The following is a 327883-nucleotide window of genomic DNA, read 5'->3' as shown; positions in this document are numbered from 1 at the left end:
GCATTGATTGCCTAATTAAAACTACTGATCACACCTTATCCCATGATTATCCTCAGTCATTAATTCTTCGGTTGAACTCAGTTGTGGTTTTCTGGTCTGTTAATAGTCAATTATCATTTTATTAAGCATAGATTTGGCATAACTATCTGATTACAATCCCCTCTTCGATTGTATTCATTCATTATTAACATCCTCATTTAAGGATACCTTTAGAAAGGAATAAAGCATTATGATCAGCCGATCATCTTTTCGTTTAACCTCGAAGCATTTTCTTGGCAAGGTTTGGCAGCTGTCTAAACCTTATTGGCAATCAGAAGAAAAAGGCATCGCATGGGCGTTATTAATTGCCATTATTTGCTTAAACCTTGGCATGGTATATATGTCCGTTATTCTCAATAAATGGAATTCTGATTTTTATAATGCCCTACAGCAACTCGATAAAGACGCTTTTACCCATCTAATACTTAAATTTTCGCTGATCGCCGCCATTTTTATTGCGATTGCGGTGTATCGAATTTACCTCAATATGATGTTGCAGTTGCGTTGGCGCCGCTGGTTAACTAATGCCTATTTTTCTGATTGGCTAAGTGATCGATCGTTTTTTCAATTAGAACTGGGACAAACAGATTCCGATAACCCCGATCAACGTATTGCGGAAGATATCGATCAGTTTACCAGTGACACATTAAGCCTTTCATTAGGGTTATTAAATTCGGTGGTCACACTCGCCTCTTTTATTACCATTTTATGGGGCTTGTCCTCTCCGCTTACTTTCCATCTATCTGGCCATGCAATCACCATTCCCGGTTTTATGGTTTGGGCGGCGTTAGCTTATGCTGTTGTCGGCAGTTTTATTATGCATAAAATAGGTAAACCATTAATTAATCTTAATTTTATGCAACAAAAGTTTGAAGCGGATTTTCGTTATTCTATGGTGCGTTTACGAGAAAACTCGGAAGGTATCGCTTTATATCAAGGCGAAGCGAAAGAACGCGATCAACTTGAAACCCGCTTTAGTCATGTATGGAAGAACACTTGGCAGATCATGCGTAAACAAAAGCAGGTGGTGGGTTTTAATAGTGGTTATAACCAAATAGCGATTATTTTTCCGCTGATGATCGCCGCCCCAAGCTTCTTTTCTGGCGTGATAAAACTAGGCGGGTTGATGCAAATTAACAACGCCTTTGGCCAAGTGATGGGGGCGGTCAGCTGGTTTGTCGATTCTTATGCCAACCTCGCCAGTTGGAAAGCCAGTGTCGATCGTTTAACCACTTATAATGACGATATGCACTTAACCAAGACTCAAGTTCAACAAAGTGAATTAAGCGTTACTGCCAATCAGGATAATAAATTAACCCTGCACAATACCAAGATCACCTTACCGACAGGCCAAGTGATCAGTCAGATAGAGGATCTCAGCTTAATTGCGGGTCAACACACCTTGATCAGCGGTAAATCAGGCATTGGTAAGAGTACCCTGCTCAAAATCATTGCTGGCATTTGGCCTTATTCATCTGGTCAGGTTAGCACGCCGCAACATTGCTTGTTCTTGCCGCAAAAACCGTATTTACCGATAGGTTCGCTGCGTGAGGTGTTGTGTTACCCCAATGTCGAGCTTAAAGCCGATGATCAACGCTTAAAGCAGTTATTAAAAGACTGTCACTTAGAACAATTTAGTCATGATCTCGATTGTAGCCAACACTGGGCACATATTATGTCGCCGGGTGAGCAGCAACGTATTGCGATTGTGCGCGCTTTGGTTCAGCAACCGGATTGGCTATTTCTAGATGAAGCGACCTCTTCTTTGGATGAAACAACCGAAGCAGCGATGTATCAATTGCTCAAGCTGCAACTGCCAGATACCACTCTTGTTAGTATTGCTCATCGCGCGAAAGTGGCGGATTACCATCTATATCATTTGCATGCAGAGTCGATTGAAGGGCAAATCCAGTGGCAATTTAGTCCACAGCTTTAATTTTAATGATCAAGGCTAAATAATACGCGAAAGCGAGAAGAACAAAGCTATACTAAGCACCAGTGGCTTGTATAGCTTTGTATATAAGGTGTGAGTAAAAAATGATCTTAGGATGATCCTTGCACTTGTTAATAGAAACCGTATAATCCGCACACAGATTTTTAGGCCAATGGGTTTTTTATTCAGCACAAAAATACTGTTTAATAAGCCTCGTAACCATTGACTATTTGCGAGTCAATGATTACAATTCCGCCTCTTTGTTGAGAGGTGTCGGATAAAACATCTCACACCGGGTTTAACAAGAACCTATAAACTACTGATCAGTAAAGGTAATTACCATGAAACGCACTTTTCAACCTACTGTTCTTAAACGTAAACGTACTCACGGCTTCCGTGCTCGTATGGCTACTAAGAACGGTCGTAAAACAATTAATGCACGTCGTGCAAAAGGCCGTAAGCGCCTTTCAAAGTAATTCTTGAATTATTTTGACTAAGTCTACTTTTACTCGGGAGTTACGTTTGTTAACTCCCGAGCATTATCAAAACGTCTTTCAGCAAGCTCATCGAGCAGGCTCCCCTCATTTCACTATTATCGCTCGCAATAATACACTCTCCCATCCAAGACTTGGATTAGCCGTTCCCAAAAAACAAATCAAAACCGCCGTTGGTCGTAACCGTTTTAAACGTATCGCTCGTGAAAGTTTTCGTTTACAACAACACAACCTACCTGGTAAAGATTTTGTGGTAATTGCAAAAAAGAGTGCTCAAGATTTGAGTAACGAAGAAGTTTTTAAAATATTTGAGAAGTTATGGCATCGCCTGTCTCGCCCTTATCGTGGTTAGCTATTGGTTTAATCAATCTGTATAAAGGATTGATCAGCCCTTTAATTGGCCCTCGATGTCGATTTACGCCAACATGTTCCACTTATGCTATTGAAGCAATAAAGGAACATGGTTGTGTAAAAGGGTGTTGTTTATCAGGCAAACGTTTATGTAAATGCCATCCTTTACATGCTGGGGGATATGACCCTGTCCCACCAAATCAAAAACACGACAGAGAAAAATAACAATGGATTCTCAACGTAATATTCTGTTAATCGCTTTTGCTTTAATCAGTTTTTTGCTGTTCCAACAATGGAACAACAAAGACAATCAGCCCGTACCTGCTCCGGTACATCAGGCTCAAACTGATACTAGTTTGCCGAATGACCCAGCCCAAGTAGCAGCTGATCCATTATCTTCTCAGCATGCGAAAACGCTTCCTGCCGCGAATACGATTAAAGTTCACACTGATGTGTTGGATCTTGAAATCAACCCTGTCGGTGGTGACGTTGTTTCAGCGAAATTAAATCAATACGCCGCTGAACTAAAAACGAAAGATTCTTTCGTTTTACTAAAAGACACACCAGATCATGAGTATATTGCTCAAAGTGGTCTAGTTGGCCCACAAGGTTTTGAAATGAGCGGCAACAAACGCCCACATTATCAAACCAGTGCCGAGTCTTTTGCTTTAGCTGATGGCCAAAAAGAATTACGCATTCCATTAACCTATTCAGCTAATGGCATCGCATACACTAAAACCTTTATCATTAAGCGTAACAGCTATGCGGTTGACGTGGTTTACAGCATTAATAACCAATCGGGCCAAGATGCGACTGTCGGTATGTATGCGCGTTTACGTCAAACTATGGTTAAAGGCGGTGGTCACGTTGGCATGCCAGTTTATACTGGTGGTGCATTCTCAACCTCTGATACCAAATACAAAAAATACAAATTTGATGAAATGAAAGACAAAAACCTAGATGTCAAAATTACTGACGGACAAGGTTGGGTTGCGATGTTGCAACACTATTTCACTTCAGCTTGGATCCCACGTGACCAGAAAAATTCAGTGCTTTACTCTCGCGTAAGCGGTGATGTGGCTGATATCGGTTTCCGTACTGCGAACAAGGTGATCCCAAACAACCAAACATCGGAACTTAAAGCGACGCTTTGGGCTGGTCCTAAACTTCAAGATCAAATGGCGGCAACAGCCCCTCACCTTGACTTGGTAGTGGATTACGGTTGGTTATGGTTTATCGCAAAACCACTTCACTCATTGCTTTCATTTATTCAAAGCTTTGTAGGTAACTGGGGTATCGCGATTATCCTACTGACGTTTATGGTTCGTGGTGCAATGTACCCACTGACTAAAGCTCAGTACACTTCAATGGCTAAAATGCGTATGCTGCAACCAAAAATTGCCGCTATGAAAGAACGTTGTGGTGATGACCGTCAACGTGTTAGCCAAGAAATGATGGCGATGTATAAAGAAGAGAAGGTAAACCCACTTGGTGGTTGTTTCCCTATTATTCTTCAAATGCCTATCTTCATTGCACTTTACTGGGCATTGATGGAATCGGTTGAATTACGTCACTCACCATTCTTTGGTTGGATCCACGATTTATCTGCACAAGACCCGTACTACATCTTGCCAGTATTGATGGGTATCTCAATGTTGATCATCCAGAAGATGAGCCCAACAACCGTTACCGATCCAATGCAGCAGAAAATGATGATGTTTATGCCACTTATCTTCATCTTCTTCTTCTTATGGTTCCCATCTGGTTTGGTTCTTTACTACCTAATGTCGAACATCGTGACCTTGGTACAACAAACGTTGATCTACCGAGCACTAGAGAAAAAAGGCTTACACTCTAAGAAAAGCAAAAAGTAATCCTTAGAGCGAGTAACCAATAACACGAAGGCGACCTCTATGGTCGCCTTTTGCTTTATCTAGATTTAACCGATAATCTATTTATACCAATTCCGTAAATTTAATGATCGTTCAAAATTGAGTACAGAGAAAAGTGTCAAAGGCCATGGATGGCCTTTTCTCAAGCGACCAAGGATGGATCAGCGCCTTTTCGGCGTATTCAAATTGAACAAATATTAAATGAAATTGGTATTACGCCCATTATCGTTAATATCTAACCAACAATATGGATAGAACCGTATTGGGTATTATTATTTCATTTTCATCTTTCATTGGTTTTATTATGACAACAGAGACAATCGTAGCTCAAGCCACCGCCCTCGGTCGAGGTGGTGTCGGTATCATCCGAGTATCAGGACCAAAAGCCACACAGGTTGCTCAGGAAGTACTGGGGCGAGCGGTGAAACCACGTTATGCCGAATACTTACCGTTTAAAGATGAAGATGGTAAACAGCTAGACCAAGGCATCGCGCTATTCTTCCCTAACCCACATTCCTTTACCGGTGAAGATGTATTAGAACTACAAGGTCATGGCGGCCCTGTGGTCATGGATATGCTGATCCGACGCATTTTAAAAATTGAAGGTATCCGAGCTGCCCGCCCAGGTGAATTCTCTGAACGCGCATTCTTAAACGATAAAATCGATTTAACACAAGCCGAAGCAATTGCTGATTTAATAGATGCCAGTTCAGAAGAAGCGGCCAAATCTGCGCTTAATTCTCTGCAAGGTGAGTTTTCTGGCCGCATCAATAAACTGGTCGATTCATTGATCTACTTGCGCATTTATGTCGAAGCGGCGATTGATTTTCCAGAAGAAGAAATCGACTTTTTAGCCGATGGTAAAGTCAGCAGCGATTTGCAAGCCATCATAGATAATCTCGCCGCAGTGCGCAAAGAAGCCAACCAAGGTGCCATCATTCGTGAAGGTATGAAAGTGGTTATCGCTGGTCGTCCTAATGCCGGTAAATCAAGCCTATTAAACGCATTATCAGGCAAAGACTCCGCTATTGTGACCGATATTGCAGGTACCACCCGTGACGTGTTACGCGAGCATATACACATCGACGGTATGCCATTGCATATTATTGACACTGCGGGGTTACGCGAAGCCTCCGACGAAGTGGAAAGAATTGGCATCGAACGCGCATGGGAAGAAATAGCCCAAGCAGATCGAGTGCTATTTATGGTCGATGGCACCAGCACAGATGCCACTGATCCTAAAGAAATTTGGCCTGATTTTGCCGAACGCTTGCCCGACAATATAGGCATGACAGTGATCCGCAATAAAGCCGATCAAACGGGTGAAGGACTGGGGATTTGCCATGTTAATAATCCGACCTTGATCCGCCTATCAGCCAAAACTGGTCAAGGTATCGATGCCTTGCGCGAGCATTTAAAATCTTGCATGGGCTTTGCTGGTGGTAATGAAGGCAGCTTTATGGCGCGTCGTCGTCACCTAGAAGCACTGGATAACGCCGCTCAGCACCTAGACATAGGTCAGCAGCAACTTGAAGGTTATATGGCAGGAGAGATCTTGGCAGAAGAGCTTAGGATCACTCAGCAGTACCTAAATGAGATCACGGGTGAGTTTAGTTCAGATGATCTTTTAGGCCGTATTTTCTCGTCTTTTTGTATTGGTAAATAAGCCAAATAAAGACTAACAGCCCCTAGATTTATCTGAAAAATAGCCTTTAATATCCCGTGCTCAACAGTGGTTGAGCGCGGAATTTTTTTGCTTATTGGTCCACGAATTAACAATAATAATTCGCAATTTCCTCGCCAAAATTCTACTATTTCCGCTTATTTATAAGTAATACCAAGGAACGTTATGATCCACATTATTACCGGAAGCACACTCGGTGGTGCCGAATATGTCGGCGATCATTTAAGTGATATTCTGATCGCACAAGGGCTACAAACTACCATCCATAACCAACCAAAGCTGCCTGAAATAGAAGCAAAAGGGATCTGGTTGGTGATAACCTCAACTCATGGTGCTGGCGATTATCCTGATAATATTCAACCATTTATTGATAGCTTGAAAACAGCACCGCCTCGCATGTCTGAGGTTTCTTTTGCCGTTATCGCAATTGGTGATTCCAGCTACGATACCTTCTGTGGCGCAGGTAAAGACGCCAGAGCAACGCTATTAGATATTGGTGGAAAAGAGCTTTGTCCAGCGTTAGAAATAGACATATTAACCACTTCCGTCGCTGAAGATCCGGCTGAAGAATGGCTCAATCACCACCTTAATGCCTTCACTGATAGCTAAAAAGGCCGCTATTTTTTACTACGATTCCTGTTTATGACCAAGTTTGTGATACCACATCTTGGTCATTTTTTACTTTCAGGTTGTTCATTAGTAAACTGTTTGCTCAAAAAACACCCAAACGGCGTGTGCATAAGTGGGTCTTTATCCTGTGTTTCTAACCTTGTTATCCACTTAATAACTTATAAAAAAGATCGAGCTGTGGATAAGTAGCTATTTTGATCCCAGCTAATACCCAAAAAGATCCAAGCTAGATCACAGGAAAGGATCCTTCTAAACACCATGATCTTTAAGATCATTTCTCGGTTATCCCCAAGATCGTGCTTGCTTAATAATAGATCTAATAAAAGATCTATATAAAGATCTTATATATATTAAAGCCTTTGAGCCCTTTATTTAATTAGATAAATAGATTCTTTCTTCCCTTGAAAAAAGGTAGAATAGCGCTCCATTTATTTATCGATCATTAAACGGATGATCATCAATTGAACTCGAGGTCTGATCATGTTTTATCACGAAAACTTTGACGTCATAGTCGTCGGTGGTGGTCATGCAGGAACGGAAGCTGCGCTGGCATCAGCACGCACCGGTCAAAAAACATTACTGCTTACTCACAATATCGACACTTTAGGCCAAATGTCTTGCAATCCTGCCATTGGCGGAATTGGCAAAGGACACCTAGTCAAAGAAGTGGATGCTTTGGGTGGATTAATGGCTCAAGCTATTGATAAATCTGGTATTCAATTTAGAACGCTTAATGCCTCTAAAGGTCCAGCAGTACGAGCAACTCGAGCTCAAGCCGATCGATTATTATATAAAACCGCAGTACGTCAAACACTTGAAAATCAACCGAATTTAACCTTGTTCCAACAAGCGGTTGATGACTTGATCGTGGAAGGATCGCAAGTGGTTGGGGTTGTAACTCAAATGGGGCTTAAATTCAAAGCTCAAGCTGTGGTGTTAACCGTAGGGACTTTCCTTGGTGGTAAGATCCATATTGGTTTAGAAAACTTTTCTGGTGGTCGCGCTGGAGATCCACCGTCGATCGCCTTGGCCAATCGACTGCGAGATCTTCCATTTAGAGTTGATCGTCTTAAAACCGGTACGCCACCTCGTATTGATGCGCGTACGGTTGATCTTTCTCGCCTTGAGCAACAACATGGTGATACCCCGATCCCTGTTTTTTCGTTTATGGGAAGTAAACAGGATCACCCTGAACAAATTCCATGTTTTATTACTCACACCAATGAAAAAACCCATGATGTGATCCGTAATAACTTAGATCGTAGCCCAATGTATTCTGGGGTTATCGAAGGCATTGGTCCACGCTACTGCCCATCGATTGAAGATAAAGTGATGCGCTTTGCTGATAAAAACAGCCATCAGATCTTTATTGAGCCGGAAGGACTGACTACCACAGAATTATACCCAAATGGTATTTCGACCAGTTTGCCATTCGATGTGCAAGTGAAAATTGTTCAATCCATGAATGGTTTTGAGAATGCTCAGATCATGCGTCCAGGTTATGCGATTGAATACGATTTCTTTGATCCGCGTGATTTAAAACAAAGTTATGAAACCAAGTTTATTAATGGCTTGTTCTTCGCAGGACAAATTAACGGTACCACGGGTTATGAAGAAGCGGCAGCGCAAGGCTTAATGGCCGGCCTGAATGCGTCCTTGTATACCCAAGGCAAAGAGGCTTGGAGCCCACGTCGTGACCAAGCTTACATGGGCGTGTTGATCGATGATTTATCCACTATGGGCACCAAAGAACCGTACCGTATGTTTACCTCTCGCGCCGAATATCGTTTGTTATTGCGCGAAGATAACGCTGACTTACGTTTAACCGAACAAGGTCGTGAGTTAGGTTTGGTCGATGATGCTCGTTGGGCGCGTTTCAATCAAAAAGTTGAAAATATCGAACAAGAACGTCAACGTCTCAAAGATATTTGGGTTAATCCAAAATCTGAAAATATTGAACAATTGAATCAACTGTTAAAAACGCCGATCACGCGTGAAGCGAATGGTGAAGATCTTTTACGTCGTCCTGAAATGACCTACGATAAATTAACCAGCTTAGAAGTATTTGCGGCGCAAGTCGATGATCAACAAGCCACTGAGCAAGTTGAGATCCAAGTGAAATATCAAGGCTATATTCAGCGTCAACAAGACGAAATTGATAAATCACTGCGTCATGAAAACACCAAACTGCCATTCGATTTAGATTATTCGGTGGTGAAAGGTTTATCCAATGAAGTGGTGATGAAGTTAAGCAATGCCAAACCAGAAACTATCGGTATTGCATCGCGCATTTCAGGTATTACTCCAGCCGCGATTTCTATTTTGTTGGTGCATTTAAAGAAACAAGGCCTGTTAAAAAAAGGTGATGCGGCATGAATCGCAATTTAATCAATAATAATTTACGCATTAAGCTGGATTCATTATTGTCTCAAACCGACTTAGTGGTCAGTGAATTACAGCGTGACCAATTGGTTGGTTATGTCGTGATGCTGGATAAATGGAATAAAGCCTACAACCTGACATCGGTGCGTAACCCTATGGATATGTTAGTCAAACATATCCTAGATAGCGCCGTGGTTAGCCCTCACTTGGTTGGATCCCGTTTCATTGATGTGGGTACAGGCCCAGGTTTACCTGGTATTCCACTGGCTATTTTAAACCCTGAAAGTGACTTTACGTTGCTCGATAGTTTAGGTAAGCGAATTCGTTTTATTAAGCAAGTTGTGCATGAACTTGCCATCACCAATGTGACGCCGGTGCAAAGCCGTGTAGAAGAATTCGATCCTGAGCAAGGTTTTGATGGCGTGATCAGTCGTGCTTTTGCTTCCATTACTGATATGGTTGAGTGGTGTCATCACTTACCTAAGCAAGATAGTGGTATTTTCCTTGCGCTAAAAGGTCAATTGCCTGAAGATGAAATCGATCAATTACCCGCACAGTTTGCCGTGATTGAAGTTAAGGTACTGCAAGTTCCAGAGTTAGAGGGTGACCGTCACTTGGTCTTGTTGGAAAAACGGGCATTATAACGAGGTAATCGTGGCTAAAATCATTTCAATTGCAAACCAAAAAGGTGGCGTGGGTAAAACCACCACTTGCGTTAACCTTGCAGCATCAATGGCAGCGACCAAAAGAAAGGTGCTGGTGATTGATCTTGATCCACAAGGCAATGCGACTATGGCCAGTGGCGTTGATAAATATGATCTTGATTATACCGCTTACGACTTATTAGTTGATGAACTGCCTTTTGACGAGGTGGTATGTAAAGACACCACCGCGGGTTATGATTTAATTGCCGCTAACGGTGATGTTACCGCAGCTGAAATTAAATTGATGGAAGTGTTTGCTCGCGAATTACGTTTAAAAAATACTTTAACCAACGTAAAAGATCACTACGATTACATTTTCATTGATTGCCCTCCTTCTCTTAATCTACTGACGATCAATGCAATGGCTGCCTCACAGTCAGTATTAGTGCCGATGCAATGTGAATACTTTGCTTTAGAAGGATTAACTGCCTTGATGGACACTATCAGTAAATTGGCTGCGGTAGTGAATCATGACCTTAAAATTGAAGGGATTCTACGCACCATGTTTGATCCAAGAAATCGCTTAGCTAACGATGTGTCAGATCAGCTTAAAAAACACTTTGGCGATAAAATGTACCGCACGGTTATTCCGCGTAATGTTCGTTTAGCGGAAGCCCCAAGTCACGGAAAACCCGCCATGTATTACGATAAGTATTCTACTGGCTCAAAAGCCTATTTAGCGTTAGCGGGCGAAATGCTGCGTCGAGAAGAACAGCTTGTCTCTTAATTTAGACCTATTGATTATCAAAAATAGGTGATATAAATATCAATATAAATCATTAATAGGGAAACCATTCCGATGTCTAAACGTGGGTTAGGTAAAGGTCTAGACGCACTACTTTCTACCAGTTCATTAGCGCGTGAGAAACAACAAAAAGTCGACCATAGCCAAGCCTTATCCTCTGAAGGTCAGCTAGCAAAAATCGCCATTTCACAACTCTCCTCTGGTAAGTATCAACCTCGAAAAGATATTCAGCCTGAAGCATTAGAAGAGCTTTCTTGCTCGATTCGTTCCCAAGGTATTATTCAACCCATTGTGGTTCGTCAGATTTCAGAAGAAAAATTTGAAATTATTGCCGGTGAACGTCGTTGGCGCGCGGCAAAATTAGCCGGATTAACTCAAGTTCCTTGCGTGATTAAGAATGTTCAAGACCGTGCTGCTATTGCAATGGCATTGATTGAAAATATTCAACGTGAAAATTTAAACGTTATCGAAGAGGCACAAGCACTTGAGCGTTTACAACAAGAGTTTGAATTAACCCATCAACAAGTGGCCGATGTTATTGGTAAATCGCGTACTGCGGTCACCAATTTAATTCGTCTCAATACGCTTGATGACGAAGTGAAACATTGCGTTGTATCAAGAAAACTAGAGATGGGACACGCTAGAGCCCTGTTATCACTAGAGTTATGTGATCAAAGTAATGTTGCAAAAATTGTAGTTGCCAAGAAATTAACCGTTCGACAAACTGAAGCTCTGGTAAAAAAACATTTGGAACCAAAAACAGCGAAAACGCCAAGTGATGATCTTTATGCTCAGCAATTTGCCGAACAGTTATCAGCGCAATTTGGTCATAAAGTTGAAATTAGCCGCAACGCTAAAGGAAAGGGCAAGCTAACTATCAGTTTCGATGATATGGAACAGGTTGTTAAAATCCTTAACACAAAAATCGAAATAAATTAACCATATTATAGGGCTTTGTTGCGTAATTCGATGGAAGTAAATGTGAAACTGACGATCAGATCGTTTACTCCCCACTAAACCATCGATATTCATGCCAAAACCTCGTTATAAGACCAAAAACTGGAAGTTATATAATCAATCACTGATTAAACGTGGTTCACTGACTTTCTGGATTGATGAAGAAGCTATCCAAGAATGGAAAGTCAGGAAACATGGAACTGATGGGAAGCGCCGGATCTGGCGTAAGTTACATATAGGTGTTGATGTCGTTATTCATGAAATTATTGCGGCAGAACTCACTTTCTCGAATGTCAGTGACGGAGACGTTCTACCTAATTTACTAAAGCAAACACGTCGAAAGATCTTAAAAGTATCAGGGCTAGGTATGCCTAAAACTTACCGAATTGATTGAAATAATACGATTCTAGTGTTGTCACCTCTAAATTTGAATTACGCAACAAAGCCATGTTATAGTGATATCGCTGATCATTTAACAGAATATAAAAATAATCATTTTCCATCTTGCTATTGACTGTAATCATAGTTGAGTAGGGTGTAATATGTTCTGCGCATACAGTTGAGCCAAATTAAATGTAATTGGGTGTTAATAGAATGTTTTTTTTAGTTTTAACTCAGTTTATTGTAGTTGGCGCGTTCAGCTTAATCAGCTTGTATGTACAGGGAGAAATGGCGAGTCAATCTGCCATCTTTGGGGGGCTAGTGTGTAGCGTGCCATATATTGTGACGTGCTTATATTTGAATAAGCCCGGAGCAGATACGGCAGCGAAGGTCATGGCGAAAGCTTATGTTAGTGTAATTTATAAATTTGTAATTTCTGGCGCGTTATTTGTATTTTTCTTTAAATATACTGATGTGCACTTAATTACTTTTTTTGTGGGTTATATATTGGCCTTTGTAGTGCAATGCATTATGTCATTGGTGTTATCAAACGTAATTAGACAGGATATCTAATGGCTGGTTCAGGTGAATTAACTCCTCAGGAGTACATCTCACACCACCTTGTTAACTTAAGTGCTAACAGTGACGGTGTTGTCCATGTGGGTGATACTGCAACATTCTGGACGTTTAATATTGATTCATTAGTCATTTCAGTGCTATTAGGCGCTTTGATGATGTGGATCTTTTACAGCGTGGGTAAAAAAGCCACAAGTGGCGTTCCAGGAAAACTACAGTGCTTTGTTGAAATGGTGGTCGAGTTTGTTGATGCCTCAGTAAAAGATATTTTCCATGGAAAGAACGCATTAGTTGCTCCATTAGCTTTAACCGTCTTCGGATGGGTATTTCTAATGAACCTAATGGATCTTATTCCAATTGATTTCATTCCATACGTAGGTGAGCACATAATAGGGCTTCCGTATTTGCGTGTCGTACCAACTGCTGACGTAAACATTACGATGTCTATGGCGTTAGGGGTATTTATCTTGATTCTGTATTACAGCATTAAGATTAAAGGTATTACCGGATTTGCAAAAGAACTAGGCTTACAACCTTTCAATCATTGGGCTTTTATTCCAGTAAACCTGATTCTTGAAGGGGTAACGTTATTGTCTAAACCAGTTTCATTGGGACTGCGTTTGTTCGGTAACATGTATGCGGGTGAGTTGATTTTCATTTTGATTGCTGGGCTTCTGCCTTGGTGGTCACAATGGGTTCTCTCCGTGCCATGGGGGATCTTCCATATTTTGATTATCACCCTACAGGCATTTATCTTTATGATTTTGACGATAGTGTATCTATCGCAAGCATCAGAAGAACATTAATACAATTATTTACATAACATTCAGATTAAACTTGGAGTTATAACATGGAAAATGCATTAAACACGGACCTGCTCTTTATTGCAGCAGCTATCATGATGGGCCTTGCTGCAATCGGCGCGGCAATTGGTATCGGTATGCTAGGTGGTAAATACCTAGAAGGTGCAGCTCGTCAACCGGATCTTATCCCTCTACTTCGTACACAATTCTTCATCGTGATGGGTCTTGTGGATGCGATTCCTATGATCGCGGTTGGTCTAGGTCTGTATGTCATGTTTGCGGTCGCCTAGTAAAATTTAATTTTTACTTAGGTATTTGTTTTTAAATTGCAAACAAAGGAGAGATGCGGTGAATATGAACGCAACTCTGATCGGTCAAGCAATAGCGTTTGCCCTCTTTGTGTGGTTCTGCATGAAATATGTATGGCCGCCACTGATGGCTGCAATCGAAAACCGTCAGAAAAATATTGCTGATGGTTTAGCCGCCGCTGACCGCGCAGCTAAAGACTTAGGTCTAGCACAAGCTAATGCTTCGGACAAATTGAAAGAAGCAAAAAAAGCCGCTGCTGAGATCATCGATCAAGCGAACAAGCGTAAGAGTCAAATTTTAGAAGAAAGCCAAACTGAAGCCAAAGTTGAGCGTCAGAAGATCTTAGATCAAGGCCGAGCTGAAATTGAAACCGAACGCAACCGTGCGCGCGATGAACTTCGTAAGCAAGTAGCTGTATTAGCTATGGCTGGCGCTGAGAAAATCCTGGAACGTTCTATCGATCAGAACGCACACCAAGATATTCTTGATAATATTACTGCAAAACTGTAACTAGAGGGGCCGCACATGTCTGATTTGACTACAATCGCACGCCCCTATGCTAAAGCAGCTTTTGAATTTTCGGTTGAGAAAGGCACATTAGACCAATGGTCTGAAATGTTGACTTTTGCTGCTGAAGTTGCAAATAACGAAAGCATGGTCGACTTATTAAATAAGGCGATTGCGGCTGAGAAGATAGCTGATATCTTCGTTTCTATTTGTGACCAGTTTGATGAGCATGGTAAAAACTTTATTAAAGTTCTTGCTCATAATGGCCGTTTAAAGGCCCTGCCAGATATTTGTGAAGAGTTCTTTATCTTAAGAAAAGAACATGACCATATTGTTGATGTTGAGGTTACGGCCGCAATTGAATTAACACCAAGTCAACTCGCAGAAATCAGCAGCAAACTTGAGCAGCGCCTTGAGCGTAAAGTTAAGCTGAATTGCAGTGTAGATGCGACTCTACTTAGTGGAGTTATTATTCGAGCCGGAGACTTAATCATCGATGATTCAACTCGCGGTCGTTTAAACCGTATGAATGATGCATTAACGTCTTAATGGGGATTGGAGCATGCAACTTAATTCCACAGAAATTAGTGAACTGATCAAGCAACGTATTGAGTCATTCAGTGTTGTAAGTGAAGCTCGCAATGAAGGTACAATTGTATCTGTAAGTGATGGTATTATCCGCATCCACGGCCTAGCGGACGTGATGCAGGGTGAAATGATTGAACTACCGGGTGGTCTTTACGCACTCGCACTTAACCTTGAGCGTGACTCGGTTGGTGCAGTGGTAATGGGCCCGTATGCTAACCTACAGGAAGGCATGAAAGTTACGGGTACTGGTCGTATCCTTGAAGTACCTGTTGGTCCTGAATTACTTGGTCGTGTGGTAAACACACTAGGTGAGCCTATTGATGGTAAAGGCCCAATTGATGCAAAACTCACTTCTCCAGTAGAAATGATTGCACCAGGTGTTATCGACCGTAAATCAGTAGACCAACCAGTACAAACTGGTTATAAGTCTGTTGATGCAATGATTCCAATCGGTCGTGGTCAACGTGAACTTATCATCGGTGACCGCCAAACTGGTAAGACGGCAATGGCTATCGATGCCATTATCAACCAGCGTGATTCTGGAATTTTCTCTATCTACGTAGCGATTGGCCAAAAAGCCTCTACTATTGCTAACGTAGTACGCAAGCTTGAAGAGCACGGCGCACTATCAAACACTATCGTGGTTGTGGCATCGGCTTCTGAGTCTGCGGCATTGCAATACCTAGCTCCATATTCAGGTTGTGCAATGGGTGAATACTTCCGTGACCGCGGTGAAGATGCTCTGATTGTTTATGATGACCTATCTAAGCAAGCGGTAGCATACCGTCAAATTTCACTACTTCTAAAACGTCCACCAGGCCGTGAAGCCTTCCCAGGTGATGTTTTCTATCTTCACTCCCGTCTTCTAGAACGTGCATCTCGTGTAAGCGAAGCGTATGTTGAGAAGTTCACAAATGGTGAAGTGAAAGGCAAGACCGGTTCTTTAACTGCTCTACCTATCATTGAAACACAAGCCGGTGACGTATCTGCATTCGTACCGACCAACGTAATATCAATTACCGATGGTCAGATCTTCCTACAAACTGAGCTATTTAATGCCGGTGTTCGCCCAGCGGTTGACCCAGGTATTTCGGTATCTCGTGTAGGTGGTTCTGCGCAAACTAAGATCATTAAGAAACTGTCTGGTGGTATTCGTACCGCACTTGCACAGTATCGTGAACTTGCAGCATTTGCTCAGTTCTCATCTGATCTTGATGCAGCAACTAAGAAACAGCTAGACCACGGTCAAAAAGTAACTGAGCTAATGAAGCAAAAGCAATACGCTCCATTCTCAGTATTTGATCAAGCTTTGGTAATTTTTGCAGCTGAGCGCGGCTATCTTGGTGATATCGCACTTAATAAGCTAGCGGATTTTGAAGCAGCACTACTGTCGTACGCTCATGGTCAATATGCTGATTTCGCTGCTGAAATCAACAAAACGGGTGCTTACAACGACGAAATCGAAGCAACGCTTAAAAAGCTTGTTGATGATTTTATCGCAACCCAGACCTGGTAATTCGTAGGTGATGTATTCATGTTTTTTAAATGTAAATCATGAAATAACATCACCATATAACGAATATCCATTAACGGGATTGCTTTTAGTCAGTCCTTATTAACGGAGTGTAACGATGGCCGGCGCAAAAGAAATTCGTACCAAAATTGGTAGTGTTCAAAGCACACAAAAAATTACGAAAGCAATGCAAATGGTAGCAGCCTCTAAGATGCGTCGTAGTCAAGACGCAATGGAAGCTTCTCGTCCATATGCACAAACAATGCGTAAAGTGATCGGTCATGTAGCAAACGCAAACTTAGAGTATAAGCATCCTTATCTCGAAGAGCGTGAAGCTAAAAAAGTTGGTTACATCATTATTTCAACCGATCGTGGTTTATGTGCAGGCTTAAACATTAACTTGTTTAAAAAAGCACTGAATGACATGAAAGATTGGTCTGATAAAAGCGTGGGTGTTGAAGTGGCCGTTATCGGCTCTAAAGCAACCGCTTTTTTCAAAGGCACGGGCGCAAAACTATCGGCGCAAATTTCAGGATTAGGGGACAACCCAAACCTTGAAGCTTTGATTGGTAGTGTTGGCGTTATGCTAGAGAAATATGATCAAGGTGAATTAGATCGCCTGTACGTGGTATACAACAGTTTTGTTAATACCATGGTACAAGAGCCAACGATCGATCAATTGCTACCTTTGCCTAAATCGGATAGCGATGACATGAAACGCACACATTCTTGGGATTATATTTATGAACCCGAGCCAAAACCACTGCTCGATGCCTTGCTAAAACGTTATGTTGAATCGCAAGTGTATCAAGGCGTGGTGGAAAACCTTGCTTGTGAGCAAGCGGCAAGAATGGTGGCGATGCAAGCTGCAACAGATAACGCAAGCAACTTGATTGACGATTTACAACTTGTGTACAACAAAGCCCGTCAAACGGCGATCACACAAGAATTGTCTGAAATCGTATCAGGTGCAGCAGCGGTTTAGTCTTGTTATTAGTTAGAGCATGGTTATTAAATTAGTGCTTAGGTAATTAAATAGTTTAGAGGATTTAACGATGGCTACAGGTAAGATCGTACAGATCATCGGTGCAGTAGTCGACGTAGAGTTCCCACAGGACAGTGTACCTCGTGTATACGATGCCCTGAATGTTTCTGAATCTAAAGAACGTCTTGTTCTTGAAGTTCAGCAACAACTTGGCGGTGGCGTGGTTCGCGCAATCGTAATGGGTAGCTCTGATGGTTTACGTCGTGGTTTGGAAGTATCTAATACAGGTGCTCCAATCTCAGTACCAGTAGGAACAAAAACACTTGGTCGCATCATGAACGTTTTAGGTGATGCTATCGATGAATGTGGTGATATTGACACGGAAGAGCTTTACGCTATCCACCGTCCTGCACCAAGTTACGAAGAGCAATCAAACGTAACGGAACTTCTAGAAACCGGTGTTAAAGTAATCGACTTAATTTGTCCATTCGCTAAGGGTGGTAAAATCGGTCTATTCGGTGGTGCTGGTGTAGGTAAGACCGTTAACATGATGGAACTTATCAACAACATCGCATTACAACACTCAGGTTTATCTGTGTTTGCTGGTGTTGGTGAGCGTACTCGTGAAGGTAACGATTTCTACTTTGAAATGCAGGAAGCCGGTGTTGTAAACATCGAAGAGCCTGAAAAATCTAAAGTAGCAATGGTTTACGGCCAAATGAATGAGCCACCTGGAAACCGTTTACGCGTAGCACTGACTGGCCTAACCATGGCGGAAAGATTCCGTGATGAAGGTCGTGATGTTCTATTGTTCATCGATAACATCTACCGTTATACCCTTGCGGGAACAGAAGTATCGGCTCTATTGGGTCGTATGCCATCTGCGGTAGGTTATCAGCCAACTCTAGCGGAAGAAATGGGTGTTCTTCAGGAACGTATTACTTCGACTAAACAAGGTTCTATTACCTCTGTTCAGGCGGTATACGTACCAGCGGATGATTTAACCGATCCATCTCCTGCTACAACGTTTGCTCACTTGGATGCAACGGTAGTACTTAACCGTAATATCGCTGCTATGGGTCTATACCCTGCGATTGACCCATTAGATTCTTCATCTCGTATGTTGGATCCACTGGTTGTTGGTCAAGAGCACTATGGTATTGCACAAGGTGTACAAACCACACTGCAACGCTATAAAGAGTTAAAAGACATCATCGCGATCTTAGGTATGGATGAATTATCTGAAGAAGATAAGCAACTTGTATCTCGTGCTCGTAAGATTGAACGTTTCCTAACTCAGCCTTACCACGTAGCAGAAGTCTTTACTGGCGACCCTGGCGTGTACGTTTCTCTTCAAGAGACACTGCGCGGCTTTAAAGGTCTAATCGCTGGTGATTACGATGACATTCCTGAGCAAGCGTTCATGTACTGCGGTACGATCGACGATGCTGTTGAGAATGCTAAGAAGCTGTAAGCTTAAATCTATGTCCGGTTTCGGCTGGGCATAAGCGATAAAGCGAATTAGGAGGCAACATGGCTATGACCTTTCATCTCGATATCGTCAGTGCAGAAAAGAAATTATTTTCAGGTACTGTTGAATCGTTCATGGTGACCGGTGGTGAAGGTGAATTGGGTATTTACCCAGGACATACTCCACTATTATCTGCTATTAAGCCTGGTATGGTGCGTTTAGTTAAGCAACACGGCCACGAAGAAATTATTTATGTTTCTGGTGGTATGCTGGAAGTTCAGCCTGGTACAGCGACTGTACTGGCCGATACCGCAATCCGTGGTGAAGACCTAGATGCAGCGAAGGCAGAAGAAGCCAAACGTAAAGCTGAAGAGCATATTCAAAATCAGCACAACGATATTGACTTCGCCCAAGCCGCTGGCGAGCTAGCCAAAGCAATGGCTCAATTACGAGTGATTGAATTGACGAGAAAACGCCGCTAATACCTTTAGCAGTCAAAAGATAAGCGACCTTAATTGGTCGCTTTTTTTTTAACGTAACTAAGATCACAGTTTAGATAATTATTATTTGATAAGGGATTATTAATTCTCGGCTTTTTTCCTTGTTTGGCTCGCTTTAAGGTAAAATTGCCGCAATTCTATTGATAGGACACTCTGTTATGAAATTCAGTGCTGTAATTCTTGCTGCCGGTAAAGGCACTCGTATGTATTCAAATAAGCCAAAAGTTCTGCACACTTTGGCTGGCCGTTCGATGGCAAAACACGTTATTGATACTTGCTCTTCGGTTGGCGCGCAAAATATTCATTTGGTTTATGGCCATGGTGGCGATCAAATGAAGCAAGAATTAGCCCAAGAGTCGGTTAATTGGGTTATCCAAGCCGAACAGTTGGGTACCGGTCATGCGGTGAATCAAGCCTCGTCAGATTTTGCCGATGATGAAAAGGTATTAGTGCTTTATGGTGATGTACCTCTGATCTCAACTGAAACGGTAGAAAACTTATTAGAAGCTCAACCTACCGGTGGTATCGCGTTATTAACCGTGATCCTAGATAACCCGGCAGGTTATGGACGCATTATTCGTAAGAATGGTCCTGTGGTGGCGATTGTTGAACAAAAAGATGCCACAGAAGAACAAAAGCTGATCAAAGAAATTAATACTGGCGTAATGGTGGCCACTGGTGGCGATCTTAAACGTTGGTTAGCGGCGCTTAAAAATGAAAATGCGCAAGGTGAGTATTACCTAACGGATATTATTGCCGCTGCACATGAAGAAGGGCGCGCGGTCGAAGCGGTTCATCCGGTTAATCCCATCGAAGTTGAAGGGGTCAATGATCGCTCTCAACTGGCTCGTTTAGAGCGTGCTTACCAATCGATGCAAGCGCAAACATTGTTAGAGCAAGGCGTGATGCTGCGCGATCCAAGCCGTTTTGATTTACGTGGTGAACTGCAATGCGGTATGGACGTTGAAATTGATGCCAATGTTATCATCGAAGGCAATGTTTCAATTGGTGATAACGTGGTGATTGGCGCAGGTTGTGTGCTAAAAGACTGTGAAATCGACGACAACAGCGTGATCAGCCCTTATACCGTGATCGATGGTGCGACGGTTGGTGAAGAGTGTACGGTTGGGCCATTTGCGCGTCTGCGTCCAGGAACTGAGCTGAAAAATAAAGCCCATGTAGGCAACTTTGTTGAGATTAAAAACTCATCATTAGGCCTGGATTCAAAAGCGGGCCACTTAAGCTATTTAGGTGATTCTGCCATTGGCGATCGTGTGAATGTTGGCGCGGGTGTGATCACTTGCAACTATGATGGCGCGAATAAGTTTAAAACTGTTATTGGTGATGATGTGTTTGTCGGCTCCGATTCACAACTGATTGCTCCGGTGACAATCGCAAATGGCGTAACCATTGGCGCGGGCACGACAGTAACTAAAAACGTGGCTGAAAATGAATTAGTGATCACTCGCGCGAAAGAGCGCGTGATTGCCGGTTGGAAACGCCCAACCAAAAAATAATCGACTATCACCAATATTATTTATTCGAAAAGGCGTTTAAACCGTCCATGGGCACTAGGAAAAGTACATCCATGTGCTTTTATCCTTTTCTCTATAAATAATACAGGTCGATGAATAGATAATAAAAAACCGCTTATTGAAATGGTCAATAAGCGGTTTTTTTATGTCGAAAATCTACCAACTCTAAAAGGGGGAGTTTAGAGTTTAATTATCTTCGAGTAACTCTGAAGTGACAGCTTGTTTTGAGGTTGACAAGAAGTAGCCACCTAATAAACCTGCCATACATAAGACGGCAACAATACCTGTGGTTGGAAGCGCTTGACTGGCATACGCTGCCACTAAAGCACTGGCTAAACCGCTGATACAAATCTGTAAGCTATTTTGTAAACCAGCGGCAGTCGCAGGGCTATTTTTGCAGCTTGATAATGCACGGTTCACCACTATTGGGTACAACGCGCCATTAGCCACTGCAATAAAGCAGAATGGAATCAATACTGGCCAAATAGTGCTAATCGCCATGTGAGAAGCAATAAACATCACAATTGATGACACGCTAAATAATGCCAATAAAACTTTTAATACCTTAGCATCGCCTAATTTAGCCACATAACGTTTACCAAAGTAGCCACCCGCCATAAATGCAATTGTCTGTGGGATAAAGCTTAAACCAATATCTTTAGCGTCATAACCTAGCTTAGTCATAATTTCTGGCATGCCAGTAAGGTAGGCAAAGAAACAGGCAGAAGCCATCGCGAACATTAAAACGTTACCGAGATAAACGCGTGAAGAAAATAGCGCTTTGATATCTTGGGTGATTGAGGTGGTCTTTGGTTCTTCTGCTGCTTGATCTTTTGCTTGAGTTAGCGTGACAACGGTTAAAGCCGCGCCCACGACAGTTAGGAAGATAAAGATACTCGACCAACCAAAGTGACTCATCAAAAATACACCAAGTTGTGGTGCAATCGCCGGTGATAATGCTACTAGCGGCATTATAGTGGCAAAAATCTGCTGACTAGCCGAGCTTGAATAACGCTTAATCACCATGGCTTGCCAAATGACGGCTGGCGCACAAACCCCAATCGCTTGGATAAAGCGTAGACCTAATAACTGCCATACTTCTTGGCTAAAGCCTAAACCTAAAGAAGCCAATGAGAATAAAACTAAACCTGCCGCGAGCGTATTACGAGGGCCAAATTTATCAGCTGCTAAGCCCCATAATAATTGACCTGATGCCATACCAGCTAAGAAGATAGATAAAGAAAGCGCGATCGATTCAGGACCGGTCGAAAAATGATCTTCTAATACTTTAAAGGCAGGCAAGTACATGTCGGTAGCAACAAAGCCCAACATAGAAAGTGCTGCAAGGTAAAAGAGTTGTGTTTTTGCAATATTCATAAACAAGCCACTTAAAATAGTCTGTGGTTGATGGCAAGTAAGCGCATCCATACCGATACTAAGCAGTATAAAACTTCTTTGTGACAAAATTAAACGTTATAATTTGGAGTTATCGTTCAAAATTTTTGATGGGTAGTAGGTGAGGTTATATGTACTCAAAACAATCGTTACAAATGCTCGATACTATCGCGCGTTTAGGCAGTTTTACTGCCGCTGCTGAGCAATTGCATAAAGTACCATCAGCGATCAGTTATGCGGTTCGTCAGGTTGAAAATGAATTAGGCGTGAAAATATTTAACCGATTAGCGCGTAAAGTCGAATTAACCGAAGCGGGGCAGCATTTTATCAATGAGGCTCGTCAGTTGCTGCGTCATATGGAAGAAGTTAAAGCGCAAACCAAACGAGTGGAAAATGGTTATAATAAAACGGTTAAATTAACCTTAGATAACATTGTTAAGCTTGAGCAGTTAAAACCATTGATTGAAGACTTTTATCGCACTTTCGATTTTGCTGAGTTGCAGATCAATATGGAGGTATTTAATGGTTCGTGGGAAGCCATTTCAGAAGGTCGAGCTGATATTGTGATAGGTGCTACTTCTGCGATTCCTGTTAGTGGGGATTACGGAGTCAAACCGATGGGCAGTATCGATTGGGCTTATGTGATGGCCAGTGATCACCCATTAGCAGCCAAAACAGAGTTGACGGCTGACGACTTAATCAATGTGCCGGCAATCTGTTTGGATGATACCTCTACGCTACTGCCTAAGCGCCATACATGGCATTCAATGCAACAACGTCGCTTACTACTGCCTAATTGGTTCAGCGCCATAGAGTGCCTTAAAAATAAGGTTGGAATGGGTTATATGCCACGCCACATGGCCAAACACTTTATTGAGCAAGGCGAGTTGATTGAAGCGAAAATAAGTGGCGATAAACCATTAAGTGCCTGTTGTTTAGTGTGGCGTAAAGATGAAGGTAACAAGCTGGTGGAGTGGTTAATTGATTATCTCGGTGATAGCCAACAGTTATATCAGCAGTGGTTAGAGTGAACTTAATTCGCATTTTGCTATCTATATCCAAGTTAGTTACAGATGTTCACGTAAAGGCTCATTTTATGGGCTGAATATTTTCTGTATTCGATATTACTTGATGATGACATTTCAATGGTCAGTTATATAGAGAATCGAGCAGTAACATGTTTATTTAGTCATCAATTTTAATCAAATTTGATGAGGATTAATATCCAATGGGTAACTTGTCCTATGATATTAGCCATAATCGTTTTTAAGGAAGAATAATGAAGCCATTAAAACAACTGATGTTAGCGCTAATGATGGGGATAACATTATGGTCAGTAACTGCCTCTGCAGATTCTTATACCGATAGTCTGATCAACTTTAAACGTTCACCACAAACTGAAAAGTTATTTAGCAGTGCCTACGGTTTTGCGGTTTTCCCAACCATAGGTAAAGCGGCATTCTTTATTGGTGGTGCTTATGGTACTGGGCAAGTGTATCGCGGTGTTTACCCTGAGCTTGAATTATTGGGTGAGTCGACCATGAGCCAGCTTTCTATTGGTTATTCATTTGGTGGTGAAGGTTATAGTGAAATTATCTTCTTTAAAAATAAACATGCTTTAGATAATTTTACTCAAGGTAAATTTGCATTTAGTGCCCAAACCTCAGCCGTGGCATTAAATATTGGTGCCAATGCTCAAGTGGGCACTACCGGTAACTCAGCCACTGCAGGTCAATCGGGTACCGAACAAAGCACTGCGGCCAGTTATGTTAATGATATGGCAATATTTACTGCAACTAAAGGTGGTTTGATTATTGATGCATCCGTAGCGGGTCAAAAATTCAGTTTTACACCCAAGCAACAAAGCTCAGAGGCAACAGAAAAAGCACAGGCTGCTGATGTGAATAATGATGATGACCAAGTCGCCACTGAGCCTTCTAAAGCCAATGACGAGGCTCCATCGGATGCGGATAGCTCATCGGTAGACAGCGTAAGCCAAGACAACAATAACGCAGCGCAGCAACAAGAAGTGGTCGATGCGCCATCGACTGAAGCTATTCAAGAAACCGATGTTACTCCGCCTCAAGCCAATAAACCTGCTGAGTCTGAGAAGGCCACCGATACGCTCAAATAATCTCATCGTTTTATTAACAGTTATGGCACAAAAAAGAAAACCCACAACTCGTTGTGGGTTTTTGGTTATTATAGATTAAAAAATCAACCCATTAAGATAAAAAGAACTTGTACGCTGGGCTGTCGCTTTCATCTTTATACTGATAACCCAACTCTTGTAAGTGGGCAGAGAAGCGTTCTAAATCTGAATCATCCAATTCAAAGCCACATAACACTCGCCCATAATCGGCTCCATGGTTACGATAATTGAATAAACTGATGTTCCAATGCGTGCCTAGCGTACTTAAAAAGTTTAATAGCGCACCTGGCGACTCTGGAAACTCAAAGCTGTATAAACGCTCTTGTAATGGCTGTAAGGGTTTACCACCAATCATATAGCGCACATGCAGTTTAGCCATTTCATCATCGGATAAATCGGCCACCGGATAACCGCCGTTGCGTAAGTCTTCGACAATATTATCCAGCTCTTGCTGGCCTTCTTGTAAACGCACCCCAACAAAAATATTGGCTTGTTTATTATCGTTATAACGGTAATTAAACTCAGTTACCGCACGACCACCAATTAAATGACAGAATTCTAAAAAGGCACCCTGACGCTCAGGGATGGTGACCGCTAATAAACCTTCGCGTTTTTCACCCAGTTCACAGCGTTCAGACACATAACGCAAACCGTGGAAATTGGTGTTCGCGCCCGACAATACCGCGCCCAGTTGTTTATCTTTAAGTTGATGTTGCTCGGCGTGTTTTTTTAAACCGGCTAAGGCTAATGCGCCAGAAGGCTCAGCAATGGCGCGGGTATCTTCAAAAATATCTTTAACCGCAGCGCAGATCTCATCACTGGAAACCGTAATATGACCATCTAAGTTTTGTTGGCATAAGCGGAAGGTTTCATTACCGATAATCTTAACCGCGACACCATCGGCAAACATACTCACCCGATCCAGCGGGACAGGTTTACCAGCATCGAGCGCGGCTTTTAAACAAGCCGAATCTTCAGGCTCGACGGCGATCACTTTGATTTCTGGCATCAATTGCTTAATCAGTACTGCTACCCCAGCCGCTAAACCACCACCGCCCACAGGAACAAAGATATAATCTAAGTGACCGTTTTGTTGCAGCATCTCCATACCAATGGTGCCTTGTCCGGCAATCACTAATGGATGATCAAAGGGTGGTACATAGGTATAACCATGCTCGGCGGCTAAGCGCTCGGCTTCCCCTTTGGCTTCATCAAAGTTATTACCAAACAACACCACTTCACCGCCATAACCGCGTACCGCGATCACCTTGATATCTGGTGTGGTTTTGGGCATCACTATAATGGCGCGAATGGATAAATGTTTACCCGATAATGCAATCCCTTGAGCATGGTTGCCCGCGGACGCTGTGATCACGCCCGCTTGTTTTTGGCTGTCGGTTAAACTGGCGACCATGTTGTAAGCACCGCGTAATTTAAACGAATGCACCGGTTGTCGGTCTTCGCGCTTTAACTGGATATGATTACCCGTTCGCTCCGATAAACGGGTTAAGTTTTGCAGTGGCGTAACTTGCGCGACTTCATAAATCGGCGCGCGCAAGATATGACGCAGGTATTCTGCGCCAGTGTGAGGTAATGAGTGTTGTGATAATTGACTGGCATCATCCGACATAAGGGCTACCCCTCTAGCTTAGATTTATCACGCACCGCACCTTTATCGGCGCTGGTGGCTAGCATCGCATACGCTTTTAGTGCGTAAGAAACCACACGTTCACGATTAGCCGGTTTCCAACCAAGTTGGTCTTGTTTGGCGCGACGCTGTGCCAATTCTTGCTCACTGACTTCAAGTTCAATGGTGCGGTTTGGAATATCAATAGTAATGATGTCACCTTGATTGACTAAACCAATCGTGCCGCCATCGGCCGCTTCTGGTGATGCATGGCCAATTGATAAACCCGAAGTGCCACCGGAGAAACGACCATCGGTTAATAGCGCGCATTCTTTACCTAAACCCATCGATTTAAGATAAGTAGTAGGGTAGAGCATTTCTTGCATGCCTGGGCCACCTTTAGGGCCTTCATAACGAATAACCACTACGTCGCCGGCTTTTACTTTACCGCCTAAAATGCCTTCAACCGCGGTTTCTTGGCTTTCAAAAACCACCGCCGGACCTTGGAAGGTTAAGCTGTTTTCATCGACCCCTGCGGTTTTCACAATACAGCCATTTAAAGCGATGTTACCGCTTAATACCGCGAGACCTCCATCTTGGCTAAAGGCATGTTGCTTGGTGCGTACACAACCGTTTTCACGATCGTCATCTAAGCTATCCCAGCGACAATCTTGCGAGAAGGCTTTGGTGGTACGAATACCAGCAGGACCGGCGCGGAAGAATTTTTTCACGTCTTCTGATTCGGTTTGCATGATGTCGTAATGAGCCAGTTGCTGCTCCATGGTCATGCCTAGTACGGTATTGGTTTGGTTATCGATCAACCCTGCGCGGTTTAGCTCACCTAAAATCGCCATTACGCCACCAGCACGGTGCACATCTTCCATATGATATTTTGGGGTGGAAGGGGCTACTTTACAGATATTAGGAATTTGACGAGAGATACGATCAATATCTTCCATGGTGAAGTCAATTTCCCCTTCTTGCGCGGCAGCGACTAAATGCAGAACGGTATTGGTTGAGCCACCCATTGCCACATCTAACGCCATCGCATTTTCAAACGCAGAGCGTGATGCGATATTACGCGGCAGAGCCGATTCGTCGTCTTCTAAGTAGTAGCGTTTGGCGAGATCAACAATGCGCTGACCTGCGGTTAAAAAGAGTTGCTCACGATCGGCGTGTGTGGCCAGCATTGAACCATTACCCGGCTGACTTAAACCAAGCGCTTCGGTTAAACAGTTCATAGAGTTGGCGGTAAACATGCCCGAGCACGAACCACAAGTAGGGCAAGCCGAACGTTCAACTTGCTCACTTTGTTCATCTGACACGGTTGGATCCGCGCCTTGGATCATGGCATCAACCAGATCGAGCTTGATCAGTTGATCAGAAAGCTTGGTTTTGCCCGCTTCCATTGGTCCGCCAGAAACAAAGATCACAGGAATATTTAAACGCAGTGACGCCATCAACATTCCGGGGGTGATTTTGTCGCAGTTGGAAATACATACCATGGCATCGGCGCAGTGAGCATTAACCATATATTCAACTGAATCGGCGATCAACTCACGCGAAGGCAATGAATACAGCATGCCGCCGTGACCCATGGCAATACCATCATCAACTGCGATGGTGTTGAATTCTTTGGCTATACCGCCCGATTTTTCGATTTCTGCGGCCACTAATTGGCCCATGTCTTTAAGGTGAACATGACCGGGTACAAATTGAGTAAATGAGTTCACTACTGCAATAATAGGCTTGCCGAAGTCTTCTTCTTTTACTCCGGTAGCGCGCCATAAAGCACGAGCACCGGCCATATTACGACCATGAGTGGTAGTGGCGGAGCGATAGATTGGCATAATAATTAAATCCTTTTAATTATCCCCTGCGTACTTGAAGTGACCGCTTTGTTGACAGTGTTTATTCGGCTCTATCTTTAAAAAAAGAGGACATAGACCCGCTATGCTCATGAGCTTTCTTTCACTTGTCGCCTCACTGAAACGCCAATTACTTTGGGGATATAACAATAATTTTAAGAGTATTTTAAATCGGCTTACTTACCTTGTGGGTAGACTGGATCGAGCCAGCCCCACTTATCTTCGGTTGAGCCATTAAACAAACCAAAGAAAGTGGATTGAATATGCTCGGTGATTGGGCCGCGTTTGCCTTCGCCGACGGTAATTTGATCGACGCTACGCACCGGTACGATTTCAGCTGCGGTACCTGTCATAAATACTTCATCAGCAAGGTATAGCGCTTCACGAGCAATATCGGCTTCTATGATTTCATAACCTAAGTCTTTGGCTAGCGTTACAATCGAGTCACGGGTAATGCCGGGTAAAATTGAGCTGGTGGCGGGTGGTGTTACAATTTTTCCACCTTTAACCACAAAGATATTTTCGCCCGCGCCTTCAGAGATATACCCATTAACACTTAATGCGATACCTTCATCGTAGCCGTGACGACGAGCTTCCCCGCCAACTAGCAATGAAGATAGGTAGTTACCACCGGCTTTTGCTGCGGTTGGGATGGTATTTGGCGCGGCGCGGTTCCAGCTAGAAATCATCGCATCGACGCCATTAGCTAAAGCTTCTTCACCTAAATATGAGCCCCAAGGGAAAGCGGCAATGATCAGTTCCATTTCAGAATCAACCGGAGGGCAAACCCCAAGTCCGACATTGCCAATAAAACCTAATGGACGAATGTAAGCAGAATCGAGTTTATTGGCGCGTAATGTTTCGCGGCACGCTTCCATGATTTCATCGACCGTGTATGGGATAGGGAAACGATAAATTTTAGCCGAATCTTTTAGGCGTTCCATGTGCTCACGGTGGCGAAAGACAATCGGGCCATTTGGGGTATCGTAACAACGAACCCCTTCAAAAACTGAGGTGCCGTAGTGCATAGAGTGGGTTAATACATGGACGTTTGCTTGCGCCCAAGGAACCATTTCACCATTAAACCAAATAAAATCTGCTGTGCTAGTCGCCATTCTTTTTCTTCCTTTATAAAGATATTGATCCATCTACTCAGAGAGATGAGTCTGCAATAATTCTGTTTCAACCGTGAGAATATCCCATAGCTTTTCGATCTGATTAATCAAAATACTGATTGGACGGTTGCTGTCGACAATGATTTCAACGTTAGCTACATTACTTTCATGATTCACTGTGGCGATCACTTGTCTGATAATAAAACCACGATGTCGGATAACACGCAATACTCGTTCTAATAAAACCGGCTGATCATCGGCTCGGATGTTTAATTGATATCTGTCCATTATGAGTTCTCCAACATATCTTGGTTTGCCGCGCCCGGTGGCACTAATGGCCAAACATTTTGTTCTTCTGAAATTAAAACATGCAGTAAATAAGAGGTCTTGCTGGCTAACATTTCTTTGAGAGCGGGCTCAACTTCTTCTTTACGAGTGATGGTTTTACCAGGAATATCAAACGCTTTTGCCAGCATGATAAAGTCAGGGTTATCATCCAAAATCGTTTCACTGTGGCGGCCATCAAAGAACAGTGATTGCCACTGGCGCACCATACCTAAACGTTGGTTATTGAGTAGTACCATTTTTACTGGTATTTGACGGCGTTTTAATGTGCCAAGCTCTTGAATATTCATCATAATAGAACCGTCACCGGTGATCAGGATCGATTCATCTTGTGGGCGAGCCACTTTAGCGCCCATTGCCGCGGGTAAGCCAAATCCCATAGTGCCTAAACCGGCGGAAGTAATGTAGTTTTGCGGCGCGCGCGGTTGAATATGTTGCGCTGCCCACATTTGATGTTGCCCGACATCGGTTGAGACAATCGAGTTATCTGGCATCATATCACTGAGCTGTTTAAGTAGCTTTGGTGCATAGATAAGATCGCCTGGGTGGTCATAACGCCATTTGAATTTGCTGCGTAAGCGATCGCAATGTGCCACCCATTCAGAAATATCATTATTCAGTTCTAATTGCGGCAGTAGCAAGTTGAGATCGCCGCGCAACGAGGCGTGAGATAAGCGCAGTTTATTAAACTCGGCCGCGTCAATATCAAGGTGGATCACTTTGGCATGTGGCGCAAAAGTATCTAATTTACCGGTCACTCGATCATCAAAACGCGCACCGACCACGATTAATAAATCCGCTTCTTGCACCACTAAGTTCGCCGCTTTAGTGCCGTGCATACCGAGCATACCTAGATAATGTGGATAATGACGTTCAATGCTGCCTAACCCTTTTAAAGTACTGACCGCTGGCATTGGGTTGTGAGTCAAAAACTGGCGTACTGAATCGGTCGCTTTGGCCAGTTGTACACCACCACCGACATACAATACCGGTTTGTGACTATTGGCTAATACTTGTTGTGCTTGCTCAATCGCATTTTGACTGGCAACTGGGATTGCAGGAGGAGTGAATTCTGGCAAGATTTTAACGGGCGCTTCGGCCAATTGAACATCTTTAGCAATATCAACTAAAACTGGACCGGGGCGTCCTGATTTTGCCACTTCAAATGCTTCGGAGAGGGTCGGGGCAAGATCGTTAATATCCGTTACTAAGTAACTGTGTTTACAGCAAGATAATGACATGCCAATTACATCCATTTCTTGGAATGCATCGGTGCCGATATGAGTACTGGCAACTTGTCCGGTAATGGCAACAATCGGAATAGAATCCATTAATGCATCGGCCAAACCTGTGACTAAATTGGTGGCACCAGGGCCAGAGGTTGCCATACAGACTGCCACCTCTTGAGTTGAGCGTGCCATACCAATCGCGGCCATTACTGCGCCTTGCTCGTGGCGACATAGGATGTGCTCAACGCCACCATCGTATAGCGCATCATAAATTGGCATGATCGCACCACCGGGGTAGCCAAATATGGTTTTGATGCCTTCTTGTTGCAATGCGCTGACTACCAGCTCCGATCCGTTCATTTTTGTCTCTCCCTGAAATTATTCTCGATTCCATTTAGTGGTTGATTTATTTGAATACTCCGAAAAGACGCAGTCTCATGTTTGGACGCTTGAGAAAAGGCTAGTTATGACCCTTTGCACTTTTCTCTGTATTCAACTTTGATCGGTCACTTAACTTCTGAAATTATTTTTATTGTTTTCGCTTATGTCTTATTGATAAAAAAAGCCCCCGGACTTGAGTGCGGGGGCTTATTAGTGTTGGTGTTTACTTGTCGCTCACTAATCCCCGCGCGGATCGAATAATGACCACGAGAATGAGAGTGTTGAATCGAGCGACTTTGTGCATTACTTATCCATGTCAATGAGTCTGTAAATCAGTATGTAAATAAGACGTTAGTAAACTGTATTACTAGTGATATCACAGAGCCCGGTTATATTACAAGCAAAAACTCACACTTTTTTCACCATACGGCGCACTTCAAACCTTGTATACAGGACAATAGAAATAAGAATTTCGACCATCACGAGCGTAAATAAGGGTGAAATTAATGGAATTAGCAATCATACACAGTCGAGCTTGTGTTGGGGTTGAAGCCCCCGAGGTCACTGTCGAAGTCCATATTAGCAACGGTATGCCGGGCTTTTCGTTAGTAGGGTTACCAGAAACCACAGTCAAAGAATCAAAAGATCGGGTGCGCAGTGCGATCTTAAATTCGAACTTTGAGTTTCCCGCTAAACGTATCACGGTCAATTTAGCACCAGCCGATTTACCCAAAGAAGGTGGGCGCTTTGATTTACCGATCGCATTGGGTATTTTAGCCGCCTCACAGCAAATTAAGCTGAACAAGCTAGCGCAGTATGAATTTATTGGTGAGTTAGCGTTATCGGGGGGGTTGCGCCGTGTCAAAGGGGTACTTCCCGCCGCTTTAGCGTGTAAGAAAGTCGCACGCTGTTTGGTGGTGCCACATGAAAATGGCGATCAAGCTGCATTGGTGGGGCAAGGTTTACACAAGTCGGCATCAAGTTTACTCGAAGTGTGCGCCGATTTATGTGGCCAGCAAAATCTGCAACTGTTTATCTCACCGGAAAAAGAGCCAGTAAAAACCAATGAACGAGATCTACAAGATATTATTGGCCAGCAACAAGGTAAGCGCGCATTAGAGATCGCCGCCGCCGGTTCGCATAATTTACTTTTTCTTGGGCCACCCGGTACTGGAAAGACCATGCTGGCGTCTCGTTTATGTGATTTATTGCCGGAAATGGAAGATGATGAAGCATTAGAAAGTGCCTCGGTTGCCTCATTAACCGATGTCGATATTAACCATCACAATTGGAAAAATCGTCCGTTTCGATCGCCCCATCATTCCAGTTCAATGGCGGCGCTAGTGGGAGGCGGTTCGATCCCAAGGCCGGGCGAAATATCCCTAGCTCACAATGGCTTGCTTTTTTTAGATGAGATGCCGGAGTTTGATCGCAAAGTGCTCGACTCGCTGCGTGAGCCACTAGAATCCGGTGAAATTATTATCTCGCGTGCGGCCAGTAAAACCCGTTTTCCTGCTCGCTTTCAATTGGTGGGGGCGCTAAATCCAAGCCCAACCGGTTATTATGAAGGATCGCAATCACGCACGAATCCACAGTTGATCTTACGCTATTTAAGTCGTTTATCTGGGCCTTTGTTGGATCGCTTTGATATGTCGATAGAGATCCCATCATTGCCAAAAGGCACTTTGTCTCAAGGTGGCGATCGTGGTGAACCCACTGAAGTGATTAAGCAGCGAGTGTGGCAAGCGCGTCAAGTTATGTTAAAACGCAGCGGTAAGGTAAATGCTTTATTAGGCAGTCGCGAAATTGAGCATTATTGCGGATTAGAAAAACCAGACGCTGAGTTTTTAGAGCATGCTTTACATCAACTGGGGTTATCGGTGCGGGCTTATCACCGCATTTTGAAGGTCGCACGTACCATTGCGGATTTATCGGGTTGTGAGGCGATCGATAAATCTCATTTGGCCGAAGCATTAGGTTATCGCAATATGGATAGGTTGCTGAAACAGTTAAGTGCGCAGGCGGTGTGATGCCAAAGCATATTTGAAGTGACCTGGTATTAGGGGCTGTTGATCTTTCGTGGTTGTTTTTGCTGCTAATTGTTGGGTTTTTATACAAGGAAGAGGCTTTGTGGTGTAGCTGGCTACACGAAAAGCCGATGACGAAGTAGAAAAGACCAACAAACGCAGCCCGAAGGGTTCGGCTAAAAGCCTTTTACTCTTCGTTAAGTCTCATTTACTTAGAATAACTAGGCTTCAATCGACTTGCCTCGATTAAAAGGCTTTTATCTCGAACAAAATTTAATCACGAAAGATCAACAGCCCCTAGAACAACAAAAAACGGGCCACAATTAAGCCGCCCGTTTTTGTTGAATTAACCGTGATCTTTAATGGATTATTTTTTCAATAAGTAATCAATTAAGTCAAAAGCTTGGTCTACATTTTGGAAGTTTTTAAGTTCAACCAAATATTTACCATTCACAATGATGGCAGGTACACCGCTTAAGCCGGCATCGGTAAATGATTTATCGTAACGACGAACCATAGAGTCGATAGCGAAACTGTTAAACGTACCATCGAAGTCTTTAGCTGCAATGCCATTATCTAGGAAAAATTGACGTAATTCCGCCTCATTGCGAGGGGCGTTATTTTGTACATGGATACGATTAAACATCAATGGAACCAGTTTATCGTCAACCCCTAGAGAGACCATGGTAGCGTAACCTTTACTCATGGCTTGCCCCATATTGCCCCCCATAAAAGATACCGACATTTTTTGGAATTCAGCGCGACCTTCTACATGCTTCTTTAGTTGACCAATGATCGGCTCGAATGCATTACAGTGTGGGCAATAGAAAGAGAAAAACTCAGTGACTGTCGGTGACGATGAGTGGGCAGTATCTAAAACTTTATAGTTATCGCCTTCTTTAAAGCTGGCAGCATTAACGGTAAAGCTCAGCATTAAAGCCGCAACAAGGGTAAATATTTTCTTCATGAGATCATGAACTCCATTTAATAGAAATATTGATAAATAAGTACGCTTACCATTGTGGGGTGAGCGATATTGTCGGTTCTTGCAGTGCTGCGATTTGTTCCTTAAAGCCGAGCACTTGGTTTTCCCAGTATTTTGCATCGTTAAACCATGGAAAAGCAATTGGAAAAGCCGGATCTTGCCAACGTTTTGCCAACCAAGCTATGTAATGCACCATTCTAAGACCTCGTAAGGGCTCAATTAATTTCAGCTGACGGTTATCAAAGTCGCAATATTCGGAATACGCTTCTAATATGACATCGAGTTGCATGGTTTTATCCGCTCGGTCGCCATTAAGCAGCATCCAGATATCTTGTATCGCAGGACCATTTCTAGCGTCATCCAAATCAACAAACATTGGACCATCGCGCCATAGTATATTACCCGGGTGGCAATCACCATGCAGGCGAATTATGTCACTAGGTGTTTCCCACTGTTGTTCGAGTTGCGCGATCAATACGTCGAGATCATGAAAAAAACTCTTTTCTAAATAAGATGGAATAAAGCTGCTGTTACTTAGTAATTGGCGTGGTTGATATAAATATTCATCCAAACTCATACTTGGACGCTGAATAAAAGGTTTGGCTTTAGCCACTTGATGGATCCGGCCTAAAAATCGACCGACCCATTCGCTTTGATCTAAGTTATCAACCTCAAATTGACGCCCACCTACGCTAGGAAATAGCACAAAACTGTACCCTTTGTAGTGGTGTAGCGTATGACCATTAATTTTGCATGGCGCGACTACGGGAATATCGTGCTCCATCAAATCTTGGCTAAATTGATGTTCTTCTAAGATCTGAGCATCCGACCAACGTTGTGGACGATAAAACTTCACCACAAAGCGTTTTTTATCTTCATCAACAAATTGATAGACGCGGTTTTCATAGCTATTGAGTGCCAATAACCCTGACTCAGCTCGCACGCCAATACTTTCAAGGGCGTACCACATCAGATCAGGAGTTAAAGATTCAAAGTTAAACAAGGGTGCATCCGGTGAAGCATGAGACTGTGACATAAAATAAAGGACTTATTGCTAAGCCCTTCCTTGTTGATATATTCTCTGTCGCTGCTAATGATAGAAGCCCCTAGAGCTTTTTAATGAAGCGACTCTCGACAGGTAAGCTAAATTGTTCACTGTCGGTCAGTATAAACTCAAATTTAATAATAGGTGAATTCAATTCGTCTGGGCTGACTGCCAAACTGATCGGCTGGCTAATCAGCTCGCCAGGTGGCACGGTGATTTTTTGCGAACCATACCATTTCACATTGGTCAGCCCTTTTACATCAATATGATAGGTTTGGCGTTGTTGAGTTTTATTTAATATTTTCAGAGTATATGTATTTTCAATCCAACCACTGTTATCAACTCGATACATCTGGCTACGATCGCGTAATACACTCATATTAACCGGATCGACTCCCACCACTTGAGTAACAAATAACGCCATCATCAAGGTTAATGCAATACCATAACCAATCAGCTTTGGCCGCATCACCTTGGTTTTATTGCCTGCTAACTTGTGTTCGGTGGTATAGCTGATTAGGCCCTTTTCATAACCCATGCGATCCATAGTTTGGTCACAAGCATCGATGCAAGCGCCACAGTTGATACATTCGTACTGCAAACCGTTACGGATATCGATTCCAGTCGGGCATACTTGTACGCACAAATTACAATCAATACAGTCACCTAAACCGGCAGGTTTGATTTCAGCTTTACGTGAGCGTGGGCCTCGGGTTTCGCCGCGTTTAGTATCGTAACCAACAATAAAGGTGTCTTTATCAAACATCGCCGATTGAAAACGCGCATAGGGACACATGTGCAAACACATAATGGAGCGCATCCAGCCTGCATTACCATAAGTACAAGCGGCGAAAAACCAAACCCAAAAAGCAGGCCAAAAGTTTAGTTCAAAGGTGACGAACTCAACGGTTAACGTTTTAACCGGCACAAAATAGGCCACAAAAGTGATACCGGTGAGAATGGCTATTATCCACCATGCAATATGTTTAATGGTTTTACGTAACAATAAATTTTTAGAGTATTTGTTGTTGTCTTGTTTACGGCGTTTATTGGCCGGGCCTTCAAGCTTTTCTTCAAACCAAATATACATAAAGGTCCATACGGTTTGCGGACACAAGTAGCCACACCACACCCGACCTAGAAAGGTGGTTAAGAAGAATAAGCCAAAGGCAGAGATCATAAAAATGATGGCAAGTAAGGTCAGGTCTTGCGGGAAGAAAGTCGAGCCAAAAAATTGAAATTGTTGCTTAGCAAGATCAAATAAAATCGCTTGCTGACCGTTATAAGATATCCACGGGATCGCGGCAAATAATACCAGTAAAAACCACCCCCCATAGCGGCGCATTTTTTGAAATACCCCTTGGCTTTTGCGCACGTAAATTTTACCGTTAGCATCACGATTGGTTTGGGGGGTAATGATTTTGACATCAATTTTATCTTGGCTCATGCGACTTCCTTGTTACCTAGCTTGATGCGTTTTTAGTGTAATGCCAGAAATTTAAGGATCTATCAAAATAGATCCAATATTAAATCGAAGGGGTATTAAATCTTAATATCCACGGTTGTGTGCCACAGTATACAAGAGCTAGTGATCTTAAGTCGCTATGCGGTTCAAGCTTTCAACACAAATATTACATAGAGGTAACAAAAAAGCCAAGTCGATAAACTTGGCTTTTTTCAACGAGAGTCGCGAGCTAAATCCGGTTCGAATTCTTTTTAGTGAACATGCTGCGAGAAGTAAGACGAGGTTATTATTTAATAATACCGCGAGCTTTTAATAAGGCAGTTTTAAAATCATCTTCTTGGTCTTTAGCAAGGCCTGGGATCATTTCATCTTTAGTGCTGTTGCGCATTTTAAGGTGGTAAATCAATACGTCATCAGTCAGATCTTGTAGAGGGCCGGTGTAGCCCGCTTCTTGGCAAAGCTTTGTAATGAATTCAATCAAGTTAAGATCGGGATCTTTTTGCCACTCTGGGTGTAATAATTCAATTAGTTCGTTAACGCGATGGCATTTCATGGGTTTCTCCACAGAAAAATTCAGGGTGTTCGCTATGATAGCAATTATTATGATAAGGCGAAGTGGTTTTTCTACTTGGATGGGCGATATTTTTAGTGGCAATAAAAAGCGCAGCATTGAAATGAATGCTACGCTAATTCGATAAAGTTCAGGTTAATGAACTTAGTGTTTATTGCTCGGTCTTATTTTTAGCTGGAGTCTCTGTTTTTTTGCTTACTGGCGCTGCCACAAAACATTGGCGACGACGAGAAGCTGAACCATGACAAGAATAAGCACGAGTTGCTACTGGGCGCATAAATAACTACCTATAAAATGCACATCCATGGCCACAAACCATCAGATCCAATCTTGATGACTTTAAATTATTCGACATCGAACAAGTTTTCGACTGTTGATAAGTATAAACGTGTATTATTCGATTAGCGATTACAATTTAGTCAATAGATAAAAATTTGACATGAATTTGAAAAATGACAAGGAGGGAAGATGTCTTTTTTTAAGAAAACCTTAGCCACATTTGGGATTGGTTCGGCCAAAGTCGATACGGTACTCAAACAAGATGCCGCTTTTCCGGGTCAAAAACTGATGTTAGATGTTTATGTCTATGGTGGTGCGACAGAGCAGGCGATTGACAATATTGATCTTAAATTATGTTGTCGTTATCGCAAGCCAATGAAAACCAAAGAAGGTCAGGAAGTCAGTCATTCTACTGTGCCAGCGACCCATGTGTTGGCATCTTGGTCTCTACCATATTCCTTTTCGATTGAACCGCATCAAGAGCGAGTGTTCCCTGTTGAGTTAGATATACCTTGGAATACGCCGGTCACGCTGGGTGATGCAAAAGTTTGGTTGGAAACAGGCTTAGATATTGCGATGGCAAGCGATCCCACCGATAAAGATGAAGTGACGATTCGCCCGGATCCGCTTGAAGATAGTATCTTTACCGCACTCGAAAATGCAGGGCTACGAATTCGCCAAGTGGAGTGTGAATTCGTTAAAGGTTTTGAATTACCGTTTGTACAAGAGTTTGAATTTGTGCCTGTACATGGTGAGTTTCATGGTCGGTGGCGTGAATTAGAGATTGTGACTTATCGCGATGAAAATGAATTAAAAATCTGGCTGGATGTTGATCGTCAAAAACAAGGTTTAGGCGGTATGCTATCCAGTTTTATTGGCAGTAACAAACTTAAGCGCGAAATGACATTATCCGCCGATACGCCACCAGAAGAGGCGGGGGCAAAAGTGTTGGCATTTTTAGACCAAACTACCTAATAATCGTTATTAGTGGTTTATCTAATGATGGAGATTAATATCACCAAACCACCAGCATAATTAAAAAATGACACATTTAGCTTACACCTGTAAGCTGAATGTGTGAGAATACTGACCTATATTATGTTGTTAGTTAAGGTGGGTAGCATGCAAGCATTAGAATATTCCAAACAAGAAGAACTCGCCAATAGTCTCAGTCATGGCCTAGGAGTGATATTTGGCTTGGCAGCCTTAGTGTTACTGCTACAAAAAGCTTCACATTTTCATGCAGATACGCTTACCTTCGTGAGTATGAGTATTTATTCCTCTAGTGTGATTTTGCTATTTTTAGCTTCTACCTTATACCATTCAATAGAATATCTTCCCGCCAAACGTTGGCTTAAAACCTTTGATCACAGTGCTATTTATCTACTTATTGCTGGCAGTTATACCCCATTCTTGTTAGTTGGGCTGAGAACCGATCTCGCTTATGGTTTGATGGCAGTGATTTGGGTAATTGCGCTACTTGGCGTGATCATGAAGTTAATGTTTGTCTATCGGTTTGAATCTTTTTCTTTGATCAGTTACCTAGTGATGGGCTGGTTATCTTTGGTGGTGATTTATCAACTGGTGACTCATTTGGATATTGGCGCCACCATTTGGCTGGTGGCGGGCGGGGCTTTGTATTCGCTTGGGGTGATTTTTTATGCCAATAATCGTATTCCGTATAACCATGCTATTTGGCACTTATTTGTACTAGCAGGTTGCGTGTGTCATTTCATCAGTATCTATTTTTATGTGCAGCCGGTTTAGCTCGCTGAATGAATGTAGTCAGCAAAGCGGCAGTTTCAAGTAAGGTGGATATAGTTAAAGATGGGTATATTAAAGATGGAAAGCTAAGTGCGCCAGAAAGCGGGGAAAAACAGTACTAACACCGTCAAAATCTCCAAACGCCCCATCAACATACCAAAGCTTAATAACCATTTTGCTGCATCCGGTAAGGTTGAAAAGTTACCACTTGGGCCAATGATGGGTCCCATGCCAGGTCCGACATTCGCTACAGCCGTCATTGAACCAGTAATACTGGTGATCGGATCAAGCCCCAATGCGCTTAAACACCCAGCAATAAAAATAATGGTAAACAAGAAGGTTAAAACAAATGCCACCACTGAACGTACGATATCATCATTAACTGGGCGTTGATTATAGCGTTGAACAAACACCCCTGAAGGATGGATTAAACGCATCATTTGTTTGTTTAATAAGGTGGCGGCAATTTGGAAGCGGAAGATTTTGATCCCACCTGCGGTAGAGCCCGAGCAAGCACCAACGATCATCACAGAAGCAAACACTACAGAAGGTAATGCTCCCCAGTGGGTAAAGTCATCTAAACCAAATCCAGTGGTGGTGACCACCGAGATAATATTAAACGTTGCCACTCGTATTGCATCGATAAAACTGTAGTGATCTTTAAGCGTCATCCAAATCGCGACGATTAAGCTAGAAGTGAGTACCAAATAAGCAAAACCTCGTACTTGGGCATCCATCAATAAGGCTTTGGGGTTCCTTTTGCGTAAGGCGGTGATAAATAATAAAAATGGTAACCCACCTAAGAACATAAATAATGATGCCACCCAATGAGTGCCATGCGAGAAATTATTCATTGAACTATCGTGAGTGGCATAGCCGCCAGTCGAAAGGGTAGTGAAGGCATGGTTGATGGCATCAAACCATCCCATTCCTGTATACCAAAAGCCCAAGATGCAAAGAAAAGTGAGAATGACATAAACTTGCACAATATTTTTGGCGACGTTTTTTGCTCTGGGGCTGCTTTTATCCGACCAATCAGAAGATTCAGTTTGGAACAGTTTCATCCCACCGACATTGAGCATTGGTAAAATAGCCACCGCCATGACAATAAATCCGACACCACCTAACCATTGCAGAGTTGAGCGCCATAATAAAATGCTTGGCGCCATATCATCTAGGCCACTCAATACCGTAGAGCCGGTGGTGGTAATGCCTGACATGGTTTCAAAATAAGCATCGGTGAAACTGATATGGTTAATAAAGACAAAAGGCAGCGCAGCAAAGGCGCTGGCAATGGTCCAGACTAAGGTGGTGAGTAAAAACATATCACGCACCCCAAGTCGAAAGTTGGCGGTACGACCTAAAGAAAGTAGCAACAGAGAGACTAGATGAGTAATGATCACCGCTTGGCCAAATTCAATGAAACCATCGGTTCCGGTAAAAAAGGCCATTAAGGTTGGAATGTACATAAATAAGGCTATTTTGGAGAGCACCAGTCCGAGTACAAATAATATTGGGCGATAATTAACCACGGTATAGTTCAGGCCTTGTTATAAAAAGAATGGACTAGGTTGGAACAATCTTTCCACATCGGACACGTATTTTTTATCCACTAAGAACATCACCACATGATCATCTTGTTCTATCACGGTCCGGTCATGGGCAATTAAGACTTCTTCGCCACGAACGATAGCGCCAATGGTGGTACCCGGTGGCAATTTGATATCACTGATGGCTTTGCCCACTACTTTTGAGGTGGTTTCATCACCATGAGCAATCGCTTCAATCGCTTCGGCTGCACCGCGGCGTAGAGACGAGACATTAACAATATCGGCGCGACGTACATGGGTTAAGAGTGCAGAAATGGTGGCTTGTTGTGGTGAAATCGCCACATCAATCACGCCTCCTTGCACTAAGTCGACATAAGCACTGCGCTGGATAAGCACCATCACTTTCTTGGCACCTAAGCGTTTGGCCAGCATTGCCGACATGATATTGGTTTCATCTTCATTGGTGAGCGCAATAAACACATCCACTTGATCGATGTTTTCTTCATTAAGTAATTCTTGATCGGCAGCATCACCACAAAATACGATGGTATTTTCAAGCTCTTCTGATAGCTGTTCTGCGCGCTGATAACTGCGCTCGATCAGTTTGACGCTGTAATCTTTTTCTAAACGTTTAGCCAGGCTAGAACCGATATTACCGCCCCCGACAATCATAATACGCCGGTAGTTTTTCTCCAGTCGTTGCAGTTCACTCATCACTGCGCGGATATGATTACTGGCCGCCACAAAGAATACTTCATCATCGGCTTCAATAATGGTGGTGCCTTGTGGACGAATAGGACGACCTTGACGGAAAATAGCCGCCACGCGAGTATCAATGTGTGGCATGTGTTCACGCAGTGCTGATAATGCGTTACCCACCAATGGCCCACCGTAATAAGCTTTTACCGCCACTAAGCTTACCTTGCTGTCAGCAAAACTGACCACTTGCAAAGCGCCGGGATATTGAATTAAACGTTCAATATAACTGGTCACTAACTCTTCCGGTGCGATTAAATGATCAACAGGAATTGCACCTGATTGGAATAAGGTATCTTTTTCGGCTAGATATTCTGGCGAACGAATACGAGCAATTCGGCTTGGGGTATTAAATAAGGTAAACGCCACTTGGCAAGCCGCCATATTGGTTTCGTCAGAGTTGGTGACGGCGACCAACATATCGGCATCTTGCGCCCCAGCTTCGCGCAAAGTGTCGGGGTGGCTGGCATAACCATTAACTACACGTAAGTCGTATTTATCTTGCAGCTCACGCAGGCGATCGGTATTGCGATCGACCACAGTGATGTCGTTATTTTCGCCTACTAAGTTTTCAGCTAAAGTGCCGCCTACTTGGCCAGCTCCAAGAATAATGATTTTCATAACGTGCGTTTACCTGTTTTGCGCTCAACCTTGAGCTCGTATCAATATCAATTGTTAGCGATAAGCTTATGCTTTGCGCAATACCGCGTAATAGAAGCCATCCATATCTTCTTCACCCGGTAGAATTTGACGGCCTGGATTCTCAACCTCCGAGCCAATTAACTGCGCATCACTGGTGCGCTGTAAGAAGGCACTCACTTGCTGACAGTTTTCTTGTGGGGTGATTGAGCAAGTGGCATACACTAAGGTGCCACCGACTTTAAGTTGACGCCACATTGCATCAAATATTTCACTTTGTAATTCGGCCAATGCTTCAATATCGGTGGCGCGACGCAACCATTTAATATCAGGGTGACGACGAATAACGCCGGTCGCCGAACAAGGAGCATCAAGTAAGATACGGTCAAATTTATTGCCGCTCCACCACTCTTCGGGATAGCGTGCATCGCCACAAATTACATCGGCACGTAACTGCAGACGTTGCAGGTTATCGTAAACGCGATCTAAGCGGTTGACGTCGCAATCAATCGCCACTACTTCGGTATTTTCAGTATGCTCGAGAATATGCGCAGTTTTACCACCTGGTGCGGCGCAACAATCTAAGATCAGCTCACCATCTTGAGGTTGTAAGAAGTTAACTGATAATTGAGCGGCGGCATCTTGTACTGATACCCAACCTTGGCTAAAGCCTGGCAGTAAAGTGACATCACAAGGTGAGGCCAGTTTGATGGCATCATCTGCTTCAGAGTGAAGGGTGTATTCAATCGCTTCGCTATCAAGCAGTTCAAGGTATTGCTCACGCGTATGGTGCTTGCGGTTGACGCGTAACCACATTGGCGCTTTGCTGTTGTTGGCTTCAATTAGCTGCTCCCATTGTTGTGGGTAGCTTTCTTGCAGTAATTTCAATAACCAACCTGGGTGACCATATTTACCCGCATTGTGGCTGACGGCTTTTTCATCTAACGCTTCTTGATCGCGTAAATAACTGCGTAACACTGCATTGATCAAACCACTTAAGCTTGGACCGCGTAGAGTTTTTGTTGCTTCAACTGTTTCAGCAACTGCGGCGTGAGAAGGAATACGCATAAAGCTAAGCTGATAAATTCCGACCAAAATAAGGTGGTGGAAAACGCGCTTTTTGCCGGTTAATGGTTTATCCATCAATTCATTGGCGATCGACTCTAAACGCGGTAGGTAGCGTAGTGCGCCGTAACAAATTTCTTGTAGCAGAGCATGATCACGCGGCTTAATGGTTTTTTGAGCGGCAGGTAACGCGTGTGAAAGTGAGTGGCCTTTATCGACAACTTGAAATAGAGCATTAGCAGCAGCTGCGCGAACATTCATGAGATATACCGAAATTTATAGAAAAAGAGTAGAAGGCTGCGCAATAGCTTTGAGCACGCCTAAGTAAATGTCATTATTGATCGTTCAAATCAACAAAGCTGTGAGCCAACTTCAAACCAACTGGCTCGGGAGTTAAGAATATCTTGTACTGACATCGCTTTTTTACCCGGCACTTGCAGTTGCTCTAAAATCAGCACATCGTTACCTGTGGCGATATAGATACCGGTTTTATCCGCTTGGATAATTTGTCCTGGTGTGTGCTGACTATTTGCGCTTGATGCAGTAACTCGCGATTGCCACACCTTGATGTTGTGCTGTTTGACTTGATTTTCTTTACTATCATTCTCTTCAATAGAAAAAAAACTCATAGGCCAAGGGTTAAAAGCACGCACGCAACGCTCAATATGTTCAGCATCATCATGCCAGTTAATTTTGGCTTCTTCTTTACTGAGTTTTTTAGCGTAATTTGCGTGCTCATCATTTTGTTTTATTGGCGAAATTTGACCAGTAGCAATATCGCTTAAGCAATCTATTAAGGCGGTTGGCCCTAACTGAGCTAACTTGTCGTACATGGAAGCACTGGTATCGGTATCTTCAATTGGCAAAGTGGCAACGGACAGCATATCGCCAGTATCGAGGCCAAGATCCATTTGCATAATGGTCACGCCGGTTTGCTCATCACCAGCCCAAATAGAACGCTGGATTGGAGCCGCACCGCGCCAACGTGGCAAAATAGAACCATGGACGTTAATGCAACCTAAACGTGGGGTATCTAACACCACTTGAGGGAGCAATAAGCCATAAGCGACTACGACCATTAAATCGGCATTGAGATCTTTTAGTTGTTGCTTGGCATCATCAGATTTAAAGTTTTCTGGTTGCAGCACTGTAATATCATGCTCTAGCGCGAGCGATTTTACTGGGCTGGCCGTTAGTTTTTTACCACGACCGGCTGGGCGATCTGGCTGGGTATAAACCCCAATAATCTCATGCTCCGAAGACAACAACGCCGCCAAGTGACGGGCGGCGAAATCCGGAGTACCTGCAAAGACAATTCTTAAAGACTGACTCAAGCTAGTGTTCCTTTTATTAATTGGTCGTGCTGTGGTTACTTATCTTGTTTCTCGTTAAAGCGTTTTATTTTAGTGAGCTTATCTTGAATACGCTTACGCTTTAATGGCGAGAGATAATCAACAAATAACTTACCTTTTAAATGGTCAAGTTCATGTTGAACACAAATCGCTAATAAATCATCCGCTTCAAAAGTGAATTCTTCACCTTCGCGATTTAATGCTTTTACCGTGACTTCCGCCGAGCGTGGCACTAAACCGCGCGCGCCAGGAACCGATAGGCAGCCTTCTTCAATGCCATCGTCACCGCTTTTGGCGATAATTTCTGGATTGATAAGCACCATAGGTTGATCGCGTTCATCAGAAACATCGATCACCACAATACGCTGATGAAAATCAACTTGAGTTGCCGCAAGGCCGATACCCTCTTCAACATACATGGTTTCAATCATGTCATCGATGAACGTTTGCAGCTCTGGGGTGACTTTTTCAACCGGCTTCGCAACGGTGCGAAGGCGATCATCTGGGAATGTTAACACTTGTAATACAGACATATACACTCGAAATATTGAACTGTGCCGAAAACAGCTTAAACCTTATGGGTGCAATTCTAGACATTTTACAAGCTAAATGACAGCATCGAATGACATTAAGGGACAATATTTCGACCAAGGAAAGAAGGGTCATGCCAAAAACTATGCGTTTTATACTTCAATTATTTGCTTTTATCGTGGTTAGCTTCTCTGTGGTTGCCGCCACAACCACCCAAAAACCGCTGTCATTAAAAGAAGGGGCACCACAAACTTACACTGTGAAAAAAGGGGATACTTTATGGGATATTTCCGAGTTATTTTTAGATAGTCCATGGTTGTGGCCAAGATTGTGGCAAGTCAATCCAGATATTAATAACCCTCACTTGATTTACCCTGGTGACAAATTGACTCTGACTTGGGTGAATGGTCAGCCGTTATTAAGCTTAAAACCAATGAAAAAAATTGGCCCTCAAGTACGCAAACAAGACAAAGTTGCTATTTCTGCCTTAAAAGATGGGCTCGTTGTTCCTTATTTAAAGTCTGATCAATTATTAACGGAAGACGATAAGCAAGTTGCCACCCGAGTGCTAGGCACCAGTGAGGGGCGTAAGTTCTTAAGTGCCAATGAGCGTATTTATATCGATGCTAGTGCCACCAATGAAAAATGGTCTATCTATCGCATCGTGGAAGAATATGATCGTAGTGGTGATGATGTAAAAGCGAGTGCCTTCTCTTTGCGCATTGTGGCAGACGCTGAATTAAAAGAAAAATCAGCTAAGTACAGCGGTTTGCAAGTGACTAAGCAGTATCAAGAAATAAAGCTTAATGATATTGCATTGCCAGTTTTTGGTGAGGATTTAACTCTATCGACTGTATTTGAGCCAACACCAGCCCCTGTGGGTTTAGTGGCTAACGTTAAAGGTTCAATGGATAACCATGCCTTTATGTCTGTCAATCAAGTTGTGATCATTGACCGCGGCAGTGATGATGGCTTAGTGCAAGGTAGCATGTTCAATTTGGCTAAATTTGGCTCGGTGGTATATGGCAAAAAAGGTGAGTATTACTATGAAGATGGTAAGTTCTTTAATAGTGGTAAGCGCATTGATTTACCGCCTGTGACCATAGGTGAAATGGTGGTTATTCGTCCTTATGCTAAATTTAGTTTGGCGTTAATTACTCAAAGTGATGAGCCGATCAAAGAAGATAGCATTGCGGTTTCGCCTGCTGCCAATGATCCGTCTGCATTACCGATAGTGAATAAAAATAATGATGATACAACGGTTAACTATCCATCGTAATGACTGAATCTCAACTGGCAGCATGGTTGATTTTAAGTTTTACACCTCAATTAGGCGGGGTCAGTTTGTCTCGCCTATTGAGGATAGATTCACCAGAGAATATTGTGGCGTACAATACGCTCGAATTACAAAATTTAAAATTAAAGCCCGCTCAAATCCAATTTATTCAACAGCAATCTCACCCCGAGGTTGATGCTTGCCTCACTTGGTATCAAGCGCAAGGTAATCATATTATCACTCCGCTTGATCAGACTTACCCTCCGTTATTGCTACAAATGTCCTCTCACCCGCCGGTATTATTCGTCAAAGGTAATATTGATGCGTTAATTCATCCACAAATCGCAATGGTTGGTAGTCGTAATGCCAGTATGGATGGCTTGCGCGCTGCGCGTGAGTTTGGGTACCAATTAGCTGAGCATGGCTTGACGGTGACCAGTGGCTTAGCATTAGGCATTGATGGTCATGCTCACGATGGTGCATTGCAAGCCAAGGGAGAGACGGTTGCGGTGCTGGGTTCTGGTGTTGACCAAATCTATCCCGCGCGTCATAAAGGTTTAGCGCAACGCATTTTAGAATCCGAAGGCGCTTTGGTGTCAGAGTTTCGGCCTGATACCAAGCCTCGCGCTGAATACTTTCCTCGTCGTAACCGTATTGTCAGCGGTTTATCACTTGGGGTGTTAGTGGTGGAGGCGGCGGAGCGTAGTGGTTCGCTTATCACTGCTCGTTATGCGTTAGAGCAAAATCGAGAGGTGTTTGCCTTACCAGGATCGATTTATCAAGCCGGTCACGCTGGCAGTAATGGATTGATCCAACAGGGCGCGAGTTTAGTGTGTTCAGCGCAAGATATTATTGATGAAATCCAACCACAACTAGACCGGTCATCTATCATAACGACCCCGACGCAACCAAGCTTTGCTTTTGAGATTGAAAAGGAAAGCTCCTGCGAAAATACTCTCAGCGGATCATTGCCATTTGCCGAACTGTTAGCTAACGTAGGAAATGAACCAACCCCAGTTGATATTTTGGCTCAAAGGACCCATATACCAGTACACGAAGTGATGATGCAAATACTGGAGCTCGAATTGAGTGGTTATGTTGCATCTGTCCCTGGGGGTTATATCCTTAATAGTAGACCCAAATAAGTTCTGTAAGCGGAGGGTAAAGCTATGATGGACATTCTGATGTATTTGTTTGAAACCTATATTCATAGCGATGCAGACTTAACTATCGATCAAGATGAACTTGAAGATGAGTTACTACGCGCAGGGTTTCACCAACAAGAAATTTATAAAGCGCTACATTGGTTAGAGGGCTTAGCGGCACTGCAGCAAGCAGATGGCGCGAAAATCGCTACTAGTTCAGCGTTATCGATCCGTATTTACACGCCTGAAGAAATGTTACGTATTGATGTTATTTGCCGAGGCTTTATCTTGTTCCTCGAGCAAGTCAAAGTGTTAACCACAGAAACGCGTGAAATGGTTATCGATCGGGTGATGGGGTTAGAGACGCAAGAATTTATTTTAGATGACCTGAAGTGGGTGATCTTAATGGTGTTGTTTAACGTACCCGGTAATGAAAGTGCGTACACGCAAATGGAAGAACTACTGGCATCTTCTGAACAAGGTGTTCTTCATTAAACTCTTCATTCATGCACTTATCACATCACTGCAATATTAATTATCTTGAGTTAAGTATGAGTAGTAAAATCGACACGCAACTATTTTCTAATCATGAGCATGGGTTAGAGCACGAGGTATGCCCACAATGTGGCGATACCCTGCAAGGCGAATTGCACTTGCGTCATGGTAAGCATGGTCCTTTTCTTGGTTGTAAACAATATCCACAATGTGACTACATTCGGCCATTGCATCAAAATGATGGCCATATTGTTAAAGAATTAGGGGTTGCTTGCCCTGAATGTGCCCAGAAAGAAGATGCCGCCTTGCAAGGTGAGTTGGTGTTGCGTCAAGGTCGCTATGGTATGTTTATTGGGTGCAGTCGGTTTCCGCAGTGTCATCATATTGCTTCGATGGATCAATCCGAGCCTAATCAAGCGCCTCAAGCCAATATTCCGTGTCCTGAATGTTTGCAAAGCCACGCGACGGCCAAAGATGCAGGCAATTTGGTGGAACGCCAATCTCGCTATGGTAAAAGCTTTTATGCTTGTAATGCTTATCCGAAATGCAAATTCTCGATCAATTTACCGCCTGTGATCGGCAGTTGTGAGCAATGTGGCTTTCCTTTGCTGGTGGAAAAAAAACTCGCTTCAGGGGTTAAAATTCTGTGCGCTAATCGTAAGTGTCAGCATCAGCAATCGTAATTCTAATAGCAACAACAAACTTAAATTCGATAAAATAAAAAAGACCCACTTTAATTAAGTGGGTCTTTAAGCTTTTATATTTTGAGTGTTAATACTAGGGGCTGTTGATCTTTCGTGATTAAATTTTGTTCGAGATAAAAGCCTTTAAATCGAGGCAAGTCGATTGAAGCCTAGTTATTCTAAGTAAATGAGACTTAACGAAGAGTAAAAGGCTTTTAGCCGAACCTTTCGGGCTGCGTTTGTTGGTCTTTTCTACTTCGTCATCGGCTTTTCGTGTAGCCAGCTACACCACAAAGCCTCTTTCTTGTATAAAAACCCAGTAATTCGCAGCAAAAACAACCACGAAAGATCAACAGCCCCTAGCAAGCTTCCTAACCCTATTATCCATTCCGAAAAAGCGTTTAAACCATCCGTGGGCACTTGGAAAAGTGCATCCATGCACTTTTGACACTTTTCTCCATGAATAATATGCTTAGAAAATATCATCTTGAAACGGTATAGCTTGAATCACCTTAAACTCACAACTGGTTGATATGCTGTTTGAGTTGTGGAAATTGAGCTTCATCTAATACCTTAATTAAGGTTTTTAATGCTTGGCATAATTCAGCATGACTGTTGCCACATACATTAATGTGACCCATTTTACGCCCGGTACGCTTTTCTTTGCCATACCAGTGAATATGACAATTTGGCATTGCCAGCACTTCTTTCGGTAGCGAATCTTGACCTAAAATATTGATCATCGCGGCGTGGCGGATCGCTTGAGTGCTCCCCAGTGGCATATCGCACACAGCTCGCAAATGGTTTTCAAATTGACACACTTCTGCGCCTTGTTGAGTCCAGTGACCTGAATTGTGCACCCGTGGGGCAATTTCATTGACCAATAATGTGCCATCTAAATCAAAGAACTCAATCGCCAATACCCCAACGTAATCTAGTTGCTGTGCAATCGCACTGAACATCTGCTGCGCTTGTTGTTGCAGTTTAGGCTCATCAATCGCAGTGGATAAACTTAACACGCCATCGACATGAACATTCTCGGCTAATGGGTAAACGGCAATCTCACCATTGGCGCGACGAGCCCCGACCAATGATACTTCACGCTGAAACGGAACAAATTCTTCAGCCACAATCGCTTGATGTTTGGTTGCGGTTAAGCTTTGCTGCATTTCATGCCAAGTAGCATCAATATCTGTCGTCTCTTTTAAACGCCATTGTCCTTTGCCATCGTAACCACCTAGTGCGGTTTTCAATACCATAGGCAAACCGACATAAGTAATAGCATCATCGAACTCGCTGCGATTGGTTATGATGGCATATTTGGCATTGGCGACATTAGCATTGTCTAACAATTGCTTTTCAATGCGACGATCACCACCGGCTTTAATCGCTTGGGTTGTTGGTCGAAATTTACCGCTTTGTTGGCAAATATCTAAAATAGAGTGGGGGATGTGTTCAAATTCAGCGGTGATCACATCGGCTTTGGCAATGGCATTATTGAGCCCATGACCAATGACATTTTGGGTGAGCGGGTGAACAATCTTTTCACTGCCAACATCAAACGCTGAAACATCGATATTAAGTGGCGCACCCGCTAAAGACATCATGCGAGCCAATTGGCCAGCACCTAAAACTAAAACGTGCTTATCTGCCATTGGATTAATCCTCTGCTGGATTTGGATTGGCGAGTACAGTATCGGTTTGTTCTTTACGGAAAGCTTCTACTTCAGCCATTACCGCTTGATCGTGGATACCAATGATCTGCGCCGCTAAAATACCGGCATTGGCTGCGCCTGCTTCACCAATCGCCAAGGTGCCAACCGCAATACCTTTTGGCATTTGTACAATCGAATATAAAGAATCAACACCAGAAAGCGCGCGAGATTGAACCGGAACCCCTAACACTGGAAGGCTGGTAAAGGCGGCGGTCATGCCTGGAAGGTGAGCGGCACCACCGGCACCCGCAATAATCACTTTTAATCCGCGTGCTTTGGCGCTTTCTGCATATTCGCTGAGTAGATGAGGAGTTCGGTGAGCAGAAACCACTTTTGTTTCATAAGGGACATTAAAGCGGTCTAACATTTCAGCCGCCAATTTCATGGTTGGCCAATCGGACTTAGAACCCATGATAATTCCAACTTTCATCGAATACTCCTGTTGTACTTCTTGGTTGCGAGACAATATGAAAAACAAACGTGGTCGTATTATACGGAGAAATCACCCCAAGGAAAACGTTTGCGTCAGGTATTTCATTCTAGAGTAGCATTTAGAGGTGAAAATCATTTAGTCTATGGTTAAACACTTTATGTATTGCTAATGAGCAGAAAAGGACGATCGGTTGGATAATTTTGCGCGAGTGATTGAAACACTCAATAAAGGTGACGTGATTGCCTACCCAACCGAAGGGGTTTTCGGGGTTGGGTGCGATCCTGATAATAATGCAGCAATTGATAAACTATTAGCGTTGAAGCAACGTCCAATTGAAAAAGGGTTGATATTAATTGCGGCTAATTATCAACAACTCTTACCTTATATAGATGAAGAGCAATTAACCGAAATGCAGCGTCAAACTATGTTGGCGACTTGGCCTGGGGCGGTAACTTGGGTCGTTCCGGTTAAGCCTAACGTTTCTTCTCATCTTACTGGTCAATTTAACTCGATTGCAGTGCGGGTTACTGACCATCCGCAAGTGCAAAAACTGTGCTTAGCGTTTGGTAAACCGTTGACCTCAACCAGCGCCAATTTAACCGGTTTAGATCCATGTCGAACCACCGAAGAAGTTGAACAACAGCTAGGGCAATATTTAACGGCCATTTTAGCGGGGAAAACCGGTGGTCGAACTCAACCAACGGAAATCAGAGATGCGATCACCGGCAACATATTAAGAGTGGGATAGGATGGAACAGGTTAATAAACACGCGGTAAAGACATTTTTGATGCAACTGCAAGATTCTATTTGTCAGCAATTAGAGTGGGTAGATGGTCAATCTTTTGTTGAAGATGCTTGGCAACGTGAATTAGGCGGGGGGGGTCGCAGCCGCGTACTCAAAGATGGGAAAGTATTTGAACAAGGAGGGGTAAATTTCTCGCATGTGTTTGGCGATAAGATGCCCGCTTCTGCTACTGCACATCGACCAGAGTTAGCGGGACGCAAGTTTGAAGCTCTGGGGGTGTCATTAGTTTTACATCCTAAAAATCCTTATATCCCAACCTCACATGCGAATGTACGCTTCTTTATTGCGGAAAAAGAAGGTGAAGCCCCTATCTGGTGGTTTGGTGGTGGGTTTGATTTAACGCCGTTTTATCCTTTTGAGCAGGACTGTCAGCATTGGCATGATACCGCAAAGGCAATTTGTGCTCCTTTTGGCGATGATATGTATAGCCAGCATAAAGCATGGTGTGATCGTTATTTCTTTTTGCCTCATCGTAACGAGACTCGTGGAGTGGGAGGATTATTCTTCGATGACTTTAATCAGTTAGGCTTTGAACGCAGTTTTGCCTATATGCAAGCCGTCGGTAATGGTTTTACTCAAGCTTATCTTCCTATTGTCGATAAAAGAAAAGATCATCAATATAGTGATCGTGAGCGCCAGTTCCAATTGTATCGTCGCGGACGTTACGTTGAATTTAACTTAGTTTATGACCGGGGCACTTTATTTGGATTACAAAGTGGTGGGCGTACCGAGTCTATTCTAATGTCGATGCCACCATTAGCGCGCTGGGAATACGACTATTCACCGCAAACACAATCAGCAGAAGACGATTTATACCAACACTATTTACAACCAAGGGATTGGTGATAAATAGCGGTGCCGTTATTATTTATTAGCTAGACAAGGATATCGCCAATATGAGCCAACTTGATCAATATGCCGTGTTTGGTAACCCAATCAAACACAGTAAATCCCCCTTTATCCATACTCTATTTGCACGCCAAACCAATCAACCAATGGAATACGGCATTATTGAAGCGCCGGCAGATGGCTTTCAATTAGCTGCGACCACCTTTTTTTCACAAGGAGGGCGTGGTTGTAATGTGACCGCACCGTTTAAGTTGGATGCCTTTAAGTTTGCCGACAGATTAACGGAGCGGGCGCAATTAGCTCAAGCGGTGAATACATTAAAGAAGCTAGATGATGGACAAATTATTGGTGATAACACCGATGGTGAAGGGCTAGTACAAGACTTGCTTCAATATCAAGCTCAATTGCAAGGTGCCAAAATATTGTTACTTGGCGCGGGTGGGGCGGCAAGAGGGGTATTAAAGCCTTTACTCGATCAAAGCCCAGAGCAAATAGTCATTGTTAATCGCACCTTGGAAAAAGCACAGCAACTTGCAAAAACCTTTAGTGAGTACGGCAATGTGGTAGCAAAACCTATGGAAGAGATTGATTGCTCGTTTGATATTATTATCAACTCAACCTCGGCAGGGTTAGCGGGCGGTTTGCCTGAAATCAGTTCGGCTATTTTTAGCCCACAAAGCGTTAGCTATGATATGAGCTATGGAGCAGGCAAAACCCACTTCAATGATTGGGCAAAACACAATGGTGTCACTCATGCTTATGATGGTTTGGGGATGTTAGTGGGTCAGGCGGCAGAAAGTTTTATGTTATGGCGTGCTTTAAGACCGAGTGTACGACAAGTATTACGCGAGCTGCGTAAGAATCTCGCCTGTTAAATGGAATAAATGATGAACCAGAATATATTATTTGCCGATCTCCAAACTTGGCATCCTGAGCGTCAAGTGGTGAGTTTTCCTGCTCAACAAGCGGGACAATTGATCGAATGCATTGTCTCTATTGAAAAGCTATCTCAGCTAATTGGTTATAAAGTCGATTCCGCGCAGGTGTTATCCGTATTTGATTCATTGCGTTTTGATTTAGAAGATTTAGCTGAACAAGCAATAGAAGAAGAATTGTTTAACCTAGCAGGAGAAATCGAACTAGGCTAAAGAATGCAAATTGATTACCAATTCCATTTAGTATTTGATCAATTTTGAACGATCATTAAATTTATGGCATTGGTATGACTATTTTATGTCATTGAGGTAGTCATTTTTAGTGGCAACATAGTTATCGGCTGATTTTAATAAAAATGCGCTTTCTTGAGCTGATAAGGCGCGAGCTTGCTTAACAGGGCTGCCTATATAAAGGTAACCACTCTCTAATCGCTTATTGGGAGGCACTAAGCTGCCGGCTCCAATGACGACATCCGATTCAATGATGGCACCATCGAGAATAATCGACCCCATACCAACTAAAACACGATCATGAATAGTGCAACCATGCAGCATTACTTTGTGCCCAATGGTGACATTGTTACCAATAATAAGAGGAAAGCCGTGTGGGTTGTCGTCATTTTTATGAGTGACATGCAAAATGCTACCATCTTGTACATTGGTCCGTTGGCCGATGTGAATATGATTAACATCACCACGTGCGGCAACTAATGGCCAAACACTTGAATCTTGCCCAATTGTGATTTCTCCAACTAAAATTGAAGTCTCATCAACATAAACACCCGTTTCTAGCTGGGGTTTAATTCCTTTAAAGCTGCGAATATTATTCATCTCGACTCCTTAGTTGGTAATAACAAGGGGAAAATAGCATGAAAACTAACCTTAATAGCCGTTTTTGCTGAAAAACCAACCAAACGATCAAAAAAGTCAAAAAAAGTAGAAAAAAGCCCTTGCCAATGTGACGGTGATCTCTATAATGCGACCTCACTGACACGGAGCACACAGCCTAACGGCCGCAACGAGTCAGAGGTCATAACCTTCTCAAAGAGGTTAACGAAAAAAGATTGAAGAAAGTGTTTGACACGCTCAATCAAATCGTTAAAATGGCCGCCCTGTTCGACGAGACGCAAGTCGCACGAACAGTTGCTCTTTAACAATTTAAACCTATCAATCTGTGTGGGCACTCGTTGATGATAATCAATAAAGCTTCTTAGGAAGCAAAAATGATTTCAATGAACTGAGTGACCAAATTGAACAATTTATTGTTCGGCACAGTCAATTCATCATCATTCTGTTGGAATGATGATAGCTTTAAAATTACACTTTATCTTCGGATAAAGATTAGTTTTGAAGTCAGTATTCGTTGAGTCACTCCCTTTTAATTAAGGGAATCAAAATCTTAAATTGAAGAGTTTGATCATGGCTCAGATTGAACGCTGGCGGCAGGCCTAACACATGCAAGTCGAGCGGTAACAGAGATAGCTTGCTATCTGCTGACGAGCGGCGGACGGGTGAGTAATGCATAGGAAGTTGCCCTGATGTGGGGGATACCAGTTGGAAACGACTGTTAATACCGCATAATCTTTTCGGAGCAAAGCGGGGGACCTTCGGGCCTCGCGCGTTAGGATACGCCTATGTGGGATTAGCTAGTTGGTGAGGTAATGGCTCACCAAGGCGACGATCCCTAGCTGGTCTGAGAGGATGATCAGCCACACTGGGACTGAGACACGGCCCAGACTCCTACGGGAGGCAGCAGTGGGGAATATTGCACAATGGGCGAAAGCCTGATGCAGCCATGCCGCGTGTATGAAGAAGGCCTTCGGGTTGTAAAGTACTTTCAGTTGTGAGGAAGGTTGCGTAGTTAATAGCTGCGTAGCTTGACGTTAGCAACAGAAGAAGCACCGGCTAACTCCGTGCCAGCAGCCGCGGTAATACGGAGGGTGCGAGCGTTAATCGGAATTACTGGGCGTAAAGCGCATGCAGGTGGTTTGTTAAGTCAGATGTGAAAGCCCGGGGCTCAACCTCGGAAGGTCATTTGAAACTGGCAAACTAGAGTACTGTAGAGGGGGGTAGAATTTCAGGTGTAGCGGTGAAATGCGTAGAGATCTGAAGGAATACCAGTGGCGAAGGCGGCCCCCTGGACAGATACTGACACTCAGATGCGAAAGCGTGGGGAGCAAACGGGATTAGATACCCCGGTAGTCCACGCCGTAAACGATGTCTACTTGGAGGTTGTGGCCTTGAGCCGTGGCTTTCGGAGCTAACGCGTTAAGTAGACCGCCTGGGGAGTACGGTCGCAAGATTAAAACTCAAATGAATTGACGGGGGCCCGCACAAGCGGTGGAGCATGTGGTTTAATTCGATGCAACGCGAAGAACCTTACCTACTCTTGACATCTACAGAAGTCGGCGGAGACGCTGATGTGCCTTCGGGAACTGTAAGACAGGTGCTGCATGGCTGTCGTCAGCTCGTGTTGTGAAATGTTGGGTTAAGTCCCGCAACGAGCGCAACCCTTATCCTTGTTTGCCAGCGAGTAATGTCGGGAACTCCAGGGAGACTGCCGGTGATAAACCGGAGGAAGGTGGGGACGACGTCAAGTCATCATGGCCCTTACGAGTAGGGCTACACACGTGCTACAATGGCGCATACAGAGGGCAGCAAGCTAGCGATAGTGAGCGAATCCCAAAAAGTGCGTCGTAGTCCGGATTGGAGTCTGCAACTCGACTCCATGAAGTCGGAATCGCTAGTAATCGTGGATCAGAATGCCACGGTGAATACGTTCCCGGGCCTTGTACACACCGCCCGTCACACCATGGGAGTGGGCTGCAAAAGAAGTAGGTAGTTTAACCTTTCGGGGAGGACGCTTACCACTTTGTGGTTCATGACTGGGGTGAAGTCGTAACAAGGTAGCCCTAGGGGAACCTGGGGCTGGATCACCTCCTTACGAAAAGATTATTTTGATGAGTACCCACACAGATTGATTAGGTTTAGAAAAGAAAAGAGTTTGAAAGCATCCCATATGCTTTCGCATTTTATTCAGAAATGAATAAAAATCCTGTGTCCCGTTCGTCTAGAGGCCTAGGACACCGCCCTTTCACGGCGGTAACAGGGGTTCGACTCCCCTACGGGATACCACTTCTCTCCTTTTGATTAAGAGAGTAGTAAAATGGGTCGTTAGCTCAGCTGGTAGAGCAGTTGACTTTTAATCAATTGGTCGCAGGTTCGAATCCTGCACGACCCACCATTCCTTCCACGGGAATGCTTACTTTAGGTGAGAAAAAAATGTGGGCGATTAGCTCAGTTGGGAGAGCACCTGCCTTACAAGCAGGGGGTCACTGGTTCGAGCCCGGTATCGCCCACCACTCTTTAAGTGTTTTCTATGATGTTTCGCATTCAATTTTTATTGAATGGGATTTCTTGTCGCTGAAAGCCTTTAAAAAGTGTTACGTTTGTAAAAACAATAACTCTTTGCTCTTTAACAATTTGGAAAGCTGACTGAATAAATAACCAAGGTTATTTGTTCAAAATAAAAGTTCTCAAATCTTATTGCTTGCTTGCAAGTGATGAGTAACAACACACATTCAAGTGTCTTGTATTCTACAAACCATTTATGGTTTGTTCTATTGAGTCCGGCAAATCGTTTATTCAAGATTACCCTCTTGAATAAACAAAAAACTAAACCTTATTTAGTTGAACATACATAAGACCCTTTTGGGTTGTATGGTTAAGTGAATAAGCGTACACGGTGGATGCCTAGGCAGTCAGAGGCGATGAAGGACGTATTAACTTGCGATAAGCGTAGATAAGGCAGTAAAAGCCACTTGAGTCTACGATTTCCGAATGGGGAAACCCACGTGCATAAGCACGTATTATTAACTGAATACATAGGTTAATAAGGCGAACCCGGGGAACTGAAACATCTAAGTACCCGGAGGAAGAGAAATCAACCGAGATTCCGAAAGTAGCGGCGAGCGAAATTGGATTAGCCCTTAAGCTTTATATGATGCAGGTGAAGGCTCTGGAAAGTGCCGCGATACAGGGTGATAGCCCCGTAACCGACACATCATACTAAGTGAAAACGAGTAAGGCGGGACACGTGATATCCTGTTTGAATATGGGGGGACCATCCTCCAAGGCTAAATACTCCTGACTGACCGATAGTGAACCAGTACCGTGAGGGAAAGGCGAAAAGAACCCCTGTGAGGGGAGTGAAATAGAACCTGAAACCGTGTACGTACAAGCAGTAGGAGCACCTTCGTGGTGTGACTGCGTACCTTTTGTATAATGGGTCAGCGACTTAATTTTAGTAGCAAGGTTAACCGTTTAGGGGAGCCGTAGGGAAACCGAGTCTTAACTGGGCGAATAGTTGCTAGGATTAGACCCGAAACCAGGTGATCTAGCCATGGGCAGGTTGAAGATTGAGTAACATCAATTGGAGGACCGAACCGACTAATGTTGAAAAATTAGCGGATGACTTGTGGCTAGGGGTGAAAGGCCAATCAAACCTGGAGATAGCTGGTTCTCCCCGAAAGCTATTTAGGTAGCGCCTCGGACGAATACTACTGGGGGTAGAGCACTGTTAAGGCTAGGGGGTCATCCCGACTTACCAACCCTTTGCAAACTCCGAATACCAGTAAGTAATATCCGGGAGACACACGGCGGGTGCTAACGTCCGTCGTGGAGAGGGAAACAACCCAGACCGCCAGCTAAGGTCCCAAAGTATAGCTAAGTGGGAAACGATGTGGGAAGGCTCAGACAGCCAGGATGTTGGCTTAGAAGCAGCCATCATTTAAAGAAAGCGTAATAGCTCACTGGTCGAGTCGGCCTGCGCGGAAGATGTAACGGGGCTAAGCTATACACCGAAGCTGCGGCAGCATAATTTATTATGCTGGGTAGGGGAGCGTTCTGTAAGCCGTTGAAGGTGAACTGAGAAGTTTGCTGGAGGTATCAGAAGTGCGAATGCTGACATGAGTAACGATAAAGGGAGTGAAAAACTCCCTCGCCGGAAGACCAAGGGTTCCTGTCCAACGTTAATCGGGGCAGGGTAAGTCGACCCCTAAGGCGAGGCTGAAAAGCGTAGTCGATGGGAAACGGGTTAATATTCCCGTACTTCTTATAAATGCGATGGGGGGACGGAGAAGGCTAGGTGGGCCTGGCGATGGTTGTCCAGGTTCAAGTGCGTAGGCTAATTTCTTAGGTAAATCCGGGAAATTGTTAGGCTGAGACACGATGTCGAGTCACTACGGTGATGAAGTCATTGATGCCATACTTCCAGGAAAAGCCTCTAAGCTTCAGTTTATAAGAAATCGTACCCCAAACCGACACAGGTGGTCGGGTAGAGAATACCAAGGCGCTTGAGAGAACTCGGGTGAAGGAACTAGGCAAAATGGTACCGTAACTTCGGGAGAAGGTACGCTCCTGTTGGTGATGAGACTTGCTCTCTAAGCTGACGGGAGTCGCAGATACCAGGTGGCTGCAACTGTTTATTAAAAACACAGCACTGTGCAAAATCGTAAGATGACGTATACGGTGTGACGCCTGCCCGGTGCCGGAAGGTTAATTGATGGGGTTAGACTTCGGTCGAAGCTCTTGATCGAAGCCCCGGTAAACGGCGGCCGTAACTATAACGGTCCTAAGGTAGCGAAATTCCTTGTCGGGTAAGTTCCGACCTGCACGAATGGCGTAATGATGGCCACGCTGTCTCCACCCGAGACTCAGTGAAATTGAAATCGCTGTGAAGATGCAGTGTACCCGCGGCTAGACGGAAAGACCCCGTGAACCTTTACTACAGCTTGGCACTGAACATTGAACCTACATGTGTAGGATAGGTGGGAGACTTTGAAGCATTGTCGCTAGATGATGTGGAGTCGTCCTTGAAATACCACCCTTGTAGTTTTGATGTTCTAACATAGGTCCCTAATCGGGATTGTGGACAGTGCCTGGTGGGTAGTTTGACTGGGGCGGTCTCCTCCCAAAGAGTAACGGAGGAGCACGAAGGTGGGCTAAACACGGTTGGACATCGTGTGGTTAGTGCAATGGCATAAGCCCGCTTGACTGCGAGAATGACAATTCGAGCAGGTGCGAAAGCAGGTCATAGTGATCCGGTGGTTCTGAATGGAAGGGCCATCGCTCAACGGATAAAAGGTACTCCGGGGATAACAGGCTGATACCGCCCAAGAGTTCATATCGACGGCGGTGTTTGGCACCTCGATGTCGGCTCATCACATCCTGGGGCTGAAGTCGGTCCCAAGGGTATGGCTGTTCGCCATTTAAAGTGGTACGCGAGCTGGGTTTAGAACGTCGTGAGACAGTTCGGTCCCTATCTGCCGTGGGCGTTGGAAGATTGAAGGGGGCTGCTCCTAGTACGAGAGGACCGGAGTGGACGAACCACTGGTGTTCGGGTTGTCATGCCAATGGCATTGCCCGGTAGCTAAGTTCGGAATCGATAAGTGCTGAAAGCATCTAAGCACGAAGCGAGCCCTGAGATGAGTCTTCCCTGGCGCTTTAAGCGTCCTAAAGGGTTGTTCGAGACTAGAACGTTGATAGGCAGGGTGTGTAAGTGCTGCGAGGCATTGAGCTAACCTGTACTAATTGCCCGTGAGGCTTAACCATACAACACCTAAAGGGTTTTGTTGTTGGATTTAATAGAAGATACGAATAGATACTTGAATTTGTGTGAGAACGAATTAGCAAAGCAGCTTTCCGAATTAGTTAAGACGAAATCGTCTTAACAAAGAATATTGCTTGGCGACCATAGCATTGTGGACCCACCTGATTCCATGCCGAACTCAGAAGTGAAACGCAATAGCGCCGATGGTAGTGTGGGGTTTCCCCATGTGAGAGTAGGACATCGCCAGGCTTGAATAAAAGTATCAGTTTAAAACTGATGGAATACTGTATAAAGCACTCAAATAAGACTTTAGATGGTAACAATTTGTGGAGGGATGGCTGAGTGGTCGAAAGCACCGGTCTTGAAAACCGGCGCCTGTTAATAGCGGGCCTAGGGTTCAAATCCCTATCCCTCCACCACTATTCGAGATAACCCACTGCTTGCAGTGGGTTTTTTCATATCTAACGTTTAAGAATTTAATTTTCTGTAACTGTTTTTTGATGAAAATAAACAAAGTTTCATGTTGTTTATACCAGCTGAAAAACGAACAATGAACTGGGTTTATCTAGCCCCGCGAGTGCATTCGAGTCACCTTTTTGAGCATTCTAACAAACCATTGTCAACGCCACCCATTGTTACTGCCGGTGTAACCCTCTTCAAACTTGCTCTATTGGAGTTAGTTCCGAGATGTTTGATTATGTTTACGTTATCAAATTCATTCGCTAAATCGGCTATATGCCAACCTACACCCCATGATCACGACCGTATGTAGCTCTATTCTGTAATTTGAGAAATTTTCAGATGAGCTGGCATGATGCTTTATATCAATCTGGAAGATTAACTGATTAGGCTTTAGTATCTTGGCGACATTAGTCTGTGACGCTCTGTTTTTCTGAGCGATATGGATGTGACCAATTCTAGAAAGATTGAGTTTCGATGAATACAGAGGCATTTGATTATGCTGAAGATCTTAATTAATACCAATTCCATAAATTTAATGAGCGTTCAAAATTGAGTACAGAGAAAAGTGTCAAAGGCCATAGATGGCCTTTTCTCAAGCGACCAAGGACGGATCAGCGTCTTTTCGGCGCATTCAAATTGATCAAATATTAAATGGAATTGGTATAACATCCTCTAGCGAGTGTTTATCTTAAGCAAAAAAAACCTAGCCGTTTGCTTGGCTAGGTTTTGGTTGTTGAGTTAAATTTCTATTTTGAAGTCATTAAACTTAACGCTTTGCGGGATACATCACCCGCGGCTTGGTGCATATTTTGATGCTCTAAAGCATCGGCAAGATAAGAATAATCTGTAACACTAGCGCGTTGCTTCAATGACTGTTCAAAGGCATTCTGGGCTTCAGGCCACTTATGTTCACGAAGGTAAAGTTGGCCTAGTGTACTGTTGGCTTCGGCGTGATCTTTGCTTTTTTTCACTATTCCTTCTAATAGAACAATGGCTGGATAGGTATCCGGTAAATGGATCTCGGTAAGAAGTGGCAACAATAGAGCGGAAGGTGATTGTTTGAGGCTATCTCTTAATATCACATAAGCCTCAGAATCGCCTTTAGTCTCGATAAGTTGCTCAACCATCAAGCGGACAACGTTCTCATCTTGTTTAAGCTTTTTAGGTAAATTGCTCCAATAGGCTAATAAGCCACTGGTGCCTTTTTGAGATCCAATTTCTTCCATTTTTCCTAATTGAACTTGATAATATAGAGTTTGATACTCTTCATTTTGAATAAGCTTGGTCTTTTTTAATTTAGGTAGCAGTTCATCTAACGCCGTCCATAATTGCAGATGTTGATAGGTTTTCTTTAATAAATTTAAGACAATAGTGTTATTGGGATAACGACCCTTCAACTTTTCAAGGTGAGCATGGGCATCAGCGTATTGGTTATTTCTTACCATTTGGCGGATCTGGGTTATCTCTACAGCCAGAGAGTTTTTGTCGAGTTCTAATGCTAAAGCCAGATATTTTTTACGTTTGGTTTCATCACCCATACCTTGCGCGGCTTCTGCGGCAATTAAATGACAAAGGATAGGCATGTCATGATGATTAGCCCAACGAGTCACTTTTTTTTCTGCCGCTTGCCAGTCGCCTTCTAATAATTTAATGATGCCTTCATTGGTATAACGACGTGCGCGTTTTAATTTACGCACACTAAACCAGTTCCAAGTGGCACTACTGGCTCGTAAACCACGTTTAATAATATTTTCAGCAATGTATAAAGCGGCTAATACACCAACCACAAAAATGACTAAGGTAGTGACGCTCATTTCGGTTGTGGTGTTGGCAATTGAGATCAGTACATAACCTTGTTGATCAGAAAATTGAGTGCCAACAAATAAGCCTAAGCCTAAGACAATAAAAAGGAAAATTAATCGAAACATTATTTATCTCCTTTACCCACAACAGTGACTGAGCGACGTAAACGATCGGAAATAACATCGGTTAATGGCTTTTGAGATTTAAGCTTAACCGGATAGTTTACGGTAATATTTTTTTCTTTTAGTTGACGTAAGGCTTGTTCGAATTTCTGTACTTTCAATGAATGTTGATTGAAGTATTTATTCGACCAATCCAGTGCTGCTTGCAAAGATGCTTGATAAATATCATTATTTTCGACATTGACCCCTTTAATTGCCCCCTCTAATTTTGCCTTCATATTTTCTTTAAAATAAAAGTGCTGTTCAGGTGACAGTAGTGGGGTAGCATTGCCATCACGCGTTCTGAAGGTAATGAAATGACCGGTAAAATCTTTGACTGATGTGAGCAGGTTATCTTGCCAATCATTGATGTCTTCCGATACCGCAATATCTTGTTTTTTCTCTTCTTTAGGTAGCAGTGAATTGGCTAATGGAAGCTTGTCAATTTCAGTTTGTAGGCTAATTAAATTTATGATTAGTCCATCACGGTCAATAATAGGTAAGGATTTTAGTTGGGTGATATCTTCTGCCATCGATTTGCGTAAGCTGACTAAGCTTGGATCGTTTAAAGCGGCGATACGTTGATCGGCCGATTGCATTAGTTGAGTCGCAGATTCAATGTCATGTTCTAAAAATAGCTTTCTGCCGGCCATTTTAGTTAAGTAGTCCGCTTCGGCTAATAACCAATCGTTTGGACTGCGACCTTTTATATCGGCTAAGGCAAGCTGCAAACTTTTGATGCTCTTTTGTTGCTGCTCGCTATTGGTGCCCACTTTGTGGATCAAGTGCTGACTGTCTTTTTGAAACTGTTGCTTATTGTCTTGCAGTTGTTGGTTTATATTATTTTGTAATTGAGTAACTTGCGCGCTGAGTTTGCCAATCGTTTTTTGATTTTGGGTATATTGATATTGCTCATAGGCGACAACGGAACCGGCAACCAATAATGCCAATATAATTGCTGCAGTCGCTCGCTTGCTGCCGGGCTTTTTGGTTTTTTTATTGCTTGCCGCTGAATGAGAAGCTTGGCTTGTTTGGGTGACGGCAGCGTTGGTTGAATTATTGTCGGTCATATTTTGATCCTACTGTATTAGTTTTTCCGCTAATGTATTCCAGTAAAACTGAATTAGCGGCACTTCCTGTATTTATTATATGCGAAAAACCAAGTTGTTTTGCTTGTTGCTCAATACGTATACTTGGGAGATAAAGTTTTAGCTGTTTTATCCAAGCTAGGTAATCATTCGGTGTGTGTGAAATTAGGTAATGTAATTGGTCACTACTGGTGACGACTAATTGTTTGATATTGGCTAATTGCCACTGCGAAAATACGTCTTTAGTTATGGGCAAATAAGATCGTTGATAGATTTCGCTGTAATCAACAGACGCTCCACGTTGTTGTAGAGTTTGATAAATTAACTCGCGCCCACCATTACCCCTTAGAATTAAAATACGCTGATTTTTGACTAACTTCAAAGCTGGTAAGTCCAGTAAGTGTTCACTGTCACTGATTTTAGGTGAGATAACACGCTGCGCACTGTATTGCTGTAATAATTGCGCCGTTTTATTTCCAATAGCAAAGTAGTGGATCTGCGAGGGAAATGGGCGGTGTTGTTGCTTTAAAGTCTGATAAGCCCAATGAACTGCATATTGGCTGACCGCGATGACAATATCGCAATGCTTAAGGGTGCAGTGAAGTGTTTCGTTATCTTTTCCTTGCTCAAATCGCAAAAGAGGGTGGTGCTGACTCTCAATACCGAGTCTGCTTAATTGATAGCATAAATCCGCGCCATCCTCTCCTGGACGAGTTACCAGAACACTCATCGTTAGTCGTGATCAGCGTACAGTTTTTCTAAGATTACTTTAGCGCCATCATTGAGTAATTGATTGGCAAGCGTGACGCCCAGTTGTTCTGCATCCTTACGTAAACCGCGGACTTCACCACGAATAATCGTTGAGCCATCCGGTTCGCCCACTAAACCGCGTAGCCAGATATTGTCGCCATCTAATAGTGAGTAGCTACCAATCGGTACCTGACAACCGCCTTCAAGTGTGAGGTTCATGGCGCGCTCACATAATACTCGGTCTTGGGTGTCGGTATGATTGAGAGGAGCAAGCAGTTTTAGTAAACGTTCATCATCCAGTCGGCATTCAATCCCAACTGCGCCTTGGCCTACTGCTGGCAGAGATTCTTCTGGTTCAATAAAGCTACGAATGCGATCTTCAAGTTTGAGACGCTTTAGACCTGCCGCAGCTAATACGATCGCATCATATTCACCGGCATCGAGTTTCCCTAAGCGGGTTCCGACGTTGCCACGTAAATCTTTGATGATCAGATCAGGGCGACGTTCTTTTAATTGGCATTGGCGACGTAAGCTACAAGTACCAACCACCGCACCTTGTGGCAGCGCATCGACGTTAGGGTAGGTGCTTGACACAAAAGCATCGCGCGGATCTTCGCGTTCACAAATGGTGACTAGGCCTAAACCGTCAGGAAAATCGACAGGTACATCTTTCATTGAATGCACGGCTAAATCGGCGCGTCCTTCTAGCATTGCTACTTCGAGTTCTTTAACGAATAAACCTTTACCACCAACTTTTGCCAAAGGAGTGTCTAAGATAATATCCCCTTTAGTTACCATCGTGACTAGTTCTACTTCTAGGCCCGGATGAGCTTGCTGTAAGGCATCTCTAACATAATAAGCTTGCCATAGAGCGAGAGGGCTTTTTCGAGTCGCGATACGAATTGGAGTGGTAGACATAAGGAACCTTTTTAATCAATTTTGTTATTACTCATCCTAACATTCTTAACTTAAAACGCTTACTTTTAGCGCCAAAATTTTGATAAACAACCGATAAGCATAGGTAAATAGGTGATAGAGACTAAAGTGGTAGGATGATAAAGTTGTATAATGTTTACCCTTTTATAAAAAAGTGTTAGATTGATCACAGTTTTAGCTTGCTCCACAATAGTAAGCCAAGGTTCTCTTATTCATATAGTAGTGCTAGGAATTTATCTTGCAGGCATACACCCAATCATTAATACAAAAGCTAGATGCGCTTAATCAGCAAAGGATTGAGCGAGCTTTGTCATTGATGGATAAAACCAGCCAACAAGTTTTCCACCTTATTCCTACGCTATTGCACTTCAATCATACTCAGCTACCAGGTTTTTCTGGCGATAACACGCCGAGTGGTATTGCAAACTTTACCCTGACTGATATTCAGCAGCAGTTATTGCTCGATATGTTGGGTTATGAGGCAACAGTAAGCCATTCTGATCCAACTCAACATATTCGTTCTTTATACACCATGGGAAGCACTTCGTCGGTAGGGCAAAGTTCTTCAAGTGATTTAGATATTTGGGTGTGTATCTCATCAGAAATGCGATTGGAAGATAGGGTTCTGTTGAGCAACAAATGTTTAGCCGTTACTGAATGGGCGAAAGGCTTTGGTGTTGAAGCCAATTTCTTCTTAATGGATGAAAATCGTTTTCGTACTAATCAATCTGAAGAAATGACTGGTGATAATTGTGGCTCATCGCAACACCTTTTATTGTTAGATGAATTTTATCGTTCAGCGGTTCGTCTTGCTGGGCAACGATTGCTATGGAAAATCGTGCCACCTGAAATGGAAGAGTGCTACGACGAATATGTCGAGCAACTGTGTGGAAGTGGCCAGCTAGATTGTTCTGAATGGATCGACTTTGGTCAGTTGCACCGTATTCCTGCAGAAGAGTATTTTGGATCCAACCTGTGGCAGCTATATAAAAGTATCGATTCACCTTACAAATCAGTTTTGAAAGCGATTTTATTGGAGTCTTATTCTTGGGAGTACCCAAATCCTCAATTATTGAGTGTTGATACTAAGCGTCGATTTTTTGCCTGCGAGCAGAAAGAATATGGCATGGATAGTTATTATCTAATGCTGGAAAAAGTGACTCGTTATCTTGAACGTATTGGCGATCAACGCCGACTAGAGTTAGTGCGTCGCTGTTTCTATTTAAAAACGCATGAAAAATTATCCCGTTCGGCAGGGGACAACCATGTTGCGTGGCGTCATTCGGCGATTCAAGATTTGGTTTCCGATTGGGGCTGGTCTGATGCGCTGATTGAAGAATTAGACAACCGTCGCCATTGGAAAGTGGAACAAGTAAAAAAGGTACATCACGAGTTGCTTGATGCTTTAATGCTGAGCTACCGTAATTTGATCCAATTTGCCCGTCGCCATGACATTACCTCGGCGATAAGCCCGCAAGATATTAGTATTTTGGCGCGTAAACTGTACGCTGCATTTGAAACTCTGCCAGGCAAAGTGACATTATTAAATTCACAAATATCGCCTGATTTACATGAACCTAATTTAACCTTTATTCAAGTACCGCAAGGACGAACTAATCAACCGGGCTGGTATCTGTATAAACATGCGCTTGATCCTTATGAAATATTAGGAAAAGCACCGTTAGAGCATAATCAATATTTAAGTAAATTAGTGGCGTGGGCATTTTTTAATGGCTTGATCACTGAAGGTACACATCTAGAAGCTGTCGTTCGTGATGCACAACTGGATATGGATAAGCTTTATCAAATGGTGAGTGACTTACGCAATACTTTTTCTTTGCGTAAACGCCAACCGACCATGCAAGCCCTAGGTAGCCCGTGCGAAGTGAGTCAGCTGTCTATTTTTATTAATCTAGAAAGCGATCCGACGGCTAATTTAACGACTCAGCAGTTAAAAGGTGCCCAGAAGAATGTTGATATCTTTAGTTTTTCTGAGCAGCAGCAATGTTTGGTTACCAGTGTCGATTTAGTGTATCGCAACTCATGGCATGAAGTCAGAACACTGCACTTTTCGGGCCAAAATGCGATTATAGAAGCGCTGAAAACCATTTTAGGAAAAATGCACCAAGACGCTCGCCCGCCAGAGTCGGTTGATGTGTTCTGTTATAGCCAAAATATGCGCGGCATGATGCGTAATATGGTGTATCAATTGCTGGCTGAGTGTATCGATCTACGTTTGAAACCGGTTGAGAATGAAAAGCGTCGCCGCTTTAAAGTGCTCAAAGTAGCAAACCAAATGTATGGTTTATTCTTTGAACGACGTGGTGTATCGGTGATGAAGCTAGAGAACTCGATTGATTTTTACAGCAATATTTCGAGTAATAAATTACAAGGCTCGGCAGTGCTGGTTGCGGGTAAGAACCAAGAATTACCACCGCCAGATGTCGTGGATGCGTTTGCTAGTGAAGGCTTGATCCAGTTCTTTTTTGAAGATGATGGTGACGGATTTAATATTTACGTGTTGGATGAAGCCAATAATGTGGAAGTTTATCGCCAGTTTGATGGTGATAAAGATGCGATGATCAGTAACGTAAATCGCTTTTACACCACCAATAGCCATGAAGGCGAAGAATTGAAGTGTAATTTTAACTTGCCTCAGTACTACCAAGTGATCCACCCAAATGAAGGGGAGAGCTATGTGGTGCCTTATCGCAGTACTGGTTCTGGTTCATCTGGCCAAGTTGAGGTTAGTGCTTCCTAGTTTTCGATTCCGATATTGATAAGTAATAAAAAGGCTTCTGATACTTTCTTTTAATCTGAAAGGTATCAGAAGCCTTTTTTTGTTGTATTCAGCAACAATATAGAGCTAAGCGTATTTTTCTGGCGTTTATTCTACCCGTTCAAATACCGTGGCAATACCTTGACCTAAACCAATACACATAGTGGCTAAACCAAATTGCACATCATTACTTTCCATTAAGTTGATGAGAGTGGTTGAGATCCGAGAGCCAGAACACCCAAGTGGATGGCCAAGAGCAATCGCCCCACCGTTAAGATTCACTTTTTCTTCCATGACATCCAGTAAACCAAGATCTTTGGCACAAGGTAGTGCTTGAGCCGCAAACGCTTCATTAAGCTCAATCATACCCATATCCTGGATACTCAAGCCAGCGCGTTGCAGTGCTTTTTGAGTAGCAGGAACAGGGCCGTAACCCATGGTAGATGGATCACAGCCGGCGACGGCCATAGAACGAATTCGGGCACGAATAGGCAAACCTAACTCTTTGGCTTTTTGTTCACTCATTACGAGCATGGCAGAAGCACCATCAGATAATGCAGAAGATGTTCCTGCTGTCACGGTGCCATTGGCCGGATCAAATACCGGGCGCAATTGAGAGAGGGTTTCCACTGTTGTCTCTGGGCGGATTACTTCATCATAATCAAACAAAGCAAGTGAACCGTCAGCTAAATGACCTTCCATCGGTAGGATTTCATTTTTAAAACGTCCTTCAACCGTTGCTGCTTGAGCACGACGATGCGAGCGAGCACCGAATTCATCTTGAGCTTCACGACTAATGCCATGTACTTTACCCAGCATTTCAGCGGTCAGTCCCATCATGCCAGATGCTTTCGCAATGTTTTTCGCGAGCCCCGGGTGGAAGTCGACGCCGTGATTCATTGGGACATGACCCATGTGTTCCACACCACCAATTAAGCAAATTTGCGCATCGCCAACCATGATGGCTCGTGATGCATCGTGCAGAGCTTGCATCGATGATCCACATAAGCGGTTAACCGTTACTGCGCCAACATTTTTAGGAATACCCGCTAATAATGCAGCGTTACGGGCAATATTAAAGCCTTGTTCGAGTGTTTGCTGGACACAACCCCAATACACATCTTCAATTTCTTTTGGATCGACCTTTGGATTTCGTTTTAAAATCCCTTTCATTAAATGTGCGGACAGATCTTCAGCACGAACATGACGAAATGCCCCAGCCTTTGAGCGACCCATAGGGGTACGAATACAATCAACAATTACTACATTATTCATTCTGCTTTTCCTTAAACTAATCGCTTATCCAAAATCGTTATACCGCAGCCTGTTGGCTTGAGTAGAAAGTCTCATTTTTCTGTGCCATATCAATTAATAGCTGAGGGACCTGATACATAGGGCTTAGCTCTTGGTATTGAGCGGCAGCTTGGATATAAGTTTGAATGCCAATACTGTCTAGGTAACGGAAAACACCGCCACGGAATGGAGGGAAGCCCAGTCCATAAACCAGTGCCATATCCGCTTCTTGTGGCGTCGCAATAATGCCTTCTTGTAGACAGAGAACCACTTCATTAATCATAGGGATCATGGTGCGGTTAATGATTTCTTCATCTGAGAAGTCTTTACTTTCAGCAGCAATATCAGCAAAGAGTGCGAGTACTTCGTTATCAAATTTTTTGCTTGGTTTGCCTTTACGGTCGAGGGAGTAAGCATAAAAGCCACTGCCATTCTTCTGGCCAAATTTATTAGCATCATATAAAGCACCAATGGCATCTGGGCCGTTTTTACCCATACGCTCAGGGAAACCTTGCGCCATTACATCTTGTGCATGATGAGCAGTATCAAGCCCGACCACATCAAGTAGATATGCAGGCCCCATTGGCCAACCAAACTTACGCTCCATCACTTTATCAATTTGAGTGAAATCAGCACCATCGCGCAGCAATAAACTAAAGCCACCAAAATAAGGGAACAGAACACGGTTGACGAAGAAGCCAGGGCAATCATTGACTACGATTGGCGACTTACCCATTTGCGCTGCGTATGCGACCACACGATTAATGGTTTCATCCGAAGTCTGTTCACCGCGAATAATTTCTACTAGCGGCATGCGATGTACTGGGTTAAAAAAGTGCATACCACAGAAATTTTCTGGGTGCTTGACTGATTTAGCCAGTAAGTTAATTGGAATGGTTGAAGTATTTGATGCTAATACCGTGCCTTCGGCTGCATGCACTTCAACTTCGGCCAATACTGCGGCTTTGACTTTTGGGTTTTCCACCACGGCTTCAACGATAATATCGGCTTGTTCAATTCCTGCGTAGTGAAGGCTTGGGGTAATAGAACCAAGTACTTTTGACAACTTAAAGCCATCAATACGACCTCGCTCTAATTGCTTATTCAGTAATTTAGATGCTTCGGTCATGCCTAGATCAAGCGATGGCTGGGCAATATCTTTCATTAATACCGGAACACCTTTCGATGCTGATTGATAAGCAATGCCGCCACCCATGATCCCTGCGCCTAATACCGCTGCGCGTTCGGTTTTTGGTGCGGCCTTCGCTGCTTTTTTAGCAAGTCCTTTGATGTATTGGTCATTTAAAAACAAACCAATTAAAGATTGTGCCACTTCGGTTTGAGCCATTTTGATAAAGTATTTACGTTCAATATCAAGTGCAGCATCACGGTGAGATGTTGAGGCTTCTTCAATTGCTTTAACTGAGGCTATCGGCGCTGGATAATGAGGCAGGGATTTTTGAGAGATCATCCCTTTTGCCATGGTGAAACTCATCAAGGATTCAATTTTACTGAGTGATAGTGGCGCTGTTTTTTGGCTACGACGAGCTTGCCAATCAATTTGGCCTTGTTGTGCTTGTTTGATAGTACTGATGGCAGAAGCTTGCAGGGCATCGGTTTCTACAATGGCATCGAGTAAACCAATTTTAATCGCTTCATCGGCGCGCAGTTGCTTGGCGGTGGCAATAAGCTCCATTGCATTATCGGCGCCAAGAATACGCGGCATACGCACGGTGCCACCAAAACCAGGAATAATGCCCAATTTGGTTTCCGGTAATCCTATCACTGCGGTGGCATCACCAATTCGCAGATCGGTAGATAGAATCAACTCGCACCCGCCACCTAAAGCAAAACCGCGAATAACAGAAAGCGTCGGGAAAGGCAGATCTTCTAATTTACAAAAAATATCGTTGGCATATTTGACCCAGTGATCGAGCTCTTCGGTCGGCTTGGCAAATAATCCTAAGAACTCTTTGATATCAGCGCCCACAATAAAGGCATCTTTTTCAGATGAAATAATTAAGCCTTGAATACCATTGTGAGATTTAATCGCATCGAGCGCGCTGTCAAAAGCACTAAGCGTTTTGGTGTTGAGGGTATTTACAGACGATTCAGCATTAAACGTTAGTTGAGCAATGCCGTCTTGTAATTCCTTCACGTATAGGGATGAGTCTTGGTAAATCATTGTTTATCTCCATGACGAACAAAGGTATTGCGGATAGATCTTATTACGTATTGACCATCGCAAATTCATTATAGTTATTATCTGGTTTGACCAGGTCCTTTTAGTGTTGATCGGTCAAATGTTAACTGCAATACATTTTTCAAACAATTGTTTAACTTTTGTGGGCTCGGTCATTTAACCACCAGTTAACTTGTTGATTTATGCTAAACTCGAACGATTGTTTTTTATTGTTAACGCTTATGAATGACCAACCTTATTTGATCCCGATTGCTAGCACTGAATTTGAAGAAGAAATTAAGAAAAGTGTATTTATTACACATTTGGCGCATACCCCAAGTGTTGAGATGGCGAAAAACTTTATCGAGCAAGTAAAAAGCCAACATGCCAGTGCGAGGCATAATTGTTGGGGATTTGTCGCGGGGAGGCCAGAAGATTCCTTGCTATGGGGCTTTAGCGATGATGGCGAGCCATCGGGTACGGCAGGTAAACCTATCTTAGCGCAGTTATCGGGTTCTGGTGTTGGTGAACTAACGGCGGTAGTGACTCGTTACTCTGGTGGAATCAAACTTGGAACTGGTGGCTTGGTCAAGGCGTATGGTGGTGGAGTTCAACAAGCACTCAAGCAACTTCAAACAATTGAAAAAAAAATCACAACTCAAGTACAGCTAGAGTTAGACTACGCTTTAATGCCGTTGGTGCAATCGGTGATGGCACAATTTCAAGCATCACAAATAGAGGCAAACTTTGGCTCTCATATTCTATTAGTGGTTGAGGTAGATATAAGAGAGTGCGCGGTATTTACACAGGCTTTAATTAATAAATCGAGCGCCAGAGTGCGTATTAGTGAGCTTCAATGATAGAAGCTGTTTTTATTTAAAAGGAACTTTGAAGCTCGTCTTCATTATTGACTATGCAGTTTCGATCAATCATTCGCATCATCGGCTTATTATTGGCCTTATTTAGCTTATCAATGTTGGCCCCTGCGCTGGTGGCTTTGTTGTATCGCGATGGTGCTGGTGTGCCTTTCATTACCACTTTTTTTGTCTTGTTAATCTGTGGTGGCTTGTGTTGGTTGCTCAACCGAGATCAAAAGAAAGAACTGAAGTCTCGCGATGGTTTTTTGATCGTGGTGTTATTCTGGGTGGTTATCGGCAGTGCGGGCTCATTACCGTTTTTATTATCTAATAATCCCAATGTTTCTATTACAGATGCTTTTTTTGAATCGTTTTCTGCTCTAACCACAACTGGCGCGACGGTGTTAGTTGGCTTAGATGAACTGCCAAAAGCTATTTTGTTTTACCGCCAATTTTTACAATGGTTTGGTGGGATGGGTATCATTGTACTAGCCGTCGCTATTTTACCTATCTTAGGTATCGGTGGTATGCAGCTTTATCGCGCTGAAATTCCAGGCCCGGTAAAAGATAACAAAATGACACCTCGTATCGCGGAGACAGCAAAAGTCTTATGGTATATCTATCTAAGCTTAACGGTTGCCTGTGCGGCTGCGTTTTGGTTAGCCGGTATGAGTTTGTTTGATGCGATATGTCATAGCTTCTCGACTATTGCGATCGGTGGTTTCTCTACTCACGATGCTAGTATGGGTTATTTCAACAGCCCGGTGATCAATATGATCACGGTAATATTCTTGTTGATTTCGGCGTGTAATTTCTCTCTTCACTTTGCGGCCTTTTCTTCCGGTGGTGTTCACCCTAAATATTATTGGCGCGATCCTGAGTTTCGTGCCTTTATCGTGATCCAATTCTTATTGTTTTTATTATGCTTTGTTATTCTGCTAGTGCATCAGACAGAGTTAACAACATTTGAAACGTTTGACCAAGTACTGTTTCAAACGGTATCGATATCCACTACTGCAGGTTTTACCACAACAGGTTTTTCTCAGTGGCCACTATTTTTACCTGTGCTGTTATTGTTCTCTTCATTTATCGGTGGATGTGCGGGTTCTACTGGCGGGGGGTTAAAGGTGATTCGAGTGTTATTACTCACCCTGCAAGGAGGGCGAGAGTTAAAACGCTTAGTTCACCCTAGAGCGGTATACCCCATTAAGATTGGCGGTAAGGTATTGTCTCAACGAGTGGTTGATGCTGTTTGGGGGTTTTTCTCAGCTTATGCGCTGGTTTTTGTTTTGTGTATGTTGGGTTTGATTGCTTCAGGTATGGACGAGCTAAGTGCATTTTCTGCAGTCGCCGCCACACTTAATAACCTTGGACCAGGCTTGGGAGAGGTCGCGGTTCACTTTGCTAATGTTAATGACAGTGCTAAGTGGGTTTTGATTATTTCTATGCTGTTTGGTCGTCTCGAAGTATTTACTTTACTTATTTTATTTACCCCTACATTTTGGAAGAGTTAGTTGTTGTGAAAAAATATCTCATATTATATTCAACCACAGATGGTCAAACCCATAAAATTGCCAACCATATTGCTAATCAGATTGGTGTAGAAAATTGCCAGTTATTGAACCTTATAGAAGCGGATGATGTCGATTTGACGCAGTATGAAAAAGTGATTATAGGTGCTTCTATTCGCTATGGGCACTTCAATAAAAAGCTATATAGCTTTATCAATAAGAATGAGCAACAGCTTCAAGCGATGGAGTCTTTTTTTTATGGCGTCAACTTAACCGCTCGTAAAGAAGGAAAGGACACGCCTAAAGGAAGTAGTTATATCCAAAAGTTTTTAGTTAAATCTACCTGGCAACCAAAATTGATTGGTGTGTTTGCTGGTGCGCTTTATTATCCTCGTTATCGTTGGTTAGACCGAGTAATGATCCGTCTTATTATGACGATGACTGGTGGTGAGACTGATACCAGTAAAGAAGTTGAGTATACCAATTGGGAAAAAGTCACTGAGTTTGCTCTCCAGATTAAACAAAAGTAGAGAAAAGCACCAGTTTTCCACTTTTTCGTTCCTTTTTTATTCGAACAGTAAAAAAAACAATAAAAATGCAAAATAGGCCTTGCCAATGTGACGGTGATCTCTATAATGCGACCTCACTGACACGGAGCACAGAGCCTAACGGCCGCAACGAGTTAGAGGTCATAACCTTCTCAAAAAGGTTAACGAAAAAAGATTGCAGAAAGTGTTTGACACGCTCAATCAAATCGTTAAAATGGCCGCCCTGTTCAACGAGACGCAAGTCGCACGAACAGTTGCTCTTTAACAATTTAAACCTATCAATCTGTGTGGGCACTCGTTGATGATAATCAATAAAGCTCGTCTTTTTTAACGAAGAGGCGAAGCAAAAATGATTTCAATGAACTGAGTGACCAAATTGAACAATTTATTGTTCGGCACAGTCAATTCATTACCATTCTGTTGGAATGGTAATAGCTTTAAAATTACACTTTATCTTCGGATAAAGATTAGTTTTGAAGTCAGTATTCGTTGAGTCACTCCCTTTTAATTAAGGGAATCAAAATCTTAAATTGAAGAGTTTGATCATGGCTCAGATTGAACGCTGGCGGCAGGCCTAACACATGCAAGTCGAGCGGTAACAGAGATAGCTTGCTATCTGCTGACGAGCGGCGGACGGGTGAGTAATGCATAGGAAGTTGCCCTGATGTGGGGGATACCAGTTGGAAACGACTGTTAATACCGCATAATCTTTTCGGAGCAAAGCGGGGGACCTTCGGGCCTCGCGCGTTAGGATACGCCTATGTGGGATTAGCTAGTTGGTGAGGTAATGGCTCACCAAGGCGACGATCCCTAGCTGGTCTGAGAGGATGATCAGCCACACTGGGACTGAGACACGGCCCAGACTCCTACGGGAGGCAGCAGTGGGGAATATTGCACAATGGGCGAAAGCCTGATGCAGCCATGCCGCGTGTATGAAGAAGGCCTTCGGGTTGTAAAGTACTTTCAGTTGTGAGGAAGGTTGCGTAGTTAATAGCTGCGTAGCTTGACGTTAGCAACAGAAGAAGCACCGGCTAACTCCGTGCCAGCAGCCGCGGTAATACGGAGGGTGCGAGCGTTAATCGGAATTACTGGGCGTAAAGCGCATGCAGGTGGTTTGTTAAGTCAGATGTGAAAGCCCGGGGCTCAACCTCGGAAGGTCATTTGAAACTGGCAAACTAGAGTACTGTAGAGGGGGGTAGAATTTCAGGTGTAGCGGTGAAATGCGTAGAGATCTGAAGGAATACCAGTGGCGAAGGCGGCCCCCTGGACAGATACTGACACTCAGATGCGAAAGCGTGGGGAGCAAACGGGATTAGATACCCCGGTAGTCCACGCCGTAAACGATGTCTACTTGGAGGTTGTGGCCTTGAGCCGTGGCTTTCGGAGCTAACGCGTTAAGTAGACCGCCTGGGGAGTACGGTCGCAAGATTAAAACTCAAATGAATTGACGGGGGCCCGCACAAGCGGTGGAGCATGTGGTTTAATTCGATGCAACGCGAAGAACCTTACCTACTCTTGACATCTACAGAAGTCGGCGGAGACGCTGATGTGCCTTCGGGAACTGTAAGACAGGTGCTGCATGGCTGTCGTCAGCTCGTGTTGTGAAATGTTGGGTTAAGTCCCGCAACGAGCGCAACCCTTATCCTTGTTTGCCAGCGAGTAATGTCGGGAACTCCAGGGAGACTGCCGGTGATAAACCGGAGGAAGGTGGGGACGACGTCAAGTCATCATGGCCCTTACGAGTAGGGCTACACACGTGCTACAATGGCGCATACAGAGGGCAGCAAGCTAGCGATAGTGAGCGAATCCCAAAAAGTGCGTCGTAGTCCGGATTGGAGTCTGCAACTCGACTCCATGAAGTCGGAATCGCTAGTAATCGTGGATCAGAATGCCACGGTGAATACGTTCCCGGGCCTTGTACACACCGCCCGTCACACCATGGGAGTGGGCTGCAAAAGAAGTAGGTAGTTTAACCTTTCGGGGAGGACGCTTACCACTTTGTGGTTCATGACTGGGGTGAAGTCGTAACAAGGTAGCCCTAGGGGAACCTGGGGCTGGATCACCTCCTTACGAAAAGGTTATTTTTGATGAGTACCCACACAGATTGATTAGGTTTAGAAAAGTTAAGAGTTTTAATGTTGGGTCTGTAGCTCAGCTGGTTAGAGCGCTCGCCTGATAAGCGGGAGGTCGGTGGTTCAAGTCCACTCAGACCCACCAATTTTCCTCCAGAGAGAATTGGTCAACATTAAGAAACGATGGGGCTATAGCTCAGCTGGGAGAGCGCCTGCCTTGCACGCAGGAGGTCTGCGGTTCGATCCCGCATAGCTCCACCATCTTTAAGTATTCTCCTTGAGAGTATTTAAAAATGGTTACATCGAAAGATATAACTTGCTCTTTAACAATTTGGAAAGCTGACTGAATAAATAACCAAGGTTATTTGTTCAAAATAAAAGTTCTCAAATCTTATTACTTGCTTGCAAGTGATGAGTAACAACACACATTCAAGTGTCTTGTATTCTACAAACCATTTATGGTTTGTTCTATTGAGTCCGGCAAATCGTTTATTCAAGATTACCCTCTTGAATAAACAAAAAACTAAACCTTATTTAGTTGAACATACATAAGACCCTTTTGGGTTGTATGGTTAAGTGAATAAGCGTACACGGTGGATGCCTAGGCAGTCAGAGGCGATGAAGGACGTATTAACTTGCGATAAGCGTAGATAAGGCAGTAAAAGCCACTTGAGTCTACGATTTCCGAATGGGGAAACCCACGTGCATAAGCACGTATTATTAACTGAATACATAGGTTAATAAGGCGAACCCGGGGAACTGAAACATCTAAGTACCCGGAGGAAGAGAAATCAACCGAGATTCCGAAAGTAGCGGCGAGCGAAATTGGATTAGCCCTTAAGCTTTATATGATGCAGGTGAAGGCTCTGGAAAGTGCCGCGATACAGGGTGATAGCCCCGTAACCGACACATCATACTAAGTGAAAACGAGTAAGGCGGGACACGTGATATCCTGTTTGAATATGGGGGGACCATCCTCCAAGGCTAAATACTCCTGACTGACCGATAGTGAACCAGTACCGTGAGGGAAAGGCGAAAAGAACCCCTGTGAGGGGAGTGAAATAGAACCTGAAACCGTGTACGTACAAGCAGTAGGAGCACCTTCGTGGTGTGACTGCGTACCTTTTGTATAATGGGTCAGCGACTTAATTTTAGTAGCAAGGTTAACCGTTTAGGGGAGCCGTAGGGAAACCGAGTCTTAACTGGGCGAATAGTTGCTAGGATTAGACCCGAAACCAGGTGATCTAGCCATGGGCAGGTTGAAGATTGAGTAACATCAATTGGAGGACCGAACCGACTAATGTTGAAAAATTAGCGGATGACTTGTGGCTAGGGGTGAAAGGCCAATCAAACCTGGAGATAGCTGGTTCTCCCCGAAAGCTATTTAGGTAGCGCCTCGGACGAATACTACTGGGGGTAGAGCACTGTTAAGGCTAGGGGGTCATCCCGACTTACCAACCCTTTGCAAACTCCGAATACCAGTAAGTAATATCCGGGAGACACACGGCGGGTGCTAACGTCCGTCGTGGAGAGGGAAACAACCCAGACCGCCAGCTAAGGTCCCAAAGTATAGCTAAGTGGGAAACGATGTGGGAAGGCTCAGACAGCCAGGATGTTGGCTTAGAAGCAGCCATCATTTAAAGAAAGCGTAATAGCTCACTGGTCGAGTCGGCCTGCGCGGAAGATGTAACGGGGCTAAGCTATACACCGAAGCTGCGGCAGCATAATTTATTATGCTGGGTAGGGGAGCGTTCTGTAAGCCGTTGAAGGTGAACTGAGAAGTTTGCTGGAGGTATCAGAAGTGCGAATGCTGACATGAGTAACGATAAAGGGAGTGAAAAACTCCCTCGCCGGAAGACCAAGGGTTCCTGTCCAACGTTAATCGGGGCAGGGTAAGTCGACCCCTAAGGCGAGGCTGAAAAGCGTAGTCGATGGGAAACGGGTTAATATTCCCGTACTTCTTATAAATGCGATGGGGGGACGGAGAAGGCTAGGTGGGCCTGGCGATGGTTGTCCAGGTTCAAGTGCGTAGGCTAATTTCTTAGGTAAATCCGGGAAATTGTTAGGCTGAGACACGATGTCGAGTCACTACGGTGATGAAGTCATTGATGCCATCCAGGAAAAGCCTCTAAGCTTCAGTTTATAAGAAATCGTACCCCAAACCGACACAGGTGGTCGGGTAGAGAATACCAAGGCGCTTGAGAGAACTCGGGTGAAGGAACTAGGCAAAATGGTACCGTAACTTCGGGAGAAGGTACGCTCCTGTTGGTGATGAGACTTGCTCTCTAAGCTGACGGGAGTCGCAGATACCAGGTGGCTGCAACTGTTTATTAAAAACACAGCACTGTGCAAAATCGTAAGATGACGTATACGGTGTGACGCCTGCCCGGTGCCGGAAGGTTAATTGATGGGGTTAGACTTCGGTCGAAGCTCTTGATCGAAGCCCCGGTAAACGGCGGCCGTAACTATAACGGTCCTAAGGTAGCGAAATTCCTTGTCGGGTAAGTTCCGACCTGCACGAATGGCGTAATGATGGCCACGCTGTCTCCACCCGAGACTCAGTGAAATTGAAATCGCTGTGAAGATGCAGTGTACCCGCGGCTAGACGGAAAGACCCCGTGAACCTTTACTACAGCTTGGCACTGAACATTGAACCTACATGTGTAGGATAGGTGGGAGACTTTGAAGCATTGTCGCTAGATGATGTGGAGTCGTCCTTGAAATACCACCCTTGTAGTTTTGATGTTCTAACATAGGTCCCTAATCGGGATTGTGGACAGTGCCTGGTGGGTAGTTTGACTGGGGCGGTCTCCTCCCAAAGAGTAACGGAGGAGCACGAAGGTGGGCTAAACACGGTTGGACATCGTGTGGTTAGTGCAATGGCATAAGCCCGCTTGACTGCGAGAATGACAATTCGAGCAGGTGCGAAAGCAGGTCATAGTGATCCGGTGGTTCTGAATGGAAGGGCCATCGCTCAACGGATAAAAGGTACTCCGGGGATAACAGGCTGATACCGCCCAAGAGTTCATATCGACGGCGGTGTTTGGCACCTCGATGTCGGCTCATCACATCCTGGGGCTGAAGTCGGTCCCAAGGGTATGGCTGTTCGCCATTTAAAGTGGTACGCGAGCTGGGTTTAGAACGTCGTGAGACAGTTCGGTCCCTATCTGCCGTGGGCGTTGGAAGATTGAAGGGGGCTGCTCCTAGTACGAGAGGACCGGAGTGGACGAACCACTGGTGTTCGGGTTGTCATGCCAATGGCATTGCCCGGTAGCTAAGTTCGGAATCGATAAGTGCTGAAAGCATCTAAGCACGAAGCGAGCCCTGAGATGAGTCTTCCCTGGCGCTTTAAGCGTCCTAAAGGGTTGTTCGAGACTAGAACGTTGATAGGCAGGGTGTGTAAGTGCTGCGAGGCATTGAGCTAACCTGTACTAATTGCCCGTGAGGCTTAACCATACAACACCTAAAGGGTTTTGTTGTTGGATTTAATAGAAGATACAGATAGATACTTGAATTTGTGTGAGAACGAATTAGCAAAGCAGCTTTCCGAATTAGTTAAGACGAAATCGTCTTAACAAAGAATATGCTTGGCGACCATAGCATTGTGGACCCACCTGATTCCATGCCGAACTCAGAAGTGAAACGCAATAGCGCCGATGGTAGTGTGGGGTTTCCCCATGTGAGAGTAGGACATCGCCAGGCTTTGATTTTCCTCTTTAAAAAGAGGTTATCTTTAAGTTTTTATTAAAAATCTAAAGATAAAATAAAAAGCCCGTTTTAAACGGGCTTTTTATGATTAGAATAAAATGCTGATATAGCTCAGCCCGGTAGAGCGCACCCTTGGTAAGGGTGAGGTCCCCAGTTCGAGTCTGGGTATCAGCACCAGTATTAAACGACATTATCAAATTAGTCGTACAGATTTTGTTTAGCGACCATAGCATTGTGGACCCACCTGATTCCATGCCGAACTCAGAAGTGAAACGCAATAGCGCCGATGGTAGTGTGGGGTTTCCCCATGTGAGAGTAGGACATCGCTAGGCTTATATTTTAAGGCCTCCCATTCGTGGGAGGCCTTTTCCGTATCTGTATACTATGAAAATACGTAACGTTATGTTTTGATAAATTTATTTTGTGAAACTTGCCATAATGCATTGATTAATGGGTTGTCTAATTGCGATTTTTGGCAGCATATCCCTAATTTAAAAGGTTTAATTGATGCCACTTTTAGGCGCTGAATTTTATCTTTTACCGGGCTATTATTAATCACGACATCAGGTGTAATTCCAACCCCTAAACCTAATGCAACCATACTTAAGACCCCCTCATGGCCTGATACTTGAGCATAAATATTAGGTTTAATTTTCATGTCTTTAAACCAAGTGTTACTGCGATCTCTTGCCGTGCCAGCAGCTGGAATAATAAAAGGTATTTGATCCCAATTGGGTTGTTCCTTTTGCAGTTCATGGCTGAAACTACTGAGATTCGTTGGGGCGATCACAGATAACGGTATTTCGCCTATGGTCTCAAAAACTAATCGCGCTGGGAGTTGAGTTGGCATCGCACTTATTACGATATCAGCTTCATCGGTCATTAACTTGTTTATCGCTTGAGCGGGATCGCCAGTGGATAATTTGAGTTCAATATTTGGATAAGCTAAGCGAAAATCACTTAATAGTTCAGGTAAATGGCTAAAGCTGGCGGTGACGGAACAAAATAATCGAATTTCTCCGCTTAAGGTCTGTTCTTTACCTTGCATAGCATGACAAAACTGTCCCCAGTCTCCAGTGATATTGGTCGCGACAGGTAACAAGCGTTTTCCTGCATTAGTAAGCTCGACACTTCGATTATCACGAGTTAACAATCGCTGACCAACCTCGTCTTCTAGCTTTTGTATCTGTCGACTTAATGCCGATGGACTTATATGCATTGCGGCTGCTGTTTTACTAAAACTCTGACTGCTGCATAAATGAACAAATAAATTGAGACTTTTTATGTTCATTGTGACCTCGTTCTATGATTGCATTTTTTGCAAGAATAACTTGTGAATATATCACTTTAGACAATTAAATTCGTGGTTTAATATGGTTTCATTGAGTAAACACTCACATAACGGATTTATAACTTAAAGGATTTACAGCATGGCTAACTACTTCAATACTTTAAACTTACGTGAGCAGCTTGACCAACTTGGTCGTTGTCGTTTTATGGATCGCGAAGAATTTGCTCAAGAAGCGGATTACCTAAAAGGTAAAAAAGTCGTGATTGTTGGCTGTGGTGCGCAAGGTCTAAACCAAGGCTTAAATATGCGCGATTCAGGTCTAAATGTTGCTTATGCACTACGTCAAGCGGCGATTGATGAGCAACGTCAATCATTCAAAAATGCCAAAGATAATGGTTTTGAAGTAGCAAGTTATGAAACTCTGATCCCAGAAGCGGATCTTGTGGTGAACCTGACCCCTGATAAGCAACACACTAATGTGGTTGAAACCGTGATGCCGTTAATGAAACAAGGAGCAACATTAGGTTATTCACATGGTTTTAATATCGTAGAAGAAGGGATGCAGATCCGTAAAGATATTACTGTTGTTATGGTGGCACCTAAGTGCCCAGGTACTGAAGTGCGTGAAGAATATAAACGTGGCTTTGGTGTTCCAACTCTTATTGCGGTGCACCCAGAAAATGATCCACAAGGTGATGGTTTAGAGATTGCTAAGGCGTGGGCTGCTGCAACTGGCGGTCATCGTGCCGGCGTACTTGAGTCTTCATTTGTTGCGGAAGTAAAATCTGACCTTATGGGTGAGCAAACCATTTTGTGCGGTATGCTACAAGCGGGTTCAATTGTTTGTTATGAGAAAATGATCGCTGATGGTATCGACGCAGGTTATGCCGGTAAATTACTGCAGTTTGGTTGGGAGACCATTACCGAAGCATTGAAATTCGGTGGTGTGACTCACATGATGGATCGTCTATCTAACCCTGCCAAAGTGAAAGCGTTTGAATTATCTGAAGAACTGAAAGATCTTATGCGTCCACTGTACAACAAGCACATGGATGACATTATTGGTGGTGAGTTCTCTCGCACCATGATGGCTGATTGGGCGAATGATGATGTTAATCTACTTGGTTGGCGTGAAGAGACAGGTCAAACAGCATTTGAAAATTACCCTGAGTCCGATGTTGAAATCTTAGAACAAGAATACTTCGATAACGGTATTTTAATGATCGCTATGGTTCGCGCTGGAGTTGAGCTTGCGTTTGAAGCAATGACAGCATCAGGTATTATTGATGAGTCGGCTTACTATGAATCTTTGCATGAGCTGCCACTTATTGCCAACACCGTGGCTCGTAAGCGTTTATATGAAATGAACGTTGTTATCTCGGATACGGCTGAGTATGGTAACTATTTATTTGCGAATGTTGCAACGCCTCTTCTGCGTGAAAAATTCATGCCGAATGTTTCTACCGATGTGATTGGTAAAGGCTTAAATGAAGAAAGTAATTACGTTGATAATGGTCAGTTGATTGAAATCAATGATGCATTGCGTAACCATCCGGTTGAGTGGATTGGTCAAGAATTACGTGGCTATATGAAAGATATGAAACGCATTGCCGTTGGCGGCTAAATTACTTGTTATATCTCAGGCTTTCGGTGTCGTTGGTGTTCATTGACTCTCGTCAACTCCGCGCCAGCTGTTAGAACGTCAGAGATATTCCAGTGTAATTTCGTACTAGATAAAAAAGGCTTGCCGTATGGCAAGCCTTTTGGGCTTCTGTAGAGCTTTAAATTGTTATATCAATGTCATAAATTTAATGATCGTTCAAAATTGCGTACAGAGAAAAGTGTCAAAGGCCATGGATGGCCTTTATCAAGCGACCAAGGACGGATTAGCGTCTTTTCGGCGTATTAAATTGATCAAATCTTAAATGGAATTGGTATTACTTTTCGCTTAATTTTGTTTCAATTTCAGCGAATTTTGCATCTAATTCATTCAATTTTTGACGAGTGCGTAATAACACTTGAGTCTGCACATCAAACTCTTCACGCGATACCACGTCAAGCTTATTTAATTGACCTTGAATGACTTGCTGAACCTTTTGGTTTACATCTGAGCCAAGCTCTTTTACTGGCGCAGGCATAGATTCATGGATCTGCTTTGCGATTTGTTCTAATTTTTTAGCATCAAACATATTGGGTGAACTCCTAAATAATTGTGCTTATTCTATGCAAATTTATAACGAATGTCGTTAGGATAAAATGAAAAAGGCTACCGAGGCAGCCTTTGAAGTTAAATTTTACTCTTTATGCTTAGATTGCAATTTGGTGACGGCTATTTTGGTTCTTCGATTGCAGGAATACTCTCATCGAACTCTGGCAGTGGTTTGTGCTCACTGGCTAAATAACTATAAATCACCGGTAATACAAACAAAGTAAACAAAGTACCGATAGCAAGACCAGACACGATAACAATACCAATACTAAAGCGTTGTGCGGCACCTGCTCCGCTGGCATACAGTAGTGGGATCAAACCCGCTATCATAGCTGCGGTTGTCATTAAGATTGGGCGAAGACGAATTTTGGCCGACTCCATTACCGCTTCGGTTCTTGATTTTCCGTTATGTAATTGCTCTTCTTTTGCCACTTCACAAATCAAAATACCATGCTTAGTGATTAGGCCGACTAAAGTAATAAGCCCGACCTGAGAGTAGATGTTCATCGTCGCTGCACCCCACGATAGGGCAATTAATGCGCCACAAATTGCGAGTGGAACCGATACTAATATAACCAATGGATCTCTAATCGACTCAAACTGAATCGCAAGCACTAAGAAAATAATCGCTAACGCTAAACCAAAGGTAGCGAATAACGCATTTCCTTCCGTAACATATTGACGTGCTTCTCCTAGGTAATCATGGTTATAACCTAGAGGTAATTTTGTGCTGGCAATATTCTCAAACCAATTGACCGCCTCACCCATTGAGGCTACCGGTGAAGGTACTGCGCCAATGGTCGCTGAGTTTAGTTGATTAAAGTGTGGTAGCGATCTTGGCTCTGCTACAACATCAATATTGACTAAACTCCCTAGTGGCACCGCATGGCCATTCGCAGAGCGAACATAGTAATTATTCATCGACTCAGGGTTTAAACGATATTTACGTTCAACTTGAGGAATTACCTCATAAGAACGTCCATTTAAGTCAATTCGGTTGACGTAACCATCCGACATCATGGTTCCTAGGGTGATGGCGACATCTTGCATCGTTACACCATAAGCGCCGGCTTTATCTTTATCTATATTGATTTTCATCGTGGCAGAATCAAAGTTCAAATCTAAGTTTGAATAGACAAACAATGGATTTTTCGATGCTTCTACTAAAATATCACTGGCGATTTGGAACAAGCTTTCAAAACTGTTTGGCGTTGTGATAACAAACTGGATCGGTAAACCGCCGCCAGCACCGGGTAATTCAGGCATTTGGAAGGCTGTTACTGCCATACCTGGAATGTCTTTGACCAGTTGTCCAACACGGTTGGTGACTTCAGCTTGGCTCGCTTCACGTTCACTCCACGTTTTCATCGACGCAATACCAAACGCTTGGTTCGATGATGGAACCCCTGTAAATACTTGCGCATATTGAATTTCAGGCTGATCAACTAAGATTTGGTCAACATCATTCATGGAATTTTGTAGATAATCTAAGTTAGCATTTGATTGACCTGTCCCCATTAGAACAACCACGCCTTTATCTTCAGCAGGTGCTAATTCACTTGGAATAAATTTAAACAGGATCGGTAGGCTAATAAAAACAATCACCCCGAAGGCAATAATAACCGGACGGCGCTTCATTACAGCATGTAATATACGGTCGTAACGATTAGTCATTCTATCCAATATGTTATGTACTACTTGTTCAAAACGACTTGGCTTTTCATGGGCAATCAACATTTTCGAACACATCATCGGTGATAGTGTTAAAGCGATAATACCCGACACGAATACAGCGCCAGCAAGAGTTAAAGCAAACTCTTTAAATAGTGAGCCTGTGATGCCACCCATTAGAGCAATAGGGGCATATACTGCACCTAAAGTCACCGTCATAGCAATAACCGGTACTGCAATCTCACGAGTACCAATGATGGCAGCACGGAAAGGTGTTTCTCCAAGCTTAATATGACGATCGACGTTTTCTAATACCACAATGGCATCATCAACCACCAAACCGATGGCGAGCACCATGGCGAGCAAGGTCATTAAGTTCCATGAGAACCCCATTACTTGCATCACCATTGCAACCCCAATAAGGGAGAGCGGAATGGTAACAATAGGAATTAATACCGCTCGGAAAGATCCCAAGAACAAGGTAATAACGATCAATACAATCAAAGCGGCTTCTAAAATGGTATGAATTACTTCATTAATAGATTCATTGATCGCCACCGTTGAGTCGTACATTACTTGCATTTTGATATTACTTGGCAGATTTTTTTCTATATCCGGTAATAATTGCAAAATATCATGGGCAATATTAATTGGGTTGGCACTTGGGGTAGCATCAATTGCGGCGACAACTGCTTCTGCACCGTTAGCACTGGCGCGGTAACTGTCATGACTTTTGGCTAGCGTCACCTTAGCAATGTCACCTAAGCGGATAACCTGACCTTTATTAGATCGAACTACCAATTTTTCGAGTTCATCTGTGGTGGATACTTGAGTATTGGCGCTGCCGTTATACAACACAAACTCACCAGTAGATTGACCGGCTGCGGATTGGTAGTTATTGGCATTTAAAACTGTCATTACGTCAGTTGCAGTTAAATCAAACGCACCCATTTTGGCAGGATCAAGCCAGATACGCATTGCATATTTCATGCCACCGTAGAGATTAACTTTTGATACACCGTTAATGGTAAAGAGTTGTGGATTAACCACTCGCTCTAAGTAATCGGTGATTTGGCTTGATTCTAGTTCATCACTAGTAAAACCAATATACATCACCGAAGTGGTATTACCGGTCGACATGCTTAAGCTAGGATCTTCTGATTCCTTAGGAAGCTGGGAGCGGACTGAGTTGGTTTGAGCCAAAATATCCGCTAAAGCAGCATTAGGATCGGTATTGAGCTTCATGGTAACGGTAATGGTGGATGAACCCATCACAGAGGATGAAGTCATATAATCAATATTATCGGCTTGCGCGATGGCTTGCTCTAAGGGCTGGGTAATAAAACCTTGAATTAAATCAGCGCTGGCACCGTAATAACTGGTAGAAACCGTTACTACCGTATTGGTCATTTCAGGGTATTCACGAACCTGCATTTTGAAAATTGCTTGCATACCAAGCAAAGCAATCAAAATACTCAGCGATATCGCAAGAACCGGACGCTTAATAAAAATATCAGTAAAACGCATTTTGCCTCCGATTATAACATTGGGGTTTCAGCTGGTGGAGTAGTCGCATCGCTTTCAACCACTTTGACTTTGACGTGATTACTTAAGCGTACTTGACCGGATGTGACAACCGTTTCACCGGCTTTAACCCCTTCAAGTAGATGAACTCGATCGGCTTGGCGTTCACCGGTTTTAACCACACGTTGTTCCACACGTTTTTCACCATCTTTATCGATCAGGATATAAACACTGTTGCCGTACAAAGTATAAGAAATTGCTGTTTGTGGTACTGCAACTTGATCGTGAATGGTGGGTAACACAATACTGGCTCGCGCGAACATACCGCTACGCAGTTTATTGTCATTGTTTGGGATCTCTGCCTGTACTTCAATCAAACCACTTTGAGCATTCACCGCAGGTTCGATCGCGCTGACCTTACCGGTAAACTTAGTGTTAGGGTAAGAATCGACCAAAATATTGATCATCTGATCGCGATGAATAAGGCGAATATCAGTTTGAGGTACGGTAAAGCGCAAGCGCATCACACTGGTGTCTTCTAGGCGGGTCACTTCATCCCCAACTTGCATGAATTGGCCAAGATACACATTACGCAAACCAACAACACCAGTAAAAGGGGCTTTAACACTGCGGCGCTCAATTGAGGCTTTTAAGCTTTCAATATCAGCGGCCAATGAAAGGTAACTGGCTTTAGCATCATCGTAAGACTCTTGAGAAATCGAATTCTTTTTATATAAGTTGGCATAACGTTGTGATTTAGCTCTTGCGGCAGGCAGTCGCGCCTGAGCACTTTTCAAATTGGCTTTCTCAACTTTTGAATCCAGTTGAGCTAAAACCTGCCCGACTTTAACTTCGGCGCCAGATTCAAATTCAATTTTATTGATCATGCCACTTTCTTGTGAAGTAAGAGTCACACCTTGTAGTGGCTCGATAAAACCAATCGCATCTATGGTTGGAACCCAATCCGAAGACGCCACTTTTTCAACCGTGACTGGAAATTCAGGTTCTGGCATATTGGTCATATACTCAGCGATTTTTTGTTGCTTAAACAGGTTAAAGCCAATCACGCTGCCAAAAAGCAACACAGCAAGCAATAACATGAAGAAAGTCCACTTTTTCATTTTTCAGAACTCCAAATTTCCCAATGAGTATTTATAGTAAATAATAGATATTATTGAATATTAATTAATGCAGGATCACCGCATCCCAACTGGCTTCAATCGCCGATTCTAATGCGCTTTCGGTCACGGTATAACAGCCGAGAGCGTGTTTTCTGGCTAGTGCTAAACTGACATCTAAGCTCAAACTGGCTAGAATATGATTATCGAGTGGCTTAAAGATCCCTTGTGCTTTTCCTTGATTGAATAGTTTTTCAATTTTGCCAAACAGCTGACGCTCTTGCTCGGTATGGCGTCGAGTGGTCGTTGGCAGCGCTTCATATTGAATTCGATTTAAAATCGTATCGATTTCAGTTTTAGTTGAGGTAAGATGAGCGACGTTTTTCCAGATAAGAATAAACTGCTGCTTGATCGGCATATCACTTTCAACACCCTGCTGAACCATCACGGCGACGCGTTGCAAAACATGCAAACGTACCGCCTCGACTAAATCGTCTTTATCGTTGAAATAGCGATAAATTGTTCCAGCAGCAAGACCCGCTTGTGTGGCAAGTTTATGCATCGACAAACCTTGGAAGCCATTTTGAGCAATCAATCGCTCCGCGGTATCCAATAAAAGCTGTCGTTTATCTGATGGTTGTGGCGTATTTTTGTCGGACATAGCTCGATATCAATGAATGAACGTTCATTCATTGTATGTCTGGCAATATAGATTTGCCACAAGCAATTACCGTTATTATTATTTTGTTACATTTACCCATAAACCACTTGGTTAAAAGCAGAGATCTCATGAAATTAAACCCAAATCAAAATGAAGCCGTTAAATTTATTTCGGGTCCTTGTTTAGTATTAGCGGGAGCGGGATCGGGTAAAACGCGGGTGATCACCAATAAAATAGCCTATTTAGTACAACAGTGTGATTATCAAGCGCGTCATATTGCGGCGGTAACCTTTACCAATAAAGCGGCACGCGAAATGAAAGAACGCGTGGCACAAACACTTGGCAAGCAAGAGTCACGCGGTTTGATGATTTCGACCTTTCATACCTTAGGTTTGAATATTATTCGTCGTGAATATAAAGCATTAGGTTTAAAGGCAGGGTTTTCATTATTTGACGATCAAGACCAACTCGCGTTATTGAAAGATCTGACCGAAGAACAAATTGATGGCGATAAAGATTTACTGCGCCAATTAATGAGCAGTATTTCAAATTGGAAAAACGACATGCTCACCCCGCAACAAGTAGTAGGACAGGCACAATCAGAACAAGATCACTTGTTTGCCCATTGCTTCAATATGTACCAAAAACAAATGAAAGCGTACAACGCGCTGGATTTTGATGACTTAATCGCCATGCCAGTCATGCTGTTAAAGACCAATCAAGAAGTGCGTGAGCGTTGGCAAGCCAAAATCCGCTACCTGCTGGTGGATGAGTATCAAGATACCAATACCAGTCAATATGAATTAGTGCGCTTAATTGTTGGTGAGCGTGCACGTTTAACCGTCGTAGGGGATGATGATCAGTCGATCTATTCTTGGCGTGGGGCAAAACCCCAAAACTTAGTGCTGCTTAGCCAAGATTACCCTCAGCTTAAAGTGATCAAGCTTGAGCAGAATTATCGCTCGACCAGTCGGATTTTACGCTGTGCCAATATCCTGATCGCCAATAATCCGCATGTCTTTGAGAAAACCCTTTTCTCTGAAATTCCCGATGGCGAAAAGCTCAAACTGCTGATGGCAAAAAATGAAGAGCATGAAGCAGAAAGAGTGACCGGTGAGATCATTGCGCATAAGTTTATGAATCGAACTCATTATAAAGATTACGCTATTTTGTATCGTGGTAATCACCAGTCGCGTTTGATTGAAAAATCACTGATGCAAAACCGAGTGCCATATAAAATTTCTGGTGGTACTTCATTCTTCGCTCGCTCAGAAATTAAAGACATCATGGCGTATTTAAGAGTGCTGGTGAATCCGGATGATGATAATGCCTTTTTGCGGATGGTGAATACGCCCAAGCGCGAAATTGGTCCGGTAACATTAGAAAAACTCGGCAGTTACGCCAATATGCGTGGTAAAAGTTTATTTGCCGCCAGTTTTGAGATCGGCTTAGAGCAACATCTTTCAGGGCGAGGGCTAGAGTCGCTGCGTAACTTCACTTCATGGGTAGTGCAGTTATCGGATAATGCCGAGCGTGGTGATACGGTAGAAGCGGTGCGTTCACTGGTGCGTGATATTCATTACGAAGATTGGTTGTACGAAACCTCGGCCAGCCCAAAGTCGGCAGAAATGCGGATGAAAAACGTATCGGACCTGTATTCATGGATCACCGCAGACTTGGAAGGTGACAACTACGATCAAGAAGTGAGAACCTTAAAAGAAGTGGTACAACGACTGACTCTACGAGACATGATGGAGCGTGGTGAAAGCGAAGATGACGCCGACCAAGTGCAATTGATGACCTTGCATGCCTCGAAAGGCTTGGAGTTCCCGTATGTGTTCTTAATGGGGACGGAAGAAGGGATCTTACCGCATCAAACCAGTATTGATGAAGATAACGTCGAAGAAGAACGACGCTTAATGTATGTAGGGATCACACGGGCACAAAAAGAACTAACGTTTACTATGTGTCGTGAAAGACGCCAATATGGTGAGTTATTAAAGCCCACTCAAAGTCGTTTCCTAGATGAGCTGCCCTTTGATGATGTGGAATGGGAAGCGCAAAAGAAGCCACAAACCGCAGCAGAAAGAATGGAAAAAGGACAAAGTCACATTGCGAACTTAAGAGCGATGTTAAACAAATAATCGCGCGACAAACAGAATAAAACCTTGCTGTTAGTAAGTTATAACAGCAAGGTCAAGTTTACTTGGGGATATAAAGTAATGTTGCTTATAAACCTTCAGTCATCACTTTAATCGCAGCGACTAACTCATCATCACTACAATCCATGCAGGTGCCTTTGGGTGGCATGGCATTAAAGCCGTTGATGGCATGATCTTTTAAGACATCCATCCCTTTGGCTAAATGTGGCTTCCAATCGGCTGCGTCACCTTTCTTCGGTGCGCCACTTACGCCAGTACCATGACAAGCAACACAGAAAGTACCGTAAACGGTCGCGCCATCTCGAGGGCCTGAAGGTTCGGCTTTAACCGGTTCACTGCCGGCTAAATAGACATCACCAACCGGTTTAATTCGCTCGGTAATTGCATCACGGTCACTTTGACTCATATCGGCAGCAAAAGCTGAAAAGGTGAATGTTGCGCTAAGGATCAATAAAATTGGGCGAATCATATCCATAAACTCACTATAATTAAGTCAAAATCAAGCGTACTCGCTTCCGTTGAGCCGCCGTATTTCTTTATACTGTTTGATATAATGTTGCTGCGTTACTACGATGTGCCATTATCGCCGCGACCATTATTTTTAGGTATAAATGTTTGATAAAGTAATAGTTACAAAATTGTAAACAAGACGTGAGTATATCCTTTTCAATCGGAGTGAGAAACCCTAACATTGCAGTGATACGGCTTCTGTCACATCATAAATAACTCGATATAAGCATTAATTGTTGAAAAACCCATCAAACAGTAAAAAAAGTTGAAATAACACTAGACGATCCTGTACGATATCCGTATTATTCTTCTCCGCCGATAGGGCATGCGCCCGTAGCTCAGCTGGATAGAGCGTTGCCCTCCGGAGGCAAAGGTCGAAGGTTCGAATCCTTTCGGGCGTACCATTTCTGGAATGCTTTGAAAGTAACAATCGGCAAAAAAGAAACACCATTGGTGGCTATAGCTCAGTTGGTAGAGTCCCGGATTGTGATTCCGGTTGTCGCGGGTTCAAGCCCCGTTAGCCACCCCATATTAAGGTAACCTTGAGTTTCCTGTTTTGATTAAGTCGAAACGAAAAGACTTCAGTTGGTGACCCTGCCAACAATTATGAAGCAAAAGAAATACTCGGTGAATAGCGCAGCTTGGTAGCGCATCTGGTTTGGGACCAGAGGGTCGGGGGTTCGAATCCCTCTTCACCGACCATATTATAAAGTTCGCTTTTAAAGCGTATTTTAAGAGTTAATGGTGGCTATAGCTCAGTTGGTAGAGTCCCGGATTGTGATTCCGGTTGTCGCGGGTTCAAGCCCCGTTAGCCACCCCATTATTTAAGGTAACTTAGGTTTCCTGCTTTGATTAAAGCGAAATACTTCAGTTGGCAACCCTTCCAACAATTATGAAGTAAAATGAAAAATTTCGGTGAATAGCGCAGCTTGGTAGCGCATCTGGTTTGGGACCAGAGGGTCGGGGGTTCGAATCCCTCTTCACCGACCATATTAAAAAAAAACCACTCAGCAATGAGTGGTTTTTTTTGATCATAGCCCCGACAGTTGGGGGTTCACAAATATTCAAAACCTAGCTCTTCATCGACCATATTTAAGAAGACCTCAGCAATGAGTGGTTTTTTTTGATCATAGCCCCGACAGTTGGGGGTTCACAAATATTCAAAACCTAGCTCTTCATCGACCATATTTAAGAAGACCTCAGCAATGAGTGGTTTTTTTGATCATAGCCCCGACAATCGGGGGTTCACAGATATTCAAAACCTAGCTCTTCACCGACCACATTAAAGAAACCGCATCAGTAATGATGCGGTTTTTTTCGTTTAAATATTAGTGAATAGCGCTTCATCAATTCCTTTTTTTGGTTAAACATAAATATTTTCAAAACCCCTCTATAGTTAAATGTCATCAATTAAATCAACGCCTTAATGATAGTTTTGTTTTGTTCGATTTTTTGGTGTTAAATCTGGTTTAGAATGCCACATGTTAGTCTATTGTTAACTATTTGTGCCTGTTTTGTGCGTGTGAGCCATTTTTTATGCTGTGTTTGTTGCTTTTTTATCAATTGTTTGCCAAATTGGAGTGCAATAATCTGTAACCACCATCACAAAATGGCTGGATTATACGAATGGAATCGTTTTTTTTGCAGACAGGGAACAAAACTGTCAGTGCAGTAGAGGTCTGGTAATGCCACTTTTAGAAGTTAAAGATCTGCGGATTGAATACCCGTCGCGTCATGGGGTTCATGCCGCAGTAAAATCATTGTCATTTAGCATCGAGCGCGGCGAAATCGTTGGCGTAGTGGGTGAATCCGGCGCTGGTAAATCAACCGTTGGGAATGGCGTAATCGATTTACTTAGTCCCCCTGGCGTGATTGCTGGTGGCGAAGTCTTTCTGGATGGTGAAAAAATATCGGGTTTAACCCCAGAGCAAATGAAACAAGTGCGTGGATCTAAAATTGGTTTTATTTTCCAAGATCCAATGACCTCACTTAACCCTCTTTTTACCGTTGAGCATCAGCTGACCGAAACTATCCACGCCAATATGAAAGTGTCCGATCAAGAAGCTTACGATCGTGCGCTGTCATTAATGAATCAAGTGGGTATTCCACAACCAGAAAATCGTCTTAAACAATATCCTCATCAGTTTTCTGGTGGTATGCGTCAACGTGTGGTGATCGCGATTGCTTTAGCGGGTGAACCTGATTTAATTATTGCCGATGAGCCAACCACGGCACTAGATGTCTCGATTCAAGATCAGATCCTTAAACTTATCCGCGACTTATGCATTCAAAAAAATGTTGGTTGTATGTTGGTAACCCATGATATGGGTGTGGTGTCTAATGTGACTGATAAAATCGCTGTGATGTATCGTGGTGATTTGGTTGAGTTTGGTGAAACGGCCAAAGTATTAGGTACTCCTGAGCATTCTTACACTCGCAGTCTCATTTCAGCGGTGCCACGCTCAGATGCCAAGTTTGATCGCTTCCCGTTAGTGAGTTATATCGAAGAAGCGCATGAACTTGAGCCATTGGATGTTAAAAATCACTGGTTAGGTCAAAGCCAAGATCAACGTGATTACACGGGTCCATTGCTCGATGTGGATAATGTCAGTTTGCGTTTTATCACCAAAGACTCTTTGTTCGAGTCTCGCCGCGAATATGTGCAAGCTTCAAATAAGGTCACTTTCCAAGTCCATGAAGGGGAAACCTTTGGTTTGGTGGGCGAGTCTGGCTCGGGTAAATCCACCATTGCTCGTGTGATTGCGGGTTTATATGCACCCAATGAAGGCAAAGTGACTTTTGAGGGCATCAATCTTACCAATATCAAATCGGAACGTGAGCGCCGTCCGTTTCGACGCCAAATGCAAATGGTGTTTCAAAACCCTTACACATCAATGAATCCACGCATGAAGATTTTTGACATCATTGCTGAGCCGATCCGTTTTCATAAGTTAACGCGTAATGAGACCGAAACTCGCCAGATCGTGCACGATCTTTTGGATCACGTCGGTCTGGGGCGAATGGCTGGGGTGAAATATCCGCATGAATTCTCTGGCGGTCAGCGTCAACGTATCTCAATTGCCCGCGCTTTAGCCACTCGTCCACGCTTATTGATTTGTGATGAACCAACTTCAGCATTGGATGTGTCGGTTCAGGCACAGATCTTGAATCTATTAAAAGACTTACAAGATGAATTAAATCTCACCATGCTATTTATCAGTCACGATTTGCCGGTTATTCGTCAAATGTGTGATCGAATTGGGGTGATGAGAATGGGAGAGTTACTGGAAGTTTCTCCTACCGAGCAATTGTTTACTGATCCGCAGCATGAATACAGTAAACATTTGATTTCTTTAATGCCTGAATTTACGGGCTTAAGAGAAGAAGCAAAAATAGCTTAGTTTTTGATATGACATATTTTTGATGCATTGATTAATCAGTTATTGAGCGACTTTTCAATAAAGAAAGCGCAACAAATCACCGATGTAAACACAACCGCTCGACTAGGCATGCCTTTATTTGAAGAGGCTAATGCTTAGTGTGAGCAATATAAAATAGATAGGGACATGAATCCCGCATGAAGGAGTTATGCAATGAAAACCATTAAGACCAAACTGGCGACAGCATTGATGGTCGCAGGCCTAAGCTTTAATGCTATGGCTGCCGATATCACGGTTGCTTACGATGCCGATCCTGTATCAATGGATCCGCATGAGCAACTGTCTGGCGGTACGCTGCAGTTATCACATATGGTATTTGATCCACTGGTTCGTTATAACCAAAAATTTGAATTTGAAGCTCGTCTAGCAGAAAAATGGGAACGTATTGACGAAAAAACTATGCGCTTCCATTTGCGTAAAGGCGTGAAATTCCACTCTGGTAACACCTTGACTGCTGATGATGTGGTGTGGACGTTCGAACGTCTGCAATCATCTGCCGATTTTAAAGGCATCTTCACGCCATTTGAAAAAGCAGTGAAAGTGGATGACTACACGGTTGATCTTGTCACTAAAGGCGCATTCCCTCTTGTTCTACAATCTGCGACTTATATCTTCCCAATGGATAGTAAATTCTATTCGGGTAAAGACGAGAGTGGTCACGATAAAGGCGAAATCGTGAAGCATGGTAACTCGTTTGCTTCTACTCATATTTCAGGTACGGGGCCGTTTATCGTGACTGAGCGTGAGCAAGGGGTAAAAGTAGAATTTGAACGCTTTAAAGATTACTGGGATAAAAGCTCAAAAGGTAATGTTGATCACTTAACCCTAAAACCAATCAAAGAAAATGCTACTCGTGTAGCCGCATTGCTTTCTGGTGGTGTTGATGTGATTGCGCCTGTTGCCCCTAATGATCATAAACGTGTGATTGATTCTAAAGGTATCGATTTAGTGACGCTGCCGGGTACGCGCATCATTACTCTGCAGATGAACCAAGATAGCAACCCTGCGCTAAAAGATAAGCGTGTACGCCAAGCGATTGTCTATGCCATCAACAACGAAGGTATTGCCAAACGTATCATGAAAGGTTTTGCAACCGCAGCAGGACAACAAAGCCCAGAGGGTTACGCCGGTTATGATCCAGAGTTGAAACCTCGTTACGATCTTGCAAAAGCCAAACAGTTAATGAAAGAAGCAGGTTATGAAAAAGGCTTAAGCTTGACTATGATTGCGCCTAATAACCGCTATGTGAATGATGCAAAAATTGCACAAGCCTCGGCGGCTATGCTGTCTAAAATTGGTATCAAGGTCGATCTGAAAACCATGCCGAAAGCGCAATACTGGCCAGAGTTTGATAAATGTTCAGCCGATATTTTAATGGTTGGCTGGCATGCCGATACCGAGGATTCCGCTAACTTAACGGAATTCTTAACCATGACTCGCAATGAAAAAACCGGTAAAGGTGCTTACAACTGTGGTCACTACTCTAACCCTGAAGTCGATAAACTGATTGAAATGTCGAATACGGAAACCGATCCAACTAAACGTGGTGAAGAGCTGCAAAAAGTGGAGAAAATTTTGTACGACGACGCGGCTTTTGTTCCGCTACATTGGCAGAACCTTGCATGGGGCGCTAAATCTAACGTTCACATGAAACCGATTGTGAATGCGATGGAATTCCCATACTTCGGTGACCTGGTAGTCGATGACAAATAATCAGTGATAAAAGCTTGGTTGTAAAGGCTAAGTTATAAGTCGTTAGATTATAAAAAGAAGCTCAATATATTGGCCGTATTTTTCGAGTAAGATTTTGGTTAGCCCAATCATGGGTTCGTCGAATCATACGGTCAAATTGGATTAACTGACATTGCTTGTGGCATATCGTACATAACGCGATGTTCAGTATTTACATGGAATTTTAAGGGGCAAGAGATGTTTACGTTTCTGGTCAAGCGCCTGTTTCAGGCACTGATAGTGATGTTTGTGATCAGTTTGGTTGCGTTTTCCATCCAGGATAACCTAGGTGACCCGTTGCGTGAGTTAGTTGGACAATCTGTCTCTCAAGCTGAGCGTGATGTATTGCGCGATGAAATGGGGCTAAATGACCCATTTGTAGTCAAATATCATCGTTTTATTGTTAATGCCGTGCAGGGCGATCTAGGAACGTCGTATTTCTTTAAGAAGCCTGCGGTAGACGTTATTCTTGAAAAACTGGTCGCGACCCTAGAACTGGTGTTTGGGGCGGCGTTAATTATTGTCTTTTTATCCATTCCGCTTGGTGTTTATTCCGCCATTAATCCAAAAAGTTGGCTCACCAAAGCGATCATGGCCTTTAGTAGTATCGGGATCTCGATTCCGGTGTTCTTAACCGCCATTCTACTTATGTATGTATTTTCAATCGAGCTTGGTTGGCTACCGTCTTATGGCCGTGGTGAAACGGTAAATGTGTTAGGTACCGGTTGGAACTCAGGCTTGTTTAGCCTTGATGGGTTGGCACACTTAGCGTTGCCTTGTATCTCTTTAGCCTCAATCATGCTGCCATTATTTATCCGCTTAGTTCGCTCTGAAATGCTGGAAGTATTAAGCTCGGAATATGTGAAATTTTGTAAAGCGAAAGGCTTATCACTGAATAAAATTTACTACCAACACGCACTCAAAAACACCATGTTACCGGTGTTAACTGTGGGTGGGGTGCAAATTGGTACTATGGTGGCGTACACTATTTTAACCGAAACCGTGTTCCAATGGCCGGGTACCGGATTCCTTTTCCTTGAAGCGATTAACCGTGTTGATACCCCATTGATCACCGCCTACGTTATCTTTGTTGGCTTAATTTTTGTGGTGACAAACACTATCGTAGATTTGTTGTATGGCTTGGTTAACCCAACCGTCAATATTACTGGAAAGGGAGCGTGATCATGGCGGATTCTATGACAACAAACAGCACTACATCATCTGTTGCGCCAAGCCGCTGGCAGCGTTTTTCTCAGTCGGATTTTTTATATTATTTTAAACGCGACAAAGTGGCTATGGTCAGTTTTGCGGTGTTCTTAACTTTTTTCTTGGCGGCATTACTGTCACCTTGGATTGCCCCAACGAACCCGTATGACCTAACCTCGATCGATATTATGGATTCCGAACTGCCACCATCTTGGATGGAAGGGGGCGATGCGGCGTTCTGGCTTGGCACGGATGACCAAGGACGTGATATTTTCTCGACTATTTTATATGGTTCGCGATTATCGCTGATGATTGGTTTTTGCGCGGTGGCATTGCAGTTATTTTTAGGCATAATCATTGGCTTATCGGCGGGTTACTTCGGTGGTCGCATTGATAGCTTTTTAATGCGCTTTGCCGATGTGCAGTTGTCTTTCTCAACTATGATGGTGGCGATCATCGTGTCGGCTATTTTCAAAGCCAGCTTTGGTGGTGAGTTTTACGGTGAATATGCGGTATTGATGCTGATTGTGATCATTGGTGTGGCTGAGTGGCCGCAATATGCGCGTACCATTCGTGCTTCAGTATTAGCGGAAAAGAAGAAAGAGTATGTTGAAGCGGCACGCGTGATGGGTTTCCGTTCACCGCGTATTATGTTCCGTCATATTCTGCCAAACTGTTTATCACCAATCTTGGTTATCTCAACCGTGCAAATTGCCAATGCCATTATGTCGGAAGCGGCGTTGTCGTTCCTTGGTTTAGGGTTACCGGTTGATCAACCTTCACTGGGATCGTTAATCAGTATTGGTTTTAACTATATCTTCTCTGGTTCTTGGTGGATCACCGCTTTCCCTGGCATTGTGTTAGTGACTATAGTGTTGGTGATTAACTTACTCGGTGACTGGTTGCGGGATGTATTTAACCCTAAGCTGTATAAAGGATAAAGCTATATAAGGCTTAATCGAGACAAAGATTAATGGCATGAAATTTCTAGCTAATATTGTTGATTACGAAAAGACGTTTAAACCGTCCATGGGCACTTGAAAAAGAACGTCCATGTTCTTTGACACTTTTCTCCATCAACAATATGAATAGAAGTGTAGTGTTGTTAGATGACCATAAGCCTTCCCCCTTGGTACTATTATTTAGGGGAAGATGTACAATAAGACCACAGAGTGCGAGCTTTGTGGTTTTCTTATTTTAGAGTAGAGGTTCAAGCTTATGTTACGACTGGCAATTATTGGTACTAACTGGATCACCGAGCGTTTTGTACAAGCGGCATTGGAAGTCAAAGAGTTTGAACTGAGTGCGGTGTATTCTCGTGATACTGCGCGCGCCAAAGAGTTTGCAGCGCCGTTTAATTCAGATGCGGTGTGTTTTGATGATCTCACCGAAATGGCCCAAAGTGATGCGTTTGATGCGGTGTATATCGCTAGCCCCAACTCACTGCATTATTCGCAAAGTGTGTTAATGTTAGAAAATGGCAAACATGTGATTTGTGAGAAACCAGTTGCCTCTAACATCACTCAAGCCGAGCATATGTACCAAGTCGCTGAGCAACATAATGTGGTGTTATTTGAAGCATTTAAAACTGAATACTTACCTAACTTCGCCTTGATTAGCGAACACTTACCGCAACTGGGTAAGCTGCATAAAGTCAGTATTCATTACTGCCAATATTCTTCGCGTTATCAGCGCTACCTTGATGGTGAAAACCCGAATACCTTTAATCCTGATTTTTCGAATGGCTCGATCATGGATATCGGCTTCTATTGTGTTTCTAGTGCGGTGGCGTTATTTGGTGAGCCGGAAAGCATTAAAGCGAGTGCTCACTTACTTGAATCGGGTGTGGATGCGCATGGCAGTGCCATTTTAACTTATCCCGAGTTTGAAGTGGTGATTTGCCATTCTAAAGTGTCGGACTCTGTCTTACCGACTGAATTGCAAGGTGAGGCGGGGGTAATGCATATCCCTCATATTTCAGAGTGCGATCATGTGGATATAAAACTGCGTGGTGAAGAGGTGATGACTTATCAAGTGCCACAACTAGAAAATACCATGACTTATGAAGCCAGCATTTTCGCCCAGCAAATCAAACGCGGTCAATTATGTCAGCAAGCAAAAGCTCGTGCGTTAGGCGTGTCTCGTATTACCACTGAAATTCGCCGTCAGACTGGGGTAGTATTTCCTTCGGATTCCTAAAATCAATGGGATAGTGGGGTTTGGTGCTAAAAATAGTAACTTGAGCTTAGGCTTAATGAGGCTGTTTTAGTGGCTTGATCCGCTTGATATTGGCTCGTAATACCTAAGGTAAGTTGATCGTTGACCGTGAACTCTAATCCAAGACTTGCAATTCCACCCCAATAATTTTGTGAGCTTGAATGAGTTGTCGTGGTCTGTGTTTCATTGGTTCTAATTTGAAAGTCATAGTGGGTATAGCTGATTCCAATACCTGATTTAACCCGCCATTGATCATTTAAAGGATAAAAATACATAGGGATAAAGCTAGTCTGCTTAGCCGTTCCTTTCGATTCCCAAGCTTGCTTATTGTTATCGGTTGTCGCTACTTTGATGGCGCTGACCTCATTGTGCATTCTATATTGGCGATACTCCAATTCTGCTCCCCAATGTTCTGTAAATTGATAGCCAGCAACACCACCCCAGATGATGCTCGAAGTATTAGGGCTAAGATCAAGATTACCGATATCAGAATGATAGACATGGTCAGAAACACCAAAACCAAGATTGAGGCCAAGGTAAGGTTGAGCTGATGTAAAAAAAGGCAAAATTGCTAAACTGGTCAGTGCGACGTTACGCAAAAATTTAATCGAATTAGATTTGAGCATAAAGCCGACCTTATTAATGAGTTAATTACTGATCTTAAGGAAAAATCCAATATGAGGGACCTGATCATCGTAGTTCACTTCACCACCAATGGCGATGTTTTCGGTAAAGTAATACGTCATATCCGCCGATGTTTGTAGATAGGTTCGGTCGTAAGCGTATTTCGCGCCAATATTTACGCCACTTTCTAGCTTGTCGGTAATGCTGTAGCGTAAACCGGTGAGGGCGCTAACCCCAATACTGCCATCATCGGACTCTAATCCGACAATTTGATCTGCTGTTGAGCTTAAATCGCTGTCTTTATACCAATCGTAACTGAGCTCACCACCAAACACCGCATCGAGTGCTTCTCGTTTTGAGGTCTTCATAAACGTTTGAGAAGGGCGGCCAACACCGCTATCGTCCGTCAGGTGCGTGTTGTAACATAATACTGCGATTACTGTTTGTCAGGATGTCAGAAGTTCCTGATACCGTGGAGGTTTCAGCCAAGCTATGAAAACTAAATAAAGCTAAGACACTTAATCCAATTACTTGAATTGCATGGGTTAACTTGTGGTTAGTAAAAAATAAAGTCATATAAACGATTTGAATCCCAAAAGGGAGAAACATTCATCATCCGTAGGTTATTATTGTTGTTATTGGTCTGATGTATGGATCTTAAAAAAAGAAAAACCCCAAGCAAGAGATTCTTGCTTGGGGTCCATAATTTGCGGCTCCTGAAAATCACGTCAATTTATATAGGCAGTTCAATCGCCTTATTACTACGTGATTTATACTTGTCTTACTTGCAGCGTCAATTATTTTGACGGCATTGTTAGCGATTTACCTCATGGTAACGAATTCTTCACTACCGGTTGGGTGGATCGCAACCACCGCATCAAAGTCTGCTTTAGTGGCGCCAATTTTCATCGCCACTGCAAAACCCTGGATCATTTCATCAACGGTAAAGCCAATGCCATGCAAGCCGACCACTTTTTCATCGTCACCTGCACAAACGAGCTTCATTTTACACGGTTGACGGTGCTGTGTCACGGCTGTGTACATTGCTGTGAAGCCCGACTGGTAAATTTTGACGTTTTCTTGACCATATTTGGCCACGGCTTCCGCTTCGGTTACCCCGATAGTACCAATGGGTGGATGGCTGAAGACCACGGTTGGGATCAGGTCATAATCCATTTTAGCCGTGGTTTTGCCGTTAAATAGACGTTCAGATAGCTGACGACCGGCTTTAACCGCAACGGGTGTGAGCTCAACGCCACCTTCCATAATATCCCCAACACAATAGATACCTTTGACATTGGTTTCTTGGTATTGGTCGACTTTGATGTAACCACGATCGTTGGTGGCAACGCCAGTGACATCTAAGTTAATCGCATCGGTTGCAGGATGGCGACCAATCGCCCAAATTAAAGTGTCGACGTTTTGGCTTTCACCGTTTTCAAGGTGCAGCGTTAGGCTGCCATCAGCTTCTTTGACCACTTCTTTTGGTACTGAGTGAGTATGTAAAGTCGGCCCTTCTGCGTCCATGACTTCAACCAGAGTGTCGATGATCATCGGATCGAAACTACGTAGTGGTGATTCTTTACGCACATATAAATGAGTCTCTGTGCCTAATGCGCTTAATACTCCAGCGATTTCAACCGCAATATAACCCGCACCAACCACGGCCACACGTTTAGGTTGTTCGGTGATTTCAAAGAAACCGTTTGAATCAATACCGTGCTCTGCGCCTGGCACGTTTGGAATGGTTGGACGACCACCGACGGCAATTAAAATATGATCGGCAGTGTAAAGCTCACCATTGACTTCGACCGTTTTCTTATCGACACCATCTCCTGAAACAAATCGCGCAAAGCCACGAATGACATTGATTTTGTTGTTACCCAATACGCGATCGTAAGATTGATGAATACGGCCAATGTAAGCTTGACGGTTTTCAACCATTTTGGCCCAGTTGAAGCTTTTAACGTCGACATCAAAACCGTAATCTTTTGAATATAGGTTGATCGCTTCTGCTACTTGCGCGCCATGCCACATCACTTTTTTCGGTACACAGCCAACGTTGACACAAGTGCCGCCCAAATCTTGCGCTTCAATTAACGCGACTTTCGCGCCGTACATTGCCGCGCGGTTAGCTGAAGCTATGCCACCACTGCCGCCACCAATACAAATGTAATCAAAATGCGTTGTCATTGTGTTCTCCGTAACTGTGTTTAAGGCATGTCCGTTTTGGTCGGCATGCGAGTGAATTTTGCTATGGTCTATTTATCATTAATGGGGGTAGCTAAGATGAACCGCAACCCCAAATTATTTTATTCAGGAACGATCCATTCTACTTTAGAAAAGCCGGTTGCAGGTGCGATCGCTTGTTGTAATCGCGGCAAAATATCCCGCATTTGGCTTTCGAGTTTCCACGGTGGGTTTATCACGATCATGCCAGAGGCCGTCATGCCACGCTCTTCGCTGTCGGGTGATACGCCCAGTTCAATTTGTAAAATCTTGCGAATGCCGAGATCTTGCAAACCTTCCAGCATGTCATCGATATTGCTGCGATACACCACCGGATACCAAATGGCATACACCCCAGTTGACCAGCGTTTATAGCTTTGAGCAATCGCTTTGACTACGTCTTGGTATTCATGGGCTAATTCATAAGGAGGATCGATTAAGACTAAACCACGACGCTCTTTTGGTGGTAAGCAGGCTTTTAAATGGGCAAAGCCATCTTTTTGATGCATCGACACTTGGCGATCACGATGAAACTCTTGTTCAAGCAATGGAAAGTCACTTGGGTGTAATTCGGTTAATACCATGCGATCGTTAGGGCGCAAATGAGCGCGTGCGACCCGAGGAGAGCCGGGGTAATAACGCAATTCTTCTCCGTGATTAAGATTGGTCACCGCTTGTAAGTAACTGCTTACTTCTTCCGGTTGAGCCGTATCCCAAATACGAGCAATACCTTGTTTGTATTCACCGGTTTTTTCAGACCATTCATGGGTCAAGTCATAACGACCGACACCCGCATGAGTATCATGATAGACAAATGGCTTATCTTTTTGCTTCAGTGCATCAAGAATTAAGCTTTGTACTATGTGTTTAACTACGTCGGCATGGTTGCCAGCATGGAAGCTATGACGATAACTCAGCATGAAATATCTCTTTTAAAAGGGGGTATTATTGTTTTCCATGATACAGAAAATCAGCTCGATATGCGTGACAAAAAATCAGCCAATTTATTTTTTCGTGTGCCGCGACTGAAAAGGCTTTTGCTTTTTCTTTATCCGCCCATTGAAATTAGCATCGATCGGCTACATTTAATCAGTATAAAGCGATAAAAAAGCTGTGATCTCAATTCACGATTAAGGAAGCCTTCATGTCAAATCCGTTACTTACTTTTACCCAATCGGCTGATGGTTTGCCGCCATTTTCTCATATTCAACCCCATCATGTTTTACCCGCTGTTGAGCAAGCGATTGCCGATTGTCGAGCTCAAGTGGAAGCGGTATTAGCGACGGGTGATGCGCCAACTTGGGATTCTATCTGCCAGCCATTAACTGAAACCGATGATCGCTTAAGTCGAATTTGGTCGCCAATTGGGCATCTTAATTCGGTTAAAAATAGCCCTGAATTGCGTGAAGTGTATGAAGCTTGTTTGCCGTTATTGTCAGAATACGGTACTTGGGTTGGTCAACACAAAGGCTTGTACGATGCTTATAAAGCGATTAAAACCGGCCAAGAGTTTGCGCGCTTAAATACCGCGCAGCAAAAAGCGATCACCGATGCATTGCGTGACTTTGAATTATCGGGTATTGCACTCCCTGCCGATGAACAAAAACGTTATGGTGAGATCAGTAAGCGTTTGTCTGAATTAGGTTCAACGTTTTCAAATAATGTCCTTGATGCCACTATGGGTTGGTCTAAGCACATTACCGAAGAAGCCGATTTAGTTGGTATGCCAGAATCGGCCATGGCGGCCGCCAAAGCCAATGCGGAAGCGAAAGAACTTGACGGTTGGTTGCTGACACTTGAAATGCCATCGTACATTCCAGTGATGACTTATTGTGACAACCAAGCACTGCGCCAAGAAATGTATGAAGCATTTGTGACTCGCGCTTCGGATCGTGGTCCCAATGCTGGCAAATGGGATAACACCGAGATCATGGCAGAAGAGCTAAAACTGCGCCATGAAGTGGCTCGTTTATTGGGCTTTGCTTCTTACGCAGAAAAATCATTGTCGACTAAAATGGCCGAAAACCCAGCTCAAGTGATGGGTTTCTTAAATGATTTAGCATTAAAAGCAAAACCACAAGGCGAGAAAGAAGTTGAGCAATTGCGTCAATTTGCTGAGCAAGAATGTGGCGTCAGCGAATTAAACCTGTGGGATATTGGTTACTACAGCGAAAAACAAAAACAAAAATTGTTCCAAATCTCAGATGAAGAATTACGTCCTTACTTCCCTGAGTCAAAAGTGGTGTCGGGTTTATTTGAAGTATTAAGCCGCGTGTTCGGCATGACAGTCACCGAAAAACAAGACATTGAAATTTGGCACGAATCAGTACGTTTTTTTGAAATTAAAGACAGCCAAGGTCAATTGCGTGGCAGTTTTTACTTAGATTTATATGCGCGTGAACATAAACGTGGCGGCGCTTGGATGGACGATTGCAGGGTGCGTCGTAGCCTAAGTGATAAACAAGGAAACATTCAGTCTCCGGTGGCGTATTTAACCTGTAACTTCAATAAGCCAATCGGTGATAAGCCCGCTTTGTTTACCCACGATGAAGTGGTGACGTTATTCCACGAATTCGGTCATGGTATCCACCACATGTTAACTCAAGTGGAAGTGGCCGATGTGTCGGGCATTAATGGCGTGCCTTGGGATGCGGTTGAATTGCCAAGTCAGTTCTTAGAAAATTGGTGTTGGGAAGAGCAAGCATTGGCCTTTATTTCAGGTCATTATCAAACTGGCGAACCATTGCCAAAAGCGATGCTAGATAAAATGCTAGCGGCCAAGAACTTCCAATCGGCGATGTTTATTTTGCGCCAGTTAGAGTTCGGCCTATTCGACTTCACGCTGCATTCACAATACGATCCAGAAGTGGGCGCAAAAGTGCTGGAAACTTTGGCGGAAGTCAAAGCCAAAGTGGCGGTTCTGCCAAGCCTTGAGTGGAACCGATTCTCTCATGCTTTCAGCCATATTTTTGCAGGTGGTTATAGTGCGGGTTACTACAGCTACTTATGGGCAGAAGTGCTTTCAAGTGATGCATTCTCTCGTTTTGAAGAAGAAGGCATTTTCAATCAACAAACCGGTCAAAGTTTCTTAAATAACATCCTAGAAATGGGTGGCAGTGAGGAGCCAATGGAACTATTCAAACGCTTCCGTGGCCGTGAACCTAAAATTGATGCGTTATTGCGTCATGCCGGAATTGAAGGCTAAGCATTAGTTTTCATTGGCAAAAGGTTAAAATAAACGAAGTCGTAAGCCTCGGGTGAAAGCTCGGGGCTTTTTTTTACCTAAAAATTTCATCTCATTTATACTCTGCAAATAAAATGGAAATTCATGGGTGACATCTAAGGACAGAAAAATGTTAGCAGTAGCCTTAAAAGGAGCGTTTGTCTCCGGCAGTTTAATTGTCGCGATTGGCAGCCAAAATGCTTTTTTATTGAAGTCGGGTTTAAAAAATAACTATGTGATGCTGGTGGCGAGTATTTGTTTTTTAGGCGATATATTACTGATTAGCACCGGTGTATTAGGGGTTGGGGCGTTAATGGAGCAATCCCCGCTTCTCACCAAAGGATTAACCCTATTCGGAATTGGTTTCCTTTGTTGGTATGGTTTTATATCAGCCAAATCGGCGTGGCGTGGGCAAAGTCATCTCGATATTGATAATGGTGAGGTCAACCGTAATTGGGTGGCAGTGGCATTAATGACACTCGCGATGACGTTTTTAAATCCACATGTGTATTTGGATACTATCGTGGTGCTGGGCGGCATTACTTCGTCATTGAGCTTTGAAGAAAAAAAGTGGTTCTTGATTGGGGCGTTAACCGCTTCTGCTATTTGGTTTTATGGCTTAGCGTATGTGGCGAAAAAATTAATCCCTATTTTTGCGAAACCGAAAACGTGGCAAGTGTTGGATTCGATTATTGCGCTGATCATGTTCTCAATTGCCTTTGGATTAGCTAAGCCGTTTGTGAGTTGATATTTATACCAATTCCAGTGATTTTATGAGCTATAAAAATTGGATGCAGAGAAAAGTGTAAAAGGCCATGGACGGCCTTTTCTCAAGCGACCAGAACGGGACAGCGTCTTTTCGGAGTATTCAACTTGATCAGGTATTAAGTTGAATTGGAATTAGTTCTGTAGATGTGTAGGCAATAAAAAAGGAAAGAGCGAGTGGCTCCTTCCTTTTTTTAAGTGGTAGCGGTATTTAATCGAGTGGTAATTCTAAAGAATCATGCCACCAAATAGGAAACCAAGCGCTACCGATGACGCAATAGTGACAACACCAGGGATTATAAATGGGTGGTTAAATACCCACTTACCAATTCGTGTTGAACCAGTGTCATCCATTTCGACTGCCGCCAATAATGTTGGGTAAGTTGGCAGTACAAATAATGCACTTACTGCTGCAAATGATGCGACAGCGGTAAGAGGTGCGACACCAATTGCGAGCGCTGCAGGCATTAATGCTGTTGTTGTTGCCCCTTGTGAATAAAGCAGCATAGAGGCAAAAAATAGCGTGATTGCTAGCATCCATGGATATTGTTGTAGTAAGTCACCTGCAAAGTGCTTAATTTCTACGATGTGAGCAGACACAAAGGTATCTCCTAGCCAAGCCACACCAAGAACACAGATACATGCACTCATTCCTGAGCGGAAGGTGGCAGCTAATGAAATCTCAGCAGCATCAATTTTACATAGCGTGACAATTGCCGCTGCTGCGGTCAGCATGATAGCCATGATGGCTTCGTTACGACCAATATGAGGATGCTCAATTATCCCTACTGATCCACTGATCAAGGTTGCATAAATGACAACAAACACAATTGCTGCAGCAAAAATATAGACAGAGCGTTTAGCTGCCGCGGTAGTCACGGTCGATTTAACTTCTTTTATTTTAATCAGACCTTTCGCCATGCGGTCTTGATAAATAGGGTCATCTTTTAGTTCACACCCCATAAAGTTGGCAACAAATGCCCCCACCATACAAGCAAGGAATGTGGTTGGAATACAAACGGCGAGTAGATGTAGATAACTCACACCTAATGGCTCCAAAATACCAGCAAAAAAGACCACAGCAGCAGAGATAGGAGAAGCAGTAATTGCAATTTGTGAAGCAATAACGGCAATCGATAATGGACGAGAAGGTCGAACACCTTGCTCTTTTGCTACTTCAGCAATAACCGGCAAGGTAGAAAAAGCTGTATGACCAGTGCCAGCCAGTAACGTCATAAAATAAGTCACAATAGGCGCGTAAAAAGTAATACGTTTGGGGTTTTTACGTAGAAATTGTTCGGCTAATTTAACCAACCAATCCATCCCACCCGCGACTTGCATTGCCGCGATAGCAGTAATAACGGAAGCAATAATTAAGATAACATCGATCGGGATACTACCAGCATCCACCCCAAAAAACATAGTAAGAGCAATAACACCTGCCCCACCAGAAAAACCAATACCTATGCCACCAATTCTGGCTCCGAGGTAAATAAATAACAGAACAATAAATAATTGTATCAACATAACAGTGTTCCTTTTATAGAATACGGTTTCTAATTTATCTTGAATTAGATATGACAATGGAGGCAAGTTATTGCCTCCATTGAATTAATGCTTAATCAATACAGGCAAATATTAGTTATAACGTTTTGCCTTATATTGTGGGTGCATTAGGTTTTCTGGCGAGAAGATCTCATCGAGTTGATCTTCAGTCAGTAAACCACGGTCGAGTACAATTTCACGCACGCTCTTACCGGTTTCAGCACAAATCTTACCGACGATGTCGCCTTCGTGGTGGCCAATGTATGGGTTTAAGTAAGTCACGATACCGATAGAATTAAATACGTACGCTTCACAAACCTCTTTATTGACGGTGATGCCATCAACACATTTGTCGCGTAGGTTTACACAGGCATTTTTCAGTATTTCTAATGATTCAAACATGCATTGTGCGATCACAGGTTCCATCACGTTCAACTGTAATTGACCGCCTTCGGCTGCAAAAGACAGTGCGGTGTCATTACCAAGAACCTTAAAGCACACTTGGTTAACCACTTCTGGGATCACTGGGTTCACTTTTGCTGGCATGATAGAAGAACCGGCTTGCAGTTCTGGCAAATTGATTTCATTTAAGCCAGTACGAGGACCAGAAGAAAGTAGACGTAAATCGTTACAGATTTTAGACAGTTTAATCGCTAGGCGTTTTAGTGCGCCGTGAGCCATGACATAAGCGCCACAGTCAGAGGTTGCTTCGATCAAGTCTTCCGCTGCAACACATTCAAAACCCGTTACTTCCGTTAAATGTTTAACTGCTAATGCTTGGTATTCAGGCGCGGCGTTAAGGCCGGTACCGATAGCGGTTGCGCCTAAGTTTACTTCTAACAATAATTTAGAAATGTAATCTAAGTTACGAATTTCTTCATTTAGAGTCACAGACCAAGCGTGGAATTCTTGACCAACTGTCATTGGTACTGCGTCTTGTAATTGGGTGCGACCCATTTTCAAGATGCCGTCAAATTCAGTGCTTTTAAGATCAAAGGCTTCTTTTAGGTAAGCGACTGCTTCAATGGTTTTTAAGATGCTACTGTAAACCGATACGCGGAAACCGGTAGGATAAGCACAGTTAGTGGATTGGCTCTTGTTTACATGATCATTTGGGTTGATGAATTGGTATTCACCTTTTTGCTTGCCCATTAACTCAAGTGCAAGGTTGGCAATGACTTCGTTAGTGTTCATGTTAACAGAAGTGCCCGCACCACCTTGGAATACGTCTGATGGGAATTGATCCATGCATTTGCCAGTAGTCAGAATAACGTCACACGCTTGAATGATGAAATCACTGATATCAGCAGGCAGTACGCCGATTTCTTTGTTGGCTAGAGTCGCCGCTTTTTTGGTCATTACCATGCCGCGAACAAATTCAGGCACATCAGAAATGGTATTGTTTGAGATATTGAAGTTTTCGATTGCGCGAATAGTGTGAATGCCGTAATACGCTTCAGCTGGAACTTCACGTTGGCCAAGAAGATCTTCTTCGATACGAAATTGCTGAACAGGAGTGTCAATAATTGGATTTGTCATTAATTTGGACCTCAAGCATATAAGCTTAATAAATACAATATTTGCCGTGTTACTTAGAATCCATTCATGGGAACAATAGGCTGTTTTTTTCTGGCTGCAATCATACCCCTTTAATTGCACAAAAATAGATCCTAGATCAAACTTTTCAACACCTATAATTATTTATCTGAGCATAATGAGAACACTTATTTTTTGCAGGTTTAAAAACGGCCGTTTGATGGTGGTAATCTTATATTGTAAGGGTTGTAAACGATAAGTTACGTTTTGTTGTGGTTATTATTTGTTGTCTTGATCATGAAAGCATACACTGAGTTTACGATTATTGGAGGTGCCTGTGTTTACTGTTTTATTAGTGTTATTTATATGTGTCCCTATTGTTGAAATTACGCTGTTTATTCAAGTCGGTGGCGCGATAGGTTTATGGCCGACCATTGCGATTGTGCTAACCACAGCCATTGTGGGCGCGTCTTTAGTGCGTAGCCAAGGTATTCAAACTTTAATGTCGGTGCAATCACGGATGCAACAAGGTGAACTGCCCGCACAACAAATCGTCGAAGGCGTGATGTTAGCTGTTGCAGGTGTGTTGTTATTAACGCCGGGCTTTATGACTGACTTTTTAGGTATGGTGGTCTTGTTACCGGCTCCACGCGCGATGTTAGCCAAGCAATTAATGAAGCGAGTCAAAGTGAACCCTGCCAGCGGTCCATTTGGTGGTGGTTTTCAAAGTGGCGGCTTCCAATCGGGTGGCTTTCAATCCGGTGATGCACATAATCCGTTTGGCGATACCAACCAAAACCAACAAGGCGATGTGTTTGAAGGTGAATATGAAAAGAAAGCCGATCAAGATAAGCGGCTAGATAAGTAATTCCACTTAAAACTTGCTCGGTCCCTAAATTCTGCAATGGGTTTAGGAACGACAGCTAAATAGCGGCAATAGTGATGACCAACAAAAAAAGACAAGAGCCGAAGTTCTTGTCTTTTTTTAGTGCTAAATTAGCCGGCATTTGCCGATATTATTGCGCGCCACCAAAATCCATTTGTCGCCATGCTTCAAACGCAATGATGGCGACGGCATTGGATAAATTCAAACTGCGACTTTCGGCCATCATAGGAATGCGAATACGTTGCTCCATTGGTAGTCCTTCGATGATTTCCGCTGGTAAGCCCCGAGTCTCTGGGCCAAATAACAACACATCACCCGCTTTAAACTGCGCATCAACATGATGGCCAGTGGTTTTGGTGGTGCAGGCAAAAATACGCACATCGTCGCCTTTCTCTTGTTGTAGATATTCAAGAAATGCGGCGTAATCTTTGTGGCGTTTTACGCGCGCGATATCATGATAATCCAGCCCAGCACGACGCACTTTCTTCTCTTCTAAATCGAATCCTAATGGCTCAATTAAATGCAAGTTTGCCCCGCAGTTGGCGCTGAGACGGATGATGTTGCCAGTATTAGGGGCAATTTCTGGTTCAAATAAAGCAATATCAAACATAAAAACAACTCGTGATGTTAGAAAGAGAAAAACTATGCCGCCGAGTATATACCCAGTAACGTCAAGATACAGTTTTCAGCGACAATAAAACGGATATCGCTAAGCATTAATTGGTAGGGTAATTGTCACCCCAAGTCCGCCACGCTGACTATGTGCTGCTTGAATGGTGCCATTGTGTTGATGCACCGCCGAACTGGTGATAGCCAAGCCTAAACCCGCGCCACCACTATCCCGATCGCGTGCGGTCGATACGCGATAGAAAGGACGGAAAATGGCCTCCAGCTCCAATTCATCGACCCCTTCGCCATCATCTTCAATTACAATTCTGATATGATCTTGATGATAGGAGAAGTTGAGCCAAATTTGCTGATGGCTGTATTTAATCGCATTGCGTACCACATTCTCTATCGCACTAGTCAGTAGATAAGGTGTGCCGGTTAAATAGCAAGTTGGCACGCTATTGCTGTGTAATTTTTTGCCCATTTGTTCTGCTTCAAATTGGGCATCATTGACCATTTCTTGCCATAACTCATTGGCCAGCAAGTGTTGGCGCACCTCATGAGTATCCGCTTGCTTGCGAGAGAGCTCTAATAACGCATTGATCATGCTCTCTAATCGCTCAGCTTCGGTGTCTATTCGGGTTAATTCCGCGCTCTCACCTTGCTTACGAGTGGCGAGAGCATTGGCCATCCGCAGTCGAGTTAACGGCGATCTTAGTTCATGAGATATGTCAGATAATAAGCGTTGCTGCCCTTGGATCATATTATTGATCGATAACACCATTTGGTTAAAACTGGCACCGGCTTGTTTAAATTCGGTTGGACCTTTCTCTAGCTTAGGATCCACTTCAAGCTGACCGAGCGCCACTTTTTGCGCCGCTTTTTCAAGCCGCATTGCGGGGCGACTTAACGCCCAAGCCAGCCACAATAAAAGAGGGGTACTGGTGAGCATAACTGCCAATAATAGTTGCACAGGACGATCAAGTATTTGCAATAAAAACGGAGGTGGGCGGTGCCAACGAATGGTGACAAACATTTTAAGCGGGGTGTGAGCAATAACCACCGGAATAGGACCTGCCACCATTAATCGGTTGTAAAGTCGTTGTTGAGGTTTGCCGGCAATATCTGACAAGGTAATAAAGTTATTTAACGCTTTTTTTCTATCGCTTCGAATCGCAGGTACCCAGTCGGCATTGCTTTTGGCAAAGTAAAAATCAATTTGTTTGTCACGGTCATATTGATGATCGATCTCATGTATTGCTTTCATCAATGATGGTGCAGATTCAAATTTTTTCGTAATACTTTGAGCGTGTTGTTGCAAGCGAGCTAAGGGTTGCTCGGGAATATCATGCAGTTGCCTAGGATCTAAGTTTGATACGGTCAAGATGGCAATGACCACCAATAGCATAGTCAGCCAAAAAATGGCAAAAATTCGCCCATATAAACTCGAGATTTTAGGCAGCTTCATTATTTGTCCTCAACCATCAAATATCCGCGTCCACGTAGCGTTTTGATCAGCGGCTTGTCATCATAACTCTCACCAGATTCTTGATTGAGTGACAGTTTTTTACGCAAATTAGAAACATGCATATCAATGGCGCGATCAAAAGGGCTTAATCGCTTACCCAGCACCTCTAAGCTTAATGTTTCTTTACTGATCGACTCACCCATATGCTGTAAGAAGTAATGCAACAATGAAAACTCGGTCGTGGTGAGATCCAATTGTTGTCCCTTACAATAAGCCTCTTGTTTACCCGGGAAAACTTCAATTCCATGCGGCGTGATATCCGATGGCTCGGTTTTATTGATTTGAGTGCGACGTAAAATAGCGCGAATACGTGCAAGTAGTTCACGATCACTAAACGGTTTAGGTAAATAATCGTCCGCGCCGAGCTCTAAGCCGATTACGCGATCCACTTCCTCACCTTTGGCGGTAAGCATAAGCACCGGAGTATGCCAGTTTTGACGTAACTGTTTCAGCATCTCCATACCGTTCATTTTGGGCATCATAATATCAAGAAGAATCAAATCAATATTCGCGCTGAGTTTGGCTAAGCCTTCTTCACCGTTATGGGCTTGAGAAACGGTGAAACCTTCTAAAGTGAGAATATCTTTAAGGAGTTCGATGAGTTCAATATCATCATCAACCAATAGAATGTGGGTCATAGCGCTAGCCTTAATAGAGAGTGGGATAACTCCGATGATTTAATTATCCCTGATTTTTATTCAAAAACGACTATTTTGACATCGATTTACATACCTTTACGCAAAGCATACACCTGTTTACGTTGTAGCCACTATTATTACATCCAACAGATATATCCGTCTTACTTGAAGCTACAGCTTTGTTGGCGATGCGCACTCAGCCCAATCACTTAGGCTAGCTAAGCTCATGGGGCCTCGCTTACTTGCCGCCTCACTGTAACTTCAATTATTTAGGATATAGAAAAGAAGCTCATTTCAACATCCCATATAGACAAAGGTAGGTTTAACATGAAATCTTTAATCAAAAAAAGCATCATCGTATTGGTTGCAGCGCCATTGGCATTGGGTTCTGTATCCGCTCTAGCAAATAACCATGGCATGGATGGACATCAAGGGAAAAAAGGTGGACACCCTGGTCAGCAATGCCATATGGACCGTGGTATTTGGAAACAACTGGATTTAACTGACGCACAAAAAACACAAATGAAAGACTTGCGACAAGCGGATCGCGCCGCAATGAAGTCTGATTTTAAAGCGCATCAACAAGACTTCAAAATCGATCATCAAAAAATGCAGAAGTTAGTGATGGCAGATAACTTTGATCAAGCAGCGGTAAAATCTTTAGCGCAAGAGATGGCGACTAAGCAAGTTGATCAGCAAGTGAAAATGGCGAAATCTCGTCATGATATGTTCAACGTATTAACCACTGCACAAAAGCAAGACTTCTCAAAACTGCAAGCAGAGCAACATGAAAAATGCATGCAAAAATGGCAGAAAATGAAAGAGCGTCGTGAAGCGCATGCAGACAAAAAAGCACAATAAGCGATCACTCATGAGTTTCTAAATTAGAGTGCTTATCAATAATGACATCGAGATTTGAGCGACTGCTTGGGTCTCGATTTTTTTGATCTATGGATAGCCAAGACAGAGTTTCCTTTAACACTTTTCTCTGTACTCAATTTTGAACGATCATTAAATTTATCGAATGGGTATAATTATTGGGTGGAATGGCGATTACCACTTAATTGAGATGGAACTGTATAGAGCATAACAAGGCTGGGAATTAAGGTTTGTCAGTGGCTAAAAACAAGAAAACCCCGAGGGGCAGAAGCCCTTCGGGGTTATAGTCTTACTCGCAGCAATCCGGCTACTATGTAGTGCTCCATGCATCAAATCCTTGATAGCAGTGCTGTATCCTTCAGCGTATTCCTTTTCATCGCCATCCTAGCGGTGTCCTTGGCCTTATCCTAGCCTGCTAATCTATCCTAAATTAGCGCGCATCACTTGTTCCTTGAGCGGTGTCCTTTACATCATCCTGATGTTTAATCCTTGCCTCAATCCTGAGGTGTCCATCGTCTATCCTTAGTCATTACCATCCTAGTAATGATTGCGTCCATTCAATGTCCATTTTGCTCCGTGCTGGTTACTCAATCCTAAGTATCCAAATCTTCATCCTGAAGATGACCTATCCTTGGGTCTTTCCTGTTCCTGTCAGCATCCTTCCGACAGAGTTAATATTACGGATATATCAGCTCGGAACAATGGTGTCAGTTCACATTAATGATATGGAATTATAGGGTTAAATATAAATCCATTTAAGTATCAATGCCTTACCTTTGGTGGGTGGTGTTTTTGATGCACATATATGATGAAATTCTTACTTGTTTGTAAGAGATCTCGCACAAGCTACTAGTCTAAAGTCTGCATCATGGCCATTTTGTTATAAATGAGAGATGGCTTGCCACAGGATCGCGCAACCAATTAAGGTGAAAACTACCCCACAAATGCCATCAATATAGTGGGCAGAGGCTTCTAATTTACGTTGCAAGCGTTTGGTTGAAAGTAGCCATGCCAATAACGAAAACCAGAATAAAGCCAAAAACCACAAAATAAATACCGCGGAGACTTTTCCCCCGATCGACATTGAAGCGGGAACCAAAGAGGACATTAAGCTAATAAAAAACACCAACGCTTTCGGATTTAAAATATTGGTCATAAATCCTTTTGAAAACGCTTGTTTTTGATTGTTTAATACTCGGCTGGCCTTACTGCTCATACTTGCACCTGCGGGATGTTTCTTAGCCTGGTATAAACCTTTTAGAGCCCCAAATCCTAAATACAGTAAGTAACTGCCACCTAAAATTTGCACCACCGAAAACAAGGTCGGATGTTGTTGCACCAAATAACTGATGCCAGTAATGCTTAAAATCGAGTGGACTAAAATGCCAGCCGATAGCCCTGCCGCAATAGTGAGACCGGTTTTTCGCCCGTGATGACTGGTGTTTTGCACGATAAGCGCAAAGTCGGGGCCTGGGCTCATTAATGCAATAAAATGCACCGTAGCTAAGGTGATTAAGATGCTCACTTCATTCATATTGAATGCTACTTTCCTTGTTGGTTGGCGTTTTTGTCAGCGCTATTGATGTCTTGGACTAACGTTTCTGTGGTGACTTCAACATCTAATGGCGCGGTTTGTTTTAGTACCGCCGCTTGCTTCTTATTATTGGCATTATTGTTTAAGCCATCCCAAGTGAATAAAATCAAAGCTGCCCAAATAAAGGCAAAGGTAATGATTTTGTCGGAAGTAAAGGCTTCGCCATACACAAATACAGCCAGCAAGAACATCAAACTCGGACCGATATATTGAATAAAACCTAATGTTGCAAGGCGTAATCGCACTGCGGCACTGGCAAAACATAATAAAGGTAAAGTGGTGACGATACCGGCAGAAATCAATAGGGCGTTAAGCTGCCAATGATTGTTGGTAAGATGGCTGGTGGCGGTGTCGGCAAAGATAAACAAATAGGCCAATGCGACCGGCAGTAGCACTAAGGTTTCAATAAATAATCCGGTAAATGCGTCTAAGTTGACCTTTTTACGCAATAAGCCATAAATACCAAATGTGACTGCCAACCCAATCGCAATGATCGGTACCGAACCAAACACAATCAATTGTACTAACACGCCCATGCTGGCAAGTGCGACGGCAAACCACTGCATTTTACGCAGCTGTTCATTAAGGAAAATCATCCCCAATAAAACGTTAAACAAAGGATTAATATAGTAACCGAGACTCGCGTCGAGCATGTGATCAACACTGATCGCCCAAATGAATATAAGCCAATTCAGCCCAATCGTGACCGAAGTAACTAACAAATACAGGACTTTAGTTTTTGATTTAAGCGTGGTTTTGATTAACCCCCAACCTTTGGTGAAGTACAAAAGTACCGCTAGAAAAATAAATGACCAAATCACACGATGACAAAGGATTTCAAAAGGGGAGACATCGCCGAGCGCTTTAAAATAAATGGGAGCAATGCCCCACATGATATAGGCCAGTACTGCAAATAGTACGCCTTGTTGAGTGCGTTTTAGTTGATCATCCATAACGGAGTTATTTACCATTTTATTAATATAAAGAGGAAGTATAAAAGTGGTTAAGCGAATAACCTAATGAAAAGCAATGCCGAATGAAAAAACTTATTTTTATCGGTAAGGAAGATCAACAGCCCCTAAGTGCCAAGGTTAAGTTAGTTGATGATAAAGTTTCAATCCGATCAAAACCCCTCTACAATAGCCGACCATTTAGCCAATTAAGATTGGTTAGATCCTGAGTCTAGCGTGTTTTATTTACTTGTATTGAGATCATATGCCTGCGTCTGTTACTGCTGAATCTTCCCCATCAGAGTCTTCTCAACAAAGCTCAGTTCAAGCCAGCACGCCCGATGCCGCTCAAATCTTGCGTGATGTGTTTGGTTATCAAAGTTATCGTATCGGACAACAACAAGTTATCGACAGCGTATTAGCCGGACAAGACAGCTTAGTGATCATGCCAACCGGTGGCGGTAAGTCGTTATGTTACCAAGTGCCTGCGTTATTATTCTCAGGATTAACTATCGTAATTTCACCGTTGATCTCGTTAATGAAAGACCAAGTCGATCAATTGAAAGCCAATGGTGTGGCGGCAGAATGCATTAACTCTTCAATGGATCGGGAAACCCTGATCAAAGTGTATAACCGCATGAACAACGGTCAGCTGAAAATGGTGTATATCTCGCCAGAACGCATCCTAAGCCGTGATTTTAGCGAACGTTTGGAGCATTTACCGCTGAGTATGATTGCAGTCGATGAAGCGCATTGTATCTCTCAATGGGGACATGATTTCCGTCGTGAATACGCGCTACTTGGACAGATCAAGCAACGTTTCCCCCACGTTCCGGTCATGGCGCTCACCGCAACGGCCGATGAAGCCACTCGTAAAGACATCATTTCACGCTTGGAATTGAACCACCCTTTAGAATATTTAGGCAGTTTTGATCGGCCCAATATTCGCTATACCTTGCTTGAAAAACACAAACCAGTGTCACAAGTGATCCGTTACCTTGCCACTCAAAAAGGTCAGTGCGGCATCATTTATTGTGGTAGCCGCAAAAAAGTCGAAATGGTGACCGAAAAACTGTGCAATAACCATATTCGCGCCGCGGGTTATCATGCCGGTATGGATAACGATGAACGGGCGTATGTGCAAGAAGCGTTTCAAAAAGATGATATTCAAGTGGTGGTGGCAACGGTGGCATTTGGCATGGGGATCAACAAACCGAACGTACGTTTTGTGATGCACTTTGATATCCCGCGTAATATTGAATCTTACTACCAAGAAACCGGTCGCGCAGGTCGTGACGGTCTGCCAGCTGAAGCAGTGATGCTCTATGATCCCGCCGATATGGGTTGGTTGCGCCGGATGTTAGATGAAAAAGAAGACGGCTCACAAAAGCAAGTTGAAAGCCATAAACTCAATGCCATGAGCGCTTTTGCCGAGGCGCAAACTTGTCGTCGTCAAGTGCTGCTCAACTACTTTGGTGAATACAGCCACAAGCCTTGCGGTAACTGCGATATTTGCCTCGATCCTCCTAAGCACTTTGATGGCACCGAAGCGGCCAGAAAAGCGCTGTCGTGTGTGTATCGCGTTAATCAAGGGTTTGGTGTTGGCTATGTGGTGGAAGTGTTGCGCGGCATGCAAAATATTCGGGTTCGCGAAAATGGTCACGATAAGCTCAGCACTTACGGTATCGGTAAAGAGCACAGTCATGATTACTGGGTCAGCATTATGCGCCAGCTGATCCATAAAGGCATGTTAAGTCAAAATATTACCCGCAATTCCACCTTACAATTAACCGAAGAAGCACGACCATTATTGCGCGGTGATATGGCGCTTCAGTTGGCGGTGCCGCGTTTAGATACCGCAGTGCGTTCGGCTAAAAATGATAAGCTGGCGACCAAAAATTACGATAAAAAGCTGTTTGCCAAGCTGCGTAAGTTGCGTAAAACCATTGCCGATCAAGATGGTTTGCCGCCTTATGTGGTGTTTAGTGATGCCACGCTGGTGGATATGGCCGATATTTTGCCAACCTCGTACGGTGAGATGTTAGCGGTGAATGGGGTGGGTCAGCGTAAATTAGAAAAATACGCCGATGCCTTTTTGGATGTGATTCAAGAGCACCTTACGGTAGGGGAAGGATAAGCATGGCGACATTTAGTTTACGAGAATTTGATGCACAAGCAGGGCGTATCATTCTGATCAATCCCAGCTTTGATTTTGACTCTTACCCACCGATTGGAGAAAGATTGGTATCGGTGCTTTCTGCTACCATTATTGAAAAGCAAAGTGATGCAGATTTACACTCGTGGTTGCTCGATTTTGAAGGCTGTCAGTTGTTTCTACGCGCAGAGCATTATTCCGAAACCATGTGGATAGAAGCGTTATCACCACAAGCGGGCTGTGAAGAATTACAGTACCTGACTAAGTTGTTTGCGATTGGGATCGGTTAAAGCATCGCACGATTTACTTTACCCGTTGTAAACGTTTGCGTAAAAAACCGACACTTGCAGCTAAGAGTGATTTCGGTATAATCGCCCAACTTTCAAGATGAAATACCAATTCAAGTTCCTATTTGATCGATTATTAAATCTATGGAATTGGTATTATCAACCACATTGGCAACACTGAATTATGGGTTCCCTCGCCCCCATACATTAAAAAAAGGTCACAATATGACGAACAAAACTCCTACTCAACAGGCGGCGTTTTCGCCTGCACAATTTACAGCGCAACAAAACTCAGCCAAGGGCAATAATAAAGCCTTGTTTTGGTTAGTGATCTTTCACCTTGTGGTGATCGCATCGAGTAACTACTTAGTCCAGATCCCATTTACCTTATTTGGTTTACATACCACTTGGGGCGCATTTACCTTCCCGTTTATTTTCTTAGCTACTGATTTAACTGTGCGTATTTTTGGCGCAGGTATGGCAAGAAGAATTATCTTTTGGGTGATGCTGCCGGCGTTAATTATCTCTTATATATTGTCGGTTTTATTTTTCCAAGGCAGTTTCCAAGGGGGGGCTCAATTAGCAATATTTAACTTATTTGTCGCGCGTATTGCGATCGCTAGCTTTATGGCTTACTTGCTTGGCCAAATTATGGATGTGCACGTTTTTAACCGTCTGCGTCAAATGAAGCAATGGTGGATAGCGCCAACCTGTTCGACTTTATTTGGTAATGCACTCGATACCTTGGCTTTCTTCTCGATTGCTTTTTATATGAGCACCGATGCCTTTATGGCGCAACATTGGACCGAAATTGCTTTGGTCGATTACAGCGTTAAATTAGTGATCAGTTTGGGCTTATTTGTACCTATGTATGGCGTGCTGCTGAACTACTTAATGAAGAAATTGACTAGCGTAAATAATGTGACTTGTCAGCAAGAGTTAGAAGCCAGCGCTTAAAGCCAGAGCAGTAGTCCTCTACTTCTATATAGAAACCAAGATCGTTTGATCTTGGTTTTTTTTCGATATAGCCAAATGAATCCTGTGTCTTTTCTCAAGCAAGCAAGCAAGCAAGGACGGATCAGCGTCTTTTCAGCGTATGCAAATTGATCAAATATTAAATCGAATTGTATTACTTGGGTATATAACAAATTAAAGCATGATAGATTATCTAAATGAGATTATTTCGCATTTAACTGTTGACTCTCAAGTGAGAATGATTATTATTAACCGTGTCAAAGGGAATAAGTATTTAGCTCTCACCCAAATGAGACTAGCGACTAATCTTTAGACACGACATTGCTCACATTGCTTCCAGTGTATTTTGAGAAAATACTTAGGTATTGGTTCTCATGGCCGACTTATCAAAGTCGGCCTTTTTTTTGTCTGGCGCTTTTTTCAAGTACCTAGGGATGAAGCCGCGTGTTTTCAGCGCATTCAAATTGAACAAGCTTCAAGCTTAATTTAACGCTGAATGAATCTCATCATTAAGTGGACAATTTCAAGCATAATTATTGTCGATCAAAGGTTTTCCACAAAGGATCCAAAGGTTTTTTTTTTTTTATACATGATCCTACTTAAGTTAACCAATTGTATTTAATGCGATTTAAAATAAATCAAGTAAAGATCTTGACATTGAAAAACATAACGACAAAAAGTTAACAACAAGGTTATCCACAGGAAGGTGACAGCGATGGGAGTAAACGAAGACACTTAAGCCGCCAGAAAAGAATATAAAGCGAGTGAGATAATAGATCCCAGTTGTCAGACGTGGCATCCTATGCCTCATTCTTTGTTTATCATCTTGCTTGGATATCAAACCCTATGGCAACAATTGCTGACAACTCCCTGATCTTAATCGATGGTTCTTCTTATCTTTATCGTGCCTTTCATGCTTACCCTGAAAGTATGAATAACGGCAATATTCAAACCAATGCCGTGTATGGCGTGGTGAATATGTTGCGTAGCATGATGCGTCAATTTTCTTCTGATCGTTTTGCGGTGGTATTTGATGCCAAGGGCAAAACCTTCCGCGATGAAATGTATTCTGAATACAAAGCGAACCGTCCGTCGATGCCACATGAATTACGCGATCAGATTGAGCCTCTGCACAATATTATTCGCGCGATGGGATTGCCGTTAATTTGTGTGGGTGGGGTTGAAGCCGATGATGTGATTGGCACGTTAGCGTCACAAGCATCGAAAGCCGGAATGCCAGTGTTGATCAGTACCGGTGATAAAGATATGGCGCAGCTGGTGGACGATAACGTGACCTTAATTAATACCATGACTAACGTGGTAATGGATCGCAAAGGCGTGATTGAAAAATTTGGCCTTCCGCCTGAACTTATCATCGATTATTTGGCGTTAATGGGCGATAAAGTCGATAACATTCCAGGCGTTCCTGGGGTGGGAAATAAAACCGCAGTGGCGCTATTGCAAGGCTTAGGCAGCATTGAAACTATCTATCAAAACTTAGATAAAATTGCCGAGTTGGGATTCCGTGGCTCAAAAACCATGGCCAAGAAGTTGGAAGACAATAAAGAAAACGCCGATATGTCTTATCAACTGGCAACAATCAAACTGGATGTTGAGCTAGACTGCACCCCAGAAAGTTTATGTAAAACTGAACCGAATAAAGATGAATTGATCCAACTGTTTGGCGAGATGACGTTTAAGTCATGGTTGAATGAATTACTTGAAGGCGGCGATGGTAAAATTGCCGCTATTGATGGCGTCAAAGCGACCGCATCGGCGAGCACGAAAACGGCCGCCACCACCGCAGATGCTCTTGAAATTGATATGAGCGCTGCCAATATTGACCGCAGTGCTTATGAGACTATTTTCGATAAAGACACCTTCCTGTCATGGCTGGATAAACTCAAAGCCTGTGAGGTGTTTGCGTTTGATACTGAAACGGACAGCCTAGATTACATGGTGGCAAACTTAGTCGGTTTATCTTTTGCCACTGAAGAAGGCGTGGCTGCTTATGTGCCAGTTGCGCATGATTATTTAGATGCTCCGCAACAACTTGATCGCGATTGGGTGCTAGAGCAACTTAAGCCGATCCTCGAAGATCCTAAACAAGCCAAAGTTGGTCAGAATCTAAAATACGATATGAGCGTCTTGGCGCGTTATGATATTGAAATGCAAGGCATCGAATTTGATACCATGTTGGCGTCTTATGTGTTTAATAGCGTGGGCGGCAAGCATGATATGGATAGCTTGGCCTTACGTTTCTTGCAACATAGCTGTATTTCATTTGAATCGTTAGCGGGCAAAGGAAAAAAACAATTAACCTTTAATCAGCTAGCGATTGAAGATTGTGGCCCATACGCGGCAGAAGATGCGGATGTAACCTTGCGTTTGCATAACCGTTTACAGGCAGCGCTACAGCAAGATCCAAAGCTGCTGTCGATTTATAAAGACATCGAAGTGCCATTGGTGCCGGTGATCTCAAAAATCGAACGCACTGGTGTGATGATTGACGACATGCTACTTAATGCTCAATCACAAGAAATTGCTGCCCGTTTAGATGAGTTGCAAGCCAAGGCATTTGACGTGGCCGAGCAAGAGTTTAACTTAAGCTCACCAAAACAATTACAAGCGATCTTATTTGAAAAAATGGGACTACCAGTGGTGAAGAAAACCCCATCTGGCGCGCCTTCAACCAATGAAGAAGTGCTGCAAGAGTTAGCGTTAGATTACCCATTGCCAAAACTTATTCTAGAGCATCGTAGCTTAGCTAAGTTAAAAACCACTTACACCGATAAATTGCCGAAGATGATCAATCCGCAAACTGGTCGAGTTCATACCTCGTATCATCAAGCGGTGACTGCCACTGGACGTTTATCCTCGACCGATCCTAACTTACAAAATATTCCGATCCGCAATGAAGAAGGACGTCGTATTCGCCAAGCTTTCATTGCACCACATGGTTGGAAAATTCTGGCGGTCGATTACTCGCAAATTGAATTGCGTATTATGGCGCACCTTTCTGGCGATAAAGCCTTGCTGGAAGCCTTCTCGCAAGGCAAAGATATTCACTCGGCTACCGCAGCAGAAGTGATGAATGTCGCTATCGAACAAGTAACATCGGAACAACGTCGTCAAGCCAAAGCGGTCAACTTTGGTTTGATTTATGGCATGAGCGCGTTTGGTTTGGCAAAACAATTAGGGATCTCGCGTGGCGAAGCGCAGCAATATATGGATGTGTATTTCGAACGCTACCCTGGTGTAATGCAATATATGGAAGACACTCGCTCACAAGCCACCGCGCAAGGCTATGTTGAAACTATTCTAGGTCGTCGTTTACATCTGCCTGAAATTAAATCGAGCAATGGCATGCGCCGTAAAGCAGCAGAACGCGCCGCGATCAATGCGCCAATGCAAGGCACCGCTGCAGATATCATTAAAAAAGCGATGTTAGTGGTGGCGCAGTGGATTGAAGCGGAAGGCAACGATGAGGTGAAATTGTTGATGCAAGTACACGATGAATTGGTGTTTGAAGTCAAAGAAACGGCGCTGGCGGCAATTGAAGTAAAAATACAACAATTAATGGAGTCTGCGGTTGAGTTGAAAGTGCCATTAATTGCAGAATTTGATCATGGAGACAACTGGGATCAAGCCCACTAAGCCAATATCGCTATTTGTTACATAGAAACAGAGAGCCACCTCACGCGGTGAATTTTTTGACTCTAAAATAAAGTCATCAACGGTTTTTATTTATCGTTATTTTAACAAAAAAGATGAAAATTAATTACATAAATAGCTTTGAATTTGAGCATAATTACGGTAAATTAATCGTTGTAGGGTACAAAGGTAAGATGTTCTATCTTTTAGACCTTTTGTTTCACGTTATTGGATTTAGCTGTTTTTAGCCGCCTCAGTCTGTTTTGACTGGGGCGTTTTTTTTGCTTTAAATTTAGTGACAATAGTTAAGTTATTGTTTTTAAACGGTTAAGCTGTGGTGTTTATCTCGGCGCTGTTTTATCACGAGCTCATCATTATTGATTGTCTCATGTTGTTAATCACTGGTGACTATCGTTTTGGTGTTACTTATCATCGCATTAATGCTATTTACTTTTTTGTTATTAAATAACAGAAAAACAAGACCACTCTCAAATTAATTTTTAAGTAAAAACAAGATCATAGCAAAGGTCTCAACTTTAATGCAATTTGCATGTAACGGCGAAAATAAGCCGATAGAAAAGCGAGTATTTAGCGGTGAATGGAAAGAGTGAAAATTGAGTAACTTGTATTTTTGCCCTGCATGGTAAAAACTTTAAGCATAATAAAACACATGGAAACCTCCTTTATCTTCCTTTCCCCATTGGTCGCCACCTTTTGGGGATTTCTTTTATCTGAAGGGTATTAATACTAGGGGCTGTTGATCTTTCGTGATTAAATTTTGTTCGAGATAAAAGCCTTTTAATCGAGGCAAGTCGATTGAAGCCTAGTTATTCTAAGTAAATGAGACTTAACGAAGAGTAAAAGGCTTTTAGCCGAACCCTTCGGGCTGCGTTTGTTGGTCTTTTCTACTTCGTCATTGGCTTTTCGTGTAGCCAGCTACACCACAAAGCCTCTTCCTTGTATAAAAACCCAACAATTCGCAGCAAAAACAACCACGAAAGATCAACAGCCCCTAGTTCCAGTAATTTTATGACCGATAAAAATTGGATGCAGATAAAAGTGTAAAAGGCCATGGACGGCTTTTTCTCAAGCGACCAGGATGGGACAGCGTCTTTTCGGCGGATTCAACTTGAGCAGGTATTAAGTTGAGTAGGTATTAAGTTGAATTGGTATAAAACGAAAAAAGCAGCCTTTAAGGCTGCTTAATATAATCCATATTCATTGCTAGCGATTAAGCATCATGGGGATCTTGTGGGGCTAACTCGTCATCTTCTTCGGCAAATTGAGCCGCAAGTTCATCACGATGTAATTGCTCAAGCATTTCTTCGCTCATTACTGCTGGCGCAAACCAAGCGTCGAGTTTATTACGTAGTTGATCCACACCGATGCCTTTCATGGAAGAGAATACATCGACTTGTACATCACCACAGAACGCCATTGAAGCTTCACGGATTTTTAGCAATTGCGCCTTGCGTGGGCCTTGCTTGAGCTTGTCGGCTTTCGTGAGCAGTACTTGTACCGGAATATTTACCTCAACCGCCCAATAAATAAGTTGTTGATCGAGATCTTTCATTGGGTGACGGATATCCATCAATACCACTAGGCCTTTTAAGCATTCGCGTTTTTGTAGGTATTCACCGAGTGATTTCTGCCATTTCTTTTTTAACTCGACTGGTACTTGAGCAAAACCATAACCAGGCAAATCGACAATGTGGCAGTTTTCAGTCACTTTAAATAAGTTAATCAACTGAGTACGACCTGGGGTCTTACTGGTTTTAGCCAAGTTTTTTTGATTGGTGAGTCGATTTAATGCGCTAGATTTACCCGCATTAGAACGACCAGCAAAAGCAACTTCGATGCCTTCGTCATCAGGTAGGTGACGAATATCAGGTGCACTCGTTATAAAGTGGGTATTTTGATAATGGATTTTTTCCATAATTGTTAACTCCATCTCCACTTTTGTAGAGGAATGATTGCTTTTATGTATAATTGTGTACAATTGGTTTACTTGTCAGCGACAAGACTGGACGTAGTGTACCATGAACGTTTCACTATCGTGGTAATGGAAGCTGAATAATTATAATGGAATATCATGAATAAATTAGTACTCATTTTAGGCTTGGTTGCTAGTTGCTCGGTTTGGGCGCAAGGCAATGTCGACGCTGGTAAAGAAAAATCAGCGACTTGTGCAGCATGTCATGGTGCGGATGGAAATAGCGTGATCACGCAATATCCGAAATTAGCCGGACAGCATGTTAAGTATCTTGAAAAACAAATGCATGATTTGAAACTCGGTATGACCAGTGGTGGTAAGCAAGGTCGATATGATCCAGTAATGAGCGCGATGGCAATGCCATTGAGCGATCAAGATATTGCCGATCTATCCGCTTATTATGCTTCACTGCCAACCAAAGAAGGCTCAACCCCAGAAGATGTGGCAGCTAAAGGTAAAGCGCTGTATTTTGCTGGAGAGGCAGGAAAGGAGCTTACTGCTTGTAGTGCATGTCATGGTCCTCGTGGACACGGTATGGAATTAGGTGGTTTTCCTAAGATTGCCGGCCAACAAGCCGATTACGTCAAACTGCAATTAGAGCATTTCCGTTCTGGTGCGCGTAGCAATGATATGAATTCGATGATGCAAGATATCTCGAAAAACTTAACCGATGAGCAGATCGAGATTTTATCCAAGTATGTAGGCGGTTTGCACTAATCGTTTTTAACGACCTCGGATGGCCGTTAAATCGAGTTAAGTGTTTTATTAAGCAAATATTGGTCCTCAGGCGAGTAACTGCCTGGGGATTTTTGCGTTTTGGGGTCATGAATTTTTAGCTCGATCGCTTAATAAAACTCCACTATTTAGCGCATTTCTGCTATCTTGCGCATCCTTAATGGAGAGTGCAGCATGTCCTATTTTATTTTGGGTCTATAATTACTCATCCACAGTGCGTAAGCACCCAGTTTTATCGCGTTCAATAGTGTCAGATCTCGCCATCGGAAATTTGAAATTATTGGCAATGATGTCATGTTACTGAGAAAACTCACGTTAGAGTTAACGTAGTGATTTCTTAGAGGAAATTGAATAATGTCTCGCAACAAAAAAGCTAGAAAGCCAGGATCAACTGGTAGTGAAGAATTAATGGTGACCCGCAATCGCAGCGAATCGAATGTTGAAGGTCGCCTGCGTAAACGTGTGAATAAGCGTAAAGGTTTAAAAACCGGTAGCCGTCATGCGGATACCGAGCAGAAAAAACAACATACCGGTTTAGGTCAAGTTAAAGACCCGCGTCACGGCAGTAAAAAAGCCATTCCTTTGGTCGTCGAAGTGAAAACGAAACCATCAAAGCAGCAGCGTAAATTGAATGCCGAGCAAGAGCTTGAAGCGATTCAAAATGATGCTCAATTAAATGTGCTGATCGACCGTTTAGAAAATGGCGATAAACTAGGCGCAGGTTTGCAAAAGTTTGTTGATGAGAAATTAGATCGTCTAGAAATCTTGATGAAGCAACTGGGTATTTACGATGATGAAGAAGAGATTATTGAGCCCGAACCGCAACAAGAAGAGGCAGAGGTTATCATCCCAACCAAGAAAGCCGCCAAGAAACCGGCTTCTGATGATGACTTGTTAGCGCAATTTGAAAACCTAAATTTGAACGATTTTAAATAATCGCTACAATCGGCATTAACATTCTGATCGATCAATAAGGTCAGGATGTTAGTGCCTTTTTTTTTAAGTTTTTTAGTTATCGTATTTTTAGTCAATAAAAGTAGAGGGATGCCATGTCGACTGCACTTTTCGCGTTTGTAGGGGCGATTATTATTATTGGGCTGGCAAGTTATGCCGGATTTTTATTGATGCAACTGAAAAAACAAAAGCAGCTTATCCAAATTCAGCAGCAACACGCGATCGATCAGCGTAATGCGAATATTTTTGAGAATGTACATACCTTGTGTATGGCGGGGGTTCAACAGCAATGTGATTTAGCTGAAATCGTGATCCGAGTGGTGTGCATTATGGATTATGTGCAAGGTGATGATCGGGTCGATTTTGCCGTCGACTACCCGGCAATTAATGAACTCTATCAAGTCGTGAAAGACATGGCGCGTGGCGATGATCGTCAAGCGTTAGATAAGAAAGATCGAATGAAGCAAACTCTCGCCCGCCAAAAAGCAGAATCACGCTTAACTGAAACCGTGTTAACCGAACTGGGTCAACTCAAACAAAATATCCAACCGTTAAATAACAAAATTGATATAAAAGTGATCTAGATCTCACTATTTTGAAATGGATGGCATTCATTTTTTGCTCAGATAGGGCAAGCTAACCTTTGGTGGTATATTCATCATCACTGATTAGCAGTACGCTATATCTGTCTTACGGCCATCGCGGTTCTCACAGGCATTCAATCAATCCTTAGTTTAGTTTTATAAGTGGAAATTATCATGTCAAAAGAGCAAATTGTTTGGGATCAGGCTATGTTGGAAAAGTATAACTATTCCGGCCCTCGATACACCTCTTACCCAACTGCTCTGGAATTCCACGAAGCCTTTACGATCTCGGATCTTGATATGGCGTGTGGCCAATACCCAGACCGCCCATTATCGCTTTATATCCATATCCCATTTTGTCACAAGCTTTGCTATTACTGTGGGTGTAATAAAGTGATCACTCGTCATCAGCATAAAGCCGATGATTACTTGCAAGTGCTCATCCACGAAATCCGCCAACGCGCACCTTTGATTAATCAACGCCAGGTGACGCAATTGCATTTTGGTGGCGGAACACCAACCTTCCTGACTAAAGTCCAAATGACGTGCATTATGACTGCGATCCGCGGCGAGTTTAGCTTTACTGCTGATGCTGAAATAAGCATTGAAGTTGACCCGCGTGAAATTGAACTGGATATGTTGGATCACTTAAGAAGCGAAGGCTTTAACCGCTTAAGTATTGGGGTGCAAGATTTCAATAAAGAAGTTCAAGTTCTGGTTAACCGTGAGCAAGACGAAGATTTTATTGTCGCCATGGTGGCACGTGCTAAAGAGTTGGGTTTCCGTTCGACTAACCTAGATTTGATTTATGGCCTGCCAAAACAAACGCTTGCTACGTTCTCCAATACACTTGAAAAAGTCTTGGCGATGCAGCCGGGTCGTTTATCTATTTTTAATTACGCCCACATGCCGGCTTTGTTTGCTGCACAAGCGAAATTGAAAGAAGAATGGCTACCAAGCGCTGAACAAAAAATGGAAATTCTGCAATACACGATTAAAACCTTAACCGATGCCAGTTATCAGTTTATTGGTATGGATCACTTTGCTCTGCCGGATGATGAATTAGCGGTGGCGCAGCGTGAAGGTATTTTGCATCGTAACTTCCAAGGTTACACCACTCAAGGTGATTGTGATTTAATTGGCTTTGGGGTGTCGGCGATTTCTATGGTGGGTGACAGCTATGCACAAAACCAAAAAGAGTTGAAAAAATACTACGCCCAATTAGATGATCAACGTCATGCATTATGGCGTGGGGTTGGGCTAGACAATGATGATTTGATCCGCCGTGAGGTGATCAAGCAATTGATTTGCAACTTTACATTGGATACCAAAGTGATTGAGTCTCAATTTGGGCTTAACTTTGAGCAGTACTTTGCTGAAGACTTAAAGCTACTACAGACTTTTGTTAATGATGGGTTAGTGGAAAATAAAGACGGTATCATTTCAGTGACCTTACGCGGTCGTTTACTGATCCGTAATATTTGCATGTGCTTTGATAAGTATTTACGTAATAAAGCCCGTCAGCAGCAGTTCTCACGCGTGATTTAAGGTAAATCCGAGACATAAAAAAGCGACCGAGAATGGTCGTTTTTATGCTTGATGTTTATTGATATTGACTCATTAAGTACTTCTATCCAAATTGTTGATGGGGAACAGTGTCAAAGAGCATGGATGTTCTTTCTCAAGTGCCCATGGACTGTTTAAACGTCTTTTCGGAATGAACAATATTGGTTCAAAATGTAGGGCGATTAACATCTCTAAATATCAGAAACACACACTTTTTAACTATAAATCACAGGATTGATGACCGATCAACTAAGGTGCGATACATCAATATTGTCTGGCCATTGCTCTAATGGTACTGGGCGACCATAGAGGTAACCTTGCGCTTGTTGGCAACCTAAGTCAGTCAATATTTTGGCTTGCTCTTCCGTTTCGACACCTTCCGACAACACCACAATATCTAACTCCTTGGTTATAGTTAAAATCGCGGCCACAATAGAGGAATCCGCATTATCTGCGGTTAAGGTATTGGTAAATGAGCGATCGATTTTCAAGCAATCAAAATCCATTTTCTGTAAATAGGCTAAAGACGAATAACCAGTACCAAAGTCATCAATTGCAATGCTAATTCCCAGCGCACAAATCGCGCGTAAGTTTTCTTTAATCACTACGTCATTGCTGACAATGTTGGACTCTGTCACTTCTAATGTGAGATTGTGAGCCGCAATTTTACTTTCTTTTAAGATTGATTGTAGGCTGTCAATAAAGCTTGGTAGCAATAATTGGGTCACCGACACATTAACATGCAGATGGAACTCTTTATCCCAATGACCGCTTTCAATCGCTTGTTGAGTATCAATGCATGATTTTAGTAGGATTTGATGACCAATCTGATGAATAAGGCCGTATTCCTCCGCGATGCTAATAAAATCATTAGGTGGAATAATACCTTTCGTTGGCGATAACCAGCGCGCTAAGGCTTCTGCGCCGATAATTTTCTTGGTTTGCAAATCCACCAAAGGTTGGTAGAACGGAATAAACTCATCATTTTTAATGGCTTGCGTGATCAGAGCGATAGTTTGAGTTCGCTTAAGTGAAACATCCGCCATCTCAGGTAAGTAAGCGGAGTAACGAATGGGTTCTTTCTTAGCGTAACTTAGTGCGATACTGGCATTGCGCAGGCTATTTTCGATACCATCGTCAGCGATGACTTGGGTTGAACCTATCACAGCGTTGATTAGAACTAGTTCAGAATGAATCTTAATCGGTGAAACAAATTGTTGTTTTATTTGAGTAATAAACTTGTCGGCTTGCTCAGATGATGACAATTCGGGAGCATAAATTGCAAACTCATCACCGGAAACTCGTGCTAATAAATAGTTATCAGGCAATAGCGATTTTAGACGCTCACTAATGATGACTAACACTTGATCACCACGTACATGGCCAAGACTGTCATTTATAGCTCGGAATTTTTCTACCCCAATCACCACTAACATACCTTGAGCGGAGATGTTGTTATGGCTGCACTCTTCAATTAAGCCCTGACGGCTATACAGTTGGGTTAATGAATCATAAATTAACTGCTTTCTCAGTTCGCTAAATGAAATACGTAGGTTTTGCGCCATATCATTAAAAGACTTTACCAGCATAGAGGTTTCACGGATAAAACCATTATCTGGAATTCGAGTGCTCCAATGACCTAATGCTAACTCACGCGCAGCATTGGCGGTTTTTTTAATTGGTGAGGTAATACGGTTGAATACCACAAAGCCAATTCCCGCGGTAAACAGGCAAGCCAATAAGCCAAATAATAGAGCCTGTTGCTGTTGATAGGGTAACTCGCCAAGCAACTCAGACTCTGGCAAGGTAACTGAAATATACCAAGTTAAGCCATGTTCATCGGTGTATGGGGTGAGGTAGCTAAAATATCGCTCAGAACCAAGAATGAAAGAGAAGGCGTGGTTGTCTATTTCTGCATCGGTTAAACCAATAATTTTTTGTGCGGTTTTACGAATAATAGGATCGACACTTTCGGTGATTGAAATTCGACTGCCGGTGATAGACAGTGGATTATTACGTGATGTTTTGGGTTCGTTTGAGGATAAAATCGGGTTATTGGTATCAGAGTGTGCGATCAGGCGTTTATTTTGGTCAAAAATAAACACTGAGGCATTATTTTGTTTTTTCTGCTCGGCTAAGAAGCGATCGAATGTGGTGAGCTTTATATCAGCAGTAAGTACACCGATTAGTTGCTTATCTTTTAACACTGGGGTTTGTGCCGATAGGGTGATTTCTTGGCGTTCGTCATTGTTGGTATAAGGTTCAGACCACATTGGTTTACGACTTTTGGCTACCGGAGCATACCAAGGGCGAATTTGTGGCGCATAGTGTGGGATTTTTCCTCGGATGCCAGAAGCTTCCGTTTCACCTTTATACAACAGCAAGTAACCATCGGTATTATTATCTTTCTTCATTAAAGAAAAATGGTGGCCTTTTTCACGGCGCATACCAATGTATTGTCCATCAATTTCTCCACCAAAACTTAATGCGTCTAACTGTGGCATGTGGCTTTCTAGACTGAGATAAGTAAAGCGCATAAAATCAGTTAGCTGAGAAGAATTGTTAGGATCATAAATGTTGTTGTAAGCAATCGCATCACTTACGGCTATGCTGACTTTGAAAGGCGCGAGAAGAAAGCCAGTAAGATTGGAACTGATATTCTGCGAGATATTGGTCAGTTGTTTTTGACTGATTTCTTGGAGCATATTTTCATTGGTAATCTTTTGCACCACGGTAATAATACTAATAGTGGCAATCAGCACTAAGGTGAAAGGGAGAATAACCGCAGTGCGTAAAGATAAATATCGCTTGGTCATGAAAATCCAAAAAAGCAAAAGGGAATAGTTCAACAATATACACCACAATAGGTAAATGAAACTATGTCCAATTGGCTTTTTGTCAGAAAATTGACATGTAAGCATGAGTTTATATTTGCCTCAACAATCAATCATATTATTTATCGATAACTAGTGAAGAAAAAATTCAAATTTAATGTGGTTATTCGCTAGCTATTAACATCTGATATCAACGCTGAGCTATGGCTGTTTAGTTCAGCGGATGTTAGCTTTTGATTGGTTTTAATTTTCTAGCTCTTTTAATTTTCGAGTCAGAGTATTACGTCCCCAGCCAAGTAATTTAGCCGCATCTTGCTTATGACCATTGGTGTGAGTGAGGGCTGCGTTTAATAAAATTCGCTCAAATTCCGGTTGTGCAATGGTGAGTAGATCGGACTTTCCTGCAGTCAAAGTTTGTTGCGCCCAGATCTCTAATTGTTGCTGCCAAGAACCTTGCGGACTTGCGTCTAAAGGTAATGGATTGGTGGTGATTAATTCATTGGGCAGATCGGCTGGTAATACCTCGCTACCACTGGCCATTACGGTTAACCAACGACAAATGTTTTCTAATTGACGGACATTTCCCGGCCATGTCAACTGACTCAAGGTTTCAATGGTGGTTGGATGTAGTGTTTTAACGTCAACCTCTAACTCTTTGGCTGCACGAGATAAAAAATGAGCGGCTAGTTTTTCAATGTCTTGGCGACGCTCTCTTAGTGCTGGAATATGCACTCGGATCACGTTGAGGCGATGGAATAAATCTTCACGAAAACCGCCGTCATTGACTAACTTTTCTAAATTTTGATGGGTGGCGGCAATGATCCGCACATCAACACTAACAGGGGCATGTCCACCAACGCGGTAGAATTGTCCGTCAGCCAGTACGCGTAATAGACGGGTCTGAATATCCAGTGGCATATCACCAATTTCATCTAAGAAAAGTGTGCCACCATTGGCTTGTTCGAAACGACCTTGGCGTACCGTATTGGCACCGGTAAATGCGCCTTTTTCATGGCCAAATAATTCTGATTCAATCAAATCTTTTGGGATGGCGGCCATATTTAAGGCAATAAAAGGATTTTTGCTGCGTGGGCTATGACGGTGCAAGGCGTGAGCGACCAACTCTTTACCAGTGCCGGATTCACCATTGATTAAGACTGAAATGGACGATCGAGAGAGGCGACCAATTGCTCTAAACACTTCTTGCATCGCGGGTGCTTCACCAAGAATTTCTGGTACCGCATCTGGTACTTGGTTTTCTGCTGTGGTGGCCGTGTGCTGTTCATGGCTATGAGCAATAGCACGTTCGACTAAGGTCAGTGTTTCATCAATATCAAATGGCTTGGGTAGATATTCAAAAGCCCCTTTTTGATAAGCATTGACCGCCGCATCGAGATCGGAATGTGCGGTCATAATAATGACGGGTAAGTCAGGATGACTGGTTTGGATTTGATTCAGTAAAGTGAGTCCGTCCATACCTGGCATGCGAATATCTGAAATTAAAACATCCGGTGTTTCTCGCTCTAGGCTGGCAAGCACACTTTCGGCGTCAGCGAATGTTTCACATTGAATATTGGCTGATGATAATGTTTTCTCTAAAACCCAGCGGATAGAACTGTCATCATCTACCACCCATACGAATCCTTTACTCATTATCTATTTCCCCTTGCAAGTACCAATAACTGCGCATAATGACTATGCGGTTTGGATTGGTAAATAAATACTAAAAATGGTGTGTCCAGGCCAGCTTTCAACGTCAATTTTACCTTGATGCTGGTCGATTATATTTTGTGATATGGATAACCCTAAGCCAGTGCCTCCTTCGCGACCGCTGACCATAGGATAAAACAAGGTGTCTTGAAGTTTATTCGCAATACCTGGGCCGTTATCCATGATCTCAATTCTGGCGACTAATTTGTGCCTGTGACCATGAATATTGGCTTGATACACGGTACGAGTGCGAATGGTAATTTTTCCATCTGGTTGGTGAGAAAGAATTTGTGCTGCATTACTGACAATATTTAGTAAGGCTTGCTCTACTTGATCTGCATCCATGATGATTGGTGGCATGCTGGGGTCGTAATCGCGTTCAATTACGATTTGACTGCCAAATTCCAATTCGACTAATTGGCGTGCTTTCTCGATCACTAAATGGAGATTTTCGGTAGTTTTTTTACCAGGCTTTTGTGGCCCTAGTAGTCGATCAACGAGTGCGCGCAAGCGATCTGCTTGTTCAATAATGATTTGGGTGTATTCATTTAAGCTGGGATCGGGCAGCATGCGACTCAGCAGTTGAGCGGCGCCGCGTAATCCGCCGAGTGGATTTTTAATTTCATGGGCGAGGCCGCGCACTAATAATTTAGCCGCTTGTTGTTGGGCATGTTGGTTTAGCTCTTGGCTTAAACGTCGTTGCGAATCTATTTTTCGGATCTCAACCAGCAACATTAACTTGGAGCCAAATGGCGCCTCTTTAAGTGAAAGTGGACTGGCGGTGACTTCGAGCATCATAGGTTTGGCATTGATAACAAAGGTCACGTCACTGTCGGTAATACTTTGCCCTGTTTGCAATAGTTGGGTAAATAGCGCTAAATCCATCGAAGCATGTTGTATCAAACTTGAAAGGGGCGAGCCTTGTAAGCGTTTGGCACTTTGGGAAAATAATTGCTCTGCAGAGGTGTTGGCATAATGAATGATCAGTTTGTCATCCAGTAAAAAAGTGGCCGTCACCAGATTACCAAGAATAGCGACAGCAAGTGATTCATTGTTTTCTGCTTGGGGCATTATCGTGCACTCATTTTTCAATGCACCAATACGGTGCACTGGAAGCTCCAGTATGAGGCATGATAAAAATCAGTACAAATAAAACTGCTAAATGACTCCGATAATGCCGCTATTTGACCGATGTTTTATGCAAAAACACCGTGACAACTGAAGATGATGCAATAACCTTGCCGCTTTGAACAACCTGTACTTTTAAACTATGTTCACCACGCTCAACCCCTTTTAACTCCCAGTACTTTTGGGTTTGTGGTGCGCCATAAGGGGTGCCATCAAAGACTAATTGTAATCGCTCTCCAATACCTAATTTACGGTTCAAGCTGGTTTGTATGGTCATTAAGCCGCGGCTGCTTCTTAATGTTTCATCATTGCTTGGGCTTTCGATATCAACCGTTATATCTTTATAATCGGCTTTTTTCTCGCTGCTGGCTATTTCAGTAACTTGCTCATCTGCGGATAATGACGCTGCGCTATCATCTGTTTTCACGCTAGCGGTTTGATCCGTTGTGACGGAATCTGAAGTCTTGGTTGCGGTATTGTTTCCATCATCCTCTCCCGATGAAGGCGCTCTATTCTTTACCTCTGGTAGGACTAATTTTTCTTTATTTTTACTCGTGATTGACTTGGGTGGCGGGGTATCACTGAGGTGCATGACGCCTTTGCTATCGGTCCATTTATAGATTTCATTGGCATGAGAAAGTGGCGCAATTAAGAATATGAGTAGTAGCGGCGAAAATTTCATATTTTGATTCCTGTCATTTTAACTAGGCGCTGAACGCTTCAGGATCTGAAAGACTAATATCAATGGAGATCGATATAAAACAACAAGACTTGAGACCGTTTCTTTTAGCTTAACGATTGTACTTTTCCTCACAACCAAAAAAAGGCCCACCTGAGAGGCGAGCCTAAATTTTTTGTCTTTTTTACACAGTTACAGCGTAAAATTTGAGTGCATAAACGCGCTTTAAATTAAGCGAATTTACTAAAAATTATACTGAGTAGTACAATTCAAACTCAAGTGGGTGAGTCGCCATGTTAACGCGCTCAACATCTTTAGATTTCAGTGCGATATAAGAATCAATGAAATCATCAGAGAATACGCCACCAGTGGTTAAGAACTCACGATCTTCGTCTAGTGCTTTTAGTGCTATTTCTAGCGACTCTGCCACTTTCGGGATCTCAGCTGCTTCTTCTGCTGGTAAGTCGTATAAATCTTTATCCATCGCATCGCCAGGGTGGATCTTGTTTTTAATACCATCTAGGCCTGCCATCAGTAGACAAGCGAAGGCTAGGTATGGATTCGCTGCTGGATCAGGGAAGCGAGCTTCGATACGGCGAGCTTTCGGGCTTGGTACCACTGGAATACGGATAGACGCTGAACGGTTACGCGCCGAGTATGCCAACATTACCGGTGCTTCAAATCCTGGAACCAGACGTTTGTACGAGTTAGTTGCCGGGTTCGCAAAGGCATTGATTGCACGCGCATGCTTGATAATACCGCCAATGTAGTAAAGCGCCATTTCAGATAGGCCGCCGTACTTATCGCCAGCAAATAGGTTAACACCATCTTTAGCAAGAGACATGTGAACGTGCATACCAGAACCGTTGTCGCCAACTAATGGTTTAGGCATGAAAGTCGCGGTTTTGCCGTAAGCATGCGCTACGTTGTGAACCACATACTTGTAAATTTGAATCTCATCGGCTTTTTCGGTTAGGGTATTAAAGCGAGTGGCGATTTCGTTTTGACCCGCTGTTGCCACTTCATGGTGATGCGCTTCAACCACAAGCCCCATTTCTTCCATGATTAAACACATAGCAGAACGAATATCTTGAGATGAATCTACTGGTGCCACTGGGAAATAACCGCCTTTAACGCCAGGACGGTGACCTTTGTTACCACCCTCGTATTCAGTACCAGTATTCCAAGCCGCTTCTACATCATCAAGCTTAAAGAATGCGCCTGAAATATCGTTACCGTATTTAACGTCATCAAATAAGAAGAATTCTGGTTCTGGACCGACAAGAACGGTGTCAGCAAATCCCGCTGCACGCATATGGTCTTCTGCACGTTTAGCGATTGAACGTGGATCACGATCGTAGCCTTGCATAGTTGCTGGTTCAAGAATGTCACAGCGGATATTTAAGGTTGAATCTTCAGTAAATGGGTCTAATACCGCGCTTGCTGCGTCAGGCATCATAACCATGTCAGATTCGTTAATGCCTTTCCAACCTGCAACTGATGAACCATCGAACATCTTGCCATCTTCAAAGAAGTCAGCGTCTACTTGGTGGGCAGGAATTGAGATATGCTGCTCTTTACCTTTTGTATCGGTAAAGCGCAGATCAACAAACTTAACTTCGTTTTCAGTGATCAGAGAGAGTACGTTTTCAACTGACATCTTGGATAACCTCCGGTGTTATAAATGCTATTCAAGTAGAAGTATCTACTTGGGCAATAAGGCAATAATGGGTTCGCGATAGTGAATCGCTTTAACTAATAACTAAAGCTATTGATTAAAACCGCTATCGCGAAACTATAATCAATGTATTTGTATAAGCTAAAATCATGCCAAAAAATTAAATCCTTTAAATTCAAAGTGATAGGTGTGGGTGGGGGATGATGCCAATAAGCTATTGCACCATAATGGAACCTGTGGGGATCATTTTAGTGCAATCGAATGTTGCATTGCATCATATTGATACAGCAAACCTATTACCCCACCATTCAGCCGAGAATTTGATCGTTTGTCAATGAGGCAAATCTATTTTTGATAAACCTGTCGATTTAAGTGTTAATCATTTGAATTTACAGTAAGCGATAAGTTTGATTTTTTACCCATTAATATGGCGTTGGAGTTACGCAAAGGGCAATTGCATTGTGTGCAACATGTGCTTGAGTAAGGCCGTAATAGGTTGAACCCAAGCAAGATCATAGGCTTTTGAGATAATGTAGGCGGCAAAAAAGATATATAGCCCAATTAAGGTATAGGCTTTTGCTTTTCCTAACGCTTTACCAAAGTAAAACAGGATGAACGCGGCAATGGTCAGTAAGAGTAGTAACACTCGTAGTTCACCGACATTATCGACCATATCTATTGGCATAAAGATAGGACCATTAATGATGGTATATAAAAATAATGGCAACCCTAATGCAAAACAGATATCAAAGATATTGCTGCCCAGTGCATTCGAAACAGCATCATCATAATTGCCTTTTTTGGCATCGCGTACCGATAAAATAGTGTCAGGAACACTGCTGGCAGCCGCGGCAATAATGACTGCGACAAAGTAAGATTTTAACCCTAACTCGTGGCCTAAAAGTTCACAGCCAAGTACTAGAAGGTAACAAGATAGAGCAATAAAAAAGGTGGAGACAATTAATAAAGCCCAAGCGTTTTGATTGGTGGTTTTCCTTTCACCGATTACGGCATTTTCAAGATCAAGTGTTAGCCATGACATTAAGGCATTTTCAGAGCTTACTTTATCTTGTTCTTGTTCTTGTTCTTCTTCCTCTGCAATAGAATACTCTGCGTGATGCGATTTTTTCATATTGGTAAGCATGTAAGCGATGTAAATAATATAAAGTGACATTAACATTAAGCCATGCCACCAAGTTAAATGCTCACCAATGGTTACGATCAGAATTAATTCAATGGTAATAAGAGCGATACCATCACGCAAAATGACTTTTTTGGAGACGTTAACTGCAGAGAGTTTAAATATTTTTATGGCGGTAAGAATACTCATGGCAGGGATGATCATGGTATTAAAAACGGCACTACCTGCTGTGGTAGCTATGCCACCTGCAAAACCGCCGGTATCGTTAAAGAGAAAGAGAAATACCATGGTGGCGCATAGCTCGGGCATTGAGCTACCAATCGCATTGATAGTCGCACCTTTTACACCTTCTGACATGTTGCGACCAAGATGGTCTGCGGCGGCTTCAAAGCCATCACAAACCTTGGCTATCATCCAGGTGGAAAATAAAACTAAACAGATAGAGATAAAAATCGCCACTAATATTCCTTACCATAATATTTATAAAATTGGAGCATTACAAAAGTCGTAATATTAATAAGTAAGAATGTGGTTTAAGTGAATGTTTTGCGGTTGTGTATCTAGCAAGGTATTAATTTTGTGCGTGATTGTACAGTAAATTAAGCTGAGAAACATATAAAAATAGCCACGATGAATCGACAATGTGAAGGGGGTAACATTTAGTTTATCGTCCTATCTTTTATGTTGAATTAGCACGCCATCCATCAAAGTGAGCTATTTTTAATCAACTATTATCATTTTGGCGTGAATATTCCTAGGGGTTTGGCGTAAGATCTGGTACATTTACGACCGTTTTTTTAATCAAATTCATCCAATGTCTGGATGTCTTACATAAGTGAATAGAATTCCATGACCACAACTAAAATCGATAAATTAAGAAATATCGCGATTATCGCGCACGTTGACCACGGTAAAACCACCTTGGTTGATAAGCTATTACAACAATCGGGTACGCTTGAATCTCGTGGTGAAGCTGAAGAGCGCGTCATGGATTCGAACGACATCGAAAAAGAACGTGGTATTACCATTCTTGCAAAAAACACTGCAATCAACTGGAATGATTACCGCATCAACATCGTAGATACCCCAGGACACGCCGATTTTGGTGGTGAAGTTGAGCGTATCATGTCTATGGTAGATTCTGTGCTACTTATCGTTGATGCTGTTGATGGCCCAATGCCTCAAACACGTTTCGTAACGCAAAAAGCATTCTCACACGGCCTTAAGCCAATTGTGGTTATCAACAAAGTTGACCGTCCTGGCGCTCGCCCTGACTGGGTTATGGATCAAATTTTTGATTTGTTCGATAACTTAGGTGCAACTGACGAACAACTAGACTTTAAAGTTGTTTATGCATCAGCATTAAACGGCTGGGCTTCTATGGATGAAGGCGTTGTTGGCGAAGATATGGAACCATTGTTCCAAGCGGTTGTTGATAACGTTGATTGCCCAAATGTTGACATCGATGGCGCACTTCAAATGCAAGTGTCTCAACTTGACTACAACTCTTACGTTGGTGTTATCGGCGTATGTCGCGTAACTCGCGGTAGCGTTAAACCAAACCAACAAGTGACTATCGTTAGTGCTGATGGCAAGAAGCGTAATGGTAAAGTCGGTACGGTTCTTGGTTACATGGGCCTTGAGCGTCACGAAGTTGAACAAGCTGATGCGGGTGACATTATTGCCATCACTGGTTTAGGTGAGCTTAAGATCTCTGACACCATCTGTGATGTAAACGCAGTTGAAGCAATGAAGCCACTTTCTGTTGATGAACCAACAGTAACCATGACTTTCCAAGTAAACAACTCACCGTTTGCTGGTAAAGAAGGTAAGTTCGTGACTTCACGTAACATCCTTGAGCGTCTAGAAAAAGAATTGGTTCACAACGTAGCACTACGTGTTGAACAAGCAGCCGATCCAGACAAATTCCGCGTTTCAGGTCGTGGTGAACTTCACCTATCTATCCTGATCGAAAACATGCGTCGTGAAGGTTTCGAGCTAGCTGTATCTCGTCCAGAAGTTATCATCAAAGAAGAAGATGGCCAACTAATGGAACCGTTTGAAACGGTAACGATTGATGTAGTTGAAGAGCATCAAGGCGCGATCATGGAAAACATTGGTATCCGTAAAGGTGAACTAACCGATATGGCACCAGATGGTAAAGGCCGTGTTCGCATGGACTTCATGATGCCTTCTCGTGGTCTTATTGGTTTCCAAACTGAATTCCTAACTATGACTTCTGGTTCTGGTCTAATCTACCACTCATACGATCACTACGGTCCGCACAAAGGTGGCGTAATCGGCCAACGTGCTAACGGCGTATTGATTTCTAACGGTATGGGTAAAGCAGTAACTTACTCTTTATTCAACCTACAAGATCGTGGTCGTTTATTTGCTGAGCACGGCGACGAAGTGTATGAAGGTCAAATTATCGGTATTCATAATCGTGCTAACGATCTGACTATCAACTGTCTACGTGGTAAGCAATTAACTAACGTACGTGCATCTGGTACTGATGAAGCACAAACGCTTTCTCCTGCGATAAAATACACGCTAGAGCAAGCACTAGAATTCATCGATGATGATGAGCTAGTAGAAGTGACACCAGAAAGCATCCGTATTCGTAAGCGTCATTTGACTGAAAATGAACGTAAGCGTGCCGGTCGTGGACCAAAATAAATCGATATAATTCCCTCAACAAATTGAAGCCTGTGCTTTAATTAAGATGGAAGTATTGTGATATAGTAAAAGGCCGATGCAATTGCATCGGCCTTTTTGCATTAAGCGGATCAAGATTGACAACTTAGATGCCACTCAAGGAAAGAGAAAATAAACCAAGTAAACCATTATCACCAAGGATAGAGTATGAATTCAATTCAGACAGTAGAACGCCGAATCGGCCTTGGTCTGCACTACTTAATTTATTTAAAGCAAAGAGTGGTGAATGATCGCCTTGCCGTTAATGCTGGTTATATGGCTTACATTACTCTTTTGTCTTTAGTGCCCCTCACTACGGTGGTGGTAACTGCACTATCTAAATTTCCAGTATTTGAAGGGATCAGTAACCAAGTACAAGAGTTTATTTTTAGTAACTTTGTGCCCGCGGCGGGTGATGCGATGAAAGATGCGCTAAATAGTTTTATTAGTAATACCGCAAAAATGACCGCAATAGGCGGGGTGTTTGTGTTTATCACTGCCATGTTACTGATTTCGACCATTGATAAAAATCTGAATTTTATTTGGCGAGTGAAGCGTAAGCGCCGTTTGGTTTATTCTTTTTCTATGTATTGGATGGTGCTGACGCTTGGCCCGTTATTTATTGGTTCGAGCTTAGCCCTCACCTCTTATATAACCTCGACCCAGTTTTTGAGTAGCGAAGTGTTGAATTTGGTGTATCGACTACTGCCAATGTTACTGTCCGCATCGGCATTTTTTGGTCTATATTTATTGGTTCCTAATATAAAAGTAAGAATTTTCCACGCTCTGGGTGGCGCTTTAGTGGCTGGCTTATTATTTGAATTAAGTAAGAAAGGTTTTGCGTTTTATATTACCGCTTTTCCATCATATCAATTAATTTACGGCGCATTAGCGGCAATTCCCATTTTATTTGTTTGGGTGTATTTATGTTGGTTTATCGTCTTGATTGGTGCGGAAGTCACCGCCAGTTTAGGCGAGCGTGAGTTGTGGCATGAAGATGAGCCTTTTCAAGTTCTGCAAGTGTTACATAGTAAATTTGCTAAAAAGGACGATAAGCTGTGATTGCATTGATCCAACGAGTAAGTGAAGCTAGCGTTAAAGTTGATGGTGAGATTGTTGGTGAGATCCAACAAGGATTATTAGTACTACTGGGTGTTGAAAAAGGTGATGATGAAGCGAAAGCTAAGCGCTTAGTTGAGCGAGTGTTAGGTTACCGAATTTTTGAAGATGACGCCGGAAAGATGAATTTAAATGTTGGGCAAGTTGGCGGTAGTGTGTTGATCGTTTCTCAGTTTACGCTGCCTGCGGATACTCAAAAAGGTATGCGTCCGAGCTTCTCTAAAGGGGCCGATCCGCGTGACGCTGAACGTTTATATGATTACTTTTCTCATTGCTGTCAGCAGACTGGGATCAATACCCAAAATGGTCGTTTTGCGGCGGATATGAAAGTGGCATTGGTCAATGATGGACCGGTGACATTCTGGCTACAGGTTTAATCGTTTTGCTCTCTACTCGATGATTGGTCAGCATTGAACTGATTAATGAGGCCGTGCAGCGATAGGATAAAAAATAAAAGGAATTAACATGTTTAAGCTAGTGACACCGAAAACAGAGGCGGAATTAAAACGTTACTATCATTTTCGTTGGCAGGTGTTGCGTGAACCCTTTCATCAACCTTTGGGCTCTGAGCGCGATGAATACGATGAAATGAGTTCGCATCGCATGATTATTGATAGTCGCGATCGGATTATGGCGGTGGGGCGCATTTACCTTACCCCTGATTGCGAAGGGCAAGTGCGCTTTATGGCGGTGAGTCCTAATCAGCGAGGTAAGGGCTTTGGTTCATTGATTCTGGTAGCACTAGAGTCGTATGCGATGCAAGAAGGCGCTAAGCGCTTAGTGTGTAATGCACGCCAAGATGCCATCTCTTTTTATAGTCATAATGGTTTTGAAAGCCAAGGCGAACTCAGTGATGAGCGGGGGCCGATTCGACATCAACAAATGGTCAAACCGCTCAATTCATTATCTTTGGTCTCGCACCGCCCTGACTGGTGTGATGAACTGCAAAATCGTTGGCGACAAGAAATCCCTATTTGTGGTGCGATGGGGATCCGAATCAATCAATATACCGGACACCGCTTTGAGTGCTCGGCGCCATTAAATCCCAATATTAACCCTCATGAGACCATGTTTGCAGGATCGATTTTTACCTTAACTACGTTAACGGGTTGGGGAATGGCATGGCTATTAATGCGAGAAAAGGGCTTAAAAGCGGATATCATTTTAGCTGATAGTCAGATACGCTTTCGTGCTCCGGTAACCGAAAGCCCTACCGCCGTGACCTCATTAGATGGTATCAGTGGCGATTTAGACCGATTAAAAAATGGGCGTCGCGCGCGCATCATTGTCAAAGTGATAGTGTATAGTGGCGACACACCAGCGGTAGAATTTACCGGAACCTATATGTTGATGACTGACTTTTTAGGTGAAGAACCTTTAGTGAGTTGACGTTTTCATATCTAATCATATTAAACGGTGTCATCGTCAATGAATAGCTCATGCTATAGCCGTTATTCATTGAGCAAACACTTGACACTATTGGCAATTATCTTCCATTGTGATCGCGCTGTTATCTCCTAATAAATCAAAGATCAGCGCCTTACATTTTCCTTTTCCTTCGAGCTTATATTGCACATTACCTTTTTCTGGAAATAAGAAATCGTAATTACCGCCTAAATAAGCGGTGAAATCTTTCCCTTTGATGCTAAATGGTTTTAATGCCACTCGTCCACGATCGGCATTTAAATGAATATTGCCAATCGATACGGCTTGCTTGGTTTGTGTCGGCTGTTTTGGTTTATCTACTGGATGAGGATCTTCCGATGGATCGAGTTCAATCCCCTGATTGCGCAACCAAAGTGTTTCAAAATCATCGCTGCTGGTGGCTTGGCTAATGGTCGCTTCAAGTTTGCCCGTCACGCTATGGTTAAAAATCAATTGATCGCCATACAAGCCTTCGCCTTTCACGGTAAAGTCGGTGATACCATCTAAATGCAGTGGTAAGTTAAAAACGCGTGTAAAAAAGCGTAATGGAATGCCTGAAGCCTCAACTGATAGATTCCAAGGTTGGCTAGTTTTAGCGTAATCCATATCGCCACTGGCTTTGATTAACCCATCATCGAGCGGAACAAATAGCTTTTCTAGCCAAAAATGGCCATCTTTAGAGTGCATATTAAGTAATAAATTACGGCTAGTGACTTTGTCATAAGTGGCACTGCTGGCACTGCTGGCACTGATACTCAACTTGCCATCCCATAACCCCCAACGTCCGTCACGCTTTAATTCAAGTTGGTCACCATCAATACTCATGCCTGAGGTTTGAATGGCTGGCGTTTGGGTGAGATCAATCACCTGAACATTATTAATGGTTAAGGACTGGGCGTTAAGAGTGTGGAGTTGATTGAAGTAAGCTAACACTAAGTCCTTAGATTTTTGTGATGGGATCCATTTTATATTATTAATATTGAGTAGTTTTATATCGGCACTATCGGGTTTGAACTTCCCCTGTAGATGAATATCACCTTGCAATACTTCGAGTGATAAATTCTGCACATAAGCCGATTGAGGCTGCAAATTGAGAGTTAAATTAGGAGATTTGATGGATTGCCCCATGGCGCTCATCGAGTCGGCGGAAAGGTTAATAGACGCATCTTGTTGCTGCCAGAGTTTAAATGGCAAGTGAACATGGCGAGCATTAATCAGCAAATTATTAGCGGTAAAATCATTAACTTCCAAACTAGAATCACTGATATCTAATTGGTCGATATCCATTGCAATGTGATTAAACCAAGCCAATACATCTGAATGGATCGCTTCTAAATTGTGTTGTTGTAATCTTAAGCCAGCAATGGACACTTGAGGTAGTTGCCATACATGCTCATCGGAACCTTTAGTCGCTTGAGCTTGAAATTTTCCGTGTCGCCAATTAAAGCGCATATCATAAATAATAGTATTACTGTGGCTGATATCGCCATCAATAAATACTTTATCTAGCGCTTCACCTTGCCAATAAATTTGGTCGGCAGATAACTGAATTTGACCATAGAAAGGGAAAATTTTTGATGGGCGATATTGGGGGTGTTTCACTTGCATGGTCATATCACGCACCACCCAACCTTGGTCGGCAAAGTCGATACTCGAAATCGCTAATTGTTTGATATTAATATGTGGCAATATTGCCAGTTTCGGCCAGCCGCTTTGTAAGTTGATACCTTCCATCAGGACATTATCAATTTGTAATTTAGAGTCTTTCCAAAGTGGGTTATCCAGCCAAATATCGACTTTTCGGATCAAAATTGATTGATGAGTTTGAGGATTTTTGACTAACACCCCTTCAAATGTAATATGGCGAGCTTGTTGATAGGAATAGCTGACTTCACGCACCGCAATTGGCTTATCTAAGACTTTGCTAAATACAAAGTTGACTAGCTTTGGGGCATATTGGGTGTGTAAAGTACCGTAACCGGCGGCTAAAATCACCATTAATAGCGCGATAAAACTAGTAAAAATGATAAGCAACTTTCTCATGGATCGTCCTGTTAGTCGAGATGAGCAATAAATCGAGAAGATCCCTAATTATTTGAGAGTAGGAATTTATCGCTAGAAGGAACAATTTATAGAAAATCATCGAAAGGGTGAAGTATTCTTTTATAAAAACCTGAGATAGGTGCGCCGATAATGGAAAAAGCTATTATCGGCGCAAGGTTTACGCAGTTTCAAGTAGCCTAAATGATGATTTAGCCTTTCTGTGGACCAGCCGCGACGAGCGATTTACCTTCATCATTGTCAGTGTACTGAGCGAAGTTATTAATAAATAAGGTTGCTAAGTCATCGGCTTTTGCTTGCCACTCTTGAGTGCTAGCGTAAGTGTCGCGAGGATCTAAGATCGTAGGATCGACTTTTGGTAGCGAGGTAGGCACTTCTAGGTTAAAGGTTGGGATAATCTTAGTCTGGGCTTTATCTATCGAGCCATCTAAGATCGCATCAATAATACCGCGCGTATCTTGAATCGAAATGCGCTTGCCAGTGCCGTTCCAGCCGGTATTGACTAAGTAAGCTTCAGCGCCTGATGCAACCATACGCTTAACTAACACTTCCGCATACTGAGTTGGGTGCAAAGTTAGGAAGGCAGCGCCAAATGCGGCCGAGAAGGTTGGTGTTGGTTCGGTAATGCCGCGTTCAGTACCTGCGAGTTTGGCGGTAAAGCCCGACAAAAAGTGGTACTTAGTTTGTTCTGGTGTCAGTTTGGATACTGGCGGTAGTACCCCAAAGGCATCGGCAGTTAGGAAGATGACTTTTTGTGCATGACCGGCTTTAGATATCGGTTTAACGATATTATCAATGTGATAAATAGGATAAGAAACACGAGTATTTTCGGTTTTTGAACCATCATCAAAATCAATAATGCCTTGCTCGGTTACCGTCACATTTTCAAGTAAGGCATCACGGCGAATTGCGTTATAAATATCAGGTTCAGCCTCTTTCGATAAACGTATGGTTTTCGCGTAGCAGCCGCCTTCAAAGTTAAACACACCGTCATCATCCCAGCCGTGCTCATCATCGCCAATCAACTGACGTTTAGGATCGGTAGAAAGAGTGGTTTTTCCGGTGCCTGATAAACCAAAGAAAATAGCCACATCACCGTCTTCCCCGACATTGGCAGAGCAATGCATTGACGCCATACCCTTGATCGGCAATAGGTAGTTCATCATGGCGAACATACCTTTTTTCATTTCGCCGCCGTACCAAGTGCCACCGATGATCTGAATGCGCTCAGTGAGGTTGAAAGCGACAAAGTTTTCCGAATTGAGCCCTTGTTTCTGCCAGTTTGGATTCGTGGTTTTCGCGCCATTCATCACCACAAAATCAGGCTCGAATGTTTTGAGTTCTTCATCGGTAGGACGAATAAACATATTTTTGACGAAGTGGGCTTGCCACGCAACTTCGGTGATCACGCGCACTTGCAAGCGAGACTCTGGGTTAGCGCCACAAAAACAATCAACCACAAACAAGCGCTTATTTGACAGTTGAGTGGTGACTAAGGATTTTAAGTCTTGCCATACCTCTTGGTTAATGGGTTTGTTATCATTTTTACCTTGATCAGACCACCAAAGCGTATCGCGAGTGACGTCATCTTTAACAATATACTTATCTTTTGGTGAGCGACCGGTGAAGATGCCAGTATCAACCGATACCGCCCCTAATTCAGTCTCAATACCTTTTTCATAGCCAGATAAGTCATCTCGAGTTTCCTCGGTAAATAACACCTCATAACTAGGGTTATGCAGCACATCAGTCGCATTGTGAATACCATAACCAGTGAGATCTATTTGTTGTGTTGCAGTGTGCGTCATAACAGTCATAGGGTGTCCTTAGTTTCAAGTCGTCAAAATTTCAAATAGTAAGATGTTAAATTTATTAATATTGACGCCATTTTAACCATATTCTATATATGGTTTTATTGGTGACATCACAAAATCATCCTATCAAAGTATGGTAGATCAAAAATGGGATCAGGCGCGACTATGTTTATTATTTCACTAAAATTAAGTGCGGTATTTGCAGGAGAGTTTGGGTGATGAAATACACAATAGAAACAAAAGTTTGACTAAAAAAACCGACACAGGGCCGGTTTTTTTAGATATTACTGGTGGTTATTACGTGCTAGAAAATAATGCACTAGACTTAAGTTATTGGACTGATTAATGCAGTGTTTTCTTCGCTTCGGTTAGGATTTGTTCCACTTGTGCCGAATTAAAAGAGTAGGAACTGCCGCAATAGTCACAATGTAGTGCAACTTCACCTTCGGCGTGCAGAATATCGTCGAGTTCGGGTTTTGCTACTGTGGCAATAGCGCCAGCACTACGTTCACGTGAACATCCACAGAAAAACTCAATTGGTTGAGGTTCGAATACTTTTACTTCTTCTTGGTTGTACAGGCGATACAGTAGATCGTGAGCGTCTAAAGAGAATAATTCTTCATCTTTAATGGTTTCGGTTAGTTTTTCTAAGTGCTCGAAATCATCCGCAGAGCCTGTACCATCTGGCATAATTTGAAGTAGCATACCAGCAGCATGCGCTTGACCATTATGCTCACCAGTGCGCAGCCATAAGCGCGTTTTTAGTTGTTCAGAACGTTCAAAGTAGCCTTCTAAAATTTCCGCCAATGTCTCCCCTTCAAGCCCAACCACACCTTGATAACGTTCACCTTCTTTAGGAGAAATGGTGATCACGAGATGACCCTTACCAATTAATTGATGCAAGCTTGCGTTGCTATCAATATGGCCTTCCCAACGCGCTACACCACGAAGCTTTTGATCATGATCGCCGTTGATCACCACCAGAGGTACCGGACCATCACCTTGTAATTGCAACGTGATGGAACCTTCAAATTTTAGGGTGGCGGTTAACAGGCTGGTTGCCACTTGTAACTCACCTAATAAATTACGGATCGGTTGCGGGTAATCCTTACTAGCAATAATGTTTTGAAAGGCGGTATCAAGTTGAACTAACTCACCACGGACCGATAAGTTTTCAAATAAGTAGCGATGTAAAAGGTTATTTGCCATCAGTTAGGGAACTCCCAGCGATTATTGTTGTTTAATATACTCATCTGACTTGCAATAACTTTGGCTGACGAGTATTTGACTAAAAAATATTGAATTAAAAAAACGGTTATTGCTGTTTAAAGCGAATGATATTACGGCGTTGTTTTTTATCTGGACGTCGATCCGGGCTTGGGCTGTATAACGCATTCAGTTTGTGTTTTTCGGCATCTTCTGCGCGTTTAGTGATACTCTCTTCAGTTTCGCGATATAACGTCTGTGCTTCTGGTGCCCCACGTCGATGTTCTGAAATTTTCTCGATAATAATGGTTTTTTCTTCGTTACCTTGGCGCAAACGAATTTGAGCGCCGAGCTCGACGATTTTGCTTGGTTTACTACGTTGATTATTATAATGGACTTTGCCACCATCAACCATAGTGCGAGCCACGGAACGAGTCTTATAAAAACGTGCCGCCCATAGCCATTTATCTAAACGTACTGACAATGTTGGTGAACTCATTCTGAAATGCGTCCTTAGCCGGTTTGCAATGAAAAGTAGATAAACAATGGTGGTGAATAACCGATATTTCAAGGGGGAGTGCGCACAAAGCGGTGACTTTATCCATCGCGTCTAAGTGATTATTCTTACATTAAAGTTATGAAAATGATGATTTGATATAAGGATAATGGCTAATTATGCTTAAGGATGTGAACTTTTCCCACTTTCCTCTATTTTTAATACTATTTTATTTGGTGGCTTGGGCTTTAAACGGTAAGGTAGTCTGGATAAAGTATTACAAAAATGGCTGAATATTTAGCGAGCAATATCAAGTAGAACGGAGTCTTAATTAACATGTCATCTTCTATGGCCTTAAAAACGGATTTAAGAGGTCAACTCACCCAAATTTCTACTCGATTACTGTCCCATCAGGCAGTGATTGCTTACGCCTGTACTTTATTGTTGCTAGCGATTATTGCGTGGATTTTAGGCGTGTTGGTTTGGTTTGTTATTACTCCTGCTCCCACCGTCAGCCATTGGGTAGCTCCGAATGTGAGCAGCCGCCATGTGATTAACAATAATCATGGCGATCATGTATCGAAATTAGTGAGAAGTGATCTGTTTGGTAATTACAACCAAGAGTCGATAGCTAATGAAGCGGTAGCAAAAAATGCTCCTCAGACACGCTTAAAATTATCCTTAGTTGGGGCGGTGGCGAGTAATAACCCAAAACTAAGTTTGGCGGTGATCGCGAATCAAGGAAAGCAATCTACTTACGGCCTTGGTGAAACGATTGATGGGACTCGGGTAACATTAAAATCGGTATTACCAGATCGCGTGATTATTAGCAATCAAGGCCAAGATGAAACCCTGATGTTAGAAGGGATTGATTATAGTAAAATGAATCAACCTAGCGCTCCAATAAAGGAGGCGCCATCATCCAGCTCGGATTTAACCGCCATTCGTACTGAGATTTCGAAAGATCCACAAAAAATATTTCAATACCTTCGATTATCACAAGTGATGGACGAAGGTAAGCTAAAAGGTTATCGAGTTCGTCCCGGACAAAAGCGTGAATTGTTTGATTCGGTCGGACTAAAAGATGGCGATATTGCCACGGTATTAAATGGACATGATTTAACCGATCCATCACAAATGACTGCGTTATGGAAAGACGCATTAAGTGCCCAAGAGTGGAATTTAAGTGTTGAGAGAGATGGGCAGATCCACGATATCTATATTGAATTTTAAACGATAAAGATCGTTTTAGGATAATTTAAGTCACCACCTTTGGTGAGCAGGAGCATTGCGTGAAGAACGTAAAGAAATTTAAAAAAACGATAAAACAGGTAGGGCTCATTTTAGTCGCCAGCCTAGCTTGGTGTTCTGCCTCTGCAGAAGAGTTTAGTGCCAGTTTTAAAGGTACCGATATTCAAGAGTTCATTAATATTGTTGGCCGCAATTTGCATAAAACCATCATCGTTGACCCATCGATTCGCGGTAAAATAGATGTGCGTAGTTACGATGTATTAAGCGAAGACCAATATTACAAGTTCTTCCTTAATGTTTTGGAAGTGTATGGCTTTGCTGTGGTTGAGATGGACAATGGCATTTTAAAAGTTATTAAAGATAAAGATGCCAAAACATCGGCTATTCCAGTGGTAGGTAATAATTCAAAAGTCACCGGTGATGCCGTTATCACCCGTGTTGTCGCGGTTAAAAATGTTTCGGTGCGCGAACTTTCTCCAATTTTACGCCAACTTAATGATAACGCTGGCGCCGGTAATGTGGTGCACTACGATCCAGCCAATATTATCTTGTTAACCGGCCGTGCGGCAGTCGTGAACCGTTTAGCTGAAATTATCAAGCGCGTCGATCAAGCCGGTGATAAAGAAGTGGAAGTGGTTGAGTTAAATAATGCCTCTGCCACGGAAATGGTGCGCATTGTGGATGCGTTAAATAAAAGCGCTGATGCTAAAAATACCCCCGAGTCTTTGCAGCCGAAGCTGGTTGCCGATGAACGTACCAATTCTATTTTGCTCTCTGGCGAGCCTAAAATTCGTGAGCGTCTGAAAAAACTGATCAAACAACTTGATGTTGAAATGGCAACCAAGGGCAATAATCGTGTTATTTACCTACGCTACGCCAAGGCCGAAGACATTGTTAAAGTATTGGATGGGGTATCTGAAAACCTACAAGCTGAAAAACAAAGCAAATCTGCGAGTGGTAAATCAGCATCGAAATCAAATGTGATGATCACCGCCGATCCAGGCACCAACGCGCTAGTGTTAACCGCTCCGCCTGATATTATGAAAGCATTAGAAGATGTGATTTCGCAACTGGATATTCGCCGTGCGCAAGTCCAAGTTGAGGCATTGATTGTCGAACTGACTGAAGGTGAAGGTATCGATCTTGGGGTGCAATACGCTAACTCTAAAACCGGCAGTATGGTGCAATACGGTAATGCTAACGCCAAAATAGGCCAAGTGGCGGTAGGTCTAGAAGAAGCAAAAGGTGAAAAAGGCTCAACCGTTATTGATGCTAATGGTAATACCACGATTAACCCTGATACTAAAGGCGATTATTCCACTCTGGCAACGGCTTTGTCGGGTGTGAATGGCGCGGCATTAAGTATTGTGAAAGGCGACTGGGCGGCGCTAGTCAGTGCGGTGGCGACCGATTCAAATTCCAATATTTTGTCTTCTCCAAGTATTACCGTAATGGATAATACCGAAGCCTCTATTATTGTGGGTGAAGAAGTGCCGGTTATTACCGGTTCAACCGCGGGCGCAGACAACGATAACCCGTTCCAAACCGTAGATCGTAAAGAAGTTGGCATCAAACTGAAAGTGACGCCACAAATTAACGAAGGCGACTCGATTCAAATGAAGATCGAACAAGAGGTGTCCAACGTATTAGGCGCGAATGGTGCAGTCGATGTCCGCTTTGCTAAGCGTCAAATTAGCACATCCGTGATGGTTGAAGATGGTCAAATGATTGTATTGGGCGGTTTGATTTCAAATGAAACCCAAGAAAGTAAATCTAAAATCCCATGGTTGGGGGATATCCCATATCTAGGGGTACTATTCTCTTACACCAACAGCAGTACAACAAAACGTAACCTAATGGTGTTTATCAAACCGACTATTATTCGTAACGGTATGGCTGCAGATAGTTTATCGAGCCGTAAGTATAATTACCTGCGAGCTGAGCAACTGTATCGCGCCCAGAAAGGGGTTCATCTTATACCAGATGCTGAAGTGCCGGTTATTCCACGATTGGGCAAAGATGCGCGGCAACCAGCCGAAATTCAAGCTTTTCTTGACCAGTTGAAAAAAGCAAAAGCACCAGCGACAACTCAAGGTGCGCAGTAATGATTGAGCTGCCAAGTGACGATCCGACTCGCGCGGTATTACGTTTACCGTTTGCCTTTGCCAAGCGCCATCAAGTGGTGTTGGAGTGTGAAGGTGAAGAGGCGGCGCTATATTATGTGGAGCAGTTATCGCCACAAGTGTTATTGGAGATCCGCCGCGCACTTGGTGCAGGGTTTGCTCCGGTCAAACTCACTAAGCAAGAATTTGATAATAAACTGACGCAAGCTTATCAGCGCGATTCTTCTGAAGCGCGCCAGTTAATGGAAGACATTGGCGCGGATGATGATTTTTTCTCATTGGCGGAAGAGCTTCCTGAAAATGAAGATTTGCTCGAATCGGATGATGACGCGCCCATCATTAAATTGATCAACGCCATGTTAGGCGAAGCGATCAAAGAAGGGGCTTCGGATATTCATATCGAAACCTTTGAAAAAGTATTATCGATCCGTTTTCGCGTTGATGGGGTATTACGAGAAGTATTAACCCCAAGTCGTAAGTTAGCGCCGATTTTGGTGTCGCGGGTTAAGGTTATGTCTAAGCTCGATATTGCCGAGAAACGGGTGCCACAAGATGGGCGTATTTCGCTGCGTATTGGTGGTCGAGCGGTTGATGTGCGGGTATCGACCATGCCTTCTTCTCATGGTGAGCGAATCGTAATGCGTTTGTTGGATAAAAATGCTACCCGTCTTGATTTGCATAGCCTTGGTATGACGGCTGAAAACCACGAGACTTTCCGTCGTTTAATTGCACGTCCGCATGGCATTATTTTGGTGACAGGCCCAACCGGTTCCGGTAAATCCACAACCTTGTACGCAGGCTTGCAAGAGCTGAACAGTACCGAGCGTAATATTCTTACCGTAGAAGATCCAATCGAATTTGATATCGACGGCATTGGACAAACCCAAGTGAATGCCAAAGTTGATATGACCTTTGCCCGTGGCTTACGTGCTATTTTACGTCAAGATCCTGATGTGGTGATGGTGGGTGAAATCCGCGATCTCGAAACAGCCCAGATCGGGGTTCAAGCCTCTTTAACCGGTCACTTAGTGATGTCGACCTTGCACACCAATACCGCAATTGGCGCGATTACTCGTCTGCGTGATATGGGGATTGAACCGTTCTTAATTTCATCTTCATTATTAGGGGTTTTAGCCCAGCGTCTGGTTCGCACCTTATGCAAACAATGTAAAACGCCCTATCAAGCTGACAGCGAACAAAAGAAATTATTTCATCTTGGCGAGCAAGATCAACTGACTTTGTATAAAGCCAATGGTTGCGAGCATTGCAATAAGAAAGGCTATCGTGGCCGAACTGGTATCCATGAAATGCTGGTGATTGACGATACCACCCAAGAACTCATTCACGCCGAAGCGGGCGAGCAAGTGATTGAAAAAGCAGTGCGTGCGCAAACACCAAGTATTCGTGATGATGGTCTGGCTAAAGTGCGCAGAGGCATTACCACCCTAGAAGAAGTCTTGCGCGTAACCAAGGAAATCTAACCATGGCGGCATTTGAATATAAAGCGCTCGACGCCAAAGGCAAACAGAAAAAAGGCATCTTGGAAGGGGATAACGCCCGCCAAGTTCGCCAACGACTAAAAGAAAAAGGCTTAATGCCAACCGAAGTGATTGAAACCCGAGCTAAAAACCAGCGAGCTAACGCTAAAGGTTTGAGCTTTCAGCGTGGCATTAGTACCAATGAATTAGCATTAGTGACTCGTCAACTTTCAACTTTAGTGCAATCGGGTATGCCATTAGAAGAGTGTATTCGTGCCGTTGCTGATCAATCTGAAAAACCTCATATTCGTAATATTCTCGTCAGTATTCGCTCGCGCGTGGTCGAGGGTTATACTCTTTCCGACAGCATGGCAGAGTTCCCTGCGGTGTTTGATGATCTATTTTGCGCCATGGTGGCAGCCGGTGAAAAGTCGGGGCATTTAGACGCTATTTTAGATCGCTTAGCCGATTACGCTGAAAACCGCCAAAAAATGCGCGCTAAGCTGCAACAGGCGATGATTTACCCTGTGATGCTAACCTTAATTGCGATCAGTGTGGTGGCATTTTTATTGGCTGCGGTAGTACCAAAAATTGTCGATCAGTTCGTTCAGATGGGACAAGGGTTGCCAACTTCAACTCAGGTATTATTGGATGCCAGTAATTTTGTGCAAAACTGGGGGTTAGAATTATTAGTCCTGATCATATTCGGCATTATTGGTTTAAAAATGGCGCTTAATAAGCCCAAGTTTCGCATGGCATGGGATAAAAAAATGCTCAAGTTACCTGTGATTGGTAAAGTGGCAAAAGGGTTAAATACCTCGCGTTTTGCCCGCACCTTGGCGATTTGTTCTTCCAGTGCGATCCCGTTATTGGATGGTATGAAAGTCGCGGCGGATGTCATGAGTAATCAATACTTTAAAGCGCAAGTGATGGAAGCCTCCGAGCGAGTGCGTGAAGGGACCAGTTTGCGTAAGTCACTGGAACAAACTCGTTTATTTCCTCCTATGATGCTACACATGATCGCCAGTGGTGAGCAAAGTGGCGAGTTAGAACCGATGCTAATCCGTTCTGCCGATAACCAAGACCGCGATTTTGAAGCTTTGGTCAATATGGCACTAGGGGTGTTTGAGCCGTTATTGATCGTCTTTATGGCGGGCATTGTGTTGTTTATCGTGACCGCCACTTTAATGCCGATATTAGAACTGAATAATCTTGTGACTCAAAAGTAGATTGATAATCAAAAAACGAATACCAAACAGAATTTTTACAGGAGAAATATTAATGACATTCAAATCAACAAACAGCCCCGTTACGGCGAAGCAAAAAGGTTTTACCTTGCTTGAAGTTATGGTGGTGGTGGTAATTTTGGGGATCTTAGCCAGTTTCGTGGTGCCTAACCTTTTAGGTAACAAAGAAAAAGCCGATCAACAAAAAGCGGTGACCGATATTGTGGCGCTAGAGAACGCCTTGGATATGTACAAACTTGATAACAGTGTGTACCCAACCACTGATCAAGGTTTAGAGGCGTTAGTGAGTAAACCAACCGGTACACCAGAGCCACGTAACTACCGCAATGACGGTTATATCAAACGTTTACCAAAAGACCCTTGGGGTGGTGACTACCAATACCTAAGCCCTGGTGATAAAGGCAATATTGATATCTTTACTTTAGGTTCCGACGGCCAAGAAGGCGGCGATGACGGTTCTAAGAAAGACATTGGTAACTGGAATATTCAAGACTTCCAATAATAGTTAGGAGCCTAGGTTCGGGCTCGCTACGCTCAAGAAGTACGCCAATTTTAGACAAGTATGCTTCTATCCATATTGTTGATGGAAAAAAGTGTCAAAGAACAAGGATGTTCTTTTTCAAGTGCCCACGGACGGTTTAAACGTCTTTTTGTAATGAGCCATATTGGTTAGAAGCCTAATCGAATAGGTATGATTTGTGGCTGAGTCGGTGGTGTTAAGGAAAAATATGAAGCGTCAGCGCGGGTTCACATTGCTTGAGATTTTATTGGTGGTGGTGTTGATGTCGTTATCGGCATTAGCGGTAATCCAAACCATGCCAGAGAGAAAAGATGATCAACTCAAAGACAACGCGTTACGTTTTTTTCAGAGACTGCAACTGCTCAGTGATGATGCCATTTTAAATGGTCAAGATTATGGCATTCGGATTGATGATAAAAAGTTTAGTTTCACCTATATGACTTTAACCGATGATGGTTGGAAAGTGGTAAAAGGCGATAAACATTTTACCGCCACACATCTACCAGATGAGCTTGGTTTCCATTTTCAATTAGGCTCAGATGCTTGGGGGAATGACGATCGTTTGTTCAAGCAAGAAGACTTCTATGAAGATAAATTTGAGCAGCAAGATAAAGATAAAAAAGAAAAACCACCACAAATATTTGTTCTGTCGAGCGGTGAAAATACACCGTTTGAGCTGAGTTTTATCGCTACCGACGATGGTGGAAGGCAAAATAAAAACGATAAAGAAAATCAACAATATTGGCGAGTGAAAGTACTTGAAACCGGCGTAGTAAAATTATTTTCACCTGGTGAGAGCGATACTGGTAAAAGCCATGATTAAGCAGACAAAACAGATAAGGCAGCCATCGCGCGGAATGACTTTGCTTGAGGTTTTGATCGCGTTAGCTATTTTTGCTACCGCTGCTATCAGTGTTATTCGAGCGGTGACACAACATATTAATACCCTAACTTATTTAGAAGAGAAAACCTTTGCCAGCATGGTAGTGGACAATCAATTGGCGCTACTGCATTTAGGTAAATCGTTAAGCTCGACTAAAAAAGGTAAAGAAGAGTTTGCAGGGAAGACGTGGTATTGGACCGCTAAACCAGTCAAAACCGGAATGGATTTAATTAAAGCGGTGGATGTGAGTGTCTCGACTGACAGCCAACGAAAGAACAGTATTTTAACGGTGCGCACTTATGTTAAACCGTAATCTTATCAACAAGTTTAGACATAACTTAAGCCGTGGTTTTACCTTAATAGAAGTGATGGTCGCCATCATGGTCTTTGCCAGTTTAAGTTTGGGTGCCTATCAGGTGGTCAATCAAGTTCAACGTAGCAACCAAGTGTCACTGGATAAAACCCAGCGACTGCAAGAGTTACAACGGGCGATGATTGTAATGGACAGTGATTTTCGTCAGATGGCACTGCGTAAATTTAGCTTTGGCGACAAAAGCGGTACAGACAAAACTAAGCCACTTTATACCGGCCAGTATGTACTGGATTCCGATAGTGACGGCATCGTATTTACTCGTTTAGGTTGGCTTAACCCACAACAGGCTTTCCCGCGTGGTGAGATTGTTAAAGTGGGCTATCGAATTATACAAGGTAAACTTGAACGAGTTTGGTGGCGCTATCCAGACACCCCAACCGGGCAAGAACCACTGCACAAAGTAGTGTTATCGCAAGTTGAGAAACTGGATTTCGGCTTTTATGATGGCTCAAATTGGCAAAAAGAATGGACCAAAGACAGTGCGCTGCCGCAAGCGATTGAAGTGAAATTACAGCTTAAAGATTATGGCGATATTCGTCGGGTATATTTGATTGCTCAAAGCAACGTAAACAGTAGTGATGGAGGAGATAATGACAGTTCGTTATAAGCCTCATCAAACATATTTTAAGAATCATAAGCATATCGCTAAGCAACAATACGTCACTAAGAAGCAATATGCCAACCAGCATAAACAACAAGGTGTGGCGCTGATTTTTGTATTATTGATTGTGGCGGTACTGGTGGCATTGGCGGCCACCATGACGGAACGAATGTCGACTCAGTTTTATCGTGCCAGTAATTTACTCAATCACCAACAAGCTTACTGGTATAGCATGGGGGTCGAAGCACTGGCTCAAGTGGCGATAGAGGAAACCTATAAAGAGAATAGTAAGGTTATTAACCTCAATCAAGCATGGGCGATGAAAGGTGCCCGTTACCCGCTCGATAATGGTGATGCGATTGGTAGTATTCGAGATATGCAAGCTTGTTTTAATCTCAATGCCTTAAATGGATTACCGGTTGCAACCAACCCAAGTGTACGACCATATTTATTAAAAGTACTGGCTTATATGTTAGAAGATGCTGGTATTGAGAGTTACCAAGCCGAAGTGATTGCTGATTCCGCCAAAGAATTTGTTGATAGTGATGATACGGTGAACACGCAATCTGGGGTTGAAAATAACACCTATGAAGGCTTTAAACCGGCCTATAGTGCGCCAAACGGAATGATCGCAGATGGCACAGAGTTGCGGGCGGTTAATCAGGTGAGTGCGCAAGCGATGCGAGCATTAAGAGGGGTGGTGTGCGCGATTCCAGCGTCAAAATTAATGGTGAACGTCAACACCATTCAGCCGCATCAAGCCCTGCTATTATCAGGGTTATTCCAACCAGGGTTAAGCTTAAGTGATGCGAAAAAAGTAATTGAAGACCGACCTTATGATGGTTGGTCAAGTGTACAAGATTTTTTAGCAGAACCGGAAATTAGTCGGGTAGCGAGTAATATTCAATCACAAGCGACCCCATTTTTAGGCGTGACTAGCCAATATTTTGAATTAGATGCCCAAATAACTGTGGATGAATCGAGAGTGAGGTTAAGAAGCCTGCTGTATAGTTCAGATAATAAAACCACACAAATTATTCGTCGTCGTTTCGGAGGGATCAGTGAACGAGTTTCTGACAATAAGACTGAGCAGTAACCCTAGCGATCCTATCGCTTGGTTAGTGTGGTCAACTCAATTAAAGGATGTGATTGCATCGGGCGAAATAGCCGACCGCCAACATCTTGCTCAATTGTTTGAATACAGCCAGCAACGCACCACAATTGCCTTGTTGCCAAGTAGTCATGTACTGCTTACCCAAATTACCGTGCCTTCTGGTGCGGCGCGTCAGCTCAATAGTATGCTGCCATTTTTGATGGAAGACACGCTAACTCAAGACATCGAATCGATGCACTTTAGTGTCTTACACAAGCATAATGATCAAGCCACCGTTGCCACGGTTGAGCGTGATTTATTGGCGCGATGGGTCGATGATTTTAAAGCGGTAGGGATTGAACTCAAACGTATTTTACCCGATTGTTTAGCGCTGCCAAAAAATGAAAGTGGCATTAGTGCGCTGAATTTAGATGGGCAATGGTTGTTTCATCAAGGTGATGCGAAAGGCGCAGCGGTCGATGAGGCTTGGCTAGAAATGTTCTTACATTCAGGTTGGCTTGATCCGGATGCAGACGCATTGCACTTTGAAGATCTGCTGCAAGAGAATGAAGATACATTACAAGACAAAGAAGAAAGCGCTACTGATGAGACAGAAAGCACTACGGTAGACGGTACTGATGCGGTTGATGAAGCAACCCAGCAAGCGGCCGATATCGCCAGTGAAGCCTTAATTAGTAATCAAGGTGACAGCGACAACTTGCCGTTAAAACCGGAAGAAAATACCACTATTTATAGCTATAGCCCATTACCGCAAGGGAGCGAAAACTTACCTGGCCAATGGCAAACCTTGCCAGATGACTTGATCATGTCGGTTCTAGCTCAAGGGGCCATTGCCAATAAATTTAACTTACTCACCGGCGAGTTTAAATCGCAATCGTCATGGTTAAAGCAATGGCGAGTATGGCAAAAAGTGGCGATCGTTGCGTGTGTGCTAATCGTGGTGTTGTTGGTGAATAAAACGCTGCAAGTGCAACAACTTGAAGCGCAAACTCGAGCTTATCATACTGAGAGTGAGCGTATTTTCCGTACCATTTTCCCTAATAAAAAGCGTATTCCAACCGTGAGCTATTTAAAACGTTCGATGCAAGATGAAGAGCGCGTCTTATCGGGTGGGAGCAGCGGTGGTGCTTCTGCGTTAGGTTGGTTGGCCAAATTGCCCAAAGCGTTGCAACAAGCCAAATCCATTTCGGTCCAAAGTGTGCAATTTGATGGCGCACGACAAGAAATTCGCCTGCAAGCTCAAAGTAATGATTTCCAACCATTTGAGCGTCTGCGTACTGAACTGGCAAAAGAATTTGCGGTTGAGCAAGGGCAATTAAATAAAAATGGCTCTGTGGTGCAGGGCAGTTTTGTTATTAAAGCCAAATCATAAGGAGCAATGAGCATGAATGAAAAAATAACCGCTTATATTGCGCCGCTTTCCGCTTGGTGGAATGGTATTTCTTTGCGTGAACGCCGTTTGGTGTTGGCGTGCAGTGGGTTGTTAATATTAGGCTTTTTGTATTGGGGAATATTCCAGCCGTTATCGCAACGAGCAGAAGAAGCTCAATTGCGTTTAAATGGCGAGAAGCAACTACTGTCTTGGGTGACCAACTCAGCCAATAGTATCGTCGAATTACGGGCCACCAAAGGCGGTGGTCAAAGCAGCCAACGCAGCTTACCGATCAATCAAGTGATCGCCACCACCGCACCGCGCTTTAATATCGAGTTGATCAGAATGCAGCCGCGTGATGAGATGTTGCAAGTGTGGATCCAACCTTTAGCGTTTAATCAATTGATTAACTGGGTTGCCGAGCTGCGAGATAATTATGGTTTGCAAGTTCAGTTTTTAGACGTCAATCGTGGCGATAAGTCTGGCATGGTAGAAGTGAATCGACTGCAATTTACCCGGGGATAAGCATGAAACATAAGAAGTGGTATTTCATCGTTTTCTTGGTGGTCTTTATTTGGAGTGTGATTGCTCATATTCCGGCTAGTTGGGTGTATAACCAACTAGCTATTCCCGCCAACGTTATTCCCAGGAACGTTAAGTTGCAAGGTGTCAGTGGTACCATTTGGCAAGGCTCGGTGCAACAACTGGAAGTGGAACGCCAGCAATTTGGTTCGCTCTATTGGGATTTTGAGCCAAGCCACCTGTTGATGGCAAAAGCACAATTCAAAGTTCGATTTGGTCAAAACAGTGAATTAAAACTGGCCGGTAAAGGCGATGTTGGCGTCGGTTTTTCTGGCGCTTATGCCAATAATTTTGTCGCCTCAGTACCAATTGATAAGCTGGTGCAACAGTTAAAGCTGCAAGTGCCGGTTGATCTGTCTGGCCGCTTGGAATTATCGCTGCGTCACTTTAACTATGCACAGCCTTGGTGTGAGTCTGGCGATGGTAATTTAGTATGGACGCAAGGGCAAATTGACTCACCCATTGGCTCAATTATTCCAGGCCCAGTCATTGCCAATTTAAGTTGCAAACAACAAGTGGTTGATGCCAAGGGCAAACAAAATAGTGAACAAGTCAGCAGTCAGTTTAGTATCAATCTCAATAAAAAATCGCAATATAAACTGACCGCTTGGTTTAAACCGGGCGCAAAATTTCCTGAATCAATGGGCAAGCAGTTACGCTGGTTAGGTAAGCCAAACGGCGAAGGGCAGTATCCGTTCACCTTTTCGGGCAAATTATAGTAATTATATGAACAGTACTCAAAGTAATTGAAGCCGATGATTTTAGCTTACCTAAATGATTGGGAACGTAGCCAACCAAGCTGCAATTTCAAGTATGAAGAGTAAAGGAGAATACTGAGATGGCAAAACATAAAGCCCCTGAAATTTTAGCCACATCTGTGGTGGCTCAGTCTCGGCTATTTACCGTTGAAGCGATGGATTTGCGCTTTTCTAATGGTGAAGAACGTACCTATGAGCGTATGAAACCGAGCAATCGTGGTGGCGTAATGGTGGTGCCGGTGACCGCTCAAGGCGACTTATTGTTGATCCGCGAATACTGCGCAGGCACTGAGCGATATGAGTTAGGTTTTCCTAAAGGCTTAATTGATCCAGGTGAAAACCCCCAGCAAGCAGGCGATCGTGAATTAAAAGAAGAGATCGGCATGGGCGCACATGTTTGGACGCCATTGAAGCAAATCGTTTTAGCACCATCGTATTTCTCTAGCACTATGACGTTATTTCTAGCGCAAGACCTTTACCCTGAGCGCTTAGTTGGGGATGAACCTGAAGAGCTAGAAGTGGTTCGTTGGCCATTGCAACAAGCAGAAGAGTTACTGACCCATTTGGATTTTTGTGAAGCCAGAAGCATCACCGCTTTAATGCTGGCGGTGCGAGTGTTGGCCAAGGAGGCATAATATGACCGCATCTTCACCTCAAGATTTATCACACTTATTGCCAGAGGTGATGAGCATTGCCCGTGAAGCAGGGCTGCGTATTTTAGATATTTATCACAGCAAAGATTACCAAGAATTCACCAAACAAGACGACACCCCTGTAACTACGGCCGATCTTGCGGCGCATGACATTATTACCCAAAAGCTACCTCTGCTCACGCCCGATATACCAGTGTTATCAGAAGAAGCGGCGGATATTCCTTTAGCCGAACGCGCCCAATGGGATCGGTATTGGCTGGTGGACCCACTGGATGGCACCCAAGAATTTATTGCTCGCAGTGGCGACTTTGCTACTGTTATTGCATTAATCGAGAATAATCGTCCGATCATGGGAGTGGTGTACGCGCCGGTTTCTGGCGTCACTTATTTTGCTTATCATGGGCAAGGGGCATGGAAGATCCCAGCTGCGGATGAGCAGATTGCACTTACAACGCATAAACATCAAAGTGCGGAACAGTCGATTTCGATTGCGATTAGTCGCCGTCAAAATATCAAAAACCTGACCAACCAACTATCACCAGCGCGTAACTATGACTTGGTCTCGTTAGGGTCTGCGGCGTTAAAAGCGTGTTTAGTCGCAGAAGGTGCAGTGGATTGTTATGTTCGTTTAGGGCCAACTGGCGAATGGGATACTGCCGCCACACAATGCATTGTTGAAGAGGCGGGTGGGCGTATTTTATCGACTAAACTTGAACCGTTATCTTATAACTTGCGAGCAACCCTCGAGAATCCAAACTTTATCGTGTTAGGCGATCAAAGCATCGATTGGCACACCATATTGAAAATCTAACTGCTATCATCTTTATTGTTGTGAAAGTTGTTGTGAAATAAAAAAGCCCACCTCATTTTGATGTGGGCTTTCACTTTTCTCAAGCGACCAAGGACGGATCAGTGTCTTTTCGGCGTATTCAAATTGATCAAATATTAAATGGAATTGGTATTATTTCTTCGGCATCATCCGCACTAAGGTGTCATCTTTTACCACATAATGATGATACAAAGCCGCAATAGCATGAATACCAATCACGAAGTAACCCGCATTGGCAATCCACTCATGAAAATCTTTAATCGTGCCTGCAGTTGCTTTATCGGCAATGGAGGCGGCTGGCATCGAGATTCCCAATAACGGCCAAGATTTTCCTGCTACAAACAGCAAACTGATGCCTAAAATTGGCAAGGCAATAAACCCAAGATACAGCAAACTATGTGCCAGATGTGATAGACCCGTCTGCCACGCTGGTGGTTTTGGTGAAATGGCCGGAGAGGTGTATTTCTTTTTTAGATACACCCGCAGCAACATCAATACCAACACCAATATGCCAGCATTAAAGTGAATGATTTTGACGTAATTATGCCAAGGATTTGGTTTTGGAATAAAGCCTTTGAGTTCAATCGCCGCATAAGTTACAGCGATCAATAACAATATAAGCCAGTGCAGTGCGATTTGAGGTTTAGAATAACGCATTAAGTAATCTCCCTATTTTTGTGAGGGGAATTATGAACGATTTTATGTGAAGAATGTGTGATTTTTACGCAAGTTTACGTTTTTTATTTGTAGTAGACGTTTTGTTTATGGGCGACCCGTGCCTGAGGGGAAATATAATTTGAATGATCTCCAGTGTATTTGGGACCGGAATCTGCCTAAATTTTGCTTGGTCTCAGAAGGCTGTATGATGAACTCGCGATTAAATCCAGATTCAAATAAATCCCGCAGCCAAAAGAGACTTATTGCTTTAGTTATACCAATTCCATAAATTTAATGATGGTTCAAAATTGAATACAGAGAAAAGTGTCAAAGGCGATGGATGGCCTTTTCTCAAGCGACCAAGGATGGATCAGCGTCTTTTCGGCGTATTCAAATTGATCAAATATTAAATGGAATTAGTATTATATAAGGTGAAGAGCATAAAAAACCGAGCGGTTAGGCTCGGCTTCATTTGATGACAATCTGCTTTTCTCGTTATTCGAGGTTAGCATCTCTCCATGCTTACATGTAAGAGTGATCACCAGCTTCGTGTTCAGTTGAATCTCGTACCGCAGTAAGCTCACCAGGGAACTGTTCGATAAGTTGTTTTTCAACACCATCTTTTAGCGTGACATCGACCATAGAACAACCATTACAACCGCCGCCAAATTGCACTAAAGCCACACCTGAATCAGAGATGCTGATCAAGCTAATATGGCCGCCGTGGCTGGCAAGTTGTGGGTTTACTTGGGTTTGAATCGCATAGTCAACGCGCGCCATTAACGGTGCGTCGTCGTCCAATTTACGCATTTTAGCGTTTGGCGCTTTTAGCGTTAATTGAGAACCCATTTTATCGGTAACGAAATCAATCTCTGCATCTTCTAGGAAAGGCAGGCTGATCTCATCAATATAAGCATTAAAACCACTGAAATTCAGTACTAAATCAGACGCTTCAACGGCTTCTGGTGGGCAATAAGACACGCCACATTCTGCATTCGGTGTTCCTGGGTTGACCACGAAGACACGAATATGCGTTTCATTTGGTTGCTGCTCAAGTAATTTACCAAAGTGTGCTTCGGCATTCTCTGTAATTGTAATAGTATTTGTATCTGACACGGCTAATACCTGACTATTTTAGTGGGATTTTGCGGTTATTTTACTCTTCTGATTATTATGATCCAGCCTCTTTTACCACTATTTAATAGAAATTTGATTTCAATTCTCTTTTCATGCCAATTTGATAAAGCAAATGATTACGATAAATGGCTATTTTTGATTGATTTTCAATGCGATTTAATTGGTAACTTACTTAGGTTCCGGTGTGCGACATAAGCAATAGATATCAATTCTTTCCACTCCCGCCTTGCGCAATGCTTGGCATAAAGGCGTCAGAGTACTGCCGGTGGTGACCACATCATCAATAATGGCAACATGCTTATACTTAGGAATTTGACGCAATACAAAAGCGCCGCGTAAATTTTTACGCCGTTGTTTCTTATTCAGCCCTTTTTGTTGAATGGTGGCATAGCGACGGCGAAAAACCTGATTATTAAGGCTGACATTTTCCCCTTGCTGCTGCCATTGACTCACTAATTGAAACGCCAATGATCGGCTTTGATTGAAACCTCGTGATAATAATCGTCGCCAATGTAAAGGCACCGCAATGCATTCTGGCGCGGGCTGGGGGATTTGCGCTTTTAACAGAGTCGCTAAATCGTAAGCCAACCAAAACTGACCGTGATATTTAAAATCTTGTACACTTTTGCTGAGTGGGAATTGATAGTTATTGACACAATATAAGCGATCCCAGGCGGGAGGATCCACTAGGCATTGACCGCACAGTTTAGTCGGTTTCAGTGTCTCTAACCCACAGCGTTGACAACGAGGCTCATGACTAAAAAATTGCTCACAACAAGTGGCGCACCATAACGGTAAATCAGTATTTGGCCTACTATGATCCTTTTGCTTATTAAGCTCTACATCATCCGATTTTAAATCACTGTTATCATCAATGGTGAGGTGGCATAACTGACACTGCCTTGGCAGACATCGGGTGATAAAGCGAGAAAGTGAGCGGTTAAGATCCATAAGATAGAGTATTTTGCTTGTTCGAATAAAGGTATAATGGTGCCATAATTGTCACGCATCAATGTATGAATTTAGTAGGAGCAAGGATGAGTAAATTACACTGGCAAAGCCAAGGTGAGGGATTGGATATTGTCTTGATCCACGGCTGGGGCATGAATGGCGCAGTCTGGCAGCCGACCATTGATGCGCTATCGGTCAAGTTTCGCGTGCACAGTGTTGATTTGCCTGGCTATGGTTTAAGTCACGCTCAATCGGCGCAAGACCTTGATGATATGTGCCAGCAAGTGTTAGCTCAAGCGCCACAAAAAGCGGTGTATTTAGGCTGGTCTTTGGGCGGTTTAGTGGCGACGAATATTGCGCTTAACCACCCCGATCGGGTTAGCAAGCTCATTACGGTGGCAAGTTCGCCTAAGTTTGCTGCCGAAAAAGGCTGGCGTGGCATTTTACCTAAAGTGCTAACCGACTTTACCTCACAATTAACCAGTAATTTTAAGCTGACGATTGAAGGTTTTATGTTGCTGCAAGCCCTTGGCAGTCCTTCGGCGCGCCATGATGTTAAAGCGATTAAGAAACAAGTATTCTCTCGTCCAATGCCCGATCCCGAGGCATTACGAATCGGATTAGATATTTTATCTGAGGTAGACCTTCGCCCAGGATTGTCCGATATCAGTATGCCTTTTTTGCGTTTATATGGTCGTTTGGATGGCTTAGTACCGAATAAAGTGGCGACATTGGTATCCGAACTGGCACCCAGCAGTGAGTGCTGTATTTTTCACTCGTCATCTCACGCGCCGTTTATGAGCGAGCCTGAATTGTTTTGCGAAACGGTGGAAGGGTTTCTCGAAAGGTAGCGAGGAAATCCAAGTTCGAAAATGTTGGATTTCCCCTCAGACTTTTGATGCTAGCTCTCGATATAGGAGGTTATTTTGGCTTGCACTTCTGCGGATAAAATAATGCCCAGCTTGGTTCGACGCCATAAAACATCTTGCGCAGTTAAAGCAAATTCATGCTGCAGTAGATAATCTAACTCGGTTTGATACACGCCTTGGCCAAAGTGGTGTCCCATTTCGGTCTCTTGTTGTATATCCGTCAGCATTTTTTTCGCTTGGGTTCCATATTGATGACAATAACGATGAAGGGTTTTATTGTCGAGCCAAGGGCATTGTTGACGCAACTGGCGAGTTAATTGATTTTCATCATATTGCTCGCCGCCAGGTAAGATGGACTCTGCGGTCCAACTGTCGCCCATTTGTGGAAAGAATGGTGCCAACTGATCCATGGCTGATTCGGCTAACTTTCGGTAAGTCGTTAACTTGCCACCAAAAATAGACAGTAATGGTGCTTGCTCGCCTTTTTGTTCTGATGACCCTTGTTGTAATGAAGCTTGTTGCTGCAGTGAAAGAGTATAATCACGAGTAATGGCTTGGGGCGAATCAGACTCATCGTCACACAAAGGTCGTACACCGCTGTAAGTTGAGACAATGTCATCCGCTTTAATTTGATGAATGAAATGCTTATTGACCACATCAATTAAATAATCCACTTCTTGCTGATCAATTGTGACCTTGCGTGGGTCGCCTTGGTACTCAACATCAGTAGTGCCAATTAAAGAATAATCATCGAGATAAGGAATGACGAAGACGATTCGCTGATCATCATTTTGCAATAGGTAGGCTTGTTCTTCATGATGAATTTTCGGCACGATAATATGTGAGCCTTTAATTAAGCGAATACCGTAAGGAGATACTGCGTCGATGTTATCGGTAATAAAGCTGCGTACCCAAGGGCCGGCGGCATTGACCAAAGCATGAGCGCGACGTTCAAAACGAGTATTGGTACGTTTATCAAATAAAATGACTTGCCAAATATCACCCAGACGTTGTGCCTTTTCAACGTGACAATAGTTTTTAACTTCAGCGCCTTGCTGTTGGGCCTGTAAAATATTGAATAGCACTAAACGGGCATCATCGACCCAGCAATCAGAATATTCAAAGCCTTTTGTTATCTCATCTTTCAACACATGAGTCGGGCGGAAATCGACGCTGTGACTGCCTTTTAATCGTCTATTATGCTTAGATAAGAGTGATCGTTTACCTAAATTATCATAAAGAAACAAACCAGCACGGATCATCCAAGCAGGGCGTAAAAAAGGGCGATGAGGCAAACGAAAGCGCATTGGCTTAGCAATATGAGGGGCTTTTTTGAGTAATATTTCTCGCTCGGCAAGAGATTCCGATACCAAACGAAACTCGTAATGCTCAAGATAGCGCAAACCGCCATGGATAAGTTTTGAGCTGGCAGAAGAAGTGGCAGAGGCAAAGTCGCTTGATTCGTACAAACCGACTTTAAGATTTCGACCAGAAGCGTCAGCGGCAATACCCGCACCGTTGATCCCACCGCCTACAATGATCACATCCAATGTATCCATATATTCCCTTTGGTTTTTTATTGCGTATTTCTCTGATTTTAGCGTTAAAATCATCTTAATGATGTGAAATTAGTAAGGTTCGAGAGATGGAAAAAAAATATATCGTTGCTTTAGACCAAGGCACTACCAGTTCTCGCGCGGTGGTTCTCGATCGTGATGCCAATATTGTGTGTAGCGCGCAGCGTGAATTCAGCCAGATTTACCCTCAAGCGGGTTGGGTGGAGCATGATCCTGTGGAAATCTGGGCCAGTCAAAGCTCCACATTAATTGAAGCCTTGGCAAAGGGCGGTTTACATTCGGACGAAATCGCAGCCATTGGGATCACCAATCAGCGTGAAACCACTATCGTATGGAACCGTCAAACCGGTAAACCGATTTATAACGCCATCGTGTGGCAATGTCGCCGTACCGCCAGTATTTGTGAAGATCTAAAGGCAGCAGGGCTTGAAAGCTATATCCTTGAAAATACCGGTCTTGTGGTCGATCCGTACTTCTCTGGTACTAAAGTTAAATGGATTTTAGATAATGTAGAAGGTGCGCGCGAGCAAGCTGAAAACGGTGAACTTGCATTTGGTACGGTGGATTCATGGCTGATCTGGAATATGACCCAAGGCCGTACTCATGTTACCGATCCGACCAATGCCAGCCGTACCATGTTGTTTAATATTAATACCCTTGAATGGGATGACAAGTTGCTCGGCGCTATGGGTATCCCGCTTTCTATGATGCCAGAAGTGAAGTCATCGTCTGAGGTGTATGCTGATGTCAATATTGGCGGTAAAGGAGGAACTCGTATTCCTATTGCGGGTATTGCTGGCGATCAGCAAGCGGCATTATTTGGTCAAATGTGTGTTAACGCCGGACAAGCGAAAAATACCTATGGAACCGGGTGCTTCTTGTTAATGAACACCGGAGATAAAAAGGTCACGTCTCAAAATGGTTTATTAACCACCCTTGCTTGTGGCCCCAAAGGTGAAGTGAGTTATGCATTAGAAGGCGCAGTCTTTATGGGCGGCGCCGCGATCCAATGGCTGCGTGATGAAATGGGATTAATTAATGATGCCAGTGATAGCGAATATTTCGCCACCAAAGTCGATAGCTCGAATGGGGCTTATGTGGTGCCAGCTTTTACTGGCTTAGGCGCGCCACACTGGGACCCTTATGCCCGTGGTGCGATTGTCGGTTTAACTCGCGGGGTTAACCGTAATCACATTGTTCGCGCCACATTGGAAAGTATCGCTTATCAATCATTAGATGTGATTTCAGCGATGCAAGCCGACTCGGGAATCAAGCTTGATTTCTTGAAGGTTGATGGTGGCGCAGTGGAAAATAACTTCTTAATGCAGTTTCAAGCCGATGTTCTTAATACCGAAGTACAACGCCCTGTGGTGACCGAAGTAACCGCGTTAGGCGCCGCCTATTTGGCCGGTCTTGCGGTTGATTTTTGGCGCAGTATTGATGAGCTTAAACACAAATCGATACTGGATCGATCATTTCAACCCTGCGCAGATGACGGTAAACGACAACGTCGCCATAATGGTTGGAAGCGTGCAATTGAATGCGCAAAAGGATGGGAAGTGGAGTAAGTAAAGAAATAAACCTGACGCCATTGATTTATCGCCTTAAGAAGATGCTTTCATTTCAATCTCTGATTTTTAGCGAAGTTATTTGAGTATAAACGTTTGCTTGGGTAGAATTGCGGCGCAATGTTCGCCCTCAACTAGAATCTAAAACGGAACTGACCATGAAAGACTTTTTGATCGCACCATCCATTTTATCTGCTGACTTCGCTCGTTTAGGTGAAGATGTTGAAAGAGTACTTGCCGCCGGTGCCGATGTGGTGCATTTCGATGTGATGGATAACCATTACGTTCCAAACCTGACCTTTGGCGCGCCGATTTGTAAAGCATTGCGTGATTACGGTATTACTGCGCCAATTGATGTGCATTTGATGGTGAAGCCGGTGGATGCCATTGTGCCAGAGTTTGCCAAGGCGGGCGCAACCATGATCACTTTCCATGTTGAAGCAACGGAGCATCTTGATCGCACGCTGCAACTGATTAAAGAAAACGGCTGCCAAGCGGGCGTGGTATTTAACCCTGCGACACCACTTCATCACCTAGATTACATTATGGATAAAATTGATATGATTTTATTGATGTCGGTTAACCCAGGCTTTGGTGGTCAATCTTTCATTCCTGCGACATTAGATAAACTGCGTGAAGTGCGCCAACGTATTGATGCCAGCGGTTTTGATATTCGCCTTGAAATTGATGGCGGCGTAAAAGTGGATAATATTCGTGAAATTGCTGAAGCGGGCGCAGACATGTTTGTTGCCGGTTCGGCCATTTTCAATCAACCAGACTATAAAGAAGTGGTTGATCAAATGCGCGCTGAACTAGCTAAAGCTAACTAATACCCGTTAAGTAATATCAATTCGGGATAGTGCATAATCTATCAATATTGAGCATAGAGAAAAGTGTAAAAGACCATGGATGGTCTTTTCTCAAGCGTCCAGGGATGGGTTCAGCGTCTTTTCGGCATGTTCAAATTGATAGATGCTCATTGTATTGACTTAATTACAGGCTTTAAAGAGTCGATATAGAAAGAGGCTTGGGGTAGACTCAAGCCTCTTTTTTTTACATTTATGCAGTCGATAATAGGCAGGGATATGGCACTACAAGACATTCAATTAATCGCATTCGATTTAGATGGCACACTGTTAGATAGCGTACCGGATTTGGCCGTGGCTGCCGATCAAGCGGTACAAAGTTTAGGATTTGATCCTGTGACAGAGGAAGAGGTGCGAGATTGGGTTGGTAATGGCGCTGATTTATTGATTGGCCGCGCATTAAGCCGCAGCATGACGGTAGACGAATCGCTTGATGCCGAACTATGGAAAGAAGCTCGCATTCGCTTTGATGATTTCTACCATCAAGGTGGGCATCAACTGAGTCACCTTTACCCGAACGTAGTTGAAACGCTGGACACGCTGCATCAAGCTGGCTTTAAAATGGCGATCGTCACCAATAAACCGTCGAAGTTTGTGCCGGAGATCTTAACTCAACATGACATTGCCGATTTTTTTGTTGATGTGATTGGCGGCGATAGCTTTCCATTAAGAAAGCCCGATCCGATGGCATTAAATTTTCTGCTCGAAAAACATCATATTAATGCCAGCCAAATGTTGATGGTAGGTGATTCGAAAAACGATATTCTGGCCGCCAAAAATACCGGATGCTATTCATTTGGGTTAACCTATGGTTACAATCACGGTGAGCCAATTTCAGATTCTAACCCCGATTTTGTGGCAGATAACATCGATCAATTACTTGCTGTGGTTGGAATGGCGAAATAAATTCGATTTCGATGTCAAATCCAAGGATAAAGCGCTAGCCAAATTCGCTTGGATCAGTAAACTGAAATGCTCGAATATAAAAATATTTGGGCATTTTTGTTAGATATACCGCAAGTAAGGTATACCCTCACTTTTAATCCTATAGCCCCTTTTTAGCGTTATCGTCAAAGCGGGATATAACACGTAAGGAAAAAGCAGCATGAGCAAACCCATCGTATTAAGTGGTGTACAACCATCAGGTGAACTGAGTATTGGTAACTACTTGGGTGCTCTACGTCAGTGGCAACAAATGCAAGATGATTACGACTGCCAATATTGTGTGGTTGATCTGCATGCGATCACGGTTCGTCAAGATCCGAAAGCGCTGCATGAAGCAACGTTAGACGCGTTAGCAATCTGTCTTGCGGTTGGTGTTGATCCTAAGAAGAGCACGTTATTTGTCCAGTCGCACGTACCGGAACATGCTCAACTTGGTTGGCTGCTAAACTGTTATACCCAAATGGGTGAATTGAACCGCATGACGCAGTTTAAAGATAAATCTCAGCGTTATGCCAACGATGTTAATGCCGGTTTGTTTGCCTACCCAGTGTTGATGGCGGCGGATATTTTGCTTTATGGTGCGCATCAAGTACCAGTCGGTAACGATCAAAAACAACATCTTGAATTAGCGCGTGATATTGCTAATCGCTTTAACAATGTTTACAGCCCAGAAGCGCCAATCTTCCAAATTCCAGAGCCGTACATTCCAACCGAGAATGCCCGCGTGATGAGCCTGCAAGATGCGACTAAGAAGATGTCTAAGTCGGATGATAACCGTAAAAACGTCATCACTTTGTTGGAAGATCCAAAATCCATTTTGAAGAAAATCAACAAAGCGCAAACCGATGCTGAAATGCCACCACGCATTGCCCATGATGTGGCCAACAAAGCGGGCATCTCAAACTTGATGGGTTTGTACTCAGCGGCAACCGGTAAAACCTACGCACAAATTGAAGCGCAATATGCCGGTGTTGAAATGTATGGTCCATTTAAGAAAGATGTCGGTGAAGCATTAGTGGCGATGCTTGAGCCTATTCAAGCAGAATATCATCGTATCCGCGCCGATCGTGCTTATCTAGATGATGTGATGAAAGTTGGAGCAGAGAAAGCATCAGAGCGAGCTTCGGTTATGCTGAAGAAAGCGTATCAAGCAGTTGGGTTTGTGAATCGCGCATCTTGGTAATATCCGCTTAAATCGACTATCTATTTGGACCGCCAGACGTTAAAATCTGGCGGTTTTCTTTTGTCTCAATTTTGAATACTGACCTGCCGAGATTTGCATGCTACTGATCATCGATAATTACGATTCATTTACCTATAACCTTTACCAATACTTTTGTGAGTTAGGTTGTGAGGTCAAAGTGGTGCGTAATGATGAGATTGATATTGCGGGCATTGAGACACTAAAGCCCTCTCACTTAGTGATTTCCCCCGGCCCATGCACCCCGAATGAAGCGGGCATTTCATTAGCCGCAATCGAGCACTTTGCTGGCAAGTTACCGATTTTAGGTGTCTGCCTTGGTCACCAAGCGATTGCACAAGCGTTTGGCGGTAAAGTGATACGCGCCAGACAAGTCATGCATGGCAAAACCTCTCCGATCATGCACACAGCAACCAGTGTATTTAAAGGGCTGAATAATCCTTTAACCGTGACTCGTTATCATTCGCTGGTGGTACAAACCGACAGTTTACCAGCGTGTTTTGAGCTGACCGCTTGGACCACACTCGACAATGGAGAGATGGATGAAATCATGGGTTATCAGCATAAAACCTTGCCGATTGATGCGGTGCAATTTCACCCAGAATCGATCAAAACCGAACAAGGTCATCAAATTTTAGCGAACTTTCTCAAACGTTAAGTTTCGCAGCCGCAAACACCGGTGATTTCTATGCTTATCAAGGGCTCGGCGTAACACCTGATATTCTAGCAACCGCAAAATCGTTAGGCGGAGGCTTCCCTATTGGCGCAATGCTGACCACCACAAAATTAGCCCAACACATGAAAGTGGGTGTGCATGGTTCTACTTATGGCGGCAATCCATTAGCCTGCGCCGTGGCTGAAGCGGTGGTCAATTTTACTCAACAAGCTGACATACTTGCTGGCGTAAAACAAAGAGAGCAATGGCTTAAGCAAGGTCTTGCCAAGCTGAATGAGAAATATGATCTGTTTGCGGATATTCGTGGTAAAGGCTTATTAATTGGCGCTGAGTTGAATCAACATTGGCAAGGCCGAGCGCGTGATATTCTGATCGCGGCCGGTGAGCATGGTTTATTGTTATTAGTTGCCGGCGCTAATGTGGTGCGTTTTACCCCATCTTTGGTGATCTCTAAGCAAGAAATAGAACAAGGCTTGCAGCAGTTAGATAATGCTATTGCATCGTTAGTTAAGCCTTAAAAACGTCTCTTTAGTTATTATAATAAGCGATTAATAACAAATCATTAAGCCGTTTGTCTTGATATGTCGGGGCAACGGCTTTATTTTCTGCTTTATCGATCTAGAACTCAAAGCAAACCACAACAGTAGACTACACTTAATTATTACCTTTTATCACCACTCGTTCTTGTCGGAGCGGTAGGAGTTTGTATGTCTGCGGTAGAAACGTTATTTGAGCACTTTTGGTTAGATTACAGTGAGCGTTTATGTCCTTCTGCACTCAAAGTAAAAAGTTTGTTGAGAGCGAAAAAGTTACTCACCAAAGAAAAACCGCTGATTAATGACCATATTGCTCTGCGTACGTTTTCTGGGGCTAAATTGGGTTTAGATAAACTGGCACAACACTTTATTGCGCTCGGTTATCAGCAACAAGGTGAGTATCATTTCACCGACAAAAAGCTGTATGCCCATCATTATCAGCATCCCGATCCTAGCCTGCCTAAAGTATTTATTAGTGAGTTACTGCTTGAGCAATGTTCCGAGAGAGTCAATCAGATCGTGTCTGAACTCATTCATGATTTGCCTAATCAATATAGTGATAATGCAGAGTTCTTATATCAAGGCCGACCTTGGCGACTGACCATCGAGCAATATCAACAGTTAGCCAAAGAAAGTGAATATGCCGCTTGGGTGGCCGCGCATGGTTTTGGTGCCAATCATTTCACTGTTAGTGTGAATGACTTGGCGGGATTTTCCGATCTTAAACCGATGAATGATTTTTTAGTGTGGCACAGCTTTGTGATGAACAGTGCTGGTGGGGTGATCAAAGGCTCACCCGAAGTTGGCTTAGAGCAGTCTTCGACCATGGCCGATTTAGTTGAGGTCGAATTTAGCGATGGTCGACTTACCATTCCGGCAGGATTTTATGAATTCTCTAAACGTTACCCAATTGGCGAAATGGAAGAGGGGGAATTGTATCAAGGGTTTGTGACTGCTTCGGCCGATAAGATTTTTGAAAGTACTAATAGTTAATAGCTAGTCTCATTTAATATCTGTTCAATATTGAGAGAACAGTACACTTTCTAGCGACCAAGGATCGGGCAACGTTTTTTTGCGGATTAAAATTGAGTAAATATTAAGTGGAATGGCAACGATTGGAAAGATCACCATCGGTACTCAATCTACTAGGTAGGAGGAGTACCGAAGATAATAAAGCGGAATTAATTGCGAGCGCGACGCACTTTCAGTGTGTGTGGCATAACGCGGATGCGCTTCATAATACTGGCTAAATGCACGCGGTCTTTGGCGGTCAGCAATAAGGTCACGGTATACAAGCGGCCATCTTTTTCTTCGGTGGCAATACCGTGGATATTCGAGCCAGTGGAAGAAATAACATTGGTAAGATCGGCTAATGCCCCCTGGCTATTTTGCATATCGACTTTAATTTCAGAGATAAATTCTTGCTCAAAATCTTTCGACCATTCCACGCTCATGTAGCGATCTGGTTCTTTTTGATATCCACGCACGTTTGGACAGGTTTCACGGTGTACCACTAAGCCGCGACCAGGAGAAACGTGCGCAATAATATCGTCGCCAGGAATTGGGTGACAACATTTGGCGTAAGTTAATAAAATGCCTTCTGCGCCACGGATCGCCAACTTATTATTAATGGTTGGATTACCGTCTTTATCGAAGGTTTTCACTTCGGTCAGTTGATCGGCATTGCCTAATAAGCGACGCGCGATCACGACGCTCATTAGTTCGCCTAGACCAATATCGGCCAAGAGATCGGTGACAGACTCTAAACGCAGATCAGATAGAACGTGATTGATATTTTCAGGGGTAATATCGGCCAGCGAGAATTCACCTAGTGCGTGATGAAGCAAGCGACGACCTAAGGCGATCGATTCTTCACGGCGCATGGTTTTCAGTACTTGACGGATCTTAGTACGAGCACGAGAAGTCACCACATAGTTAAGCCACGCGGCATTGGGACGAGCGCCAGGAGCACTAATGATCTCAATGGTTTGACCATTTTTAAGATCTTTACTGAGTGGGTAAGGGCTGCGATCAACGCGCGCACCGACACAAGTATGACCCACATCGGTATGCACTGCGTAAGCAAAATCGACCGCGGTAGCACCAGCCGGTAATTCAACAATGCGACCTTTCGGGGTAAACACGAAAATCTCATCTGGGAAGAGATCCGATTTTACGTTTTCAATAAATTCAAATGAGTTACCGGCACTTTGTTGCAGCTCAAGCAGGCTTTGCATCCAACGTTGGGCTTTAATTTGCGCCGTGGTACCCGATATTTCACCATTGGCTTTATAAGACCAGTGCGCTGCCACACCTTTGTCGGCCATTTGATCCATATCTTCGGTGCGAATTTGCACTTCAACCGGGACCCCGTGTGGGCCTACCATTGAGGTGTGCAAGGATTGATATCCATTCGCTTTCGGTACCGCAATATAATCTTTCATGCGGCTTGGGCGAGGCTTGTACAAGTTATGTACTTGGCCTAATACTCGATAACAAGTATCGGCCGAATCGACAATAACGCGGAAGGCATAAATATCCATAATAGTATGGAATCGCTGCTCTTTAGTGCGCATTTTATTGTAGATAGAATAGAGATTTTTTTCTCGACCTAATACTCGAAACTCTAAGCCAAAATCGTCAAGACGGCCTTCAATTTCGCTGTGAATACGCTGGATCATTTCTTTACGGTTGCCACGCGCTGCTTTCACCACTTCTTTGAGTACGCGATAACGATTTGGGTATAACGCTTCAAAACCTAACTCTTCTAGTTCAGTTTTAATATTGTGGATACCTAAACGGTGGGCAAGGGGAGAGAAAATTTCTAAGGTTTCACGCGCAATGCGGCGACGTTTATCTGGGCGAAGAGCTCCTAACGTGCGCATATTGTGAGTACGGTCAGCCAGCTTAATTAAAATCACCCGAATGTCTTGCACCATGGCTAAGACCATTTTTCGGAAGTTTTCGGCTTGGGCTTCTTTGCGGTCACGGAATTTTAGTTTATCGAGTTTTGACACCCCATCAACTAACTCTGCAACGGTTTCACCAAACTGGGCGGCGAGATCTTGTTTCGAGACCTCAGTATCTTCGATTACATCATGCAGCAGGGCCGCCATTAAAGTTTCGTCATCAAGGCGCATTTCAGCCAAGATCCGAGCAACCGCAACGGGGTGAATGATATAAGGTTCACCACTCGAGCGGAATTGGCCTTCGTGAGCATTTTTAGCCACGATATAAGCATCACGCAGAGTCTCAAGTTGAGGCTCTGACAAATACTCTTGGGCTACGGCTTTTAAACTTTCAAATAGATGCAATGTGATCCGCCCAGATGGTTGAAATATTAACGGTTGTGAACGATGCTGCTTACTGCGGCAAGTTCAGCAGCGTCTTGCTCTTGCTGCTCTTGGCGTTCACGGGTGTCTAATACGTCTTTAGTGATCAAACCTTCTTCGATTTCGCGTAATGCGATCACGGTTGTTTTATCATTTTCTTCAGGAACCAATGCATCTTTGTTGCCAGTTTGCATTTGACGTGCGCGGCGAGCCGCAATAAGAACTAGGTCGAAACGATTACCGACTTTTTCAACAGCGTCTTGAACAGTTACGCGTGCCATGATGACTCCAATTAGTAAAATTTATTTATAATGACGTGAAATTATACAGTCTTAGCGCGAGAGATCCTAGCAATAAGACGGGTTGTTATTTTTCTGGCTGAATATAGCTTAAAAACGCTTATTATTCAGACAGTAAAGCTTTTAACATGCCGTTGAACTTAACCGCTTGTTTATCTTGTTTTAGACGCTCTGCGCGAATTATGGCTTTAAAATCCATTAATGCGGCATCAAAGTCATCATTTATGATCAAATAATCATATTCATTGTAGTGGGAAATTTCGGATTTTGCTTTGCTCATGCGGCCAGCAATGATCTCTTCACTATCTTGCCCACGGGTATTCAAACGACGCTCTAATTCACCATTTGACGGCGGTAAAATGAAGATACCTTTGGCTTGTGGCATTTGCTGGCGAATTTGACGCGCCCCTTGCCAATCAATATCCAAAAAGACATCAATGCCTTTATTTAAGGTTTCTTCAATCCACACTTGAGAAGTGCCGTAATAGTTGCCAAAGACTTCAGCATGCTCAAGGAATACGCCTTGATTCATTAACTCAACAAAATGGTCTTTTTCGACAAAGTGGTAATGCAAACCATCTTCTTCACCAGGGCGTTGATCGCGGGTGGTATGAGATACAGACACTTTCATTGCGTAGTTAGGATTGCGCTCTAACATGGCTGAAATTAAGCTCGATTTACCAGCACCACTTGGGGCGGAAACGATATAAAGAGTACCTTTGCCGATCATGGTCGATTCACTTTTGTTGAGGTTGTTTTATTTCTTCCTCGCTCGCCAATATCAAAATTATCAATGATCGAGTCAGGGTAAGAATAAAAAGGGTGGCGAAGAATACCACAACCGAAATAAGATTTGAATGGCAGATGTTGGGAGTGATTATGCTATCTTTTGTGAATAGCCAACGAAATGAGAAATGATAATGCTCAAAACTCAAACATCAGAGACTGAAAAGACCGTGTTTACCACCATGCCAAGCCCGTATGGTGAGTTAAGCATTCAATCGAATTCGCAAGGTTTATTGGGGCTGTGGTTAGCCACTTATACCACTAAACCGGATCAGCTTGGTGAGTATGTGGCTGGTGATCAATTACAAACAGCTCTTCCGCCTCAAGCTATCTTGGCGCAAACCGTGTTGCAGCTTGAACAATACTTTAGCGGTCAACGAGCCCAATTTGATTTGCCACTGGCGGCAACCGGAACCGCTTTTCAGCAACAAGTTTGGCAAGCTCTTACTGACATCCCTTATGGTGAAACTTGTAGCTACCAAGACATTGCAAATGCTATCGGCAACCCTAAAGCGGTGCGCGCGGTTGGTTTGGCCAATGGTAAAAATCCGATTTCGATTATTGTGCCATGTCATCGAGTGATAGGTAAAAACGGCAAATTGACTGGTTACGCGGGTGGGGTAGAAGTGAAGCAAGGGTTGCTTGAAACGGAAGCGAGAAACAAATAAAGCGAATATGGCTATCCTAGGTTTATTACCACTAAGCTTCTAACCATATTATTGATTGCTAACAGACGTTTAAACCGTCCGTGGGCACTGGGAAAAGAACATCCATGTCCTTTTCTCTCCATCAAAATATGGAAGAACGGAATTTTTTGCGGCTGCAATTACGATTGGGCTTGTTGCGACGTTGATTTTTTACGCCCTTGATGCTTTAAGAAAATAGATACCAAAGCGGTCAGCGCCAGTAACATGCAATAATAAGAATTAGCCACCACTTGCAGCGGCGATAAACCAAATACCGAACCGAGTAATAACACTTGTGCGCCATAAGGTAGAAGACCTTGCATCACGCAAGAAAAAATATCCAACAAGCTAGCTGAACGTTTGGCCGAGACATTATTTTCTTCCGCTAATTGACGCGCCACACTGCCCGACACAATGATCGCCACGGTATTATTCGCGGTACAAATATTGGTTAATGATACTAAACTGGCAATACCCACTTCACTGGCACGAGAATTCGCCTGCGCTGAATGATGGCTGCCAAATTTATGAATAATTTTGCTCACCAATTGAGTTAAAAAGCTTAACCCACCTTGCTGACGCATTAACTCACTCAAACCGCCAATTAACATGGAGAGCAAAAAGATTTCCTGCATATTGCCAAAGCCGGCGTAAATATCTTTGCCAAGATGGGTTAGGGAGTAATCGGTGACGGAAAATAAGCTCACTCCGGCGGCTAAAATAATCCCTAAAGTTAACACCGCAAATACATTTACTCCTGAGACAGCCAAAATTAAAATCGCTAAATAGGGAATAATCTTCAACCATTCAACCGCTTCGGTCGGTGGGGTTTGGGTGGCGGTGCTGCTAAACGCAAATATCACCAAAGCAATAAGAGCTGCAGGCAATGCAATACGGATGTTTTCACGAAATTTATCTTTCATTTCACAACCTTGCGAACGAGTGGCAGCAATGGTGGTGTCTGAGATGATGGATAAATTGTCGCCAAACATTGCGCCGCTTAACACCACGCCGGCAGTCAGTGGCAAACTCATTCCAGCCGATTGAGCAATGCCTAATGCCACAGGGCCTACTGCCGCAATCGTGCCCATAGAAGTGCCCATCGCGGTAGCAATAAAAGCCGAAATTAAAAATATGCCCGGCAAGATCATACTGGTTGGCAATAAAGATAAGCCCAGATTAACCGTTGCATCGACGCCACCAGAAGCTTTAGCAACCGCGGCAAATGCACCAGCCAATAAATAAATCATACACATGGCAATAATATCGGGGTGCCCAACGCCACGCAAAAATTGCTCAATCGCTTTATTGAGCTTTTCTTTACTTAAGATGATAGCGACGATAATAGCAGGCAGAGTCGCGATCGGAGCGGGTAATTGATAGAAGGCAAAATCCACCCCTTGATAAGTCAGATAAGCGCCAACCCCAATAAATAAGCTGAGAAATAACCCCAATGGCAATAAAGCCAATGGAGAAGATGTTGGCGTGTCAGTAGACGCAGAGTGATCAGATGAAGCGTGAGACATGGTGCACCACATAAAAAATGACAAGGCGCGCAGAATAAAGCTTGTTAATGGACATGTCAATGTCTAGACGTCTAAATGGCTGTTCTAGTGTTCGGTTTCGGGGCTTGGTTTTGATGCATGTTTAAACAAGGTTGAATATGTGTGGTAGAAATGATCAAAATCAAACCGCGATGAAAAGAGTTGAGACTGAGCTTTACAGTTAATAGATTGCGCTCTATTCTCGCAGCCCTTTCTCTTTTCGTTAACCATCCAAGGTGTCACTTGAGCAATTTATTTGAATCTTATTCAATCGGATCGATGATCCTAAAAAACCGTTTTATCCGCAGTGCCACTTGGGAAAATATGGCGACACAAACCGGTTATATGACCGAACCCTTGTTAGAGGTCTATCGAAAACTGGCAGAAGGTGAGGTGGGATTAATCATTACCGGTTACGCCAATATTCTAGCGGATGAGAAACCCAATGCTGGCATGATGGGCATGTATAACGATAGCTTTATCGCCGATTACCAACCGCTAACTGAACTGATGCACCATCATGGTAGCAAGATCGTGATGCAGTTGGCCTATGGCGGCACTAAAACCACTCATAACGTTGGTGAGCGTATTATCTTTGCGCCGAGTGACATTCCAGAGCGTGGCACTAAAACCCAAGGTAAAGCCATGACTCAATCGGACATTGATCATGTGATTGATGCCTTTGCCCAAGCCAGTCGTCGCGCTCAATCTGCAGGATTTGATGGGGTCGAAATTCATGCTGCTCACTCATATTTAATCAATCAATTTTTAAGCCCGTATTACAATCAACGCAGCGACCAATATGGTGGCAGTCTCGAAAACCGAATGCGTTTTTTAATTGAAACTTATCATGCTATTCGTGTCCAAGTTGGCGATGACTTTCCTGTTTTAATCAAACTGACCGCCAGTGACTTTTTCGAGGGTGGATTAACCTTTGATGACACTCAAATTATTTGTCAAAAACTGGCCGATATTGGCGTCGATGGCTTAGAGATATCCGGCAATATTCACGGTAGCGCGCAAAAGAGGGTGGGCGAAAAGGTCGATGGTTATCTTATTCCTGAAGAAGGCTATTTCTCTGAATTTGGCCGCGTGATCAGTAAGCAAGTCGAGGTGCCAGTGATCACCGTTGGCGGCTTGAGTAACCTAGATACTATTGAGCACATCGCTCAAACCTCGAACATTGCCGCTTTTGCATTATCGCGCCCATTGTTATCGGAACCGCATTTAATCAAGCGTTGGCAGTCTGGCGATCGCACCCCAGTTCAATGTGAGCACTGCTCAAAATGCCGCACCCGCCGTGGCAATTTCTGCGTGGTATACAACAAACCCAAGCGAGCCAGTCGACGTCAGGTGAGTTAGGTTTAACAATGCTAGAAACATAAAAGCCCAGAGCCACTTCATGATTACTTTGAAATGACTCTGGGCTTTTTGTTATGATTTGGAGTTTATGAATTACTCAATATTCTGGATCTGAATGCATAATTTTTATTTAAACTATTGTTTTAAATAGTTTGTTTTTGTAATTTTTGGTTTTTTGTCACCACTCATGTCACCAATTTATTTTATGCAATGATATTTTTTAGAAAATCACATTCACTTCCTTTATTTTAACCTCATTTGAGGTTGAAATAAAGGAAGTGAATAAAAGTCGGGACTTAGAATGCAGAACATAGACAATCAAATTATTAGTAGTGACATGGGTGCCCTTGATTCTTTTCTTCAGGAAAAGGGAGTTTCGATAGACCATATTAAGCACGCGGTAAGTGAGGCTGTCATTGCATTTAATAGTACGACATCAGATGAGCCTGCGCGATACAGAGGTTATACAATAACTGCTAAAGCAACACTTGCATTGCGTCAGAGCTTGAAATCTCTTGGATTTAAGAAGGAAGCTCCACATAACATCGAATTGACGGCAAATAGTGATAATAAGTTTGCGATTCACATTTGTAGAGGTGATGAGCAAGCTGGTATATCTAGCGGATACCCTTCAACAATGAGAGCTAAAGGGCCAAGGTCTCAAGAGTTCTTTGGGCTGATAACATCTGATATTAGCCAGATAGATATGTTTCCTGAAGACCTTCCAGACTACTCTCTGAATAATTGCCCATTTGATGTGTGGTTTTTATTGCTTAATGCTGAGAAAAAAATCGGAAGGGTTGGATATCAAAGCGGAGCTATCGAAACCGGTTTTTTGTTCTCAAAAAGGTTTCGTTAATGGATTTAGTAAACGTTTCATGATAGATATGTCCGACTTCAATTCTGGCCTCATTATTGATACTGATGAGAGTGCTACTGATGGCTTCTCTGATGATATCGATTTAGATATTTCAATGAACTAAAAATGTATATCCCCACTAGATTAAAACAAGCCCGAGAACGTCGGAAGCTAACAAAAAAAGCATTTGCTGATTTGATAGGTATTAGCTCGAAAACAGTTTCTATCTATGAAAGTAGTCAGCCTCAATTCGAGCTCCAAGACGAAATGATACAGAAGTTCGCTATAGCCTTAGGGTATCCAGTTGAGTTCTTCTATAAAGCCATTTCAGAAACAATTGACCCTGAATCAATTAGCTTCAGGGCAGTAACTAAGTTGTCTAGTCGGCTAAAGCTAGCTACGGAAGCTGCTAGTGTAAATGCCTTAGAGTTATCAGAGTGGATTGATAGTAAGTTTAAAAATTTACCTAAGGTTCAATTGCCAGACTACTCTCATGATAATCGTAATGACCCTGAAGTTGCAGCAATGGAGCTTCGCAATGTATGGGCGTTAGGTGAGCTTTCAGTTAAAAATATGATTCACTTGCTGGAGTCAAAGGGAGTTAGAGTTTTTTCATTGTCAGAAGACTGTAAAGAGGTGGATGCGTTTTCTTTTTGGAAGGGGGATAGGCCCTTTGTTGTTTTAAATCAGTTTAAAACTCCAGAAAGGAGCCGTTTTGATGCTGCGCATGAGCTTGCTCACCTTATTTTACATAAGCATGGTTGTCAAAATAAGGGTAGAGAGGCTGAGTTAGAGGCTGACCGATTTGCTTCTGCTTTTCTGATGCCAAGGGGTAGTGTTCTAGCAAAAGTACGTCCTAATGCTAACGCTGCGCTTAAAGATATCCTTGCTCTTAAGAAAAATTGGAATGTATCTGCGATGGCTATGATTAGGCGCCTTTACGATCTGAGTTGTTTAACTGAATGGCAATATCGACAGCTTACAATTAGTGCAACTAAAGAGGGGTATCGCTCATGTGAGCCTGAAGGTTTAGAGCAACGTGAGAAATCTCTTTTACTTGAAAAAGTATTTATATCTTTAAAAGACAAAGGTTATCGTCGTGTAGATATCTGTAATGAGCTATTTCTCCCATTAGATGAAATTTCGAATTTAACATTCAATAATCCATTCTTTAGCTTATCTTTAGTTAGCCAAAACACACAGATTGGAGAGCAACCATATAGAGCTAGTCTTTCTTTAGTCAAATAGAATAGTGAGTTGATACCTTTAATCAACTCACTGAATTGATTGACTATATCCAGATCACGGCTTGTTTTATTGCTGTTCTATGTGAGGCGGACTTGGCTTCTTGTTCTATATTTCTGTATTCAATCATGGCTAAAGCTATAGTTTCTTCATCTCCAGTGTCAATGAAGCTTAGAGCTGTGGTTACTTTTGATTGAAATCGAGTTATCTGCTGCTCTCGTGAACGTTCCAATGATGGGTCGTCAAGGTTTAACGCCTTAATTGTTTCACTCGCTTTTTGTTCAGAGAGAGCATCTAAGCCATTTTTGCTCTCAATTTTACCACTCGGTAAGAACTGTAAGTAATCTTCTGGGTCTTCAGTGTCAGGCTTAATTAATAAGCTTTTGTTATAGGTTCGCCTAACTCCTCCAGGGAGATTTTGATCTTTGTAATGACCACAATGAAGTCTTGAAGCGCAACATCCGAATAAGTTGCTCCAATCAAAAGTTAGATGAACATGAGTGCTTCTGTCGAAAAAATGCTCGATATGACCTGTATGAGTTCCATTCTCTGCTTCGGATTCACAATAAACGCAGAGCTTATTTTGGAATTTCCCTAGCTCTTTCCACACACTTTTCTTCCTAGATTTGGTCATATTCTTCCAAGTGTGTGTGGTGTGAGATATATTATTGAGAAATATGGGCTTTTCCGCCAGATTGCGATCTAACTTCTTCACTTATTAACCCTCTTTTCTCTTAAGGTTAATCCTTTCCTTCATTTCGAATACGTCTAATTTGCTCTGGCAATCTCGAATGACAGGGTGGTCGGAACCAAAATGTTGTTCAAGCTCTTTAAGTAGTTCCGTTGCTTTATCTTTCTGATTATCTAATAAGAATCCTGAAAACTTATCAACTTTACGAGCTTCCTCTACATCTGGAATTGAATTTGTCCCCATTATTTCAGCGAGGATATCAGCACTTCTAACCCCTTTCGTTTGAAACCTAGGTGGTGGGCAATGGACATTACCATTCTCATCTGTAATAAAGTGCCTAATAGAAGATTTATCGACAGTCGATAGGACTTGTGGACTATGAGTTGTAACTATAAATTGAATGTTTGGGAATGTGGTTACTAATACATTGACTATATTTTGTTGCCACTTAGGGTGTAAGTGAAGTTCAATCTCATCGATCAGTACTATTCCTTGGCCATGTAAAGGGTTCTCCATATTAGGATTTAACGCAACTAATTTCCTTGCGATATCTGCAATCATAGATATAAAGACATGCTGCCCTTGTGAAGTTTGAAATATATTAATATTCCTCCCGTCTACAGTTACTTTTAGCTCTGCCCTCCCTGAGTCAGGGTTTTTTTCAATAAAAATGTCTGTAAAGCCAGGTACTGTTGAAAGTATTGCGCTTTTTACAAAGTGAAGGTTCTTTATGTGAGATTTACGACTGTCATAATCGTTTTGGAGGTGTTCATACTCTTCTTTAGCGGTAGTGTATAGTTCAAAAATCTCACTAGTGTCTTTATCCGCTCCTACAGCTTTCAGTGCATCAAGTCGTTTTTTTGCACTGCGTAAGCGAACGCTTAAATCTTCGCCTGAGAGATTGTGTAGAGCTAAAAACCATTCAGAAAATTCATCAAAGTTACCAGTGCCATCAATTGATTTATTCTCATAAGCATCATACTTAGAGCCTATTTTAACTGAGGTGATTTTTTCTAAGTCAAAGGTTTTATTAGACTTAATATTGGTTCTGTTCACTGAATAGCTAACAATAAGTGGCAGATTAATCTCACTTTTATTATTTGTACGATTGTAATTATCTACTACTCTATATAGTCCACCTAACTCTTCGAACGCCTCTAGTTCACTTTTTTTTGCTTCTTTAGCACCTTTGGCTGTTTTGTATAAAGATACTGAATATTGACTGTTTTTATTTAGGCTTGTCTGTAAGGTAACTTCAGCAAAGCTCATTGAATCAATATTTACATCATAATCTGTAACACGAAGGCCAGCTCCCCCTTTTTTGAGAATGTTTGCACTAAGCCAACTTAAAGATTTTGTTATGCCGTCAATAATGGTCGTTTTACCTGCACCATTATCACCAATAATAACAGTTAGGTTTTTATTCAGCTTTACTTTGAGTGTTTTGAATTTTCTGAAGTCCGATAAAGTTAATCGAGATACATGAAGCCTGTTATTTTTTTCATTATCATTAAGTGATTGTCTACAATCTAGTAAATATGTATGAGCTATTTTTGGGCTCTTATCTAGGATGCAAATTATATCGCCATCAGAATTTTTTTCGAAGACACCATTGTCATACATCTCATAAAGCTTAAATCCAGATGAAATAGATCCTGCCTTAAAGCTTCTTTCAAGTAATGCTATTTCATTTTTTATCTTAGCTTCTCTACTCATTTGGGACCTCAAAAATACGTTCTATTAGTTCTTTTGAGTACTTTCTTATAAGAGACTCATAAAAACTTGGTTCAATATGACGAGCATAAGCCATCAACCCTTTTAAGTGCTTTACTTCGTGGTTATTTAGCAGCTCAAGAGAGAATTGATGAATTTTATGTTTTATATATCTTTTCTTACTACGACCTAAAGATATCTTTCCACTATTAGTAATGGTAATTCCGGTTACGTGACGATTATGGGCTTTGGACGAAAAAATAGTTTTACCTTTATTTAATCTTAAATTTCCGTTAAAGCATTTGGACAAAATATTTTCTACACTTTCTGGGATTTGGAAAAGTATATCTTTCTCATTGGTAGAGAAGGTTAAATCATCGGCATAGCGAGTGTACTTTATTCCCAAACTTTGACACTGGTCTTGTAACATTTGATCGAATATAAGCATACAAAAATTGGATACAGAAGGTGAGCTAGGGGCTCCCACGCTTAAAACGAGCTTATCTTCTAGGTTCCAAAAAAGCAGCTTTTCAATCCATTGTTGATTATCTTTAGTTGGTAGCTCTGCACCTGTTAATTCCCATGTGTGCCAAAAGATATTAGGAGTTATGCTGTTGAAGAAGTTTTCGAAATCTAGCTTGAGCAAGTATGCTTGGTTTTTATGTGCAATGGCATTTTCTTTGATACTTAAGCCTTCTCTATAGGCCATAGCGCAATTGTGAGTGGGGAGGTTACAAAACCTAAGAAATGCCCTCTGGCATTCTTTTAATTCTTTTGATGGTTGGGCTATTTGTCTAAAACCGTGAGTTCGTTTAGGGATATAGTAGATTTTATATCTCATTGGAGCGATGAATAGAATATCTTCTATCACGTACTCAGGTTTCTTTAAGGTTTGTGCTATCTGGCTAATGATACTCATAGTTTTCCGTTAAAAAGCTCAAGGTGTGGTAAAACACCTTGAGCTTAACTCTTTACTAAAGAGTGCGAGGTGTACGCATCCTAAAGGAGGAACGAGTTTAGGATGCGTACATCTCGCATTTAAACCCGTTCAATAAATTTGAGTCTGGCTAATCACCCGACTAGACGAATTACGTCTTACACTAAAGAGCCTTTCAATGTTACTCCACTAACTGGCAAACCTCAATATTCCCCTAAGCATTTGAGTCGGTTTGTAGTGGTCAATGAAAATTGGCCACAGTTTTAGAGTTTTCCCAATATAATTGTTCCGATCTATTAGGTGTTAACCCTCCATTATATTGATGCGGTCTGAGTCGGCTGTAATAACCTGTTATATATTTAATGATGTCTAACCTAGCTTCCGAAAAGCTACGATAGCCCGTAATGGGCATCCATTCTGTTTTAAAGCTTCGAAAGAAACGCTCCATCGGAGCGTTATCCCAGCAATTACCACGACGTGACAAACTTTGTTTTAGTTGGTAACGCCATAGTAATTGACGATAATAGCGACTCGTATAATGGCTTCCTTGGATGCCCTTCTAAGAGTCAAGTCGTTATTTGTATACTGTTGATTAAGGCGTTTCTATTTTTCAAAAGGTAATAAATTTCACGTGCTATGTATCTTTTTAAGCAGCGTATAGCTTCCATTTTTGATAATCCATCAGCCGTTCGTTTTTTGATGTAATCCTTTGAACGCTGCTCAGTTCTAAGTCTACCAATCGCAATAATATGGAGTGCACTATTTGCAGCTCTATCACCACCTCGATTAAGCCTGTGTCTATTGGTTTTTCCTGAGGATGCAGGTATAGGGCTAACTCCACATAACGCAGCAAAACTAGATTCAGAGTTTAAACGTTCAGGGTTATCACCCAACGTTATCAATAATTGTGCGGCGGATTCGTATCCAACGGCTTTTTGTTCGATTAATTCAGGAGCAAGCATGTCAACGATAGAAGAAATCATTTTATCTAAATCCGCAATCTCGTCATGAAGTTCAAGATATCTACGAGCTAAGGATTTAAATACGATCCTATATGCGCTAGAAATATTTTTGTAAGCTGTTAAATCAGGTCTGCTTGATGCTAGTGTGCGAATCAAAGTCATACGAGTCATATGTCTTAATGTATCTCTTATTTCGTCGGGGGAAGATACAATGCTCGTTCTAATCATCTGAAGGGCAACAGTTCGAGCTGCCATTGCTGTTTTACGGCAACCTTTAAGTATTCTTAGCGACTCAACCATCCCATCTCGCGTCTTTGGCGTCACCGTGCGTAATTTACTATACGCGGCATGAGCAGCATTTTCTGCGTCTATTGTGTCATCCTTGCCTCGTTTTCTTCGATCAACCTTATCTGGTGCTGTTACTTCCAATACTTCAATGCCACTGCTTTGCATATAACGAAGCAAGCCCAAACCATACGTCCCTGAACACTCAATACCCACACGTGATATTTTACCAAATGAAGACATCCACTTTAGCATTTCCTTATATCCATGGCGGGTTGCTGGGAAGTATTCACTTGATAAACTTGATTAGAATCATTGACGATGGCAGCAACGTGGATATCTTTATGAGTATCCACTCCACCAATGACATAAGATGAGATTGTACTGGTATTCATTATTGACTCCTTCACTATATGATCATGGACAAGAGTCACAAAACCAAATACTTGGACAAGACAGTAATGGGACAGGCGTCAGGCCCTTCTTGAGTCACAAATATTGGCGAGGCAACCCTCACCAAATAATGAAACTAAGCAATCGACAGATCCAAGGAAGGACACATAAGGTCGATCGCTGTGTGGGTCAGAAAGCTCAGAACATTATTGGTACCATCTTTCAAGCATGAACCAACTTTCTTAGTTAGTGTATGATGAAATCTAGCCAACATATTATTACTATCGCTGTGGAACATAACGCCTTTCGGTTTCCCACGAGACTCAAAAGCCATTGTTAGTGCTTTTCCTGTTAATTTGCTATCTGGTGATAACGACATTGCCCAGCCAATTGGTTTACGTGCGAATAAATCAATGACAACAGCTAAATACATCCAACGATTTCCAGCCCAAATGTAAGTCACATCTCCTACCCAAACTCGATTTGGTTCAGTTACTGCAAATTGTCGATCAAGATGATTAGGTATTTCAATATGCTCTTGTGGCGCTCGTTTGTATTTATGCTTGGACATTTGGCAACTAACTAAGCCAAGTGATTTCATTAACTTAGAAGCACGATAACGACTCATAGGTACATTTTTAGCTATTAGCATATCCGCTATGCTTCTCGCTCCTGCTGAACCATTACTCGCAATATGAACTTCTTTGATTAAGCTTTTAAGCTTAATCAATTCAACATTCGGCATTTTTGAGCGTGCTTTCCAGTACTTATAACTGCTTCGATTTACACTGAACACTTTGCATAATGTAGTAACGCTATAGCTCTGCTTGAGTTTTTCGATTATCGAAAATTGTTCAGTGAGTCGGACATCACCAGAGCTGTAGCCTTTTTTAAAATTTCATTATGTTCTTCCAGACGAGCAACTTTTTTCTCTAATTCGCGAATTTTAAGTTGCTCAGGTGTTATTGGCGTTGCTTTAGGCTTTATCCCATTGTGCTCTTGACGTAATTGGCGTACCCATTTATCCATTGTCGATTTGCCAACGCCCATGGCGCTAGCGGCTTCTTGAACGGTGTAACCTTGTTCGGTTACTAACAATGCAGATTCAAGTCGAAATTCAGGGCTAAATGTTGGTCTTGTTCGTTTTGTCATAATTGGCACCTATTGATATATGAGGTGATGATATCACCTCTAATTAGGTGGCCAAAATCACCGTACCACTACACTTCCTAATATTGAGGATTACAACGGTTGGAATCACACAAATGAAGAAGTGTTGTTTTTGTTATTGATTTCAGCTTACATTGACGCAAGATTCATGAAAATCTTGCCTTATGATGTTTCAAATTGGGTAGGGGTAGACGCTGGCCGACTAGCTGAAGTAGCCATTTTTAGTGTAAAGCATTGTGCTGGTTCAGGTATTTTATATTTCGAACATGAATATCATCTAGACCGAAAGATTTGGTTTGATGTTTGCTTGTTTGAAAATAAGGTCAACGTGCTTGATATAGCCAGAAGAAATACAATAAATCTCTTCAGTGAAATTGGAATTCCTCCTAGTTTACGAGTATTTATGTTTGAGTAAATTCCAGTATCAAGGGTTTGAGTTTCAAACAAAGCATTTCATAAGCATCTCTTCGTTGCTCTAAATAATCATGTATATCATAAGTTCCTTCAATTCTGGGTAGCTTATGATTCAGGCACCTTTCAGCGACATGCGGTGGAACCTGACAGCTCGCCAATAATGTTCTGAATGTGCGTCGAAGGTCATGTACTGTGAAGTGATTTATCTCAACGTCGTCTTGTGATAGTAGTTTGTTGAGAGCTGCGTTTAATGTATCTGGTGAGATATGACTAAACCTTTTCGATGAGCGTCGTTTTGGAAATACATACTCACTATCGGCTGCTCTAATTTTCAGCTCTGAAAAAATGCCCCAAATAGCTGGAGGAATAGGGATTGATATTGGAATTGAATTTTTTGTTCTATTTTCAGGGATGTGCCATAGTTTTTCATCAAAGTCGAATTCATCCCACTTCGCCGCTATTAGCTCTCCCTTTCTAACTCCAAGAAGTAAGAGCAAGCAACATGCTAAGTAATTTTCACGAACAAAAATATCATTGTGTGACTTTATCGCTTGGAATAGCGATGTAATTTCGTTAATTGATAATACCCGCTTCCGAGGTTTTTCTTCACCGCCAGCATCGTTTATATCAAACGCAGATGCAGGGTTATACTGTACTAAACCCATCTTAATAGCATGATTGAAGAGCTGATTTAGATAGCTTAAAGCGTCATTTGAAATGGAAGGGCGCCCATCGTCGTTAATAGACCTAATGATTTGAGCAATATCGCGAGGTTCCACCTTACATACTGCCATATTACCGATGTATGGCGCTATGTCTTTACGGTAAACCCTTTCTGGAATCTGTGGATTCTTGATTCTCTTTTTTTTGATTGATAACCAATCTTCCGCAAGTTGATCTACGCTATCAAACTCTAGTCTATCTGGGCGTCTTTTTTCTACTTGTGGGTCGTCCCCTTGCTCAACTTCAAACTTCAAATTAATGACTTTTTTTTGTGCTTCGGTCATTTTTATCCCAAAAGGAGGGATGCCATACTTTGCAATCGTATGTTCTTTTCTTTTCCCTTGAAAGGTGTAACGAAAAGTCCAAAAAGCTGACATTGGGCTTACCACTCGAAAGTAGAGCCCTGTAGATATACGGTGTCGAGCAGGTTTGCCTTTCTTCATTAAGGCTATGAGCTGATTATCTTGCATGGCGGAGTCTCAAAGTGGTGACAATGAGTTTACACTATCATGCAAACTCAATATTTGTCACCGATTTGTCACCATTAATTTGATGCTAACAGATGCTTCATGAGTGCATCTGATTGTTTTGTTGTTACTAAGTGTTTGTTTTTAATATTGTCTGGTTCTTGTGGGTGAGTTTGATTGCCTACTCAATATTCTGGATCTGCTCACGCATTTGCTCAATCAATACTTTCAATTCAACGCCAGAAGCCGTCACATCGGTACTGATAGATTTTGATGCTAGCGTATTGGCTTCGCGGTTGAATTCTTGCATCATGAAGTCGAGTTTACGGCCACATGCGCCGCCTTTTTTCATAATGTTGTTGGCTTCTTTCACGTGCGAGTCTAGGCGATCAAGCTCTTCTGCTACATCTGATTTTTGCGCCAGTAAGATCAACTCTTGTTCGACCCGAGAGCTGTCTAATTCAATGCTGGCTTCTTCGAATTTCTTCAATAGACGGTCGCGTTGCCACTGCATAATTTCTGGCATGCGAGCGCGCACTTTCGCAGCTTCAACGGTAATGGCTTCTAAGCGTTGGTCGATCAGAGCTTTCATGTTGTCGCCTTCGCGGCCACGGGCGTCGATAAAATCTGTCATCGCCTGTTCAAATACCGTGAGTAATTCTTTCTGGATGCTATCCATATCTTGCTCGGGTGCTTCCATTACGCCCGGCCAGTTCATGATTTGGAATGGATTGATGCGCGAGTCTTCGCCCGTCAGTGACATAACGTGAGTAGCCGCTTGGATCACTTGCTTGGCTAAATCATCGTTAATTTTTAGCTCGCTTTGCGCTTTTGAATTGGCTTCAAAGCGTAAATGACATTCCACTTTACCGCGCGCTAAACGCTTACGAAAACGCTCACGCAAGATTGGCTCTAAACCACGAAATTGCTCTGGTAGGCGAAAATAGGTTTCAAGGTAACGTTGATTTACGCTGCGGATTTCCCATACGGCGTTGCCCCAATCTGATTTGATTTCTTTACGGGCGTAAGCAGTCATGCTGTAGATCATTGGATAGTTCCTAATCTAAATAAGGTGATAATTTTCTGGTTGCTATGGTAGCACAAGTTAAACTCAAACGGCGTTAAGTAAGCAGGGGATAAGATCGCTTTTTGACGTTAAGATCTATATAATCTTGCCCCAATTACGTCCTCAACTAGGTATCAATTTATGACTTCTACAACTCGCCCAAATGATCGCGCCGCCGATCAAGTTCGCCCAATTAAAATGACACGTAACTACACAGCTTACGCTGAAGGTTCGGTGTTGGTTGAATTTGGTAACACCAAAGTATTGTGTAATGCCAGTGTAGAAGAAAAAGTACCGGGTTGGTTAAAAGGCCGCGGTAAAGGTTGGGTGACAGCGGAATACGGTATGTTGCCACGCGCGACTCATACTCGTAACCGTCGTGAAGCTTCAAGTGGTAAGCAAGGCGGTCGTACTATGGAGATCCAACGTCTTATTGCTCGTAGCTTGCGCGCGGTAGTGGATCTTGAAGTATTAGGTGAGATGATGATCACCGTCGATTGTGATGTTATTCAAGCCGATGGCGGAACCCGCACTGCGTCTATCTCTGGTGCTAGCGTGGCATTAGCGGATGCGATTCAATCATTGATGGCTTCAGGTAAATTGAAGAAAAATCCAATGAAAGGTCATGTAGCCGCGGTTTCAGTTGGCATCTTGGGCGATCGCGCTTTGTGTGATTTGGAATATGTTGAAGATTCAGCGGCCGATACGGATATGAACGTGGTGATGACCGAAGAAGGCAAAATGATTGAAGTACAAGGCACTGCAGAAGGCGAAGCGTTTTCTCGTGCTGAGCTCAATCAGTTATTAGATTTAGCCGAAAAAGGCATTAACGATATTATCGCAGTGCAAAAAGCAACGTTAGCCCAATAGTTTTTAATGGCTCCTCATTGAGGGGCTATTTTTTTGTGTGAATATTATGATTAGGTCATTCTGGTCATTAGTGAGAAAGAAAAGAGAGAAACCATGAAAGCATATCAACGTGAATTTATTGAGTTCGCCCTTGAGAAACAAGTTCTTAAGTTTGGCGAGTTTACTTTAAAATCGGGTCGTACTAGCCCTTACTTCTTCAATGCTGGCTTGTTTAATACTGGCCGTGATTTAGCCCGTTTAGGTCGTTTTTATGCCGCTGCATTAGCCGAATCTGGCATTCAGTTTGATGTGTTGTTTGGCCCAGCTTACAAAGGCATTCCAATTGCGACCACCACCGCAGTTGCTTTAGCCGATCACCACGATATTGATACGCCATACTGCTTTAACCGTAAAGAAGCTAAAGATCACGGTGAAGGTGGCAACTTGGTCGGCAATCCATTAGACGGTCGCATTATGTTGGTGGACGATGTGATCACCGCTGGTACGGCTATTCGTGAATCAATGGAAATCATTAAAGCCAATGGTGCTGATTTAGCTGGCGTTTTAGTGGCGATTGATCGTCAAGAAAAAGGCAAAGGCGAGTTGTCAGCGATTCAAGAAGTGGAACGTGATTTCGGTTGCGCGGTTATCTCTATCATCTGTTTAGGCGATCTAGTGACTTATCTTGAAGAGCAAGGCAACAGCGCAGAGCAGCTAGAGTCGGTCAAGGCTTACCGCGCTCAATATGGCATCTAATGTTTAGCCTTTAAAGCTACAGTTTTGTTGCTTCTTTTGGTGAGTTAACCAATATAGATCCAACGGTGCTTTCTGCAATTAACGGACAATATAGCTTAAGTTATATGGTTAAGATTGACGGTTATCCGTCACTTAACCTTTAAACCCCGTCATTTCATTTGAAGTGGCGGGGTTTCTTTTTTCTGCTCTTGCCTAAGAATCTGTACACTTTTATATACACAGTAATTTGTCTGGTTTTTTGTGTGATATTTGACCCATTATCGCTGCTTTTTGTTATTGACGGGTCGATTTATCTAGTTTTAATGGTAAATTGTTGTAAATAATTTTGAACGGTAAGTGTAAATGAGTAATTCAAAGGTTTTAGGCAGTACTTTGATTATTGCCGGTACCACGATTGGTGCCGGAATGTTGGCGTTGCCAATTGCGTCAGCAGGACTGGGCTTTATGACTTCGCTTGTGATCATGGTAGCGATGTGGGCATTAATGGCGTACACCGCATTATTGATGTTAGAGCTGCACCAACATGCTGATTATGATGCCACCTTGCATACCTTGGCTAAGCAATTTCTCGGTGATAAGGGAAAGTGGCTGGCGACCTTTGCGATGTTGTTTTTGTTTTACGCCCTTTGCGCGGCCTACATTGCGGGTGGTGGTGGGCAATTTAATGACAAGCTGCATAACTGGTTTGAGTTAGATGTGTCTAACGGCCTAGGAACACTTATCTTTACCATCTTGATTGCGGCGATTGTTACCTTTGGTACGTCATCGGTCGACAAGGTTAATCGGGTGCTGTTTACCTGTAAATTGGTCGCGATGGCAATCATGCTGTTTTTCTTAACTCCCAACATTCAAGCGGTTCATTTGGTGAATATGCCATTAGAAAAAGGCTTGATTGTGGCGGCATTACCGGTGATTTTCACCTCTTTTGGATTTCATGGCAGCATTCCTGCCGTGGTACGTTATTTAGATCTGGATATGAAAGCGCTGAAAAAAGTGATGGTGTTTGGGTCATTATTGCCGTTAGTGGTGTATATCCTGTGGCAATTAGCGACATTAGGTGTGGTCGATCAAGCCACGCTTGCACAAGCCGGCAATGTCACCGCACTGGTTGGAACCTTGGCGCAAGTGATCCATAGTTCTGCCATTTCTCAAGTGGTGTCAGTGTTTGCTGATCTGGCTTTAATTACTTCTTTTCTTGGGGTGAGCTTAGGCTTATTTGAATTTTTGGGCGACAGCTTGAATAAGAACCAAAGCAAAGGTGGCCGAGTGGGAATCGCGTTAGTGACCTTTGTTCCGCCATTGTGTTTTGCTCTATTTTACCCGCAAGGCTTTATTATGGCACTCGGTTATGCCGCGATTGCCTTAGCGATTTTAGCGTTACTACTGCCGGTTGCGATGGTGAAACGCTCGCGTCAACTCAACTTACAAACCCAAAACTTTACCGTTGCTGGTGGTAATGTGGCGTTGATGTTTGTTTTATTAAGTGGCTTGGTGATCATTGGGGTACAAGTGCTAATCAGCGTAGGAGTATTGCCCGCTATTGGGTAGAGAGTAACGAAAAAGTAAGATCGAAAAAGCCACTGGATTTGCATTCAGTGGCTTTATTTATTTTTGCGTGTACTTAAAATAATCGTGTGTGACGATTAACGAGTACCGTATACCACGATGGTTTTACCATGCGCAGAAATTAGATTTTGCTCTTCTAGCATTTTCAAGATACGACCAACGGTTTCACGAGAGCAGCCAACAATTTGACCAATCTCTTGACGAGTTATCTTAATTTGCATGCCGTCTGGGTGAGTCATTGCATCTGGTTGTTTGGCTAGATTAAGTAGCGTTTGTGCAATACGACCGGTAACGTCTAAGAAGGCTAAGTCACCCACTTTTTGGCTAGTGATTTGTAGGCGAGTTGCCATTTGAGCTGACAGACGCATCAAGATATCTGGATTCACTTGGATAAGCTGACGGAATTTCTTAAATGAAATTTCAGCAACTTCACAAGGTGATTTAGCTCGAACCCAAGCGGTACGCTCTTGATCTTCTTCAAATAGACCTAGCTCACCAATAAAATCGCCTTGGTTTAAGTAAGACAAGATCATCTCTTTGCCTTCTTCATCCTTGATTAATACAGCCACAGACCCTTTTACGATGTAGTACAAAGTTTCTGCTTTTTCGCCAGCATGAATCAAAGTACTTTTTGATGGGTACTTATGAATATGACAATGCGATAGAAACCACTCTAAAGTTGGGTCAGTTTGAGGTTTACCTAGAACCATAATTTGTTACTTCCTCTGAAGGGCTTGCTCAGTTTTGAGTCATTCATCCTGAGACCGGCTAAACTGGTCAAATAGAATAGGTGTTCATCATTTACGCTGCAAGCACTGTTACTGCGTTGGCTTTAAATACTACCCCTTTCCGTAGCGAATTTCTTGATTTTGATCGCCCTGAAGTGGGTATTTAAGCTGTGAAAGTGTGGCCTAAGTCACAGACTCAGCAGTAAGGTGAAATTGATCACCTTTTTAGCCAATTTTACCGGTGTCGATCAGTTGTTGCAGTAGAGGTTGAATGATCAGTTCCATCGCAAAACTCATCTTACCGCCTGGTACCACTAAGGTGTTATGGCGTGACATAAAGGAACCATCAATCATGGCAAGTAGGTAAGGGAAGTCGACATTTTTAATTCCACGCAAACGGATCACTACAAAGCTTTCATCTAAGCTTGGGATGCCTTTGGCGTTTAATGGGTTAGAAGTATCAACGGTTGGCACTCGCTGAAAGTTGATATGAGTACGAGAAAACTGCGGCGTGATGTAATTTAAGTAATCATCCATCGAGCGTACAATCGAATCCATCACCGCTTCACGCGAATGGCCACGATCGCGGGTGTCGCGCACAAATTTTTGGATCCACTCCAAGTTAACAATCGGCACCATACCAATCAAAAAATCGACATGTTGCGAGGCGTTGACTTCCCCATCGACCACACCCCCATGCAAACCTTCGTAGAAAAGCACATCGGTATTATCGGGTAAACCTTGCCATGGGGTAAACGTGCCTGGCATTTGATTGTACGGTACTGCTTCATCAAAACTGTGTAAATAGCGACGAATTTTGCCACTGCCATCTTGACCATACTGATGAAAAAACTTGGCCAGAGCAGGGAAGTCATTGGCTTCAGGGCCAAAGTAACTAATGTGTTTACCTTGCTCGCGTGCTTTACGGATCGCCACATCCATTTCTGGTCGGGTATAGCGATGAAAGCTGTCCCCTTCCACCCATGAGGCTTTAATATCCCTCATATTGAACATTTTTCGGAAGGTTTCTGAGGTGGTGGTGGTTCCTGCGCCAGAGGACCCGGTGACTGCGATGATAGGATGCTTTGCCGACATGATAATCCTTTATTTTCGACCTTGAGAATAGACAGTGTAGAGTAGGGCCTGTAAATAATATACCCAAATGATATGGGTATATATCCGTCTTACTTGCCACCTCACTGCAACTTTAATTACTTTGAGTGTAGATTGATTAACTTAACGAGTTGACGTCCCTGATATCGACACTTTCATGTAATTCGGAAAATACGATCGCCACTTTACCTGATTTTAATTGACGTTGTACCTGTGTGATTTTTTGCTCAAGAGAATAGTCTTGTTCACCATAATCGGTTCCTTCACGCAGAATAAATTCTTTGATCAAGTTGTCGAGGGTGTCGGGATCGATTTGTTGCCAAGGGATAATCATAATATGTTTACTGCTTATTATCTGTGATGATTCACTAATGCTTTCAGATATTACTTATATTTTTGAAAAAGAATAGGCAAAGCCCTTCAGCATCAAGTTGTTGGCAATATTGGTGGCTTAGCGGTATGTGTTGTTGAGATCGAGCTTGAAGTGGCAGTGCATTTAAGGCTTCAACTAAATATTCTTGTTGCTGACGTTCAAGCTGTAATTCAAAGGTTAAACTTTCCCGATATAGCGAAGCGGGTAAGTGAGTTTTATATTGACGACGCAATGACCGAAACTGAGCGAGTAATGCTTGTGTCGGTTGGAGTGATTGTTTCAATCGCTCTTGTTCCTGTGGAGCTAGTGTTAGTTTTTGTTGATCGAGCCATATATACAGCAGTAGTAAATTAACGTTGCCCTGATATTGGTTTTGTAGGGTTAAACACGCCGACTCCACGCCCGGTTGTTGATAGCGTTCTAGACAAAATTGCCAGAACGCTTCTGCTGTAAGAGGTGAACAAGGCGAGTTTGGCATTATTCTTCGCTTAATGCTTCAAGTTGCTCTTGCAGTTCCATCCACTCCACCTCAACATTTTCGAGTTGCGCTTTGCTGGTAGCTTGTAGGTTGAGCACTTGGGTCAGCTTGGCTTTATTTTCATCTTGATAAAGAGAGACGTCCCCCAGTTGTTCTTCCGCTTGTGCCAATGCTTGACTGTGTTTGTCCATTTGCGTTTCAAGTTGAGTGACTTTTTTACGCAGCGGCGCGGTTTGTTTACGGCGCTCCGCATCAAGACGTTTTTGTTCTTTACGATTGGCGGCGCTGTTGGTGTTGGGGCTGTTATCCACTTCGCCTTGAGCGTCTTTTTTATCTTGCTTTTGTTGGTCGGTGAGCCATTTATAATAGTCGGTAAGATCGCCATCAAACGGCATCACTTGTTGGGCATCGACTAGGTAAAGATCATCGGTGGTGGCGCGCAATAAATAACGATCGTGGCTGACAATCACCATCGCACCCTCAAAGGTTTGCAACGCCATGGTCAGCGCTTGGCGCATATCCAAATCAAGGTGGTTGGTTGGTTCATCGAGCAGCAATAGATTGGGTTTTTGCCACACTAATAACGCTAATACCAAACGTGCTTTTTCGCCACCTGAGAATGGGGCGACCTTATCTAATGCTTTTTCGCCTTGGAAACCAAAACTACCAAGATAATCACGTAACTGTTGTTCGGTTTGATTGCTGGCAATTTGCATTAAGTGCTGCAGCGGGGTTTCTTCTGGGTGCAAGGTTTCGAGTTGATGCTGCGCAAAGTAACCAATCTTCACCCCTTGAGAATAGGTCAGATCGCCGCCTTGTGGATTAAGCTCGCCCGATAATAGTTTGATTAAGGTCGATTTACCTGCGCCATTACGCCCAAGTAAGCCGATGCGGCTACCTGGGACTAAATTTAAGCGAATTTTTTCTAAGATCAAGCGATCGCCATAACCTGCAGATACATCGTCCATCATCATGATCGGATTAGGCAATGCAGCGGGTTGACGGAATTCGAAATTAAATGGGTTATCAAATTGCGCTGGCAGAACCTTTTCCATTTTCTCTAACGCTTTAATCCGGCTTTGGGCTTGGCGAGCTTTAGAGGCTTTATAACGAAAACGGTCGATGTAACTTTGCATGTGCGACATTTGTTTTTGCTGCTTGCTGTACATTGCCTGTTGTTGCATTAACTTTTGTGCACGTTGGGTTTCAAAGGAAGAATAGTTACCTGTGTATTCATTCAGATCTTGATTTTCAACATGCACAATGCGGCCAACGATTGGATCTAAAAAGTCTCTATCATGCGAGATCAAAATCAGTGTGCCAGGGTAATTTTGTAGCCATTTTTCCAGCCACAATACCGCATCTAAATCTAAGTGGTTGGTGGGTTCATCCAGCAGCAATAAATCGGAGCGGCACAATAATGCTTGAGCAAGGTTTAAACGCATGCGCCAGCCGCCCGAGAACTGGGTCAGGCTCCATTGCATTTGTTCTTGGCTAAATCCGAGGCCATTGAGCAGTTCGGCTGCGCGCGAATTTATAGTATAGCCACCAACAATATCAATCTTGCTGTGTAACTCTGCTACCAAAGTGCCATTATCGGCTTGTTCTGCCTTTGCGAGTTGTTGCTCTAAACGTCGAAATTCACGGTCGCCATCAATCACATAATCAATTGCAGCTCGATCTAACGCGGGCGTTTCTTGCGCTACCCAAGCTAATTCCCAATGGGCTGGCATTTGAAAGTTACCGGCGTCGATAGCCAGTTCATCTTTTAATAAGGCAAATAGCGTTGATTTACCACAACCGTTTTTGCCGACTAAACCGACTTTATCACCCGGATGAATAGTGGCTGAAGCTTGTTCTAATAAAGGCTTTCCGCCACGCAGCAATTGAATGTCTGAAAATATAATCATAGGGTTGTGGTCTAATTTGGGCGCTAAGTAAATAAAGGCGTAAGCCAGATGAAATTGCAGAGAATAGTAGGCGTTTCGTCAATAAATGTCGATCATTATACGATTTAAGATAAGATACTTATTATACTTAAAGCACATTAAGTTAGCATGGAACAAAGGAAAGACATCAAGGAGCAGGTATGTCTCAAACAAGGAGCGGTTCAACATCCGCGCCGGTATCACTTAAAGGATCAGCACTGCAAGGATCATCAAACTCACCCAATCCACCCCGAGTGTTGGTTATTTTTGCACATCCCGATCCGATCGATTCTGTTGCCAATCAAATCTTACTCAAAGCGATTCAAGATCTTCCTCATGTGCGTGTGCATGACTTATATGCCCGTTATCCAGATTTCTTTATAGATGTGGCGATAGAGCATCACCTGTTACTTGAACACGATATCATTGTCTTTCAACACCCTCTATTTATGTATTCTTGCCCTGCGTTAATGAAAGAATGGATGGATACCGTATTAGGCAAAGGTTTTGCATTTGGTGAAGGGCGGGCGTTGGCCGGAAAAACTTGGCGTAGCGTAATAACGGTGGGCGGATCTAAGCAAGCCTTTAGCGACAAAGGCTATAACCAATATCCATTAGAGCAAATACTGCAACCTTTTGAACTGACGGCAAAATTATGCCAAATGAATTGGCTGGAGCCGTTAGTCTTATATTGGGCTCGCAATGTCAATCATGCAGAACGCTTACAACATGCCCAAGCCTACCGTCAATGGCTAATGAATCTGTAACATCGACTTGGCGAAACAAGGAGTGTAAATGGCACCAACAACCTTTGAATTATTAGAAAGTGGCGTAGTCTTTTTATCGGCAGCGGTGATTGCGGTGCCGCTGGCGCAACGTTTTGGCTTAGGCTCAGTGCTTGGGTATTTGTTGGCCGGTATTGCGATTGGTCCTTGGGGATTAGGGCTGATTAGTGATGTCGACAGCGTCATGCACTTTGCGGAATTTGGTGTGGTGTTATTGCTGTTTTTGATCGGTTTAGAATTGAACCCTAAAAAACTATGGCAAATGCGTATTCCTATTTTAGGTTTAGGCGGCGCACAAGTGGTGGTGACCACATTAATTCTCTCTGCGATTGCCCATTGGTTTGGCATTAGCTGGCAAAACAGCTTAGTGATCGGGATGGGGTTGGCGTTGTCTTCTACTGCGATTGCTTTGCGAGTGATTGAAGAGCAAGGGCTGGGCGGCACCGAAACCGGACAGTCAGGTTTTGCGATTTTGTTATTCCAAGATATCGCTGTGATCCCCATGCTTGCTATGTTGCCATTATTGGCAGGCAATGTGGGCGGCGATTGGTTAGATGCGGTATGGATGATTGGTGGTGTGGTCGGGTTATTAGTCGGAGGCCATTATTTATTGCGACCTATTTTTCGCTTTGTGGTGATGAGCCGAGTACGAGAACTGTTTACTGTCGCTGCATTATTGTTGGTGATTGGTATTTCGGTGATCATGCAAAAACTCGGTTTATCCATGGCGTTAGGGACTTTTTTGGCCGGCGTTTTACTGGCAGAGAGTGAATACCGTCATGAATTAGAAAGCGCGATTGAACCATTTAAAGGTTTGCTGCTGGGGTTGTTCTTTATGTCGGTTGGCATGGCGGTCAATTTAGGCTTGTTGGGGTTATATCCAATCAAAATTCTATTGGCGGTGGTGGCCTTAGTCACCATCAAAGGATTATTGATTTACGGCTTGGCGCGCTTAATGGGCACTCGAGCCAAAGCACGCAGTCGAATGGCGGCTATATTGAGCCAAGGCGGTGAGTTTGCTTTTGTGTTGTTTACCGCCGCATCAGGGCAAGGGCTGCTTGGAACCGAGATGACGTCGTTCTTGCTGGTGGTAGTGAGCTTATCCATGATGACCACCCCCCTGATCTTACTGGCGCAACAAAAATGGTTTAGCCGTACCATTAATGTGCAGGATGACATGCAATCGGATGTGGTTAATGAAGAGCCAAGAGTGATCGTGGCTGGCTTTGGGCGTTTTGGCCAAGTGGTGGGCCGCTTGCTGTACGCCAATAAAATTCGCATTACGGTATTAGAAAGCGATCCCAGTCAAATCCAAGTATTACGCAAGTTTGGCTATAAAGTGTATTACGGCGATGCCACTCAACTGGATTTACTCAGGGCGGCAGGGGCAGAGCAAGCCGAAGCGATTGCCATTTGTACCGATTCACCAGATGAAGTGTTAAAAATTGCCGAATTGTGTAAGCAGCATTTTCCCAATCTGAAAGTAATGGCACGAGCGCGCAGTCGGGTTGAAGCTTATCAATTACTCAATATTGGCGTGACTTTATTTTCACGCGAAACCTTTTTAGGAGCATTAGATTTAGGTCGCCAAGTGTTAACTGAGTTGGGCATGCATCCTTATCAGGCCAAGCGAGCAGAAGCACACTTTAAAAAACTCGACACCACCATGCTAAAAGAGTTATTACCTCAACATAGTGAAGATAAAGACACCGGCCTTAGAGCCAAAGAAGCACGGATTGAATTAGAAGAAATATTTGCGCGTGAAATGGAAAGCGATCGAAAAACCCAAAATCATTGGGATTAACGGAGACAATATGACAATTAAGAAACGATTTATTGCCGGAGCAAAATGCCCAAGCTGTGGAGAATCGGACAGTTTGCGGGTGTGGCATGACAACAACATCGAAATGGTTGAATGTGTCGAATGCGACTATCTAGAACGCCAGAACCCAGAAAAAGAACAGCAAGCCTCTGAATTAGGGGATAAAAAATCAACTGCGGCACAGCCACAAGTGGTCACTGTCGAGCAGTCTGCTTACGCCTCTGAGCAAATGATTGGGATTTTTAAGCCTGAATGATTGAAATTTGCCGAACTTATCCCCATTATTTGTCTCATAACGATTAGGTGCTCATTCATCCTTTATGCCTAATCTGTGTCTGGAGCGAATATGAATATTGAAAAAAACGTTGTTGTTAGCCTAGCATACCAAGTAAAAACGGAAGACGGCGTCGTCGTAGACCAATCTACAGTGGAAGCACCACTGGATTATCTACATGGTCACAACAACTTGATCTCTGGTTTAGAGAACGAACTTAACGGCAAAGCACAAGGCGACAAGTTCAATGCTGTTATTGCTCCAGAAGACGCTTACGGTGAGCACAATGAAGGTCTTGTTCAACGTGTTCCTGCTAATGTTTTCCACGGTGTGGATGAAATCGAAGTAGGTATGCGTTTCTTAGCCGATACCGACCAAGGTCAAATCCCAGTAGAAATCACTGAAGTTGATGGCGATGAAGTTGTGGTTGACGGTAACCACATGCTTGCGGGTCAAACGCTAACATTTGATGTTGAAGTGGTTGCGGTACGCGCAGCAACTGAAGAAGAAATGGCGCACGGCCATGTACATCAAGCGGGTCACGACCATGATCACGAAGGTGGTTGCTGTGGTGGTCATGAAAAAGAAGAGAAAAAAGAAGGTTGTGATGGAAATGGCGGCTGCGGTTGCTCTCACTAATCTTTAATGAATAATAAAAAAGCGCTAACCAATTGGTTCAGCGCTTTTTTGTAGGATCAAAGTTTCATGATTAAGTCGGTTTATTTAATGTCATTAATAATGCGGTGGTGGGGTTTCTTCTGAAGAGTCCACTAAATTAGACGCATCTAAATTTTTGACTTTACCAACCACAAATTTCATTTGGTCTTGCATGCGAGTAATAAGTAATTGTTGTTGGCTTAATGCATCATTTAACTCGCTGATGGTTTGCTCTTGAAAAGCTAATTGACACTCTAAATCGTCAATGCGTTGTTTAAGAAGATCGTCGCTTGCTGAGGTTGTCATTAGTGTTCCAATAAAAGTAAGCCAAACAGTGACAAGATTATACATAGTTTTATTGACTGAACGCGAGCTTATTTCCGTGAATTAACCACCGCTTGAAATATGACAACTTGGTTAATGATTAACTATGATTCCACGGCTGCAAGTTATGGCTTTGTTAGGTTTATGTAATAAGTATCATGCTTTATTGCAATAACTGAAAAAAGTAAGATAAATTACAATTAAATTATGAACTTTGATCAAAAAACACGGTCTGCTAACAAAGACTTTGAGTATAAGTAGGTAATATGCCTCGCGGTGTCATAACGGCGCAAAGCATATACTGCAATAAACTTTTTAATGAACACGATGATGGACTGCCATCACGCTGGAGAATTTAATGAAATCGATTTTTAAAGTATCGCTGCTAGCAGCAACTGTATTACTGGCTGTAGGTTGTCAAAAAGAAGACGCAAAAGAAGCTCCGGCTACTGCGCCAAAAACAGAGCAAGCGGTATCTGCTGCTTCTCCTGCGATGACTCAATACAAAACTGACGACGAAAAAGCCGCTTATGCAATCGGTACTTCTTTCGCGAACTACCTAAATACTAGTATTGAAAAACCAGCTGAGATCGGTATCAAGTTAGATAAAGAGATCGTATTGAAAGGTATCGAAGATTCGTTTGCTAAGAAATCTGGCATGACGGAAGAAGACACTAAAGCGGTGCTGCAAAACCTAGACAAACGCGTGCAAGAAAAAATGCAAGCCAAAGCAAAAGAAAAATCAGCCGCTTCTATCAAAGCGGGTGAAGAGTTCCGTGCTAAATTTGCTAAAGAAGACGGCGTAAAAACCACTAAATCTGGCATCATGTACAAAGTAGAAAAAGAAGGCACAGGTGTCACTCCAAAAGCAACAGACACTGTGGTTGTGAACTACGAAGGTAAACTTATCGATGGTAAGAAATTCGATAGCTCATACGATCGTAAAGAACCTGCAACTTTCCCACTTAACCGCGTGATCCCTGGTTGGACGGAAGCAGTTCAGTTAATGAAAGTCGGTTCTAAATACCAAGTTGTTATCCCACCAGAGCTAGCTTACGGCGCACAAGATACGCCAACTATTCCTGCAAACTCTACATTAGTATTCGAAATCGAATTAATGTCAGTTAAAGCAGACGCAGCGCCACAAGCACCTGCGCATAAATAAGGTGTTGTCACACTACTTAACATGAGTAGTGACAATATTATTCACTGGCAATAAATGCCGGTGAAAATAATCCAAAGGCCTATTTGATAGGCCTTTTTTATTGCTGTCCTTTGGGAGGTCTGACGAAGAAACTTGCTCTATATCATCATATAGTGGACTGGATAATGCCAAATTCAAATTTTCTGATAAACTTACATCAATTTTTTTAATTTATACAATTTTGGTTGAGGTAGATATGGAGAGCTCTGAAGCAGTTCATTCTGAAGCGTTGTTAGAAATTGAATCGGTCCATGCCAAGCCATTTTCGGAACACGATAAGATCATTCTGCATTCTTATGAGGCGGTTGTTGATGGTCTTGCTAGCTTAATTGGCAGCTATTGTGAGATTGTTTTACACTCACTAGAAGACTTAAATACTTCAGCGATTAAAATTGCTAATGGTGAGAATACCGGCCGTCAAGTGGGTTCGCCGATCACGGTATTGGCACTTAAAATGCTCAAAGACATCGAAGGCTCTGAGCGTAACTTCTCACGTTCATACTTTACTCGCGCTAAGGGCGGCGTATTGATGAAGTCGATCACCATTGCGATCCGTAATGGCGAACAGCGAGTGATTGGTCTGTTATGTATTAATATTAACTTAGATGCACCATTTTCTGATGTATTGCATGCCTTTATGCCAACCGCAGAAGCCGAAGAAGCGGCATCATCGGTTAACTTTGCCAGTGATGTTGAAGAGCTGGTGGATCAAACGGTTGAACGTACAATCGAAGAAATTAATGCCGACAAATCAGTTTCGAATAATACCAAGAATCGCCAGATCGTGATGGATCTTTATGATAAAGGGATCTTTGATATTAAAGACGCGATCAACCGAGTGGCCGATCGTTTGAATATCTCAAAGCATACGGTCTATTTGTACATTCGTCAGCGTAAAATTGAGGATGGCGAAAAGTGACCGAACAGCCTTTAACGTATACATTATTAGTGAATGGTTCGGTGTATGGCAGTCAATCGGCGCGCCATGCCTATCAGTTTGCCAATGCGTTAATTGCCAGAGGGCATCGCTTAGTCAGCGTGTTCTTTTATCAAGATGGGGTGCACAATGCCTCGAGTTTGATCCTACCGGCCAATGATGAATTTGATCTTACCCAAGCATGGAAGGATCTTGCTCAGCAGCATGGAGTTCGATTGGAGTCCTGTGTGGCGGCATCACTGCGGCGTGGCATTGTTGATAGCAATGAAGCTAAAACACATAAGTTACTCGCGTCTAATACCGCTGAATCGTTTGAATTGGCAGGTTTGGGCGGTTTAGCCACGGCAATGCTAACCCAAGACAGAGTGGTGCAGTTCTAATGAAATTAGGCTTTGTTTTTCGTTCATTTCCCCACAGCACAAGCAAAGGTCGTGAAGGGCTTGATGCACTGCTGGCAACTTCGGCCTACAGTGAAGACATCGAAGTATTTTTTATTGGCGCTGGCGTAACACAGTTATTGGTGAATCAAGATCCAAAACAAGTGCTCTCCCGAGATTATGCCGCGGCATTTAAGTTATTAGATTTGTATGACATCGACAATATTTATGTCTGTCAAACCTCATTACAGCGTTATCAAATTGAACCATCAAGCTTGCTGATCCCCGTCACGATCTTAAGCCAAGCGGAACTCAACCAAAAAATTCATCACTGTCAGAAACTGCTCAGTTTTTGATCCTCAACCTTCATTCATTGGCAGGATTAAGATGCTCCATATCGTGAAAAACAGCCCAGCATTAGCGCAAGCATCAGCCTATTTGATGCCTGACGATGTGATTTTATTGATTGAAGATGCCGTTTATCACGCAATTGAAGCAAAAAACGACCAATCAAATAAAAAAGATCCAAAAGATCCTTATCTCTATTTAAAACAAGATTTAGAGGCGAGAGGTTTAGTGTTAGATTGTGTTGATACTTGCCAAGCTGTTGATTACTATGATTTTGTTTTGCTTTCCGAACAGCATCAACAATCGATGACGTGGGAATGATCTTTATAATAGGTCATCTCAACACGGTGAAATAAAAAAAATACCGTGACTAAGATTGGTTATTTCTTGACACACACACCTTTGATGCATAAAATTTTGCGTCCCTATTTCTCATTATATGAAATATAGTCAGAAAACTGGGATAGATTTTTCACAAGCTTATTTTCGTATATCAGGAGCTATTTAATGGCAACTATTAACCAGTTGGTACGCAAGCCACGTGTAAAGCAAGTTGTTAAAAGCAACGTGCCTGCGCTAGAAGCGTGTCCACAAAAACGTGGTGTATGTACTCGCGTATATACTACTACTCCAAAAAAACCGAACTCAGCATTACGTAAAGTTTGTCGTGTTCGTCTAACTAACGGCTTCGAAGTAAGTTCTTACATCGGCGGCGAAGGTCACAACCTTCAAGAGCACAGTGTTGTTCTTATCCGTGGTGGTCGTGTTAAAGATTTACCAGGTGTGCGTTACCACACCGTTCGCGGCGCGCTTGACTGTGCTGGCGTAAACGACCGTAAACAAGGTCGTTCTAAGTATGGTGTTAAACGTCCTAAGTCTTAATGTCTCTTTTGTAAAAAAAGAAAACGTTAAGTAAGGCCAAACACTAAAATATATTGTATTTTGAAAAAACTGAAAAGTTTTGGATAACCTGAAGAAGACAACGGAGAAACATCCATGCCACGTCGTCGCGTAATAGGCCAGCGTAAGATCCTACCAGATCCTAAATTCAAATCAGAATTGCTGGCAAAATTTGTAAACATCCTTATGGTTGATGGTAAGAAATCAACTGCTGAAAAAATTGTTTACACTGCACTAGATACTATGGCTGAGAAATCTGGTAAAGATCACTTAGCTGTATTCGAAGAAGCTCTTGAAAATATTCGTCCATCGGTAGAAGTTAAATCTCGCCGTGTGGGTGGTTCAACTTACCAAGTGCCTGTAGAAGTTCGTCCGGTTCGCCGTAACGCTCTTGCTATGCGCTGGATGGTTGAAGCTGCGCGTAAGCGTGGTGAAAAATCTATGGCAATGCGCCTAGCTGCTGAAATGCTAGATGCGTCAGAAAACAAAGGTACTGCTGTTAAGAAACGTGAAGACGTTCACCGCATGGCAGACGCGAACAAAGCGTTCGCACACTACCGCTGGTAATAGACTCTTTGTTTACAAAGAGGCAGCGTTAGTTCTACCTTCTGTGCTGCGAGTTTTCTCGCAGCACTTTTTTGCTATTTCAAGCAACAAAAATCTCATCAAATAAAATTGAAATAGTGTAGCACGTCAGGTTAAGCCTGAGGTTTTGATTCCCATTTCACTAGATATTGCACAACGTTGGCAGTCATTTATTGAAATGGTATTAGTTAATAAGGATACAATTGTGGCTCGTAAAACCCCTATAGAGCGTTACCGCAACATTGGTATTTGTGCGCACGTAGATGCAGGTAAAACAACCACAACTGAACGTATTCTGTTCTATACCGGTCTTTCTCATAAGATCGGCGAAGTCCATGATGGCGCCGCTACCATGGATTGGATGGAGCAAGAGCAAGAGCGTGGGATTACTATCACCTCAGCTGCGACCACTACTTTTTGGCGTGGTATGGAAGCTCAATTTGACGACCACCGCATTAATATTATTGACACCCCGGGACACGTAGATTTCACCATTGAAGTTGAGCGTTCATTGCGTGTACTTGATGGCGCCGTCGTGGTTTTTTGTGGTTCATCAGGTGTTGAACCTCAATCTGAAACAGTTTGGCGTCAAGCGGATAAATATCATGTACCTCGTATCGTGTTCGTCAATAAAATGGACCGTACCGGTGCGGATTTTTTCCGTGTGATTGAACAAATTAAAAATCGTCTTGGTGCGACTCCGGTTCCTCTGCAAATCAATATTGGTTGCGAAGAGAATTTTAAAGGCGTAATTGACCTTATCAAGATGAAAGCGATTAACTGGAATGATGCCGATCAAGGTATGACCTTCACGTATGAAGATATTCCAGCAGATATTCAAGAATTAGCTGAAGAATGGCGCACCAACTTAATTGAAGCGGCAGCGGAAGCTTCAGAAGAGTTGATGGATAAGTACCTTGAAGGTGAAGAGTTAACCGAAGCTGAAATTAAACAAGCACTTCGTACTCGCACACTAAACAATGAGATTGTTTTGGCGACTTGCGGTTCAGCGTTTAAAAACAAAGGTGTTCAAGCGGCACTTGATGCGGTAATTGATTACTTGCCATCACCTATCGATGTCCCTGCGATAAAAGGCATTGATGACAATGAAAAAGATGTTGAGCGTCATGCAGATGATACCGAACCATTCTCTGCGTTAGCATTTAAAATTGCGACCGACCCATTTGTGGGCACATTGGCATTTATTCGTGTCTATTCGGGCGTGATTAATACTGGTGATACTGTTTATAACTCGGTTAAGCAAAAGCGTGAACGCTTGGGGCGCATTGTACAAATGCACTCGAATAAGCGTGAAGAAGTAAAACAAGTTTTAGCCGGTGATATTGCTGCCGTTATTGGCCTTAAAGATGTCACGACTGGCGATACTCTGTGCGATCAAAATCATAAAGTTATCCTAGAGCGAATGGAATTTCCTGAACCGGTAATTCAAATTGTGGTTGAACCACGCTCGCAAGCCGATCAAGATAAAATGGCGATTGCTCTCGCTAAGTTAGCAGCGGAAGATCCATCATTCCGAGTTGAAACGGATAATGAAACCGGTCAGACCTTAATTTCTGGCATGGGTGAGCTACACTTAGATATTATAGTTGACCGCATGAAACGTGAATTCAGCGTTGACTGTAATGTTGGTAATCCTCAAGTGGCGTATCGTGAGACCATTCGAGGCAAAACAGAAATAGAAGGCAAATTCATTCGTGAAACAGTGGGTCGGGGTCAATATGGTCATGTATGGCTGAGACTCGAACCGTCTGAGAAAGATCAAGGATTTGTTTTTGTAGACGAAATCGTGGCTGGTGCTGTTCCTAGTGAATACATCAGCTCAATATCGCAAGGTATTGAAGAGCAGATGAATAATGGTGTGCTAGCTGGTTATCCTGTTATGGATATCAAAGCAACGCTATTTGATGGCTCATATCATGATGTCGACTCAAGTGAGATGGCGTTTAAAATTGCCGCCTCAATGGCTTTCAAGAATGGTGCCCTGCAAGCGCAACCTGTGCTTTTAGAACCTGTAATGAAAGTTGAAGTAACTACCCCTGAAGATTGGATGGGGGATGTGGTTGGTGATATTAACCGTCGCCGCGGCATTATCGAAGGAATGGACGAAGGCAATGCTGGTTTGAAAATTATTCGAGCCAAAGTTCCACTGTCTGTTATGTTTGGTTACGCTACCGACTTACGTTCAGCAACTCAAGGTCGTGCTTCATACTCAATGGAATTTTGTGAGTATGCGGAAGTGCCGAAGAATGTTGCACAAGCAATTATTGCCGAGCGTGGTTAATAAACGTTATTACACGGCTACTTGATGATACTAAGCGTTTTTTGAACAATTTGGTCATGAAAACAATTGGCGGATTAAGTAACGAATCTATTGCGTTGATGAAAGTTGACGCATAAAATAGCAAATTCTGACGCGTTTTGATCCTTTTGATCAAGACGAATCATAACTAGGAAGGAACACGATTGTGTCTAAAGAAAAATTTGAACGTACGAAACCGCACGTAAACGTTGGTACTATCGGCCACGTTGACCACGGTAAAACAACTCTTACTGCTGCTATCTGTACTACACTTGCAAAAGTGTACGGTGGTGTTGCTAAAGATTTCGCATCTATCGATAACGCTCCAGAAGAGCGCGAACGTGGTATCACAATCGCTACTTCTCACGTTGAGTACGATACTCCTGCTCGTCACTACGCACACGTAGATTGCCCAGGACACGCCGATTATGTTAAAAACATGATCACTGGTGCTGCTCAAATGGACGGCGGTATCCTAGTTGTTGCTGCGACTGATGGCCCTATGCCACAAACTCGTGAGCACATCCTACTTGGTCGTCAAGTTGGTATTCCTTTCATCATCGTATTCATGAACAAATGTGACATGGTAGATGACGAAGAACTACTAGAACTAGTAGAAATGGAAGTTCGTGAACTTCTTTGTGAATACGATTACCCAGGTGATGATTTACCAGTAATCCAAGGTTCAGCTCTTGGCGCTCTAAACGGCGAAAAAGAGTGGGAAGACAAAATCGTTGAGCTTGCAGAAGCACTAGATAACTACATCCCAGAACCAGAGCGTGCTGTTGACCAACCGTTCCTACTTCCAATTGAAGATGTTTTCTCAATTCAAGGTCGTGGTACTGTTGTAACAGGTCGTATCGAGCGCGGTATCCTACGCGTAGGTGACGAAGTTGAAATCGTTGGTATCAAAGATACTACTCTTTCTACTTGTACTGGTGTTGAAATGTTCCGTAAACTGCTTGACGAAGGTCGTGCAGGTGAGAACGTTGGTGCACTTCTACGTGGTACTAAGCGTGATGACGTTGAACGTGGTCAAGTATTGGCTGCTAAAGGTTCAATCAACCCACACACAACTTTTGAATCAGAAGTATACGTACTTTCAAAAGATGAAGGTGGTCGTCATACTCCTTTCTTCAAAGGTTACCGTCCACAGTTCTACTTCCGTACAACGGACGTAACTGGCGACATTCAATTGCCAGAAGGCGTTGAAATGGTAATGCCTGGCGATAACGTACAAATGATAGTAACTCTAATCGCACCAATCGCGATGGACGAAGGTCTACGTTTCGCAATCCGTGAAGGCGGCCGTACTGTTGGTGCTGGTGTTGTTGCTAAAGTTATCGCTTAATTGCCGATACCTTTTGGTAAACAAGACTAACAACCGTTAGTACAATGAGAAAGGGGAGCTTCGGCTTCCCTTTTTGTTTTTACAGACTATCATTTCCTCGCACCTCGCACCTCGCACCTCGCACCTCGCACCTCGCACCTCGCACCTAAATCGTATTGTTCCGATTAATTTTCATCCAACACTTGCATCCCGTTTTGTGATCTGTATAATGCAACGCACTGGTTAAGCCAGTTGTGAACCAATGAGCAGCGAGGATTCGTGTTAACACTCTTTATCTTTTAGAGATAATTCGGTGATTAACCATAATGTATACTCAGCTTATGTTCGCAGTTAATGAAATTAATGTTTATTGCAGTTAGCGATTGTTCGCCATCACTATAAGAAATGTTAATCACAATTAACTGACAATGTACCCAATAAGGGCACTACGGTTTCACATAAATCAATCGACATTCCTGCAAATTTATGCAGTTGAGTGGCGATATTGTTTGTGTAATTAATTAATTGGAGCTCTGTCTCATGCAGAACCAACGTATTCGTATCCGTCTTAAGGCTTTCGATTATCGTTTAATCGATCAGTCTACAGCGGAAATCGTTGAAACAGCAAAGCGCACCGGCGCACAGGTTCGTGGTCCTATTCCACTGCCTACTCGTAAAGAGCGTTTCACTGTTCTTACTTCTCCTCACGTCAACAAAGACGCACGTGACCAGTACGAAATTCGTACTCACAAGCGTTTGATCGACATCGTTGAGCCAACAGATAAAACTGTTGATGCATTGATGCGTTTAGATCTTGCTGCTGGCGTTGATGTTCAAATCAGCCTAGGTTAAGGGAGAAGAGATAATGATTGGTCTAGTCGGTCGTAAAGTGGGTATGACCCGCGTATTTACCGAAGAAGGCGTTTCTATTCCTGTAACAGTTGTTGAAGTTGAAGTTAACCGTGTTTCTCAAGTACGTACTCTTGAGATTGATGGTTACGCAGCTATTCAAGTAACTGCAGGTTCTAAGAAAGCTAACCGTGTAACTAAACCTGAAGCTGGTCACTTTGCGAAAGCAGGTGTTGAAGCAGGTCGCGGTCTTTGGGAATTCCGTTTAGAAAACGGTGAAGAGTTTGAAGTTGGCGCTGAGCTAAACGTAGAACTTTTCAATGAAATCAAAAAAGTAGACGTTACTGGTACATCTAAAGGTAAGGGCTTCCAAGGCGTAGTTAAGCGTTGGAACTTCCGTACTCAAGATATGACTCATGGTAACTCTTTGTCTCACCGTGCACCGGGTTCAATTGGCCAATGTCAAACTCCAGGTCGCGTGTTTAAAGGCAAAAAAATGGCTGGTCACATGGGAGCTGAGCGTGTAACGACTCAGAACCTAGAGATCGTACGTGTTGACGCTGAACGCAATCTGCTTCTTATTAAAGGTGCAGTACCCGGTTCTATCGGTGGCAACGTTATCGTAAAGCCAGCTGTTAAAGCATAACGTCTAGGAGTAAGTAATGGAATTGATGGTTAAAGGTGCTGATGCACTAACTGTTTCCGAGACTACTTTCGGACGTGAGTTTAACGAAGCTCTTGTACATCAAGTAGTTGTTGCGTATGCAGCAGGTGCTCGTCAAGGTACTCGTGCTCAAAAGACTCGTTCTGAAGTATCTGGTGGCGGCGCTAAACCATGGCGTCAAAAAGGTACTGGCCGTGCGCGTGCTGGTACAATCCGTAGCCCAATCTGGCGTACAGGTGGTGTTACTTTTGCTGCGAAACCACAAAATCACAGCCAAAAAGTTAACAAAAAAATGTACCGTGGTGCTATGAAAAGCATTCTTTCTGAATTAGTTCGTCAAGAGCGTTTAATCGTTGTTGATAACTTCTCAGTTGAAGCGCCAAAAACTAAAGACCTAGTTGCTAAGCTTAAAGATCTTGAGCTAAACGATGTTTTAATCGTAACTAGCGAAGTAGACGAGAATCTATTCTTAGCTGCTCGTAACCTTTATAAAGTTGATGCACGTGACGTAGCTGGTATTGATCCAGTAAGTCTGATTGCATTTAACAAGGTTCTAATTACTGCTGACGCAGTGAAGCAAGTTGAGGAGATGCTGGCATGATCAGTGAAGAGCGTCTACTAAAAGTTCTACGTGCCCCGCACGTCTCTGAAAAAGCGACAATGACTGCTGAAAAAGCAAACACTATCGTTTTTAAAGTTGCTATTAACGCAACGAAAAAAGAGATCAAAGCAGCAGTAGAGAAGCTATTTGAAGTTGAAGTTAAGTCTGTAAATACCCTTGTTCTTAAGGGTAAGACCAAACGTCAAGGTACACGTGAAGGCCGTCGTTCAGACGTCAAGAAAGCTTACGTTACTTTGAAAGAAGGCCAAGACCTTGACTTCGTTGGCGGTGCTGAGTAACAGGAGTAGTTAAAAATGGCTATTGTTAAGTGTAAGCCGACTTCCCCTGGTCGTCGCCACGTTGTTAAAGTAGTTAATGCTGACCTTCATAAAGGTAAGCCTTACGCACCACTTTTAGAGAAAAACTCTAAGAACGGTGGTCGTAACAATAACGGTCGTATTACAGTTCGTCACATTGGTGGTGGTCACAAGCACCATTACCGTCTGATTGACTTTAAACGTAACAAAGATGGAATTCCTGCAAAGGTTGAACGTCTAGAATACGATCCAAACCGTAGTGCAAACATTGCTTTAGTCTTGTATGCAGACGGTGAACGTCGTTACATCATTGCACCTAAAGGCATTCAAGCTGGTGATGCGATCCAATCTGGCGTTGATGCCGCAATCAAAGCAGGTAACACTCTGCCGATGCGTAACATCCCAGTAGGTTCGACTATTCACTGTATTGAACTTAAGCCTGGTAAAGGTGCACAGCTAGCTCGTTCAGCTGGCGCATATGCACAACTTGTCGCTCGCGACGGTTCATATGTAACTCTACGCTTACGTTCTGGTGAGATGCGTAAAGTGTTATCTGAAGGCCGTGCTACTATCGGTGAAGTAGGTAACTCTGAACACATGCTTCGTGAACTTGGTAAAGCTGGTGCTAACCGCTGGCGCGGTATTCGTCCAACCGTTCGCGGTGTTGTGATGAACCCAGTAGATCACCCACATGGTGGTGGTGAAGGTCGTACATCTGGTGGCCGTCATCCGGTTTCACCATGGGGTATGCCAACTAAGGGCTTCAAAACCCGTAAGAATAAACGCACCGACAAGTACATTGTACGTCGTCGTAACAAATAATCTAAATAGAGGATAAGCCATGCCACGTTCTCTCAAGAAAGGTCCTTTTATTGACCTACACTTGCTGAAGAAGGTAGAGAAAGCGGTGGAAAGCGGAGACAAAAAGCCTATTAAGACTTGGTCCCGTCGCTCAATGATCATTCCTACAATGATCGGTTTGACCATCGCTGTCCATAATGGTCGTCAGCACGTACCAGTTTTCGTTACCGATGAAATGATCGGTCACAAGCTGGGCGAATTTGCGCCAACTCGTACCTATCGCGGCCATGCTGCAGATAAGAAAGCTAAGAAGAAATAGGGAGTAGATGATGGAAGCTATTGCTAAACATAACTTTGCTCGCATTTCTCCACAGAAAGCTCGCTTAGTTGCAGACCAAATCCGTGGTAAATCAGTAGAACAAGCTCTTGAAATTCTAACGTTCAGCAACAAAAAAGCTGCTGAACTTATTAAGAAAGTTCTTGATTCTGCGATTGCAAATGCGGAACACAACGAAGGTGCAGATATCGACGATCTTAATGTCGCTAAAATCTTCGTAGATGAGGGTCCTATCATGAAGCGTATTATGCCTCGTGCTAAAGGCCGTGCGGATCGTATCTTGAAGCGTTCAAGCCACATCAGTATTGTTGTAGCGGATCGCTAAAAGACTAGGAGAGTAAGCAAATGGGTCAGAAAGTACATCCAAATGGTATTCGTCTTGGCATCGTTAAGCCTTGGAATGCTACATGGTTTGCTAATACCAAAGAGTTCGCTGACAACCTAGACGGCGACTTCAAGGTACGTCAGTTCTTAACGAAAGAACTGCAAAAAGCGTCTTTATCTCGCATCGTTATCGAGCGTCCAGCGAAAAGCATCCGTGTGACTATTCACACTGCTCGCCCTGGTATCGTAATCGGTAAGAAAGGCGAAGACGTTGAGAAGCTACGCGCAGCTGTAGCTAAAATAGCAGGTGTACCGGCGCAAATTAATATTGCCGAAGTACGCAAACCAGAGCTAGATGGTCAATTAGTGGCTGATAGCATCTCGTCTCAACTAGAACGTCGTGTTATGTTCCGTCGCGCTATGAAGCGCGCAGTACAAAACGCAATGCGTCTAGGTGCTAAGGGTATTAAAGTAGAAGTAAGCGGCCGTCTTGGCGGTGCTGAAATCGCGCGTACTGAATGGTACCGTGAAGGCCGTGTGCCACTACATACCCTACGTGCTGACATTGATTACGCAACTTCTTCGGCTCACACCCAATACGGTGTGATCGGCGTTAAAGTTTGGATCTTCAAAGGAGAAATCCTTGGTGGAATGCCTGACGCAAACGCTGTTGAGCCAAAGGCTGACAAGCCTAAGAAGCAGCGTAAAAGCCGTAAGTAAGGAGTCGACTGATGCTACAACCTAAACGTACTAAATTCCGTAAGGTTATGACTGGTCGTAACCGTGGTCTAGCTAAAGGTACTGATGTGAGCTTCGGCGAATTCGGTCTTAAAGCTGTTGGCCGTGGTCGAATGACTGCTCGTCAAATCGAAGCGGCACGTCGTGCAATGACGCGTCACGTTAAGCGTCAAGGTCAAATCTGGATCCGAGTTTTTCCAGACAAGCCTATCACTGAAAAACCTCTTGAAGTTCGTCAAGGTAAAGGTAAGGGTAACGTAGAATATTGGGTTGCCCAAATCCAACCAGGTAAAGTGATGTACGAGATGGGTGGTGTACCTGAAGAGTTGGCACGTGAAGCGTTCCGTCTTGCGGCACGTAAACTGCCTATAAAAACAACTTTTGTAACTAAGCAGGTGATGTGATGAAAGCACAAGACCTACGCGAAAAAAGCGTTGAAGAGCTTAACGCTGAGTTATTGAGCTTGCTACGTGAACAGTTTAACTTGCGTATGCAAGCTGCGACTGGTCAACTACAGCAGACTCATACTCTGAAAGCTGTACGTCGTGATATCGCACGTGTTAAGACTGTTTTGACTAGTAAGGCAGGCGCATAATGAGCGAAACTACTCGTACGACTCAAGGTCGTGTAATTAGCGACAAGATGGACAAGTCTATCGTTGTTGCTATCGAACGCTTTGTTAAACATCCTGTATACGGGAAGTTCATCAAGCGTACGACAAAAGTACATGCACATGATGAAACCAACGAATGTCGCCTAGGTGACAAAGTTGAAATCTGTGAGTGTCGTCCACTGTCTAAGACAAAATCTTGGACTTTGGTAAAAGTTTTAGAAAAAGCGAAAATTTAATTTTCCTTATATTCTAAGCTTTTAAAGCGGCTCCAAACGTTTTTTTGGAGCCGTTTATTTTTTGACTACCTTTCTGAAAGAAACGGTGGTACAATTCGCAGCCCTTGTAAAAGAGGCAGCCCGACCCGTGATGGGTCTAGTTTTAATATTTAGCGGAGCACTAACATGATCCAAATGCAAAGTACACTGGACGCAGCGGATAATTCCGGCGCTCGCAGAGTAATGTGTATTAAGGTTCTGGGTGGCTCTCACCGCCGTTATGCACATATCGGAGATATCATTAAAGTTACTGTTAAGGAAGCAATTCCACGCGGTAAAGTTAAAAAAGGTGATGTCCTGAAAGCGGTAGTGGTGCGCACCCGTAAAGGCGTTCGTCGTCCAGACGGTTCTGTCATTCGCTTCGACCGTAATGCTTGTGTATTGTTGAATGACAATACTGAGCAACCAGTCGGTACACGTATCTTTGGTCCTGTGACTCGTGAGCTTCGTAATGCGAAATTCATGAAGATTGTGTCACTTGCACCAGAAGTTCTGTAAGGAGCGACAAAAATGGCAGCTAAAATCCGTCGTAATGACGAAGTAATCGTTCTTGCTGGGAAAGACAAAGGCAAGCGCGGTAAAGTAACTAAGGTTCTCGAAACTGGTAAAGTTTTCGTTGAAGGTATCAACCTTGTTAAAAAACACCAAAAGCCTCAACCGGCTCTAGGTCAGCAAGGTGGCATCGTTGAACAAGAAGCAGCTATTGATGCTTCTAACGTTGCAATCTTTAACGCATCTACTGGTAAAGCGGATCGTATCGGTTTCCGTTTGGAAGAAGGCACTAAAGTGCGTTTCTTCAAATCAAACGGTGAATAATTTGGAGTTCTACTATGGCGAAACTGCATGATTACTACAAGTCGTCTGTAGTCGCTGAACTGACCAAAGAGTTCAGCTACACAAGCGTCATGCAAGTCCCTAGGATTGATAAAATCACCCTAAATATGGGCGTTGGTGAAGCAATTAACGATAAGAAACTACTAGAGAACGCAGCAAGTGATATGGCGACCATCTCAGGTCAAAAGCCACTTATCACTAAAGCACGTAAATCTGTTGCTGGTTTCAAAATCCGTGAAGGCTACCCAATTGGTTGTAAAGTAACCTTGCGTGGCGAGCGTATGTGGGATTTCTTTGAGCGTTTGATTTCTATCGCTCTTCCACGAGTACGTGATTTCCGTGGTGTTAGCGCTAAGTCTTTTGACGGACGCGGTAACTACAGCATGGGCGTTCGCGAGCAAATCATCTTTCCGGAAATCGACTATGATAAAGTCGATCGTGTACGCGGTCTTGATATTACTATCACGACGTCTGCAAGCACCGATGAAGAAGGTCGAGCTCTGCTGGCTGCCTTTAACTTCCCATTCCGCAAATAAGGTGAAGGGTTACTGTTATGGCTAAACAATCAATGAAAGCACGTGAAACTAAACGTGCAAAGCTTGTAGCGCAATTCGCTGAAAAGCGTTCTGCTCTTAAAGCAATCATCAGCGATGTAAACGCATCTGAAGAAGATCGTTGGAATGCGGTTTTAAAACTGCAATCTCTTCCACGTGATTCAAGTGCATCACGTCAGCGCAACCGTTGCAACCAAACTGGTCGTCCACACGGTTTCCTACGTAAATTCGGTCTGAGCCGTATCAAAGTTCGTGAAGCTTGCATGAAAGGCGAGATTCCTGGACTTCGTAAGGCCAGCTGGTAATTGCCACTTAATCATTTGGAGTAAATCTTATGAGCATGCAAGATCCGATTTCGGATATGCTGACCCGTATTCGTAACGGGCAGTCAGCAAATAAAGTTGCTGTGAAAATGCCTTCTTCAAAGCTTAAAGTTGCACTTGCTACTTTACTTAAAGCTGAAGGTTACATCACTGACTTCGCTACTGATGGCGAAGTAAAACCTGTGCTAGAAGTTACACTTAAGTACTTCCAAGCTAAACCAGTTATCGAGCAAATCCAACGTGTTTCACGTCCTGGTCTACGCGTCTATAAAAATAAAGACACGTTACCGACTGTGATGGGCGGTTTGGGTGTTGCTGTTGTGTCCACTTCCAAGGGTCTGATGTCTGACCGTGCTGCTCGTAAAGCAGGTCTTGGCGGTGAAATCATCTGTTACGTTGCGTAAGGAGTAGACTATGTCTCGTGTTGCTAAAGCACCCGTTGCTATTCCTGCCGGCGTTGAGGTGAAACTGAACGGCCAGGAAATCACTGTAAAAGGTGGTAAAGGTGAATTGACGCGCGTTATTAATAACGATGTTGTTCTTTCACAGGAAGATAACAACCTAATATTCACACCTAAAGAAGGTGTGTTTAAGTCAAATGCTCAAGCTGGTACAGCTCGCGCACTTGTTAACAACATGGTTGTTGGTGTTACTGAAGGCTTTACTAAGAAGCTAGTTCTTAAAGGTGTTGGTTACCGTGCTGCTATTAAAGGCAACGCTGTAGGTCTCACTTTAGGCTTCTCACACCCGGTTGAGCACGCTCTACCAGAAGGTGTTAAAGCAGAATGTCCAAGTCAAACTGAGATCGTTTTAACCGGTTGTGATAAACAACTTGTTGGTCAAGTTGCGGCTGATATTCGTTCTTACCGTGAGCCTGAGCCTTATAAAGGCAAAGGTGTTCGTTACGCAGATGAAAATGTGCGTACTAAAGAAGCTAAGAAGAAGTAAGGTAACACTATGGATAAGAAAGCATCTCGCATCCGTCGTGCTACACGCGCACGTCGTAAGATTGCCGAGCTAGGTGCAAATCGCCTAGTAGTACATCGTACTCCACGTCACGTGTACGCTCAGGTTATCGCACCAAACGGCTCTGTGGTTATCGCATCTGCTTCTACTGTAGAAAAGGCGATCCGTGAGCAAGTTAAGAATACTAGTAACGTTGACGCTGCTAAAGCTGTAGGTAAAGCTATTGCTGAGCGCGCTATCGAAAAAGGCATCTCTGATGTTGCATTCGATCGTTCTGGTTTCCAATACCACGGTCGAGTAGCGGCACTTGCAGATTCTGCACGTGAAGCTGGTCTGAAATTCTAAGGTAGGGTTGGAAGATGGCTAAACAAGAACAACAAGCTTCAGATTTGAACGAAAAGTTAATCGCTGTTAACCGTGTTGCAAAAACGGTTAAAGGTGGTCGAATCTTTAGCTTTACTGCACTAACAGTAGTTGGTGACGGTAATGGTCGCATCGGTTTCGGTTACGGTAAAGCCCGTGAAGTACCAGCTGCGATTCAAAAAGCAATGGAAAAAGCGCGTCGTAACATGGTTACTATCGCACTTAATGAAGGCACACTTCACCACTCAGTGAAAGGTCGCCATACAGGCTCTAAAGTTTACATGCAACCAGCTTCAGAAGGTACAGGTATCATTGCCGGTGGTGCAATGCGTGCAGTACTTGAAGTTGTAGGTGTCCATAACGTACTTGCTAAGGCGTATGGCTCTACCAACCCAATCAACGTTGTTCGCGCAACGATTGATGGTTTGAGCGGCATGAAGTCACCAGAAATGGTTGCTGCTAAGCGTGGTCTAACTGTTGAATCTATTTCGGAGTAAGAACACCATGGCAACTATTAAAGTAACTCAAACTAAAAGCTCAATCGGCCGTCTACCGAAGCATAAAGCTTCTTTGCGTGGTCTAGGCCTTCGTCGAATCAACCATACAGTTGAACTTGAAGATACTCCGTGTGTACGCGGAATGATCAACAAAGTTTACTATATGGTTAAAGTTGAGGAGTAATCAGAATGCGTTTGAATACTCTATCACCGGCTGCAGGTTCTAAACCTTCTAAGAAGCGTTTAGGTCGCGGTATCGGTTCTGGACTAGGTAAAACTGGTGGCCGCGGTCACAAAGGTCAAAAATCACGTTCTGGCGGCTCTGTTCGTCCAGGTTTTGAAGGCGGTCAAATGCCTTTGAAACAACGTCTACCAAAATTCGGTTTCACTTCTCGTAAGAGCCTAGTGACTGCTGAAGTTCGTCTAGCTGAGCTAGCGAAAGTAACGGCTGACGTTATTGATCTTAACAGCTTGAAAGCTGCTAACGTAATCACTAAGAACATCGAGTTTGTTAAGATCGTTCTTTCTGGTGAAATCAGTAAGTCTGTCACTGTTAAAGGTCTACGTGTGACTAAAGGTGCTCAAGCTGCTATCGAAGCTGCTGGCGGTAAAATCGAAGCATAATCTTCGAAGGATAGGTACAGATGGCTAAAAAACCAGGACAAGATTTCAGTGCTGCTAAACAGGGTACTGGTGAATTAAAGTCGCGTTTGTTATTCGTAATAGGTGCGCTTTTAGTATTCCGAGCTGGCTCTTTTGTGCCGATTCCTGGTATTGATGCGACTGTACTTGCCGATTTGTTCGAACAGCAAAAAGGTACCATCATTGAAATGTTTAACATGTTCTCTGGTGGTGCTCTTTCGCGTGCATCTATATTAGCGTTGGGTATCATGCCGTATATTTCGGCATCGATCGTTGTCCAACTGTTAACAGTAGTTCATCCAGCGTTAGCTGAACTCAAAAAAGAGGGTGAAGCCGGCCGTCGTAAGATAAGCCGATATACACGCTATGGCACGCTTGTGCTGGCAACTTTCCAAGCAATTGGTATTGCAACTGGTCTGCCGAACATGGTCCACAATCTTGTCGTTATCGACAAAACCATGTTCACAATCATTGCTACCGTCAGTCTAGTAACCGGCACCATGTTTTTAATGTGGTTAGGTGAACAAATTACTGAGCGTGGAATTGGTAACGGTATTTCATTGATTATTTTCACTGGTATCGTTGCAGGGTTGCCTGCTGCAATCGGACATACAATTGAGCAAGCGCGTCAAGGTGAATTGAACGTGCTTCTTCTATTGTTAATTGCTGTAATTGCGTTCGCTGTTATTTACTTCGTCGTGTTTATGGAGCGTGGTCAACGTCGTATCGTCGTTAACTATGCGAAACGTCAACAAGGTCGTAAAGTATTTGCAGCTCAAAGCACGCATTTACCTTTGAAGATAAATATGGCGGGCGTTATCCCTGCTATCTTTGCTTCAAGTATTATTCTTTTCCCAGGAACTCTAGCCCAATGGTTAGGTCAGAATGGTGAAAGCCCTACATTTGGTTGGTTAACGGACGTGTCTTTGGCACTTAGCCCAGGTCAACCTTTGTATATAATACTGTATGCAACAGCAATTATTTTCTTCTGTTTCTTTTATACTGCGATGGTGTTTAACCCGCGTGAAACAGCTGATAATTTGAAGAAGTCCGGTGCATTCGTACCCGGCATCCGCCCAGGTGAGCAGACAGCAAGATACATTGATAAAGTAATGACACGCTTAACGCTGGTTGGTGCTTTATATATTACCTTTATTTGTCTCGTCCCACAGTTTATGATGACCGCTTGGAACGTTAAGTTCTATTTCGGTGGTACTTCACTACTTATCGTAGTGGTAGTAATCATGGACTTTATGGCACAGGTACAGACTCATCTGATGTCTCAGCAGTATGATTCTGTGTTGAAAAAAGCAAACCTGAAAGGCTATGGTCGTTAATTTAAACGAGTATAGTTCAGGTTTCATTTACGGAGTTTAGCAATGAAAGTTCGTGCTTCCGTTAAGAAAATCTGCCGTAACTGTAAAGTTATCAAGCGCAACGGTGTTGTGCGTGTAATTTGCAGTGAGCCAAAGCATAAACAACGCCAAGGCTAATTAGCAGTTTTTTTTACTTGAAATATGAAGGCAGGTCGAGTATATTCCTCGGCCTACCTTTTGCGTGCAAAAGAAGTAGTATGCCGCTGCGTATCCTCGACGGGCTCTGCAGCGGATAATTCTTTATATAAGTACTAGGAGTGAATAGTGGCCCGTATAGCAGGCATTAACATTCCTGATCAAAAACATGCAGTTATCGCGTTAACCGCGATCTTCGGCATCGGCAAAACTCGTTCTCAAGCTATTTTAGCTGAAGTGGGTATTGCTGAACATGTTAAGATCAGTGAACTAACAGAAGAGCAGATTGATCAACTGCGTGATGGTGTAGCTAAATACACTGTAGAAGGTGATCTACGTCGTGAAGTATCGATGAACATCAAGCGTCTTATGGACCTTGGCTGTTACCGCGGTCTTCGTCATCGTCGCAGTCTACCACTACGTGGACAGCGTACTAAAACCAACGCCCGTACCCGTAAGGGTCCGCGCAAGCCGATCAAAAAATAATCGGATAAGGTAGAGAGTACAATGGCAAAACAACCAACACGCACGCGTAAACGCGTTCGCAAGCAAGTAGCAGATGGCGTAGCGCACATCCATGCTTCTTTTAACAACACAATCGTGACCATTACTGACCGTCAAGGTAACGCTCTTTCTTGGGCTACCGCAGGTGGATCAGGTTTCCGTGGTTCTCGTAAATCTACGCCGTTCGCTGCACAGGTTGCTGCAGAACGCGCAGGTGAAATGGCCAAAGAATATGGCCTAAAGAACTTGGAAGTTATGGTTAAGGGCCCTGGTCCTGGTCGTGAGTCTACTATCCGTGCTTTAAACGCATTGGGTTACCGCATTACTAATATTGTTGATGCAACTCCGATCCCTCATAACGGTTGTCGTCCACCTAAGAAACGTCGCGTTTAATTCGTTTCTAGGAATATTGGAGAAAGATCATGGCAAGATATTTGGGCCCTAAGCTTAAGCTTAGTCGTCGTGAAGGTACTGACTTATTCCTTAAGTCAGGTGTCCGCGCGATCGATACCAAGTGTAAAATTGATAACGCACCAGGTGTACACGGCGCTCGTCGCGGTCGTCTATCTGAGTATGGCGTTCAGCTTCGTGAGAAGCAAAAAGTTCGTCGTATGTACGGCGTACTAGAAAAACAATTCCGCAACTACTACAAAGAAGCTGCACGCCTTAAAGGCAATACAGGTGCAAACCTGCTTCAACTTCTTGAAGGTCGTTTAGATAATGTTATTTACCGTATGGGTTTCGGTGCTACTCGCGCTGAATCACGTCAATTAGTTAGCCATAAAGCTATCTTAGTAAATGGCAAAGTAGTTAACGTTCCTTCATTCAAAGTTTCGGCTAACGACGTTGTATCAATTCGTGAAAAAGCTAAACAGCAATCACGTATTAAAGCGGCTCTAGAAGTTGCTGAACAACGCGAAAAACCAACTTGGATTGAAGTAGATGGTGGCAAGATGGAAGGTGTGTTTAAACGCATCCCAGAACGTTCTGATCTATCTGCTGACATCAACGAACACTTGATCGTCGAACTTTACTCTAAGTAAAGTTTAAACAAAAGAGAGGACACAATGCAGGGTTCTGTAACAGAATTTCTTAAGCCACGTCTTGTTGACATCGAACAGATCAGCACGACACATGCAAAAGTAACTCTTGAGCCTTTAGAGCGTGGTTTTGGCCACACTTTAGGTAATGCACTTCGCCGTATTCTTTTATCTTCTATGCCAGGTTGTGCTGTAACAGAAGTTGAGATTGAAGGCGTTTTACACGAGTACAGCACCAAAGAAGGTGTTCAAGAGGATATCCTTGAGGTTCTTCTTAACCTGAAAGGTTTAGCTGTTAGTGTTGCCGAAGGCAAAGATGAAGTGTTCATTACACTAAATAAATCAGGCTCGGGCCCTGTTGTTGCAGGTGACATCATCCATGATGGTGATGTAGAGATCGCTAACCCAGAGCACGTTATTTGTCACCTAACGGATGACAATGCTGAGATCGCTATGCGTATCAAAGTAGAACGTGGTCGTGGTTATGTTCCGTCTTCAGCTCGTATCCATACTGAAGAAGATGAGCGTCCTATTGGTCGTCTACTTGTAGATGCAACTTACAGCCCAGTCGATAAAATCGCCTATGCTGTAGAAGCAGCTCGTGTAGAACAACGTACCGATTTAGACAAGCTTGTCATCGATATGGAAACAAATGGCACTTTGGAACCTGAGGAAGCAATTCGTCGTGCAGCTACCATTTTAGCTGAACAACTTGATGCGTTCGTAGATCTTCGTGATGTACGTGTACCAGAAGAGAAAGAAGAGAAGCCGGAGTTCGATCCTATTCTACTGCGTCCTGTAGACGATCTTGAACTAACAGTTCGCTCTGCTAACTGCTTGAAAGCAGAAGCGATTCACTACATCGGTGATCTTGTACAGCGTACTGAGGTTGAGCTTCTTAAAACGCCAAACCTTGGTAAGAAGTCTTTAACAGAGATTAAAGATGTTCTAGCGTCGCGCGGTCTTTCTCTAGGTATGCGCCTAGAAAACTGGCCACCAGCGTCGATTGCTGAAGATTAATTGATATTAGTTAGAAGGATTAGGTCATGCGCCATCGTAAGAGTGGTCGTCAACTCAACCGCAACAGCAGCCATCGCAAAGCGATGTTTAGCAACATGGCTTGCTCTCTAGTTCGTCATGAAGTTATTAAGACGACTTTGCCTAAGGCAAAAGAGCTTCGCCGCGTAGTTGAGCCTTTGATTACATTAGCTAAGTCGGATAGCGTTGCTAACCGTCGTTTAGCATTTGCACGTACTCGTGATAACGAAGTCGTAGCAAAATTGTTTACTGAACTAGGTCCACGTTTTGCGAGCCGTCAAGGCGGATACACTCGCATCTTAAAATGTGGCTTCCGTACTGGTGATAAAGCTCCAATGGCTTACATTGAGCTTGTAGATCGTCCAGCTGCAGCTGAAGAAGCTGCTGAATAATACGAAAGTTCATTAATAAAAAACGCTGAGTCGATGACTCAGCGTTTTTTTTGTCTTTAAAATATGAAAGCTAAAAATGGATAGTGATTAATTTTACTTCCAAAGGCTAGTTAATGAATCCATTAAACCGCTGCTCGCCCCTTCTTTATTCAAGTATTCAAGTACAATCGGTGCATATTGGTCGACCATGGCACTATCTAAACCTAATTTTTCAAATGCGCTTTTTACTGCCGCCATGCTATCTAATGAACTACTGGCTGATTTTGCGGTATTAAGTAAACCGCCAAGCTGTGAAGATAGACCATCTAATTCAGCACCACTTGTGGCGGGTAATTTATTCGAAGCCAAAGCAAGTAATGCGCCCGCACCACCCGCAGCTTGAGTGGAACTAACCCCGAGTTGATCTTTCAAGCTATTAACTAATTCAGAGCTATTTTGAGCAGAATCGCTGATCTGAGAGCTTAGCTTGCTCACTGAGTCAGAATCTTTTTCACCAAGACCAAACAATGCGTAGCTTGGTGCTGACATGATAAGGCTAAGAGTCACTAAGCCTACTGCTATTTTTTTCATGTTAATATCCTTATTGTATTAGTTTGTTTGGTTGTCCATTAAAGAGTGCACTCGCGCTTTCAATATATTATAACTTCACTCATTAGTTAAGGTAAATTAGCAATATTGTTACTTTTATGTTTGGGATGTTATCATTTACAAATTGTAGATGAAAAAAAACAGCCAAATTAGGCTGTTTTGATTGATTGCTAGTCTAAGCCAACAATATTAAAGAATAGCAATTAGCTCAACTTCAAATACAAGTGCTGCGAAAGGTGGGATTGCCGCACCAGCGCCACGCTCACCGTAAGCAAGATCTTGCGGAATGTATAATTTCCACTTAGAGCCAACCGTCATAAGTTGCAATGCTTCAACCCAACCAGCAATAACGCCAGTCACTGGGAATTCTGCAGGTTGACCACGTTGTACTGAACTGTCGAAAACCGTACCGTCAGTTAATTGACCGTGGTAATGAACGCGTACTTGCTTATCTGAAGTTGGGATTTCGCCAGTACCTTCCGTCATTACTTCATATTGAAGACCAGACTCAAGTACGGTAACTTCCGAACGTAGTGCATTGTCAGCCAAGAATGCTTCACCGTCAGCAGCCGCTACTTTAGCCACTTCTGCGCGTTGTGATTCTGCACGAGTGTGTAGATCGCGTAGTGCATTATTGATGTCGTCAACTTCGATTTCTGGCATGTCACCAGTTAATGAAGTCGCAATACCTTTTGCGATAGCAGCGACGCTAAGACCTTCAAGGCCACTACCTGCAAGTTGTTGGCCCATTTGTAGACCAATACCGTAACTTGCTTTTTGTTCAACTGTTTCTAATTTAACTTCAGACATGCGGATCTCTTGTTTGCTTTTAAATGAAGGGTAAAGGATACCAGTTCTGTCATAGAGATGAAACTACCCCATAGTGATGAAACTTTGTAACAATAATGGGTTTTACTATCGGATGAGACTGAAATTTTGTACTCTACCAGAAATACTTTTATTCTTATGATGATGAATATATAAATGAGGTTTAGCTGTGAATCAACGTAACCGACAACCATCGTCCTTTAAACAAAAACTAGCCGAAAATAGTGTTTTTGGCACGCTTAAGACTTATTGGCTAAGTTTGCCTAAATTACACCAACGTGCATTAATGATACTGATCCCAATGGTATTGATTTTGTTATTACTGCCGGTTGGCAAATCCACTCCAAAGCAGGAGTCGATAGTAAAGGCAGTGACGCAGCCAAAACGTGTCGCGGTGCCTGTGATGATCAATGGGGTCGAGACCACAGCATCAAAGCCAAAACCTAAAACCGAAGACAAACAAAATGAAAAACGTATTAGTCTTGGTGGCAATACCGGTGATGACGCGAAGGCGGAACAACAAGCTAAGCGCGAGATCTCCAATAATGCTGGGCCAGAACCGTGGCATAATTATACCGTGAGCAAAGGTGACACTCTTTCTCAGGTGTTTAGAAATAATGATTTATCTTTGTCCGATCTCAATAAATTAGTCGCGATCGAAGGAAAAGATAAGCCACTTAGTCAGATCAAGCATGGTCAGCAGGTTCGCTTTAAATTAACTAATCGTGGTGATCTGGATATTCTACAAATAGAGAGAGAAGATGGTGCGGTGCTATTTTTCCGTCTCGCCAGTGGTGGTTTTTCGCGGACGGAATAAATTCGTTAATCTTTATTTTTTCGCGTCATATCAATATGAGGGATATCATCTTCAAGGTATTCCTCACTGGCTTTCTTAAATCCATGCTGTTGATAATATGCTTCCAAATGCGATTGTGCCCCAATGGTGATATCGCAATTCGGCCAATATGTTAAGCAAGATTCAATCGCGGTTTGCAACAGTTGATGACCTAACCCTGCACCTCGATGATTTTTATTAGTTGCGACTCGGCCAATACTGACCTCAGAAAAACTGACCCCTTGTGGCAATAAGCGCGCACAGGCCACCAACTCATTCTCTTGATACCCTATTAAGTGATAAACCCCAGCTAGTATGTCTTTGCCATCGAGTTCAGGATAAGGGCAGGTTTGCTCCACCACAAAGACATCAACTCTTAGCCGCAATAACTGATAAAGCTCTAACGGGCTAAGCTCGGCAAATTTCACACACTTCCACTGCATACTCTATTCCTTGTCAATATGGCCTATTTAAGTGCCGCTTCTTTCAATGCAGCGCTTTAAATACGGCTCTTTTAAATACGAATAGCTACGATAACCTTTTCGCGCTATTGGTCAAGGTTTAGCGGTTGCTTACGGATAAGTTTGATAGATCTAATATTAGCTGGATCTATTATCCCTTAGCAGTTATTTGCATATCGAATGAATTTTTAGCATTTCAGCTAATCGGCTTCGATCGTCATAATGAATTCTCATTTAGGATGAATGGTGATTTAAGCTTATGGATACGATTAAACAATTTCCAATGCGCAAGCAACAGAGCATACAAGCAGCTCCAAGTATGCAGGCTTTGCTAACCCAAGCAACCAGTCAATTATCTGCTGGTCGTGTTGCGCTTATTGGTGCCGGTCCAGGCGATGCTGAGCTACTCACCTTGAAGGCTTTATCTTATTTACAGCAAGCGGAAGTGGTGCTGTACGACTATCTTGTTTCTGATGAAATCATGGCATTAATTCCGAGTACCACCATTTTGGTTTGTGTGGGTAAAAAGGCCGGTCATCATAGCGTTCCACAACATAAAACCAATCAGCTTCTAGTCGATTTTGCCAACCAAGGTTATAAAGTCGCGCGGATCAAAGGCGGGGACCCATTTGTCTTTGGTCGTGGCGGAGAAGAATTAGAAGTGTTGGCCGAGGCGGGTATTCAATTTGAAGTGATCCCAGGTATTACTGCCGCTGCGGGTGCAACGGCTTATGCCGGTATCCCATTAACCCACCGTGATTACGCTCAATCGGCGATGTTTATTACCGGCCACCTTAAATCGGAACAAGATACGCTGGAATGGAAAACCTTAGCTCGTGGTAATCAAACCTTAGTCATTTATATGGGGTTGATGAAGTCGAGTCATATCCAACAACAATTGATTGAACATGGTAGAGCGACTACCACCCCTATCGCCATTATTGAACGTGGCACTCATAAAAATCAAAAAGTACTGATTGGTGAGCTATCCGAGCTTGCCAGTTTAGCCGTTCAGGCACAATCACCCTCATTAATAGTGGTGGGTGAAGTCGTGAAGTTGGCTAAAAAACTCAGCTGGTTTCAGCAAGATGATAGCGCCAATAATATCGAGAATATTGAAACCAGCCTCAATAACAGCGCAGTATTTACATCATTAAATCCACATCAAGATAAGGTGATATCTGCTTAATTAAGTAGCTTATATCTAGCCGTAAGAGATGCTCTTAGAGTAATAAGGAAATATTGAAATGGAACAAGAACGTTTAACTCACTTACAACAACTGGAAGCGGAAAGTATTCATATTATTCGTGAAGTTGCGGCTGAGTTTGATAACCCAGTGATGATGTATTCGGTGGGTAAAGATTCGGCGGTGATGTTGCATCTGGCACGTAAGGCTTTTTACCCAGGCAAGATCCCATTCCCTTTATTGCATGTCGATACCGATTGGAAATTCAAAGAAATGATTGAGTTTCGTGATCGCACCGCTAAGAAATACGGTTTTGAGTTGTTGGTGCATAAGAACCCTGAAGGCATCGCGATGGGGTGTAATCCTTTTGTGCATGGCTCATCCAAGCATACCGATATCATGAAAACTCAAGGCTTAAAACAAGCACTTAATCACTATGGTTTTGATGCGGCTTTTGGCGGCGCTCGTCGTGATGAAGAGAAATCTCGCGCCAAAGAACGCGTCTATTCATTCCGTGATAAGCACCATGGTTGGGATCCAAAAAATCAACGTCCTGAGCTATGGAAAACCTACAATGGTCAAGTTAATAAAGGGGAAAGCATTCGGGTGTTCCCACTTTCAAACTGGACTGAATTGGATATTTGGCAATATATCTATCTAGAAAATATTGAAATTGTGCCTTTGTATTTATCTGCAGTTCGCCCTGTGGTCAACCGTGATGGCATGTTGATTATGGTGGATGATGATCGCTTTGTATTTGAACAAGGTGAGCAGGTTGAGCAAAAAAGCGTGCGCTTTAGAACGCTCGGTTGTTACCCACTCACTGGTGCGGTGGAATCTACCGCGGCGACATTGCCTGAAATAATTCAAGAAATGTTGGTGGCGACATCGAGTGAAAGACAAGGACGAGCGATTGACCATGATCAGTCTGGCTCAATGGAAATGAAAAAACGCCAAGGCTACTTCTAAAACACGAATTGTGATGCTCTGAATGACACATTTCGTGGGTGGTTATTAACAAGGATTTTAATATGAACGCAGCAGTAGAGGCCGAGTTGGCCGAACTAGGTATCGAAGGGTATCTGACTCAACATCAATACAAATCATTAATGCGCTTTTTAACCTGTGGTTCGGTTGATGATGGTAAAAGCACCTTAATTGGCCGTTTGTTACATGACTCTAAGCAGATTTATGAAGATCAACTAGCAGCCGTCAATAACGATAGCCAGCGTGTAGGTACCACGGGTGAGCGCCCAGACTTAGCTTTGTTGGTCGATGGCCTGCAAGCTGAGCGTGAACAAGGCATTACCATTGATGTTGCCTATCGTTATTTCTCGACTCAAAAACGCAAATTTATTATTGCCGATACGCCTGGGCATGAGCAGTACACCCGTAATATGGCGACCGGTGCATCAACTTGTGATGTGGCGGTGATCTTAATTGATGCCCGTAAAGGGATTTTAGACCAGACCCGTCGTCACTCCTTTATTGCCAGTTTATTAGGTATTCGTCATTTTGTTGTTGCGGTGAATAAAATGGACTTGGTCGAGTATTCTCAAGCGCGCTTTGAAGAAATTCGCCAACAATATTTTGAATTTTCCAAAAACCTGAATCAAGGTATCGACATTCAATTGATCCCGATTTCGGCGTTAGAAGGCGATAACGTGGTCGATCAAACTGAGAATTTAGCTTGGTATCAAGGTTTACCATTACTGCAAATTTTAGAAAATATCGATTTAAGCCAAGAGCATACGCAAGGTGAGTTTCGCCTGCCGGTGCAATATGTCAGCCGCCCTAATTTAGATTTTCGTGGTTTTGCTGGCACCATTGCCAACGGCACTATTGCAGTTGGTGATCGCGTCACTGCTTTACCATCAGGTAAAAGTTCGACCGTGGCTCGTATAGTGACTTTTGATGGCGATCTTGATAGTGCGCGCGCCGGACAAGCGGTCACCATCACATTAAATGATGAAATTGATATCAGTCGTGGCGATTTATTGGTCCCGCAGGGCGCATCGATCAAAGCCACCAATCACTTCTTAGCCGATGTGGTATGGATGACGGAACAACCGTTAGTCGCAGGCCGTCAATACGATATTAAAGTTGCCGGTAAACATACGGTTGGACAATTGGAATCGATTAAACATCAATATGATATCAATAGCCTTGACCAATTTGAGGCGCAAGAGTTGCCGTTAAATGGGATTGGCCTATGTGAGATCTCGTTAACGGAAACCGTCGCATTAGATCACTATACCGATTGTGAAGATACCGGTGGTTTTATCTTTGTTGACCGCTTAACTAACGTCACCGTTGGAGCCGGGATGATCCGTGAGCGTTTATCGTCACAGCAATCTCAATCGTTGAGCTCAAGCGGTGGTGCAGGCTTTGAAGTGGAATTAAATGCCCTTATTCGTAAGCATTTTCCACATTGGGACGCGAAAGATATTAGCCAGATCTTTGAGCCATCATCGCTGCATAACAAGCAATAAGGTTGGATGCTGGCATGTGGGAAAAATGGTTAGTGTTATTATTATTAGCGAGCATTATTGGTAGTTTAATTTTTACCAAGTGCAAACCTAGCTTTATTTTTTCCGCTGCCACGTTAGTTGCTTTTATGATTGGCGCGGTTGATCTCAATGGATTGGCGAAAAACTTCACCAACTCATCATTATTAACCTTAGTGTTATTAATTTTGGCATCTTGCGCGTTAGAAAAAACGCGCTTGATCAGTTGGATAAGTCGTCATATCTCCAAAGGGAAGCTAGGCAGTGTGGTGAGTAAGCTTGGTTTGTCGACCGCTTTTTTATCATCATTTACCAATAACACCGCAGTGGTGGTAGCCTTGATTGGCGCGATTAAGCGTAACCAATCCCACGCGCCATCACGCTTATTGATACCATTATCGTATGCGGCGATCTTAGGCGGAACCCTGACCTTAATTGGCACCTCTACCAACCTTATCATTAACAGTTTTGTGGTGGATGCCGGACTACCTAGCTTAAGCTTCTTTGCTCCAACTTGTATTGGCTTAGCGGTCTTGGCCGGTGGCGTGTTGGTATTGATCCCATTGAGTTATCTTTTACCAACCAGTGATGCTAATGAGCAAGATGAACTGCCTTATTTTTTAGAGGCTCGAGTTGAAAAAGGCTCTCCTTTAATTGGCAAGAGTATTGCCGAGAATAACCTGCGCGCGCTGCGTAAATTATTTTTGGCTGAGGTGATCCGAGATGGCCTAACCTTAGCTTCGGTAACCCCTGATTTAGTCTTGCAAGAAGGGGATCGCTTATTGTTCTGTGGTGATGTTGAAAGCGTGGCGACCTTACAAGAAATTACCGGTATCACTCTATTTGGTCAGCATCATTTAAACGGTCAAAGTTTTATTGAAGTAGTGGTAGGGCAATCGGCTTCGATTCGCAATAAAACCTTAAAATCAACCCAGTTTCGAGAGCGCTTTGATGCGGTGGTGGTGGCGATCCGCCGTGGGCATGAACGTCTTGAAGGCGGGCTAGGCAATGTCACATTAGCCGCAGGAGATACGTTAATTTTAGTACCCGGGAAAGGCTTTCATCGAGCGCGTGAAACGCATGGTAAAGAATTTGTCTTGAGTAACGATTTAGATAGCAGCGCTAAATTAGATAGCAAGAAATCCACCATAGTCTTACTGGGTTTTGCTTTAGCTATTGGGCTGTCTTTAATGGGGTTAGTACCTATTATTAAAGCGTTAGCCGCGTATATCATTGTGATGTTACTGATGGGCGCAATCGGTATTAGTGAGCTACGTCGTCGCTTTCCTTTGGATATCGTGGTGATTGTAGGGTCTGCATTATCGCTGGCACAATTAATGATGTCTTCAGGGTTATCGGCGCAAATGGGCGATTTATTCATTTATTTATTTAATGGTTGGGGACCGATGGGGGCATTGATTGCCACTTACCTACTGACTTTAGTTTTAACCGAACTTATCACCAATAACGCCGCAGCCGCTTTAGCTTTCCCGATCGGTTATAGCATGGCAATGGCGTATGGTATTGATCCTATGCCATTTATTATGGCGGTACTGTTTGGTGCCAGCGCCAGTTTTATTTCGCCTTATGGTTATCAAACCAATTTACTGGTGTATAGCGTTGGTAATTACCGTATGAAAGATTTTATTAAAGTAGGGGTGCCAATGTCGTTGGTGTATTCAACCTTAGTGTTGATGTTGATCCCGTATTTTTTCCCTTTTTAAGATGGAAGTTAAACTATGAGCCAAATTGAAAAAAGTGTCGCACTTGCAGCGAATCAAACGATTGAAAAAGATGACAATGTGATTTGGCATCAACATCAAGTTAATAAGCAAACACGGGCGCAATTAAAAAGCCAAAAGCCCGCTGTACTGTGGTTTACCGGTTTGTCTGGCGCAGGGAAATCCACTGTTGCAGGGGCGTTAGAATCGGCACTGGTGGCGCGCGGTTATCATACTTATTTGCTTGATGGAGACAATGTTCGCCATGGCTTATGCCGTGATCTGGGGTTTTCAGCCCAAGATCGTCGTGAAAATATTCGCCGTATTGGTGAATTAGCTAAATTGATGGCCGATGCGGGGCTGATTGTATTGTCGGCGTTTATTTCTCCTCATCGCGCGGAAAGACAAATGGTACGAGAATTACTGCCAGAAGGTGAGTTTATCGAAGTGTTTGTTAATGCTTCACTCGATGTGTGCGAGCAGCGCGATCCGAAAGGCTTATATAAAAAAGCGCGCGCTGGAGAAATTGCCAACTTTACCGGTATTGATTCCGATTATGAAGCGCCATTACAGGCCGAGATTGACTTGCCTGCCGGAGAGAAATCGATTGATGAACTGGTCGAGCAATGTTTAGTGGCGTTGCAAGATAAGGGAATTATCGCAGTGTAACGCTACTGTTGGTATTACGTGCCAATCCCATCACTCTGAAGATGATGAGATTGGTACTAACATGATTAATAGGCATCAATTAGGTTTTAGCTTATCGCTTAATAATTACCATCATCGTACTTTTCAATTTTCGCGCCTTGCATGGTGTAACCTGTTTCGGCCAGTTCATGATTGAGAACTTGAGTCTGCAATTTACCCACCACATAGACCACATCCCACAGTTTTTGGACTGGTGCCCCTTGAGGGAACTTTACATAGATAATTTGATTGGGTGGTGGCGGCGGCACATGGATACAAGCGCCAAAATACGGCACTAATAAGAATTCAGTGACGGTATTAGCGTCGCCTTCAAGTGGAATCACAAAACCTGGGATCTTAACGATTTTCCCATCTAATTCGGGGCGAGTCTTACCAATATGAGATTGTTTCGCAGCAGGCCCATTATGATTGGTAACATTAGGCGCGATAGGCATTCCAACACTATTGAAATGCCGCTTTTCATCGGCGGGTACTAAGTCTTCCCATTCAAGACTGACGACTTTTTTCCCTGATATATCTAGCGCTTTTTTAGCCGACGACTTGATATCCGTTACCGACTTAGATGTCGCTTGGGGAGTCGAGGTATCAACACCGGAATATTTGGATATTGCATGGCTTATTGGACTCCATAACATAATCCCCAGACACGAAAAGACAACAATAACTTTGAGAGTATCTGAACGTTGTTGCCACCACTTCAATGGGGGGTTTACCGATTCTGACATAATTAGACCTTAATGCTCATGCCGTCAGCAAGTGACTGACGATAGGCCTTTATGGAAGGGATAAGACCGATTAAAATACCAGAAACTTGCACCATAGCCAGCAAAATAACATCATGTGGTGATAGACCAGTTAAAGCGATTTTAATGCCATATTGTTGCTCTATCAATGGTGCGCTTATGCCTAGTGCGCAATAAAGTAACCCCACACCCACTGCGATCCCTAGCAGAGTCAGTACGCTTGCCTCACTCATCAATAAAAAGAAAACGTGTTTAGGTTGGGCGCCCATCGCGCGTAAAATGGCCATTTCTCGACGTCTTTCTTGCAAACCGGTTAATAGACTGGTCAGCATACCTAATAAACCGGCCACCACCACAAACGATGAAATTACCATTAACGCTTGCTCCGCTACCGACATCATGCCCCATAACTCACTCAGTGCAATACCGGGCAAAATCGCGGTTAAGGGCTCTTTAGTGTAATTGTTGATTTGGCGCTGCAACATAAAAGTTTGAATTTTTGAGTTTAACCCCAGCATAAAAGCGGTGATTTCTTTTGGCTCAAAAGCTTGTTTTTCTAGTGTTTCTTGACTTGGCGTTACGCCGATATGTGCGCCCGATTGCCAGCCCACATGTATGGCTGTGATCGCCCCAAGCGAGACATGCACGGTTTTATCTACCGGTGTTCCAGTGGGGGCTAAAATGCCGACAATTTTAAACGGTAAATTTTTATGGCGAGTGAAAGCCTTATCTGAAATGCCATGCGCGATAATAATATCATCGCCCACATGGTAATTTAGTTTTTTGGCCACATCCGCCCCAACCACAGTATCAAACATCCCCTTAAATGTGTGACCTTGAGAGAAAGTAAGTGCTTGCTTGTGGCCGTATTGATAAAACCTGAAATAATCCTGATTGGTTCCCATCACTCGAAAACCACGGTGTGAATCGCCTAAAGAAATGGGGATCGCCCACTTTACTTGTGGCAAATGGGTAATTTCTTGATAGCTTTTCCAATCGATATTATTAGTAGCGTTACCGATGCGAAATACCGAATACAACAATAAATTTACGCTGCCAGAGCGGGCGCCGACAATTAAATCGGTATTTGAAATGGTGTTGGCAAAGCTGTCTTTTGCTTGGGTGCGAATTTTTTCTACCCCAAGTAATAGCACCACCGAAATCGCCACGGTTAAGAGGGTTAAAATGGCGGTAGTTTTTCGGTTGCTAAGGCTTTTCCAAGCTAGGGATAAAATGGCGCTCATGCCGATACTCCCGTCGCTTGATTCAGCTGAGTTAAATCAACGCTATGTTCAAAATGAGCCTGTAAGTTGGCATCATGGCTAACAAAAATTAAGCATGCTTGTGATTGATTGGCTTGTTCCATAAGCAATGAAATAAAAGCTTGGCGATTATCAGTATCGAGCGAGGAAGTCGGTTCGTCGGCGATGATGATTTCTGGTTTGCCAATCAAAGCTCGGGCAGCAGCGACTCGTTGCTGCTGACCAATACTCAGTTCATTGACCGGTTGATCAAAGCAATTTTCCGGTAGCTGTAAGCGCAATAACAATTGTTTAGCTTGTTGCGGCAGTGATGGGCCGTCTTGCAGCGTCCGTTGTTTACGCAAGCGAGAAAAACGACAAGGCAGCAACACGTTGTCGATCACCGATAAATAAGGCAATAAATTGAATTGCTGAAAAATATAACCAATATGATCGGCACGAAACTGATCTCGTTGTGCTTGTTTTAAGCTGCTAAGGTCTTGTCCTAAGACACTGACTTGCCCTTGTTGCGGGGTTAATATTCCGCACAATAACCCGAGCAAGGTTGACTTGCCACAGCCACTTGGCCCCTTAATAAAGACATGCTGCTGATGAGCAATATTAAGCTGTGGAAACGCCAAGGTTGGTTGCATTTTTTTAGGCCAAGAAAATTGAATGTTTTCTAGGGTTAAGGCATTAGGGCAAGTCATCATTATTCCTTTACCACTGAATTTGTTGATCTGGTTTGCTTAACTCGAGCTGAGTTTGAACCTTATCGGTAAGTAAATTAATGTTTAGTGTTTGGGTGGTAGTGAAATACTCAAACCAATGACTGGTGATGGTATTTAATTGCGCTATATTTCCACAGTGATAATGATATTGGACGTTGACACTGGCATGCTGGTGGCTTTCATTTTGGTCGTGGTCGTGGTCGTGGTCGTGGTCGTGGTCGTGGTCGTGGTCGTGGTCGTGGTCGTCATTGGCAATGGTATCGTTCACGTCGATATGTTCAATCTTGCATTGAGCTTGGGGTAATAAGGTTAATATTTTATCGGGGGCATTCAATAACGCCATGCGTTGCTGATAAATAGTTTGCTCTTCTTTGCTTGTCGGCGGATGTTCGAAGCCGACCACATCATGACCTGGTGATGAGATCTCAACTAAAAAATCATCACCATCTTGTGCCAAATTATAAGTGACGACACCGTGAACATGAGCTTGGTGTTGACGAAAAGCGGGTTCGGAAGTTTGATGGGCTGCATCGTCATGAGCAAAACTCATAATAGAATAGAGACTGAGAGGTAACAAAGCATAGCGCAATAAAGAAGCGTTCATAATCAACCTAATGTTCGAATATTGAGTAAATGTGAGCATAGATTGAAAGGGAGATCATCTAGCTACGGAATATTGATATAATATAACAACAATGCCGCAGCGAAGAAAGCGTTATAACATAACATTTATAATGGTGATTAAATTCAGATCGACAGCCCTAGTAACTAAAGGCTTTTCTTGATGAGTTTTAGAACACTGGCAATGTCTTGTTCCGTTAACTTACCTTGTTTGTTGTACAGTACACGTCCGCTTTTATCTTGCACGATAATGGTTGAAGTACCATCGTCCAATTGCCACGCTTTAGCGACCACACCATCAGTATCTAATACCATTGAAGACCAAGGGAAATCTTTTTTACCATCCTCGGTCGATGATTTTACCAATGCACCTGTTCCCCAAATCGCATCATCTTGGTTAACGACGGTGGTGGTTTGATAATCACTTTCAGGGAAGTGTTCATTGGTGATGGCGTCCATTAATGGAGCATTCATCGCTTTAGCACTGGTACGGCCGGCAATCGCTTGGATCACTCGAACCTTACCTAACATTTGCTCGGTGCGCCAAGGTAGGTAAGACTCTTTATCATCTTGGATAAAAATTTCGCCACCTTTCTCGACACTGACTGCAGCCACATTTTGACCAATTTTCACATTATTGGCATTGGCGATGAAAGGAGCAATGGATAGTAAAAGAACGAGGGATAATTTTTTCAACATAATATGGATTACCTAATAAACTATAATGAAATAAAGAGTGGGTATGTACCGATATAATAGCCTAATAATTATGTTTTAAAGTGTGTATTTGCCACTGAGATCTAATTTTTGGAGATTATTTTTGGTTATAACTGTGACTCATCAGTTATATGTGGTGGTTTTATTCGCACTGCCACAATGGTTTTATTGACAGAATCTTACATGCGAATATAGAAAGTGGATATAAATCATGAACATGAGACCAATTTTCAACTGTTACCGTCCCACTAAAATTGCCCGCTTTGTGAAGATGCTATTTAGTGGTGAATTTATGATCCAAGGTATTGGTTACTTTCGCTTTGATCAAGGTCGAGTACTACTGCCTAATGTCGCCAACAAGAAACAGTTACAAGCGATGAAAGAGATCAACCTTGCGATTAAACATCTATCATTAGAGTGCTAACAACCGAGCTCGCAAAATAAAAATCGCAGCAACACTTTGCTAGCCCAACATTCTTCTGGTTGAGCTAGCAACCGCCATAATCATTAAGCATCATTGCGCAGGAAAGCACACTCCGGTTCCTCCAATCCCACAATACCCTTGAGGGTTCTTGGCTAAATATTGCTGGTGATAGGTTTCGGCTAAGTAATACTCTTGTGCTAGCGCAATCTCAGTAGTGATGCCTTGTGAGCCGGTATCTTGTGATAAAGCCTCTTGTTGTAAAGCAAATTGATAGGTCGCTTTACTGGTTTGTGTAGTGTCTAGATCAGCTTGAGTGTCGACATAAATCACTGAACGGTATTGGGTGCCGATATCATTACCTTGGCGCATGCCTTGAGTGGGATTATGACGCTCCCAAAATACCGTTAATAGTTGTTGGAGTGTCACAATGGCCGGATCAAAAATAACCCTTACTACTTCCGCATGACCCGTTTGTCCTGAGCACACTTCTTGATAGGTTGGATTTTTAGTATAGCCGCCGCTGTAGCCTACCGAAGTACTTACTACGCCTTCGAGTGACCAAAAAACACGCTCAGCGCCCCAAAAACAACCTAAACCTAACAATACTTGCTGAAAATTTACTGGTTTATCTGCGCTTAAATCCGTTTGATTGATAAAATGGCACTCAGTCACGGGCATTTTTTCATTTCGGCCGACTAATGCCGTTGCTGCTGTGACTAATTTTTGGTTATTCGACATATTTGGACCTCTTGTTGCTTTAGAGAAAAAGGACTAACAGTTATACTACCTGACCGGATAACCCTATTTTTGATTTCAAATTCACAAGGGTTGCTTGCTTTTAAGGATAGAGAGCACTTGCCATCAATGAAATACACCTACTTATCTCTTTTAATAAGTTCCTTACTGCTATTGCCAACGACGGCGAGTTATGCAGAAACAGAGCTGACGATTAAAGGCGTAGAAGGAAAGGCTGAAGATAATATATCGGCTTATCTTTCTTCGATCAAAGAAGATCAGTATTCGGTGTCGCTGCGCTTTCAATCCCAATTAGAAACCAATATTCGAGACGCCTTAAAAGCATTAGGTTACTACAACCCCGACATTACCTTTACGGTTGAAGGGGAGGCAAGTGAAGAAGATAACGAATTAATTGTTCAAATCGACAAAGGTGTGCCGAGTATTATTTATATCAGCGATATTGATATCAAAGGAGAAGCGGCAGCAGATAAAGATTTTATTCGTTTAATTGATAATTCTAAACTGAACCTAGGGCAAGTGCTCAATCATGGTCATTATGAGTCTCTAAAAAGTGCAATGAGAAACTTAGCATTACAAAAAGGCTATTTTGATGGTCAATTTTTTGATGCTCGTCTACAAGTCTCCCCGCAGCGTAATCAAGCTTTTATACATTTACATTACCAGAGTGGGCCTCGTTATTTATTTGGTAATACTAGTATTAAGGGCAGCCAAATTGAAGATCCTCGAGTGCGATCATTGCTGCCTTATAAAGAAGGTGACCCTTATCAATCGGTTTCGGTTGGACTATTAAATCAAAACTTATCCAGCACCGAATGGTTTTCAAGCGTATCAGTACAGCCGGATCTAGAGCATTCAGGTAAAACCAAAAAATTACCGATGAAAGTGAACCTTGAGCCACAAACCAAAAACCAAATAGAAACAGGTTTAGGTTATTCGACTGATGTTGGGCCGCGAGGGAAATTATCTTGGAAAAAACCTTGGCTTAATAAATATGGGCATAGTACCGGTGCCAGTGTGATGCTCTCAAGCCCAGAGAAAACCTTTATTGCCAACTACAAAATTCCATTAGTCGATGTATTGCATGATTATTATTTGGTGCAATATGGTTTTAAAGACGAAAATGAAAATGACACCGATAGCCAAGAACAAAATTTATCGTTTGAACGTCATTGGCTGTACGATGATGGTTGGCATCGCAGTATTTATGTTCGTCTTTTATATGAAGATTATGTACAGGCTTCGGAATCTGGCCACTCATTGTTTGCTTTGCCTGGCATATCATTTTCACGAGTCAGAACACGCGGTACCAGTGGTATGCCGATGTGGGGAGATAAACAAAGTATTAAAGTCGAATATGGTGATCCAGCCGTTTTATCTGACACCCGTGTATTACGAGTGATTGGCCATACTGGCTGGGTGCGCGGAGCTGGAGAAAATCACCGATTCTTAACTCGATTAGATGCAGGGGGGACCTTTGCTGAAGATTGGGATAAAGTACCACCATCATTGCGTTTCTTTGTGGGGGGGATTAACTCGCTACGCGGTTATGGCTATGAAGATATTTCACCTGAAAATAGTGAAGGTGAATTAGAGGGTGGAGCTTATATGGCAACCAGTAGTTTTGAATACCAATATCGTATTACGGGTAATTGGTGGTGGGCAACCTTTGCCGACTTTGGTGATGCATGGACAGATACCCCACAATGGAAAACTGGTTTAGGAATGGGTTTACGCTGGGGATCACCCGTAGGTCCGGTGCGCCTTGATTTTGCTTATGGTCAGAATGCTGATAAAGGCGATCAATTTAAGATCCACTTTACCTTAGGGCCAGAGTTGTAATGAGACGATTACTTAAATGGTTACTAGGACTTACCCTTCTTATCCCGACAACAGTACTCATACTACTGTTGTTATTGGCAGTGTTATTGTTTACCAATCTTGGGCTAAATAGCGCACTGTGGGTGGCACATAAAGCATTACCAGAGTTAAGTGTGGGTGAGGCTGAAGGGAGCGTATTACCCGCATTTACATTAAAAAATATCCAATATCATGCTCCAGAGTTGCCATTAGAGGTTAAATTAAAACGCTTAGATTTCGCCATTACTTTAGATTGTTTGCTACAACACTCAGTGTGTGTTGATACGGTCGCGCTGCAAGGTTTAAAGCTCGACCTGCCATCATTACCCGATACGCCAAGCAGTGAGGATGATTCGTCAGCGCCAATGTCATCGATTTTTTTGCCTATTCCAGTGTCGTTAACTCACCTTACCCTCAACGATATCGATTTAAATATACTCGGCAATAAGGTTAAGTGGCAGTCGTTTTCGAGTGGCTTATATATGCAAGGTAGCACCTTAACGCTGCGCCCGACCACCTGGCAAAGTATTCGTTTATCTCTTGCATCTAGTTCCCCTAAACAATCAACCTCACCCGTTAAAAAAGTGCCGCTATCCGAGCAACCCGATATAGCATTACCGGAAATCAAGCTACCGATAAACTTGAATATTGAACCGTTTGAAGTAAAAGATTTTCGCCTGAACGGTGATACCCCGATCGTGGTTAATCGCTTAGCATTAAATGGCAATACTCGAGGCAGCAAGGTGAGTATTAATCGCTTGCAACTTGATATGCCGCAAGCTGATCTCGATGCTAAAGCAAAGGTGACATTAGCCGGAGATTACCCATTAACCTTACGCGCCAATAGCCAAGTGAAAATGGAGGATTATTTAGGTCAAAAAATTCGTTTAGAAGCCGATGGTAGCGTGGCTGATTTATCACTAGTGACTCAGTTATCAAATGGAGCCAATGCACATCTAAGCGGAACATTACAACCACTGAAAGCTAGCTTGCCTTTTGATGTACAACTCACTCAAACCAAAGTGCGCTGGCCATTAAAAGGCCCGGCTGATTATCATGTTGCCGTGCCTAATTTGAGCGCGAAAGGTTCATTAGAACATTATCAATTTGACGTTCAAGCCGATGCTTCTGGTGATGATATTCCCACCACAGGATTAGAGGTAACAGGGTCGGGTGACCTATCCCATGTCAAGATCCAAAAAATCACACTGGATACATTGGGCGGCCATGTGTCGGGGCAATTAATGGTGAATTGGCAACAGTTATTGCATTGGACCGCAACCTTAGGTTTTACCGATATTCAACCAGGACAGCAATGGCCACAAGCAGAAGGCAAGATCAGCGGCAGTGTGATTAATTCCGGCACACTCACCAAACAAGGCGGTTGGCGGGTACAAGTTCCGAGCGTCGATATTCAAGGGATCTTACGTCAGTATCCGATTTTAATGAAAGGGCAGATCAACGCCAATGATGCGAATGGTGATGGCACCATCAATGTTGGTACGCGCGGTTTACGCATTTCTCATGCTGATAATGGCGTAAAAATCAAAGGTCAATTGGGCAAAGAATGGGATATGGATGTCGATATTGAGGCGCCGACATTATCTCAATCGGTGCCACAAATAAAAGGCAGCATTCAAGGGCGAGTATTATTACGTGGTCAACAAAAACAACCCAAAGTGTATTCGAATTTAACTGCGAAAAACCTTGCTGTGCCAGAGTTTGATGCCACGCTACAGTCTTTAATTATCAAAGGTGAAGTGTCGCCGTTTCCGAGTCCAAGCGGCGATCTAGCACTGCTGGCCACCAAGGGCGAGTATCAAGGCCATAACCTAGAAAGCTTAAAAATTCACTTTGCGGGTGGACAGAAAAAACACCAATTGGATTTTGATGCGATTAGCGACTTGGTCTCCACTCACTTTACTCTTACGGGAGGGGTTACATCGACCACCAACATGCAATGGAAAGGGCAATTGCAGTCGGCTGAAATCGTATTGCAGCAGCAACAACCCCAACACTGGCAGTTACAGTCGCCATTGCCGCTAGAGTATCAAATAGATAAAAACATCGCCTCGGTGGATGCGCATTGTTGGATTAACTCTCCGGCTAAAATTTGTTTAGAGGAAGACGCAACACTGGGCGAAAAAGGAGAAGTTAAGCTTGCCGTTAGTCATTTTAAGTTTTATCAATTAAAAGAGTTCATTCCAACTGGCACCTTAATTAGCGGAGAAATTAACGCTAAAGCTTGGGCTAAATGGGCACCCAATACGCCACCTCAAGTTAAGCTTGATTTGCATATTCCTAAAGGTCATGTAACACAAAACATTGCTCCTCCACTCACCATTGGTTGGGAAGAGCTTCAACTTTCAGCCGCGCTTGCCAATGATAAGCTCGATCTTAAATGGCTATTTGATTTGACTAATAATGGTGAAATTGAAGGCAAAGTGGCGATCGATAAAGTACAAAGTAAACGACCGATTATGCAAGGTATGAACAGTATCAAGCATATTAACTTGTTGCCATTATCAGCCTTGTTAGGCGAGCAAAATTTAATGGAAGCTGACATTAACTCAATGCTTAATTTTCAAGGGCCAATCTTAAATCCGAGAGTGGTTGGTGACTTTACGATTTCAAAAATGAAGTTAGAAGGACAAGCCTTTCCTGTGGACGTCAACAGTGGTGAGATTAATACTAAATTTAATGGTTATTCTGCACGCTTAAACTCAAAACTTCACACGCCGGATGGTGAACTTAACCTAAAAGGTGATGCCGATTGGTCAAAGCGTAAAAATTGGCGAGTGAATCTGCGAGCGTTTGGTGACGATTTAAAAGTTGAAGCGCCGCCAATGGTACGCTTAAAGGTTAGGCCGGATCTTACCATTGCGATCACGCCTAAACTTGCCAAGATCACCGGTAATATTGATATACCATGGGGACGGATCTTAGTCGAAAATCTTCCCGAAAGTGCCATTGGTTTATCGAAAGATGAAGTGATCTTAGATCAAAACCTGCAACCGGTTGAAAAAAGCTCCGGGTTGCCGATGGCGCTTCAAACCAGTGTCACCATCAATATCGGGGACGATGTGAGTTTATCAGCCTTTGGTTTACGCGGTAACTTAGTTGGGCATTTAAAAGTTTCTCAGAAGAACAAAGGTCCCTTTATTTTAGGTGAGATTCGAATTGAGAGAGGGTCATATCGATCTTTCGGGCAAGATCTGGTGATCAAAGAAGGTAAGATCATTATGAACGGCCCGGCAGATCAACCTTATGTGTCGATCAAAGCGATCCGTAATCCTGACAATACCGAAGATGATGTGACGGCAGGGATCGAAGTTACCGGCCCTGCTGATGCACCAGAAGTTACTGTGTTTTCAGAGCCTGCAATGTCTCAAACCAGCGCGTTATCGTATTTATTGCGTGGGCGTGATGTGGAAGATGGATCCGGTGGTAGCGCCATGACTACAGCGCTAATTGGGTTAAGCTTAGCCAAAAGTGGCAGAGTGGTTGGCGAGTTAGGAGAAAAATTTGGGGTGCAAGACTTACAACTTGGCACCGCAGGTTCAGGAGATGAATCACAAGTGACGGTGAGTGGTTATATCGCCCCTGGGCTGCAAGTGAAATATGGCGTTGGTATCTTTAATGCTTTGGGTGAATTTACCGTGCGCTATGAGTTAATGAGTGATTTTTATGTTGAAGCGATAACTGGATTAGACAGCGCCGTCGATTTTATTTACCAGTTTAGTTTTGATTGATAAAAGGCAATGCGGTTTAGATACCAGCTGTTGTATTAGTGAGTGTGCAGGTGTCGGGCATTCAATCTCAATCAAGATAAGCTAGGATGATGCTTAACTGAATCAATACTGCGATAAAAATAAAAGAGCACGTCAATAATGGCGAGCTCTTTTTTTATATTAAAATCAACTATCATAGTTAGAAATTTCAGGGAGCAGTTTAATTATTTCTTCGCTCGCTCAAAGGATTCTAAAATTTCAGCGCGCGCTGATGCCACACCTTCCCAGCCATCAACTTTTACCCATTTTCCGCTTTCAAGATCTTTATAACGCTCAAAGAAGTGGGTGATTTGTGATTTGAGTAATTCAGGTACATCACCAATATCTTGAATATGATCATACTCTTTAGACAGTTTGCTATGTGGAACCGCGATCACTTTGGCATCTTCACCTGACTCATCGGTCATTTTCAATACCCCAACTGGGCGGCAACGGATCACCGAGCCCGGCATTAATGGAAACGGGGTTGGGACTAATACATCAACCGGATCACCGTCTAATGATAGTGTCTCATTCACATAACCATAGTTACATGGGTAGAACATTGGTGCCGACATAAAACGGTCGACAAATAATGCTCCACTGTCTTTATCAACTTCATATTTAATTGGGTCAGCATTGGCTGGGATTTCGATAACAACATACAAATCATCAGGTAATGATTTACCAGCCGGGACGTGGTTCAAGCTCATTGGAATTCCTTTCTAAGAGTAATAAACCGTCAGATTATAACGTGACTTGTCAGTGGTTTGTAGCGGAAAAGTTACAAAAATGCGATCGACAAAGGGGGCAGAGAGGATTAAGGGAGGCATAAAAAAGCAATGAAAGCCAAAAGGACCTTCATTGCCAATTATTAGGGGTTGTTAGCCAATTACATTATTAATCTGGGTATTGTTGCAAGAAGGATTCAACTTTCTCAACCATTATCGTTGAGCCGACTACGAAAGGAACGCGTTGATGCAGTTCGGTTGGTTTGATATCTAAAATCCGTTGATAGCCATCAGTTGCCTTACCGCCAGATTGCTCCATTAAGAAAGCAATCGGGTTGCATTCATACAATAAACGCAATTTACCATCAGGATGTCTTTGAGTGCTTGGGTATAAATAGACGCCACCTTTTAATAGGTTACGGTGATAATCTGCCACCAATGAACCAATATAACGCGAGGTGTAAGGACGGTTATCTTCTGGTGCATCTTCTTGGCAGTATTTAATGTATTTCTTTATTCCAGTCGGAAAACGAATGTAATTGCCTTCATTAATCGAATAGATTGAGCCTGTAGCAGGGATCATCATTTTCTCATGTGACAAGCAGAAGACTCCGATCGAAGGATCGTAAGTAAAGCCATGTACCCCTTTACCTGTGGTGTATACCAGCATGGTGGATGAGCCATAAATAATGTAGCCCGCCGCCACTTGCTTATGGCCTGGCTGAAGAAAATCTTCCGCAGTCGGCGCACTACCAATCGGAGATACTCGGTGGTAGATCGAGAAGATGGTTCCGACCGAGACATTCACATCGATATTCGATGAACCATCTAAAGGATCCATTAACACCACATACTTGGCATTTTTATTGAGTTCTTTATTAAAGCTTACCGCTTCATCTTCTTCTTCACTGGCAATACCACAAACTTGACCACGAGCTTCAAGTGCGGCTTTAAATTTGTCATTGGCATACAGATCGAGCTTTTGTTGCTCTTCACCTTGCACATTCTCAGCACCAACTGAACCCGTAATATCAACTAAACCGGCTTTGTTAATTTCTCGGTTGACAATTTTAGCCGCTAATTTTATCGAGCCAAGCAGAGAAGAAAGGTCACCACTGGCATGAGGAAAGTGATTTTGGTGTTCAATAATAAATTCGCCTAACGTGCGAGTTATCGACATAATGGATCCTTTTTTGTCGTTAATTTTATTCATTGCAGGAAATAGTGGTAGTACCAGTGTGTATCTCTTTTGGATACTCATTTATTCGATTGTAAATCCAGAATCTTATTAATGGTAATGAAGTAACTGATGAAGCTTCACAAATGTGCACTTAAGCAAGGTCTCGATATTAAAAGAGATAATTCATAATAATGCACAGAAAATTGTTTTCGAACACCATACATTTGATTGCGTTTGAGTTACTATTTCGCACAAAGTTATTGACCTAATTTGAGTCTCACAAAAAAGTGGGAAGGAAAACCTATTATGCATATTCATATTCTTGGTATTTGTGGCACTTTTATGGGCGGTGCCGCCGTATTAGCTCGCCAGCTAGGGCATAAAGTAACTGGCAGTGATGCCAATGTGTATCCGCCAATGAGCACTTTGCTTGAATCTCAAGGTATTGAAATAATTGAAGGATTCGATCCTTCTCAATTAAATCCCGCCCCCGATTTAGTGGTAATAGGAAATGCCATGAGTCGTGGTAATCCGTGCGTGGAATATGTATTAAATCAGAATCTTAAATACACCTCTGGCCCGCAATGGTTACAAGAGTTTTTATTGCATGATCGTTGGGTGTTAGCGGTAGCGGGTACCCATGGGAAAACCACCACGGCAAGCATGTTGTCTTGGATTTTAGAAGACTGTGGCTATACACCGGGCTTTCTGGTTGGTGGTGTACTTGGTAACTTTGGTGTATCGGCTCGTCTAGGCGAAAGTATGTTTTTTGTGGTCGAAGCAGATGAATATGACAGTGCTTTTTTCGATAAGCGTTCAAAGTTTGTTCATTATCATCCACGCACCTTAGTGATGAATAATCTTGAGTTCGATCATGCTGACATTTTTGACGATCTTGAAGCGATCAAGCGACAATTTCATCATTTAGTGCGTACTGTTCCGGGTAACGGACGGATCTTAACCCCGACTAATGATGCTGGCCTAGAGGATGTGATCCAACGTGGTTGCTGGAGTGAACTCGAACATATAGGCGATGATGGTCACTGGAAAGCTGAAAAAATTCAAAAAGATGGCAGCCATTTTAATGTTTATCTCGATGGTCAGTTGGGCGGAGTAGTGAAATGGGATTTGGTCGGTGATCATAATCTCAATAATGCCTTAATGGCGATTTCCGCGGCGCGACATGTTGGCGTCACCGCCGATCTTGCTTGTGAAGCGTTAGGCAAATTTATTAATACGAAACGTCGTTTAGAACTAAAAGGCATTGAAGCTAACGTGACGGTTTATGATGATTTTGCCCATCATCCAACCGCGATTGATTTAACCCTTGATGGTCTGCGCAATAAAGTCGGTGACAGTAAAATTATTGCGGTGTTTGAACCTCGCTCTAGCACCATGAAAATGGGAGTGCATCAACAAACCTTAGCGGCAGCATTTAAACATGCTGATGTGGTGGCGTTATACCAACCCAATAATATCCAGTGGTCAGTACAATCGGTCGCCGATCAATGTGAACAAACTGCTTTTGTTGAAGATAATATCGATACACTTGTTGAGCGAGTGGTGGCACAAGCCCATGCTGGCGATCAGATCTTAGTAATGAGCAATGGTGGCTTTGAAGGGATCCATGGCAAATTGTTGCAAGCATTAGCAGCAAAGTAGCAGTAACATCAAAGTGGCAATAGCTTCAAAGTAACAACAGGCACATCATAAGTAAAAAGATCATGGTAGGTAAAAAGGTCGTGATGATCCTTTTGTTTCGATGAACATGCCAATTGTACTAGGGTCGATGAATTTGATTATAGAGAAAAGTGTCAAAGGTCAGGGATGACCTTTTCTCAAGCGTCCATGGATGGGTCAGCATCTTTTCGGAATATTCAAATTTATTGAGCCGCTTATATCGACAATCTAGCGAGCAACGGTATTAATACCAATCGTAGTAACTATCTAATCAGCTAATGACTTTGATAGGTATGATTAACTCACCCAAGTTCAGAAATTAAGGAGCGCGAGATGTCTCAACCTAACGTACCCCATTCAAGTAGCAAACATATAACCTTAGCGTTTACCGGAGCTTCGGGTGCACCGTATGGTTTGCGCTTACTTGAGTGCTTACTGGCGGCTGATTACACCGTGTATTTATTAATATCGTCTGCCGCGCGAGTAGTGATGGCAACCGAGCATGGTTTAAAATTACCCAGTGGCCCGCAAGCGGCGCAACAAACCTTACTGGCCCACTTAAATAGTCAGCGAGATCAGTTGATTGATAGTGATAAGTTGGTTGTGTGCGGTAAAGAAGATTGGTTCTCGCCAGTGGCTTCAGGATCGGCCGCGCCAAAACAAATGGTGGTGTGCCCGTGTTCGGCAGGCAGTGTGGCCTCGATTGCGCACGGCATGTCAGATAACTTAATTGAACGAGCCGCCGATGTGGTGATGAAAGAGCGTGGCCAATTGCTGCTGGTGGTTCGTGAAACGCCATTCTCCACCTTGCACTTAGAAAATATGCATAAACTGTCGCAAATGGGCGTCACCATAATGCCAGCAGCGCCTGGCTTTTACCATCAGCCTAAAACCATTGAAGATCTAATTGATTTTATGGTGGCCAGAATATTAGATCACCTAGGTATTAAACAAGGCTTAGTGCCGCGCTGGGGTTATGATCAACGTGACAATCATTAATTTGGTTATCTTTTGAGGTTATACTAATTCCATAAATTTAATGATCGTTAAAAATTGAGTACAGAGAAAAGTGTCAAAGGCCATGGATGGCCTTTCTCAAGCGACCAAGGACGGATCAGCGTCTTTTCGGCGTAGTCAAATTGATCAAATATTAAATGGAATTGGTATTATCACTAGCCTATTAATGCTTAACTCAATACAATCAGATTGAAAATACTCATCGGGGAGCTGAATCAAACACGGATTCGGCTGAGATCTTTTTAAGAGACCCGTGTACCTGAACCAGATAATGCTGGCGTAGGAATTGAGTCTGGATCTCCCTACTTACTTTCCTGTGCCGCTCACTAAAAAGGATATTCTAGTGAACGACACCACCTCTATTTCGAGCAACAATCCAAAACGTAAAAATAAAGTGACAACTAAACCGAAAGCGATTCTAGCTGCATTCAGTTTGCCTTTATTGTTATCACTTTCTAATGGTGCGCAAGCCGCTGATAAGCCAACCCTTACCGTCTATACCTACGACTCGTTTACTTCCGATTGGGGCCCTGGTCCTAAAATTAAAACGGCCTTTGAAGCCCAATGCGGTTGTCAGTTAAATTTTGTCGCGCTCGATGATGGTGGTTCAGTATTAAGCCGTTTACGTTTAGAAGGAAAAAATACCAAAGCAGACGTAGTGTTAGGGTTAAATAACAATATTATGGCGCAAGCACAGCAAACCGGATTGCTCGCCAAACATGATGTAGACACTTCTAAAGTGACCATTCCTGGTGGTTGGGACAACCCTTACTTCGTCCCATTCGATTACGGCTATTTCGCTTTTGTGTACAACAAAACCAAAATGAAGAACCCACCGAAAAGCTTAAAAGAGCTGGTGGAACGTGATGATTTTAATATTATTTACCAAGATCCGCGTACCTCGATCACCGGTCAAGGCTTGCTGTTATGGGTAAAATCAGTATATGGGGATAAAGCAGCGGATGCGTGGCAAAAGATAGCTAAGAAAACGGTGACGGTGAGTAAAGGTTGGTCTGATTCATACCCGATGTTCTTAAAAGGCGAGAGCGATATGGTGTTGTCTTACAGTACCTCTCCTGCTTATCACATTATTGCTGAAAACAATCAAGATTACGCCGCAGCTAACTTTGCTGAAGGACAATACGCTCAGATTGAATTGGCCGCTAAAGTGAAAAGCTCCCACCATCAAAAACTGGCCGATCAGTTTATGCAGTTTATTTTAAGCGATGACTTCCAATCCGTAATGGCGACGGGGAATTGGATGTATCCGGTTACCAACATAGCCCTGCCTAAAGGTTATGAGCAACTGAGCGTGCCAACGAAAATGCTGTCACTCGACCCTCAAGTGGTGGCGAAACAGTTGAAAAGCTGGACTCGTGAATGGCAAATGGCGTTATCTGAATAGCAACCAATCGAAATAAGAATAAAGCGAAATAAAAATAAAGCGGAATAAGGTTAAATCGAAAAGGTGAATTTATGATGGTGATACTAGGTGGTTAATGTGTCAGTGCCGAAGTTAGGCTTACTGGTTGCGGTTACTATTGGGCTATTTGTGTGCTCAACCGTGATGGCATTAATTCAACACGCCCCAACGTTAAATTTGGGTTGGATTTTGTCCGATCCTTATTATCGCCACATTACCTTTTTCAGTTTCTATCAGGCTTTATTTTCAACCTTATTGAGTGTTGGTTTCGCAATTCCGGTAGCGCATGCTCTTTCTCGTCGCGAGTTTAAAGGCAAGGCTCTGCTGCTAAAGATCTTCGCTTCAACTTTAGTCTTGCCGGTGCTGGTAGGCGTGTTTGGTATTGTCGCCATCTTTGGTAACAGCGGTATTGTGGCGGATATTTTCCGGTATTTTGATGCGCGCTTACCTTTTTCTATCTACGGATTAAATGGCATTTTAATCGCCCATGTGTTTTTTAACCTGCCTTATGCCAGTCGATTATTATTGCATTCGCTAGAGTCGATCCCCAATGAGCAACATAAGCTGTGCGCACATTTGGGGATGAACGATTGGCAAAAATTTCGACAAATTGAATGGCCGCGCATGCGTCAGCAATTACCACAAGTGGCGGGTTTGGTGTTTATGCTGTGCTTTACCAGTTTCTCGGCGGTGATGGCGCTGGGGGGAGGCCCCAAATCGACCACGATTGAACTGGCGATCTATCAAGCGATTAAGTTTGATTTTGACTTGCAGGCGGGGGCGATTTTAGCCTTATGGCAAATGTTATTGTGTGGCGTGTTGAGCTTAACTTTATTGCGTTTTAGTAACAGCGTACCGAGCTCTTCTGGCGGCAGTGTCAGTCATCATGCTAAAGAGAAAAGGCAGCGAGTGGCCTTATTTTCTACCAGTCATCGCGCAAAAATTTGGGATGCAGCTTGGATTGGTGGCGCGATGCTGTTAGTGCTTCCGCCTTTATTGATGGTGATATGGCAAGGCTTAAATCCCAAATCGTTAACCATATTGCAAGATGAGAAATTTTGGCAAGCGTTAAGCGCTTCGATTCAAGTAGCAACATTAGCCAGTTCATTGGCATTATTGATGGGGATCGCGATTTTATTTACTAGCCGAGCTTGGCATCTAAAAGGCTTACCCGCGCGAGCAGGACGGTTGGAATTGATGGGGACCATTATTTTAGTTACGCCCGGCATTGTGATCAGCACCGGATTATTTTTATTATTACGCGATCAAGTCGATGTATTTAGCCTCGCTTTTTGGGTGGTGATACTGGTAAATAGCTTGATGGCGCTGCCGTATATTATTAAAACCTTGTCGCAGCCTATGCTACAAACGGCGCAGCAATACCAATTTTTATGTCAAACTTTAGGCATGACTGGTTGGACGCGTTTTCGCTTGGTGGAATGGCGGGCACTGAATAAACCGATCGCACATGCTTTCTCAATCAGCTTTATGTTTTCGATGGGAGATTTAAGTGCGGTGTCATTATTTGGTAATCAAACCTTTACCACTTTACCATTATATTTATTCCAATTATTAGGCAGTTACCAAATGGATGCGGCCGCGGCGGTGTCCCTATGTTTACTGCTATTTAGCGTATTATGCTTTGCTTTAATTGAAACCGTGTTCAAACGCGGCAGTCGTTAAGGTTATTTATTTGCTTATTGATTAAGAAGAAGTTGCCACATGCTTGAGTCTGCTATTTCCATCCAACAGGTCATTTATGATTACCAAGAGGAAACCTTTAATTTTGACTTAGTTGTTGAAAAAGGCGCGATCATGGCATTAATGGGGCCAAGTGGCTCGGGTAAATCGACCTTGTTGAGTTTGGTCGCCGGTTTTATTGAACCCAAAAAAGGTGATATTAAAGTTCAGGGCTCGTCGGTTGTAGGATTAGCGCCTTACGAAAGACCGCTGGCAATGCTGTTTCAAGAGCATAATCTATTTAGTCATTTAAGCGTGCGGCAAAACATTGGTCTGGGTTTGCATCCTGGGCTTAAACTCACTCAAGCTCAAAAGCTGCAAGTACAACAAGCGGCGCAACAAGTTGGGTTAGACACTTTATTAGATAGACTACCGGAGCAGTTATCTGGCGGACAACGTCAGCGGGTGGCATTGGCAAGGTGCTTTGTTCAAGCGCATTCGATTTGGCTGCTAGACGAACCGTTTTCAGCTTTAGATCCTATTTTGCGGGAAGAAATGTTGCAGCTGGTGGCAAGGCTTGCACGGGAACGTTCAATCACGGTATTGATGGTGACGCACCATTTAACCGATGCTAAAGCGATCGCTACCCATTTTGCTTTTATGGAGCAAGGTAAGGTCAGTGAACACGGCCGAATTACGAGTTTAGATGAGTTGCATCCCAACCCTCATTTAGCTGCATTTATTAAAGCAAGTGGTTATTAGGCACTTGCTTAGATCGTGGTATTTTAATTGTGATGATGAGTCTGAAGTTGCGATAACTTCTCGCCTATTTCTTGATGGCTAAAATCGACTAAATAAGAAACGCAAGAAATGAAAATAACCATATACCCCAACATTTCAGTGCCTTCTTCCGCGACGTTTTTGACCGCTCTTTCTGGGTGGGCTTGCATTAAACCATCCCATAATGATCCCATGCCAAAAAGGCGAGAGAACACAAATAAAACCCCCATGCCTAAACACATTGAAATAAAGTTGTGGCTTTGCACGAATAAGCAGAAGGTTTCTATGGTTTGTTGTTTTTGTTTTAATGCATAAATAATAGAACTGGCAGCAACAATAGCAGCAGGGTACACCCAAAAACCATGAGAAATAAGGTCAAATAATCCATCGAGTTCGCGGATCAAAAAGCAAGCAATGCACATAAGAATAAAAAACGCAGAAAGCTTTTCAATAAAATATAATAGGGGTGATCGTTATTCATGTTTTGATCTCACGGTTATTGTATTAATCATGTTCCCAATATTCTTTGGGCTATGGGTCGCAAGGTGAGATCCTTCGCATCTTACTGTGTGTTATGTTACTTGGCTCGAATATATCGCCAGTGATGATATTAAATCAAACATTTTACAATGTATGAACATGTACAGATAATAGTGTTTAATTCTATAAGATGTTTATTTATATGATTATTTCATAACAATATGAAATTATATAAGATTGATATTATATGTTTGCCTTACTTTATACGCTTTAATTAAGTGCTAAATAATGAGTTTTTACCTCTGTAGTCTGTGACAATTAATACAGAATAAAGTAAGAGTATCACCCAAGTTAAATGATGATTACTTGGGGTGATACATGTAATGTCAATATAAAAACACCGTTATTAATAATGAGTTATAAATTCTCCTCGGCAAATTCCGCTAAACGGCTGCGTACTACGCCATTTAAGTGCACGTTAACGCTGCCTTCAAAGCTTTTAAATCGCTCTACCATATAAGTTAACCCTGAAGTCACAGGGGTTAAATAAGTGGAGTCAATTTGCGCCAAGTTACCCGAACAGACAATTTTAGTACCTTCACCGCAACGAGTAATAATGGTTTTTATTTGTGAGGCGGTGAGGTTTTGGCACTCATCGAGCAATACAAATGCATTTTGAATCGAACGTCCGCGCATAAAGTTTATCGACTTAAATTGAATGTTGGCTTTATCGCAAATGTATTTAAGCGAGCCCTCGGTGTTGTGGTCGTTTTTATGCAACGCTTCTAGGGTATCGGTGATCGCGGCCAGCCAAGGCAGCATTTTTTCTTCTTCGGTGCCGGGCAAAAAACCAATCGCCTCACCAATATCTGGCGTGTTTCGGGTCACGATGATCTTATCGAACATCTTGCGTTCAATCGTCATTTCCAAGGCAGCAGCCATCGCTAACAGAGTTTTACCACTGCCGGCCGCACCGGTTAAAATAACTAAATCAATATCGGGGTCGAGCATGGCATCCATCGCCATGGCTTGATAAATATTTTTGGGGTGAATATCCCATGCTTGTCGGTGCAATAAATGCTCTCGACCTAAATCTCTTATCTTGGCGGTCGTTGGGCTTAATTCGGCCACTCGACCTGCAAAGTCGCTATCTTCATCAATTAAATACTGATTGATATAAGTAGGCTCTAGGTTTTCACGAGCAACGGTATGAAAGGTTTTACTGCCACAGTTTTTACTTTCGACTTGCTTGAAGTTATCCCAAAAGTTGCCTTGGTATTCGGTGAAACCTTTGGTGAGAAACTGCACGTCATCAATTAATTGATCGCTGCGGTAATCTTGCACATGCTCAATACCCGCGCCTTTAGCCCGCAAGCGCATATTAATGTCTTTGGTGATCAAGATAACTTCGCGCGGCGCTCGGCGATGTTGCAGTGCCAGTACCCCATTAAGGATGCGGTTATCACCCATTTTATCGGCAAAGGCTTTATCTCTGTCTTGAATATCGTAATCGGCCAGTATTGATATGGTGCCACTGACTTGGCTTTTATCGGTAACATTTTTCCCAAATGGGATGCCTTGGGAGATCTCATCTGGCGTGGCGTCGTGGAAAATCGCTTCTAAGCCACGGATCGCCACTCGAGCATCACGCGCCACATCGCGTTTACTGTCTTTAATGCGATCAAGTTCTTCTAATACCGTCATGGGAATAACGACATCGTGTTCTTGGAAGGAATAAATCGCGTGAGGTTCATGTAGCAGGATGTTGGTATCAAGGACAAATATTTTACGCGATGAGGTATCGTGGTCGGCTGGGGTGATGAGTGTCTTTTGGGTCGTTGCCATAACTTCTCCATTTTTCGCAATACGAAAGGTTAGCCATGTTCTTTTTGAGTATAAGCAAGATTTTGGCTTTCCTCCTGACATTTTTAGCGCCATGACACAATAACGGTGAAATGGTGACACTTTTATGTCAGTCGGCAAATATTAATGCGATTCAAGGTGATAAAAAAGACGCTGTGCAGTAAGATGTGCAGCTTTTTTATCAACAGGTGAATTGTGGGTTTTATTTTTGTAAAAGAGCCATTTTTACAAGAAAAACACAAAGCTTGGAACTAAAATACATACAGTATTGAATAACAATTTTGGTTAGAGGTAGTCGATTACATGGCATTTGCGTTAGGTCAGCGTTGGATTAGTGATACAGAAAGTGATTTAGGTTTGGGTACGGTGGTGGCGATAGATGCGCGTACCGTGACTGTGATGTTTGCGGCCTCTGAAGAAAATCGGTTGTATGCCCGCAGTGACGCCCCGATCACTCGTGTGATTTTTAACGTTGGTGATGTGATTGAAAGCCAGCACGGTTGGAGCTTAAAAGTAGAATCCTTACAGCTTGATGGCGAGGTATTGACTTACATTGGGACTCGTCAAGACAACGAAGAAACCGATGTAGCGCTACGTGAAATCTTTTTAAATAACCAAATTCGCTTTAATAAGCCACAAGATAAACTATTTGCCGGTCAAATCGAGCGTATGGATAATTTTGTGTTGCGCTACCACGCGCTTGAAAACCAATACCAGCAACATAAAAGCCCAATGCGCGGTCTGTGTGGCATGCGCGCCGGTCTTATTCCGCATCAACTTTATATTGCACATGAAGTCGGTCGTCGTCATGCGCCACGCGTATTGCTAGCCGATGAAGTTGGGCTAGGCAAAACTATTGAGGCGGGGATGATCATCCATCAACAAGTCCTAAGTGGCCGTTCAGAGCGTATTTTGATTGTGGTGCCAGAAACACTGCAACATCAATGGCTGGTGGAAATGCTGCGCCGTTTCAATTTGCATTTTTCTGTATTTGATGAAGAGCGTTGCGTTGAGTCGGAATCGGAATCGGGTAATCCGTTTGATAGCCAGCAATATGTCTTATGTTCATTAGATTTTCTGCGTAAGCAATCGAAGCTATGAGCAAGCTTTGGCCGCGCAATGGGATCTATTAGTGATCGATGAAGCACACCATTTAGAGTGGAGCAACGATGCGCCAAGTCGTCAATATCAAATGGTCGAAGGGTTAGCCGCTAAAATTGCTGGTGTGTTGCTACTGACCGCCACCCCAGAACAACTTGGGGCATGAGAGTCACTTTGCTCGCTTGCGCCTGCTTGACCCTGATCGTTTCTTTGATTATCCAACGTTTGTTAAAGAAGAGCAGCAATACGCGCCAGTAGCCGAAGCGGTTGCCAGTTTAGAGTCTGGAAAATCACTGACCAATGATGAAAAAAATAGCATTACAGAACTGCTTTCGGAGCAAGATGCTGAGCCACTGTTCCGCATTTTAGATGGTTGCCATTCCAAGCAAGAATTCGATCAAGAGCAAAAAGCGTTAGCTCGCCAAGAGTTAATTGATAACCTAATGGATCGTCATGGTACTGGGCGTATTTTATTTCGTAATACCCGCGCCGCGATCCAAGGTTTCCCAACGCGTAATGTGCATTTACTTGAAATGCCAATGCCTGAGCAATATACCCGTGCAATGCGAGTGGCTAAAATGATGGATGGCGAGTTGCCAGAAGCCACTCAAGCATTGAAAAACCTGTATCCAGAAGAAATCCTACAAGATCTTGAAGGCGATAAATCCTCTTGGTGGAATTTTGATCCACGGGTCAGTTGGCTGCTAGATAAAGTGTTAGCCAAACGCTCAGAAAAAATCTTAGTGATCGCTTCGCGTGCCACGACGGCATTGCAACTGGAACAAGCCTTGCGTGAACGTGAAGGCATTCGGGCGACGGTGTTCCATGAAGGGATGTCGATTTTAGAACGAGATAAAGCGGCGGCGTATTTCGCTCAAGAAGAAGGCGGCGCGCAAGTCTTGATTTGTTCTGAAATTGGCTCTGAAGGTCGCAACTTCCAATTTGCAAATCAGTTAGTGATGTTCGACTTACCGTTTAACCCTGATCTACTTGAGCAGCGTATCGGTCGTTTGGATCGTATTGGTCAGATGCGCGATATTGATGTGTTTGTGCCTTACTTGACCGATTCTTCTCAGTCGATTTTGGCCCATTGGTATCATCATGGGCTTAATGCTTTTGCCGAAACCTGCCCAACCGGTCGTTCGGTATATGATCAATATTCTGAGCAATTGGTGGCGATGCTAGCGGCGGTGGATGTCGATGAATTAACTCAACTGGTTGAAGAGTCAGCCAAGCTGAATAAAATATTAAAAGCGCAATTAGAACAAGGTCGAGATCGCTTACTTGAGATCCATTCTAATGGCGGAGAGAAAGCGCAAAAAATTGCCGAGCAAATTACAGCGGGCGATAACGATACTAACTTGATCACTTTCTCTTTAGGCTTGTTTGACACCATCGGCCTAAACCAAGACGACAAAGGTGAGAATGCGCTGGTGGTGACGCCATCGGAGCACATGTTAGTGCCAAGTTATCCTGGTCTGCCGTATGAAGGGGCGACCATTACCTTTGATCGTGAAACGGCGCTGTCGCGTGAAGATATGCACTTTATCAGTTGGGAACACCCAATGATCCAAGGCGGCATTGATTTATTGTTGAGTGAAGGGGTCGGCACTAACGCGGTCTCGTTACTGAAAAACAAAGCACTTCCAGTTGGCACTATGTTCTTAGAGTTAATCTATGTGGTCGACGCCCAAGCGCCAAAACGCAGCGGTATTAACCAATTTTTGCCTAAAACACCGATTCGTCTATTAATGGATGGCAAGGGTAATGAATTGTCGGCGCAGGTACCGTTTGATACCTTTAATCGTCAATTAAGCCCAATTAACCGTCACATGGCGAGTAAAGTGGCCAGTTCAGTGCAAGATCAAATTCACGCCTTAATCGAAAAAGCAGAAGAAGCAGTACTGCCTCATTTAGCGGAGGTGCGTCAAAGTGCCAATAGTGAGATGGAGCAAAAACTGAATGCTGAATTAGAGCGTTTGCAGGCGTTAAAAGCAGTGAATCCTAATATTCGTGATGAAGAAATCGAGATCATTGAGCAACAAATCCAGCAGTTATCGGGCTATATAAAAAGCGCTCAATTGCAATTGGATTCATTGCGTTTAATTGTGGTCGCGCATCAATAATATATCACCGCAGTGACTCTTATATTTATAGCCGTGACACTTGAAGCTTCAAGTCTAACGGCTATATTTTTAGCCCCTAGAGAACCTCATTTATGGCTTTACTCGAATACCTTCCTCCTACCGAGCCTTGGACGGAGATTGTTTATCAAGATCAACATATATTAGTCGCCAATAAACCGGCGGGCTTGCTTTCGGTTCCTGGGCGATTAGCCGAACACTACGACAGCATTTGGAGCCGTCTGCGTGAAAGCTACCCGAATATTGAAGTGGTGCATCGGTTAGATATGGCCACCTCTGGCTTAATGCTATTTGCGTTAACCAAAGAAGCAGAGCGGCATATAAAAAAACAGTTTCAATACCGACTGACGCATAAAATTTATTATGCTCGGGTATGGGGCTTGGTTGAACAAGATCAAGGTGAGATTGATTTGCCTTTAATTTGTGACTGGCCAAATCGGCCAAGACAAAAAGTGTGTTATCAAGATGGTAAGCCGTCACTCACCCGTTATCAAGTGGTGGCGAGAGAGGCGAAAACGACTTTAGTGCGCTTATTGCCTATCACAGGCCGATCGCATCAATTGCGAGTGCACATGATGGCCATCGGGCATTCGATAGTGGGGGATGAGTTTTACGCCACTGGTGACGCGTTCGAGTTTTCTGACCGTTTACAATTGCATTCGGCTGAGCTAAGTTTTTATCATCCGCGTGATAATCAACTCGCCACTTCGTTTGTGGAATGTGATTTTTATTCCACCGCTGAAGCGCAAATTTTGCAACACTTTAGCGCGCTACCCGAACTGCCAGATTATAAAACACTGGTGTCATCTTAAATCATTGTGTTTACACCTCGCATGATTAGAAAAGGATTTCTTATGCCAATCACGTCTAGCAGTTTACCCAGTAAGCCAACGGTTATTTTTCTCGATGTAGGGACGATCCCCGAGCAGATTAAAGTACCGAACCTGACCTTTGAGCATCAATGGCAGCAGTTTGACTTTACCAATGAAGAACAAATTATTGAGCGGATTCATGCGGCAGATATTGTGATCACGAATAAAGTCAAACTGAGCGCTGAAGTTCTCGCTTATGCGCCTAATTTACGTTTAATTGCGGTGGCGGCAACCGGAACCAATAATATTGATTTGGACTATTGCCGTGAAAATAACATTGCGGTGAGCAATGTTCAGGGCTATGCCACGCGTTCGGTGCCAGAACACACCATCGCGATGATGTTTGCTTTGAAACGTAACTTGGTGGGGTATCATCAAGATATTGCAGCCGGTGTATGGCAACAACAAAAACAGTTTTGCTTTTTTACCCATTCGATCAGTGATGTTGCAGGCTCGACTATGGGGGTCATCGGTAGTGGCAGTTTAGGTAAAGCGGTCGCCAAACTGGCAGAAGCGATTGGAATGCAGGTGATATTTTCAGAGCGAAAAGGCGCCAAAACGTGCCGAGCTGGATACGTTGCATTTGAACAAGTATTAGCACAAGCCGATGTATTAACGCTGCACTGCCCATTAACCGAAACCACCACCAATTTAATCAGTCAGCCCGAGTTGCAAGCCATGAAAGCCAATGCGATCCTCATTAATGTTGGACGCGGTGGTTTGGTGAATGAGCATGATTTGATCGAGGCATTAAAAAGCCAGCAAATCTCCGGCGCAGGGTGTGATGTATTTACCCAAGAGCCCGCCGATGAAAGTAACCCATTGATTGCCAATATGGACTTACCTAATTTAATTCTGACGCCACATGTGGCGTGGGGCAGTGATTCTTCTATTCAAGCTTTGTATAATATATTGATGGATAACATTGTTAAATTTCAACAAGGTAGCCGTCAAAATAGAGTGGTGTAACTTCAGTTTGTAGGTTTGAACGTTAAACGTTTTATTTTCTGAGTCCAATTGCCGATATTTCCCTTGCCTAAATTGGTTGCCTCTTATACAATTCGCCGTCCTGAAATCTCGGTCTTTTATTTTTTTCGTTCCTTGTTTCCTCCGGACGGCCGAGCCCATGTGGAAACTAATAATCCGTAAGGAGCAACCTATGCGTCATTACGAAATCGTATTCATGGTGCACCCTGATCAAAGCGAGCAAGTTGCTGGCATGATCGAGCGTTACACTGGTTCTATCACTGAAGCGGGCGGTACTATTCACCGTCTAGAAGATTGGGGTCGTCGTCAAATGGCTTACCCAATCAACAAACTTCACAAAGCTCACTATGTTCTTATGAACGTAGAAGCTGGCCAAGAAGTGATTGACGAGCTAGAAACTGCTTTCCGTTTTAACGATGCAGTTCTACGTAACATGATCATGCGCACTAAAGGCGCTGTGACTGAGCAATCAATTATGCTTAAAGTACGTGAAGAGCGTGCTGAACGTGCTCCACGTCGTGAAGAACGTGAAGAGCGTTCTGAAGCTAAGCCAGAAGCAGACGCTGAGTAATATTTGATGACCAATCGATTGGAGTTAAGCGGCAGTGTCGTAAAAGCTCCAGTTAGAAGCCTAAGTCCTGCCGGCATCGCCCATTGCTTTTTTAGCCTTGAGCATCGTTCGACAGTGATGGAAGCCGACTTACCTAGACAAGTTTATTGTCGTATACAGGTTGTCGTTAGTGGGCAAAGGTCGCAAGCATTAACTCAACATTTAGTTTTAGGCAGTAACATTAAGGTAGGTGGCTTTGTCGCTTATCAGATCGGCCGAAATGGTTTGGGAAAATTAGTGCTACATGCTGACAACATTACTCAAATTTAAGATCAGGAGATAGCCCATGGCTCGTTTCTTCCGTCGTCGTAAATTCTGCCGTTTTACTGCAGAAGGCGTACAAGAGATTGATTACAAAGACGTATCAACTCTTAAAAACTACATCACTGAAGCTGGTAAAATTGTACCTAGCCGTATCACTGGTACTAGCGCTAAATATCAGCGTCAGCTAGCTCGTGCTATCAAGCGTTCTCGTTATCTAGCACTTCTTCCATACACAGATAAGCATCTGTAATTGGTCGCAGTTAAATAATTTAAGAGGACTCAGATAATGCAAGTTATTCTACTTGATAAAATTGGTAACCTAGGAAATCTTGGCGACCAAGCAAGCGTTAAATCTGGCTACGCTCGTAACTACCTTATCCCACAGGGTAAAGCAGTTATGGCGACTAAAGCTAACGTTGAAGTTTTTGAAGCTCGTCGCGCTGAATTAGAAGCTAAAGTTGCTGAGCAACTAGCTGCTTGTCAAGCACGTGCTGATAAAGTTAACGCATTAGAAGCAGTTGTTCTTGCTTCTAAAGCAGGCGATGAAGGTAAACTATTCGGTTCTATCGGTACTCGCGATATTGCTGATGCAATTACTGCTGCTGGCGTTGAAGTTGCTAAAAGTGAAGTTCGTCTTCCTGAAGGCGCACTACGTAACATTGGCGAATTTGATATTAGCATCCAACTTCACTCTGAAGTTTTTGCTGAAGTTAAATTACAAGTTGTTGCTGCTGAGTAATTTCAGTTCAGAAACAATGAAAAAACCGACTCTCGTAGTCGGTTTTTTTTCGTCTGAATGTTGAGCGAGATAATGATACCAACTCCATAAATTTAATCATCGTTCAAAATTGAGTACAGAGAAAAGTGTCAAAGGCCATGGATGGGCTTTCTCAAGCGACTAAGGATGGATCAGCGTCTTTTCGCGTATTCAAATTGATCAAATATTAAATGGAATTAGTATAACTACGATGGGTATTATTTAAAGCTAAACAATAAATTGATAGTGACAGTACTGTCGGTTTTTTCTAAGTTGTTGGGAACGCGACTTAAATGCTGACGGGATTGGGCAATTTTGAGTGCGATGCTTTCGGATATTTGATTGACAATGCTGATTTCAGAATCAAAACGAGTATTGCTTGAACCGGAAACCACCGTACCTTCAAAGTTAAATGAGGTATTTTTAAATGGTTTCCAGAAGGCATTAAAGTTAGCTCGAATAATGGGTTCATTCACATTTTCCGGGAAAATGGCGTCATCATCATCGATCTCATCAGTATTGGGTTCTTGATAACGATAACCCGGACCGAATTCGACCTCTACTTTCATATCTTCGGTATTGGTGACTTGATAACCTAAACCGGACGAAATAGTGTAATCATGGAAATAAGAATCATATTTAGAATCGATTCCTTTAAAGTTACCGTAAGCATACATTTTAGGGCTGAGCTTATAGTCACTTTGTAACTGGTAGGTTTGCTCGCGTTCATCGACTTTGCCATCTTCATTTTTCATGTAGATTTTGATTTCGCCATTATTGCGTAAGCGACCTTTAATGTAAGAAAGTGATAGGCGGGTATTTAATGATTGTTCATCGTCATTGCCTTGCTCGGAGCGGTAACCAAATTCAATCTCTGATGTCCAAGGAGAGGGTTCTTGTGGTGCCTCATCTTCCTCTTTATTATCATCTTCATTTAATAATTTGGCAATCGCGGCATCATCGATTTCGCTATCGGTAGTATTGTCACTCTCAGGCGCTTGTGTTTTTGAGGCAGCAGGATTCGCACTTTGAGTCTCATCTGAAAGTGAGGTAACAGGATCTGGTGTTATCTCTGTTGATGTTGTATTGGCATCAGCACAATAAACTTGTCCGCTACACAATAAAAACAACAGAGGCAATAAACGTTTTGACGCCAATTCACTTACCTAAGTTAATCAAACTAATCGTTAATCAAACCAATAGCTCATAAAATAAAGAGTTAATAAAACCATGCGATTATAGCCGAGTATAATAACACGGCGGTCATTATAGAGTTAATTCTGTATTTTATGCGATCGTGTGATTACAAATCGACACACTCCGTTATAATGGACGACTAGAATCTGCAACCAAGTGATCCCATGGCTGATAATCAAACTCGAAAAATTATCGACTCTCAAGTCGATGCTCTTAAAGTACCACCGCACTCTTTGGAAGCGGAGCAATCTGTTTTAGGTGGTTTATTACTTGATAATGAACGCTGGGATTCTATTTCAGGCAAAGTGGTCGGTAAAGATTTTTATAGTCGTCCGCATCGTTCTATTTTTGGCGCGATTAAATCGATTCTAGATGATAATCAACCATTAGATCTGATCACTTTATCAGAACATCTCGAACAACGCGAAGAGTTAGAATCGGTTGGAGGTTTTGCTTACTTAGCTGATTTAGCAAAAAACACCCCAAGTGCTGCCAATATCAATGCTTATGCAGATATTGTATGTGAGCGAGCGGTGGTACGCAGTCTAATTGGGATTGCCAATGAAATCGCCGATGCCGGTTATGATCCGCAAGGTCGCAGTTCGGCCGATTTATTGGATATGGCCGAAAGTAAAGTCTTTGCCATTGCCGAAGAGCGTACAACCGAAAACGAAGGCCCTCAAAGTGTTGATACAATTTTAACCAAAACTCTTGAGCGGATTGAGATTTTGTACCAAACGCCACAAGATGGTGTCACTGGTATTAATACCGGTTTTGGTGATCTGAATAAGAAAACGGCGGGACTACAAGGTTCGGACTTAATTATTGTGGCGGCGCGCCCATCGATGGGTAAAACCACCTTTGCGATGAACTTATGTGAAAATGCCGCCATGGATCAAGACAAGCCTGTGTTGATTTTCTCTTTAGAGATGCCCGCTGATCAGCTCATGATGCGTATGTTAGCCTCACTCTCTCGGGTTGACCAAACTAAAATTCGTACCGGTCAACTTGATGATGAAGATTGGGCGCGGATTTCCTCGACGATGGGAATTCTGACGCAGAAAAAAAATATGTATATTGATGACAGTTCGGGACTTACGCCAACTGATTTACGTTCTCGCGCTCGTCGTATTGCGCGTGAAACTGGAGGGTTGTCGATGATCATGGTCGATTACTTGCAGTTAATGCGAGTGCCAGGCATGCAAGATAACCGTACTTTAGAAATCTCGGAAATTTCACGCTCATTGAAAGCGTTGGCCAAAGAGTTAAATGTTCCGGTGGTGGCACTGTCTCAGCTGAACCGTTCTTTGGAACAACGCGCCGATAAACGTCCGATTAACTCGGATTTACGTGAATCGGGAGCGATCGAGCAAGATGCGGATTTAATTATGTTTATTTATCGTGATGAAGTTTACAACCCTGAAAGTGATTTAAAAGGGATCGCGGAAATCATTATTGGTAAGCAGCGTAACGGCCCAATCGGTTCGGTTCGATTAACCTTCCAAGGGCAATATTCCCGTTTTGATAACTATGCAGGCCCTGCATTTGATGATGAGTAACTCAATCGTATGAATGACAGTTCAAATCCAACGGCAAATAATAATGCTTTGCAGGCTGCAACCGCGTACGTTAATTTATCCGCGCTTAAGTCTAACTTAGCACGGATAAAGCAACAGGTGCCATCGAGTAAAGTAGCGGCAATCATTAAAGCCAATGCCTATGGTCATGGCGTAGTGCCTGTCGCGGTGAGTTTAGGCGACGCTGATGCTTTTGGTGTTGCTCGTTTAGAGGAAGCGATTGAATTACGGACCGAAGGTATCGAAAAACCAATTTTATTATTAGAGGGTTTTTATGCCGCCAGTGATGTGAAAATGCTTAGCGAATATGATTTACAAACGGCGATTCACTGTGAAGAACAACTGCTGGCTTTAGAACAAGCATGCCTCACTAAACCGATCACGGTATGGCTAAAAATCGATACCGGAATGCATCGGTTAGGGGTTCGGCCTGAGCAGGTAGAGCATTTTATTGAGCGTTTAACCGCGTGCGATAATGTGCAACAACCGCTGTGCTTTATTAGTCACTTTGGTTGTGCTGATGAATTAGATAATCCGATCACAACGCAACAAATTCAAGTGTTTAAATCTCTAACCGATAACCTAGGTCCGCGCTCTCTGGCGGCATCATCTGGTATTTTAATGTGGCCTGACAGCCATTTTGATTGGATCCGACCGGGTATCATTATGTATGGTATCTCGCCTTTTTCGGATTCTAATGCTCAACAATTAGGTTTTCAGCCAGTAATGACGTTGACTTCACATTTGATTGCAGTGCGGGACGTTAAAGTGGGGGAAAGTGTCGGTTATGGTGCGACGTGGACCTCAAAGCGAGATACTAAAATGGGCGTGATCGCGATGGGCTATGGTGATGGTTATCCACGCACTGCGCCCAACGGGACACCAGTTTTGGTTAATGGTCGTAGAGTTGAATTAGCCGGTCGTGTGTCGATGGATATGCTTACGGTGGATCTTGGACCTGATAGTCAAGATGAGGTCGGTGATGAGGCTATTTTCTGGGGCGAGAATTTACCTGCAGAAGAGGTGGCGCAGCACATAGGCACCATTGCTTATGAATTGGTCACTCAACTGACCGGCCGCGTAATATTAAAATATACTCAGGAATAACACCTTCGATGCATGGATTGGCAATGATGTTCAAATCGCTTTTATCGCCACGCCAGATCTTACTTGCCGGCGTATTAGTTTGTACCTCATTGTCGGTTAGTGCTAATGGACCTAAAAGCTTACCAACCCCAAGTAACCCAACTGCAGACAATACTCAATCGTCATCTGAAACTCACACAAAAGCGCAATCAGGTTCTGGCTCATCATGGTATTCCGATTTTAAAGTCGTGCCTTTTGGTTTTATCTCTAGCAGTATCGGTAACTCGATTGGCGCGGCAGGGGTATTAAAAGGTGCCGGTCAACCCCAAGCGGCTTTAATTGGTGCTGGTTTTGTGTCTGATAAAGGCAGTTATATGACCTATTTGGGGGGGTATAACTACCAAATAGCCAATAACTGGTTATTGAATATGGATGGTTATAGCGCTCGCTTTAAAGATTATGACTACTATTTAGGCGCGAACTCGCACAATAATTCCAACTATGACGATTCGGTAGAAAGCGATGGCCAAGAATCACGCTTGCAAGCTTCTTTTCGTTATATTCTGCCAATCGGCTTAGGGGCAGAACTGGGAGGAGCGGCTGGTTTCGCGCCAACTCGAGATGTGACCTCGGCCAACCCTCTAAAAAGTGGTGTCTCCACCTTATGGATCAGACCTTTCTATAAAACGCGTGATTTAGATGATTATGAGGATTATGAATCAAATTCCACTTGGGGAGTTGAGATCAAAGCGGATTGGGATAATCGTGATGATATTCGTAATACCACCACCGGCTCTCGCACTCAACTCGGTTTAACCTATGCGCCCGACTTGGGTAACGATAACCCTTGGACCACATGGGAATTTCAAAACAGTCAATTTTGGGATTTAGGTTCGCTGGGCAAATTATTCAACAAGCAAGTCTTAGCGTTTGATTTTTATACGGCGGGTACGCCAAGTTGGGATAACGGCAGTGCGGGTAATGAGCACCGTCCGCCAGAGTATGCAGGCGTTCGCCTTGGTGGCATATTTCGTCAGCGTGCTTTTTCCGGTGGACGATTTACCGGACGAGCGGCAATTAACTACAGTTTAGAATACCGAGTCATGCCCGACTGGCAGCCACTGCAAAATTGGCCTATTTTTGACTTGTACAATGTGCCTTGGTGGCAGTGGGTGGTGTTTACCGATATTGGTCGAGTGGCAGATGACTATGATATCTCAACCTTGCATAAAGATATGCAAACCAGTGTTGGCGGCGCGATCCGTTTCCAAGTTGAAGGGGTTGTGGTTCGAACCGAAATGGCTTGGGGCGATGAAGAAAGTATCTTCCGCGTCATGATTAATCAGCCATTTTAAATTTGTTAACTTACATCAGCTATTTTAAAACGATTCAAAACGACAAAAGCTACAGAGATAGGTAAGACCAGTATCAATGATATAACGCAATATCGATCATAGAAATCGTTGCGATAATCAAAACAGATAATAATTAACCATACCGCCAAGTTAGTTGAGTGGGTATGTGCTCAATAATTTCAATGAAGATTGAGTGTGAATTTATTTTTAATCGGGGGTTCGCTTTATCGGTATGTCATCGATAGAGAGGAATAAATCCAACAGACATCAGGATCATCATCATGCTGAAAAATATTAATCCAACCACTACCGAGGCGTGGAAAGCGCTGACCGCTCACTTTGAAAGTGCGCAAGATATGGAACTCAGTGAGTTGTTTGCCCAAGACAGTGCGCGTTTCTCTCAATTCTCGGCTAAATTTGGCTCGGAAATTTTGGTGGATTACTCTAAGAATTTGATCAACCAAGAGACCATGACTCACTTATTCTCTTTGGCTCAGCAAACCGAATTACAATCTGCGATTGATGCCATGTTCAATGGTGAAACCATCAATAAAACCGAAGGCCGTGCGGTATTGCATACTGCGTTGCGTAATCGCAGCAACAAACCTGTTGTGGTTGATGGTCAAGACGTGATGCCTGCCGTTAACGCGGTATTGCAAAAAATGGAAGCGTTTACTAACCGTATCGTTTCAGGTGAATGGAAAGGTTACACCGGAAAAGAAATTACCGATGTTGTGAATATCGGAATCGGTGGCTCAGATCTTGGCCCATACATGGTGTCGGAAGCATTGGCATCAAGCAAAACACGTTTGAATATGCACTTTGTCTCTAACGTAGATGGCACTCATATTGTTGAAACATTAAAAGATTTAAACCCAGAAACGACTTTGTTTTTAGTGGCATCAAAAACCTTCACCACTCAAGAAACCATGACTAATGCTCATAGCGCTCGTGATTGGTTCCTAGCCACAGCAAATGACAGTGCCCATGTTGCAAAACACTTTGCTGCGCTTTCAACTAATGCTAAATCAGTCGCTGAGTTTGGTATTGATACTGACAACATGTTTGAATTTTGGGATTGGGTCGGCGGTCGTTATTCACTTTGGTCGGCAATTGGCCTATCAATTTGTTTATCGGTTGGGTTTGATAATTTCGTTGAGTTACTCGAAGGCGCGCATGAGATGGATAACCACTTCTCAAGCACAGAGTTTGAGAGCAACATTCCCGTGATCTTGGCGTTAATTGGTATTTGGTACAATAACTTCCATGGTGCAGAGTCTGAAGCTATCTTGCCGTACGATCAATATATGCACCGTTTTGCCGCTTACTTCCAACAAGGCAATATGGAATCCAATGGCAAATGTGTTGACCGCAATGGTGATATGGTTGATTACCAAACAGGCCCAATTATTTGGGGTGAGCCAGGAACTAACGGCCAACATGCGTTCTACCAATTGATCCACCAAGGGACCAAATTAATTCCGTGTGATTTTATCGCGCCAGCTATTAGTCATAATCAAGTGGGCGATCATCATCAAAAACTGATGTCAAACTTCTTTGCTCAAACAGAAGCGTTAGCGTTTGGTAAAAGCAAAGCCACGGTTGAAGCTGAGTTTGCGGCGGCAGGAAAAACTGCTGAAGAAATGAAAGATTTAGTGGCATTTAAAGTGTTTGAAGGCAATCGTCCAACCAACTCAATCTTAGTCAAGCAAATAACCCCTCGTACATTAGGTAACTTGATTGCTATGTATGAACATAAAATCTTTGTACAAGGTGTGATTTTAAATATCTTCAGTTTTGATCAGTGGGGCGTAGAACTTGGTAAGCAATTAGCAAACCAAATCTTACCTGAACTTGCGGATGCAAAAGCGGTGGATTCGCACGACAGTTCAACCAATGGTTTGATTAACGCATTCAAAGCGTTTAAAGCTTAAGTTGATAACTAGTCACCATTTCAGATAGTAAGTGGAATGGTTATAGCAAATAAAAAGGTTGGCATTGCGCCAACCTTTTTTGTGTCTTGGATTTAGAGATCTAGATATTTAGCTTACACGCAGTTTTTGCAAGTACCATGAGTTTCAATCACATGGTTAGTCAGCTTAAAACCATGCAGATCGATATTCTTGGTCAGCAGCGCTACTAACGCTTCATCTTGCAACTCACTGACATCACCACATTGATCGCAAATCAATAAATGTGAAAAGTGCTTATGTTCATGGCTATGCTCACCAAAAAAACAGCATGAAACAAAGCTATTGGTCGATTCAACCCGATGGATAAAACCTTGTTCTAGCAGAAACTCCAGCGCGCGATAAACCGTCGGTGGCTTAGCTTGTGGTTCATTGATTTTTAATTTATCTAATAGCTCATAAGCGGTGGATGAGCCTTTTTGTTGCCAAATGAGCTCTAGCACTTGTTGGCGTTGCGAGGTTAAGCGAACCCCTTTTTGCTGACAACGTTCAAGAACTTGCTGTAATAAGCGTGTATTCAAAATAAGAACCTTTCTTTATAAAAACACGGAAATTCGTGCTTGGAGTCGCTGAAATAGAGTAGTCGAGCTGAATTATTCAATGGTGTATGCCATTTGTGCCTATGGTAAAATATTTAGCCTAATAATTCAGAGATATTTATCCCATTAAGACTGCCATGAAAAATTACCCATTACAAAGATTCAGCGTCGCTCCAATGTTGGATTGGACTGATTTTTAATTTAAGTCTTTGTTTATTAGTGGTTTTGTTGTTTTTTTTCTGATTTGGGATCGTGTGTGGGGTGTTTTTCTGTATGGGATCATAAATTGAATTAGGGTTAAAAGTGGCGCTAACTCCATCTAAAAGATGAAGTAGCACCGATTTCGACAAACACATTAGCGATACTGATATTCATTCCATAAACCTCTAGCCTCATTCGTGCGCTTATCTATATACTTCACTAATTCCACCAGATGAACAACATAAGGAGACTTTTGACTCATACCCATCTTAAAGCAAGGAAAAGGTAACTCGTTACTTTTAGCCTTTCTTTTAGCGGTATTAACAGCAATCCCCAAATACGATTCAGCCAGTTCTTCTACTGGTATTAACAGCCTATTACTAAACTGAGCCAATAAAATGTGGTGAGTCATAGTTACAGTATTTTCTTGTTTCTTTTTCATAGTGGACCCCAATTAAAAGCGGGTCTAGTAAGCCGATATTAAAATCGGCAGTGTGAGACATCCATTTACTCATCACGATTGAAACAATACCAACTCGAATCTTTTCTGTCTATATTCCCAAGTAATCACTTATTGAAAAAGGGTTGTTGCACAGTATTTTTATACAAAAGAAAAATAGAAATGAAATTTTTTTACTTGTCAATAATTAAAAAATTTATTTATTGACTTGGGTGTGTGTTTAATGTTATTATATGCTCAAGCTAAATCTTATAGGTGGTTTTTACTATATGAGGATGTATATTTAGTCAACTGCATAGAATGGATATTCTTTAGATACACGCAGAAACAAAGGTTAATCTTGGACTAACTCTCCAAAGTGGACTCACTCTCCAATTAGCCACCAAATAGAGAACACAAAAGTTGTTCTCATATCAAAGAAAACCTATTGAGGTTTTCTTTTAAAGATGATTTTTTACTTACATTAACAGAGGAGTATTAAGTTTAGAGGCATTTTAATTAACACAAAATAGATCCAATTATTTATCGGTTAACGCTGGCTTATTGTGCCTGTTAGTCGAAAAGTAACTAATGCAATCAATACAAAAGTATTGTTGTGATCTGGTGTTTTTATTATACCTGTTTTAACTTGATGCGCTGACGTAAGTAACTATCTCATCTGAATTGGTGGTTTAATTTAGAAGGAGAGTTATATGTCAACACAATCAATCACACCCCAAAATCGAACCCTATCACCTATGCATAACATCGGTGAGGTTTTACTGCGTCCAAAATCCGCTAACAACATATTTCACTCCTTATATTTAATGCACTTTCCATAGTGTAGCTCCTTAGTTCACTCGAACTTAATTTTTAAATAAAACAAACAAATCATTAAAAAAATTACGCCCGCTGGGTGGGGCTTTTTGCACCCTAAATATAAGGAAAACACTATGAAATACCCAATTTATAAAACTCAAATAGATCAACTGAAAAGCACTAATACAGGTAGAAAATATATACGTTCAATCTGTGGTAAGAAAGGAAACCCAAATAAACATATTGAAGAGATATTTGAGTTGTCGTCTCAACCAAATACCTCACAAGAAGCATCAATCGGAAGATTGGTGTTACAAGAAAATCATTGGGTTGATAATGCTTCGCCAGTGATCTTTTTTGATAGCAAATCATTAGCTAAAAGCCTATATAAAGCTAAATTTGATTTTGAAAATAATTTTAATGTGGCACCTCCATTTAAAACCTTTTCAATTTCTTTTGCTCCTAATACTGTTATTAATGATGTTGAAGTCAAAACGGCTCTTATCTCTATTATGACGGTGAAAGAGTTTTCTGAGATGTATAAAGAGCCGTTAACCATCAACGGTTCAAGCCAAATAGACCCTGATGAATTGTGTATTACTGTTAATTGTGATCGTTCCACAAAAACGAAAGGTCAGCACTGGATAAATTCATTCTTTGCATACTTACCAGACTACTCAGAGACAATTAAAAAAACTCATTTAACTAATTTACCAAGTCAGGGATCTGAAGAGCTCCGTATTATCACAAAAATTGCACTTTCTTTATGTGTATATCATTCAGCAACCGACTTGAAAAAATTGATTGATGGCTACCCAAAATCAGCTCTATCCCTTCCAAAAGATAAAAACAAAGTCTCATATACCGCTTCTGTTCTACATAGTTCTCAAAAGACCAAAACAGGCAAGAGTGAAAGAAAAGTTAATCATCGAATTCCTCATTATAGAAACCTCAGAGCTAAAAGGTTTTACCAAAACAAATACAAGAATATGAGACCAGGAACTCGTTGGGTTTTTGTTAAAGAAGTCGACCCTAATGGAAGTATGAACACGCTACTTACTTAATTTAAAGGCATAAACAATAAATTTAAATGAACAAATAAAAAACAAAACTTAGGAGAAATAAATATGTGTGTATTAGAAGTGATGAAAGAAATAGCAAGCCAACGTGATGATTTTAATAGTGATCGCAACTTTGTAGCGGCATCAATGCGCTTTTTCTTAGATTTGGATGCTCTACCAGAGTGCAGAGCAGAGATGACGGTCATTCAAGAACTGTTTTCATTAGAAGATTGTATTTCGTTTGAGTTAGCTGAACACCTGATGGGGGAGTTTTCTAACATTGCTGATTTTCTTGAAGAAAACCTTAAAACACTGACAAAAGGTAGTATTGACGGAGATCTTCAATGCCGATTACTAATTAGAGCCGTTAGGTGTGCGATTGACGTGCTTGATACTGTTTTAAATGTCATTAACAACTTAGAAGAAAACAATAAATAAAGGGGAAATAGCTATGAATACAATAAATAAATTAGAACAATGTAATACCGATTTTTTGCAGAACAATATTATTACTTACTTGGGTAATAAGCGCACCCAGTTAGGTTTCATTAATGATGAAGTTTCACGCTTGATCGCATCAGATTCATCATTGAAAAACAGAGATAAAAAAAGCATTAAAATCCTCGATATTTTTTCTGGTTCAGGTGTTGTTGCACGTAGTTTCAAGCACAAGGGGTATTCTGTTTTATGCAATGATTTAGAAAAATACTCTGCCATTATTAATGATGTGATGATTGGAATGAACAAGTCCGATTTAGAGGCAATTTTCTCCTGTGTCTACGAGAAATTGGTCAGTTACTACTCGATTCATAATATCCCATTTATTAAATCAGATAAGAGTTCTGACTATGGAAAAGTGGTTGATCTATTGAATAGCGTGAGAGGCTTAGGCGATAATCAGATAAAGCCTTTTTTCCAAGTTCACTATGCTCCCAAGATTACTGAGCAAGCCGATTTTGAGACTGAAAGATTATTTTACACTCAAGAAAATGCTCAGTTTATAGATAGTGTTCTCGATGCGGTGTTTGAATTTAAATTAAATGGCGTGCCTGTCTTTAATGAAAAAGCCAAGAATGTCATTTTAGCCGATTTATTGCACTTAATGACCAAAAATATCAATAGCTCTGGGCATATGAAGAGCTTTCATAACGGTTTTGGTGGTAAGGGGAAAAATGCGCTTAGTCGAATTATGGCTGATATGATTTTAACCGAATTACCGCTCATTGAAGCTGAGAATGGAAAATCGTTTACGTGTGATGCTGTTTCAGTAATGAGCAATAATGCTCTCAATGTTGATATTGTCTATTGTGATTCACCTTACAACTCCCATCAATACAGTGGAAATTACCATCTATTAACGACAGCCGTGAATAACCGTGATTTGGATGTTGTTTCTGGGAAAGGTGGAATCCGAACAGAGCAAAATAAATCAGAGTTTTGCTATAAGAAAGTAGTTGATCTAGCAGGGATTAGACATAAGAAAGCTTACCACGCTTTTAAAGCTTTACTTGATGATGTGAGTAATCGATCTAAATATCTTATCGTTTCATATAACCAAGAAGGGATTTTAACTCAATCTGAGCTGATCGATGTGTTATCTAATGATGGAAAGCACTCTATTAAGGTTAAAACGCATAAGCACGACAAGTTTAAAGGCGGTAAGAACACGAATATAAGTAACGCTGTGGTTGAACATATTTTTATTGTTGAGCTTAATAAGCCCCAATGTTTAACAGAGGTTGAGTTACTAAAAAATAGTTTGAAGTTAGAAACTGAAAAACAACTTTTACTTGATAAATACATTAATACAGAAAGGCTACCTAATAATGTTGATTTTGTTCAATCAGGCACAAAGCAAGTGATTCAATTCAAGGGTGGAAAGATCTCGCTTGATTGCAATAATCGGGTAACTTCAGAAATATTTGAAAAATACGATGATCATTTATTCGAACTAATCAATAGCATCGAGTTTGAAAGTAAAGAAGAGATGATGAGCTTTTATATCAAGAATAATAATCGGAAAGCAGCTTTGAAATTACTGCCTTCCTTCAAAATAAAGAGTAAACGTCATCTATTTGACCAGTATTCGGCATTACTACTAAGTGCAGCATAAAGTTAATTAAAGCAAGAAGGGGACTACAAGCGACAAGGAGTTGCACAACATAGATAGAAATAAATAAAAAATAAAAATTTTCAGTAACACGATACAAAGAAGCCCGTTTAGGGCTTTTTGTCGTTCTGGGCTGGGTAATATCACATTGATAAACGTGATGGTTTTAACCTGTTTTTTGTAGGAGTAGTTTCATCGTTATTATCAACAGAGACATCAAAGATAATCGACTGTAGTAATTTTAAATTGTCTAATTCTCTCTTAACAATAGAGCTAGATACGCCTGTAAGCGCTACTTTTTTATCGGAGGTGAAAACCTCAATCCCGTCTTTAGACTCGTTGTAACCGATTATTTTTTGGTTTTTTAACGGTATCAGTGGACTGTGGTTATTTGCACTTTTAACAATATACTCATTCAATGCATCAGTATGTTTATCTGCTAATTTAAGCTCAAAATCCAACTTATCAGGCACTTGATAAGGTGATTGTATCGAAAGATCTAATTTGTGCTTTAATACCTTACGGCTGATAAACTCTTGGCTCTCACGGGCTAATTTACAAATGCTGAGTAATGCTTTTTTCTTGTCGGCAAAGTGGCTTGACCAACCTTCTAAATATTTGGCGTGGCTATTAAAAGTTTGCAAGCCCTCATCTAAACATATAAACATAGTGCTTGTCTCGGCCACTAACTCTTCAGTTGCGTATCCTTTTGAATTAAAAGGGTTGTTTTGTTTTCTGTTTAATCTACTTGGATGCCCTGTGCTATGTGAAAGCTCGTGTAAAATTACAGCAAAATAGGCTTTGTCTGATAAAAATTTATTTCTTGGTGGGATAGTGATGCAGTCATCTTTTGGTGAATAAAAAGCTCGATCTTGATTTTTCTCAATCACAGGCACGCCCATTGCATCAATGATAATTTTTGCTTTTTCAACAAACTCAATATCTTCCATTTCAGGAGACATAACTTTATTCTCTAACTCTTCTTGCCGTGCAAAATAATCACGATCTTCAATAAACGATTTTGGCAATAAATTCTTGATTTTTTCGATTGGAAAAACTTTGTAGGGCTTTAATCCTTTGCGTTTCTGGTAGCCATTTTCACGCATTTGAGTGAATGACATTCCTCTTGTTTCTTTTTCAAAAACACTTTTGCTGATTAATTCCCCATCTTTTTTATACGTCTCTAGGTATTTTACGACTTGAGCATCGAGTGTAATGCCTTTGAGAGGCTTTTCAGGATCAAATGTCTCGGATTTAGGGGGAAGTTTATCTTTATGTTGTTCAAGTAAATCAGAAGCTTGTTTGAAAGTAGAGTAAATCGGAACTTTGGTTGCGTTGATTTCTCCTTCTTGAAGCAACATTATAATATTTACTCCGTTATACTCATTGTTGTGAAAGTTCATTGGCAAACTTCTCAAGGCACTGCGATAAAAACTCACTTCTACATCACTATTTGAGCTTGGTTTTTCACCTTTTGGTTTTGAAAAATAATCAAATAATCTATCAAGTATTTGGCTTTGTTGGTCTGTTTTGGCAGTAGTGCGTCCAGCACTCGATCTTGGCTTTTTCATAAGCAACTCCTTTTGTTATGGATTACTTATGTCTTACCATTGATTGATTATTTTCCAAGTTATTGAAAAAATGGGACTTGTTTTTCGTTTTAATTTAGCTGTTTTAGCAATTTAGCCAAGGAAATTTTAATTCTAATTTTTACAAGGTTTGTAATATTTAGTCTTTATTAGATCTTGTTTCCATATAAAAAATAAGATTTTTTTGGTATTATCTGGCCTAATAATCCATCAATATGAATCTTCTAAAATTGACTCTCAATAAGGCATTACTCAGTGGCTAAGAAACCAACAGCAAAAAAGAAAGAAAAATCATTTGAAGAAACACTCTGGGATGCAGCTAACAAACTGCGTGGTAGTGTTGAATCAGCAGAATATAAACACGTAGTTTTAAGTCTCATTTTCTTAAAATTTATCAGTGACACCTTTGAAAAACAACGTCAGAAGTTGATTGATGCAGGGCTTGAAAAGCATATTGATATGGTACCAGCCTACACCAAAGATAACGTGTTCTATTTACCGCCTGAAAGCCGTTGGAGCTTTGTTCAGCAAAACGCTAAACAAGAAGATGTTGCGCTAAAAATTGATACTGCTTTGAGCACTATCGAGAAAACCAACAAAGCACTACAAGGTGCATTACCAGATAACTACTTCTCACGTTTAGGGCTAGATGTTAGCAAACTATCTGCGCTGATCGATGTGATTAATAACATCGACACGTTAGCGAATCCGCACGAAGATGTGGTGGGGCGAGTCTACGAGTATTTCTTGTCTAAGTTTGCGATTGCAGAGGGTAAGGGGAAAGGGGAGTTCTATACACCCAAAAGCATTGTTAACCTGATTGCTGAGTTGATTGAGCCATACAGAGGTAAGATTTACGATCCTTGTTGTGGTTCAGGTGGAATGTTTGTTCAATCAATGAAGTTTATAGATAGCCATAAGGGAAATACTAGAGACGTTTCTATATATGGGCAAGAGTATACTAAGACGACATACAAATTAGCGAAAATGAATCTAGCAATTCGTGGTATCTCTGCCAACCTTGGTGAAGCAGCGAAAGATACTTTTTCCAACGATCAACACCCGTTATTAAAAGCCGATTTTATAATGGCAAACCCACCTTTTAACCAAAAAGATTGGCGTGCTTCTGATGAACTTAAAGATGATCATCGCTGGAATGGATATGATGTTCCACCAGTTAGTAATGCTAACTACGGTTGGATATTACATATGGTATCCAAGCTATCAGAGAATGGGGTCGCTGCATTTATTCTTGCTAATGGTGCTTTATCTGGAAGTGGAGAAGAATACAAAATTCGTAAAAAAATGATAGAAAATGATTTAGTTGAAGCAATAATAACTCTTCCTAGGGACATGTTTTATTCCACAGATATTAGTGTAACTTTATGGATTATTAATAAAAATAAAAAAGAACATAATATTCACTTGAGTGATCAGGATAAAAAATACCGTTCTAGGGAAGGTGAAGTTTTATTTATGGATTTGAGGCGAAAAGGTTCGGAATTTGAAAAAAAATATACTCAGTTAACAGGGGAGGATCTTCAGGAGGTTGTGAGTATTTATCATAACTGGCAACAAAAAAATTGGGAAAAAACATATCAAAACATCCCTGAGTTTTGCCAATCAATTAAATTAGCTCAAATAAAAAATAAGGATTATTCATTAATCCCCAGTAAATACATTCCATTTATTGATATTGACAAGGACATTAACTTCGATCACGAGATGAAAAAAATTCAAAAGCAGTTTGATAGCTTACTAAATGAAGAGAATAGATCTCAAAAAGAATTAATAGAAGCATTCAAGGGGTTGGGTTATGAACTCAAAATTTAGTCCTATTGGGAAGCTTGTTCAATTAGTAGATAACCGTAATATTGATTGTAAAGTTAAACTGCTATTGGGGATGAATATTAAGAAAGAATTTATGCCATCAGTAGCGAATACAATTAATACAGATTTGTCCAAATATAAGGTAATTAAAAAAGACCAGTTTTGCTACAGCCCAATGCAAACAGGCCGAGATGAAACGATTCGAGTTGCACTTTATAAAGATGAATCAGCAGCTGTTATTTCTCCAGCTTATTCAGTTTTTGAGGTCATTGATACATCTATTGTGATAGCTGAATTCATAATGATTTATTTTTTGAGAGCCGAGTCTGATCGTTACGGTTGGTTTATTAGTGATGGAAGTGTTAGAGCTAGCCTAGATTGGGAACGATTCTGTGAGATCGAAATCCCTTTGCCATCATTAGAGACACAGAAAAATTACGTCAAAATATACAAAGCTATAATAGCAAAACAAAAAGTGTATAAAGATAGTCTAGATAGCCTTAAATTTATATGTGATTCGTTTGTTGAAAATCAAATATTAACTGGTAACAAGAAGAGATTAGAGTCATATATAGTTCAATCTGATTTGAAAAATTACGATTTATCAACTTCATATTTGAGAGGGATATCAACAGCCAAAAAGCTAATTGAGTCAAAAGCGAATACAAATGGTGTTGATTTTTCTAAGTATAGAGTAGTTAAAGCTAATGAGTTTGCTTATGTTGCAGACACTTCTAGGCGAGGTGATAAAATAGCTATAGCTATGAATCAAGAAGGGAAATCGTGCATTGTCTCTGCTATTTACACCGTATTTGAAGTAAAAAAAGATTCAGGGTTGTTACCAGAATATCTATATTTATGGTTTAGTAGAAAAGAGTTTGATCGTTATGCCCGTTATCATTCTTGGGGAAGTGCTAGAGAGACATTTGATTGGAAAAGTATGTGTGATGTTGAGTTGCCAATTCCTACTATAGAAGAACAGAAAGCTATTATCGCAATTCATAACGTATTGGAAGAACGCAAAAAAATATATCAACAATTACAATCTTCAATTCAGCCTCTTTGTCCTGTATTGATTCGGGGTGTTCTACAAGAATTAAATTTAGAATCAGTTAAGTAGGGTAAAAAGTAATGAAATTCACAGAAGAAAGGCTAGAACAAGCCATTATTGAACTGCTAGGGAAAGAAGGCTATCCGCATACTCGTGGTGAGGCGATTGAGCGAGTAGCTGAAGATGTGCTAATAAAGCCCGATCTTCGTGAATTTTTGGCCAAACGCTACCAAGCTGAAAGCATTACAGCTTCTGAGATAGAGAGCATTATCCATAAACTGGAATACCTTCCTGCTTCGGATCTCTACGATACCAACAAAGCCATTATGAAGTTTGTCTCTGATGGTTTTTTGCTCAAGCGAGAAGATGCGAGCAAAAAAGATTTATATATTCAGCTTATTGACTATGAAACGATTCAAGCTGAATTAAGCAATTTCAATCAATCTTCAGAATTAAAAGTGGCAGAGCCTAGCGTTAGTTATTTGCCTAAAACTGATTCTAATATTTATCGAGTAGTTAATCAGATGGAGATACAAGGCTACGAGTTGCGTATCCCTGACGGTATTCTCTATATTAACGGTTTACCGCTTGTCGTATTTGAGTTTAAGAGTGCCATTCGAGAAGAAGCAACACTATTCAGTGCATACGAGCAAATTACCAATCGCTATGATCGAGATATTCCTGAGTTATTCAAATACAACGCTTTGTGTGTGATTAGTGATGGTGTAAATAATAAGATGGGTTCCTACTTTGCCCCCTATGAGTTTTATTACTCTTGGCGTAAAGTGACTGGTGAAGAAAAGTTGGATAAAGACGGTATTGATTCACTCTTTACTATGATCAGCGGTTTGTTTAATAAACAGCGTTTAACCGATGTAATTCGTCATTTTATCTACGTGCCTGACACTTCAAGTAAACAAGAAAAGATTGTTTGTCGTTACCCTCAGTATTACGCAGCAACAAAGCTTTTTGCCAATATTAAACAACATATGAAGCTTACTGATCAGCAGGGCAATTTGATTGATGCTGATGGTTTGCGAGATGGTAAAGGTGGAACATACTTTGGCGCAACGGGCTGTGGTAAAAGCTACACAATGTTGTTCTTGTCTCGCCTATTGATGAAAGATGTTGAGCTAGGTAGCCCAACCATTATTCTTATTACCGATAGAACCGATTTAGATGATCAGCTTGCTGGGCAATTTACCAATGCAAAAGCCTATGTGGGCGATCAGAATATTATCAGTGTAGAAAGTCGAAGTGAGCTACGTGAGCACCTAAAAGGGCGTAAAAGTGGCGGTGTTTTTCTTACCACGATTCATAAATTTACCGAAGATTTAGCGCTACTCACTGAACGAACTAATGTTATTTGCATCTCGGATGAAGCGCACCGAAGCCAAACCAACTTAGAGCAGAAAGTCACTGTTACTGAAGATGGTGTGAAGAAAACCTACGGCTTTGCTAAATATTTACACGACTCTTTACCAAACGCTACTTATGTTGGCTTTACAGGCACACCAATAGATGCAACGCTGGATGTATTTGGTGCAGTCGTTGATAGCTACACAATGACAGAATCGGTTTTTGATGAAATTACCGTGCGTATTGTTTATGAAGGTCGAGCGGCTAAAGTTTTACTTGATGGTAAACAGCTTGATGAAGTAGAAAAATACTATAAAGCGTGTGAAGACGCTGGAACGAACGAATATCAAATAGATAAAAGTAAAACAGCAATGGCGAGTATGTCTACCATACTGGGCGATCCTGATCGTATTAAATCCATTGCCAAAGATTTTGTCGCACATTATGAAAGTCGTGTAGAAGAAGGCACGACTCAAAAAGGCAAAGCGATGTTCGTTTGTAGCAGTCGTGAAATTGCCTATCAGTTCTATCAAGAGTTGATTGAACTTCGTCCTGAATGGGATGAGGTTAAGGTGTGTGAAGAGGGAACAACCCTATCTGAAAGTGATAAGAAAAAAGTTAAACCGATGGAACGAGTCAAAATGATTATGACTCGTAACAAAGATGATGATAAAACACTCTGGAAAAAATTGGGTAATAAAGAGCATCGTAAAGAGTTAGATCGTCAGTTTAAAAATGGTAAATCAAACTTCAAAATCGCTATTGTGGTAGATATGTGGTTAACGGGATTCGATGTGCCGTTCCTCGATACTATCTACATTGATAAACCGTTGCAGAAACATAATTTGATTCAAACTATTTCAAGGGTAAACCGTAAATTTGAAGGAAAAGAAAATGGTTTAGTAGTCGATTATATCGGCATTAAAAAGCAGATGAACCTTGCTCTTTCTCAATATACAAGCGGCCAAGATCAGAACTTGGAAGATATTAAACAGTCTGTGATTGTGGTGAAAGATCACTTGAACTTACTTGATGGGCTATTCCATAAATTCGACTCAAAACCCTATTTTACTGGCTCTGCACTTGAGCAATTACATTGTTTAAATGCTTCTGCTGATTATGCGCTGAGAACTAAGAAGTTTGAAAAAACCTTTATGGATTTAACCAAGCGACTTAAATCAGCTTATGATATTTGTGTAGGTAGTAGCGAGCTAAAACAATCCCATAAAGACAAGATTCATTACTATCTGGCTGTTAGAACCATTGTCTTTAAAATCACGACTGGCGGTGCGCCTGATGTTGATCAAATGAACCGTAAAGTGCGTAATTTAGTGAAAGATGCGCTGATGAGTGACGGTGTAGAAGAGATATTTAAGCTGGGTGATGATCAAGGCTGTGAGATTGATATTTTTGATGAAGATTATCTTGCTAAGTTAGAGATGGTGAAACAACCCAATACCAAGCTTCAATTGCTTCAGCAAATGCTTGCCAAAGCGATTGGTGAGTTTAAAAAGACCAATAAAGTAAAAGGTGTCGATTTCTCTAAAAAGATGAATCTGTTAGTTGAGAAATATAATGAGCGAGAAGAAAAAGATGTGCTTCGCTCTGAGGTTATCACTGATTTTTCTGATGAAATTATTAATCTCTATAACGAATTGCGTGAAGAGATGGCTTCCTTCGGTGAAATGGGAATAGATTTTGAAGAAAAAGCGTTTTACGACATTCTGATCTCACTCGCTCAAAAGTATGATTTTACCTACCCAGAAGATAAATTGACTGATTTGGCTAAGGAAGTGAAAAAAGTCATTGATGATAAAGCTAAATACACTGACTGGAACAAACGTGATGATATTAAGGCTGAATTGCACTTTGATTTGATCATCTTGCTTGATGAATGGGGCTACCCACCGATCGACCGTGATGAAGTGTATAAAGAGATTTTTGAGCAAGCAGAGAACTTTAAGCGCAATGTAGCGTAGGTAAAGGTTATTATTTTGTTTATAGCTTTACTCATTTGTAGAGCACTTAAATACATTAAATATTAGTAGGGTAAAAATGGTTAATGTTACTGCTTTAATTAAATTCATTAAGAGGTTATTTGTAGACCTATGCTGGAAATTAATTCAGCTTAATAGTGAAAAACCAGTTTTTAATTCTTCTAAACTTCCTGATCTCTGCCCTACTGATAATGCTGAAAATTGTGAAGAATATATTGATCGATTAAATGAATTATTGGTTAATCGTGAAGTAGTAAAAGAGGTCGCAATAACAGCACCTTATTCTGGCGGTAAAAGCTCATTTATTAACACTTATATGAGGCTTCATCCATATCATAAATATACTTGTATATCACTTGGGGCGTTTAGCGATGACAAGCCAGATAAACCTGAAGAAGGGGACGTAGCTGATATAAATAGGGTTGAAAAAAGTATTGTCCAGCAAATTTTATATAAAACAGACAGCGAGAATACTCCAAACTCAAGATTCAGGAAAATAATTAAATCTCACCCTAATTATTTCAATGCTTTTAGCTCATCAATTTGCTTTGTAATATTAGGCATTTTCATTGCAATAATGTCTTATATTCCTGAATACTCGTTAAAACATATTTTTTCTGAGTTTTTGAAAGATGGTGCAATTTCTACTTTTTCATTGGTATTAATCATTTATGTTACTTCCATCCTTATTTTATCTATAAAGGATGCCTTTAAAATATTTCCCAAGTTTAATTTAAGTAAATTCAATCCTTTAAAAGGTGAGGTTGCGTTTGAGCAACGTTCAAATGACTCTGTATTCAATATTTATTTAGAAGAAATTATATATTACTTTTCAAAAACAAAATCAGATGTCGTCTTTTTTGAAGATTTAGACAGATTTGAACGCTCAGAAATATTTGTTCAACTTAAAGAACTAAATAAGTTAATCAACGATAGTGCAGATGTTAAGCAAAGTGTTCGGTTCATATATGCATTGAAAGATGATGTTTTCAAAGGTGCAAGTAGAACAAAGTTCTTTGATGCAATAATTCCGATTATTCCTGTTACAAATAAATCAAACTCATTTCCTCTATTAAAACGCCTTTTAAAAGATTCTGGCTTTGAAAATGAATTTAAAGATGTTTATCTAAGAGATATCGCTGTATTTGTTGATGATATGCGAATGTTGAAAAATATCGTAGCTGAATACGGAATATATAAACCTATCCTTCAAAAAAATCTCCCTCAAATTGAACTACAAAAGCTCTTCAGTTTCATTATTTATAAAAATATCTATTGTGATGATTTTGCAGAACTTCATTCTGGTAATGGCAAATTAGCATCATTTTTTAACGACTTAAAAAGCTTGAAAAGTGATTTTAAAAGTTCAGTTCAAGATAAAGTTCATTTACTTGAACAAAATATAATTGATTCAGAACAGGAGCATTTACAATCAATTAAAGAGTTAAATGTCGTATATTTATCATTAGCTGTAACAAATATTAATCAGCTCGACTCAATAGAGGATAATAATATTCAAAGTGTTACGGAGCCTGAGACTTTTGAAAGGTTAATGATAAAAAATCGGGTTGATACAAAGAATTGGAATAGCCATTGGGGATCAGCAATAATGTTTGCTGATTTGGTTAATGGTATTGAGCCTCCATATGCAACCCGTAAGAAGAATATTGAAAATAAAAACAAAAGTTACAGAGCTAAGATTGAATTAGACATTAAAAAGCTTAAACAACAGTTAACTTCAATACCCCATTTGTCTATTAAAGAGCTAATTCAGCAGTATGATAGATTAAGCGTATTCGAGGCTATAAATGATGATAAATTACTTATTCATCTGATTGAAAAGGGATATATAGATGAACAATATCATCTTTATATATCTGTTTTTTACGAGGGAAATATTGCTAAAAGTGATATGGATTTTGTTATGGCTGTTAAGAGTAATGAAATAACAGAATCAAATAAATCATTAATTAATTGTGCTGAGATTCTTAAGTATTTCTCAGAAGATGAGTTCCGTAGCCTGTCATTTTTTAATTATACTATGCTTGATTATTTATTAGTTAAGGGGGACGAAAGCATACTCATTAATGTAATTGAGTATGTGTTAAAACAGCAGGATAATAATATTGAAGTTCTTTACGAGGCTAATCAAGAGCTGGTTAATGCCAAAGGATTTGGGCGTTTAATAATTGATAACTGGTCAGATATTTGGTTAAGCATTATATCGTATGAAAATTTAACAATAGAAAAAAGAAATGAACTTTTAATCTGGCTATTATTGGCTGTAAATAGTGATGAACTGAATGAAGAGAGTTCAAATGTTATAAAAAACTATCTTGATGAAAACGAAAGTATTTCCAATGCTATTCCTACGGAAAAAAATGATGTAACTATAATACAAGGGCTATTTAAATATCTACAAATTGAATTTCAACAAATAAATGACTGTGCAAAAAATACTGATTTTTTAAAGTTTATTGTCAAAGAAGAGTTATTTGTTATTAGCCAAGCTAATTTATTGGTAGCACTTAACTCCTTAAGCAATAAAGTTTTTTCTAACACATTCAGCCTTTCGGATATCTATGAAATAGACAATACAGATCTTATCAATCTTATTGAAAATAATATTATCGCTATTTCTCACTTAATCGAATCGGGGGAAATTGGAATAGGTAATAAAGTTCAATATCGAAATTTACTTAATAATGATCAGGTAGATGCTAAAGTTAAACAAAAGATCATTATTAATGAGAAGTGCAAAATTAATAGCTTATCTGAAATTTACGAAGAAACTACTCTGTGGGGCATATTCTTCCAAAATAATAAAATTGAAGCATCTTGGGGTAACGTAAAAGATTTTATACGTTCAAAAAGCTTCGATAAAAGCCAACTTGCTAGTTTTTTGAATCTACCTTCTGTTCATTTTGAGTTACTTAAAAAAGAGGCGGATTTAAGTGATGAAGATGAGCGTATATTCGTTGATTTGTTGATAAGTAAGGATATTCATCTCTCATCTTTTGAAAAGCTTCAGGCAGTTGTAGCAGGATCTTTTAATGAAATTAGCCTAGATAATATAGTAAATGATAAATTAAATAGCCTAATCCTCAACGGCAACATTAGTGTAACTAAATCTAATTACGAAGAATTAAAAGAAATTGATTCTGAGCTCTCTTGCTTATTATTAGAACAAGGTTTTGATGTGTTTTTAACCGAAATTGACTTGGAAAATTTTACTTTTGAAGAGGCTGGAATTAGCTTTGATTTTGATGAATTACGTATTCTATTAAACTCCGCAAAACTTACAGTTAAGCAAAAAAATATTATAATTACTGAACTGCAAGAACAGTTGCAAAATGCATCTGCTGTAATATTAGATGCTGTTATTTCTAATTTGAATGAAACCCCATTTCCTAAGCCGAAAATAAGTCCAGATCTGCTTGATAGTTTATTAAGGATTGGTAGTTCAACAGAAGAGAAAGTTACAGTTTATACCAATCAAATTAAAAATTTAGAGCAAGATAGTCAAAAAGGACTTTTGAGCTTACTTGGTAACGATTACCATAACATTGTAATTACTAGGTCAAACACTAATATCCCTGATACACCATATAATTTAAATCTAGTAAAAGAATTAGAGAAAGTTGGGCTAATATCTTCATTCAGTTACACTGAATCTCTTTTAGGAAATAAGCAGTTAAAAGTAAATGCCAAACGGAAAAAGTAATTGAGTATTTAATTTAGCTAATGCAGATTGAAGTGTAATTGAAATTAAGAAGCTCGATAGTGAATATTGGGACTTAATGGAAGAGGCATAATTCAGTTATTCTTTTCCCAGAACAGAAAAATCTCTGATTTTTCATTGCTGAGAATCTTTGATTCATCAGCCTTAACGCTATACCCCTCAAATCAGCATCTTAAATGACGCTTCTTGCCCGTTTTAGCTAAATCTTAGGTTAGTGATAGGAACTTAGCTTAAATGAGCTGTAAGAAGTATTGTCGTGATTTTGGATATATTAAATTAGATTTTATCATTATTTCTATTATTAATTAGCTTGGTATATAAGGGGGTGTGTAAGTGGTGTGTGCTATAGAGCGTTTGGGGTGTGTGTAATAATTAGTGGTGTGTGTAATGCGGAAGGTGTGTGTAATAAGGCGTGTTCGTCTTGCAATTTGTTTTTTTAATGGTTTACTGATTTTAGAACGAAAAAAAGAACTCTGGAAAAGTTCTTGATTTCGGAAAATCTCGATGCAGCGAGATATAATCATTGTTAGCATATTTTTAACCATTTTCAATAGCTTAACCATAAATTATATTTTTTCTCACGAGATAGCATAAATAAAACGAGGAGGAATCATATGCTATCAAAAGAACTTTTTCTAAGATTACCAAGGGCTTGCGTAATCAATAATTCTAAAGAACAAACCTTACTTTACCCTGAAAATTTAACGCCATTTCAAATGAAATTTGTGCTCGCAATTCTTGCTCAAGCGAATATGAGTAACGATAAAGTCATCGTAAATTTCGATATTTACCTACAAGACTTTAAATCACAACACTCTCTTTTTAGCTGGGTAAAAACATCAATGTCGAAAGTGATTAAGGCAATTGAGGGGATAAAGCACCCGTTCATTCACAATATAACGTGTGTCAACGATAGGATAAATGTAACGGTAAGCCAGCTATACAGAAAACTCATCGTTAGACAATTTTTAGATGAAAAGCCAGTTAATATTGAGCTTGAAGCTTTGATGGCATATAAGAAAGTTTCGTCAATCAAATTACATATACAAACCAAAGCGTTTTACCCATACAGAGCCAATTTTTATTTTTTAATTGAGTTTCTTGGTGTTTCGACAAATCAATGCAGAAAAGAGCAAATCCGCTCAATCAAGAACAAGATCAGAACCGTTAATAATGTTGCTGATTTTAAGTATCAGCATCCTGTCGAGATCAGTGCGCCCGAAAAAGAAGGTGATTATGATTTCTCTATTTTCAGACTAAAAGATGGACTATTTCCGTCAGATAGAATGTTGAAGAGAAAACCAGGGAATAGGAATAAAAAGGAGTAAATTTTTCAATAGTTTAATTTACAAAATATTTAAGGTGGAATAGAATAAATCTGTTACCACTTTGGTAATTCTCCAGCCTATGAAGCAAAGTAGCTTATTACATTGTGTGATGAGGTTGCCTGTGGCAAGCACAGGCGCTTAGTGGAGATTTGCTAATGAGACCTAAAATTGTAGATGTATGTCAATACACTCGTTTTCGTCTAGGTAAGCTTGAGGTAGTGCGTAAGCACCGCCGTTCGCTTCCAAGATGGTAAGTTAATTGAATACCTCGGTGGTAACAACTTTTATTATTGCATCATACATTCATAATGCCCCTCATCCTGAGTGTTTATAAAGATAGATTTAAACCTTTCCAAATACGCTTGTGGGTCAACTTCGACCATTAACCCTATATTTATTGGATCTGAGTGTGAACTTCGGTTTATGTAGCGGTAAAAGGCTTTATGTCCTTGATCTGGTTCTTTTTCAGCTAATTCATTTAATATGTCTGCTAGTTTTTCTTTCTTGTGTACAAAACCGAAGTAATACTCAATGATATTTCTCATTACATTAGGTAAAACGACAGGATTCGCATTACCTTCAATGACATCTTTCAGTATTTGCCATAAAGATTGATAATCATTTTTTAGTTCGCCTCTATTCATTGACTGCACACTTGAATATTGCTTTTTATTCAAACGGTAAAGAGCGTATTTCTCATTGAATTTATCTTTGCCTAATGGGGCTAGCTTCAACAACTCTTGATAAAAGAATAAACTGTGAGTCAAAATGACCACTTTTTTAAATCTGTTCCCTTTAATAATTTTTGAATGGATAAGAGAGGCTATATCATAGATATAGTTTTGAGAGAGACTTGATATTGGATCATCAATAACAATTAATTTTTCTTTGTCAGCAAGATCGGAATCTATGCTCATACTACCGTTACATTTCTCTATAAAATACAAGAAGGTTATTAGTGTTTTCTCTCCCTCACTAAGGGATTGAAATACTTTTTCTTCAGTGATGGCTTTTTCACTTCGGCTGAGTATGAAGTAGTTTTTCTGCTTTGGGTCGGTTGATGCAACAATTTCAAAGCTTGTTAGGCCAAGACTTTTTAAATTCACATTTATTCTTGCAATGGTATCGTCAATATTTGAAGTTCTAGAACGAAGAGAGCTGATTCTGTCTGCGACCTTTTTACCAATCAGTTTTACTCTCTCTAGTCGTTTATTAAGGAGGTCAATTTTATCATCCTGTTCATCTATTAGACGCTTTTCTAGTGAGAATAAGGCTTCAGTATCATATCTAACGGAGTCCCACATTCGGTGTTGAATATCACTTTCACTTTCTTTGAACTTATTAGCCTTAGCTATGATTATCTGAACAGTTTTATTGATCTCTTCCACTATTGTTTTTAATGGTTCTAGTTTGTCTTCGTAATCAATCAATTCAACGGATAAGCTTGGTTTTTCGACTTTAGATTTAATCAGGCTAAGGTTGTCTTTGTAAGCTAGCTCTAGTAGTTCAATATTAGGCTCTACCTTGTGGAGATTTGGATCATATATGGGGCAATTGATAAACGTAGCTTTAATGGATTCAATATACTCAGTCAAAGCCGTCTCATAAGACAGTGCAATAGCTTCAACTTTTTGCACGTTAGAGTCGTATGTTTTATTGAATAATGATGCAAGTTCAGAACGGAATGTGTCATCAATCGTTTCTTTTTGACAAAATGGACATTTTGTTTGTGCTTCCATTAAATAGTTGTCTTTACCGCTCTTAACCCAATTTTGACTGCTGAGTTCTGTTATAAACTCAGTGAGTTGACTATTCTCTGAGCCAACAATTGACTCAGAGAGTAAAGCTACTTCCTCTAATGTAATACTAGGTGAGGTCGGTAGGCTAACTAATGTAGGCAGAGTCTTGTCTGATTGAGTAAGGGAGTCATATTCAGTGTTAAGGCTATCAAGAGAGTCACGAGATACTCCTTTTTGAGCTTTTACTTGCTTATAGAACTTATTTTTGGGTGTTTTGAATCCTTTAAGAAATGGTTCAAGTGATGTCTTCTCGATGATATATTTCTGCTTAAAGACTTCTTCGATTGTGGAATCTGTTGCTGTGGTTTTAGCTTTTTCAGCTTCTGATATCTTGGTCTTGATTCCGCTGTAGATAGCTAAAAGTTTTTCTCTAAGTTTTGATTTTTCATCAATTCTTGCTTCGAGGTCAGCATTGTCTTTACTTAATGTGAAAACGCCTTCTTGCATAGGGTTATGCACAAAATTTTCATCTACAAAGGTTTGGTTATATACGATGGGTGTAAAATCACCATCAATATTCAAGCTACAATTGTCGAAATTGGTTTGATTATACAAGAAGTTAGAAACTGTGGATTTTCCTGTTCCATTTAGCCCAAAAATTAACGTGTTTTGCTTTGATATATCAAGAACTTCTGGAGTTGAAGGGTGATAGCTAGCGACCCCCATTATTGATATTGACTCTGCCACAATTATATTCCCTATATATTCGTTAATATAAAACCATACTAATATAAGTGATTTACTTAGTCTCTGATCTAGTTAGAAAAATTTAGATTTTCAGGGGGCATTTATGTTTCAGTGCTTTAGCTGAGTTTGATGGGGTGTCTACATCATTCATAGCTGTTTCACTTAGGATTTCTTTTAACTGAGCCAGTCGATTTTGTTTATGTTCGTGAATTATACCTTCTCGTGTCTTCAGATGTGCATTATGGTGTTCCTTGAAAGAGCCATAGCGTGAAAAAGTTAGTAGTTCTGTCTCTGTTTTTTTGCTTAGTTCTTTGACGGAAAAACCACGATCAATAGCATTTAAAAATGCACGCTCACTTTCCTTAACAGCAAGTTCTCTCAATGCGTTTATTGCCTTATCAATCTCATCTTCTGAGAGTAGTTTGTTCTTCAGAGCAATTTTGATATCTTCAAAGCAAAGTTGTTCTTTGATATCAGTAAGATCTTGATACGTCAGTTGATGAGGTTTGTCTGATTCAACAAAAAACAATAACGCAGGATCTTTTTTATAAGCGACTTTCATCATACGCTTTAAAAACGCTGGGCTTGAATTTGATAGCGTTGCACCTTTCCAGCCATTTTCAATGGCAATATTGATTGAAAGTGTTAAATCGTGATCGTTAGGTGTTGAAGGGCCAAATCGGATTGAGTCTCTTGTGCTTGATAATTTTAAGTTGTAATTATAAGGTCTTGCTTCAACATTCTTTTTACCAAAATAGATCAGGATGTCATCATTAGCATTGTTTTTGCGTTGTTTGTAATACTTGTTGATTTGAGCGATCTGAAAATCTAACATTTTACGTTTTAATTTGTGTGTTTCGTGTAGTGACGGTGGCTTTTCTAATGTATGAATGAAGTTTGGGAAGCGCTTTTTAATTCTCCCCAAAGTCATAGAACTTGAAATTTTACCACCTGAAATGCTTTCTCCTTGGTGGTGAAAAACGATACCTTTGTTCTTGCCTGATTTAGTGTGTCTGAGTAGCTCTATGCTAATTCCTTGCTTCTCAATCTGCTTAATAAAATCCATTTCATCATTAGCTGATTTGTAGAGGTTAAAAATGGATTTTTTTACCGTTTCAATTTTTTTATTTACCTGTGTCTTTTCTGCTAAATTCTGCTCTACCTGTTGATAAGCAATTTGCTTTGCTATTTCTGCTTCACTCTGATAAGAATCTTCCATTAATAGGTCATAGGATTTTCGTTTAATTTTGGTGAGCGGTGTGTCTTGTTCTTTTGCTTCGCTGAGATTCTTCTGGTGTTGATATTCAGCTTCAAGCTTGCGGTTTTTCATTACCTTTGCCATAGGATCATTAGCTGGTCTAATGGCGTTAGAAACATTGTTGCCAGTCAGTGTCAGGTTGTATTTTCTTTCGATTTTTTCACAGGCTACACGCATTTTTCTCTTTGAGTTTTTTACTCGTTGATAAGTGCCATTACTGTTGTGCTGTCCTCGAATAAAGTGATAGTGCAATCTCCCGTTATCTCTCTGAGGGTAGATAAGGTAAGGGGTGTTTTCCATATCGTATAAATAAGACAGTAATTCTACGCTGATTTGTGCCAATTCTTCTTGATTGAAACGAGCGTTGTCTTCATCCTCAAATGAAATCATTTCGTGTGCATAAAGCTTAGTTTGGAGTTTATTTGTAGATTGGTTTTTATTAAGCGTAATTTCATTGATAAATTCACGCATAAAATCTTTGTAGGCTACGGGATCAGAAATGTCGATAATACCCATATTAGATAGGGCTTGCAGTAATCGAGGATTATCAGGTGAGTTGAGATACTCTTTGGCTACCGTGTTATATCGAATTACAGCTTTTAACTGCTTAATTGATTCCCCTTCGTGTAATAGTTTAGCAATAGCCATTACTTCCCTCCTTCTACAACAAAACTTTTTAGCACTTTGTTTTTTAATGAAGAGATCTGCATTGCCAGTTTTTTAAGCTGAACAGTTTCAGAGTGGCTTATGGTTTTGCTACTGTTTGCTATTTTAGTCACTTGATTAAGGTTATTAGCACAGCGTTTTAAACTCGTCAGGATTTCAAGTAAGTAAGCATCATCTTGAATGATAGTTTTAGGCGGTTCTATTTTCTTTTTGCGTAGTAGCTTTTCAACTAACTCAAGCCACGTCCTTGCTTTTAGCTGAGATTTTGCCATTAGCAATGCTGATTTTTCTTCTTCACTACAACGAATGACTATTTTTGTATTGTTACTCCTTTGTGCCATATTTTCCTCCTTGCTGAACAAATACAATGAGTTTTAAGACTACCAACGGAATACTAAATCGTTTTTAATCGAAGATCGCTATCTGAAAATAGCTGTAAAATATCGAATGAAATGAGATTTTTCAGGTGATTTTAGAAAGTGATCAACACTCCTTTTTTAAATCGTTTTTATGATTTAAAACAAGTGCTTTGGGGGACCCAAGGCTCAACTTGCAACCTATTTTTTGTCTTAAACTCCTATACACAACAGAGCATATATTTTTACAATGTCAAATCATCAGACCTGGGACCATTGTGGCCCCAATGCTGGTAAGCTCTTGTAATCCCTTTTTTCTGTGATACAAAATTAAGAACCACAGGAGAAAAAATTATGGATAAACAGGAACAAGAAAATAGATTGGAATCGATCGCTAAAAATGAGTTACAAAAAACACAACAATTGGCTGAATCTGATTTTGTAAAAGGGCAGTTGAAAGAATTTATGAATAACAAGTTGCGTAAAGATATTGTTATTCGTGATGATTTACTGAAAGGTGGTGATGAGCCATCGAAAGCATTATTTGACAAGATTGACGGTCGTCAGGAAGCTCTTGATGATTTAGTTTCGATTATAGATACGCATCAAACTTGCCTGTTAAGCTCTTACGATATTGCAAAACAAGCGATTTCTGCGTTAAGGAAATACAACCCTACAAAAGCCAGTGAAATTGAAAATTCGTTGGCTTTGAAGGTTAAAAGTAGTGGTTCTAATGTAATAAAGAAAAAACGATTATGATGTAACTTTTGTTACCATATACAGATCGCCATTCTGAGTATTTATAAGGTCAAATTCATCTTTATCTAACTGCTTTAATTGACTGCGAAACTCACGTTTATAACGACTAAAGGGGGCTGTCAGTTCGCTCATTTCTTTTCTTTGGCATAGAAAAAGATAGTTTTTAGATGCGACTCGTTTCGCTTCTGCTTGGAGCATATGCACTTCGAGCCAATCTACTTTTTCTGATGAAAGCCATTTGATTATCTCAATGATTTTATCAATTTGGTTATTAATATAACTTATGGCAGATTGTTGATCTGTTACGCTTTTATGCTTCCAAATAGGTGAGTTATGAGCAATATCGTTCCTTAATTCCCGTAGAGCTGATATTTCTAATTGAACTGAAGAATTTGTTTTTCCCTTGGGTAAGTTAGGGAAAACCAAGGGCATACATTGGGGCCATAGTGCTTTTTTATCACCATTTATTGAAAAGCATTCTCTTAAAAGGTTATCCCAAAAACCAAAGTCCATTTTAGCAACAAGTAGGTCGTGCATTGTTAGACCTTTTGGTGCTGTTTGGATTTTACGAGCAATCTTTTTCTTTATATCTGCAACTTGCGCTCTATGCCATTTGATATTGTTATGATCTCGTTTACCTGCTTTCCAGCTTTTACGCTCTTTAGTGCTAATTTTGTCATACCAATCTGTTGATATTGTTTGTGTTGCACTAATATGGATAGAGTTTCGTAATGCAACTTCTAACGCACTGAGTAGTGGATGTATATTAGCCGCTACTTTTACTGACCAAACATAAGCACCGTGCAGTTCTACCGAGGTCGTTGTTTTAAAAACCTTTTCATACATAGATAAACGCTGATGTGGAATAACATTGGCGAGGGCGGTATATGTAATCGAGTTTGGCATATTAATTCTTCTGGTTTTAGTTGACAGTCATCGTGCTGTTGCTTAGTATATATGTATCAGCTTGTAGATGACCACTGATTCAAGCCACTACATAAGCAACCGTTTATCGGAGAGAAGCCCTAATCATTTGATTGGGGCTTTTCACTTTTTACAGTTTAAGAAATATCTTCTTTCAGATATTTTGCATATCCTTTCTTACCAAACTCTTTGATATCAATTTGGGCGTAGATATTGTGCAATATATTGATGTTTTTATGCCCTGTAATTCGGGCAATAATATTAATTGGCAAGCCCATTTCTGCAAGTCGTGAAGCGGCCTCTCGTCTTAAATCGTGATAACGTAAATTACTGATATTTAGTTTTTTTCTAACTCTTTGCCAACCAGCAGTTACAGAGCGAGGGTTATAGGGAAAAATTAATTCGGGTTGTTCAGGATCTTTTTTCTGCTTCATTATAATTTCATAAGAACCGCCCAATAACGGAATTTCCCAATCATTGCCTATTTTATCGTTTGGGTCTTTTCTATCTCTAATAATAACAGTTTTATTCTTGTGGTCTAAATCAGTCCATTCTATGCGTGTAATCTCAGAGATTCGCATTGCTGTAAGTAGCGAAATTTGTAATATATCACCATAAGGGATTTTAGCTGATTTGTGTTCAGATCGTTTGATTAAATGCTCTTCCATTAGCTTTAGCTCTTCTCTAGTTGGTCTGCGACTTCTGGATTTGGAACGACCAATTAAGTTTAGCGTCTTCAAAGATGAAATTGCTTCATCGTGATATTTACTATCGGCATTAACTTTAAGCACACCTTTTGCCACATCCATTACTGATTTTAGATAAGTGACATCGTGATATATGGTCTGGGGGGAAGGGGTCGTTGCCTCGTTGAACCGTTCTTCACAATGCTTAACTACATCACTCGCTCGCAAGTTACTTGCTAGAATAGATGATATTTCATAATTTAATAAGGCCCTAAGAACAAAACCTTTAGTCCTTCCAATGTCTAAAGATAAACGGGGGTGCGTTTGATACTTTCTTATCAGTTCGCCTACTGTGACTTCATCTAATTCGGATTCAGGACGATAAATGCCAGCTTTGACTCGTTCAAACTTATCTTCCATCTCTTTTTTAATTTTATTCGCCCACGTTTTGGCAAGTGTTTTTGTTTTGAATGTCTTAGATAGCCTGTCGATTACTTTTCCGCCGTGCGTTTGCTGGACTTTTGCTCGGTGGGTAATGTTGCCTGTTTTACCAACTCTTTTTTCAATAATTACAGATGCCATGTATAATCCTTTCTATTAAACGCTATGTTAGTAATGGGATCATAAATAACAGCTTGGGATCGAATTGGGATCAATTTGGGGTGTTATTTGGGATCATTTATAATGGAAAATATAGCAAAACAACACATAATAAACAAACTTCGATTTAGAGTTATCGTGGTTTTAGGTGGTTAACTCATTGATAAATAGTAAAGAAAATAAGAAATACGTTTCAAATAGATTTTCAATTGCACCGATGCTTGATTGGACTGACCGTCATTGCCGCTACTTTCATCGTCTGATGTCAGAGCATACTTTGTTGTATACCGAAATGGTAACGACGGGCGCAATTATCCACGGCAAAGGGGATTTTCTTGAGTATAGCCAACAAGAACATCCGATAGCGCTGCAATTGGGTGGTTCAAATGCGAAAGATTTAGCGCATTGTGCCAAGTTAGCCGCTGAACGTGGTTATGATGAAGTGAATCTAAATGTGGGATGCCCATCTGATCGAGTACAAAATGGTAAATTTGGTGCCTGCTTAATGGCAGAACCAGAGTTGGTGACGGAATGTGTGGCAGAGATGCGTGCGGTGGTGGATATTCCTGTGACAGTAAAAACGCGCATTGGTATAGATGATCAAGATTCGTATGAGTTTTTGACTCGCTTTATCCACATGGTGCATGAGCAGGGCGGGGTCGATCAATTTACGATTCATGCTCGCAAAGCTTGGCTTAGTGGTTTAAGTCCAAAAGAGAACCGCGAAATTCCTGAATTAGATTATCCGCGTGCGTATCAGCTTAAACAAGACTTCCCGCAGCTCAGTATTGCGGTTAATGGTGGGGTGAAAACATTAGAAGATTCTCTACTTCACCTGCAGCATCTAGACGGTGTGATGGTGGGGCGTGAAGCTTATCAAAACCCTTATATGTTGGCAGAAGTTGATCAGCGTTTATTTGGTAGTGATAAGCCAATCAAAAAACGCAGTCAGATTGTGCAAGAGATGTACCCGTATATTGAAAAACAGTTATCTGAAGGTGCATCACTTGGTCATATGACTCGCCACATGCTAGGAATATTTCAAGCGATGCCTGGCGCACGTCAATGGCGTCGTTATATTAGTGAGAATGCTCATAAAAAAGGCTCAGGGATAGAGGTGGTCGAAACTGCATTAGCGAAAATCCCAACTGAGCTAGATGTTTAACTAACAAGTAAATAATTACATCAGAAATTAATTAACTTGGCGAATTTGACGAACAGTAAGTCAAATTCGCCTTTTTATTGTTTTTGGTTAATCGTTATATTTGTATGTTATTGATTATTAATGATCTTAACTTGAAAGCTGCATTAATCGTTATAATCTAGGGGCTGTTGATTTTTCGTGATTAAATTTTGTTCGAGATAAAAGCCTTTTAATCGAGGCAAGTCGATTGAAGCCTAGTATTCTAAGTAAATGAGACTTAACGAAGAGTAAAAGGCTTTTAGCCGAACCCTTCGGGCTGCGTTTGTTGGTCTTTTCTACTTCGACATCGGCTTTTCGTGTAGCCAGCTACACCACAAAGCCTTTTTCTTGTATAAAAACCCAACAACTCGCAGCAAAAACAACCACGAAAGATCAATAGCTCCTAGGAGAGTACTATGTTTGAATTGTTATTTATCTTAATGTTGATTGCTATCTTCGTACTGACTGGCGCGACGATGGTGTCTTTCTTTATCGCCATGGGCGCAGCGCTATTATTAGGCGCTATTTTTGTGATGGTCGGTGCGGTGGTGAAGTTATTGCCTTGGATCATCGTTGCACTTATTGCGTTGTACATTTATAAGTATTACAACAAGCCCGATCAAAATATATAAAGTCGCACTATTTGAAATATGCGTCATTATTAAAGGAGTCGTCATAGGGTTGACGACACTTTGGATCCTTCTATAGGGCAGGGTTGATGATGACGGTTACTGAATTACAACGCTTGTATCAAGACCAGTTATTGGTCGAGGCGATTATAGAGTCTTCGGCGGAAGAAGCGGCATGGATTGTCGAGTTCCGCCATCGCCGTGGTGGGTTAGTCTTGCTGACGGATGTGTATGGCAAGGAATGTCATTGTAGCGATATTGATGATGCTTCTCGCTTAGCGCAAAAAGTGGGTTTTAAGCAAGTGCGTATCGCCAATAAATAAATTCTCGGCTCTGAGTATCTCTATTTTTAGTTTTAACACCAAGATCTTAGTTGGCGTTTTGTATCGCCTTCCTTTTGAAAAATCCTCGCTATTGTCCAAAAAGTTATAAAACATACTTATCAATTCTTTCTCGTCATTAATCAAAATGGTTAATCTATTAAGACGAAATATTAGGAATGCAATATAGATAGGGATGTCACTCATGCTACCAAAAGAACTTTCCGCTCTCGCCAGTCCACTCAATGATCAGCAAATTGGTCAGCTCCAGCAAACCATGTCTGAGTTATCACCTCAGCAATTGGCTTGGGTGAGTGGTTATTTTTGGGGGCTAAGCCAAACGGAACAATCGACAACGGCTCAATCGTCCCATGCTCAACTTTCTGTTGCGGCGCAACCTGCGGGCAAATTAACCATTATTTATGCTTCTCAAACGGGTAATGCCAAAGGTGTGGCAGAAGCATTGAAAAAAGAAGCTGAAGCGAACGATATCGCGGTTGCTCTATTTGATGCCAGTGATTACAAAGGTAAGAACTTAAGTAAAGAGACGCATGTTATTTTTGTGGCGTCGACTAATGGGGAAGGCGAAGCGCCAGATAATGCGCTTGAATTGCATGAATTCCTCCAATCTAAAAAAGCGCCTAAATTACCAAACCTACAATACGCGGTGATTGGTTTAGGTGACTCAAGCTATGAGTTCTTTTGTCAAACAGGTAAAGATTTTGACGCCTTCTTAAGCAAGCAAGGGGCTACGGCATTTCTTGAGCGTCTTGATTGTGATGTAGATTATGAAACACAAGCAATCCAATGGCGTAAACGAGCATTAGATAAAGTGAAAGAGACGCTTTCAAATGGTGATGCGGAGGTAGTTCAACTTCCGGTTGGTAACGCCGCACATGTAGAGAGCCAATGGAATAAACAAAATCCTTACACTGCTAGCTTACTAACGAGCCAAAAAATCACTGGCCGAGAGTCTGGAAAAGATGTTCGCCATATCGAAATTGATTTAGAAGGGTCTGGTTTAACTTATCAGCCTGGTGATGCGTTGGGGGTTTGGTATGAAAATAGCTCTGAGCTGGTGGCGGCTATTTTAGAACAAGTCGGTTTATCTGGGATTGAGAGTATTGATTTGGATGGTGATAGCTTATCTATCCATAGCGCTTTAGTGGCGAAATTTGAAATAACCTCCGCGAATCCTCAATTTGTGACCAAGTATGCTGAAGCTTCGGCTAGTAAAAAACTGCAAAAACTAGTGCAAGATAAAGACAAGTTACGTGAATATGCCGGTAATACACAAGTGATTGATGTATTAAAAGAGAAAAAGACCAAACTGTCGGCAGATGAATTAGTCGGTTTGTTGCGCCGATTAACCCCGCGTCTTTATTCTATAGCTTCAAGTCAGGCGGAAGTAGAAGAAGAGGTTCACTTAACCGTAGGGCTGGTGGAATATAATCAAGGTGAAGAATCGCGATTTGGTGGCGCGTCTGGTTTCTTAGCGCACAACTTGGAAGAGGGCGATGAGGTTAAAGTGTTTATTGAGCACAATAACAATTTCAAATTGCCACAAGATGATAATACTGACGTGATCATGATTGGCCCTGGAACCGGTATTGCGCCATTCCGCAGCTTTATTCAAGAGCGTGAAGCGCGCGATGCAGAAGGTAAAAACTGGTTATTCTTTGGTGATAGAACCTTTACTCAAGACTTTCTGTATCAAGTTGAATGGCAGAAATATCTAAAGTCAGGTGTGCTGAATAAATTAGATGTGGCATTTAGCCGAGATCAAGCAGACAAAGTTTATGTGCAAGACCGTATTTTAGAGCATGCCGAGCAAGTTTGGTTATGGTTACAAGCCGGTGCGTATGTCTATGTTTGTGGTGATGCTAATCGCATGGCGAAAGATGTACATAATGCTTTGATCACGGTTGCACAAAAGCAAGGAAGTTTAAGCCAAGAGCAAGCTGAAGAATTTATCAATGATTTACGCAAAGCAAAACGCTACCAAAGGGATGTGTACTAATGAGCACGAAAGAACAAGTTGTATTAGGTGAAGTATTAGGACCGCTTTCCGATGGTGAGCGTTTAAAAGCGGAAAGCAATTTCTTACGCGGAACTATTGCTGAGGATTTAGCAAACCCAATCACGGGAGCGGTGACGGGGGACAATTTCACCTTGATCCGTTTCCATGGCATGTATTTACAAGATGATCGTGATATTCGCGCCGAAAGAGCTAAGCAAAAATTAGAACCGCTGCATACTTTAATGGTTCGAGCTCGATTGCCTGCCGGAGTGATAACGCCAACTCAGTGGCTTGGTGTCGATAAATGGGCTGATGAACATACGTTATACGGAAGCATTCGTTTAACCACTCGTCAAACTTTTCAATATCACGGTATTTTGAAGCCCAATATTAAAAAGGTCCATAAGGCATTAAGTTCGATTGGTATTGATACCATAGGTACTGCCGCTGATATGAATCGAAACGTACTATGTACCGCCAATCCATATCAATCGGAAGTACATAAAGAGGCTTATGCTTGGGCTCAAAAAATTAGTGAGCACTTTTTACCTCATGCTTCTGGCTATGCTGAGGTTTGGTTAGATGCTGATAAAATAGAAAGCACGGTAAAAGAAGAAGAGCAGATCTTAGGCAGTACTTATTTACCGCGTAAGTTCAAAACGACTATTGCCATTCCGCCATTAAATGATGTGGATGTGCACGCTAATGATTTGAACTTTGTTGCGATCCAAGAAGACGGAAAATTAATCGGCTTTAATGTGCTGGTTGGTGGTGGCTTAGCAATGACGCATGGCGATACCTCAACCTATCCACGCCGAGCGGATGATTTTGGTTTCATACCGGTTGAAAAAACATTGGCCTTTGCTCAAGCTGTGGTGACAACTCAACGTGATTGGGGTAACCGTTCTAATCGTAAAAATGCTAAAACAAAATATACTTTAGATCGTGTTGGTATCGATGTGTTTAAAGCGGAAGTCGAAAAACGTGCTGGTGGTGAGTTTGAAGTCAGTCGCCCGTATGAATTTACCGAGCGTGGTGATCGAATCGGTTGGTCTGAAGGCATCGATGGTAAGCACTACTTGTCTCTATTTATTGAGAATGGTCGTATTCTAGATTTACCTGGTAAGCCGTTAAAAACAGGGATGACGGAATTAGCCAAGATACATAAAGGTGATTTCCGTATTACCGCCAATCAAAACTTAATTGTCGCAGGTGTACCATCCGATCAAAAAATGGCGATTGAAAAAATTGCTGTTGAACATGGCTTAATGGATGAATCTGTCAGTGAGCAGCGTAAAAACTCAATGGCGTGTGTGGCCTTTCCTACTTGTCCGTTAGCGATGGCAGAAGCAGAACGTTTCTTACCTTCTTTTGTGACAGATGTAGAAGGCTTATTACAAAAGCATCAATTACCGACAGAAGAAAATATTATCTTGCGAGTCACTGGTTGTCCTAATGGTTGTGGACGTTCAATGTTGGCCGAAGTGGGTTTAGTTGGCAAAGCGCCAGGGCGTTATAATTTACATCTTGGTGGTAACCGCAGTGGTACTCGTATTCCTAAGATGTACAAAGAAAACATAACGGATAAACAAATTTTATCCGAGCTTGATGACTTAATAGGGCAATGGAGCCGAGATCGCGAATCTAATGAAGGCTTTGGTGACTTCACTATTCGTACCGGCATTATTGATGAAGTCTTTGTCTCTAAAAGGGATTTCTATGCATAGTTCAACTGAATTAAATCAAAAAATGACGAGTAAGCTTGATCTGGTTGAGTTATTAACACTTAACAAAGTAGGGCAGAGCTTAAAATTAGCCGAAATAAATGCACATCTAGAAGATCTTAATGCCGAACAAAGAATTGCTTGGGCGATAGAAAATCTTGAAGGCGAGTTTGCGCTATCTTCAAGTTTTGGTCTGCAAGCGGCGGTTATGTTGCATTTGGTTACTAGCGTAAATCCCGAAACGCCTATTATCTTAACCGATACAGGTTACTTATTTCCTGAGACCTATCGTTTTATCGACCAGTTATCTGTTAGCTTAAACTTGAACTTAAAAACATTCCGAGCAGAGCAAGGCCCAAATTGGCAAGAGGCTCGTTATGGGAAGTTATGGGAGCAAGGGATCAAAGGGATAGAAAAGTACAACAAGATTAATAAAGTCGAACCAATGCGTAGGGCGTTAAGAGAGTTGGATGTTGCTACATGGTTTTCTGGTTTACGTCGAGATCAATCGGGTTCACGCAATCATCTTCCAATCTTGGCTATTCAAAACGGTGTATTTAAGTTTCTGCCTATTATCGATTGGAGTAATCAAGAGATAGATAAATACCTCGAATTACATCAATTGCCGTATCACCCATTAAGAGAGGAAGGTTACTTATCAGTTGGGGATACCCATACAACACGAAAATGGGAGCCAGGAATGAATGAAGAAGAAACCCGATTTTTTGGTTTGAAGCGTGAATGTGGTTTACATGAAGATGACAACACACCAGAAACGGATGGTTCGGGTATCTGATCACGACTATTGAAAGAGTGAAGCATCAACCAAAAGGTTATCTATTATAGATAGCCTTTTATATTTTTAAGTATTAAGAGTGTATCTGATAATAAAAAGCAGGATTAATCGTGGTTTTAAAAGAGAAAGCTAATCACTTGGTAGAGGTGGATTGTGAGCGTAAAAGGATAAGTCTGTGGATAAGCTGTATTAAACATGATGCTAAATTGGTATAAATAAGGCTTTGAATGTAAAATGAGCACCTAACACTTATTTTTGAAATAATTGAAAGAAAAGGCTTGCCAATGTGACGGCGATCTCTATAATGCGACCTCACTGACACGGAGCACACAGCCTAACGGCCGCAACGAGTTAGAGGTCATAACCTTCTCAAAAAGGTTAACGAAAAAAGATTGCAGAAAGTGTTTGACACGCTCAATCAAATCGTTAAAATGGCCGCCCTGTTCAACGAGACGCAAGTCGCACGAACAGTTGCTCTTTAACAATTTAAACCTATCAATCTGTGTGGGCACTCGTTGATGATAATCAATAAAGCTTCTTAGGAAGCAAGAATGATTTCAATGAACTGAGTGACCAAATTGAACAATTTATTGTTCGGCACAGTCAATTCATCATCATTCTGTTGGAATGATGATAGCTTTAAAATTACACTTTATCTTCGGATAAAGATTAGTTTTGAAGTCAGTATTCGTTGAGTCACTCCCTTTTAATTAAGGGAATCAAAATCTTAAATTGAAGAGTTTGATCATGGCTCAGATTGAACGCTGGCGGCAGGCCTAACACATGCAAGTCGAGCGGTAACAGAGATAGCTTGCTATCTGCTGACGAGCGGCGGACGGGTGAGTAATGCATAGGAAGTTGCCCTGATGTGGGGGATACCAGTTGGAAACGACTGTTAATACCGCATAATCTTTTCGGAGCAAAGCGGGGGACCTTCGGGCCTCGCGCGTTAGGATACGCCTATGTGGGATTAGCTAGTTGGTGAGGTAATGGCTCACCAAGGCGACGATCCCTAGCTGGTCTGAGAGGATGATCAGCCACACTGGGACTGAGACACGGCCCAGACTCCTACGGGAGGCAGCAGTGGGGAATATTGCACAATGGGCGAAAGCCTGATGCAGCCATGCCGCGTGTATGAAGAAGGCCTTCGGGTTGTAAAGTACTTTCAGTAGTGAGGAAGGTTGCGTAGTTAATAGCTGCGTAGCTTGACGTTAGCAACAGAAGAAGCACCGGCTAACTCCGTGCCAGCAGCCGCGGTAATACGGAGGGTGCGAGCGTTAATCGGAATTACTGGGCGTAAAGCGCATGCAGGTGGTTTGTTAAGTCAGATGTGAAAGCCCGGGGCTCAACCTCGGAAGGTCATTTGAAACTGGCAAACTAGAGTACTGTAGAGGGGGGTAGAATTTCAGGTGTAGCGGTGAAATGCGTAGAGATCTGAAGGAATACCAGTGGCGAAGGCGGCCCCCTGGACAGATACTGACACTCAGATGCGAAAGCGTGGGGAGCAAACGGGATTAGATACCCCGGTAGTCCACGCCGTAAACGATGTCTACTTGGAGGTTGTGGCCTTGAGCCGTGGCTTTCGGAGCTAACGCGTTAAGTAGACCGCCTGGGGAGTACGGTCGCAAGATTAAAACTCAAATGAATTGACGGGGGCCCGCACAAGCGGTGGAGCATGTGGTTTAATTCGATGCAACGCGAAGAACCTTACCTACTCTTGACATCTACAGAAGTCGGCGGAGACGCTGATGTGCCTTCGGGAACTGTAAGACAGGTGCTGCATGGCTGTCGTCAGCTCGTGTTGTGAAATGTTGGGTTAAGTCCCGCAACGAGCGCAACCCTTATCCTTGTTTGCCAGCGAGTAATGTCGGGAACTCCAGGGAGACTGCCGGTGATAAACCGGAGGAAGGTGGGGACGACGTCAAGTCATCATGGCCCTTACGAGTAGGGCTACACACGTGCTACAATGGCGCATACAGAGGGCAGCAAACTAGCGATAGTGAGCGAATCCCAAAAAGTGCGTCGTAGTCCGGATTGGAGTCTGCAACTCGACTCCATGAAGTCGGAATCGCTAGTAATCGTGGATCAGAATGCCACGGTGAATACGTTCCCGGGCCTTGTACACACCGCCCGTCACACCATGGGAGTGGGCTGCAAAAGAAGTAGGTAGTTTAACCTTTCGGGGAGGACGCTTACCACTTTGTGGTTCATGACTGGGGTGAAGTCGTAACAAGGTAGCCCTAGGGGAACCTGGGGCTGGATCACCTCCTTACGAAAAGATTATTTTTGATGAGTACCCACACAGATTGATGGTTTAGATAAAGTTAAAGCAGAGCTTTAATGAATGACTTCGGTTATTGATTAAAGCTTTTATGCTTTATTGCTCTTTAACAATTTGGAAAGCTGACTGAATAAATAACCAAGGTTATTTGTTCAAAATAAAAGTTCTCAAATCTTATTACTTGCTTGCAAGTGATGAGTAACAACACACATTCAAGTGTCTTGTATTCTACAAACCATTTATGGTTTGTTCTATTGAGTCCGGCAAATCGTTTATTCAAGATTACCCTCTTGAATAAACAAAAAACTAAACCTTATTTAGTTGAACATACATAAGACCCTTTTGGGTTGTATGGTTAAGTGAATAAGCGTACACGGTGGATGCCTAGGCAGTCAGAGGCGATGAAGGACGTATTAACTTGCGATAAGCGTAGATAAGGCAGTAAAAGCCACTTGAGTCTACGATTTCCGAATGGGGAAACCCACGTGCATAAGCACGTATTATTAACTGAATACATAGGTTAATAAGGCGAACCCGGGGAACTGAAACATCTAAGTACCCGGAGGAAGAGAAATCAACCGAGATTCCGAAAGTAGCGGCGAGCGAAATTGGATTAGCCCTTAAGCTTTATATGATGCAGGTGAAGGCTCTGGAAAGTGCCGCGATACAGGGTGATAGCCCCGTAACCGACACATCATACTAAGTGAAAACGAGTAAGGCGGGACACGTGATATCCTGTTTGAATATGGGGGGACCATCCTCCAAGGCTAAATACTCCTGACTGACCGATAGTGAACCAGTACCGTGAGGGAAAGGCGAAAAGAACCCCTGTGAGGGGAGTGAAATAGAACCTGAAACCGTGTACGTACAAGCAGTAGGAGCACCTTCGTGGTGTGACTGCGTACCTTTTGTATAATGGGTCAGCGACTTAATTTTAGTAGCAAGGTTAACCGTTTAGGGGAGCCGTAGGGAAACCGAGTCTTAACTGGGCGAATAGTTGCTAGGATTAGACCCGAAACCAGGTGATCTAGCCATGGGCAGGTTGAAGATTGAGTAACATCAATTGGAGGACCGAACCGACTAATGTTGAAAAATTAGCGGATGACTTGTGGCTAGGGGTGAAAGGCCAATCAAACCTGGAGATAGCTGGTTCTCCCCGAAAGCTATTTAGGTAGCGCCTCGGACGAATACTACTGGGGGTAGAGCACTGTTAAGGCTAGGGGGTCATCCCGACTTACCAACCCTTTGCAAACTCCGAATACCAGTAAGTAATATCCGGGAGACACACGGCGGGTGCTAACGTCCGTCGTGGAGAGGGAAACAACCCAGACCGCCAGCTAAGGTCCCAAAGTATAGCTAAGTGGGAAACGATGTGGGAAGGCTCAGACAGCCAGGATGTTGGCTTAGAAGCAGCCATCATTTAAAGAAAGCGTAATAGCTCACTGGTCGAGTCGGCCTGCGCGGAAGATGTAACGGGGCTAAGCTATACACCGAAGCTGCGGCAGCATAATTTATTATGCTGGGTAGGGGAGCGTTCTGTAAGCCGTTGAAGGTGAACTGAGAAGTTTGCTGGAGGTATCAGAAGTGCGAATGCTGACATGAGTAACGATAAAGGGAGTGAAAAACTCCCTCGCCGGAAGACCAAGGGTTCCTGTCCAACGTTAATCGGGGCAGGGTAAGTCGACCCCTAAGGCGAGGCTGAAAAGCGTAGTCGATGGGAAACGGGTTAATATTCCCGTACTTCTTATAAATGCGATGGGGGGACGGAGAAGGCTAGGTGGGCCTGGCGATGGTTGTCCAGGTTCAAGTGCGTAGGCTAATTTCTTAGGTAAATCCGGGAAATTGTTAGGCTGAGACACGATGTCGAGTCACTACGGTGATGAAGTCATTGATGCCATACTTCCAGGAAAAGCCTCTAAGCTTCAGTTTATAAGAAATCGTACCCCAAACCGACACAGGTGGTCGGGTAGAGAATACCAAGGCGCTTGAGAGAACTCGGGTGAAGGAACTAGGCAAAATGGTACCGTAACTTCGGGAGAAGGTACGCTCCTGTTGGTGATGAGACTTGCTCTCTAAGCTGACGGGAGTCGCAGATACCAGGTGGCTGCAACTGTTTATTAAAAACACAGCACTGTGCAAAATCGTAAGATGACGTATACGGTGTGACGCCTGCCCGGTGCCGGAAGGTTAATTGATGGGGTTAGACTTCGGTCGAAGCTCTTGATCGAAGCCCCGGTAAACGGCGGCCGTAACTATAACGGTCCTAAGGTAGCGAAATTCCTTGTCGGGTAAGTTCCGACCTGCACGAATGGCGTAATGATGGCCACGCTGTCTCCACCCGAGACTCAGTGAAATTGAAATCGCTGTGAAGATGCAGTGTACCCGCGGCTAGACGGAAAGACCCCGTGAACCTTTACTACAGCTTGGCACTGAACATTGAACCTACATGTGTAGGATAGGTGGGAGACTTTGAAGCATTGTCGCTAGATGATGTGGAGTCGTCCTTGAAATACCACCCTTGTAGTTTTGATGTTCTAACATAGGTCCCTAATCGGGATTGTGGACAGTGCCTGGTGGGTAGTTTGACTGGGGCGGTCTCCTCCCAAAGAGTAACGGAGGAGCACGAAGGTGGGCTAAACACGGTTGGACATCGTGTGGTTAGTGCAATGGCATAAGCCCGCTTGACTGCGAGAATGACAATTCGAGCAGGTGCGAAAGCAGGTCATAGTGATCCGGTGGTTCTGAATGGAAGGGCCATCGCTCAACGGATAAAAGGTACTCCGGGGATAACAGGCTGATACCGCCCAAGAGTTCATATCGACGGCGGTGTTTGGCACCTCGATGTCGGCTCATCACATCCTGGGGCTGAAGTCGGTCCCAAGGGTATGGCTGTTCGCCATTTAAAGTGGTACGCGAGCTGGGTTTAGAACGTCGTGAGACAGTTCGGTCCCTATCTGCCGTGGGCGTTGGAAGATTGAAGGGGGCTGCTCCTAGTACGAGAGGACCGGAGTAGACGAACCACTGGTGTTCGGGTTGTCATGCCAATGGCATTGCCCGGTAGCTAAGTTCGGAATCGATAAGTGCTGAAAGCATCTAAGCACGAAGCGAGCCCTGAGATGAGTCTTCCCTGGCGCTTTAAGCGTCCTAAAGGGTTGTTCGAGACTAGAACGTTGATAGGCAGGGTGTGTAAGTGCTGCGAGGCATTGAGCTAACCTGTACTAATTGCCCGTGAGGCTTAACCATACAACACCTAAAGGGTTTTGTTGTTGGATTTAATAGAAGATACAGATAGATACTTGAATGAAGTGTGAGAACAGATATTTAGTTAGAGATAACAAACAGCTTTCCGAATTAGTTAAGACGAAATCGTCTTAACAAAGAATATTGCTTGGCGACCATAGCATTGTGGACCCACCTGATTCCATGCCGAACTCAGAAGTGAAACGCAATAGCGCCGATGGTAGTGTGGGGTTTCCCCATGTGAGAGTAGGACATCGCCAGGCTTGAATTTTAAGCTTACTTATTAGTAGGCTTTTACTTCCACTTTCAAAGTGAAGTAAAAATAGTATTTTCGTAAAGTTGAAAATACTATCTTGACTTTCATTTTAGTAAGCGTATTATACGCTTCCTGCTTGTGACGCAAGTCACTGAAAGCAATGCTCTTTAACAATTTAAACCTATCAATCTGTGTGGGCACTCGTTGATGATAATCAATAAAGCTTCTTAGGAAGCAAAAATGATTTCAATGAACTGAGTGACCAAATTGAACAATTTATTGTTCGGCACAGTCAATTCATCATCATTCTGTTGGAATGATGATAGCTTTAAAATTACACTTTATCTTCGGATAAAGATTAGTTTTGAAGTCAGTATTCGTTGAGTCACTCCCTTTTAATTAAGGGAATCAAAATCTTAAATTGAAGAGTTTGATCATGGCTCAGATTGAACGCTGGCGGCAGGCCTAACACATGCAAGTCGAGCGGTAACAGAGATAGCTTGCTATCTGCTGACGAGCGGCGGACGGGTGAGTAATGCATAGGAAGTTGCCCTGATGTGGGGGATACCAGTTGGAAACGACTGTTAATACCGCATAATCTTTTCGGAGCAAAGCGGGGGACCTTCGGGCCTCGCGCGTTAGGATACGCCTATGTGGGATTAGCTAGTTGGTGAGGTAATGGCTCACCAAGGCGACGATCCCTAGCTGGTCTGAGAGGATGATCAGCCACACTGGGACTGAGACACGGCCCAGACTCCTACGGGAGGCAGCAGTGGGGAATATTGCACAATGGGCGAAAGCCTGATGCAGCCATGCCGCGTGTATGAAGAAGGCCTTCGGGTTGTAAAGTACTTTCAGTTGTGAGGAAGGTTGCGTAGTTAATAGCTGCGTAGCTTGACGTTAGCAACAGAAGAAGCACCGGCTAACTCCGTGCCAGCAGCCGCGGTAATACGGAGGGTGCGAGCGTTAATCGGAATTACTGGGCGTAAAGCGCATGCAGGTGGTTTGTTAAGTCAGATGTGAAAGCCCGGGGCTCAACCTCGGAAGGTCATTTGAAACTGGCAAACTAGAGTACTGTAGAGGGGGGTAGAATTTCAGGTGTAGCGGTGAAATGCGTAGAGATCTGAAGGAATACCAGTGGCGAAGGCGGCCCCCTGGACAGATACTGACACTCAGATGCGAAAGCGTGGGGAGCAAACGGGATTAGATACCCCGGTAGTCCACGCCGTAAACGATGTCTACTTGGAGGTTGTGGCCTTGAGCCGTGGCTTTCGGAGCTAACGCGTTAAGTAGACCGCCTGGGGAGTACGGTCGCAAGATTAAAACTCAAATGAATTGACGGGGGCCCGCACAAGCGGTGGAGCATGTGGTTTAATTCGATGCAACGCGAAGAACCTTACCTACTCTTGACATCTACAGAAGTCGGCGGAGACGCTGATGTGCCTTCGGGAACTGTAAGACAGGTGCTGCATGGCTGTCGTCAGCTCGTGTTGTGAAATGTTGGGTTAAGTCCCGCAACGAGCGCAACCCTTATCCTTGTTTGCCAGCGAGTAATGTCGGGAACTCCAGGGAGACTGCCGGTGATAAACCGGAGGAAGGTGGGGACGACGTCAAGTCATCATGGCCCTTACGAGTAGGGCTACACACGTGCTACAATGGCGCATACAGAGGGCAGCAAGCTAGCGATAGTGAGCGAATCCCAAAAAGTGCGTCGTAGTCCGGATTGGAGTCTGCAACTCGACTCCATGAAGTCGGAATCGCTAGTAATCGTGGATCAGAATGCCACGGTGAATACGTTCCCGGGCCTTGTACACACCGCCCGTCACACCATGGGAGTGGGCTGCAAAAGAAGTAGGTAGTTTAACCTTTCGGGGAGGACGCTTACCACTTTGTGGTTCATGACTGGGGTGAAGTCGTAACAAGGTAGCCCTAGGGGAACCTGGGGCTGGATCACCTCCTTACGAAAAGATTATTTTTGATGAGTACCCACACAGATTGATTAGGTTTAGAAAAGAAAAGAGTTTGAAAGCATCCCATATGCTTTCGTATTTTATTCAGAAATGAATAAAAATCCTGTGTCCCGTTCGTCTAGAGGCCTAGGACACCGCCCTTTCACGGCGGTAACAGGGGTTCGACTCCCCTACGGGATACCACTTCTCTCCTTTTGATTAAGAGAGTAGTAAAATGGGTCGTTAGCTCAGCTGGTAGAGCAGTTGACTTTTAATCAATTGGTCGCAGGTTCGAATCCTGCACGACCCACCATTCCTTCCACGGGAATGCTTACTTTAGGTAAGAAAAACAATGTGGGCGATTAGCTCAGTTGGGAGAGCACCTGCCTTACAAGCAGGGGGTCACTGGTTCGAGCCCGGTATCGCCCACCACTCTTTAAGTGTTTTCTATGATGTTTCGCATTCAATTTTTATTGAATGGGATTTCTTGTCGCTGAAAGCCTTTAAAAAGTGTTACGTTTGTAAAAACAATAACTCTTTGCTCTTTAACAATTTGGAAAGCTGACTGAATAAATAACCAAGGTTATTTGTTCAAAATAAAAGTTCTCAAATCTTATTGCTTGCTTGCAAGTGATGAGTAACAACACACATTCAAGTGTCTTGTATTCTACAAACCATTTATGGTTTGTTCTATTGAGTCCGGCAAATCGTTTATTCAAGATTACCCTCTTGAATAAACAAAAAACTAAACCTTATTTAGTTGAACATACATAAGACCCTTTTGGTTGTATGGTTAAGTGAATAAGCGTACACGGTGGATGCCTAGGCAGTCAGAGGCGATGAAGGACGTATTAACTTGCGATAAGCGTAGATAAGGCAGTAAAAGCCACTTGAGTCTACGATTTCCGAATGGGGAAACCCACGTGCATAAGCACGTATTATTAACTGAATACATAGGTTAATAAGGCGAACCCGGGGAACTGAAACATCTAAGTACCCGGAGGAAGAGAAATCAACCGAGATTCCGAAAGTAGCGGCGAGCGAAATTGGATTAGCCCTTAAGCTTTATATGATGCAGGTGAAGGCTCTGGAAAGTGCCGCGATACAGGGTGATAGCCCCGTAACCGACACATCATACTAAGTGAAAACGAGTAAGGCGGGACACGTGATATCCTGTTTGAATATGGGGGGACCATCCTCCAAGGCTAAATACTCCTGACTGACCGATAGTGAACCAGTACCGTGAGGGAAAGGCGAAAAGAACCCCTGTGAGGGGAGTGAAATAGAACCTGAAACCGTGTACGTACAAGCAGTAGGAGCACCTTCGTGGTGTGACTGCGTACCTTTTGTATAATGGGTCAGCGACTTAATTTTAGTAGCAAGGTTAACCGTTTAGGGGAGCCGTAGGGAAACCGAGTCTTAACTGGGCGAATAGTTGCTAGGATTAGACCCGAAACCAGGTGATCTAGCCATGGGCAGGTTGAAGATTGAGTAACATCAATTGGAGGACCGAACCGACTAATGTTGAAAAATTAGCGGATGACTTGTGGCTAGGGGTGAAAGGCCAATCAAACCTGGAGATAGCTGGTTCTCCCCGAAAGCTATTTAGGTAGCGCCTCGGACGAATACTACTGGGGGTAGAGCACTGTTAAGGCTAGGGGGTCATCCCGACTTACCAACCCTTTGCAAACTCCGAATACCAGTAAGTAATATCCGGGAGACACACGGCGGGTGCTAACGTCCGTCGTGGAGAGGGAAACAACCCAGACCGCCAGCTAAGGTCCCAAAGTATAGCTAAGTGGGAAACGATGTGGGAAGGCTCAGACAGCCAGGATGTTGGCTTAGAAGCAGCCATCATTTAAAGAAAGCGTAATAGCTCACTGGTCGAGTCGGCCTGCGCGGAAGATGTAACGGGGCTAAGCTATACACCGAAGCTGCGGCAGCATAATTTATTATGCTGGGTAGGGGAGCGTTCTGTAAGCCGTTGAAGGTGAACTGAGAAGTTTGCTGGAGGTATCAGAAGTGCGAATGCTGACATGAGTAACGATAAAGGGAGTGAAAAACTCCCTCGCCGGAAGACCAAGGGTTCCTGTCCAACGTTAATCGGGGCAGGGTAAGTCGACCCCTAAGGCGAGGCTGAAAAGCGTAGTCGATGGGAAACGGGTTAATATTCCCGTACTTCTTATAAATGCGATGGGGGGACGGAGAAGGCTAGGTGGGCCTGGCGATGGTTGTCCAGGTTCAAGTGCGTAGGCTAATTTCTTAGGTAAATCCGGGAAATTGTTAGGCTGAGACACGATGTCGAGTCACTACGGTGATGAAGTCATTGATGCCATGCTTCCAGGAAAAGCCTCTAAGCTTCAGTTTATAAGAAATCGTACCCCAAACCGACACAGGTGGTCGGGTAGAGAATACCAAGGCGCTTGAGAGAACTCGGGTGAAGGAACTAGGCAAAATGGTACCGTAACTTCGGGAGAAGGTACGCTCCTGTTGGTGATGAGACTTGCTCTCTAAGCTGACGGGAGTCGCAGATACCAGGTGGCTGCAACTGTTTATTAAAAACACAGCACTGTGCAAAATCGTAAGATGACGTATACGGTGTGACGCCTGCCCGGTGCCGGAAGGTTAATTGATGGGGTTAGACTTCGGTCGAAGCTCTTGATCGAAGCCCCGGTAAACGGCGGCCGTAACTATAACGGTCCTAAGGTAGCGAAATTCCTTGTCGGGTAAGTTCCGACCTGCACGAATGGCGTAATGATGGCCACGCTGTCTCCACCCGAGACTCAGTGAAATTGAAATCGCTGTGAAGATGCAGTGTACCCGCGGCTAGACGGAAAGACCCCGTGAACCTTTACTACAGCTTGGCACTGAACATTGAACCTACATGTGTAGGATAGGTGGGAGACTTTGAAGCATTGTCGCTAGATGATGTGGAGTCGTCCTTGAAATACCACCCTTGTAGTTTTGATGTTCTAACATAGGTCCCTAATCGGGATTGTGGACAGTGCCTGGTGGGTAGTTTGACTGGGGCGGTCTCCTCCCAAAGAGTAACGGAGGAGCACGAAGGTGGGCTAAACACGGTTGGACATCGTGTGGTTAGTGCAATGGCATAAGCCCGCTTGACTGCGAGAATGACAATTCGAGCAGGTGCGAAAGCAGGTCATAGTGATCCGGTGGTTCTGAATGGAAGGGCCATCGCTCAACGGATAAAAGGTACTCCGGGGATAACAGGCTGATACCGCCCAAGAGTTCATATCGACGGCGGTGTTTGGCACCTCGATGTCGGCTCATCACATCCTGGGGCTGAAGTCGGTCCCAAGGGTATGGCTGTTCGCCATTTAAAGTGGTACGCGAGCTGGGTTTAGAACGTCGTGAGACAGTTCGGTCCCTATCTGCCGTGGGCGTTGGAAGATTGAAGGGGGCTGCTCCTAGTACGAGAGGACCGGAGTGGACGAACCACTGGTGTTCGGGTTGTCATGCCAATGGCATTGCCCGGTAGCTAAGTTCGGAATCGATAAGTGCTGAAAGCATCTAAGCACGAAGCGAGCCCTGAGATGAGTCTTCCCTGGCGCTTTAAGCGTCCTAAAGGGTTGTTCGAGACTAGAACGTTGATAGGCAGGGTGTGTAAGTGCTGCGAGGCATTGAGCTAACCTGTACTAATTGCCCGTGAGGCTTAACCATACAACACCTAAAGGGTTTTGTTGTTGGATTTAATAGAAGATACAGATAGATACTTGAATGAAGTGTGAGAACAGATATTTAGTTAGAGATAACAAACAGCTTTCCGAATTAGTTAAGACGAAATCGTCTTAACAAAGAATATTGCTTGGCGACCATAGCATTGTGGACCCACCTGATTCCATGCCGAACTCAGAAGTGAAACGCAATAGCGCCGATGGTAGTGTGGGGTTTCCCCATGTGAGAGTAGGACATCGCCAGGCTTGAATTTTAAGCTTACTTATTAGTAGGCTTTTACTTCCACTTTCAAAGTGAAGTAAAAATAGTATTTTCGTAAAGTTGAAAATACTATCTTGACTTTCATTTTAGTAAGCGTATTATACGCTTCCTGCTTGTGACGCAAGTCACTGAAAGCAATGCTCTTTAACAATTTAAACCTATCAATCTGTGTGGGCACTCGTTGATGATAATCAATAAAGCTTCTTAGGAAGCAAAAATGATTTCAATGAACTGAGTGACCAAATTGAACAATTTATTGTTCGGCACAGTCAATTCATCATCATTCTGTTGGAATGATGATAGCTTTAAAATTACACTTTATCTTAGGATAAAGATTAGTTTTGAAGTCAGTATTCGTTGAGTCACTCCCTTTTAATTAAGGGAATCAAAATCTTAAATTGAAGAGTTTGATCATGGCTCAGATTGAACGCTGGCGGCAGGCCTAACACATGCAAGTCGAGCGGTAACAGAGATAGCTTGCTATCTGCTGACGAGCGGCGGACGGGTGAGTAATGCATAGGAAGTTGCCCTGATGTGGGGGATACCAGTTGGAAACGACTGTTAATACCGCATAATCTTTTCGGAGCAAAGCGGGGGACCTTCGGGCCTCGCGCGTTAGGATACGCCTATGTGGGATTAGCTAGTTGGTGAGGTAATGGCTCACCAAGGCGACGATCCCTAGCTGGTCTGAGAGGATGATCAGCCACACTGGGACTGAGACACGGCCCAGACTCCTACGGGAGGCAGCAGTGGGGAATATTGCACAATGGGCGAAAGCCTGATGCAGCCATGCCGCGTGTATGAAGAAGGCCTTCGGGTTGTAAAGTACTTTCAGTTGTGAGGAAGGTTGCGTAGTTAATAGCTGCGTAGCTTGACGTTAGCAACAGAAGAAGCACCGGCTAACTCCGTGCCAGCAGCCGCGGTAATACGGAGGGTGCGAGCGTTAATCGGAATTACTGGGCGTAAAGCGCATGCAGGTGGTTTGTTAAGTCAGATGTGAAAGCCCGGGGCTCAACCTCGGAAGGTCATTTGAAACTGGCAAACTAGAGTACTGTAGAGGGGGTAGAATTTCAGGTGTAGCGGTGAAATGCGTAGAGATCTGAAGGAATACCAGTGGCGAAGGCGGCCCCCTGGACAGATACTGACACTCAGATGCGAAAGCGTGGGGAGCAAACGGGATTAGATACCCCGGTAGTCCACGCCGTAAACGATGTCTACTTGGAGGTTGTGGCCTTGAGCCGTGGCTTTCGGAGCTAACGCGTTAAGTAGACCGCCTGGGGAGTACGGTCGCAAGATTAAAACTCAATGAATTGACGGGGGCCCGCACAAGCGGTGGAGCATGTGGTTTAATTCGATGCAACGCGAAGAACCTTACCTACTCTTGACATCTACAGAAGTCGGCGGAGACGCTGATGTGCCTTCGGAACTGTAAGACAGGTGCTGCATGGCTGTCGTCAGCTCGTGTTGTGAAATGTTGGGTTAAGTCCCGCAACGAGCGCAACCCTTATCCTTGTTTGCCAGCGAGTAATGTCGGGAACTCCAGGGAGACTGCCGGTGATAAACCGGAGGAAGGTGGGGACGACGTCAAGTCATCATGGCCCTTACGAGTAGGGCTACACACGTGCTACAATGGCGCATACAGAGGGCAGCAAGCTAGCGATAGTGAGCGAATCCCAAAAAGTGCGTCGTAGTCCGGATTGGAGTCTGCAACTCGACTCCATGAAGTCGGAATCGCTAGTAATCGTGGATCAGAATGCCACGGTGAATACGTTCCCGGGCCTTGTACACACCGCCCGTCACACCATGGGAGTGGGCTGCAAAAGAAGTAGGTAGTTTAACCTTTCGGGGAGGACGCTTACCACTTTGTGGTTCATGACTGGGGTGAAGTCGTAACAAGGTAGCCCTAGGGGAACCTGGGGCTGGATCACCTCCTTACGAAAAGATTATTTTTGATGAGTACCCACACAGATTGATGGTTTAGATAAAGTTAAAGCAGAGCTTTAATGAATGACTTCGGTTATTGATTAAAGCTTTTATGCTTTATGCTCTTTAACAATTTGGAAAGCTGACTGAATAAATAACCAAGGTTATTTGTTCAAAATAAAAGTTCTCAAATCTTATTACTTGCTTGCAAGTGATGAGTAACAACACACATTCAAGTGTCTTGTATTCTACAAACCATTTATGGTTTGTTCTATTGAGTCCGGCAAATCGTTTATTCAAGATTACCCTCTTGAATAAACAAAAAACTAAACCTTATTTAGTTGAACATACATAAGACCCTTTTGGGTTGTATGGTTAAGTGAATAAGCGTACACGGTGGATGCCTAGGCAGTCAGAGGCGATGAAGGACGTATTAACTTGCGATAAGCGTAGATAAGGCAGTAAAAGCCACTTGAGTCTACGATTTCCGAATGGGGAAACCCACGTGCATAAGCACGTATTATTAACTGAATACATAGGTTAATAAGGCGAACCCGGGGAACTGAAACATCTAAGTACCCGGAGGAAGAGAAATCAACCGAGATTCCGAAAGTAGCGGCGAGCGAAATTGGATTAGCCCTTAAGCTTTATATGATGCAGGTGAAGGCTCTGGAAAGTGCCGCGATACAGGGTGATAGCCCCGTAACCGACACATCATACTAAGTGAAAACGAGTAAGGCGGGACACGTGATATCCTGTTTGAATATGGGGGGACCATCCTCCAAGGCTAAATACTCCTGACTGACCGATAGTGAACCAGTACCGTGAGGGAAAGGCGAAAAGAACCCCTGTGAGGGGAGTGAAATAGAACCTGAAACCGTGTACGTACAAGCAGTAGGAGCACCTTCGTGGTGTGACTGCGTACCTTTTGTATAATGGGTCAGCGACTTAATTTTAGTAGCAAGGTTAACCGTTTAGGGGAGCCGTAGGGAAACCGAGTCTTAACTGGGCGAATAGTTGCTAGGATTAGACCCGAAACCAGGTGATCTAGCCATGGGCAGGTTGAAGATTGAGTAACATCAATTGGAGGACCGAACCGACTAATGTTGAAAAATTAGCGGATGACTTGTGGCTAGGGGTGAAAGGCCAATCAAACCTGGAGATAGCTGGTTCTCCCCGAAAGCTATTTAGGTAGCGCCTCGGACGAATACTACTGGGGGTAGAGCACTGTTAAGGCTAGGGGGTCATCCCGACTTACCAACCCTTTGCAAACTCCGAATACCAGTAAGTAATATCCGGGAGACACACGGCGGGTGCTAACGTCCGTCGTGGAGAGGGAAACAACCCAGACCGCCAGCTAAGGTCCCAAAGTATAGCTAAGTGGGAAACGATGTGGGAAGGCTCAGACAGCCAGGATGTTGGCTTAGAAGCAGCCATCATTTAAAGAAAGCGTAATAGCTCACTGGTCGAGTCGGCCTGCGCGGAAGATGTAACGGGGCTAAGCTATACACCGAAGCTGCGGCAGCATAATTTATTATGCTGGGTAGGGGAGCGTTCTGTAAGCCGTTGAAGGTGAACTGAGAAGTTTGCTGGAGGTATCAGAAGTGCGAATGCTGACATGAGTAACGATAAAGGGAGTGAAAAACTCCCTCGCCGGAAGACCAAGGGTTCCTGTCCAACGTTAATCGGGGCAGGGTAAGTCGACCCCTAAGGCGAGGCTGAAAAGCGTAGTCGATGGGAAACGGGTTAATATTCCCGTACTTCTTATAAATGCGATGGGGGGACGGAGAAGGCTAGGTGGGCCTGGCGATGGTTGTCCAGGTTCAAGTGCGTAGGCTAATTTCTTAGGTAAATCCGGGAAATTGTTAGGCTGAGACACGATGTCGAGTCACTACGGTGATGAAGTCATTGATGCCATGCTTCCAGGAAAAGCTCTAAGCTTCAGAAACTCTAAACAGATAATCGTACCCCAAACCGACACAGGTGGTCGGGTAGAGAATACCAAGGCGCTTGAGAGAACTCGGGTGAAGGAACTAGGCAAAATGGTACCGTAACTTCGGGAGAAGGTACGCTCCTGTTGGTGATGAGACTTGCTCTCTAAGCTGACGGGAGTCGCAGATACCAGGTGGCTGCAACTGTTTATTAAAAACACAGCACTGTGCAAAATCGTAAGATGACGTATACGGTGTGACGCCTGCCCGGTGCCGGAAGGTTAATTGATGGGGTTAGACTTCGGTCGAAGCTCTTGATCGAAGCCCCGGTAAACGGCGGCCGTAACTATAACGGTCCTAAGGTAGCGAAATTCCTTGTCGGGTAAGTTCCGACCTGCACGAATGGCGTAATGATGGCCACGCTGTCTCCACCCGAGACTCAGTGAAATTGAAATCGCTGTGAAGATGCAGTGTACCCGCGGCTAGACGGAAAGACCCCGTGAACCTTTACTACAGCTTGGCACTGAACATTGAACCTACATGTGTAGGATAGGTGGGAGACTTTGAAGCATTGTCGCTAGATGATGTGGAGTCGTCCTTGAAATACCACCCTTGTAGTTTTGATGTTCTAACATAGGTCCCTAATCGGGATTGTGGACAGTGCCTGGTGGGTAGTTTGACTGGGGCGGTCTCCTCCCAAAGAGTAACGGAGGAGCACGAAGGTGGGCTAAACACGGTTGGACATCGTGTGGTTAGTGCAATGGCATAAGCCCGCTTGACTGCGAGAATGACAATTCGAGCAGGTGCGAAAGCAGGTCATAGTGATCCGGTGGTTCTGAATGGAAGGGCCATCGCTCAACGGATAAAAGGTACTCCGGGGATAACAGGCTGATACCGCCCAAGAGTTCATATCGACGGCGGTGTTTGGCACCTCGATGTCGGCTCATCACATCCTGGGGCTGAAGTCGGTCCCAAGGGTATGGCTGTTCGCCATTTAAAGTGGTACGCGAGCTGGGTTTAGAACGTCGTGAGACAGTTCGGTCCCTATCTGCCGTGGGCGTTGGAAGATTGAAGGGGGCTGCTCCTAGTACGAGAGGACCGGAGTGGACGAACCACTGGTGTTCGGGTTGTCATGCCAATGGCATTGCCCGGTAGCTAAGTTCGGAATCGATAAGTGCTGAAAGCATCTAAGCACGAAGCGAGCCCTGAGATGAGTCTTCCCTGGCGCTTTAAGCGTCCTAAAGGGTTGTTCGAGACTAGAACGTTGATAGGCAGGGTGTGTAAGTGCTGCGAGGCATTGAGCTAACCTGTACTAATTGCCCGTGAGGCTTAACCATACAACACCTAAAGGGTTTTGTTGTTGGATTTAATAGAAGATACAGATAGATACTTGAATGAAGTGTGAGAACAGATATTTAGTTAGAGATAACAAACAGCTTTCCGAATTAGTTAAGACGAAATCGTCTTAACAAAGAATATTGCTTGGCGACCATAGCATTGTGGACCCACCTGATTCCATGCCGAACTCAGAAGTGAAACGCAATAGCGCCGATGGTAGTGTGGGGTTTCCCCATGTGAGAGTAGGACATCGCCAGGCTTTGATTTAGTATACTGAATAGACACTGCGGAGTGGTAGTTCAGTTGGTTAGAATACCGGCCTGTCACGCCGGGGGTCGCGGGTTCGAGTCCCGTCCACTCCGCCATTATTCATAGATGTAAATTATACTAGATTTTAGGGGTGTAGCTCCAACTGGCAGAGCAGCGGATTCCAAATCCGCGTGTTGGGAGTTCGAATCTCTCCACCCCTGCCATATTAAGGCCTTAGCAGAAATGCTAAGGCCTTTTTTCGTATTATAGTAATATCATACCAATTCAAATAATTAACTGGTCAATTGACACCAATCTCTAGAGCAGAGTGATTTCACTCTGCTTTTTGTGCTACTAAATATATTCAATGCTGAACAAAGTTTATTAATGATATTGTCGTAGACATTAAAGCATCAGTTTGCGACTTCATTCTAACGCAACCAACTCTATACCGGCTCAATTGGATTTAATTCTGGTGAATAAAGTGGGATGAAGCATACTCACATTATCCAAATTATCTGCAAGATTACTGTGATGTCAACTTTCCGGGTCCACTATAACAAGTGAGTGTTTGCCGAATAGCGTTGTTACCGACGATATTAATTCAAGTTGTTTTCTCATGATATCCATATTGCTAAAAGGAGCCACGATGGCTTCGGTGCATCTGTTGTAATACATACAACTCTAAACAAATACGAATATTCAAATAGTTACTGCTGAATTGCTCTTGGACGAGAGTCTTTCTCTGCCTAAATTGTTGTTGTGATATGACGTTGAGCAAATATTGCTTTATCTTGAAACCAGATCAATACATCATCGAGATGAACGTGACTAGGGAGCTTAAGGGTCGTTTCAATTTTGAATTTTTTTAAAACTCTCTTGGGTTTCTTCTGATTGCTTAGGATACTGGAACGAGTGGTGATCAAGCTTAAATTCAGATGGTGTAAAAGCTGATAGATTCAAATATTGAGCAATTTCAGTTCGTTTTTTCCCATCAAGAAAATGCTCAGAGCCCCAGAGCCCCAGAGCTTAACAATTAGCTATGAGCCTGTTGCTTGTTGATGAAAATATCTTTACTCCAGTTAAATATGATTAGAATTGCGAGTATTCCACCGCAACTAATCGTCAGCCAATGTGGTAATAATTCATGCTCCGGCCCAATTTGTGGTGTCACTTGAAAGCCATATTGAGTCACTAAGTAGTCGACAAAGCTCCCCATTATCAATGCACCACCGAGTACTCCACCTAAGTAACCAAAGAGTGCACGTTTTCCCATTTCTTTGGCTACAATACCTAAACTAGCAACATTACTGGCCGGGCCAGCTAGCATAAAGACTAAAACTGCTCCAGGTGATATTCCTGCTAATAATAGTCCTGCAGCTACAGGGGTTGATGCGGTGGCGCATATATACATAGGTATTGATATTAGAACCATTAGTAACATAGCCAAAATACCACTGCCCCAGCCTTCTAAAAAACCATCTGGCATATAAGCTTGAATTAACGCTGCAAAGCCTAACCCTACCAATAACCACCCACTGGTATCTTTTAATAAGTCTGTTGAAGCAAAAGTAAGTGATAGTTTGATCTTACCTATTAACGTATTAGGTTTTTCTGTATCAGAATCGGATGAAGAACCACAAGAAGTTGTTTTTTTATTTGAACAACACGATGGCTTTATTTTCAATATTCCATTGGGTTTAAGCATGGCACTATCTGGTTTTAGAATAGTAGTTTCTGCATTGCTGCAACATGATGAGGCAGGTGTTAGCTTTGAAGGGGATGATATTGATGAAACCGTAATCTTCTTCTCGTCTCTACCGACTAATATTCCAGCCAAAATTGCACTGAAAATTGCTGATATTGGACGCATTATTGCCATAAATGGGCCTAATAAGACATAAGATATCACGATAGAATCGACGCCGGTTTCTGGTGTTGAAACTAAAAATGAGGTGGTTGAAGCTTTAGAGGCTCCGGCTCTACGTAAACCTACTGCTGCTGGGATCACGCCACATGAACACAGAGGTAATGGCGCACCGAAAATAGCCGATTTTACAATTGCTTTAAAGCCACTACCACCAAGTTGACGATTAAGCCATGTACTTGGAATGAATACTTTGATGATACCTGCTGTGATTAAACCGAGTAGCAACCAAGGTGCCGACTCTAAAAATAATTCTACAAAGTGAGATAAGAAGTTCATTTTACGCTCCTCGGTTATGTTGATGGTGCTGATGTGTTTCTGGTTTTACATCATCGGTATTGGTTTCTAATGCCTGCAAGATAGTGCAATCCACTGCGCTATTTGGGCCGCCACAACAAGCTGACGATAGAGTTTGTAATGAGCGTTGAAAATGAAGAAGTTCAGCTAGTTTTTGTTCGACTTGTTGTAACTTGAGATCGACAACTTGTTTAACATCGGCGCACGCATTGGTGGCTTTATTGACATCTATATCTAATAATTCTTTGATATCAGAAAGATTGAAGCCGATTTTTTTGGCGCGTAGGATAAATTGAAGCGCTTGTTTATCTTGCTCGGTATATAAGCGATAACCAGAATCAGTTCGAGCGGAAGGGATCAATAACGCTGATTTTTCGTAAAACCTCAGAGTATCGTTATTCACATTACACAATTTTGCCAGTTCGCCAATCTTATACATATCTTGAAACCCTATTTTTAAGTTATAAAGAGTATAAACCTTGGAGGTAACTCTAGGGTCAAGTGTTAAGCGTTATTTAAACAATTAGGGGTTAAAAAAGCTCATAGAAGGCGATCTATGAGCTTATTTTTATGCTTTTATTAAATTGCAGTTTTAAGCTTGATGCTTTTTAAAGATAATCGACGTATTGATGCCACCAAAAGCAAAGTTATTACTCATGATAGTATCGCAATGCATTTCTCTGCCGCTGCCTTTAATATAATCAAGATCACCACAAAGAGGATCGACATTGTTTAAGTTTAGAGTTGGGCTAAACCAACCTGCATGCATCATCTCAAGGCTTAACCAAGCTTCGACCGCACCACATGCTCCTAACGTATGACCAAAGTAACTCTTAAGAGAGCTAATGGGTGTTTTATTTCCAAATAGATTGGCAGTGGCATTACTTTCGGCAATATCCCCACGGTCGGTAGCGGTGCCGTGAGCGGAAATATAATCGATTTGTGAGGCTGGAATATTGGCATCTTCTAACGCTAATTCCATACAACGTTGCATATTATCCATTTGTGGTTGAGTCACATGAGCGGCATCACAGTTGCTGGCAAAGCCTATGATTTCAGCATAAATAGTCGCACCACGCGCAATAGCATGTTCATATTCCTCAAGAACTAAAGTTCCTGCACCTTCACCAATAACCAGCCCATCACGGCTTTGATCGTAAGGACGAGGGGTGGTCTTCGGTGCTTCATTTTGTAAACTGGTGGCAAATAAAGTATCAAACACCGCAGACTCCGTTGGGCAAAGCTCTTCACCTCCGCCTGCCACCATAACCGTTTGGTAGCCGTGTTTAATCGCTTCATAAGAATAACCAATCGCTTGGCTACCAGATGTGCAAGCACTGCTGGTCGGGATCACTCGTCCGCGCAGCCCAAAAAATAACCCGACATTAACCGCAGCAGAGTGTGGCATCATTTGTACATAGGTTGTGGCAGTGATGGCTCGGGTTGATTTCTCGTTCAACATCACCCCAAAGGCAGCAATGGCAGGTGTACTACCAGTGGATGAACCATAGGCCACGCCAGCTTGACCATTGGTTAACGTATCGTGCTTATCGCCATTTTCGTTAATCAGGCCGCTTTGCAATAAAGCATGTTCAGAGGCCAGTGTTGCCATTTGAGAAACTCGACCCATTGAGCGGATCTTCTTGCGAGTGTAGTGCTTTGGCAACTCAAAATTATCAATTGGCGCGGCAAGTTTGGTATTTAAGCCATCATACTGCACATAGCTTTGCATAAATTGGACGGCATTTTCGCACGCCTGAAGCTTGGGTAAAATCGTTGCCCAATTATTACCAAACGCGGTCACACCAGACATTCCAGTTACTACAACGCGACGATTCATATTAAACCTCCATTAACTGAAATAACTTGTCTTGTGATATAAGCAGCATTATCCGACATTAAATAGCGGACTAACCCAGCCACTTCTTCGGGTTTCCCCATTCGGCGTAAAGGCACTTGTGGTAAGGCATGTTCTTTTACGTGCTCATCCACCATTCCGGTATCGATCAAACCTGGAGCGACACAGTTTACGGTGATTTTTCGCTTAGCTAACTCTAAGGCTAATGATTTTGTTGCGCCAATCACACCGGCTTTGGCTGCGCTGTAATTGGTTTGTCCTCGATTTCCCATAATGCCAGAAACAGAGGCAATAGTAACAATTCGGCCACCACTGCGTTTCTGCACCATCGGCATCACGCATGGGTGCAGGACGTTATAGAAACTGTCTAAATTGGTATGGATAACACTATCCCATTCATCTTCCATCATGGCGGGAAAAGCGGTATCTCGGGTTATGCCTGCATTGCTGACGACTCCATAATAAGCACCATATTGTTCAATATCCGCTTCAAGTTTCGCGCGAGCTTGTGCACGATCACTAATATCGAATTGAATAATATGAGCTTGTCCACCGGCTTGTTCTATTTGAGCCTGTGTGTCTAAAGCACCGCTTTGATCCGACATATAATGGATAGCGATATGAAAACCATCTTTTGCCAGTTGAGTAGCAATCGCTTTGCCTATCCCTTTACTGGCTCCGGTCACAAGAACGTGTTGAGTCATTAGTTTTCCTTTTATTTGGTATCCGATATTGCCGGTTGCCCCAGCATTTCGTGTAATTGGGTTTTAGATGGCACAAAAGCATTTAATTGCGCACTGGCGACAGACTCACCTTGATATTTAATTTCGCACTGAAAGACCGCCATACCATTATTCTCCATCACTTTTTCTGCGTGAATATCTAAAGTCGTGTGCAATGGGAAGTGCGCCTGTTGGCTGTGATAACGTCGCGATCCAAGTAAGAAGCCAATCGAGGGTGTAGCCCCTTGTTTCCATGCTTGATAACCTGACCACGCCGCGATAGATTGCGCCATAAATTCGATTCCAACATAAGCAGGAACGGTTTGGGATTGTTGATCAAAAAACAAGTTGTTAGATTGAATATCGACTTGAGTATCAATATGTTCATCACCGACATCGATCAAACGATCCACTAAGATCATTGGCGCTTGATGTGGGATCAACTGGTGAATAGGCGGTATGCTTGATTCAATCATGTGGGTACCCAAAAATAAGACTGACGTTATTGCCACCAAAGGCAAAAGAATTACTTAAAATCGCAGAAGATGATTGTGGGTGCGATGAGAGTAAGGAGTTTGATGATGCTAATTGAATACCTAAATCTTTATAAGCAGCAGTACTCGATTGAATCGGAAGCGGCAGTTGATAACGTAAAATATGCCAACAAATCGCCGCTTCAATCGCACTGGCGGCGCCTAATGTATGCCCAGTTAAAGGTTTGGTTGAACTGACTGGCACTTGAGCGCCAAATACTCGTGCAATTGCTTTAGATTCCATCGCATCGTTAAGCGGGGTTGCAGTGCCGTGAGCATTGATATAGCCGATATTCTGCGGCTCTAAATGGGCATCAGCTAATGCTTTACGCATGGCTTGTTCTGCGCCATTTCCCTCGGGATGTGGCGCGGAAATATGATGCGCATCGGAACTGTCACCCACACCTAATAAAGCGATCGGTTGTTGGTTTAGGTCTGACGTTGGCTTATCTAAACAGAGCAACATAAAGGCGGCAGCTTCACCTATATTGATGCCATCCCTATCACTGGCAAAAGGTTGGCACAAAGTATTGGATAAGGCTTCTAAGCTATTAAAGCCATTGAGAGTAAGCTTGCACAGCGTATCTGCACCGCCGACGATCACCGCATCCACTAAGCCAGAAAGCAATAATCGTTTAGCTGAAATAAACACTCGACCACTGGAAGAGCACGCGGTCGAAATGGTGTAACACGGCCCACAAAGATCAAAGTAATCGGCGATAAACTGACTGGTATTGGCGATCTCTTGTTGATGATAATGATAGTCGCTCGGCCAATGTTGCTCTTGTTGATGAGCGAGCAATGCTTGTTCACCATCGGCAATACCTGAAGTACTCGTGCCAACCACCACTGCGATCCGATCGACGCCATAACGTGTAATTGCAGCATCAATATCGGGTTTTATTGCTAATAAGGCTGATAACGCTAACCGATTATTGGCGGTATTTTGATCCACAAAGTTATCTGCAATAGTCGGACGATCACCTGTGGCATAACCGACGACGGTTGATTTTCCATCATTAAGCCATTCATCACTGAGTTTCATATCCGGTGATATGCCTTGTCTTAGACGATGATGGATCTGATCCGCTTGTTGCCCTAAAGCT

At 42.7% G+C, this 327883-nt stretch carries 272 protein-coding genes, 17 tRNA genes, 16 rRNA genes, 6 pseudogenes and 1 riboswitch (1 of these 312 cut by a window edge); of the genes and pseudogenes, 207 read left to right on the top strand and 104 right to left on the bottom strand.

Translation table 11 applies throughout. The features are described from left to right. Nucleotides 1-229: 229 nt before the first annotated feature. The 22 genes and pseudogenes from GFB47_RS11530 to glmU all read left to right on the top strand — a co-directional run bounded on the left by GFB47_RS11530 (nt 230) and on the right by glmU (nt 20961). Complete coding sequence (locus tag GFB47_RS11530) at nt 230-1975, top strand: ABC transporter ATP-binding protein/permease (RefSeq protein WP_153448087.1); 1746 nt, start codon at nt 230-232, stop codon at nt 1973-1975. 338 nt (nt 1976-2313) lie between these two features. Continuing rightward, the gene (gene rpmH / locus GFB47_RS11525) at nt 2314-2448 is read left to right on the top strand and encodes a 50S ribosomal protein L34 (protein ID WP_017024264.1); all 135 of its coding nucleotides are present in this window, start codon (nt 2314-2316) and stop codon (nt 2446-2448) included. A 46-nt stretch (nt 2449-2494) separates the two neighbouring features. After that, entirely contained in the window at nt 2495-2818 is a 324-nt protein-coding gene (gene rnpA / locus GFB47_RS11520) for a ribonuclease P protein component (RefSeq protein WP_233282246.1), read from the top strand. Further along, nucleotides 2785-3042, top strand: coding sequence for a membrane protein insertion efficiency factor YidD (gene yidD / locus GFB47_RS11515; RefSeq protein ID WP_153448085.1), 258 nt, complete (start codon nt 2785-2787; stop codon nt 3040-3042). The genes rnpA and yidD overlap by 34 nt, the downstream gene beginning before the upstream one ends. Nucleotides 3043-3044: 2 nt before the next feature. Beyond that, nucleotides 3045-4691 (top strand): membrane protein insertase YidC, encoded by a 1647-nt coding sequence (gene yidC, locus GFB47_RS11510; protein WP_153448084.1) that lies wholly within the window; start codon nt 3045-3047, stop codon nt 4689-4691. A gap of 322 nt (nt 4692-5013) precedes the next feature. Further along, entirely contained in the window at nt 5014-6375 is a 1362-nt protein-coding gene (mnmE, locus tag GFB47_RS11505) for a tRNA uridine-5-carboxymethylaminomethyl(34) synthesis GTPase MnmE (protein ID WP_153448083.1), read from the top strand. Between the two features lie 183 nt (nt 6376-6558). Beyond that, a complete protein-coding gene (gene mioC, locus GFB47_RS11500; RefSeq protein ID WP_153448082.1) occupies nt 6559-7002 on the top strand; it encodes an FMN-binding protein MioC in 444 nt (147 codons plus the stop codon). A 501-nt stretch (nt 7003-7503) separates the two neighbouring features. After that, on the top strand, nt 7504-9399 hold the full coding sequence (gene mnmG, locus GFB47_RS11495; protein WP_153448081.1) for a tRNA uridine-5-carboxymethylaminomethyl(34) synthesis enzyme MnmG: 1896 nt from the start codon (nt 7504-7506) through the stop codon (nt 9397-9399). Further along, entirely contained in the window at nt 9396-10049 is a 654-nt protein-coding gene (gene rsmG, locus GFB47_RS11490) for a 16S rRNA (guanine(527)-N(7))-methyltransferase RsmG (RefSeq protein WP_153448080.1), read from the top strand. Before mnmG ends, rsmG begins: the two co-directional genes overlap by 4 nt. Before the next feature lie 10 nt (nt 10050-10059). Further along, nucleotides 10060-10836, top strand: coding sequence for a ParA family protein (locus tag GFB47_RS11485; protein ID WP_153448079.1), 777 nt, complete (start codon nt 10060-10062; stop codon nt 10834-10836). 72 nt (nt 10837-10908) lie between these two features. Next, on the top strand, nt 10909-11793 hold the full coding sequence (locus GFB47_RS11480) for a ParB/RepB/Spo0J family partition protein (protein ID WP_153448078.1): 885 nt from the start codon (nt 10909-10911) through the stop codon (nt 11791-11793). Nucleotides 11794-11884: 91 nt separating this feature from the next. Continuing rightward, nucleotides 11885-12178: pseudogene (locus tag GFB47_RS11475) on the top strand (transposase); the annotation flags it as partial. A 227-nt stretch (nt 12179-12405) separates the two neighbouring features. After that, complete coding sequence (locus GFB47_RS11470; RefSeq protein WP_153448077.1) at nt 12406-12765, top strand: ATP synthase subunit I; 360 nt, start codon at nt 12406-12408, stop codon at nt 12763-12765. Then, nucleotides 12765-13574 carry a F0F1 ATP synthase subunit A gene (atpB, locus tag GFB47_RS11465; protein ID WP_153448076.1) on the top strand — a complete coding sequence of 270 codons (810 nt, stop codon included), beginning with the start codon at nt 12765-12767 and terminating at the stop codon, nt 13572-13574. Before GFB47_RS11470 ends, atpB begins: the two co-directional genes overlap by 1 nt. Nucleotides 13575-13618: 44 nt before the next feature. Then, on the top strand, nt 13619-13861 hold the full coding sequence (gene atpE / locus GFB47_RS11460; protein WP_153448075.1) for a F0F1 ATP synthase subunit C: 243 nt from the start codon (nt 13619-13621) through the stop codon (nt 13859-13861). Nucleotides 13862-13919: 58 nt separating this feature from the next. Next, complete coding sequence (gene atpF, locus GFB47_RS11455) at nt 13920-14390, top strand: F0F1 ATP synthase subunit B (RefSeq protein ID WP_178306476.1); 471 nt, start codon at nt 13920-13922, stop codon at nt 14388-14390. Between the two features lie 15 nt (nt 14391-14405). After that, on the top strand, nt 14406-14936 hold the full coding sequence (gene atpH / locus GFB47_RS11450) for a F0F1 ATP synthase subunit delta (RefSeq protein ID WP_153448074.1): 531 nt from the start codon (nt 14406-14408) through the stop codon (nt 14934-14936). Between the two features lie 13 nt (nt 14937-14949). After that, on the top strand, nt 14950-16491 hold the full coding sequence (gene atpA / locus GFB47_RS11445) for a F0F1 ATP synthase subunit alpha (RefSeq protein ID WP_153448073.1): 1542 nt from the start codon (nt 14950-14952) through the stop codon (nt 16489-16491). A gap of 115 nt (nt 16492-16606) precedes the next feature. Then, entirely contained in the window at nt 16607-17473 is an 867-nt protein-coding gene (gene atpG, locus GFB47_RS11440; protein ID WP_153448072.1) for a F0F1 ATP synthase subunit gamma, read from the top strand. Between the two features lie 70 nt (nt 17474-17543). Further along, nucleotides 17544-18947, top strand: a complete 1404-nt coding sequence (atpD, locus tag GFB47_RS11435) for a F0F1 ATP synthase subunit beta (protein WP_153448071.1) — start codon at nt 17544-17546, stop codon at nt 18945-18947. A 59-nt stretch (nt 18948-19006) separates the two neighbouring features. Then, nucleotides 19007-19426 carry a F0F1 ATP synthase subunit epsilon gene (locus GFB47_RS11430; protein WP_153448070.1) on the top strand — a complete coding sequence of 140 codons (420 nt, stop codon included), beginning with the start codon at nt 19007-19009 and terminating at the stop codon, nt 19424-19426. Between the two features lie 176 nt (nt 19427-19602). After that, the gene (gene glmU / locus GFB47_RS11425; RefSeq protein WP_153448069.1) at nt 19603-20961 is read left to right on the top strand and encodes a bifunctional UDP-N-acetylglucosamine diphosphorylase/glucosamine-1-phosphate N-acetyltransferase GlmU; all 1359 of its coding nucleotides are present in this window, start codon (nt 19603-19605) and stop codon (nt 20959-20961) included. Nucleotides 20962-21165: 204 nt separating this feature from the next. On the opposite strand, the gene punC is transcribed toward glmU, so the two are convergent. After that, nucleotides 21166-22356 (bottom strand): purine nucleoside transporter PunC, encoded by a 1191-nt coding sequence (punC, locus tag GFB47_RS11420; RefSeq protein ID WP_153448068.1) that lies wholly within the window; start codon nt 22354-22356, stop codon nt 21166-21168. Nucleotides 22357-22505: 149 nt separating this feature from the next. Between punC and punR the strand changes: the two genes are divergently transcribed. Both punR and GFB47_RS11410 read left to right on the top strand, forming a co-directional pair. Continuing rightward, a complete protein-coding gene (gene punR, locus GFB47_RS11415) occupies nt 22506-23405 on the top strand; it encodes a DNA-binding transcriptional activator PunR (protein WP_153448067.1) in 900 nt (299 codons plus the stop codon). 248 nt (nt 23406-23653) lie between these two features. Continuing rightward, on the top strand, nt 23654-24508 hold the full coding sequence (locus tag GFB47_RS11410) for a lipid-binding SYLF domain-containing protein (RefSeq protein ID WP_153448066.1): 855 nt from the start codon (nt 23654-23656) through the stop codon (nt 24506-24508). A gap of 91 nt (nt 24509-24599) precedes the next feature. On the opposite strand, the gene ilvA is transcribed toward GFB47_RS11410, so the two are convergent. The 5 genes from ilvA to ilvG form a co-directional block, all read right to left on the bottom strand. Further along, the gene (gene ilvA / locus GFB47_RS11405) at nt 24600-26156 is read right to left on the bottom strand and encodes a threonine ammonia-lyase, biosynthetic (RefSeq protein WP_153448065.1); all 1557 of its coding nucleotides are present in this window, start codon (nt 26154-26156) and stop codon (nt 24600-24602) included. Nucleotides 26157-26161: 5 nt separating this feature from the next. Then, complete coding sequence (gene ilvD, locus GFB47_RS11400) at nt 26162-28003, bottom strand: dihydroxy-acid dehydratase (protein ID WP_153448064.1); 1842 nt, start codon at nt 28001-28003, stop codon at nt 26162-26164. A 194-nt stretch (nt 28004-28197) separates the two neighbouring features. Further along, on the bottom strand, nt 28198-29136 hold the full coding sequence (locus GFB47_RS11395) for a branched-chain amino acid transaminase (protein ID WP_153448063.1): 939 nt from the start codon (nt 29134-29136) through the stop codon (nt 28198-28200). Between the two features lie 33 nt (nt 29137-29169). Further along, nucleotides 29170-29424, bottom strand: coding sequence for an acetolactate synthase 2 small subunit (gene ilvM / locus GFB47_RS11390; protein WP_153448062.1), 255 nt, complete (start codon nt 29422-29424; stop codon nt 29170-29172). After that, nucleotides 29424-31070, bottom strand: a complete 1647-nt coding sequence (ilvG, locus tag GFB47_RS11385) for an acetolactate synthase 2 catalytic subunit (protein WP_153448061.1) — start codon at nt 31068-31070, stop codon at nt 29424-29426. The genes ilvM and ilvG overlap by 1 nt, the downstream gene beginning before the upstream one ends. A gap of 527 nt (nt 31071-31597) precedes the next feature. Between ilvG and GFB47_RS11380 the strand changes: the two genes are divergently transcribed. Then, the gene (locus GFB47_RS11380) at nt 31598-33121 is read left to right on the top strand and encodes a YifB family Mg chelatase-like AAA ATPase (RefSeq protein ID WP_153448060.1); all 1524 of its coding nucleotides are present in this window, start codon (nt 31598-31600) and stop codon (nt 33119-33121) included. 364 nt (nt 33122-33485) lie between these two features. Here the strand turns inward: GFB47_RS11380 and GFB47_RS11375 are convergent, their stop codons facing one another. The 5 genes from GFB47_RS11375 to GFB47_RS16695 all read right to left on the bottom strand — a co-directional run bounded on the left by GFB47_RS11375 (nt 33486) and on the right by GFB47_RS16695 (nt 37461). Then, nucleotides 33486-34085: a thiol:disulfide interchange protein DsbA/DsbL gene (locus GFB47_RS11375; protein WP_153448059.1), complete on the bottom strand. Its 600-nt coding sequence runs from the start codon at nt 34083-34085 to the stop codon at nt 33486-33488. A 46-nt stretch (nt 34086-34131) separates the two neighbouring features. Then, a complete protein-coding gene (locus GFB47_RS11370; RefSeq protein ID WP_153448058.1) occupies nt 34132-35139 on the bottom strand; it encodes a serine/threonine protein kinase in 1008 nt (335 codons plus the stop codon). A gap of 70 nt (nt 35140-35209) precedes the next feature. After that, the gene (gene ccoG, locus GFB47_RS11365; RefSeq protein ID WP_153448057.1) at nt 35210-36595 is read right to left on the bottom strand and encodes a cytochrome c oxidase accessory protein CcoG; all 1386 of its coding nucleotides are present in this window, start codon (nt 36593-36595) and stop codon (nt 35210-35212) included. A 304-nt stretch (nt 36596-36899) separates the two neighbouring features. After that, nucleotides 36900-37166 (bottom strand): YihD family protein, encoded by a 267-nt coding sequence (locus tag GFB47_RS11360; protein WP_153448056.1) that lies wholly within the window; start codon nt 37164-37166, stop codon nt 36900-36902. 169 nt (nt 37167-37335) lie between these two features. After that, complete coding sequence (locus tag GFB47_RS16695; RefSeq protein WP_267904233.1) at nt 37336-37461, bottom strand: hypothetical protein; 126 nt, start codon at nt 37459-37461, stop codon at nt 37336-37338. A gap of 191 nt (nt 37462-37652) precedes the next feature. Between GFB47_RS16695 and GFB47_RS11355 the strand changes: the two genes are divergently transcribed. Together GFB47_RS11355 and trhA are read left to right on the top strand one after the other, a co-directional pair. Further along, on the top strand, nt 37653-38438 hold the full coding sequence (locus GFB47_RS11355; protein ID WP_153448055.1) for a sporulation protein: 786 nt from the start codon (nt 37653-37655) through the stop codon (nt 38436-38438). Between the two features lie 147 nt (nt 38439-38585). Next, on the top strand, nt 38586-39230 hold the full coding sequence (trhA, locus tag GFB47_RS11350; RefSeq protein WP_153448054.1) for a PAQR family membrane homeostasis protein TrhA: 645 nt from the start codon (nt 38586-38588) through the stop codon (nt 39228-39230). Between the two features lie 83 nt (nt 39231-39313). Here trhA and GFB47_RS11345 read toward each other — a convergent pair whose 3' ends face one another. The 5 genes from GFB47_RS11345 to def all read right to left on the bottom strand — a co-directional run bounded on the left by GFB47_RS11345 (nt 39314) and on the right by def (nt 45122). Next, nucleotides 39314-40759 (bottom strand): TrkH family potassium uptake protein, encoded by a 1446-nt coding sequence (locus tag GFB47_RS11345; protein WP_153448053.1) that lies wholly within the window; start codon nt 40757-40759, stop codon nt 39314-39316. 18 nt (nt 40760-40777) lie between these two features. Then, nucleotides 40778-42154 carry a Trk system potassium transporter TrkA gene (trkA, locus tag GFB47_RS11340; RefSeq protein ID WP_153448052.1) on the bottom strand — a complete coding sequence of 459 codons (1377 nt, stop codon included), beginning with the start codon at nt 42152-42154 and terminating at the stop codon, nt 40778-40780. A gap of 66 nt (nt 42155-42220) precedes the next feature. After that, nucleotides 42221-43498, bottom strand: coding sequence for a 16S rRNA (cytosine(967)-C(5))-methyltransferase RsmB (rsmB, locus tag GFB47_RS11335; protein WP_153448051.1), 1278 nt, complete (start codon nt 43496-43498; stop codon nt 42221-42223). Nucleotides 43499-43587: 89 nt separating this feature from the next. Further along, a complete protein-coding gene (gene fmt / locus GFB47_RS11330) occupies nt 43588-44571 on the bottom strand; it encodes a methionyl-tRNA formyltransferase (RefSeq protein WP_153448050.1) in 984 nt (327 codons plus the stop codon). Nucleotides 44572-44606: 35 nt separating this feature from the next. Next, nucleotides 44607-45122, bottom strand: coding sequence for a peptide deformylase (gene def / locus GFB47_RS11325; RefSeq protein WP_153448049.1), 516 nt, complete (start codon nt 45120-45122; stop codon nt 44607-44609). 143 nt (nt 45123-45265) lie between these two features. Between def and GFB47_RS11320 the strand changes: the two genes are divergently transcribed. From GFB47_RS11320 to GFB47_RS11305, 4 genes are read left to right on the top strand one after another with little or no spacing between them, the layout of a single operon-like run. After that, entirely contained in the window at nt 45266-46399 is a 1134-nt protein-coding gene (locus GFB47_RS11320) for a LysM peptidoglycan-binding domain-containing protein (protein ID WP_153448231.1), read from the top strand. Further along, a complete protein-coding gene (dprA, locus tag GFB47_RS11315) occupies nt 46399-47541 on the top strand; it encodes a DNA-processing protein DprA (RefSeq protein ID WP_153448048.1) in 1143 nt (380 codons plus the stop codon). Before GFB47_RS11320 ends, dprA begins: the two co-directional genes overlap by 1 nt. 24 nt (nt 47542-47565) lie before the next feature. After that, nucleotides 47566-48036, top strand: a complete 471-nt coding sequence (locus GFB47_RS11310; RefSeq protein WP_153448047.1) for a DUF494 family protein — start codon at nt 47566-47568, stop codon at nt 48034-48036. 56 nt (nt 48037-48092) lie between these two features. After that, the gene (locus GFB47_RS11305) at nt 48093-48719 is read left to right on the top strand and encodes a DNA topoisomerase family protein (RefSeq protein WP_153448046.1); all 627 of its coding nucleotides are present in this window, start codon (nt 48093-48095) and stop codon (nt 48717-48719) included. A gap of 518 nt (nt 48720-49237) precedes the next feature. On the opposite strand, the gene GFB47_RS11300 is transcribed toward GFB47_RS11305, so the two are convergent. Then, nucleotides 49238-50374 carry a 5-(carboxyamino)imidazole ribonucleotide synthase gene (locus GFB47_RS11300; RefSeq protein ID WP_153448045.1) on the bottom strand — a complete coding sequence of 379 codons (1137 nt, stop codon included), beginning with the start codon at nt 50372-50374 and terminating at the stop codon, nt 49238-49240. Nucleotides 50375-50378: 4 nt separating this feature from the next. After that, nucleotides 50379-50864 (bottom strand): 5-(carboxyamino)imidazole ribonucleotide mutase, encoded by a 486-nt coding sequence (gene purE / locus GFB47_RS11295; RefSeq protein ID WP_153448044.1) that lies wholly within the window; start codon nt 50862-50864, stop codon nt 50379-50381. Nucleotides 50865-51057: 193 nt separating this feature from the next. Here purE and GFB47_RS11290 point away from each other — a divergent pair, with 193 nt between their 5' ends. From GFB47_RS11290 to GFB47_RS11275, 4 genes are read left to right on the top strand one after another with little or no spacing between them, the layout of a single operon-like run. Then, nucleotides 51058-51615, top strand: coding sequence for a Sua5/YciO/YrdC/YwlC family protein (locus tag GFB47_RS11290; RefSeq protein ID WP_153448043.1), 558 nt, complete (start codon nt 51058-51060; stop codon nt 51613-51615). Nucleotide 51616: 1 nt separating this feature from the next. Continuing rightward, nucleotides 51617-52519, top strand: a complete 903-nt coding sequence (hemF, locus tag GFB47_RS11285) for an oxygen-dependent coproporphyrinogen oxidase (RefSeq protein ID WP_153448042.1) — start codon at nt 51617-51619, stop codon at nt 52517-52519. Nucleotides 52520-52569: 50 nt separating this feature from the next. After that, nucleotides 52570-53397 (top strand): shikimate dehydrogenase, encoded by an 828-nt coding sequence (gene aroE / locus GFB47_RS11280; protein ID WP_153448041.1) that lies wholly within the window; start codon nt 52570-52572, stop codon nt 53395-53397. A gap of 9 nt (nt 53398-53406) precedes the next feature. Then, entirely contained in the window at nt 53407-53670 is a 264-nt protein-coding gene (locus GFB47_RS11275; protein ID WP_407701680.1) for a DUF1488 family protein, read from the top strand. Nucleotides 53671-53748: 78 nt separating this feature from the next. On the opposite strand, the gene GFB47_RS11270 is transcribed toward GFB47_RS11275, so the two are convergent. Further along, complete coding sequence (locus GFB47_RS11270; protein ID WP_153448040.1) at nt 53749-54288, bottom strand: gamma carbonic anhydrase family protein; 540 nt, start codon at nt 54286-54288, stop codon at nt 53749-53751. A gap of 570 nt (nt 54289-54858) precedes the next feature. On the opposite strand from GFB47_RS11270, the gene GFB47_RS11265 reads away from it, so the two are divergent. The 7 genes from GFB47_RS11265 to GFB47_RS11235 all read left to right on the top strand — a co-directional run bounded on the left by GFB47_RS11265 (nt 54859) and on the right by GFB47_RS11235 (nt 60486). Next, nucleotides 54859-56401 (top strand): 16S ribosomal RNA (locus tag GFB47_RS11265). 115 nt (nt 56402-56516) lie between these two features. Then, nucleotides 56517-56592: transfer RNA gene (locus GFB47_RS11260), tRNA-Glu, on the top strand. Between the two features lie 33 nt (nt 56593-56625). Continuing rightward, a tRNA-Lys gene (locus GFB47_RS11255) sits at nt 56626-56701 on the top strand. A 42-nt stretch (nt 56702-56743) separates the two neighbouring features. Then, nucleotides 56744-56819: transfer RNA gene (locus GFB47_RS11250), tRNA-Val, on the top strand. A 360-nt stretch (nt 56820-57179) separates the two neighbouring features. Then, nucleotides 57180-60069 (top strand): 23S ribosomal RNA (locus GFB47_RS11245). A 131-nt stretch (nt 60070-60200) separates the two neighbouring features. Further along, nucleotides 60201-60316: ribosomal RNA gene (gene rrf / locus GFB47_RS11240) — 5S ribosomal RNA — on the top strand. The 16S, 23S and 5S rRNA genes sit together here with 4 tRNA genes alongside, the layout of an rRNA operon. Before the next feature lie 79 nt (nt 60317-60395). Further along, a tRNA-Ser gene (locus GFB47_RS11235) sits at nt 60396-60486 on the top strand. Nucleotides 60487-61275: 789 nt separating this feature from the next. Here GFB47_RS11235 and GFB47_RS11230 read toward each other — a convergent pair. Genes GFB47_RS11230 through hemC form a run of 4 tightly spaced genes read right to left on the bottom strand, consistent with a single transcriptional unit; the run spans nt 61276 to nt 65249 of the window. Then, a complete protein-coding gene (locus tag GFB47_RS11230) occupies nt 61276-62457 on the bottom strand; it encodes a heme biosynthesis protein HemY (protein WP_153448039.1) in 1182 nt (393 codons plus the stop codon). After that, nucleotides 62457-63563, bottom strand: a complete 1107-nt coding sequence (locus GFB47_RS11225) for a uroporphyrinogen-III C-methyltransferase (protein WP_153448038.1) — start codon at nt 63561-63563, stop codon at nt 62457-62459. Before GFB47_RS11225 ends, GFB47_RS11230 begins: the two co-directional genes overlap by 1 nt. After that, nucleotides 63550-64311 (bottom strand): uroporphyrinogen-III synthase, encoded by a 762-nt coding sequence (locus tag GFB47_RS11220; RefSeq protein WP_153448037.1) that lies wholly within the window; start codon nt 64309-64311, stop codon nt 63550-63552. Before GFB47_RS11220 ends, GFB47_RS11225 begins: the two co-directional genes overlap by 14 nt. 2 nt (nt 64312-64313) lie before the next feature. Then, nucleotides 64314-65249, bottom strand: coding sequence for a hydroxymethylbilane synthase (gene hemC / locus GFB47_RS11215; protein WP_153448036.1), 936 nt, complete (start codon nt 65247-65249; stop codon nt 64314-64316). Nucleotides 65250-65505: 256 nt separating this feature from the next. On the opposite strand from hemC, the gene GFB47_RS11210 reads away from it, so the two are divergent. Then, nucleotides 65506-68028, top strand: coding sequence for a class I adenylate cyclase (locus GFB47_RS11210; RefSeq protein WP_153448035.1), 2523 nt, complete (start codon nt 65506-65508; stop codon nt 68026-68028). A 126-nt stretch (nt 68029-68154) separates the two neighbouring features. Here GFB47_RS11210 and fadA read toward each other — a convergent pair whose 3' ends face one another. Together fadA and fadB are read right to left on the bottom strand one after the other, a co-directional pair. Then, on the bottom strand, nt 68155-69321 hold the full coding sequence (gene fadA / locus GFB47_RS11205) for an acetyl-CoA C-acyltransferase FadA (protein WP_153448034.1): 1167 nt from the start codon (nt 69319-69321) through the stop codon (nt 68155-68157). Between the two features lie 37 nt (nt 69322-69358). After that, nucleotides 69359-71524, bottom strand: coding sequence for a fatty acid oxidation complex subunit alpha FadB (fadB, locus tag GFB47_RS11200; protein ID WP_153448033.1), 2166 nt, complete (start codon nt 71522-71524; stop codon nt 69359-69361). Between the two features lie 239 nt (nt 71525-71763). Between fadB and GFB47_RS11195 the strand changes: the two genes are divergently transcribed. The 10 genes from GFB47_RS11195 to rrf (GFB47_RS11150) all read left to right on the top strand — a co-directional run bounded on the left by GFB47_RS11195 (nt 71764) and on the right by rrf (GFB47_RS11150) (nt 80549). Further along, entirely contained in the window at nt 71764-72381 is a 618-nt protein-coding gene (locus tag GFB47_RS11195; protein ID WP_153448032.1) for a YigZ family protein, read from the top strand. Between the two features lie 53 nt (nt 72382-72434). Then, a complete protein-coding gene (locus tag GFB47_RS11190) occupies nt 72435-73892 on the top strand; it encodes a TrkH family potassium uptake protein (protein WP_153448031.1) in 1458 nt (485 codons plus the stop codon). A 5-nt stretch (nt 73893-73897) separates the two neighbouring features. After that, nucleotides 73898-74419 carry a menaquinone-dependent protoporphyrinogen IX dehydrogenase gene (gene hemG / locus GFB47_RS11185; RefSeq protein ID WP_153448030.1) on the top strand — a complete coding sequence of 174 codons (522 nt, stop codon included), beginning with the start codon at nt 73898-73900 and terminating at the stop codon, nt 74417-74419. A gap of 545 nt (nt 74420-74964) precedes the next feature. Further along, a 16S ribosomal RNA gene (locus tag GFB47_RS11180) occupies nt 74965-76507 on the top strand. 70 nt (nt 76508-76577) lie between these two features. Continuing rightward, nucleotides 76578-76654 (top strand) — tRNA-Ile (locus GFB47_RS11175). A gap of 40 nt (nt 76655-76694) precedes the next feature. Beyond that, nucleotides 76695-76770: transfer RNA gene (locus GFB47_RS11170), tRNA-Ala, on the top strand. 309 nt (nt 76771-77079) lie between these two features. After that, nucleotides 77080-79965: ribosomal RNA gene (locus GFB47_RS11165) — 23S ribosomal RNA — on the top strand. Nucleotides 79966-80095: 130 nt separating this feature from the next. Then, a 5S ribosomal RNA gene (gene rrf / locus GFB47_RS11160) occupies nt 80096-80211 on the top strand. A 106-nt stretch (nt 80212-80317) separates the two neighbouring features. After that, nucleotides 80318-80394: transfer RNA gene (locus GFB47_RS11155), tRNA-Thr, on the top strand. A 39-nt stretch (nt 80395-80433) separates the two neighbouring features. Then, nucleotides 80434-80549 (top strand): 5S ribosomal RNA (gene rrf / locus GFB47_RS11150). 68 nt (nt 80550-80617) lie between these two features. Here the strand turns inward: rrf (GFB47_RS11150) and ilvY are convergent. Continuing rightward, nucleotides 80618-81508: an HTH-type transcriptional activator IlvY gene (ilvY, locus tag GFB47_RS11145; protein ID WP_153448029.1), complete on the bottom strand. Its 891-nt coding sequence runs from the start codon at nt 81506-81508 to the stop codon at nt 80618-80620. A 139-nt stretch (nt 81509-81647) separates the two neighbouring features. On the opposite strand from ilvY, the gene ilvC reads away from it, so the two are divergent. Continuing rightward, a complete protein-coding gene (gene ilvC / locus GFB47_RS11140) occupies nt 81648-83132 on the top strand; it encodes a ketol-acid reductoisomerase (RefSeq protein WP_153448028.1) in 1485 nt (494 codons plus the stop codon). A 313-nt stretch (nt 83133-83445) separates the two neighbouring features. Here the strand turns inward: ilvC and ubiK are convergent, their stop codons facing one another. From ubiK to GFB47_RS11120, 4 genes are all read right to left on the bottom strand, one after another. Next, on the bottom strand, nt 83446-83697 hold the full coding sequence (gene ubiK / locus GFB47_RS11135; protein ID WP_153448027.1) for a ubiquinone biosynthesis accessory factor UbiK: 252 nt from the start codon (nt 83695-83697) through the stop codon (nt 83446-83448). A gap of 140 nt (nt 83698-83837) precedes the next feature. Then, on the bottom strand, nt 83838-86915 hold the full coding sequence (locus tag GFB47_RS11130; protein WP_153448026.1) for a multidrug efflux RND transporter permease subunit: 3078 nt from the start codon (nt 86913-86915) through the stop codon (nt 83838-83840). A gap of 11 nt (nt 86916-86926) precedes the next feature. Further along, complete coding sequence (locus tag GFB47_RS11125; protein WP_153448025.1) at nt 86927-88033, bottom strand: efflux RND transporter periplasmic adaptor subunit; 1107 nt, start codon at nt 88031-88033, stop codon at nt 86927-86929. A gap of 64 nt (nt 88034-88097) precedes the next feature. After that, nucleotides 88098-88691, bottom strand: coding sequence for a TetR/AcrR family transcriptional regulator (locus GFB47_RS11120; RefSeq protein ID WP_153448024.1), 594 nt, complete (start codon nt 88689-88691; stop codon nt 88098-88100). Between the two features lie 128 nt (nt 88692-88819). Here GFB47_RS11120 and rep point away from each other — a divergent pair, with 128 nt between their 5' ends. Further along, nucleotides 88820-90835 (top strand): DNA helicase Rep, encoded by a 2016-nt coding sequence (gene rep / locus GFB47_RS11115; protein WP_153448023.1) that lies wholly within the window; start codon nt 88820-88822, stop codon nt 90833-90835. A gap of 85 nt (nt 90836-90920) precedes the next feature. Here rep and GFB47_RS11110 read toward each other — a convergent pair whose 3' ends face one another. Then, on the bottom strand, nt 90921-91328 hold the full coding sequence (locus GFB47_RS11110) for a c-type cytochrome (RefSeq protein WP_153448022.1): 408 nt from the start codon (nt 91326-91328) through the stop codon (nt 90921-90923). A 362-nt stretch (nt 91329-91690) separates the two neighbouring features. On the opposite strand from GFB47_RS11110, the gene GFB47_RS11105 reads away from it, so the two are divergent. From GFB47_RS11105 to GFB47_RS11060, 10 genes are all read left to right on the top strand, one after another. Beyond that, nucleotides 91691-91767: transfer RNA gene (locus GFB47_RS11105), tRNA-Arg, on the top strand. A 49-nt stretch (nt 91768-91816) separates the two neighbouring features. Next, nucleotides 91817-91892, top strand: a tRNA-His gene (locus GFB47_RS11100). Between the two features lie 96 nt (nt 91893-91988). Then, nucleotides 91989-92065, top strand: a tRNA-Pro gene (locus tag GFB47_RS11095). A gap of 42 nt (nt 92066-92107) precedes the next feature. Next, nucleotides 92108-92183: transfer RNA gene (locus tag GFB47_RS11090), tRNA-His, on the top strand. Between the two features lie 93 nt (nt 92184-92276). Further along, nucleotides 92277-92353, top strand: a tRNA-Pro gene (locus GFB47_RS11085). Nucleotides 92354-93048: 695 nt separating this feature from the next. Next, on the top strand, nt 93049-94764 hold the full coding sequence (locus GFB47_RS11080; protein ID WP_153448021.1) for a dipeptide ABC transporter ATP-binding protein: 1716 nt from the start codon (nt 93049-93051) through the stop codon (nt 94762-94764). A 192-nt stretch (nt 94765-94956) separates the two neighbouring features. Next, on the top strand, nt 94957-96516 hold the full coding sequence (locus GFB47_RS11075; RefSeq protein WP_153448020.1) for an ABC transporter substrate-binding protein: 1560 nt from the start codon (nt 94957-94959) through the stop codon (nt 96514-96516). Between the two features lie 216 nt (nt 96517-96732). Further along, the gene (locus tag GFB47_RS11070; RefSeq protein WP_153448019.1) at nt 96733-97716 is read left to right on the top strand and encodes an ABC transporter permease; all 984 of its coding nucleotides are present in this window, start codon (nt 96733-96735) and stop codon (nt 97714-97716) included. 14 nt (nt 97717-97730) lie between these two features. After that, entirely contained in the window at nt 97731-98681 is a 951-nt protein-coding gene (locus GFB47_RS11065) for an ABC transporter permease (protein ID WP_153448229.1), read from the top strand. 277 nt (nt 98682-98958) lie between these two features. Beyond that, the gene (locus GFB47_RS11060) at nt 98959-99939 is read left to right on the top strand and encodes a Gfo/Idh/MocA family protein (protein WP_153448018.1); all 981 of its coding nucleotides are present in this window, start codon (nt 98959-98961) and stop codon (nt 99937-99939) included. Nucleotides 99940-99965: 26 nt separating this feature from the next. On the opposite strand, the gene GFB47_RS11055 is transcribed toward GFB47_RS11060, so the two are convergent. The 4 genes from GFB47_RS11055 to GFB47_RS11040 all read right to left on the bottom strand — a co-directional run bounded on the left by GFB47_RS11055 (nt 99966) and on the right by GFB47_RS11040 (nt 103730). Next, nucleotides 99966-100583, bottom strand: coding sequence for an AcfA family outer membrane beta-barrel protein (locus tag GFB47_RS11055; protein ID WP_153448017.1), 618 nt, complete (start codon nt 100581-100583; stop codon nt 99966-99968). 21 nt (nt 100584-100604) lie between these two features. Beyond that, entirely contained in the window at nt 100605-100949 is a 345-nt protein-coding gene (locus GFB47_RS11050; RefSeq protein ID WP_153448016.1) for a hypothetical protein, read from the bottom strand. A 454-nt stretch (nt 100950-101403) separates the two neighbouring features. Continuing rightward, a complete protein-coding gene (gorA, locus tag GFB47_RS11045; protein ID WP_153448015.1) occupies nt 101404-102774 on the bottom strand; it encodes a glutathione-disulfide reductase in 1371 nt (456 codons plus the stop codon). A 119-nt stretch (nt 102775-102893) separates the two neighbouring features. Next, nucleotides 102894-103730: a 23S rRNA (adenine(2030)-N(6))-methyltransferase RlmJ gene (locus tag GFB47_RS11040; protein ID WP_153448014.1), complete on the bottom strand. Its 837-nt coding sequence runs from the start codon at nt 103728-103730 to the stop codon at nt 102894-102896. 224 nt (nt 103731-103954) lie between these two features. Here GFB47_RS11040 and prlC point away from each other — a divergent pair, with 224 nt between their 5' ends. Next, entirely contained in the window at nt 103955-106015 is a 2061-nt protein-coding gene (gene prlC, locus GFB47_RS11035) for an oligopeptidase A (RefSeq protein ID WP_153448013.1), read from the top strand. A gap of 148 nt (nt 106016-106163) precedes the next feature. Further along, nucleotides 106164-106781 carry a LysE/ArgO family amino acid transporter gene (locus GFB47_RS11030; protein ID WP_153448012.1) on the top strand — a complete coding sequence of 206 codons (618 nt, stop codon included), beginning with the start codon at nt 106164-106166 and terminating at the stop codon, nt 106779-106781. A 245-nt stretch (nt 106782-107026) separates the two neighbouring features. Here the strand turns inward: GFB47_RS11030 and GFB47_RS11025 are convergent, their stop codons facing one another. Then, nucleotides 107027-108325 (bottom strand): anaerobic C4-dicarboxylate transporter, encoded by a 1299-nt coding sequence (locus tag GFB47_RS11025; protein WP_153448011.1) that lies wholly within the window; start codon nt 108323-108325, stop codon nt 107027-107029. A 111-nt stretch (nt 108326-108436) separates the two neighbouring features. Next, nucleotides 108437-109882, bottom strand: a complete 1446-nt coding sequence (aspA, locus tag GFB47_RS11020; RefSeq protein ID WP_153448010.1) for an aspartate ammonia-lyase — start codon at nt 109880-109882, stop codon at nt 108437-108439. A gap of 334 nt (nt 109883-110216) precedes the next feature. Between aspA and GFB47_RS11015 the strand changes: the two genes are divergently transcribed. Continuing rightward, complete coding sequence (locus GFB47_RS11015) at nt 110217-110747, top strand: FxsA family protein (RefSeq protein WP_153448009.1); 531 nt, start codon at nt 110217-110219, stop codon at nt 110745-110747. Between the two features lie 148 nt (nt 110748-110895). Here GFB47_RS11015 and GFB47_RS11010 read toward each other — a convergent pair whose 3' ends face one another. The 3 genes from GFB47_RS11010 to GFB47_RS11000 form a co-directional block, all read right to left on the bottom strand. Continuing rightward, nucleotides 110896-111375, bottom strand: coding sequence for a tRNA (cytidine(34)-2'-O)-methyltransferase (locus GFB47_RS11010; protein WP_153448008.1), 480 nt, complete (start codon nt 111373-111375; stop codon nt 110896-110898). Nucleotides 111376-111474: 99 nt separating this feature from the next. Next, complete coding sequence (gene cpxA, locus GFB47_RS11005; protein ID WP_153448007.1) at nt 111475-112842, bottom strand: envelope stress sensor histidine kinase CpxA; 1368 nt, start codon at nt 112840-112842, stop codon at nt 111475-111477. Continuing rightward, complete coding sequence (locus GFB47_RS11000; protein WP_153448006.1) at nt 112842-113540, bottom strand: response regulator; 699 nt, start codon at nt 113538-113540, stop codon at nt 112842-112844. The genes cpxA and GFB47_RS11000 overlap by 1 nt, the downstream gene beginning before the upstream one ends. A gap of 327 nt (nt 113541-113867) precedes the next feature. Between GFB47_RS11000 and GFB47_RS10995 the strand changes: the two genes are divergently transcribed. Further along, complete coding sequence (locus tag GFB47_RS10995) at nt 113868-114401, top strand: CpxP family protein (protein WP_153448005.1); 534 nt, start codon at nt 113868-113870, stop codon at nt 114399-114401. An 898-nt stretch (nt 114402-115299) separates the two neighbouring features. On the opposite strand, the gene GFB47_RS10990 is transcribed toward GFB47_RS10995, so the two are convergent. Both GFB47_RS10990 and rarD read right to left on the bottom strand, forming a co-directional pair. After that, nucleotides 115300-115953, bottom strand: a complete 654-nt coding sequence (locus GFB47_RS10990) for a LysE family translocator (RefSeq protein WP_153448004.1) — start codon at nt 115951-115953, stop codon at nt 115300-115302. Nucleotides 115954-115961: 8 nt separating this feature from the next. Continuing rightward, nucleotides 115962-116966 carry an EamA family transporter RarD gene (gene rarD, locus GFB47_RS10985; RefSeq protein ID WP_153448003.1) on the bottom strand — a complete coding sequence of 335 codons (1005 nt, stop codon included), beginning with the start codon at nt 116964-116966 and terminating at the stop codon, nt 115962-115964. Between the two features lie 262 nt (nt 116967-117228). On the opposite strand from rarD, the gene recQ reads away from it, so the two are divergent. From recQ to GFB47_RS16825, 5 genes are all read left to right on the top strand, one after another. Beyond that, complete coding sequence (gene recQ, locus GFB47_RS10980; protein WP_153448002.1) at nt 117229-119100, top strand: ATP-dependent DNA helicase RecQ; 1872 nt, start codon at nt 117229-117231, stop codon at nt 119098-119100. 2 nt (nt 119101-119102) lie between these two features. Then, a complete protein-coding gene (locus tag GFB47_RS10975; protein ID WP_153448001.1) occupies nt 119103-119408 on the top strand; it encodes a DUF3630 family protein in 306 nt (101 codons plus the stop codon). Between the two features lie 222 nt (nt 119409-119630). Next, complete coding sequence (locus GFB47_RS10970; RefSeq protein ID WP_153448000.1) at nt 119631-120362, top strand: 7-cyano-7-deazaguanine/7-aminomethyl-7-deazaguanine transporter; 732 nt, start codon at nt 119631-119633, stop codon at nt 120360-120362. Between the two features lie 864 nt (nt 120363-121226). Beyond that, nucleotides 121227-124037: a DNA polymerase I gene (gene polA, locus GFB47_RS10965; RefSeq protein ID WP_153447999.1), complete on the top strand. Its 2811-nt coding sequence runs from the start codon at nt 121227-121229 to the stop codon at nt 124035-124037. A 191-nt stretch (nt 124038-124228) separates the two neighbouring features. Beyond that, nucleotides 124229-124282 (top strand): hypothetical protein, encoded by a 54-nt coding sequence (locus tag GFB47_RS16825; protein WP_446751389.1) that lies wholly within the window; start codon nt 124229-124231, stop codon nt 124280-124282. A 983-nt stretch (nt 124283-125265) separates the two neighbouring features. Here GFB47_RS16825 and yihA read toward each other — a convergent pair. Then, on the bottom strand, nt 125266-125973 hold the full coding sequence (gene yihA / locus GFB47_RS10960; protein ID WP_153448228.1) for a ribosome biogenesis GTP-binding protein YihA/YsxC: 708 nt from the start codon (nt 125971-125973) through the stop codon (nt 125266-125268). A gap of 153 nt (nt 125974-126126) precedes the next feature. Between yihA and GFB47_RS10955 the strand changes: the two genes are divergently transcribed. From GFB47_RS10955 to hemN, 4 genes are all read left to right on the top strand, one after another. After that, a complete protein-coding gene (locus GFB47_RS10955; RefSeq protein ID WP_153447998.1) occupies nt 126127-126744 on the top strand; it encodes a c-type cytochrome in 618 nt (205 codons plus the stop codon). A 372-nt stretch (nt 126745-127116) separates the two neighbouring features. Then, nucleotides 127117-127698: a Der GTPase-activating protein YihI gene (gene yihI / locus GFB47_RS10950; RefSeq protein ID WP_153447997.1), complete on the top strand. Its 582-nt coding sequence runs from the start codon at nt 127117-127119 to the stop codon at nt 127696-127698. A 113-nt stretch (nt 127699-127811) separates the two neighbouring features. Then, complete coding sequence (locus tag GFB47_RS10945) at nt 127812-128300, top strand: DUF2489 domain-containing protein (protein WP_153447996.1); 489 nt, start codon at nt 127812-127814, stop codon at nt 128298-128300. A gap of 174 nt (nt 128301-128474) precedes the next feature. Next, on the top strand, nt 128475-129848 hold the full coding sequence (gene hemN, locus GFB47_RS10940; RefSeq protein WP_153447995.1) for an oxygen-independent coproporphyrinogen III oxidase: 1374 nt from the start codon (nt 128475-128477) through the stop codon (nt 129846-129848). A gap of 263 nt (nt 129849-130111) precedes the next feature. On the opposite strand, the gene GFB47_RS10935 is transcribed toward hemN, so the two are convergent. From GFB47_RS10935 to GFB47_RS10910, 6 genes are all read right to left on the bottom strand, one after another. After that, a complete protein-coding gene (locus tag GFB47_RS10935) occupies nt 130112-132682 on the bottom strand; it encodes a bifunctional diguanylate cyclase/phosphodiesterase (RefSeq protein ID WP_153447994.1) in 2571 nt (856 codons plus the stop codon). 261 nt (nt 132683-132943) lie between these two features. Beyond that, complete coding sequence (gene glnG / locus GFB47_RS10930; protein WP_153447993.1) at nt 132944-134353, bottom strand: nitrogen regulation protein NR(I); 1410 nt, start codon at nt 134351-134353, stop codon at nt 132944-132946. A gap of 42 nt (nt 134354-134395) precedes the next feature. Beyond that, nucleotides 134396-135481 carry a nitrogen regulation protein NR(II) gene (gene glnL / locus GFB47_RS10925; RefSeq protein WP_153447992.1) on the bottom strand — a complete coding sequence of 362 codons (1086 nt, stop codon included), beginning with the start codon at nt 135479-135481 and terminating at the stop codon, nt 134396-134398. A 109-nt stretch (nt 135482-135590) separates the two neighbouring features. Then, complete coding sequence (locus tag GFB47_RS10920) at nt 135591-136220, bottom strand: DUF4124 domain-containing protein (RefSeq protein WP_153447991.1); 630 nt, start codon at nt 136218-136220, stop codon at nt 135591-135593. A 247-nt stretch (nt 136221-136467) separates the two neighbouring features. Continuing rightward, nucleotides 136468-137877, bottom strand: a complete 1410-nt coding sequence (gene glnA, locus GFB47_RS10915) for a glutamate--ammonia ligase (protein WP_153447990.1) — start codon at nt 137875-137877, stop codon at nt 136468-136470. A gap of 457 nt (nt 137878-138334) precedes the next feature. Continuing rightward, nucleotides 138335-139495, bottom strand: coding sequence for a sodium:calcium antiporter (locus GFB47_RS10910; protein WP_153447989.1), 1161 nt, complete (start codon nt 139493-139495; stop codon nt 138335-138337). A 390-nt stretch (nt 139496-139885) separates the two neighbouring features. On the opposite strand from GFB47_RS10910, the gene typA reads away from it, so the two are divergent. From typA to GFB47_RS10890, 4 genes are all read left to right on the top strand, one after another. Beyond that, nucleotides 139886-141715: a translational GTPase TypA gene (gene typA / locus GFB47_RS10905; RefSeq protein ID WP_153447988.1), complete on the top strand. Its 1830-nt coding sequence runs from the start codon at nt 139886-139888 to the stop codon at nt 141713-141715. Between the two features lie 186 nt (nt 141716-141901). Next, nucleotides 141902-142795 carry a virulence factor BrkB family protein gene (locus GFB47_RS10900; RefSeq protein WP_153447987.1) on the top strand — a complete coding sequence of 298 codons (894 nt, stop codon included), beginning with the start codon at nt 141902-141904 and terminating at the stop codon, nt 142793-142795. After that, entirely contained in the window at nt 142792-143229 is a 438-nt protein-coding gene (dtd, locus tag GFB47_RS10895) for a D-aminoacyl-tRNA deacylase (protein ID WP_153447986.1), read from the top strand. Before GFB47_RS10900 ends, dtd begins: the two co-directional genes overlap by 4 nt. 88 nt (nt 143230-143317) lie before the next feature. Continuing rightward, the gene (locus GFB47_RS10890) at nt 143318-144241 is read left to right on the top strand and encodes a bifunctional GNAT family N-acetyltransferase/hotdog fold thioesterase (protein WP_153447985.1); all 924 of its coding nucleotides are present in this window, start codon (nt 143318-143320) and stop codon (nt 144239-144241) included. Between the two features lie 87 nt (nt 144242-144328). Here GFB47_RS10890 and GFB47_RS10885 read toward each other — a convergent pair whose 3' ends face one another. From GFB47_RS10885 to hslR, 4 genes are all read right to left on the bottom strand, one after another. Further along, entirely contained in the window at nt 144329-146320 is a 1992-nt protein-coding gene (locus GFB47_RS10885; RefSeq protein WP_153447984.1) for an AsmA family protein, read from the bottom strand. Between the two features lie 209 nt (nt 146321-146529). Then, on the bottom strand, nt 146530-148155 hold the full coding sequence (gene pckA / locus GFB47_RS10880; protein WP_153447983.1) for a phosphoenolpyruvate carboxykinase (ATP): 1626 nt from the start codon (nt 148153-148155) through the stop codon (nt 146530-146532). Between the two features lie 339 nt (nt 148156-148494). Then, nucleotides 148495-149361 (bottom strand): Hsp33 family molecular chaperone HslO, encoded by an 867-nt coding sequence (gene hslO / locus GFB47_RS10875; protein ID WP_153447982.1) that lies wholly within the window; start codon nt 149359-149361, stop codon nt 148495-148497. Between the two features lie 106 nt (nt 149362-149467). After that, complete coding sequence (hslR, locus tag GFB47_RS10870) at nt 149468-149857, bottom strand: ribosome-associated heat shock protein Hsp15 (protein ID WP_153447981.1); 390 nt, start codon at nt 149855-149857, stop codon at nt 149468-149470. 333 nt (nt 149858-150190) lie between these two features. Here hslR and gspC point away from each other — a divergent pair, with 333 nt between their 5' ends. The 14 genes from gspC (at nt 150191) to cysQ (ending at nt 163620) form a co-directional block, all read left to right on the top strand. Then, nucleotides 150191-151087, top strand: a complete 897-nt coding sequence (gene gspC / locus GFB47_RS10865; RefSeq protein WP_153447980.1) for a type II secretion system protein GspC — start codon at nt 150191-150193, stop codon at nt 151085-151087. A gap of 89 nt (nt 151088-151176) precedes the next feature. Next, entirely contained in the window at nt 151177-153210 is a 2034-nt protein-coding gene (gene gspD, locus GFB47_RS10860) for a type II secretion system secretin GspD (protein WP_153448227.1), read from the top strand. Next, a complete protein-coding gene (gene gspE / locus GFB47_RS10855; RefSeq protein ID WP_153447979.1) occupies nt 153210-154709 on the top strand; it encodes a type II secretion system ATPase GspE in 1500 nt (499 codons plus the stop codon). Before gspD ends, gspE begins: the two co-directional genes overlap by 1 nt. Nucleotides 154710-154711: 2 nt before the next feature. Then, nucleotides 154712-155935, top strand: coding sequence for a type II secretion system inner membrane protein GspF (gene gspF, locus GFB47_RS10850; RefSeq protein WP_153447978.1), 1224 nt, complete (start codon nt 154712-154714; stop codon nt 155933-155935). Between the two features lie 52 nt (nt 155936-155987). Further along, complete coding sequence (gene gspG / locus GFB47_RS10845; RefSeq protein WP_153447977.1) at nt 155988-156455, top strand: type II secretion system major pseudopilin GspG; 468 nt, start codon at nt 155988-155990, stop codon at nt 156453-156455. A gap of 226 nt (nt 156456-156681) precedes the next feature. Continuing rightward, complete coding sequence (gene gspH / locus GFB47_RS10840; protein WP_153447976.1) at nt 156682-157296, top strand: type II secretion system minor pseudopilin GspH; 615 nt, start codon at nt 156682-156684, stop codon at nt 157294-157296. Further along, nucleotides 157289-157669 (top strand): type II secretion system minor pseudopilin GspI, encoded by a 381-nt coding sequence (gspI, locus tag GFB47_RS10835; RefSeq protein ID WP_153447975.1) that lies wholly within the window; start codon nt 157289-157291, stop codon nt 157667-157669. The genes gspH and gspI overlap by 8 nt, the downstream gene beginning before the upstream one ends. After that, complete coding sequence (gspJ, locus tag GFB47_RS10830) at nt 157656-158336, top strand: type II secretion system minor pseudopilin GspJ (RefSeq protein ID WP_153447974.1); 681 nt, start codon at nt 157656-157658, stop codon at nt 158334-158336. The genes gspI and gspJ overlap by 14 nt, the downstream gene beginning before the upstream one ends. Beyond that, a complete protein-coding gene (gspK, locus tag GFB47_RS10825; RefSeq protein ID WP_153447973.1) occupies nt 158320-159426 on the top strand; it encodes a type II secretion system minor pseudopilin GspK in 1107 nt (368 codons plus the stop codon). The genes gspJ and gspK overlap by 17 nt, the downstream gene beginning before the upstream one ends. Beyond that, complete coding sequence (gspL, locus tag GFB47_RS10820) at nt 159392-160816, top strand: type II secretion system protein GspL (RefSeq protein WP_178306475.1); 1425 nt, start codon at nt 159392-159394, stop codon at nt 160814-160816. The genes gspK and gspL overlap by 35 nt, the downstream gene beginning before the upstream one ends. Before the next feature lie 12 nt (nt 160817-160828). Further along, complete coding sequence (locus GFB47_RS10815; protein WP_153447971.1) at nt 160829-161341, top strand: type II secretion system protein M; 513 nt, start codon at nt 160829-160831, stop codon at nt 161339-161341. A 2-nt stretch (nt 161342-161343) separates the two neighbouring features. Beyond that, nucleotides 161344-162117 carry a type II secretion system protein N gene (locus GFB47_RS10810; RefSeq protein WP_178306474.1) on the top strand — a complete coding sequence of 258 codons (774 nt, stop codon included), beginning with the start codon at nt 161344-161346 and terminating at the stop codon, nt 162115-162117. A 119-nt stretch (nt 162118-162236) separates the two neighbouring features. Next, nucleotides 162237-162791 carry an ADP compounds hydrolase NudE gene (nudE, locus tag GFB47_RS10805; RefSeq protein WP_153447970.1) on the top strand — a complete coding sequence of 185 codons (555 nt, stop codon included), beginning with the start codon at nt 162237-162239 and terminating at the stop codon, nt 162789-162791. Between the two features lies 1 nt (nt 162792). After that, nucleotides 162793-163620: a 3'(2'),5'-bisphosphate nucleotidase CysQ gene (gene cysQ, locus GFB47_RS10800; protein WP_153447969.1), complete on the top strand. Its 828-nt coding sequence runs from the start codon at nt 162793-162795 to the stop codon at nt 163618-163620. 150 nt (nt 163621-163770) lie between these two features. Here the strand turns inward: cysQ and cybB are convergent, their stop codons facing one another. The 4 genes from cybB to GFB47_RS16570 all read right to left on the bottom strand — a co-directional run bounded on the left by cybB (nt 163771) and on the right by GFB47_RS16570 (nt 166442). Then, the gene (gene cybB / locus GFB47_RS10795) at nt 163771-164295 is read right to left on the bottom strand and encodes a cytochrome b561 (RefSeq protein ID WP_153447968.1); all 525 of its coding nucleotides are present in this window, start codon (nt 164293-164295) and stop codon (nt 163771-163773) included. A 522-nt stretch (nt 164296-164817) separates the two neighbouring features. Continuing rightward, nucleotides 164818-165411, bottom strand: coding sequence for a Fe-S biogenesis protein NfuA (gene nfuA / locus GFB47_RS10790; protein WP_153447967.1), 594 nt, complete (start codon nt 165409-165411; stop codon nt 164818-164820). 189 nt (nt 165412-165600) lie between these two features. Continuing rightward, complete coding sequence (locus GFB47_RS10785) at nt 165601-166119, bottom strand: ComF family protein (protein ID WP_225874271.1); 519 nt, start codon at nt 166117-166119, stop codon at nt 165601-165603. A 167-nt stretch (nt 166120-166286) separates the two neighbouring features. After that, a complete protein-coding gene (locus GFB47_RS16570; protein WP_225874270.1) occupies nt 166287-166442 on the bottom strand; it encodes a hypothetical protein in 156 nt (51 codons plus the stop codon). Nucleotides 166443-166469: 27 nt separating this feature from the next. Between GFB47_RS16570 and bioH the strand changes: the two genes are divergently transcribed. Further along, the gene (gene bioH / locus GFB47_RS10780; protein ID WP_153447965.1) at nt 166470-167234 is read left to right on the top strand and encodes a pimeloyl-ACP methyl ester esterase BioH; all 765 of its coding nucleotides are present in this window, start codon (nt 166470-166472) and stop codon (nt 167232-167234) included. A gap of 50 nt (nt 167235-167284) precedes the next feature. Here the strand turns inward: bioH and glpD are convergent, their stop codons facing one another. After that, nucleotides 167285-168811 (bottom strand): glycerol-3-phosphate dehydrogenase, encoded by a 1527-nt coding sequence (gene glpD, locus GFB47_RS10775; protein WP_153447964.1) that lies wholly within the window; start codon nt 168809-168811, stop codon nt 167285-167287. Nucleotides 168812-168897: 86 nt separating this feature from the next. On the opposite strand from glpD, the gene glpK reads away from it, so the two are divergent. The 7 genes and pseudogenes from glpK to GFB47_RS10740 all read left to right on the top strand — a co-directional run bounded on the left by glpK (nt 168898) and on the right by GFB47_RS10740 (nt 175614). Beyond that, nucleotides 168898-170397 carry a glycerol kinase GlpK gene (gene glpK, locus GFB47_RS10770; RefSeq protein WP_153447963.1) on the top strand — a complete coding sequence of 500 codons (1500 nt, stop codon included), beginning with the start codon at nt 168898-168900 and terminating at the stop codon, nt 170395-170397. A gap of 158 nt (nt 170398-170555) precedes the next feature. Further along, nucleotides 170556-171227, top strand: coding sequence for a ribulose-phosphate 3-epimerase (gene rpe, locus GFB47_RS10765; protein ID WP_153447962.1), 672 nt, complete (start codon nt 170556-170558; stop codon nt 171225-171227). A gap of 255 nt (nt 171228-171482) precedes the next feature. Continuing rightward, nucleotides 171483-172169 (top strand): phosphoglycolate phosphatase, encoded by a 687-nt coding sequence (locus tag GFB47_RS10760; RefSeq protein ID WP_153447961.1) that lies wholly within the window; start codon nt 171483-171485, stop codon nt 172167-172169. 199 nt (nt 172170-172368) lie between these two features. After that, nucleotides 172369-173391, top strand: coding sequence for a tryptophan--tRNA ligase (gene trpS / locus GFB47_RS10755; RefSeq protein WP_153447960.1), 1023 nt, complete (start codon nt 172369-172371; stop codon nt 173389-173391). A gap of 97 nt (nt 173392-173488) precedes the next feature. Continuing rightward, nucleotides 173489-174067: an aminodeoxychorismate/anthranilate synthase component II gene (locus GFB47_RS10750; RefSeq protein WP_153447959.1), complete on the top strand. Its 579-nt coding sequence runs from the start codon at nt 173489-173491 to the stop codon at nt 174065-174067. Between the two features lie 17 nt (nt 174068-174084). Next, nucleotides 174085-174603: pseudogene (locus tag GFB47_RS10745) on the top strand (aminotransferase class III-fold pyridoxal phosphate-dependent enzyme); the annotation flags it as partial. Between the two features lie 189 nt (nt 174604-174792). Continuing rightward, nucleotides 174793-175614: a DUF1338 domain-containing protein gene (locus GFB47_RS10740; RefSeq protein ID WP_153447958.1), complete on the top strand. Its 822-nt coding sequence runs from the start codon at nt 174793-174795 to the stop codon at nt 175612-175614. 188 nt (nt 175615-175802) lie between these two features. Here GFB47_RS10740 and spoT read toward each other — a convergent pair whose 3' ends face one another. The 3 genes from spoT to gmk form a co-directional block, all read right to left on the bottom strand. Next, complete coding sequence (spoT, locus tag GFB47_RS10735; RefSeq protein WP_153447957.1) at nt 175803-177935, bottom strand: bifunctional GTP diphosphokinase/guanosine-3',5'-bis pyrophosphate 3'-pyrophosphohydrolase; 2133 nt, start codon at nt 177933-177935, stop codon at nt 175803-175805. A 26-nt stretch (nt 177936-177961) separates the two neighbouring features. Then, the gene (rpoZ, locus tag GFB47_RS10730; RefSeq protein ID WP_153447956.1) at nt 177962-178234 is read right to left on the bottom strand and encodes a DNA-directed RNA polymerase subunit omega; all 273 of its coding nucleotides are present in this window, start codon (nt 178232-178234) and stop codon (nt 177962-177964) included. A 121-nt stretch (nt 178235-178355) separates the two neighbouring features. Next, the gene (gene gmk / locus GFB47_RS10725; RefSeq protein WP_153448225.1) at nt 178356-178979 is read right to left on the bottom strand and encodes a guanylate kinase; all 624 of its coding nucleotides are present in this window, start codon (nt 178977-178979) and stop codon (nt 178356-178358) included. A 193-nt stretch (nt 178980-179172) separates the two neighbouring features. Between gmk and GFB47_RS10720 the strand changes: the two genes are divergently transcribed. Further along, nucleotides 179173-179706: a methylated-DNA--[protein]-cysteine S-methyltransferase gene (locus GFB47_RS10720; protein WP_153447955.1), complete on the top strand. Its 534-nt coding sequence runs from the start codon at nt 179173-179175 to the stop codon at nt 179704-179706. Between the two features lie 158 nt (nt 179707-179864). On the opposite strand, the gene GFB47_RS10715 is transcribed toward GFB47_RS10720, so the two are convergent. Then, nucleotides 179865-181250, bottom strand: a complete 1386-nt coding sequence (locus GFB47_RS10715; RefSeq protein WP_218619089.1) for a Na+/H+ antiporter NhaC family protein — start codon at nt 181248-181250, stop codon at nt 179865-179867. A gap of 261 nt (nt 181251-181511) precedes the next feature. Here GFB47_RS10715 and GFB47_RS10710 point away from each other — a divergent pair, with 261 nt between their 5' ends. The 3 genes from GFB47_RS10710 to GFB47_RS10700 all read left to right on the top strand — a co-directional run bounded on the left by GFB47_RS10710 (nt 181512) and on the right by GFB47_RS10700 (nt 184737). Further along, nucleotides 181512-182630, top strand: a complete 1119-nt coding sequence (locus GFB47_RS10710) for an NADH:flavin oxidoreductase (protein WP_153447954.1) — start codon at nt 181512-181514, stop codon at nt 182628-182630. 301 nt (nt 182631-182931) lie between these two features. Next, nucleotides 182932-183489: a hypothetical protein gene (locus tag GFB47_RS10705; RefSeq protein ID WP_153447953.1), complete on the top strand. Its 558-nt coding sequence runs from the start codon at nt 182932-182934 to the stop codon at nt 183487-183489. 126 nt (nt 183490-183615) lie between these two features. Further along, a complete protein-coding gene (locus GFB47_RS10700; RefSeq protein WP_153447952.1) occupies nt 183616-184737 on the top strand; it encodes a helix-turn-helix domain-containing protein in 1122 nt (373 codons plus the stop codon). A 43-nt stretch (nt 184738-184780) separates the two neighbouring features. Here GFB47_RS10700 and ptuB read toward each other — a convergent pair whose 3' ends face one another. The 6 genes and pseudogenes from ptuB to GFB47_RS10670 all read right to left on the bottom strand — a co-directional run. After that, the gene (gene ptuB, locus GFB47_RS10695; RefSeq protein ID WP_153447951.1) at nt 184781-185449 is read right to left on the bottom strand and encodes a retron Ec78 anti-phage system effector HNH endonuclease PtuB; all 669 of its coding nucleotides are present in this window, start codon (nt 185447-185449) and stop codon (nt 184781-184783) included. Between the two features lie 3 nt (nt 185450-185452). Then, a complete protein-coding gene (ptuA, locus tag GFB47_RS10690) occupies nt 185453-187141 on the bottom strand; it encodes a retron Ec78 anti-phage system effector ATPase PtuA (protein WP_153447950.1) in 1689 nt (562 codons plus the stop codon). Beyond that, the gene (locus tag GFB47_RS10685) at nt 187134-188057 is read right to left on the bottom strand and encodes a retron St85 family RNA-directed DNA polymerase (RefSeq protein ID WP_153447949.1); all 924 of its coding nucleotides are present in this window, start codon (nt 188055-188057) and stop codon (nt 187134-187136) included. Before GFB47_RS10685 ends, ptuA begins: the two co-directional genes overlap by 8 nt. Before the next feature lie 259 nt (nt 188058-188316). Continuing rightward, a pseudogene (locus GFB47_RS10680) lies at nt 188317-188625 on the bottom strand (integrase core domain-containing protein); the annotation flags it as partial. Between the two features lie 16 nt (nt 188626-188641). Then, nucleotides 188642-189717 (bottom strand): annotated as a pseudogene (locus GFB47_RS10675) (IS110 family RNA-guided transposase). 272 nt (nt 189718-189989) lie between these two features. Beyond that, nucleotides 189990-190867 (bottom strand): annotated as a pseudogene (locus tag GFB47_RS10670) (IS3 family transposase); the annotation flags it as partial. A 166-nt stretch (nt 190868-191033) separates the two neighbouring features. On the opposite strand from GFB47_RS10670, the gene GFB47_RS10665 reads away from it, so the two are divergent. Beyond that, entirely contained in the window at nt 191034-191300 is a 267-nt protein-coding gene (locus GFB47_RS10665; RefSeq protein WP_153447948.1) for a hypothetical protein, read from the top strand. On the opposite strand, the gene GFB47_RS10660 is transcribed toward GFB47_RS10665, so the two are convergent. Both GFB47_RS10660 and GFB47_RS10655 read right to left on the bottom strand, forming a co-directional pair. Then, nucleotides 191287-192492 carry a tyrosine-type recombinase/integrase gene (locus GFB47_RS10660; RefSeq protein ID WP_153447947.1) on the bottom strand — a complete coding sequence of 402 codons (1206 nt, stop codon included), beginning with the start codon at nt 192490-192492 and terminating at the stop codon, nt 191287-191289. The genes GFB47_RS10665 and GFB47_RS10660 overlap by 14 nt on opposite strands. Before the next feature lie 178 nt (nt 192493-192670). Continuing rightward, nucleotides 192671-193537 (bottom strand): YicC/YloC family endoribonuclease, encoded by an 867-nt coding sequence (locus GFB47_RS10655; protein WP_153447946.1) that lies wholly within the window; start codon nt 193535-193537, stop codon nt 192671-192673. A 159-nt stretch (nt 193538-193696) separates the two neighbouring features. Here GFB47_RS10655 and rph point away from each other — a divergent pair, with 159 nt between their 5' ends. The 3 genes from rph (at nt 193697) to GFB47_RS10640 (ending at nt 196708) form a co-directional block, all read left to right on the top strand. After that, on the top strand, nt 193697-194425 hold the full coding sequence (gene rph / locus GFB47_RS10650) for a ribonuclease PH (protein WP_153447945.1): 729 nt from the start codon (nt 193697-193699) through the stop codon (nt 194423-194425). A 93-nt stretch (nt 194426-194518) separates the two neighbouring features. Continuing rightward, the gene (gene pyrE / locus GFB47_RS10645) at nt 194519-195160 is read left to right on the top strand and encodes an orotate phosphoribosyltransferase (RefSeq protein WP_153447944.1); all 642 of its coding nucleotides are present in this window, start codon (nt 194519-194521) and stop codon (nt 195158-195160) included. A 342-nt stretch (nt 195161-195502) separates the two neighbouring features. Beyond that, entirely contained in the window at nt 195503-196708 is a 1206-nt protein-coding gene (locus GFB47_RS10640) for an aromatic amino acid transport family protein (protein WP_153447943.1), read from the top strand. 95 nt (nt 196709-196803) lie between these two features. Here GFB47_RS10640 and crp read toward each other — a convergent pair whose 3' ends face one another. From crp to GFB47_RS10615, 5 genes are all read right to left on the bottom strand, one after another. After that, nucleotides 196804-197436, bottom strand: a complete 633-nt coding sequence (gene crp / locus GFB47_RS10635) for a cAMP-activated global transcriptional regulator CRP (RefSeq protein WP_153447942.1) — start codon at nt 197434-197436, stop codon at nt 196804-196806. A 243-nt stretch (nt 197437-197679) separates the two neighbouring features. After that, nucleotides 197680-198549, bottom strand: coding sequence for a phosphoribulokinase (locus tag GFB47_RS10630; RefSeq protein ID WP_153447941.1), 870 nt, complete (start codon nt 198547-198549; stop codon nt 197680-197682). Nucleotides 198550-198685: 136 nt separating this feature from the next. Then, nucleotides 198686-198901, bottom strand: a complete 216-nt coding sequence (locus GFB47_RS10625) for a YheU family protein (protein WP_153447940.1) — start codon at nt 198899-198901, stop codon at nt 198686-198688. Between the two features lie 43 nt (nt 198902-198944). Continuing rightward, nucleotides 198945-199421 carry a TIGR02444 family protein gene (locus GFB47_RS10620; RefSeq protein ID WP_407701705.1) on the bottom strand — a complete coding sequence of 159 codons (477 nt, stop codon included), beginning with the start codon at nt 199419-199421 and terminating at the stop codon, nt 198945-198947. Then, on the bottom strand, nt 199418-201328 hold the full coding sequence (locus tag GFB47_RS10615) for an ABC transporter ATP-binding protein (protein ID WP_153447938.1): 1911 nt from the start codon (nt 201326-201328) through the stop codon (nt 199418-199420). Before GFB47_RS10615 ends, GFB47_RS10620 begins: the two co-directional genes overlap by 4 nt. Before the next feature lie 179 nt (nt 201329-201507). On the opposite strand from GFB47_RS10615, the gene kefG reads away from it, so the two are divergent. The 4 genes from kefG (at nt 201508) to slyD (ending at nt 204866) form a co-directional block, all read left to right on the top strand. After that, nucleotides 201508-202113 (top strand): glutathione-regulated potassium-efflux system ancillary protein KefG, encoded by a 606-nt coding sequence (gene kefG / locus GFB47_RS10610; protein WP_153447937.1) that lies wholly within the window; start codon nt 201508-201510, stop codon nt 202111-202113. 28 nt (nt 202114-202141) lie between these two features. Further along, nucleotides 202142-203935, top strand: a complete 1794-nt coding sequence (gene kefB, locus GFB47_RS10605; protein WP_153447936.1) for a glutathione-regulated potassium-efflux system protein KefB — start codon at nt 202142-202144, stop codon at nt 203933-203935. A 10-nt stretch (nt 203936-203945) separates the two neighbouring features. Then, the gene (locus GFB47_RS10600) at nt 203946-204209 is read left to right on the top strand and encodes a YheV family putative zinc ribbon protein (protein WP_153447935.1); all 264 of its coding nucleotides are present in this window, start codon (nt 203946-203948) and stop codon (nt 204207-204209) included. A 90-nt stretch (nt 204210-204299) separates the two neighbouring features. Next, on the top strand, nt 204300-204866 hold the full coding sequence (gene slyD, locus GFB47_RS10595; protein ID WP_153447934.1) for a peptidylprolyl isomerase: 567 nt from the start codon (nt 204300-204302) through the stop codon (nt 204864-204866). Nucleotides 204867-204959: 93 nt separating this feature from the next. Here slyD and GFB47_RS10590 read toward each other — a convergent pair whose 3' ends face one another. Further along, nucleotides 204960-205190 (bottom strand): SlyX family protein, encoded by a 231-nt coding sequence (locus tag GFB47_RS10590; RefSeq protein ID WP_153447933.1) that lies wholly within the window; start codon nt 205188-205190, stop codon nt 204960-204962. Nucleotides 205191-205566: 376 nt separating this feature from the next. Between GFB47_RS10590 and fkpA the strand changes: the two genes are divergently transcribed. The 37 genes from fkpA (at nt 205567) to rplQ (ending at nt 227392) form a co-directional block, all read left to right on the top strand. Beyond that, nucleotides 205567-206373 carry an FKBP-type peptidyl-prolyl cis-trans isomerase gene (fkpA, locus tag GFB47_RS10585; RefSeq protein WP_153447932.1) on the top strand — a complete coding sequence of 269 codons (807 nt, stop codon included), beginning with the start codon at nt 205567-205569 and terminating at the stop codon, nt 206371-206373. Between the two features lie 235 nt (nt 206374-206608). After that, a complete protein-coding gene (locus GFB47_RS10580; protein ID WP_153447931.1) occupies nt 206609-207331 on the top strand; it encodes a helix-turn-helix transcriptional regulator in 723 nt (240 codons plus the stop codon). Further along, nucleotides 207328-207729, top strand: coding sequence for a sulfurtransferase complex subunit TusD (tusD, locus tag GFB47_RS10575; protein ID WP_153447930.1), 402 nt, complete (start codon nt 207328-207330; stop codon nt 207727-207729). Before GFB47_RS10580 ends, tusD begins: the two co-directional genes overlap by 4 nt. Then, nucleotides 207729-208082 carry a sulfurtransferase complex subunit TusC gene (gene tusC, locus GFB47_RS10570; RefSeq protein WP_153447929.1) on the top strand — a complete coding sequence of 118 codons (354 nt, stop codon included), beginning with the start codon at nt 207729-207731 and terminating at the stop codon, nt 208080-208082. The genes tusD and tusC overlap by 1 nt, the downstream gene beginning before the upstream one ends. Before the next feature lie 31 nt (nt 208083-208113). Continuing rightward, on the top strand, nt 208114-208395 hold the full coding sequence (tusB, locus tag GFB47_RS10565; RefSeq protein WP_153447928.1) for a sulfurtransferase complex subunit TusB: 282 nt from the start codon (nt 208114-208116) through the stop codon (nt 208393-208395). 186 nt (nt 208396-208581) lie between these two features. Next, on the top strand, nt 208582-208956 hold the full coding sequence (rpsL, locus tag GFB47_RS10560; protein ID WP_153447927.1) for a 30S ribosomal protein S12: 375 nt from the start codon (nt 208582-208584) through the stop codon (nt 208954-208956). Between the two features lie 114 nt (nt 208957-209070). Continuing rightward, nucleotides 209071-209541, top strand: coding sequence for a 30S ribosomal protein S7 (gene rpsG / locus GFB47_RS10555; RefSeq protein WP_153447926.1), 471 nt, complete (start codon nt 209071-209073; stop codon nt 209539-209541). 223 nt (nt 209542-209764) lie between these two features. Further along, complete coding sequence (gene fusA, locus GFB47_RS10550; protein WP_153447925.1) at nt 209765-211861, top strand: elongation factor G; 2097 nt, start codon at nt 209765-209767, stop codon at nt 211859-211861. Nucleotides 211862-212045: 184 nt separating this feature from the next. Then, nucleotides 212046-213230 carry an elongation factor Tu gene (tuf, locus tag GFB47_RS10545; protein ID WP_153447924.1) on the top strand — a complete coding sequence of 395 codons (1185 nt, stop codon included), beginning with the start codon at nt 212046-212048 and terminating at the stop codon, nt 213228-213230. 519 nt (nt 213231-213749) lie between these two features. Then, a complete protein-coding gene (rpsJ, locus tag GFB47_RS10540) occupies nt 213750-214061 on the top strand; it encodes a 30S ribosomal protein S10 (protein ID WP_153447923.1) in 312 nt (103 codons plus the stop codon). Nucleotides 214062-214074: 13 nt separating this feature from the next. Continuing rightward, a complete protein-coding gene (rplC, locus tag GFB47_RS10535; RefSeq protein WP_153447922.1) occupies nt 214075-214704 on the top strand; it encodes a 50S ribosomal protein L3 in 630 nt (209 codons plus the stop codon). A 16-nt stretch (nt 214705-214720) separates the two neighbouring features. Continuing rightward, the gene (rplD, locus tag GFB47_RS10530) at nt 214721-215323 is read left to right on the top strand and encodes a 50S ribosomal protein L4 (RefSeq protein ID WP_153447921.1); all 603 of its coding nucleotides are present in this window, start codon (nt 214721-214723) and stop codon (nt 215321-215323) included. Then, entirely contained in the window at nt 215320-215622 is a 303-nt protein-coding gene (gene rplW, locus GFB47_RS10525; RefSeq protein WP_153447920.1) for a 50S ribosomal protein L23, read from the top strand. The genes rplD and rplW overlap by 4 nt, the downstream gene beginning before the upstream one ends. 15 nt (nt 215623-215637) lie before the next feature. Beyond that, nucleotides 215638-216462 carry a 50S ribosomal protein L2 gene (rplB, locus tag GFB47_RS10520; RefSeq protein WP_153447919.1) on the top strand — a complete coding sequence of 275 codons (825 nt, stop codon included), beginning with the start codon at nt 215638-215640 and terminating at the stop codon, nt 216460-216462. 19 nt (nt 216463-216481) lie between these two features. Next, the gene (rpsS, locus tag GFB47_RS10515) at nt 216482-216760 is read left to right on the top strand and encodes a 30S ribosomal protein S19 (protein WP_001138114.1); all 279 of its coding nucleotides are present in this window, start codon (nt 216482-216484) and stop codon (nt 216758-216760) included. A 10-nt stretch (nt 216761-216770) separates the two neighbouring features. Then, nucleotides 216771-217103 carry a 50S ribosomal protein L22 gene (gene rplV, locus GFB47_RS10510; RefSeq protein ID WP_153448223.1) on the top strand — a complete coding sequence of 111 codons (333 nt, stop codon included), beginning with the start codon at nt 216771-216773 and terminating at the stop codon, nt 217101-217103. Nucleotides 217104-217123: 20 nt separating this feature from the next. After that, complete coding sequence (rpsC, locus tag GFB47_RS10505; RefSeq protein ID WP_153447918.1) at nt 217124-217822, top strand: 30S ribosomal protein S3; 699 nt, start codon at nt 217124-217126, stop codon at nt 217820-217822. Nucleotides 217823-217833: 11 nt separating this feature from the next. Beyond that, the gene (rplP, locus tag GFB47_RS10500) at nt 217834-218244 is read left to right on the top strand and encodes a 50S ribosomal protein L16 (protein WP_153447917.1); all 411 of its coding nucleotides are present in this window, start codon (nt 217834-217836) and stop codon (nt 218242-218244) included. Then, complete coding sequence (gene rpmC / locus GFB47_RS10495; protein ID WP_153447916.1) at nt 218244-218435, top strand: 50S ribosomal protein L29; 192 nt, start codon at nt 218244-218246, stop codon at nt 218433-218435. Before rplP ends, rpmC begins: the two co-directional genes overlap by 1 nt. Then, entirely contained in the window at nt 218435-218689 is a 255-nt protein-coding gene (rpsQ, locus tag GFB47_RS10490) for a 30S ribosomal protein S17 (RefSeq protein WP_153447915.1), read from the top strand. The genes rpmC and rpsQ overlap by 1 nt, the downstream gene beginning before the upstream one ends. A gap of 165 nt (nt 218690-218854) precedes the next feature. Next, nucleotides 218855-219226 carry a 50S ribosomal protein L14 gene (rplN, locus tag GFB47_RS10485; protein ID WP_017026385.1) on the top strand — a complete coding sequence of 124 codons (372 nt, stop codon included), beginning with the start codon at nt 218855-218857 and terminating at the stop codon, nt 219224-219226. Between the two features lie 12 nt (nt 219227-219238). Continuing rightward, complete coding sequence (rplX, locus tag GFB47_RS10480; protein ID WP_153447914.1) at nt 219239-219544, top strand: 50S ribosomal protein L24; 306 nt, start codon at nt 219239-219241, stop codon at nt 219542-219544. Nucleotides 219545-219558: 14 nt separating this feature from the next. Next, nucleotides 219559-220098 (top strand): 50S ribosomal protein L5, encoded by a 540-nt coding sequence (rplE, locus tag GFB47_RS10475; RefSeq protein ID WP_153447913.1) that lies wholly within the window; start codon nt 219559-219561, stop codon nt 220096-220098. Between the two features lie 17 nt (nt 220099-220115). Then, nucleotides 220116-220421 carry a 30S ribosomal protein S14 gene (gene rpsN, locus GFB47_RS10470; protein ID WP_153447912.1) on the top strand — a complete coding sequence of 102 codons (306 nt, stop codon included), beginning with the start codon at nt 220116-220118 and terminating at the stop codon, nt 220419-220421. A gap of 29 nt (nt 220422-220450) precedes the next feature. Beyond that, nucleotides 220451-220843: a 30S ribosomal protein S8 gene (rpsH, locus tag GFB47_RS10465; RefSeq protein ID WP_153447911.1), complete on the top strand. Its 393-nt coding sequence runs from the start codon at nt 220451-220453 to the stop codon at nt 220841-220843. Between the two features lie 10 nt (nt 220844-220853). Further along, on the top strand, nt 220854-221387 hold the full coding sequence (gene rplF / locus GFB47_RS10460) for a 50S ribosomal protein L6 (protein WP_153447910.1): 534 nt from the start codon (nt 220854-220856) through the stop codon (nt 221385-221387). A 9-nt stretch (nt 221388-221396) separates the two neighbouring features. Beyond that, nucleotides 221397-221750 (top strand): 50S ribosomal protein L18, encoded by a 354-nt coding sequence (gene rplR / locus GFB47_RS10455; RefSeq protein ID WP_086962098.1) that lies wholly within the window; start codon nt 221397-221399, stop codon nt 221748-221750. Between the two features lie 14 nt (nt 221751-221764). Continuing rightward, the gene (gene rpsE, locus GFB47_RS10450) at nt 221765-222265 is read left to right on the top strand and encodes a 30S ribosomal protein S5 (protein WP_153447909.1); all 501 of its coding nucleotides are present in this window, start codon (nt 221765-221767) and stop codon (nt 222263-222265) included. 7 nt (nt 222266-222272) lie between these two features. Continuing rightward, nucleotides 222273-222449, top strand: a complete 177-nt coding sequence (rpmD, locus tag GFB47_RS10445) for a 50S ribosomal protein L30 (protein ID WP_101111175.1) — start codon at nt 222273-222275, stop codon at nt 222447-222449. A 5-nt stretch (nt 222450-222454) separates the two neighbouring features. Then, nucleotides 222455-222889: a 50S ribosomal protein L15 gene (gene rplO / locus GFB47_RS10440; RefSeq protein WP_153447908.1), complete on the top strand. Its 435-nt coding sequence runs from the start codon at nt 222455-222457 to the stop codon at nt 222887-222889. Between the two features lie 20 nt (nt 222890-222909). After that, a complete protein-coding gene (secY, locus tag GFB47_RS10435; protein WP_153447907.1) occupies nt 222910-224244 on the top strand; it encodes a preprotein translocase subunit SecY in 1335 nt (444 codons plus the stop codon). Between the two features lie 42 nt (nt 224245-224286). Continuing rightward, nucleotides 224287-224400, top strand: a complete 114-nt coding sequence (gene rpmJ, locus GFB47_RS10430) for a 50S ribosomal protein L36 (RefSeq protein ID WP_000868186.1) — start codon at nt 224287-224289, stop codon at nt 224398-224400. Between the two features lie 147 nt (nt 224401-224547). Next, nucleotides 224548-224904 (top strand): 30S ribosomal protein S13, encoded by a 357-nt coding sequence (rpsM, locus tag GFB47_RS10425; protein WP_153447906.1) that lies wholly within the window; start codon nt 224548-224550, stop codon nt 224902-224904. A 21-nt stretch (nt 224905-224925) separates the two neighbouring features. After that, nucleotides 224926-225315: a 30S ribosomal protein S11 gene (gene rpsK, locus GFB47_RS10420; protein WP_027697910.1), complete on the top strand. Its 390-nt coding sequence runs from the start codon at nt 224926-224928 to the stop codon at nt 225313-225315. A gap of 29 nt (nt 225316-225344) precedes the next feature. Further along, the gene (gene rpsD / locus GFB47_RS10415; protein WP_153447905.1) at nt 225345-225965 is read left to right on the top strand and encodes a 30S ribosomal protein S4; all 621 of its coding nucleotides are present in this window, start codon (nt 225345-225347) and stop codon (nt 225963-225965) included. Nucleotides 225966-225989: 24 nt separating this feature from the next. Then, nucleotides 225990-226982 (top strand): DNA-directed RNA polymerase subunit alpha, encoded by a 993-nt coding sequence (locus GFB47_RS10410; protein ID WP_153447904.1) that lies wholly within the window; start codon nt 225990-225992, stop codon nt 226980-226982. Nucleotides 226983-227008: 26 nt separating this feature from the next. Then, nucleotides 227009-227392 (top strand): 50S ribosomal protein L17, encoded by a 384-nt coding sequence (rplQ, locus tag GFB47_RS10405; RefSeq protein ID WP_153447903.1) that lies wholly within the window; start codon nt 227009-227011, stop codon nt 227390-227392. Nucleotides 227393-227485: 93 nt separating this feature from the next. Here rplQ and GFB47_RS10400 read toward each other — a convergent pair whose 3' ends face one another. Further along, a complete protein-coding gene (locus GFB47_RS10400; protein WP_153447902.1) occupies nt 227486-227962 on the bottom strand; it encodes a DUF2780 domain-containing protein in 477 nt (158 codons plus the stop codon). A gap of 207 nt (nt 227963-228169) precedes the next feature. Then, nucleotides 228170-228790, bottom strand: coding sequence for an FKBP-type peptidyl-prolyl cis-trans isomerase (locus tag GFB47_RS10395; RefSeq protein ID WP_153447901.1), 621 nt, complete (start codon nt 228788-228790; stop codon nt 228170-228172). Between the two features lie 187 nt (nt 228791-228977). Between GFB47_RS10395 and GFB47_RS10385 the strand changes: the two genes are divergently transcribed. Next, on the top strand, nt 228978-229625 hold the full coding sequence (locus tag GFB47_RS10385; RefSeq protein ID WP_225874269.1) for a LysM-like peptidoglycan-binding domain-containing protein: 648 nt from the start codon (nt 228978-228980) through the stop codon (nt 229623-229625). Nucleotides 229626-229630: 5 nt separating this feature from the next. On the opposite strand, the gene GFB47_RS10380 is transcribed toward GFB47_RS10385, so the two are convergent. Beyond that, nucleotides 229631-230086 carry a GNAT family N-acetyltransferase gene (locus GFB47_RS10380; protein WP_153447900.1) on the bottom strand — a complete coding sequence of 152 codons (456 nt, stop codon included), beginning with the start codon at nt 230084-230086 and terminating at the stop codon, nt 229631-229633. Nucleotides 230087-230363: 277 nt separating this feature from the next. Between GFB47_RS10380 and cobA the strand changes: the two genes are divergently transcribed. The 5 genes from cobA (at nt 230364) to cysC (ending at nt 236188) form a co-directional block, all read left to right on the top strand. Next, nucleotides 230364-231293: a uroporphyrinogen-III C-methyltransferase gene (gene cobA, locus GFB47_RS10375; protein WP_153447899.1), complete on the top strand. Its 930-nt coding sequence runs from the start codon at nt 230364-230366 to the stop codon at nt 231291-231293. 58 nt (nt 231294-231351) lie between these two features. Continuing rightward, entirely contained in the window at nt 231352-232260 is a 909-nt protein-coding gene (cysD, locus tag GFB47_RS10370) for a sulfate adenylyltransferase subunit CysD (RefSeq protein ID WP_153447898.1), read from the top strand. Between the two features lie 62 nt (nt 232261-232322). Further along, nucleotides 232323-233783: a sulfate adenylyltransferase subunit CysN gene (cysN, locus tag GFB47_RS10365; protein WP_153447897.1), complete on the top strand. Its 1461-nt coding sequence runs from the start codon at nt 232323-232325 to the stop codon at nt 233781-233783. A gap of 14 nt (nt 233784-233797) precedes the next feature. Further along, a complete protein-coding gene (locus tag GFB47_RS10360) occupies nt 233798-235522 on the top strand; it encodes an SLC13 family permease (RefSeq protein WP_153447896.1) in 1725 nt (574 codons plus the stop codon). Nucleotides 235523-235537: 15 nt separating this feature from the next. Then, the gene (gene cysC, locus GFB47_RS10355) at nt 235538-236188 is read left to right on the top strand and encodes an adenylyl-sulfate kinase (protein WP_153447895.1); all 651 of its coding nucleotides are present in this window, start codon (nt 235538-235540) and stop codon (nt 236186-236188) included. 98 nt (nt 236189-236286) lie between these two features. Here the strand turns inward: cysC and GFB47_RS10350 are convergent, their stop codons facing one another. The 5 genes from GFB47_RS10350 to GFB47_RS10330 form a co-directional block, all read right to left on the bottom strand. Then, on the bottom strand, nt 236287-236952 hold the full coding sequence (locus GFB47_RS10350; RefSeq protein ID WP_456119759.1) for a DUF3299 domain-containing protein: 666 nt from the start codon (nt 236950-236952) through the stop codon (nt 236287-236289). A gap of 2 nt (nt 236953-236954) precedes the next feature. Then, a complete protein-coding gene (locus tag GFB47_RS10345) occupies nt 236955-238214 on the bottom strand; it encodes an ABC transporter permease (protein WP_153447894.1) in 1260 nt (419 codons plus the stop codon). Beyond that, on the bottom strand, nt 238211-238924 hold the full coding sequence (locus GFB47_RS10340; protein WP_407701679.1) for an ABC transporter ATP-binding protein: 714 nt from the start codon (nt 238922-238924) through the stop codon (nt 238211-238213). The genes GFB47_RS10345 and GFB47_RS10340 overlap by 4 nt, the downstream gene beginning before the upstream one ends. Nucleotides 238925-238931: 7 nt before the next feature. Then, nucleotides 238932-239546, bottom strand: coding sequence for a zinc uptake protein ZrgA (gene zrgA, locus GFB47_RS10335; protein ID WP_153447893.1), 615 nt, complete (start codon nt 239544-239546; stop codon nt 238932-238934). Between the two features lie 164 nt (nt 239547-239710). Then, nucleotides 239711-240262, bottom strand: a complete 552-nt coding sequence (locus GFB47_RS10330) for a YtfJ family protein (RefSeq protein WP_153447892.1) — start codon at nt 240260-240262, stop codon at nt 239711-239713. 235 nt (nt 240263-240497) lie between these two features. Here GFB47_RS10330 and GFB47_RS10325 point away from each other — a divergent pair, with 235 nt between their 5' ends. Then, the gene (locus GFB47_RS10325; protein WP_153448219.1) at nt 240498-240704 is read left to right on the top strand and encodes a DUF1107 family protein; all 207 of its coding nucleotides are present in this window, start codon (nt 240498-240500) and stop codon (nt 240702-240704) included. A gap of 90 nt (nt 240705-240794) precedes the next feature. On the opposite strand, the gene msrA is transcribed toward GFB47_RS10325, so the two are convergent. Then, entirely contained in the window at nt 240795-241442 is a 648-nt protein-coding gene (msrA, locus tag GFB47_RS10320) for a peptide-methionine (S)-S-oxide reductase MsrA (RefSeq protein WP_153447891.1), read from the bottom strand. A gap of 126 nt (nt 241443-241568) precedes the next feature. On the opposite strand from msrA, the gene tamA reads away from it, so the two are divergent. Both tamA and tamB read left to right on the top strand, forming a co-directional pair. After that, the gene (tamA, locus tag GFB47_RS10315) at nt 241569-243302 is read left to right on the top strand and encodes an autotransporter assembly complex protein TamA (RefSeq protein ID WP_153448218.1); all 1734 of its coding nucleotides are present in this window, start codon (nt 241569-241571) and stop codon (nt 243300-243302) included. Continuing rightward, a complete protein-coding gene (tamB, locus tag GFB47_RS10310) occupies nt 243302-247072 on the top strand; it encodes an autotransporter assembly complex protein TamB (protein WP_153447890.1) in 3771 nt (1256 codons plus the stop codon). The genes tamA and tamB overlap by 1 nt, the downstream gene beginning before the upstream one ends. Nucleotides 247073-247275: 203 nt before the next feature. Here the strand turns inward: tamB and ppa are convergent, their stop codons facing one another. Together ppa and fbp are read right to left on the bottom strand one after the other, a co-directional pair. After that, nucleotides 247276-247803 (bottom strand): inorganic diphosphatase, encoded by a 528-nt coding sequence (ppa, locus tag GFB47_RS10305; protein ID WP_153447889.1) that lies wholly within the window; start codon nt 247801-247803, stop codon nt 247276-247278. 187 nt (nt 247804-247990) lie between these two features. Further along, a complete protein-coding gene (fbp, locus tag GFB47_RS10300; RefSeq protein WP_153447888.1) occupies nt 247991-249001 on the bottom strand; it encodes a class 1 fructose-bisphosphatase in 1011 nt (336 codons plus the stop codon). Between the two features lie 306 nt (nt 249002-249307). Between fbp and mpl the strand changes: the two genes are divergently transcribed. From mpl to thiQ, 5 genes are all read left to right on the top strand, one after another. Continuing rightward, nucleotides 249308-250663: a UDP-N-acetylmuramate:L-alanyl-gamma-D-glutamyl-meso-diaminopimelate ligase gene (mpl, locus tag GFB47_RS10295; RefSeq protein ID WP_153447887.1), complete on the top strand. Its 1356-nt coding sequence runs from the start codon at nt 249308-249310 to the stop codon at nt 250661-250663. Nucleotides 250664-251014: 351 nt separating this feature from the next. Beyond that, nucleotides 251015-251680, top strand: a complete 666-nt coding sequence (locus GFB47_RS10290) for a flavin prenyltransferase UbiX (protein WP_153447886.1) — start codon at nt 251015-251017, stop codon at nt 251678-251680. Nucleotides 251681-251891: 211 nt separating this feature from the next. After that, nucleotides 251892-252001: riboswitch (TPP riboswitch) on the top strand. Nucleotides 252002-252131: 130 nt separating this feature from the next. After that, nucleotides 252132-253103 carry a thiamine ABC transporter substrate binding subunit gene (gene thiB / locus GFB47_RS10285; RefSeq protein WP_225874314.1) on the top strand — a complete coding sequence of 324 codons (972 nt, stop codon included), beginning with the start codon at nt 252132-252134 and terminating at the stop codon, nt 253101-253103. A gap of 87 nt (nt 253104-253190) precedes the next feature. Then, nucleotides 253191-254804: a thiamine/thiamine pyrophosphate ABC transporter permease ThiP gene (thiP, locus tag GFB47_RS10280; protein ID WP_153447885.1), complete on the top strand. Its 1614-nt coding sequence runs from the start codon at nt 253191-253193 to the stop codon at nt 254802-254804. A gap of 39 nt (nt 254805-254843) precedes the next feature. Continuing rightward, the gene (thiQ, locus tag GFB47_RS10275) at nt 254844-255563 is read left to right on the top strand and encodes a thiamine ABC transporter ATP-binding protein (protein WP_153447884.1); all 720 of its coding nucleotides are present in this window, start codon (nt 254844-254846) and stop codon (nt 255561-255563) included. A gap of 23 nt (nt 255564-255586) precedes the next feature. Here thiQ and GFB47_RS10270 read toward each other — a convergent pair whose 3' ends face one another. Both GFB47_RS10270 and GFB47_RS10265 read right to left on the bottom strand, forming a co-directional pair. Continuing rightward, entirely contained in the window at nt 255587-255985 is a 399-nt protein-coding gene (locus GFB47_RS10270) for a hypothetical protein (protein ID WP_153447883.1), read from the bottom strand. 493 nt (nt 255986-256478) lie between these two features. After that, the gene (locus GFB47_RS10265; protein WP_153447882.1) at nt 256479-257906 is read right to left on the bottom strand and encodes a PhoH family protein; all 1428 of its coding nucleotides are present in this window, start codon (nt 257904-257906) and stop codon (nt 256479-256481) included. A 321-nt stretch (nt 257907-258227) separates the two neighbouring features. Between GFB47_RS10265 and rapA the strand changes: the two are divergent. From rapA to rplI, 7 genes and pseudogenes are all read left to right on the top strand, one after another. Then, nucleotides 258228-261151, top strand: a pseudogene (gene rapA / locus GFB47_RS10260) (RNA polymerase-associated protein RapA). Nucleotides 261152-261243: 92 nt separating this feature from the next. Beyond that, the gene (gene rluA / locus GFB47_RS10255) at nt 261244-261981 is read left to right on the top strand and encodes a bifunctional tRNA pseudouridine(32) synthase/23S rRNA pseudouridine(746) synthase RluA (RefSeq protein WP_153447881.1); all 738 of its coding nucleotides are present in this window, start codon (nt 261244-261246) and stop codon (nt 261979-261981) included. A 42-nt stretch (nt 261982-262023) separates the two neighbouring features. Next, a complete protein-coding gene (locus GFB47_RS10250; protein ID WP_153447880.1) occupies nt 262024-263010 on the top strand; it encodes a D-2-hydroxyacid dehydrogenase in 987 nt (328 codons plus the stop codon). 190 nt (nt 263011-263200) lie between these two features. Then, complete coding sequence (rpsF, locus tag GFB47_RS10245; RefSeq protein WP_153447879.1) at nt 263201-263599, top strand: 30S ribosomal protein S6; 399 nt, start codon at nt 263201-263203, stop codon at nt 263597-263599. 6 nt (nt 263600-263605) lie between these two features. Further along, nucleotides 263606-263908: a primosomal replication protein N gene (gene priB, locus GFB47_RS10240; RefSeq protein WP_153447878.1), complete on the top strand. Its 303-nt coding sequence runs from the start codon at nt 263606-263608 to the stop codon at nt 263906-263908. A gap of 16 nt (nt 263909-263924) precedes the next feature. Beyond that, nucleotides 263925-264152 (top strand): 30S ribosomal protein S18, encoded by a 228-nt coding sequence (rpsR, locus tag GFB47_RS10235; protein WP_027695404.1) that lies wholly within the window; start codon nt 263925-263927, stop codon nt 264150-264152. 36 nt (nt 264153-264188) lie between these two features. After that, nucleotides 264189-264641: a 50S ribosomal protein L9 gene (gene rplI / locus GFB47_RS10230; protein ID WP_153447877.1), complete on the top strand. Its 453-nt coding sequence runs from the start codon at nt 264189-264191 to the stop codon at nt 264639-264641. Nucleotides 264642-264877: 236 nt separating this feature from the next. Here the strand turns inward: rplI and GFB47_RS10225 are convergent, their stop codons facing one another. After that, nucleotides 264878-265624 carry a DUF481 domain-containing protein gene (locus GFB47_RS10225; RefSeq protein ID WP_178306492.1) on the bottom strand — a complete coding sequence of 249 codons (747 nt, stop codon included), beginning with the start codon at nt 265622-265624 and terminating at the stop codon, nt 264878-264880. A 396-nt stretch (nt 265625-266020) separates the two neighbouring features. Here GFB47_RS10225 and GFB47_RS10220 point away from each other — a divergent pair, with 396 nt between their 5' ends. The 4 genes from GFB47_RS10220 to pgi all read left to right on the top strand — a co-directional run bounded on the left by GFB47_RS10220 (nt 266021) and on the right by pgi (nt 271808). Then, on the top strand, nt 266021-267415 hold the full coding sequence (locus GFB47_RS10220; RefSeq protein ID WP_153447876.1) for a replicative DNA helicase: 1395 nt from the start codon (nt 266021-266023) through the stop codon (nt 267413-267415). A 48-nt stretch (nt 267416-267463) separates the two neighbouring features. Further along, nucleotides 267464-268540 carry an alanine racemase gene (alr, locus tag GFB47_RS10215; protein WP_153448215.1) on the top strand — a complete coding sequence of 359 codons (1077 nt, stop codon included), beginning with the start codon at nt 267464-267466 and terminating at the stop codon, nt 268538-268540. A 23-nt stretch (nt 268541-268563) separates the two neighbouring features. Next, nucleotides 268564-269874, top strand: coding sequence for a BamA/TamA family outer membrane protein (locus tag GFB47_RS10210; RefSeq protein ID WP_153447875.1), 1311 nt, complete (start codon nt 268564-268566; stop codon nt 269872-269874). A 281-nt stretch (nt 269875-270155) separates the two neighbouring features. Continuing rightward, complete coding sequence (gene pgi / locus GFB47_RS10205) at nt 270156-271808, top strand: glucose-6-phosphate isomerase (protein ID WP_153447874.1); 1653 nt, start codon at nt 270156-270158, stop codon at nt 271806-271808. A gap of 113 nt (nt 271809-271921) precedes the next feature. Here pgi and zur read toward each other — a convergent pair whose 3' ends face one another. Both zur and GFB47_RS10195 read right to left on the bottom strand, forming a co-directional pair. Further along, nucleotides 271922-272365, bottom strand: coding sequence for a zinc uptake transcriptional repressor Zur (zur, locus tag GFB47_RS10200; protein WP_153447873.1), 444 nt, complete (start codon nt 272363-272365; stop codon nt 271922-271924). Between the two features lie 373 nt (nt 272366-272738). Further along, entirely contained in the window at nt 272739-273026 is a 288-nt protein-coding gene (locus tag GFB47_RS10195; protein ID WP_134277953.1) for a pyocin activator PrtN family protein, read from the bottom strand. 950 nt (nt 273027-273976) lie between these two features. Here GFB47_RS10195 and GFB47_RS10190 point away from each other — a divergent pair. The 3 genes from GFB47_RS10190 to GFB47_RS10180 all read left to right on the top strand — a co-directional run bounded on the left by GFB47_RS10190 (nt 273977) and on the right by GFB47_RS10180 (nt 277016). Further along, a complete protein-coding gene (locus tag GFB47_RS10190) occupies nt 273977-274906 on the top strand; it encodes a hypothetical protein (protein WP_153447872.1) in 930 nt (309 codons plus the stop codon). A 63-nt stretch (nt 274907-274969) separates the two neighbouring features. Then, nucleotides 274970-275341 (top strand): hypothetical protein, encoded by a 372-nt coding sequence (locus tag GFB47_RS10185; RefSeq protein ID WP_153447871.1) that lies wholly within the window; start codon nt 274970-274972, stop codon nt 275339-275341. A gap of 13 nt (nt 275342-275354) precedes the next feature. Next, nucleotides 275355-277016, top strand: coding sequence for a DNA adenine methylase (locus GFB47_RS10180; protein WP_153447870.1), 1662 nt, complete (start codon nt 275355-275357; stop codon nt 277014-277016). Nucleotides 277017-277156: 140 nt separating this feature from the next. Here GFB47_RS10180 and GFB47_RS10175 read toward each other — a convergent pair whose 3' ends face one another. Next, the gene (locus tag GFB47_RS10175; protein ID WP_153447869.1) at nt 277157-278584 is read right to left on the bottom strand and encodes a zincin-like metallopeptidase domain-containing protein; all 1428 of its coding nucleotides are present in this window, start codon (nt 278582-278584) and stop codon (nt 277157-277159) included. Between the two features lie 273 nt (nt 278585-278857). Here GFB47_RS10175 and GFB47_RS10170 point away from each other — a divergent pair, with 273 nt between their 5' ends. The 5 genes from GFB47_RS10170 to GFB47_RS10150 all read left to right on the top strand — a co-directional run bounded on the left by GFB47_RS10170 (nt 278858) and on the right by GFB47_RS10150 (nt 289909). Beyond that, the gene (locus GFB47_RS10170) at nt 278858-280435 is read left to right on the top strand and encodes a type I restriction-modification system subunit M (RefSeq protein WP_153447868.1); all 1578 of its coding nucleotides are present in this window, start codon (nt 278858-278860) and stop codon (nt 280433-280435) included. Next, nucleotides 280419-281552 carry a restriction endonuclease subunit S gene (locus tag GFB47_RS10165; RefSeq protein ID WP_153447867.1) on the top strand — a complete coding sequence of 378 codons (1134 nt, stop codon included), beginning with the start codon at nt 280419-280421 and terminating at the stop codon, nt 281550-281552. The genes GFB47_RS10170 and GFB47_RS10165 overlap by 17 nt, the downstream gene beginning before the upstream one ends. An 11-nt stretch (nt 281553-281563) precedes the next feature. Continuing rightward, complete coding sequence (locus tag GFB47_RS10160; protein WP_153447866.1) at nt 281564-284821, top strand: type I restriction endonuclease subunit R; 3258 nt, start codon at nt 281564-281566, stop codon at nt 284819-284821. Nucleotides 284822-284897: 76 nt separating this feature from the next. Beyond that, nucleotides 284898-288563, top strand: coding sequence for a YobI family P-loop NTPase (locus GFB47_RS10155; RefSeq protein WP_153447865.1), 3666 nt, complete (start codon nt 284898-284900; stop codon nt 288561-288563). A gap of 632 nt (nt 288564-289195) precedes the next feature. Continuing rightward, the gene (locus GFB47_RS10150; RefSeq protein WP_153447864.1) at nt 289196-289909 is read left to right on the top strand and encodes a hypothetical protein; all 714 of its coding nucleotides are present in this window, start codon (nt 289196-289198) and stop codon (nt 289907-289909) included. Between the two features lie 287 nt (nt 289910-290196). On the opposite strand, the gene GFB47_RS10145 is transcribed toward GFB47_RS10150, so the two are convergent. From GFB47_RS10145 to mobC, 3 genes are all read right to left on the bottom strand, one after another. Then, nucleotides 290197-292395, bottom strand: coding sequence for an AAA family ATPase (locus tag GFB47_RS10145; protein ID WP_153447863.1), 2199 nt, complete (start codon nt 292393-292395; stop codon nt 290197-290199). Nucleotides 292396-292477: 82 nt separating this feature from the next. Continuing rightward, nucleotides 292478-294301 carry a relaxase/mobilization nuclease domain-containing protein gene (locus tag GFB47_RS10140; RefSeq protein WP_218619088.1) on the bottom strand — a complete coding sequence of 608 codons (1824 nt, stop codon included), beginning with the start codon at nt 294299-294301 and terminating at the stop codon, nt 292478-292480. Continuing rightward, the gene (gene mobC, locus GFB47_RS10135; RefSeq protein WP_153447862.1) at nt 294301-294660 is read right to left on the bottom strand and encodes a plasmid mobilization relaxosome protein MobC; all 360 of its coding nucleotides are present in this window, start codon (nt 294658-294660) and stop codon (nt 294301-294303) included. Before mobC ends, GFB47_RS10140 begins: the two co-directional genes overlap by 1 nt. A 369-nt stretch (nt 294661-295029) precedes the next feature. On the opposite strand from mobC, the gene GFB47_RS10130 reads away from it, so the two are divergent. Then, nucleotides 295030-295434 carry a hypothetical protein gene (locus tag GFB47_RS10130; RefSeq protein ID WP_153447861.1) on the top strand — a complete coding sequence of 135 codons (405 nt, stop codon included), beginning with the start codon at nt 295030-295032 and terminating at the stop codon, nt 295432-295434. Here GFB47_RS10130 and GFB47_RS10125 read toward each other — a convergent pair. Together GFB47_RS10125 and GFB47_RS10120 are read right to left on the bottom strand one after the other, a co-directional pair. Further along, a complete protein-coding gene (locus GFB47_RS10125) occupies nt 295429-296340 on the bottom strand; it encodes an Abi family protein (RefSeq protein ID WP_225874267.1) in 912 nt (303 codons plus the stop codon). The genes GFB47_RS10130 and GFB47_RS10125 overlap by 6 nt on opposite strands. A 155-nt stretch (nt 296341-296495) precedes the next feature. Continuing rightward, the gene (locus GFB47_RS10120) at nt 296496-297626 is read right to left on the bottom strand and encodes a site-specific integrase (RefSeq protein WP_153447860.1); all 1131 of its coding nucleotides are present in this window, start codon (nt 297624-297626) and stop codon (nt 296496-296498) included. Between the two features lie 181 nt (nt 297627-297807). Between GFB47_RS10120 and dusA the strand changes: the two genes are divergently transcribed. The 20 genes from dusA (at nt 297808) to GFB47_RS10020 (ending at nt 321664) form a co-directional block, all read left to right on the top strand. Beyond that, entirely contained in the window at nt 297808-298809 is a 1002-nt protein-coding gene (gene dusA / locus GFB47_RS10115) for a tRNA dihydrouridine(20/20a) synthase DusA (RefSeq protein WP_407701704.1), read from the top strand. A 434-nt stretch (nt 298810-299243) separates the two neighbouring features. After that, nucleotides 299244-299459 (top strand): envelope stress response protein PspG, encoded by a 216-nt coding sequence (locus GFB47_RS10110; protein WP_153447858.1) that lies wholly within the window; start codon nt 299244-299246, stop codon nt 299457-299459. A gap of 86 nt (nt 299460-299545) precedes the next feature. Further along, entirely contained in the window at nt 299546-299779 is a 234-nt protein-coding gene (locus GFB47_RS10105; protein WP_407701678.1) for a hypothetical protein, read from the top strand. Nucleotides 299780-299981: 202 nt separating this feature from the next. Further along, nucleotides 299982-301796 (top strand): assimilatory sulfite reductase (NADPH) flavoprotein subunit, encoded by a 1815-nt coding sequence (locus GFB47_RS10100; RefSeq protein ID WP_153447857.1) that lies wholly within the window; start codon nt 299982-299984, stop codon nt 301794-301796. Further along, nucleotides 301796-303523 (top strand): assimilatory sulfite reductase (NADPH) hemoprotein subunit, encoded by a 1728-nt coding sequence (cysI, locus tag GFB47_RS10095; protein WP_153447856.1) that lies wholly within the window; start codon nt 301796-301798, stop codon nt 303521-303523. The genes GFB47_RS10100 and cysI overlap by 1 nt, the downstream gene beginning before the upstream one ends. A gap of 22 nt (nt 303524-303545) precedes the next feature. Further along, a complete protein-coding gene (locus GFB47_RS10090; protein WP_407701703.1) occupies nt 303546-304316 on the top strand; it encodes a phosphoadenylyl-sulfate reductase in 771 nt (256 codons plus the stop codon). A gap of 729 nt (nt 304317-305045) precedes the next feature. Next, a 16S ribosomal RNA gene (locus tag GFB47_RS10085) occupies nt 305046-306588 on the top strand. Nucleotides 306589-306950: 362 nt separating this feature from the next. Further along, nucleotides 306951-309840 (top strand): 23S ribosomal RNA (locus GFB47_RS10080). A 144-nt stretch (nt 309841-309984) separates the two neighbouring features. Continuing rightward, a 5S ribosomal RNA gene (rrf, locus tag GFB47_RS10075) occupies nt 309985-310100 on the top strand. A 411-nt stretch (nt 310101-310511) separates the two neighbouring features. Continuing rightward, nucleotides 310512-312054, top strand: a 16S ribosomal RNA gene (locus GFB47_RS10070). Nucleotides 312055-312170: 116 nt separating this feature from the next. Beyond that, nucleotides 312171-312246: transfer RNA gene (locus GFB47_RS10065), tRNA-Glu, on the top strand. Between the two features lie 33 nt (nt 312247-312279). Beyond that, nucleotides 312280-312355 (top strand) — tRNA-Lys (locus GFB47_RS10060). Nucleotides 312356-312398: 43 nt separating this feature from the next. After that, nucleotides 312399-312474, top strand: a tRNA-Val gene (locus tag GFB47_RS10055). A 359-nt stretch (nt 312475-312833) separates the two neighbouring features. After that, nucleotides 312834-315723 (top strand): 23S ribosomal RNA (locus GFB47_RS10050). A 144-nt stretch (nt 315724-315867) separates the two neighbouring features. Next, nucleotides 315868-315983: ribosomal RNA gene (rrf, locus tag GFB47_RS10045) — 5S ribosomal RNA — on the top strand. Nucleotides 315984-316394: 411 nt separating this feature from the next. Next, nucleotides 316395-317934, top strand: a 16S ribosomal RNA gene (locus tag GFB47_RS10040). A gap of 361 nt (nt 317935-318295) precedes the next feature. After that, a 23S ribosomal RNA gene (locus GFB47_RS10035) occupies nt 318296-321190 on the top strand. A gap of 144 nt (nt 321191-321334) precedes the next feature. Beyond that, nucleotides 321335-321450 (top strand): 5S ribosomal RNA (rrf, locus tag GFB47_RS10030). A gap of 29 nt (nt 321451-321479) precedes the next feature. Further along, a tRNA-Asp gene (locus GFB47_RS10025) sits at nt 321480-321556 on the top strand. A gap of 31 nt (nt 321557-321587) precedes the next feature. After that, nucleotides 321588-321664, top strand: a tRNA-Trp gene (locus GFB47_RS10020). Nucleotides 321665-322476: 812 nt separating this feature from the next. On the opposite strand, the gene GFB47_RS10015 is transcribed toward GFB47_RS10020, so the two are convergent. The 6 genes from GFB47_RS10015 to GFB47_RS09990 all read right to left on the bottom strand — a co-directional run. Continuing rightward, nucleotides 322477-323646, bottom strand: a complete 1170-nt coding sequence (locus tag GFB47_RS10015) for an SO_0444 family Cu/Zn efflux transporter (protein WP_153447854.1) — start codon at nt 323644-323646, stop codon at nt 322477-322479. A gap of 1 nt (nt 323647) precedes the next feature. Next, nucleotides 323648-324103: a Zn(2+)-responsive transcriptional regulator gene (zntR, locus tag GFB47_RS10010; RefSeq protein WP_153447853.1), complete on the bottom strand. Its 456-nt coding sequence runs from the start codon at nt 324101-324103 to the stop codon at nt 323648-323650. Nucleotides 324104-324256: 153 nt separating this feature from the next. Further along, nucleotides 324257-325504 carry a beta-ketoacyl-ACP synthase gene (locus GFB47_RS10005; RefSeq protein ID WP_153447852.1) on the bottom strand — a complete coding sequence of 416 codons (1248 nt, stop codon included), beginning with the start codon at nt 325502-325504 and terminating at the stop codon, nt 324257-324259. Beyond that, complete coding sequence (gene fabG / locus GFB47_RS10000; RefSeq protein ID WP_153447851.1) at nt 325501-326226, bottom strand: 3-oxoacyl-ACP reductase FabG; 726 nt, start codon at nt 326224-326226, stop codon at nt 325501-325503. The genes GFB47_RS10005 and fabG overlap by 4 nt, the downstream gene beginning before the upstream one ends. Before the next feature lie 11 nt (nt 326227-326237). Then, a complete protein-coding gene (locus GFB47_RS09995; RefSeq protein WP_153447850.1) occupies nt 326238-326720 on the bottom strand; it encodes a hotdog family protein in 483 nt (160 codons plus the stop codon). Then, nucleotides 326713-327883, bottom strand: the 3' portion of a protein-coding gene (locus GFB47_RS09990) for a beta-ketoacyl-[acyl-carrier-protein] synthase family protein (RefSeq protein WP_153447849.1). Its footprint extends 41 nt past the window's final position; only the last 1171 of its 1212 coding nucleotides appear in the window; its start codon lies off the right edge, out of view; its stop codon occupies nt 326713-326715. The genes GFB47_RS09995 and GFB47_RS09990 overlap by 8 nt, the downstream gene beginning before the upstream one ends.

This window comes from Vibrio algicola (assembly GCF_009601765.2).
Taxonomy (GTDB): domain Bacteria; phylum Pseudomonadota; class Gammaproteobacteria; order Enterobacterales; family Vibrionaceae; genus Vibrio; species Vibrio algicola.
This window is presented reverse-complemented; position numbering and strand designations above follow the sequence as displayed.

What these genes read in the sequence shown, in the direction of transcription:
- GFB47_RS11075 (WP_153448020.1), top strand. Translation starts at nt 94,957, where the DNA reads ATGAAAACCATTAAGACCAAACTGGCGACAGCATTGATGGTCGCAGGC.
- rplP (WP_153447917.1), top strand. Translation starts at nt 217,834, where the DNA reads ATGCTACAACCTAAACGTACTAAATTCCGTAAGGTTATGACTGGTCGT.
- glpD (WP_153447964.1), bottom strand. Translation starts at nt 168,811, where the DNA reads ATGGATACATTGGATGTGATCATTGTAGGCGGTGGGATCAACGGTGCG.
- GFB47_RS11065 (WP_153448229.1), top strand. Translation starts at nt 97,731, where the DNA reads ATGACAACAAACAGCACTACATCATCTGTTGCGCCAAGCCGCTGGCAG.
- rluA (WP_153447881.1), top strand. Translation starts at nt 261,244, where the DNA reads ATGGCTTTACTCGAATACCTTCCTCCTACCGAGCCTTGGACGGAGATT.
- dprA (WP_153448048.1), top strand. Translation starts at nt 46,399, where the DNA reads ATGACTGAATCTCAACTGGCAGCATGGTTGATTTTAAGTTTTACACCT.
- ccoG (WP_153448057.1), bottom strand. Translation starts at nt 36,595, where the DNA reads ATGAGCCAAGATAAAATTGATGTCAAAATCATTACCCCCCAAACCAAT.
- def (WP_153448049.1), bottom strand. Translation starts at nt 45,122, where the DNA reads ATGTCTGTATTACAAGTGTTAACATTCCCAGATGATCGCCTTCGCACC.
- GFB47_RS10250 (WP_153447880.1), top strand. Translation starts at nt 262,024, where the DNA reads ATGCCAATCACGTCTAGCAGTTTACCCAGTAAGCCAACGGTTATTTTT.
- rpsJ (WP_153447923.1), top strand. Translation starts at nt 213,750, where the DNA reads ATGCAGAACCAACGTATTCGTATCCGTCTTAAGGCTTTCGATTATCGT.
- GFB47_RS10580 (WP_153447931.1), top strand. Translation starts at nt 206,609, where the DNA reads ATGGAGAGCTCTGAAGCAGTTCATTCTGAAGCGTTGTTAGAAATTGAA.
- rplX (WP_153447914.1), top strand. Translation starts at nt 219,239, where the DNA reads ATGGCAGCTAAAATCCGTCGTAATGACGAAGTAATCGTTCTTGCTGGG.
- recQ (WP_153448002.1), top strand. Translation starts at nt 117,229, where the DNA reads ATGCCTGCGTCTGTTACTGCTGAATCTTCCCCATCAGAGTCTTCTCAA.
- atpG (WP_153448072.1), top strand. Translation starts at nt 16,607, where the DNA reads ATGGCCGGCGCAAAAGAAATTCGTACCAAAATTGGTAGTGTTCAAAGC.
- rplF (WP_153447910.1), top strand. Translation starts at nt 220,854, where the DNA reads ATGTCTCGTGTTGCTAAAGCACCCGTTGCTATTCCTGCCGGCGTTGAG.
- GFB47_RS11480 (WP_153448078.1), top strand. Translation starts at nt 10,909, where the DNA reads ATGTCTAAACGTGGGTTAGGTAAAGGTCTAGACGCACTACTTTCTACC.
- GFB47_RS11040 (WP_153448014.1), bottom strand. Translation starts at nt 103,730, where the DNA reads ATGCTGAGTTATCGTCATAGCTTCCATGCTGGCAACCATGCCGACGTA.
- kefB (WP_153447936.1), top strand. Translation starts at nt 202,142, where the DNA reads ATGGCACCAACAACCTTTGAATTATTAGAAAGTGGCGTAGTCTTTTTA.
- rpsE (WP_153447909.1), top strand. Translation starts at nt 221,765, where the DNA reads ATGGCTAAACAAGAACAACAAGCTTCAGATTTGAACGAAAAGTTAATC.
- cysC (WP_153447895.1), top strand. Translation starts at nt 235,538, where the DNA reads ATGAGCCAAATTGAAAAAAGTGTCGCACTTGCAGCGAATCAAACGATT.
- rplO (WP_153447908.1), top strand. Translation starts at nt 222,455, where the DNA reads ATGCGTTTGAATACTCTATCACCGGCTGCAGGTTCTAAACCTTCTAAG.
- GFB47_RS11380 (WP_153448060.1), top strand. Translation starts at nt 31,598, where the DNA reads ATGGAATTAGCAATCATACACAGTCGAGCTTGTGTTGGGGTTGAAGCC.
- rplD (WP_153447921.1), top strand. Translation starts at nt 214,721, where the DNA reads ATGGAATTGATGGTTAAAGGTGCTGATGCACTAACTGTTTCCGAGACT.
- GFB47_RS10590 (WP_153447933.1), bottom strand. Translation starts at nt 205,190, where the DNA reads ATGACAACCTCAGCAAGCGACGATCTTCTTAAACAACGCATTGACGAT.
- tusC (WP_153447929.1), top strand. Translation starts at nt 207,729, where the DNA reads ATGAAATTAGGCTTTGTTTTTCGTTCATTTCCCCACAGCACAAGCAAA.
- zntR (WP_153447853.1), bottom strand. Translation starts at nt 324,103, where the DNA reads ATGTATAAGATTGGCGAACTGGCAAAATTGTGTAATGTGAATAACGAT.
- ilvM (WP_153448062.1), bottom strand. Translation starts at nt 29,424, where the DNA reads ATGGACAGATATCAATTAAACATCCGAGCCGATGATCAGCCGGTTTTA.
- gspH (WP_153447976.1), top strand. Translation starts at nt 156,682, where the DNA reads ATGAAGCGTCAGCGCGGGTTCACATTGCTTGAGATTTTATTGGTGGTG.
- GFB47_RS10885 (WP_153447984.1), bottom strand. Translation starts at nt 146,320, where the DNA reads ATGAGAAAGTTGCTTATCATTTTTACTAGTTTTATCGCGCTATTAATG.
- GFB47_RS11080 (WP_153448021.1), top strand. Translation starts at nt 93,049, where the DNA reads ATGCCACTTTTAGAAGTTAAAGATCTGCGGATTGAATACCCGTCGCGT.
- hemN (WP_153447995.1), top strand. Translation starts at nt 128,475, where the DNA reads ATGTCAAAAGAGCAAATTGTTTGGGATCAGGCTATGTTGGAAAAGTAT.
- trkA (WP_153448052.1), bottom strand. Translation starts at nt 42,154, where the DNA reads ATGAAAATCATTATTCTTGGAGCTGGCCAAGTAGGCGGCACTTTAGCT.
- GFB47_RS10265 (WP_153447882.1), bottom strand. Translation starts at nt 257,906, where the DNA reads ATGGCAACGACCCAAAAGACACTCATCACCCCAGCCGACCACGATACC.
- purE (WP_153448044.1), bottom strand. Translation starts at nt 50,864, where the DNA reads ATGAAAGTTGGAATTATCATGGGTTCTAAGTCCGATTGGCCAACCATG.
- typA (WP_153447988.1), top strand. Translation starts at nt 139,886, where the DNA reads ATGACCACAACTAAAATCGATAAATTAAGAAATATCGCGATTATCGCG.
- GFB47_RS11055 (WP_153448017.1), bottom strand. Translation starts at nt 100,583, where the DNA reads ATGCTCAAATCTAATTCGATTAAATTTTTGCGTAACGTCGCACTGACC.
- atpD (WP_153448071.1), top strand. Translation starts at nt 17,544, where the DNA reads ATGGCTACAGGTAAGATCGTACAGATCATCGGTGCAGTAGTCGACGTA.
- GFB47_RS10955 (WP_153447998.1), top strand. Translation starts at nt 126,127, where the DNA reads ATGAATAAATTAGTACTCATTTTAGGCTTGGTTGCTAGTTGCTCGGTT.
- GFB47_RS10360 (WP_153447896.1), top strand. Translation starts at nt 233,798, where the DNA reads ATGTGGGAAAAATGGTTAGTGTTATTATTATTAGCGAGCATTATTGGT.
- GFB47_RS10345 (WP_153447894.1), bottom strand. Translation starts at nt 238,214, where the DNA reads ATGAGCGCCATTTTATCCCTAGCTTGGAAAAGCCTTAGCAACCGAAAA.
- cobA (WP_153447899.1), top strand. Translation starts at nt 230,364, where the DNA reads ATGGATACGATTAAACAATTTCCAATGCGCAAGCAACAGAGCATACAA.
- tusB (WP_153447928.1), top strand. Translation starts at nt 208,114, where the DNA reads ATGCTCCATATCGTGAAAAACAGCCCAGCATTAGCGCAAGCATCAGCC.
- GFB47_RS11125 (WP_153448025.1), bottom strand. Translation starts at nt 88,033, where the DNA reads ATGAAAAAGTGGACTTTCTTCATGTTATTGCTTGCTGTGTTGCTTTTT.
- GFB47_RS10110 (WP_153447858.1), top strand. Translation starts at nt 299,244, where the DNA reads ATGTTTGAATTGTTATTTATCTTAATGTTGATTGCTATCTTCGTACTG.
- mnmE (WP_153448083.1), top strand. Translation starts at nt 5,014, where the DNA reads ATGACAACAGAGACAATCGTAGCTCAAGCCACCGCCCTCGGTCGAGGT.
- GFB47_RS16695 (WP_267904233.1), bottom strand. Translation starts at nt 37,461, where the DNA reads ATGCGCCCAGTAGCAACTCGTGCTTATTCTTGTCATGGTTCAGCTTCT.
- GFB47_RS10380 (WP_153447900.1), bottom strand. Translation starts at nt 230,086, where the DNA reads ATGCAGTGGAAGTGTGTGAAATTTGCCGAGCTTAGCCCGTTAGAGCTT.
- GFB47_RS10350 (WP_456119759.1), bottom strand. Translation starts at nt 236,952, where the DNA reads ATGTCAGAATCGGTAAACCCCCCATTGAAGTGGTGGCAACAACGTTCA.
- trpS (WP_153447960.1), top strand. Translation starts at nt 172,369, where the DNA reads ATGAGCAAACCCATCGTATTAAGTGGTGTACAACCATCAGGTGAACTG.
- glpK (WP_153447963.1), top strand. Translation starts at nt 168,898, where the DNA reads ATGGAAAAAAAATATATCGTTGCTTTAGACCAAGGCACTACCAGTTCT.
- aspA (WP_153448010.1), bottom strand. Translation starts at nt 109,882, where the DNA reads ATGACAAATCCAATTATTGACACTCCTGTTCAGCAATTTCGTATCGAA.
- GFB47_RS10160 (WP_153447866.1), top strand. Translation starts at nt 281,564, where the DNA reads ATGAAATTCACAGAAGAAAGGCTAGAACAAGCCATTATTGAACTGCTA.
- GFB47_RS11370 (WP_153448058.1), bottom strand. Translation starts at nt 35,139, where the DNA reads ATGTCACAGTCTCATGCTTCACCGGATGCACCCTTGTTTAACTTTGAA.
- GFB47_RS11275 (WP_407701680.1), top strand. Translation starts at nt 53,407, where the DNA reads ATGATGAACCAGAATATATTATTTGCCGATCTCCAAACTTGGCATCCT.
- GFB47_RS10165 (WP_153447867.1), top strand. Translation starts at nt 280,419, where the DNA reads ATGAACTCAAAATTTAGTCCTATTGGGAAGCTTGTTCAATTAGTAGAT.
- rplE (WP_153447913.1), top strand. Translation starts at nt 219,559, where the DNA reads ATGGCGAAACTGCATGATTACTACAAGTCGTCTGTAGTCGCTGAACTG.
- yidD (WP_153448085.1), top strand. Translation starts at nt 2,785, where the DNA reads ATGGCATCGCCTGTCTCGCCCTTATCGTGGTTAGCTATTGGTTTAATC.
- gspG (WP_153447977.1), top strand. Translation starts at nt 155,988, where the DNA reads ATGACATTCAAATCAACAAACAGCCCCGTTACGGCGAAGCAAAAAGGT.
- mobC (WP_153447862.1), bottom strand. Translation starts at nt 294,660, where the DNA reads ATGGCACAAAGGAGTAACAATACAAAAATAGTCATTCGTTGTAGTGAA.
- msrA (WP_153447891.1), bottom strand. Translation starts at nt 241,442, where the DNA reads ATGTCGAATAACCAAAAATTAGTCACAGCAGCAACGGCATTAGTCGGC.
- GFB47_RS11320 (WP_153448231.1), top strand. Translation starts at nt 45,266, where the DNA reads ATGCGTTTTATACTTCAATTATTTGCTTTTATCGTGGTTAGCTTCTCT.
- polA (WP_153447999.1), top strand. Translation starts at nt 121,227, where the DNA reads ATGGCAACAATTGCTGACAACTCCCTGATCTTAATCGATGGTTCTTCT.
- rplV (WP_153448223.1), top strand. Translation starts at nt 216,771, where the DNA reads ATGGAAGCTATTGCTAAACATAACTTTGCTCGCATTTCTCCACAGAAA.
- rpsD (WP_153447905.1), top strand. Translation starts at nt 225,345, where the DNA reads ATGGCAAGATATTTGGGCCCTAAGCTTAAGCTTAGTCGTCGTGAAGGT.
- GFB47_RS10700 (WP_153447952.1), top strand. Translation starts at nt 183,616, where the DNA reads ATGTATATCCCCACTAGATTAAAACAAGCCCGAGAACGTCGGAAGCTA.
- GFB47_RS10220 (WP_153447876.1), top strand. Translation starts at nt 266,021, where the DNA reads ATGGCTGATAATCAAACTCGAAAAATTATCGACTCTCAAGTCGATGCT.
- GFB47_RS10990 (WP_153448004.1), bottom strand. Translation starts at nt 115,953, where the DNA reads ATGAATGAAGTGAGCATCTTAATCACCTTAGCTACGGTGCATTTTATT.
- GFB47_RS11270 (WP_153448040.1), bottom strand. Translation starts at nt 54,288, where the DNA reads ATGAATAATATTCGCAGCTTTAAAGGAATTAAACCCCAGCTAGAAACG.
- GFB47_RS10195 (WP_134277953.1), bottom strand. Translation starts at nt 273,026, where the DNA reads ATGAAAAAGAAACAAGAAAATACTGTAACTATGACTCACCACATTTTA.
- rsmG (WP_153448080.1), top strand. Translation starts at nt 9,396, where the DNA reads ATGAATCGCAATTTAATCAATAATAATTTACGCATTAAGCTGGATTCA.
- glnL (WP_153447992.1), bottom strand. Translation starts at nt 135,481, where the DNA reads ATGCCCCAAGCAGAAAACAATGAATCACTTGCTGTCGCTATTCTTGGT.
- cysI (WP_153447856.1), top strand. Translation starts at nt 301,796, where the DNA reads ATGAGCACGAAAGAACAAGTTGTATTAGGTGAAGTATTAGGACCGCTT.
- gspK (WP_153447973.1), top strand. Translation starts at nt 158,320, where the DNA reads ATGACAGTTCGTTATAAGCCTCATCAAACATATTTTAAGAATCATAAG.
- rplI (WP_153447877.1), top strand. Translation starts at nt 264,189, where the DNA reads ATGCAAGTTATTCTACTTGATAAAATTGGTAACCTAGGAAATCTTGGC.
- gorA (WP_153448015.1), bottom strand. Translation starts at nt 102,774, where the DNA reads ATGACAACGCATTTTGATTACATTTGTATTGGTGGCGGCAGTGGTGGC.
- ptuA (WP_153447950.1), bottom strand. Translation starts at nt 187,141, where the DNA reads ATGAGTAGAGAAGCTAAGATAAAAAATGAAATAGCATTACTTGAAAGA.
- GFB47_RS10685 (WP_153447949.1), bottom strand. Translation starts at nt 188,057, where the DNA reads ATGAGTATCATTAGCCAGATAGCACAAACCTTAAAGAAACCTGAGTAC.
- atpA (WP_153448073.1), top strand. Translation starts at nt 14,950, where the DNA reads ATGCAACTTAATTCCACAGAAATTAGTGAACTGATCAAGCAACGTATT.
- cysQ (WP_153447969.1), top strand. Translation starts at nt 162,793, where the DNA reads ATGACCGCATCTTCACCTCAAGATTTATCACACTTATTGCCAGAGGTG.
- GFB47_RS11195 (WP_153448032.1), top strand. Translation starts at nt 71,764, where the DNA reads ATGAATGACCAACCTTATTTGATCCCGATTGCTAGCACTGAATTTGAA.
- GFB47_RS10340 (WP_407701679.1), bottom strand. Translation starts at nt 238,924, where the DNA reads ATGATGACTTGCCCTAATGCCTTAACCCTAGAAAACATTCAATTTTCT.
- ilvA (WP_153448065.1), bottom strand. Translation starts at nt 26,156, where the DNA reads ATGTCGGATGATGCCAGTCAATTATCACAACACTCATTACCTCACACT.
- slyD (WP_153447934.1), top strand. Translation starts at nt 204,300, where the DNA reads ATGAATATTGAAAAAAACGTTGTTGTTAGCCTAGCATACCAAGTAAAA.
- glnA (WP_153447990.1), bottom strand. Translation starts at nt 137,877, where the DNA reads ATGTCAGTTGAAAACGTACTCTCTCTGATCACTGAAAACGAAGTTAAG.
- ilvC (WP_153448028.1), top strand. Translation starts at nt 81,648, where the DNA reads ATGGCTAACTACTTCAATACTTTAAACTTACGTGAGCAGCTTGACCAA.
- tamA (WP_153448218.1), top strand. Translation starts at nt 241,569, where the DNA reads ATGAAATACACCTACTTATCTCTTTTAATAAGTTCCTTACTGCTATTG.
- GFB47_RS10155 (WP_153447865.1), top strand. Translation starts at nt 284,898, where the DNA reads ATGGTTAATGTTACTGCTTTAATTAAATTCATTAAGAGGTTATTTGTA.
- GFB47_RS10715 (WP_218619089.1), bottom strand. Translation starts at nt 181,250, where the DNA reads ATGTCTCACGCTTCATCTGATCACTCTGCGTCTACTGACACGCCAACA.
- rpmH (WP_017024264.1), top strand. Translation starts at nt 2,314, where the DNA reads ATGAAACGCACTTTTCAACCTACTGTTCTTAAACGTAAACGTACTCAC.
- kefG (WP_153447937.1), top strand. Translation starts at nt 201,508, where the DNA reads ATGTCTCAAACAAGGAGCGGTTCAACATCCGCGCCGGTATCACTTAAA.
- pckA (WP_153447983.1), bottom strand. Translation starts at nt 148,155, where the DNA reads ATGACTGTTATGACGCACACTGCAACACAACAAATAGATCTCACTGGT.
- GFB47_RS10660 (WP_153447947.1), bottom strand. Translation starts at nt 192,492, where the DNA reads ATGCAAGATAATCAGCTCATAGCCTTAATGAAGAAAGGCAAACCTGCT.
- rpsF (WP_153447879.1), top strand. Translation starts at nt 263,201, where the DNA reads ATGCGTCATTACGAAATCGTATTCATGGTGCACCCTGATCAAAGCGAG.
- thiQ (WP_153447884.1), top strand. Translation starts at nt 254,844, where the DNA reads ATGCTTGAGTCTGCTATTTCCATCCAACAGGTCATTTATGATTACCAA.
- rpsL (WP_153447927.1), top strand. Translation starts at nt 208,582, where the DNA reads ATGGCAACTATTAACCAGTTGGTACGCAAGCCACGTGTAAAGCAAGTT.
- rplN (WP_017026385.1), top strand. Translation starts at nt 218,855, where the DNA reads ATGATCCAAATGCAAAGTACACTGGACGCAGCGGATAATTCCGGCGCT.
- GFB47_RS10615 (WP_153447938.1), bottom strand. Translation starts at nt 201,328, where the DNA reads ATGATTATATTTTCAGACATTCAATTGCTGCGTGGCGGAAAGCCTTTA.
- GFB47_RS10005 (WP_153447852.1), bottom strand. Translation starts at nt 325,504, where the DNA reads ATGAATCGTCGCGTTGTAGTAACTGGAATGTCTGGTGTGACCGCGTTT.
- GFB47_RS11030 (WP_153448012.1), top strand. Translation starts at nt 106,164, where the DNA reads ATGTTAGCAGTAGCCTTAAAAGGAGCGTTTGTCTCCGGCAGTTTAATT.
- GFB47_RS10090 (WP_407701703.1), top strand. Translation starts at nt 303,546, where the DNA reads ATGACGAGTAAGCTTGATCTGGTTGAGTTATTAACACTTAACAAAGTA.
- fbp (WP_153447888.1), bottom strand. Translation starts at nt 249,001, where the DNA reads ATGTCGATAACTCGCACGTTAGGCGAATTTATTATTGAACACCAAAAT.
- GFB47_RS11430 (WP_153448070.1), top strand. Translation starts at nt 19,007, where the DNA reads ATGGCTATGACCTTTCATCTCGATATCGTCAGTGCAGAAAAGAAATTA.
- crp (WP_153447942.1), bottom strand. Translation starts at nt 197,436, where the DNA reads ATGGTTCTAGGTAAACCTCAAACTGACCCAACTTTAGAGTGGTTTCTA.
- GFB47_RS11300 (WP_153448045.1), bottom strand. Translation starts at nt 50,374, where the DNA reads ATGGCAGATAAGCACGTTTTAGTTTTAGGTGCTGGCCAATTGGCTCGC.
- GFB47_RS10995 (WP_153448005.1), top strand. Translation starts at nt 113,868, where the DNA reads ATGAAATCTTTAATCAAAAAAAGCATCATCGTATTGGTTGCAGCGCCA.
- cysD (WP_153447898.1), top strand. Translation starts at nt 231,352, where the DNA reads ATGGAACAAGAACGTTTAACTCACTTACAACAACTGGAAGCGGAAAGT.
- GFB47_RS10100 (WP_153447857.1), top strand. Translation starts at nt 299,982, where the DNA reads ATGCTACCAAAAGAACTTTCCGCTCTCGCCAGTCCACTCAATGATCAG.
- hslR (WP_153447981.1), bottom strand. Translation starts at nt 149,857, where the DNA reads ATGAGTTCACCAACATTGTCAGTACGTTTAGATAAATGGCTATGGGCG.
- GFB47_RS10630 (WP_153447941.1), bottom strand. Translation starts at nt 198,549, where the DNA reads ATGTCGGCAAAGCATCCTATCATCGCAGTCACCGGGTCCTCTGGCGCA.
- gspE (WP_153447979.1), top strand. Translation starts at nt 153,210, where the DNA reads ATGATTGAGCTGCCAAGTGACGATCCGACTCGCGCGGTATTACGTTTA.
- rpmD (WP_101111175.1), top strand. Translation starts at nt 222,273, where the DNA reads ATGGCAACTATTAAAGTAACTCAAACTAAAAGCTCAATCGGCCGTCTA.
- punR (WP_153448067.1), top strand. Translation starts at nt 22,506, where the DNA reads ATGTACTCAAAACAATCGTTACAAATGCTCGATACTATCGCGCGTTTA.
- atpH (WP_153448074.1), top strand. Translation starts at nt 14,406, where the DNA reads ATGTCTGATTTGACTACAATCGCACGCCCCTATGCTAAAGCAGCTTTT.
- GFB47_RS10945 (WP_153447996.1), top strand. Translation starts at nt 127,812, where the DNA reads ATGTCGACTGCACTTTTCGCGTTTGTAGGGGCGATTATTATTATTGGG.
- rep (WP_153448023.1), top strand. Translation starts at nt 88,820, where the DNA reads ATGAAATTAAACCCAAATCAAAATGAAGCCGTTAAATTTATTTCGGGT.
- rpsN (WP_153447912.1), top strand. Translation starts at nt 220,116, where the DNA reads ATGGCTAAACAATCAATGAAAGCACGTGAAACTAAACGTGCAAAGCTT.
- GFB47_RS10890 (WP_153447985.1), top strand. Translation starts at nt 143,318, where the DNA reads ATGTTTAAGCTAGTGACACCGAAAACAGAGGCGGAATTAAAACGTTAC.
- GFB47_RS09995 (WP_153447850.1), bottom strand. Translation starts at nt 326,720, where the DNA reads ATGATTGAATCAAGCATACCGCCTATTCACCAGTTGATCCCACATCAA.
- GFB47_RS11310 (WP_153448047.1), top strand. Translation starts at nt 47,566, where the DNA reads ATGATGGACATTCTGATGTATTTGTTTGAAACCTATATTCATAGCGAT.
- GFB47_RS10760 (WP_153447961.1), top strand. Translation starts at nt 171,483, where the DNA reads ATGGCACTACAAGACATTCAATTAATCGCATTCGATTTAGATGGCACA.
- ilvY (WP_153448029.1), bottom strand. Translation starts at nt 81,508, where the DNA reads ATGAACATAAAAAGTCTCAATTTATTTGTTCATTTATGCAGCAGTCAG.
- GFB47_RS11130 (WP_153448026.1), bottom strand. Translation starts at nt 86,915, where the DNA reads ATGCGTTTTACTGATATTTTTATTAAGCGTCCGGTTCTTGCGATATCG.
- rpsH (WP_153447911.1), top strand. Translation starts at nt 220,451, where the DNA reads ATGAGCATGCAAGATCCGATTTCGGATATGCTGACCCGTATTCGTAAC.
- gspC (WP_153447980.1), top strand. Translation starts at nt 150,191, where the DNA reads ATGTCATCTTCTATGGCCTTAAAAACGGATTTAAGAGGTCAACTCACC.
- GFB47_RS10175 (WP_153447869.1), bottom strand. Translation starts at nt 278,584, where the DNA reads ATGAAAAAGCCAAGATCGAGTGCTGGACGCACTACTGCCAAAACAGAC.
- GFB47_RS10330 (WP_153447892.1), bottom strand. Translation starts at nt 240,262, where the DNA reads ATGTTGAAAAAATTATCCCTCGTTCTTTTACTATCCATTGCTCCTTTC.
- pyrE (WP_153447944.1), top strand. Translation starts at nt 194,519, where the DNA reads ATGAAAGCATATCAACGTGAATTTATTGAGTTCGCCCTTGAGAAACAA.
- GFB47_RS11395 (WP_153448063.1), bottom strand. Translation starts at nt 29,136, where the DNA reads ATGGCGACTAGCACAGCAGATTTTATTTGGTTTAATGGTGAAATGGTT.
- GFB47_RS10190 (WP_153447872.1), top strand. Translation starts at nt 273,977, where the DNA reads ATGAAATACCCAATTTATAAAACTCAAATAGATCAACTGAAAAGCACT.
- rarD (WP_153448003.1), bottom strand. Translation starts at nt 116,966, where the DNA reads ATGGATGATCAACTAAAACGCACTCAACAAGGCGTACTATTTGCAGTA.
- GFB47_RS11530 (WP_153448087.1), top strand. Translation starts at nt 230, where the DNA reads ATGATCAGCCGATCATCTTTTCGTTTAACCTCGAAGCATTTTCTTGGC.
- GFB47_RS11120 (WP_153448024.1), bottom strand. Translation starts at nt 88,691, where the DNA reads ATGTCCGACAAAAATACGCCACAACCATCAGATAAACGACAGCTTTTA.
- punC (WP_153448068.1), bottom strand. Translation starts at nt 22,356, where the DNA reads ATGAATATTGCAAAAACACAACTCTTTTACCTTGCAGCACTTTCTATG.
- GFB47_RS10210 (WP_153447875.1), top strand. Translation starts at nt 268,564, where the DNA reads ATGATGTTCAAATCGCTTTTATCGCCACGCCAGATCTTACTTGCCGGC.
- GFB47_RS11050 (WP_153448016.1), bottom strand. Translation starts at nt 100,949, where the DNA reads ATGAAGACCTCAAAACGAGAAGCACTCGATGCGGTGTTTGGTGGTGAG.
- aroE (WP_153448041.1), top strand. Translation starts at nt 52,570, where the DNA reads ATGAGCCAACTTGATCAATATGCCGTGTTTGGTAACCCAATCAAACAC.
- GFB47_RS11375 (WP_153448059.1), bottom strand. Translation starts at nt 34,085, where the DNA reads ATGAAGAAAATATTTACCCTTGTTGCGGCTTTAATGCTGAGCTTTACC.
- GFB47_RS16570 (WP_225874270.1), bottom strand. Translation starts at nt 166,442, where the DNA reads ATGCGTGACAATTATGGCACCATTATACCTTTATTCGAACAAGCAAAA.
- GFB47_RS10975 (WP_153448001.1), top strand. Translation starts at nt 119,103, where the DNA reads ATGGCGACATTTAGTTTACGAGAATTTGATGCACAAGCAGGGCGTATC.
- GFB47_RS10130 (WP_153447861.1), top strand. Translation starts at nt 295,030, where the DNA reads ATGGATAAACAGGAACAAGAAAATAGATTGGAATCGATCGCTAAAAAT.
- cybB (WP_153447968.1), bottom strand. Translation starts at nt 164,295, where the DNA reads ATGCGTTATTCTAAACCTCAAATCGCACTGCACTGGCTTATATTGTTA.
- GFB47_RS10015 (WP_153447854.1), bottom strand. Translation starts at nt 323,646, where the DNA reads ATGAACTTCTTATCTCACTTTGTAGAATTATTTTTAGAGTCGGCACCT.
- atpE (WP_153448075.1), top strand. Translation starts at nt 13,619, where the DNA reads ATGGAAAATGCATTAAACACGGACCTGCTCTTTATTGCAGCAGCTATC.
- cysN (WP_153447897.1), top strand. Translation starts at nt 232,323, where the DNA reads ATGAACGCAGCAGTAGAGGCCGAGTTGGCCGAACTAGGTATCGAAGGG.
- GFB47_RS10970 (WP_153448000.1), top strand. Translation starts at nt 119,631, where the DNA reads ATGACGAACAAAACTCCTACTCAACAGGCGGCGTTTTCGCCTGCACAA.
- fadB (WP_153448033.1), bottom strand. Translation starts at nt 71,524, where the DNA reads ATGATTTACCAAGACTCATCCCTATACGTGAAGGAATTACAAGACGGC.
- GFB47_RS10935 (WP_153447994.1), bottom strand. Translation starts at nt 132,682, where the DNA reads ATGACCAAGCGATATTTATCTTTACGCACTGCGGTTATTCTCCCTTTC.
- GFB47_RS10150 (WP_153447864.1), top strand. Translation starts at nt 289,196, where the DNA reads ATGCTATCAAAAGAACTTTTTCTAAGATTACCAAGGGCTTGCGTAATC.
- GFB47_RS10400 (WP_153447902.1), bottom strand. Translation starts at nt 227,962, where the DNA reads ATGAAAAAAATAGCAGTAGGCTTAGTGACTCTTAGCCTTATCATGTCA.
- atpB (WP_153448076.1), top strand. Translation starts at nt 12,765, where the DNA reads ATGGCTGGTTCAGGTGAATTAACTCCTCAGGAGTACATCTCACACCAC.
- GFB47_RS10665 (WP_153447948.1), top strand. Translation starts at nt 191,034, where the DNA reads ATGAAAATCTTGCCTTATGATGTTTCAAATTGGGTAGGGGTAGACGCT.
- rpsK (WP_027697910.1), top strand. Translation starts at nt 224,926, where the DNA reads ATGGCAAAACAACCAACACGCACGCGTAAACGCGTTCGCAAGCAAGTA.
- GFB47_RS10325 (WP_153448219.1), top strand. Translation starts at nt 240,498, where the DNA reads ATGAGACCAATTTTCAACTGTTACCGTCCCACTAAAATTGCCCGCTTT.
- gspJ (WP_153447974.1), top strand. Translation starts at nt 157,656, where the DNA reads ATGTTAAACCGTAATCTTATCAACAAGTTTAGACATAACTTAAGCCGT.
- GFB47_RS10740 (WP_153447958.1), top strand. Translation starts at nt 174,793, where the DNA reads ATGTCTGCGGTAGAAACGTTATTTGAGCACTTTTGGTTAGATTACAGT.
- rpoZ (WP_153447956.1), bottom strand. Translation starts at nt 178,234, where the DNA reads ATGGCACGCGTAACTGTTCAAGACGCTGTTGAAAAAGTCGGTAATCGT.
- GFB47_RS11060 (WP_153448018.1), top strand. Translation starts at nt 98,959, where the DNA reads ATGTTACGACTGGCAATTATTGGTACTAACTGGATCACCGAGCGTTTT.
- GFB47_RS10625 (WP_153447940.1), bottom strand. Translation starts at nt 198,901, where the DNA reads ATGATTATCCCTTGGCAACAAATCGATCCCGACACCCTCGACAACTTG.
- yihI (WP_153447997.1), top strand. Translation starts at nt 127,117, where the DNA reads ATGTCTCGCAACAAAAAAGCTAGAAAGCCAGGATCAACTGGTAGTGAA.
- hemF (WP_153448042.1), top strand. Translation starts at nt 51,617, where the DNA reads ATGGAACAGGTTAATAAACACGCGGTAAAGACATTTTTGATGCAACTG.
- rplC (WP_153447922.1), top strand. Translation starts at nt 214,075, where the DNA reads ATGATTGGTCTAGTCGGTCGTAAAGTGGGTATGACCCGCGTATTTACC.
- GFB47_RS11000 (WP_153448006.1), bottom strand. Translation starts at nt 113,540, where the DNA reads ATGACCCACATTCTATTGGTTGATGATGATATTGAACTCATCGAACTC.
- GFB47_RS10750 (WP_153447959.1), top strand. Translation starts at nt 173,489, where the DNA reads ATGCTACTGATCATCGATAATTACGATTCATTTACCTATAACCTTTAC.
- rpsG (WP_153447926.1), top strand. Translation starts at nt 209,071, where the DNA reads ATGCCACGTCGTCGCGTAATAGGCCAGCGTAAGATCCTACCAGATCCT.
- rpe (WP_153447962.1), top strand. Translation starts at nt 170,556, where the DNA reads ATGAAAGACTTTTTGATCGCACCATCCATTTTATCTGCTGACTTCGCT.
- rpsC (WP_153447918.1), top strand. Translation starts at nt 217,124, where the DNA reads ATGGGTCAGAAAGTACATCCAAATGGTATTCGTCTTGGCATCGTTAAG.
- tamB (WP_153447890.1), top strand. Translation starts at nt 243,302, where the DNA reads ATGAGACGATTACTTAAATGGTTACTAGGACTTACCCTTCTTATCCCG.
- GFB47_RS11010 (WP_153448008.1), bottom strand. Translation starts at nt 111,375, where the DNA reads ATGTTTGATATTGCTTTATTTGAACCAGAAATTGCCCCTAATACTGGC.
- gspI (WP_153447975.1), top strand. Translation starts at nt 157,289, where the DNA reads ATGATTAAGCAGACAAAACAGATAAGGCAGCCATCGCGCGGAATGACT.
- mioC (WP_153448082.1), top strand. Translation starts at nt 6,559, where the DNA reads ATGATCCACATTATTACCGGAAGCACACTCGGTGGTGCCGAATATGTC.
- rplR (WP_086962098.1), top strand. Translation starts at nt 221,397, where the DNA reads ATGGATAAGAAAGCATCTCGCATCCGTCGTGCTACACGCGCACGTCGT.
- glnG (WP_153447993.1), bottom strand. Translation starts at nt 134,353, where the DNA reads ATGAGTAAAGGATTCGTATGGGTGGTAGATGATGACAGTTCTATCCGC.
- nudE (WP_153447970.1), top strand. Translation starts at nt 162,237, where the DNA reads ATGGCAAAACATAAAGCCCCTGAAATTTTAGCCACATCTGTGGTGGCT.
- GFB47_RS10410 (WP_153447904.1), top strand. Translation starts at nt 225,990, where the DNA reads ATGCAGGGTTCTGTAACAGAATTTCTTAAGCCACGTCTTGTTGACATC.
- GFB47_RS10815 (WP_153447971.1), top strand. Translation starts at nt 160,829, where the DNA reads ATGAATGAAAAAATAACCGCTTATATTGCGCCGCTTTCCGCTTGGTGG.
- GFB47_RS11355 (WP_153448055.1), top strand. Translation starts at nt 37,653, where the DNA reads ATGTCTTTTTTTAAGAAAACCTTAGCCACATTTGGGATTGGTTCGGCC.
- prlC (WP_153448013.1), top strand. Translation starts at nt 103,955, where the DNA reads ATGTCAAATCCGTTACTTACTTTTACCCAATCGGCTGATGGTTTGCCG.
- GFB47_RS10185 (WP_153447871.1), top strand. Translation starts at nt 274,970, where the DNA reads ATGTGTGTATTAGAAGTGATGAAAGAAATAGCAAGCCAACGTGATGAT.
- GFB47_RS10105 (WP_407701678.1), top strand. Translation starts at nt 299,546, where the DNA reads ATGATGACGGTTACTGAATTACAACGCTTGTATCAAGACCAGTTATTG.
- GFB47_RS11070 (WP_153448019.1), top strand. Translation starts at nt 96,733, where the DNA reads ATGTTTACGTTTCTGGTCAAGCGCCTGTTTCAGGCACTGATAGTGATG.
- GFB47_RS10640 (WP_153447943.1), top strand. Translation starts at nt 195,503, where the DNA reads ATGAGTAATTCAAAGGTTTTAGGCAGTACTTTGATTATTGCCGGTACC.
- ubiK (WP_153448027.1), bottom strand. Translation starts at nt 83,697, where the DNA reads ATGTTTGATGCTAAAAAATTAGAACAAATCGCAAAGCAGATCCATGAA.
- GFB47_RS11025 (WP_153448011.1), bottom strand. Translation starts at nt 108,325, where the DNA reads ATGTTGATACAATTATTTATTGTTCTGTTATTTATTTACCTCGGAGCC.
- GFB47_RS11225 (WP_153448038.1), bottom strand. Translation starts at nt 63,563, where the DNA reads ATGACCGACAATAATTCAACCAACGCTGCCGTCACCCAAACAAGCCAA.
- rph (WP_153447945.1), top strand. Translation starts at nt 193,697, where the DNA reads ATGACTTCTACAACTCGCCCAAATGATCGCGCCGCCGATCAAGTTCGC.
- GFB47_RS10920 (WP_153447991.1), bottom strand. Translation starts at nt 136,220, where the DNA reads ATGAAATTTTCGCCGCTACTACTCATATTCTTAATTGCGCCACTTTCT.
- GFB47_RS11220 (WP_153448037.1), bottom strand. Translation starts at nt 64,311, where the DNA reads ATGAGTGTTCTGGTAACTCGTCCAGGAGAGGATGGCGCGGATTTATGC.
- GFB47_RS10900 (WP_153447987.1), top strand. Translation starts at nt 141,902, where the DNA reads ATGAATTCAATTCAGACAGTAGAACGCCGAATCGGCCTTGGTCTGCAC.
- rpsS (WP_001138114.1), top strand. Translation starts at nt 216,482, where the DNA reads ATGCCACGTTCTCTCAAGAAAGGTCCTTTTATTGACCTACACTTGCTG.
- rpmJ (WP_000868186.1), top strand. Translation starts at nt 224,287, where the DNA reads ATGAAAGTTCGTGCTTCCGTTAAGAAAATCTGCCGTAACTGTAAAGTT.
- GFB47_RS10720 (WP_153447955.1), top strand. Translation starts at nt 179,173, where the DNA reads ATGCTCAAAACTCAAACATCAGAGACTGAAAAGACCGTGTTTACCACC.
- GFB47_RS10810 (WP_178306474.1), top strand. Translation starts at nt 161,344, where the DNA reads ATGAAACATAAGAAGTGGTATTTCATCGTTTTCTTGGTGGTCTTTATT.
- rsmB (WP_153448051.1), bottom strand. Translation starts at nt 43,498, where the DNA reads ATGAATGTTCGCGCAGCTGCTGCTAATGCTCTATTTCAAGTTGTCGAT.
- glmU (WP_153448069.1), top strand. Translation starts at nt 19,603, where the DNA reads ATGAAATTCAGTGCTGTAATTCTTGCTGCCGGTAAAGGCACTCGTATG.
- GFB47_RS11190 (WP_153448031.1), top strand. Translation starts at nt 72,435, where the DNA reads ATGCAGTTTCGATCAATCATTCGCATCATCGGCTTATTATTGGCCTTA.
- rplW (WP_153447920.1), top strand. Translation starts at nt 215,320, where the DNA reads ATGATCAGTGAAGAGCGTCTACTAAAAGTTCTACGTGCCCCGCACGTC.
- GFB47_RS11305 (WP_153448046.1), top strand. Translation starts at nt 48,093, where the DNA reads ATGAGTAGTAAAATCGACACGCAACTATTTTCTAATCATGAGCATGGG.
- GFB47_RS11110 (WP_153448022.1), bottom strand. Translation starts at nt 91,328, where the DNA reads ATGGATATGATTCGCCCAATTTTATTGATCCTTAGCGCAACATTCACC.
- GFB47_RS10705 (WP_153447953.1), top strand. Translation starts at nt 182,932, where the DNA reads ATGCAGAACATAGACAATCAAATTATTAGTAGTGACATGGGTGCCCTT.
- GFB47_RS10655 (WP_153447946.1), bottom strand. Translation starts at nt 193,537, where the DNA reads ATGATCTACAGCATGACTGCTTACGCCCGTAAAGAAATCAAATCAGAT.
- GFB47_RS10395 (WP_153447901.1), bottom strand. Translation starts at nt 228,790, where the DNA reads ATGTCTGAAGTTAAATTAGAAACAGTTGAACAAAAAGCAAGTTACGGT.
- GFB47_RS10120 (WP_153447860.1), bottom strand. Translation starts at nt 297,626, where the DNA reads ATGGCATCTGTAATTATTGAAAAAAGAGTTGGTAAAACAGGCAACATT.
- GFB47_RS10125 (WP_225874267.1), bottom strand. Translation starts at nt 296,340, where the DNA reads ATGCCAAACTCGATTACATATACCGCCCTCGCCAATGTTATTCCACAT.
- rpmC (WP_153447916.1), top strand. Translation starts at nt 218,244, where the DNA reads ATGAAAGCACAAGACCTACGCGAAAAAAGCGTTGAAGAGCTTAACGCT.
- pgi (WP_153447874.1), top strand. Translation starts at nt 270,156, where the DNA reads ATGCTGAAAAATATTAATCCAACCACTACCGAGGCGTGGAAAGCGCTG.
- rplB (WP_153447919.1), top strand. Translation starts at nt 215,638, where the DNA reads ATGGCTATTGTTAAGTGTAAGCCGACTTCCCCTGGTCGTCGCCACGTT.
- cpxA (WP_153448007.1), bottom strand. Translation starts at nt 112,842, where the DNA reads ATGAAGCTGCCTAAAATCTCGAGTTTATATGGGCGAATTTTTGCCATT.
- fabG (WP_153447851.1), bottom strand. Translation starts at nt 326,226, where the DNA reads ATGACTCAACACGTTCTTGTGACCGGAGCCAGTAAAGGGATAGGCAAA.
- ilvD (WP_153448064.1), bottom strand. Translation starts at nt 28,003, where the DNA reads ATGCCAATCTATCGCTCCGCCACTACCACTCATGGTCGTAATATGGCC.
- rpsR (WP_027695404.1), top strand. Translation starts at nt 263,925, where the DNA reads ATGGCTCGTTTCTTCCGTCGTCGTAAATTCTGCCGTTTTACTGCAGAA.
- GFB47_RS10290 (WP_153447886.1), top strand. Translation starts at nt 251,015, where the DNA reads ATGTCTCAACCTAACGTACCCCATTCAAGTAGCAAACATATAACCTTA.
- GFB47_RS11410 (WP_153448066.1), top strand. Translation starts at nt 23,654, where the DNA reads ATGAAGCCATTAAAACAACTGATGTTAGCGCTAATGATGGGGATAACA.
- zrgA (WP_153447893.1), bottom strand. Translation starts at nt 239,546, where the DNA reads ATGAACGCTTCTTTATTGCGCTATGCTTTGTTACCTCTCAGTCTCTAT.
- GFB47_RS11360 (WP_153448056.1), bottom strand. Translation starts at nt 37,166, where the DNA reads ATGAAATGCCATCGCGTTAACGAACTAATTGAATTATTACACCCAGAG.
- GFB47_RS10180 (WP_153447870.1), top strand. Translation starts at nt 275,355, where the DNA reads ATGAATACAATAAATAAATTAGAACAATGTAATACCGATTTTTTGCAG.
- priB (WP_153447878.1), top strand. Translation starts at nt 263,606, where the DNA reads ATGACCAATCGATTGGAGTTAAGCGGCAGTGTCGTAAAAGCTCCAGTT.
- yidC (WP_153448084.1), top strand. Translation starts at nt 3,045, where the DNA reads ATGGATTCTCAACGTAATATTCTGTTAATCGCTTTTGCTTTAATCAGT.
- rplQ (WP_153447903.1), top strand. Translation starts at nt 227,009, where the DNA reads ATGCGCCATCGTAAGAGTGGTCGTCAACTCAACCGCAACAGCAGCCAT.
- gspF (WP_153447978.1), top strand. Translation starts at nt 154,712, where the DNA reads ATGGCGGCATTTGAATATAAAGCGCTCGACGCCAAAGGCAAACAGAAA.
- ilvG (WP_153448061.1), bottom strand. Translation starts at nt 31,070, where the DNA reads ATGAACGGATCGGAGCTGGTAGTCAGCGCATTGCAACAAGAAGGCATC.
- GFB47_RS10140 (WP_218619088.1), bottom strand. Translation starts at nt 294,301, where the DNA reads ATGGCTATTGCTAAACTATTACACGAAGGGGAATCAATTAAGCAGTTA.
- bioH (WP_153447965.1), top strand. Translation starts at nt 166,470, where the DNA reads ATGAGTAAATTACACTGGCAAAGCCAAGGTGAGGGATTGGATATTGTC.
- rpsQ (WP_153447915.1), top strand. Translation starts at nt 218,435, where the DNA reads ATGAGCGAAACTACTCGTACGACTCAAGGTCGTGTAATTAGCGACAAG.
- secY (WP_153447907.1), top strand. Translation starts at nt 222,910, where the DNA reads ATGGCTAAAAAACCAGGACAAGATTTCAGTGCTGCTAAACAGGGTACT.
- GFB47_RS11470 (WP_153448077.1), top strand. Translation starts at nt 12,406, where the DNA reads ATGTTTTTTTTAGTTTTAACTCAGTTTATTGTAGTTGGCGCGTTCAGC.
- GFB47_RS10600 (WP_153447935.1), top strand. Translation starts at nt 203,946, where the DNA reads ATGACAATTAAGAAACGATTTATTGCCGGAGCAAAATGCCCAAGCTGT.
- hemC (WP_153448036.1), bottom strand. Translation starts at nt 65,249, where the DNA reads ATGTCTACCACTCCAATTCGTATCGCGACTCGAAAAAGCCCTCTCGCT.
- hslO (WP_153447982.1), bottom strand. Translation starts at nt 149,361, where the DNA reads ATGGCAAATAACCTTTTACATCGCTACTTATTTGAAAACTTATCGGTC.
- GFB47_RS11230 (WP_153448039.1), bottom strand. Translation starts at nt 62,457, where the DNA reads ATGTTTCGATTAATTTTCCTTTTTATTGTCTTAGGCTTAGGCTTATTT.
- ppa (WP_153447889.1), bottom strand. Translation starts at nt 247,803, where the DNA reads ATGAGCTTGAACCACGTCCCGGCTGGTAAATCATTACCTGATGATTTG.
- trhA (WP_153448054.1), top strand. Translation starts at nt 38,586, where the DNA reads ATGCAAGCATTAGAATATTCCAAACAAGAAGAACTCGCCAATAGTCTC.
- fadA (WP_153448034.1), bottom strand. Translation starts at nt 69,321, where the DNA reads ATGAATAATGTAGTAATTGTTGATTGTATTCGTACCCCTATGGGTCGC.
- mnmG (WP_153448081.1), top strand. Translation starts at nt 7,504, where the DNA reads ATGTTTTATCACGAAAACTTTGACGTCATAGTCGTCGGTGGTGGTCAT.
- mpl (WP_153447887.1), top strand. Translation starts at nt 249,308, where the DNA reads ATGCATATTCATATTCTTGGTATTTGTGGCACTTTTATGGGCGGTGCC.
- fkpA (WP_153447932.1), top strand. Translation starts at nt 205,567, where the DNA reads ATGAAATCGATTTTTAAAGTATCGCTGCTAGCAGCAACTGTATTACTG.